The organism is Corynebacterium wankanglinii, assembly GCF_013601005.1.
In the GTDB taxonomy this organism is placed as follows: domain Bacteria; phylum Actinomycetota; class Actinomycetes; order Mycobacteriales; family Mycobacteriaceae; genus Corynebacterium; species Corynebacterium wankanglinii.
Window position 1 is genome coordinate 1 of record NZ_JABFED010000001.1, and the last position, 452670, is coordinate 452670.

The window sequence follows — 452670 nt, forward strand, 5'->3', positions numbered from 1 at the left end:
AACCGGCTACACCCCTGTGGCGCAACCACCCGAAAGCATCACCCGCCACCGCCAACCCCGCTACCGGAAACCCACTGAACCGCTACCCGAAAGTCACCACACCGCTACCAACTAGCCGGTCGCAACACTCCGAAACGGGTTTCAACGCGTCCTGAGGCATACGGCCACATTACATAGCCAAAGGCAGCGCCCCGTGCGCGTGTCCAGGCCCTGGTTCCTGACCGTCTAGTTGGGTGAAAGCCTTTTCGGGACCTTTTCGTAGAGGTTCTTCGCGAAATGTGTCCGGCATCGCTGCCAGGCCGCATCGGGCAGTGCTTCAGATATCGCGTGTTGGATGCCTTCGTGGGCATCACTGGTGACCAAGTAGACATCGCGAAGCCCACGGGCTTTTAAGATCTTGGAAGAAGCCTTTCCACGACGCGTTGGACTCAGCTGTGGCGACGTGCATGCCAAGCATTTCACGGTAGCCGTCGGCGTTGACCCCAGTGGCAAGCAGCCTTAAAGCATTTGACCACCCGGCCGCCTTCACGGACTTTGATCGTGAGCGCGTCGCACGACAAGTAGGCGTATCCGCCGGGATCAAGTGGGCGGTTTTTAAAATCGGCGACCATCTCGTCGAGTTCCTCCGACATGCGCGAGACCTGCGATTTCGACAGGTTGGTGATGCCCAGCGTTGCCACCGAGTCGTTCATTCTGCGGGTGGAGACGCCTTGAGGTAGCACACCATGATCACCAGCACCGTCATCGACGCCGTCGAAACCGCTGAGGACGCCGCATGATGACGCACCAGCATCGATCACGCGCCGGACCGTAAATCCATCACGCTGCTAGTTCTATTGAAAGGGCAGATACACCACACCACCGGACTTGACCGAGACGAACCCCTCCTCTGGATTCCTGACGCTGTTCTTGGCTCTATTAACTCCGCTTACCAAGAGGAGAAGGAGTACTGGAGTCGGCTTCAGGACAAGGTAGTCCTACAACGATCTACTCCGGAGTCTCTTAGAGAGTAAACGAAGCACTGTATGACACCGTCTGTTACAGCAAGATTTTCTCCTAGTCGCCTCGCTGCTTATTCGGGCAGGTCAGGTCTGTTAGCTGGTCACCAGATAGATGATGAAGAAGATCAGCAGTGTTCCCGCCACGCAGACGTAGGGAATCATCTTCTTGTTCATTTTCATTTCATGCCTCTCTAAGCCGAGTGTTATAGATCTGCAGTATGAGCAGTCACTAGGAGAATTTGCTGTTTTCGTCGCGACGAATGGACACCACCGCTAGCAACAATGCTAAGGCTACCCAGATGGCTAGAGAAGCTACCCACCATCCGTTGGTATCTACATCTGTCAGTATTGACTGGCATAGCTCTGTAGCCGCTGTAGACGGCAACAGCTTGGCAGTCATATCCAGGAAGGTGGGGACGCTGGCCATCTCCCGGGCTCCGCTAAGCAGCAAAAGGATAAAGGAAACGCCTAGTGAGACTGCCAAAGACGTACGGCTGGAGAGCAGGAAACCGAAAGCCACACCGATAGCTGTAGTACATAGCGCGAACGCGCAGAACACTAGGAAAAGCAAACCTAGCTGTGTGAGAGTATAACGTGCCGAGCTGAACATCAAGCCGACACCGAGACCAACCAAGGCGCTTGTTACCGCCAGCAAAAATGGTGCTCCGCTCCATGCGATTAGCCTGGTTCCTACTCCTGTGGGGAGAGTCCTCAGGTAGTAGTAATAGTCTCCCTGTCGTACTCCGTTGATGCCGTTCGCAGGAAGGTTGATTCCTACCATCAGCACACCGGTGAGAGCCAGAAGTGCGACTGCTGGAGTGGCGATATCTGCATTCTTCCGGACAGCGTCCCCTCCGATGACAAAGAGGAAAACAAGCATAAGCAGGGGATACGCCATGTTAAGAAGAACCGCGGCAGGCTCCTTGATCCAAGCCACGATCTCGTTCTTAAGCCATAGAAAAGCGATGGAAGCATCTGAGGGAAACTGACGCCTGTCCTTTGGCGACACAGGGGTCTGCTCAATGGCTGATGACACGACTATTTCTCCTTTTCTGTCATCGTGATGAAAGCTTGCTCTAGCGACGGGTGAGAAATCTCGATGCGGTCAAATGGCCACCCATCCGCGGCAAGTGAAGTAAGCGCCTGCTTGACATCAGATGTTCGAAGATCTATTTCGTCTCCTTCATTTCTGATGACTTCAAACGCTTGTCCCTCTCCGGAAATCGCTCTGTCCCCTACCCCACCGAGAGTGATGACAGATCCGGTAGACGCACCGAGCAGAGATTGCGTTTCCGAGTCGGCGATGAGTTTTCCCTTCTGCATGACGATTACTCGATCACACAGGTTCTCGATTTCCTCGAGGTAGTGGCTTGATACCAACAATGCTCGGTCTTCTCCTGTAATCGAACGAATCGATTCCCAGATCGCCGACCGAGTAACGGTGTCCAAGCCCGTGGTGGGTTCGTCCAGAATGGTTAGCGGAGCGTCAGCAAGAAATGCTGCTGCAACCGAGACCAGACGTTGTTGCCCTCCTGATAGACCCCCGATCACCTTGTCGGACAGGTGTGTCAGACGAAATTTTTCGAGAATTTCTTCGACAAGAGAGCGCGTGCCGAAGTGGAATCCTACGAAGTTGAGGAAATCACTAACGCGCATGCGGGGGTCTACACCAGTCCCCTGAGGGGTGACACCGATGTTGCGACGAGCTTTTTGGTGTCGAGGGTTATTGCCCATGAGGCTCACGGAACCAGATGTTGGAGTGTTGAGCCCGCTGATAAGTGAAAAGAGAGTCGATTTCCCTGCTCCGTTTTCACCCAGTACACCGACTAGTTCTCCGGGGAAGACTTCGAAGCTGACCCCGTTTAGAGCCTGGACTTCTCCAAAGCTCTTGGATGCAGAACGGACAGAAAGGATCGCTGTGTCCTTCTGGGAGTTCAACTCCTCATTCATGATGATACCTTTCTGAAGCGAATCTCGAACTCAATACAGTGACATACCCCGGTTTCCACGGACCGGTAAACCACATCCGGGGTCCCTGCACAGCGACGTCTTCCACACGAAGAACGGAAGTACCGTTTGTCCACTCCGTACCTTCTCTGCCCAGTGGTCTGGCGTCGACCAAAATTATAGGTGGCGTTGGCACAACTTGTGCCGGCGCGTAATCACCTTTCATGACCCTAAGGTGAAGCTCCCAGATTGTTCAGCAACGCGTCAGCCTCCGCTACCACCTAATCGCTTTGCGGGGCCGGGACAAGACAGCACAAAGCCCGCCTCCGTAAATGGAGGCGGGCGACACACGGCTTACTTGCCGAGCTTACGACGCTGCACGCGAGTGCGGCGGAGCATCTTGCGGTGCTTCTTCTTGGACATGCGCTTGCGGCGCTTCTTAATCACTGAACCCATTGGGTTACCTCTTTTCTGTTCAAAGTGCGTACGTACGCGGCCGGCGCAACCGCTTCCGCGGCTCGCGGGAGGTGCACACTCCCGCAGGGGGTGGCCGACCTGATCGTTCAAAGCATACCGGCAGGCCTTTTCAGCGCCAAAACACCCGCCGCGCCGTGAAACCGGTGCGGCGGGTGTTTTCTCGGAGTCCTGTAAACGAGACCCTGGACTATCCCACGTCGTAGACGGAGGACTCCAGGTACTCGCTCACCGCAGTCTCGTTCACGCGGAAGGAGCGGCCCACGCGGACTGCGGGCAGCTCGCCGGAGTGGACCAGGCGGTAGACGGTCATCTTGGACACGCGCATGATCTCGGCGACCTCGGCGACCGTCAGGAACTTTCCTTTATCTTCGTTAACCACTTAATTCATACCTCTCGGCACGCAAACGCGCTGCAGGCTTCCCCTCCCGCAGGACGAACACGCACGTGCTTAAACCACCCTAACGTGAAATGAGCGCCGAGTGCGACTTAAGTGGAGGAAAATTTTCAAAGTGCAGGCAGTGAACCCACAGAAACGGTTGTGAAAGTTGGGACTAGGACTTGCCCAGCTCGCTCGAGCGTTTCGCGCAGAGTTCCGTGGCGCGGTAGAACGCCCCACGCAGCCCCGACTCCTCCAGCTCGCGGACCGCGCGCGCCGTCGTGCCACCAGGTGAGGACACGTTCGCGCGGAGCTGCACCGGGCTGTCCCCGCCTGCCAACATGGCGCCGGCGCCGGAGGCCGTGGCACACGCCAGCTGCTGCGCAAGCTCGCGCGGCAACCCGAGGGACACGCCGGCATCCACCAGCGCCTCGGCGACCAGGAAAAAGTACGCCGGGCCAGAACCAGAGATGGCCGTCACGGCATCCATCTGGGACTCGGCCACTTCGACCACCTGCCCGGCCGCAGACAGCAGCTCCACCACGCCAGCGCGCTGGTTGTCGTCCACAAATCGACCGCACGCCGCGGCGAGCACCCCCTTGCCCACCAGCATGGGGGTGTTCGGCATGACCCGCACAATCGGCGTGCCCGCGGCGGAGACAGCCTCCTCCATCGCCGCAATGGTCACGCCTGCAGCCATAGACACCAGCACGGTGGAAGATCCGGAGTTGGTGAGCTCCTCCCCGAGCTCCGCGATCACATCCAAGATCTGCGCCGGCTTGACGCACAGCAGCGCGACATCCGCGTCGCGCACGGCCTCCCGGTTGTTGGAGGTGGTGTGCACACCGTAGCGCTCCGCCAGTTCGGCGCTCCGCTCGGACGACCTGTTGGTGGCGATGATGGCCGAGGGTTCCACCCCCGAGCTGAGCAACCCGGAAATACACGCCTCGCCGATATTGCCCGCGCCGATGACCGCGATACGTTCCATACGCTCCCGCCCCTACAGCAGAGCCGGGCCGAACGCCACCACAGCAGCGGCGAGACCCGCGATGACCATGGTCACCTTGTCGCGGCCGGCGGCCATCGCGCCAACGGCGGCCACCACAGCGGCGACAGCACCGATACCCACGAGCGCCGCGACGATCGCCATGGTGTTGGCCCAAAGCCACGTAAACGCCAGGAATCCCAGCACGCCCAGCAGCACGCCGCAGAACACCAGCAGAACCAGCAGGACCGGGTTGACGGTGGCTTCCTCGACCTCGAAGTCCTCCACCGCCTCGGGCTCGGCGGCGGGCTCGTCGAAGATGTCCGTCTCCGCGCGCTGCGGCTCAGGGGCCTGGACGGCACGGATCTCGTTCGTGTCGTCCGGCTGCACGGACGCTTGCTTTACGACGGGCTCCGCCTCAACCTTGCGCAGCACCGTCGTCTCGCCCTCGGCGGGCTTCGCCTGCGGCGCGGGTGCCGGCTTGGAGGTCGGCGTCGCGGGCGTCTGCTTAGCCGTCTCAGCCTTTTCGGTCTTCTTGGCCGCCTCAGCTGCAGGCTTTACAACCTGCAGCTTCTCAACCGCAGGTTTTTCATCCTGCGCCTTCGCGGCAGCTGGCTTCTCGGCTGGGCGCAGCTTCACGGAGGTCGACGGCACTGGCTGCGGCGTTGCGGGAGTCGACGGCGCGGGTTCCGGTGTTGACGCTGGTGCGGGGGCGCCCGAAGGTGCGTCGATAGGCACGCTGGAGTGCTTGACCTCAGCCGGTTTGACCTCGACCTTTTTAAACGAGTCGGTCAGCTCGGCGACGGAGACGCCGCCGTCCTCGAGGCTGCGGCGGCGGCGCGGGCGGCGGCCAGCCTCCGGGTTTTCCTTCTCGGCGCGGGCGAGGAGCTCGGCAACCGTGAGCTGCTTATCGGCCATTAGTTGTCGTCTCCTTCATCGGCGTTGTTGTGGGCGTCCAAGGCACCCTGGTCGATGCGCTTGAGAATGACGCCCTCGCGCAATGCCCACGGGCAGATCTCTAACTTATCAACATTCAGCGCACGCATCGCAGCTTCCGCAACCAACGCGCCAGCGACGATCTGGTGGGAGCGGTCAGCGTTGATGCCTTCCAGCTCCGCGCGGTCCGCCGCAGTCATGCGGGAGATGAACGCGATGAGCTGGCGCAAGCCGGGCGCGGTGAGCGTGCGCTGCACGTACGGGCCGGCGGAGGACGGGGCCGCACCCGTCAGGCGCGCCAGCGAGCGGAACGTCTTCGACGTGCCCACTGCCAGGCCCGCCTCGCCCATCGCCTTGAACTGCTCCGCGGGGCCCGCCAGCTCCGCGTCGATGTAGTCGCGCAGCATGTTGATCTTTTTCCGCTCCGGCGGGTCAGTGTCGAACCACTCGTGGGTCAATCGCCCCGCACCCAGGTCCAAAGAAACTGCCAGGTCGGGCATTTCCTCGGTGCCGGTGGAGATCTCCAGCGATCCGCCGCCGATGTCGAAGTTGGTGATGCGGCCGGCGGACCAGCCGTGCCAGCGGCGCGCGGCCAGGAACGTCAGCTGCGCTTCCTCTTCGCCGGAGAGGATGTTCAGCTTCACGCCGGTTTTCTTCTCCACGCGCTTGAGCACTTCGTCGGAGTTCGTCGCCGAGCGCACCGCGGAGGTGGCGAAGGCGAGCAGCTCCTCGCACTTGAGGTTATTCGCGAGGTCGGAGGCCTCCTGGACGGCGTCAACGAGCTTGTCTACGCCCTTGGCCTCGATATTGCCCTTCTTGTCCAGCAGTTCCACCAGACGCAACGGCTGTTTCCAGTCGCTCATCGGGGTCGGGCGGCCACCACTGTACGCATCGACCGCCACGAGATGGATCGTGTTGCTGCCGACGTCTAATACACCTAATCGCACCACACCAGGGTAACGGGTCTACCGTGTCCAGGTGTGAATCAACCAGCCCCGAAACCCGTTTTTCTCGGCTTCCCCGCAGACTCGCCCGCCGGCCGCTCCATCCTGGCCGGCCGTGAAACCCGGCCCGATTTCCCCCGCGAATGGTTCGAGTTCGTCCACCCGGAGGACCCAAACCACATCTTCTCCATCGACCTGACCTGGGCGGAATCCACCTGGTCGTGCCGCTTCGGCACCCCGGAGTGCCACGGCATCGACGAATCCAATCCCGCAGTAGGCTGCTGCATCCACGGCGCTTACATCGCGGACGAGGAGGACCGCGACACGGTCTACAACGCGGTCAAGGCGATGCCGGCGAAGTACTGGCAGCTACGCCCCGCTGAGACGGACGAGTTCTTCGCTGCGAACGACCCGACCTGGCTCGAGCCGTGGTTGGAGTGGGATGAGGAGGACGATGCGCTGGAGCCGGACGCGGACGACGAGGACGCCGGCCCCCACATCAAGACCAAGGTCGTGGACGGCGCCTGCATCTTCGCCAACCGCCCCGGCCACCCCACCGGGGCGGGCTGCGCGTTCCACCAGTTCGCCATGGCGGAGGGCCGCAACATCGTGGGCACGAAGCCGGAAGTGTGCTGGCAGGTGCCGTTCTCGCGCGAGGACGCGTGGGAGGAACGCACCGATGGCCAAGAAATCCTGCGCACCACCATCGGCGAGTACCACCGGCGCCAGTGGGGCGGCGGCGGAGAAGACTTCGACTGGTGGTGCACCTCCGCACCCGCCTGCCACACCGGCACCACCCCCATCTGGCAGTCCATGAAGGACGAGCTCATCGCGCTGATTGGGGCAAAGCCGTACGGTGTCGTCGCAAAGCACTGCGAGAAGCGCTCGCAGCTTGACGACGACCTCCGGGCCACCCACCCCGCCACACGCGCCGCCCACGAGTAGCCCGGGCGAAGCATCCGCGATGGCGCTTTGCGCCGCCTACGCCTCGAATTTGTAGCCCAAGCCCCGCACGGTGACCAGCTGGGTGGGGCGAGACGGCACCGCCTCGATCTTGGTGCGCAGGCGCTTGACGTGCACGTCGAGCGTCTTGGTGTCGCCGACGTAATCGGCGCCCCAGATCCGGTCGATGAGCTGGCCGCGCGTGAGCACCCTGCCGGCGTTTCGCATGAGGTACTCCAGCAGGTCGAACTCTTTCAGCGGCATGGGCACCGGCTGGCCGTCCACAAGCACCGTGTGCCGCTCCACGTCCATGGTCACGCGGCCGCCCTGCAGCAGCTGGTCGTCGACCTCCTCTACCACCTCCGTCTCCGGGCCGCGGCGCAGCACCGCGCGGATGCGGGCAACGAGTTCGCGGGTGGAGTACGGCTTGGTCACATAGTCGTCCGCACCAAGTTCCAGGCCGACTACCTTGTCGATCTCGCTGTCACGGGCGGTGACCATGATGATCGGCACTGAGGATTCTGCGCGCAGCTTCTTGCATACCTCAGTGCCGCTCATGCCGGGCAGCATGAGATCCAGCAGCACGAGGTCGATGTCTTCGGCCGCAAACAGGTCCAGGGCCGTCTGCCCGTCAGCGGCCACCATCGCCTCGAAACCCTCCTTGCGCAGCAGGTAGGCCAGGGGGTCGGACAGGGACTCCTCGTCTTCAACGATGAGAATGGTCGTCACTTCACTCTTCCCTTTCTGTTCTGCTGGAGGCCTCCGGGTCGTAGACAGGCAGCTCAATGGTGAACGTGGAGCCCGTCCCGGGCCTAGACCACAACGTAATGCTACCGCCATGGTTCGCCACCACATGTTTAACAATGGCCAACCCCAGCCCGGTGCCGCCCGTCGAACGCGAACGCGCCTTATCCACCCGGTAGAACCGCTCGAACACCCGCTTCTGATCCTCCGGCGCGATGCCGATGCCGCGGTCTGTGACACGGATGAGCACCACGTTGTCGCGCACCAGCTTCTGGGTCACGCTCACCGGCTGCCCGCTCGGCGAATAATTGATGGCGTTGGTGATGAGGTTGGAGACGGCCACCGTGAGCATTGCCCGATCCCCCATCACACGCAGCCCCAGACGCTGCCCGCGCGTGAGCTCGATGCCGTGATTTTCCGCCGTGACCAGGTTGCGGGCCACCGCGTCATCCACGATGTCGTCCACCCGCACCGGGGCCATGTCGGGCAGCGCCTCGGCCCCTTGGAGCTTGGACAGGGAGATCAGGTCCGTGATCATCTCCCCCATCCGGTGGGCCTCTTTGTGCAGCTTGGTCCCGAAGTACTCCACCATCTCCGGGTCGGTGGGATCCTGCAACATGGCCTCCGCCAACAGCGAGATCCCGCCGACAGGCGTCTTCAGCTCGTGGGAGACGTTAGCCACGAAGTCACGCCGAGCGCTTTCCATGCGCACGTTCTCAGACTCGTCGGAGCCGTAGACGATGGTGTAGGAGTTATCCGTCAGCGTCAGCGGTGCGACCAGGGCGCGCACGTTGCGGATCCGATTTCCGGTGGTGCGCTGCGGCAAATCCAGGTCGAGGACGTGCTCCTCCTGGTCCTCGAAGACTTGGGAGGCCACCTCCAGCACCCGTGGATTGACGCTGCCGTCATGCACCAGCGACATGTCGTGGGCGCGAGCGTTAGACAGCACGACGTTGCCGCCGCGGTTGATCACCGCGATGCCCGTCGGCGAGCCCTGGGTGACCAGGTGCAGGACCTGGCTGACGGTGTTGACGGTGGTGTCTTCACCGCCGTCGTCCGCGCGGTTGCGGGCGCGCCACCGAAGCGCCCGCTGTCCGAGCAGCACAGCGGGCACGGTCAGCGCGGCACCGATGAAAAACGCAAGGATCGGCGACACCGGAGCTACGCCATCCGCCTATTTCTGGCCCTGGTTCGCCACAGCGGCGGCGCCGGCCTCTGCAGCCTCCGGGTCCAGGTAGGTCCCGCCCGGGTTGAGCACCTTACCGTCCGCGGCGATCTCGTAGACCAGCGGCATGCCGGTGGGGATGTTCAGCCCGGCGATGTCCTCGTCCGAGATGTTGTCCAGGTACTTCACCAGGGCGCGCAGGGAGTTGCCGTGCGCGGCAATCATGACGTTCTTGCCGGCCATCGCCTGCGGCGCAATGACGTCGATGTAGTACGGCAGGAAACGCTCCACCACGTCCTTCAGGCACTCGGTACGGGGCACCTCCGGCAGGAACGCGTAGCGCGGGTCGTTCGTCTGCGCGTACTGGTTATCCGCGTCGATTTCCGGCGGCGGGGTGTCGTAGGAACGGCGCCATTCCATGAACTGCTCCTCACCGAACTTATCGCGGATCTCCGCCTTGTTCAGCCCCTGCAGCTTGCCGTAGTGGCGCTCGTTGAGGCGCCAGTTGCGCTCCACCGGGATCCAGTGGCGATCCGCGGCGTTGAGCGCAATGTTCGCGGTGCGGATGGCGCGGCGTAGCAAGGAGGTGAACAGCACGTCCGGCAGGACATCCTTTTCCACAAGCAGCTTGCCAGCGTTGACGGCCTCGGCCTCGCCCTGCTCCGTGAGGTCCACGTCCACCCAGCCGGTGAACTGGTTCGACTTATTCCACTCGCTCTGCCCGTGGCGAACGAGAATCAGCTTTCCGTTACCCATGCCTTCCAGCATGCCACGGATGGGGTGTCGGGTCCGTGGTTTAGGGTTTGAAGCCATGAGCAAACAGTTCTCCTTCGCTGCCCTCGCCGGCGCTTCCTGCATTACCCTCGCAGCCCTCGCCACGCCACCGGCGGCCGCGGCGCCCGCCCTCGCCGCCCCCGGCGCGCCCATTGCCACACTGTTCAGCGGCACCACGTCGTTCGCCCACACCGCCCGCTGCAGTCAGGGCCCCGCCGGGGTTGTGCGCACTCCGGACGGGCAAGCGCAGCGCGTCATGGTCACCGCCGCGCACTGCTTCGAGGTCAAGGGCGAACAGGTTGAGCCGGTGGTGTACGCGCCGGTGCGGGCGAACGGGGGCGTGGAGTACCCGCGCGTGGGTGCGGTGGAGAAGCAGCGCACCGAGTTTGCGCTGGGCAACGGCGAGTTGATGGACTTCTACCGCATTATCGACGAGCCCGACTGGGCGGTGGTGCGCCTGGACCCGGGCGTGGAGGCCTCCGGGACGTCCACCTCCCTGGATCAAAAAGGCCGTGGGCCCTCCGCGCCTGTGGCAATTACCGGGGTGAAGGACTACCGGAATTTGGGTCCCGGCGAATTAATCAGCATCGACAACGCCGGCCAGCCCATCTGCAAGGACGGTATGCGCACCGGCCGCTCCTGCGGGGTGCAGCTATTCCGCACCCAGAATTTCGTCTGGCACTTCGGCGTGCGCTACGAGTCGGGGGATTCTGGCGGCATCAACTACGACCCGCGCACGGGCGAGGCGATCGGCTTGAGCATCGTCGGGCTGGGGCCGCTGGGCAACTCGCAGCAGGTGGACAGGGCGCTTGAAGACGCCTACGGCATCCCCGACGGCCAGGTCAACCAGGCGTTCACCCCGGCCACGCCGGCGGAACGGGCCGATTTCGCGCCGCTGTACGAAGACATCGGGCAGTTCTCCCCGGAGGCGCCGGAAACGGTCGACGGACCACAGCCACGTGAGATGCTGGATAACGCCGTGATGGGCGCCCAGGCCGACGCGGCGCAATTGAGCGCGGAGGCGGCGCAGCTGCCGTCCGCCCCCAATCCGGTTGCGGCGGCCCAGGATTTGGCCGGCCGCGCGGACGCGGCGGCGCGGGGCCGGGCAGGCGAGGTGCGCGCAGCCATCGACGAGTACTTGCGCTAGACCACCCCCACTTTTTCGTCGCCCAAAAATCGCGGGCGACAGGGGTTATGCTCGAAGTATGCGAACCCCCGCGGCCACCCCGCCCGCACAGGACACCGCGGGGCGGATAGTGCCCGGCCGAGGCTACCCGCCGTGCAGACACGCACATCACGACCTCGGCCTGCGGGGCGGGTTCGTACTGGAAGAAAAATTCGGAATCGGAGGATAACCATGAAAAAGACGCGTTTTTTCACCGCGGCCGCGGCACTACTGCTCACCCCGGCCCTGGCGGTTCCGGCCGCCGCGGCCGAGCCGGCGCTTGCCTCCCCCGGCGCCCCGTTCCGCATCTTCCCGGAGAAGGCACCTGAGACGGTGACTCTGCCCACCGGCGACGAGCTGAAGGTCCCGCCGCTGTTTTGGCTGCGCACCTGCACCCAGGGCCCGACCGGCACCGTGCGCACGCTGGACGGCGACACGCAGCGCGTGATGCTGACCGCCTCCCACTGCGTGAACACGATCAGCGGCTTGCCGCCGATCAAAAACGAGTTTTCCGTGCCGGTAGACGGCACCTACCCGCGCATCGGTGAGCGCACCGCCTCCAACGACCTCAAGCCCAGCGCGATCGACCTGTCCGATCCGATGGAGAGCATCCGCACTGCGGACTGGGGCATCATGCGTATCGACGACAACGTCTCCGCCACCAACATCTCCAATTCCCGCGACTACAACGGCGGTTCCGCCGGCGAACCGGTGGCGCTCAGCGGGATCAAGGACTACCGCACCCTGCAGCCCGGCGAGGTCTCGGCGGACAACTTCGGCCAGCCCATCTGCAAGGACGGCTCGACCACCGGGCGCAGCTGCGCCACCCAGATCGGGCGCACCCGCAACGGCGTGTGGAGCTGGGGGTTGAACTACCAGCAGGGCGACTCCGGCGGCGTGAACTTCGACCCGCGCGACAACTCCATCATCGGCGTGACCTCTATGACGCTCGGCCCGCTCGGCAAGGCCCAGCCGGCGGACCGCATCCTCGAGGACGCTTACGGCATCCCCGACGGCCAGGTCAACGAGCACTTCACCCTGCCTGATTCCTCGGCCCCGCGCGCCGAGTTCGGGATCACCGCGGACGAGGAAAAGCAGATGAACCAGCAGCTCGACGAACTCAACCCGGGCTTTGAGCCGCCCGTGCCTCGCGACGAGCTCCGCAAAGCCGTAGACAGCGCCCAGCAGGACGCTGCCGGTCTGGCCCAGAAGGCTTCCCGCGGGGAATTTAACCCGGCAGAAATTGACCGGGCTGTGTCCCACCACTCCGAGAAGATCGGCTACTGGGGCGGCGCAGTACTCGGCGAGGAAATCGGAAAGCGCTTGTCCTAGACCCCGCCGGCGTCCCGGGTGGCCTCGCCTGGGACGTAGCCTTCCAGGGTGTCGCCGTAGACCTGCAGCAGCTTCTCAGCGGAGGCGGACCAGCTGAACGCTTTCGCGTGCGTCACGGCGGTTTCGCCCATGTGGATGCGCGAAGCGTCGTCGATAAGCAGCTGCTCAAGCGCCTCCGCCCACGCGTGCGTGCCATGGCCCTCGACGAGCAGCCCAGTGCGCCCCTCCTCGACCGCCAGCGGGAGGCCGCCCACGCGCGCGGCAATCACTGGTGTGCCCGCGGCCTGCGCCTCAACCGCAACCAGCCCGAAGCTCTCGTTGTAGCTGGGCACCGCCACGATGTCCGCGGCCTGGTAGATGCTGACCAGCTCCTCGGGCGGACGGGGGCCCAAAAAGCGCGTGCAGCCGCCAATTCCCTCCTCGCTGGCCATCTCGCGGTAGCGCTCCACAGACGAGCCGGTGCCGCTGGCGCCGCCGCAGATAATCACGCGCAGCGGGCCCTCCACGCGGCCGCGGCGCACCACCTCCCCCATCGCGCGGATGAGCACCTGGGGGCCCTTGAAATCCTGCAGCCTCCCCACGAACGCCACCACTTTCGCGTGCAACGGAATGCCCAGATGGCGCCGCGCGAGCTCCGTGTTCCGGTTCGTCCCCGGGGTGAAGAGCTCAGTGTCCGCGCCAGGGCTGACCACGGCGATCTTTGCCGGGTCCACGTCGTAGAAGCGGGCGAGCTCGCTCGTCTCGTCTTCGGTGTTGACCACCAGGACCTCAGCGTTGTCCACCAGCTGCTGCTCGCAGATGCGCCGTGCTTCCGTCTCGGAAGAATCCGTCCCGTACGCGTTTTTCACCGCCGCCCAGGTGTGCCCGGTGTGCACCAGGGGGATGCCAGCCAGCTCCGCCAGCAACCATCCCACCTGCCCCGACAGCCAGTAGTGGGAATGGATGAGGTTGTACTCGAGCCCGTTGGCGCGGACGAACTGCACCACGCCCCCGGAAAATGCGGCGAGCTGGGTGGACAGGTCCTCCTTTTCCAAACCCTCGTAGGGCCCGGCCACCACGTTGACCACCCGGTAGCCGGGCTCCACCTCCACCACCTCGCCCTGGCTGGGGCGTGTCGCGCGGGTGAACACGTCCACCTGCACGCCCTTGCGCGCCAGCTGTGTGGCGGTGTTGTGGACGTAGACGTTCATGCCGCCCGCGTCACCGGTCCCCGGCTGTTCGAGCGGGGAGGTGTGCATGGAGATCATGGCGACGCGCATGCGGGCAAGACTAGCGCGCCGGTTTGGTTCCTGACTGATTCCACCGGGAAGTGTCGGGGTGGCGGCCCAGGCAGAATAGTTCATTCACTGGAAGTCCGCAGACCCAGCAAATGAACAATCCTGCATCACCGCCGCGTCAGCGCGCAGTGTCAGCGGGCGGCGTGGCGGTGCCAGGCGCCGAAGTCCGAGGCAACCGTGGCCGCGAGGTGCTGGTACGCCCTCAACGTCGCCGGCGCCATGCGCTCCAGGTCCACCACGGCGCCCTCGGCCAGGTGGCGGTCGTACGGGATCGCGTGCACCGCACGGGTGCGGGAGGCGAAGTGGTCGGTGACCTTTCCCATGTCGATGGTGGGCTTGCCCGGCGCGGACGCGGACACCACAACTACAGCGTTGCCGGCCAGCTGGTCGTAGCCGTGCAGGTTGAGCCAGTCCAGGGTGGCGGAGGCGGACTGCGCGCCATCGAGTGCGGGAGAGGTGACTAGGACCAGCGTGTTGGCCAGATCCAGCACCCCGGCCATAGCGGAGTGCATGAGCCCCGTCCCGCAGTCCGTGAGGATGACGTTGTAGTGGTGCTGCAGGATGTCGATGGCGCGGCGGTAGTCGTCCTCCGAAAACGCCTCGCTGACAGCCGGATCGCGCTCGGAGCCGATGACCTCCAGCCGGGAGGAAGCTTGGTTGGTGTAGGCCCGCACCTGCGGGTAGCGGTCCGTGCCGGGGGCCTCGAGGAGGTCGCGGATGGTCGCAGGCGCGGCGGTGGCGGCGCGCTGGGCGAGGGTGCCCAGGTCCGGGTTGGCATCGATGGCGATGACCCGGTCGCCGCGGGTTTGGGCGAACACGCCGCCGAGGGCGACCGTGGTGGTGGTCTTGCCCACCCCGCCTTTCAGGCTCATGACGGCGATGCGGTAGTCGCCACGCAGGGGCGCTCGGATCGCGCTGTAGAGCTGTTGCTCCTCCAGCTCCCGTTTCGAACCTCCCGGGTTGATCCGGCCGCGCGTGGCGGAGTGGACGAGTTTGCGCCACCCCTGCTTCGGCGGCGACTTCACCGGGTCTACCAGGTTGGACTGGTCCAGTACCGACGGTGGGGTGAGCTCAAGTTCCGGCGCCTTCGCCGGCCCGAAAGCGGTGTCTACAGCACCGTGAGCCGACTCGAAAGCAGCGTCAAGAGCAGAGTCAAAAGCGCCGTGGGACGGCTCGAAATAGGTCGTCATAATCTCCCCCAGAGATCCCCCGTTGATGTTCCGCGCTACAGCCTAGAGCAACGACCCCTACCCCGCAGCGCGAGCAACCTTCTCGCCCCGAAAGTGATCCCGCCTAGGGCATGCCGCCACAAGGTCCGCGACACGCTCCTGCAACTTCTTACGCAACCGTAGGTTAGGGGTAGGGTGGTGCGCATGGCTCTCACCCCATCCAATGTGAACGACGTTAAGCCCTGGCTGCAGTACTACCCCGAGTGGACCACCCACTCGCTGGAGTACGGCGAGCAGACCCTCGGCGAGCTGTACAAAGACAACCTGTCGCGCAACGTTTCGCGCATTGCCACCCGTTTTTTCGGCCGCACCCAAACGTTCGGCGAGCTTGACCGCGAGGTGCGCCGCGCCGCCGCCGGCCTGAAAGCGTTCGGCGTGCGCCCCGGCGACCGTGTTGCCATCATGCTGCCCAACTGCCCCCAGCACATGGCGGCGTTCTTCGCGGTGCAGCTGATCGGCGGCGTGGTGGTGGAGCATAACCCGCTCTACACCGCCCACGAGCTGCGCCCGCAGTTTCTGGACCACGGCGCCCGCATCGCCATCGCGTGGGACAAGGCCGCCGACACCCTGGAGAAACTGCGCAAAGACACACCGCTCGAGACCGTAGTAAGCGTGAACATGACCAAGGCCATGCCGCGCGCCCAGCAGCTCGCCCTGCGCATCCCGCTGCCGAAGGTCATGGAGGCTCGCGCTGCACTCACCTCCACCAGCAAGAACACCTCTCTGCACACCGTGCCGTGGGAGTCCCTGACCAGCTCCGCTATCGGCGGTCTGGGCGGGGACCTGGCCACCCCGGAGGAGATCACCCCGGACTCCCCCGCCGTGATCCTCTACACATCCGGCACCACCGGCGCCCCGAAGGGCGCCGCACTGTCGCACCGCAACCTCATTGCCAACCCGCTACAGGGCCAGGCGTGGGTCAAAGAACTGCAGGAGGGCAACCAGCGCATGCTGGCCACCCTGCCGTTCTTCCACGCCTACGGCCTGACTTTCTCGCTGACGCTGACCATGCTCATCGGCTCTGAGCTCGTCCTGCTGCCGGCGCCGAAAATGGACCTGATCATGAAGGCCATCCGCGTCACCCCGCCCACCTTCGTGCCGGGCGTGCCCACCGTCTTCGAGCGCATCGTCAAAACCGCCAAGAAAAAGCACGTGGACCTGTCCGACGTGAAGATCGGCTTCTCCGGCGCCTCGTCGCTTCCCGCCAACGTGATCGAAGAGTGGGAGCGCGCCACCGGCGGCCACCTCGTAGAGGGCTACGGGCTCACCGAAACCTCCCCCATCATCGTGGGCAACCCCGAGTCCGCGGAACGCCGCCCCGGCTACATCGGCATCCCCTTCCCCGACACACAGATCCGCATTGTCAACCCCGACAACCCGGACGAGGACATGCCGTTCGGCGAGGCCGGCGAAATCCTGGCCAAGGGCCCCCAGGTGTTCAGCGGCTACTTCAACAACCCCGAGGCCACTGAGAAGGTCTTCCATGACGGCTGGTTCCGCACCGGCGACATGGGGATCATGGAGGAAGACGGCTTTATCAAGCTGGTCTCCCGAATCAAAGAACTCATCATCACCGGCGGCTTCAACGTCTACCCGGCGGAGGTGGAGGAGGTCATCCGCACCCACAAAGACGTCGCGGATGTCGCCGTCGTGGGCCGCCCGCGCCCGGACGGCTCCGAGGATGTGGTCGCATGCATCGTGCTTAACGACGGCGCCGCCCTCGACCCCGAAGGACTCAAGGAATTCGCACGCGAAAACCTGACCCGCTACAAGGTTCCGCGCACTTTCTACCACTTCGACGAGCTGTCGAAGGACCCGATGGGCAAGATCCGCCGCCGCGAGGTGCGCGACGCCCTACTGGCCAAACTCGCCGAGAGCTAAAGCCCCGCCGCCGCTTCCGCCCCGTGTGGATCCAGGGCTTCCCCCGCAGCCGCCGCGGGCTAGAGGCAGACGCCTAGAACCCGATACCTAAAGCCCGACCCAGACGGGCTCGGGGTGCAGCTCCACGCCGAACGCGCCGCGGACCTGGTCCTGCACGCGGCGGGCCAGGTCCGCTATGTCCGCGGCGCGCGCCTGGCCGCGGTTGGTCAGCGCCAAGGTGTGCTTGGTAGACAGCCTCGCCGGGGCGTCCTCCCCGGGAAAGCCGCGGTGGCAGCCGGCGCGCTCGATAAGCCAGGCCGCCGAGAGCTTCTCCTGCCCGTCGCCGGCAGGGAAACGGGGCATGCGTTCCTCGCCCACCTCCGCTTCGATCTCATCCGCGACGGCGGACGGCACCACCGGGTTGGTGAAAAACGATCCGGCGGACCACGTGTCGTAGTCGGCAGCGTCCAGGACCATGCCCTTGGCGCGCCGGGTTTCCAGGACAGACTCGCGGGCCTTCGCCAACGGCACGCGCTCGCCGCCCAGGTGGCGCAGTGGGATGGAGAGATCGGTGTCCTGCAGCTGCAGCTCGATTTCCAGCACCACCGCGCGGCGGGTGAACTTCAGGTTGGAGTAGCGGTACGCCAAATCCAGCGACTCGGCCGGCACCCACTCGTCCACACCCGTTTCGCGGTTCCACAGCCGAACCCTGGTGAGCACGTCCGCAATCTCCGAGCCGTAGGCGCCCACGTTTTGCACCGGGGTCGCACCAGCGGAGCCGGGGATGCCGGACAGGGCCTCGATCCCGCCCAGGCCGTGCTCCACGGCGTACGCGACCACCGCGTCCCACTCGGTGCCGGCTTGGATGCGGAGCCGGAGGTCGTCGTCAAGCGTGATGCCCTCGTTGCGCACGAGTACCGCAGCGAGGTCGAGCTCGCCATCCGCGACGAGAAGGTTCGAACCGCCGCCGACGACGAGTAGCGGGGTGCCCGCGCGGTCGAGCCGAGCCACGGTGTCCGCGAGCTGCTCTGCGCTCGTGCACTCGTAAGCGGCGGCTGGCGTGCCGCCGACGCGCAGTGTGGTCAGGGAGGCGAATGATGGGGCAGTCACGTGGACAACGGTAGTCTGTGACCCATGACTGCACGTAGTGAGACCACTGTGACCATCAACCAGCCGATCGAGAAGGTCGCGCAGGCGTACAGCACCCGCGAGTACTGGGAGTTCATCGCGGAAAAGCTCTCCCCGGAGCCGGGCGAGCTCAACGAGTTCGCGGACAACACCGCCACCCTGTTTGAGATCCTGCCCAAGTCCATCCTCCCGGAGGCCGCACAGGCGCTGGTGTCCCAGGACCTCAAGCTCAAGCGCGTAGTGCACGTCGGCGAGCTCGAGGGCGACACCGCCAATCACACCATGACCGGCGACGTGAAGGGCACCCCGGTGGACCTGGGTGCCGAGTACACCGCCACCCGCGACGGCGAGAACACCAAGCTGGACTACGAGCTCGAGGCAAAGGTGAACATCCCGTTCATGGGCGCAGCGCTGGAGCCGAAGGTGGCCGACGCGTTGGAGGAGATCGTGGAAAACGAGGCCAAGCTCACCGAGCAGTGGATTAGCGAGAACCTCTAATTCCCCACTACCACAACCTGCGCGCCACCCCGTCCGCGGCGGGAAAGCCCTACGGGGTAATCACCCGCGGCACCACGGGGATCAACCGCCTGCGCAGGTCGGACCGCTGGACCCGCTTCAACCCGCAGGTCCAGTCGCTGTTGCGCTCGGCTACCCAGCCGCTGGCGGTGGACGTGGGCTACGGCGCATCCCACACCACCACCGTGGAGTGGGCGGGGTGGCTGCGCCAGATCCGCCCCGACATCGAGGTCGTGGGCCTAGAGATCGACCCGTCCCGTGTCCTCCCGCCGCGCGACGGCGTGCGCTTCGAGCTCGGCGGCTTCGAGCTCGCCGGCTACCGCCCCCACATCGTGCGCGCCTTCAACGTGCTGCGCCAGTACGACGTGGACCAGGTCCCGGACGTGTGGCGCACCGTCAGCGAGCGCTTAGCGCCGGGCGGGGTGTTCATCGAGGGCACCTGCGACGAGCTCGGCAGGCGGTGCGCATGGCTGCTTATCGACGCCTCCGGTCCCCAAACCCTCACCCTGAGCTGGGACCCGCGCCACACCGCGAAACCCAGCGACGTGGCGGAGCGGCTGCCCAAAGCGCTCATCCACCGCAACGTGCCGGGTGAGCCCATCCACGATTTTCTCGCCGACGCGGATGCCGCATGGGACCGGGCCAGCGGCTGGGAGCCCCACGGCCCGCGCGTGCGGTGGCGCCACGCACTGGAGGAGCTGGCTAGGACCTGGCCGGTCGCTCCCCAGCGACGAAGAACGCAGGACAACACGGTGACTGTGAATTGGCTGGCAGTCGCACCCACTTCGTAGACTGTCCCGCATGAAAACAGCGTGGAAAGTCGCCCTTTCAATCGTCGCCGCGGTGCTGCTCCTCTTCGCGCTCGCGGAAGTAGGCATCCGCACGTTCGTGGCAAAGCAAGTCACCGCTCAGGCGCCAGAAGGCACCTCGGTGTCTTTCGGCACCAGCCCCGTCACCATCGGCCTGCTCGGCGGCAAGTTCCCCCACATGACCGTGGACCAACAGTCCGACCTCACGATCAACGGGGACCAGATCTCCGGCACCCCAGCGTCCGTGGTGGACATGGATAACGTACGGCTCAACGGCGGCGAGCCCGTGGCAGAATCGCTGCGGCTGACCACGGAGCTCCCGAACGACTTCGTACGCGCGATGCTGAACCAGCAGCTACAGCAGCAAATCGGCGATAGCTTCCTCGCCAACGTGATCACCGTGTCAGACGTGACCTCCAACGAGGACGCCGGAACATTCACCATCGTGTTCACCTCCGGCGCGGCGGGCATCGAGCTGCAACCGGTGATGCAGGACGGCCAGCTGACCTTCCAGGCGCGCAGCACCGAGCTGTTCGGATTCGAGCTGCCCGACGAGGTCGCCCAGGCGATCAGTTCCGCCATGTCCGAAGGTGTCGCGCAAGAGGCCACCGGCGGGATGAACGTGGAAGATTTCACCGTCATCCCCGGCGGCCTCCGAGTGAGCGTGGCGGGCAGCGACGTCAACTTCTCCGAACTGCAACAGATGCAGCAAAGCGACTCGCTGGAGCAGACCCAGCCGAGCAACGAGCTCAGCTACCAGTCCTAGCTATCTGCTGGGCTGTCTACCGGGCTGTCTACCAGCCGGCATTGCCTCCCAGGATGCGCTGTATCTGCGGGCGAACATCGAAGAAGTAGATGCCGATTGCCACCGCGCCGAACCATGCGATGAAGGGGAAGCGCAGCAGGCACGCCAGGGCCGCCAGAACCAGGATGCCCACCCAGGCCCCCTTGGACTGACGGTTAGCGGCCTCGAACGCGTCTGCGCGGGTAGTCCCGGCCATGACCGCCCCGACGATGCCGGCAATGCCCACCAGCAGCATGAGCACCATGCCCGCACGCGACGGGATCAACATGATCTGGTTGATGTGGCTGACGGTGGCGGTATCCATGGCTCCTACTTCAGGTCCTCGACGTTCACAGTCGCATCGGTTGCACGAGCGCCGGTTGCGCCGGTGCCAGCATTATCGACAATTTCGCCGTCGATGATATCGTCGTCGCGCTTCTCTCCGGCGAACTGGTCCTGAATCCGCTCCACCAGGCCGTTGAACCGGGAACGCAGGTCCTCCACGGTGCCCTCGATCCCCTCAGTCTGGGTGTTTTCCAGGCGCTCGTTGAAAGACGTGCGCGCATCCTCGATGGTGCTGCGCACCTTCGCCTTCACATCGTCCGTGAACTGCAAGTCACGCTCGCGGAAATTATTGAATACCCGCTCCGCCTCATCCGCGAAGCTGGACGCGGCACCCCGTACCTCACCCTCGGTGGTCGCGGCGTTGAGGTTCTGTCGCGCGTCCTCGGTGGCCATCTTCAACCGGTCTGAAAGCTCGCCGGTGGCCTTGCTCAGCGCAGCACCGATGGCGGATCCGGCCGCGAGAAGTGCGTCACCCGCCTCGCGCAGGTTGTTGCGCACCTCCCCCTCATCACCGGTCTGCTTGTCAAACGTGTTGTCGGTCATTTTTCGCTCCTTGTGTTAGTAGAACAGCAGTTGGGACACAGTGTAAATAGCTAAGCCGGCGAGTGCACCGACGATTGTGCCGTTCAAGCGGATGAACTGCAGATCCTTGCCCACCATGAGCTCGATCTTGTCCGCCGCTTCCTCGCCGTCCCAGCGCTCGATCGTCTCGGCGATGATGCCGACGATCTGGTCCGCGCCGTTCTCCGCGGCGAAGTGGGTGATCTTCTCCAGCGTCCGCTCCGCATCGGCGCGAACCGAAGGGTCATCCACAAGCTTCTGGCCCCACTCGCGCGCGGACGCCGCTGCCTTGCGGCGCAACGCGCTCTCCGCATCCGATGCCTGAGCGACGAGCGCCTCCGAGAGCTGCTCCCAGATACCCCCTGCGGCCGAAGTGACCGCCGCCGAGCCCATGACGTCGTTCTTCAGCGCCTCCACCCGCGAGATCATATCCCCATCGAACTGCAGGTCCTGTGCGAATTGGGTGATCTGGCGGCGGATCGCGCGCCGCGCTTCATGCTGCTCGTCGGTGTCGACGTCCTCCATGAACGCGACCATCTCGTCGTACACCCGCTGGCCCACAAGCTCTTTGGCAAAGCGGGGCGCCCAGCGGGGCATGCGCTCGTCGATCATGGTGACCACGGTGCCCTCCATGCCGTCGACCTTGCGGCGAGCCCAGACGACGATGTCGTCCACCACAGGCTCCACCTTGCCGTCCGCGATCAGGCCCTCCAGCGTCCGCCCGAGTGGCGGCGCCCAAATCGGCTCCGCCAGCCTGTCTATCAGCTGGGTGTTGATGAAGCCCTCCGCCTCTGCGGGGTCGATCCCCTCGACCATGCGCACCGTGAATTTGCCGGCCTCCTCGCTGACCCGCCCAGCGTTCTCCGGTTGCGCAAGCCAGCGGCCCACACGCTCCGGGATGCCGGCGGCCATGACTTTATCCGTGATCGTGCGGGCGTTGAGGAAGTTCTCGCTAACAAAGTCGCTGAGCACCCCGGCGACCTGGTCTTTTTTGTTCGGGATGATGGCCGTGTGCGGGATAGGAATGCCCATCGGATATTTAAACAACGCTGTCACAGCAAACCAGTCCGCCAAACCGCCGACCATGCCTGCCTCCGCAGCGGCCCGGACATAGCCGATCCACGCAGCACCGTTTCCCCGGGACTGCGCCCATGAGCAGGCGATGAAGATGACCGCCATCAGCGCAAGCAGGCTCGTCACCGCTACCTTGTGGCGGTGCAAGACACGACGGCGCTCGGCCTCGTTGCTCGGGGTGGGCATCATGGAAAGCTGCTCGCTCATGCCCTCGATTAAAGCAGGCGTGCCGACACGCGCACGAAAAACGCCCCCTCCGCAGGTGGAGGGGGCGTTTTGCTTCAGCCAGCGGGCCGGTGAGAGCTAATTCCGACGGCCGGTGCGCTTACGGTACGCCTTGTAGTCCTTTCGGCCCGCGGCGATAAGGATGCCGCCGAGCGCGGCTGTGATAACTGCCTCGGCAACACCCAGGATCAGGAGGCGCTGAGCCAGATCGTGGGTCTGGGAGCCGAAACCGTAGATCATCGCGCCAGCACCCCACACGGCCAGACCGATGCCGAAGAGGGTGGCCAGGATCAGACCCATAGCAACCCAGGTTTTAATGCGCGACAGCGAAGCGTGCGGCGCGCCCAGGGATACCGGGTCGTAGCCCTCGATGTACGTGTCATCAATACGGCCGGTGTACTCCGGGTAGGACTCGTTGCGAATGTCTGCAACTGCGGTGGAACCCATTGTTTCTGTTTCCTTCTTCAGCTTCTGTGGGGCGGCAGCTCGAGCTGCTGCGATGGTTCGAGTATACGACAGGCCTAGTCGTCGCCGCCCTTGAAGGCAGCGCGGGCGCGCTCGGCGTTGATGGCGCCGACCGCATCGAGCGGAATGCCGGCCGGGCACACGTCGGCGCACTCGCCGTAGAGCGAGCAGTGGCCGAAGTTGGTTTCCAGCTCGTCGACCATCTTGCGTGCACGGCGGGAGCGCTCCTGCTTGCCCAGCGGAAGCAGCTTGAGGTGCTTCAGCTTCGCGCCGGTGAACAGGTGCGCGGCACCGTTCGGGCACGCAGCCACACACGCGCCGCAGCCGATGCAGGCGGCGTAGTCGAGCGCGGTCTCCGCGTCGTGGTGGTTCACAGCAAGCGTGTCCGCGTCCGGCGCGGTGCCAGCGTTGACCGAGACGTAGCCGCCCTGCTGCATCACGCGGTCCAGCGCGGAGCGGTCTACGGCAAGGTCCTTGATCACCGGGAACGCGCCGGAGCGGAACGGCTCGATCTTCAGGGTGTCGCCGTCTTTGTAGTTGAACAGGCGCTGCAGACATGCGGTGGTGTTCTGGCCTGCACCGTGCGGGCGGCCGTTCACGGACACGCCACAGGTGCCACAGATACCTTCGCGGCAGTCAGACGCGAAGACGAACGGCTCCTTGCCCTGCTCGACGTAGGTCGCGTTCACGTGGTCGAGCAGCTCCAGGATGGACATCTGCTCCACAGCGTCATCGACCTGAACGGTCTCGAAGCTGCCCTCGGTGTCAGGACCAGCCTGGCGCCAGATTTCAAGTGTCAGTTTCATTACTTGTAGTTCCTTGCCATCAGCGGGATCGAATCAAAGTGCAGGGGTTCTGCGTGGCGGATGAACTGGCCTTCACCGGCCGGCTCCCAAGCCGACACGAAGCACCAGTTGTCGTCGTCACGCTCTGCCTCGCCGTCGTCGGTGAGGTGATCCATGCGGTAGTGGGCACCGCAGGACTCGTCGCGGTCCAGAGCGTCGATGCACATGAGCTCGCCGAGGTTGATGTAGTCGACGAGGCGCAGTGCGGCCTCGAGGGTCTGGTTCATGTCGTTCGGGGAACCAGGGATGGAGATGTTGGTCCAGAAGTCCTCGCGCAGGGCACGGATCTTGCGGATGCCCTCCTCCAGGCCCTCCACAGTGCGGGACACGCCACAGTGCTCGTAGAGGATGTCTCCGAGCTGCTCGTGGAAGTGCTCCGGGCCGTGCGGTTCCGGGCCGCGGATGGACATGATGCGCTCGATGCGCTCGGTGACCTCAGCCACCGCGTCCTGTGCTTCCCGGGAATCTTCCGGCAGCACCTCCTCGCCGAGGTGGTCAGCGAGGTAGTTGGGCACCGTAAACGGCAGGGTGAACCAGCCGTCCACAGACGCGGACAGCAGCGAGTTGGCACCCAGGCGGTTCGCGCCGTGGTACGTCCAGGAGCACTCACCGGCGGCGAAGAGGCCGTCGATGGAGGTCATCTCGTTGAAGTCCGTCCACAGGCCGCCCATGGTGAAGTGGACGGTCGGGGCGATGCGCATCGGCTCCTTGTACGGGTCCTCACCGGTGGAGTCCTCGTACATCTCGAAGAGGTTCGAGTATCGCTCGCGGATGGTGTCCTCGCCGAGACGCTCGATGGCGTCGGAGAAGTCCAGGTACGCGGAATTGTGCAGCGGGCCGACGCCGTAACCGGCGTTGAGCTGCTGGGAGATTGCACGGGACGCCACGTCGCGGGGCACGAGGTTGCCGAAGGCCGGGTAGCGGCGCTCCAGGAAGTAGTCGCGCTCCTCATCGGGGATCTCGTTCGGGGCGCGATCGTCGCCCTTTTCCTTCGGCGTCCAAATGCGGCCGTCGTTACGCAGGGACTCGGACATCAGCGTCGTCTTCGCCTGCCACTTCGCGTTGACCGGCAGGCCGGTCGGGTGGAACTGCACGAAGCACGGGGACGCCAGGTAGGCACCGCGCTCGTACGCACGCATCATGGCCGAGGAGTTGGAGTTCTTCGCCAACGTGGTCTTGTGGTACACGTTGCCGTACCCGCCGGTGGCGAGGATGACGGCGTGGCCGGTAAACGGCGCGATCTCACCGGTGATGAGGTTGCGGGTGACAATGCCTTCGCAGTGCTTCTTGCCGTCCTTCTCGGTGATGATCAGGTCCATCAGGTCGTGGTGGGTGAAGATCTCCACGTTGCCCAGGTGGATCTGACGCTGCAGCGAGGACGCCGTCGAAAGCTGCAGCTGCTGGCCTGTTTGACCGCGGGTGTAGTAGGTGCGCGAGACCTGCACACCACCGAAGGAGCGGGTGGCCAGCGTGCCGCCGTACTCACGGGCGAACGGCGCGCCGATGGCGTTCATGTGGTCGATGACGCGGACGGACTCGACGGCCAAGCGCCAGCAGTCGGACTCGCGGCAGCGGTAGTCGCCGCCCTTGACGGTGTCCTTGGTGTGGCGGTACGCGCCGTCGTTGTCCACCTTCTTGCCGCGAGCGGAGTTCACGCCACCCTGGGCCGCGATCGAGTGAGCACGGCGCGGAGCGTCGTGGTAGGTGAAGGCCTTGACATTGTAGCCCAGCTCACCCAAAGCGGCGGCGGCGGCACCGCCGGACAGGCCGGTGCCCACCACCAGAACGGTGAACTTGCGGCGGTTCAACGGCGAGACCAGGTTCATGTGGTCCTTCTGGTACTGCCACATGTCTTTCATCCGAACCTCGTCGCGGTTCGGCTCGTTGGACTCGAGGACGTTACCCGGCGTCACGCCGGCGGCGGCGGACTCAGGCTGACGGAACTCGCCGGGGCGCTGCTGGCCCTTCGCCCCAGCGGAGGTTTGCTCGCCGCCGTTGGAACCCTGAGCCCCGGAAAGACCGGAAATAGAGGTAGTCATAGTTGTTCTCCTAAAAAGCCGTTACCGGGAAAAGTCCGGGACCCAGCCGAACGCGATGGCGAGCGGCATGACAACGTTGCCAGCGACAACGATGAACGGGAGGATGTACGCAAGGATGACCATCAGGCCCTCGCCGCGCTTGCCCAGCCAACCCAGGTCGGACACCGCGAGGTAGATGCCGTGCGTCAGGTGCAGCAGCAGCGCAAGGTTGGCAACCACGTACACCAGGGTGACCCACCAGCGGCCCGGCGCGAAGGTGGCGAGCAGGTTGTTGCGCACCGCACCCTGAACAAACTCATCGGAGGCGACGGCCTGACCGAAGGTGAGGTCCAGCAGGTGGAAGATGATGAACAGCAGCAGGATGATGCCGGTCCAGATCATCGACTTCGTGGCGGTGGACTGCCAGCCGCCCATGAGGTTGGTGCGCTGGAAGCGGCCGCGGGACTTTGAGGAACGCGAACGCAGGGCAAAGGCGCCCCAGACGTGCAGCGCCAAGCAGGCCAGCAGGGCAATGCGGAGAATCCACAGGAAGCCCTCGCGCGGGAAGAGCGGCTCGCCGATCGTGCGCAGGAACTCGCCATACTCGTCGATCGGCGCGGAGCCATCGGCGTGCAGCGGCATGAAGATCTTCAGGTTGCCCACCATGTGGCCGAGAACGAACAGGCCGAAAATGAGGCCTGTGATGGCCATCGTCAGCTTGATAGCCCACGTTGGGTAGGACGGCCGCTCGCGCAGCGGCTTTTCAGTAATTTTTCCGTGACGAATGGCATCACGGTCTGCGTTTTGTACAGTCATGGCACCTCCAGTGTCGCTAATACTCTAAGAGATTGCCCCCGCTCGTTCACACTGGATTTGCAGGCTCGCCCTAGTCTCAACCCCACCTTGAGCCCCACATGCTGCAATCCGCACGATTTGTGATGTTCGACACTCGCGGCGGCATCGTTACTGGATTCCACATTACCCACCCCTTTCAGTGTCAATCTTTGGTTGGTTAGTTTCCCCTAACCGGCCGCCCGACCCACTGTGCCGAAAATCGGTACCCTGGCACTCATGGCTATTGACAAGAACACTGAAAACACCGCAACCCGCCAGATCGACGCCCCTGCTGCCGCGATCTTCGACATCCTCTCCAACCCGCAGCGCCACGCCGAGACCGATAGCTCCGGCATGGTCGTCTCCGCCGACCAGGGCGAGCGCCTGCAGAAGGTGGGCGACATCTTCACCATGAACATGACCAAGGAGGACGGTGACTACCAGACCAAGAACGAGGTCTTCGCTTTCCAGGAAGACCGCATCATCGGTTGGAAGAACGTGGAAAACACCACCGCCGAGGTCAAGGTGGGCGCGAAGTGGCTCTACGAGCTCGAGCCGGTCGACGCGGACAACACCAACGTCACCCTCACCTACCAGCGCGATGAACTGGAGGAGAACCTCCTGGGCATGACCGAGAAGTTCGATGACGACTTCCTGGCCAAGTCCCTCGACTCCCTGGCTGCTGCCGTCGCCGGCACCGACAACCCGACGCAGAAGCACTAATTCGCTTCACGACGCACCGAAGGCGGGCCCGCTCCATTGAACGGGCCCGCCTTTTTGGTACGCCATGAAGCGCAGGCTTAGAGGTTGATCATGTGGCCTTCGACGCCGTGGGAGATCTCCTTGAGCACCTCGGAAAGGGTCGGGTGGATGTGGATGGAGCGCGCGATCTCACCCGCGGTGAGGTCGAAGCGCTGCGCCAGCACAACCTCCGGCATGAGCTCGGAGACGTTTGCGCCGACGAGGTGGCAGCCGAGGATCTCGCCGAACTCGGCGTCCGCCACGAGCTTGCCAAAGCCGGCGGTCTCGTTGAGGCCAACGGCCTTGCCGTTCGCGGTGAACGGGAACGTTGCGACCTTGATGTCCTTGTCCGGCCACTTCTCCTTGGCCTGCTCCTCGGTGTAGCCCATGGAGGCGACCTGCGGGTTACAGAAGGTGGCGCGCGGGGTCATCATGTAGTCCTCGATCTCGAGGGTCTCCGCACCTGCGATGGTTTCGGCGGCGATGATGCCCTGGGCCTCTGCGACATGGGCGAGCTGCAGCTTCGCGGTGACGTCGCCGATGGCGTAGATGTGGTCGACGTTGGTGCGCATGCGCTCGTCGATGGCAATCGCGCCGCGGTCGGTCAGCTCAACGCCGGTGTTCTCCAGGCCGTAGCCCTCAGTGCGCGGGGCGAAGCCGACGGAGATCATCACGCGGTCCGCGGTGAGGGTTTCCACGTCGTCGGAGCCGTTCTTCTTCACGTCGACCTCAACGGAATCGCCGTTGTCGCGCACCTCGGTGGTGGCGTGGCCGGTAAGCAGCTTCACGCCGAGCTTCTTGTAGCGCTTGGCAATCTCCTTGGACGCGTCCTTGTCCTCGTTGGGCAGGACGCGGTCCATGTACTCGATGACGGTGACGTCCACACCGTAGTTGGACAGCACGTAGGCGAACTCCATGCCGATGGCGCCGGCGCCGACGATAACCATCTTCTCCGGTGCCTCGGGGTTGAGGATCTGCTCCTCGTAGGAGACCACGTTCTCGGACAGCTCGATGCCCGGGAGGGTGCGAACGACTGCGCCGGTGGCGATGATGCAGTCGTCGAAGGTGACGGTCATGCCCTTGTCGTCGCCCTCGGTGATCTCGATGGTCTTGGCGTCCTTGAACGAGCCCAGGCCGTTGATCTCCTGGATCTTGTTCTTCTTCATCAAGTAGTGCACGCCACCGACGATCTTCTCGGAGACCTTGCGGGAGCGCTTTTGGGCGTCCGTGTAGTCGAACTCCACGTCGCCCTTGATGCCGAACGTCTTTGCCTCGTGGTTGAAAATCTCGGCCACTTCGGCGTTCTTGATCAGCGACTTCGAAGGGATGCAGCCCACGTTGAGGCAGACGCCGCCCCAGTACTGCTTCTCAATGACAGCAACTTTCTTACCCAGCTGAGCTGCACGGATGGCGGCGACATAGCCACCGGGGCCAGCGCCGAGGACAACAACGTCAAAATGTTCTTTACTCACGATGTATATGGTACGTGCCCGTCTGGCAAAATGTTGCGGAGCATCCAGTTCTTTCCTCCACTGAAACACAGAAACACCGAAACACTGAAAGTGAGTGCATGACGTGAAACTCTCACGCTCGGCGATCGCAGTAGCGGCCGCGGCCCTTGTCGCCGCAGGTTCCGTCCCTGCTGTCCAGTACGTCGCCGCTACCGATAGCGCTGAAACGGTGAGCACCAGCGACAAGGCGGTAACTACACTCGATCCGGCCGTGTCGGTGGTGGAATCCACAATCGCCACCCCGTCGAGCTCGCCGGCTGAAGCGCCGTCGGGGGTGACGGAAACGACGTCGACAGGCGCGAGCCCCGAAGCGACCACGTCAGCGGCACCCCCGGTCACCACCACCACGAAAGTCGAGGTGGTGGACAAGGTTGTAGCGGCAGAGGATCCCGCGAAACTGGCCAGCGAGCCGGTCGACGGCGCTAACCCGCGCGTGGAGGGGACCCAGCCGGCGGCGGTTCCGGAGGAATCCGTAGGCCACCCGAGCATCAAGCCGCTCGGCGAGACCCCGAAGACGCAAACGGGCGCAGATCAAAGGTGGGTCAAGATCCTGAAGGACAACGAGGGCGTCTGGGCGAACGAGGCCATCCGCGTGCACTCGCCGTCCATGGGCCGCGATATCCCGGTGGCAATCTTCCGGGCAACCGGCGCGAACGGCCAGCTCGTTTCGGACGCCCCGACGGTGTACCTGCTCAACGGCGCCGGCGGCTCTGAGCAAAACTCCGACTGGGTGGCGCAGGCCTTCCGGGAGATGTACGACACGTACGGGCGCTCGGGCGTCAACGTCGTCGTGCCTATGGAGGGCGCGTTCTCCTACTACGTGGACTGGGCCGCCGCTCCCCCGGTGGAGAACGTCTTTTACAAGGGCAAGCAGATGTGGTCGACCTTCCTGGCGCACGAGCTGCCGCAGGTGGTGGAGCCGTACATGAACGCAGACCAGGACCGCCGCGCGGTGGCGGGCCTGTCCATGGCCGCGACCTCGGTGCTGCTGCTGGCGGAGCACAATCCCGGCTTCTACGACGCTGTGGGTTCCTTCTCCGGCTGCGCGGCCACCTCCACTCCGCTGCCGTGGGAGTTTGTGAACCTGACTGTGGACCGCGGCGCGCCGGGCGTGATGGCGCCGGAGTACGTCTTCGGCCCGCGGGGCTCGGACTACAACCGCCACAACGACGCGCTGGTCAACGCGGCGGACCTCAAGGGCACCGGCGTCTACCTTTCCACTGGAACCGGCCTCGCAGGCGAAACAGACATGGCGGGCTACCTGAAGAACCGGTTGATCGGCGCTGGCGTGGACCCGAACGAAGCGTCTTCGCGGGCGTTCTTCAATGCGATGACGCTGCAGGCCGAGGGCGGCGCAATCGAGGCCGCTATGAACGCCTGCACCCATGACCTGATGGTGAAGATGCGTGCCAACGACGTGAAGATCGACCATGCGGAGCTGCGCAACGTTGGCACCCACAGCTGGGGCTCCTGGCGCGACGACCTGAAGCTGTCCTACGACAAGGTGTTCAAGCAGGCGCTGGGCCTGGACAAGTAAGCACGTCCCGCTTGACGACGTTTTAGCGGCGCCTCCCGTTGGTTCGGGAGGCGCCGCTAAAGCGTGTGCCGGCGGGGCGGAAAACCGCCGCTTAGAACATGCCCAGGCCGTAGGCGACGGTCGACGACATGGAGGAACCTGCGTGGACCAGCTCGCCGAGGACCTGGTTGATCTGCAGCTGAATCGTCTCGATGGGGTTCATGGTGGGTCCTTTCGGGTTGCAGGGCAGGCGGTGGAACACGCCACACGCGTAACACTGACCACTACAGTATCGAATGTGCTTTAGGATGGCGCATTGTCGCCTGTCAGCTTAACCCTCCCCAGGACTGGATGAACCACATGAAGAAGATTAAGGCGGCGGCACTGGCCGCCCTCACGGCAGTCTCCCTCGCATGCTCCGGCGCACCGGCCGCCTCGGCTCAACCTGTGGGGACCGTCAAGGCGTGGGATGCGCCCACCAACCCGCCGCTGGTCACCAACACTGCCAAGCCGCAGGATTGGGTCAGCCAGGTAGACCACAAGACGGTGCTGTCGTACAACGTGTACTCGCCCTCCATGCGCCGGGACATCCCTGTCGCGGTGATCCCGGCGACAGACCCGTCCGGCAAGCGCGTCGCGGGCGCGCCGACGCTGTACCTGCTCAACGGCGCCGGCGGCGCGGAGCAGAACCAGGACTGGCTGAAGCTCTACCCCGCCAAGGACTACTTCGCCGGCAAGCGCGTCAACGTGGTCATCCCCCAGGCCGGCGCGTTTTCCTACTACACGGACTGGCTGAACGAGGACATGCGTTCGCTGTACCTCAACGGCCCGCAGAAGTGGGAGACGTTCCTGACCAGGGAGCTTCCAGGCCCGATCGAGCGGGTCGTCGGCGCCAACGGCCGCCGCGCCGTGGTGGGCGTTTCCATGTCCGCTACCTCCGCCCTCTTGTTCGCGGAGCACAACCCGGGGATGTACCAGGCTGCGGCCTCCTTCTCCGGCTGCGCCGCCACCTCCTCGCCGCACGGCTACAACTTCGCGCGCGTGACCGTGAACCGCGCCGGGGGCACCCCGGACTTTAAGACGGTGACTCCGGAGATGATGTGGGGCCCGATGAACGGCCCCTACAACCGCTACAACGACGCGCTGGTCAACGCAGACAAGCTGCGAGGCACCCGCCTGTACGTCTCCTCCGGCACGGGTCTTGCGGGCCGCCCCGACCAGGTGAGCTACCTCATGGGCATCGGCGCTCCGCAGACCGCCGCGCAGCTAGGCGCAGGCGTCCTGCAGGTCGAGGGCGGCGTGATCGAGGCTGCGGTGAACAAGTGCACCCACGACCTGAAGGCCAAGCTCGACGGCCTGGGCATTCCGGCCCACTACGAGCTGCGCAACATGGGCACCCACTCCTGGCCGTACTGGACCGAGGACATGGACCGCGCGTGGACCACCACGATCAAGCCCGCGCTGGGGGTCTAGCGTGCGCGACATCGAGCCGCAGCTTCTCGACGACCTGACGGGCACCCCCGCCCTCGAGTGGGCCCAAGAGTGGTCCGGCGCGACGGAAGCGGCGCTCGACACCGCCGCGCTGCGCGACCGCATCCGCGAAACGCTGGACTCGGACGACCGGATCCCGTTCGTCTCCCGGCGCGGCGAGTACCTCTACAACTTCTGGCGCGACCGCGCGCACCCCCGTGGGATGTGGCGCCGCACGTCGCTGGCCTCGTTCCTCGCCTCCTCCGTCGGCGAGGGGAGAGATGAGGATGAGGAAGCAACCACCTGGGAGGTGCTGCTCGACCTCGACGCGCTTGCCGCCGAGGAGGGCGAAGACTGGGTGTTCAAAGGCTCGTCCCTGCTGCCGTTGCGCTGGGACAGAGCGCTGATCCGCCTGTCCCGGGGCGGCGCCGACGCCGTGGTGGTGCGCGAGTTCGACGTGGAGACGCGCAGCTTCATCAGCGCGGACGACGGCGGCTTCACCATCGACGAGGCGAAAACCGACGTCAGCTGGGTGGACCGGGACACCATTTTGGTGGGAACGGACGAGGGGCCGGGCACGCTCACGCAGTCCGGTTACCCCATGCAGGTGGCGCGCTGGACGCGTGGCGGTGAGAAAACGGTCATCTTCACCGGTGAGCCGGAAGACGTGGCCGTGGGGGCGGCGTTTGATGTGGTGGACCGAAGGACCGTCGTCACGCGGGCGCTCGATTTCTACACATCGCGCACGTGGGTGGACGGCGAGCTCGTCGCGGTGCCCGACGACTGCGACGCCGTCGCCCACCGCCAGTGGCTGTTTATCCAACCGCGCACTGAATTCGCGGGCGTGCCGGCAGGCGCGTTGGGCGTGATCGAGCTGGACGCGTTCCAGCACAGCGCGCGCGAGTTCACGGTGCTGGAGAAGGACGCGACGGTGGATTCCATCGCGTTCACCGAATCTGCGCTGCTGGTCACCCGCCTCGTGGATGTCGCCACCAGCATCGTCCGGATCCAGCTGGGCACCTGGCAGCGCACCGAGCTGGCGCTGCCGGACGCCGCGAGCGCCCACGTGGTCGCCGCGAGCCCGCTGGCTGGCGACGAGTTCTGGGTCGTCGCCTCGTCCTTCACCACCCCCACAACGCTGCTGCGTGGAGACGCTTCAGGCGCGCTCACCGAGGTCAGGCGCGCGCCCGCCCACTTCGACACCGGCGGGTTGGAAACCCGGCAGCACTGGGCAGAGTCCGCGGACGGAACGCGCATCCCCTACTTCATCACCGGCGACTTCTCCCGTGGCGTCCGCCCCACGTTGGTCGGCGGCTACGGCGGCTTCGAAGTCTCGCTGACACCGGCGTTTTCCAATGTGCGCGGCATCGCATGGCTTGAGCAGGGCAACTTCTACGTCCAGCCCAACCTGCGCGGCGGCGGCGAGTTCGGCCCCCAGTGGCACTCGCAGGTGGTGAAGGTCAACCGGCACAAGGTGTGGGAGGACCACAAGGCAGTGCTGGAGGACGTGGTGGCTCGCGGCTACGCGCAGCCTGAGCGGATTGTGATCCGCGGCGGCTCCAACGGCGGACTGCTCACCTCCGGCGCGCTGGTGCAGTACCCGGAGTGCTTCGGCGCCGCGGTGATCCAGGTGCCGTTGACGGACATGCTGCGCTACCACACGCTTTCCGCCGGCGCGTCGTGGATGGCGGAGTACGGCGACCCGGACGACCCGGTCGAGCGCGCCGCCATCGAGCGGTGGTCGCCGCTGCACAACGTGCGCTCGCGCGAACAGGTGGCCTATCCCCCGGCGCTGGTGACCACATCCACGCGGGACGACCGCGTCCACCCTGCCCACGCCCGTACCTTCGCGCTGGCGCTGTGGCAGGCGGGGCAGCCGGTGGACTACTTCGAAAACACCGCAGGCGGGCACGCTGGCGCCGCAGATAATGCACAGGTGTCGCGGGTAGAAGCGTTGATCTACGAATGGATCGACGGCAAGGTCGGCGAGAGGCTGGGCTAGACTTCCCCGCGATGAGAAACCTCAGGCTGCGCTCCACACCCATCCCCGGCACCCGCGACCGCTACACCGGCGTGGAGTTCAACCTCGGCTTCCACGTCACGCACTACGACCTGAACTTCGACTACAAGGTGGCACCGAACCGCCTCGACGCGGTAGCGACGCTGACGCTGACCACCTGGCGCGAGCTCAACCACCTCACGCTGGATCTGACGTCGGGACTGACGGTGCGAAACGTCGAGGCTAGCTCGGGTTTCGGCGTCAAGCGCTACCGCCAGTCCGGCGGTAAGTTGCGCATCACCTTCGACCAGTTCATACCGGTGGATACGGAGCTGCAGCTAGCCATCCGCTACGCCGGCACCCCGCGCCCGCGGCGCACCGCCTGGGGCATGTTGGGCTGGGAGGAGCTAGGAAACGGTGCGCTGACCGCCAACCAGCCGGATGGCGCGCCCTCATGGTTCCCGTGCGACGACACCCCGGATGAAAAGGCCACCTACAGTTTCAACGTGCGCGCAGACCGCGGCTACGTCGCGGTGACCAACACCACCGCCCGCCCGATGGCCACCTACCTGGCCACGGTGCAGGTGGGCCAGTTCCACCGCGAGGCGCTGGGCCGCAACACCATGGCGTGGCTGCCGCCGAACACGCCGGTGGGCGATCTGGATAAGCAGCAGGCGATGCTGGACTACTTCGAAACCGTCTTCGGCCCCTACCCCTTCGAGGACTACCAGGTGGTCGTGCACGAAGACGCGCTGGAAATCCCCTTGGAGGCCCAAGGTCTGTCCATCTTTGGCGTCAACCACCTGCGGGGCAACGAGCGCCTCATCGCGCACGAGCTCGCGCACCAGTGGTTCGGCAACTCGCTCGGCATCGCGCAGTGGGAGGACATCTGGCTCAACGAGGGTTTCGCCTGCTACGCGGAGTGGCTGTGGGCGGATTTTTCGGGGCAGATGCCTATCGACGCCTCCGTGCGCACCCATTACGCCAAGATCGCCCCCATGCACTTCACGCTGAAAGACCCGGGGCCTCGCGACATGTTCGACGACCGCGTGTACAAGCGCGGCGCCATCACGCTCCATGCGCTGCGGCGTACCGCAGGCGACCCCGCCTTCTTCGCCGCCGTGCGCGACTACGTCGCCCGCGGCGCCCACGGCGTGGTGGAGCCCTTCGACCTGGTCAACGCGTTTGCGCGCCAGGGCGTGGCGGTCGGCGACGTACTCGACGCGTGGGTAAACCACCCCGAGCTGCCGGAGTGCCCGTGAGAAACCTCTCCCTGGCCACTATCTTCGCCGCGGCCAGCGGCTTCGTGGTCATGTGGATTGCCAGCTGGGCCCTGGACGCGCAGCTCGGCTACAACTACTTCCTGGCGTTTTGGGGCCTGTTCTTCGCGGCCACGGGGCTCATTGACGGCATCACGCAGGAGACCACCCGCGCCGTGGCCGCGTCCCGGGAGACCAAGGTGCGCGGCACCGCGAACCCGTGGAAGCTCGGCGCCGCAGTTGGCGCGGTGCTTGCCGCGGTGGTGCTGGCCGCCGGCTTCGCCGGCATGGGCCGGATCGTGCCCAGCCATCCCGGCACGGCGACGGCGCTGCTGGCGTTCGGGCTGCTCAGCTACGCCTTCCAGGCGGTGCTGTCCGGGATCTTAAGCGGTGCCGGTTTGTGGAACCGCTACGCGGGGCTGGTGGCCCTGGATTCCGGCGTCAGGCTCGTGCTGGCCGTGGTGGTGTGGGCGTTTGGCGGCGGGCTGGTGGAGTTCCTTGTCATCACCGTCATCGGCGCGTTGAGCTGGGCGCTCATCCTCGCGCTCGCACCGGTGCGTGTGACCCTGGACGTGGACCGCGCAACGTTTGTGCGCCGCGTCGCCTCCGCCATGGTCGCTTCCGGAGCCTCCGCTGCCCTGATCACGGGCTTTCCCACCGCGGCGTCTGCGGCGTTTCCCGCGGCTACCTCGGGCGCGGCGGTGGCCGCCATCAACAACGCCGTCATGCTCACCCGCGCGCCCGTGCTCGTGCCGCTGCAGCGGTTCCAGTCCGTGCTAGTGGTGCGCTTCGTCGAGCATCGCGGGCGCGTCTACAGGGCCCTTGCGGCGCCGGTCGCAGCAATCCTCGGCGTGGGTCTGGTGGGGTTTGCCGCCGCGTGGCTCGTCGGCCCCTGGATCCTGCGTGTGGCGTACAAGCCGGAGCTGTTTGTCGACGGCCTCACGCTCGGCCTTCTCACCTTCGCGTCCGCGTTCATGGGCATGCTCATGATCACCGGCGTAGCCGTGCTCGCGCTGGAACGGCACGCGTTTTACGTGGCCGGTTGGCTCGCCGCCACCGCCACCGCCTTCGCAGTGCTCTTCCTCGCGCCGTGGGGTGTCACCACCACCGTGGTCGCGGCGCTGTTTGCCGGGCCCATCGTCGGCGCGCTCGTGCACCTGGCGGGTTTGACGCGGTAGCTGGGTAAGGTAACGGGCCATGGAACACTTGCTGGTCACCGGGGGCGCGGGCTTCATCGGCGCGAATTTTGTCCGTCAGGCACGGCAGCGCTACCGCATCACCGTCGTGGACAAGCTCACCTACGCCGGCAACCGGGCGAGCCTGCCGGAGGGCGTGGAGTTCGTCCACGGCGACATCTGCGAGCAACCGCTTATCGACGAGCTCGTGTCCGCCGCCGACGCCGTCATCCACTTCGCCGCCGAATCCCACAACGACAACTCGCTGCGCGCCCCCGAAGCCTTCGTGGAGAGCAACATTAACGGAACGTTTGCGCTGCTGGAGGCGGTGCGCAAACACGATAAACGCCTCCACCACATCTCCACCGACGAAGTTTTCGGGGATCTCCAGCTCGACGGCACCGACGCGTTCACGGAAACCACGGCCTACAACCCCTCCTCGCCGTACTCGGCCACCAAGGCTGGCTCCGACCATCTGGTGCGCGCGTGGGTGCGCTCCTTCGGCGTGCGCGCGACGATCTCGAACTGCTCCAACAACTACGGGCCGTACCAGCACGTGGAGAAGTTCATCCCCCGCCAGATCACCAACATCCTGTGCGGCGCGCCCGCCAAGCTCTACGGCACCGGCGCCCAGGTGCGCGACTGGATCCACGTGGACGACCACAACGCGGCTGTCATGGCCATCCTGGAACGCGGGCGCATCGGCGAGACCTACAACATCGGCGCGAGCTTGCCCGGGGACCCGCATGTGACCAACAAGGAGGTCATCGAGACCATCTGCGAGCTCATGGGCGGCACCTTCGAGCACGTCGCGGACCGACCGGGCCACGACCAGCGCTACACCATGGACGCCACCAAGATCCGCCGGGAGCTGGGCTGGGCGCCGCGCTACACCGACCTGCGCGCCGGTTTGGAGCAGACTATCGAGTGGTACACGCATAACCGCTGGTGGTGGGAGGCCGACAAGGCAGGTATTGAGCGGCGCTACGCGGAAAGGGGACAGTGAGATGGAAACCACCATCGAGGGCCTGGAGGTCCACACACTTACCGTCCACCAGGACAACCGCGGCTGGTTCAAAGAGAACTGGTCCGGCCAGAAACTCACCCCGAAGCAGCACAACGTCAGCTTCAACGCCCGCCGCGGCGCCACCCGCGGCATGCACGCCGAGCCGTGGGACAAGTGGGTCTCCGTGGCCACGGGCCGCGTGTTCGGCGCGTGGGTGGACATGCGCGAAGGCTCCGCCACGTTCGGCGAGAAGTTCACCTGCGAGATCGGGCCGGACACCGCCGTGTTCGTCCCCCGCGGCGTGGCCAACGGCTTCCAGGCGCTGGAGGACAACACCACCTACATCTACCTGGTCAACCAGCGCTACTCCCCCGGCGGCGCGTTCTGCTCGTACAAGGAAATCGACTGGCCGCTTGACCCCACCGAGCTGTCGGCGAAAGACCTCGAGCACCCCATGCTTATCGACGCCGCTCCGCTGCCCCCACGCCGCATCCTCGTCACCGGCGCCAACGGCCAGCTCGGCCGGGCCCTGCGCCGAATCTGGTCAGACGAGCAGGCGCACTTCGTGGGCCACGACGAGTTCGACATCGCCAACCCGCCCGAGATGGCGTGGGAAAACTACTGGGCGATAGTGAATTGCGCCGCGTACAACGACGTCAACGGTGCGGAGAACGACCGGGCTGGGGCATGGTCGGTGAATGCGGCGGGGGTGGCGAAGTTGGCGTCGATAAGCAATGAGCACGACCTCACGCTCGTGCATGTCTCCAGCGACTACATCTTCGACGGCGCCGTCGAGGTCCACGACGAGGCCGAGACGCCGTCACCGCTGAGCGCCTACGGGGCGTCCAAAGCTGCGGGCGAGACCGCCGCGCAGGTGGCGCGCAAGCACTACGTGGTGCGCACGAGCTGGGTGTTCGGCGACGGGCGCAACTTCATGTCCGTGATGGCCGACCTGGCCGACCGCGGCGTAGCGCCGAAGGTAGTGTGCGACCAGCGCGGGCGCCCCACCTGGGCCGAAGACCTGGCGAAGGGGATCGCCCACCTGCTGAGCACGGGCGCGGAGTACGGCGTGTACAACATCTCCTCCGACGGCGACGCCGTCACGCGCGACGAGATCGCCATGGCCGTGTTCATCGCCGTCGGCGGCGACCCGGCGGACGTGCACCCCGTGACCACCGATGAGTACGCCGCCGAGTTCGGGGCGGAGGCGCCGCGGCCGCGCGAATCCACGCTCTCGCTGGACAAGATCAAGGCCACCGGGTTCGCGCCCACAAACTGGCGCGCGGCGCTGGCGTTGTACGTGGCAACTTAACACCCAACTTCCCACTTACATAACACTGTGGGAAGTTGGGTGTTATGTTGAGTGTTATGCTTCAAGACGACCTGGCGGAAATTATCAACCAGCTTCGCGCTGCGAGCAGCTCACTCCCCCAGTCAGGCCCGAAATTGCAGTGTTTCCCTTCGAGTCAGGGCAGGTTCTAGTCGCAGAAGTTCAAGAAATGGAGCTGCGGGACAAGCCCTGTTACGTCACCGAACGCGGACTGTACAAAGGCAGCTACATCCGGGCCGGCGAAAGTGAGCGCAGGCTCACACCATACGAAGTGGACCGGATCGTGGAAAACAAGGGGCAGCCGTCGTGGGACCGTGAACCCGTGCCCGAAGCCTCGCTCGGCGATCTGGATGAAACGTCCCTATCCCGCTACACCGAGAAGCAGCAGGCTGCTCGCGAGAAGACATTCGCAGATGGGATGCCCACTGCATTGCGACGACTACAGGTGCTCCGCGAGGACAAACCCACTCTCGCCTCACTGCTCACCATGGGGGACTACCCGCAGCAGTTCTACCCGCGCCTCACAGTAACTTTTGCGCTCTACCCGGGCACCGGTAAGGGAGACGTCACGGAAGGATTCCGGCTTCTGGACAGCGCACGAATTACAGGCCCCATTCCCGAAATGGTTGAGGAAGGTGTGCGTCTAGTAGAAAAGAACATGCGCACCGCCGGTTTGATCGAAGGGGTGTTCAGGAAAGATGTGCCTGACTACCCGCCGGTAGCTATCCGAGAAGCGCTGGTAAACGCCTTAATGCACCGCGACTACTCCCCCTCAGCCCTGGGCACTCCCGTCCAAATTGACATGTACGTGGACAGACTCCAGATTTCTAACCCTGGTGGGCTTTTCGGCGGAGTGACCCCCGACAACCTCGGTCAGCCGGGAGTATCCACATCAAGAAACCAATTGCTGTCGACCTTCTTGGAAGACATGCAATACTCGGGCGGTGGCACGGTGGCCGAGAATCGGGGAACCGGGATCGCAGTTATGCGATCCGCGACAGCGGACGCACTGATGCCACCGCCTGAATTTTCCAACACGCTGACACACTTCACGGTAACCTTCCACAAGCGCAAGGTCACGGCGACAGAAACCCACGAAACCGCATATGAGCAGGTATCGCGTCTGCTCCAAGAACGAGTTTCGTGGTCGACCACCGAACTCAAAGAAGCGACTGGGCTCAGCCGGACTGCGGTACAGAAGAGCCTGAACCAGCTTCTGCGCGAGGGGGCAGCTGAAGTGACGGAGCCGTTGAGAAGCCCTCGGCAGCGCTACCGGAAGACGAGGTAGGAACGACTTAACACCCAACTTCCCACTTACATAACACTGTGGGAAGTTGGGTGTTATGTATGTGGGAACCTTCTCCCCCACCCGGGCCAACTACACTTCGCAGGCATGAAGGGCATCATCCTCGCTGGCGGCTCGGGCACGCGCCTGTACCCGATCACCCAGGGCATTTCGAAGCAGCTCATGCCCATCTACGACAAGCCGATGATCTATTACCCGCTATCCACCCTGATCAGCGCGGGTATCCGCGAGATCCTGATCATCACCACGCCGGAGGACCGCCCGAATTTCGAGCGTTTGCTTGGCGACGGCTCACGCCTCGGCATCATGCTCCACTACGCCGAGCAACCGAAGCCGGAGGGCCTGGCGCAGGCGTTTTTGATCGGCGAGGAGTTCATCGGCGATGACTCGGTGGCGCTGGTACTCGGCGACAACATCTTCGACGGCAACGGCATCACGGAGGTACTCGGCCAGATCCGCGATATCGAGGGCGGGGCGATCTTCGCCTACGAGGTCTCGGACCCGCAGCGTTACGGCGTGGTCGAGTTCAATGCTTCCGGCATGGCGCTGTCCATCGAGGAAAAACCGTCCGCGCCGAAGTCGAACTTCGCTGTGGTGGGGCTGTACTTCTACGACAACAACGTGGTGGACATTGCCAAATCCATCGAACCCTCCGCGCGCGGGGAGCTGGAGATCACCTCCGTCAACGAGGTGTACCTGGACCGCGGCGACTTAAAGGTCCACCGGCTGCACCGGGGAGATGTGTGGCTAGACACCGGCACCATCGACTCGATGAGTGAGGCCAGCGCGTACGTCGAGGTACTGCAAAAACGCACCGGCACCGTCATCGGCTCGCCCGAGGTGGCGGCCTACCGCGAAGGCTTCATCGACGCCACCCAGCTGGAGGCGCTGGGCAGCCAGGTGCTGAAATCCGGCTACGGCCGCTACCTCATCGACGCAGCAAGGGACTAGCCCGTGGCTTCGCAGTCTCCACAAATTTTGCCATCGGCTCAAAAACATGGGATTCAGCCCGAATACATCCTGCGTGCGTGGGAGCGCTACGTCAAGCAGTTCATCGAAAGAGACGAGCCGCTTAAAGTAATTCGGATCGGATTCGATTCAAACGCCAGGCTGTTGGAAATCGGCGGGGAAATATACGCTGATGGCTCAGCGAAAATTTTCCACGCCATGGCAGCCCGTAAACGTTACTTGGAAGGATTGTGGACGAAGTGACCCCGGAAGAGATGCGGAAGGCACAGGATTTTGAACGCGGTTGGTCGGACGAACGCATCCGCGCTGCGGAAGTGTCATGGGGTCCCGGTCTTGTGGACATGTTGCCGCCTGCGCTTGCCGAAAGGGTGCAGGCGCGGGCGCGCGAAGAAGGTACAAGCGACCTGTCCATAATTGAGGCCGCAATCGCCCACTACCTCGATACCAGCGCCGCGTAACCGATGACCACGATTACGGCGCTGGTGACCGTCTACCACGGCACGGACGCGGACGACCTCGCCCGCGCACTCGACTCCCTTGCGGCGCAGACCCGACCGGCGGACGAGCTAGTCATCGTGGTGGATGGGCCGGTGCCGGAGAGGGTTCGAAGGGTCGTCGAGAGGCAGGATGCCCGAGTGATTTGGCTGGAGGAAAACGTGGGCGCGGGCCCGGCATCGCAGGCAGGCTTATCGACGATCGATTCCGACTACACCGCGCGCCTCGACTCCGACGACGCCGCCAAGCCCGAGCGTTTCGCCCGGCAACTGGCGTACCTGGAGGCTCACCCGAAGTGCGGGGCGCTGGGCACCGCCGTCGAGGAGTTCACGCGGCAGCCGGGCGACACCGGCAAGGTGCGCGCACTACCGGAAGACCCGCACGCGTACGCGAAGATGAACTCGCCGGTGAACAACCCGTCGGTGATGCTGCGCACCCGCGCGGCCAAGCAGGTCGGCGGGTACCGCGACGTGCACTTCATGGAGGACTACGACCTGTACGCGCGGCTGATCGCCGGCGGCTGGCAAGTGCGCAACCTCCCGGAGGCGCTGACGGACTTCCAGGTCACCGACGCGCAGTTCTCCCGCCGCACCGGCCGGGAGATGTTCGCCGCCGAGGCCCAAATGCAGCGCAACCTAGTCGCGTACGGGCTGGTTTCTCGCCCGCGCGCCGCGTTCAACCTGGCGGCACGCTCCGCATACCGAGCGCTTCCCACAGGTTTGTTGCGGCGCGTGTACGCCGCTTTGTTCCACCGCGAGGGGTAACCTAACGGGCGACATGAGCGGATTCGACGACACCTGGCTGATTGTGCCCTGCTACAACGAGGGCACGGTCATTTTCGACGTGCTTTCCCGCGCCCGCGAGACCTTCCCCAACATCGTGGCGGTCAACGACGGCTCCCGCGACAACTCCGCGGCCCAGATCCGCGCCGCGGGCGCCCACCTGGTGGACCACCCGGTCAACCTCGGCCAGGGCGCGGCGATCCAGACCGGCGTGGAGTACGCCCGCGCCCAGCCCGGCGCCGAGTTCTTCGTCACGTTCGACGCTGACGGGCAGCACCAAGTCAAAGACGTGGTGCGCATGATCGAGCGGCTGCGCACCGAGCCGGTGGACATCATCGTGGGTACCCGCTTCGCCGGCCAAGACAACTCGCAGGTGCCGTGGATCAAGCGCCTGGTGCTGAAGACGGTGGTGATGCTTTCCCCGCGCACGAAGCGGCTCGGGCTCTCCGACGCGCACAACGGCTTGCGCGCCTTCAACCGCAAGGTCGCCGAGGAGATGAACATCCGCATGAACGGGATGTCCCACGCCTCCGAGATTGTCACCATGATTGACAAGCAGGGCTGGCGCGTGGACGAGGAGCCGGTGGACATCCTCTACACCGAATACTCCATGTCCAAGGGGCAGAGTTTGATCAACGGCGTGAACATCCTCGCCGACGGGCTCGTTGCTAGGAGGCTGCCATGATCCAAGCGTTGCTACTGCTCGCCGTCGTGGCGTTGGCCTGGTACTTCTTTGCTAATCGACGCAAAGCTAACGCCAAAGCCTGGGTCAAAATCGGTTTCGTGCTCATGATCGTCGCCGCAATCTGGGCGATCGCGCGCCCGGACGACGTGACCGTGGTGGCCAACTGGTTGGGCGTGGACCGCGGCACCGACCTCATGCTCTACGTGCTGGTGATCGCGTTTTTCTTCACCACAATCTCGACGTGGACGCGCTTCCGCGAGCAGGAGTTGCGCTACGCGCGGCTGGCCCGCGCGGTGGCGCTGCAGAACGCGCAGCCGCCGGCGAATCGCGATTAACGTCACACCACCCAGTGTAGTGGTGACACAGCAACCTGTGGTTATGTTTACTAGTAAGTAATCGTTTCCTGGAAGGTTCTCCATGTCTCCATCACGACGCCTGTCGGCCTCACTCGTCCTGGCCCTGGCCACCTCAGGTTTGGTCATCTCCTCTGCCAGCGCCACCCCCGCGTCCGACACCGTCGCCGCGTGGGAATCGGACCGCGACGCTGCGCGGATGGCCCTCGACTCGGCCACCAGGGACGCGTCGGCCGCACAATCCGAGCTCGAGGCAGCCGAGGCTGCGCTGTCGAACGCCCAATCCGCCGCAGCGGCCGCTGAGAGGAGGCAGCGGGAGGCCGAAGGTGCCGTCGATAGGCAGACGCGCGATAACAAGGTAGACTTCGACGCCGAGATTGCGCGTCTGCGAGACGACGTCGAGCGTGCGCGCACCGCCGCGGCGCAGGCGACGAGCGCTGAGGCCGAGGCGAAGACCGCATGGGAAAACGCGTCGGCGGCCACCCGCCAAGCGGCCGCGGACCGCGACGCCGTCCAGGCCGAGCTCAACCGCACCGCTGAGACAGTGCAGGAATACGACAACGCACTGGCAAGCAAGAACGCCGAGCGCGAACGCCTGATTGAAGAGCGCGACTACTGGGCGAATAACCGATTCAACCAGGCAGAATACGAACGCGTCACGGCCCAGGCGATCGTGGAGATGGTCAACGATTACCGCCGGGCCAACGGGCTTGCCCCGCTGCGCACCCACGCCTCCTACAACCAGCAGGCCGGAAATTGGACACGGAACATGGCCGCAAACGGGTTCCGGCACTCACCCGACGCGTGGGGCAGGTCCGGCGAAAATATTGCGCTGAGTGGCTACTACACGCCGTCGTCGATGACTGCGGAGCAGTGGGGGAAGCTGGCGGAGCAGTTCTTCACCCAGTGGCGCAATTCCACAAAGGGCCACAACCAATCGATGCTTGATTCCCAGTACCAGGGCATCGGCGTGGGCATCGCGTTCGACAGCAAGGGCGTCGCGTACTCGACGACGATGTTCTTCATCGAGGACACCAAGCTCGCCGACGGCCGGTTCTACCAAACCGACGGCATGACCCGAACCGCCCTGAATTCGGGCCAGCCGTTCTACCGCGCGGCCGGGGCCAAGCAGCTCATTGGTTTGGGTAACTGGTCTGCACCGAATAACCCGGGCAACGCGACCGTCAATAATGCCAAGATCCTCGGCGGGCGCCAGGCGCAGGCGCAAAAGATGCAGGGGCTTACAGCGCGTGTCGACGAGAAAGTCGATATGAGCAAGCGCGCCAACCCAACGAAGGCTGCGGAGATCAACGCACGGGTGCAGGCCGCGACGCGCGAGTACAACCAGATGGTGGACCCCCGTAACGCCGCGGCCCAGCGGAAGACGGTCCTGGAGCAGCAACGAAAGGCGCAGCAAGCGCGAGTCGATGCCGCCGCGGGCGCCGAACGCGACCGCCAGAACCAGTACGACGCCGTGAAAACCCAGCGGGCCAATGCCGCGAGTGCGCTCGACCGTGCTCAGAAGGCGCAGGCAAACGCACCCACTGGTCCGGCCCCGGTACCCGCCAACCTGCTCGACGAGCGGCAGGCCGCCCGCGACGACGCCGAGGTGAAGCGCGTCGCCGTCGCACAGGCACAACGCGCGGTCGACGAAAAGAAAGCCGCCGTCGACGCCGCCCGCGCGAAGCAGTCTGAGGCGCAGTCTGCCTATGACGGGGTGTTGGTGGCCGCGCCGTCACCGGCGGGTCAGGATCAGCCGTACAACCCGACGTTCAACACACACCAATCCCACGCGGCGACCGCGGGCACCCAGGTGAGCACTCAGGGAAGCGACCCGGACGGTGAGAGCGGTGACGGCAGCTCGGTGGGGAGCATCCTCGGCATTGTAGTGGTGATTCTGGGCATTATCGGCCTGGTGGCCGGGCTGCTCGCCGAGGGAAACCCCCAGCTGCAGCTCCTGTTCACCGGGCAGCTCTAGTAACCGCGGCGGATCCACTCCTCCAGGTGCGGCGCCTCGTTGCCGATGGTGGTGTGGTCGCCGTGGCCGGTGCGCACCACCGTCTCCGCAGGCAGATCCAGCACGGACTTCTGCAGCGAGTGGATGATGGTGTCGAACGAGGAGAACGACCGGCCCGTCGCGCCCGGCCCGCCCTGGAACAGGGTGTCGCCGGAAAACAGCTCGCCTGCCTCCTCGGCGTAGATCACCACGGAGCCCGGCGAGTGACCCGGGGTGGACATGACGCGCAGCTCAGTGCCGGCGATGGGGAACGTCGCGCGGTCGAGGAGCTGGCGGTAGTGCGCGCCCGGGTTCTGGCGCTGCCAGAGGAAGCCGTCGGTGGGGTGTAGATACACCGGCGCGTCCACAAGCCGCGACAGCTCGGGCGCGGCGTCGATGTGGTCGGAGTGGCCGTGGGTGGCCAAAATGCCCTTCACGCGCCTGTTCCCCACCGCCTCGGCGATGGCTTCGGCGTTGTGGGCGGCGTCGATGATGTAGACCTCGGAATCGTCGCCGACGATCCACACGTTGTTGTCCACCTCCCACTCGCCACCGTCGAGCTTGAACAGGCCGGAGGTGACGACGTTGTCGATGCGCATTTAGAACTCCACCACGCTCCGCAGCACGTCGCCGCGCTTCATCTTCGCAAACGCGTCCTCGATGTCGCCGATGCCAATGCGCTCGGAGACGAACTCGCCGAGCGGGAACCGGCCCTGCTGGTAGAGCTCGACGTACGCGGGGAAGTCGCGCTCCGGCAGGCAGTCGCCGTACCAGGCCGGCTTGATGGACCCGCCGCGGGCGTACAGGTCGATCGCGGGGATGTCCACGTGGTCGGTCTGGTTGGGCACGCCCACCATGACCATGCGTCCCGCCAGGTCGCGGGAGTAGAAGGCCTGGCGCCAGGTGGGCTGGATGCCTACGGCGTCAATAGCAACGTCGGTGCCGAAGCCGTCGGTGAGTTCGCGCACCGCCTCGATCACCTCGTCTTCGCTCATGCCCTTCGCGCAGATCGAGTGCGTTGCGCCGAACGTCTCGGTTGCCGCATCGCACTTTCGCTTATCGACGTCTACAGCAATCACCGTGGTCGCACCCGCAAGCGCGGCGCCGGCGACGGCCGCCAAGCCGACCCCGCCGAGGCCGAAGACCACGACGGACTCGCCGCGCTGGATGTCACCGGTGTTCACTGCGGCGCCGAGGCCGGCCATGATGCCGCAGCCGAGCAGGCCGGCCGCAGCCGGGTCGGCCTCCGGGTCCACCTTCGTGCACTGCTTTTCGTGCACGAGGGTCTTCTCCGCGAACGAGCCGATGCCCAGGGCCGGGGTGAGCTCGGTGCCGTCGGCAAGCGTCATGCGCTTGGAGGCGTTGTGGGTGTTGAAGCAGTTCTTCGTGTCGCCCTTGCGGCAGGCGCGGCACTCGCCGCACACTGCGCGCCAGTTCAGCACCACGAAATCGCCTTCGGCGACGTGGGTGACGTCCTCGCCGACCGTCTCGACGACACCAGCCGTCTCATGGCCGAGCAGAAACGGGAACGCATCTTCGATGTCGCCGTCGCGGTACGCCAGGTCCGTGTGGCACACGCCGGTGGCCTGCACCTTGACCACGACATCGTTCGGGCCGGGCTCGGGGATCACAATGTCGACGACCTCGACCGGGGCGCCCTTTTCGCGAGCGATTACTCCTTGAACAGTTTGCGTCATGTCCCCAAGACTAGGAGCGGGCGATGACGTTTGCCACGTGCTCGTGTCCGCGCTGGTTGACGTGGATGGGCAGGTTGCCCGGGCCGCCGTAGAAGTCCACCAGGCCCGCCCACATGCGCTGGCTGTCGGGGGCGCACATGTTGTTGTTCCACGTGGAGGGTTTCAAGTCCAGGAACTCCACGCCGGTTGCGCGCGCCAGGTCCACCTGCGCCCACTGGATGGAGTCCTCCCACTCCTGCACCTGGACAAACCGGGTGGCGTCGGAGACGTTCGGGGCGATGTGGAACAGGCAGACGCGGTCGCCGGCGGTGATCTTCGGGTAGCCCACGATCTGGATCCGCGCGTTCGGGGCGGCGGCGCGGATGCGGCGGATCTGCGGGGCCATCGCAGCCACCCAGTCGCGGCGGAAGGCGGCGCGGTCGCGGCCGTCGTTGTGGTACGTGTCGTTGAACCCGGTGGTGATGATCACGCGGGCGGTGGCGGGAGAGAGGCCGCGGTCGTTGACCGCCCGGGTGACCTCGGAGGCAAACTGGGGGCCCTTCTGGATGGACACGGTGCCGGTGCACGAGTAGTCGCGGGTGGGCAGGCCCAGCTTCGCGGCGGAGCGCTTGCCCCAGCTCGTCGGCGACGTCGGGCACCACGTGGTGATGTCAGAGCGGCCGCGCGGGTCGAGGCCGAGTTTGCCGGCGGCCCACTGGCCCATGTTCGGGTCGGAGATGACGGAGTCGCCGAAGATGACCATGTTGCGTTCTTGCGCCTGCGCCGCGGGGGCGAGGGGGGCGATCAGCGCTGCGGCCGCGACAAACGCGGCGGCGATGCGGCGGGAAAGAGACACGGCTAACCTTTCACAGGGGACACTTACGTAACGGTAGGCTACATTATCCTCATGCGTCCCACCCACCGTCCGCTATTTCTATTGAAGTCTTTCGCGCGATTCGTGCCCGCCGTTACACGTTCAGGCATGGTCAGCGCCGAAGGCGGACCCCGCGCGGCACTCGCGCTGGCACCCAACCTCGCGCGCTACTGGTTCACCACCGCCCGCGAGGTCGAACAAGGCGCCGCAGCGGTCCCAGACCGCATCGCGCTCATCGACGACACCGGCGTCCTCACCTACCGCCAACTCCGCGACGACTCACGCCGCCTGGCCCAATGGCTCCTCACCGTGAAAGACGAGCGCGGCCTCGACGAGCTGCGCATCGGCGTCATGGCACGCAACGGCCGCGGCATCATCCTCCCCCTCGCCGCGAAAGGCTACGCAGGCGCGCACATCTTCCTGCTCAACATCGGCTCCTCCACCGAGCAGCTCGCAGGCATCTTCGCCGAAAACGACATCGACGTCCTGTTCGTCGACGACGAATTCGCCGACCGCGTGCCCGCCACCCCGGGCCTCACCGTGGTCCGCGCGCACGAAAACGGGGGCGCGGGCCTGAGTATTCGGGAGGTGGTGGGCCGAAGGGACGTCGATAGGCAACTGCCCCGCTGGCCCAAACACGGCAACCTGGTGCTGATGAGCTCGGGCACCACCGGCATCCCCAAAGGCATCGTGCGGCCCGAACCGCGCCTGCCGTTCGTGGTGGCGGGCTACCTCCAAGCGATCCCCTGGCGCGCAGGCGACACCGTGCAGCTGACCGCCTCGATCTTCCACACCTGGGGCTGGTCCGCGCTGCAAGTGGCGCTGGCGACGCGCTCCACCATCGTCACCCAACGCATCTTCGACGCCGAGGCGTGCTTCACCCAGATTGAGAAGTACCGCTGCGACGGGCTGATCTCCTCGCCCATCTTTTTCAAGCAGATGCTCGACATCGACGAGTCCTACGACACCTCGTCGCTGCGCTACCTCGCCTCCGCAGGCAACGCCGTCACCCCGTCGCTATTGCGTCGCACTACCGAACGCTTCGGGCCGATCCTGGCCAACGTCTACGGCTCCACGGAACTCGCGCTCGCCGCAGCCGCATCGCCCGAGCAGATGCAGGCCGACCCCACCACCGTGGGCACAGTCCCGCCCGGCACAGTGCTCAAGCTTTACGACGACCACGGGCGCGAAGTCGGCGTCGGCGAAACCGGACGCATCTTCCTGCACAACGAAACGGCGCTGCGCAGCTACACCAACCCCGACACGGAAATGGTGGAGATCGACGGGCTGATCGAGATGGGAGACCTCGGCTACTTCGACGCCGACGGGCACCTGCACGTCCAGTCCCGCTCCGACGACATGATCATCGTCGGCGGCGAGAACGTCCACCCCCAGTCCGTGGTGGAGGTACTCGAGGACATGCCGGGCGTGGGCGAGGTCTACGCGCACGGCGTCGACGACGCGGACACGTTCAAGCGCATCGCTGTGTGGGTGGTGCGCAGCGCCGACATCACCGCCGAGGGGGTGCGCGAGTGGGTGGGCTCCCACCTGGCGGACCACTCCGTGCCGCGCGACGTGCACTTCGTGGACGCGCTGCCGCGCAACGCCGTGGGCAAGGTCGTGCCGCGCTTCTTGCCCGGTTTAGGACAAAAAAATTGAGCCACCTGCGAGAATCGAACTCGCGACCTTCTCATTACGAGTGAGATGCTCTACCGACTGAGCTAAGGTGGCCGGGCATACCAGATGCACCGCTGCAAAAGTGTAGTGCAGCGCGGGGCATCTGGGAAACCGGCTGGTCACGACACCTTGCAGGCGAGCCGGATCCTTCCAAGCATCCCGTTGAACGCCACCGCCGGCTGCACCTGCTGCGCGAGGCGCTCGCGGCACTGCGCAATGGCCTCCTGACACTCCACCAGGGCCTCAGGGGTGGTGCGCTCGGCGATCTCGCGGGCCAGGCCCTCGTAGTCTGGGTGGATCAGCGGCAGATCCGCGCCGGACTGGATCATCATGGCGTCTCGGTACACCCCCGCTAAGTCCACCAGCACCAGGTCGAACATGTCGCGTTTGCGGCGGGTGCCGCGCTTTTTCTGCTCCTCTTCGAGCGCTTTTATCGACGACGCTACGCCCCCCAACGCCTTCACCGCCCCCTTCCCTTTCGCGCCCATGCCCAGGGCGTTTTCGAGCTTCGCCCGCTCGGCCTCGTCCTCGGCCTTGTGGGCCTCGACCGCCTCGGCTTCCGCCGCCTTCACCAGCGCGCCGACAGCCTGGAACGCCTGCGCACCATGGAAGACAAGCTCCGCCAGGTTGATCGCCATGGACCGGCGCTGCTGCACCTTCTCGGAGCGCACCAAAAGCCGCGCCCGGCCCACATGCCGCATGGTCGCCGCGGCGGCAAGCCGAGCGTCGTGCTCCGTCGCGCCTTCTTCTTCCACCAAGATCCGCACGACCTCGTCTTCGGTCGGCGCGGGTATATACAGGTGCCGGCAGCGAGAGCGCAGCGTCTGCGGGAAGTCGTGCGGGTCTGCAGAGGGGGCGCACATGATAATCACGGTGTGCTCCGGCGGCTCCTCCACCGTCTTGAGCAACGCGTCGGCGGCGTCCGTGTTCAAACGGTCGGCGTTTTCGATGACGATGACGCGCCAGGGGGCGACCGTCGGTAGGCGTGCTGCCTGCGGCACGATCGTGTGGCGCACGTAATCCACAGGGATGTTCACGCGCTGCGGCACCACGTGCAGCAGATCGGTGTGCGTGCCTGCCAGGGCAAGACGGCACGCGTCGCAGCGCCCGCACCCGATTTCGTCCGGGTTGGTGCACATCAGCGCCGCGGCGAACGCTAACGCCGCCTGCGAGCGGCCCGCCCCCGGAGGGCCGGTGAAGAGCCAGGCGTGGGTCATGGCGTAGCCGTCGCCAAGCCTGGCAGCTTTTGCCGCCGACAAGATCGTGTCGCGCACCGCCGGGGTGCCGGCGAGGCGCTCGCTGACGCTGCGGGTAGTCACGGAGGATCAGCGTACCCGCGCGCTAAGGTGATACACCATGGAACGATTCTGGCGCGAACTACGGTGGCTCTGGGGCACGTCGTGGCCCCTGTACGCCGCGACCGTGCTGGGAACGAACGTGCTGGCTGCGATCGGCTCGATGCTGTTCGTGCGCTACCTCATCCCCATGCCCGAGGTGCGCGAGCTGGGCCTCGGCGGGCAACTCGGGGCGGTCGGTGTGATCTACGCGGCCGTGGCTGTGGTGCTCGGCGCCGTGGTCACGCTGTACCTGTTCCGCCCGGTGCTGGAGTGGCAGCGCCACCCCGACGGCCACGACCCCAACATGGTGCGCCACTTGGTCATGCGGCTGCCGGTGCTGCAAACCATCATCGTGGTAGCCGTGTGGGGCATCGGCATCGCGATCGTGACGGCCGGGGCGTTGCGCGTGGATGCGCGCCTAGCCGCCGTCGTCCTCACCACCGCGCTGCTCACCGCGTTTGTCACCGCCGTGTTGACCTACCTGCAGGCGGAACGGCTTGTGCGCCCCATCGCCGCGTCCGCGCTGGCGCGCCGGTTCGAGGATTCCACGCTCCAGCCGCCGATCAAGTGGCAGCTGTACCTGACGTGGTTCACCACCTCCGCCGTGCCGATGGTGGGCGTGCTGCTGCTCACGATTGCGCAGCGCTACGGCTACTTCACGGGGACGGTCGGCGAGCTCACTTCCGCGATCGTGGCCCTCATCACCGCCGGCATTGTGACGGGATTCGTTGGCACCGCGCTGGTGATCATGAGCGTGGCCGACCCGATCAAGGAGCTGCAGGGCGCAATCAACCGCGTTCGCCGCGGCGAGCAGAACACGCAGGTGGACATCTACGACGGTTCCGAGATCGGCGTGCTGCAAGCCGGGTTCAACGAGATGATGCGCGGTCTGCGGGACCGCCAGCGCGTGCGCGACATCTTCGGCCAGTACGTTGGCGCGGAGGTCGCGCAGAAAGCCCTGGAGGAGGTTCCCGAGCTCGGCGGCGAGGAGCGCAAGGTGGCGGTGCTGTTCATCGACGTCGTCGGTTCCACCTCGTTCGCCGTGGACCACACGCCGGAGGAGGTCGTGGCGGCCCTCAACGACTTCTTCGACGTGGTCGTAGAAGTCGTGCACCGCAACAAGGGCGTGATTAACAAGTTCCAGGGCGACGCGGCGTTGGCGGTGTTCGGGGCGCCCGTTTCGCTTCACGACGCCGCCTCGCACGCCCTCCAAGCCGCCCGCGAACTCCAACGCGACTTGGCCGGCCTAGAACTCAAAGCCGGCATCGGTGTGGCCTCCGGTCACGTGGTGGCGGGCCACGTTGGCGGGGCGGACCGCTTCGAGTACACCGTGATCGGCGACGCCGTCAACGGCGCGGCCCGCCTCACCGACCTGGCCAAGGACACCCCCGGCATGGTGCTCACCAACGCCGCCACGCTGCGCGCCGCGAACGAGGTGGAGCAGCAGCGCTGGACGCTGATGAAGTCCGTGGAGCTGCGCGGCCGCGGCAAGATGACGCAGCTGGCCCGCCCAGTGCGCTCCACCATGGCTGACCGGTACTAGCGCCTGTTTTCAGGCATGCCGATGTGCCCGCCTGTGTGGGGCGGGTTTTTGGTGGTTGTGGGGGTTAGCCGAAGAGCAGTTCCATGGCGCCGGGGGTGGTCATGGGCACTTCCACCCCGTTGGGGGCGATCCAGTGGATGCGGGCGTCTGCGTTGTCGATGTAGCCGAATGGGCCGTTTCGGTTATCGGCGTTGACTCCGTTGTGGAACGGGCAGAGTTCGGCGAGGTTGTCCATGTTGGTCATGCCCCCGTGAGCCCAGGCGTGGATGTGGTGCGTTTGGGTGGTTGCGGCTGTGGCTTTGCAGTCCGGAAACGCGCACGCCGGGCAGACAAGCTTCGACATGGTTTTCTGTTTCGTGTTGGCGAGGCGCTTGGTGCGGTACAGGTTCACCGGTCCGTGTTGCGGGTGAAACGCCGCGACCTCTAAGGTGTCGCCGAATTCGTGGCGGAGGTATTCGGCACCGGTCATGGTGGTGCCGTCGGTCAAGATCAAGGTGACCTCGTCGCCGTCGCCGTCGCTGGCGTGGATGCGCACATGGTCGTCCACCGGTACCAGGATGATGGGGCGCGGGTGTGCGTGCGGGAGGCTGTCTCCGTCGCGCAGGAGGGTGAACAGTGCCTCGGCCATCTGTGCTGCCGCCGGGTTGTCGGAGGTGATCATCTGGCGCAGCAGGTGTTCTAAGTCGGCGAGGTCTCGCTCGTTGTAGGTCACGATCATGGTGCGCATGCCTGCCTTCGACCGGGAGAACCGGCAGGCCGGTTTGGGTGGTGAGACCGGCACGTGGATGAGCCGGTTGATGCGTTTGGTGAGCGCCCGGTAGGAGCCGCGGTGGCGCACGAGGTCGAGGCGGATGCGCCAGCGTTCGGCGGCGTCGCCGACGGCGGTGAGTTTGCGCTCGATGAGCACAACTTGATCCACCGGCATGCCGTCGGCGGCGGTGAGCGCCTCGCGCTGCTTGCGGGTGAACTGGGTGGGCCCGAAATAGGTGTGGTGCACACGCGCCAGGTCGCGCACCCGGGCGGTGGACAGGCCCGCGGCCACCGCGGCGTCGCGGTCGAAGTCGGCGAGTACACCCACACCCGCCGCGGCAAACTCGGAGAAATTCATGCACGAAACGCTAGGTGGGCGAATGCGCGTCGAAAAGCACCCGCGCAAAATCTGTGGATAACCCCCGCGAAAAGCCGGCCCCGCAACGGGGGCTATCCACAACTAGCGCTTGCGGGCCTTGACCACGCGCTTGGTGGTCTTCTTCGGCTTCGCGGCCTTCTTGGTTGCCTTCTTCTTTGTCGCCTTTTTCTTGGTCGCCTTCTTGCCGCCGTCCTCGGCCTCACGGGCCCGGCGGGCGGAGAGCAGCTCGTTGGCGCGCTGGTCAGTCATGGTCTCCGGGGTGTCGCCGCGCTGCAGGGACGCGTTCGTCTCGCCGTCGGTGACGTACGGGCCGAAGCGGCCGTCCTTGATGCTCATGGGCTTGCCGGAGACGTCGTTGTCGCCCAGCATCTTCAGCGGCGGCTTCGCGGCGGCACGCCCCCGGCGCTTCGGCTCGGCGTAGATGCGGCGCGCTTCCTCCAGGGTGACCGTGAAGATCTGGTCCTCCGATGCCAGGGAGCGCGAGTCCGACCCCTTCTTCAGGTACGGGCCGTAGCGGCCGTTTTGGGCGGTGATGACCTCCCCGTCGGCCGGGTCCACGCCCACTTCGCGCGGCAGGGATAGCAGCTGCATCGCCTCGTCGAACGTGACTGAGGACGGTTCCATGGAAGAGAACAGGGACGCCGTGGCGGGCTTGAGCTGCTCATCGACCAGCTGCGCCATGCGCTTTTCCTTCTGCGCGGCCGCGGTCTTGGTCTCCCAGTTCTTCGCACGCTTGCCTTCCTCGGCGCGCTGTGCGTCCTCCGCGGCGCGCTCGTCGGCGATGATGTCTTCGGCGCGGGCTTCAGCGACGGAACGCTCGTCGTCGCGCACGAGCTCCGTGACGTACGGACCGAAGCGGCCTTCCTTGGCCACGATGGTGCGCCCGTTGGCGGGGTTGACGCCGAGCTCGCGGCCGGACTGCGGGGTGGCGAAGAGCTTCTCCGCCATCTCGAGCGTGATCTCGTCCGGGGTAGCGGATTCGGGCAGGTTGGCGCGTTGGTACTCCGGCTCGCCATCGGAGGTCTTGCCAACGACGCGCTCGATGTAGGGCCCGTAGCGGCCGACGCGGACGACGACGGGGCGGCCGGAATCGTCGTCGAAGAGTGTCAGCGAGTTGGCCTGGCGGGCGTCGATGGATTCGAGGTTGTCCTCGATCATGTGCTTCAAGCCCCCGCGGCGGGCAAGCGCCTGGGCCATGGATTCTTTCGCGTCCGCGTCGCCGAAGTAGAAGCCGGACAGCCAGCGGGTGCGGTCTTGGTTGCCGTGGGCGATCTCGTCCAGCTCGTCTTCCATGGAGGAGGTGAAGTCGTAGTCCACCAGCGCGTCGAAGTTGTTCTCCAGCAGGCCCACCACGGAAAACGCGACCCACGACGGCACGAGCGCGTTGCCGCGGGCGACCACATAACCGCGGTCCTGGATTGTTTTGATGATCGATGCGTACGTGGACGGGCGCCCGATGCCGAGGTCTTCCATCTTCTTCACCAACGACGCCTCGGTGTAGCGCGCCGGCGGGTTGGTGGAGTGGCCGTCTGCAGTGACCTTATCGGTGTCTAGCTCGTCGCCCTTAGCCAGCTGCGGCAGGCGGGTTTCGTTGTCTTGTTTATCGGAGTAGGCGCGCAGCCAGCCGGGGAAGGTGACGGTGCGGCCGGTGGCGGCGAACTCGCACTGCTCTCCGGCCGTGTCGCCCGCGACGGTGACCTTCATCGAGGTCCCGCGCGCGTCCTGCATCTGGGAGGCCACGGTGCGCGCCCAGATCAGCTCGTAGAGCTTGAACTCCTCGGCGTCGAGCGAACCGGCCAGCTGGCCCGGGGTGGCGAAGCGTTCGCCGGCGGGACGGATGGCCTCGTGCGCCTCCTGGGAGTTTTTCACCTTGCGGTCGTAGATGCGCGGCGTGTCGGTGACGTAATTGGCGCCGTACAGCTCGCGAGCGGCGGAGCGCGCGGCATCGAGTCCTTGCTTGGACAGGGACGTCGAGTCTGTACGCATGTACGTGATGTGGCCGTTTTCGTACAACCGCTGCGCGATGCGCATGGTGCGCGCGGAGGTGAAGTGGAGTTTGCGCCCGGCCTCCTGCTGCAGCGTGGAGGTCATGAACGGCGCGTAGGGCTTGCGCGAGTACGGCTTCTCCTCCACCGCCGTGACGTGCATGGGTGCGGTGCCCAGCGCGTCGGCAAGCGCGTGCGCCTTTTGCTTATCGACGACAACAGCTTCGCCCTTCAACCGCCCCCGGTCGTCGAAGTCGCGCCCCTGTGCGATCCGCTTGCCGTCGAGGGCGACGAGCTTGGCGTCGAATGCTGTGTTGTCCTCCTTGACCGCTTCCCGAGGAACGAGGGAAGCGGTCAAGTCCCAGTACTCGGCGGGGATGAACGCCATGCGCTCGCGCTCGCGCTCCACGATCACGCGGGTGGCCACGGATTGCACGCGGCCAGCGCTCAGGCGCGGCATGACCTTCTTCCACAGCACCGGGGAGACCTCGTAGCCGTAGAGGCGGTCCAGGATGCGGCGCGTTTCCTGCGCGTCCACGAGGTCCATGTCCAGCTCACGCGTGTTCTCGGCGGCCTCGCGGATGGCGGACTCGGTGATCTCGTTGAACACCATACGCTCCACCGGCACCTTGGGGTTCAGCGTTTCTAGAAGGTGCCAGGCGATCGCCTCGCCTTCGCGGTCCGGGTCTGTTGCCAGCAGCAGCTTGTCGGCTTGCTTGAGCTTGGCTTTGAGGTCGGAGACCTTCTTTTTCTTGTCCCCGTCCACGACGTAGATGGGCGTGAAGCCGTCCTCCGGGTTCACGCCGAGTTTCGCCCACGGTTCCTTCTTGTACTTCGCGGGGATATCGGCGGCGCGGCCGGGCAGGTCGCGGATGTGGCCGACGGAGGCCTCCACAATAAAGTCGTCGCCGAGATACTTCTGTATCTTTTTCGCCTTCGTTGCGGACTCCACGATAACCAGAGTCTTGCCGCCTGCAGCCACGTTGACTGACACCTCGTTTCACACAGAGTTATTCCCTTACAGACAACTAGCACACGATTGTGCACCCGGGTAATACGACTACACTGCTCGGGTGCCCCGGCTGCGCCCGCATCGGCGATTGGAACGGTCTTCGCATCGGGGACGGAAAGGATGCGTCTTCGTGGTCGATTCCCTCATCGATTTCTTGCACACGCTCATGGCGATGCCGGTGTTCTACCCACTGGTGACCGTCCTGATCGTCGCTGATGCGCTGGCGCCGGTGGTGCCGTCGGAGACGGTGCTCAACCTCGCCGGGGCGTTCTCCGCCTCGCGCGGTGTGCCCAGCGTGTGGGGTGTCATCTTCGCCGCGATCGTCGGCGCCATCATCGGCGACAACATCTGCTTCGCCCTCGGCGGCAAGCTCATCCACCGCGTGGAGGCCCTGGACCCGGAGTCCAAGGCTGGTCAGGCGATCCAGTGGGTGCGCCGCAACATGAACCGGGGCGCCGGCGCGACCATTATCGTCGCCAGGTTTATTCCCTGGGCACGCTGGGTGGCCACGATCGTGCTCGGATCGGTGCGCTACAGCTGGTTCAAGTTCATTTTCTTCGACACCTTTGGCGTCATCCTGTGGGCCTTCCTCAGCGTCGGCGTGGGCTATCTCGGCGGCCGCATCCTGCAGGACTATCCGCTGCTGGCCATGCTGCTGGGCGTGGTGCTGGGTTCGTCGGTGGGCTACCTCATTCAAAAGGCCCAGAACAAGCTGGCGGAGTGGCGCGACGTGCGCCAAGGTGTCAGCGCAATATAAAAACGGGGCCTTACCGCAAGGCCCCGTCGATAAGCAGTCGCGCTTAGATCGCGCGCACCTGCTGCGCCTGCGGGCCCTTAGCGCCCTCGCCGACCTCGAACTCGACCTGCTGGTTTTCTTCCAGGGTGCGGAAGCCGGAGCCCTGAATCTCGGAGTAGTGGACGAAAACGTCGGAGGAGCCGTCGTCCGGAGCGATGAAGCCGAAGCCCTTTTCTGCGTTGAACCACTTAACAGTTCCGGTTGCCATGGTGAAACCTTTCAATAATTCTTGATGATGATGCCGTCCACCAGGGCCTCATCGGGTCCTGGTGCCCGCGTGCACAATCCTCGCGAGCACCGCATCGGGCGCACACAAAATCTGTGACCGACAACCAGTGTGCCACGAATTGCGTGCTTTAGCACTGGAAAGTGGCATACTTCCCAGTCATCATGGTCTCCCCCTTCGGCGCCGAGCTCGTCGGCGCGCTCGAACGCCGCCACCCGTCGGCCACCATCACGCACGTCGAACACGTTCCCGCACGCCGTGCGCGCTACGCGGATTGGCCCGCGTGGGTGGAGCCGAGGTTGAGGCAGTTGCTTATCGACGCAGGCTTCGCCTCCCCCTACCTCCACCAAGCCCAGTGCGCGCAGCTGGCATGGCAAGGGCGCGACGTGGTGGTGGCCACGGGCACCTCTTCCGGCAAATCGCTGGGGTACCAGCTGCCGGTGCTCACCGCACTGGCACAAGATCCGACGGCGTGCGCGATCTACCTGACGCCGACGAAGGCGTTGGGCTCCGATCAGTTGCAGGCGACGCTGCGCATGACCAACGGTGCCGGGCTGGAGGGCATCCACCCGGCGCCCTACGACGGGGACACGCCGGTGGAGTCCCGCGCTGGCATCCGCGAGCACACCCGGTACGTGTTTACCAACCCGGACATGCTGCACGCGGGCATCCTGGGTTCGCACGCGCGGTGGGCACGCCTGCTGCGGCACCTGAAGTATGTGGTGGTGGACGAGTGCCACACCTACCGAGGCGTCTTCGGCGCAAACGTGGCGCTGGTGCTGCGGCGGCTTTTGCGCATCGCGCACGCCTACGGCTCCTCCCCCACCGTGATCTACGCCTCCGCCACGGCGGCAGACCCGGCCGGGCAGGCGCAGCGGCTCAGTGGGCGTGCAGCCGCGGCCGTGACCGAGGACGCCGCCCCCGCCGGCGAGCGCACGATCGTGCTGTGGGAACCCGGCTTCATCGAGGGCGCCGAGGGCGAGGGCGGGGCGCCGGTGCGCTACCCGGCTACAACCGAGGCTGCTTCGATCTCCGCCGAGTTGTTGTTGCAGGGCGCGCGGACATTGACGTTCGTGCGCTCACGGCGCGCGGCGGAGACGGTGGCCATGCGCACCCAGGAGCACCTGGTGGTGGCAGGCCGCGCTGACATGGCCGACCGGGTCGCACCGTACCGGGCGGGCTACCTGGCGGAGGACCGCCGTGAGCTGGAGCGCCGACTCGACGAGGGCGACCTGCTCGGCGTGGCCACCACCAACGCTTTGGAGCTGGGCATCGACGTCGGCGGCCTCGACGCCGTGGTGATGGCGGGCTTCCCGGGCACGGTGGCGTCCTTTCGCCAACAGGCGGGGCGTGCGGGCAGGCGCGGCCAGGGTTCCGTGGCGGTGCTGGTGGCACGCGACGAGCCCATGGACACCTACCTGGTCCACCACCCTGCTGCCCTGCTGGGCAGACCGGTGGAAAACAGCGTGTTCGATCCCTCCAATCCGTTTATCTTGCGCGGGCACGTGTACTGCGCCGCAGTGGAGCGTCCGCTCACCGAGGCGGACGTGGCCGCGTTCGGCGCCCGCGACGTGGTGGACGACCTCACCGCGGCCGGTTTACTGCGGCGCCGGCCCAAGGGGTGGTTCGCGGTGCCTCAGCTGGGCGGCGAGCTCACCCCGGAGTCGGCGCACGCCTCAGTGTCGCTGCGCGGCGGGGTGGGCGAGCAGGTGATGATCGTGGACGTCACCGACGGCCGCCTGCTGGGCACCGTTGACGCGGCCCGCGCCATGAGCCAGGTGCACGATGGCGCGGTATACATCCACCAAGGTGAGTACTTCGTGGTGCAGTCCCTGGATCTGGACGATTACGTCGCGCTGGTTGCCCCGGAGCGGCCGGACTACTCCACGCAGGCGCGCTCGACCACGGACATCACCATCCTGGGCGCACCGCACGAGCTGGTGAACCCCTCCCCTGGTTTATGGGTGGCCAGCGTGGACGTGGAAGTCATCGACCGGGTCACCGGCTACGTCGTGCGGCTTGCCGACGGCACCGTCAGCGAGCACATCCCCTTGGAGCTTCCAGAGCAACGCCTGGTCACCCGAGCCGTGGCGTACACAATCGACCCGATGGTGCTAGACGAGCTAGGAATCACCGCCGGCGAGACCCCCGGCGCGCTGCACGCCGCCGAGCACGCCGCGATCGGGCTGCTCCCGCTTTTAGCCACATGCGACCGCTGGGACATCGGCGGCGTATCCACCGCCTTGCACCAGGACACAATGCTGCCCACCGTGTTCGTCTACGACGGCCACCCCGGCGGCGCCGGATTCGCCGACGAGGGCTTCGCCCGCTTCCACGAGTGGATCGAAGCCACCTGGGAGACGGTGCGTTCCTGCGGCTGCGAGGACGGCTGCCCCTCGTGCGTGCAATCGCCGAAGTGCGGCAACGGCAACCAACCGCTGGATAAACACGCCGCGCTGAAGCTGCTCGGCGCGCTGGTGACCATGACGGCGGGGCTGGCGCCGCGTTGGGGCGGCGCCAGTCACGGTGCCAGTCACGGTGCCAACCAGGACGACGGACGTGGCTAAGGCGACGGCCGCGGCTAGGGCCCGGCACGGGCGGCTGCCTCGGCTCGACGGCGGGTAGCGCTCACCACGATGTCGCCCGCGTCGAACTCGCAGGAGGCAACGCGTGCCCCGTTGAGGTCGGCGGTGCGCTGCGCCGCGCCGCAGCCGTCGAGTCCCCGGTAGACAGCGGTAGCACCCGCCACGGCAGCCAGATCGGCGGCTACGCGCACCCGGTGGGTGTCCGCCACCTGCATTCCGAGCGCCACCACCGCCAGCGCCAGGGACACCACGGCGGTGATGATGCCGGTGGCGGTGATGGTGGCGGAGCCTTCGTCGTTAAGCATGCGCATCAGAACTCCACGGGGAACACCGCGGTGGCGCGCATGGTGCCGATTGGCGCGGGCACGGCCGCGGCTGCGGTGGCCAAGCCGGCGCGCTCGGTGATTGCGACCTCGCCGCGCGGCGCCGAGTAGTCCACGCCCAGGGCGTAGGCACGGGCTGCGGCGCCGGCAACGTCCACGGCGGTGATGTAGGCGGCGACGGTGGCGATGCCGCCCACGATCGCCGCGGTGACCACCACGAGGGCCGATAGCGACAGCGCGGTCTCGACGGTGCTCATCAGCCTGGGGTGTTGCTCAGCGCGTCGGTGATCACGCCCTCGATGGCGTTGGTGACGCCGTCGCCGTTGACCACGAGGTAGAGTACGCCGGCGAGCGCAGCGGCCGCCAGAGACCCGAAAGCATATTCGATAGTACTCATCCCCTGGTCAGAGTGTATTTTTCGCGCTTTTGCCACAGCGTACAGGTACGTGTGCGTAAGTGCAGAGTTGATGTATTGCATGGGAAAACTCCTTCTAATTGGCGAGTGTTTGGCCGAGGCTAATCACCGCGGGCGCGAGCCCGAGGACGAAAAACGCCGGCAGGAAGAATGCGGTCAGCGGGATGGCGATGAGCACGCCCGCGCGTTCCGCTTTGGCTTTGGCCCGGTCCCCTGCGCCCGCACGGAGCTGGGCGGCAATGCGCCCGCAGCCGGCGGCAAGTGAGGTACCGGAGGTGGCGGACAGGGTCACAAGCCCGGCGAGCTCGTCGCCACCAGGAAGGTGGCGCAGCTCGCTCCAGGCGCGCTGAGGTTCTACGCCCAGCGCCGCCAGCGAGGCCACGGTGTGCCACGGGCTCCGGCCGTCCGCGTACGTCTCGGCGACGGCCGCGGCGGCTGCGGTGGCGGGCAGGCCTGCTGACACACATGCTGCGAAGAGCTCGATGTCGCTTGCGCAGCGCTCCGGGTCGGCCGCGGAGGGGCCGTCGCGCGGAGCCTTCGGGGTGTGTGCGGCCACTCTGCCTTTGGGCCCAGCCGGAGCAATCACCAGCGCACCGGCGATAAGTAGTGCGGGAAGCAGGCCGATCATGTACTCGCCCCCTGAATAATCCAGCCGGAGACCAGCACCCCGGCACACACCATTGCTGTCCCCACCACCAGCAGCACGCCCCCAATCCCGCCCCCGGTGAGAAACGCGAGCGGCGACGCTCCCATCGCGGCCCCCATAAGCACACCGGCCACGGGGAGCGCGGCGAGCACGGCTGCGGTGGTCTGCGGTCCGGCAAGCGCGGCCCGGGTGGCGTCGCGGTGCCGGTTGGCGTGATCGATGTCGTCCCGAAGCGCCGCCACGAGCCGGGCCAGCGGCACCCCGCGTGACGTGGAGATCGCCCACAACGCACCGAGGCGCCGCAGCTCCGGGGTCCGCGGGTCCAACTGGGTCCCGGTGCGCGCCTGGTGTGCGATTCGCCTCGCATCCCCGCGCAGCTGCGTCTCTTCCACCTGTTCCCCGGCCCTAGCCAACGCGTCCGGAAGAGTCGCGCCCGCTTCCAAGTTCGCCGAGACCGCGCCGAGGTAGGAGGCAGCTGCGGCACTCCTGCGACGCGCAACCTTGGTGGCACGCCGCGTGCGCATCACGTGCACGGCGGTAGCGCCGGCCATCGCGGCGGCAACCACTAAGCTGACGCGTCCGACCATGACCGCGCACGCGGTGGCGAAAACGACGGTGACGGGGATGATCCGGGGCGCGGAGCGGCGGGCACCGTCCGCCACGCGTCCGACCGGGGCCGGTCCCGCTACTGCGGCTGCTCCGGCGATGAGGAGTGCTGCGATCATGGGAGCAGCTCCGCGTATCCGGCGAGCTCCCCGCGCTCGGCGTCCCACACCACCCGCGCTCGCACCGGCTCGCCCTCGAGCACGCCAACCTGCTGGAGAAAGCGGGTTCCGTCGGCACGGCGCTTGACTACGAGGACTACGTCGATCGCCGCCGCCAGCTGCGAGTGCAGCCCGGCGCGGTCCAAGCCTCCCAACGCGGCCAGCGCCTCGAAGCGGGCTGGCACCTCCTCAATGGAATTGGCGTGCAGCGTGCCGGCCCCGCCGTCGTGGCCGGTGTTGAGCGCCGCCAGCAGGTCCACCACTTCCCCGCCGCGGATCTCCCCCACAACAATCCGGTCCGGGCGCATGCGCAGGGATTGGCGCACGAGGTCCGCGATCGTGATCGCGCCCGCTCCTTCAGCGTTAGCGCCTCGGCTGGTCAGGTTGACCACGTGCGGATGGGCGGGCGTGAGCTCCAGCGTGTCCTCGATGGCCACGATGCGCTCGGCGGGATCCACCTCCGCCAGTAATGCCGACAGCAGCGTGGTCTTGCCGGAACCTGTGCCGCCGACTACAACGAACGCCTTACGTTGCGCCACGATCCTGCGCAGCAGCGCAGCCCGCTGCGCATCCATCGCCCCGCGCGCCACCAGCTGATCCAGCGTGGCCGAGGCGGTGCGCAACACGCGGAGAGAGATGCACGTGCCCGTTTGAGCGGTGGGTGCCAATACGGCGTGGAATCGAAGCAGGGTGCCGTTGTCGCGGGTGACGTGGCCGTCGCAGAACGGCTGCGCATCGTCGAGCCGGCGCCCGCAGCTCACAGCCAACCGGGTGGCCAGGCGACGCACGGACGCCTCGGAATCGAATGCCATCTCCGAGCGCTGTAGGCCTTCGCCGGTATCCACATACACTTCGTTGGGTCCGTTGACACAGATATCGGTCACGGCCGGATCTGCCAGCAAGGCCTCCAATGGGCCGGCCCCGGTAGTGTCGTCGCGCAGCTTGCGCATGATGTCCAGAACCCCGATATCGCTGATCACCACCGCCTCCTCGCGGATAATTGCGGCAACTCGAGCCGGATCGGGTTGAGCGGGCTCGTCGGCCAGGCGGCGCTTCACACGGGCGAGCACGTCGTCCATCTAGGCCACCTCCCCGAGCACAGCCTCAGCGGCACGGGCGATCGTGCGCGGCAGTTTCACCGGCAGCCCCGACTGGTCCAGCTGCTTGGTCAGCCCCCGAACGTCCTGGAGCTGTCCGACCACCGTGGCCTTTGCGGTGTCTTCTACCTGCCCGGGCTCCAGGGACGCCCACGCGCCCTGCCGCAGCACGAGCACGCTGGCCACCCCGGCGGCTTTGCACTCGGCCACCATCCGCGCAGCTGCGGCGGCAGCGCGCAACTCAGGCCGCAGCACAATCACTGCGAGGTCACAGCGGTCCGGCAGGAGCTCCAGCGGCGCATCCACCACCGTGACCCCGGCAGAGGACGACGCCGCGGCTACCGCGCTGACCTCCGCCGCCCCGAGGCGGAACGGGTCCGCAACCGACGTGCGGGGGAAGGTCAACAGCGCTATCCCGTCGTCCGTGGTGGGCAGGGCACCGCGCAGCTCAGCGCGCGAGACTGCTCCACCCGCGCCGAAATCGACCTCACCCCACCGCGCGCCGGGCGTGTGCTCCAGCCCCAGCAGCAGATCCAGGCCCCCGGAGTAGCGCTGCGCATCCACCAACGTCGCATCCTCCGCCGCCCGGCACACCGAAGCGGCCAGCACAGATGCCCCGGCCCCGCCGCAGGCCCCGAGCACTGCGATCACCTTCCCGTCCTCGGCCCCCGAAGGCGGCGCGAGCGACAGCGCCCCGATTCCACGTAGGACATCCGCGGCCTGGGCCGGCAGGGCGTAGACGTCATCGCGCAGCGCGGCTGGGGTGGTATCCGCCGCCACGGCAAAGACGTTCGGGGCGCGGGCGATGGGGCCGAGGGTGGGGGCCCGGAGGTCGTCGATAAGCACGGCGAGCGCCTTGGAAGCGTAGCGAGTGAGCTGGGTGTCGTCCGCAGCGTCGATGACCTGGCGGCCGGTGGCGGCGGCAATGTGGATGGCTTCCGCGTGCAGGGTCGGGTCGGCCACCGCGACAACGATGGTGCCGGAATTCGTCTGTTTCATGCCCGTAGCGTGCAACTCCGGCACAAGCGAAACAATAGGCCTGAGATTTTCTGTGGATAACCCGCCCAGTTCGCGGACACCACAACAAACGCGCTGTGGATAAGTCGCAACACGAGACACACCCGTTTCACAGGCAGTAGCTACGCACCCGTAGGGTCGGAGGTCTACACTGCTCACCATGTCTGCTAACACGCCGGTGGCGGCCTTCTTCGACCTGGATAAGACGATCATTGCCACGTCATCCGCGTTCGCCTTCGGCAAAGAGTTCCTGCACAACGGGATGATTACCCGCCAAGAAGCATGGGACCTCTACCTGAGCAAGGCGCAGTACATGCTGATGGGCCAATCCAGCGAGAAGATGGACTCCACCCGCGACGCGCTCGCGCAGATGGTCGCCGGGTGGGAGGTAGATGACATCCAGCGCATCACTCGTGACACTCTGCGCGAAGTGGTGGCGCCGGCCATCTACGCCGAAGCGCGCGAGCTTATCGACGCCCACAAGGCCAAAGGCCACCACATCATCATCATCTCCGCCTCGGCGAAAATACTGGTCGAGCCGATTGCCCAGGAGCTGGGCGTGGACACCGTCGTCGCCACCGAGATGGCGATTGAAAACGGCAAGCTCACCGGCGAGATCACCCGCTACCTCAAGGGCGAGGCGAAGGCGGAGGCGGTACGCCAGTTCGCCGCCGATCACAGCTTCGACCTGGACGCCAGCTTCGCCTACTCGGACTCCGCCACCGACATCCCCATGCTGGAACTGGTGGGCAACCCGGTGGCGGTCAACCCCGACCGGGCGCTGAAAAAGCACGCGCTGGCAAACGGCTGGCAGGCCCGCACTTTCAAAAACCCGGAGCCGCTGATCCAGATGCCCAACGCGCGCGAGGTGGGCATCGGCGCCGGGGTGATCGCGGGCGTGACCGCTCTGGCGGTGGCGGGCGTACTCATTGCGCGCGCCGTTTCAGGCTCCGGCAAGGGTGCAGGCGAGAAGCGCCGTTCCGCCTAGTTTCACCCCGATTCGGGCAAACACCCCCGCGTATCGCTAACATCGTGTGAAGAATTTCCAGGCACCTTCCCGGGTGCCACGTGATTGCCACCCAGGAAGGTGAACAACAGTGAGCAACGAAGGCCTCTACACCAGCGGCTCCACCGCCGTGAACGCCAAGGTGGATTCCATTCCGCTGCGCGACACCTACGCCACCCAGCCGGGCAACGACTCTATCGGCACCCTGATCTCCAACGCTTCCCAGCAGGTCTCCACCCTGGTCCGCGGTGAGATCGAGCTGGCCAAGGCTGAAGTAGTCGGCGAGGTGAAGAAGGGCGCTGTGGGCGGCGGCATGTTCGCCGTGGCTGGCGTTATCGCCCTGTACTCCACCTTCTTCCTCTTCTTCGCGCTGGCTGAGATGCTCGCTTCCTGGATGCACCGCGGCTGGGCGTTCCTCATCGTCTTCCTGCTCATGCTGGCGCTGTCCGGCCTGATCGCTTTCATCGGCTTCAAAAAGATCAAGAAGATCAAGGCGCCGGAGAAGACCATCGAGTCCGTCAACGAGCTGAAGAACCTCAAGCCGGGCCAGGCCCAGAAGAACCTGGCCAAGGACGAGGCCGGTCTCTACACCTCCACGGGCACCGGTTCTTCCGTCCCGCGCTCCGGCTCCACTGCCGTTAACCGCTAACGCAGGCCTGAGTGTCCGCGGGGCCGCGCAGGCTCCGCACATCCCCTACGCGCTGCTGCACCTGGTGTGCAGTCAGCGCGTATCCCGTTTCAGAGGTATCCAGGGACGCCCCGAAAATCATGCCGGCCACCTCGCCATCCGGGGTGAGCAGCGGCCCGCCGGAGTTGCCCTGCCGGATGTTGCCGCGGATCGTGTACGCCTCGCGCTCCACCCGCCCAGTGGTGTAAATGTCTGGCCCGGCAATCTCCAGCTTCCCTCGGATGCGCACCGGGGCCGCCTCGAAAGGCCCGGACTTCGGATACCCCATGATCATCGCGTCGCCGCCCGGCGCGAGCTCGCCGCCAGCCCAACGCAGCGCGGGCAGACCGAGCTGGTCCGCGCGCAGCACTGCGATGTCGGTGTCGGGGTCGTAGAGCACCACTTCCGCAGGCTTGACCCCCAACACGGTGTCTAGCGCAACGCGCTGCGTGCCGGCCACCACGTGCGCGTTGGTGAGGACGTAACCGTCCTCGATGACAAACCCGGAGCCCATCAACCTGCGGCGGCAGCTTTCCGCATCGCCCATCACGTGCACGACGCTCGGGCGCAGCTTCTCGACGACCTCCGGCCTCACCGCTTCTTCACTCGGCGCCGCCACCTGGGCCCCACGCGGCGATTCGAAGGGGGGCACCAAGGGCGGCAGCCCGGATTCGTCGAGAAGCGCGGCGAACCTCGCGGGCAGCTTGGAGGCGTTCTCAGGCGCAGCGGCATTGATACCGCCGAAGACGCGGGAGGAGCGGATCCCCTCGCCCAGCTCGCCCGGTACCGAGGCGGCGAGCGGGATGGAGATGAACCACAGCACGGCCGCCACCGCCACCGACTGGAACACGGCCCCGAGCACGGAGTCCACAGCCCGGCGACTCTGTGACCGCATGCGACTCCGGACGCTGCCGCCCACCGTTGCGCCAACGAGGTTGCCCACACCCACGAACAGGACGATAACGGCGATGAGCAGCACAATGCGTGCGATCTGGGATTCGGCGAGGTCAATGGCGAAGGGGGCCAGCGCCAGACCGATGACCAGCCCGGCGACGATCCCGACGGCGGAAACCACCGCCGAGAAGGCTCCCTGGCGCCACCCGCTGATGAAGGCCGCGATGACGGCGAGCACGAGCAGGACGTCGATAACCAGGTGCATTCCGGAGATGTTACCGCTCGCGGTTAGCGGAACGCGCCAGCGCAGCCCGCAAGTCGCCCGGCTTCTCGTCCCACGGCCGCACCCAACCGCCTAGATCCAGCACCACCGCGAGCAGCAGGCCGGTAAAACCCCACACCAGGTACTCCCCGGCCCAAAACGCCGGGCCCGCCCACTCCTTGATCCCCAGCATCGCCCGATTCGCCGGGTCCACCAACGCGCGCACCGGGACGAAAAAGACCGCGTCCGTTTCCTCCTCGCTTGCCGGGTACACGTTCCCCGGCTCAGGTGTGAAGGCCACCACCGGGCGTACCCGGCGGTTGCTGCCCCCGGTCGTCGCTGTGTCGAGCAGGGCCAGCGGGATTACCCTATCCGGGTCAAGGCCGGTTTCCTCTTCCGCCTCCCGCAGCGCGGCGTTCACCGGCCCGCCGTCTGCGGCGTCGATGTGCCCGCCTGGGAACGCCATCTGCCCGGAGTGGCTGCGCATGTGCGGAGTGCGATGCGTGATCAGCACCCGCGCGTCCTCCGGCAGCTGCGTGGCCCGCGGATCACCCGCAAACAGGATCAACACCGCTGCCTGATCGTCCCCTCCGCGCTGGTGAACCCGCGGCGACAGCAACCTGCGCGGGATTGCACTTCCCCCTGCCTCGATGGCATCCACCAGCTGCTTCAGCCACACAGGCGCACGGTCCGGCCGCAGCTGCGCGTCCATCTAGAGCGCCCCCTCGACGGCCTCCGCGAGCTCGTCCGCGGACGTGAACTCGCGGGCGAATACCGCCACCTGTTCCCCGCCCCGCAGCACCACGGTCACGGGAACCACCGGGGGCAAGCCCTGAGCCGCGGCGAAGGCGCCAGAGCCGTCCTGGTAGCTGGGCAGATCCACCCCCAGATCGTCGAGCAGCGCCGCGCCGTTAGCCGCGTTGCCATCGGCGTGCACACCCACCACGGAGTATTCCGGGTGGGTGCGGGCAAACTCCTGCACCGCCGGCAGCTCCGCGCGGCACGGCTGGCACCACCACGCCCACACGTTGACTACCGTGACCTCCTTCGCTGCCCCGGCCACCTCTCCCCCCAAGCACGGCAAGTCGATGCCGGCCGGGCAGTCGGGCCTGTCAGGCACCACCGTCTCGGCGGCGCTGTGTTCGGCTGCGGGATCCGCCGAAGGATCGTCCATAAGCAAACTGCGCGCCCCCACGATCACCAGGGCGGTCACAGCCACGATGACGATGACGCTGATCCAGATCGAGCGCTTCATGCCATCCCCAGAATGTGGTCGCGCTCCGGCCCGGTGACCAGGTCCGCCGCCTCCTCAGGCTCGGTGGGGCCAGCGCCGAAGCTCGGGCAATCGAAGGCGATCGGGCACACGCCGCAGGCCGGCTTGCGGGCGTGGCAGATGCGGCGGCCGTGGAAGATGATGCGGTGGGAGAACATGGTCCACTCACGGCGCTCGATCAGGTCCGCTACGGCGTGCTCGATCTTCACCGGATCCGTCTCCTCGGTGAGCATGAGCCGTTTGACTAAACGCTGAAAGTGAGTGTCCACCGTCAGCCCCGGCAGACCGAACGCGTTGCCTCGCACCACGTGCGCCGTCTTACGGCCCACCCCCGGCAAAGTGACCAGGTCCTCGAGCGCGGTAGGTACCTCCCCGCCGAAGTCCGCCACCAACGTTTGCCCCAAACCGATGAGGTTTTTCGCCTTGGACCGGAAGAAGCCGGTCGAGCGGATGATCTCCTCCACCTCGGCTTGGTTCGCTTCTGCGTAGGCGTGGGCAGTGGGATACGCGGCAAACAACGCAGGTGTGACCATGTTGACCCGCGCGTCCGTGGTTTGAGCTGACAGCACCGTGGCCACCAGCAACTCAAGTGGATTGGAAAAATCCAGCTCCGCGTGCGCGTCCGGGAACGTCAGCGCCAACGTGCGGTTGACGCGGCGGGCGCGACGGGTGCGGCCGATCTCCGTCTCTGTACCTTTCGCCGCCGGGTGCGCTCCGGGTCGGCGGTGCTTCTTCGGGGTGGTCGACGGCATGGGGAACATGCTACTAATCGGTCTCGTAGAATGACACCCATGAAACTCATTCTCGTGTTGCTGATCCCGGTGGTACTCGGAGCGTTCCCGCTGGCGATGGAGCGGCTTGAGACGCGAGTGGTGGATTAGACGAACTTCCCAAACACCTGCCCGCCAGACGATGGCAGTGGTAGAGTGCGGGAGGCAATGTGACGGCCGCGAAAAACCGGGTGGAGAGTGACCACTTCCACGGATCGCAGCTGCCCGAACCGAGGAGGACACATGGAAGGCGTACAGGACACCCTGGCTCGCGCCGGCATTTTCCAGGGCGTAGACCCGGAAGCAGTTGCCGAGCTGATCAGCGAGATGGACACGGTGACCTTCCCCAAAGGCACCACCATCTTCGACGAGGGTGAGCCGGGCGACCGCCTCTACATCATCATCGAAGGCAAGATTAAGCTCGCCCGCCACGCCCCGGACGGCCGCGAGAACCTGCTTTCCGTGATGGGCCCGTCCGACATGTTCGGGGAGCTGTCCATCTTCGACCCCGGCCCGCGCACCTCCTCCGCCGTGTGCGTCACCGAGGTCACCTGCGCATCCATGGACTCCAAGATGCTGCGGACCTGGATTGATACCCACCCGGAGATTTCCCAGCAGCTCCTGCGAGTCCTGGCTCGCCGCCTGCGCCGCACCAACGCATCCCTGGCAGACCTCATCTTCACCGACGTGCCGGGCCGTGTTGCCAAGACGCTGCTGCAGCTTGCCAACCGCTTCGGCACCCACGAGGGTGGCGCGCTGCGCGTCAACCACGACCTGACCCAGGAGGAAATCGCCCAGCTCGTCGGCGCCTCCCGCGAAACTGTGAACAAGGCGCTGGCCACGTTCGCCCACCGCGGGTGGATCCGCCTAGAGGGCAAGAGCGTGCTTATTGTGGACACCGAGCATCTCGCCCGCCGCGCCCGGTAGCACCAGCCACCGTTTTGCGGTTTTCTACAACACGCGCCGCCGTCCGGGATGGACAAGCGGCGCGCTAGCTTTTTCTACCGTCGCCTACGATGTTGCCTTGAGGTAGCGCAGCGCCACCCGGGTGGACTGCTCGGCGGCGCCGCGGAGCACAGGATCCACGTCGTCGTAGATCGCATCCACGAGGGTATTGATGTCGGCGTTCTCCCCGTGGGTCTTCAACGCCTCGCGGATCTGGTCCAGGCGCTGGTTGCGCCGGTCGATGTACTTGCGGGCGTAGGCCGACAAGTCCGCGCCCTCGGGGCCGTGGCCCGGGAGCAGGGTAATGTCTTTGCCCTGCTCCTCGAGCAACTCCAGGGAGTCCAGGTACGCGCCCAAGTCTCCATCCGTCTCAGAGATCATGGTGGTGTGGCGACCGGCGATGGTGTCGCCGGTGATGATGGCTTCCAGCTCGGTGGAGGCGGGATCGCCCGGATAGACAAAGAAGCACACCGAATCGCTGGTGTGCCCCGGTGTAGCAACCACCTTCAGCTGCGGGGTGACGCCGTCGACGGTAACCACCTCGCCGTCGCTAAGCGGATCAGCGCCAGAGCTGTACTGCGGGTCAAACGCGCGAACAGGAGCACCGGTGAGCTGACGGAAACGCTCAGCGCCGTCCGCGTGGTCGTGGTGGCGGTGGGTGAGGAGGATAAGCGCGACCTCCCCCGCCTTCGAGTGGAGCACGTTGAGGTGGCCTTCATCCTCCGGGCCCGGATCGACGACGATGCTGCGCTGATCCCCCTCCCCCTTGATCACCCAGGAGTTGGTCCCCTCGAGCGCCGCGTAGCTGGGGTTCGGCGCCAAGACCACCGCGGCGTTGGCGGTCACAGGGCGCAGTTGGCTGTAAGCGGGATGTTCCATACGCCCCAGCGTACCCGCTTAGCAGCCGAATTAAAGCGAACTAGCTCTTCAGCTCAACGACGAGCTCGACCTCAACCGGCGAGTCCATCGGCAGCACGGCAACGCCCACCGCGGAGCGTGCGTGAGCGCCTGCCTCGCCGAAAACTTCCTGCATGAGCTCGGACGCGCCGTTGATGACGGCCGGTTGGCCAGTGAACGCCGGATCGGACGCCACAAAACCCACGACCTTGAGCACGCGGGCGACGTTGTCGATGCCCACCAGCGCGTCCACCGCAGCGATTGCGTTGAGCGCGCTCTGGCGGGCGTAACCGTAGGCGTCCTCCGCCGATACTTCCGCGCCGACCTTGCCGGTGGCGGGCAGCGCGCCGTCTACGAACGGGAGCTGCCCGGACGTCCAGACCTGGTTGCCTGCCTGGACCGCGGGGACGTAGGCCGCGACCGGCGCGGCGACAGCGGGCAGCTCGATGCCGAGTTCCTGCAGGCGCTCAGTCCACATCTACTCGGCCTCCCGCTTCATGTAGGCGATCACGTTGTCCTGGGTCGGCCCCGGGGTGACGGTGACAAGTTCCCAACCGTCCTCGCCCCAGGTATCCAGAATCTGCTTGGTTGCGTGCGTGAGCAACGGAACCGTTGCGTACTCCCATTTCGTCATGGCGCCCAAGACTACCTAGAGCCCGACAACTTCGCCGCCGGCGGCCAGGTGCTCGGCCCAATCCGTCACGTGCGGGTTCTTGCGCAAAACGGCGCGCCGCTGCCGCTCGGTCAGCCCGCCCCACACGCCGAACTCCACCTTGTTATCCAGGGCATCTGCGCGGCACTCAGTGAGCACAGGGCAGGAACGACAGATGGCCGCGGCTTTACGCTGCTCAGCGCCCCGAACGAAGAGGGCGTCCGGATCCTTGCCGCGGCACTGCGCGTGCGTTACCCAATCCTCGCGGTCAAAGACGAGATGCCCGGATGCGTCGCACTTGCGGGACGTCACTCGCTGAGCGTTGCGCTGCGCGGTGTTTGCCAAAGCTGTGGTCATAGCCGTGCTCCTTTGCCCGAGTCTCCGCGCCGTTACGGGGCGCGGTTTATTCATTCGATCGCATAACCGCGATCCCATGTAAATATAATCACAGCTAAAATCTTCCTGTCGAATGGGTCACAATTTTGGGGGGTCTTTTGTATTCCCCCGCGCGCGTTGCGTCATTTAAGGTATTGGCGTGTCCGCACTGAAATCCCTTGGAAGCCTGTTGGCCGCCCTCGTTGCGGCCGCGCTGGCCATCGCGCTCTGCCTTGCGCCCATTGCAGGTTTAGGCGGTGCCGCAATCGCGCGCACCGACGAGACGATGCAATCCAATCTCTCCGACCTCACCCACGGCGAAGTTCCCGGCGTTACCACGATTAACGACGCCTACGGCGAGCCCATGGCCTGGATTTACAAGCAACGCCGCTACGAGGTCCCAAGCACCGGGATCTCCCAGTACGCCAAGGACGCCCTCGTGTCCACAGAGGACCGTCGCTTCTACCAGCACGAGGGCGTGGACATGCAGGGATTCGCCCGCGCGATGGTGACGAACGTGCTGGCTGGCGGCGTGGAACAGGGCGCGTCCACAATCAACCAGCAGTACGTGAAGAACTACCTGTGGCTTGTCGATGCAGAGAACGAGGAGGAAGCCAGCGCAGCCACCGAGCAGTCCATCCCCCGCAAGTTGCGGGAGATGCGAATGGCGTCCGATTTAGACAAGACGCTGGAGAAGGACGAAATCCTCACGAGGTACCTCAACCTCGTTTCCTTTGGCAACCATGCGTTCGGCATCGAGGCGGCAGCCCGCACGTACTTCGACGTCTCCGCACACGAGCTCAACCCGGCGCAGGCGGCCCTGCTCGTTGGCCTCCTGCAATCCGTGGAGGGTTTGAACCCCTACACCAACCCGGAGGGTGCAATGCAACGCCGCAACACCGTCCTGAACAACATGGCCGCGGAGGGGTACCTGGATCAGGCGGAGGCCGACCGTTTTGCGGGCGCGCCGCTCGGCATCCTGGACAAGCCGCACACCCTGCCACAGGGCTGCATCACCGCCGGCGACAAGGGGTTCATGTGCGACTACGCCCTGCGCTACCTGGCGGACAAAGGGCTCGACTTGGACACCATCCAGTCCGGGTCCTACACCATCACCACCACCCTCGACCCAGCGGTGCAGGAGGTGGCCACCGGTGCGGTGCGCCGCAACGTCAGCCCGTACACCCCGGGCGTGGCGGAAGTCATGAACATCGTCCGCCCCGGCGCCGATTCCCGCGACATCCTGGCCATGGCGTCTTCCCGCTTCTACGGGTTGGACCTGGATCAAAGCCAGACCGTCCTACCCCAGCCCACCTCCCTGGTGGGTGCGGGCGCCGGCTCGGTGTTCAAGATCTTCACCGCCGCCACCGCCCTGGAGCAGGGCTACGGCCTAAACACCATGCTGGACACCCCGGTGCGTTCGGTGGTCTACGGGATGGGCGACGGCGGCGCGGAGAACTGCCCGCCTGACGCGTACTGCGTGGAAAATGCGGGCGTGTACGCGCCCCGCATGACGTTGCAGGACGCGTTGGCCCAGTCGCCGAACACGACCTTCATCGAGCTGATCCAGAAAACCGGTGTGGCGCCTGTGGTGGACACCGCCGTGCGCCTGGGGCTGCGCTCGTACACGGACGAGAACTCGTTCGGCGACGGGCGATCCATCGCGCAGGCCGCGAAAGAAGAAAACATGGGTGCGTTCACCTTGGGCCCGCTAGCGGTCAATGCCCTCGAGCTGTCCAACGTGGGCGCGACCCTAGCTTCCGGCGGGCGCTGGTGCGAGCCCAACCCGATCAAGGAGGTGCTGGACGAGCACGGCAAACAGGTCTTCATCAACCGCCCCGCCTGCGAGCAAGCCATCAGCCCCGAGGTCGCCGGCGCACTGTCGCAGGGCATGTCCAAGGACGCCACGGAAGGCACTGCGGCAGCCTCCGCCCGCAACAACGGCTGGTCCGCTCTGACCGCAGCGAAGACGGGTACGACGGAGTCCCACCAGTCCACGGCGTTTTTGGGTTTCACCCGCGGCATGGCGGCCGCGCCGTACATCTACAACGACGGCACCCAGTCCACCCCGCTGTGCACCGCCCCGGTGCGACAGTGCCCGTACGGCACCCTGTTCGGGGGAAACGAGGCGGCGGACACGTGGTTCCAGGCCGCGGCGGGAGTCCCAGGAGCGGCAACAGGGGGCCTCCCCCCGACCAATGCGGTCTACGAGCGCGGGACGATGCGCACGGCCCTCGACGCGGTGGTGGGACAGTACTCCTCGGCGGCGAAATCCCAGTTGGAGTCGCAGGGCTACACCGTTGTGGTGAACACCGTCTACGGCAGCGGCTCCCCCGCTGGCACGGTGGTGTCGGCGATCCAGGACGGGCCAGGCAATACCGTCACGTTGAACATTTCCGACGGTAACGGCACCCCGCCCAGCGCCAACACGGCAACACCTCCGGCCGCGCCCGCCGCGCCCTCACCGCCGGCTGCCCCGCCCTCACCGAGTCCCGCCGCCCCGCTCGACTTCGGCGGGATCGAGCAATCGCTTACCGACGCCCGCGATGCGATCGCCGACGTCTTCTCCAACCCCTAACCCAAGCGGGATTTCACCGCTTCCGAAATGCGCTTGCCGTCGGCGCGGCCCTCGGCCTTGGCCGTGGCAGCCTTCATCACCTGCCCCATTTGGGCCATTGAGTCGGCGCCGGTCTCGGCGATAGCTTCGTCGATAAGCTGCGCGAGCTCGGCGTCATCGAGCTGCTTGGGCTGGTACGCCTCGAGGACCTTCGCCTCGGCGAGCTCAGTCTCGGCGAGGTCCTCGCGGCCGTTGGTGGTGTAGATTTCCGCGGACTCGCGGCGCTTCTTGATCTCGCGGGCGATGATTTTCTGAATCTCCGCGTCGTCCACCTCGTGCTTGGACCCCTCGGTCTCAGCCGTCTGGATCGCGGCCAGCAGCATACGGATAGTGCCGGTGCGGTCCTTTTCCTTCGCCTTCATGGCTTCTTTGAGGTCTGCACGGATCTGGTCTTTCAATGCACTCATGGCAGCGAGGTTACAGTGGTGCCGATGAAGAAGTTGACAGGAATTGGGGCACTTGGCATTTCCGCAGGCGCATCCGCGCTCGCGTGGGGGTTCGCGCAGCGCGACAACTTTCACCTGCGCGAGTACGAACTGCCGCTGCTGGAGCCGGGCGTACTACGGGGACGCGACGAGTTTCGCATCCTCCATGTTTCCGATCTGCACATGATCCCAGGGCAGCGCAAGAAGGTGGAGTTCGTCTCCGGCCTCGACACACTGGAGCCGGACCTTGTGGTCAACACCGGGGACAACCTCTCCGACAAGGGCGGGGTGCCGTGGGTGATAGACGCGCTGGGGCCGCTGCTCAACCGTCCGGGCGCATTCGTCTTCGGCACCAACGATTACTGGGCCCCACGGCCGGTGAACCCGGCGAAGTACCTCACCGGCGCGAAGCGCGAGCCGTCCTATGAGGACCTGCCGTGGGAGGGCATGCGCGCCGCGTTCATCGAGCGCGGCTGGCGCGACGCCACCCACCAGCGCCTCGAGTTCAAGGCTTCCGACGTCCGCCTCGCGCTCACCGGCGTGGACGACCCGCACCACGAGCTAGACGACTACTCGCGTGTTGCAGGAGCGCCCAACGTTGACGCAGACCTGTCTATCGGGCTGCTGCACGCGCCGTACCGACGGGTGCTGGACGCGTTCGAGGCGGACGGCTACCAGCTTGCCCTCGCAGGCCACACGCACGGCGGGCAAATCTGCCTGCCTGGTGGCCGTGCCATTGTGACCAACGCGGACATCGACCGGGAACGGGCCTCCGGACTGCACCCGTACGGCAGGATGTGGATGGAAGTTTCCAACGGCCTGGGACAGTCCAAGTACGCGCCCGTGCGACTGTTCTGCCCGCCGTCCGCGACGCTGCTCCGCGTAGTGGAAAAGCGGTAATCGGCTGGGAGCTTGCCGCCCCTGGCCAGCTGTTTTGTCCCACGCGCCAGCCGGGGGTATTGTGTTCCGAGTACCGAGGGCAAGCGCCCGAGATACAACCGGGATATGGCGCAGCTTGGTAGCGCGCTTCGTTCGGGACGAAGAGGTCGCAGGTTCAAATCCTGTTATCCCGACCATAGAAAACCCGCCTGTGTGGCGGGTTTTTGCGTTTGGCTGCCTTATGTGCCCTTTCTCAGCCACGGGCGGAGTCTGAGATGATGCGGCTGAGGCAGTGCGGCCTGTGCAGCGCGACCCAGGCCTTGTGCCCTAAACGCCCCGCCACCCCCGGGTTTGCGACCAGAACCGGGAGGGCGGGGCGTGTCGATGCCAGGCAGTTAGAACTTGGCAACCGGGCCGAGCACGGAGTCGACCGCGAACGGGAAGACCAGCGCGATCAGCGAGACCAGGCCGAGCACAGCCGACAGCGCCAGGATGACGGTCAGCAGCGGGTTGGATGCCGAGGAACCCTCCGCGGAGGCCGCCGGGTTGGTGTCCTCCGGCTTGGGCTCAGCGGGCTTGGTGTCCTCCGGCTTGGCCTCGACGGGCTTCATCTTGTTGTCGAAGGTGAGGCCGTGGTTGATGCCGTCGATGCCGAGGGCGTTGTTGACCAGGAAGAACAGGTCCGTCTGGTCGATCTGGCCGGTGACGTTGGCCGCGCCCGGGCCGGATGCGGCCACACGCAGTTGCGAACCGGTGTGCTCCTGGCCACCCAGGGCAACGGCATCCTCGTTGCTCTTTGCGGTGGCGAAGTTGACGGCCATGGTGGAGCCCTCAACGGTGGTCAGCTGCGTGACGCGGCCGGCGGTGTTGCCGCCCTCGTAGGTGATCTGGGCGGTGTGGGCGTGGTCGGCGGTGGCGACGATGAGGGTTTCCTCACCGGTCTTGTTCACCCAGTTCTGCACGGCCTGGACAGCCTCGTCGAGCTGGCCGACCTCACCGATCAGGCCGCAGGCGTCCGCCTGGTGGTCAGCCTTGTCCGGGGATGCGGACTCGACCTGCAGCAGGAAGCCGTTGTCGTTCTGCAGCAGCTCCAGTGCCTTGGTGGTCATGGCGGACAGGCGCGGGGTCTCAGCGGTGAACTCCGGGTTGGCCACACAGGTTGCGGGCGCCTGGTCGCCGCCGTCGGTGGTCGGGATGGACTGGTTCAGCACACGCGGCATGTTGCCGCCGGAGAACAGGCCCAGCACCGGCTTATCGGCGTTGGCCTCCGCAATGGCGTTGAGCTCGGAAGCGTTGGTGACAACCTGGTAGCCGTTGTCCTTGGCGTTATCCAGGACGGACTTGCCTGCAGTCCAGGTGTTGCCGTTTTCGCCCCACTGGCCGCCCTGCTTCACCTCGGCGTCGAAGTACTTGCGGCCGCCGCCCAAGGTGACGTCGGCACGCAGGTCGACGATCTGCTCGGAGATGGAGCCAAGGCCGCCGTTCTCGCGCAGCTGCTCACCCTTGGCAGGCTTAAGATCGCCGGACGGCGCGTAGTAGGAGCGGTTTAGCGCGTGGGCAGCGAAGGCTGCCGGGGTGGCGTCCTGGATCTCGGCGGTGGTGACGTTGCCGATCTTCATGCCCTTGGCCTTGGCCAGCTCGCCGATGGTGGCGACAGGCTTGCCTGCGTTGTCTACGCCGATGGCGCCGTTGTACGTTTTCACGCCGGAGTTCCACGCGGTGCCGGACGCTGCCGAGTCGGTGACGTAGTTGGGAAGGCCGGTCTCTTTATCCAGCGCGAAGGTGGTCAGGTAACCGGTGTAATCCAGGTTGTCCAGGCCCTCGAGGCGGCCGGCGGAGCCCTTGAGGTAGTTGCGCGCCGCGGTGATCTCGGAGTCGCCCGTACCGTCGCCGATCAGCAGCACCACGTTCTTGGCCTTGGACTTGTCAAGCTCTTGGCCCTTGGCGCCGAACTGGGAGCACTCCCCTACCTTCGGCGCGGTGCCAGCAGAGACGAGGTAGCACAGCTCATTGCCGGGCTTCGCCTGTCGACGGTTCGCCAGCGACTGCACCTTGTTGCCCTTCGCAATCTCCCACGGCTGTTGGCCGCCCGGGGTGCCGCCGTTGAGGCGCAGCGCGTTCGCCATGACGTAGAAGGCGTCGGTCTGATCCAGCTGGCCGTTGACGTTCTCGGAGCCCGGCCCGTAGCCCGCGATGCGCACCTGGGTGCCGGTGTGCATCATGGAGCCGGTCTTCAGGTCCCCGTCGACAACCTCCCATGGCTGGGTGCCGAAGGCGACGGACATGACCGCACCGTTGTCCTTGGGCGAGGTCAGGCGGGTCACGGCAGCGACGGACGGCTCGCCGTCTGGGACGATCTCCGCGGTGTGCGCGTGGTCTGCGGTGACCACGATGAGGGTGTTCTTGTCCTTCTTGGCAAAGTCGAGGGCTTCTTTAATCACCTCGTCGATCTGCTCAGTCTCGCCGATGAGGCCGCAGGCGTCGGCGGCGTGGTCCGCCTTGTCAATGGAAGCGGATTCGACCTGCAGGAAGAAGCCCTTGTCGGCGGAGGGGTCGTCGAGAAGCTCGATAGCTTTCTTCGTCATCTCGGCAGCGGTCGGCTCGTTGCCGGTGTCCTGCAGCGTGCAAGACTGCGGCTGCTGCTCCTCGGCGACGCCCGGGACGGTCTGGTTGTAGCGACGGGTCATGTTGCCGTCGTTGAACAGGCCCAGCACCGGGGAGTTCTGGTCTGCCTTGGTGATGCCGTCCAGACCAGCCTGGTCGTCGACGACCTGGTAGCCCTTGGCAATGGCGTTGTCGCGAACGGTCTTGCCCGCCTCCCACTCGGCGCCGCCGTCGTTCTTTTCGGTGAGGAACGGGTTGCGGTTCTCACCGCCGGCCTGCACCTCGGTGTCGAAGTACTTGCGGCCGCCGCCGAGGGTGACGTCGGCGCGGGTATCAATGATCTGCTCGGAGATGGAGCCCAGACCGCCGTTCTCGCGCGCCTCCGCTCCCTGCACAACCTTCTTCTCTCCCGACGGCGCGTAGTAGCCGCGCTGGGAGATGTGGGAGTGCATCGCGCCCGGGGTTGCGTCCTGGATCTCAGCGGTGGAGACGTTACCAGTGCGCATACCGGCGTTCTTGGCCATTTCCAGGAGGTTCTCATGCGGCTTGCCCGTGATGTCCACGGAGAGCGCACGGTTGTAGGTCTTCGCGCCGGTGGACCAGCCGGTGGCGGACGCAGCGGAGTCGGTCACGTACTGGCGCTTGCCGTCCTCACCGACAGCGAACGTGGTGTACGCGCCCGACGCGGTGAGCTCATCCAGGCCTTCGAATCGGCCGTTTGCGCCCTTGAGGTAGTTGCGGGCCGCGGTGATTTCCTGGTGGCCCATGCCGTCGCCCAGGATGAAGATGACGTTGCGGGCCTGAGCATCGGAGTTGCCCTGGCCGCCCTTGCCAAACTGGGTGCAGTCGCCCGGCTGCGGGGCAACGACGTTGCCCTCGCCGTCGATGGTGATGCAGGTGTCTTTACCGTTGAAATTCTGCTCCGGAGCAGCAATGGAAGTGGGCAGGTTCGCCATAGCCAGCGCAGATACGCTGACCACGGTCGCGGCTGCCTTAAACGGGAAACGCATGAGAAGGTTCCTTGAGTAACGAGCGGTTAGATGCCGGTTTTTCAACCAGCTGGCAAGCTACGCCGACTACGTTTCCTCCAGGAGACGCTCAGGTGAATTTTAGGTGACACCAAGATACCGCCAGCTCAGGGGCATTCATCCCCGGGCGTCAATTGGAAACCAATGCCACTAAGCGCGTGTTCATCCTCCCGCGGACCCTCCGCCGGAGGGTTAGCCGATGCGCGGAAGCCCCAGCTGCGCAGCCAGGTCCGGCGCAACCACCGGCAGTGCCACCGCAGCCGCGCCGAGGGCGACCAGCAGCGCCGCGACGACACCGACGACGATGCCAACGGTGCTGCTGGATTGCTCATCCGCCGGAGCGGGCTGCTCCTCGGTTGGCTGCTGTGCGGTCGTCGAGTTCGTCGCAGCCGCCGTCGCCCTCTCGCTCGCGGTCGCGGTCGCGGTTGCGGTCGCCGTCGCGGCGGCTGTCGACGTCCCTCCGGTCTTCGGCACAACCTCTTTCAAAGTCGGGGTCGGCTTCGGTGCCGGCGGGAGTTCGGGCACAGACGGTGTCATGGACGGCTGCGCTACCGACGTCGGTGCGAGCGGGATCTGTGCCGATGAGGTCTTTTCCGTCTTCTGCGTCGACGTGCCTCCCACCGTCCCGCCCGCCGCGGGGTCCAGGCCTCGGGCGGCAGAGGCGGCCTTGTCCAGCACAAGTTTGCCGTTGGCGGATGTGCGCAGCACCCGGAAACGGAGCGCATCCTTGCCCGAGCCCTCGACGATGTCGTACGTGACGGCGTACCCCTTGGTATCCCGCGGTTGCGCAACCGCACCAACCCCGAGCCGCTGCCTGGCACCCTCGGGGACATAGAACGGCGCGTCGCTCTTCTTGGCGGATTGCGTCACGCCGTCAGGGGCGAGTTGTGCCTCTCCCCTGCCTTGCACGTTGACGGGGATCGCGTCGATGAAGAACATGGTGGTCCCCCACACATTGCCATCCTCGTCGCGCACGAGCCCGATGCCCATACCCTGGGCGTCCGCGCGCAGCAGGTTTTCGTTGTGGACCGGGGAGTTACGCCAGCCCTCGAACAGTTGCTCCGCCACCCGCTTCCACTCAGAGTCGGTGTCCGCGTAGTACCCCTGGACGATGATGTTCTCGCCGGAGTGCCCCCACTTTTGCATGTCCGAGTGGCGGAAGGACCCGGGCGCGACCATGGCCCCTTCGAGTCGTACTGTGGCTTGCCCCAGTGGGGATCGTCCTGGTCAGCGATCATATGTCGTGACCAGGCGAGCGCTTGCTCGTCGTAAAGCTTGTGCGTGACTAGCGGGTGCAGGCCGTTTGTTTCACGGTACTCGTTGATCATCTCCTCGATCGCCTGCGCGGCGAGCCGAGCGCGCACTTCTGTGGAGTTCACGTTGACTGTTGCGGTTTGCGCGTCCGCCTCTGGCAGGGGTGCGATTTGGACGGCGGCGAGCGGAAGCGCCAGCGCAAGTGCGAGCGCGGGCAGGGTGGACCGTTTCACGGGGGCTCCTTTTCACTGGAATATGACACCTTTAAGGTACGACGATCTCGCCGGATCCACACGGTGCTCCCCGAATTAAAGTCACGGGGGCAATTGCTTATGGACGCAAAAACCGCCCCGGCGACCCAACGTCACCGGGGCGGTTTATCACGCGAGGGGGTGTGCCCTACTTCTTCGAGGACCTCGCTGACTCAGCAGTGTTGTCATCCTTCGAGGAGCCGAGCACGGTCAGCCCGTTGTCAAAGCCGTCCTCGGAGCACGCCTGCGCCACCAGCACGCCGGTAAGCGAGAGCAGCGCAATCGCGCCGAGTGCGATGCCGGCCGGCTGCAGCTGCTCCGCCACCGGGGCGAAGCGCTGGTTGATCGCGTTGACCTGACCCTCGATCTCGCGGACAAACTCCGGCTTCTCAACGCCGTGGCCGACACCGAAGTCCGGCATGTTGCGGCGAACCGCTTCGTCGAACCGCGCGTTGAGCTGCTGGATCTGCGGACCGAACGCCTCGTTGACGCCGTAGCCCACCGCGCCGAGGATGCCTAGCGGCAGCAGCCACAGGAACGGGCTGTTTGCGGCGAACGCGTTAGCCAGGCAGCGACGTGCCTTGTCGGAGGAGGCCTTGTCGTCCTCCGGCGTCGGAACGGCTTCACCATCCGCAATGGTGACTTCCATTTCAACACTGGAAGTGTTGCCGTTCGCATCGGTGACCTCGACAGGCAGCTTCACCTTCGTGCCAGGCTTGGCGTCCGCCGGCGGCGTCACGCGCAGCTTGCCGGTATCCGGGTCAACGCTGCCTTCCCAGCCTTCCGGCCATTCGAGCTTGCGGTACCTGTTGCCCTCAACGTGGCCGGTGGAGGGCTCAACATCCGCCGTCTGCCCCGGGCGCAGCGTCACAGGGCTGTACGTCAATTCGGCTACGAGGTCCTTCGTGCCGATCTCGAAGATGTAGTCGACCGGCTCGGTGACAACCTCGCCCTTGCCGTTGACGTAGCGCTTCAGGCCCGGCACGCCGTCCTGAACAACGCGCGACTCGCCACGGGTGAGCTCCGGGTTCTGGCGCACCTGCACCTGGAACGGGATCTCCTCCGCCCACTCCACATCGTCTGCCGGCTTGCTGCCCACGCGGACAACGCGCTGGACCGGCTCCTTGACCGTGTTCACCGTGGGCTCACCATTGACAACCTGGATCTTCACCTGGCCTGCGGCGCCCTTGACGTCCTCAACCTCGACGCCCGGTTCAAGCGTTGGATCCCAGACAATCTTGGTGGTGAACGGAAGCTCGACGATCCGCTCGAAGTCCGGCAGCGGCTGCGGTGCGTCCGGCTTCTTGGTGCCGACGCGGATGACCGCGTTCGTGGGTGCGACCGTCTGCTTGGCCGTGGTGATCGGATCACCGAACGGCCTGCCATCCTTCAGCCCCTGGACGGTGGTGACGACTTCCTCACCAACCTCCCCCTGGGCAATGACCTGGGTGCCCTCAGGCAGGTTCGGGTCCTCGATGACTTCGGTGTCGAACGGCACCGGACGGGTCACAGTGGTGACAGCCTTGTCGTCCGAATCGTCCGGACCGTACTCGACGATACGTTCAACCGCCGCCGAGTCCTCGAGCTTGACTACCTCACCGGTCTTGATGTCGATCCTGTAGCGGACAAGGCCGGCCTTGCCTTCCTGCACGATCTTCCGCTCGCCCGGTTCAAGCTTGAAGTTCGGGCGGACGGTGGTGCCGAAGGGCTGCACTGAGGTGAACTCAAACGGGTTGGTTATCACCTTGTACGTACCGACCTTGATGATGTGGTCGGTCGCCGCAGTGGTCTCCTCCGTGCCGTCGGCGCGGTGAATCACCCGGCCCGGCTTGCCTTCTTGCACCGTCTCGTACTTGCCAGCCTCGAGTTGGGCATCGAGGACGACGGTCACCTTGAACGGGGTCTCCTCGGTCCACTCGACGCCATCAGCCGGCTTGCTGCCGACGCGTACAACGCGCTGCACCGGGTTTGTCACCGTTTCAACCTTGGACTTGCCGTCGGCCACAGTGACCTGGACCTTGCCGTCCACACCTGCGACATCCTCGATCTCCTGGCCCGGCTCGAGCGATGGGTCGAAGACAATCTGGGTGGTAAACGGAAGCACCACGGTCTCAGTCACGTTCACCGGCTTGGGCTGCTGCGTCACGGTGGACGTCACTGGCGAAGGCACCACGGTCGAAGTTGTCGTCTCGATCTGCTTCACCGTGGTCGGGACCGTCGTCGCAACGGTGGTCGGCACCCGCGTGGTGACCGTCGTCGGAACGTCCTTCGTCTCAGTCACCGTGGTCGGCATGCCAGCCTTGGTGGTCGTGGACACGACAGTCGTCGGCGTCGCGGTGGTGATGGTGGTCGGCACCTCAACGCGCGTCGTTTCGGTGGTCGTGGACTTCTCAGTAGTGGTCGCCGTCGTGGTAGTCGGCACCGTCGTTGTCTCCGGCTTCGTACCGACGCGGATGATCGCCTTCTTTACCGGCTTCGTCACCTCGGTGGTAATGGTCGGCTCGCCAACCGGCTTGCCGTCCTTGATCTCCTGGGTCGAGGTGATCGTCTCCTCGCCGTTTTCGCCCTGCTGGTCGACCTTCTGCTCGCCCGCGGGCAGTGTCTCGTCGAGAATGAACTCGGTCTCGAACTCGACGGGACGCGTCGTCTCAGACGTCAGCGTCTGATCATCGATCGTCGGTCCGTACTCAATGATCTGGTCCTTCGGCTCCTTGGTCTGCTCCTCCTTGGTGTCCACCTTGGAGTCAGCACCCACAGAAGAGAAGTCGGCGGTGAACTTCTTCTTGCCGTACTCGCCCTCCTGGACGGTCTTGACCTCGCCCGGCTTCAGATCCGGGTTCGCGCGCACAACCGTCTTGAACGGAACCTGGGCCGTCCAGGTCGCGGTGTTCGTCGCCTCGTCCGGCTTCGTACCCACGGTGACAATCTGCTCGGTCGGCTCAGTCACCGTTGTCTCAGAAACGGTCGCCTCACCATTCTGCGCGGAGTTGACCACCGGCTGAGTGATCGTGACCTTCTTCGTGCCCGGCTTACCCTCCTGGGTCACCTTGGACTCGCCCGGAGCAAGGTTCGGGTCATACACAACCTTGACCGAGAACGGAATCTCCGTCTCGTAGGTGTTCACGGCCTGGCCCTCGGTCTTCGTGCCCACGCGAACGACGGCGTTGACCGGCTCCTTGGTGCGCTCAGTGGTCACCTTCGGCTCGCCAACCGGCTTGCCGTCCTTGATCTCCTGCGTCGCAGTCACGGTGTCCACACCGTTCTCGCCCTGCTTATCGACGACCTGCTCACCCGCAGGCAGCGTCGGATCCGCCACAAATGTCGTGTTAAACGGCACCGGGTTCGTCGTCGTCGTGGTCAGCGTCTGGTCCGCAATCGTCGGACCGTACTCAACAATCTTGTCGGTCGGCTCAGTGCGATCCTTCGACTCGGTCACCGTGGCCTGGCCATTGGTGCCCTCAAACGTCGCGGTGTACTTCGCCTCGCCGTTCTTGCCCTCCTGAACGGTCTTGACCTCACCCGGCTTCAAATCCGGGTTCGGACGCACAACCGTCGAGAACGGAATCGGCTCGGTCCACTCAACCTTGTCGGTAGCAGTCGCCTGCTTGGTGCCGACCTTGATCACCTCAGTGGTCGGCTGGGAGGTCACCTTCTCGTCGCGCTGGGTGTCGGTGACCTCGCTGTTGACGATGGTCTGAGTCACCTTGACGGTCTTCTCACCAGCCTTACCCGGTGTCACGACCTCGTAGGTGCCAGCCGGCATCTCCGGGTCGTACTCAACCTTCGTCTCGTACGGCACCGGCTCCGTGTGCTCAACCGTGTTCGACCCCTCAGTCTTCGTGCCCACACGGATGACAGCATCCTCCTTCTGGGTCACGATGGTGGTCTCGACCACCGGGTCACCGGAGGGCTTGCCGTCGACAAGCTTCTGCTTCGAGGTCACGGTTTCTTCGCCGACGACGCCCTGCTTATCGACGACCTGCGTACCCGCCGCCAACGTGTCATCCGAAATGATCTGGGTGTCGAACGGGATCTTTCGGGTGGTCTCGGTGACCAGCTCCTGATCGTCCAGGCGCGGGCCGTACTCGATGATCTCCTCGACCGGGTCCTTTGTGTCCTCGGTCTCAACGACTGCAGCCTGGTCACCGGTCGAGGTGAACTTGGCGGTGTAGGTGCGCTCGCCATTCACGCCCTGCTGAACCACCTTCTGCTCACCGGGCGCGAGTTTCGGGTTCGGGCGGGTGGTGGTGCTGTACGGGATCGGGGCGGTCCAGGTCACATCCTTGGACGCGGTAGCCGGCTTCGTGCCCACCCGTACGACCTCGTTCTTCGGCTCCGCGGTGCGCTTCCAGGTGCCGTCGCGCTGCTGCTTTTCTACGCCCGCAACGCCCTCGGTTTCAACCTCGTACGTACCTGCCGAAAGGGCGGGATCGTAGACGTATTCCACGCCGAACGGGACCTCACGAGTCGGGTTGTCCTCGATGGTGATGACAGCCGTGGTTTCGTCGGTGGATTTGTCCTCGTAGGTCACCGTCACTGGGACGGAAACTGTGTCGCCCTCCTTCGCAGTCTCCGGAATCTGGGAGATGACGTTGCCCTTATCGTCCAGGCTCACAGTCCACTCGCCGTTGGCGGTGGCAACCTTGTAGGTCGGGTTACCGAACTCGTTGTTCTTACCGGTAGCGGTGAAGTTGGCTCCCGGAACAATGACGAACGGTTTCTCCGAGGCGTATCCGACTTCGTCCGGCTTATCCACGCTCAGCGGGGAGGTGATTTGCTCACCCGGGTACGCGGTTTCCTCCGGGTAGCGCGGTTCCGCCTCGTATTTGAAGGAGTGAGCGACGACGGTATCTACCGGCACAGTGTCGGTAGTGCCGTCCGGGTAGGTGACGGTGACGGTGTTGGCCTTCCGATCGCCGCCCTGCGCACCTGCAGGCGGGGTGACGGTGACGGCACCAGTGTTGGGGTCGATCTCGTAGGTCCAGTCGTCGACACTGGTTGCATTCAGCGCAAACGTCGACCCCTCCGGAGCGTTCTGAATTTGGTGAGTGACGGGGGCCTCGGGCTTTGTCACCTCCACCGGGTAGGACGGGTCATAGATGGATTTGTAGTCGCCGACAAGGAAACTCAGCTCCTGCTCGTCGATAGTGCCGTCGGGGTACGTCGCGATGATCCTCGGGCTAGCCATGTCGCCCGCCTTCGCATCTGCGGGCGAGGTTGCGGTCACGGTGCCGTCTCCGGCTACGTTGATGGTCCACCCTGCAGGCACAGTGGCCGGGTCAACCGTGTAGGACGCAGGCTTAACCGGCTTTTGGTTCTTGCCGATCACGCGCTTGAGCGTCGGCGCTGCCGACGTCATCTTCTCGCCGATCTTTCCACGGATGGTCGCAGGCGGGTAGACCACGTCAGTGGTCTGGGTGTTGTTCGGGTCGACGATGACCAGCAGCGGAATGATGTCCTGCGTGCCATTGGAGTAGGTCACCTTCACAATCGGCTGGGCGAAGCTGCCCGGGCGTGCATCAGTACCCGCAGGGGACTCAACGACCACGGTGTAGTCGCCGTTATCCGGATCACGGAAGTACGCGTCCCAGCCCTCGTAGATGTTCGAGTCGTCAAGCTCGATTCGCGCGTTGTACTTCTCCACCAGGTCTGCGAGCGTGTCGCCGTTGGAATCGGGGACGTTGGAGAAGGTGCGGGTTTGACGCTCGTCGGTCGGAGCGTTGTCCGCAACACCAGAAGTGATGTTCTGTTGGCGGGAGTCGTAGTTCGGGTCGTGATTCTTCGCGTCGTCGATATCGAAGGTTTTCGTCGCGATGGTTTCGGGCGAACGGTAACGCTCGGGCGCGAGGCTGGAGTTGTAAACCGTCCCCGGATCGCTGCCGTTCTCTTCGGCAGCCGTCTTCAATCCCGCCAAGTCGCGCGGCAGCGCGATCATCTCGAACGTGATCTCGTCCGTCTTCGTGTATTTGGGCTCGTCCTTGATGTAGTCCGCCATCTCCCAGTAGATGTCGTTGCCCCTGCGGGTGATCTTACCCGGAACCTCGCTGTCCTTCGGATCCTTGGCCTTCGGATTTTTCGCGATGAAGCGGAGGCGCTCAAGGGAGTCATCGTCTGCGGAGACGGTACCGACCTTCACCTCCACGCCGGGGTTGATGACCGTGGCTTCGTAATTATCTTTCTCGTTATCCAGCTGGTCGGCCCAGTCGATGGTGATCGGGGTGCAGTCAGCGTTCTCGCTCGGCCACGGGTTGACAACGCCGTTGACATGAAATTCGCCACTGTCAGAGAAGAAGTAGCCGTAATCTGCCTTCCAGTCATTGTTGTACTGGCCCTTCCACCCGATGGTCATGCCACCGTTGGCGATCTGATTCACCTGGCCCTCGGTGAGATTCATCTCCGTTCTGAACGTCCGGGCCGTCTGGCCGCGTGCCGGCGGATCGATGACCATCTTGGGCACGTCCTGGACGTAGTTCACGGACCCCGTCGCGGGTCTACCGATCGTCTCGCCCGGCTGCAGCGGGGAAAGTGTTACCGTTCTGCTCGAAATCGGCGGGTTGTTCGGGCCGTCGACGACATTCAAAAAGTTAAAAGTGCGCTCGCCGGAGGTGTCCGCCTTGACCTGGAGGCCGAAGTTACGGTCGGTCTTGATCGCCTCGCCCGGCACACGTCGTTCGTAGCTAAGGCCCGAGTTCAACGAAACCTCGTCAGTGAGCTGGACGCCACAGGTCAGCGCCTTGCTGTTGAGCTCGGACTGCTTCGGCGCGACAGGTTCTTGCGTGTCGGTATAGCGAACGTTTTCAGCCGCGGCGGAAGACGGCGCCACGATCGCCGCGCCGCCGAGTGCGAGCGCGATGGTGGACGTGATGACAACGCCGGAACGGCGGGCGCGTGATGCGCGGTCAATTTTGGGCACGTGAGCTCCTTAATTAGCGAGGCCTAGAGCCGCCGAAAAGCGGCTGGCGATAGATAACATCACATCTTAGCGATGTTTGGCTACACGCGCTAAAAAGATTTTTCCGCCTACACGCGCCCCTTCGAGCCTGCTAAACCCGCTGCGGCGAGCATCGCGCTGAGCAGGAACCCCGAAATTATCCCGCGGTAATCTCCTCCGTTACCGGCCGCAGAAACCACCGTGGTAGCCCAGTGCATTGGGGTGGATTGAGAGACCGCAACCACCGTGGCAGGTACCTCACCAGTGGTAGCCGTACGCCACACCCACCCGACGAGCGCAGCCTGAACAACCGACAACACCCCCGCCGTTGCCATACCGACACCTGCCGGGAGCAGCAGGAGTAACACGTACGCCAGTCCCGAGGAAGCAAGGGTTCCCCCGAGCATTCCAGCGAAAACTAACAGGGTCGCGCTGAGATCCAGCCCTGAACCGAGCACCCAAGCAAGGATCGCACCGGCACACGCCGTGAGCACCGAACCCATCCCAAGGATCCACCAACGCCTGCCTGCGGCAAACCACGCCGCAGCCGCTAACGCTGTGCCACCGAAGACAGCCAACACCGCAAGCAGCATCGCAGCCACGGGAGCGAGAGTAGAGCCGGAGGCCTCGCCTTCCTGCGCATTCTGTGCTACCGCTGGCACCGGCAGCGCTGCACGTACCGCGGAGACCTTCTCGGCATTCAGCCCCGCCATGTGGTCGATCTTGCCCACGCCGGCAACGAGTTCGTCGATGCCACCTGTCGCCTGCGAGGTTTGCGACTGCAGCTCCGCCAACCCGCGCGCAAGCTCCGCCGAGCCGTTTGTGGCTGTATATATACCGTCATGAAACCCGTAGCCGGGTGCGGCGAGCTGGTTGGCAAGGTCGCGTGAGCCGTCGCGAAGCTGGTTCATCTTGGCCACAGCGTCCGGCGGCAACTGGGCAGTCTGCGCCTGCTCCCGCAGCCCCGCCAAGGAATCCCGGGCCTTGACTGCCTCTGGGTCCTTCGCATCCTTGAGCTCTTCGAGGGCCCGGTCGATGGCGCCGACCACCTGGCCGCGCACCGCCTCGAAACCGGTGACCTGGCCAACGACCTCCCCGATGGAGTCTGCCAGCTGGGTCGCGCCGGCCCCGAGCTGGCCAGTGCCCGCCTGCAGCTGGACCATGCCGTCGGAGAGTTGTTGGGAACCGGTCTGGGCGGCCGTGAGGGCGTCGATAAGCTGCTGCGTCTGCGCCTGCGCCTCCCCAATGCCTGCGGCGAGCTGGTTCGCGCCTTCCGCAAGCACCTTCGCCTGCTGGCCGGCCTCGCCTGCGGCACGGCGCGCATCGCCCAGATTGTCCGGGCCCACCTGCGGGGCGCCGGAGACTTCTGATTCTCCAACGGTATTCGCCCACGTGTCGGCCGGGCTCATGGGCAGAAACGCCCCGATGAGCAGTGCAAAAAGCGCGCATCCCAACCGCAGACCGTTGCCCGATTTCATGGGATTGTTCTTAGCACTCGCCGTCTCCGCGCTGCGGGAGGCGCGCTGCCGGAAATATGCACCGTTAGAAGCATGTCGGTGGAATTGATACTGTCGTAAGGGTTCTTGCCAAAACCATGGATTGAAATGGGTTCACCATGACACTTCCCCTCGTCATCGGGCTCGTAGCTGCAACGGTTGTTCTCTCCCCGTTGTTGGTGCGTGTCATGGACAGGAAGGCCGGGTATCCGCTTGCGGTGCTGCTGTTCGCCGCAGCTGCCGTGCTTGGCTCGAAATTCTCGGCCGTCTCCCGCGGTGCGGACCTGGTGTGGTCCAAAGAATGGGCGCGCGACGTAATGGGGTCGGGCACCTCCGCCGAGTTCTCCCTCCGCGCGGACGGCCTCGGCATCTTCTTCGCGCTTTTGGCCCTTGTCATCGGCGGCGTTGTCTTCGTGTACTCCGCGGCCTACCTACCCAAAAAGGACGGAAACACCAGCTTCTACACCATCATGACGGCATTTACGCTGTCGGTGCTGTTGCTGGTGCTGGCCAATGACGCGGTGCTGCTGTTCATCGCCTGGGAGCTGGTCTCCATAGCGTCGTTCCTGCTTATCGCCCGTTCCGGCTCCTCCGGCGAGGCGGGGTCCTACCGCACCCTGATCCTGACCTTCTTCGGCGGCCTGACGCTGCTGGCGGGGCTGGCCGTAGCCGCAGTGCAGACGGGCACAACGAGCATCGAAGGCATTCTCGCCTCGGACGTGTGGGGCGATAACGGCGTGACCGTCGTGGTGGCGTTGCTGATCGCGTTTTCCGCATTCACCAAAGCCGCGCAGTTCCCGTTCCACTTCTGGCTGCCGGAGGCCATGGCAGCGGCCACACCGGTGTCCGCGTTCCTGCACGCCGCCGCAGTGGTGAAGGCAGGCGTGTACCTGCTGCTTCGCTTTTCCACCATCTTCCACGACGTCGCAGCATGGAACTACCTCCTGGTGGTCACCGGCCTGTTCACCGCGCTGATGTCCGCGCTGTTTGCCATTACGAAGACGGACCTGAAGCACCTCACCGCGTACTCCACCGTGTCCCACCTGGGCTGGATCGTGGCCGCCATTGGCGTGGGCACCCCTATCGCCCTGGCCGCGGCGTTGACCCACACGCTCGCGCACGCGTTGTTCAAGTCCTCACTGTTCATGCTCATTGGCGTGGTGGACCACGAGGCTGGCACGCGCGACATGCGCCGCCTGGGCCCCATCTACAACAAGATGCCGTTCACCTTCTTCTCCACCATCATCGCCGCCGCCTCCATGGCAGCGGTGCCGCCGCTATTCGGCTTCGTGTCCAAGGAGTCCATCCTGGACGCGTTCCACGAAACGCAGCACGGCGCGCTGCTGCTGACGGTGGCCGGCATCGCCGCGTTCCTCACCTTCGTCTACTCCGCGAAGATCGTGTTCGGGGCGTTTATCGACGGGCCGAGGGACCTCCCCGACGTCCACGAAGCCCCCGTGGCGTTGTGGCTCCCGGCCGCCCTGCCGGGCCTGACCTCGGCCGTTCTCCCGTTCCTGCTTTTCTGGGTGGACAACCCGGTGTCCGCCGGCGTGCGGGCGGTGACTGGCGACGACAGCTTCGCCACCCACCTCGCACTCTGGCACGGCGTGACGCCCCCGTTCCTGGTCTCGGTGGCGGTGCTGGTGGCCGGCGTGGTCTTCGTGCTGTTCTTCCGCAAGCCGGTCTTCGAGGCACTGCGCAACAAGCAGCTCCTGCCGGCGGACGGCCCCGAGGTGCTCAAACGCACCACCCGTGGCCTGTCCGAGTTTGGTAAGCAGCTCGGCTCCCTGGCGGACGGGTTCAACCCGTCGCGGCACCTGTTCCCGCTGCTCGCCTCCGTTGTGGGCATGGGGCTGACCGTGCTGCTGCTGACCGACGGCATCGACGGAGTGACCCCGGCGCCACGTGCAGAGGGCCTGGATGTGTGGTGGGACCTCATCCCGTTCGCCATCATCGCCATGTCTGTGCTCGGCATGGTGCTCACTCGCTCCCGCCTCGCCTCCGCGGTGCTGCTGGGCACCGTCGGCGTGGGCATGACGCTGCAGATGTTCATGCTGGGCGCCCCCGACGTCGCCCTGACCCAGTTCCTCGTTGAGGCACTGACCGTGGTGATCATCCTCGTTGTGCTGCGCTACCAGCCGCGCATGTTCCCGGAGACCAAGACGCGCCGCAAGGTCCTCGCGTCAGTGTTCGCCGTGATCGCCGGCGTGGTCACCTTCTTCGGTGTCTACGGCCTGACCGGACGTCGTGGGCGCTCCGAGCTGGCGGAGTGGTACCTCACCGAGGGCGGCAAGGCCACCGGGGCGGACAACATCGTCGCGGTGATCATTGTGGAATTCCGTGGCTTCGATACCTTGGGCGAGCTGTCGGTCCTCGGCATGGCCGCCGTAGTGATCGCCGCGGTGGTCAGCTCCATGCCGCGCCACCTCTTCGAGGCGGGCACGCGCCCGCGCCCGTTCGGTCAGTCTCAGCTCAACTCCATCCCGCTGCGCAAGGCCGCGGCGCTGGTGGCGCCGGTCCTGGTGGTGCTCTCCGTGCTCATCTTCTTCCGCGGCCACACCGCCCCAGGCGGCGGCTTCGTCGCCGCCCTGGTCATGGCCACGGCGTTTGCCATCAACTACCTCTCACGCGGCGCGGACGCGGACGTGGTGAAGAACCTCACGCCCATCCGGCTCACCGGCTGGGGCATCATCATCGCGATCAGCTCCGGCTTCCTCGGCTTCATCGAAGGCGGGTTCATGTACGCCATCCACGGCGAGATCGCCGGCGAGCACATGACCACGTCCCTGATCTTCGACTTCGGCATCTACCTCGCGGTGCTGGGCATGGTTACCGCCGCCATCAATGCGCTCGGCGGCTACCTGCGCCCCGGCATGGACCTAGCGGATCTGGATTATGCGCGCGACGAGGAAAACCCGCTGCCCCGCGTGCCGGAGCCGGAGCACCCGGAAAACGCCGTGGACGCCCACCCCGAGCCGATCAACCCGGCGCACGACCCGCAACCGGTTATCACGAAGGAGCTCTAACCCATGGTCATGGCACTTACCATCGCGGTCCTTGTCGCGGGATCCGTGTACCTGGTGTTGCAGCGCGGCATGGTGCGCATCGTCTTCGGCATGTCCCTGTTCGGCCACGCCACCAACCTCACGCTGCTTGCCGGCGGCGTGGGCGCGTGGCGCGGAGAGGCGTTTCCCTCCCGCGTGCCGTTCGAGGACATGGGTGACCCCCTGCCCCAGGCGTTCGTCCTCACCGCCATCGTGATCGCGATGGCCACTACTACGATCCTGCTCATGCTCTCCTCGCTGGGCCGCAACGACGACACTGCGGAGCAGCCCACCGGCACGGACGCTGGCTACTCCAAGATGTGGCTGAGCCCGTCTGCGCTGTCCACCGCCGGCCGCAACGCGCGCCTGAACCCGAAGCGGCTGGAGGAGATCCATGCCCGCGAGATCAGCCACGTTGACAACGAAAGCCTGAAGGTGACTGACTAATGGCTGTAGACGCAATCCTGCCCGTCTTCGTGGCACTGCCGCTGATCGTCTCCGCGGTCACGGCGTTAAGCCCCTGGAAACAGCTCAACGACGCACTTGCCCTCATCATCCCCGCCATCAACTTAGGTCTGGGCGTGTGGCTGTACGGCTACACGCGCGACCACGGCACCATCAGCCACGTCATCGGCCTGTACCAGGGTGGCGTGGGAATCTCGTTCGCCGCGGACACGTTCTCGGCGGTGATGATCGTGACCACCATGATCGTGTCGCTGACATCGAACTGGTTCGCCGTCGCGGTAGGCGAGACGCAGTCCCGGTTCTACGTGCCGCTGTCGCTGGTGCTCGTTACCGGCGTTTCCGGCGCGCTGCTCACCGCGGACCTGTTCAACTTCTTCGTCATGATCGAGGTCTGCCTCCTGCCCTCGTACGGCCTGATCGCCATGACGGGCACCCGCCACCGCCTGCTGTCGGCCCGCATGTTCGTGCTGGTGAACCTGGCGGCGTCGACAATGCTCGTGCTCGGCGTGGGCTACCTCTACGCCGTCACAGGCGCGGTGAACCTCGCCGCCCTGCAAGGCGTCGCCGCAGGTCACGGCCCGGCCACGGTAGCCACCGGCATCGTCGTCATCGCCATTGCCGCGAAGGCGGGTGTGTTCCCCGTCTACACCTGGCTGCCGCGCACCTACCCGTCGACGTCCGCCGCCGTCATGGGCTTGTTTTCCGGCCTGCACACCAAGGTCGCCGTCTACATGCTCTTCCGCATCTGGGTGATCATGTTCGACATGGACCCGCGCTGGAACACGCTGCTCATTGTGGTCATGGTCATCTCCATGATCATCGGCGGCTACGCGGGCCTGGCGGAATCCACCATGCGCCGCGTGCTGGCGTACCAGATGGTCAACGGCATGCCGTTCATCCTCATCATGCTGGCATTTACGCAGGACGACGCACGCTACGCGCTGGCCGCCGGCCTGCTCTACACCCTGCACCACATGATCACTATCGCGGCCCTGGTGCTCAACGTCGGCGCGATCGAGGAGACCTACGGCACAGGCACCATGGCGAAGCTGTCCGGCATCGCCCGGCGCGACCCGTGGACGTCTGCAGTGTTTGTCGCCGGCGCGTTTTCCATCGTGGGCTTCCCGCCGTTCTCCGGCATCTTCGGCAAGGTCACCGTGGTGCTGGCGGCGGCGACTCCGGGCGACTGGCGCTCCTGGGTGGCCATCACCGCCATCATCGTCGCGTCCTTCGGCGCGCTGTTGTCCATGATGCGCCTGTGGCAGCGCGTGTTCTGGGGCCGGCCTATGCAGAACTACCCCGAGGCGCTCAACGTGCGCGCAAGCTTCATGCTGCCGTCCGCGGTGCTCATGGTTATCTCGCTGGGCATGTTCATCTTCGCCGGCCACATGTGGGACATCACCACCACCGCCGTGGACGACCTGCTTGACGTTAACGCCTACACTTCGGCCGTACTCGGCGACAACCCTGTCGGCGTCCCGGCGCCCGGCGACACCTTCGGAGGGGAGAACTAATGCGAGGCTTCTTCCACGGCGTGAAGTACGCCGCCTGGATCAGTAAGGAAATCTTCGTCGCCGGCTTCGACGCGGTCGCTGCCGCGTTCAACCCGCGCACGAAGTTTGAACCCATCGTCATTTATTACCCGCTGCGGGTGAACACGGACTGGGATGTGTTCTGGTTCTCCACCTCCATCACCGCAACCCCGGGCACCCTGTCCATGGGCCTGCGCCACCCGGTCACCCCGGGCGGGCCGATCACTCTGCTGGTGCAGGCCGCGTTCGGTTCGGACCCGGAGGATGTCATCGCGGGGTTGGTGGATATGGAGGAGCACCTGCGGCCGTCGTTAAGCGAACGCCCCATCGACCCGAAGACGGTGGCGTGGGAGCCGTACGTGGACCACGGCCCGGACAACACAGGCGAGCACGTGCCACCGGCGGAAAGGATGGATTAAGCCATGTTCACCACTGTCATGCAGGCCTGCATCATCGTGATGTCGGTGAGCCTGCTCGTGTCCCTGGCGGGGGTGATCCTGACCAAGGACGAGCTGTCGCGCGCGGTGATGGCGGACGTGATCTTCTACTCCATGATCGCGATCTTCCTCGTGTGGACGTTGTGGAACTCCTCCGCCATCGGATACGAGATCCCCATCCTCGCCGGCCTGGTGTGCGGCGTGATCCCGACGATCTCCATGGCCCGCATTATCTCGAGAGGACGCCGCTGACATGACCATCGCCGAAATCGTCGTCTCCGCCCTGGTTGTGGTGGCCACCATCTGTGTGGTTGCCACCACCATCCTGCAGCTGCGCGCACCCGACGCCCTTACCCGCGTGAACCTGCTCGGCCCGCTGGTGGTGATCGCGTTTCCGATCTTGGTGGTGGCCAAGCTGATCCGCTCGTGGACCACCACAGGCTTCGACCTCAACGACTTCATCCGTGCCGTCATCGCCATCTTCGCGGTGTGGGTTGTCGGCTCCGTGGCATCGTTCATCATGGGCCGCTCCCTCTACGGCGTGACCGTCACTGATAAAACTCCCCTCGCCGAGCCGCGCAACCGCTAACGTAGTGGGCTTGTGAGCAGAAGCGACGACGCCTACGTCACGGACCTTGCGCTGCGCGCCGGCCGGGGCGACAAGGGCGCGCTCACCGAGTTCATCCGCCTCACCCAAGACGACGTGTGGCGGCTGCTCGCCCACCTCGCCGGCCCCCAGCACGCCGACGACCTCACGCAAGAAACCTACCTGCGCGTCTTAGGCTCCCTGCCGCGGTTCCAAGGCCGCTCCACCGCGCGCACCTGGCTGCTCTCGCTGGCGCGGCGCGCGTGGGTCGACTCCGTGCGCCACGACATGGCGCGCCCCCGCAAATCGGCCGCCGAGTACGAGGACGTCGCCGCCTCCAACCCCAGCCCCGACAACCCCAACACGTGGAGCGATGTCATCGACGCGCGCTCGCTTCTCGACGAGCTGCCGCCCGAACGCCGCGAAGCCTTAGTCCTCACGCAAGTGCTGGGCTACACCTACGAGGAGGCCGCGAAGATCGCCGGCGTGCGGGTGGGCACGATCCGCTCGCGCGTGGCCAGAGCACGGCGGGATCTCGTTGCCGGGAGCCAATAGCCGGGAAAAGCTAAGGTTATGTGCATGCGTATTTCACAACCCTTGGCATTGACCACCCTGGCGGCGGTTGCGGCCCTGACGGTGGCGGGGTGTGCGTCGGAAAGCGATGACGCCCCCGCAGACCACGCCGAACACGCCGCGCACGCTGAGCACGACCACCCGGCGGACGGCGGCCCCGCCCCTGCCGGCATCATCGAGGCGGCCGACCCGACCTACCCCGTCGGCACCGAGGTCACGCTCACGGCGGACCACATGCCGGGCATGGACGGGGCGACCGCAACCATCTCCGGCGCCTTCGACACCACCGCCTACGCGGTGTCCTACACGCCGACCGACGGCGGCGCCCCGGTGACCAACCACAAGTGGGTCGTGCAGGAAGAGCTCGAGGGCACGGACGGCAAGACGCTCGGCACCGGCGACACCGCGGTGATGACCGCGGACCACATGGCCGGGATGCAGGGCGCGGAAGCCACCATCGACTCCTCTACCGACGAAACCGTCTACATGGTGGACATCGACTCTCCAGAAATGACCATGAAGCGGCACAAGTGGGTCGTGGAAAGCGAAATCCAGCCGAAGTAGCACCGTTTTACTAGATTGAACTCATTATGTTGAAGAACGCACTCTTAATTTCATTCGCCTTCATCGGCACCGTCGTGGGCGCTGGCTTCGCCTCTGGCCAGGAGGCGCTGCTGTACTTCTCCGCCTTCGGCACCCAGGGCATGTGGGGCGCCATCCTCGGCTCCGCGCTGATGCTCATCGCCGGCGTGACCATCCTCCAGCTCGGCTCGTTCTTCCAGGCCAAGGAGCACATGGAGGTTCTCGGCTCCATCTCCTCCAAGGTGATGGGGTGGATCCTGGACATCGCCACCATTGTCACCCTGTTTTCCATCGGCTTCGTCATGTTCGCCGGCGCGGGCGCGAACCTGAACCAGCAGTTCGGCCTGCCCGTGTGGGTCGGCGCGGTGCTCATGCTGGCGGCCACCATCGGCTTCGGCATGCTCGACGTGGACAAGGTCACCGGCGCGATCGGCGCGCTCACCCCGTTCCTGCTGGTCTTCGTCATCTTCGGCTGCGGCTGGACCCTGATCAACGCCCACCCGGACTGGTCCGCGCTCAACGAAGCGGCCGCGCAGGTGGACACCTCCCTGCCCAACTGGTGGATCTCCGCGCTGAACTACACCGGTCTGAACGTGATGTGCGTGGTGTCCATGGCGCTGGTGATCGGCGGCAACCAGCTGGACACCCGCGCAGCCGGCTTGGGCGGCCTCTTCGGCGGCCTGGGCTACCTGGTCATGCTCATGCTGCTGGCGCTGGCGCTGCTGGTGAAGATCGACACCGTCTCCGGCCAGGACATGCCTCTTTTGACCCTGATCACGGACATCAACCCGACCATGGGCCTGATCATGTCCCTGGTCATCTTCGGCATGATCTTCGCCACCTCCCTGGGCATGTTCTTCGCCCTGGGCAAGCGACTGTCCCGCGGCCGCGAGGACAAGTTCCGCGTCATCTTCATCTCCGCCTGCGTGATCGGCTTCGTGCTGTCCTTTGTGGGCTTCCAGCAGCTGGTCTCCACCGTCTACCCGATTTTGGGCTACCTGGGCCTCCTGCTCATCGTGGTGATGACGCTGGCGTGGATCCGCGGCATTCCGAAGCTGCGCAAGGAAGGCGACCGACGCCGCCGCGCGCTTGAGCTGACCCGCAAGAAGATGGACCCGGCCGAGCGCTTCACCAAGAACGACGAGCGCGAGCTGGAGTACCTCACCGCGAAGTCCAATGTGGACTCCGAGGAGCTGTCCGAGGCGCTCGAGGAAGAGGTTGCCCAGGAGCTGCTCGACGACGATGAGAGCGACTTCGAGGAAGAAGACCGCGACAACCCCTCCGACGTGGTGTACGTCTCCTACACCGACCCTGTCACGGCCGAGGAGTACGCCGCCAACCCGGACGAGCCGTGGAACGACCACACCGTCGACGACCTGATCGCCGCCGACGAGGCGGAGGAAGCTGCGGCCGGAGAGGACACCAGCCTGGGCGGCTCCACCGCGGTCGACACCGGCAGCACCGACGCGAACGGCACCGGCTCCACCAAGCTGTAGCCACCAACCCCAAAGCCCCTCTGACAGATTCCACCGGAATGTGTCAGAGGGGCTTCATTGCGCGTGGTGGCCGCAAGCCCGCGGCGGAATCTGTCAAAGACCACCCCGCCCCGGGCGCGAAACGCCCTAGACCAGCAGCTCCGCGATCTGGATCGTGTTCAGCGCCGCGCCCTTGCGTAGGTTGTCGCCGGCGACCACGAACACCAGGCCGCGGCCCCCGTCGACGGACTGGTCCTGGCGGATGCGGCCCACCAGGGACTCGTCGATGCCGGTCGCCGCGCGCGGGGTAGGCACGTCCACCACCTTCACGCCCGGCGCGCTCTGCAGCACCTCGGTGGCGCGCTCCGGGGTGACGGCGTCGGCGAACTCGGCGTGCACGACCATCGTGTGGCCGGTGAACACCGGCACGCGCACGCAGGTGCCCGCCACCTTCAGCTCCGGCAAGCCGAGGATCTTGCGCGACTCGTTGCGCAGCTTCTGCTCTTCGTCGGTTTCCAACGTCCCGTCGTCCACAAGCGAGCCCGCCATCGGCAGCGCGTTGAACGCGATCGGCGCCACGTACGGCCCCAGGTCGCTGTGCTTCACGACGTCCTCACGGACCAGCCCACGCGGATCCCCGATCTCCTCCACCTGGGTGGCCAGCGCCTCCACGCCAGCGAGACCCGAGCCGGAGACGGCCTGGTAGGAGGCGACGCGCAGGGTGGTCAGACCGAACGCGTCGTGAAGCGGCTTGAGCACCGGCATCGCCGCCATGGTGGTGCAGTTGGGGTTGGCGATGATGCCCTTCGGCGTCTCGCGCGCCGCCTCCGGGTTCACCTCGGAGACGACCAGCGGGACCTCGTCGTCTTTGCGCCACGCCGAGGAGTTGTCCACCACGGTCGCGCCGGCGGCGGCGAAGACGGGGGCCCACTCGCGGGAGGTGGAGCCGCCCGCAGAGAACAGGGCGATGTCCACGTCGGCGACGGATTCCTCGGTGACCTGGGTGAGGTCCTCGACGGTGATGTCCTCGCCCCGGAACTCCAAGGTCGTGCCGGCGGAGCGCGGCGAGGCGAAGAAGCGGACCGTGTCGGAGGGGAAGTTGCGCTCGGCGAGGATGTCGCGCATCACGCGGCCGACCTGGCCGGTGGCGCCAACAACTGCAAGGGTGGTCATGGGATAGCTCCTTCTAGCGTCCGGTGCCTGCGTAGACTACGGCCGGCTCGTCGCCGCCGAGGTCGAACTTGGTGTGGATGGCGCGCGCGGCCTCCGCCACGTCGGCCTGGCGCACGACGGCGGTGATGCGGATCTCCGAGGTGGTGATCATCTCGATGTTGATGCCCGCGTCGCGCAGCGCGTCGCAGAAGTCGGCGGTGACGCCCGGGTGGGACTTCATGCCGGCGCCGACGAGGGAGACTTTGCCGATCTGGTCGTCGTAGCTCAAGTCGTCCCAGCCTTCGGAGGCCTGCATGGTGCGCAGCTGCTCCATCGTGCGCGCCCCGTCGGCTTTGGGCAGGGTGAAGGTGATGTCGGTCTTGTTGTCCTCGGCGTTGGAGATGTTCTGGATGACCATGTCGATGTTCACCTCCGCGTCCGCCAGCGCGCGGAAGACCTTCGCGGCCTCGCCCACGGAATCCGTGATGCCCAGGATGGTGATCTTGGCCTCCGAGTCGTCGGTGGCCACGCCGGTGAGAACTGCTTCTTCCATGGGGATATCCTCCAATGCTCCGGCAACCAGGGTGCCGGTTTCTTTGCTGTACGACGAGCGGACTCGAAGTGGGACGTTAAACGCGCGGGCGTACTCCACGCTGCGCAGGACAAGAATCTTGGACCCGGACGCGGCGAGCTCCAGCATCTCCTCGAAGCAGAGCTTGTCCAGCTTCCTCGCGTCCGGCACGATGCGCGGGTCTGCGGTGTAGACGCCGTCGACGTCGGAGTAGATCTCGCACTCATCGGCACCCATCGCGGCCGCCAGCGCCACTGCCGTGGTGTCGGAGCCGCCGCGGCCGAGGGTGGTCACGTCCTTGGTTTCGCGGTTGACGCCCTGGAAGCCGGCGACGATGGCGATCTTGCCCGCGTCCACCGCCTCCTGCACGCGCCCCGGGGTGACCTCCAGGATGCGGGCGTTTCCGTGGCGTTCGGTGGTGATCACGCCGGCCTGCGAGCCGGTGAAGGACTGCACCTCTTCACCCAGCGCGTGCACCGCCATGGCGACCAGCGAGTTGGAGATGCGCTCGCCGGCGGTGAGCAGCATGTCCATCTCGCGAGCGGGCGGGGTGGGGTTGACTTGGGCGGCAAGGTCCAACAGTTCGTCTGTGGTGTCGCCCATAGCGGAGCAGACCACCACGACATCGTTGCCGGCCCGGCGGGTTTCCACCACTCGCTGGGCCACGGCCTTGATCCGCTCCGCGCTTTCCAGGGACGATCCCCCGTATTTCTGGACGATCAGTGCCATCTCAAACCTCCGCGGATCTGCGTGCATTCCAACGGCCAAGAATAGCGTCCCAAAACTGCCAAACTAGGCACCCGCGTTAATATCATTCACTGTGCACAACAATTTTCTCGCCGTCACGTTCGCGCTCGTTTCGGCCGCGACTATGGCGGCGGGGACGGTGTGGCGCCACCGCATCATGCGCGCAGGCACCGCGGAAGGCGAGAACAACGACTCCCCCATGCAGTCCATCAAGCGGCCCGCGTGGTGGGCGTCGATGGGCGTGGCGTTTTTGGCCTATGGCTTCCAGGCCGCCGCGCTCGCGTTCGGCTCCCTGCTGGTAGTGCAGCCGGTCCTCGCGCTGTCGCTGATGCTGACCTTGCTGTTTTCCGCGTGGGCGGAGAAGCGCCACATGCAGACCGCGGAGGCGTTTTGGGCCGTTGCGCTCACCGCTTCCGTGGGCGGCGTGGTGGTTTTGGGCCGCCCCCTGCCGGGGACGCGCGACCCGGCTACGTGGGAGTGGGTCACGGTCGTGGGTACCGCCGTGGCGATCATCCTCCTCGCCTACGCGACCGCTTCTCGACGTCCTCCGGCCGGCAAAGCCTTAATCTTCGGCGCCGCCTGCGGTGCGATGTACGGCTACCAGGCCGTGTTTTCCAAAGTGGCGGTGGACGACTTCGTCGACGGCGGCGTACTCGGCCTTGTCACCTCCTGGCAGCTGTGGGCCATGCTGCTCGCCGCCACCGCCGGCACGGTGGTGCAACAGTACGCGTTCGCGGCGGGCAACCTGGCCACGTCCCTCCCGGCGTCGAAGATCGTGGAGCCGCTGGTGGCGTTTTCCCTGGGCTTGTTTTTGCTCGGCGAATCCTTCCGCGTGGATTCGGTGCTGGGGTGGGTGGCCGTTGGGACGTCGATAGGCGTGATGCTCGTTTCGGCCGCAATACTCACACGAGTGAGCATCAAGTGATGTAAGGTGTGCCGCATGTCGCACGGGGCGCTTCTCCTTCTACGCCGCGGCGGGAATCAGGCCAACTAACACGGCCGGCACCCCGTCGCGGAGTTTTTGCTGGCCGGCCGTGGAACACACCACCGACAGAGGAGACCCCCGATGACCAACGATTTTTTCGCACCCCGTGAGATCCAAACCCCGTCCGGCCCGCGCCACGAAGACCAACCGGCGTGGAACAAGCAGCGCGGCTCGCAGATGCCAATTGAGCGCTACCTCTCGTTTGCCGAGGAGGTCGAGGACATCCAGCTGCCGGACCGCACCTGGCCCGACAAGAAGATCACGCACGCGCCGCAATGGTGCGCGGTGGACCTGCGCGACGGCAACCAGGCGTTGATCGACCCGATGAGTCCCGAGCGCAAGCGCCGCATGTTCAACCTGCTGGTGGAGATGGGGTTCAAGGAGATCGAGGTCGGCTTCCCCTCCGCCTCCCAGACCGACTTCGACTTCGTGCGCGAGATCATTGAAAAGAACATGATCCCCGACGACGTGACCATCCAGGTCCTGGTGCAGGCGCGCGAGCACCTGATCCGCCGCACCTTCGAGGCGTGCGAGGGCGCGAAGAACGTCATCGTGCACTTCTACAACTCCACCTCCAAGCTGCAGCGCCGCGTGGTGTTCCGCAAGGACCGCGAGCAGGTTAAGAAGCTGGCGACGGATGCGGGCGAGCTGATCAAGACCATCGCCGCCGACTACCCGGACACAAACTGGCGCTGGGAGTACTCGCCGGAGTCCTTCACCGGCACGGAGCTGGACTTCGCGCTCGAGGTGTGCGACGCCGTCGTCGAAACGATGGAGGCCACACCCGAAAACCCGATCATCCTGAACCTGCCGTCCACGGTGGAGATGATCACCCCGAACGTCTACGCGGACTCCATCGAGTGGATGCACCGCAACCTGGCCCGCCGCGATTCCGTGATCATCTCCCTGCACCCGCACAACGACCGTGGCACCGGCGTCGCCGCGGCCGAGCTGGGCTACATGGCGGGCGCGGACCGCATCGAGGGCTGCCTGTTCGGCAACGGCGAGCGCACCGGCAACGTGGACCTGGTCACCCTGGGGCTGAACATGCTCACCCAGGGCGTGGACCCCCAGATCGATTTCTCCGACATCACCCGCATCCGCGAAGTGGTGGAGTACTGCAACCAGCTGCGCGTGCCGGAGCGCCACCCCTACGGCGGCGACCTGGTGTTCACGGCGTTCTCCGGCTCGCACCAAGACGCGATTAACAAGGGCCTGGACGCGCTGGCGCAGAATGTCCGCCCGGACGCCACCAGCTCCGAGGTCTCCTGGGAGGAGCTGCGCGAGACCACGTGGGAGGTGCCGTACCTGCCCATCGACCCGAAGGACGTCGGCCGCACCTACGAGGCCGTCATCCGCGTGAACTCCCAGTCCGGCAAGGGCGGGGTGGCCTACATCATGAAGACCGACCACGGCATCAATATGCCGCGGGCGATGCAGCCGGAGTTTTCCGCCGTGGTGCAAAACATCACGGACAGCGAGGGCGGCGAGGTCAACTCCAAGAACATGTGGGACATTTTCGCCGCCACCTACCTGGACCTGGATTCCCCGCTGGAGCTCACCCACTACCGCATCGACGCCGCCGAGGAGGACGGCCAGGACACCCGCGTGGCCGCGACGGTGACCTACGAGGGCGCCGAGCGCGAGATCGAGGGCGCGGGCAACGGCCCGATCGCGGCGTTCGCCAACGCGCTGGAGCGGATCGGCATCGAGTTCGAGGTGCAGGACTACTCGCAGCGCGCACGCACCGCAGGCGATGACGCGGACGCGGCCTGCTACATCTACGCCGACGTGGACGGCACGTCTGCGTGGGGTGTGGGTATCGCCGGCTCCACCACGCGCGCGTCGCTGGAAGCGATTGTCTCCGCGGTCAACCGCTCGACTGCGGCGAACTAGCGCCCGCGCGTTATACTTGCGGGACTAAACCACACAATTAAGCGGCGGGAGGTGGCGTGATGGCGACGTATGAGGTCCCCTCGGGCCCGCGCCGTCTCCCCGTCGAGCGTCTGTTTGCCGACGTCCATTCGGTCACCCTCACCCCGGCCCTCGACGTCCTCGTGGACGGCGAGGTTGTGGGCTCGGTGGATGACGCGGAGCTGGGCCAACTCGCCTCCGCCGGCGTAACCCCGGTGGTGGCGGCGGAGCGCGGCGCTGTGCTGCTGCCACCGGCAGGGCAAGTGCTGCCGGTAAACACTCCCCCGCGGGCGCCGTGGGCGCTGCTGCCGGACGGGGAGCGTTACGCCGTCGATTTGCGTGGCGAGCTGCCGGTGGAACCGCCGGCACAGGTGTTGGCCACCTTGGCGTTCGACGACGCCGGGGAGATCACGCTTGCCGTGGACGGCAGCGTCGTCGGCGAGCTGGACGCCGCCGCGGGCGAGGCGCTGACGCCGACGCTGCGCCGCCTGGAGGAGCGGGGGCTCGTCGCCGTCGCCCGCGGTTACGCCACCTCCGTGGAAGGCGGCGTCGCCCTCGCCGTGTCGGCCGGGCCGATCCCCGCCGATGAGGTCCCGGCGATTTCCCCCCTGCCGCCGATCGTGCGCGAGGTGGAGATCCAACCCGCCACCACCAGCTTCTTCGCCACCATGGACGCGGAAGCCGCGGCTCTCGCCGCCGACACCGAGGAACGCCCCGACAAGGAAACCCGGGCCCCCGGCAGAGGCCGCGGTGCGCTTATCGCCGGAGCGGCCGCCGTCGCCGCCCTCGTCTTGGCGGGCGTGGGCACGGCAGTCATGAGCTCCCCATCCGGCATAGAGCGCGACTCTACTTCGGCATACCAGCAGACCACTGAGATATCTCAACCGCAGACGCAGCCGAGCAGCGAAACCGAGTCGGCGGCGTCGACCACCGAGACTTCCCCCGAGCCATCGCCAGCGGAACCGGAGTTCAGCACCGAGCTGCCAGCCCAGGCCCCGGTGCCCCCTGCCCCAGTGCAAGCCCCGGCCCAGCCAGCGCAGCAGGCGCCCGCACCCGCACCCGTGCAGCGGGCCCCGGCGCAGAGGGCACCTGCGCAGGCACCGGCTCCGGCGCGTCCGGCCCCTGCCCCCGCCCCGGCACCAGCTCCCGCGCCCGCGCCTGCGCCGGCACCCGAGGAGCAGGCGTACGAGTACTCCATCGGCGGGTTCAAGGTGCGCTCCAACACCAGACTTGATCAGCCACTGTACGAGGTAGCTGAGCCGTAAGCTACGTTGGAACGATGACTGAGAACGACTACCCCTACGTGGCGTTGTTTACGCAGGCCACGGGGATACACCCGTCGACGGGGCGCCTGCTCACCGTCGACGCGGTCACGTTCGACGCCGCCGGGCGGGTGGGCGAGGAGTTCCACGCCGTGCTCAACCCCGGCACCGACCCCGGCCCCGCGCACACCCACGGTTTAACCCCGCACGATTTCGCGCAGGCCCCGCGGTTTTCCCGGTACCTGCGGACGCTGGACAAGCTCATCGACGGCCGCGTCTTAGTCACCCACGACTCCCCCGTTACCTGGGGCTTCGTGGTCTCCGAAGCCCGCCGGGCGATGAACGCCGCCGCGCGTGCGAACCGCTCGCGGCGCGGGCGCGGCAACAAGCGCCGCCAGCGGGTGGGCCACGTGCCGAAGCCGGACGCCATCGTCGACCTTTTAGCCACTGCGCGCCGCCAGGGGCACGTGCCGGTGGACACGCGCATCAACGCCGTGGCGAACCTGGTGGGCGTAGCCTCCACGCCCCCGGCCGCCTCGCGCGAGCGCGTCGGCGAATCCGAGTCGGAGTTTTCGCGTGGGCAGACACTCAAACTGGTGGCGACGTACCTGGAGCTCGAACCGCGCGGGGTCGCCCAGTTCACCCCCGAGGATCTCGCGCCGGACCAATTCGGATTGCAACGCTCCTCGCTGCGCGTGGACGCGGAGAAGGCGCCGGCGATCGGGTCCAATCCAGGGTTGTTGGGCAAAGGCGGGCTGCTGCGCGGCATGGAGTTCGTCGTCTCCGACGACATCGCGGTAGACCCCGACCAGCTCATCGACGCCGGCGTGCGCGCCGGCCTGAACTACCGGGAGAAACTCACCCGGGAGACATCCGTGGCGGTCTCGGACGCGCTTCTACGCGGCGCCGAGCTGCGCGGCAAGGCCATGCACGCCCACCGCAAGAACATCCCCGTCGTCTCCGGCGAGGAGTTCGCGCGGCTAGTCGGTGAGATGGAGTCCGCGGAGTAGCCTTGTCCGCATGCAAGGACCAATCTCCCGCCTCCGCTCTGCGGCAGCCACCACCGCCGCGAATCTGGCCACCGCCGCCTCGCGCGCCACGGGCCGCGGCGCCGGCGGCATGATCGGCGGCCTCGTGGCCGGCGCGATCGACCCGAACATCATGGCCTCCCTCGGCGGCGGCCGCCCGGTAGTGCTGGTCACAGGCACGAACGGCAAATCCACCACCACCCGCATGCTCGCCGGCGCGGTGCGCGCGAAGCACACTGTGGCCACCAACGACGGCGGCGACAACATGGACGCCGGCATCATCTCCGCCCTCCTCGCCGGCAAGGACGCCGACGCGATCGTGCTGGAATGCGACGAGCTGCACGTGCCCAAGGTCGCCGAGCGCCTCAAACCGAGCGCGTTCGTGCTGCTCAACCTCACGCGCGACCAGCTGGACCGGGTCGGCGAGATCAACAAGATCGAGCGCGCGCTGCGCGACGCCGTAATGGCACACCCGGACGCCACCGTCATCGCCAACTGCGACGACGTGCTCATCACCTCCATCGCCTACGACCACCCCAACGTGGTGTGGGTCGCCGCCGGCGCCGGCTGGACCGGCGACTCCGTGACCAACCCCCGCTCCGGAGGCCACATTGTCCGCTCGTACCTCGCGGACAATGAGAAAAACGCACATGAGCAAAGCGACTGGTACGCCGTGGAACCGCTCCCCGACGGCCGCGAGTTCCGCCGCCCCGAACCCGACTACGCGGTGAAGGGGGAGCAACTGGTGGGGCCGGAGGGCGTCGTCAAGCTTGAGCTCACGCTGCCGGGCCGCGCGAACCTGGGCAACGCCGCCCAGGCCATCGCCGCCGCCGTGGAGGCGTTCGACATCCCGCTCGACGACGCCGTCGCCGCCGCAGCCGCCGTGGACAACGTCGCGGGGCGCTACACCACCGTCCACCTCGGCGACCACGCCATCCACCTGCTGCTGGCCAAGAACCCCGCGGGCTGGCAGGAGGCGCTGTCCATGGTCGACCGCGACGCGGACGGCGTGGTCATCGCCGTCAACGCGCAGCAGGGCGACGGCGAGGACGTCTCGTGGCTGTGGGACGTGAAGTTCGAGGACTTCGGCGACACCCACGTCGTCGCCGCGGGCGAGCGCGCCACCGACCTGGCGGTGCGGCTGACCTACGCCAACATCGGCCACGAGCTCGTCCACGACCCCGTCAAGGCCATCCGCGCCTGCCCGCCCGGGCGCGTGGAGGTGCTGGCGAACTACACCGCGCTGCTGAACCTGCGCCGCGCGCTGACCAAGGAGGAGGACTACCGTGCCTAAGCTCACCATCGGCCTGGTCCTGCCCGACGTGCTGGGCACCTACGGCGACGACGGCAACGCGCTCGTCCTGCGCGAGCGCGCACGGCGCCGCGGCATCGACGCGGCCATCGAGCGCATCATGCTTGACGACGACGTCCCGCCCACCCACGACCTCTACACCCTCGGCGGCGGCGAGGATGCCGCCCAGCTGATCGCCGCCGCGCGGCTGAGCGCGTCGCCGGGGCTGCAGGCGGCCGCCGCCGACGGCAAACCCATCTTCGCGGTGTGCGCCGGCCTGCAGGTGCTCGGCCACACGTTCCGGGCCCACGGCAACGAGGTCGAGGGGGTGGGACTTTTGGACATCACCACCGCTCCCCTGCCCAAGCGCGCTACCGGCGAGCTCGCCGCGACGCCGACGCGCGCCGGCATCACCGCAGAGCTGTCGCAGCCACTGACGGGTTTTGAAAACCATATGGGCGCGACCGCACTCGGGCCGGACGCGTCTGCCCTGGGGCGTGTGACCCGGGGCGTGGGCAACGGCGTCGGTGTCGCAAGCTCCATCGACGGGGAAAAAGTCGACGGCGTGGTCCAGGGCAGCGTCATTGCCACCTACATGCACGGGCCTGCTTTGGCCCGCAACCCGGAGCTCGCCGACTTACTCCTCGCACGCGCGCTCGACGTGCCGCTGGCGGACCTGGAGCCGCTGGAGCTCGACGCCGTGACACAGCTGCGCCGCGAGCGCCTGCGTTAGCGGTTGGGGCCGAAGAGTTGGTTGAGTGCTCCTCGGTTGGTGTTTGTGTGGTGGTGTCCGGTTGGTGATGCCCATATGGGTGCGCCGCGGTCCATGGTGATGCGTCCGCGTTTGCGTCGTGTGGGGTCATCGTCGTTGACCCGGTTGTGGTAGCGGCACAGCGGGGCAAGATTGTCCAGATTGGTCTCACCACCGTGTTGCCACGGTGTGACGTGGTGCGTCTGGCACGCGTATGCGCCGTGGCGGCAGCCGGGAAACGCGCACACCGGGGAAACCATCGCGGCAAGGTCGCGCTGCTTCTGGTTGGCCAAGCGTTTCGTGCGGTAGAGGTTCACCGCCCCGTGTGTGGGATGGAACGCGGCGACTTCCAGTGCGTGACCGAACTCGTGCTGTAAGTATTCGGCGCCGGTCATGGTGGTGCCGTCGGTGAGCACCAGTTCGATCTCGTCGCCGGCACCGGCGAGGATGCGCATGTGGGCGTCGATGGGCACCATCACGATCGGGCGGGGTGCGGCGGCAACGACACCTTCTGCTGTGCCGTCGAGGATGCGCCAGAATTCTTGTTCCATTTGGGGCGCGGCCGGTGTGGTGGGGTCGAGGTTTTGGCGCAGGCGGTGTTCTAAGTCGGCGGCGTTGCGGTCGGTGGTGTCGATGGTGATGCGTGCCCGGCCGTTTCTCGGCCGGGAGAAGGCGACCTGTTTTTTCTTCGGGGTGGTATCGGCGGGGATGAGTTCGCGTGCGGCGCGTTCAATCGCGCGGTACCCGCCGGGCACCTCGAGCAGTTCCAGGCGCAGCCGCCACCGCTCGGCCGTGTCTTTGACCCCGCTGATGCGGCGTTCGATCAGTGCGAGTTCGTCGATGGAAAACCCGTGAGCTTTCTGCGCGGCGAGGGCTTGCTTGCGGGTGAATTTCGTTGTTCCGTAGTAGACGTCCTGCATCGCAGCCCAGGCGCGGGCGCGCTCTGGTGCCATGCTGGCGGCCAGTGCGACGGACAGGTCGAAGTGCCGCAGCGTCTCCATGGATTCTGCGGCCATCGCCTGGATCAGTGCGTCGAACGGGTTCATGGCCACAGACACTAACCACCCCGCAACCCCACCGCCGCCACCCCTGTGGAATTCGCGCACCCACCCCTGTGGATAACCGGCAAACCTACAGGTAATTAGAGTTTCAGTCGGCCGGTCAGCGCGCGGGACAGCGTCAGCTCGTCGACAAACTCCAAGTCCCCGCCGAGCGGCATGCCGGACGCCAGGCGAGAGATGGTCAGGTCCGGGAAATCCTTGAGCAGCCGCACCAGGTAGGACGCCGTCGCCTCGCCCTCGGTGTCTGGGTCGGTGGCCAGAATCACCTCGGACACGGCGGGCGCCTCCGCCCCGTCCAGGTCCGGTAGCACCCCGCCGATGCGCTGCAGAAGCGGCGCGATGGCCAGGTCCTTCGGCCCCACGTTGGCGAGCGGGTCCAGCGCGCCGCCGAGCACGTGGTAGCGCCCGGAGTACTCGCCGGTGCGCTCGATGACCTGGATGTCTTTCGCGTCCTCGACCACGCACACCGTGGATTTGTCCCGTCCGGAGTCGGCGCAGATGCGGCACACGTCTTCGCGCGAGACGTTGTTGCAGATGCGGCAGAACGTCACCCCGTCGCGCACGGCGGCCAACGCGGCGCGCAGCCTATCCACGTCCTCCGGGTCCTCCTTCAGCAGATGGAACGCGATGCGTTGCGCGGATTTCGGTCCGACGCCGGGGAGGCGCGACAGCTCGTCGATAAGGTCCTGCAGTGGTCCTTCGAACACGGCGTCCTTTCACAAAGAAAAAGGCGCCCGGCCGCGGGGGCCGGACGCGCGGGGGCAACAGTTAGATGATGCCGCCGAACGGGATCTCGCCCGGGCCTGCCTGCTGGCCGCCGACGGGATTGCCGCCCTGCGGTGCGCCGCCGCCCATCGCGCCGCCGGTCAGCGGGGCGATCTTCTCCTCGGCGAGCTTGCCGGCCTGGTTGTGGGCGTCGCGGTACGCGGCGAGGATGAGGTCCTGCAGCGACTCGATGTCGTCGGCGTCCACGGCCTCCGGCTTGATCTTGATGTCCGTAATCTCGGCGCCACCGGTCATGGTGACGGTGACCAGCTCGCCGCCGGCGGTGCCGGTGACCTCGGTCTGGAGCAGCTCCATCTGTGCCTGCTGCAGCGCAGCCTGCACCTCGGCTGCCTGGCGGATGAGCTCCTGCATGTCCTGGGGCTGGGTCATGGTGTGTCCTTTCGTTCGCTAATAGTCCGCGTGCCAGTCTACAACGGCTTCGCGCCGAGCTCCGCCGCGAGCAGGTCCATGGCGACCTCGGTGGCGTCGCGCCGGTCGGCGCTGCCTTCCTCATCGCGCGCTTGGTCCGCCATGTCGCGTTCTTCGTCCTCGCGGGTGTACGCGGGCTCCTCGCCTATCGACGCCTCCGGCTCCCCCTCGTCGTAGTCGTACGGTTCGGGCGGGGGCGGGATTTCGTCGCGCTCCTGTTTCGCCTTCGCCGCTGCTTTCTGGCTGGCCGCGAGGGCTGCCGCGCGCCAGTCATCCTCGCGCTTGGTGGGCTGGGGTGGCTGCGGCTGCGGCGCAGGTGGCTGTTTCGGCGGAGCCGCCTCCTGCGGCCTGCCGAGCGCGGCGGGCGCGTCCCACCCGCTGGCCGGGGCGGGGTCCTCGGACTCGGTGGCCTCGGATTCGGTACCCGGGTTCCACACCTCGCGCTTGGCGGGACGCCGCAGGTTCGCGGTGGCGGGGTCGGTGCCGATGACGCAGCGGACCTGCACCTTCGCACCCAGCTTCGCGGAGAGCACGGCGGCGATGTCGGCGTTGTTCTTCTCCGCGTTGATGCGCTCGGCTAACGCGCCGGTGTGGTGGCCGACCACGAGCACGTCGCCGTCGAACCCGAGGGGTTTGGCCTCGGTGAGCATGATTTCGGCGACCTTGTTGCGTTCGCCGACGGACTGGCGCAGCCGTGTCCAGTCCCGCTCGATGCGCTCGAACAGCTCGTCGGTGTCGGGTTCGTTGGCTTCCGGCGCTGCATTTTCGGCAGACTGGGGGGCCGGTGCACTCTGCTTCGGCTGCGCGGGCCGCTCAGCAACCTTCGGCTCGGCGGGCTGTTCCTGCGGGCGGTTGCGCGAGTTCGCAGCTGCGGCCGCGGCAGCAGCTGCCGCGGCCGCACCGCCGCCCTCGCGGGTAGGGCGGCCAGCCTGTGCAGACGGAGCGGGCTGGGCAGGCTCAGCTGGCGCAACCGGCGCGGGCAGCGCTGCCCCACCCGCCTCGAGGGTGAGCAGGTGCGCGGCCATGATCTCCAGCAGCAGGCGCGGTGACGTCGCGCCGCGCAGGTCGGCGATGCGGTCGTTGACCTCGGAGGCCAACGTGGCCAGGTGCTGCGGGCTAAACCGGTGCGCCTCGTCGGTGAGGATGTCGGCGCGGTCCGAAGGTGCGTCGACAAGCCCCTGGCCAAAGGCGTCGGGGACGGTGCGGATGAGCAGCAGGTCGCGCATGCGGTCGAGCAAGTCGAGCGCGAAGCGGCGGGGCTCGTGGCCGGACTCGATGACCTCGTCGATTGTGCGGTACATCGCGGCGGCGTCGCGGTCCGCGAGCGCGTCCACGGCGGCGTCCAACAGCGTCAGGTCCGTCACGCCCAAAAGGGGCAAAGCGAGCTCGTAGGTCAGCCCATCCGGGCCGGCACCGGCGAGCATCTGGTCCAGGATCGACAGCGTGTCGCGCGGCGAACCGCCGCCGGCGCGGATCACCAGCGGGTAGACGTTTTCGTCCACGTGCACGCCCTCTTCGGCCACCACGTGCTCCACTAGCTCGCGCATGGCCTGCGGCGCCAGGAGACGGAACGGGTAGTTGTGGGTGCGCGAGCGGATGGTGCCCAGCATCTTTTCCGGCTCGGTGGTGGCGAAGATGAAGATCAGGTGTGCAGGCGGCTCCTCCACGATCTTCAGCAGGGCGTTGTTGCCCTCCTTGGTAATCATGTGGGCCTCGTCGATGATGAAGACGCGGTAGCGCGACTCCGCCGGCGCGAACAGGGCACGTTCGCGCAGCTCACGCATGTCCTCGACACCGCCGTGGGAAGCGGCGTCGAGCTCCATCACGTCCAAGTTGCCCGACCCGCCCGGCGCGAGCGCCACGCAGGATTCACACACACCGCACGGGGTGGAGGTGGGGCCCTCCACGCAGTTCAGGGAGCGCGCGAGAATGCGGGCGGACGAGGTCTTGCCGCAGCCGCGCGGGCCGGAGAAGAGGTAGGCGTGCGAGATCCGCCCGTTGTCCAGGGCGGTCGACAGCGGCCGGGTCACCTGCTCTTGGCCGATGACCTCGCCGAACGTTGCGGGGCGGTATTTCCTGTACAGAGCCACGCGGGCAAGTGTACCCAGCGCCCCGACACGCCTACTTCGCGTTCGCCTCCGCGGCTTCCACGCAGGCCAGCAGCACGCAGGTGGCCACGCCGTCCATGGCCGTGCGCACCTCGTCCAGCGGCGGCAGCGACGGCGCGAGGCGGATGTTCGTGTCCGTCTCGTCCACGCCGTGCGGGAAGGATGCGCCGGCCTTGGTCAGGGTGATGCCCGCGTCCTTCGCCAGCTCCCACACGCGGGTGGCGGAGCCGTCGGTCACGTCCAGGGAGATGAAGTATCCGCCTTTCGGCTCGGTCCACTCCGCCACGCCGTATTCGCCCAGGCGGTCGTGCAGGATCCCAATGACGGCGTCGAATTTCGGCGCCAGCGAGCCGGCGTGCTTTTGCATGAGCGTGTGCAACCCTTGGACGTCGCCAAGCAGACGCGCATGTGCGAGCTGGTTTTCCTTGTTGGGGCCGATGCCTCGGATGGAGGCGTGGGAGGTGTACCAGTCCAGGTTCTCTTTCGAGGAGGCGAAGAAGGCGACGCCGGAGCCTGCGTGCGTGATCTTGGAGGTCGACGACATGTACCAGAAGCGGTTCGCGTGGCCGTGCCGCTCGGCCAGTGCGAGCACGTTGGGGTTGTCCACCTGGTCCTCGGTAAGCGTGTGGATGGCGTAGGCGTTGTCCCAGATGATGCGGAAGTCGGGTGCTGCGGTTTCCATCGCCGCGAGCTTCTCGACGACCTCCGGCCCGAACGTAATCCCGGTCGGGTTGCCGAAGATGGGCACCGTCCACATGCCCTTGACCTGCGGGTCCTTTACCAGCTCCTCCACGGCGTCCACGTCGGGCCCGTCGGGGGTCATGGGGACCTGGACCATCTCAAAACCGAAGTGCTCGGTGATGGCGAAGTGGCGGTCGTAGCCGGGCACGGGGCAGAGCCACTTGACCGTCTCTTCGTCCTTCCAGGGGCGCTCGGAGTCGTTCGTGCCCCAGATATAGGCGTAGGAGATGAGGTCGAACATGATGTTCAGGCTGGAGGAGTCGCCTGCGATGAGGTTTTCAGGGGCAATCCCGAGCGCCTCGGCCCACAGCTCGCGGATGTCCGCGATGCCTTCCAGGTTGCCGTAGTTGCGCACATCCGCACCCGTTTTGTCCTTGTAATCTCCCTCTCCGGGCAGAGAAAGCAGCGCGTTGGAGAAGTCGAGCTGCTCGCTTGACGGCTTGCCGCGCGTGAGGTCCAGGTTGAGGTTGCGCGCCTTGAGCTCCTCGTACTGCTGACGGGTGCGCTCCGCCAGCTCAGTGAACTGGTCTTGGGAGAGATCCTTAAGTGACATGCGCCCTATCGTACCGGCATAGAAAAGGGACCCCACGCACCTGCCAGAGCTCGCTGACCCTTGCTGCGTTCCCGCCCTGGGGGAGTTCACAAGATAACACCGCGTGGGATCCTGCCCGCTACTGTAGCCAGGAAGCGCACGCACTTACAAGCTGCCCGCCCGAGCTGCGGTTTTGGCCACGGGCCCGGGGTGGTCTAACATGTGCCAAGACGCTTTCGAGTGTCGCTGGAGGATTCGACTAGCGGCCTATGTCACACGCCTGGAACGCGTGCGGGTTTCACGACCCTCGTGGGTTCAAATCCCACATCCTCCGCACTTTCTTGCCTGGCTCACGCTTTTTCAAAAGCGCGGGCGAGGCATCTTCAGTCTGGCAACGTCTCTGTTCGCAAGGCCATGCTACGGTGTCCGAGTGCAAAAGCCTGGCAAAAGTGGAAGACAACGACGGCTTGTCGATATGGCAGTCAGCCCGCCCGACTTTCACTACACCCGGCCGGCAAATGCAGAAAAGTTTTAGACAACGCAATTGTGCTTCAACCTGAAGGCACCTGTACGCTGCACGTGGTTGCGTGGAACTACCGCGGAAAGATCGTGGACTTCGCGCTCACCCAGATGGCAGACGAGGTGGAGGATCCGCGAAATGGAGACGACCACGTCGCCCGATACGACTGTTGCCACAGCGAGGTTCATAAACACCAGTACTTTCGTTCTGGCCACCATTTTCAGACAGGGGCAAAAGAGCAACGCACGGTTATAGCCAAAATTGAATCTCAGGACCCCTCTTGGGAAACTATCGACGCCGAGTATGATCGCTACTACGATGACATGACTGAATCTTGGGCAGCGAACTACAGGAGGTGGGATTCGGATGGACGCGAGCAACAGTGAACGCATCAAATCAGGCAGAATGGCCGTTCGCCTGTTGGCAGATCCCCAAGTCCGCGAGAGCCTCCGTCGTGCATCAGTCCCGTTCGATGCCCCCGTTGTTGTCTGCGAGTGGGAAACTTCCATGGGGGAAGTCATGTGCATGATCGAGCGCGGGTGCGCAGCAACATCGGCACAGGTGGAGCACGTTGTCATTGCGTTCCGCCGCCAAGATGAGATGTTCACAATCATTGCCTCCAGCTCAGACGTTCGGGTTCTGGGGGACTACATCAGTGCGAGCGAAATACATGCCGCGAGTCCTATCGGGCACGTTTACGAGGCGCTTCAGCCGCATAAGAAGTGGAACCTCGACTTTGCAAGCACGGCCCCTACGGAGCCTGCGGTTGTCAGTCTGGCCGGATTCAACTTTGAACTCGTGTAGACCCCGCAGAGTTACCTCGGTGAACTCCGCGCGAACTTCGGGCGAATTCCCTGCTACATCGTCCCCTCCCGGTCGCGAGCCGGCGCAATCGGTCCCAAGATATGGGGCGTGTGCAGCTACGAGCGGGTGAGGGAGCCGAAGGCCGTCGATAGGCAGGCACGCGTCTCGCGGCGAAGGTTCCTGCGCACGGCCGCTGTGGCAACGTCGGCGGCGGGCGCGGCGGCGATGGTGCCCAGCGCGCAATCGCAAAGCCCCCTTCCCGCCAAACCCATCCCCGCCGAGGTAGAGCTGCAGCCGCTGCCGTTCGTGCACGGCGTGGCCTCGGGCGATCCGCTGCCGGACGCGGTGGTGATCTGGACGCGCATCACCCCCGACGAGGCCGCCTTTCCGGGCTCCGGCGGCGGCGCGGCCACCCGGGTGCGCTGGCGAGTGGCGCGCGACGAGGAGCTGCGTGATGCGGTTGCGGAGGGCGAGGCGGAAAGCCACCCGGAGAGCGATCACACCATCCACGTGGACGTGCGCGGTTTGGACGCGGGCACGGTGTACTACTACGCCTTCACCGTGGTCGACGGCCCTCACAAAGGTGCCGTCTCCCCGCTCGGGCGCACCACCACCGCCCCCGCCGGCCACGTGGACAGGCAGCGCTGGGCGATCGCGTCCTGCGCCAACTGGGAGGCCGGGTTCTTCTCCGCCTACGCGGACATGGCGCAACGCGCCTTGGCGGGCCAGTTAGACCTCACCGTGTTTCTGGGCGACTACATCTACGAGTTCGCCCAGTACGAGTACGCCGGCTACGGGCCGGTGCGCCTGCACCACCCCGCCCACGAGACGGTGAGTTTGGCCGATTACCGCATCCGCTACGGCCGCTACCGCACCGACCCGGATCTGCAGGACGCCCACGCCGCGCTGCCATGGGTGGTGGTGTGGGACGACCACGAGGTAGCCAACAATTACTGGCGCGACGGCGCGGAGAACCACGACCCGTACGAGGGCGACTTTGGCACCCGCCGCGACGCCGCGATGCGCGCCTACTTCGAGTGGATGCCGGTGCGCCTGTCCGAGACCTCGGAGCAGGGCCGCATCTACCGCTCGCTGGAATTCGGCGACTTGGTGGAGCTGACCATCATGGACCTGCGCACCTACCGCGACGTGGAGTTTTGGAAGGGCGGGGCCCGCCAGCCCGGGGACGCGCGCTCCATGCTGGGGTCCGAGCAGTACGACTGGCTCACCGACACCTTGGAGCGCTCCACCGCCGCGTGGAACGCCTTAGGTAACTCCGTGATGTTCTCCCCGCTCCACGTCGGCGCCACGTTCAACAACCCCGCCACCCGCCCGGTCGTGGAATCGCTGAGCGCGAACATCTTGTCCACTAAGGTCCCCGTCCCGGAGCTCAACGAGCTCCCCCTCAACGGTGACCAGTGGGACGGCTACGACTTCGAACGCCGTCGCCTGATCAACACCCTTGGCCGCCTGGGCAAGCACCCCATTTTTCTCACCGGCGACATCCACTCGGAGTGGGCGCACACCATCACTCACGCGGGTGCTGAGATCGGCTGCGAGATCGTCTGCTCCTCCATCACCGCCCCAAACGTTGCGGAAGCGACGAAGATCCCGGCTGGTCACCGCATCTTCGACGTGGCCAGCAGCTACCTCCGCGCCGCGAACCCCAGCCTGCACCATGTGGCTCTGGACACGCACGGCTACACCATCGTGGACATCACGGCAGAGGCGGTGGGCGTGGAGTACCTCCGCGTCGGCGACATCCTGGCGGCGCACTCCCCCGTCCGCTCCGGCGCAACCTTGACGTGGCGCCGGGGCGCGGGCTTCGGGCAGTAGCTTGCTTGACGACGCCACGTTCCGCCCCCGCGCAAAAAGGCCCAGCCACGCGGGCTGGGCCTTGAGGCGTTACAAGGGGCTACTCAGCGGCGGGCTTGTCCGCCTCGTCCTTCCGAGAGGAACCCTCGGTGGAGGAGGATGCCCACTCCGGCAGCTCGCCGTCCTTGCACAGAGCGGCCAGCACACCGAGGCCCGCCGCCAGGCCGGCCAGGGATAGACCGATGGCAGCAGCCTGGGTGACCTCCGGGCCAAACTGCGCCTGCAGGCGGTTAGCCTCGATCTGGATCTGCGTCATCCACTCCGGCTGCGGGCGACGCTCACCGCCGAAGCCCAGGTCCGCAAGCGGGTTGGGAATGTTCATCTGCGCAGACACATTCGCCGCGGCCTTGCCCAGCTCCTCACCGATCGGTCCGGCCAGCGGCGCCCCGATGGCGATGAGCAGGCCGAGCGGGACCAGCCACAACAGCGGGTTGGACTCGGACGACATGTTGGCAAAGCACTTCTGCAGGTTGTCGGTGGAGCCCTGCTCGGCGACCACAACGCCGTCAGCGGGCTGCTTCACCTCGACCAGCACTTTGACCTCGCCGGCGCCGTCCTTGGTCTTGAACACGAGCTCGTAGGTGCCCGGCTTCGTGCCCTCCGGCACGCCGATGGTGAAGGTGTTATCGCCACGCTCGACGATGGTCCAGCCTTCCGGCAGCTTCGGGTCGGTGCCGTTGTCCGCGTTCTTCGGGACGTAGACGACCAGCGGGTCCTTCTGGCCCGGGGTGAACGGGATTGCGCCTTCGGCGATCTCACCCACCTTCACCGGTACCTTCTGGATCTCCTTCTTGCCGCTGGGGAAGGTGATCTCCACCGGGATCTCGAACGTGGAGCCCGGGGTCGCGTCCTTCGGTGCGGTGATGCTCACGTCGCCCGTCTTCGGGTCAACGGTGATGGTCCAGCCGTTCGGAATCTTCCAGCCGTCCTGGATTTTGTAGGACGGATCGCCCCCACCGCCGCCGATGACCTTCGGGGTCAGCTCCTTGGTTTCGCCCGGAACGATGATGATCGACGGCCCGGTCTTCTCCGGCGTCTCTGGGGTCTGCGGTGTCTTCACAATCACCGTGGCCGGAACCTCATCGGTCTTGCCGTTCGGGTCGGTGACATTGACCAGGATGGTCTGGGTGTCGCCCGGCTTCGCGCCCTGCGGGATGGTCACGGTGATCTTCCCGGTGGTCGGGTGCACGGCCGGCTTCCACTCACCCAGGTCCTGCTTCGGCGCGATCTCGAAGGTGGAGCCCTCGACGACCTTGCCGGTCTGCGGCAGGGTGACTGTCTCGCCCGGCTTGTCGGTGACCTTGCCGTAGCCCGGCTGGTTAAGCACAATGACCTTCGCCGGGACCTTCTTGTCGGTGGAACCGTCCGGGTACGTCACGTCGACCAGGATGGTCTGGGTGTCGCCCGGCTTCACGCCCTGCGGGATGGTCACGGTGATCTTCCCGGTGGCCTCATCCACGGTGGCCTTCCACTCACCCAGGTCCTGGCCCGGGGTGATGGTGAAGGTGGAGCCCCCGGGCAGCTTGGTGTTCTGGGTCAGGGTGACCTCGGTGCCCGGTTTGCCGAACTTTTCGCCGTAAATAGGGGTGGTCACGGTCGCGTCGAAGTCCACGACCTTCACCACGGGCGTGAGCGTATCCACGGAGCCGTCCGGGTACGCGACCTCCACGGTGAACTCCGCGGTGTCGCCGCCCTTGGCGGTCGCCGGCGCGGTTACCTTCAGGGTGCCGTCGGCGGCCGGCTCGGCGGTCCAGCCCTTCGGGGCACCCGTGACGGTGTAGGTAGCGTCCACCGCCGCGCCGCGCACGTTGCCCGGCTGGGTCTTCAGCGAAACGTTGATGGTGTTGCCCGGCTTCGCGCTCTGCGGAGAGTTGTACTCCGGCGAGAACTGGGCAAGAGGTACATCTGCGTTGAACAGCGGGGACTGGTTGGTGACGATGCCGTTGTCGCCCACGACGCGCAGGGTCTGCGGCGAGTTGTAGGACTCGTAGCGGTGGTTTGCGGTCTCCTTGCGCGGGTTGGCCGTGAGCTCAACGCTGACGTGTGCCGGCTTGTCGTTGTCAACGTCCCCGGTGGCGCCCTTGGGGAGGGTGACGTACACCTTGCCGTCGGCGTCGACTCGGACCTTCGCACCCGCGATGGCCTTGCCGCCGACGGAAACGGCGCCGGACAGGCGTGCAAAGTCGGAGGCGCTGCCGTTGGCGACGGTGATGCCGGTGTCGTACTCGGTACCGTCAGCGATGATCGGCTTGGATTCGGTGGAGGACGGGGTCAGCGGCAGGCAGTCGTCGTTCTCCATCGGCCACGGTGCGACCTCGGCGTCCACGCGGGAGGTGATGCTGGAGAGATCTGCGGCCTGAGTCGAAGGCACGGTGACGTCCCATGCCCACGTCTGCGTGTCGGTGTTCGCGTCGATGCCCAGGGTGCCACTCGAGGTCAACGACCCACCCGGGGCGACGGTGACCTTGCGTGGCGCGACCGGCGCCAGGTCGGTGACGTCAATCTGCGCGGGCAGCTTCGGATCGACGTTGGGGACGTCGTAGCTCCCCTTGGAGGTGGACGACAGCGTGAAATCCAGATTCTTCGCCGGCTTGGAGGTGTTGTTCACCTGAAGCTCAACGGAAGCAGATTCGACGATCCGGCCGCCGTCGCTGGAGACGGTAATCCACGGACGGTAGACGGTGTTGGCGGGGTTATTACTCGTGCCCAGGGTGATGCCCTGGTAGGTCTCCGCCTCTACCTGGCCCGGCTGGGTGTTGCTCACGCTGTTTTCAAACCGCACGTTGCACTTGAGAAAGCCCGGGTTCGAGCTCACGCCCGGCGGGCTGATGAAGGTGCTCGGCAGCGCCGACGCGTTCGGTGCGATGAGAGCGGAGGCGCCGAGTGCAAGGGCAACGGTGCCCGCAGTGATCTTCTTCGGGTTCACTAAAAATCTCCTCAGTTAGTTCGGTTACACCACTGCCGCCACCCCGGGGGCGGGCAGAGGGCCACCGACAAATATGGAGAAAGCTGAGAGATTTAGCAATATTTTATTGTATAATCCGCAGATTATGTATTGAATACCCTTAAACAAGCTCAGCCTGAAAATACCCACGCATCGCGCGGGAGCCGCTCCGGGTCGAACTTCTCCAGCAACGTCTGCGCGTCGGATATCCCCACGTAGCCGAGCGATTCCGCGATTTTTTCCACTACATCCGCGGCGCTTGCGTGGGCCATCATTTCTCGCAGCGTCACGGCCCCATCGCGCTTCGCTAACCGACGTCCCTCCGGCCCAACCACCAACGGCACATGAATATAAAACGGTGCTGTGAACCCGAGACGGTCCGCCAAGTACGCCTGAGCCGGCGCTGAGAAGAGCAGATCGTCCCCCCGCACCACCTGATCGACGCCTTGGTATCCGTCGTCGACCACCACAGCCAGGTTGTACGCCCAGTCCCCCGCCTGCGCCTGATCAACCCGCCCGCCGCGTTTGAGAATCACATCGTCCACCGGGCCGGTGTACTCGCCCGTGTAGTAGTCCCGCACCGTCCACTCCCGCGCGTGCGCACGGAGCCGGATGGCGGGGAGGCGGCCTTCGGCGTGGAGCTCGGAGCGTCGTAAAGCACGCTGCTCCTCCGTGAGATCGCGGCAGGTGCCCGGGTACATCCCCGGCTGCGCGTGGGGCGCGGACGCCGCCTCGCGGATGTCGCGGCGGGTGCAGTAGCACTCGTAGGTGTCCAGCTGGGCGAGGGCGTCCGCGTAGGCGTGTCCGCGGTCGTGCTGGTACAGCACGGGCTCGTCCCACTCGAGCCCGATCGCCGCAAGGTCCTCCAGCTGGCGTGCCGCGGACTCCGCGCTGGAGCGCTCCGAGTCGATGTCCTCCACCCGCATGTAGAAATTGCGGCCCGATTGGCGCGCAAACAGCCAGGCGAGCATCGCGGTGCGGAGGTTGCCAACGTGGAGATCGCCGCTCGGGGACGGAGCGTAGCGTCCAGCTGGCGCGATGAAGTCAGACATGTGTGCCATGATAAAGCCCATGTCATCCCGCGTTTCCCGCTCCCCGTACCCGTACCTGCTCGCCGTGTTCTGCGCGGTGTTTCTCATCTCCAACATCACCGCGCAGAAGGGCGTGCAGCTCGGGCCGCTGATCACAGACGGCGCGTTCTTCCTCTTCCCCATCTCGTATGTCATCGGCGACGTCATCGCCGAGGTCTACGGCTTCAAAGCTGCACGCCGCGCGGTGTTTACCGGCTTCGGCATCGCCGTCGTTGCCGTTCTGTCTTTCTACATCGCAATCTGGCTGCCCGCCGCGGAGTTCTACGACATGGACGAGACGTTCTCCGCAGTCCTGGGGCTGCTGCCGCGCATCGTGCTGGCGTCGCTGACCGGCTACGTGGTGGGCCAGCTACTCAACGCGTGGGTGCTGCAGAAAATGAAGGACCGTTTCGGCACCGGCAACCTGTGGGCGCGCCTGATCGGCTCCACCATCGTTGGCGAGTTCGCCGACACGCTGCTGTTCTGCTCTATTGCCGCCAGCGTGATCGGCATCGACTCCGCCGGCGCGTTTGTGAACTACGTGCTGGTCGGCTTCGTGTGGAAGACGCTCATGGAGGTCGTGCTGCTTCCGGTGACCTACCCGACCATCGCCGCGGTGCGCCGGGCCGAGGAGCGCGCCGACTACCGCCCTGCGTAGTAGCGGCCCAGGAACTCGTCGCGGTAGGCCTCGTAGTCCCCCGCATCGATGGCCGCGCGGATGTTGTCCACCAGCCGGATCATGAACTCCAGGTTGTGCATGGTGCACAGTGTGCCGGCCAAAAACTCCTTAGCCTTGAGCAGGTGGTGGATGTAGGCGCGCGAGTAGTTCTCCGACACGTAGCCGCCGAACTCCTCGTCCACGCCCCGGAAGTCCCGCTTGAACCGCGCGCCGGCGAGGTTCATCCGCCCGTCCAGGGTATACACGCCGCCGCGGCGGCCCAGCCGGGTCGGCGCGACGCAGTCGAAGGTGTCGGCACCGGCCTCGACGGCGGTGAAGATGTCGTCCGGCTCGGAGATGCCCAACAGGTGGCGCGGCATGTCCACGGGCAGCTCGTCGGTGACCCAGCCGACAATGGTGCCTAAGTTCTCTTTCTCCAGCGCGCCGCCGATGCCGAAGCCACCGAACCCGCGGCGACCCTCCGAACGGGCCTCGTGGTCGAGGTCCATCAGGCCCCGCACCGCGTGGCGCCGCAGGTCCTCGTACTGGGCGCCCTGCACGACGCCCCAGAGGCTCTGGAGGGGTTTGCCTGAACGCGCCGTCGTTAGGCGGTCGTGCTCAATGAGGCACCTGCGGGCCCAGCGGCGGGTGCGCTCCACGGAATGCTCCTGGTAGGCACGGGTGTCCACCAGCGTGGTCAGCTCGTCGAACGCGAACATGATGTCCGCGCCGAGGGAGTGCTGGATCTGCATGGACACTTCGGGCGTGAAGCGGTGGGAGGAGCCGTCGATGACGGACTTGAAGTCCACGCCGTCGTCGTCCACGCGCGCCATGCGGTCCTTGTTGGCGGCGCGGATGTCGCCCTCGGTCAGCCCGGCGGTGTCCATGGCCAGGACTTTCTTAAAGCCCACGCCCAGGCTCATCACCTGGAACCCTCCCGAATCCGTGTAGGTGGGCCCGTGCCAGTTCTCAAACGCGGCCACTCCCCCGGCCTCGTCCACGATGTCGGGGCCCGGCTGCAGGTACAGGTGGTAGGCGTTGGACAGGATCGCCTGGGCACCGGTTTGGCGGATCTGCTCCGGGGTGAGCGTTTTCACCGTCGCTTTCGTGGCCACGGGGATGAACGCCGGGGTCTGAATCGCACCGTGCGGGGTGTGGATCACGCCCGTGCGGCCGTGGTGGCCCGGCGCGGGTTCGAGCTGGGTTTTCGCCTCAAACGTCACATCGGTCATGCGTGTTCCTTTTCTAGTTCGGTGCCCTCCACGTCCACTTCGGGCAGGATGCGGTCCAGCCACCTCGGCATCCACCAGGTGGAACGCCCGAGGATGTACATGGTCGCGGGCACGAGGGCCATGCGGATAAAGAAAGCGTCGAAGAGCACGGCCACGCCGAGCGCGAAGCCGAAGATCTGGATGAACGGCAGCGGCTGGTCTAAAAACGCGATGAAGACGGCGATCATGATGATCGCGGCGGCCGTGACTACGCGCGCGCCTTGCGCGAAGCCTTCCACGGTGGACTCGTGGACGGCACGCAGCCTATCGACGTCGTCCCGCTCCCCCGCCTTCAAATACGCCTCCCTGATACGGGTGACCAGGAAGACCTGGTAATCCATGGCCAGGCCAAAGGTCACGCCGATCATGAAAATGGGCAGGAAGGACAGGATCGGGCCCGGGGTGTTGACCAGGCCGGTGAGGCCCTCCTGGAACACCAGCACCGTCACGCCGAACGCTGCGCCGACGGACAGGAGGAAGCCCAGCCCGGCCACCAGCGGCACCATGATGGAGCGGAACACCACCATCAGCAGCACGATGGCCAGGCCCACCACGATGGTGAGGTAAAGCGGCATGGCGGCGGCGAGCTCTTCGGTGATATCCATCTGCACCGCCGTGAGACCGGTAAGGCCGATCTCGGTGCCCGTGGCGTCTTCGATCTGGCCGATCACGTCACGCACGCCGTGGGCCACGGCGAGAGTGCGCTGCTCTTCCGGCCCGCCGTCCGGGGTGGCCAGGATCTGCGCCGCGGTGAGGTCCTCGTTGGCCGCAATGAGCTGCGCGTGCTGGATGCCGCCCACCGTGCCCACCTCGCCCACGGCGTAGAGGAAGCTAGCCAGCGCGGCCTTCTCCGCGTCCCCGCCGGCCTCGTCCGGGATGGCGTCCATGTAGGGCTGGAGGATCTCCGCGCCCGGGTTCACGCTATGGGCGTCCACCACCAGCAGCAGCGGGGCGTTCACGCCGGGGCCAAAACCCTCGGCCATGAGGTCCGCGGACTTGCGCTGGGTGGTGTCCAGGTTGGAGGTGGTGTCCGACGGCAGGGCCATCTCCAAGTCCAGCACCGGGATCGTCAAAGCGCCCAGGCCCAGCACCACCACGGCCATAACCAGGCCAGGTGCTTTCTCCACGAAGCGGACCCAGCGCCTGCCCATGGAGTTCTCGTCCAAGTTCTTCCCGGGCCGCGCACCCGGTCCGGGGTTGCCGGCGATGCCCGGGATCTTGCCCGCGAACGCCTTGGAGCTCCACAGGCCCAAAAGCGCCGGCACCAGCGTGAGCGCCACCAGCACGGCGATCGCCACCGTGGCGGCGGCGGCCAGGCCCATCCAGGTGAGGAACTCGATCTGCGCCAGGGCCAACGCCACCAGCGCCGTGAACACGGTCGTGCCGGCGAAGACCACGGAGGAACCGGCCGTGCCCACCGCCATGCCCGCGGCCTCCTCCGGCGGCAGATCCCTCACCTCCTGGCGGAAGCGGGAGAGGATGAACAGCGCGTAATCAATGCCTACGGCCAGCCCGATCATCACGGCGAGCACCGGGGTGACGTTGTTCAGCTCGACCCAGTGCGTGGCAAACAGCACCAGCAGAGCGCCGATGCCCACGCCCACCACGGCGGAGATCAGCGGGATCACGGACGCCGCCAGGGAGCCGAAGGTGACCACCAGCACCACAAACGCCACGGCCAGGCCCACCAGCTCGGAGGTGGTCTTCACCGCGATCGGGTCACCGAAACCGGCACCGCCCGCCTCCACCTCGAGGCCCGCGTCGCGCCCGATCTTCATGGCCTCGGTCACCACATCGCGATCCGCCTGCTCCACGGACATGGAAGACGGGGCATTGAACTCGAAGGTGGTGTAGGCAATACGAGCGTCGTCGCTAAGCATCCGCACGTTGTACGCGTCCGCCTTCGCGCGCTCCTCGGGTAGGCCCATCCCGGTCATCTGCCCGACGATGGTGCGCTGCAGCTCCTCGTTCACCTTCACCGGGTTGCCGAAGCGCTGGCCCTCCACGCCCAGGTGGTCGCGGATGTAGCCGACGGTGGCATCCATCGCGGCCATGTTGTCCGGGGAATCTAACCGCTGGCCCTCCGGCGCCGCGAAGACCAGGTTGACACCGGGCGCGGTGGCGACGTTGCCGGCATCCGGGAAATTTTCCGCCATCGTGTCCAAGGCGGTGATGGCGGGAGTGCCCTCGATGGCGAACTCGTCCGTAAACGGCCTCATCAGTGAGAGCGCGCCGGCAGCCGTCGCGCCGAGCAGCAGCAGCCAGGCGACGATCACCCGCCACTTGTGCAGGTAGGACCAGCGCCCCAGTTTGTACAGCAGTTTCGCCACTTAAGAAACGTTTTCCTTCCCGCCCGCTACCCGCGCGAGCGTAACCCGGCCCATCCTAGTGGGCGCCCCGACATGCGAAAAGCCCCCGTTGCCGGGGGCTTCACAGTTGGCGGTAGCGGCGGGATTTGAACCCGCGGTGGTTTTACCCACACTCGCTTTCGAGGCGAGTACCTTCGGCCGCTCGGACACGCTACCGCCGAATAGATTAACGGCAGCGCGGCCGGTTAGCCAAATTAGCGGTTGGTCTCGTCCTCGGCCTCATCGGCCTTGTCCTCAACCTTTGCGGCGACCTCGTTGGCCTTGTCCTTAATAGCGTCCCCAGCCTCGGACAGCTTCTCCTTGACACCACCGAGGAGCTGGTCAGCCTTGCCCTCGTTCTTCAGAGAGTCGTTGTCGGTGAGGTTGCCGAAAGCTTCCTTCGCGTCGCCCTTGAGCTGGTCGCCCTTACCTTCGAGAGCCATAATCATTCTCCTTTGCTCTAAGTTTTTGGTTCCGTTCGCCCACTATAGGCGCGAACCCCGCGGTGTGGGATAACGATTCAATTACTCCTCAAACCTTCAAAGAACTTAGACAGTAAACGCCCAGCTTCGACTTCCAGCACCCCACCCCGAACCTCCGGGACGTGCAGGTGGTGCGGGTCCCGGATAGCGTCGAGCACACTGCCCACCGCGCCCGTCTTCGGCTCCCACGCGCCGAAGACCAGCGAGGACACCCGCGCACCCAAAATCGCACCGGCGCACATCGTGCAGGGCTCCAAGGTGACCACCAGCTCGCAGCCGTCCAGCCGCCACGTACCCAGCATGCGCGCGGCTTCCCGGATCGCCTCCACCTCGGCGTGGGCCGTGGGATCGCCGAGTGCCTCTCTGCGGTTCACCCCCCGGCCCACCACCTCCCCGTCCGCGCCGAACACGACGGCGCCCACCGGCACGTCGCCGGCGGGCGTCTGCGCCGCGGTGGCGAGCGCCACCCGCATCCGCTCCTCGGCGCGACGCAAGCTAGCCGACAACGTCGTCCAACTCGTCGCCAAAGCCCAGCTCGTCTGCGATGGTCTGGGCGAGGTCGGCGGGATCGGCGTCGTCGTCAAGCAACATGCTCATCTGCTCCTCGCTGAGCCCCAGATCCGCGAGGATGGCGAAGTCCCCGTCCGCCCAGGCGTCCACATTGTCCAGCTCGTCCGGGTCGATGTCCGGGACTTCCACACCTGCCTCATCCAGGATGTCTGCGGCAAAGTCGTCGTCCACCGCCATCGTGGCGTCCGAGATGAGCACGCGGGTCTGCGAGGGGCCTGGACGGACGATGACCAGGTAATCCTCCTCTACGTTCAGCAGCGCGAACGCGGCGCCCTCGGAGCGCAGGTTGCGCACGGCAGTGACGGAGGTGGCGAGGTCCGTGAAGTCGTCGTCGAACTCGCGCACGCTCCACGCGCCCCCGGTGCGCTCAACGGTGACGGCGTACCCGTCCGGAAAATCCTGACTCATGGGTTCGAAGCGTAGTCCGCGGCCGCGGGGGTGTCACTAGACTTGTCCCGGTGACTACCCATCAGCTGCCTCCAGTGTCCATCCTCGGCCTCGGACTCATCGGCGGGTCGCTCATGCGCGACCTGCAAACGCGCGGCGAACGCGTCTATGGCTTCACGCTGCACGGCGCGCGGGCGGCGCGCAGGGACGGCTTCGACGTGTCCGACTCCGTGGAGGAGGTCCTGCGCCGCGCTGAAGCTGAGCGGGCGTTAGTGGTGGTGGCGGTGCCCATGCGCGCGGTAGCCGACGTGCTGGACCAGGTAGCCGAGTACGCACCCAGCTGCTGGGTGACCGACGTGGTGAGCGTGAAGCAGCCCGTCTACCAGTTGATCGTTCAGCGCGGCATGCAGGCCCGATACGTGGGCGGGCACCCCATGGCCGGCACCGAGTTCTCCGGCTGGACCGCCTCCCAGGAGGGGTTGTTCGCGGGCGCGGCGTGGGCCGTGACCTACGACTACGCGCAGGACAACCCCGGCGACACCTCTTGGGCCGAGCTGTTCACCACCGTGTGCCGCATGGCGTCCGTGGTGGGCGCGGAGGCGGTGCCCGTGTCCGTGGGCCGCCACGATGAAGCCGTCGCCCGCGTCTCTCACCTCCCCCACGTCATCGCCGAGGCGCTGGCGCTGGTCGGCGACCACGGCGGCACCCTCGCCCAGTCCCTCTCCGCCGGTTCCTTCCGCGGCGCTACCCGCGTGGCCAGCACCGCCCCTGAGCTGGTGCGCAACATGTGCGAGACCAACGCCGAGTCCCTCGTGCCCGTGTTGGACGAGTACATCGAGCTGCTTCAGGCCGCCCGCGAGACCCTCGCCGCCACTCCCCCCTCCATGGAGGCGCTCGCCGAGTCCGGCCACCGCGCCCACCAGCGCATGGCGGCGCGCAAGGGCGCCCGCCGCGAGTCCGTCTCCCCCGTGGAGATCTCGTCCCGGCCGGTCATGCGCGTCCACCCGGGAGCTCCCGGCTGGGTGCGCCAACTGGAGCAGATCGAGTCCCTGGGCGGGCGCGTCGAGGTGTTCTAGGGGCCTTACGCGTTCTCGCGGCGGCGACCCAGCGCCAAGTACGCCCCACCGATCAGCATCGCCAGCACACCCAGCGCGATGATCGCGCGCATCGGGGTACCGGTGTCCGCGAGATCTCCGTCGCGCTCGTCCGAGTCGTAGTCCGACGCGGTTGCGCGCGTGGAGGTGTTTGCCTTCGCCACCGCGGTGGCCTTGCCCGCGCGGGTGACCACAGTCGCGGACGGCGTCACGCTGGTGGAGCGGCCCGTTGCGCGGGCGGTGGTGCTGGTGGTCACGCTCGTGCCGGCGAACGTGGTTCGCGTGCTGTTGGTGCCACGCTGGCCCGCAATGCCCGCCGCCCCGGCGATGGCCGCTGCCGGAGCGAGAAAGGACGACGCGATCGGCTTGATGTCGTTGATCGCCTTGAGCACCTGGTCCGGGCGGTTCAGCGTCGACGACGGGGTGGCCTTCGGGTCGCGCGGGAGGACAAGGACAACCTCGCCCTCGTCGCGGCGGACGGTCACCTCCGTGTTGTTGTAACCCTTCGGCGCTTCCTTCAGGGTCAGGCGGATAAGGCTGACGTTGTCCTTCTTCGGATCCAGGTAGATCTTGCCGCGGCCGTTGGCGCCGGTGGTTCCGGCAACGGTGCCGTCCTCACTCCTGAACTCCGCGCCCTCGACGAGCTTGTCGTCCGCCGTCTTGACCAAGACGTCGAACTCGATCAGGCCCGAGGGGTTCGTGGTCGTATTCGGGGTCGTGGTGGTCCTGGTTGCATTCGGGTCTGCCTGGAGGACGAAGACAGCCTTGCCCTCGCTGCGACGCACGAGCACCTCTTGGTTGAGGTAGCCCTCTGGTGCCTCCCGCAGCTCGAGCTGGATCAGCGGCAGGTTGCGTGCGGGATCGTTCGGCGCCAGGGCAAGCTTGCCACGGCCATCTTGACCGGTAGCGCCAGCCACTCGGCCGTCCGCGCTCTTGAACGTGGCACCGGCAACGGGCTTGCCGTCTGCAGTACGGACCTCGACGTCAATCTCCAGCAGGTCGTCGGCCGCCGGGGCCGGCTCGGCCGGGGCTGCGGGCGCGACGCTGGAGGAAGTGGCCGGCTTCGGCTGCAGGCCTGCTACAGCCTTGTAGTTGTCGGCCTGAGTGCGGTCAGCCTCGACGGCAACAATCTTGCCGTCCTCGAGCTTCACCGCGTTGCCCTCGCCATCGGCGAACAGCGTGGCATCGCCGTCCAGGTAGGCGAACTCGAACGCCCCAACCTCGGCCAGGTCAACGCCCTTCTCCACATCGACGTTGGACTGGACGACGGTCGCCTTCGCGGGCGCCAGGTCCAGGGTCCGCAGGGTCGCCTTGCCGTCGTTGACGGACAGGGCGACGAGCTCGTCGTCGTTGCCAGTCGGTGCCCACGCGAGAGCGGGAATGGTGCGCTCGGTGTCGATGTCCTTCTTCGCAAACTCGAGGTTCTTCAGCTCGGCTGTCGCACCGGTGGGGTCGTTGGCGAGGTCTTTGGTGTAGACGGAATCGCCGTCGATAAGCACGAGCGTGCCGTTGTTGGTGAAGGTCGCCGAGGTGATGTCTTTGGCGTTGACGTTCGGGATCTTGCCCAGGTCCTTCAGGTTGCCCGTCTGCGGGTGGATGCGCAGGAGGTGGCCCTCATCCGAGATGGCGTAGAGGCGGCCGTTGGTGGGGTTGCTGGCGAGCGCCTTGTAGGTCTGGCCGTCCGACGTGAACTCGGCGTTCGAGGTGCCGGAGCCGGTCGTCTCCTTGGGCACGATGAGCGCCGCGAAGTCCGCGAGGATGTCAGCCCAGGGTTTGGTCGTGGGGGCCACGCTTGACGACGCCTTCGGTGTATCCGCCACCACGGTCGTGGTGGTGACGTTGTCTGATACCGGCGCAGACGCGGACGGGGAGGTGGTGTCCTCCGTGGCCACGACCGTCGCCTTCGAGGTGGTGGGCTCCGCGCCCGGCGTCGCGGTGTCTGCCTTTGCGACAGGCACGAGCGTCAGCGTGCCCGCGACGGCAGCGGCGAGCGACAGCCCGACCGTGCGGTTGACCTTGGAGTTTGCAGACATTTTTACCTCTCGAATGTGGAACAGCGCTCGGACGCCAAAAAACACCTACGAATCTATACGTTTCAGCGCGCTGTCTCAATATTTAAAAGTGGTAAAAGCACAGCACCCCGGCCCTGTCGCGGTGGTGCGACGCGGGCCGGGGTGCGGTGGCAGGCTCAGCCTAAGTGGATTCTGGGCCTAGTTGGCGGGCTGCTTAGCCTCGGCGTCAGCCTGCGCTGGCTCCTCGGCCTGCTCTTCGGTCTGCTCGGTCTCCTTGGATGAGCCGTTGGAGCTGGAGCCCTCAGACTCGCGGGAGGAGCTGCCTTCCGAATTCTTGGACGAGCCGCCCTCGGAGTTCTTGGACGAGCTGCCACCCTCGTTCGGCTCGTTCCAGCCGAGCTCGCAGCTGGCGTAGTACAGGCCGGTGAGCAGCGCAGCCAGCGCGATCACGCCAACGCCTGCAGCAGCAGCCGGAGCGGCCGGGTTGATGGCCGCCAGCTGGCTATTGACCTGGTCGATCTGCGCCTGCCACTGTGCCTGAGCCTGACGCATCCACTCGGGCTGCTGGAAGCCGATGCCCAAGTCCACGTTCGGCATTGCGCGGCGGACGGCCTCGTTGGCCTGTGCGGCGGCGGCGTTCAACTCATCCTCGAACATCACGCCGATGCCACCCATGACCGCGGTGAGCAAGCCGATCGGAACCAGCCACGCAACCGGGTTGGAGACGGAGGAAGCGGTGGCCAGGCACTTGCCCAGGGAACTGCCGTCCTCTTCGCTTTCAACGGTGGTTTCGCCGCCGGCTGCAGCTGGGGTCTCAATCTGGAGGCCGATAATGAGCTCGTCATCACCCAGAGTGAAGGGCTTGGACTCCAAGATCGCGCCCGGCTCGAAAGAGTTCTTCTCCGGGTCCCTCGGCTCCACCAGACGCAGGTTGCCCGGGCTTTCGATCTGGAAGGTGTACTCGCCGTATGGAGCACTTTCGAACAGCACGTTGCCGTCGGTGTTGGTCACGCCGCCTACTGCTGGCGAGCCATCCGTCGGCACCAGGGAAACCTTCATGCCGCTAAGACCCTCGCCCGGGTCCTGCTTGCCGTTGCCGTTCAGGTCGATCCAGGTGATTGCAGAAACATCGTTGGCAAACTCCGCGCCCTCGGACACCACAATGTGAGCGTTGCCCTTGAGGTTCTCACGCGGGGAAATGATCAGCACGGACGACGGATCCTCGCCGTAGTCCGGCTCACCGTCGAAGTTGCGACCACGGGCCGGACGTTTCGGCAGCTCACCGCGCGCCTCTGCGGCGTCGTGGTGGTGGGTACCCGGCTCAAGGCCCTTGGGCAGCTCAGCGGTGAAGATGACCTTCTGGCCCGGCAAGAGTGTGCCGTTGAATCCCTCCGGAGCAGTGACCTTGAGATCTTTGACCTTCTTCAGCTTGGTTACGTCGAAGTTCGGATTCTTCGGATCAATCAGTCCTTCATACACCGCATCAGTGAGAGAGACGTTGACCATCGGCGCAGAGCCGGTGTTCTTCACCTCGTAGGTGAAACCGAGCGGGGAATTTGCCGCCGCCCTCACCGGCTCGGCGGCGTTTGTGGCGAAGCGGGCGTTGACCTTCTTCTCCACCGCACCACGCAGGAACTTGGTGTAGGCGGAGTCCGGCAGCGAGCTGACCTTTTCTCCCTTCGGCGTCACGCCGTTGGCCGTTGCGACGTTGTTGAAATCGAACGCGTCGTCCGGCGCCTTCATGGTGGCGTTGAATACCTTGGACTCACCAGGCATCAACTTCGACTCAGCTGTCCAGCCCTTGGGCATGGTCAGCTCGATGTTGCGCTTGCGCAGCTCCGGGTCGTCAAAGGTGATGTCCGTAATGGGTTCCTGGCCGTCGTTGGTGACGATCAGGGCGTAGACGAGGTCTTCACCCTCCTTGACCGTCATCACATCGTCAACGAGCTCGCCGTCCTCGTTTTCAACCTGCCCGTTGTTATCGGCATCGCGGCCCCATACTCGCTTCTCAAGCTTTAGGGACTTGTTCTTGGTCAGGTGGATCGTAGGCAGCTCAACGTCCTCACCTGCACGCACCGGAATCTTGATCGGTTCCACGCCGTGATCCTGTCCTGGGGTGAGGATTTCAACCTCGTGGACGCCAGGGATGACACCGTCAATCTCGAAGGAGCCGTCCTCCTTGACCGGGATGACACGAGAGTTGCCGCGCGGGTCCGTCACCACAACAACGGTGCCGGGGACTGCGTTGCCGTTGCCGTCGTCGACGCGGCCCACGATGGTCTGGGTAGCCGGGGCTTTCACCTGAATCTCGCCGATGTTGGTCGGCTCGCCCTGCTTCACCTTCACCGTGCGGTTGAGAGCTTCGCCCTTCATGTCCACATTCGGCCAGCCTTCGGGCAGGTCGATGATCAGATCGAAGTCAGCTTCTCCCTCGGGGAAGTAGGAGAAGTCGATCGGCGGGGTGACAAAGTAGCCGTCCGCATCCACGGTGAGCGGCACCTCGTAATCGAAGGCCTCACCGGTGGTCGGGTCAATGACGGCCTTCTTCACCAGCCGGACGATCGAACCGGTGATCGGCCGACGAGAGTCGTCGATCAACCAGCCGTACATGGAGCCCGGTTTTGGAGCCGGCTTGTTGTTATCCAGATCCACTTCCGGCTTCTCCACCTTGATCGGCGGCAGCTTGGTAGTTTCACCCTGCTTCACCGGAACAACCTGCGGCTTCGGATCATTGAAACCCTCAGGCGTCTCGACGATAACCACGTAGTCGCCGTCAGCCGGCAGCTCCGGAACCTCAAACTTGCCGTCCGGCTTCACCTCGATCGGGTCACCGACCTGGTTGCCGTCCTTGTCCTTGACGATGACCTTCGTCGAGGGAAGGTCCTTGCCGTCCTTGTCCTTCGTCGGCAGCGGCTTGCCCTCGAGGTCCGTGACGGTACCGGTGATGCTCGGTTTCTTGGGTTGCGGCTTAGCAGTCGTAGTGGCCTTGGAGGTGGTCGGTTTCGCCGTCGTCGGGGTCGCCTTCGACGTGATTGTGGTCGTGGTGGACGGCTTCGGCGTCGTCGTGGTGGACGGCTTCGGCGTCGTCGTGGTGGACGGCTTCGGCGTCGTAGTCGTGGTGGACGGCTTCGGCGTCGTCGTGGTGGACGGCTTCGGCGTCGTCGTGGTGGACGGCTTCGGCGTCGTCGTGGTGGACGGCTTCGGCGTCGTAGTCGTGGTCGAGGTGGACGGCTTAGTCGTAGTCGTCTTGGTCGTGGTCGTCTTAGTCGACGTCGGAGTAGACGGCTTAGTCGTAGTCGTCTTGGTCGTGGTCGTCTTAGTCGACGTCGGAGTAGACGGCTTAGTCGTGGTCGTCTTAGTCGACGTCGGAGTAGACGGCTTAGTCGTAGTCGTCTTGGTCGTGGTCGTCTTAGTCGACGTCGGAGTAGACGGCTTCGTCGTGGTCGTCTTAGTCGACGTCGGAGTGGACGGCTCCGCTGGCGTTGAGGTTGGGGGAGAGATGCGATCCGGAGTGACATCACCAATCGAAGCATTACCACCCGCCGGCACCTTCACCGTCGAGTCCACAGGCTTGGAGTACCCATCAGCAGGAGTCACCACAACGGTGTACTCACCCTCAGGCAACCCCTCCAACTTCAACTCACCATCAGAACCAACCGGCACATCATGACGCGAACCGTCGCTACCAACAAGCTCAACCTTCGTCACAGAACCAGGAGTCACCGAACCAGACACCGAACCCGGCGCACGATCCGGAGTGACATCACCAATCGAAGCATTACCACCCGCCGGCACCTTCACCGTCGAGTCCACAGGCTTGGAGTACCCATCAGCAGGAGTCACCACAACGGTGTACTCACCCTCAGGCAACCCCTCCAACTTCAACTCACCATCAGAACCAACCGGCACATCATGACGCGAACCGTCGCTACCAACAAGCTCAACCTTCGTCACAGAACCAGGAGTCACCGAACCAGACACCGAACCCTTGCTGTTAAAGGCAGTGCCAGCTTGTCCCGACGCGTTGCCAAGGCTTACTTGGCGGGGCTTGCCATCATCATCCACTCTGACGTTTCCGTCCTTGTCCAACTCGACGGCCGAGATCAAGGCAGGGTCGGCTGAGAACCGCACAGATCCTTGCGGTTTCATGCCCTCAATCGGCCGATCCAGATAGAACGTAAATCCCCGCCCGTCCGAATCCGGCACACCAGTTCCGGTGAATTCTTCCGAATACTCTTCAGCCTCTCCCTGTTCGTTAGCGTAGCCGTAGCGGTACACGGCTGTAACGGGGAACGAGTCAGTGACGGCGAACCGACGATTCTTGTATTCCCAATGGTTCAGCTTGACAGCGAATGCGTCAACATCTTTAACCTCATTGCTGAGATCGGAGAAAACCGAGTAAAAATGATCCCCTTTGTCATAACTGACCGAGGCAGTCACCGGGGTCCTATTTTCGGCGTTTGCGAACTGGACTTGCCCAGCCGGACCGCCACCAACAACGCTCGGCACCGTCAGACCGGCCAGTGCCAGAGAGACGGACGTCATGCCGGCGATGACGGAGCGCTTGCCGGAGTGGCGGCGCGGGTTGTGGCCAACGAAGGACATTGCGTTATAACGCCCAGGGTTCGATGGACCCTGGGCGGCAGCGTCCGAATTGAACTCGAACGGCGAAGAAGCGTTCTTCAAAATAGCTCCAAAGGTTGTTTTACAAATGGGAGAAATTCGGGGAAGAAGTACACAGAACACACTTCTCCCGCGGAACTGTCGTACAAGCTACCAATTTGGACAGGCTCTTTCAAGCAAGCGCTAATCGCAAAAACGCCTTTAATCAGCGCCTTTTCAGTTTTATACGCTTTTCTAGGTTTCCGCGGAAGCATCTCTCAGGCAATAAAGAAGTCTGAGAAACATAAGAAACGCCCCACGCGCAATGCGTAGGGCGTTCCAATAATTGGTGCGCCCGGAGGGATTCGAACCCCCAACCTTCTGATCCGTAGTCAGATGCTCTATCCGTTGAGCTACGGGCGCGTATTCAGTTCGTTGCCGTGTGGACAACGTCAAAGAACATTACACCCGGGTACACCTACCGCCAAAACACCAGGCCACAGCCCCGGACAGCCGCCAGCTACAACCCCAGCACGGACTTGGCAATCAGGAAGTAGATCACCAACCCCGTCGCGTCGCAGAAGGTGGAGATGAACGGGTTGGAAAACACCGCCGGGTCTGCGCCCACCGTCTTCGCCACGATCGGCATCATCCCGCCCACCGTGGCGGACATCGCACAGACGCAGAAGAGTGTTGAACCGATCACAATCCCGATGTCCTGCCCGAAAACGGCCCAGGCAATACCCAATCCGAGCACGCCGAGCACCGCCCCGAGCGTGGCACCTACCCGCAGTTCGCGCCACATTACTTTGAGGATGTCGCCTTTGGTGACGTCGTTAAGCGCAAGTGCCCTTGTCACCGTCGTGGCCGCCTGGTTGCCAGTGTTGCCGCCGGTGCCGGTGAGCAGCGGGATGAACAGCGACAGCACGGTCACCTCGGCGAGCGTGTCTTCGAATACGCCGAGGACCTGCACGGTCAGGATCGCGGAGAGCGCCAGCACCAGCAGCCACACGATGCGCGAGCGCACCAGCTTCAGCACCGGCGTGGACAGGTACGGCCGCTTGAGGGACTCGGAGCCGCCCTGACGCGCGGAATCCTCGCTGTCGGCGTGTTCGACGATGTCGGCGGCCTCATCGTGGGTGAAGATGCCCACGACGCGGTTACCGCCATCCACCACCGGAAACGCGAGCAGCCCCGAGGACAGCAGGCGGCGCGCTGCGTCCTCCGCATCGTCCGTGTCGCGTACCGAGGGGTAGTCGCGCATGAGGTCGCCAACCTGCGCGTCCTGCCGCGCGGTGAACAGGTCGCGCAGCCCCACCACGCCGCACAGCGTGCGCTCGTCCCCCACCACCGCGACGGTGTAAATCGTCTCCAGATCGTCCACATTTGCTCGCAGCTTCTCGACGACGTCCCGCACCACCTCCCCCGGCTCCACCACCGCCACCTGGGGGCTCATCGCGCGGCCGACCGACCCCTTTTCATAGCCCAGAATCAGGTCGGTATCGGCCCTGGCATCCTCGTCCAGGTCCCCCAGGAAGCGCTCCGCGATCTCCGCTGGCATGTTGTCCAGCATGCGAACGCGGTCCTCGGCGCCGAGCGCGCTGAACAGGCCGGCAACGTCGTCGCTGGCCAGCTCCTCCACGATCTCGGCCTGGTGCGCCGGATCCAGCGCGTCAAAGGCCGCGGCAGCGCGCTCCGGCGAAAGGAGGCGGATAAGCACAGCACCGCGTCTCGACGGCTGACGCTCCACCACGTGAATGACATCATGCAGCGGAATATGAGCCAGCTCCTCCTGGATGCTGTCTAAGTCCTCGGAGTTAATCCGGTGCCGGTTGAGCTGCTTTTCAAGGTGGGCGCGTGTCGCCACATTGGCCGTGTTCACACGGTGAGGGTACCCGCCCGGAAAATTTTTGGCCTGGAACGCTCGGCTTAATAGCGACTGTATGTAAAAATCTACGCGTGATCTGCGATAAGTGTCGTGTATCGCTGGCAAACCGCTGACTTTTAAAGGAGCCACCATGGCCAACTCCGTCCGATCCCGCCGCGTGTCCATCGCGGCCGGAGCCCTGTCCCTCGCCCTCGTGGCCCCGTTTGTTTCGCCTGTCGTAGACGTGCCAGCGGCGCACGCTGTGGAGGCCTCCGCCTTTGACACCCGCTACACCACCGGCAACTTCTGGAACGTGCAGGAGGCCGTAGTGCAGGGCTTGGTGTTAGAGCCCGGCGACACCGTTGCCGCCACCACCAACACCATTTTCAACTGGCGCTTCCGCACCTCCGGCTGCAGCCTGATCCTGATCCGTCCAGAGTCCGACACAGCATTCCACTCTGGCAACCGGGACATCCCCATCAGGGTGACCAAGGCTGACGGCACTTCCTACACCACCACCCTGCTGGTGAACGTGGTGGACGCCAGGGCCACGGGCAGCACCTTTACAGAGCCGGCCGATCAGTGCCCGACGCCGGAGCCCACCACCACGACAGAGGCAACCCCCACCGAGCCCGCACCGACCCCCGAGGACACCCCGGCGGAGGGGCCCACCACGACGCCGGCCACCACGACTACGACGGCGGTGGCGGAACCGACGTCCACAAGCACGAGCCCCCAAACCACCGCCTCCACCTTCAACGGGCGCTACACCACCGCCAACTTCTGGAACGTGAAGGAAGCCGCCGTGGAAGGGCTGACGCTGCAGCCCGGCGACGTTGTGCAGCCGACCACCAACACCGCGTTTAACTGGCACTTCCGCAACGACAACGGCACCCTGGTTGCGATCCGCCCCGACTCCGCCGCCGCATTCCGGACCGGTGACGTGGACGTGCCCGTACGCGTCACCGCAAACGGGCAGACGTTCCGCACGACCCTGCGGCTCCACGTTATCGACAAGCGCACCGTCGGCGAATGGGAAATCCAGCTAGACAACCGCTACGTGGTGGACTTTGAGAAGTCCACGTCTGCGCAGCCCGTGGCTGAGATCACCCTGCCGGAGGGTGTGAAGGTATCGAAGAGGGGAATCGCTCCGGCTGGCTGGACCGTCTCCAACGACGGCGCAACCGTACGCGTCACCCCGCCGACCACGTTCAAGGAGGGCGACTTCGACCTCCCGATCAGCGTGAATGACGGGACTGACACGTTCGACGCGACCCTGAAGATCGCAGCGAAGAACCCCGCCCAGACTCCTGCAGAGACCGCAGGCACCGTCGCCGGCATCCTCGGCCCGATCCTGGGCGGCCTAATCGGCGCTGGCACTGGAGGCGGCCTGCTGGGCAACCTGGGCAACATCATCGGCGGCGGAAGCGGCGACGGTGAAGGTAGTGGCGGCGGTGCTGGTCGCCTGATCAACGTCGTAATCACCGGCAACGCCAACCCGTCCAACATCGGTAACGGCAATGGCAGCCCGAACGTGATCATCACGAACAACGCCAACCCCAACGTGATCATCACCGACAACGTGAACCCACGGGACAACCTGTCCAACAACGGCAACCCGTCCGTCGTCGTCACCGGCAATGCGAATCCGGTGGTGACTGGGAATGCGAACCCGAACGTGGTCATCACGAACAACGCGAACCCGACTGTGGACATCAAGGACAATCTGTCCAACAACGGCAACCCCTCCGTCGTCGTCACCGGCAACGCAAACCCAGTCATCACGAACAACGCCAACCCGTCCGTCGTGATCACCGGCAACGTGAACGACAACCTGCGCGAGAACGGCTCCAACAACTCCGTTGTGGTCACCAATAACGCCAACCCGGTCGTCACCAACAACGGCTCCAACAACAGCGCCGTCGTTACGGGCAATGCGAACCCGGTAATCACCAATAACGCCAACCCGGTCGTCACCAACAACGCCAGCAACAACGGCTCCAACAACAGCGCCGTCGTCACTGGTAATGCGAACCCGGTCATCACTGGCAACGCCAACGACAACCTCCGGGAGGCCGGCTCGAATAACAGCGTTGTGGTGACCAACAACGCCAACCCCGTCGTTACTGGCAACGCCAACGACAACCTCAACAACAACGGCTCTGGCAACAGCGCGGTAGTGACCGGAAACGCGAACCCGGTGGTGACCAACAATGCAAACGACAACGGCTCCAACAACAGCGTCATCGCCACTAACAACGCGAACCCGATCATCACCGGCAACCTGAACCCGTCGGACAACCTGAACAACAACGGTTCCAACAACTCGGCCGTAGTCACCGATAACGCCAACCCGAACGTCGAGGTTAAGGACAACGCCAACCCGACTGTCGTCATCACCGGCAATGCCAACCCGGACATCCGCGACAACGGCAACAACAATGGCTCGGACAACAGCGTCGTCGCCACCGGCAACGCCAACCCCGAGGTCATTGTCACCGATAACGCCAACTTCGGCCTGTTCGGGTCTTCCCGTAAGCGCGGCCAGAACGGTGCGGAGCAGGACGGCGAGGGCAACGGCGACAAGGGCAGCTCCGGTTCCAGCCTCTTCGACACCAACGTGAACGTCGAGGGCGGCTCCTCCGACCCGCGCTGCATCGCGTCCCTGGTCGGCCTCGGCCTTCCGCTGATCGCGCTGGTGCCGCTGGCTCTTGCCAACCAACTGAACATCGACATTCCCAACACGGCTGAGCTGAACGCGCAGGCAGCGAACGTGGTCAACCACGCTGCGCGTCAGTTCGGGCTCGCCCCGGAGCAACTGACCGCTGGTGCGGGCGCACTGGCCGGCCTGGTCGCCGCGCTCATCGTGGTGTCGGCGGCGAACACCTGCGTGCCTAACGTGAAGAGCGTCGACGTCAACGTCGGCCGCCGCCCGGTGGAGACGGTTGCCGCCCCGGTCATCGAGACCGCCGGCGCGTAGCCCCCACCACCCCAAACGCCCCGCCACCGCGCGGGGTGTTTGCATTGGTCGGTTTGTTCACCCGAGTAAGTCCGCTGGATGAGCGATTTCGGCCCAGGCACCCAGCCGGGGCAGGCCCCACCCTGACAAATTCCACTGGAATCCCTTAGGCGGACCCTAAACGCCCAGGTCGGCACCAACCGTCTGCGGAATGTGTCAAAACCCGGCCAAAGAAACCCCCAAAACCCAAAGAAACCCCCACCCAACACCCCGCCAACCACCCACAAACGCCGAAACCCCCGCCAAGCAGGGGTTTCCAGCTAAAATCCAAACGTGCGCCCGGAGGGATTCGAACCCCCAACCTTCTGATCCGTAGTCAGATGCTCTATCCGTTGAGCTACGGGCGCGGTGGCGGAGATGACAGGATTTGAACCTGCGGCCCCCGTCAAGGGGGCAACTCCTTAGCAGGGAGCCCCATTCGGCCACTCTGGCACATCTCCAAGCCTCGTTACACACTACCCGGAACCGTTCGCTCGACCAAATGGCCAGCAGAAAGTCCGTATACTCGCCGTCATGAAAATTCACACGTGGCTCACGTCCGGCCTCGCCGCCCGCGACAACTCCAACGACCCGTCCGACTACCTAGTTTGGTTCCCCGCCAAGCTGGATTCGCTGACCACCGGCCCCCTTGTCGGCGAGAGTGCGTCCGTCCCCTTCTACCTCACCCCCAAGACCTCCGCACTGACAGAGACCGCCGAGGGCATCGTCTTGCTCGGCGTGCCGCTCGGTGAGCTCGAGGGCAGCTGGCGCGCGGACAACCAGGGCAACTCCACCGAGAGCATCGACGATATTGCAGGGCTGCTTGGCGACAATTTTGCGTACCGCAACGACGGCGCCGCTGTGGTCCAGCTGCGCGGCGAGTTCCCCGTCGAGAAGGTCCAGGTCGTCGCCGGCCAGAACCGCCCCGACACCAAGCGAGCGAAGGATCTGCTTATCGACGTCCCTTCGGACTTCCCCGGCGAACGCCAATTCCACACCATGCCGGAGCTCTTCCCTGACGAGCTCGCCTAACCGATAAAAAACCGGCTCGGGATCACCTCCCGAGCCGGTTTTACCTTCAAAAAAGAAATTGGCGGAGACGGCGGGATTTGAACCCGCGGAGGGATAAACCTCGCCGGTTTTCAAGACCGGTGCATTCGGCCGCTCTGCCACGTCTCCAACGCGAGCAGTCTAACGTAGCCTGGCCGCATGAAGGCAATCAATGAGGAACTCACGTTTTACGACACCGCTTCGCCCACCCTCCGCGACGGCGAAGTCCTGGTCAAAGTCGCAGCCGCTGGCGTGAACCGGGGTGACCTGATGCAGGCCGCGGGCAAATACCCGCCGCCGAAGGGCGAGTCCGAGATCATGGGCCTGGAGTGCGCGGGCGTGATCGCGGACCCAGGCGCCACAGACCGCGAACAGGGCCAGGAGGTCGGCTGCCTGCTCGCCGGCGGCGGCTACGCGGAGTACGTGGCGGTGCCGGAGGGGCAGCTCACGCCGATCCCGGAGGGCCTCACGGTGGAAGAGACCGCCGGCGTGGTCGAGGTCGCCTGCACGGTCTGGTCGAACCTGGGCATGGTGGCGGGAATCCAGGAGGGCGACCGGGTGCTCATCCACGGCGGTTCGGGCGGCATCGGCTCCTTTGCCATCCAGATGTGCAAGGCAATGGGGTGCGAGGTTGCTGTGACCGCCGGCAGCCAGGAGAAGCTGGAGTACTGCCGGGAGCTCGGCGCGGACGTCCTCATTAATTACAAGGAGCAGGATTTCGCGGAGGAACTGCCCGAATGGTCGGACACGATCCTGGACGTGGTCGGCGGGCCGTACCTGGAGCAGAACATCAAGGCGCTGAACACGGACGGGCACCTCATCGTCATCGCGGTGCAGGGCGGTCCGAAGGGCACCCTGTCGCTGGGACGGATGATGCCGCGGCGCCTGTCGGTGCACGCCACTACCCTGCGCGCGCGCCCGCGGCCGATGAAGGCCGCGATTGTGGCCTCCACCGTGGAACACGTTTGGCCGCTCATCGAGGCCGGCAAGATCACCCCGAACATCTCCGCGCGCTTCCCGCTCGCAGACGCGAAAAAGGCCCACGAACACCTGGATTCCGGCGCCAACACCGGGAAGATCCTTCTTGTGGTTTCCTAGCCGAGCGGAGCGCGGCTAAGCGTCACTAGGCCAAAGACGCCACCGTGCGCACCAGCTGCTCGATGTCGTTCTGCGTGTTAAACGGCGACATGGCGATGGTTACGGCGCCGCCGATGTCGGCGACACCCATGTCCTCGAGCAACGGGGTCGCACAGGTCTGCGTGGCCACGATGCCGTTGGCGAGCAGGCGGCGCAGCACGGTTTCGCTGGGTACTCCGGTCACGCCGAACGCCAACCGGGGGATGCGCTCCACCCGCGCGTCCGCGGCCGCCTCACCGCTCACGCCGACAATGTGCACGGCGGGCAACGTACCCAGGAAGGTGTGCAAGTCGTCGCGCAGGCCGTTGAGATAGGCGGTGGTCGCCCCCATCGAGTGTTTTAGGCGGTTGCGGCGGGTCGGCCGCCCGGAGAAACCCTCCACCAGGGACGCGTAGTGGTCCACTACCGCGGGTACGCCTCCGGCCAAACCCTGGGAAACCTCCAGCTCCAGCGCGTCCATGTTCAGGCGCTTGAACATGGTGGAATCGCGGAAGATCAGCGCGGCGATGTCGGGGCCGCCCAGCTGCGCGATGTCCACCGCCGCCACGTCCGCTCCCCACACGTCCAGGTCGAGGGGGCGGTAGGGGGCGTACGCCGTGGCGTCCACAAGCACCCACGCGCGGGATTTCTCGCGCACCGCGTCCACGATGCCGGAGACCCCCACCACGTTGCCCAGCTCGGGGTGCGCCGCCGGCACCGACACCAGGCGGGTGGACCCATCCGCGATCTCCGCGTACTGCCAGGCCGGAAGGTCGCCGGTGGCTAAATCGGCCTGGGCCCACTTCTCCTCCAGCCCGGCGCGCCGCAGCCGCTGGGTCAGGTGCGGCCGGTCCAGCGGGTTGAGCACGATGGTGGAGCTGCGGCGCAGCATCGGCGCCATGGCGGTTACCAGCGCCGAGTACAAGGCAGGCACGCTCGGGCCCAAGATCACCTGGTCCGCGGTCACACCCGCCAGATCCGCGATGGCCACTCGCGCCATCTCCGGGTAGAGCTGCCCCTCCGGCTGGCCCAGGGACTGCTTGGAGTGCGAGCCCAACACCGGCTCCGGCGGCGGCACCAAGGCGGCGCTGCGCACGCTGCGCCACACCGCGGAGGCCACCTTCTCCGGCACCTGGGGCCGGTCGTGGGCGTTGAGGTACGTCCAGCCGTCGCCCAGCGAGGTGTACAGACCGCGCACCCCCCACACGTCATACGCCACGGCCAACCTCCCTTCACGCAAGAATGCACCCAATTATGCACGCCCGTCCGACACGGTGCACACCGCCAGCTCGGGCGTAGAAATGCAGTGCACTAGGGTGAATTGCGTGCACAACGTAGAACAGCTGCGCGCAGACGTCGCCCGCATGACCAGCCCTCCGGGCGAGAACACGCCGCCGTCGAAGTCCAAGACATTCCGCCGCGCATTCGATGATCTCGTGCGCGGATGGGGCCAGCACGAGCTGTGGCTGCAGCTGGGGTGGCAGGACATCAAGCAGCGTTACCGCCGTTCCACCCTGGGCCCGCTGTGGATCACCATCGCCACCGGCGTGATGTCGCTGGCGCTGGGTCTGCTCTACTCCATGCTGTTCCAAATCGACGTGGCGGACTTCCTGCCGCACGTCACCGTCGGCTTCATCGTCTGGGGCTTCATCTCCGGCTGCATCAAGGACGGCGCGAACGTCTTCATCGAAAACGAGGGCCTGATCAAGCAGCTCCCCTCGGCACTGTCCGTCCACGTCTACCGGCTGGTGTGGCGCCAAATGCTGTTTCTGGCCCACAACCTGGTGATCTGGCTGCTGCTGGTGCTCATCTTCCGCATCCCGCTGACGCTACACACGCTGCTGTTCATCCCGGGTCTTGCCCTGCTGGTTGTCAACGGCGTGTGGGTGGCCATGTTCTTCGGCATGGTGGCCACGCGTTTCCGCGACGTCGCGCCGCTGCTCGAGGCGCTGGTGCAGCTCCTGTTCTACGTCACCCCGATCGTGTGGACGACGAGGACGTTGAAGGAGCAAGGCGGAGCCGTCGAGAAGCGGGCGATGCTCGCGGAGATCAACCCCCTGTTCCACTACTTGGAAATCGTGCGGGCCCCGCTTATCGACGAACCTCTGGCCCCCTACCACTGGGGCATCGTCCTCGCGTGCACGGTGGTCGGCGTCCTGATCACCCTGCTTGCCATGAAGCGTTGGCGCTTCCGCGTGCCGTACTGGGTATAGGAGGTACACCGTGGTTTCCATCGACACCTACAACGCCTGCGTCGACTTCCCCATCTTCGACGCCAAGTCCCGCTCCCTGAAGAAGGCCATGATGTCTTCCGCCGGCGGCAACATCGGCAAAAACGCCTCCAACACCGTGGTTGTGGAGGCGCTCCGCGACATCAACCTCCACCTGCGGGAGGGCGACCGCGTCGGGCTGGTCGGCCACAACGGCGCCGGAAAATCCACCCTGTTGAGGCTCTTGTCGGGGATCTACGAGCCCACCCGCGGCGTCGCCGACGTGCGCGGCCGCGTCGCGCCAGTGTTCGACCTCGGCGTGGGCATGGACCCGGAGATATCCGGCTACGAAAACATCATCATCCGCGGGCTGTTCCTGGGCCAGACGCGCAAGCAGATGAAGGCCAAGATGGACGAGATCGCCGAATTCTCCGAGCTCGGCGACTACCTCTCCATGCCGCTTCGGACCTACTCCACCGGCATGCGCGTGCGCTTGGCCCTGGGCGTGGTCACCTCCATCGAACCGGAGATCCTGCTGTTGGACGAGGGCATCGGGGCCGTCGACGCCGCCTTCATGGCCAAGGCCCGGGTGAAGCTGGCCGAAATGGTGGAGCGATCCGGCATCTTGGTCTTCGCTTCGCACTCCAACGACTTTTTGGCCCAGCTGTGCAACACCGCCCTGTGGGTGGACAAGGGCGAAATCAGGGAGGCCGGCCTAGTCGCCGACGTGGTAGGCGCCTACGAGGGGCCTGAGACCGGCGAGTACGTCGCGGAGTTGGTGGAGCGGTTCCATGGCGGGGGTGGGGGCGAAGCTGTCGTCGATAGGCAGTAGCTTTTTGACAGATTCCACCAACATCCGGCGGCCGACCCGAAAACCCCAGGTCGCCGCCAACCACCCGCCGAATCTGTCACAACCAACGCCCCACCCCTGACAGATTCCACCAACATCCGGCGGCCGACCCGAAAACCCCCAGGTCGCCGCCAGCCACCCGCCGAATCTGTCACAGCCGCAGCTCCCGAATGAGTGCCGCGAGCTGCCGCACCAGCTTGTGCAGCGTCGCGGACGTGTACCGAAGCACCCGCCAACCGGAAACGGTGAGGTCCGTGTTGATCTCGGTGTCCTTCTTCCACTGCCGATCCTCGCCATGGTGGGCGCCGTCGTACATGATGCCGATCCGAAGCTCGGGGATGGCAAGGTCGAACCTGGTCACCACCCTGTTGCCGTCGCGGACGACAACCTGCTCCTCCAGGTGCAGCCCGAAATGGTCGCACACCATTCTGGCCAGCAGTCTCATCTCGGTCTCCCTCGGGGAGTCCGCCAGGTTGCTCGATGCCGCCAGCGCCGAGGTGAGCCACCGCTGGCACACCGTTCCTTTGCTGGCCTGAAGGATGTCCGCTGGGGCGATGCCCAGGTGTCGCCGCACGCAGTCAATGAGCGTGATCGCCTCCACCACGTCCGGGCTGTAACCGGCGAAGGTGTCGCCATCGCTTAACGACGCCCTCCGGATCTCCCGCAGCGCTTGCGCCGTCGCCGCTGCCGGGCTGGCCACCTGCAGGGGGTACCCGCAGTGCCTGACCTGCCATATGTGCTCATTCTTGCACCCCCGCCGAACAATGGATGGCTTGCGGATGTTGCCGTGGGAGTTCCTGCCCGCCGCTGAGTGCATGAGCACCGTGTCTTTACCTTCCACCTGGTATCGGAGCCCGTACAACGCCAGAGCGCCGTGGGCGAGAACAACCATGTCGGGGTTTTCAATGCCGTGGGCGGCTGCGCGATACGCGGCCGGGATTTCGTAGAGCACGCCGCGCGGGTGCCTGCGCGCGTCCGCACGCGCTAACTCATAGGGCCGCGCCTCCCGGGCAAGCATGTGAAACCGGGCACTCACCTGGGTTGTTCTCATCCCTTGCGGGAGATCTCCCGCCGGGAGCAGACTGTTTCCTGGGCCGACTTCCATGCCGTCATACAGATTCACCATGGCTACTTAGACGCGAAAAACCGGCGTGTGGATCCCTCGGGCACAATGAAGCCCATGACTGCGCTTGATCCCCGCGGCACCACCGCCGCCGTGATTGTCACCCACCACCGTGTTGACCTGCTCAAACACTCCCTCGAGCAGGTGGTCAACCAGACGCACCCGGTGGATTGGGTGATTGTGGTGGACAACGGGGCGCAGGAAGAGGTGCAATTGCTTCTCGACGACCTCGCGGCCCACCGCGCCATCTACCTTCCCTCGCACACCAACCTCGGCGGCGCGGGCGGGTTCGCGTACGGGTTCCTTCACGCCCTCGCGCTCGGCGCGGACGCCATCTGGTGTGCGGACGACGACGGCCGCCCCAAGGACCACACCGTCTTGGAGGAGCTCTACCGGGTGGCTGCGAAGCACCAGCTGGCGGAGGTCTCGCCCGTGGTGGCCAACATCGACGACCCGGAGAAGCTGGCCTTCCCATTGAGGCAGGGCACCACGTGGCACCGCCGGGTAGATGAGCTGGCGGGCGACTTCCTGCCCCAGTACGCCAGCCTGTTCAACGGCGCGTTGATCTCCGCAAAAGCGATGGAGCGCATCGGCGTGCCGGACTACCGCCTGTTCATCCGCGGCGACGAGGTGGAGTACCACCGCCGCCTGGCACAGTCCGGCCTGAAATACGGCACCGCGCTGACCACCTTTTATTTGCACCCGGACGGCTCGGGCGAGTTCCACCCCATCATGGGCGGGCGCGCGCACGCCCAGTTCCCGGACAACCCCACCAAGCGCTACTTCACGTACCGCAACCGCGGTTACATCATCAACCAACGCGGCATGAAGAAGATGCAGTTGCAGGAGGTGGTGCGCTTCGGATGGTTCTTCCTGGTGGAAAAGAAGGACCCGAAGGGCTTCTACCAGTGGCTGAAGCTGCTTAGGCGGGGGGCGCGAGAGGACTTTCGGCGGCCATAGTCTTCTTGGACTCCTTGAAGATCCAGTGCCGCTGCAGCTCAAAGTTGGTCACGGTGGCCACGCCCTGCGCGATGACGAAGGAGACGAGGTTCTTCCACGGGTTTTCCAGGCCCATGGAGGTCAGCGGGGAATCCGTCACCCGCCACAGCACCATCTGTACCGCGAAGGTGACGGCGTAAAGCACGAACACCGCGCCGGCCTTCTTCGCGTTGATCTTGGCGTTGAAGGAGAACTTGGAGTTGAGCACGTACGCGGCGACGGTGCCGAAGACCCAGCCCACGGCCTTGGCAAAGTCGCGCTGCCACCCCAGCGGCACGTCGAGGGTGTAGGTGATGCCGAAGTCGATCACGGCGCAGCCCACGCCGACCAACAGGAAGGGCACGAGCTGCTGTTTCAGGGTAGAAGTGGAAGCCACGGGCGAATACCCTACCCGCGCATGAGCTGGCGGTAGATATCTAGCATCGCGGCCGGGCTCCTGCCGCCGCCGATCTCATCCAGCAGCGAGAGGGACTCCGCACACAGGGCGCGGATCTCACCCACCGCCAACGGCTCGTGCCCCAGCGACGCGAAAATGCTCTCCGCGATGTGGGCGGTGTTCTCGCCCGCGCAGCAGGTCTGGGCGAATACCATGGCCCAGAACGCGTCGCGGGCCACTGGGTTGTCCTCCACCGGCAGCGCCCCAATGCTCGGCCCCGCGCCCACGTCCAGAGCCTGCAGCAGCGGCGCGAAGTCGTGGTCCTTCGCCCGCGCCATGAACTCCCGCACTTCGCGGCGCAAGCCGCCCAGCCCGGCGACCTCGCCGATCAGCCGGGCGTTGACCTCCGCGATGTCGAAGGGCACCCCGCCGAACGAGCCCGAACCCGCCACGCACACGGACGGCGGGGTTGATTCGTCGCGCGGGTAGATGTCGGCCAGCTGCATCTCGAAGGACCACAGGCCGTGGGAGAAGTGGGTGGATTGGCCGGGGGACCGGAGGACGTCGTGAAGCTTGAGCCCCCGCGGCGCATCCGCGCCAACGTCCGCGATGCCGAAGACCTCGCCCACCACATCGCAGCACTCGGCGATGGTGACGTTTTCGTCGATGCCCGCCCAGCGGTACACCACCTCGTCCGACACCAGCCCGACGCGCACGAGCAACGTCGCCCCGGCGCGGCGCTGCGCAAGGCGGATCACCGGCGCCAGGTGGCCTGAGCGGTAGAGGGTGCTGGACATGGCGCCCAATATAGGCTTGATCGCCATGAGGAAGCATTACAAAGGCGACGACCCGGACGCGACCCACGAGGCAGCGCAGCGTATCGACGCTCCGTTGTCCGACTTCATGGTCCGCCTCATGGCGGAGGAGATGCCCTTCGTGGACTCGAAGGGCCGCACCCGGATCTACGAGATCCTGCGCGAGCACAAGGAAGCCGGCAGACCTGTGATTTCCAGCCAAGAAGAGCTGCCCGCGGAGATTCGTAGCATCATGGACCTCTAGTCCGGCGGTAGGGTTGTGGGCATGGAACTGACAACCCAATCCCTCTACGGCTGGGGTCGCACCGCACCCTCCACCGCCCAGGTGCTCTCCACCGCCGACGTGGACACCATCGCGCAAGCGGTCAAGCAGGTAGCCGACGAGAACTCCGAGCTGCCGGAGCACAAGCGCCGCGGCGTGATTGCCCGCGGCATGGGCCGCTCCTACGGCGACCCCGCCCAGAACGGTGGCGGCCTGGTCGTGGACATGACGCCTTTGAACCGCATCCACTCCATCGACCCGGACACCGGCATCGTGGACGTGGACGCCGGCGTGACGCTGGACCAGCTGATGAAGGCCGCGCTGCCCTACGGCCTGTGGGTTCCGGTGCTGCCGGGCACCCGCCAGGTCACCATCGGCGGCGCGATCGGCCCGGACATCCACGGCAAGAACCACCACTCCGCGGGCTCCTTTGGCAACCACGTGCTGTCCATGGAGCTGCTGGTGGCGGACGGCCGCGTGCTCCACCTCGAGCCGACCGGCGAGACCGCCGAGCTGTTCTGGGCAACCGTCGGCGGCATGGGCCTGACCGGCATCATCCTGCGTGCACGGATCCAGATGACGTTCACGGAGACCGCCTACTTCATCGCGGACACCGACCGCACCGACAACCTGGACGAGACGATCGCGTTCCACTCCGACGGCTCCGAGGTGAACTACACCTACTCCTCCGCCTGGTTCGACGCGATCTCCGGCCCGCCGAAGACCGGCCGCTCCACTATCTCCCGCGGCTCGCTGGCCACGCTGGACCAGCTCAAGGAGTACGCGCCGAAGCTGGCCAAGGACCCGTTGAAGTTCAAGGCCCCGCAGCTGATGACGGTGCCGGACATCTTCCCGTCCTGGACCATGAACAAGCTGTCGCTGATGGCCATCGGCGAGGCGTACTACCTGATGGGCGCCCCGTCCCGCAACGACGTGAAAAACCTCACGCAGTTCTACCAGCCGCTGGACCTCATCGGCGAGTGGAACCGCGGCTACGGCAAGGCCGGCTTCCTGCAGTACCAGTTCGTGGTGCCCACCGACGCCGTGGAGCCGTTCAAGGACATCATCTACGAGATCCAGGCGTCCGGCCACTACTCCGCGCTCAACGTGTTCAAGCTGTTCGGCGAAGGCAACCAGGCGCCGCTGTCCTACCCGATGAAGGGCTGGAACGTGTGCGTGGACTTCCCCATCCGCCCAGGTCTGAACGAGTTCCTGGACCGCCTGGACGACCAGGTCATGCAATTCGGTGGCCGCCTCTACCTGGCCAAGGAGTCCCGCACCTCCGCGGAGAAGTTCCACGCCATGTACCCGGGCATGGCCGGCTGGCTGGAAACCCGCCGCGCCATCGACCCGACCGGCGTGTTCGCGTCCGACATGTCCCGCCGTTTGGAGCTTCGCTAGCTCAGCTCCAACGAAGAAAGGATTTTCGAAATGTTGAATGCAGTAGGCCAAGCCCAGCACATCCTGCTCCTCGGCGGCACCAGCGAGATCGGCCTGGCCATCGTGGCCGAGCTCGCGTCCCGCGGGGGCAGCCCCACCGTCACGCTCTGCGCGCGCAAGGACTCCCCGCGTATCGACGCAGCTATCGCCGAAGTCCAGCGCGCCGGCGCGGGCCACGTGCGCCTCATCGACTTCGACGCGCTGGATTTCGCCTCCCACCCGGCCGTGATCGACGCCGCGTTTGAAGACGGGGACGTCGACGTTGCCGTGGTGGCTTTTGGCACCCTGGGCGACCAGGAGCAGCTGTGGCAGGACCAGTCCGCGGCAGTGGCGTCCGCCCAGACCAACTTCACCGCCCCGATGTCCGTGGGCGTGCTGTTGGGCCAGCAGATGAAGCGCCAGGGCCACGGCACGATCATCGCCCTGTCCTCGGTGGCGGGCCAGCGCGTGCGCCGCTCCAACTTCGTCTACGGCGCCTCCAAGGCCGGCATCGACGGCTTCTACCTGCAGCTCGGCGAGGCCCTGAAGGACGACGGCGTGCAGGTCACCGTTGTCCGCCCCGGCCAGGTGCGCACGAAGATGACCGAGGGCCTCGACGAGGCCCCGCTGACCGTGAACAAGGAAGACGTCGCCGAGGCAGCCGTCAACGCCGCCCTGGCCGGCAAGCCGTCCGTGTTCGTGCACAAGCTCTTCGGCCCCATCTCCCTGGTGCTCAAGGCCATCCCGGCGCCGATCATGAGCAAGCTCAACTTCTAGCTCTAGTCCTTCTCTCGGCCGGTCTGCGCGAGCACCTTTTCGCGCAACCGGCCGGTCCCCAGCACCGCCAAGACGCAACCGATCAGTGCCACCACAACGAGCGCGCCGAACAGGGCCACTTTGTCCAGCACATTGACGTGGGCAAAGACCATGACGGAGCCCATCAGGCTGCCCATACCGAACCCGAGCAGTGCCACTACCAGCATTGGTATGCCAACCTCGCGGACGGCCACCTTGGTGTGGAACGCCGCGGGCGCGCCGATGAAGTAGAGCGACTTGGTCAGCTGCTTCTGTTCCACCACGCCCAGCGCCTGGGTGAGCAGCGTGGACGACACCATCAGCAACGTCGCGAAGACGACGGTGATGACCACACCGGAGGGGATATCGCCTGCGATCATCATCAGGGCTGGGGCTTCGTCAATTTCAGGTACCGCTGAGAACCAGCCTCCAACACCGCCGATAAACGCCACGAAGTAGAGCGCTGTCACGCGCTTCCAGGTGGTTTTGGCGCCCCGGCCTACCCGGCGCGTGGCCACGTAGTTGGCAGCCCCGGGCACCCGGTAGCTCAGCCGCGCGAGCAACTGGATCACACCGACCGCGATCAGTGCGTTAACGGTGAGAATGCCGCCGGCTACGACCAGCACCACCACGAATTCCAACGCGTCTGCCTCCGGCGCGATGGTTAGCGAACTCAGGTAGCGGTACAGCAGCACCGCACCAACTACTGACAGCACCAGCGTGATCACGCTTTGGCCCTTCGGCGGGATCTTCTTGGTCACGCCGAGTGGGGTAACGGCGACTCGTCGTAACGCGAGCCACACGGAACAGGCGGCCAGGACCAGCACCACAATCCACGCGACGGGGATGACCCACCAGGTGAGCATCTCCCAGGCACCGACACGCTTTTCCTGGAACGCCAGCAGACTCCACGCCGGGCACGTGACCACGTACAGCACCGAGCCCAGCATCAACCCGACAAGCGCCTGGCGCAGCGACTCCAAAATCATCATCCCGCGCACCTCACCGGCCGTCGCGCCAATGAGGCGAAGCACCGCCAGGTGCTCCTCGCGCCCGCCAAGGTTCGCCCGCGCGGCCTGAGTGAGCAGCCCCAATAAGCTCGGCACGAGCAGAACACTGGCAAATAAGGCGAGGAACACGTACGCCAGTGAGAGCGGATCGGCCTCCACGAGCGCCTCATGCGGGTGCATGTTGCGCGCGACGAACATCCAGGTGCCGCCCATGAGTGTGCACAGCATCCACGTCGCTACCGTCACCGAAACCAGCGACAGCGCGCGCACCCAGCGCTCGCCGATTTGCCGCTGCGAGCGCCCTTCGCTTGTCGAAGACACCGCCGACCGCATCAACGTCACCGCACTCATCGCGCCACCTCCGAGTGGATCAGGCCGTCGCGGATTTCAACGCAGCGGCTGCACCAGTCGGCGATCTTCGGGTCGTGCGTGACCACCACGAGCGTCACACCAAACTTCTGGCACACGGCCACGATCTGCTGCATGACTTCGTGGCCGGTGGCCTGGTCCAGTGCCGCGGTCGGCTCGTCGGCGAATACCACCGATGGTGGCCCGGCCAAGGCACGCGCGATGGCCACGCGCTGCCCCTGCCCGCCGGAGAGCTGCCCCGGGTACCGGTCCGTGAAGGCTCCTAGACCCAGACGCGTGAGCATGTCCACAGCATCCTCGTGCGCCTCGACCCGCGGCACCCCGCGCATGATCTGTGGCAGGGCAACGTTTTCGGTGGCGGTCAGCTCGGGCAACAATTGGCCGTCTTGGAAGATGAAGCCGAAGTGCTCGAGGCGTAGGCGCGAGCGTTCGGCGTCGCTCATTGCGGCCACGTCGCGGCCGTCGAAAAGCACCTCGCCATGGTCGGGCACGAGCACGCCGGACATGCAGTGCAGCAGGGTCGACTTGCCGGAGCCAGAGGGCCCCATAATCGCCACGGATTCGCCGTCGCTCACCGTCAGGCTGATGCCTTCGAGGACCCGCTGCTGGGGGAATGACTTTGTGATGTCTCTGAGTTCAAGCATGGTTTCTATTTCACAGGTGGTCGTCGCTAAGCACTATGGCCCTGGCTCCCGAATATGGGTAGTGCTAGCTCTACCCCGCTACGCTCGCGGGCATGCGGCGAAGAAGGAACCACGAGCAGTCGGCAGCGGCAAAAATCCACCAGCTCACCGCGTCCCGGCGCAAGATTGCGGAGGCGTACGAGGTGGAGCGCCTGCGCATCGAGCGCGACCTGCACGACGGCGCGCAGCAGCACTTCGTGGCCGCCGCGATGAAACTCGGTGAGGCCAGGCTCGATATCGATTCGCCGCTTCTCGACGACGCCGCCCGCGACCTCCGCAATGGCCTCGATGCGCTCAGGAGAACCGTGCACGGCATCCACCCCCGCGAGCTGTCGGACCGCGGGCTCATCGCCGCGATCGAGACGGCCGCTGCGCAGTACGGCCCGCACGTGACGGTGCGCGCGCCACACGAGCTACCGCGTATCGACGCCTCCGTCACCGCCGCCGCCTACTTCTTCACCGCCGAAGCACTCACCAACGCCGCGAAGCATGCACCACAGCAGCCGGTCAGCGTGCTGGTGACATGCGACCACACCTTGAACATCTCGGTTACCGACCAGGGCGGCGGAAACGCCCGCATCACCCCTGGCGGCGGGATCGACGGCATGCGGGAAAGAATCGCGGCGTTCGGTGGCGAGCTGGAAATCCACTCACCTGACGGCGGCCCCACCACCGTCACCGCCCGTATTCCGCTGCTGCTGTTCCGGGGAGAAAGTGGGATTGCGCCATGAGGATTATCATTGCGGACGACTCCGCACTGCTGCGAGAAGGTGTTGCCGGCCTGCTTACCCGACGCGGCCACGAGGTTGTGGCGCAGGTGGACAGTGCGGATCGGGTGCTGGGGGTCGTCGATACGTATGCGCCAGACCTGGTGATCACGGACGTGCGCATGCCGCCGAACATGCGCGACGACGGCCTGCAGGCCGCGCTGGATCTACGCAAACGGGGCCCGGTCAACGTGTTGGTGCTGTCGCAGTATGTCGCGCCTGCCTACGCCCGGGAGTTGTTCTCCGGCGGCGACGGCGGCACCGGTTACCTGCTCAAGGACCGCGTCGCCGAGGTGAAAGACTTCATCCAGGCGTGCGAAACGGTGGCGTCCGGCGGCGTAGTCATCGACCCGGATGTCGCCAGCGCACTCATGGCCGCGAGCTCGCGCTGGCTGACCACGCTCACCCCGCGCGAGATGGAGGTACTCGAGCACATGGCGGAGGGCCTGTCCAACGCGCAGATCGCCGAGAAGCTCTACCTCTCTGGCGCAGCGGTGGCGAAGCACGTTTCCAGTATCTTCTCCAAGCTGGGTCTCACCCCGGACGAGGACAACCGTCGAGTACGCGCAATCCTGATGTACCTGGCAGAACGTGGAGTTGGGTAGCGTATGCGAAACTGTTACGCATGACTACCGCTTACCACTCCGACGAGCTATCGGCGGGGCAGACTGCTGTCCGAACCGTCGCGGCTGGGCTCGCCGGCGGCGTGCTGGCCCTTGCGGCCTGGTTCGTGCTGCATCGCGTCTCGCTGCCGGCCTTCAACACGTCGATGGTGACCAGGTCGCTGGCCACCGGCGCGTCGTTCGTGCTCATCGGCATCGGTGCAGCTCTTGCCGTGTTGTGGTCCAAGGGAAAGCGGCCTTGGATCTCTTCCGCCGTAATGGCGCTGGTGCCGGCGGGGCTGGTGGTGTCCTCGATCGGCGTTCCGCTCGCCGCGACCAAGCTGTATCTGGACGGCATCCAGGTGGACCAGGGCTTCCGCACCCAGTTTCTCTCCCGCATGACCGAAAACCTCGGCCACGCCGATATGGCGTACAAGGACTTGCCCACCTTCTACCCCATGGGCTGGTTCTGGCTGGGCGGGCGCACCGCCAACGTGCTGGGGATGCAGGGCTGGGAGGTCTACCAGCCGTTCGCCATCGCCTCCCTCGCCGCCGGTGCGGCCATGCTCACCCCTGTCTGGCGGAGGCTGACTGGCTCGCTGCCCACCGCGTTGGCCATTGCCACGGTGACCACCGCGGTCGTGCTCACGAAGGTGCCGGAGGAGCCCTACGCGGCCGTGGTGGCCATGTTCGTGCCCGCGGCCGCAGTGATGGCGCACCGGGCGGTGAACGGCTCGTGGGCGGCCACCGTTGCACTCGCGGTCTACCTGGGCATTTCGGCTAGCTTTTACACGCTGTTCACGGCTATCGCGGCCCTGACGGTGGTGGTCATTGCCGTTGTGGCGGCGGTACACCGACACAGTGCCGCACCGCTTATCCACCTCGTCGCCGCAGGCGCACTATCGCTGGCCATCGCCGCTGTTGCCTGGGGCCCGTATATCTGGCGGGTGCTTACCGGCGACGAGCAGCTGGAGTCCACCGCGAACCACTTCCTGCCCATCGAGGGCACGTATTTCCCGCTGCCTTTCTTCGCTTTTTCCCTGGTTGGGCTGCTTTCCATGATCGGCCTGATCTACCTGATCAGCAGGATTAGGGATCCGGAGATTGGGGCCCTTGGGGCGTCGATAGGCGTGTGCTACTTGTGGGCCCTGGCTTCTATGGCGATCACCCTGCTCGGCACCTCGCTGTTGGGTTTCCGCCTGGAGGTGCTCGTTGTGGAGCTGTTTGTCACCCTCGGCGTGATTGCCATCGCGGAGTTTGGGCTAAACAAGTACACCCCGGTCGTCGCCGTTGTCCTGGCGGTGGGTGCGCTACAGATGGTGCAGAACATCCCGGTGGAAAACGAGGACTACATCGACCAGGCCTACGCCGACACGGACGGCAACGGCGAGCGCGCGGACCGCTTCCCGGCGGACGCGGGCCGCTACTACAACGAGATCGCCGCCTACATCGAGGACCACGGCCACAAGGAAAACGAGGCAGTGGTCTACACCGACGAGATCAACTTCATGGCCTTCCACCCCTTCTTCGGCTTCAACGCCTACACCAGCCACTACGCCAATCCGCTGGGCGAATTCGAGCATCGCAACGACGAGCTGAAGCAGTGGGCCGAGATCTCCTACGACGACCCGGAGAAGTTCACCGAGGCTGTGGATGCCTCCCAGTGGGAGCCGCCGGCCGCGTTCATCTTCCGCGACAACGGCAAGGACGGCTACAAAACCCACATCGCGCACGACATCTACCCGAGCCAGCCAAACGTGCGCTACGAAGGCTTGTTCTACAACCCCGAGGCGTTCGAGCAGGACTGGGACGTCAAGCAGATCGGCCCGTTCGCTGTCGCAGTGAGGAAGTAAGGTGTCCGCTGTGAGAAAAGTCCAGACCACCGCGATTGTCGCGGGCCTCATCGCGTTTGTCCTGCTTGTGCTCGTGCCGTTCTTGTCGGTGAAGCAGACGGAATCTTCCGTGTCATGGCCGCAGAATGGCACCGTGGGTTCCGTCAACGCGCCGCTGATCTCGCTGGCGCCGCAGGAGCTCGAGGTCACGGTGCCGCTGCAAGCCGTCGAAGCGCTCCGCAGCGACGAAACCATGATCCTGGGCACCCTCCCCGAGGACTCCCCCAAGGCCAGTGACCGCGGCTTTTTTGTCACCTCCCCAGACGGCGGCCTGGTGGTCAGCTCGCTCAACGACGTGCTTTTGCAGCTCACGCCCGCGCAGGTGAAGAAGTTGCCCGCCGATGCGCAGCTCACCGCGAAGCTCACCCACGAGGGCACCACGGTGGAGATCCCGGGCACGGATTACGCGGAAGACAGCGAGGACGACTACCGGCCGCAGCTCACCGGCATCTACACCGAACTCCAGGATGAGCAGAAGCTTGTCGACGCCGGATTGAGCGCCCACGTGGACATCAACTCCCGCTTCACCTCGCAGCCCACCCTGATGAAGACGCTGGCGATGGTCCTCGGCCTGATTTCCGCCGTGATTGCGCTGTGGGCCCTGCGTAAGCTGGACGGCCCAGCCCCGCGCCGCCAGCGCCAGCGTTTCAAGCCTCTCGACGGCCTGGTGGTCGCCGTGCTCAGCTTCTGGCATATCTTCGGCGCCAACACCTCCGACGACGGTTACTTGCTCACCATGGCACGCGTGGCCGCGAACACGGACTACATGGCCAACTACTACCGCTGGTACGGCGTGCCGGAGGCGCCGTTCGGCTCGCCGTTCTACGACCTGCTGGCCCTGCTCGCGCAGGTGAGCACCGCATCGATGTGGATGCGCCTGCCGTCGCTTCTGGCCGCTCTGGGCACCTGGTGGCTGCTCTCGCGTGAGATCCTGCCCAAGCTGGGCCCTGCGATTGCGAACAGGCGCGTCGCCCACTGGACCGCCGCGCTGGTGTTCTTGGCGTTCTGGCTGCCATACAACAACGGCACCCGCCCGGAGCCCATCATCGCGTTCGGCTTGATGCTCACATGGGCGCTGTTCGAGCGCGCCATCGAGACGGACCGCCTCGCCCCGGCCGCGTGGGGCACCATTACGGCGGCACTGACCCTGGCCTGCGGCCCCACCGGCTTGGCGGCGGTGGGCGTGTTCCTGATTTCGCTGCCCTGGGTGTTGGGGACCATTGGGCGTCGTGAAGCGAAGCTCGCCTACATCGCGCCGTTCCTCGGCGCGGGCATGGCGGTGATGGTGCCGGTGTTCAAGGACCAGACCCTGGCCACCGTGCTGGAGGCCACCGCCGTGCGCTCCCAGGTGGGCCCGGCCATGCACTGGTTCGAGGAGTGGAGCCGCTACTCCGTCCTGTTCGAGCAGACCGTGGACGGCTCCCTATCTCGCCGCTTCCCCATGTTCGTGCTCTTCTTAAGCGTGGGCCTGATCCTGTGGTGGTTCGCCCGCGGCGGGGAGAAGACGCCGACCGCGAAGCGCATGATGCTGATCATCGGCCTGTCCACCTTCTTCCTCATGTTCACGCCAACGAAGTGGACCCACCACTTCGGCATCTACGCCGGCCTGGGCGCGGCGATCGCGGCGTACGGCTCGGTGGTGCTCTCGCGGATTGCGCTGCAGTCCAACCGCAACCGCTCTTTCGCCACTGCGGCGGTGCTGTTCCTGCTGGCGCTCACGTTCGCGGGCTGGAACGGCTGGTGGTACGTCTCCTCCTACGCCGTGCCCTGGTGGGACCGCACCCCGCAGCTCAAGGCCGTCGAGTTCAACACCGTCATCCTTGCGCTCGCGCTGGTTGTTTTCGTGGTGGGCGTGGTGCAGAGCATGCGGGGGCCCAAGCCTATCGACGCCTCTCGGTGGGCCGGCATCATGTCCGCCCCTATTGCCGTGGCGGCTGCCCTAGTGGTGGCGTTGTCGTGCCTGACGTTTGTGAAGTCCTTCGCCTCCCAGGCCCCCGCCTACTCCGTGGGCATGGGCAACGTGCAGACGTTCGCTGGCGACCGCTGCGCCCAGGGCTCGGACGTGCTGCTGGAGGACGACACGAACGACTCGTTCCTCACGCCTGCCAACGGTATCCCGCTGGGCAAATCCCTCGACTCCGGGGAAAGCACCGGATTCACGCCCGACGGCGTGCCGGCCTTCATCGCCTCTGAAAACGCCGACACCTCAGACGCGAGCCGCCAGCAGGTGCAGGACGACGACACCGCGGACGTGGATCCGACCTCCGACGAGGCGCAGTCCACCTCCCGAGTGAACACGCAGGGCAACCGCCCCCGCTCCCTGCGCGGCGTGAATGGCTCCACCGTGCGCCTGCCGTTCGGCCTGGACTACAACCGCGTCCCGGTGCTGGGCACTTTCGAGGACACGCCGACGCAATCCGCGGAGTTGGAAACCGCTTGGTTTGAGCTCCCGGAGAAGTCCGAGGAACGCCCGCTGCTGGTGGCCTCCGTGGCCGGCCGCATCGCTCACCACGACATCAACGGCATCGAGCAGGAAGGCACCGAACTCAAGCTGGAGTACGGCCGCACCACCGAGGGCGGCGTGGAAAAGCTCGGCGACGTGGAGATGCTGGACCAGGGCCCGTCGCCGGCCTGGAGGAATCTGCGCTATCCAGTCGACCAGATCCCGGAGGAGGCCGACGTGGTCCGCCTGGTGGCCGAGGACTCCTCGCTCGCAGAGAGGGACTGGTTGGCTGTGACCCCGCTGCGCAACCCGAAGCTGGTGGAGCTGGGCCAGGTGTTCGACTCCGACACCCCGGGCTTGCTGGACTGGACCGTAGCGTTCCAGTACCCGTGCCAGCGCCCGTTCTTCCACTACGCGGGCGTGGACGAGATCCCGGAGTACCGCATCATGCCGGACGCCCCGGGCAAAGCGCAGCTGTCCGGCTTCATGGACTTCCTCGGCGGCGGCGCGCTCGCCCCGACGGAGGCGGTGAACACCTCCTACGAAATCCCCGGCTACCTCAGGGATGACTGGCAGCGCGACTGGGGATCAGTGGCGAAGTACAGCCGCCGCACCAACTCGGCCGGCGACGCCCCGGCGCTCGCACAGGTAGACGTCACGGAGACCACCCGGTGGGGCCTGTACACCCCCGGCCCGATGAAGGTACGCGACCCGAGCGAGTAAGAGGTATGATCCTTCCGCTATGAAACTGCCGAAGATTGCGGCCGCTGCCGCCCTGCTGTTGTCCCTGGTGGCCGCCCCCGCCGATGCCCAGCCGGTGAAAACGCTCCCGGGCCAGAAAGGGTGCGCCGCGCACTACCTGGTGGCGGTGCCGGGCGGCGCCAACACGGCGGAAGGCATCCCGGACTTCGTGCCGCACGGCGGCAACGTGTTCATGACTGGCATTCTCACCCGCGCGGGCACCGCCGGGGAGATCCAGCCGCTGTGGGTGTCTTACCCCTCCACCCCGTTCGCCACCACGGAGTACGAGAAGTCCAAGGCCGGCGGATTGAAGCGCGCCCGCACCACCGTGTCCAAGCTGGCCAACGCCTGCCCGGACGCGAAGTTCAGCTTCACGGGCTACTCCCTGGGCGCGGACATCGCTGCCACCCTGACCAGCGATATTGCCAACGGTCGCGGCCCCATCAACCCCGAGCGGGTCTCCGGCGTGGCGTTGTTTGCAAACCCGCACCAGGGCGGAAACGGTGCGGTGTTGTCCCGCGGCACGTCCCCGGATTCGCGCGGTTCCCTCGGTTCCCTGCCGGACGGCTACGGCGTACTGGGCCCGCGAGTGCTGGAGATCTGCCGCACGGACGACCTGGTGTGCTCCATGCGGGAGGCGCACCGCGGCCTGGTGTCCCCGGCCATGCGCACGAACCTCGCGGCCGGGCGCGTCCCGCTCAACGAGTTCAACGCGCTGTTCTACTCCCTGGGTCTGCAGTCTTTCGGTGTGTTCCGCGACATCCGCTCGCACGGCGGCTACAACTTGAGCCAGCAGCGTGAGGCCAGCAACTGGATTATCCAGCAGTCCCACGCCCCTTTCCAGATTCCCGTGCCGGAGTTGGAGCCAGATGTAGCATTGGGGCATGCATGACCTCTTTGAACTGGTAAACGGCGAGTGGGCCCGCACCCACGAGATTCCCGCTGACCGTGGTATAGATGGCGCGTTCTACGCCCTGCGCGATAAGTCCGAGGAGGATGTCCGCGCCATTTTGGAAGACGGTGCAGGTTTGGGCGGCGACATTTTCCAGTCCTTTATGGATGTCGGCCGCGTGAATGCTGCGGGCATCGACGCGTTGAACCCGGACCTCGCAGAGATCGAGGTCTCCAGCGTCGAGGATTTCGTGCGTGGCCTTGGCAAGCTGGAGCGCGTCGGCATCGGCGGCCCCGTCACCTACTGGGTGGAAAAGGATTCCCAGGGCGAGGACTCGGTGCCCTACATCATCCAATCCGGCTTGGGTCTGCCGGATGAGGCCTACTACCGCGAGGAGGACCACGCTGAAACCCTCGCGGCGTACCAGCAGCACGTGGCCAAGATGCTCGGTTTCCTGGAGCCGAAGTACCTGCTGGGATTGACCCCGGAGATCGCGGCGGAGCGCATTGTCAACCTGGAGACCCACCTGGCCGCCAGCCACTGGGACGTGGTCAAGGCCCGCGACGCTGTTGCCACCTACAACCCCACCACCCTCGAGGAGATGCCCCCGCTGGTGCGGGTGCTTCTGAGCGCCTCTGGTATTCCCGCCGGCAGAGTCATCGACATGATGCCTTCCTACACCGCCGACCTAGACGCGATGCTGCGCCGGGAGACGCTGGCGGACTGGCAGCTCTGGGCGGCGTGGAATATCCTGCGCTCCCGTGCCGGCGTGCTGGCAGAAGCCATCGGCGAAGCCAACTTTGAGTTCTACGGCAAGCGCCTCTCCGGCGCCACCGAGCAGCGCGACCGCTGGAAGCGGGGCGTGGGGCTGGCGGAGTCCCTGGTAGGTCAAGAAATTGGGCGCAACTACGTGGATAGGCACTTCCCGCCTTCCTCCAAGGAGCGGATGCTGGAGCTGGTGGACTATCTCATTGCCGCCTACCGCACCAGGATCCAGCAGCTGGAGTGGATGAGCGAGCCGACGAAGGAGCGGGCGCTGGAGAAGCTTGCCCAGTTCAACGCGAAGATCGGCTACCCGGAGAAGTGGCGCAACTACGACGGCCTCGAGTTCGGCGCGGACCTGGTGGAAAACGTGCGTGTGGGTGCCGCGTTCGAGCACGACTACCAGCTGTCAAAGATCGGCAAGGCGTCCGACCGCGGCGAGTGGGTGTCCTCCCCGCAGACCGTCAACGCGTTCTACAACCCTGTGGTCAACGACATCACCTTCCCGGCCGCGATCCTTCAGCCGCCGTTCTTCGACCCTGACGCAGACGCCGCCGAGAACTTCGGCGCGATTGGCGCGGTGATCGGCCACGAGATCGGCCACGGCTTCGACGACCAAGGCTCGCGCTACGACGGCCTGGGCAACCTCAACTCCTGGTGGACGGAGGAGGACCGCACCAACTTTGACAACCTCACCGCCAAGCTGGTGGAGCAGTTCAACGGGTTGGTCCCTGCGGTGCTGGAGGGCACGAAGACCAAGGGCGTGAAGGGTGAATTCACTCTCGGCGAGAACATCGGCGACCTCGGCGGCTTGGGCATTGCCGTCGTGGCGTACAAGAAGTACTTGGCGGACCACGGGATGGAAGATGCCGCACCCGCGAGCTTCGGCGACCTGGACGGCGAGTACACAGGTTTCCAGCGCCTCTTTTTGGCGTGGGCACGCGTGTGGCGCTCCAAGGCGCGTCCGGAGATGGCAGCGCAACTCCTGGCCATTGACCCGCACTCCCCCAACGAGTTCCGCTGCAACGTGATCGCCTCCAACGTGGACGAGTTCTACGAGGTCTTCGACGTGGAAGAAGGCTCCAAGATGTGGATCGCTCCCGAGGACCGGGTGACAATTTGGTAGAGCACATCAACGAGCAGGGCGACCCGAACTTCAACGTCGGCGGGATCAAGCGCGAGATGCCGCCCGAGCTGCAGCTGGAGCAGCTCGCGTCCTACATTCACGCCACCTACGAGGATTCCCCGAATTACCTGGCGCTTTTGCCTGACCGCATCACCCACGCCGCCATGCTCATGCTGGGCACTGCCGTGGACCACGCGCTTCCGGCCACCAAGTGGGCGCAGCAGGTCACTGTGGAGCCGCACGCGCTCGGCGCCGTATTCGTGCCCAGCAAGCCCAGCGGCAGGTGGGCCGTTTCCCTTTGGGACGGCCCCGCCGCGGCGAAGGACATGCTCTGGCGCCCCGATGTTGCCGCCGCCGCAGAGTTGTCCGGGACCACGATCCTGGACGTAGACAACCCAGCCGACGCCGGAGAGGCCGTGGCAGCGACGGGCGCAACCGTGGTGTGGGCCCTCGGCGACGTGGCGCTGCCGGCCGCGGAGAACTACATCGTCACCTTCCCCGACACCCAACCCCAGGTTGACGGCCTGATCCAGGTCCGCGCCGGCTCAGGATTAGAGGGCACCGAGTACTACGCGGACGGGTTTATTTCCACCCCGGCAGAGATACGTCGCCGAGTGCGGGATGCCGCAGACGCGATTTCGGGGAATCTTCCACCTGGTTGATGCCCATCCGCGTATCCACGGTGTTCTCGTAGGCGGTCCCGAGCGTCAGGGCCGCCACGGTCCAGGTTTCGTCGCCCGCCTCGCCGAAGGAGACGCTGCCGGTGGCGCTCTTCCGGTCGTCCGCCCACCCCATCTTGGAGCCCCGCACGTTGTGCAGCCGAGCGGTGCCGAAGCCCTGGATGAAACCGTCCTGCGCCACGGCGGCTTGCTTCTCCATGCCATTGAGCAGGGGTTTCGCCACCGGGTCCCACAAAATCCCGTTCACAAACGTGGCCAGGTCGCGCGCGGAGGTCTCGGTGTTGCCCCAGGCGCCGCCCCTGCGGGTCTGCCGCAGTTCGAAGTCTTCCGCGATCTCGTCGATCGCCTCGGGGTGCGCGCGATCCAGCTCGCTGGCGATGGCGTCGTCAGAGCTCTCCACCATCTTCTGCACCTTGTCCTTCTCCTCGGCGGTGCCGTTGTAGAGCACCCAGTAGCCGAGGTAGAGCTTGGCCAGCGAGAGTGCCGGTCGCGCCTCCTCCGCATCAGGCGAGATACTCACCCGCCCGTCGGGATGCACCACAGCGAGCGCGGTGCGCTCCCGCGCGTAGCTGGGATCCACATGGTAAGCGGACGCTTGGGGTGCGAGCAGCATGCTTATCGACGCCGCCAGCGCCACCCCCAACTTCCTCACAGCACCGATTCCGCTTCGTCGACGTCGTCGAAGACCGGCTCATCCACCTCGGAGAGGAAGAACTGCGCGCCGTTCGGGTCGTGCACGCCTGCGGTGCCGTTCTCGGGCCCGAACTCCACGCCGCCCCCTAGGACCTCCACCTGCTTGCACGCCGCGTCCACGTCGCGCACGCCGAAGTAGCTGAACCACTGCGCGTGCTCGCCGACGAACATGCCCAAAAACGGCGCGCCGTCCTCGAACGCGATGTAGTAGCCGTCTTCCTCGCGGATCTCCCAGTCGAAGAGTTCGCCGTAGAAATCGATCGCGCCCAGGCTCGGCGCGCTGTACTCGTACCACACCGGAACACCGGGCTCACCGGCGGCGACGAAGCGCTCCGACGGGTCCTTCAACCCGAACAGGCCGCCGGCCGGGTCCTGGCACAGAATCACCGTGTCGTCGGAGCTGAGCACCTTGCCGCCCAGCTTTTCCACGTTGTCGGGGCTGCCGATGAAGGAGGTCACCCACATGTCCATCTGCGCCGGGACTAGGCCAGCCACGGGTAGCCCGTCCTTGCGCGCGATGCCGTCCACGATTTCCCACCCGAGCAGCTCGGAGTAGAAGTGCGTGGACTTCAACACGTTCTGCGTGACCAGGTCCTGCCAGAACGGCATGCCCTCTTTGCCCTCGAATGCCGGCATTACATGTTCCTCCACTTCTCCGGGTCGAAGTCATCGTTGGCGGTGCGTTCGTCAAAGTAGTCCCCGTCGTCGCCGTCAACGACGACGGTGGCGGAGTCAGGGCCGAGGCCGACGGTATCGCCGTCGATAAGCGAGTGCCCACGCGAGGTGACCACCTCGTTGTTCACGGTGACCTCCCCGCCCACGATCGCCTCTTTGGCGTGGCCGCCGGATTCGACCAGATTGGCCAGCTTGAGAAATTGGCCGAGTTTGATCGTCTCGCCCGAAATGGGCACGTCGATATGCATGCCGGTTAGTGTAAGGCATGCGAAGAATCTGGGCGCTGGCCCTCACGCTACTGCTTGCCGGATGCACGCAAGAGGTTCCGGAAGAGCCCGAGGTGGTTGAAGAATCCACCGTGACCATCCGCTCCGTCGGCGACATCCTGGTCCACTCCGACGTGTACACCGCCGCGCGCACGGACACCGGCTTCGACTTCTCTCGCATGTTCGACCCGGTCAGGGGGTACATGCAGGACGCGGACATCACCACCGCGAACATGGAGGTCCCCGTCGCGGGCGAAGCGTTCGGCCTGTCCGGGTACCCGCAGTTCAACGCGCCCCCGCAGATCATCGACGCGCTCCAGGGCGCCGGTGTGGACATCGTGAACAACGCCACCAACCACTCCATGGACCGCGGCGGCGAAGGCGTGCTCGCGTCCACCGGCAACATGCGCGAGCGCGGCATGCTCTACACCGGCAGCTACGCCTCTGAGCAGGACGAAGCCACCCCGCGCATCATCGAGGCCAACGGCATCACCGTCGGTTTCCTCGGCTTCACCTACGGCACCAACGGCCTGCCCGTTGAGCAGGAGCATTTTGCATCGCTTATCGACGACACCCTGACCGCCCACATCGCCACCCTGGATTCCCAGGTGGACGTGGCGGTGGTGATGCTGCACATGGGCGAGGAGTACGCCCCGCTGCAGAATGACTTCCAGGAGCAGACCGCCGCGGCGGCCCTGGAGGCCGGCGCGGACCTGGTGCTCGGCGGGCACCCGCACGTGGTGGAGCCGTTCGCCGGGCCCATCTGGTACTCCCACGGCAACTTCCTGCACGGGCAGTGGGAGGAGCCGACCAAGATCGGCGGCATCGGCGAGTTCACGTTTACCAAGCGCGGCGACGAAGTCTCGTTTGCCGGCGCCCGGTTCATGCCCACCTACACCGTCGGCCCGCCCATCAGCTACGACCACCGCGTGATCCCCCTCGTTGAAGCCGCCGACTACGTGGACGTGGAGGCCTGGATGGCGGACCTGCGCGGGCGCCTCAACGTCGAAGTGGTGGACTATCTCTAGCGTTCCGCCTGGTCAACCGGCATGATGCTCATCGTGTCGATGTTCACGTGCGCCGGCAGGCTGGCCACCCAGCGCACCGCCTCCGCCACGTCCTCCGCGGTGAGGTTATGCTTGCCCTCGTACACCTCTCTTGCGCGCGCCTCATCGCCCTTGAACCGGTTCAGCGAAAAGTCCGTCTTCACCCTCCCCGGGTCGATTTCGCAGACGCGGATGCCGTTCTCCGCCTCCTCGCGCCTGAACGCCCTGGTCACGCCCCTCAACCCGTGCTTGGCTGCGTTGTAGCCGGACCCGCCCTTGTACGCGTCCGTGCCCGCCACCGACCCGATGTTCACCACCAGCCCCTTCGCCGCCTTGAGCTGCGGGTACAGCGCGCGCGTGACCCGCATGGTGCCCATCACGTTGGTCTCGAACATCCACTGCCAGTCTTCATCTTGCGCGTCCCGCAGGTAGTCCAGCTCCTTGGCACCGCCCGCGTTGTTGACCAGCAGGTCCACGCGCTCAAGCTCCGCCAGCTTCTCCACGCTTCCCCGGTCCCCCACGTCCAGCCGCACCGCCACGCCCCCGATCTCGTCGGCGATTTGCTGGCACATGTCCAGGCGCCGCGCCGCTACGACGACCTTCCAGCCGTCATTTGCCAGCGCTCTGCAGGTCGTCTCCCCGATGCCTGCGGACCCACCCGTGACTACCGCTACCTTCTGTTCGCTCATGCGCCGAAGTGTAGGCCCTCCCACAACATCCAGATGGCTAACGCTATGAAGATTGCGCCTGTGGTGACGTCGATAAGCTTGCCGTATTGCTCGATGGCCCGCGACATCGCGCGGACCGCCAGCGCAAACCCCACGAACCACGCGATACCGGTGAGCACGAGTACCGGCGCCGCAACCCAACCGACGTGGGCGAACTGGGCGAAGATCGCGCCGAAAAAAAGGATCGCCTTGGGGTTGGAAAGGTTGGTGGCCAGACCGGTGAGGAACGGCCTCGCCACCTTTTGCCCTGCCGGGATCTCGGCACCCGAGCTGTGGATGGCGCCGACGCCCATCCACAGTAGGTAGGCGCCGCCCAGGATCTGCAACACGGACAGAATCCGAGGAAATGCCTGCATCAGAGCGCTCAGGCCGGCCAGCGAGGCGACGATCCAGATGGTGTTGCCCAGCATGATGCCCAGCGCACACAGCACGCCCGACCTGCGGTCCTTCGAGCCGACGCGGATGATTTGCACCAGGTCCGGCCCCGGGCTCGCAATCGCCGCCAGCCACACTCCGAGCAGCGCGATCATCGTTCCTCCATTTGCCGCATGGTGATGTTGAGCCTGCCTTCGAGCAGGTCGGACGTGCCACTCCTTGCGCCGAGCACACCGTGCCTAGCCCTCCTTGCGGGCCCGCCGAACACCACCGCGTCTCCGGACATGAGCAATGTATCGCGGCCTTCGATGCGGAAGACGGTGTCCTGCCCGAATGAGAGGCTGACCACGGCGTTTCCAGACTTCTCATCCGCGTCCACATGCAGCCCCATCCCCTTGCCCGGCGGGTAGAAGTTGACCAGTGCGGTCTGGATGCGCGGAGTAGGCCCAACGAGGGGATCGATCTCCCTCGCCCGCTCCATGACGCGGTCGGCGATGCCCTGGAAATTCCCCGGAACCGCCGGCACCGGGTGCCCATCGACCTCTCTGAGCATCCGGTACGGATTGGTGGCCCAAAACCACCCCAGGGACAGCAGCCAGGCATCCATTTGACCGTTGCCGACCTTTGGACGTCGCATAGCAACCGGCGTCCCCGCCGCCTCTCGCGCAAGCTGACGAGCCTGCCCCACAAGTGCATGCTGCTCCTCCTCGTCGAGGAAAGCAGGCAGATGCACAGCACCAGGAATGATGCGAGCAGGCGGGCGCGGAACGGCGGTGAAGAGCACATGATCAATTTAGCGTGTCGGACCTGTTTTGTATGGTTTGCGGATACTTCGGTGGAGCTGACAGTAGCATATCGAACATACATACTGTCAAGAGCTCCTCTTATCATGGTGGAGATATTGACAGTCGTTTGTGTGTGCGATATGCTCGAACGCAACAAACAGAAAGGGGGGACGGTGACAACCGCAACCGCTACACCAAAACTGTTCCGTAACCAGCGAAAACACGACCCAGACAGCGAGTGCGCCCAGGCCATACGGGACACGTACTGGACCATGTTCGGCCACTACGCGTTTCCCGGCTTCAACGTGGACGATTTCGACGCCACCGTGACACAACTGCAGCTCGCCACCGGTTGGCACAAGGGGTTTGTCAAGAACGCGATCCTCGGCCACGCGGCGCTTCAAGAGCTGCCTCGGCTGCGCGAGCTCCAGCAGGACACGCGCGTGATGGACGTGGGGCACCTCACCGCGGTCTACACCGCCATCGAAGAGCTGGGGCCGGATGTCACGGAAGAAGCGCTCAAGCTTATCGACGACATTCTGTTCGACACCTTCACCCCAAAACGCCACGACCAGACCGTCCCGCAACGCAACACGGTCACGGACCGCATCAGGGCCGCCATCAAACGCATGGACCCAGACCGGGCGTACGACAAGCGCAAGCGCCAACAGCGCGAGAAGGACACCGCCGACCGGTTCCGTGTGGACGAGTTCCACTCTGGCGGCAAAGACCGTGCCGTAGTGGAGTTGATGACCAACCCGCTGTATGCCCGGAAAATCCAGGCCAACGTCACGGCCGTGGCCCGCGAACTGGGAATCAGCCACGCCGAAGCTGCGACCAAACTGCTGAGTGGGGAGTGCGCCGGCATCGAGGTGGTCCCTGTGCTGAACGTCTACACCCCGACAAACCGCGCGGTGGGTGGTCCGGTGTACCTGCCTGGCAGTGGCTGGACGGATATCGAGGCCACGTCGGCGTTTGAGGAGTGGCTGGCCGACACTTTCCCTATCCAGCGCAACTTGGACGAGGCGGCGGAGAAGATGCTGAAAGGCTACGCCCCCAATGATCCGATGCGCCGTGCCGTCCACGCCCGCCACCGAACCTGCATCTACCCCGAGTGCAACCGCCCGGCCGAGCAATGCCAGTTGGACCACCGCATCCCGTTCGAAGACGGCGGCCCCACCAAGGTGGACAATCTCTTCCCCTTATGCCAAAAGCATCACAATATGAAGACCGATCGCAGGGCGTTCTACATCCCCGACCCCCTCACCGGCGACGTGATTTGGTTGTTCGCTGACGGCTCCTACGTGCTCGCGGCGCAGGACAGCCTCCTGCACGACCAAATCACGCCTTACAACCCACGCTGGCAGTCGAACATGTCCAGCGTGCGCAAAAACCGGGCTCGTGCGGCGGAGTTCTTCGCCAAAGGTCACGCCATTCTGGACGCTTTCGACCGCGACCTGGACCTCGATCAGGCCAACGCGGCAATCGATGACCTAGAACAGGAATACGGCATGAAGTTTGGGTTCACCCCCGAAATGCCGTACGTGGAACCCCTCCCGCAAGAACCGGTGGAGGCCCCGTTCCCAGACCCGAAGGAGGAGGCTTATCGCAGGTAGAAGGTGTCCACCACCTCGTATTTCGGGCCGCCACTTCGGCCCTTTCCCAGGTGGGATTCGAGCAGCAGAACTTCATCGGCCGCAAACTCGGGCCCGGAGTAGATGGCGAGGGCATGGGCGTGGTCGTCCAGAAGCCACGGGTCCCTCGTCCGCGTGCCCGTCCGCGCGACAGACAGGTGCGCGCGCTGCCGACGCCGCACGTCTGGGTCGAGTTGGCAGTCCGCCATCAGGTCTTTGAGCGGTGCTTTGTCCCCGCCCACCCCGATCCACAGGGTGCGCCGGTCAAAACACCCGGCCCCCCGTAAATGCAGGCGGAGTGGCCGGGTGAACGCGGTGGCTTGGGCGAGGTGGTCGGTGACTGCCGCGGCGTCGTTAGGCTGCGCCCCGTAGAACGCCACCGTGATGTGCCAATTGTCCGGGTCGGACCACCGCACTTCTGTGCCCGAGAAGTTGCGGATGGGCCGCAGCGCGGTGATGAGGTGTTCGCGGACATCGGCCGGTGGGACGATCGCTGCGAAGAGGCGTCTCATGGCCCACACGCTACCCTGGATTGCCATGTTCGACCTCGCGAAAATCGGCAGCGGCCTCCCCGTCTTCCGGGTGATCGGCCAGCTGCCAGCGCAAGGGCCTCTCGTGGTCGAGGCGCCGCCCGGCACGGGTAAGACCACGCTGGTGCCGCCGGCAATCGCAAATAAGGTGGGGAAAACGCTGGTCGTGGCCCCGCGCCGGGTGGCGGTGCGGTCCGCGGCGCGGCGCCTTTCGCTTCTCGACGGCGCTCCGCTCGGCCACCGCGTCGGCTACAGCATCCGTGGGGAGCACAAGGACGGCTCGCTGGTGGAATTCGTCACGCCCGGGGTGTTGCTGAACCGCCTGCTGAACGACCCCGGGCTGGAGGGCGTCAACGCGGTGGTGGTCGACGAGGTGCACGAGCGCCAGCTGGACACCGACCTGGTGCTGGCGATGTGCATGGAGGTGGCGCTGCTGCGCGACGACCTCTATCTGGCCGCCATGTCCGCGACCCTGGACGCGCAGAAGTTCGCCGACCACATGGGCGCGCAGATCCTCTCCACGGAGGCCGTGACCCACCCACTGGACATCGCTTACACCCCGCACCCCGAGCGCATTCAGGGCACCCGCGAGTTCTACCGGCACGTGGCCATGCAGGCAGGCGGCGACCACCGCACGCTCGTGTTCGTGCCGGGTGCCCGGGAGGTGGACCTGGTCTGCGGCTACCTCAAGGACGCAGCGCCCCTGCACGGGCGCCAGAGCAGCGCGGAGCAGGATGAGGCGCTCAACGGGAATGCCCGGGTGGTGGTGTCCACTGCGGTGGCGGAGTCCTCCATAACCGTGCCTGGGGTGCGCAAGGTGGTGGACGCGGGGCTGTCCAGAGTTCCCAAACGCGACAGCCGCGGCATGACCGGGCTGGTCACGGTCTCGGAGGCGAAAACGAGCGCGGACCAGAGGGCGGGACGCGCCGGCCGCCTGGGTCCGGGCGAGGTGGTGAGGGTCTTTTCCCGCGACGAGTACGCGAAGATGCAGCCGGATATCACCCCGGAGATCCTCACCGCCGACCTCACCGGGGCACTGCTGGTTATGAAGGCGTGGGGTTCGCCGGACCTGCCGCTTCTCGACGAACCGAAGGACCTCACCGAAGCCGAATCCAACCTCGAAGCACTCGGGGCGACACAAAACGGCAAGATCACCGCCTTTGGCCAGAAGCTTGCGAGTATGCCCCTGGATCCGAGACTCGGTGCGGCGCTTCTCGAATGGGGTGCCCAGGCGGCCCCGACGGTGGCCCGTCTCGCGGGGGAGGCGGACGCGAAAAGGCTGCGCAGGCTGGTAAAAGACAAGGGCCTGGTAGACCCCGGCGAGGTGATCGCGAGCGCCTTCCCGCAGTGGATAGCCAAGAAGATGGGCGACGAGTACCTGCTGGCGTCGGGCACCCGGGCGAGGTTCAATTCCAACGCCGAATGGATCGCGGCAGCGCAGCTGCAACGCACGCAGGGAGGCGCGATCATCCGGGAAGCCGAGCCGATCGCGTTCCCGGAGCACCGCGTGGTGGAGGAAACCCGGGCGTTTCTGGAGGACGGCAAGGTCAGGGGCAGGAGGATCGCGCGGGTCGGCGCGATCGAGTTGCGTTCCACCCCGGTCAAGCTCACCCCGGACGGGGCGGCGGAAGCGCTCACGGACGTGGATTTTGCCAGCTTCCCGCTGACCAAGGAGGAGCAGCACCTCAAGGAGCGGCTCGATTTCCTGCACGAGACCCGAGGCTGGCCGGACGTGAGCCAGGGCGATTATTCGCTGGAGGTGCGTGAGGTGGCCGGAGGTGCGTCGATAGGCAGTTGCGACATGCGGCAGGCGATGTTGAGACAGCTGGACTGGAAGCAGGTGGCGGAACTTGATGCCGCGGCGCCGAGGCAGTTCGACTACGGCAGCGGCCGGCCAGTGAAGCGGGTAAAGCTGCAGCACATGTTTGGCAAGAAGGGCGAGCGCGTGTCGGGCGTGAAGGTGCTCTACCACCTACTTTCCCCGGCAGGCAGGCCGCTTGCGGTCACCGACGACCTGGACAGCTTCTGGCAGGGCCCGTACCAGCAGGTGCGGAAAGAGATGCGGGGGCGCTACCCCAAGCACGCGTGGCCCGAGGACCCTACTGGCACTGAGAAATGATGGCGCCGGCGCCGGCGAGGCCCGCGGCGGCGAGGATGGCGGCGATGCCCATGTCCACGTCCCGGGAATTGAGGTCCCGTAGCTTCACGTCCACCAGGAACGGAACGTTGCCCACCTGCAGCTGCAGGTGGTTCTGCCGGGCCACGAACGGGAAGCTCAGCTGGGAAGCGAAGCCGAGTGGGAGCAGCACCAGCAGCGGCAGGCCGACACCGACGGCAGTGGCCGCGCAGCGGTGGGAAACCTCGGGGGCGTACTGGACGAACGCGTCGATGACCGCGCCCTCATCGGATGCGTCGTTGTCGGCGCCGACGGTGACGCTGACGGGGAACGTCTGGGTGCTATCGTCCGCGAACGTGGCGGTCACCGGCCACTCGTAGGAACCGGGGGTGACGTCCTCCCCCGGCGCGAGGCGGATAGTGCCGTCCGGGGTGATCGTGGCCCACGCGGGTAGGGACGGCGCGTCGTACCACGCGGCACCGCGCGGCAGCGGAGGTTCGATGGTGGCGGTCAGGCCGGGAGTGACGTTGGTGGGAACGTATCCGTTATCGGCGTGAGCTGGGGATAGAGGCGCGCATGCGAGCGCGAGCACGCTCGTCAGTGCGATGATTTTGGTGCGCATATCCGTGGTTCCCTCAGTTGTTAATGTTTATATGTCTGTGAATGTTTGATGATTGTAGTAGACAATTGCTGAGGTAGTGTTACTCGCCATGTCGAAGCGCACTGTCTCTGTGTGGACGCTAGTCTCACTCATCATCGGATCCACCATCGGATCCGGCATCTTCGCGCTGCCCCAAAACATCGGTTCAGTGGCGAGCCCAGGGGCGATGCTCGCCGGCTGGGCCATCGCAGGCGTGGGCATGCTCTCCATCGCCTTCGTGTTCCAGATCCTGGCCGTGCGCAAACCCCACCTGGATTCAGGCGTGTACTCCTACGTGCGCGCGGGCCTGGGCGACTTCATCGGCTTCACCTCGGGCATGGGCTACTGGCTCGGCTCCGTCATGGCGCAGGTGGGCTACGCCACGCTGTTCTTCAACACCTTGGGCTACTACTTCCCCGCCTTTTCCAACCGGTGGGTGCTTGCCATCTCCGTGTCCGCATTGAGCTGGCTCATCTTTTTCGGGCTGACCCGCGGATTGAGACAAGCGGCGGTGATGAATGCGGTCACGACCGTGGCAAAGCTCGTCCCGATCCTCGCCTTCATCGTCCTCGTGGCGTTCCTCGGCTTCTCCTGGGACCGCTTCACCATGGACTTCTGGGGCTCCAACCTACCGTTCGGCGAACAGCTCAAGGGCATCATGCTCTACACGGTGTGGGTGTTCATCGGCATCGAGGGGGCATCGGTGTACTCGAAGCAGGCGCGCGAGCGCAGCGACGTTGGCAAGGCCACCATCATCGGCTTCCTGTCCGTCCTCGCCCTGCTGGTCGCGGTGTCCACGCTCTCCTACGGCGTGCTCAGCCAGGAGGAGCTGGCGGCGCTGCCGGACAACTCCATGGGTGCGGTGCTTGAGGAAGTGGTGGGCCCGTGGGGCGGCGTGCTCATCTCCGTCGGCTTGTGCCTGTCCGTGCTTGGCGCTTACGTGTCCTGGCAGATGCTGTGCGCCGAGCCGATTGTGCTGATGGCGCAAGACGGCCTCCTGCCCCACTCCATGGGCCGCCACAATTCCAATGGTTCTCCAGTGCGCGCGCAGCTGCTGTCCACGCTGGTAATTCAGTTCTTCGTGGTGGTCTTTTTCCTCTCCTCCGCGTCATACAACGCCATGGTGCAGCTGGCCACCATCATGTACCTGCTGCCCTACATCTTCTCCTCCATCTACCTGGTGCTGCTTGCGGTTAGGGGCAAGGGCCTGACCCACCCGCACGCCGGCACGCGTTTCGACGACTCCGGGCCGGAAGTTTCCCCCCGCGACAACCGCAGGCACCTCTTCGTGGGCCTGATCGGCTCCGTGTATTCACTCTGGCTGATCTACGCCGCGGACCCGGTGTACGTGCTACTCGGCGCGCTCGCCGTGGTGCCGGGCCTGGTCCCCTACATCTGGACGCGCCGCAAGCACGGCGACAAGCTCTTCAACGCCTTCGAGTGGGTCGTGGTGGCGGTGGTTCTGGTCGCGGCGGTGATCGCTGTGGTCGGCCTGGTTAACGGGTCACTGGTGTTGGAGTAGGTCCCAGCCCAACTTCGCACATAGCGTGACGACGAGCCCAAGGAGCGCCACGCGCACCAGCGTAGACCCGCCCTTGAGCACCGTGCGCGCACCCAGCTGCGCGCCCACCACGTTGGCCACGACAAGGGCAAGGGCGAGCTTCCAGTTGATGAAGCCGCCGAGCCCGAACACCAACAGCGCCTTCGCCATCGCCGCCGAACGCACAAAGCCCTGGGTGAACACCGCAGTAAACCCCATGATGAGGAACATGCCGGTGCCGGGGCCGAACACGCCGTCGTAGCCGCCGACCACAGCCACGGCTACGGCGGCGAGGGCGAGGCGCTTGCCGGAAAAGATGCCGGCGCCCTCCTGCCCGAACTTTGGGTTCAGCGCCACAAAGACGCCCACTCCGACAAGCAGGATGAGGATGATTGGGGTGGCCACGGAGTCGTCGATAAGCGAAACTGCCCTTGCGCCGAGCGCAGCGGCGACCCCCGCAATGAACGCGTAGATCCAGGTCACCCTGGGCACCCCAACGCGGCGCACGAGGGTGGCGGCAGCGGATGCGGTGCCCGAGATCGCCGCGACCTTGTTCGTGGCCAGCACAGACGCCGCCGACATGGACGTGGCCGACATCAGCACCGGGATGAGCACGAGACCGCCGCCGCCGATCACTGCGTCGATCCAACCGGCGAACACGGACGCGGCGAGGAGGAAAACGGGCCCTGCAGGTCATCCGGCTGATCATGGTGATCCTCTTCGCCGGCTGGCTGCCCAAGATCCTTAGTGGTTCAGCACCTCGTGGGTGAGCATGTCCATGGGCATGGAACCCAGCTTCAGTGCCTTGACGTGGAACTCGTGCTCGGACATGCCCTGGGCCAACGCCTGGCGCCGCAGGTCCACCCAATCCTTGTAGCCGAGCGCGTAACACGGCGCCTGGCCCGGCCAACCCATGTACCGGTCCAGCTCGAACGCGAGGTTCGCTTCCGGCATGGCCGTGTTGTCGCGCAGGAAGGCCTTGGCGTACTGGGCGTCCCAGGTGCCGGTGCCCTCCGGAGTGGTTTTGCCCAAGTGGACGCCGATGTCCACCATGACGCGGGCGAGCCGGAGGCGTCGTGAGTCAAGCAGGCCCATGCGGTAACCCGGGTCTTCGAAAAAGCCGTGGTCTTCCATCAGGTGCTCGGCGTAGAGCGCCCACCCCTCGCCGTGGGCGGAGTTCCAGCACACGGACCGGCGCCACAGGTTCAGCTCGCTGCGGTTGAGCAGGGCGTAACCGTGCTGCAGGTGGTGGCCCGGAACCCCCTCGTGGAAGACGGTGGCCAGCTCCTGCCACGTGTGGAAGGTGTCCTGGCCCTCCGGCACGGACCACCACATGGTGCCGGGGCGGATCATGTCGTCGCTGGGCGGGGTGTAGAAAATGCCGCCGGAGCCCGCCCGGTCGATGCCGCACGCCACCTGGTGCAGCCCATCGGGCACCTGGAAGGCTTCGGCGGCCTGTTCGTTGATGCCGCTCATCCACTCGATGAGTGCGTCCGTGCCCCGCAGGATGTAGCGCTCGTCCTGGTCGAGGTTGCGGTAGGCGCCGGCCACGGAGATGTCGCCGTAGAGATCGTGCGCAATCGCGCGCTGCTGCTCCACGGTCTGCGCCAGCTGGTCCTGCGCCCACTCGTAGCCGGCGTCGAGGTCCACCTCGCGGCCGTGGAAGAACTCCGCGAAGAGCTGGTAGCGCTCGCGCCCCACCCCGTCGTTGTGGGAGGCCTGCGGGGACAGCTCGGTGGACAGCCAGTCCGCCATCTCCAGGAACGCCTCTTTGGCGTGGCCCACCACGTGGGAATCCGGGGACAGCCCCAGGTGGTCGAGCTGGGATTCCGTGGCGCCCAGCACCTCGCACTGGCTGATTACCGCGTCGATCTGCCGGTGCGACGCGACGTCGCCGCTGGCCGCCGCCTCCGCGAGGGACTCGCGGTAACCCGCCAAGGCGCCCGGGATGCGCGACATGCGCGAGGCGATGTTGTCGAAGTCCTCCTCCGTCACCTTCGGCATGAGCGCGAACGAGTCGCGGATGGTCTGGATGGGCGAATCGATGTTGTTCAGGCGGCACAACAGCTCACCGCGGTGGTGGAACTCCAGCTCGACGCTCATCCGGTCGCGCAGGATGGCGGCGGTGAGGTTGTCCACGTCGTCGAAGTCGTCCTCGTCGTCGGAGGCGTCCGTGCAGTCGTTCAAGGCGTCCACGTCCGCGACTACGTCGCGCATCCTGTCCGCAAGGCGGTCCCAGTACTCGGGGGAGAAATCCTGCAGCTCCCCGTCGTGGCCGTCGATGCCGATCTGGGTAGCAAGAGTTGGGCTGATCTCGGCCAGGTCGTAGACGAAATCTTCACAGGTGGCGTCCAGCAGGGACGGCTCTCGTCCGCCCATACCACTATCCGCTTCGTTGGTCATGCCGAGCGATTGTATCGGAGCTGGCCAAATGGACAATTCCGTCAGCAGACAGGTAAATATATTCATCATGAATTTCTCACGTCCCCGCACACCGGCAGCGAAGTGCCTGCACTTGATTCGGTTGTACGAGACGACGTCGAGAAGCGATCTTGTGAAAGCTACCGGACTTTCACAGCCGACCGTCACCCGTGCGATCGCCGCGCTCGTCGACGCCGGCTACGTCACGGAGCGCAACGACCTCACCCAGTCCAAAGGGCGCGGCCGCCCAACCATCCCGCTGGAGCTAGCCGAGATGCCGGGCGTGCACGCCGGCGTGTCCGTGGGCACGGATTCCACTTACATCGCGCTGTTCGACCTCAAGGGCCGCACGCTGCTGTGCCGCGACATGGACATCACGGTCTCCGAGGTCAGCGAGGACGACTTCATCCAGTCCATGATGGCGGGGCTGAACCAAATGACCACCAAGGTGGACCGGCCCCTGCGCACGGTGGGCGTGACCACCTCCGGCACGGTGCGCGACGGCGGCAAGGTATTCGCCCCCAACCTCGGCTGGGACGGGGTGGACATCGGCGAACAGCTGCGCGAGCAGTTCTCGGTGCCGGTGGAGGTGTCCTCCATCAGTAGCGCGATCGTGGGCTCGGAGATGCAGTCCACGCCGTCGCTGGACACCCCGTCCGTGATGGCGCTGTTCGCGGACGATTCCATCGCGTGCGCCATCTCCCACCCGGACGGCGTGGAGCCCATCGAGGTGGAGCAGGGGGAGCTGACCACCCAGGGCTTGATCGACGCTATCGGCGCCGAGGGCATCCGCTCCCTGCGCGACGCGGTGACGGACAGCCGCGAAGACACCCGCTACGCGCTGGACAGGCGCGCGCGTGGCCTGGGCTCCCTGGTGGCGAGCCTGTGCTCGCTCCACTCGCCGGCCACCGTGGTTGTTGCGGGCAGCGCGTTTATCGACGACCCGTTGTCCAGCGCCCCCTTCGCCCGCACCGTCCGCGCGGAGGCGCACTACTACCCGGACCTGCGCGTCATCCCCTCCCACCGCGAGGTCGTGCGCGACATCGCCCGCGCGGTGGCCCTGGACCGCGTGCTGCGCGAGCCGCTGCAGGTGACGGGCAAGTAGATGAGGCGCGTCGCGTGGATCCTCGCGCCGCTGCTGCTCGTCGGCTGCGCCGCGGAAGAATCGGAGCCGCTACACACCGCCGTGACGACGGTGCCGGCCCCGGACCCGTTTGCGGAGCTGGCGGAGGCGGTGGCCGGCATAGAAGAGGACACGAACACCGAAGTGGGCGTCGCGCTTTACGACGGCTCCGCCATGACCGAAGCCGGATCCCTCGACTGGCTCCCCGCGTGGTCCACCATGAAGATCCCGATCGCCCGCGCGGCCGCCGAGCACTGCGGGTACGGCAAGGAATACGTCTCGGAGCTGACAGAAGCCGCGATCGAGTGGTCCGACAACGACGCCGCCCGCGCCCTGTGGGACTGCATGGGCAGCGATAAGGAAGCCGCGGAAAAGGTTGGCGCCGAAATTGCGAAATCCGGCTCGCACGTGCGGGTCAACGGCGCCTTCGGCACCACCCGCTGGTCCTTTGCCGGCCAGGCCCGCTACGCCTACTACCTCAGCCAGCAGGACCAGGACGACCCCGTGTTCGCGGACATGCACCACATCGCGGAGGACCAGGCCTACGGGCTGGGCCAGCTCGAGGGCGTGCCCTTCAAGGGCGGCTGGTCCGACTACGAGAAGGACGGTTCCTGGCACACCCGCCAGTTGGGCTGGTTCGGCGGTTTCGGGGTGGCCGTCGGCGCCCGCTCAGCCGACGGCAGCTACGACGACACGATGGACGCCCTCGACCAGGTTGCCCGGCTGCTGAAAACTAGCGTCCCAGAAACTGGTTGATCTGCGGTTCGGCGAACCTGTACAGCGTCTGCAGCAGCGACAGCACCGTCAGCACGGTGGCGATGATGCCCAGGATTTCGCGCGGGGAGGACGAGGAGCCGCCCCCGCCGAACACCAGCTTCTTCGGAGTGGTGCTCGGTTTCTCCCCACCGTTGGCCGGGCGATGCAGCACGGTGTTCTGAGCACCCTCGATGCGGTCGGACCCGGCGCCGACACTGCAGGTGGAGGTCACGCTGGCCTCGCCTTCTGCGGTGACCACGCTGGCGAAACCGTAGGCCCGCATCCGCGGATCGATCAAGTTGTGCAGGTGGCCGTTACCGCTGTTGAACTGCCCGTTGGCCCGGACCAGCGCGCCGACCTCGCCGTAGCCCCAATCCTGCATCGCCTTGCCCATGCTGCCAACGGAGTGCAAGTTCTCGCCCGGCGCGGCCTTGCCCTTGTACGTGGCGGTTGTGATGTCGCCGCAATTGTTCGTGCACGTCGAGTTGTACGGGCGCTGGTGGCGGAAAAACTTCGCCGCCTCGGCGCCGCGCTGCAGGGCGATGCGGGACAGGCCGGCGTCGTACTGGGCGGCGTCCACGTAGGCCTGGCGGGAGGTCAGCCCCTGCTTGGCGGCGGCCGTGCGCAACGGCACCCCATCGAACGGCACGTTGCGGTCCCACATGTCTCCGCGCAGTTTGCGCAGCTCCCGCATGGCGGTCTCTTGGTCGGACGTGAGGTTGAACTTCGCCTCCACGGCGATGACCTGGTCGGCGGGCTGGTTCAGCTCCACGCCGGTGACGGGTGCCGGGTCAGCGGCTGCGAAGGGGGCGAGGGTCAGGGCTGTGGCGGCCGCGGTGGTGGCGGCGATTAGACGAGTGCGCATGACCTGAGCGTAGCGTGTACCAGAGCATAAAACCGGCTGGAACGAGAATGAAAAGTGCATCCGGCACCTCGAAGAGGCCGGCGGAGATGTTGGTGGCGGCGTACGGCACCATGAACAGGGCCAAGACGATCGGCCCCCAGCGCTCGAACACCCACACCAGCATGGGCACGACCCACACCCAGTGGTGGTACCAGGAAAACGGGCTGACCAGGCAGGCCGCTGTGCCGATGAAGGAGGCGGCGAGGGGGGCGGGAGCTCGTCGAGAAGCAATGAGCGCAAGCGCCGTAACGGCGGCGGCGAGGATGAGCCACAGCCAGGGCGAGTCCATGCCGGCGCGGGCGAGGACCTGGCGGATGGACTGCGCACCCGGGTTGTCGTCGGTGCCGATGCGGGAGGTGGTGAAGATGGCGTGCGCCCAGAAGTGTTTCGCGTCCGTGACCTCAGAAAACCCGGTTGCCACGGTGCACAGGAACGTGAACGCCGCGATGAACACCGCACCCCACCGGCGCTGCTGGATGAACAGGAGGACGAAGAACGCCGGGGTGAGCTTGATGCCCGCAGCCAGGCCCACGCCGATGCCGGGCAGCTTCACGCGCGGCAGGAAATCCAGGCACACCAGGCCCATGAGCAGCAGGTTTATCTGCCCGAAATAGAGGGTGCCCTGCACGGGCGACAGGCACAGCACGAACACCGCGGTGAGCAGGAGCGCGTGGCGGTCGGTGCCAGCCCGCACCACCAGCAGCAGCACCAGCACGGAGGCGGCCTTCCACGCGACGCCCAGGACAGTACTTTCCGCGAGCCAGGAAAACACCACGCCCGCGAACGGCGGGTACGTAAACGGCAGGCCGGGCAGCAGGTCGGCCTCGTAGAGCGGCTGGTGGTGCGCCACCTTCTCCCCGCCCAGCAGGTACACCTTCAGGTCGCTGGGGAACTCGGTGGTGAAGGCGTTGGGCAGGTCGCTGGCGGTGTACCGCCACACCGCGAACGCGAGAAGGACCAGCAGGCCGATCACAGGCCCAACCCGTCCAAGACCTCGTCGAGGGCGTCGGCGATGCTCGCCCTCCACAGCGTGTCCACCTTGGCGTCCGCGCGCCCCGGGCCGCCGTTGATCACGGCGGTGGGTTTGCCCTGCTTTTTGGCGTCCAGGATGAACTTGTAGCCGCTCATCACCGCCAGCGAGGTGCCGATGGCGATCACGCCGGTCGACTCCGCCAGCCACTGGGCAGCTACCTCTCGACGCCCCTTCGGCACCCCCTCACCGAAGTACACCACATGCGGCTTGAGCCTGTGGCTGTGGCACGTCGGGCAGGCGATCATGCGGAAACGCTCCACATCGGCCTGCCTGAGCTCCACGTCGCCGTCCGGGTTGAGCATGGAGCCTTCCACCTCCACGGACTCAAAGTAGGTGGGGTTGGCGGCCGTGAGGAGGGCGTCGATAAGCGAGCGCTCATGCAGCGTCTTGCAGTCCAGGCACACCACGTGCTCCATGTCGCCGTGCAGCGCGATGACGTTTTCGGAGCCGGCCTGAGTGTGCAGCCCGTCGACGTTTTGGGTGACAATGCCGCGGATCAGCCCCGCCCTCTCCAGCTCCACCAGTGCGAAGTGGGCGCGGTTGGGGCGGGCCTGGCGCATGTACCGCGTGCCCACGAACGCGCGCGCCCAGTAGCGGTGCACCTGCGCCGGCGAGTGCGCGAACTCCTGGAACGTCATCGGGCGGCCCTTGGTCAGGCGGCCGTGCTTGGAGCGGTAGTCCGGGATGCCCGAGTCGGTGGAGATGCCCGCGCCGGTGATGACCAGCGTCTTCGGGTCTTGGAGTTGCTCGAGGATCCTGCCTGCCGCGTCCGGGGTCGGCGGGGCGGTCTCGGCGACGACCCGCTCGATGGAGCGCACGGCAGAGCGGTGCGCCATGGCGATAGCTGGGTCGTCGAAGTTCGGTTCCATCGTCTGGGCAGTGTAGACCGCAGCGCCTCACCAGACCGTGTTGTCTATGGTGCCGATTTGCGAACCGGTGGGATAAGAGTAGGTTGTCCACGTCTTTATCAAATGAATGGACAGTTCTGTCTAGAAGGAGCCCCTATGCCTAAGTGGGCGACAAGCTTCGGCGCGCAAGTGATCTACGGCCTGATCATCGGCCTCGTCCTCGGCTTCATCGCCGTGGACGTGGAACCGCTGGCCGCCACCCTGGACTGGGTCGGGTCCACCTACGTCAAGCTGCTGAAGTTGCTGATCCCGCCGCTGGTGTTCACCGCCGTGATCACCTCCGTAGCCAACCTGCGGCAGGTCACCAACGCCGCGCGCCTGGCCGTGCAAACCCTGGTGTGGTTTGCCATCACCGCCTTCTTCTCCGTGCTCATCGGCATCGGGGTCGGCCTGCTGGTCAAGCCCGGCGCGAACACCTCCGTGGACGCCGCGGCGGCGGCCGAGCCGTCCTCCACAGGCTCCTGGATGGGCTTTCTAGACTCCGTCGTCCCTGCCAACATCTTCGGCTTGGGCGTCTCCGGTGAGTCCGTGAAGTTCAACGTGCTGCAGATCCTGGTGGTCTCGCTGCTCTTCGCCATCGCCGCAGTGCGCGTGGGCAAGCCCGCCGAGCCTTTCATCGCCTTCAACGAGTCCCTGCTCAAGGTGGTCCAGGAAGTGCTGTGGTGGATCATCCGCCTCGCCCCCATCGGCACCGCGGCGCTGATCGGCAACGCTGTGGCCTCCTACGGCTGGGACGCGCTCGGCTCCTTGGGCAAGTTCGTGCTGGCCATCTACATCGGCCTGGCGCTGGTGCTGTTCGTGCTCTACCCGATCATCCTGGCCGCCCACCGCATCCCGGTACTGGAGTTCTTCCGCCGCGTCTGGCCGGTGACCACGCTGGGCTTCGCCACCCGCTCCTCCATGGGCGTCATGCCGGTCACCCAACGCACCACCGAGGAGGCGATGGGCGTGCCGTCATCGTACGCCTCCTTCGCCATCCCGCTGGGAGCGACCACCAAGATGGACGGCTGCGCCTCCATCTACCCCGCCGTCGCCGCCCTGTTTGTGGCCCAGTTCTACGGCGTGGACCTGTCGCTGTCGGACTACGTACTCATCGTCGTCGTCTCCGTCCTGGGCTCCGCCGCCACCGCCGGCACCACCGGAGCGACCGTCATGCTCACCCTCACCCTGTCCACCCTGGGCCTGCCGCTTTCCGGCGTGGGCCTGCTGCTGGCGGTGGACCCGATCATCGACATGGGCCGCACCGCGGTGAACGTCACCGGCCAGTCCGTCGTGGCCACGGTCGTGGCCAAGCGGGAGAAGATCCTAGACGAGTCGCGCTGGTAGGCCTTACCTAAACGGCACCTCGCCGATCGCGCGGCGCAGCTTCCTGGTCCGCAGCCGCTCCGGGTGCCGGGCCAGCTTCTCCATCGCCCGCACCGCGCACATCACGTGCGCCTCCTTCGAGTTGGAGTAGAACGCCTGCGCACCAGCCGGCAGCTTCGGCACCGCGTGCAGCGGCAAGTCGGACACGGCGAGCAGGGTGCCGTAGGGCACGCGGTAGCGGTACCCGTTCGCGGCGATGGTGCACGACTCCATGTCCACGGCCGCGGCGGTGGATCCGCGCAGCCACTCCCACAGGTCTCGGGGAGCCTTCCACTCCCAGTTCCGGTCCCCGGTGGAAAGCACAGTGCCGGTGCGCATAAGCGACGCGTCCGCCCCGTAGACCTTGCTCACCGCCTTTTCCAACGTGCGCTGGATCTCCGGCACGGCGGGGATGGGCAGCTCGCGGCGCAGGTAGTCGTCCAACACGTGGTCGTGCCGCTCGTATGCGTTGCCCAGGATGAGGTCCCCGATGCGCATGCGCGCGTCCAGGCCAGCGCAGTGGCCGATCATGATCCACGCCTCCGGGCGCAGCACCGCCAACGAGTCGGTGATGGTCTTTGCGTTGGACGGCCCCACGCCGATGTTGATCATGGTGATGCCGTCGCCGCCCTCGGTGACCAGGTCGTAGCGCGGCATCTGGAACTTCGAGCCCAGCTCCAAGTCCTCCAACGCCACCGTGTCCGAAACCGTTTCCCCGCTGGGCAGCACCAGGCGTGTGTAGCGCGAGGATGGGTCGGACAACTCCCGCAGCCCGAACTTCACAAACTCGGTCACGTGCATGGCGTAGTTCGTGAACAGGATGAACCGCTGCAGCGAGTCGGCCTCGATGCCGGTGTAGTGCTCGAGCCTGGCCAGCGCGAGATCGAAGCGTTGCGGCCCGACGTGGAACAACGGTTTTTCCGCCCCGTTGAAGGCGTCCCAGTGGCCGTCCACAATCGCGTCGTGCACCTCGTCCAGGGCGGGGCGCGGCAGGTCCACGGTTTCGTCGATAGGCGGCATGCCCTTGATGTAGGCGGGCGGGATGAGCTCGTCCGAGTACCCCACCTCCACCTCGCACGGGTAGTTCGAGGTCAACGCCTCAAGCTGGGCGGTGAGGTAGCCCTCCATCAGATCGGGCTGCGAGATGACGGCGGAGTAGGTGCCGGCCTCGTCGACGTAGCCGAACGGCTCGGAACGGTCGATCGGGCGCCACTGACGCACCTCCACCGTGAGTTTGGGGTAGCGCACCTCCCCGTAGCGGCTGAAATCCCCCGAGCGTGCGATCTCGCACGACTCTTCATACAGGGCTTTAAGCTTCTCGACGGCCTCCGGTACCCGACTCATACCCCCACAGACTACTCACGGATCAGCACGCGCCGCACGAGTTCGACGCGCCGCCCGATCTCCTCCGGCGACGCCCCCTCGCGCACGCCCTCCTCGAGGAGGTGCTGGCAACCGGCGATGTAGAAGCTCGCCATGTCGTCCAGCAGCTGCTCGTCGGCGCCGCCCCACTCGTCGGCGCGGGACCGCAGTTCCTCGCGCATAGTGGGCAGCATGATGGCGACGACCTCTTGGTCGAGCATGCTGTGCACCGGCGAGTCGATAATGTGCACCGCAGCCTCGTACTGGTCCGTCAACGTCGTCATCAGGGCGGTGACCGCGGCCTCGAAGTCGCGGTCACTGCTGAAGCGTGCGACAAAGCCCTCGTACGCCTCTTTGATCATGTCCTGGGCGGTGGCCAGCACCAGGCCGTCGCGGTCCGTGAAGTGCTGGTAGAACACCTGGCGGCTCACCCCAGCTTCTTTCACGATTTGGGAGACGTTGAGCTCCGCGACAGGGTGCGTCTTCAACAACGCAACAGTGGCACCAACAAGAGCTTTGCGGGTGCGCAGGGCTCGCGGGTCGGTGCTTTCAGACCGGCGGCCAGGAACTACTTGGTTCATCCAGGATTCTCCAGATGCTCGGGCGTTAGGCTTCTGCGGTATGAGCCTAACCGATACCACAATCGCCCTGTTGCAGAACCTCATCCAAAATGGATGCGTCAACTACCTCACGGCAGATTCTGGACAAGAGACCAAAAACGCCGACACATTGGAGGCCTTCTTCGCAGGTACGGACGTGCGGGTCGAGCGCTACGAACCGCACCCGGGGCGGGTGTCCATCGCCTTCACCGTCGAGGGCACCGACCCCTCCGCCGAACCCCTGACGCTGCTGGGCCACACCGACGTCGTGCCGGTGGACGAAGACAAATGGACGCACGACCCGTTCGGGGGCGAGATCGTGGACGGCCGCGTTTTTGGCAGGGGCGCCACCGACATGCTCTACATCACCGCGGCGATGGCAGCCTGCGTCCGCGACGTGGCACGCGGCGAGCGCCCGCGCGGCACCCTGACCTTCGTGGGCTGCGCCGACGAGGAGGCGCGCGGGGGCTTGGGCGCGGCGTGGCTCGCCGACCACGCGGACTTCTCCTGGGCCAACTGCCTCTCCGAGGAGGGCGGCTCCCACCTCCCCGCCGCCGACGGCTCCGACGCGCTGGTGGTGGTCGTGGGCGAAAAGGGCGCCGGCCAGCGCCGCTTGACCGTCCATGGCGACGCCGGCCACGGCTCCGCCCCGTTCGGCCGCGACATGGCGGTGGCGAAGATCGCCGAGGTGGCCCGGCGCGTCGCCGCCATCGAGCCGGACCTGCGCAGCGACGACATCTGGGAGGGCTACGTCCGCGCCTGGAAGTTCGACCCGGACACGGAGGCGGCGCTGCTGGCCGGCTCCGGCTACGACGCGTTTGGCCAGCTGGAGAGCTACTCGCACGCGATGAGCCACCTCACCATCTCCCCCACCGTCCTGCGCGCGGGCGGCGCCATCAACGTGCTGCCGTCGGTGGCGTGGATGGAGCTGGACATCCGCCCCCTTCCCGGCCAGACGCAAGAGGAGATCGACGCGCTGCTGCGCGACGCATTAGGCGAGATCGCCGACGACGTCGAGATCACCCACCTCATCACCGAGGACGGGTCGGTGTCCCCCACGTCGGGCCCGCTTTACGACGCCATCCTGTCCACCTTCAACGAATTCTTCCCCGACGTCCCGGTCGTACCCACCATCGCGGCCGGCGGGTCGGACTTGCGCTTCGCCCGCCGGAAAGGGGGCGTGGGCTACGGGTTCGCCCTGCACGGGCGCGGCGAAACGTTGGGTTCGGTGCTGGGCGAGCTGCACAGCCACGACGAATCCGCCGCCGTGGAGGACGTGGACCTGACCGTGCGGGCGTATCGGTCCCTGATCCGCCGCTTCGTCGGGGCGTAATAACTGCTCTCAAACAGCTGTGAAATAATTAGGAGCGTGAAGAAATCTTTTGTATCTGCGATCACCGCAGCTTCCCTCGCCGCCGGTGCACTCTTCGTCCCCACCGCCAGCGCCCTAGAACCCACTGCCACGCCGTCTACCTCGGCACCCACTTCGGTAGCCGTCACCCCATCCCCGACTGAAACCGCTACGACTTCCCCCTCTGCTCCGGCAGTCGACGAAGAACTCACCACACTAGAAATCGTTCTCGGCGTTGTGGGGGTCATCGCCGTCGATGCGGCGATCGCTGGTGGCGTGTGCTGGGCGATGAAGCAGGGCATTATCCCGAACCCGGCACCACAGCTCATTCCGTGCCACCCGGCGGCGAAGCCAGCGCCAGCGCCTGCACCAGCCCCTGCACCGCGCCCGGCACCAGCCCCTGCACCGCGCCCGGCACCAGCCCCTGCACCGCGCCCGGCACCAGCCCCTGCGCCTGCACCGCGCCCGGCAGCGGCATCGAAATCGTATCCGAACTGCCGGGCAGTTTGGAATGATCTTGGCCGCCCGATTCGCCGCGGAGAGGCAGGGTATGGATCCCACCTGGACCGCGACGGCGACGGCGTGGGATGCGAAAAACGCCCAAAGTAGGCCGCCTCTGACTAGATCCAGCTAGTAGGACTCAGCTAACAGCCCTTTTTCGGCCTGAGAGCTGGAACCTACTAGCTGGATTTGTTTTTTGGGCCACACAGCTTTGCGCCACACCTGCCACATCTGCCCCATCCGTGACATACTGGCCCGCATGAAGATCCGCACCCTTGCCCTCACAGGAATCATGGCCGGCACCGTTGCCCTCGCGCCGACGGCCGGCGCCGACGCCATCGACGACACCCTGGCCAAACTGCCCTCCGGCCCGATCCCCTGCGACCAGGCCTCCCGCTACTGGACCAACGACGCCGACTACCAGCAGAAAGTCCGCCAAGCCAACGCGATCGCCGCCTTTGACCGCCGCGGCCCGCAAATCCTGGAAGCGCTCGGCCGCGTCGACGAAGCCGCCACCCGCTGCGGACTCAAGGGCACCAACAGTGGAGCAACCCAGGCGCCAAAGCAGGCGCCTAAGCAGAATGCACCTGCCCCCGCCCCCAAGCAGCAGGCTCCGCAAAACCTGGACGTGCGCCCGCAGTGGGCAGGGCAGATCCCGCAGCGCATCAACCTCGCGCCGGCGGGCGCGCCGTCGTTCGAGGTGTCGGTGGCGAACGTGACCACGCTGCAGCTGCCGGACATCCTCAAGCTGATCCAGCAGGCGCTGGCGCAGATCCTCGCCTACTTCAACATCCAGCTGTAAAGCTCTTCCCCCTCGGCGTGGATGCGCACGCCAGGGGCGGGGTCGAGCCACAGGTCCGTCTGCAGCGAATGTTGCCCGTCGGAGCAGTGGAACGAGATGGTCTCGTTGGTCTTGTCCATGACCTCCACCGACGCGCGGGTGAGCCAGGCGTGGCGACGGCGCACCCCGATCAACCGCCGATATTCGGTGTGCATCCACCCGCCCAACGGGGAGAGCTCGGAGGGCGAGGCGGGCAAAGCGGGACGCACGCTGTCGTCGGCGGACCAGCTTTCACCGCGCACGCCGGTGAAAGCCTGCTCATCGCCGTAGTAGATGGACGGCATGCCGGGCACCGTCATCAGCACCGCCGCGGCCAGCACCGCCTTGTCGGGGCCAACTGTGGAGGCGATGCGGTCCACGTCGTGGTTGCCCACGAACGTGTTCGGCAACACGCCAGTCGGGTGGCGCTCGAGTGCATGAGCGAGTTCCCAGAAGTTCACGTCCACAAGCGAAGACCAGGTTGCTTTCCACAGCTCGTACTGGGTCACGGCGTCGAGGGTGCCCTCTGCGGCTATAGACGAATAGTCGCCGTGGATGACCTCCCCAAGGAACATCGCGTCCGGGAACTCCTCGCGCACGCGCGCGAGCACGTCACGCCAAAACTCGGGCGGGACCGCGTAGGCGACGTCCAACCGCCAGCCGCTGATGCCGCGGCGCAGCCAGTGGCACATGATCTCCACCACCGCGTCCCGGATCGCCGGATCGGCGTGGTGCAGGGTGGCCAGCTCGCCGTGGCCCTCCCAATCGGTGTCGCCGGCCAAGCCCTGTTCCACCCACGGATGGGCGCGAGCGACGTGGTTGAACACGCCGTCGAGCATGACGTGGATGCCGCGGGAGGAGCAGGCGTCGATGAGCCAGTCAAAATCGGCGTCGTCGCCCAGGCGCGAATCGATGCGGAGGTGGTCCAGCGTGTCGTATCCGTGGGTGGCGGACTCGAAGATGGGGCCGAGCAGTAATCCGTTGCAGCCGAGCTCGATGAGGTAGTCAAGCCACGGCTCCAGCGCCCGGAGCCGGTGCGCCCGATCCTTCACTTCCCGGATCGGCGCGCCGAGGGCGGCCAGCGGGTAGACGTGCCACCAAATTGTGCGGTCCAGCATGTTAGGCGTCCTCTTCCCTCCCGATCAGCGGCTGCAGGCCCTTTGCAATGCGGTCCTTCCAGGTCTTGGCAATCTCCTCGTAGCCGCGGTCGTGGGGGCGCATGCCGCGGTGGGTGAAGTTGACCTTGGTGTTGCCCTCGTCTTCCTCGATGTCGAAGATCAGGGAGGTGTCGTCCCACTCGTGGTCTTCCTTCGGGTTGTCGGTGGGCTCGACGGTCCAAACCACGCGGTCGCCGTCCGCCTCCTGCACGGAAAAACCCACGTAGCGGTCGTCGTCCGAGTAGTGGAACTCGGAGCCCTGCTCGGCGGCGTCGCCCTCCACCTTCTTGTCCCACCAGCTGTGCGGTTTGGTGATGGCCCGGTACACCTCCTCGCGCGTAGCGGGCACGGAGAAGGACGCGGTGAAGTCCCGGATGGCCTGGGCGGTGGTGCCGTCGGCGAAGGTCCAGTCGGACAGCGTGTGGTCCGGGTCGTAGATAGCCACATCAATGCCGTCATTGCGGAATTGCATCAGCCCGTCTTTGATCAGGTCGCGGCCGGCTTTGTTGAAGCCGGTGACGTTGGAGACGTCGAAGATGAGCTTCTGGCAGTGCAGGCGGCGGCCCATCAGCCCCCGCAGAATCTTCTCCGCGCTGGTGAAGTTGATCATGCCCTGGAGCTCGACGATGTCGGCGTCGTCGCGACGCTCAATGCGCCGGATGCCCGGCGCGCGGTAGAAGTTGGAGGACAGCAGGTTCAGGCCCAGCGAGCTGGACAGCTCGCGGAAGATCTTCACCCCGCGCACCGAGTTGCCCTGCTTGTTCAGCCGCGGGCTTAACGACGCGATACCGAGCTGCCCCGGCAGCGTCCCGATCAACCCACCGGCCACACCGGACTTCGCGGGGATACCCACGTTGACCATCCACTGCCCCGACGCGTCGTACATGCCGGAGGAGACCATCACCGCCTGGGCAAGGCGGGCGGCCTCGGCGGAGACGACCTTCTCGCCGGTGACCGGCTGCGTGCCGCCGTTGGCCAGGGTGGCGGCCATGGCGGCGAGGTCTTTCACCGTCACTAGCACCGCGCACTGGGCGATGTAGCTGGCCACGGCGTCGTGCGCTTCGTCGCTGATGGTGCCGGCCTCGCGCAGCATGTGGGCGAACGCCTTGTTCCTATCCGCCGTCTCCAGCTCGGAGTTGAGCACCCGCTGGTCGATGGTGAGTTCCCGGCCGGCCAGGCGGGAGAAGTAGTTACGGAGTTTCTCGCTGCGCTGCTCCACCGGAATGTCGGGGCCGCCGATGAGCTGGTTCACCGTGATGGCGCCCGCGTTGATGAGGGGGTTGGCGGGACGCCCGTCGTCGTCAAGCGAAAGCTTGTTAAACGCCTCGCCCGAGGGCTCCACGCCCACATGGCTGTGCACCTCGTCCGGACCGTACATATCCAGCGCGAGCGCGTACACGAAAGGCTTGGAGATGGACTGGATGGAAAATTCGTAGTCCGCGTCCCCGACGGAGTACAGCTGCCCGTCCGTGGTGCAGAGGGCAAGGCCGAGCTTGTCGGGGTCGGCGTTTTTGAGCACGTCGATGTAGTCGGCGCGTTCCCCGCTGTCTTGGTCGCGGACATCGTCGACGATGGCTTGGAGGTATTCAGTCACAGGCGAGCGCATGGGAGACAGTCTAAAGGCGCAGCCGACACAACCATTTACAACGGCTACAATCGTATTTATTCGTTCCGCTATTTCAAGGAGGCCTGCGCATGTACAACGACACACTCCCCGACTCGAAGAACACCCACCTCGCCCCCGACCACGCTGAAACGGTCAAGGCCACGCTCGGACCGGTGGGCGAGAACATCCAAACCATTGCGGACACGTTCTACTCGAAGATGTTCGCGGCCCACCCCGAGCTCCTCTCCGATCTGTTCAACCGCGGCAACCAGAAACAGCACGCGCAGCAGAAGGCGCTCGCGGCGTCGGTAGTGAAGTTCGCCTCGCACCTGGTGGACGAGACCGCGCCCGATCCGGTGGCAATGCTGAACAGGATCGCCCACAAGCACGTCTCCCTCGGTGTGACCGAGGACCAGTACCAGATCGTGTACGAAAATCTTATGGCCGCGATCGCAGACGTGCTCGGCGACGCAGTCACGCCCGAGGTGGCCGAGGCGTGGAGCGCGGTGTACTGGCTCATGGCGGACGTGCTGATCAAGGCCGAAAAGGACCTCTACGCCTCCGACGGAGTGAAGGACGGCGACGTGTTCCGCAAGGGCAAGGTCGTTGAAAAGACGGCGCTGTCCGAGACGGTGACCGCGTTTACGGTCGAAGGCGACTTCACGGAGCCGAGGCCGGGCCAGTACACGTCTATCGGCGTCAAACTCGACGACGGCGCCCGCCAGCTGCGCCAGTACTCCATCATCGAAGGCGACGCCACGCGCTACCGCATCGCGGTGGAACGCGACGGCGAGGTGTCCACGTTCCTGACCGAGCGCGTCGCCACCGGCGACACTGTCGACGTCACCCTCGCCGCCGGCGACCTCGTACTGCGCCCAGGTGAGCGCCCGATCGTGCTGATTTCCTCCGGTATCGGCTCCACGCCGCTGACCGGCATTCTCAGCTACCTGGCCAAGCACAACGACAGCCGCCGCGTGAGCTACCTCCACGCCGACCGCTCGGCGCAGACCTGGGCGCAGGCGCAGCAGGTCCGCGAGCTGGTGGATGCGCTGGGCGACGGGTCCATCCAGACCTTCTTCCGCGACAGCGACGAGCGCATCGACGTGCGCGGGCTCGACCTCGCAGGCGCGGACGTGTACCTGTGCGGCGGCACGGGCTTTTTGCAGTCGCTGCGCGACGAGCTGGCGGCGCTTCCGGCGGATAAGGCCCCGGCCAACGTGTTCTACGAGCTGTTCAGCCCGAACGACTGGCTGGTATCCTAGCCCGTCTTACTCAGTCGCGCGCCGCACTCGCCGGGGCGGTCGTGCGGCAAAAGCTCCACCTTCACGTCGCCGACGCCCTGGTCCAAAAAGCCCTCGTGCAGGGCGCACACGATAGGGGCGGGGCGGGCGCCCCGCTCCGCCACGAAGGGGCAGGCGTGCAGCCCGAACTCGCGCACGCGCGCGTTGGAGCACTCCGGGCGCTGCACGGGGTCGAAGCCCATCTCGCGCAGCGTTTGGGCGGTGTGGCTGGCGGCTGTGTCCAGGTCGACGCGCAAGTTGCCGTGGCGGCGCGGGTTCACCCGGTCCGCCCACTGGCGGCCGAGGTCCTTGGCAGTGTCCGTGTCCCCGCTGGCCAGGGTGCTGGCCAGCACTTCCACCAAGGTGCTCATGGCCTTTGACGCCAGACTCGTGTGCGCCACGCGGGCGGTGTAGATGTAGGAGGGGCGGCCGCGGCCCGGCGCGGGCGCGATGTGGCGGTTGACCACCCCGGCGGCCATCAGCTCGTCCAGGTGGCCCCGCACGGTGTTGGGGTGCATGCCCAGCGCGCTGCCGATCTGGGCAACCTGCATGCCGTCCGGGGTGTCCTGGATCACCTGAAACACCTCGAGCTGCTTGAGGCTCAAGTGTCCGACTGCGTTGAACAGGTCGCTGGCTGGGCGGGGTGCGTGCGTCCGTTCCATGCGCATTCTCCTGGGTTATCTTAAGGTCGGGCATATTGTACGACTTCCTGAATTGTCCTACAACTCATAGTCCCAACGTTTCCCCGAAAGGAGTGGGGCCGATGACGCGCCGGACGCACATCGCCTCCTGGGCAATCACCGCCGCCGTCCTCGCCGGCGCGGCGTCGACGTCGGCGCTGGTGCAATCGCAGGAGGGCGACATCCCCACCGGCGACGACGTAGTCACCGCGGACGTGCGCATCGAGCGGATGCGCTACATCCCCGACCGCATCGAGGTCCCCCGCGGGACCAAACTCGTGGTTAACCTGGTCAACGACGGCGAGAAGGAACACGACCTCAAAATCGGCGACGCCAACTCCGGCCGCCTCTCCCCCGGCGAGACCTCGACCACCTACTTCGGGGAGTTCAACAAAGACACCTTGGGCTGGTGCACCATCGCCGGGCACAAGACGATGGGCATGACCTTCAGGGTCGACGTGATTTAATTACCGCAACCTGCGCCTTCACCGCACGCGCCAGCAGCGGGATAAACGCCGCCAGCACCCCGAACGCGACGAAGGAAAACGCGATTCGCGCATAGGAGTTGCCCACCGCCAGCCACGCCAGCAGCGCCGCGTTGAACAGGCCGACGCGCAGGTACGGAGCGCGGTTGAGCTCGCCCAGCCCTGCCTTCACCGCGGCCGGCCCGCCGCCCATGGTCACCGGCATGAGGTAGCTCATGGTACCAATAAGCAGCTGCGCAGCGAATCCGAGCAGCAACGGCAGCGTGGGCACCTCCAGCGTCCCGCCGAACACCCGCACCGCGTACCAGGTCAGCCCGCCGACGAGCCACGTCACCGCGCACAGCGCGGACAACGCTGGGTACGTCACGCGCCCGCGGGGATCCCTCACCACCGTCAGGGCGCTGGCCACGAACCCCTGGTACAGCCACACCCAGCCCGCCAGGATGACCACGGTGCCCACCCCAGTGACCGCGGACGCGCGCAGCAGCGAGCCTGCCACCGCGACCACCACGCCGGCCCCGGCGAGTGCGAGTGCCACCCCGACGCGGTCCTGACCCCGGGTGCGCCACATGGCCGGGAACAGCACGCTGAGCGCCCCCATCGCCGCCAGGCCGACAAAGCCCGCGACGTTGGTGAACATGTGGGCCTGCCGCACCGCGCCGTGCCACTGCCCCGGCAGCCCCGCGGACAGGGCGGCGCCGAACAGCGCACCCACCGGCAGGCAGCACGCCGAGGCGACAAAGCCGACCGCGCCGATGTGTATCCGGCGCGCAGATTTGACCTGCCCCGCCAGCACGATGGCATGCCAGGCCAGCGCCACCGCGACCACGAGCGCGCCCGCCCACACCAGCCAGTACCACCGGGCAAGCTGCCCCACCAGCACGGCGATGGTGGCGGCGTTGAGCAAGTAGGTGCGGGTGAGTTGGGCGGGCCGGGCGGCGTCGGAAAGCTTTTGCCCCAAGAAGCGCTCAGTGAGGTTTTGCGACCACAACATGATCGAGTTGGTCAAAATCCCCAGCGTGAAAATGTGGATGAGTAGCCACGAGCCGTCCGGGATGAACGGGTGTGCCAAGCCGGCGGCGAGAAAGACCGCCATCCAAATGCTCACCGGGCGCGAGGCCTTGCGGTGCCACGCGCGGGGGTTCATGTCAGGCATGGGTTCCTCCAGACTTCGGGTTGTCTCTGAAACACCACCACGTCGCCGCGCCAAACACCGCGGCCGCCGCCCCCAGCACGGCCATGACGCCGTGGTACGCGTCCGTGTACTCCACCCCGCGGTCCAGCCCCGCCTGCAGCAGCGACCCCGTCAGCGCCACCGTCAGCAGCGTCCCCAGCTCGTAGGAGACCTCCTCCACGCCCGCCGCCATCCCGGAGCGGTGCATCGGCGCGGACCCGATGATCGCGATCGAAGACACGCTCATCACCGATCCCGTGGACAGCCCGAGCAGCACCAGCCCGAACACCATGCCTATCGACGTCCCTCCGGCCACCACCACCCCGGCCCCCACCGCAGCACCGGCGAACCCGCCCGCGATCAGGGGCAGGAAGCCGACTTTGTGCAGGTACGCGCCGCCAAGCGTGGAGGCTGGGATAGCGGCCGCGGCCATCACGGCGACGGTGGCGCCGGCGGTAAGCGGCGTCAGCTCGTCGACAAGCTGCAGCTTCTGCGTGGTCATCAGTTCCGCGCCGGCGAGCACAGCCATGCCGCCCACCGCCGCGAGCACACCGCCGGTGAACAGGCGGGAACGGAAGATGTCGAAGGTAAGCAGCGGGTCTGCAAGCCGACGCTGGCGGCGCACGAACAGCCAGCCGCCAAGGACCGCGGCAGCAGCGGAGGCAACCAGAAGTACCAGGCGTTGCGTGTTGGCGGCCTGCTTGATCAGCATGGTCAGGCCCGACAGCGCAAGCAACGCGTAGAGCGAGGAGACCACGTCCCACTCCTTGTCCGGGTTGGGCAGGTTTTCCGGGGCAAGCGCGACTGTGAGCACCAGCGCCAGCGCCACGATGGGCACGTTGATGAGGAACACCGACCCCACCCAGAAGCGCTCCAGCAACGCCCCGCCAACCACCGGGCCCAGTGCACCGCCCGCCACCGCCACAGAGCCCCAGATGCCGATAGCGGTGTTGCGCTCTCGCTCGTCCGGGAACGTCATACGGATCAGCGCGAGGGTGGCAGGCATCATCACCGCTGCCCCCACGCCGAGCAAGCCGCGCGCGATGACCAGTTCCAGCGGCCCCGGCGCGAACGCCGCGCCGAGTGAGGCGAGGCCGAAAACGCCAAGGCCGACGATGAACATCAGCCGGTGGCCAACCCTGTCCCCCAGCGCCCCGGTGCCCAGCAACAGGCCGGACAGGACCAGCGGGTAGGCGTTGATGATCCACAGGCCCTGCTCCGGCGTCGCGTTATAGCTACGCTCCAACGCCGGCAGGGCTGTATAGAGGATTGAATTGTCCAGGCTAATCATGAGCAAGCCCAGCGACACCACCGCGAAAAAGCCCCAGCGCTGCCCCTTAGTCATGCGGCGATGGTACTACCCCGAGTTCTTGCGCATCTTCTGCCGCCGCATGTCGATAGCAAGCGTGATACCGACCACCGCCGCGCGCTGCCGCTCGTCCAACCCCGGCTCGATGCGCACGCGGTAGCTCGTCTTGCCCATCATCAACCGCCCCATACCGGAGTACTCCGCGTCCACGCGCGCGATCTCGCGGCCTTGGCTGGTCAACGAGTAATTGAGCTGGAATGCCTGGCCCTGAATCTGCACGTCGGGAAGGCCGGCCATCTCCACGTCGTACTTCGCCCCTATCCAGGCGAACCGCTTAGTCAGCTTGGCCAGCTGCATCGGCGGGCTGGCCAGGTGCACGACGTAGGTGTCGCGGATGAAGTTCACCGGGTCCTCGATGCTCAGCACGTGCACGCCGGCCGCGTCGAACACCTCCACCCCGCGCGACGCCTTGACCAGGTCGCTCATCTTCAGCGTCTGGCGTGCCGTGCCCAGCAGCTCCCCGTCCGGGCCCTCGATCGCGAACGCGTCGCGCCCCAGAGCTTTCGTTTGCTTCACTACGAGTTCTTGTTCCACCCACATGCCGACAAACTTAGTGCAAACCAGCTGGTTCGGCTCGCCGAGGCGGATTGTTCACTTTCGGGTTAAGGGTCAAAATGTGTGTCCGGATTCGTCGATTTGTTTGGGATGATCAGGGGGAATCCGGAAAATATATGCTCCTGAGGCTTATATCCGCCCCAGGGTGGCGAAATACCGAGGTGTGACAGCAGCGTGTGGTAGGAGCCGGTGTTGGCTTGATCAATGCCGAAGAACCGACCCCGCTGCCAAGTGTGCGGCGGAGAGATGAAACGCAACGGAACCACATCCAAGGACACCACTCGGTGGCGATGCAAAACCTGCGGTGCATCAACCACCAAAACCCGCAGCGACATCACCCACGCAGCGGTGTTTCGACAATTCATCGAGCACTGCACATCGACCACCGCCCTGAGGCAGAACGCAAAAGACGCCGGAATCAGCCGCTCCACCATGAAACGGCAGTTTTCGTGGTGCTGGCTTGTCGATGTGCCTGATCCCACGATCGGACACGAAGGCCGAGTCTACGACCAAATCTTCCTTGACGGCACCTACACCGCAGGCGGATGTCTCATTGTGGCTGCCACCTTGGATCACGTCATCGCCTGGCACTGGTGCACCCACGAAACCACCCGCGACTACCAACACCTCCTCGAACGTATCCCCGCACCCCTGATCGCCGTCATCGACGGCGGCCAAGGCGCCGCCAGCGCGATCAAGACATGCTGGCCTGGCACCAAGATCCAGCGCTGCCTCGTCCACGCCCAACGCGTGGTACGCCGCTACACCACCTCACGCCCACGCACCGACGCGGGACGAGCGATCTACCAACTCGCGCTCAACCTCACCAAGATCACCACATTGGATGAAGCCGCAGCCTGGGGCGTAAAGCTGCACGAATACGGCACTATCTACCGCGACTGGATGAACCAGAAAACCTTCACCACCGACCCTGTGACACGGCAACGTACCTGGTCGTGGACCCATGAACGCACCCGCAAGGCCTACAACAGCCTCAACCACCTCTGGCGTAACCAGCTGTTATTTGTCTACCTCGACCCACCCGACGGTGTGCTCGATGGCAGCCGGATCAAATCCACCACCAACAGCTTAGAAGGAGGGATCAACGCCCAATTGAAACTGCTTGCCCGCACCCACCGCGGCAGATCCGGCGAGCACCAGCGTCGGATGCTGGAGTGGTGGCTCTACCTCAAGACAGAACTGCCTGACGATCCAGTTGAGATCGCCAGGCAGTCCAACTGGGGCCAGGACCAACTCGCCAAAGTATCCACCCTGACCCACAACGAGAACCAAGCCGACCACGAAACCGGACGACCAGCCCTCTACGACAACGCTATCGACACCAACTACACACACTCAATCGGCATCCAAAAAGGCCAAATCTAACCCCCACGACACGCCGAACCAGACACACTTTTTGACCCTTAGCCCTCACTTTCCGGGGCACGCCGAAAAACCAAAAATCTCGAGACACTGTAGGCACAATGTCTCGAGACTTCACGCTGTGCCCGGGGGGGGACTTGAACCCCCACGTTCTTGCGAACACTGGCACCTGAAGCCAGCGCGTCTGCCAATTCCGCCACCCGGGCGGGCGACTTGATCAATATAGAACGCAGGTCACATTAACAACAAATCGCCAGCGCATCGGCCATTTACGGTACGCCACGCACGCTGGACGGATAGGTCGTGTCGGGGTGGGCACCTATACTGTCCGAGTTACTTAAATTCGCATGTGAAGAAAGGAGGTGCGCAGGAAATGGCAGTGATGGACAGGCTGGCAAAACTGGACAGCTCCCTGCAGCGCGGCTTGGACAACTCCATGGCGGCGCTGTTCGGCGGCAAGGTTGTGCCTGAGGAAGTCGAAGAGCTGGTCAAGCAGGAAGCCCAAGACTCGCTGGTGGTTACGGATAAGGACGAGTATGTCGCCCCGAACGTGTACGCCGTGGGCGTGTCATCGAAAGACCTGGAGAACCTGTCGCAGAACCGCGATCTTCCTGTGGACCTCGCCGATCAACTCATGCGGTACGTGCGCAACAACCAGTGGTTCCTCGACGGCCCTGTTGTCGTGCGTATCGCGGAGGAGTCGGGCCTGCGCACTGGCCAGCTGCGGGTGTCTAGCTACATCGACACCATGCCGGATGTGGTCAGCGGCTTCGACGCCATTGTGGCGGAGCCGACAAAGCGCCGCGCCTCACGCTCGCAATTGAAGGAGGATGCAATGTCCGAACCCACCACCGAAACTCCGCAACAGGCGGGCGAATCGACGGTGAGCCTGCTGCTTCAGGACGGCTCGTCGCGCACCTACCTGGTCCACGAGGGCTCCAACATCTTGGGCCGCTCCAACGATTCGGATTTCCGTTTGCCGGATACCGGCGTGTCCCGCCAGCACGCGGAGATCACCTGGGACGGCCAGGTGGCGGTGCTTGTGGATCTGCAGTCCACCAACGGCACAACCGTCAACGACGAGCCGGTGGAGAACTGGATGCTCGCCGACGGCGACGTGATCACGCTGGGCCATTCCAACATCGAGGTCCGCATTGTCGGCGCCCAGGACCAGCCGCAGGCGGGCGCAAGCGAGCCGGAGTTCACGGACTCGGTGTCCCACCCCAGTACCGAATATTTCCGCCCGTAGAAGGGATGCCATGGATTCGACGGTGATCCTCAGCGCCCGCTTCGGCCTGTTGGCCCTGCTGTGGGTGTTCATCTTCCTCGTCATGTGGACGCAGAGGAAGGATGTGGTGTCGGCGGGCGGAACGATGCGTCGTCAGGCAAGTGCCTCCGCACCCGCCCCCAGGGAGAAGGCGCGCACCCTTGCGGTAGTTGAGGGGCCGCTGAAAGGCTCCCACATGGAAATTGCCAGCTTGGAGGACTTGACTGTCGGCAGGGCTGGTGACAACGATTTCCAGCTGGGCGACGACTTCGCTTCCTCGCGCCACGCGCGCCTGTTCCGCAGGGGCAGCGACTGGTTCGTGGAGGACTTGGACTCGCGCAACGGCACCTTTGTCAACGGGGTGCGCATTGACCAGCCTGAGCGGGTGACCGTGGGCACGGACATGAAGATGGGACGCACGATTGTGAGGCTGATGCCGTGAAACTCGCGCTAGATTTCGTGGCTGTGTCTGACCGCGGCCTGGTCAGGGGCAACAACGAGGACTCCGCGTACGCCGGCCCGCACCTGCTCGTGCTTGCAGACGGCATGGGTGGCCACGCGGCCGGCGAGGTGGCCAGCCAGCTCATGGTGGAGCACCTGGAGCACCTGGACCGCGACCCTGAAGACGCGGACATGCTGGCGCTTTTGGGCGCAGCCGCCGAGGACGCCAACGCGGCGATTGAGGCCTCGGTGGCCGAGCACCCGGAACAGGCCGGCATGGGCACCACGCTCACCGGGCTGATGTTCAACGGCCGCGATCTCGGTCTCATCCACGTGGGCGATTCGCGGGGTTACCTCCTTCGCGGCGGCGAGCTGCGCCAACTCACGGTCGACGACACGTTCGTCCAGTCGCTGGTGGACGAAGGCAAGCTCGCGCCCGAAGACGTGTCCACCCACCCGCAGAAATCCCTGATTTTGAAGGCGTACACCGGCCGACCGGTGGAGCCCCACCTGGAGCTGATTGAGGTGCAGCCGGGCGACCGCCTGCTGTTGTGCTCCGACGGGTTGAGCGACCCGGTGACGCGAGAGACCATCGAGATCGCGCTGGGCGACGGCACCCCGGAGATGGCGGCCCAGCGCCTGATCGAGCTTGCGCTGCGCTCCGGCGGGCCGGACAACGTCACCGTGGTGGTGGCCGAGGTCGTGGAGTCTCACGGCTCTGAGGAAGCAACCCGCGCCGTGGTGAGGGCCGGTGCGCTGGCCCCGGGCTACCAGTCCTCCCACCCGGATTCCGCCGCCTCCCGCGCGGCGGCGCTGCTGCGCAAGTCCGAGACCATCACCCCGGATCACAACCGGGCCAAGACGCAGGAGGCCGACGGGCCCGACGACGAGGAGGACCACACTAAGGCCGGCTCGCAGCCGAGCTCGGTGTGGCCGTGGGTCGTCGCAACGCTCGTGCTGCTGCTCGTGGTTACTGCCGCAGCCCTGATGTGGGCGCAGTCGCGCGAGACGGACACCTACGCGCTCACGGTGGAGGATTCCGGCGAGTTTGTTGTGCAGCACACCACCCGCGACAACGTGTTCGCTGACGCGCAGACCGAAGATATCCAGCACGCCTGTTTGGCCGAGGACGGCAAGCTGCGCGTCATTGCCAAGGACACCACCCCGGGCGACTGCCACGTGTTTAACGTCGCTGATCTGCCTAAAGATCTGCGGGACGTGGAAAACGTCACGGGTTCCTACGACGATGTGCTGGCAAGACTGAATGAGCTGGCGGATGAAGCTCTGCCGGGCTGTGTGGACAAGCAGTCGCCCGACAACGACAAGTGCAGGGAGGTGCGATGAGCAGACTCGCTTCACGCAGCCGTGAGCTGCTTCTTCTGTTGCTCGCCACCGGCCTGCTCGCGCTGATGCTCTTTGGCTTAGAGACGAGCCAAGGGCGCACCCTGTCCACGGAGATGCTCTACATCATCGGTGGGTTCATGGGTGTGTACGCCATCGCGCACGTGGCCATCGCCTTCCTGGCGCCGTACGCAGACCAGGTGATGCTGCCGGTAGTGGCGCTGCTGAACGCCGTCGGCCTCGTGGTGATATACCGCCTTGACCTGGCCGAGCGCCCCGGTTACGGCCCGCTGGCGGAGCGCCAGATGATGTGGTCCCTGATCGGTGTGGGGCTCATGGTGCTCACCATGATTGTGGTGCGCGACCACAAGGCACTTTCGCGTTACTCCTACCTGCTGGGCTTGGTGGGCCTGATTCTGCTCGCCCTGCCGCTGGTGTGGCCGCAGCCCCCGGGCTACGAGGAAGCACGGATCTGGCTGTGGCTCGGCCCGTTTTCCATCCAGCCCGGCGAGTTCTCCAAAATTCTGCTGCTGATCTTTTTCGCACAGCTCCTCGCCCAGAAACGCGCCCTGTTCACGGTCGCCGGCAAGCGCTTTTTGGGCATGACGTTCCCACGCCTGCGCGACCTCGCCCCCATCCTCATGGTGTGGGCAATTGCCATTCTGATCATGGCGGTGTCGAACGACTTCGGCCCGGCGCTGCTGCTGTTCGCCACGGTGCTGGGCATGGTCTACTTCGCCACCGGACGCGCGTCCTGGCTGGCCATCGGCCTGGCGCTGGTGGCCGTGGGCGGGTACGCGGTGTACCAGATCAGCGCGAAGATCCAGGACCGCGTGGCCAACTTCATCGACCCGTTCGCGGACTTTGACGGCATAGGCAACCAGCCCGCGAACGCCCTGATCGGGTTGAGCTGGGGCGGCATCACCGGCACCGGGCTGGGCTACGGCCACCCGGAGTTGGTCCCCGTCGCGCACTCGGACTACATCCTGGCCGCCGTCGGCGAGGAATTGGGCTTTGTGGGCATCGCCGCGGTGCTGTGCCTGTTTGGCATCTTCATCACCCGCGGGTTCCGCACCGCGATGCAGACACGCGACTCCTACGGCAAGCTGCTCGCCTCCGGGCTGGCGCTGACCATTGCCATCCAGATCTTCGTGGTCGCAGGCGGCGTCTCCGCCATGCTGCCCATGACCGGTCTGACCACGCCGTTTATGTCTGCCGGCGGCTCATCCGTGATGGCCAACTACATCCTGCTGGGCCTGCTGCTGCGCATCTCCAACAGCGCGAACCGCCCGGCGGACTACGACGCGGTTGCGGCTGGCACCGCGCAGCGCCTCGGCCAGGCTGAGGTGGTGGGCGCGCGATGAACAAGTCCCTCCGCTTCGGCGCCGTCGTCTCCCTGCTGCTCATCGTGACACTGCTGGTGAATTACTCCATCGTGCAAGGCATGCGCGAGGACGAATACGCCCAAGACCCCCACAACTCCCGCATCCTCATGGAGCTGAAGCGCACCAACCGCGGCGATATCGTCGCGGGCGATACCGTCCTGGCGCAGAGTCACCGCGACGAAGCGGACGGCTTCTACCAGCGCACCTACCCGAACATGCCGTGGTCCTTCGCCCCGGTGGTGGGCTACGCCTCCGACCAGTTCGGCACCTCCCAGCTGGAGTCCACCCACAACGGGGACCTCACCGGGGATTCCGGCACCTCATCCCGTTTCTTGCGCACCGGGACGGAAGACGGCAAGAAGGGCGACACGGTCGCGCTGACCCTGGATCCGAACCTGCAGGCCTTCGCGTTCGACCAGCTGGCCAAGCCTGGCTATGAGGGGGCGGTGGTGGCCGTGAGGCCGTCGTCAGGCGAGGTGCTCGCGATGGCCTCGGCCCCCAGCTACGACCCCAACGGCATTGCCAACCCGAACACCGCCGAGGGCGCGTGGGCGGACGTCAACGGCAACCCCGCGAAACCGCTGCTCAACCACGCGACGCAGGAGCAGCTGCCGCCGGGCTCCATCTTCAAAATCATCACCACCGCCGCGGGCCTGCGAAACGGGTTCACCCCCGAGTCGCCGCTCACGGGCGAGGCGCAGACGATCCTGCCCGGCACGGACAACATCCCGCTGACCAACTACGGCGGGCAGCCCTGCGCCGGCGGCGGCCAGGTGCCCCTGCGCACCGCGTTCGCCCTGTCCTGCAACACCGCATTCGTGCAGATGGGCCTTGCGGCCGGGCCGGAGGCGCTTCGCGACGCTGCGGCCCGCTTCGGCATCGGCCAAAGCTACGACCTCGGCCTGCCCAACGCGGCCGGCTCGCTCGGCGACCTGCCCGGCGGAGCGGAGCTGGCGCAAAGCGCGATCGGTCAGCGCGACGTGACCATGACGGCGCTGCAGGCTGCGGTGATGGCCGCGACCATCGCCAACAAAGGCAAGCGCATGGAGCCGCACGTGGTACGCGCGGTGCGCGACGCCGACGGCAAGGTCGTGCGCGAAACCGAGCCGGTTGAGCTGGGCGAGGCCGTAACGGAAGAGGAAGCCGCGACGATCACGGATCTGATGTACGGATCCGAGCGCTGGACCTTCGGCTACGACGGCAACGGCTTCGCCTCCAAGACCGGCACCGCCGAACACGCGGAGGGTGCCGCGCCGCACGTCTGGTACGTGGCGTTCGATCCTGCCAAGGACGTCGCGGTGGCCGTCGTGGTGAAAAACGGCGGCCACCTCGGCGAAGCCGCCACAGGCGGGCAGGTCTCCGGCCCCATCGGCCGGGCCGTCCTGCGCGCCGCCCCCGCACCCGTGGAAGGAGCACAGTAGATGAACACCGAAAACCGCGAGGACCTGCAACAGCTCGTCGGCGACGGCTACCAGCTGCAGTGGATCATCGGCCACGGCGGCATGTCCACCGTCTGGCTAGCGGACGACCTGTCCAACGAGCGCGAGGTGGCCATCAAGGTCCTGCGCCCCGAGTTCAGCTCCAACGCGGAGTTTTTGGCCCGCTTCCGCAACGAGGCGCTTTCCGCCCAGGGGATCAACTCCGACAACGTGGTGGCCACCTACGACTACCAAGAGGTGGACACGGACTCGGGTTTCACCGTGTGCTTCATCGTCATGGAGTACATCCGCGGCGAATCGCTCGCGGACCTGGTTGCCCGCGAGGGCCAGCTGGACGAGGCGCTGGCGTTAGACGTCCTGGAGCAGGCGGCCCACGGCCTGGCGGTGATCCACCGGATGGGCCTCGTGCACCGCGACATCAAGCCGGGCAACCTCATGATCACCCAGAACGGCCAGGTCAAGATCACAGACTTCGGCATTGCCAAGGCCGCGGCGGCCGTGCCGCTGACCCGCACCGGCATGGTCGTGGGCACCGCGCAGTACGTCTCACCCGAGCAAGCGCAGGGCATGAAGGTCACCGCGGCCTCCGACGTGTACTCGCTGGGCGTGGTGGGCTACGAGCTTCTCTCGGGCAAGCGCCCCTTCACCGGCGACTCCTCCGTGTCAGTGGCGCTCGCGCACGTCTCCGCCGAGCCGCCTGCGCTGCCCATTTCCGTGTCTGCCCCGGCGCGCGAACTGATCGAGATCGCCCTGCGCAAAGACCCCGGCCAACGCTTCCGCGACGGCAACGAGTTGCAGCTGGCCATCTCCCAGGTCCGCCAGGGCCTGCGCCCCGCCCAGCCCGGCGGCCACACGCAGGTGGTGGCCACCGAGCCGTCCGCCACCGCGTCCACACAAATGCTGGCGAGCGTCGCCGAGGAACGCACCTCCCGCCCCGAGGGCGCCTACCCGCCGTCCGCCGCGAGGGCAGTTGCTTCTCGACGCCCTCCGGCCCAGCCCGCCCCCGCCCGAGCCGCCGCGCCCGCCCAGCGCGAGAAGAAGTCCTCGGCGGCCGGCCCGATCATTGCGGCCCTGCTGGCACTGGCGCTGGCCGGCGGGGCCGCCGCGTGGGCCTACTCCGAGGGCTTGTTCGACCGCTTCACCGGCGGAAGCAGCACGGCCACCACGTCGCCGACCTCGACAACGGCTACCCCCACCAAGGAGGAGGAGACGGAAGAGCCGGTCACCGAGACGACGACGCAGCGTGAACGCACCACCATCACCGAGTCGCGCAACCCGGGCACCCTGCGCTTCGAGGAGCCCACCGCGGAGCAGGCGCCCGCCGCGCCTGCTGCTCCCTCGGAGGCCGAGCGCCCCAATCCGGCGACCACTGAGCCGGCGCAGCCGTTGCCGGAGGTGGCGACGTCGAGAAGCAATGTGCCCGAGACCACTGCTGAGAACGCGCCTGCGATAGAATTGCCGAATCTTGAGAGCTTCCTCGGAGGTGGCAGGTAAATGCTGATCGCGGACCGGTACGAACTGGGCGACATCATCGGCACCGGCGGCATGTCGGACGTGTATGCCGCCACCGACGTGTCCCTCGGGCGCAAAGTTGCCGTGAAGATGTTGAAGATCGACATGGCGCGCGACGAGAACTTCCGCGAACGCTTCCGCCGCGAAGCGCAGAATTCCGCCCGCCTGAACCACCCGAACATCGTCTCGGTGTACGACACCGGATCCGTGGAAACCTCCGGCGTGGACGTGCCCTACATCGTGATGGAGCTCGTCCACGGGATGAACCTGCGCGACATCGTGCGCAATGAAGGCCCGCTCACGCCGGAGCGCTCCGCAGCGCTGCTGCTGCCTGTGACGCGCGCGCTTCAGGCCAGCCACGACGCGGGCATCATCCACCGCGACATCAAGCCCGCCAACATCATGGTCACCAACACCGGTGCGGTGAAGGTGATGGATTTCGGCATTGCGAGAGCGCTGGACGATTCCACCTCCGCGATGACGCAGACCTCCGCCGTCATCGGCACCGCGCAGTACCTCTCCCCCGAGCAGGCCCGCGGCAAGGCCGCGGACGCACGAAGCGACGTCTACGCCCTCGGCTGCGTGATGTACGAAACTGTCACCGGCGTCCCGCCCTTCGAGGGCGAATCCCCCTTCGCAGTGGCCTACCAGCACGTGCAGGAAGATCCGATGCCGCCGTCGGAGCGCATTGAGGCGCCGCTGTCCGACAACGAGGCGGTCAACGTGGATTCCGTCATCCTCACCGCGATGGCGAAGCACCCCGCCGACCGGTACCAGACGGCGGAGGAGATGGGCGCAGACCTCGCACTGCTCGAGCGCGGCAGCGTCACCACTGCCGCGCGCAATCATTTGGCGGCCGCCGAACAGGCTGTGGGCGCGCACGCTGCAGACTCCCCGTCCGAAGGCCACACGGTTGTGGTTGGGGATGTGGTGAGGGAACCTGTGGTGCGTCGAGAGGCAGGCGCCTCACCCGGCCACACCCGCTACGCCGACCACCGCGCCGCGAACGAGAAAACCTCCTCCAACTGGCTGAAATGGGTCGCGGCGCTGCTGGGCCTGCTGCTCGCCGCCGCGGTGAGCTGGTTCGTCTACGACTACTTCTCCACCACCGAGAACGACGCGCCCGCCCCCGTGCAAGAGGCGATGGTGCAGGTGCCTGAGCTTGTGGACGTGCCGCGCAACGACGCCATCCGCGAACTCGAGGGCCTGGGCTTTGCCGTGTCTGTGATGGAGGAGCCGAACCCGGACATCAAGCGCGGCAACGTCATCGCCACGAACCCGGCCGCCGGCTCCGAGCTGAAGCCTGGCACGCAAATCACCCTGACCGTCTCTTCCGGCAAGGAGATGACCGATGTGCCGGATGTGACCAACCTGACCACCGAGGAAGCGGTGGGGGAGCTAAAGAAGGCCGGGTTGGAACTCAACCCGAACGTGCGCCGCGAGAGCAGCGACAACATTCCCGACGGCATCATTTTGGGCCAGCAGCCTGCCGGCGGCACGCAGATTGCCAAGGGCTCCCGCATCGCCATTACCGTCTCCTCCGGGCCGAAGATGGTTCAGGTGCCGTCGCTGGTGGGGCTCAACGTGGAGCAGGCCACCGCGACGCTGTCATCGCTGCAGCTGCGTTCCACGGTGACCCATGTGGACTCCGCCAAGCCCGAAGGCGAGGTGCTGGCGGTCGCCGGCGAGAACACGGATGTGGAGACCGGCACCACGGTTGAGCTGCGCGTTTCCAACGGCATGCTCATGTCCATGCCGCAGATCACCCGCATGACCCCCACCGACGCGGAGCGCGCGCTGCGCGACGCCGGCTGGAACGGCCGCCTCGTGCCGGGCCCCACCGTGCCCACCGGGGCGCTTGTGGACGGCGGGCTCATCGGCCACCAGGAAATCGCCGCGGGCGACACCATCCGCAAAGACCAGGCCATCGGCTATAACCTGTGGAAGTTCGACGCCGGCGAACTGATCCCGCAGAATAACGCGGCCGCTGGCCGGGCTGATACAGTTCAACCCCAGAACCCGCAGAACGCGTTGCGGAATGTGCAGCGCGGGCTTGGGCTGTAAAGCCCGCACACACTCAGGGAGCGCAAATGCCTAAAGCAAAAGTAACCAAAGACCTCGTCCGCCCAGCAAGTAGCGCCGCCACCGGGACCAGCCGTACCCCGGTCAAGGTCAACACCGGCGGCACGCCGATGTGGTACAAGGTGATCATGTTCGGGCTGATGCTCCTCGGCTTGGCCTGGCTGATCCTGTACTACCTAGCCGGCGACCAAATCACGTGGCTCGCACAGCTCGGCCCGTGGAACTACGCCATCGGGTTTGCGGGCATGATCCTCGGCCTGCTCATGACCATGGGTTGGCGCTAGAGCGTTTTTCGGGGTGTGTGAAATCGGATTGTGGCAAATACCAGCCGCAATCCGATTTTCGCGTTGGTGGGGGTTAGGCGTCTGCGGCCATGGACGGCGCGAACAATGAATAAGCGCGAGGAAGGGGATGAGATGCCGTTCGGGCGACACATAACTGTATTTAAATAGTCCGATAGATTGCATCCGGTTCTTCACACAAGAATCAGTGTTATTACTGGTAAACAGGCTTCTATGACATGGCAATTACTTTAGTTTGACCCCAGATTGGGTGGATTGTTCAACAATGTTGTGACTCTTTCCAGCCAGTTGACTAAGAATTGTTTGAGAGCTCCTCACTGAGAGGTTGAGAAGCCCGCCCCTAGAAAAACCACAATTGATTCCCCCGAAAGGAACGCCAAATGCGCGCATTCCGCATCGCTGGTGCTGCCAAGGCCGCGATCGCAGCCGTCGCCGCTGTTGCAATCGCAGGATCCGGCATCACCGCCACCGCCCAGACCTTCGAAGAGTCCTACCCGGAGACCCCGGCAACAAACTCCGCACTGCCGATCATCCACACCTACCGGGGCTCGGATCACCTGAAGGCCAACGTGCTCAACCCGCGCCCGGTGTGCAATTCCACCGAGGACTACCGCACCATCGTCTACAAGGTGAAGGACAACTTCCTGCCGGTGGGCACCATCTCCACCACCAACCTGTCTGACAGCGCCATCCCACTGTCCCAGGACCTGTCGCGCACCCAGACCATCTCCGCCTCCGTAAACGGCTCCAAGACGGAGACCCTGACGCTCGGCGGCTCCGGATCCAAGGACGGCCTGCAGGGCAACATCGGCTACTCCCTGGCTAAGTCCCTGGGCTGGGATGTCTCCGGCTCCTTGTCCTGGTCCGTCGGCCAGAAGATCGGCCCGTACGACGTGCCGGCCGGCAACACCGGCGAGGCAACCTACGGCTTCCGCACCGTCACCATGACTGGTACCCAGCAGCGCTGCCGCCCGAACGGCACCTGGGCAACCCCGACCGCCTGGATCGCCAACATGCCGATCAAGAACGAGGTCCGCGTCAAGAACTACTCCACCCCTGCTGGCTCCTGGGCACCGAACAAGGGCACACAGGTCACCGACACCGTGGAGAACCCGAACCCGGCGTACAACGAGGACGTCAAGAAGATCGAGACGGGCGCAAACCTTGATGACGTCACCGCGGTCGGCAACGACGAAGCCACCGACGTGACCAACGACGACATCGCAAACGAGGGTGCCGAGGTCATCAACGAGGTCGAGGAAAACGCTGCTGACGAGGTCAACGAAGTCGTCGATAAGCAGACAGATGCCCAGCGCGACCTGGACCTTCAGCCGTACTTCACCGCTTCCTCCTGGAAGGTGCCCGGCGCCGCGGGTTCCGTAGCACTGCGCGTGAAGAACACGGGCGCGAAGCGCTACTGGGGCGAGTTCCCGGCCCTGACCTTCCGCGTCGAAGTCGGCACTGAGGCAGGCCCGGAGGGAGTTGACCGCCTGATCACCACCACTCGGTACAACGGCACCCACATCCGCGACCTGGGCTACGACTTCGACCGCGGCATCCGCACCTTTGAGGTGACCCTGTCCAACCCGATCCTCGCAGGTGACGAGATGCTGTTGGGCGCATTCTCCTTCGGCGACGGCAACACCAAGGAAGGCCGCCTGTACAACTACATGAAAGTCACCCAGACCGGCCGCCTCGCTGGCGACACCTCCTTCTACAACGACCAGGACGTGGACTCCCGCGACGTGACCGTCTCCGACTTCAACAAGAAGATCCGCGGCGTGTTCTAAAACTCCCGCTGGCTAAACACGAACGCCCGTTGAGTCCAACTCAACGGGCGTTTTCATGCAGTGAAGGTACTTCTCCTGTGCAGCGCGCTTGGCGGCAAGAGACTCGCGGACCTTCGGCCTTCAGGTCCGCATCGACCTTGCGCCAGTAGCCGTAGGCACCGTTCTATCCACACCTGTGGATAACTCTGTGCACAAACCCCACAGGGCTGTGAGATGTGCTGGTAGCGGTTCGAAAATCCCAGCGCCGATCGGCGTGTCGGAACCGCGCTTCGACGTGTCGTTCGACTAACCACACCGGTGTAGTTCTCCACAATGTGGATAAACCTTGTGGAAAACTCACAAGTACACCGGCGATGTGGACGGGATGGTCAGCGCCCAGATGGCCACGCACGCGGCAACAGCAGCAGTTCCGGCCGTGATCCAGCGGGTGCGCGGATTCGTCGAGGTCAGCGGCCACGCCATCGCCGCACCCGCAGCCAGGCCGCCGAGGTGGCCCCACAGCGACACACTCGGCGTGAGCAGGGTGTAGGCGAGGTTGACGGCCACCAGGGCAAGTGGCGCCCGCAGGTCTGTGGAACGGCGGGCAGCGATAGCGATCAGCAGCGCCATCAGCATGTAGAGGGCGCCGGAGGCGCCTGCCGTAGGCGTCGTGAAGCTGAAGGCCAACACGCTTGCCGACGCCCAAAGGACCCCCGCCACCCACGCCACCACAAACGGCCCGGAGCCTAGGAAACGCTCCACCTCCGCGCCCACCAGGACAAGCATGAACATGTTGAGGAACAGGTGCGTGATATCCAGGTGCATAAAACCGGCGGTGAGGGTGCGCAGGTATCCGGCGCCGTACACCTCCGGGCCGTAGAGCACGGTGCTGGCGCCGATCGCGGAATCCCACACCACGTCCGTGAGCGAGCGGGCCTGGATCGCCGCAGCGAAGAAAACGAGCGTGCAGATCACCGTGATGGCGGTAGTGACGGGAGCTGTGCGGGGGAGGTTGCGGAGTGTGGGCATGGTGTTCAGGGTACGAAAAAGCCCCCGCTGCGTGGCGGGGGCTCGGCGCTTCGCGGCGTCTTAGGCGATCTCGACGGACTCGATCACCACGTCCTCGACCGGGCGGTCCATGCGGCCGGTCTTCACGTTGGCAATCTCATCGACGACCTTCTTGGAGGCCTCGTCGGTGACCTCGCCGAAGATGGTGTGGCGGTTGTTCAGCCACGGGGTGGCGTCCACGGTGATGAAGAACTGGGAGCCGTTGGTGCCCGGGCCGGCGTTTGCCATGGCCAGGAGGTACGGGCGATCGAACTGGAGCTCCGGGTGGAACTCATCGGCGAACTGGAAGCCCGGACCGCCGGTACCGGTGCCGGTCGGGTCGCCTCCCTGGATCATGAAACCCGGGATGATGCGGTGGAAAATGGCGCCGTCGTAGAACGGGCCCTCGGTGGTGCCGGAGGCGTTCTTGGAGGAGTACTCCTGGGTGCCCTTGGCCAGGCCGGTGATGGTTTCGACCGTCTTCGGCGCGTGGTTGCCGAAGAGGTCGATGGCGATGTCGCCGTGGTTGGTATGCAGAGTCATCGTCTGTGTCTTCTGAGTCATGTGGTCTAGCGTACGCGGGTTGCGGCGGGCGGGGTCGTCGCGTCCGCGGTTCTTGCGCCTTCCACGCCGCACTCCTGGCGCATTTCGAAGAGAAGAGTTCGAAAACAGCCAAATTTCCGGTCATTTTCGAACTCTTCCGTTCGAAAACGACCGGAAAGGTCACGATATCGCCCCGCTAACCGGCCCTTCGAGCCCTCCAATGCACGCCGAATTGCGGTCGGTTGCGGGTGGCCTTCACCGTAGGCGGCCCAAGCACCTCTGAACGCTTTTTCGCTTCGACGATGCTTCGGACACAAGCGGCTTCGTCGTACAGCAGCTTCGACGCCCGGATGTGCTCGGTTTCATACAGCTGCTTACGGATCCAACTGTCTCGTTCGGCCTGCTCAAGGGCAGCGCCGGTGGGGTCGTTGGCCAGCTTTACGTCACCGTTGATCTCAATGACAAGCTGCCCCCACAGCAAGTCAGGACGCACAAATCGCCCAATCCACATCTGTTCTTGGGCGACAACCCCGAGCTCACGGAGGATCACACGCGCCAGCGACTCGTAGGGGGATTCCGAAAGCGTAGAGCACCACTCGAGTGCTTTACGAGCGTGCGCTATTCCTTTCTTCCGCTCCAGGCGCCTGATTGTCGCCTCGAGCTCAAGTCGAATTTGGCGTTGTTCGTCGAAGTTTTTGCGGTAGAACAGCGAATCCATCGCGACGACTCCATGACGCACCCCGTGCAGCCGTGCGACGTCCACAGCTGTACGCACCCGGTTGGTTAGACGGACCGTGTCATCGCTGCCATCCGGGGTAAACACCTGCATGTCCATCCCGGGAAGCGGCATCCAGAGATACTCGACCCCCTGTGGCCACTGGTTCTTGCTCGGCGGCCGTTGCCCAGGGTTTGCCAGGCTTACCGGGGCATCCTCGATGGGCAGCGTCCATAACCCCCAGACCATTGCGGCCGAGCGCCCGACCAACACCGACTGCTGCGCCGCGGCACCGGCCGAATACGCGCGGAGGAACTCGCGCTCATGGTTCTTCAGCTCGTCCCACACCTCAATGGGGATGTACTTGTTTGCAGAAAGTTTCCTGCAGGGCTGCTTATCCGACTCCCCCGGCCGCACCAGCAACTTCACCAATGCTTGTCTGTCCACGTTTCCCCCCGATCCGTGTGTTCCGCCCATGCTAATCGACGAGCACCCCACGCGGAAGGCCCCAACAAAGTTCGAAAGGAAGAGTTCGAAAACAGTGCCAAAAACGGCCGTTTTCGAACTCTTCCCTTCGAAATCTGCGGGCGGGCCCGGGCCGGGGTCGGGGGGAGGCGCCGCGCCTACAGCCCGCCGACAACCTCATCTCGCGCGGCGACCAGGTTACGCAGCGAGGGCTCGACTTCCTTGTACCCGCGGGTCTTCAGGCCGCAGTCCGGGTTGACCCAGAGGCGCTCGGCGGGCACGTTGTCCAGCGCCGCGCGCAGCAGGCCTGCGATCTCCTCCTGGGACGGCACGCGCGGCGAGTGGATGTCCCACACGCCCGGGCCGATCTCGGAGTGGAAGGTCTCGTCGATGTCCTCGAGCAGCTCCATCTTGGAACGCGCCGCCTCGATGGAAGTGACATCGGCGTCCAGGCCGGCCACGGCGTCGATGATCTGGCCGAACTCGGAGTAGCACAGGTGGGTGTGGATCTGGGTCGCAGGCTTCGCCTGCAACGAGACCAACCTGAAGGCGCGAACGGCCCAGTCGAGGTAGGCGGCGCGGTTGTCGGCACGCAATGGCAGGAGCTCGCGCAGGGCGGGCTCGTCGATCTGGATGACCTTGATGCCGGCGTCCTCCAGGTCGCGGACCTCGTCGGCGAGCGCGAGCGCGATCTGGTCGGCGGAGACGGAAAGCGGCACGTCGTCGCGCTTGAAAGACCACGCGAGGATGGTCACCGGGCCGGTGAGCATGCCCTTGACCGGCTTGTCGGACAGGGACTGCGCGTAACGCGCCCACTCCACGGACATGGCCTCCGGGCGGGAGACGTCGCCAACCACGATCGGCGGACGGGTGCAGCGGGAGCCGTACGACTGGACCCAGCCGTTTTCGGTGACCACGAAGCCGTCGAGAAGCTCGGCGAAGTACTGCACCATGTCGTTGCGCTCGGCCTCGCCGTGGACCAGCACGTCCAGGCCGATCTCTTCCTGCAGCTCGATGACCTGCTTGATCTCCTGCTTCAGCGCCTCGGTGTACTGCTCGTCGGTGAGCACCCCCTCGCGGTGGTCGGCGCGGGCTTTGCGGATTTCCTGCGTCTGCGGGAAGGAGCCGATGGTGGTGATGGGCAGGGTGGGCAGGCCGAGTTCTTCGTGCTGGACCTTGATGCGCTCGCTAAACGACGGCTCACGCTTCACCTCGCCCTCCGGCAGCGCGGCCACGCGGTCCACCACGGCCTTGTTGTGGATGGTCTCGGACTCGGCGCGGGTGCGCACGGCGCGGTCGGACTGAGCGAACGCCTCCTTCGCACCCTCCTCGCCGGCCACGAGCGCCTGGATCTCCGCCAGCTTCTCGTCGGCGAAGGCCAGCCACGGGGCGACCTCGACCGGGATGTTGCGCTCGGCCTTCAGGGTGTGCGGCACGTGCTGCAGGGAGGTGGAGGTGGACACGGACACGTCGCGGTCGCCGAGGGACTCAAGCACGTCGGTGCGCTCGCGCAGGTTGGCGGTCCAGACGTTGCGGCCGTCGATCAGGCCCGCAACCAGGTGGGTGGACTCCGGGATCTGGGCGCGCACGCGCTCCGGGTAGCCGGAATCGGCCTCGAGCGTCCACGGGGACAGGTCCACGTGCAGGGCCTCCACGCCCAGCTCGCCCAGCACCGGCAGCGCCTCGCGGGCGGAGCCGTACGGGGTGGTCAGGTACACGTTCGGGCGGTCCTCGGAGGCCAGCAGCGTGGACCAGGCCTCGCGCAGGTAGTTGGCAATCTCCGCGTCCGGGGTGGACAGGTCCGCCACCACGGCGGGCTCTGCAACCTGGACCCACTCCACGCCGGCGTTCTTGAGTGCTGCGAAGACCTCACCGTAGGCGTCGATAAGCGAAGGCAACAGCGACCACTCGGCCGGCTTGGACAGGGCGATCAGGGTGACCGGGCCGACCAGGAACGGGCGGACCTTGTGGCCGGCCTCGGAGGCCTCCTCCACGATGCGCAGGACGCGCTCCGGGACGGCCTTGATCTCCTGGCCAGCAGCGATCTCCGGCACGAGGTAGTGGTAGTTGGTGTCGAACCACTTGGTCATCTCCAGCGGCACGCGGGTGTCGTTGCCGCGGGCGAGCGCGAACTCCTCGTCCAGGTCAACCCCGCCCGGCACGAGACCGACGGTGAGCGCGGTCTCCAGCACCTGGTCGTAGAGCGCCACGTCGGCGGGGATGGCGTAATCCTCGGTCAGGCCGAGGTCGCGCAGGTGGTTGTAGTTGTTCACGCGCAGGGCGCGGGAGGTGGAGCGGAACGTGTCGGCGTCGATGCGGCCCGCCCAGTAGCTCTCCAGCGCGCGCTTGAGCTCGCGGTTCGCGCCGATGCGGGGGTAGCCCTCGATGGTGGCTTTAGGGAAGGTGGTCATTGTTGTCCTTTATCTATTCCGATGCGGTCCAGAAAGTCCCGCGTGACGGCCAAGTTGTTGTGCGTGTACACGTGGAGGCCCCCGGTGCCGGCGTCCAGGATCTCGCGCGCCAGGTTGGCGGTGAGCTGCATGCCGGCCTCGTACTCGTCCTCAGCGTCGAGCAATTGCTTCTCGACGCCCTCCGGCACCTCCAGCCCCGACAACTCACCCATGCGCCTGACCCTTTTCAGCGAGGTCATGGGCATGATGCCGGGGATGAGCGGAATGCGCACGCCCGCCAGCCGCGCCACTTCCACGAACTCCAGGTAGTCCTGGGCCTCGAAGAAGAGCTGCGTGATGGCGAAGTCCGCGCCCAGGCGCTGCTTGGTCAGCAGCACGTCCAGGTCGTGGTCGGCGTTGCGCGATTCCGCGTGCCCTTTGGGATAGCAGGCCACGGACAGGGCCAGCTTGCCGGCGGCGAGGCGGAAGGCCTCCTCCTCCTGCACGTCCTGGATCAGGTTGAGCAGATCCGTGGCGTACTGGAGGTGGTCCGCCGGCAGGCCCGTCTCGGGCAGGTCTCCCCGCAGGGCGAGGAAGCCGCGCACGCCGGCGTCCATAAGCACCCGCACCCACTCGGCCATCTCATCGCGCGTGCCGGCGGTGCAGGCGAGGTGCGCGATGGTGCGAAGGTCGGTTGTTTCCGCGATGCGGGAGATGACGCCGGCGGTGCCCTCCAGCCACTCGCTGCGCCGCGAGCTGGTGACGGAGACGTAGTCCGGGTTGTACTCGGCCAGGCCCGCGATGAGCTGGTCCAGTTTCGCCGCGTCGTCCGTGGGGCGCGGCGGGATGATCTCGAAGCTCAGCGCGGTGCGCTGGCGTTTCGGGCGGGGGCGGCGGATCAGCGGCGCGCCCTCGCGGTCCAGCGGTGCCGAGGCGGAGACCCTGGTCGAAGAGGAGGCTTCGAACATGGCGGGACCTTTCTCGGCTGGGGATGTGTTCAGGTTGCACCGTGGTTAAACGGTGCCTTGAAACTTATTGAGGCCACGTTGCGGCCACAATACGCGAGTGGTTTCACGGTGTGTTTGCGCAGCTTATGGTGTTATTCGGCATGAATGTTAATCACGCAAAATGAACCGCTTGGTCCACTTTTGCGTAACGCTTGGTACACGCGGGGCGCTTGCGTTGCTGCTGCCCGCCGCCGCGCCGCTCCCCCTGCCCGCCGCCGCGCCCCATCCCCCATCCCGCGGATCCAGCTACAAGGATCCAGCTATTCCTCCCCAGGGGGCCGATTAGCTGGCTCCTACTAGCTGGATCCAGCGTCGCGGGGCAAGTCGCGCCGGCCGCTCCCCCTGCGGATTTCGCTACGCTGGGCCGCGCAACCACCCAAAACGGAAAGAGAACCCCATGAACCTCAAGAACATCGGCCTGATCGTCGCTGGCGCTAACCAGGTGCGCAACTTCCTGCGCGACCAGAACGACAAGCGCGAGCGTGACGTGTACCAGTCCCTCCTGGACAACCTCAAGGACGGCGACCTGGACGACGTCCACGACAAGTTTGACATCGGCGAGCTGGAAGAACTCTACGGCGCAGCCCGCGCCCACGCCGGCGACATCACCCGCGACGCGCACGACCGCCTGGACCGCCGCCGCGCCGCGTTTGCGGCCGCCGCCCCGAGCCGCAAGGAACGCCAGGAGTTCCTGGAGAAGCACGCCAAGACCGCGAAGAAGAAGGGCGGCTTTGGCAAGGTCGTGGGCACCACGCTGGTCACGGCGGCACTGGCGGGCGGCGCGTGGGCGGCCTGGGAGTTCTTCCTCAAGGACAAGCTCACCGGCAAGGACGAGGAGGGCGTGAAGACCTACCGCCCCGCCCCTACCCGCACGGAGACGGACCGCCAGGGCAACTCCACCGTCGTCTACTCCACCCGCACGGAGGACGACCGCGAGCGCGGGCGCCGCGAGGAGGGCATCGAGGGCGGCGTGTTCCCGGCGGACGGGCACTCTTCGCTTGACGACGCGACCTCCGGCTCCTCCCGCGCCACCTCCGAGGACCTCGGCGGCGAGGGCCTGACCACCCTGGACACCCTGGCGGACGATCAGCGCAAGGCCACGCACGGCCGCCACGAGCTGAACGAGGACACCAAGTAGTTAGGCCGTCGCGCGCCACCCCGCCATGAGGTGGCGCACTAACCGGTCCCGCACGTCCGGGAACTTCGCCGCCAGCGGTGCGGCCAGCGGACGGGTGGCCACGATGAGCTCGGTGGCGAGCTGCATGGGCGACTGTCCGGGGGCGATGATGCCGTGGGGGGCGGCGGCGTCGATAAGCAACTGCACTTTGTCCATGAAGGCGTCGCGGCGCTCCACAACCGCCTCGGCGGTGCCGTCGGCGGCCAGGGCGGCGGCGAGGACGCCCACGCCGTGTTCGACGAGCGTCCACACGAAGGCCTCGAAGCGCCCGGCGGGATCGGCGTCGAAGCCGTCGAGTGTGCCGTCGAGGAGGGTTTCGATGTGGTCGAGGAAGACGATCGCGCAGGCGTCGTAGAGCGTGGCGCGTGTGGGGAAGTGCCGGTAGAGGGTGGCGATGCCCACGCCGGCGTCGGCGGCGATGCCTTCGAGCGTGATCTCGGAGTTGGGGCGGGTGCCGATTTGGGCGAGCGCGGCGGCGATGATTTGGTCGCGTTTGGCACGGGCGTCTGCGCGCATCTGTGTCCTCCCCCGTTTGGGTTTGACAGTGGCTCTTTTCCGGAGCACCATATCACGAGTTAAGTGATAGTCCACCCTACGGTTAAGGGACCGCATGACCCCCATACTCAGCACCCAAGACCTCGTGCTCCGCAAGGGCGACACCCCGGAGACGTTCGATCTCGGCCGGGGGCTGACCCTGCTGAACACGCGGCGAGAATCCGATTCGACCCTGCTCAGCCTCGCGCTGGCAGGGCGTTTCAACCCGCACAGCGGCACCGTCCTCATCGACGGCGAGGAGACAACCACCCGCCAGCGCTTCAAGCAGGTTGCGCTCGCAGGCGTGACGGAGATCGACGGCCTGGACCGCCTGGTGCGCATCCGCGACGTGATGCGGGAGCAGATCGCGTGGTCGCAGGGCTTTTTCGCCCGCACCCCGCACAAGGCCGAGGCGATCAAGTCGCACCCGCATGTGGAGAAGTGGCTGGAACCGCTACAGCTCGAAGGCATTGACTTAACGGCGCAGGTCGGCGACATCGGGCCGACCGACCGCTTCCGGCTTCGCGTGCTGCTCGCGCTGATTTCGCGGCCGGACGCGAAGCTTCTGGTCGTGGACGATGTAGATCAGGTGCGCAAGATGGACATCCGGCGCACGCTGCTGGACGACCTGCGCGGTGTGGCGGTCCACCTGCCCGTCATGGTGAACACGGTGAATGAGGAGGGGCTATGAGCGGCCTGCACATTGGATCCGACTTCCGCAAATTCGCGCACGGCAAGCTTCCGCCGCTTGCCATCATCGCGATTTGCCTGTTGCCGCTGCTCTTCGGCGGCCTGTTCGTGTGGTCCTACTGGGACCCGCTGGGCAACCTGTACAAGCTGCCGGTGGCGCTGGTCAACTCCGACGAAGGCGAGAACGGCCAGGAGGTTGTGGACGAGCTACTGGAGCAGCACCCCCTGGATTTCAAGGTGGTCAGCGCCGAGGAGGCCAAGAAAGGCATCGCCGACGGCACCTACTACCTGGGCATGGAGATCCCCACGGACTTCTCCGAGGCCGTGACCAGTGTGCAGGACGATGACCCCCATGCGGCCAAGATCAACATCACCTTGAACGAAACCAACGGCTTCATCCCCACCATGCTGGGCGACAAGGCTGCTGAGGCGATCACGAATGCGGTGTCGAACTCGGTGGGTGCGAAGGTGGTCGACCAGTTATTCGTGGGCATCAACACGCTTTCCGACGGCGTGCACAAGGCCGCAGACGGCGCGGAGCAGCTGGACGAGGGCGCCAACACTGCCCACGACGGCTCCGAGAAGCTCAACGAGGGCGGCACCAAGCTCAACGGCGGCATCCAGCAGCTCAACGACAAAGTCCAGCAGCTACCGGACGCGGTGACCAAACTCGACGGCGGTGTGACCCGCCTGCACGACGGCGCGAAGCAGCTCAACGACGGCCTGGGCACCGCCTCCAGCGGCGCCGACCAGCTCTCCAACGGCATGGTGAAGCTGCAGGAGGGTACGCAGCAGCTTGGCGACGGCGCTTCGCAGATCGCCGGCGGCGTGGACAAGATCGCCGGATTCGCGGGCAAGATCAACGAGCTGCAGGCCGCGTTGGACGACATCAACGCGAACCTGAACAACGTGATCGCGGACCTGGACCGCTCCCCCATCCCGGGCTCCACGCAGCTGGCGGATCAGGCGCGCGGGGTGCAGCTGCAGCTCAACGCCGGTCCCCTGCAGGCGGTGACGCAGAACGACCTGGTGGGCCAGCTCATGCAGCTGCAGGCCGGCGCCCACAAGCTGGCCACCGAGCTCTCAGACCCGACGGCGCAGTACCGCAGCGGCGTGGACCAGGCCACCGCGGCCTCCAAGACGCTGGCAGACGGCCTGAAGCGCCTGCAGGACGGCTCCGGCACCCTGCTTGCCGGTGTGACCACGCTGAAGGACGGCACCGGCAAGTTGGTGGTGGCGGCCAACACGGCCACCGACGCCACCTCCAAGCTGGCGGCCGGCTCCAACCAGCTGGTGGTGGGCCTCGGCGACCTCAATGACGGCCTGGTCAAGCTCTCCGACGGCACCGGCGAGCTCTCCATGAGCCTGGCCGACGGCGCCGAAAAAGCCCCGAGCTGGGAGGGCCAACGCCTGGACAAGGCCATCGACGCCGCCGCGGAGCCCGTGCGCACCCAACACGTCGGCGACGGCGTGACCTTCTTCGGCAAGGGCCTAAGCCCCTTCTTCCTGTCGCTGTCCCTGTGGTTTGGCGTGCTGATTATGTACATGATCATGCCGCCGTTTAGCCGCCGCGCCATCGACTCCGGCACGAACCCCCTGCGTGTGCTGCTGTACACGATGATCCCGTCCTTCATCATCGGCTTCGTGCAGTCTGTGGCCCTCTGGGTGATGCAGGTGCTCATCCTGGACGTGGAGCCGACGCACCCGCTGGCCTTGTTCGGCGTGCTGGTGTTCGTCTCCTGGGTGTTCGTGGCCGCCATCCTGGCGCTGAACACGGCGCTCGGCCCCGCGCCCGGCCGCCTTGCCACCATGGCGCTGATGTCGCTGCAGCTGGTGGCGTCCAACGGACTCTACCCGCCAGAGGTCCAGCCCAGATTCATCCAGTGGGTGCACAGCTGGGACCCCATGCGGTACTCCGTGGACCTGATGCGGTACTCCCTCTTCGGCACCCTGTCCTACGACCCCCGCATGTGGACCGCCATCACCGTCCTGCTCTTCGTGGGCGCAGCGTCTATAGCCATCTCGTGCGTGGCGTTGCGGGCCCGCCGGGTCCTGCGGCTGCAGCACCTCCACCCCGAACTGACGGTTTAGCTCTACCATGGGCGGGGTAGCAATCTTCCGCACGAACCCGAAAAGGATCCCGCTCATGTTCAACCCGCTCAACCTGATTCCGTCCGGCCTGTTTACCAAGCAGGACAAGGTGGACCTGCGTCTCTCCTCCGCCGCGCTGCGCATCCCCACTGGCGCGTACATCCTCAACGCCGGCCTGGGCAAGTTCCAGGTGGATAAGGAGGGCGCTGAGGGCCTGCGCGACATGGCTGTGGACGGCGTTCCGCCGCTCGGCCAGATCGACGCCGAGACGTTCGCCACCGGCCTCGCCTCCGCCGAGACCGCCCTCGGTGTGGCGCTGCTGTGCCCGCTGATCCCGAACCGCCTTGCAGGCCTCGGCCTCACCGCGTTCGGTGCCGGCCTGCTCAGCATGTACTTCGGCGGCGACCAGTACACCGAGGACGACGGCATCCGCCCCTCCGACGCTGGCAAGGCCATTGCGAAGGACGCTTGGCTCGTCGGCGCCGGCATCGCGCTTGCCGCTCTGCCAAAGAAGTAAGCTCACTACTCCCCCACCCCGTGCGCGTTTTGCAGCGTGCGTGGGGTTTTCGTTTTTCCTGGCGTAGCTCCTCAGGTTCCCACGGGTACGGTGCGGGCTCGCTGCCTCGGGGCCTTGGCGGTGACGCCGTCGTGATCGCGGCGGTAGATGCTTACTCCGGGATGCTTATTCCTCGGGACTGTTGTGGTGTGTGGCCAGTGGTTCGTCGAGAAGTAGGCATCCTGGGGTAAGCATCCTCCCGCAGAAACTCAAATTCCCCCTCGACGGGGCAAGAGATATGCCCACCAGGGGGGCCTGGTGGGCATTAGCTCTTCGGGGGATTACTTCTCCTTGGAGGAGGAGCCGCTTGCCGAGCCCCCAGCGTTCCCCTCAGCCTCTTCGCCGGCCTTGGGGGCCTCGGAGGTCTTGCCGGAGGAGCCATTCATCAGCGTCTCGTTGCCGGTTGCCTTGCCCAGCATGTAGGAGGATGTGTACTCCTCCGCACCGCAGGCACGCATGACGCCGTCGACTGCCAGCAGACCCAGCGAGATCGCAGCCAGTGCGCCGGCTGCGAGGCCGATGGCCTGCGGGTTGTCGATGGCAAACGCGCCCTGGATACCGGCTGCGCGCTGGGCGCGATCCTCGTCATAGATGCCCAAGCCGCGCTGAATCTGGGTGTTCGCCTCCTGGATCGCAGCGTTGATCTGCGCGGAGACGTGCTCCAGACCCGGGATCTGCACCTGCGACAGGATGCCGACCGGGATGGCCAGCAGCAGCGGGGCGGACAGGCCCACGATGCCGGCGATGCATTCGCCGTCGAGCTCTGCGGAAGAGCCCTTCTGCTCGGTCTGGGTGTTGATGTTCAGCTCGCCACCCATGCTCACCTCGACGGTGATCGTGCCCGGCTTGTAGGCCTGGTTTCCTTCCGCATCGATGAGCAGGTACTCAACCGGGATACCGCAATCGCCCGGCTTCACGGTTTCGCCCTTGGCCTGCTTGTCGGCGATGCACTGCTTCGCCTTTGCAATGGCCTCCGGCGTGCCCTGCAGGGTGACGCCCTCTGCCGTCGGGATCTTGGTCACATCACCGCTGATGATGGCCATGTCCTTGACACCCTGCTTGAACTCGACGTTCACAGCACCGGACTCGGTGTTGTTGTTGATGGTGATGCCAGGCAGATCCTTGTTGCCGCCAGCCGTTGCGCCCTCGGCGGAAACGGCGCCCTCCGGAACAACGGTGAACAGGATGTTGCGGACCACGTCGCCGTTGGTGTTGTGCTCCTCAACGCGGACCTTCTTGCCCGCGGTGCCCGGCTTTGCGGTGATTGCGAGCTCGCCGTTCTCGGTGGAGTAGTCCACGTGCTCAGCGCCGGAGACGACCACGAAAGTGTTCTGCGCAGACAGCTGCGGGAACTTGCGGGTCTGGCCCTCGATCAGGTAATCGCGGACGTCGCGGGTCTGCGAGACCTTGCCCTGGGTGATGTTGATGCGGTAACGGTTGATCTCGTTGCCGTTCTTGTCGTATTCAACGACGAGGCCCTTGTTGCCGGCAGCGTCGGCCTTCGGCTTGAGCACCCACTGGCCGTTGCGGTCCTGCGGCGCCTCGAAGAATCGGGCGCCTTCCACAACCTGGAAAGTGTTCTCCTGCTTCACCATGGTTGCTACGAACTCGGCGTTGGTGGACACCGTGTACTCGCGGCCGCCGACCTGCGGGTCGGTGATGTCCAGCTCGTAGATGGCCCAAACGCCACGCTTGTCCTTGACCTCGATGACAGCCTTACCGGTCTTGCTGTTCTTGCCGGTAATGGTGAGGTTGTTCTCGCCTTCCTTGACGTTGATCAGATCCTCGCCCTCGAGAACCTTGAACGTGTCCGGGTACTCCTTGTCCTGGTTGAAGACCACCTCAGCGATGGCGTTCCAGGACATGGAGCGCTTGATCGGGGTGACGTTGGCGTCGCGGCCCGGGGTCACGTTGATGGCGTAGCGCTCGAAGAGATAGCCCTCGTCGTTGCGGTTCTCAATGACCAGGGTGCCTTCAGCCTCGCGCTTGAGATCCAGGCTCAGCTCCTTGACGCCCTTCGGGGTCTCATCGCCTTCCTTGACTGCGTCCTCCGGCAGCGTTTCGCCGTCCTTGAGCGCGATGAGGTCCTTACCCTCAACGATGGACAGGTTGGAGCCAGCCAGGTCGAGCACGTTGTCGGAGGTGACGTTGTAGTTGATCTCGCGGATCTGCGGCTCACCAACGTTGTAGATGAAGGTGCTGATGTGGTCCGGAGCCTTGTCGTCGCCGCGCTGCTGGTACTCCTTCACCACAACCTTGCCGGTCTTACCCGGCTTGAAGTGCAGCTCCCACGCACCGTTGTCACCCATGGTGGAGCGATCGGTGTCGATGAGGTCCTCGCCCTCGACGACCTCGAGGATGTTCCCCTTCAGGCCCTGCTCAGCGTCCTCCTCGATGCCGCGGAAGATGCGGACGATGGAGCGGTCCACAACGTTCGTCTCGTTCTCTACGACCTTGATCTGGCCGGTCCAGTCACGCGGCGGCGCAACGTTGATGGTCCAGATAGCGACCAGCTGGCCGTCCTTCTCCTTGACGTGGACAATCGCAGTGCCGTACGCCTCGTCGTCGAGCGGACGCGCGTTGAGGTGCTTGCCGTCCTTGTGCGTGAACTCCTCGAGGGTGATGACGTCCTTGCCCTCGACGATCTCGTAGGTCCAGCCGTCCTTGATGTCGATCTGCGCGTGCTCGTTCGGCAGGTTCTCGATCGAGTCGTTGCGCAGCGTCGGGCCACCGTTCGGGTCCTTGACAATCTCAAGGGTGTAGTTGTACTCCACACCGTTGTCGTCGGTGAAGACGATCTTCACCTCGCCGGTCTCGCCCTTCTTCGGCTTGACCAGCCAGTTGGTCCCGTCCTCGCTCTGCGTGATGTCGACCTTGCCCTCGCCGGAGACGATCGTGTAGGTGCCGCCGCGGCGCTCGATGATGGAGGTGGAGGTGTCCAGGATCTGGCGGGTCACGTCGAACTTGGAGGTGGTGGTCTCGACGGTGACGATGTTCTCGCGAATGTCGCCACTCTCTTCGGTGACACGAACGATGACGTTGCCGCGGAACGTCGGATCCTTGACGTCGACGGTGACCTTGTTCTCATCGTCGCGAACCTCAACCTGGCTCGGGGTGATCTCGAGCGGGTTCCCGTCCTTGTCCACGAAGAAGTAGTCGAAGGTGTCCTTCGTGTTCTTCGGGATAACGCGGACACGGTCGTTGCTGCCCGGGTTGATCGTGTAGAAGAAGTTGTTGACCTTGACCTTCGTGGCGGTCTCAACGTTGACAACGTCGCTGACCTTCACGCGGTAGATGTACTGGTTGCCCTGGGCATCGGTGATGAGGATCTCAACCTCGCCCTCGCCCTTGAAGTCCGGCTTCGGAGTGATCTTCAGCTTGCCCTCGTCGGTGCGCTCAACGATGACAATGTCGCCACCCTTGATGATCTCGAAGGTCCAGGAATCGCCCAGGTTGCCCGGCAGCTCGATTTCCTTAGACTTCTCGCCCTGAGCAAAGCCCGCGAAGTTGTAGTACTCGCGAACTTCCTTGACGGACTCGTACACCTTCTCGCTGAAGTAGTTCTCGTTGTGGACAACGGTCGTGGTTGCGACCTCCGGAGCCGGGGTGACCGTCTTGGTCAGCACCGAGGTGGTGGCCGGCTGGGTCTCAACCGTGGTCTTGACCGGAGTGGTCTTCACGGTCTCAACAACGGTGGACGGCTCGCGGGTGACGGTCTTCGTCTCAGCGGTCACGGTCTCGGTGACAGTGGTCGGCTGGCCCGGGGTCTTCACAACGGTGGTGTAAGCGCCGGGGGTCTCGGTCACAGTCTTGGTCACCGGGGTGCCGTTGACTGTGGTCTTCACGGTGGAGGTGATCGGGTCCGGGGTGATGGTCTTGGTGACCTCACGGCCCGGGGTGGTCACGCGGGTGGTGACGTAGCTGTCCGGCTCGGTGGAGGTCACGGTCGTGACTACCGGCGGGAACTTCTTCACATTGGTGAAGGTCGTGGTCTCGTTGGTGGAGGTCTCGGTCACCGTACGCGGGGGCTGCGTCGTGGTGTAGGTGACGGTGCGCGGCGGTAGCACGTTGGTCTCGGTGACCGTGGTCTTCGGGTAGGTCACGGTCGTGGTGACGTTCTTCGGCGGCTGCTCGACGGTGCGGGTAACTGTCTGCGGCGGCAGGGTGATGGTCTGCGTGGTCTGGGTTGCCGGCGGGGTCACCCACTCGGTGATCTGGCCGTCCCACTTCGGCTTCTCCGGGTTCAGACCCGGCTGCTCGATCGGCACGATGCGCTGGAACGTCTTGGTGCGGTTCACACGCACGGAGAAGTTGTAGTTCTTCGGCACCAGGATGGTGACATACTCGCCGTTGGAGTACTGCTCACGGAACTGCTTGATCTTATTTTCGTTCGGCACAATGCGGTAACGCGGGGCGCCGGAGCCCGCGTCGACGACGCGGAAGCCAGTGATCTGCTCGAAGACTGCGTTAGTGACCACAGGGGTGGTGCCAGACTCGCGCTCGCCAAGATCGGACAGCTCGCGCTGACCCTTGTAAATTGCCTCGCGGACAGCGTTCAGGGCGCCGAGGTCGTTGCCCAGCAGAGCGCGAAGTGCGATTTCGTCGGTCTTAATCGCCTGAATGCGCTGCAGCGAGGTATCACCCTTGGCGTATGCAGCGTAGTCCGCCTGCAGCTTCATCGTCGCGTTGATAGCACCGAGGCGAACTTCCTCGCTGATGCCGTAACCGTCGCCGACACGGCCGGATGCGCCAGTAAGCTTGCGCGGCTCGTAACCGGCGGTCGGGTCGTTCCAACCGTTGCCCAGACCCCAGTCAACGCACCAGCCCGGGCCGAGGGTGGTCGGCAGCAGGTTGATGGACCAGTCGCTACCCTCCGACTTCTTTGCGTTCATGTACGCCGCAAGTTCGTCGTTGTTCAGCTTCTGGTATGCGTTCACGGTCAAGAAAGGGTCGTCGCCCACAGCTGCAGACGCAGACGGCGCTACAGCAGCCACCGAGCCAAGTACGGCAGTGGTGGAAATAAGCGCAGTCATGACGCGCTTCTTAAGAGTTGCGTTCTTCAACGGCTTCATTCCTTACAAGTCGGAGGAGATAATCGAAGCAGCCTTGAGATCACCTGAACACGGATCTCCAAACTGATAACTACACATTTAATCGCAAGATCGCCTTGGAAAATAGTCCGCACCCCCGCACAAGAACCGAAAACGCCGACTGACCCGCACAAACCCATAATCCCGACCCGCTGACCTTGCCCTTTAGACAACACTCAGGAAGAAAAAAGCAAGGTGATCTTCACCACACACCCAGCGATTGTTCAACAAAGCGTGAAAAAGGGTGAATGCCCGGAGATTTGCATCTCCGGGCATTCACCCTTTGCGAAGAGGTTTACTTCTCAGCGGAAGCAGCCTTGTCCTTGGAGGACGACGCCGACTCCTTCTTCGTAGACTCTGCCGACTTGCCGGAAGAGCCGTGCATCAGGAACTCGCTGTCCGTGGCCTCGCCAATCTTGTAGGAGGATGTCATCTCCTCCTGGCCACAGGCGCGCATGACGCCGTCAACGATCAGCAAGCCCAGGGTGATCGCAGCCAGCGAGCCAGCTGCAAGGCCGAGCATCTCCGGGTTCTGCACGGAGAAGGCACCCTGCAGGCCAGCCGCGCGCTGAGCGCGATCATTGTCGTAGATGCCCAGACCGCGCTGGATCTGGTCGTTCGCCTCACGGATCGCGTTGTTGACCTGTGCGGACAGGCCCTCCAGGCCCGGGATCTGGACCTGGGACAGGATGCCCAGCGGGATAGCCAGCAACAGCGGCGCAGACAGACCCACGATAGAGGCGATGCACTTGCCGTCGAGCTCCGAGGAGCCTTTCTCGGTCTGCGTGGTGTTCAGCTCGGCGCCAGCCGCGACGTCGATCACCACACGGACATCGGTGCCCATGCCGTTGTGGGTGCCGTCAAGCACGATGTACTTGTACCCGTTGAGGTAGTCGCCCGGCTTGATCTTCAGCTCGGAGCCTTCAGCGGTGCCCTTACCCGGCACCACGTTGTTCGGGTCGAGCGGCACCAGCTTGGTGCAGGTGCCCTTGGCCGGGTCGCCATCCTCGCACAGCTTGATGTCAACGCTGTTGGAGCCACCGGTGACGTTGACGGTCCAGCCGTCCTTGTTGTTGCCGGTCCACTTGATCTCCGGCAGGGTGTTGCCCTCTGCGAAGTCGGGGTTCTTCGGTACCTCGAGCTCGATGATGCGGACCGGGTTGCCCTCGGAATCAACTTCCTCAACGAGGAGGTTGCCGGTCTTGCCCTCCACCGGGGTGAGCTGGATCGTGCCGTTCGGCAGGGTCTTCTCGGTGACCAGGTCCTTGCCGCGGATGTAGCGGATCTCGTTCTTCGGGTCGCCCTTGATGATGCGACCGGTCAGCTCGTTGACCAGGGTGCCACGCTCTTCGGTGTAGCGCAGCGGCTTCGCCTCAGGAACAATCTTCACAACATCGCGGCGGACGATGACGTCGCCACGCTGCTCGACGATGACAACCTCCTTGCCAACGGACTCCGGACCCTTCGGGGTAACGATCCACTGGCCGTCGCGCTCGTCGATGTTCACCCACTCGGAACCCTCGGTCACCTTCAGCGGGTTGTCGTTGCGACGAACAACCTTGTAGGAGCCGTCGGTGCTGATGGTGTAGGTCTCCTTGACCGTGGAGTTCTTCGCCGGCTTGTTGGTGCCGTCCACGTTGAGGATGTAGCGGTAGAGCACGTTGCCACGCTCGTCCTTCACCAGAACGGTGGTGGTGCCCTTGGCGTCGTCCTTCGGGGTGATGACGAGCTCGTTGCCGTCGCGCACGATGTCCACCAGGTCCGGGCCGTCGATCTCGTAGGTCAGGCCGGACGGCAGGCCGATGCGCGCAGCGCTGTTGCCGTTGAGTTCGACGGTGGACTCAACCGGATCGACCGGGGAAACGTCGAAAGTGAACTTCTGGAGCGGCAGGCCGCGGGAGTTGAGGTTCTCAATGACAACGAGGCCGCTTGCACCAGGAACGAACTTGATCTGGCCCTTTTCCAGGTTGGAGTTCGCAGTGTCAACGAGGTCCTCGCCCTGGGTGATGCGCAGCTCCTGGCCGTCCTTCATGCCGGTGAAGGTGACATCGGAGCCTGCCTTCGCCGGCTTCTCAATCTCCTCGACCGAGCTCGGCACAACGTGGATGGTGTAGGTGACCACGGTCTGGCCCTGGGCGGTCTCGGTGAGCACGACGTCGCCTTCGAAGCCCGGCTTCGGCAGCACTCGGTACTTGCCGTCCTCCATAACCACGGTGACGTTCTCGCCGCCCTTGGTCACTTCAACCTTGTTCGGGGTGTCGCCGACCTTGCCCGGGGTGATGTCCAGGGTGTTGCGGTCGAAGATGGTGCGCTCGATCTCAGCCGGCTTGAAGGTCGGAGCGGCCTTCGGCTTGGCAATCACGGTGTACACGCCAACCAGGATGCGGCCCTCTTCGGAGTTCGCGTCCTTCTTGTACAGGTTGAAAGTGGCGGCACCGTTTTCCTTGTTCACGATGGTCCACTCGCGGCCGTTGCGCTGGATCTCCCAGTTGTCCGGGTTGTAGCCAGCCTGGCCATCAATAGCCTCAAGCTCGAAGTCATCGCCCTCGGCGGTGATCTTCACGGACTCGCCCTCGTTGATCGTGTGGGTCTCCACGTCCACGAGAACGTTGGTGCCCTGCTTGATCTTCAGGGTGTAGGTGTAGACGTTGCCGTCCTTGTCGGTGGCCTCGATGACCACGTCGCCCTCGGCGCCGGACTTCGGGGTGATCACCCAGAAGCCGTCCTCGCCCTTGACGATGCTCTCGATGAGGTCCTCGCCGGAGACGATCTTCGGCTGCTCCTCAACGTTTGCCACCTCGAGCTTGTAGGAGTTGGCGTTACCAATGGTGCGGGTCTGGTTGAAGCGGTCGCCCATCGCGTCGATGTTGAAGATGTAGTTGGTCTCGTTGCCGGTCTTCTTGCCGTCAACCTCCTCGAACACCTTCACCTTGACGGTGCCGCGCAGGACGTTGTCCTTCACCTTCAGGCGGAAGCCGCCCTCGACAGCCTCGGTGTCGGCAAAGTTGCCGCCCTCGACGATCTCGTAGTTCCAGCCCTTGGGCACCTGGATGGTCTGGGAGTAGCTGCCCACACCCACGTTGAAGTAGTGGTTGTTCTGAACAGCCTCGGTGATCTCGACCTGCTCGGCCTTCTCGTTGACCACGTTGATGGTGTACTCGTTGCGGTTGCCCTCGGAGTCAACCACGACGATGCGGACGGTGCCGGTGCCTTCCTTGACCGGGGTGACCTCGAGGACGTACTTGCCGTCTACGAGCTTCTTCTCCACCTTGACCAGGCCGTTGGAGTCGTCGATGAAGTCGATCTTCCAGTCGCCCAGGCCGCCGACCTCGAGCTGCTGGGACTTGTCGGAGTTGCGGAAGTCGAAGGCGTACTTGTACTGGCGGTAGTAGCGCTCAACCTCGGTGGTGCGCTCGATCTTCTCCACGTTGGTCACGGTGGTGTGCACCGTGGAAACGACGGTCTTCGGAGCGGCGGTGACCGTGGTGGTCTCGGTCTCCTCCGGCAGGGTGGTCGTCTCGGTGACGTAGACCGGGTCAGCGGTCTGGGTGACCGTGTTGGTCTTCTCCGGAGCGTCCTCGGTGGCCGTCGGGGTGATGGTCTCGGTCTTGGTCACCACAACCGGCTCGTCCAGGTACTTGGTCACGGTCGGCGTCGGAGCCGTCTCGGTAACGGTCTCGGTGACCGGCTCACGGGTGTAGGTCTCCGTCACACCGGACATCTCCGGCTGAGCCCAAGCGGTGACGGTCTTGTCCGGCTGGGAAGCGGTCTGGGTGATGGTCTTCACCGGCTGGACGCGCTCCGTCTTGGTGATGGTCGGGCGCTCCTCCACCTCAGTGAACTCGGTTGCGCGCACACGCTCGGTGACGGTGACGGTGGGGCCCTTGGCGGTCTCGGTCACGGTCTCCGCGGACGGGGTTACCGTGACGGTCTCACGGATGACGGTCTTGTGCGGCTCGTAGCCCTCCAGGCCCGGCTGCGCCACGATGACGATGCGCTGGTTGGTGCGCTCCTGGTCCAGGTCCGCGTAGACGTTGTAGTTCTTCGGAACCAGCACGGTGACGTACTCGCCGGACTTGACCTTGAGTTGGGAGAACGCCTGCTCGTTCTTGACCAGGTAGAACGCGGACTGGCCGAGCGGCTTGCCGTAGTTCTGGCCGATCTGGAAACCGGTCCACTGCAGGAACTCCTGTTGGGTCACCCTCGGTGCAGTGCCGTTGCTGTTGCCCAGCGTAAACGCGCCGTAGATGTGGCCGCGGAGCTGGTCCAGCATTTCTAGGTTGTTGGAGAGCAGTGCCTGGAGGGCGAAGTTCTTGCGCTTGGCTTCCGCTTCCTGACCTGCGTAGTACGAGTCCAACATGGATTTGGTCAGGTTGATGGCGGCCTTTTGAATGTCCGGGTGAATCTTCAGGTCCCCGCCGTAGTCGTAGTTGAAACCGTAGAAGCCGGAGGTGCCGTCCAGCTTTCGCACGTCGTACTGCGTGTCGTCGAACGGGACGTCCAGGTGACGGTCGATGCACCAGCCCGGGCCGTACACGGTGTCCATCATTTCCATGGCACGGTTGACCTTCTGCGTCGCGTTATATGCAAGCGCAACGTGCTGGTCTGCACTATCGAGCGCGGAGTACTGGCTAGTAATGCGTTGGTCCGCGTCAGCGGACGGAGCTGCGACAGCTACACCACCAAACGCCACCGTGGCGGAAACCATGGTGGCGAGGACGCGCTTCTTAAGATTTGCGTTCTTCAACGGCTTCATTCCTTACAAGTCGGAGGAGATATTCGAAGCAGCCTTGAGATCACCTGAACACGGATCTCCAAACTGATAACTACACATTTAATCGCAAGATCGGCTTGGAAAATAGTCCGCACCCCCGTACAACAATCCAAAACGCCGACTGACCCGCAGAAACTCAGAAAATCGACCCCCTGACCTTGACCTTTAGTCAACACTCAGGAAGAAAAAAGCAAGGTGATCTTCACCACACACCCAGCGATTGTTCAACAAAGCCAATTCAGCGTGCGGCGCTGGCCAGCACGGCAAAGGTCACGGCCGCTCCGGTGAGGTAGTTCAGCCAGAGGAACACCCGCCAGGCTCGATTCACAACAGCGGAGGTAGCGTCGGTGACGTTCCAGAACCTTACCGTGTTGGCAACGTACCCCAGCCCGAGCAGGCCCACTGCCCAGCCGGGTGAAGGCAACGCAAAGCAGAGGGCGGCTGCTGCCAGGTAGAGGGTGGAGGCGGAGCGCGTCGTAAGGCGAGCGCCCAGCTCGGTCGCCACGGAGCGCAACCCCCCGGCGCGGTCGGACTGGACATCCTGCACGGCCCCCAACGCGTGGCTCGCCATCCCCCACAGAAAGAAAGCCGCCAATGCCAGGCCGAGGTAGCCGCCGATGAAAGCGCCGCCGATCAGCGCGCCCACCACTGCGGGCAGCGTGAAGTGCGCGGGCGAGGTCACGGAGTCCAACAACGGAACCTCCTTGAAGCGCAGCGGCGGCGCGGAGTACGCCACCACCGCAAACAGCGCCAGAGCCAGCGCCGCCGACAACGCCCACGTCCCCACCGCAAATAGATACAGTGCGAACGGGATCACGGTGGCGGCGGAGGCGATCAGGAGCGGCCGGTGCATGGACCTGGGCAGCACCGCGCCCTCAACGCCGCCTTTGCGGGGTTGACAATGTCGGATTCGTAATCGAAGACGCCGTTATGTCACGCGCGCAAGAGTCCCGTCAGGTTCATGGTCAGGTAGGTGAGAAAGAACAGGAAGATCGACTCTTCCAGCGGCAGCTGCGGCGCCAGATCCACGCCCACCATGTACGGCGAATCCCCGCGGACACGAGTGCGGCCTTGCGAGGGTTGCGGAAGAACGCGGTTTTCCAACGGTGGTCGATGATCACCATCCCTGCCAGCGAAAACAGCAGCGCCCCCAGGTACGCGAATTGCATCACCGCGCCTCCGGCAGCGCGCCCGGGCTGGTGTCCCCGCGCAGACGCTTGAGCACGTTCTCGGCGGAGATCAGGCACATGGGCACGCCGACCCCTGGCGTGGTGGTGGCGCCCGCGTAGTAGAGGTTGTCCAGCCTGCGGCTCTTGTTGGACCCGCGCAAAAACGCCGACTGCCGGAGCGTGTGCGCCGGTCCGATGGACCCGCCGGACCACGCGTGGTAGCGCTCGGCGAAGTCCGCGGGCCCGAGCGTCTGCTTCACGACGACCCTTCGGTCTAACCCCTCCACCCCACACCACTGCGCGATCTGTTGTATCGCCGCGTCGGCGATGCGCTCCACCTGCCCGCTTGCCTGCTCTCGGTACATGTTGCCGTGGCCGATCGCCTCCTCGGCGGCGACGGGTACCAGCACGAAGAGGTTCTCGTGCCCGGCCGGTGCCACGTCGGGGTCAGTGGCGGACGGCTTGGACACGTAGATCGACCGGGAGGCGCCCAGGGGACGCTGCGCCACAGGGCCGTCGAACACCGCCGCGAAGTCGTCTTCCCACTGCCGGGAGAACAGCAGGTTGTGGTGGGCCAGCTCCGGAATTTCGCCTTCCACGCCGAGCATGACCAGCACGGTGCCGAGGCCGGGGTCGCGCGGGGCGAAATAGCGCTCGGCGTAGGTCTGCTTCTTCTTCGGCAGCAGGCGGGTTTCGGTGTGGTGGAGGTCTGCGGCGGAGACGATGATGTCGGCGGGGAGCCTTTGGCCGTCGATAAGCGTGATGCCCGTGGCCTTGCGCCCGCTGTAATCGATGGCCGCGACCTCGGTGTCGAAGGAGAAGCGCACTCCCTGTTCCACAGCCAGGTCGTAGATAGCGTCCATGACTGCGGCGAAACCGCCCTGCGGGTACGCCACGCCCTGGGTGAGGTCCGTGTGGCTCATCAGGTGGTACAAGCTCGGCGTGCGCGCGGGGTGCGAGGAGAGGAATACCGCGGGGTAGGTGAGCATCTGGCGCAGGCGGGTGTCCGTGAAGCGGCTGGCCACGAAGCGATCCAGCGGCTCGGTGAGGTAGCGCGCGAGCTTGCCGTACTGGCCCGTGATCTGCGCAAACGGCGCGAGCGAGCGGAAAGTGGTGTAGAGGAAGCACTCCAGCGCCAGGTCGTAGGTTTCCGCCGCACTGTCCAGGTACTCGCGCAGCTTCTCGCCGGCGCCGGGCTCTATGGATTCGAACAGCTCGATGGCGTTGTCGCGGCCGGAGGTGACGCCGATAGGCATCTCGCCCTCCGGGAACAGCCTGTACGCGGGGGTGAGCGGCTTGAGGTCCAGCACGTCTTCGGTGCGTTTGCCAAAGAGGGCGAAGAAGTGGTCGAAGGCGTCCGGCATGAGGTACCAGCTGGGGCCGGTGTCGAACCGGAAGCCGCCGACGGTTTCGTTGCCGGCGCGGCCGCCGTAGGTGGGCAGCTTCTCCACCACGGTGGTGCGGATGCCCTCTCGCGCAAGCAACGCGGCGGTGGCCATTCCGGCCACACCGGCGCCGATCACTATGGCGGTTTTCGGCTGTGTCATGCGGTTGTCGCTTTCTTCATGGCCCGGGCTGTGAGCCATAGCTTGCGGTGGTTGGGCACGCCGATGCGCGTCGTCTGCAGCTGCGCTGCCGGCGTCGTCGCGATCTTGGAGTTGAGCTCCCGATACAGCGCCTCGGCTGCGGCCACTCCCCCGCGCACAGACCGCGGCAGAAGCGCGATGGCCTGCTGGGCGCGGTCCAGCTCGGCGGTGATGCCGTTGGTCAGGGAGAGCTTGAGATCGTCGTCAAGCTGGGTGCCAAAGTACGCGCGCCCCAGCGCACGACGGTCCTCCCCCAGGTCACGCAGGAAATTGACCTTCTGAAACGCGCTGCCGAGCGCGCGGGCGCCGTCCTCCAACACACGGCGATCCGCGGACGCGCGGTCGCGCATGAAAATGTCCAAGCACATCAGCCCGATCACCTCAGCCGAGCCGTATATATAGGTATCCAGCTCCTCCGGAGTGAACTCCGTCTGCGTCAGATCCGCGCGCATCGAGGCGAAAAACGCCTCCATGTGGCTGTTGTCGATGTTGCACGCGCGGTGGGTGCGCGCCCACGCGTGCAACACCGGATCCGTGTGGAAACGGTGGCGCGGCGCGTGGAGCACCTGCTCCTCGTACAGGTCGAGGGCGGTTTCCGGGCACTCGTTGGCCTGCTCTGCCGCGCCGTCCACAATCTCGTCCGCAATGCGTACCACGGCGTACAGGTTGCGGACGTGCGTGCGCTCCGGCCTCGCCAACGCCTTCGTGGCCAGGGAAAAGCTCGTGGAATACCGTGCGATCACCTGCGCCGCCGCCTTGTCCGCCATGGCGTCGTAGCGGGAGAGGGAGGTGTTCACGGCTGTGAGCTTACCGTGCGGCCACGGCGCTACTCCTTGGACTTGTCGTAGGTGGCGGCGGCGATAATACTGGTGGGAAAATTGTCGTTCTAGAATTCCCACTTTCACACTTTGTCTACCCGCCATTTCGGAGTTTCATTCTGACTTTGACAGTGAAAAGTGCGAAACTCTCAGTACTTCAACCGATACGTCGTGCCCCGGCGGCCTTGACCGCCGAGCATGACCACGTGCCCGTGGTGGAGAAGGGGTTCAAGGGCGTAGCGCACTTGCGCCACCGAGAGGCCCGTCGCCGCCTGCAACTCCTTCAACGTGACCTGTGCGCCAGGAGTAAACGCCCGGTAGACGGAGGGAACGTTCTTGCCAAGGGAAGCCAGACCATCAGTGTGGAACGCGGCGGTGATGTCGGACCGCGGGGCCTCGAACCTCAGTGTGTCGCTCCGGGTTCCAGGCAAGGTGTACCGGCCGTCAGTCTCCTGGAGTACCCCTGTCTCCGTGAGCCTGTCCAACATCCTCTTGCAAAACTGTTCACTGTAAGGCGAGTAACGCTGCAGGATGCCGGAAAGCGTGGCACCACCGTGATTCCGCAGGTCCACCAGAAGATCTTCCTCCGTCGGGGTCAACCGCAGCCCGTCGCGCTGCAACCCCTCCAACCAGTCATCCTCTTCTTTCGTGAAACGGGATCCGCGCGGGAAGAGAACCTTGAATTCGACACCGTTGTCTATGAACTTTGGTTTGGGCAGGCGAGCCTCCCGGATCGCAGTCAGGATTTCCTGAATGCCGCCACCTTCTCCCTCAATTACACGCTCCCCGTCATCCATGCGGAGGTAACGCGCGATCTCGTACAGACGCTTATTTACCGGGGCTTTAGTCAGTGAAGGTGCCTCAAGCTGAGAAACAGATAGGCCACGCAAGCCGCCTGGGCTGACAATTATGAGCATGCGCTCCGTGAGCCTGATCTCCACCTTTTTGCCCACGTCCACCGAGGGCCCAAGGTCCCGGTGCACCAGAGCGTTCGAGAGCACTTCTCGGATAGCGCTTGGAGGAAACTCCGGCTGATCCACTAAGTGGCCGTTTTCGGTGTAGCGGCTTACGGTGTCCGCATTTCGCCGAATCCAGTCCATCGCTTCCGCCAGCATCACGGGCAACGGACCCTCGATCTCAGTGAGGTTCCTGTTTCGGCCGGCTCCTTCCCCTCGAGCCAGCCGCACCGCCGCTGTCGCTCCAAGTGCTGGCTCAACCGATTGCGGGAGGTAGCCCAGCGCGTACAAACCGCCAAGTCGAACGTTGCCATGGCTGTCCGTAACGTTAGTGACCTGCAGTAGCTGAGTGACATCGTCGATTTTGGCTATGCGGCTCCGGGAAGCACGCACCGTTTTCATGTATGTGTTGAGCACGCTGGTGTCAAGCAAGGCGGAATCGGTTCCCGGCAAAGATTCAAAATCGAAATGGTGCTGCTGGGTCTCAGTCAGTGCCGACAGCGACAGCATTTTCAAGTCATTCGAATTCATCACGTAGTCGCCGTCGGCCTGGCGCAAAAATGGTTTACCCTCGAACTTCGCCGGCTTTTCTGAAGGCAGAAGTGGCGTGACTTCCACAACGACTACGTTCTTCCCGTCAAGCACGTGGTGGAAAAACTCCAACTGTGGCGCCGGTGTCACCGCACTCCGGTTCACGTTTACCACGGATTTCTCCATCTTCGCGGGCTCGGCAACGCCGGTGACTTCGAACCCACGCCGTTCACTCACCCCAAGAATGAGCGCGCCAGCTTGTGGCATGTTCGCAAACGCGCACAGCGTCTCGCCGAGTTGCTCAGGGACTCCCCCACCTGCTGTTTTGCACTCAACCAAGCTTGTATCGTCCCCAAACGCGCGCAACTGGGAAAGGGTTTCACGCAACCGTCGCTCAGTCCAAGACACAGCTCACACTATATTCTCACTTTCACACTTTGTCTACCTGCCATTTCGGAGTTTTATTCTGACTTTGGCAGTGGAAAGTGCGAAACTCATGCTCACTTTCGCGGTGGAAAGTGCGAAGTTTACATCGCAAAGCAAAAAGGCTCCCCCGCATGGGAGGGAGCCATTCTGTGGAGCATAGGAGAATCGAACTCCTGACATCCTGCTTGCAAAGCAGGTGCTCTACCAACTGAGCTAATGCCCCGTCGCCCTTTCGGGCAGTGGGCCTAGCAAGAATCGAACTTGCGACCTCATCGTTATCAGCGATGCGCTCTAACCGACTGAGCTATAGGCCCTTGGAACGAATAGGAATATTACAGAGCACCCCACATACCTCCAAATCGCCAGCGTGTGGCCTAAATACGAGCGCTTGCTTCACGACGTTTCAACCTTCGGTTCGCCGGGGGTAGCGGGAGGGGGTAGCCAGGCGGGGAAAGTGGTGAACAATCCGGTGTTCCGCTACTCGTCGGCGTTTTCTATAGCAGTTTATGCGACCGCTGGGCCAGAAAGCTGCTGGTGACGGTCCCGTCCCCTTTCGTACTATCTTAGCTGCATTTTATGCATGCATAATTTGACGGTGCCAGAGGGGGCTGATCGTTGAACAAAGTGCGCCGCCTGCGACCGGATTGCTGAACAATCCGCCAGCTAGTCGGCCTAGAAACGTTGAACAATCCGCGGCAAGTGTTGAACGATCCGGCTGCGCGTACTCCCCGGTTTACCTGCGCATACACCTTGCATAAAGTCATGGTCATCGAAGCAGCCCGTATCAACCACCGGACACTCAAGGAGCAAACGAGATGCGCGCAGATATGAAGGCCAACGCCGCAATTGCCGGAACACTTGCCGCCGCACTGGCCTTCACCGGCATCCAGCCCGCTGCCGCCGACGAGACGGCAGCGCAGGATCCCTCCGCCCTCGTTTCCCTCGCCGAGGCCGAGTACGCGATCGACTCCGACAACGACGGCCTGCCGGACGACTGGGAGACGGGCGGCGTCGTGCTCAAAGACGGCACCGAGCTGCCGCTGCACGAGTGGGGCGTCGACCCCAACCGCCCGGATCTGTTCCTCCAACTCAACTGGATGGCGCCGCACAACGGCGCAAGCTTCGCTCCATCCGCGCAGTCGCTGCAGGACATCGTCGACCTCTTCGACGAGCACGGCATCACCCTGCACATCGACGCGGGCGAGACCTTCACCAACATTGCGAACTACACGGAGTTCCACGGTGGAGAGGTCCTCCCCTACTCCCAGTACTACTTCAACGGTGAAGTCACGGGGATACGCCTGCTCAAGGACATTGAGACGCACCTAGGCGACCGCTCCAACGTGTTCCGCCTCGGTCTCATCGGCGACCAGATCGACCGCGGCAACATGGCCACCGGCGTTGCCTTGGTGGGTGACAGCGCCTTCTTCGTGGGCAAAAACTCGCAGATCACTACCGACGAGCAGCTGCGCAACGCCATCCTCCACGAGTTCGGCCACACCCTCGGGCTGCGCCACAACGGTGCCGCGGACGCGACCCGCAAGCTGCCCCGCAACCACGCCGCTTCCCCGGATTACGTCTCGGTGATGAACTACAACCAACAGTTCTCCCACTTCAACTACTCCGAGCGCGGATACACCGCGCAAGGGACCGACGGCCCGATCGAGGTCCCGGCCGACTGGGACGCGCTCGTGCTGAACACCCCGCGTATCGGCCACGACGCCATCGAGCTCGGCGTCAGCTTCGTCTCACAGGGCGCAGCTGTCGGCCACGCCCCCGCTGCCCCGGTGGAGACCAAGGCCGAGAAGCGTGAGGTCCAGGTTGAGGCCCCCGTCACGGCCGGTAAGAACACCAACGTGGCCGCCATCATCGGCGCCGTCGTTGCAGCCCTCGCTGTGTTGGGCATCGCCGGTGCCGCCTTGAACGGCCTGCTGGCCTTCTAGCTGGCGTAGGTAAAGCCGGCAGGTGACGCCCTACTTCGCCCGGTTGGACATGGTGAAGCTGATGCCGCCCACCAGGTCCGCGACAGCGTTGTAGATGACCACCGTCAGCGGGGCCATGATCACCTGGAACAGGAACCCGACAAGGCCCAGGAGGCCCGCGGCAGACATGGCCAGTTTCATGTCCACCACTTGGTCGCCTCCCACGCCGCCGATGAGCGAGTTCACCGAGTCCACAACCCCGGCGCGCTCCAGGCCGTAATAGACCAGCAGGCATGCGCCCATCCAGGCAATAAACCCGACCATTGCCAGCAATGAGGCCACCTTGAAGGTGGATCCGGCGCCGATGTTGCGCACGGTCACTTTTCGGACAGCCACGGGCTACTCCTCATCCTCGCCAGCGGAGTCGGCGTTGGTACTTGCGGACGCGCCGTCGTGAAGCGCCTGCTCAATGGTCTTCTGCCCGGTGGCCACGGCGGTGGCCTCCTCCTCGCCTTCATCCTCGACGTTGCGGTCGATGGCCAGCAGGTCCACGCCGTCGGCGAGGTCCACGAGCCGCACACCCATAGTGGCCCGCGAGCTCGGGCGGATCTGATCCACCTCGGTGCGGATCACGCCGCCGGCGGAGGTAATGGCGAAGATCTGGTCGTCCTCGGCCACCGCGAGCGCACCGATGAGCTTGCCCCGCTTCGGGGTGTACTTGAAGGTCATCACACCCATGCCGCCGCGGCCTTGCGCGTTGTATTCCTCGATGGGAGTGCGCTTGCCGTAGCCGCCGGAGGTGGCCACCAGCAGGTATTCGCCGTCCTTGGCTACGGTCATGGCGAGCAGCTGGTCGTCGCCCTTAAAGCGCATGCCCTTCACGCCAGCGGTGGCGCGGCCCATGGGGCGCAGCTGCTCGTCGTCCGCGGAGAAGCGGATGGACTGGCCCTGCTCGGACACCAGCAGGATGTCGTCATCCTCGGCCACGAGGCAAGCTCCGATCAGCGCGTCGCCCTCGTTGAGGTTGATGGCGATCAATCCGGCGGAACGCGCGGACTCGTAATCGGTCAGGCGCGACTTCTTCACGCGGCCGTCGCGCGTGGCCAGCACCAGGTAGGGGGCGTCCTCGTAGGACTGGATCTGGATGATCTGGGCGATCTTCTCCTCCGGCTGGAACTCCAGCAAGTTGGCCACGTGCTGGCCGCGGGCGGTGCGGCCCGCCTCCGGCAGCTCGTATGCCTTCAGCCGGTAGACGCGGCCGAAGTTGGTGAAGAACAGGATCCAGTCGTGCGTGGAGCAGATGAAGAAGTTCTTCACCACGTCGTCCTGCTTCAGTTCGGCGCCGCGCACGCCTTTGCCGCCCCGCTTCTGGGACTTGTAGGCGTCCACCTTCGTGCGCTTGGCGTAGCCGGTGGAGGTGATGGTGACCACGACGTTCTCGCGGGCGATGAGGTCTTCTTCGGTGACGTCGCCGGTTGCGGCGACGATCTGGGTGCGGCGCTCATCGCCGTACTTATCCGCGATCTCCCCCAGCTCGTCGCCCACAATCTCGCGCTGGCGCTCCGGCTTGGCCAGGATGTCCTTGTAGTCCGCGATCTGCTCTTCGATGGCGGCCAGGTCGTCGATGATCTTCTGGCGCTCCAGGGCCGCCAGGCGGCGCAGCTGCATGGCCAGGATCTCGTTGGCCTGGATCTCGTCCACGTCGAGGAGGTCGATGAGGCCTTGGCGGGCGTCGTCCACGGTCGGCGAACGGCGGATCAGAGCGATGACCTCGTCCAGCATGTCCAGCGCCTTGACCAGGCCGCGCAGGATGTGCGCGCGCTTCTCGGCCTCGTCCAGACGGTACTGGGTGCGGCGCACAATGACTTCGATCTGGTGCTTGACGTAGAAGCGCAGCATCTGGTCCAGGCGCAGGGTGCGCGGAACGCCGTCCACAATCGAAAGCATGTTGGCGGAGAAGTTCGTCTCCAGAGCCGAGTGCTTGTACAGGTTGTTCAGCACCACGCGCGGCACCGCGTCGCGCTTCAGCGTGACCACGATGCGCATGCCCACGCGGTCGGAGGATTCGTCCTCAATCTTGGAGATGCCCACCATCTTGCCGGCGGTGACCTGCTCGGCGATGTTGTGGATGAAGTTGTCCGGGTTGACCTGGTACGGCAGCTCCGTGATGGTGATGACCTGGCGGTTGCCAATCTCCTCGATCTCGGTCACGCCGCGCATGCGGATGGAGCCGCGGCCGGTGGTGTAGGCGTCCTTGATGCCCTGGTCGCCCACGATGAGGCCCGCCGTGGGGAAGTCTGGGCCCTTCACGCGCTCCATCACGGCGTCGAGGGTTTCCTTCTCCTCCGCGTCGTGATGGTCGAGGATCCACTGGATGGCGTCCGCCAACTCGTTCAAGTTGTGCGGCGGGATGTTGGTGGCCATGCCCACCGCAATGCCGTTGGAGCCGTTCATCAGCAGGTTTGGCACGCGGGACGGCAGGACGGTCGGCTCCTGTGTCTTGGAGTCGAAGTTCGGCGCGAAGTCCACGGAGTTTTCGCGGATGTCGCGGACCATCTCCATGGCGATCGGGGTGAGCTTGCACTCCGTGTAACGCATCGCGGCCGGGCCGTCGTTGCCTGGCGAGCCAAAGTTGCCCTGGCCGTCCACAAGCGGGTAGCGCATGGCCCACGGCTGCGCCATGCGCACCAGGGTGTCGTAGATGGCCCTGTCGCCGTGCGGGTGGTAGTTACTCATTGTCTCGCCGACGGCCTTCACGCTCTTGACGTAGGAGCGCTCGGGGCGGAAGCCCGCGTCGTACATCGCGTAGATCACGCGGCGGTGCACCGGCTTCATGCCGTCGCGCACCTCGGGGAGGGCGCGACCCACGATCACGCTCATGGCGTAATCGATGTAGCTGGTCTGCATCTCCTCGTTGATGTCGATTGGTTGAATGCGGTCCAAGCCGCCAGTGGTGTCATCAGCCATGTGTATGGAGTCTAGCGGGGCTTCTGCTTGGAGCGAAGGAGCAACCTGGTATCACAATGGTATGGCTATGACGCTTCGGTTGACCGCAGACGAGGACAAGGCGCTCGTCCTCTTGGCGTCCGCGTGGGGGTGCTCAAAGCAGGAGGCGGCGCGCCGTGCGGTAGTCACGGCAGCATCGCGCCTGCTTGACGACGCCCACGTCACCGACCTCGCCCGCACCCTCATCCCCTCCTACTCCGGGATGGAGTCCCGGATCAGGCAGGCCCGCCCGTGAGAGGCTTTTCCGGCGAGCAGCTTTTGGCCGTCGCCGACGAGTACTGCGCCTTCCACGGCTGCCAGGTCCGCTCTTTCGCTGCTTTGGCGGCCTGCGCCGCCGTGCCCGGGTCCCGCTTTCATGGGGTCCCGGTGTTCGACTCAGTGGGGGCGGCCGCTACCGCCCTGGCCGAGACCATCCGGCTTTTGGAGCCACTCTCCGGGTCCAACCCCGGTTTCGCAGACGTCGCCGCTGAGGTGTACCGGCGCTGGGCGGGGTGAACCTAAGGAACGTCGATAGGCAGCTGCGCACGATCTAACATTTCGCACGATTTCGCACCTTAAAAGCCCAGGTCAGATTTTCCGCCCGTCAAATCGTGCGCACCCACGCTCCTCCAGCACCACCGCCAAGTGTTTCGGCATGCCACCCAGCATGTTCGTGGCGTACCGCAGCGGCTGCCACGCGATGGACGTGAGGTAGAGGTCGATGCGAGTGTCCTTGATCCGGCGACCGGGATCGTCATGGTTTGCGCCGTCGTAGTACAGCGCCACCCGCGGCTCCGGAAAGGCCAGGTCAGCGCGGGTGACCAACTCGCCTCGGTCGAAAAACTCCACCTGTTCCCGCAGCTCAAGACCGTAATCCCTGGCCACTTTGCCGGCCAGAAGGCGCATCTCGGTCTCCTTCGGCGAATCCGCAAGCGCACTCGACGCCTTCAGCACCGAGGCGAGCCACCTGTTGTCCACGCGGCCCTTGCTCGCTGCGGCGATCGCCTCAGGAGCGATGCCGAGAAACCTGCGGCAGGCGTCCACAAGCTGCACCGCACGCACGAACACCTCCTCATCGGCGGGCGCCACGACCGGCCACGAGCACTCCCCGACACGGATCAGCCTGAGGGCCTGGGCGGCGGCAACGGCGGGCGCGACCACCCGGATGGGTTCGTCGCGGCACACCACATGCCACGTCTCCCCTGGGCCGAGCGGCTGCCGGGTCAGCGTGGGACTGAATTGGCCACCGAGTTCCTTCTTCCGAACCTTCGACGAAATCAGCACCACATCGTGCGCGTCCGCAAGGTACGGCAGCCCGTACAGCGCCAGCGCGCTGAAGCCGGAAACCGTCGCGCCCGGGTGCGCGAGCGCGAACGCCGCCGCCCGGTACTCCGCCGGCACTGGATAGCTCACCCGGCGCGGGTGGCGCAGCGAATCGCGCAGCACCACACCGCTTGTCCTCAGGACGAACCGCGGTACCACAAACCGCCCGTTGACGCTGGCCATCCCTGGCGGGACCCGCCCCGGGTTGGTGTGCAGGAGGCTGCCGGTGGCGATGCGCATGCCGCAGTAGAGCTGTCTCATGGTGTTTAGACGCGAGAAGTTGTGGCACGGTTCCCGTCGCTGCACGTTGAGCCCGCTTCCGCGCAGTTCAGCAGTTACAATCCAGGATAATCCAAGTTCCCCCTACGGAGGTTCCTATGAAGCTACAACGCACTGCCATCGCAATCGCGGGAACCGCCGCGATGTTCGTCGGCGGCATCGTTTCCCCCCACGCAATTGCCCAGGAAGCAACCACCCAAATGCAAGACCCCCTGAGCACGCTGAGCTGGCCCACCGCCAGAGTTGTCCCAGGCAGCACAGTGCAGATCGCACCGAATGACACATTTCCCACCAACGTTCGCTTGGAGGGTGAAGATGAGAATATTGGCTATCGACTGACGACGAATCCGCGCACCGGCATCGTCACCATCCAGGTGTCCGAGGACGTGAGCCCCGGCGAGGTTGCCCGATTTTACGTCACAGCGACCGATGGCTTCCGCACGCATGACTACCCAGTGACAGTGCAAACGGTGACCTTCCTGGGGGAGATGGCACACAAGCACGAGGGGTATTACGAGCCGCTTTTTACAAACGGCACGCCCGCCATCGGGCGCCTCCTCACTTCCGAGGTTGAGCTCCCCGAGGGCACGCACTTTGAGGCCACCGCCCCGGACGAACTTCGCGTGAATGTGGACGCCGACGGCACGCTAACGGTGGAACCGCTTAAACAGCTTCCGATTGGGTGGAATACAGAGGTGGCCGTGAAGGCTACTTTCCCTGACGGCTCCTTCTACGTCCAAGGAGCGCCCGTCGTGGTGGTTTCCGACGAGACCGCAGCGCGTATCAAAAAATCCGATCCCTTTTTCCGCTCCAAAGACGAAGCATACGCGGAGAGGTTTCAGCCCCGCTGGGAGAAGGTCTATTTTGCAGGCGACGAGCAAGCCGTATCCACTTTTGTCGGCCACGCCCCTAAGGGCACCACATTTACCCTCCGAGAAGATCTCGAACCCTTCGCTCTTGGAGTCGCAGACATCAAGCTCGACCCGCATACAGGTGAAGTGACTTTCTCTCCGAAGCGGCCCATTAAGCAGCTGCGTGATTTCTCCATCCCAATTCAGATGGCGTATCCCGACGGCCGCGTCGGCATTGCAGATGCAGTCTTTTCAGTGACCACTCCCGGGAAGTGGCTGAGCGAAAAAGCGGATCTGACCTACGAAGAGTTGGAGGTGCCAACCCCTGGGCCGTTCACCTCAAAGCCGACGGGCAGCTGGCCAGAAGGAACCGTTTTTTCCGAACCCGAATTTAAAGAACCCGGCTGGACAACCACCGTCGACGCCAAGACGGGAGAAGTCTCTCTCACGCCACCAGAGCGCACCACCCCCGGCAAGACGGTGACCGTGCCGGTGACTGCGAAATTTTCCGATGGATCCCGCCGCATCGAGATGGCTGTGTTTGAGCTAATAATGCCGGAAAACCCGGAGGCAGACTCCGCAAAGATCACGTTCCCCGACGTCACAGTCAGGGCAGGGGAAACCATCGAAGTCGATCCAGAAGGTTTGCCGGAAGGCGCCAAACTCACTTTCGGTTACTTTGACAATCCGGGCATGAATATGAGAATTCTCCCCGGTGGTCGACTGTCGATGACGGCTACGGAAAGCACGAAAATTGGTGAGAGGTTACTGCAGCTTACTGCCACCTTCAAGGATGGTTCGACGAAGCCTGTTTTCGTGAAAATTACTGTTGCAGCTACGGAACCGGACCCGACAGAAACCCCGACACCGGAACCCACCACGCAACCAGACCCCACAGCAACCCCGGAACCCTCCCAGACCTCTACCCCGACGCTAGAGCCCACCGCGCAACCGGACCCGGCAGAAACCCCGAAACCCTCCCAGACCTCTACCCCGACGCCGACACTTGAGGCGGAGAGCGATAACTCCGGCTCCAGCACCGGCGGCATTATTGCTATTGTGCTCGGTGTCCTCGCCGCGCTCGGCGGCCTAGCGTTCGCAGCCAAGCCGCAGTTGGAGCAGATGGGACTCTGGCCGAACTTGCCGTTGCCCACCGCCTAACATGTTCCCCATGAAGAAAACCGCTGCGGCGCTGACTGCCGCCACCCTCGCCGCCGCTACCCTGGCCCCTGCCCCCGCCTCCGCGCAGCAGACCGCCGTTTCCCAGCTGTCCTCCACCAGTTCGAAAGGCTCCTCCAACCCGGACTACTACCCGGACTACGACAAGGGCATCGAGGTGCCGGAGAAGCGCGCCTTTGAAGGGTCTTACACGGGTTCGGCGCCGATTTCGCTCACGCTTGCGCTGCTGACCACCGCTGCTGTCGCGCAGATCATCGTAGATTTCGTCCCGCAAGCGCGCGAGGCCGTCGACCAGGCCGCGAGGCAGTTCAACCTGGAGTGGGCGCCTGGGTCGTCGGAAGGCAACCGCATCATCCCGGCGAAGGAGATCACGGCGTTCGTGCAGACGTACATCGACGAGTACTTCCCCCAACGTTAGCGCGCCCCCACCGCCTGTGTTACCGTTGTGCCCGTTGTGGTTGCAGTTAGCTGTGTGACAAATGTGGCACCTGAGCGCTGTGGTGGAAGAGCTGCAACCGAAAACGGCCGGTCCCGAACCGGCCGTTTTTCCAGTTAAACTGGCGGCATGACTGATCTTTCCCAGCTGCTCGACGCAGCCAAGCGCCCCCAGGTTGTCCAGGAGCTCGCTTCCCTGGTTGATTCGACCATCTCCCGCCAGTCCGGCCTTACCGGCATGGCTCTGAAGTCCGCGGTGGCGGCTGGCAAGAAGGCCGACGCGGACGCCATCCCCAAGGGCGTGAACAAGTTCCTCCCCCAGATTGTGGAGGAGCTGGGACCGTACTGGTCCGCCTATCAGGCCAGCGGCCAGCAGGGGTTCGGCGAGTTCCTCTCCGGCCGCGAGGACGAGGTGGTCAAGGCGATGCTCGAGGCGGGTGACAAGCAGGTCGATTCCATGCCCGGCCCTGTGAAGAAGGTGTACTCCACGCTGCGTGGCAAGGCCGCGAAGATTGTCGGCCCGGCGCTGCCCGAGTTCGGTCGGATCGTGGAGCGCTTTGCCTAGCGACGTCACCTTCGGCCCACCGCGCACGATTTAACATAAGGCCCCGGCAATATTTCCCCTACCTGGGGAAATGCCGGGGCCTTGTGCGCTGAATGTCAGATCGTGCGCAGCTAAACGTCCAGGAAGCGCACGTCCTTCGCTCGGCGGGTGATAAAAGAGCGGCGGGCAGCAACGTCGTCGCCCATCAGGATGGAGAACAGCTCGTCGGCGCGCTGCGCGTCCTCGAGCTCCACCCGGCGCAGAATGCGCGTTTCCGGGTCGAGGGTGGTTTCCCACAGTTCCTTGGCGTTCATCTCGCCGAGACCCTTGTAGCGCTGGATGCCGTCGTCGGTGTTGATCTTGCGGCCGGCCTCCAGGCCCTCCGCAAGCAGCTCGTCGCGCTCGCGGTCGGAGAACGCGTAGCCCGGCTCGCCCTTGCCCCACTTCAGCTTGTACAGCGGCGGGTTGGCCAGGAACACGTGGCCGTTTTCCACCAGCTCCGGCATGAAGCGGAACAACAGGGTCAGCAGCAGGGTCGCGATGTGCTGACCGTCCACGTCGGCGTCGGCCATGAGCACGATCTTGTGGTAGCGCAGTTTGGCAATGTCGAACTCGTCGTTGATGCCGGTGCCCAGCGCGGTGATGATGGCCTGGACCTCGGCGTTTTTCAGCACGCGGTCCATGCGGGCCTTCTCCACGTTCAGGATCTTGCCGCGCAGCGGCAGGATGGCCTGGTACATGGAGTCGCGGCCGCCCTTGGCGGAGCCGCCTGCGGAGTCACCCTCCACGATGAACAGCTCGGACTTTGTGGGGTCCTTGGAGCGGCAGTCCGCGAGCTTGCCGGGAAGCCCGCCCAGGTCGGTGGCGGATTTGCGGCGCACCAAGTCGCGGGCCTTGCGTGCGGCCTGGCGGGCCTGGGAGGAGGACACCGCCTTGTTCACGATCACCTTGGCCTCGGCCGGGTTGGCATCGAACCAGTCGGAGAGGTTCTCGTTCACCGCGCGCTGGACAAACCCCTTGACCTCGGTGTTGCCCAGCTTGGTCTTGGTCTGGCCCTCGAACTGCGGGTCCGCCACGCGCACCGAGACGACGGCGGCGAGACCCTCGCGGCAGTCGTCGCCGGTGAGGTTCGGCTCCTTGTCCTTGAGCAGCTTGTGGTCGCGCGCGTACCGGTTCATCAACGACGTCAGCGCCGCACGGAAGCCCTCTTCGTGGGTGCCACCTTCGTGGGTGTTGATGGTGTTGGCGAAGGTGTGCACGGACTCCTTGAAGGAGCCGTTCCACTGCATGGCCACCTCGGCCTCCAGGCCGTCGCCCTTCTGGTCGAAGCCGATGATGGTCGGGTGGATGGCGGTCTTGGACTTGTTCAGGTGCTGCACGTAGTCGATCAGACCGTCCGGGTAGTAGAAGGTGACCTTCTTCTCCCGCTTCTTCTTCACATCCGGGGCAACCTCGTCGCCGGCCTCCGCCGGGTTGCCGTCGCCGTCCTGGTCCACGTCGGCTGCGTCGACGGTTTCGACAGAGTCGTCGAACGAGTCGCCGTCGATAAGCGCTGCGGTGTCGCCCTCCTCGGCGATGGCCTCGAGCTCCAGCTCCTCATCGCTGGCGCGCTGGTCGGTCAGCGTGATGGTCAGGCCCTTGTTCAGGAAGGCCATCTCCTGCAGGCGGCGCGAGATGGTGTCGTAGTTGAAGTCGACACTCTCAAAGATGTCCGGGTCCGGCCAGAAGCGGATGGTCGTGCCGGTGCCGCGGGCGTTGCCGCCCTCCACCAGCTCATCCGGCACGGCCATCTCGAACTTCTGGTACCAGTGCTTGCCGTCGCGCTTGATGTCCGCCTCGACGCGCGTGGACAGCGCGTTCACCACCGAAATACCCACGCCGTGCAGGCCGCCGGAAACGGCGTAAGACTCCGAGTCGAACTTGCCGCCCGCGTGGAGCTGGGTCATCACCACCTGCACCGTCGGGGCGCCGGACGGGTGCATCTCCACCGGGATGCCGCGGCCGTTGTCCACGACCTCCACGCCGCCGTCCGCCAGCAGGGTGACGTCGACGCGGTCGGCGTAGCCTGCCATGGCTTCATCGACCGAGTTGTCCACGACCTCCCACACCAGGTGGTGCAGGCCGCGCACGCCCGTCGAGCCGATGTACATGCCCGGGCGTTTGCGCACCGCCTCGAGGCCTTCGAGGATCGTGATCGATGACGCGTCGTAATGGGGTTGCTGCTCTGCCACTTTCGGGAAGCTCCTCCATGCGTGAATGTGGGCCGGATGTGTAACAGGGTTTGTCCTACAGGCCCGTTGAACCCGTCTCATCTTACACGGTGAGGGGGACATTACGGGCACCCGTCCAACCCGCGAGAGGGCGTTTCACGCCCGTTTTTCGGGATTTACCCGTACGTGTCGCGCGGCCCACGGCCCTTCACGTGCAGTGGCCCGTAGCGCCAGCTCTTCGTCTTCGGCCCATAGACGTGCAACTTGGTTACCACGTCCGGCCCCACCTTCGCGGCGATGGCGGCGAGCACTTCGCGCTGCATGTACTTCATCTGCGTCGCCCAGGCGGTGGAGTCGCAGCTCACGTGCACCTCTCCGCCTTTGATCATCTCCACCCGAGTGTGCTGCCCGATCTTCTCGCCCACCAGCTCGCCCCAGTGGCCCATGACCCAACCGTGCGCCATCTTCTCGGTCCAGTCGCGTTTGCGGATTTCGGTGCCCAGCAGGTTGCTGAAGGAGGACACCTTGTAGCTGCGGGGCAACGCGCGCCCGTCGGCACCGGTGGGGATGCCTCGGACATCTGCTTGACGACGTCCCTCCGGCACCTCCAGCCCCGGCACCGTGATGTGCGCCTTCGGTGCGTCGTGAAGCGATGGCCTGTTGCGCCGCGGGGTGGTGCTCGTGCCCTGGCGGGACAGGTCCGGCAGGCGGCCGCCTCGCTTGCGGGCCGTGTCGCGGACGGTGTCGAAGCTGCGCCTAATCAGATCGCTCAATGGAGCTCACCCCGTCTCGCATGGTCACGGCGTAGCGCGCGGCCACGGCGTCGTCGAGGTTTCCGGGCAGGTCATCCCCCACCGCGGCGGTAACCAGCACCTGCTCGGCGTCGGAGGCGACGTGGACGAGCCGCTCGCGGCGCTTCGCGTCCAACTCGGCGAAGACGTCGTCGAGGATGAGCACCGGGTCGGAGCCCTCGCCGGCCAGGAGCTGGTATTCGGCGAGGTGCAGCGCCAACGCGTAGGACCAGGTTTCGCCGTGGGAGGCGTACCCTTTCGCCGGCTGGTCGCCGAGCATGAGCGTCAGGTCGTCGCGGTGCGGCCCGACCAGGGTGGCGCCCCTGTCGATCTCATCTTTGCGGCGCCTGCCAAGCTCGGCGAGCATGGCGGCCTCAAACACCGCCGGGTCGCGCGAGGACCCGCCCGCGAGCTCCCGCACAGCCCGGTCCAAGGTGGAGCTGTACGCCACGGACGCGGGGCGCGACTCGGGGGCGACGGACTGGTACGCCTCCGTGATGCGCCCCGCCAGCTCATCGACGAGCGCCAAGCGCCCCGCCACCACCTGCGCGCCGAGGGCGGCGAGCTGGCCGTCCCACACGTCCAATGTGGATAGCGCGCTCGCGCCGTCTTCGTCCTGGTAGCCGCGGCGCAGCGCCATGTTCGAGCTTTTGAGCAGTGCGTTTCGCTGGCGCAGCACCTTCTCGTAATCCGCGCGGGCACCTCCGAGACGCGGGGTGCGAAGCGCGGCTAGGTCGTCCAGGAACTTGCGGCGCTCCGCCGGCTCCCCCGTAATCAGGCGCAGGTCCTCCGGGGAGAACATCACCACCCGCAGCACCCCGAGCAGCTCCCGGGCGGATTTGAGCCGGGTGCGGTTGATCTGCGCCTGGTTCGCTCCGTGGGCCTTGACCAACAGATGGGTCGTCAGCGCGCGCCCGTCATTGACGGTGGTGGCGGAGACGCGGGCATTGTCAGCGCCGGTGTGGATGAGCGGAGCATCCGTCGATACGCGATGGCTCGACAACTTCGACGAGTAGTGGACCGCCTCCACGATGTTGGTTTTGCCGTGGCCGTTGCGGCCCGCAAACACCGTCACGCCCGGCTCAAGCTTGAGATTCAGCTCGGGCCACGAGCGGAAATCACGCAGATCAAGCTCGCGGACGTGCATAGGCTAGCCCGGCAGGCGCACCGGCATAAGCAGGTAGGTGAAGTGGGTGTCCGGCGTGGGGAACGTGCCGTCCTCGCCGCGCTCCGGCAACTGCTCCGGCTGCGGGATCATAATCGCCGGGCGGGACGCCTCCGTGAAGCCGAAGACGACGCGGTCGGTGCCGATGACCGACAGGCCGTCGCGAAGATAGCCCGCGTTGAAGGCGATGAGCAGCTCGTCGACACCCGCGAACGCGGCCGGAAGTGTTTCTTGCGCTGCACCAGAATCTGCGCCGGAGGAAAACAGGGTGAGCTCCCCGTCCTTGAAGTGCATGCGCAGCTGGGCATTACGGTCCGCGACAAGGCTCACGCGACGGATGGATTCCAGCAGCGGCGCCACCTCCACGGACGCGATCGCCGTGTGCGTCTTTGGCAGCAACGGCGCGACGTTGGGAAAGTCCGCGTCGAGCATGCGGGTGGTGGTCTCGCGGTTGCCGGTGTGCAGGCCGAACAGGCCGTCGCCGCCGATGTTGTCGGCTGAGCCGGCCGCCAGCTCAACCGGGTCATCGATGGAGGTGTCCAGCGTGCGCGCGTTGTCCAGCAGCGTCTTCGCCGGAATGAGCAGATCGGCCTTGACGTCTGCGCTCGCCGGCTCCCATGTCAGGTGGCGCTGCGCGAGGCGGAAGCGGTCGGTGGCGGTGAGTTTCACGTTCTCGCCGTCGATCTCCACGTGGATGCCCGTGAGCATCGGCAGTGTGTCGTCCCGGCCGGCGGCGGAGGCGACCTGTGTCACCGCGCCGGTGAGCGCAGCCGGGGAGATTCGGCCCGTGACCTCGGGCAGCTGCGGCAACTGCGGGTAATCGTCCAGGGCGATCAACGGCAATTCGAAGCGGGAGGAGCGCGCCTGGAGGGTCATGACCTTGCCGTCGGTGCTGACCTCGATCGCGTCATTCGGCATGGTGCCCACGATGTCGGCGAGCAGCTTACCGGCCACCGCGACACGGCCCGAGTTGTTCACCTCGGCGCCGATGCGCACCCGGGTGGACACCTCGTAGTCAAAGCCCGCGAACTCCAAGCCGTTGTCGTCCGCCGTGATGACCACCGCGCGAAGCACCGGCTGCGTGGACTTGGTGGGCAAGCTGCGTGCAACCCACGCCGCGGCGTCGGCGAGTTCGTCCTTATGGACGCGAAACGACACATTGTTGTCCATGGTGGCGCGGTCTCCTTCGCTGGGCAGGTTACTCGGGCAGGGCCAGATCGGAGACCACTCTACATTTGTCATTCCCTCCGGCGCACTCGGCGCTTAGCGCCGGTCGGAGCGCGGCCCGACGGTTGTGCACACCCTCTCTTTCTCCAGATTGAATTACAAGAAGTAAAGGGGGAACAACAATAGGTGTTGGGGAATCTGTGGACTGCGGGGCTTTACCGCCGGTGGCACGGCGTGTCGGGTGTGTGATTTGGGTTGTGGATAACTTGTGGATAAGTGGGGCCGCCTGTGGATGAATTTTTCGGGTCTATGAAATTACACAACTGGAAGCGTGTTCTTCCACCGCTTATGCACACCTAGTCCCCAACAGTCGGCATTGTGATCGCGGACACATTGTGACGTATCTGGCGAAACTACAAGCGTGTAATTACACAGATGTGGACAGGGCTGTGGAAAGTGGTGAAGGAGTGATTTCGCCCTTGCGGGAGGAAGCACGGGGCACAGGCAGGAAGGCGGCCCAGCGCCGCCTCGCCGCTAGTGCCCGCGGGTGCGTGCCCGGTTCTTCACTACTTGAGTGAGTTCCTGGATCTCGTCGTAGGTGCCGCGGTTTTCCGTCATTTCCTTGCGGATCTTGCGGTCCGCGTACATGACGGTGGTGTGGTCCTTGCCGCCGAACTCGTCGCCGATCTTCGGCAGCGACAGGTCGGTGAGCTCGCGGCACAGGTACATCGCAATCTGGCGCGCATGCGCCACTTGGCGGGTTTTGCCCGCGCCGGTGAGCTGCTCCAAGGAAACCTGGAAGTACTCCGCGGCCGCGTCTTTGATGGCGGTGGCGGTGATGTTCACGTCGCCCTCATCAGGCAGGATGTCGCGCAGCGCCACTTGGGCGACTTCCATCGTGATCGGCTCGTTGATCAGGGAGGAGTAGGCCGACACGCGGATAAGCGCTCCCTCGAGCTCGCGGATGGAGGACTCGAACTGGGAGGCAATCAGCTCCAGGACGGAGTGGTCCACCTGCGTGCCGTCGGCGGCCGCCTTCTTCATCAAGATGGCGATGCGCGTCTCCAGGTCCGGCGGCTGCACGTCGGTGATTAGGCCTCCTTCGAAGCGGGTGCGCAGGCGGTCTTCGAGCGTGGTCAGCTGCTTCGGCGGACGGTCGGACGACAGGATGATCTGCTTGTTGGCCTGGTGCAGAGCGTTGAAGGTGTGGAAGAACTCCTCCTGCGTTCCCTCCTTGCCCTCGAGGAACTGGATGTCGTCCACCATCAGGATGTCCAGGTTGCGGTAGCGCCGCTTGAAGGACTCCTGCCGGTCGTCGCGCACGGAGTTGATGTAGTCGTTGGTGAATTCTTCGGAGGAGACGTACTTGATGCGCAGCCCCGGTTGCAGCACCCGCGCGTAGTTGCCGGCGGCGTGCAGGAGGTGGGTTTTGCCCAGGCCGGACCCACCCCAGATGAACAGGGGGTTGTAGGCCTTGGCGGGGTTTTCGGCCACGGCGACGGCCGCGCCGTTGGCGAAGCGGTTGGAGGAACCGATGACGAAGTTTTCGAAGGTGTACTTCGGGTTCAGGCTGGCCTCGCGGTCCGGGTCGTGCGCCGGTTTCTCGCGCGGGATGCGGCGATCGACGGTGGGGTGGGCCGCCGCCTCCCCGCGGCGGCCCGCCACCTGGGCGGCGTGCATCTGCGCCAGCTCGTCCAGGCCCATGGGGATCTGCTCGCCTACCGACGCCTCCGCGTAAGACTGGGTGGGTTGCCAGCTCGGGGCGGCCGGAGGTTCCGGCTCGGGTTCCGGCTCCGGTGCCGCTACGGAAACGGCCAGGTTATAGGGCTGGCCGGTATGCGAGGACAACAGCGCGGTGATGTGCGGGGCCAGGGACTCCTCGATGACGTTTTTGGCGGCTTGGTGGGGGGCGGAAAGTAGGGCGTAGCCGTCCACAAGCACCACCGGTTTCATCAGCCTGAGATACGCGCGCTGCTGTGGGGTGAGGGTGGGCACGGATGAGGTTGGCTGCTCCGAGAGGCGCAGGAGCTCATCGACGACGCCGCGCCACAGGTCTTCGAGGTGTTGGTCCGCCAACGTCGTCTCCAGTCTGTCCGTTCCTGCCAGAATGCGGGGAATCCCACCGCATTCCACTGTGTAATCCACAACTTCACCCGCCGGGAAGGCGGGTGCTCACCTGCTGTTCCACAACGTTATCCACAGGTGTGGATACTGTAGCAACGCGAGTTGTCCACAAGTTTCGCACGGCGTGTGGATAACTTTTTCGTCCTGTTCACAATGCTGTGACCTGTGCAAACAACGCGATTTGCACAAAAGTCTCAACCAGAACTTCACAGTTATCCACAGCCCTGTGCGTATTTACGGTGTGTGATTGTGGTGTTTGCTCCATTGTTACCGCTCAGGGGTGGGGCTGTCGAAAAGCGGCTGTGACTGGTCGCTGTGGAAAACCTGATCCCTCGAACAGCTGTCCAGTTTGTTGTAGTCCAGTCGCAGGGTGCGTCGAGGATTCGGTGCTTCACCTGCGAAAAAACACACCGGTGTAATTACGGGGGCACCCGTTTCCGCACTCGAAAGTGGGCGCGTGTTGATTTGGCCGAAATGCGCGAATTCGCGTAGTCTTGAGCGCGTCTTTACGTCGGTCACACCGTCGTACATCTGAGAGCACCGCCCCCGCCGGGCACCGGGCCGCTGCAAGGCGAGCTGGCGAAGGCGCTGCACGCGACTTGCGCTCCACCCTCGGAGCCGAAACCGCAATCTCAATACAACGTTTCAATTTTGGAACGGCCACTTCCCCGGGAGGCTTTCACGAGCCGTCGGCTGTTCATGACCCTATAAGGAGTCCACCGTGTCTAAGCGGACCTACCAGCCGAACAACCGTCGCCGCGCACGCAAGCACGGCTTCCGTGCCCGTATGCAGACCCGTGCCGGTCGCGCCATTGTTTCCGCGCGCCGCAAGAAGGGCCGCGCAAAGCTGACCGCATAGTTTCGCCGTCCGCGTGTTACCCCGCCCGCACAAACTCACTTCCTCAGCAGATTTCAAAACTGCGATGAGGAAGGGTGTGCGCGCGGGGTCTCGCACGTTAATGGTGCATGTTTACGCCCGCCCGGACCAGGTGATCCAGGGCGGGCCGCGCTTTGGGCTGGTGGTGTCGAAACAGGTGGGCAACGCCGTGACGCGTCACGCGGTGTCGCGGAAGTTGCGCAATGTGGTGGTGCAGCGTGAGCTCGTCGATAAGCTTGGGCGCGAGCGCGACGTGGTGATCCGCGCGCTGCCGCCCGCCGCCAACGCCACGAGCGACGAGCTCGCACGCGATTTAGAGTATGCACTGGCCAAGGCGGAAAAGAAGCGCTGATGGCGTACTTCAACTTCGCCGGCGGCGAGATCCCGGCGGCGAGGGGGCCGGCAGCGAAGGCCCTGGTGAGGCTGATTCGCGTTTACCAAAAGGTTCTTTCACCCCTTAAGATGGGCGGGACGTGCCGTTTTATGCCAGTATGCAGTGCGTATGCGCTCGAGGCCGTGTCTCGGCACGGTGCGGTGCGCGGCGGCGCAATGGCCGCAGCCAGGCTGTGCAAATGCGGGCCCTGGCACCCCGGTGGCTACGACCCGGTGCCGGGCAGCATTGAAATGAGTGAGGAGTGACACCGAAACGTGCTGAATTTCATTTACTGGCCGATTTCCTGGGTGCTGAGGTTCTGGCACGAGGTCATCGGCTTTGCCATCCCCAAGGACTCAGGTATCTCGTGGATCCTGGCTATCGTCCTGCTGACCTGCACGGTGCGCCTGCTGCTGCTGAAGCCGATGGTGAACCAGATGCGCTCGACGCGCAAAATGCAGGAGATGCAGCCGCGGATGCAGGAGATCCGCGAAAAGTACCAGGGCGACCAGCAGAAGATCGCTGAGGAGACGCAGAAACTCTACCGCGAGATGGGCACCAACCCGCTGGCGTCGTGCATTGTGCCGCTGGTGCAGATGCCCATCTTCATCGGCCTGCTGCATGTGCTGCGCTCCTTCAACCGCACTGGCACGGGCGGCGCCGGCCTGGGCATGTCTGTGGAGGAGAACCGCAACACCGCCAACTACGCCTTCCCGGCCGAGGACGTGCAGTCCTTCCTTGACGCGGACTTCTTCGGCGTGCCGCTGTCGGCGTACATGAAGATGCCGCAAGAGGCCTTCGCGGCGTTCGGCACTGCTGACCTCACCCGGGCGAAGATCATCGCGGTCTGTGCCCCGCTGGTCATCCTGTGTGCCGCGTTCACGCACTTCAACGCGCGCATCATGATCAACCGCCAGGAGGCCCGCAAGGCCGCCGGCAAGGGCCCGAAGCCGCAGGGCGAGATGGCCGAGATGATGCAGTCGCAGATGGGCATGATGAACAAGCTCATGCTGTGGTTCTTCCCCGTCATGATTCTGGCCACCGGCGTGATCTGGCACATCGGTCTGCTGTTCTACATGCTCACCAACAACGTCTGGACGTTCTTCCAGTCCATGTGGCTGAACAACAAGATGGATGCCGAAGAGGCCGCCGAGGAGGCGCGCAAGGTGGAGCTGAAGCGCACCACCGCCCCCGCCCCGGGCGCGCGCACCAAAGATCACCGCACGAAGAAGCAGCGGAAGCAAGGTAAGTAAGCAGTTGCTTATCGACGTTTCGTCCCGGCCCAACGTGGCCGGGATTTTTCATGTCGGAGGGCCGACTACAGTGTTGTGCATGTCGGAGAACACCCCTGCAGCCGCGGCCGAAGTCTTCGGAGACCGCCTCGCTCTCGCCGAGGCCTACCACCAGTCGCTGGCCACCACCGCCGCGGAGCGCGGCTTCATCGGCCCGAAAGAAGTGGACCGCCTGTGGGAGCGGCACATCCTCAACTGCGCCGTGATCGCGGAGGCTTTTGCGCCCGGGTTGAAGGTGGCGGACATCGGCTCTGGCGCGGGGTTGCCCGGTATTCCGTTGGCGATTGCGCGCCCGGACCTTTCCATCACGCTCATTGAGCCGCTGCTGAAGCGCTCCACCTACCTGCGCGAGGTTGTTTCGGAGCTGGGCTTGGACAACGTCACGGTGGTGCGCGGTCGCGCCGAGGAGCAGCCCAAGGCCGCGTTCGACGCTGTCACCTCCCGCGCGGTCGCCCCGCTGGGTAAGCTCGCTGGGTGGTCCATTCCGCTGCTGCAGGGCGGCGGATACATGGTCGCCATGAAGGGCGAGTCGGTGGCCGAGGAGCTTGAGCGCGACGGCCGCGAGATTGCCAAGGCCGGCGGCGTGGACGCTGAGATCTTCACGGTCGGCGGCTCGGTGCTGTCGCAGCCGACCACGTTGATCCGCATCCAGCGCAAGAAGAAGGGGGCGTAGGTGGAGAATTTCGACGAGACTCCGGTGATGGAGGCGGCGATGCGTGCGGCGCGTGTGACGTCGAGAAGCGAAACGCTCCCGCGGCCCGACCAGCCGCGCGTGGTCACCGTGGCCAACCAAAAAGGCGGCGTGGGCAAAACCACCACCAGCGTGAACCTGGCAGCGAGCTTGAGCCGCCAGGGCCTGAAGGTGCTAGTGATCGACCTGGACCCGCAGGGCAACGCGTCGACGGCGCTGGGTGCGGAGCACACCTCTGGCACCACGTCGAGCTACGAGGTCCTCATCGGCGAGGCCGAAGCCGCGGACGCCGTGCAGGCGCACCCCGAGAACCCGAATCTGTTCTGTATCCCCGCGACCATCGATCTTGCGGGCGCCGAGATCGAGCTGGTGTCCATGGTGCGCCGGGAGTACCGCCTGCACGACCAGATCCGCCGTGGTTTCCTGGAGGAGCACGGCTTCGACTACGTGTTCATCGACTGTCCGCCGTCGTTGGGCCTGCTCACCATCAACGCGATGACCGCTGTGGACGAAGTGCTCATCCCCATCCAGTGCGAGTATTACGCGCTCGAGGGCGTGGGCCAGCTGCTGGGCAACATCGGCATGATCCGCGAGCACCTGAACCACAACCTGCACATCTCGGCGATCCTGCTCACTATGTACGACGCGCGCACGAAGCTCGCCTCCGAGGTGGCCGACGAGGTACGCGGCCAGTTCGGCCAGGTGGTGCTGAACAACGTCATCCCGCGCTCCGTGAAGGTCTCCGAGGCGCCCGGCTACGGCCAGACCGTCATCGACTACGATCCAGGCTCCCGCGGCGCGCTCGCGTACTTCGACGCGGCCCGCGAGATGGCCACCCGTGGCGATTACCAGCCCCACCCCACCACCGGCCCGATCGGCGTGAGCCCCGAGGTCTACAACCAGCTCGAGGAGGACTAAACCATGGCAGAACGCAAAGGCGGTCTCGGCCGCGGATTGGCGGCGCTGATCCCGTCCGCGCCCTCAGACATCGACAACAAGGGCAAGACCCCGGGCATCGGCGGCAACGCCTCGGACGTCATCTTTGGCAAGCAGGCGCCCAAGCCTAGCGACGCACCGAAGGGCGCCCCCAAACAGGTCCAAGGCGCCCCGACCGTCTCGGCGAAACGCGACAAGGTGATCCAGCCGGTTCCGGTGGGCGCGCGCTACCAGGAGATCCCACTCGGCCAGATCATCCCCAACCCGAAGCAGCCGCGCCAGGTCTTCGACGAGGACGAGCTGGCGGAGCTGGTGCACTCCATCCGCGAGTTCGGCCTGCTCCAGCCCATCGTGGTGCGCGACACCAAGGACGGCTTCGAGCTGATCATGGGCGAGCGCCGCTGGCGCGCCGCCTCCAAGGCGGGCCTGAAACACATCCCGGCGATCGTGCGCGAGACCTCCGACGAGGACATGCTGCGTGACGCGCTGCTGGAGAACATCCACCGCGTCCAGCTCAACCCGTTGGAGGAGGCCGCCGCCTACCAGCAGCTCCTCGACGAATTCGGCGTGACCCAAGAGCAGCTCGCCGACAAGCTGGGCCGCTCCCGCCCAGTGATCACCAACGCGATCCGCCTGCTCAACCTGCCGGTGGGCGTGCAGCGCCGCGTCGCCGCGGGTGTGCTTTCCGCGGGCCACGCGCGTGCCCTGCTGGGCATCAAGCTCGGCGACGACACCGCTGACGCCCAGGCCCAGCTCGCTGACCGAATCGTCGCCGAGGGCCTTTCCGTGCGCGCCACGGAGGAGGCCGTCTCCCTGATCAACGCAGGCGGCAAGGTGCCGGACAAGCCGAAGCGCCAGCCCGTCCCTCAGCCGGAGTACCTGACGCAGGCCGCGGACTCGTTGGCCGACGCGTGGGACACCAAGGTGTCCGTCACCATGGGCAAGCGCAAAGGCAAGATCGTGGTCGAGTTCGGCGACAAGGACGACTTCGAGCGCATCATGGGCCTGATCCAGGGGACCGAGTAGGGCCGAGAACCGCTACGCGTGCCTCTCCTCGCGCAGCAGCTCCTTGAAGGAGTACGTACCGGTGGGGCGCGTGTCGTGGTCGAGCAGGTACAGCCGCTTCACGGCCACCACGACGGCCTCGGCGATAGCGTCGCGCTGGCTCGGGTCAGTCAACACGGCCAGATCCCCGGGGTTGGTCAGGTAGCCCGCCACCAGCTCCACGGACGGCATCCGGGTCATCCGCAGCATCTCCCAGGTGCGGGCGTGGTTGCGGCAGTTCTGCAGGCGGGTACGCGCCGCAACCTCGCGCTGGATGTAGCTGGACAGGGTCTCCCCGGTCAGCGAGGAGCTGCCGTGCTCGGAGCCGAAGTAGAAGGTGGCCACGCCATTGGCCTTCTCGTTCGGGTAAGAATCCAGGCGCAGGGAAATGAGCAGGTCGGCCTTGAAACCGTTGGCCAGATCCGCGCGCTGTTTGTTGGAGGGGTTGTCCCCGCGGGGCCGGGAGATGATGGTTTCCATACCCGCGGCGACCATGCGGCCCTCAATGCGCTGCGCCAAGTCCCAGAGGATCTCCTCCTCGGTGATCGGGCCGTAGGGGCCGTGGACCGTCAACCCGCGGTCCGCACCGCCGAGGTCCGGGTCGATCACCACGCGCTTGCCGGTGAGGTTCGGCCCCGCCTGGCGCACACTCTCGCGCTCGCGGATGGCCTGGGCGGAACCGCCGGTAATGCGCCGGCCCAGCAGGGAGAGGGCGTGCAGGGTGTCGGGCCCGCACACGCCGTCGTCCTCCAGCCCGGAGTTGAGCTGGTAGTTCATCAGCGATTCGTAGGTGCTGGGGCCGAACCTGCCGTCCACGCGGTGGGGGTAGAAGCCCAGCTCGTGCAGCTGGGACTGCAGCTGCGCCACGTCGTCGCCGACCATTTCCTGGCCGGGCTGGTAGCTCAGCACTCGCGCGCCCAGCGTGTATGAGGCCTCGCGCAGCTCCCGCTGGGTCGCCTCATCGATGTCGCCGGTGGGCACGATGCCGCGCGACTGCTGGAAGGCTTTGACGGCTTCGCACAGGATGTCGTCGTAAAGCATCTCGCTCTCGGAGAAGCGGCGGGTGCTGTCAATTTCGCCCTCGTAGCCGTCCAGGAGCCCCAGGCGCGCAAGGGACATCCGAACCTCAGCAACTCGGCTACCAGAGTCGCCAACGCGCAAAATGTCTCGCATGCGGGCCTTTCTACTTCTGATGGACAGTGGACAGTCTACGCGCCGTTACAGCTGCGCCTGAATCTTGGAGACGATCTCCGACTTCGGGCGCAGGCCGACAAATTCGTCGACCTTCTTGCCGTCCTTGAACAGCAGCACGGTCGGTATGGACATCACCTGGAACATGGCGCCGAGCGCGCGCTCGTTATCCACGTTGACCTTGGCTACCTTGACCTGGCCGTCCATCTCCTGCGCGACCTCGTCCAGGAGCGGGGACAGCTTGCGGCACGGGCCGCACCACTCCGCCCAGAAGTCCACGAGCACCGGGGTGTCCGCCTCGATGACCTCGTTTTTGAAGGTTGTCTGAGTCACATCAACGGGTGCGTTCATGCGGACAGTCTACAGCGCCGCGAGGTAGTGCTGTGCGTCCAGCGCGGCCCGGCACCCGGCGCCGGCGGCGGTGATGGCCTGCTGGTAGGTCTTATCCACCAGGTCGCCGCAGGCGAATACGCCGGCGACGCTCGTGCTTGTCGACGGCTCCGCCACCTCCACGTACCCGGCCTCATCCACCTTGACCTGGCCGTCTAAGAACCCGGAGCGCGGGTCGTGGCCAATGGCGACGAACAGCGCGGTGGCGTCCAGCACCGATTTCTCACCGGTTGCCACGTTGAGCACGTTTAAGCCCCCGACCTTGCCGTCCGCCTCAACCACGGATTCCACGATGGTGTCGGTGAGGAACTCGATCTTCTCGTTCTCCCGCGCGCGCTCCAGCATGATGCGGGAGGCGCGGAAGTTCTCCGAGCGGTGGATGAGGGTGACCTTGGAGCCGAACTTGGTCAGGAACGTGGCCTCCTCCATGGCGGAATCGCCGCCGCCGACGACGGCGATGTGTTGGTCCTTGAAGAAGAAGCCGTCGCAGGTGGCACAGGTGGACACGCCCCGGCCGGTCAGTTCCGCCTCGCCAGGGATGCCCAGGTGGCGAGGCGCCGCGCCGGTGGCCAGGATGACCGCCTTGGCGCGGAACTCCTCGCCGTCCACGAACACCTTCTTGATGTCGCCGGAAAAGTCGACCGAATCCACCAGCTCCTGGCGCAGGTCCGCGCCGAACTTCTCGGCCTGGGCGCGCATGTTGGCCATCAGGTCCGGGCCCATGATGCCGTTGTCGAATCCGGGGAAGTTTTCCACCTCGGTGGTGTTCATCAGCTCGCCGCCGTATTCATAGCCTTCGAAGACGAGGGGCTTGAGCTCGGCGCGGGCGGCGTAGAGGGCGGCGGTGTAGCCGGAGGGGCCCGAGCCGATGATGATCAGGTCGTGCACGGCGTCGGTGCCGGCGGTGGCGGGCGCTGCCGCCGCCTCGGTCTGCGGGGTGACAAAGTTGAAGCCGGGGGAAGTCATGGGTGCAGATCTTAGCGCGGGTTCGCGCCCTCCCCTATTGCCGCGGCGACGGCCTCGCGGGCCCGGTAGCGGCGCGACTTTACGGTGCCCGGCCGCACCCCGAGTTCGGCGGCGGCGTCGCCCACGCTCATGCCGGCGACGTCGATGAGCCACAGGGCCTTGCGCTGCGCCTGCGGGAGCACCGCCAGCGCCTGGCGCATGGCCATGGTGCGCTCCATGTTCTCCATCGGGTTGTAGGCGAGGTGCTTGTTCGCGTCGATGTCGACGGCAGTGTCGTCGTCCAGGCTGTACTGGGCACCCGCCCTGTCGTCCTTGCGTTGGTGGTCTATGGCCGCGTTGATGGTCATGCGGTGCAGCCATGTGGATAGCTTCGCCTCCCCGCGGTAGGTATGCATGCTGCGCGCGGCTTTGAACAGCGCCTCTTGGACGATGTCTTGGGCATCCTGCTCGTTGCGCGCGTAGCTGCGGGCGGCGAAGTACATGCGCTGGCGGTGGCGCCGCACGATGAGTGTGAAGGCGTGCCGGTCCCCGCCCAGGTAGTCAGCCACCAGCTGCCTGTCGTTTCTGTAGTCCATGATCCCCCCGAAATCTCGTCTCCCCCACTATGCCCCGGCCCCTACCCCCTGGCTAGGGCCGGGCTGCTCATTTCAGTGGACACGCACGCGGCCGACGAGCGTGACGTCTTTCACTTGCGCCTCTCCCTCCACTTTCAGCACCACACGCAACAGGGGCTCGCTGGTCTCCACGTCGGCGGAGACCTGGCCGGAGCGCAGGGTGCCCTCGGCGATGACGGGCGGGTTCGCGGTCTCCTGCTCCACGGGCACGCCGTAGAGGGTGAAGGGGGCGGAACCGGAGGCGTCGATAAGCACTTGCTCGAGCGAGAACGCCGAGCCGTCCTCGGGTTCGAGCTGCAGCGAGCCGTCGTCCAGCACGTTCTGCCGCAGTGGGCCGATGACAACCGGCACGCGCCGATCCGTGGTCGCGGTGGGGGTGGCGGTGGGTTTGTCCACGACGTCCTCGCCGGAGACGAAGTCCACCAGGTACGTGGTGAGCAGGCCCACCAGCACCGCTGCGACGACCGCCGCAAAGGTGAGCAGACCCACCGTCACCGGGCTCATGCGCTGGCCGCCGAAGCCGCCGCGCAGGGCGTCAGGGTCCTCCACGTGTTCTGCGACCGGCTCCACCGGCTCGATGATCTCCACCACCGGGATCTTGTCCGTCGGCGCGTCCTCGTTGGGCACCGGCAGATTCGCCGCCTGGTACAGAGCGCGCTCGATGTCGCGGAACGCAGCCTGGTCCACCGCGTCCGCCTCTACAAGCGCGCGGGTGCGGGCCGTGACCTGGTCAAGGTCGTCGGAGTTCACGTTGCTGGTCAGCAACGTCAGCGCGGACGCGAAGGATTCCGCGTCCGTGGCCGGGGAGGCATCCTGCAAGACCGCTGGGAACGCCAGGCGCACGCGGCCCTCTGTGTCGATGCGCAGCTGCTGGCGGTTGGCCAATCCCAGCGGCACGTCCGCCTCGTGCGCGGCCGCCATGGCCCCTGCCAGCGGCGCCAGCGCGTTGGCCACCGCCTCCGTGTGTAGGGTCTGGCCGGACTCCGCCACGGCCTTCACCGAGGACCCCTCCACCCAGTCAGACACCACGAGGGCGCCTGAGCGGTAGGACAGGATCTCGATGTTCTCGGCCACGGCCGGCAGCTCCAGCTTGGCCAGCTTGCGGGTGCGGCGCGCCACGCCCGCTGCCTGCAGGGCGGCTTCGCGCGGGGTCGCCGGGGCCATGGGCGCAGAACCGGTGGTGTCCACGAACGTCAGCGCCACATCCCGCCCGGTGGCCACCTCGCGCGCCTGCCAGAAGCGGGCGCCCGTGGCCGCGCCGTGGTCGCGGATGAGGCGGAAGCGGCCGTCGGAGACGCCGGCGCCCGGCACGAGGCGCGGCCCGCGGACCACGCCGGCGGACATCGGCGGCGGGACCGGAGAGGCGTTGAAGGTGTCGGAGGCGAGGAACTGGTTGGACACGTCGCGCGGGTCCACCTCCCCCACCTCCAGCGCGCGGTCCTCGTCCGGGCTGATGAAGCGGCTCAGGCCCGGGATGCGCTGCATAGCGCGGCCCAGGTTTTGCACCTCGGGCAGCTTGGAACGCGACAGCACCAGGCCGGTGACCACCAAGAAGAGGATGCCCAGCAGCGAGACCTCGATGAGGTTGCCCAGGCTGGGTGCGCCGATAAGCCGGCCGAGGGACTGCGGCAGGTGCAGGCCCGCCACATCCCGCACAAGCCAGCGTGTCCCGAACACGACGGCCACGCCCACCAGCGCGGCACCGACCGCCCACACCGAGGTGCGCATCACGTCGCCGAACTTTAAGGTGCCCAGCTTCCTGCGCAGCAGCAGCGCGCCGATGAGCGCGCCGGCGACGAAGCCGAACCCGTTGGCCGCGCCGAGGAGCACCACCACGTGGTTGGGTTCCTGCGCGATGTACGGCGCCAGCGCGGACAGGAGCACCTTGGTGCCGGTGATGCCGGCGATGATGAAGGTTGGCGTCCAGGCCTCTTCGCGCGCGTAGAACACGCGCAGGTGGAGCATGACCAACGCGTACGGGATCAGGGTGAACGAGGACGCCGAGATGGTCAGGCCGAGGGTGTGCGCGGCTTGCGGGCTGAAAGAGCCGTAGGCGAACAGGGCGCTGGCGATGTCGGGGCCCAGCGCCGTCATGAAAATGATGATGGGGATCAGCGCGATGAACGTCAGCTTCGTTCCCATGGTCAGGTCCGCCACCACGGCCTCGTCGTCGCCGTCCGCCGCGTTGCGGGACATGCGCGGCATGATCGCGGTGAGCAGCGTGACGCCGATGATGCCGTACGGCATCTGCAGCAGCATCCAGTGCTGCTGGTAGATGAACTGCGCCGCCGCGTCCGCGTTGAACGCGATGCGGGTGGTGATGACGTAGCCGAGCTGGCTGATGGCCACGTAGGTGATAATCGCCAGCGCCATCCCGCCGAACTGCTTGAGCCGCTCGTCGATGCCCCACAGCGGCCGCAGGTCGATGCCCAGCTTCCGCAGCGCGGGCAGCATGATGAGGCACTGCACCACCACACCCGCCGTGGTGCCGAGTCCCAGCAGCAGCACGTGCGGATTGCTTATCGACGTCGGCGCTGCCGGATTCAACTGCCCCGGCAACGCCATATACGCCACGAGCACGCCGATGGAGACGATGTTGTTCGCCACCGGAGCCCACGCGCCCGGCCGGAAGTGTTCCTTCGTGTTCAGGATGGCCATGAACAGGGAGAACATGCCGTAGAAGAAGATCTGCGGCAGGACCAGGTAGGCAAACGATGTGGTTTGGACGAGGTTGCCCTTGGATTCCTCATCCATCATCATCCGGGTCAACAGCGGCGCCGTGGCCACGGCCAGGACGGTGACCACCGTCATCAGCGTCAGCGTCAGGGTGAATAGGCGCCGGATGAACGCGGCGCCGTGGTCGGCGTCCTCTTTCTCGGCGCGTACCAGCACCGGCACCACCAGGGCGGTGAGCACCGAGCCGAGGACAATCTCCGTAATCAGGTTGGGCAGCGTGTTGGCGGTGTTGAAGGACGCCGCCACCACCTCGCCCAGCGCCGCACCGATGAGCACGGTGCGGATAAAGCCGGTGATGCGGGAGATCAGGGTGGCGATGGCCATCGAGCCGGTGGCGCGGACAACCTTCTCCCCTCCCTCAGCTGTCTCCTGCTCCGCCGTCGTGGCTGTACCTACCGCCCCCGCGGCAACCGTGTCCGCAGTCTCGGGCGGGGTGATGGTCTCGCCCTTGGGGCTGGTGGTCAACAGCGACTTGTCGGGCGCGCCGCCGTCCGCGGACTCGCGGACGGGTTTCGGCTCGCGCGGCGCCGGCACCGGGGCGGGCGGCGCGGGTGTGACAATGCGCCGGCGCAGCCCCTGCCCCGTTCCCTGTTCTGTCACGTGGTTCTCCGATCACTTCTTCTGCTGTCTTGCCTGGGTTCACGTTCGGAGGGCGGACTGCCTCGCGCGCCGCGCACCGCGAGGATGACGCCGAGGCCCGCCAGGCCCATTGCCCCGGCGGCGATCCACCCGTTCACCGTGACACGGGTTGTGCGCACGGCGATGTCCACCGGCTGGGAGATCGGCTGCCCGTTGGCACCGGCCAAGTACAGCTTGAGGTCAGTGCCCCGTGCGCTGTCGGGCAGATCCGCGGTCATCTGCACCGTCACGGAACCGCGGGCGGGGATGCGCAGCACGCCGGGCGCGTTGAGACGGGCGCCGGCGGGCCCGGAGAAGTTGATGGCCGTTTCTACCGGCAGGGGCAACCCGTTCTGGGCCACGATGAGCAGGGGGCTCGACGGGGAGGTGCGCGTGTACACGTTGCCCGGTGGGATGAGGTCTACCGCCGCGCGCAGCTCGCTTAACGCTGCGCGGCTGCCGCTGAGCCGGTCGCTGGTGGCCTCGGCGGCGCCGCTGTAGCTGGACATCGCGCGACGATCGTTGATGGATAGGGCCTCCAGCAAGTCCCGCCGCAGCGGAAGGGTGAACCCGTAGCGGGTGAGCGCAATCGCCGGGTCGGGCACCATCAGCGCGGTGAGGTCGTTGATGAACGCGGCTTGCTGCGTCACCTGCAGCACCTCAGCGTCGGTGAACGCGGTGGGGTCGGTGTGTGCTTCGGGCTCGCCCGCGGGAGCGGTTTCAGGCGGGGCGGCGAGGTAGGAGCTGAACGCCATGGGGCGTGCCGCGCCGCCGCTGACCAGCTCCGCCACCGCGCCCAACACGGATGCCGCGGTGTCCGCATCCCAGTCCGCTGGCGGGGCCACCAGGATCGGCTCGGGGCCTTGCTCGGCGTCGACCGGCACCCACGCCGCTTGGGCGGCGAGGCGCACGGCTGCGGCCGCACTGGTGTCGCGGGCCGCCTTGGAGTCCACCGTGTAGTCGTACCGCAAGTCCGGCTCCGAGAATCCGGTCGTTTCCGGGTTTGATCCCGTGGCGGCCAGGATGGTGGCCAGGGAGGACTGGTAGCCCACCGCCATCACGCCGGGCGCGATCCAGCCGAAGTCCCTGCCCGCGGCGGCGCTGAGCACGCGGACGGGCTGTTGCGGAACGGGGGCGGCGGAGCCGGCGAGGTCCGCCATGTCGTCGCGCTCGAGGGCGCTTTCGGTCCCGGCGTGTTCCTCATGCACTGCGGCGCCCATCGCGCGTTCCCAGGAGGCTTGCATGCCCTCTTCCATGATGGTGGAGCGCGAGTGGTCTGCCCAGCCCAGCGCGGGCGCGGTGCCGTCCTCGACGTATCCCGCCCCCGTGACCACCGTGTTCAGGGTGCCGGCGGTGCCAAGGACCCGCTGCAGTACGAACGGACCACGTTCCACCGCCTCGCGCATGAGCCACTTGTCGCCGGTGCGCGCCACCGCGTTCAGGTCCGCGTTTGCCCACGGCAGAGCAACCACGCACCCGGTGGCGGCGATCCGGCGGACCTTGTCCAGCCACACCTTCGCGTCGTTCGCGCCTGCCCCCGGCTCCCCGTCGGGCTCCGCGCCACTGCCCCAGGAGTCGCGCAGGCGTTTGGGCTCTTCCACTACCGCTGGGCGCTCGTCGTCCACCGTGTAGCCGCTCTGCATGCGATCGACCGTGTCAATCAGCGCCGGGTCTAGCGCCACACAGGTTGCGTACCCCACCTCGGGCGTGCGTGCGGCCTCGAGGTACTGGTCCACTAGCTGGGACAGCCGTCCCTCCGGCGCAAGCTCGCCCGCCAGCGAGTCGCTGGCAAGCACGAGCGGCGGGTTCTCTGGGGCCTCACCCGTCTCCCCCGGCAGAATGTCCACGTTGGCGGTCACCGGGTACAGCGCGGTCAGCTCCGCGGGGCGCACATTGTCCCGCATTCCGCGTACGCCGAGGTGGAAGCGGTCGGAGTCTATGGGGGCACCGGAGGCGTCGAGAAGCTGCAGCATGATGGGGTACGTGCCCACGTCCGGCAGGTCGAGGCCGAGGTCCAGCTCGAGCTCCGTGGAGGCTCCGGGCTGCAACTGCCTATCGACGCTCCGCGCGTCCCCCATCACCCCATATTCCTGTGGGTCTGCGATGGCCGCGTAGCGCTGCTCCATCAACGTGCCCACTGCCGGTGCACGCCGCGGCAGGATGGTGAAGCCGTCGATGGTGCCGTCCGAGTGGTTGGTGACGCGAAGTTTCACGTGAAACGGATCGTGCGCCGAGAGTGAGCGGGGCGCGTCGAGGATCTCAACCCGCGCGATCGCCCCCTCGTCCGGGCGGATAGCCGGGTTCGCCCACAGCTCCGACACCTCCGGGTTCTCCGGTGCCATCGGCACGGCGGGGGCGGCGAGAACGACGGCCGCCAGCGCGGCGAACCGGTTCATCGCGGCGTCGCCCTTCCGGCCTTTGCTTCCTTCCTTGCCAGGTCCGGCATGCGGTCGTACGCGATGCGGGCGAGTTTTCGTTCGTCTGCGTAGGCGAGGTGCTCCATGAGTTCGCTCATGGGCACCCAAGCAACCTCAGTGACCTCCGGGTCCTCGTCGTTAAACACACCGTCCACGTAGCGCAGCAGGTTGTGGTGCACGGTTTTGTGGATGCGCACGCCGTCGGAGACAAACCAGTAGTCGATGGTGCCCAGCGTGTCGAAGGCCTCGCCGGTAATCCCGGTTTCCTCCCACACCTCGCGCTCCGCGGTCTTCCACTGGTGCTCGCCGTTTTCAACGTGGCCCTTGGGCATGGACCACAGGAGGCGACCGCGGCGGTCCAGCCTGCCTATCAATGCGACGTAGATCCGGCTCATGTCCACTTTGCCGTCCGGCCCCACGGCCTCCGCCATGCCGGACACAACCAGGCCGCCTGCCGAGGTCTCGTCGCGCGTCTCAATAGCGCTGTCGTGCCGCTGCTGGTACTGCGGTTTACGCCTGCTATTCGGCTTGCGGCCGCCGCGGGAGTTTTTTCCCCGGCGGTTATTCCTCTTCCGCTTCGGTTTGTCCCCGGACTGCTGCTGTTGCTCCGCGGGCCTGCCCCCGCGTCGGCGCCGCGGCCGGCGCTTACCGCCACCGGAGCCCCCCTTGCCGTCGGAGGGACCCGGAACCGGGCGCTGGTTGTCACTCATTCGTGTCATGGTATCGGTCTTCTGGCCGGTTGTGGTACTTCCCGCGCGGGGGCGGCGGGTATCGTGTCCCGGGTGACGCAGAAGCTCTTCGATATGCCAGACCCGACCGACCCGCTCGCTGCCCCTGCGCTGATGGCGCGGGCACAGGATGCCGTCGGCAAGCATGCTGCTCTGCTCGAGCCCCTCGCGCGACTGTTCGCGGACCGCGGCGAGACCTTATATATGGTCGGCGGCTCCGTGCGCGACGCGATGCTCGGCCGCGGGGTGCACGACCTGGACTTCACCACCTCCGCGCGCCCCGAAGTGATCCAGGAGATCCTCACCGAATGGGGCGAGAAGGTGTGGGACACCGGCATCGAATTCGGCACCGTCTCCGCCATCCGCCACGGCGAAACCGTGGAGATCACCACCTTCCGCTCCGACCTGTACGACGGCGTGACCCGCAACCCCGAGGTGACGTTCGGCGACACGCTCGAGGGCGACCTCGTGCGCCGCGACTTCGCCTGCAACGCGATGGCCATCGAGCTTTCGCTTAACGACGAGCTCCGCCTCTCCCCCACCTTCCACGACCCCGTCGACGGGCTCGCGGACCTGGTGCAGCAAGTCCTGGATACCCCGCAGGAACCCGAGGTGTCCTTCCGGGACGACCCCCTGCGCATGCTGCGCGCGGCCCGCTTCGTCTCCCAACTCGGCTTCACCGTGGCGGACCGCGTGTTCGCCGCGATGCGGGATATGGCACCCGAGATCGGCCGCATCACTGCCGAGCGCGTGCAGGCTGAGCTGGACAAACTCATGCTCGGCGCGCGACCCTGGGAGGGCATCGACCTGCTCGTGGCGACGGGCTTGGCGGAGCACATCCTCCCCGAGATCCCCGCACTGCAGCTGGAAACCGACGAGCACATGCAGCACAAGGACGTCTACCGCCACTCCCTCACCGTGCTGCGCCAGGCGACCGAGCTCGAGGACGAGGGCCCGGACCTGAAGCTGCGCTGGGCGGCGCTCATGCACGACATTGGCAAACCCGCCACCCGCGCACCAAAAGAGGGCGGCGGGGTGACGTTCCACCACCACGAGGTGGTCGGCGCCAAGATGGCCCGCAAACGCCTGAAAGCGCTGAAGTACCCGAAGCACGTCATCACCGACGTGGGTCAACTCGTGTTTCTGCACATGCGCTTCCACGGCTTCGGCGAGGGCCAGTGGACCGACTCCGCCGTGCGCCGCTACGTCACCGACGCGGGCGAGCTCCTGCCCAAGCTGCACAAGCTCGTGCGCGCGGACTCAACCACCCGCAACGCCAAGAAGGCCGCGCGCCTGCAGCGCACCTACGACCACCTCGAGGAGCGCATCGCCGACATCGCCGCCAAGGAAGACCTCGCTCGCGTGCGGCCCGACCTGGACGGCAACGAGATCATGCAAATCCTGGGCCTCAAACCCGGCCCCGAGGTGGGCAAGGCGTGGAAGTATCTCAAGGAGCTGCGCCTGGAACGCGGCGAGCTCGACCACGACGAGGCTGTTGCCGAACTGAAAGCATGGTGGGAGAAGGAACATGCCTGAGTATTTCTACGCCGACCGCCTGTTCAACGCCCTCGAGCGCGTTGACCCCGAGCCGGGCATGCTGCTCGTCTCAGCGCCCGGGATGTACTCCCCCGACTTCGCCCGCACCGTCGTGCTGGTGCTCGAGCACGACGCGGACCACACCCTCGGCGTCGTGTTAAATCGCCGCAGCGAGGTGGCCCTAGCCAACGTCATGCCCGGATGGGAGGAGCTCGCCGCCAAGCCGCAGGCCGTGCACATCGGCGGGCCCGTCAGCCCGGAGTCCGCTGTCGGCCTGGGGGTGACCCATTCTGGGGTGGACATCTCCTCCAGCCCTCACCTGAACCGCTTGGCCAACCGGCTGGTGCTTCTGGACCTCAACGCCACCCCGGAGGATCTCGCCCCCGTGGTCGAGGCTATCCGCATCTTCGCGGGCTACGCCGAGTGGGCCCCAGGCCAGCTTGACGACGAAATCCTGCGCGGCGACTGGTTCGTCACCCCCGCCCTGCCTACCGACGTAGTGGCCTCCGCCGGTGCCGATCTCTGGGGCGATGTGATGCGCCGACAGCCCATGCCCCTGCCGTTGTTCGCGACGTTCCCCGCGAACCTCGAGGACAATTAGTGGCCGTTTCACGTGAAACATCGGCGGCGATTCGACCGGGGCTTCGCGACACCTGGCTGGTCGCCCTCGGGCTTGTGCCGCTCGGGCTCGCGTTCGGCCTGTTAATGACCCAGTCCGGCTTCGCGTGGTGGTGGACCCCGATTTTCTCCACCGTTATTTACGCCGGGTCGATGGAGTTTCTGGCCATCGACATGGTGCTGACAGGAGTCGGCCCCGTCTCGTCCGCGATCACGGGGTTCATGGTGAACTTCCGCCACCTGTTTTACGGGTTGACCTACCCGCGCTCGGAACTTCGCCGCGGCGCGCCCTCCGCCTACGCCGCCTACGCGCTAACCGATGAGGTCTACGCCATCACCTCCACCCTCCGCGACCGCCCCTCAGGCGCGCGCCTGCTGACCATCTCCGTGGTTTGCCAGATCGCGTGGGTGGCCTCCGGCATCGTCGGCGCTCTGGCGGGAGCGGTCATCCCTGCGGGCGTGGAAGGCTTCGACTTCGCCCTGACCGCCCTTTTTGCCGTGCTGGCCTTCGAGGCGTTCCAGCCCAGCCGCGACCTCTCCGCTCCCCTGATTGCCGGCGGTCTCGCTCTGGTGGCTGCGGTCGTACTGCCCGGCCAGGTGATCATCGTGGCGCTGGTGTCCTACTTCCTCGTCCTCGTGCTGCGTTTTTGGGCGCCGCGCGTCGATGCCGCGTTGACTTGGCGGCTGCGGTGAGCAACTACGGGCTTCCCGACGGCGTCACCCCCGGCATGGTGGCCGCGGTCCTCATCCCCGTCGGCATCGTCACTGTCCTGCTTCGCGCCCTCCCCTTCTCCCTCCTGCGTGTGCTCAAAGACAGCCCATTCATTGGCTTCCTCGCCGTTCTCATGCCGGTCGGCGTGATGACAGTCCTGGTTGTCTACACCCTCCTCGGCTACAGCGCCTCCCCCGCGCACCTCCTGTCTGCGCTCCTTGCCTTGACCGTCACCCTGCTCCTGCACTGGTGGAAACGCCGCGCCGACCTCTCCATCTTCGCCGGCACCGCGCTGTACATGGTGCTGGTGAACGTGGTGGTTTGAGGGCTCTTATATCGCTCGACGCTCCTGCGGCGTTACAGTCGTATTTGAGTTGTTGACCTCGAAGAACGTGTGATTTAATAACGGTAGTCCAGGTTTCTGGCACCCTACCGTCAGCTTCGATCAAGGAGATCCCATGAAGCGCATCACCGCAGCCGCACTGGCCGCAACCACCGCTATTTCCCTCGCTGCCGTTCCGGCACAGGCAGATGAAAATCTTTACCTGCGTGGCCTGAACAAGCCGGGTGGCTCTTCTGCTGTCAGCGATGAGGAGCTCGGCGCATACTTTATCGGGGCCGGGCTCGTTGAAGGCGCCAACGAGTTGAACCTCACCGACAACGAGGGCGTAACCTCCTCGATCCGCAGCATGGCTGAGCGCGACGCGAAGAACAACACCGAGCGTCTTGGTAACGCTGCCGACGGCGCTCTTAAGAGCTCCTTCAAGAACGACGCTAACCAGGGTTACAAACTCGGCACCACCTTCGAGATCCTTCTCGGCACCGGCATCGCCGCAGTGGTCCTCGCACTCCTCGGTGGCGCAGCTGCCGCTGGCGTGATCCCGGGCGTTTCCCTCCCGGCTCTGCCGTTCTAAGGCGTAACGCCTAGAACTCAATTCAAGCTCCTCTCCCCGACCGGGAGGGGAGTTTTCGCGTTCCATGACTTCTAATCGTCGAACCCCCCCTCCGCATTCCGCCATCGTCACCGCACCGTCCCGGCGACGAGGCAGGGAGTAGTTCTCCGCCACGTATCGGGTGCCGTCCCGGTACACGAAGTGGATGTCGGTCTCATCCTTCAGCGTTTGCAGGTAGCCCTCCGTGACAAGTGAGTGGCACGCCGAGCATAGCGGCAGCAGGTTCTCCAGATCGGTGAGCCCGCCAGTCGCCCAGTCCTCGACGTGGTGGATCTCTATGAACCGGGTGTGGGTGCACCCCGGGGCCGCGCACTGCCCGCCCCACATGGTCATCAGCGCGTTCACCTGCCCGTCCGTAGCAAGGCGCGATGAGCGGCTGGTGTTCAGGATGAGGCCGGCGGAATCTACCGTCGATAGGCGGACGTTCGCGTTGGCTAGCAGGTTCGCTATGGCTTTCGACGGCGCACCGACGTTGTTCGGCATGTAGCCGCGGCCGTCCGGCGTGGCGAGGATGTTTACGTGCGCGCCCGGTGTGGTCAGCGTGTTCTTCGGGGTTGAGCGGACCATGTGTACAATGCCCATCAGCGCCGTCACCAGCGCGCGGCCAACGGGCAGCCCGTATCCGGAGGCAGTCTTGCGGGCGGGCAGCGTCTCCTCGACTTCCTCGGCGCGGTCGCGGGCGACGTCGATGTCCCCGTCGACCTTGGTGTCCACATCCTCGAGAAGGCCATCGAGGTCGCAGTACGCGATCTCTCCCAGCTTGAGCGCGGCGATGAACGCCGCCCCGTCGGCCGCGTTGAGGTTGCCGTGAAAGGCGATGTCGCCGTTCTCGCGGGCGTGGAGGCGCAGGTAGTACTCGGGGTCGTCATCGCCCCCTTCGCCCCCTTGCGGCTCCTTCCCAGCTAGGGCGACCTCCAGCTCGTGGTACCCGAGACGCAGCGCGAGATCCACAAGCTCCCGCTCATTCTCAGGCGTCAGATACTTCAGTAGGAGTCGCACGACGGAGTAGTTGAGCGCGCCATCTGAGAAGTGTTTCTGCAGGTATGCGAACGGCGCCAAACGGTGGGCCACGCTGACGTACTCGTACGCGGTAGACGACGAGATTCCGAGACGGCGGATAAGGAAGTGGGCGGTGGTTCGCGCGCCGCATTCGGTTGCTAGTTCGAGCGCGTCGAACGTGTGGATCGCGGTGAGCAAGGCTGCCTTGTTCTGCGTCAGCGCCCGGTGGGCGGACTCGATTTCCTGGCCTAATTCAACGGCGATCGGGTTTGGTTCGGCGGCGACTGCGGTGGTCATTTGGGTCCCCCTGGAGGCGAAAAGTGTTTCGAATGACGACATTATAAAAACCGCTGCCGACATTGCTCTGACCTGCATGAATGAGGTATATGGCTAGTCTGCAACTCCGCATTGCGGACAAGTGGGCCAACCCCAACTATTGCCGCAGACGACTGCTTATCGACGTCAGCTTCGCCCTCCACACCACTCCACATTGCGGACAACAGCGGCTCCCCCAACTGTTGGTCCGGACCCACGAATATTGTCCGCATTGCGGACAATTCCGAAACCACCAACTATTGGAATCCACCAACGAAAAAGGCCCGCGCCGGTGGCGGGGCGGGCCGGGGGGACGTCGATAGGCTACTGCAACTTGGCCTGGGCCTCGGACCAGAGGCCCTCGAACTCGGCCTCGGTGAGGTGGGTGGCGGTGATGCCCTCCATGGCGTCGTAGGTGCGCGGGTGAGGCACGGTGCCCATGGGTTGGTTTGCCTGGCCGATAACGCGGCCGTCGGCGTAGATGCCGGTGATGGTTTCGGCCGGGTCGAGCTCGATCATGCGGATCATGGTGCACTCGTGGGCCGAGACTTCCTCGAGTTCGGCGATGTTGAGCAGCTCGCCGCCTAGTTCCGGGACGTTGTAGTGGATGCGGACGAAATGTTTCACGTGAAACTCCTAGGAAATTCGGGAGGCGTACGCGGAGCAGATGACCAGCTGGGACATGTGGTAGATCATCAGCGGGATGATCAACACGCCGAGGGACGCGCCGCCGAAGATAACCGTGGCCATGGGTAGGCCGGTCGCGAGCGACTTTTGGGTGCCGCACATCTGGATGGCGATGCGGTCCTCGCGCGGGAAATGCAGTGCGTCTGGGAGGACGCGGGTGAGCCACAGCATAGCGACGACCAGCAGGCAGGAGAACACCGTGAGGAACACGATCTCCCACGCGGAGACATTCGACCACACGCCGGAAACGACGCCGCGCGAGAACGCGGAGTAGACCACCATCCAGATGGACCCACGGTCCACGAGCTTGGTCGCCTTCGACTTGGCCAGCTCCCCCACCCGCGGGACGAAGTTGTGCGCGAGCTGGCCGAGGATGAACGGCAGCAGAAGTTGTAGGGCGATGTCGCCGAACACGGAGGCGTCCACGGACACCCCGTCCCCGGCGCCCATGAGCCACATGACTAGCAGCGGCGTGACCACCACGCCCACGAGAGAGGACACCGACGCCGCGACCACCGCTCCAGAAACGTTGCCACGCGCAACCCCGGTCAGCGCAACGGAGGACTGCACGGTCGATGGCACCAGGGTCACGAAGAGCAGTCCCTGGTAAAGCTCGTCCGACAGGAAGGCCGTGGTGGGCTGCGCGAGTAGACCGATGAGCGGGTACACCACAAACGTGAACGCGAGGATCACGCCGTGCAACCGCCAGTTGGTCAGGCCCTTGAGCGCCTCGTGGGTGGACAGGCGCGCGCCATAGAGGAAGAACAGCAGCGCGATGGCGAGTTTGACGGCGATGGCGAAGCCGTCGGCAAACGCGCCGCGCGCGGGGAGCACGAATGCCAGTGCCGCCGCGACAACAATGCCGACAAGAAGCGGATCGAGCTTCTTCATTTAGTTGGAGGCCGCTACGGTGTCGCCGTTATCCGCCAGATGCACCTCGCGCATGCCGGTCACCGCCGGGCCGGAGACGCGCTCGCCGTCGGCGATGCTGAACACGGAGCCGTGGGCGGTGCACTTGACAGTGTCGCCCTCCACCTTGGTGATCTTCTTCTGCTGGTGCGGGCACACGCTCGAGTATGCGACGTACTCGCCGGCGGTGGGCTGGGCGATGATGAACTTATCCAGGATCACCGCGGAGCCGACGGGGACATCGGTCTTGGCGATCTCTTCGGGGGCCTCTTCCCCGCAGGCGGCGAGGAATGCACCGGCGAACGTGGTTGCGGTGCCGAGCAGGAACATGCGACGTGAACAGGTCATGATGCGATCGTAGCCCCCTTCATGGCGTGGACGTACTCGGTTAATTCGGCCTTCAGCGCGTCCATGTCGGTCACACGGTTGCCCTCGATGTGTTTGTTGATGATGTTGGTGATCGCAGAACCGGTGATCGCTCCTGCGGCACCCGCTGCGATGGCGTCGCGCACATGCTCCGGGCGCGAAATACCGAAGCCCAGCAGCACTGGCGGCCCGCCGAACTTGCGCACATTATCGACGACCTCACGGAGACCCTCCACCGTCGCCTCCTTCTCCGCACCGGTCACGCCGTCGCGCGAGATGGCGTAAATGTAGCCTCGCGAGTTAGCGGCCACCGCCTCCAGCGTCGCCTCGGAGGCCTTGGCGGGGGCGATGTAGATGGGCTCGATGCCGGCCGCGGTGGCTGCGGCGGAGAAGGGGGCGGACTCGCGCACGGGGACATCGGGAAGCAGCACGCTGTCCGCGCCCGCCTCCTTGAACTCGCGGTAGAAACGCTCGAGGCCGCGGGCGTGGGCGACGTTGCCGTACACGAGCATGCCGATGGGCAGCTTCGGGTAGCGCTCGCGGATGGCGCGGATTTGCGCAAGCGCCTTATCGACGCTCGCTCCGCCCTCCAACGCCCGCACGTGCGCACCCTGGATGGCGGGGCCGTCCGCGACCGGGTCGGAGAACGGCACGCCGAGTTCGACGGCGTCGGCGCCCGCGTCCACGACGGCGGAGACGATCTCCACGGCGTCCTCGGGCGTCGGGTCCGAGAGCATGATGAAGGGGACGAAGGCGCCCTCTCCCCTGGCGAAGAGCTTTGCGTAGCGGCTCATTTACTTCTCCTCTCTATCTGCGAGCGAAGCTCGCACGTGGGCGATGTCTTTGTCGCCGCGGCCGGATAGGCCGACCAGGATGTGCAGCGGTTCGGCGTCCGCGGGGTGCTCGGCCGCGCGCTTCAGGGCGTAGGCCAGGGCGTGCGAGGATTCCAGCGCGGGAATGATGCCCTCGTGGCGGGAGAGGGACTGGAAGGCGTCGAGGGCCTCGTCGTCGGTGATGGGCACGTACTTCGCCCGGCCGGACTTGGCCAGGTAGGCGTGCTCGGGGCCCACGCCCGGGTAGTCCAAGCCGGCGGAGATGGAGTAGGACTCCTCCACCTGGCCGTCGCTGTCGCACATCAGGTAGGAGTAGGTGCCGTGGAGCAGCCCGGTGGTCCCTTGCGCGATGGCTGCGCCGTGGGCACCGAGGCCGAAGCCTTCGCCGCCGGGCTCGGCGCCGATGAGTTCGACGGAGTCGTCGTCGATAAAGTCCGCGAACATTCCGATGGCGTTGGAGCCGCCGCCGACGCACGCGACGACGACGTCCGGCAGACGTTCGGTGCGCTCGAGTATCTGTGCGCGAGCCTCAGTGGAGATGACGCGGTGGAATTCCTTCACAATCTTCGGGAAGGGGTGCGGGCCTGCGGCAGTGCCGAGGAGGTAGTGGGACTCGTGGAACGTGGCCGTCCAGTCGCGCAGCGCCTCGTTCACGGCGTCCTTCAGCGTGCCCGCGCCGGACTCGACACCGATGACTTCTGCGCCCATCAGCCGCATGCGGTACACGTTCGGCGCCTGGCGCTCCATGTCCGTCTTGCCCATGTAAATCACGCACTCAAGCCCCAGCAGCGCGCAGGCGAGCGCTGTCGCGGTGCCGTGCTGGCCAGCGCCGGTCTCCGCGATGATGCGGGTTTTGCCCATCTTTTTCGCCAACAGCGCCTGGCCGATCACCTGGTTAGTCTTGTGCGCGCCGCCGTGGACGAGGTCCTCGCGTTTGAGGAAGATGCGGGCGTTGCCGTCCATCGGCAGGTTGCGGCACTCGGTGAGCGGGGTTGGGCGGCCAAGGTAGTCGCGCAGCAGTGAGCGGTATTCGGACATGAACTCGTCGTCGTTGAACGCGTCAACGAATGCTTGCTCGAGCTGGTCCAGCGCGGGGATGAGCGATTCGGGGACGAACTGGCCCCCAAATTCGCCGTAGTAGGCAGGTAGCAGTGTCATGTTCGGGTCCTTAGAAGTGGAAGTTGCGGATGGTGGCGAAGCCGCGTCGTAAGGCAGCGGCGTCCTTGTGGCCGCGCGGGTCTTCGAAACCGGAATTGAGGTCCAGGCCGAGGCACCCGGTGCGCAGCGCTTCGTCGAGGTTGCCGGGGGTCAGGCCGCCCGCGAGAAACGCGTCGGTTGTGGGGATGCGGGACCAGTCGAAGCGCTCCCCCGTTCCGCCCGCGCCGGAATCGAGCACGAGCCTATCGACGAGCTCCGCCACCCCCTCCGCATCGTTCAACGCCGTCATGTCCACGGCGCGCCACACCTCCACGTCCACCTCCTGGCGGACGCGCTCGATCAGCTCCCGCTCCGCGTCGAGCGACCCTTGGTACGGCGCGTGCACCTGGACGGCGGCGATTCCGGGCTGGACGAGGTCGCCGTACCCGCTGGTGCGGCGGGAGACCGCGACGTAGTCCAGCCCTGGCTCTGCCGCGATGATTTCCGCGGCCGTTTCACGTGAAACATTGCGTGGCGAGGCCTCCTCGAATATGAGCCCGCCGTAGACGGCACCAGCAGCCTTCGCCGCCTGCGCGGCTGAACCGGAGCGCAGGCCGCACACCTTGTTCGGGCCGTAGACCAGCTCACGGCACGCGCGGTCCACGTCCGGCTGTGAGGTCAGCTGCGAACCGACCAGGAAGGCATCAGCGTGCCCACCAAGCCGGCGGACTGTGGGCGCGTCGCGGATCCCGGATTCCGCCACCACCACTGCCCCATCCGGCGCCAAGGCCGCGAGGCGCGCGGAGCGGTCGAGGTCGATGGTGAGGTCGTGCAGGTTGCGGTGGTTGACGCCGAAGATCTTCGCGCCTAGACGGGAGGCGCGCGCGGCCTCGTCCTCGTCGATCACCTCGGTGAGCACGTCCATGTTCAACGACGCGGCCACCGAAGCCAGGTGGGCATACTCCTCGTCGGAGAGCACCGAGAGCATGAGCAGCACTGCGTCAGCGCCGAAGTACCGCGCGGCGTAGATCTGGACCTCGTCGATGATGAAGTCCTTGCACAGCACTGGCAGGTGCGTGGTTGCGGCGACCGTGGCCAGGTGGTCATAATCACCGCCGAAGTAGTCGGGCTCGCACAGGACGGAGATCGCCGAGGCGTACCGCGAGTAGATGGAGGCGATCTCCCCCGGGCGGTAGTCCTCGCGAATGGTCCCCAACGACGGTGAGGCCGACTTGCACTCCATGATGTAGGAGGCGCCGGGGGCGGCCAAGGCGCCGTATAGGGAGCGCTCGGATAAACGTAACGTGTCGAAAGAAACGTGGGAAACGCGTTCGCGAATTGCGTCAATGTGACGCTTTCGGTTTTCCACAATCTCCGTCAAAATCTTAGGCACTGTAGTCGGCCTCCTCGTGGGTGCGCAGCCACTCAGACACGGTGTCGTCGGCAAGCAACCGCTTCGCGTACTCGGTGCCTGCCGCCAAAGAATCTGCGATGCCGTAGAGGTAGAACATCGCGCCCGCGTTGACAGCGACCGCGTCGCGGTGCGCCTCGGGGCCCTCCCCCGCGAAGGTGGCCCGCATCGCGGCGGCGTTGTCTACCCCGTCGCCGCCACGGAGGTCCTCGAGCGTGTGCGTCCCCACGCCAAGCTGCGCCGGCGAAACAGTGTAGTGCGAGATCTCCCCGTCCTTGAGCTCCCAGACGAGAGTCTCGCCGTGGACCGCGATCTCGTCGGTGCCGGCGCCGTGCACCACCAGGGCCCGGTTGCGGCCGAGAGCCTTCATGGTCTCCGCGATTATTGGCCCTAACCTAGGATTGGCAATGCCCATAATTTGAAATTCGGGTCGTGCCGGGCTCAATAATGGGCCCATCGTGTTAAATAGCGTGGGAACCCCGAGCGCTTTCCGCACCGGCTGGACGAACGCGATCGCCGGGTTGTAGGCCGGCGCAAAGAGGAACGTGAAGTTCGAGGATTCGAACTGGCGCACCGCCCGGTCCGGGTCGAGGTCCAGCGGGATGTTCAGCGCCTCCAGCACATCCGCGGAGCCGGACTTCGACGACACGGAGCGGTTGCCGCACTTGATCATCTTCACCCCGCCGGCGGCGGCGGTAAGAGAGGCCGCTGTGGTGATGTTGATGGTGTTGGCGCCGTCGCCGCCAGTGCCGGCAGTGTCCATGATCCCCTTCCCCGTCACCGGGAAGGGCCGGCCCGCGGCCAGGAATGCCTGGGCGGCACCCGCGATGTCCGCGAAGGTCTCGCCGCGCGTGCGGATGGTGGCCAGCAGCGCCGCGATGTGCACGTCCTCGTAGTCGCCCACCGTCAGTGGGGTAAACGCCTCCACTGCTTCCTCCAACGAAGGCGCCGGGTTGTTGATGAAGCGGCGGAAGATGTCCAAGTGGTCAGCCATTGTCGCGTCCTTTCTGCAGCAGTTGCTCAACGCAGCGTTCAAGGAGCTGCGGGCCGGAAGGTGTGAGGATGGATTCGGGATGGAACTGGAATCCGACGGACATGCCGTCGGCGGTTTCGGCGGCCATGATCACCCCACCGATCTCAGTGTCCGTCCACGCCAGGGGCACGATCCCCTCCGGCGCGGCCACCGCCCCCAGGGAGTGGTAGCGGGCCACTGGCACGTCCAGGCCGGGTTGGCCGGGGGTGCCGCCGACCGTGAGGCCGTCGAAAAGCGGGTGCGGGCCGGTGAGGCGCATAGGGACGGAGGTGCCGTGCTCTGGGCCGCAGGGCTCCACGCGGCCGCCGAAGTGCTCGATGAGCGCCTGGTAGCCAAGGCAGATGCCCAAGATGGGGATGCGGCCCTGGGCGCGCGCGATGACCTCCATCATGCAACCGGCGTCGGCCGGGTAGCCGGGCCCGGGAGAGAGCACGATGAGCTCGGGGCCGCCGTCCAACACCGTGTCGGCGGGGACGGTGTTGCGGTACACCACCGTGTCGTACCCCGCCAGCGCGTCCACCAGGTTGTATACAAAGGAATCCTGGTTATCCAGCAAGACAATCATTTCTGCACCTGCAACTCTCGCTCTCCTGCTAAGGCCTGCAGCACCGCGTAGGCCTTGTGCAGCGTCTCGTCCGCCTCGGCCTGCGGGTTGGAATCCCGCACCACGCCCGCACCGGCCTGGACTGTCGCTACGCCATCGGCGACGAACGCGGATCGGATCACTATGCAGGTGTCAAAGTCGCCGTTGCCGCGCAGGTACCCCACCGCCCCGCCGTAGGAGCCGCGCCGCTCGCCCTCCACTGCCCGCAGCAACTCGGTGGCGCGCAGCTTCGGGGCGCCGGTGAGCGTGCCCATGTTCATGCATGCGCGGTAGGCGTCCAGAGCGTCCAGGTCCTCGGCGAGGGTGGCGGTGACGCGGCTGACCAGGTGCATCACCCGGGAGTACCGGTCCACCTGAAGCAGTTCCCGCACGCGCCTGGTGCGGGGTTCGGCCACGCGCGCCATGTCGTTGCGGGCGAGGTCGACGAGCATGGTGTGCTCGGCCACCTCCTTGGCGTCCGTGCGCAGCTCCAGCTCCATGCGTGTGTCCAGCTCGTGGTTGACGCTGCCGTCCGGGTTCAACCCGCGCGGGCGGGTGCCGGCGATCGGGTACAGCTCCACCTGGCGGGTGGCGTGATCGAACTTCAGGTTGGATTCGGGCGAGGCGCCGAACAGCTCGTAGTCCTCCCCCCGGATGTAGAACATGTACGGCGAGGGGTTGGACTCGCGCAGCCGCCGGTATGCGGCGAAGGCGTCGGTGCACTCCGCAGTGAACGCGCGCCCGGGCACCACCTGGTAGATGTCCCCGTTCGCAATGTGCTGCTTCAGCCCCTCCACGCTCGCGCGGAAATCCGCGTCCGACACCGACGCTTGAGCTTCGAGCCGTTCCGCCGCCCCCGCCAACGGCCAGTAGTCCGGCACCGATTGCTGCATACGCTGCGCCAGCGGCTCCAGATCGATCCCGTCGCCGGCGGCGTCCACGCCGGCCAGGTAAGCGGTGCCGCTCTCGTGGTTGACCCGCAGCAGCACCTCCGCCAGCACGAACTGGTAGTCCGGGTACGTGTTCGGGCCGTCCGCGACCGTCGGAAGCTGCTCGAACGTGCCCAGGTAGTCGAAGGCGAACCCGCCCGCCAAAAACGGGAAGTCCTCGTTGCCGTAGCCGGCCCGAGTGGTCAGGGAACGCAGCACGTCCGCGCTGGAGGGGGCTGTGAGACGCTCGCGCTCGTCGGCCGCGCGCGAAGGCGGAAACTCGTAGGTGTGCTCTGCCACCCGGTACTTGTCCAGACCCAGATCGGCGGCGATGACCTCGCCGGACGGAGTCAGGGGCTGCACGGTCACGCGGTTGCCGCGGCACGTCACGCGCAGGGACGCTCGCAGCACCGCCACGGACTGCAGCCCGGAGCGGGTGGTGATGTCGGCGGACTCGAGCAGCACCGAATCCTGCGCCTCAAGCCCGCCGACGTGCGCGAACAGGCTTGCCACGTCCTCGTGGTAGCGCACCTCGCGGTGGGTGTAATGCATATGGTCCTCGGTCTTTCTTACATTGCACCGAGGGTGGAAAAGGCCCGCGGCGCTTGGTGTGCAAGCTGGCGGGCCGTGACTTCGCAGGTGGCGCGCCAGTTAGGCGAGCCACCACCAGTTCATGGAAGTCAAACACGTCACAATCGACAACTATAGCGGAGCAGAAAATCTAGGGCAGATTTTATTCAGCCAGGCGGTACTGCCCCCGCGGTGCTGCCGCCACCAGGCCGTCCACCTTCAGCCCGGTGATGGCGGCGTGGGTGGCAATGTCCGCATTAACGTGCGGCGCGTCCACCAGCCGGCGGGCAACTATCTGCGCGGAGATGTCCTTGTACGCCATCGGCTCCCCCGCCTCGCGGAGCACCTGCAGGATCGCTTCTTGCCAGGTCACGGGCATCTACTTCCGGTCGTCGGCGTGGCCGGCGGCTCGTCGTAAAGCATCGATGTTCACCGCGGGCTTGGGCTCCTCCGCCTGCTGCTCGCGGGCCTGCTCCACCGCCGCGGCCGCGCGGGCGCCGAAGTTGCCGCCGAGGGAGGCCGCAACCACTGCAGCCACCAGCGCCACGACGGGGAAAACCCACATCCACCCCGAGGCGATGAAGGAGAACGCGGCGCCGAAGGCGAGGGCGACGCCCGCCAGAACCCAGAAGGGGCCGGCGACTTTGTGCGCCTGGTCCCAAATCGCGCGATCCTTGCGCACTGCGGGCACGTGGAGACCGAACCACTTGTTGCCCGGGAGCTTGCCTGTAGAGGCAAGCGCCCCGGGGATGAGCAGCAGCAGGGTCAGAAGTATGAAGATGATGCCGATGACGACGTTGAGGGTGCTCATATTCTCAAACGGGCTCATGGCCTCCAGCATACGGCCGCCGCACACTCGAAAGAAAAGGGCTCAATATTGCAGTGAACTGCATATTTACCGGCTACTGTGGTCATATGAAAAATAAGCTCTTGCGCTCGCTGCTCTTTTGGGTGGTAGTAGCGATCATCCTCGGCTACGTCTGCAGCCTGTTCTTCCCGGCGTGGCTGGCCCGCGTCTTTGTCACCTTTGACGGACTGTTCTCCAACTTCCTCGGCTTCTTCGTGCCGGTGCTCATCTTCGCGCTCATCGCCCCCGCCATTGCAGGTCTGGGGAGCGGCGCCGGCAAGTGGCTCGGCGTCACCGCGGGCGTGGCCTACGGCTCCACCATCATCTCCGGCCTGATCGCCTGGGGTACGGCCTCTGCCCTCTACCCCACCCTGCTCCAGGGCAAGAGCCTGATCACCGACGTTGCCGACCCGGATGCCGGCGGCCTGTCGCCGTACTTCAGCGTTGAAATGCCGCCGCCACTGGCCGTGATGTCCGCACTGCTGCTCGCTTTCGTGGTGGGCTTGTCCATGACGGCGGTGAAGTCCGACAACCTCTACGCCGTGTTGGAAGAGCTGAACAACATGGTGCTCAAGGTGGTCACCACCTTTGTGATCCCGCTGCTGCCGCTGTATATCTTCGGCACCTTCCTCAACCTGGGCATGAACGAAAACTTTGGCGACACCATGGCGGCCATGGGCGTGGTGCTGCTGCTGTCCATCGTGATGACTGTAGTGATCATCCTGCTGCAGTACCTGCTCGCGGGCGCGGTCGCCGGCGTGAACCCGTTCATGGCGCTGAAGAACATGCTCCCCGCGTACTTCACCGCGCTGGGCACCTCCTCCTCGGCCGCCACCATCCCGGTCACCTACGAGGCCACCCTGAAGAACAAGGTGGAAGAAGAGGTCGCCGGCTTCGTTGTCCCGCTCTGCGCCACCATCCACCTCTCCGGCTCCATGATGAAGATCACGCTGTACGCGCTCTCCATCGTCTACATGGCCAGCCTGGACATCACCAGCGGCCAGGTCGTCGGTTTCATCCTGCTGCTGGGCATCATGATGATCGCGGCGCCGGGCGTTCCGGGCGGCGCCATCATGGCGGCCGTGGGCCTGCTGCAGTCCAACCTCGGCTTCGACGAGTCCATGGTCTCTCTCATGATCGCGTCCTACATCGTGGTCGACTCCTTCGGCACCGCCGCCAACGTCACGGGCGACGGCGCGATCGCGCTCATCGTGAACAAGTTCGCCAAGGGCAAGATCAAGGGGCAGCAGCTTAACGACGAACCTTCGGCCGCCCCCGCCTCCGGCTCCACCGCCGTGCAGTAGTCGCCCTGTCGCGCCGAACCGCCCCCCGGGGCGGTTTTTTCGTGTTTCACGTGAAACATCACCGGTGCGCTGCGCCCAGCGCAATCGACTACCCTCGTCCGCATGGCCTTCGAGATCGTCACCACCCACTTCGTGGCCCACGAGCACGACCTCGAGGACGCGTATGAGCTATACCGCCAGCGCATCGACACCAGCGGCGCCGACATCGCGAACATCTCGCCGCACCCCCACCCCATCAAGGACGACTTCACCCTCTGGGACCTGCGTTGCCAGGCCGCCTACGACAACCTGCCGGCACCGGATTCGATGCAGCTCTACGAGCTCAACGCGCTCGTGGACTTCTCCACGACTAACCGCGACAACGCCATCGAGCGCTTCTTCTTCGAGGATCACACCGAGCCCACCCGCTTCCCGGCCTCCCTCGGGGGGTTGGACCAGCTGACGCTTCGGGACGAGCCAATCGGCGAACTCTCCCTCACCACCATCGTGTACCTCGGCATGCCAGAGCACATGCTGGCGGCGCAGCAGCTTTTCGACGCCACGGTGGCCGACCTCAACGTCGTGGCCTACCAGCCCTGCGTGGCACCGCTCGAGGGGACCGAGCACGCCGCGCTAGTGGGCCCGCTGTGGGTGCGCGATGCCACGCTGAACATCATCGGCAAAGGCGACGGCCACTTCTCCCCCGGCAAAGAGGCGTGGGCGGGATGGGTGCTGACGTCGAGTGCTCCGGAGGACGTGGATAGGCAGCTGCACGAACAAATCGATCCGGGTGTCGTGGTGATCACCCGGGCCGTGCGGGAGCTTTTCTAGCTTGAGAACACGAAAACGGCCCGCCCCGAGAACGGAGCGGGCCGAAAGTAGCTCAGGTGAGCCGAATTAGAACGGCAGAGCCGGGAGCTGAACGCCCGGGATCATGCCGGAAGCCGCAGCGGCAACGCCGAGCAGGGCCACGAGCGCAACCGGGACACCGATGAGGAGGGCGAGGATGCCGCCCTTGGTGTCCGGGTTGTCGATGAGCTCCTGGATGCAGGTGCCGGTGGCGGAGGAAGAACCGGTGTTCTCCTTCTCGCCAGCCTTGGTTGCCTCAGCCTTCTTCTCAGCCTCGGTCTTGGCCTCCTCGCGGGTCTTGCACTGGTTGTAGAGCTCGGAGGAGCCGGTCTTCTCGGTCTTCGTGGAGTCCTGCTTGGTGGCGGAGGAGCCCTGGGCCTCCTTGGTAGCGGTGGTGCCGGTGGCCGGAGCGTCAGCTGCGAAAGCCGGGGCGGCGACGGCGGACAGGGACAGGGTTGCTGCAACTGCAGCGGTGGCGATGCGCTTCATGGCAATCTCCTCGTTCTCTCAGAATCACCTGCCAGGAATCTGACACGTGTAGCAAGGTTATCGGCGCCGCGCGACAGAGCGTTACACGGGGTTACTCTGGGTGGTATGCCATCGATGAATGAGATCGCAGCTGTTGTCGGAACATCCGCCCTCGTGGGCCTTGGCGGTGCGGCCGTCGGCTACAACACTGTGGACGTCCCGCAGCGCGACCAGATTGCCCTTCAAACCGTTGGTGCACCGAGCGCGACTATCGACGACCCACAGAGTGTCCTCTCCCCCGCCGACCGCGACCGACTCGTTCGTGACACCGCCAACATTGATGCGCCAGAGGTGGTCACGGACTTCCATTACATGGTGTTCAAGACCAACCACGAGAACATCCTCGACGACGTAGAGGAGCTCCTGCGCTCGCAGTACCCCGACCTCATCGACCAGTCCAAGGGCGAGAACGGGCGCCCGGCCGATGGGGTACTCATCGTGGGCGTAGGCCTGGATCCGCGCCAGGCGTTCATCTACGGCGGCGATGACGTCTCCGACGAGCTGATGCTTAACGACGTCTCGTACCGCGAATCCCTCCTCGATGCAATGAAACCCGGCGTGGAAGAGGGCAACATCCCATCGGGCCTGTTCCGCACGGCGAACCTCGCCATGAGTGCTGACACGCTCGCCGACAGGCAGGTCAGTAACGCAGAGAGCGAGCGGATGGGCGCGACCCTCGTGCTGGGCCTCGGCGGAGGGGGCGCCGCGGCGGGTCTCGGGTCGGTTGTGGTGGCGGTGCGGAGCGCTCGTCGTAAAGCAATTGCCAAGGCGCGCGAAGACTACGAGCTGGTGACCAGCGAGTACACCCGCCTGGCAGGGCGTTTGGACGAGGTGGACGTGCGGGCGAACTCGCTGTCGTCGGCGTTCGCGGACGAGACGCTGCGGCGCCAGTGGGTGGAGGTGCGCGACCGGTTCCTGGGCATGAACGAGCTGGTGCACGGCGCGCAGGGGTTAAGCGCGATCAACATGGACGACGATAAGGACGTGTACAAGCACCGCAAGCAGCTCGCAGACGCGGCGGAATCCGTGGACCACGTCTCCAACGCAGAGGACAACATCGACCGCCTCTTCGGCGTGGAACACGGCGACCCCGCCACGCGCCGGGCGGATCTGAGCACGATCCGCGCAGACGTGTTGCGTGCCCGCGGCGACGTGAAGGATGAGGGGCTGCGCAGGGAGCTGGACTTGCTCATGCAGCGCATTGAAAACCTCGACGCGGATCCGAGCTCCCCCACCTACCTGGACGACTTCGTGCGCGTGCTGGAGGACTACCGGGTGATCCTGGACCAGGTGAAGAAGAAGCAGTTCAGCGATGTGAAAGAGCGCGAAAAGCTGGAGGCTCCAGCGGTGTACGACTCGGGTTTCTGGTACGGCGGGTACGTCCCCTACGCGCACATGCACACGTGGCACGAGTCCAACGTGCAGGCGGAGCAGGCGGCGCAGGCGTCCTCATCATCGAGTAGTGTGTCCTCCTCGGGGTTCAGCGCGGGCGGCGGCAGCTCCAGCTTCTAATTGGCGTTACACACTGCAAGTGTGAAATAGGACACAAAAGCCTCTAAAACTTTCCTTTAATCAATCCGTGTTTATACTTGAAAGCGGAGAAATTCGAAGCGGACCCGCCACCTAGAACACGAGGTGGCGGGTCATCTTTTTGCTCGGTGCCCCACACGCTGAAAAGGTGGAACCCTTTCGCCTGCTCGCACTCTAAATGGGGGGGTGGGTGAGTGCTCTACCGGTCTCGGGGGGGGGATGGACCGTGGGCGAAAGGGTTCGCAACAACGAATATAGACCATGAGTGGAGATGTGTCTAGGCGTAGCCGGGGCGCTGGCTCGGTGCAGGTGAGACGGGGTTATGGGATGATAGCCGGCATGAGTATCCAGGCTCGTGCGCTGACGTATAAGCGTCAGAAGGAGCAGTCAGCGGCCATCCGGCTGCTGCACGCCGATCACGCGCCTGTCCTGCTGGCCGTGTTGGCGGAACATTTCCCGCGCGGTGCGGAGGCTCGACCGGCGGAGCAGCTATACCAGCTCATGGCCGAAGATTTTGCAGTCCTGAGAGACACGTTCGAGCTTCCACGGACACCCCAGGCGTACTGCAACGAGTGGGTGAAAGCGGGCTGGCTCGTGCGCAAGTCCGGCACCAAGACAACGGGTGAGACTCTCGAGCCGAGCGAACAAGCGCTTACTGCACTGCAGATGATGGACAGTGTAAGTGCGCCGAGGTCGGCAGTGACGGCGAGCCGGGTAGCGTCGATAAGCAATGCATTGCAGGCGCTCGCGCGCGACACGGACCCAGACATAGACTCGCGCCTGCGACATCTCGAAGCCGAACGCAGGCGTATTGATGCGGAGATGGCGCAGGTGGAGCGTGGCGAGTTCGAGCTGCCCTCCCCCGCTGCCGTGCGTGAGCGGGTGGGTGACATCCTTGGTCAAGCCAGTGCGATCCCCGGCGACTTCGCCCGCGTGAGGCACGAGCTAGAAATGCTGAATTCACAGCTCCGCCGCCAACTTTTGGATCCGGATGGTTCCCGGGGTGATGTGCTCGATGAAATCTTCGCCGGCGTAGACCTGATCGGAGAATCTGATGCTGGTCGCAGCTTCAACGGGTTTTACTCGCTGGTGGTCGATCCGGAGCGTGGCGCCTGGCTAGACACATGGATCGGCCAAGTTCTTGAACGGACGGATGAGGAGACGATGTCGCCGGAAGAGCGGGCGAAGTTTCGCACGTTGTTCCGTGACATGGAGGATGCCGGATACGAGGTCAACCGTATGATGATGCGCCTCGCCCGAAATCTTCGCAACTACGTCGCTAGCGAGCAGTTCGCCGAAGACCGCCGCATGATCGAGCTGCTGCGCGACACACGCAAGCTCGCGGCCGATGCCGCGGAACGCGAGGAGCTGGCCGCAACCCACAAGATGAAGACCCCGCTGCAGCGCATCGGCATGCAGATTACGTCGGTATCGCAAATAAAACTCGCGGATCCGGGTGCGGAGGTCATCACCAGCACCGTAGAAGCCTTTGAACCCGGAGAGGGCGACCCCGACGCGCTCTACCAGGCGGTACGTGAAAGCGAAATCGACTTGGAGGAACTCATGGCGGCGGTGAAGGAGACGGTCGAAGGGACCGGAGGTGCGTCGATAGGCGAAGTGCTCGAGCGCCACCCGGCCACTCAAGGCCTGGGATCTGTGGTGGGTCTTGTGTATCTCGCGCTGCGGCATGGGCTGCGGCAGGAAGGCCACGAAAAGGTCCGCTTCGAGGAAGAAGACGGAAGTATCCGCTTAGCAGCGATCCCCCGCTGGTATTTCGATGACGCGGCAGTAGAGGACATGCAATGACGGAACCGCTGTGGACAGGCGACACAGGTACCTTGTCTGAAGAAACCCGGCGCGCCTTAGTGGATCTTCTCAAAGGGCCACTCATTACTGCGGACCGGAAGAAGGACACCTGGCACGCCATCACCACGGACACCGAGGCGCTTCGTTCGCGGCTGCATGACGTGTTCTTGGAGCTGGTGGTGGACGAGGATGCAGGTATCGCGTTCACGCGCCACGTTCGCCCGGACAACGACGAGGTGCAGGCGCCGCCGGTGCTACGCACCGAAGCGCTCACGCACCTTCAAACCGCGATCTTGCTGCAACTGCGACATGAGTTGGGTATGTCTGCACCGGGCGAGCGAGTGATCGTGGGCGACGACGAGCTGTACAACGCCATCAGTTACGTCCGCGCGGTGGACAACCGAGACGAATCCGGGTTCAAGAAACGGTTTAATGCGGCCGTGAACACGATCCGCAAATACAGCCTTCTCACGGACACGGAGACTGAGGGGCGCTGGGAGGTTTCGCCTGTGCTGCGCCACATTTTCGACGCAGACACAGTGCATGCGCTGCGTGAAGAGTATCTGCGCTTGGCGCGGCAGGAAGAAGGAGAGGAGCAATGACGGAGCAGTTTCGTCTCGCGCGCGTCCAGTTGGTGAACTGGGGCACGTTCGACGGCTACTACGACATCCCTGTGGGCACGCGCGGGTTCTTGGTCACCGGCGCGTCCGGATCGGGCAAGTCCACGCTGATCGACGCGTTCTCCGCCGTCCTAGTCCCACCTGGCAAACTGCGCTTCAACGCGGCCGCCCAGCAGGAGACGAGCCGCGACAAGGGGCGCAGCCGCGTGTCCTACATCCGCGGCGCGTGGCGCCGTAGCGAGGACCCGGCGACCGGTGAGATCCGCAGCCAGTACTTGCGCCCGGGCGCGACCGCCAGCATTGTCGCGTTGACCTACCGCGCCGGCACAGAGGTGGTGACACTTGCCGCGGTTTACCGGCTCAACGCGGGCCAACAACAGGAAGCACAGGTGAAAGCGCTCTATGGCATTTTCCCCAGCGAGGTTGATGTTGACGGGTTCGTGCCGTTGTTGCAGAACTCGCTGGACAAACGGAAGCTAGAGGCAAAGTACAAGACCGCAAATTCTGGCGTGACGTTCACGGAGCAGTACTCCGTGTTTGCCAACCGCTTCCGCTCGAAGCTGGGCATCGGCAGCGAGGAAGCACAAATGCTGCTGCACCGCACTCAATCCGCAAAATCCCTGGGCAGCATGGACGAGCTGTTCCGCAACTACATGCTGGACACGCCGCGCACGTTCCAGGTTGCCGAGGACGCCGTGGCCACGCACGAGGACCTGCGCCAGGCGTACGAGCGACTCGAGGATGTGCACGAGCAGATTGAGACGCTGGCTCCTCTGCCTGGTTTGCACTCGAAGCTCAAGAACGCGCAGGCGACGCAGGAGAACACCGCCGCGCTTTCCGCGGCCCTGCCACACGTGCGGCGCGCGATCGAAGCGAAGCAGCTGCGCGAGCGTATCGACGTCAGCTCCGCCCAGCTCGCCGCGTTGGATGTGAAGGCGCAATCCCTCGATGCCCGCAAAGAGGTGCAGCAGGAGGCGGAGCGGAGAGCCAGCGCGCAACGGGAGCAGGTTGCGGGGCAGAGCTTGGGCGAAATTGAACGTTCCATCGCTCGCGAGGAGCAAGAGCTCGCCAAGCGGATTGGGAAAGTGCGCGAACTGGCGGACATAGTGCAGCTGGACGGGGCGTTGGACGCCGAGCGTTTCTCGGAACTGAAAGCCCAGGCTTCAGCCGAGCTGGCTGCTGCGCCGGAACAGGAAGAGCGTCTGCGCGAAGCGTGGTTTGAGGCGCGGAGTGAGCAGGACGAGCTTGCTCGCGCGGAGGCGGCGGTGGAGGCGGAGTTGGCGTCGTTAGGCAAACGCTCCTCCAACATCGACCAGCGCTACGTGGACGTGCGTGCGCAGCTATGCGCGGATACGGGGCTTACGGTGCGCGAGCTGCCGTACGTGGGTGAGCTTATTGACGTGCTGCCGGAGCAGGCCGAGTGGGAACCGGTGATCCAGCGATTGCTCGGTGGGTTCGCGGCAACACTGCTGGTGCCGGCGGAGCGGGAGCACGAGGTGAGCAGCTGGGTAAACGGCCGTCACCTGAGCATGCGGCTGGAGTACCGCACCGTGCCCGAGGGCACGAATGCGCCGCGCGGCCCCAGTAACCCGCTCAGCTTGTTTTACAAGGTGCGCGTAGTGGAACATCCGATGCGCCCGTGGCTGATGCGCATGCTGGCTGGCACCTTCGACTACGCACTGGTACGTACCGTGGACGAGCTGGAACGTCAGGGCCAGCGCGCAGCCACTATCGATGGTTTGGAGCGCAACCCGGCAGATAAAACCGGCTCCAACAGGTACGTCAAGAATGACCGTCTCCGCCTGGGCGAGCGGCGTAACTACCGCCTCGGCTCCTCCAACAACGCCAAGGTGGAATTGTTGCGGGCGGAACTGGCGGAGGCGAAAAGCTCGACGACGGCGGCGCGGCACCGCCTGGCAGAGGTCCGGCGCAGACAGCAGGTGCTGGCCAGTGACGTGGACAAGGCGAAAAAGATTGACGCCCTGGAGTGGGCCAGCGTGGATTCTGCGAGTACGGAGGAGCAGTTGGCGGGTCTGCGCGCCGAGCTTGAGCGGCTCACTTCCTCCCCCGAAGCCAAGGAGTTGGAGCGGGCCTGGCGTGAGGCGGCCGAAACGTTGAAAGCGACTGAGCAGGAGTTACAGGGCGTGCGCGACGAGCTCGCGGTGGCCAGGCGAGCTGTGCAGGATGACCAGGCGCGTCTGAAGCAAAGCGAGGCCGCGCAGGTGGAGGTGGATCCGGAGTTGGCGGAGAAACTGGAGGTGATGCTGGCGGCCACCACGCGCCGTCTGACACCGGAGAATTTGAGTGACAGCGCCTTCAAAGTCACCGCGGAACTGGATGCGCAGACCAAGCAGGCGGGAAAGACGGTGACCGAATCCAGCAACGCCATCGTGAACATCTTGTCCAACTACAAGTCCCAGTGGTCCGCAGAGTCCGCAGACCTGCAGGCCTCCGCCGAGTTCGCCGGAGAGGCTATTGCGCGCTTGGAGATGCTGCGCTCGGACCGTCTGCCGGAGTTCCGCGGCCGCTTCCTGGATCTACTCAACGGGCAGTCCGTGATGCACCTGAGCAAAATCTCCACGGAGCTGCAGCGCGCGAGAGGCGACATTGAGACGAATCTTGCGCCCATCAACGCATCGCTGCGCCGCTCCCCGTATACCGAGGGACGCTTCCTGCAGATTGAGGTCCGCGATAACCGCGACCGCGTTGTGCGCGACTTCCTCCAAGACCTGCGGGAAGCGACCGCCGGCAGCCTGAGCGAGGCAGACGAGAAAACCGCCATCGAGCGGTATCACCGTCTAGCCAAGATCATGGACCGTCTCGGCTCCTCCGAGCGCGCTGATCGGAGTTGGCGCAACGTGGTGCTGGACACCCGCCGCCACGTGAAGTTCGTGGGCAACGAGGTGGATGCCGAGGGCACGGTGCACAACACCCATGTGGATTCCGCGTCGTTGTCCGGCGGCCAGGCGCAAAAGCTTGTGTTCTTCTGTCTGGCTGCGGCGTTGCGCTACCGCCTGGCAGGCGTGGACGCGGACGTTCCCCGCTACGCCACCGTGGTGCTCGACGAGGCCTTCGATCGCGCGGACCCCGTGTTTACCCGCACCGCTATGGACGTGTTTGAAAGCTTTGGCTTCCACATGGTCCTGGCCACGCCGATGAAGCTGATCAAGACGCTGTCCCCCTACGTGGACGGCACCATCGTGGTCCACTACACCGAGGACCCAGTCGCCCGTTCCACCTTTGAGCTCGTGGATACCCATGCGCCTTCCTAATCAGTTGCCTGTGAAGCTCAACATGGAGCTTTTGCTTCTCGACGAACCTACGGTCCTCTCCGTGCCATTGCATCCGCCAACACGCGCGCGGGTGCTCGCCGACGAGGCCGGTGCCCGGGAATTTGTCCGCGCCTGGCAAGCGTGGAAACCAGCTGAGGAGGTGGAGTGGGCTACTCGGTCTTGGGCGGGCCTGGGTAAACAGGACGTGCCCGTGCGCGTGACGCTTTCTGGGTGGGACCGCATTGCGGAGGTGGCTGACCGCGTCTCGGAGGTGGCGCTGGCCCGGGAGCGGTTTGCGGTGTTGATTGGGCTGTTTCCGGGCTGGCCGGGCTTTCGGGAGCGGGCGGCGCGCTCTTGGTCGTCGTGGCTCGCGTTGGAAGAGGAGGACTTCACCCGCCTGTGCCTCGCTCTACGATGGTTTCACGTGAAACCTTCTTCGGGTTTGCGCGCCCGGGCCGTGCCCATCGAAGGCCTGGACACGAAGTGGATCGCCGCGCACCGGGGGCTATTGCAACGCTTGCTTGGAGTGTCTGACCTTGGCTTGGCCGAGGGCGACCGGCTGATGCGGGTGCGGTTCCTGGATGGCACGCTCGCTCCCGCTGAGGGGTTGGTGGATGTGGCAGTGCCCTTCGGGTCGTTGGCGTTGCCGGACGGCCTGACGGTGGTCGTGGTGGAGAACAAAGAGACGTTCCTGGCGCTGCCCCAGGCTCCCGAGGGCTCAGGCGCAGTGCTGGTGTGGGGCTCCGGCTACACCGCTGGAGCGCTGCCGGAGCTGCCGTGGGTGCGCGGCGCACACCAGGTGCTGTACTGGGGCGACGCGGACGCGGACGGCTTCGCGATCTTGAACGCGCTGCGGTCGCGTTTGGCTGCCGACGGCGCTTCCGTTCCGATTGTCAGCGTGGCGATGGATGTGGAAACGGTGCAACGTTTCCTGCATCTCGCTGTAGCCGACCCAGGAGATACGACTCGGGTGCTCCCCCACCTCACCGATGATGAGGAACGCGCCCGCCGGTTCCTGGTCGCCTCCGGTGCGAAGCGTTTGGAGCAGGAGCGCGTGTCGTTGGAGTGGGCGCTGGCGATGCCGGAGTTTGCTGCGGTGTGGGGATATCGGCGGCTAGGTTAAACTCCCTGCCATGAGCACAGTCAGGGTCAATATCCAGCCCCACATGCTCGCGTGGGCACTGGATAGCACTGGCCTGCCAGAAGCCGAGTTGGAGAAGCGGTTTCCGAAGCTTCCACAGTGGCGCTCGGGTGAAAGCCGGCCAACATTGCCCCAGGCCAGGAAATTGGCCAAGCTTGCCCGCATTCCGTTTGGCCGACTGCTGCTGGATGAGCCGACGGGCGAAAGAGTGGGTGTGACGGACTTTCGGACCGTCGGAAACCGGGCGATGGGCAACGTGAGTGCCGATTTGCGGGAGACTATCCGTGCGAGCCAGAACCGGCTCGCTTGGTACGCCGATTTCGCGGCAGAGGAGGGTATCGCCCCGCCGGCAATGTATGCCTCGGCCACGGTTGGGAATGATCCAGCTGAAGCAGCGGAACGAACCAGGGAGCATCTGGGTATTGAGCGAGGAAAACCACTCCCGGGAAGCGACAAAGTAGCCGAGCTCGCTGCGGCCATGGAGGATGATGGAATCCTCGTGGCGAGAAACTCGATTGTCGGAAACACCACTTCGAGGAGACTCAGCGTCGGCGAGTTCCGGGGCTTCACAATCGAAGACGGTGGTTACGTTTTGGTGTTCGTAAACACCGCGGACGCCAAGACTGCCCAGTTGTTCAGCTTGGCTCACGAACTGGGCCACGTTGTACTAGGTCGAACCGGTATCTCTGACCATTCTGAGCATGCGGAAGTTGAACGTTGGTGCAACAGGTTTGCGGCTGCGTTGATTGCTCCGGCGGAGGCAGTGGAACGTCTCTACACTGACGCAGACTTGCTGGATTCAGTTACTCGGCTTTCGCAACGGTTCGGTCTAAGCCGGGAAGCGATGCTCTGGCGGCTAGTTGAGCTGGGCTTCACCTCGCGCGAAGAGGCTGCGAACGTGGTGGGGTTGCTCAAAGCAGGGCCAACAGATCAGTGCGAAAGCGGTGGCGCTCCTCCGTTTCACGTATTGGTACGCTCGCGCGTCGGCGGCCGTTTCTTCGACACGGTCACTCACGCTTGGAGCCATGGGCAGATTACGGAAAGAGATGCGGCACGCTACCTCGGTGCCAGCAGTTATGCCTCGCTCTCCAAGCTCGCAGCGGTACAGCACGGGAAAGCGGTGTGATCCGTGTACCTCGTAGATACAAATTTTCTGGGGCAAATGGTGTCCGTGTATCCGCAGGACGTTTTTCCATCGCTGTGGACGGAGCTGGAGACGAGCCTCTTCTCCCCTGAAATCTATTTCCATGTGGAGGTTCACAATGAAATGAAGAAGTGGGCCCATCCCGCGCTGAATTGGTATCTGAAGTTTTTGCAGCCATCTCAGGTTCTCAGCCCGGATGACGATGAGCTACTTGCTTATGGTGCCGTCAGCGACTGGGTGGTGAACAAACGAAAACCCGTTTATACCGATGCCGCTATCGACGGATTCCTCGACACCGCGGACCATTGGATCGTAGCGTCTGCACATCGTCACGGGGCGACCTTAGTTACCAACGAGGTACCAGCGCCGGATGGAAAGAAAAAGGTAAAGATTCCTGATGCAGCGGCTGCGTTCAAAGTACCTTGCATCAACACTCTCGAGTTTATTCGGGAACTCAGGGTCAGCGTGTAGTTGCAATGACGCACTGCTGAAGTCCCATCGTTTGTAGAAGCGAACTTTGACGACTTAGATACTGATACCCTCACTTAAGTAATCGCGACCCCGACAGGCTTCTTTCCCGCTGGTCAGATAGGCCTCCATGTCGCACGATTTGTCGTGCACGGAGGCTGTCATGGCGGGCTTGCGCCTGAACGCTCGGGAGCTCATGCGGGTCGCACGCGATCCCGATTCGCTGGTGGAAACAATGCTGCAGCAGTACATGAGCGACTACCAGACCGCCGTCGGGGAATCAGAGCAACGCTCGTGGCGCAACAGCTTGCCGGCGCTTGCGGAGGATCTGGCTGCGGCTGGGTTGGATGCGGTAGATGTTCTGCTGGAGTACGCGCTTCCGCTCACGTCGCAGCGTGCAGACGTCATCTTGGCAGGTACTCACCCGGCAACCGGGAACCCGTCCTTCGTCGTCGTGGAGTTGAAGCAGTGGACCTCAGCCGAACCCTTTGAGGGGGACGACGCGCTCGTCTCTGTGACGGGCCTCCCAGAACCGGTGCTCCACCCGGCCCGTCAGGTGGACGGTTACCGGCGATACCTCACCAACTATCTGGTCAATCTGCATGACCACGAAGAATGGGTGGGCGCGGTGGCATACCTGCATGGTGCGCAAAACGACGAAGGCGTGGCCGGGATTCTCGAGGGTGGGGATGCGCCGGTGTTTACCGGAGGGCGTCGAGAAGCATTGCGCTCCTATTTGCGGGAGAGGCTCGGCGGCGCAGGCACCGCGGAGGTGCTGCTGTCGTCGAGCGTGCGGCCGTCGACCAAGTTGATGCAAGTCGCCGCTGACGAGGTGCGCGATCGTGAACAGTTCGTCTTGCTGGGTAAACAGCAGCTGGCGGTGGACTTGATCCGGCATGAGGTGGAGCGAGCCGGGACGACGAAACGGGTCATTGCGGTGTCCGGCGGCCCGGGTAGCGGCAAGTCCGCAATCGCACTCTCTGCGCTGGGCGAGCTGGCCAGGGAGGGCAAGGCCGTCCTGCACGCGACGGGATCGAGGTCGTTCACGCAGACCATGCGCAAAGTTGCGGGGCACCGGAGCAGGGACACGCAAAGCCTGTTCAAGTACTTCAACTCGTTCACCAAGGCAATGCCGGACGAGATCGACGTGCTTATCGCGGATGAAGCGCACCGCATCCGCCAGACGTCCAACAACCGGTTCACCAAGGCCGCGGACCGCAGCGACCGCCTGCAGATCGACGAGCTCATCTCCGCCGCCCGCGTCCCGGTGTTCCTGCTCGACGACCACCAGGTGGTACGCAAAGGCGAGCTGGGCACGGTGCGCGACATCGAGGCCTTTGCGCGTGCGCAGGGGCACGAGGTTGTACGCATCGAACTGGACGAGCAATTCCGGTGCGGCGGATCCGCCGCGTACGTGGAGTGGGTGGAGCAGATTCTCGGGCTTAACGACGGCGTTCCGTTCGAAGCTGCGCTGCCCGAAGACGACCCGTTTGTGGTCGAGGTGGTCGATTCCCCGTGGGAACTCGAACGGCGCCTGCGCGAGCGCAACAACAACGGTTACACCGCCCGCATCGCTGCCGGGTACTGCTGGAAGTGGTCGGATGCCAAACGGGAGAGCCTGGTCGACGACGTGGTGATCGGCGACTGGGCCCGGCCGTGGAACAACAAGGAGGACCGCCGTGTCGGTACCGCTCCCCCGTCCGCGTTGTGGGCGACGCAGGATGGCGGCTTCGACCAGGTCGGATGCGTGTATACCGCCCAGGGTTTCGAGTTCGACTGGTCGGGCGTGATCATCGGTCCCGATCTGGTGTGGCGCGACGGGCGTTTTGAAACCGTTCGATCAGCGAACAAAGACCCGCACTTCCGCAACCCGAAGACGGTGCCGGACGAAGACTTCGACCTGTTGGTGCGCCATGTGTACAAAGTGCTGCTGACGCGGGGGATGATCGGTACCATCTTGTATTCACCGGATGCTCAGACCCGCGAGGCGCTGCGCACCCTGTTGAACTGATCCGACCCCCTTCGGGCCCAACGGACTTCCCCGCCGGACATGTCCTCACCCCGCGTAACGCAGATGAGGCATGCCCCGTGGACGCTTTTCCCAAGCCATATATCCAACGAGTCCGGTACGACGACCAATTCGCAGTGAGCTTAGAGACGGCCTACGGCGAGCGCGCCGAAGACGAGCGCGCAGATTGGATCACCCACCAGTTGAACTTTCCCACCGTGTACGTGGTCCGCAGCCGCCGGGAGTATGAGCACGGGTACCGGTACAAGGTGTACGTCGGCGAGACCAACGACATTCAGAAGCGCACCCGCCAGCATCTTTTCCAGGACATCAAGACGCGGCCTGATTGGAGGGAGTTCAGTGAGGCGGAGGACGTGGAGATGTATGTAATCGGCCACCCGTACTTCAACAAGTCTCTCACTCTCGACGTGGAGAACCGGTTCCTGCATTACCTGGAATCGTGCAAGTCAGTGGAGCGCCGCAACAACCGGCGCACGAATGAGCAGCGCGACTACTTCACCTACGAGCATCTGGACCAGTTGTTCGATGAAGTTTGGGAGGAACTCCACCGGGTCGAGCCAGAGCTTTTTGAGTCCAAGGAAGCGATCACCTCCTCCGCGATCTTCAAGGCATCGCCATTTCAGAAGCTCAACGAGGAGCAGCTCACCGCGCAGAATCAGATCTTCGAAGCCGTGAACAACGCGTTGGAAGGCGGCGTGGGTGACGATGTGTTGGACCATAAGCTGATCTTGGTCTCCGGTGAGGCAGGGTCCGGCAAGACCGTACTGATCAGCAGCATTTTCAACGGCATCATGATGGGCGTGGAAGATGAGGACGAGCGCTTCCGTGCTCTAGCTGCAGGGCTCGACCTGGACGGCACCGGCATCGACGGGTACCTCGTCTCGGGCCACAAGAACGATGGTGGGCAGCTGGCGGTGTACAAGGAGATCATTAAGAAGGCGGGCATCCCCGACTCACGTAAAGGTGGCGACCGGGAGCGCGTGTACAGCCCCACCCAGTTCATTAACCGCTTCTCTCCCGACGACCCCGCGGATGTCGTGCTTATCGACGAGGCGCACCTCCTGCTCACTCAGAAAGCGCTCGGCTACTTTCACGATCAACCGCAAATCGAGGCGATTCTGGACCGCGCCAAGGTCGTCGTGGCGGTGTACGACCCGAAGCAGACTCTGGAAACCCCGCAGCACTGGGAGGTTCCCGTCGAGGACTACTTCGCCGACCGCATGGCTCAGCCGGCGATTCGATTGACCAACCAGATGCGTCTGAACGCGGACCGGGAGACGATCAAGTGGATTCGCACGTTCGTGGACAAGGGCGTGATTCTGCCAGTGCACGCGGATTCGCAGGGTTACGACCTACGCATCTTTGATAGCCCTCATGCTTTGGATGCTGCGATCCGGGAGAAGGACTCGGCAGTTGAGAACAACCTGTCCCGCTTGATCGCCACCTACGACTGGCCGTATAGCGCTGCGAAGAAGAACGAGAACGACCCCGACGGTTGGTGGTACGTCAACGTGGAGCACGAGACCGGCAGTCTGCGCCGGCCGTGGAACCTGCAGTTACGAGAAGAACGCAACGAGCGTCGCATCGCCTACCGCAAGGCCTGGTCGGAAACGCCATCCACGATCGGCGAGATTGGATCCACCTACACAATTCAAGGTTTCGATCTGAACTACGCAGGCGTGATTCTCGGACCCTCAGTGAAGTATCGGAATGGTCGCGTGGTGTTCGACCCGTCCGAGTCTGCCCACAAGAAGGCTGTGCAGAATCGCGTACTCGCAGACGGCTCGCGTGAGTCGTTTGGAGAAGAGATGCTGCAGAACGAGCTCAATGTGCTGATGACCCGCGGCACCCGGGGTATGTTCATCTACGCGGTGGATGAACAGTTGCGGGAAGCGCTGTTGGAGGCGCAGCGAGCTTCAACAGCGGATTAGACAACCAGAAGATTACCGGGATCTGTATCGTTTGCGCTGGCGCCGAGCAGTGCTCCAGCCGGTTCGGCGCGCGTGAGAGCCCGGGGCGTCGGGGCGCATCATAGACTCGCTCAACGTTTGGAATAGCCGAGCCGTTGAAGTGTTTGATGGCTTCCCAGGGAGGCCAAAACTAAGCTTCGAGAGTGCAGTGAGGTTCCCATCGGATTGGCGATCTCTCGACCTCTGGGCTGCGGGATAGCAGAAGGTTGTGGGGAACCCTGGGGCGTCGATAAGCCTTTGCGAAAGGATGAGGAGCGTCGGGCTGCGCAGGTGGAGATTGATGCGATTGTGGCGTTGTCGTTGGGTGTGACGGCGGATGAGTTGTGCATGATTTACCGGACGCAGTTTCCGGTGATGTGTCGTTATGACCAGGAGGATTGGTTTGATGTGAATGGTCGGAAGGTGCGGAAGGAGATTGTCAAGGCGGACGCGAAGTTGAAGGATGGTGCGGAGTTGTCGGTGGCGGATCGGACGTGGACGCATCCTCAGTCGGGTGTGGAGTACGTCTACGAGTACCTGTTTCGGCAGCTGGACCGGGAGGCGGATATGCGGGAGGCGTATGCGCGGTTTGAGGGGGTGGCGCGGGAGTGAGCACGTTCGAAGAGAGCAGCCCAACCGTCGGGAACGGGTGCTATGGGCTGCCTGTAGCTCGGTTGGCGGCCGCACACTTCAAGCGATATGAGTATTTGGGAGTGTACGCTGCTCACTAAAGAGATTGCGTCGCGGCATTAAGAGTCTTGTACTGAGCCAAGTTGCTTAGTCCCACCGTTCGATCATTTGGGCCAACGCCTCCATTATCGGATTGGGATGGTCGAGGTCCAATCTGCAGAGGTTGATCGCCGGTGCGAGCTGTTCCCGGAGGTTCAAAAGGAAAGTTTTCACGTCGATCGAGAACTGAGGCTGGACCTCTGACACACCCGCGATTGCTCGAATAAAGTCACCCGCCAGCGCCGTTGAGACGACCATGGCTATGAGGGATGGATCGAGTTGATCGAACGGATCGGGATCGTCAAAGAGGAGAGGCGCACTCAGGACGTCGACATGGGCGTATTGACAAGCTACGACGTAGAAGAGTGAATATAATTCTTTAACATAGCTAGGTGCCGAGTCTGCTAAGGCTAAGTCGGATACCCGCAGCACAACCGATATGCGTTCCCCGGTGACACGGTGAACCACATGGTTGAAATTCGTTCGACCATCTGGGTATTGCCCGAAACTATAGTCCTCTTCATTTGACTTGGGCGCGATACTTTTCCAAAAGAAGGACTCATCAGACACGATTCGGTCCAGGAAAAGAGTATTCTCGTAGAAGCTCCTAGCCAGGGCATATACGCTTTCAGGATGACCCGCTTGGGAAAGCAAATCGATAGATTTTGCAGTTTTCTTAAACCTCAGCGCAGAAAAGAGTGCGTAATCTAAGGGCGTTTTTAGCTTGAAATTTGCGCCGCTAAAGCGAGAAGGCGACAGGCGGGGCTGAACATATTCGACTGGAAGGTGTCTTGACAGGAAGTCTGTGACGACCATGTTGATTTGCGACGAGGCAAATTCCGTAACGTCCCGTAGGTATGCATTGCCCTTGGAGACGAAGGCAAGTGCATCCAGGTTGCCATTTTCAGCGCTTCCATTGAGCGTTTCTTTATACAAATCAACGTGCTCCGTGAACGCGTCCAGGTCGGAGTCCGGAATACTGTCGACGTTGAATTCCGTTACGATTAAACCATCCGTCCTTGTAAACGCATACGCGTATGACTCGTCTAGACCGGCCCTGATGAGGTGACGTGCCATACTGTACACCGAATCGGTCGGATCCGTGACGTGCCCAAATAGCGTCTCACTTTTCTCTAGCCGTCTCCCGTATAGATCCTCAAACGCTTGACTAACGCCGCCGAGTGCGTCGAGCATTTCTTCATCGACTGTCAGGACACGAACTAGTTCCCCATTCGCGTTATATTCGTACGAAAAGTTTTTGAGGGCGCAACAGGTCGAATATGGTTTTCCGGATCCACAGGGGCAGGTGCCATGTGGATCGAAGTCCTCAGGCATCCTGCCCATAGCTGACCTTTCTCTCAAGTAGCGATGTTTACGTAATCTTCATGTAGCTATCTAGAGGCGAGTTCAATCTTGCACTAGAGCGGCAGTTGGACTGCGCCTTGTGATACAGCAGCACCACCAAGAGCGACGAGGATGAGTGCCACCACACCGGTGCCGATCAGAATGTCAGCCGTGGTGCCGGGGGCACGGTCCTTTGCCCAGTCCTGCTGGAAAGACGAAGCATATGGGGCCAGCTTCTCGCGCTGCTCCGTTGCCGTGCCCTTCATGAGGTTTCGAACCCAAGGCCTCGCCTCGTAGTACTCATCGTAGGCGTATCCAATTCCCTGGTTTCCGCTGATATCGCTAGAACGTTTCTCGGAGGCGTTGGCAGGCATGGCCACTAGAGAGAGTGCGGTGATTGCGGCGAGAGATGCCACGGAGTAGCGCCTCATTTCGTCTCCTTTAGCTGGGAAGCGGACCTATATGACAGATGCATTCTACCTCTGAACAAGCTGGCTGCTTATCGGGAAAACGTTGAGACAGGCCTCGGGAATCTAGTACTTGCGGGCGAACTCGTCGGCAACGAGCGGCCACACGTCTTCCGCGGAGGGGGTTTTCGGGGCGTCGAAGAACACGAAATCGTGCTCGATGACTCGTCCGGCTCGGTCAGTGCGACCTTCGGGGTCCTCGAAACGAACGGCAGTCAGCGTCGGGTTCGCGCCTTCGAACGCTGCTTCGTATGTGGGCAGGGGGTCGGTAAGGCCTCCGTCTCGAAGGAACGTGAAACCCCAGTCCCTGCCCCGGGTCGCCCAGATGAATCTCACGCCCGCCTCCTGACCAAGACGCCTTGTTCTTCTGCCTGAGCGAGCGTGGCTTCGAAATTCAGAAGTGCTGCCTGAAGGTACTCATGTTTCGCCTTCGCGTTCTCTTCGAGGCGCTTCAATTGATCCGATCCGAGTAGTGCCGCAGCGCTGAGGAATGCGGCTAATTTAGCGATGCTATTTATGTGCTTCATGCCCGGAAACTTTTTCAGCAGCGGGTTCGCAAGTGCCTTTCCAGCTAGGGCCTTTGGACCAAGCTTGTGCTTGCCGGTAAGTTCCGTGAACTTCACCAACGTCTGATGTGCTTTGCGGGCGGGCAAGATTTTGCGTTCTTCCCAGCGTGCGAAATGGTTGATCGGAAGTAGCAGCGTAAGCGGCACGATGGTGTCGAGACCGATAGTCGTATCGGTGTCGATGCGGTCCGGACTGAACTGCGCAGAAGAGAGCCGAAAAAAGTCCTCCCCGAGCGCCACTGCACCACCCATAACCAGCTGCCCGATATCTGAACGGAGCTGATTGACTTCGTCGGCGGCGTGGAGGGTGACAAGGTCGGCAAACTGCGATGCGGTGAGGTCCGGGAGCAGATCGGCCTTTGAGAGGGTGATTACCCAGATGCGTGGGAAGTCCACCAAGAGCTTTCCATCAGGAACCAGGTCTGTGCGCATCCTCTGGATCGACTCGCGGTAGTTACCGAGGACGGATTTGAGATATCGGGCCTGGGTGTCGGGGTCGGTGGTGAGCCGTGAGGCGTCGATAAGCAAAAGTGCGACGTCGGAGCCCATGAGCGTTGCGATAGTGTCCTTCTGGCGCCGCTTCTCCTCCGGAGTACCGGGTGTTTCCTCCAACCACTCCCCCGGGTAATCGTGCCACACGAGCGATACCTGTTTCGGCGTTGGAGCCTTCTTCGCCTTCGGATCGATGGGCTGGTTTACGGAGACCTCAAACTCGAAAGAATTCTTCTTGAACCGGTTCGCCGGAGGCGTTCGGTTCAGATCTCGCATGCCGAGGTAGACCTGCCGAAGGGAGCCGTGCTGTGACGCGTCCTTTGCAGTGATGCGATAGGCACTGCTGGCGATGGTGCTGGGCTCGGTCATATGGCCGTAGAACGACGACAAGAGCACCGTTTTGCCGCTGCCGCTCTCACCGAAAACAGCGAGATGCTGGGTGTCGGAGGTCGCGTTGTTGCTGGGGAGGATGTTTGGGAGGGCCATTGGGGTGTCCTGGGGGGGTGGGTGGTCTTTGAGCTACATCGTATCGAGGCAGTACAGATGGTTAGTGGAGCGGCCAGAAGCGGGGGCTGGAAGGAGCACGTAAGCGCGGTTTGAGGGGTGGGTTAAACGCCCACTAGGGAGAGAAGCACGAGCGCATCTGTCTCGTCGAGATCAGTGTTTGCGCGCTGTTGGTTATTATTCGGGACTAGAACGATAACCCAGCGAGCTGAGGTGATTGACATGGCGATAGAAATTAAGACCACCAACAACAAGGAACTCTGGGAGAAGAAGCGAGACTATCTCGCTGCTCTCCGCAGGTCTACACGCCAGCCCTCTGCGAGCATTGAAGAACTACGTGCGCTCGCCCACTCGGGCATGCTAGATAACTCCGAGCGGGCCTTGTACGACGATTTAAGCGTCGTATTGATGCTGCTGGGTGAGGGACAACTTGAATCTGCGTGACGAGGCTGGGCTGTTTCTCGATGAGGTGAGAAACACGCTTATAGATGCTCTCCCACTCGCATCTGAAGGGGATATCGAAACAGAGGCGTGGCTTAACGCCGATACGAACATCGTTGTCGGTGAATTTGATGCCCCGGTTATCCACGGTGCCGGTCAGCTCGAAAGCCAAGTTGATAGCCAAGACTACAGCCAGCTATTCCGCGTCATCGTCCGTTACGAATTAACTTCCGATTCCACCGGCACGTTCCTCGCCGTGGAAAGAAGCAAATTCGAGCTGCGGGTAGCTACGTCCCCAGGCATACGGTTTGAATACGAACGGGGGTACACCAGCGCTCCATGCGCCCACATTCATTACTCGGGAGTCACTGGATTGCTGAGCCCGGCTCTAATGCAAAACTTCCAGGGGAAGTCTGGAAACCCGAGGAAGAAAGGACGGCTGGAAGAACTGCACTTACCGGTGGGTGGCAGACGGTTTCGCCCGTCGCTCGAAGAATTCCTTTACTCCGTTATCGCTGAGTGCGGGTTTCGAGGCAAACCGGGCTGGGAGCCGGCCTTGCTGCGACGGCGGCAAGAATGGTTGTTTAAGCAAACGGCCGCTGCAGCAAGGGACTACCCGGAAGCCGCGGCAAAGTCGCTGGAGGAGCTCGGATTCTCAGTCACGCCTCCGGCAGGGTTCTCTCCACGAGTGATTGACGCAAAATGGTAGGGAAAAACTTGGTCTGCAAAGAGCAAGTGGTGTCGGAGGAGGTCGTGGGGGAACCTTGGGACGTCGATACGCCTTTGCGTAAGGATGAGGAGCGGCGTGCTGCGCAGGTGGAGATTGATGCGATTGTGGCGTTGTCGTTGGGTGTGACGGCGGATGAGTTGTGCATGATTTATCGGACGCAGTTTCCGGTGATGCGGCGCTATGACCAGGAGGATCGGTTTGATGCGAATGGTCGGAAGGTGCCTAAGGAGATTGTGAAGGCTGATGCGAAGTTGAAGGACGGTGCGGAGTTGTCGGTGGCGGATCGGACGTGGGTGCATCCGCAGTCGGGTGTGGAGTACGTGTACTGTTGCGACCGGCTATTTGGTAGCGGTGTGGTGACTTTCGGGTAGCGGTTTAGTGGGTTTCCGGTAGCGGGGTTGGCGGTGGCGGGTGATGCTTTCGGTGGTTGCACCACAGGGGTGTAGCCGGTTACCGGAAGGAGTCCGCTGATGACGGATTACCGGGCGGTGATGAAGCTGCTTGTGCAGCAGCGTTCGTACCGCCAGATTGAACAACAGCTCGGGTGCTCGCACCGCGCGATTTCCCGGTCGAACCAGGTGCTTCGATCCCTCGGGATTCGCACCGTCGACCAGGTGTTGGTGCTGACGGATGATGAGCTCGGCGAGTTATTCGTAGATGGGCGCAGCACCGGCCAGGGCGAATTCGTCCCGATCGATTTCGATGCGGTGGTCAAAGCCCGCACGGGGCGTGACAAGCAGACACTGCAAGTGCTGTGGGCGCGCTACACCACCACACCTGCTTTACCCGGCCAGCTCCATTACAGCTACGACCGGTTTCGCCAGTTGGTGGCGTCCCATGTCGATGCGGCCGGTTTGACCGCACGCATCACCCACACTCCGGGGCACACCATGCAGGTGGATTGGGCAGGCACCAAGATGCAGTGATGCCGCTTGACGACCCAGCCCGGCTCAAACTCACCCGCGAGTTGATCAACGTCGATGTGTTAGTCCTCGACGACTTCCTCACCACCCCAGTCGATGCCGCCACCGCGCACCTGCTCTTCAACATTCTCTCCGAACGAGAAAGCAACCGATCAACGATCGTGACCTCACAGTTCACCCCGCAAGATTGGTACAGATCTATCCCGGACGCTGTCATCGCCGAGTCCATCCTCAACCGACTCATCGCCGGCGCCGAAATCATCACCCTCGAAGGACCAAACATGAGACTGGAAGCTAACCAGTAACACACAAAGCGCCTGAGCAGGGACCCGCTACCGGATCCCCACTCAAGCGCTACCACGAACTCACCACACCGCTACCATTTCGATCTTCTAAACACCCGAAGATGGTGTTCGCGCCGATGGTGATGGCGGCGATGTCGAGGATGACGTAATTGAAGTTCATGAAACAGCCGTCGCCGAAGGTGGTGTTCACGCCGTACTCGAGGTGTAGGGGCGCCCAGATCTGGGGCTTGGCTGAGGTGGGTGAGAACATGCGGGAGAGCAGGTCTGTTCCTTTCGCTGGGTCGGTGTTGACGAGCGCGTTGAACTCGCGGGTGAGTGTGAAGGTAGCGGCGTGTTGCGCGTTGGCGTCGTCGGAGCCGGGGATGTACCACTGGCCGGAGCGTCGCGTGTCCATGCTCATGGTGGGGAGGGTAGGGGGGTTGTTGTTTTGCGCTGCGGGGCTGTCCCAGTTGTGTTCGAATTACCTCACACCACTCCCATGGACGATCGGAGCTACCAGATGTCGAATTCCCGTGAACTACGACAGGGGTTAATGCGGTACCAGCTTGGGAGCCACCGCCCGGCGCCGGGCCGCTACGGAATCAGTGACCTCCCCCTAGATCCAAGGAACCTCGGCGGCGATGACGCTGAGGTTGAGGATGACTACGCGTCAGACAAGCTTCGTATCTCGAACTATTACGCCGGTTTGGCAGAGTTCATCGGAGGATGCGTTACCCCAATGACGGTTGCCGTCCAGGGGCCGTGGGGCTCGGGGAAGACTTCGGCGCTCTTTAGTGTCGAGAAGGCGCTGGCGGAAATGTCGCCGAAACGAACTGAAGTCTTCTACATCAATACCTGGCAGTACTCGGTGCTCGAATCGGGTGAGACCCTTGTCTTGTCTGTGTTGAAACGGATCATTTCTGACTTCACATTTGCGACGCAGCAAGCGGCCGCTAATGCCAGCGACGAAGAGGGGAAGGCGGTTCGCAGGGTACGGGCAGCTGCTGCGGCGGCAACTGGACTGATTTCAACTATCGCTTTCAACTCCGCAGCGCAATGGGCAAAAACTGCCGGATTGAGTATCTCGTCGGGTGATTTACGTGCCGCCTATGATGCTGCTTTCGGCAGTACCGAAGAAGGGGGCCGTGATGGCGCGCCGGTAGAGCTCTCCTCGGCCGATAGCATCCTCAACCTCCGTTTCGAGTTTGCCGAGATGGTGGACGCGTACTGCGATCTGCAGCGTATTGAAAAGGTTGTCTTCCTCATCGATGACCTCGACCGACTTGAGCCGTCCCGAGCTGTCGAGCTCATGGAAGTGTTCAAAATTCTCTTCGATGTGCAGAAGGCGGTGTTCGTTCTTGCGATCGACTTCGACATCGTGAAACTCGGCGTCACGCAAAAGTACTTCAGCATGGCGGGCCAGAATGGCGGGCGTGCCACCGATATCGATGAATGGAAGGCGCGGTCGTTCTTCGACAAGATCGTGCAGGTGCCGTTCAACATGCCGGTTGCCACGTACGACCCGACAGAATTGCTGAAGGATCAACTGCGGAAAATGTCGAAGGAGTCCGGCTCTGCAGCTGCTGAGATTCCGGACGATCAGGTGGATGCGTACGCATCGGCGGCGCGATATTCAGTCGGGGTGAACCCCCGTGCCATTAAACGCTTGTTCAATGCGTTTACCCTCACTCGTATTATCGCCGGTCAGGGAATGGAAGCGGACCCCAACCTATTCGGGATTTACCTCTTCATCTGTCTCGAGGTGGCCTACCCCGATGCGCACGCCTACGTGGCGAAGGCGATCGCGAGTGCAGACCAAGACGAAGCTGTTGCTATCCTGCAGCACCTCTTCTATGAATCGAACGACCTTGTGGACGAGGAGTTTGCGGACTTACACATTCCAGAGCCGCAGCAGGAGAATTTTATTAACTTTCTCCAGCTCATGGGAGAAAAGTTCTCTGTAATTGGTAAGCGGGCAGTGAATTTGAGTTCGCTTCAAGAATGCCTCCGCTTGTCGTCCGTGACATCCGTGAACGCAACCCCGACGCGCGAGATGAAGTCGAATCCCGGGTTTGCCACGGTCGAAGAGAAGTTGGCGGCCCGCAACTTCAACGACGCGGAGATTGCGGACGCGATGGTGGCCCGGTTTAAGGATCTGTTGGAAACAGACGCAGTGCGCTTCCCTCAGGGCGTCACCGTCGCACCACAGTCCGATCCGGGAACGAACTGGTTCTACGCGTACCTGGGGCAGGTTGATCACCTCGATTCTGCAGCGCGACGCACGGCCAAGACTCTGGCGAGGTTCTACCAAAACAAGCGAACGTTGCGGATTGGATTTGGGAAGAGAACAGGTGCCTGGGATGAGGTAGAGGAATATCTGCAATCCAGCGGGTTGCCGCAAAAGGGGCCAGAAGCTGGAGATTTCGGCTACAAGCTCGATGGGAAAGAGCACCGGTTCGAGATCGATGGGATCACAAAGGAAATCTCGCACGAAAACCTGGAACGCATCCTTGACGTCCTACAAATGGCTTACTCGAAAGCGAGGTAGCAACAATGGCGTGGACCAGAATGAGCGCGGTACTTTCCGACGATGGCCAGTACCGCTACCAACTTGAGCGGACGTGGGGTTTTGGCGACGCAGTTACATTTGTCATGCTTAACCCGTCTACAGCTGACGCGCGCAAAGACGACCGAACCATCAGACGGTGTCTCTCATATGCCCGTTCCTGGGGCTACGACGGGATTCGGGTGGTCAACCTTTACGCTCTGCGCTCGAGTGATCCGAAGATGCTCAAGACGGTTGCAGACCCGGTGGGTCCGGAGAACGACGCTTGGATTGCTCGCACATTGAGCGGATCGAACATGGTGGTGGCCGCTTGGGGTGAGCTGGCATCTGAGGAACGCGTGCAGGAGTTTCTGCAGTTGGTTCCAAAGGGCATGCCGATCCACGCACTGAAAACCATCTCGAATGACATGCCGGGGCATCCATTACGCCTAGCAGCGGATCTTAAGCCGTTTGTGTGGCGCGGCGGGAACGCATTGAGCTCCCTAGACGTTGACGGCAATTGGCTTATCGAAGAGGTACCGGATCTGCCATTGGATCCGATCCCGGAGATTTGAGCCTCGGTCGCTAAGTAGGATTCGGGTGACCAACGGTGGCATTTGGTTGGAAACTCTGGGGCGTCGATAAGCCTTAGTGAAACGATGGGGAGCGTTGGGCTGCGCAGGTGGGGATTGATGCGCGCTGTCGCTGGGTGTGACGGCGAAGGAGTTATGCATGATTTATCAGACGCAGTTTCCGGTGATGAGGCATTATGACCAGGAGGATCGGTTTGATGCGAATGACCGGTAGGTGCCGAAGGATGTGATGAAGTTGCAGGCAAAGTTGCGAGAGGGTGAGGAGTTGTCGGTGGCGGATCGGACGTGGGTGCATCCGCAGTCGGGGGTGGAGTACGTCTTTGAGTACCCGTTTAGGCAGCTGGATCGGGAGGCGGATATGCGGGAGGCGTACGCGCGGTTTGAGGGGATGGTGGGGTGAATGATCATTCGCTTCGCTTCCTCGCAGTACGGTCCTTGATAGACAAATTCATGTGGCGTTTACCGGCTGACTCGTTGTTATGTACAGCAGCCTTTCCGGTCTCAACTACATTTTCGATTTCTTGGTCCACTCGGAAGCTAACGGCCCGTTGGACAAGATTTGAGCGCCATGTGTGAAAGGATCGATCCAGTTCATCATTTAGCTCATTTTTGCGGAGATTCAGAGCATCCAATAACGACTGCGGGGCCGGAGATTCCCCTGAAGCGAGAGTGAGGTACTCCTGCGTAAGTTGATTGAATTCGCGAGTAAACCGTTCGCCCTCAATTTCTTGGCGATTCCCTAGTTCAACGAGTTCAGCGAATGCTTCTTCAATCGCCTCTTGAAAGCGTCGGATTGACGCCAATAGCGAATCGTCATCGGCCTCCAACCGTAGGCCTAGCGCTTCACCGCGCAAGTCCCCTAAGTAACGGTTAATGAAACCAGTTATTCGATTAACTTCTGCTTGAAGCTTCCGATTTCTCATCTCTGACTCCAGCCCTGCCCCGAGCATTTCGACGTTTGTAGCTTCCGACTCGAATACGCGCTCCAGAAGCAGAGTATGGCTTTCGTTGCAGTTTCGCGCAAAAGTGCCAAGAGCTTGGGAGAGTTGACGTCGCTGGGTTTCAAGCAATTGCAACCGCATTTGTACGTACGAAAACCATGCGCCAGCAAAGCCGCCGAGTAGGGCGGAGACTGCACCGATTATTGGGCCGATCAAGGTATCCATGCAACGAGGATGCTAGCCGATCAAAGTTTGAGTTTCCTGGGTGCGCGCAACCTCCCAAGGGTCATGGGAACGACCCATCCATACCTGACTAGGGTTAAACCTGCCACGTCAATCAAAGGGTGTGGGTGTCGTAATTTATTGTGCTGAAGTGGATATGGGGTCAGCATTCTGGACGATCGCTCCGCAGGAGGGGTCGAATCGATACCGCAGCCTAAAGTATTGTTCGATACGCTGCCCAAGTTCTTCTCCGGAAGGTTCCCATGCGAAGCCAACGCGCAACTGCTACCCAGCAAGGAGAACCTGGACTACGCGCTGCGCATCCTAGTCGGCGGCGACATGGAGTTCCTGGACGCGGAGGGTGATAAAGATTCCGTTGGGAAGTACCGCTCCGCACGGTCCGGCCCAGCGCCGATGATCATGACCGCGGCGTCCGAGGACGAGGAATTCGCCGTAGCCGCTGGCTTGATCAACGTGTGGCTAGAGGAAGCCGAGCGTGGGGCCGAGGAGGGCACGCACAAGGAGGTCCGCGTCGGGGTGATGTGACGCACCCGAGGCCAGCTCTCCCGCGTGGAGGCCGGACTTGCCGACCACGGCATCGACGCCGTGCAGACCAAAAACGCGGAACTGGCCTCCCACGAGCAGGTCAGTGTGATGACCATGCACGGCGCCAAAGGCATGGAGTTCACCCACGTAATCCTCATGGGCGTGGGCAAGGAGATCATGCCGCTGCGCTTCCGCCTGAAGAACCTGTCCGAGGAAGACGCCCGCGCCGCCCTGCAACGTGAGCGTTCGCTGCTGTACGTGGCGGCCTCGCGCGCCCGTGACGCGCTGGTGGTGACCACAGTCGGCGAGCGGTCGGAGCTGCTGCCGGAGGGTTAAGGGGTTTCGGCGCTAATACAATTACCGATAGGCGTACAGAGCCTGAATGAATTGCAGAGGAGCGGAAGCGTGGCGGGTGAACTAAACCGGATTGAAGCGAAAGAGATCAGCGTAGGCAAGCTTTTGCACTCCGGAGATTACGAGTTCGAGATCCCGGAGTACCAACGCCCGTACGCGTGGGGAGCTGAGGAAGCCCTCCAACTGTTGTCCGATCTGTCCGGTGCGTTGGAGCGTGACACAGATGAGCCGTATTTCCTCGGATCGATCGTGTTGGTCAAAGCCCCTGGCAGTCCGCGCTCTGAGGTCATTGACGGGCAGCAACGACTCACAACGTTGACGATCCTTCTGGCGCTATTGCGTGATCTCGTCGACAATCAGAGCTTGCAGCAGTCAATCCATAAGCTCATTGAGACCGAAGCGTTGGAATGGGACAACGTCCCATCTAAACCGCGTCTGCGCATTAGACCTCGAGACACTCGGTTCTTTCATGATTATGTGCAAACGACTGGTGCAACGCAGGAGCTCATCGGTCTGAGCGACAACGCTCCTGAGACCGATTCCCAAAAGAAGATCCGCAACAACGCACGGGCTCTGCATGAGGAACTCGCCGAGTGGGATCAAGAGCGGTTGACTCAGCTGTTCAAACTCATCGGAGGTCGCGCGTACCTCGTGACGGTGTCAACGCCGGACCTGAACAGCGCGTACCGGATCTTTTCTGTGATGAATGCCAGGGGCCTCCCGCTCTCTCCCCAGGACATTTTCAAATCCCAGGTGGTGGGCGCGATTGCTGACCATGAGAAGCAGCAGCATGCTGAGGTGTGGGAGAACCTCGAAGAGGAGCTCGGACGCAAAGAGTTCGGCGACTTGTTCTTGTACATCCGCGCCATTAAGTCCCGTACTCGCGCCGTAAAGGGGCTGCTGCAAGAGTTTCCGGACCAAGTGCTCAATGCATACTTGCCCGACAATGGGAAAGGCTTCATCCGCGAGGTGCTCGAGCCGTATGCGAAGGCAGACATCCGAATGCTTGCCCAGGATTCTCATGGTGATGATCCACGTTGGGAGGAGTTGAACAACTGGCTGAAACGGCTGGACCAGCTTGATAACGACGACTGGCGCCCGCCAGCCTTGTGGGCACTCAAAGAACACGGGGAAGACGTCGAATTCCTGGTGCAATTCATGTCCAAACTCGAACGATTGGCGGCAAGTATGCTGCTGCGGCGGGTCTATGCCACTCCACGCCAGCAGCGCTACATGGAGCTGCTGAAACAGCTCGTCGAGGGTGACGGCCTCCAAGCGGACGCATTCGAACTCACCGATGCCGAGCGAAGAGAGACGCTCGACCGCATCGACGGTGAGCTTTACCTGGCAACCCGCGTGCGCAAGTATGTTTTGCTGCGACTCGATTCGGTTCTCGCCCAGGACCCAGGCGCGTCATACGACCACCGCATCATCACTGTCGAGCATGTACTCCCCCAGACCCCTCCGCAGGAGAGTCAATGGACGCGAGACTTCTCCGAGGAGGACGCGGAGCAGTGGACGCACCGCCTAGGCAACTTGCTGCTGCTTAACCGCCGTTCCAACTCTCGAGCACAAAACTACGACTTCGCCGTGAAGAAGGACAAATACTTCACCTCTGATCAGGGAGTGGCGGTATTCGCCCTCACCACGCAAGTGCTGAAGGAACCCGTGTGGACACCTGAAGTTATCGCCGACCGTCAGAAATATCTGGTGGGGACTCTGGCGCGGGAGTGGGATTTGTCCTAAGGCTTAGTGTGTTTCGGTCGGTGGTGTGAGCGGGCCGATTGGCGCTGCCTGCTGGTCGGCTTCGTCGCGCTCGCGGTCTTCCCAAGCCGCCAACGTGGTAGTTGGTTCATCCTGCAGGTGCCACATCGTTCTGCCATTTGCTGAACCGCCCACCAGAAACGCCGCTGCGGCGGACGGACTGGTGAACTCCAAGTCTGAGGTCAGCGTGTTGTCTTGGATCTGGAAAGCTGCAGCGTTTTCGGGGAACCCATACGGTTGAGCGTAATCCGAAACTCAGGCTGACTCAGCTTGAGGTGGTGGAGGTCGTCGATGCGTCATCCCGTGCCGACTCCGCATTGCGCCGTGTGAGGCCTGCCGAGATTCGACAGTTGCGCAGCGCCATCAGTTAAGCCGGGGTCGGCAATGCCGAGATAAACTGTGGCGCGGGAGATAGAGTGCTCCTATGAAAAAGTTTCCTCTCCTTGCTGCAACAGCAGTACTACTCATCACAACACTGTCCGCGCCTGCTGCTAACGCCGAGCTGACCCCAACTGAGCGGGACCAGTTCCGCACCGATCCCGTCGGGGCGATCGCTTGGCAAGCTATTAAGGGCTCTTCGGAATACGTGCGCGCCGATGGCAACACCATGATGGCCGCGTCCTTCTTCTCCATGACTTCGCCCGGGGAGAGTATCGGCCTGCCAGCCCTGGAGAACTGCGCCGAGCGCGTCGGCTCCTCTTCGCCGGCAGGCGGTGTGCGCTACGTGGCGGCAGCCCTGTGCGCAACCTTCGACCCGAATGCCCGCAGTCAGGTGCAGCGCGGTGACTTTGGCTACGCGCCGCTGGGCTAAGCCGGTGCGTAGATAGGCAGATCGCTGCGTGTATGCGGCCGAGACCACCCTGCGAGCTTGCCCTCGGCGGAACGAACGTGCCGATCTGAAATTGAGGGCGCGTGCCTCCGAGTCGGAGCGAACACACCGAAATGCGCTGTTTTGCGCTAACCTCACGGCCTATAGGAACAGATTCGGTGCGAACGTTTCGTAACAGCATACGGTCAGCGAGGAGACGTGACACGTGGACATAGAGGCACTCGGCAGCTTTGTGCGCGCCCAGCGTAAGGAGCGGAGGCTGACCCAACTGGAGGTCGCCGAGCTTGCCGACGTGTCGGACCGGTTCCTTCGGGAGCTGGAGCACGGTAAGCCGACGGCCGAGATTGGCAAGGTGATCGACGTTCTTGCCGTGCTCGGGTGCGACCTTGAACCCGTCGTGCATAGAGCTGACGAGCTGGGGCGATTTTGAGCGTCGCCCCTTGCGGACTCCACATTGCGGACAAGTGGGTACGCACCAACTGTTTGAGGCCGGCAAGTTTTGAAACTGCCGGACATGGAGCTATTGCCTGAAGCGTTGACGCTCAATAGCGTCTTCGGCATGAGCACCTCCACCAATCTCTCCTCGAATATTTTCGAGGCAGCCAAGCTGGCGGCTGAGAAGAGCGACCTCCGTCAGGTACTGGGGCGGTCTGGCGAATCGGCGGGGTCAAATGCTGCGGGTGAGCTACCTGCGTTCGACTGCGGTGGGCCGCCATTGGTCGATCTCGATGACAAGGACGCAGACTGGCTCTAACAACTCCGCATTGCGGACAATTGGGTCTACACCAACTGTTTGGGGTGGCGACCTTTGGTACGTCGATAGGCAAATGTCCACTGAAATGAGCACTCGAGGGGCTGTGCTGGTGTGAGGGACCGCCTACGCTGCCGGGCATGGGGATGAAAACTTGGAAAATTGGGGCCAAGGCGGCGGGAACGCACGTTGGGGGCCGGGTTGTTGTTGCGAACCGTTTCGGTGAGATTGACGGTTCCGGGCGGGAGCTTGGGCAAGCGGTTGTCGCCGGGCTGAATCGAGCAGCCAGAAAGTGTCGTCTGGTCAGTATGAAGCAGCCGGAAACCGGTGAGGTGGCTGAGAACCTCGCAGGCATTGTCTTGATGGCTGGCTTGCCGCTGCTGCTGATGCGGCAAGCGACAACCGTCGAATCAGCGGGTTCGGCGGCCAGGTTGATGGTGGATATCAGCGGGGAGGCGCTCGCGCAGGAACCGCGGTTTGTAGGCGTATACGGGCTAGCGATCTCCGCCCGGGAATGCGCCGACGCCGGCCGTCTGGACATGATGGGGCCGCTTTGCGACACCATCTCCAGCGTGTTGCCGAAACCTCTCTCCCACGTGGGCGAAGCGGATCGCGCGATGCGGGTGGAAATCCGGGAGGTTGAGTTCCCCGAACCTAGCGCTGCATTGGCTGGTGACGGACTGGCGGAGATGGGCCTGAACTACAAATGCAGCGAGGTAGATGGCAGCGAGATCGGTGAAGATTCCGGCTCAGCGTACTTCCCGCTGCCACTGTTTGCGCCGGGGACGGCGGAACCGCGCGTGGTTTTGGAGATGTGGGTCGATGGCTTGCAAGTGATCGTGGACCTGGAAGCGAAGCGTGCGGGATACGGTGCCCTTCGGGACATGGTGTACGCCGTGGAGGAGGTAGTAGACCGACACCGGTTCAACAGTTGGGGGACGCAGCCCGCGTAGGGGCGGGGCCCTGAGATTACGCGTGCCTACCGCCGAAAAATACAGATTCTCGCTGCTGCTCGAGACGAACAAGATTTGCGGAGAGTGAAATCTTTGCACTTGGAGCGGCTGCAAGGAAACCGTTCAGGTACTTCATCAATCCGGATAACCAAGCAATTTCGTCTTGTTATTCGATTTGAAACTGGCGAAGATGGACGCATCGCAGTCGTTATTGAATTGGTTGACTACCACTGACGGAGGTGAACAATGGCTATTCAGCCCTTGGCAGAAGCGTTCCCGATGGGAGATTTCCTCGCGGAGGAACTGGAGGAACGTGGTTGGACCGAAGCCGATTTCGCCGTGATCATGGGCCGGCCGACGCGCTTCGTTGAAGAGCTTATCTCGGGTGAGCGGGAGCTTACGCGGGAATCCGCCGAGCTGGTCGGGGCAGCGCTTGGTACTTCGGCAGAGCTATGGCTCAATCTGCAGGACACGTATTTGGCATGGAGACAATCCCACGACGAGAAAACTCAGGCGAGCCTTGCCGCTGTGAGAGAAAGGGCTCGCCACCGCGAGTTGGCTGACTTGCGCAAGGCGCAGTAGCCAGGGCTGACTGCCCAGGCACCGCTTTAGCCGTCGATAAGTTTGGCAGTTGCGGGCAACCACCAAAGATAACCGCATAAGTTTGGTAGTCTCCCCGTATGAGGTGGCCACGGGTGGAAACTGAGACACTGCCGTGGTCGCCTGCGCCTGGTACTTACCCGCGGCGGGCGGTGAAGAGGATGCCGCGCGAGTACGAGGCAGCGGTGGTGCCGATGATTGCGAACCAGCAGCTCACGCTCACCGAAGTCACTCGTGCGCTGGTAGAACGGGCGACGGTGGAGGCCGTGCGGTTTGATACGACAGACGCGCACCGCGTTGTCCCCTTCACCCCGCTGCTACTACGCAGTGAATCAACGGCATCCAGCCGTATTGAGCAGCTCACCTCGTCCGCACGCAAGGTTCTGGAGGCGGAGGCCACTGGTCGCGGACGGGGAAATGCGGCGCTGATTGCTGCCAACACACGCCAGATGGAGGCCGCCGTGGCGCGGGCTCGCGCGAATGTGGACGGCATTGTGGAGATGCATCAGATCCTGCTTGCGGATTCTGCTCCGGAGATCGCGGGTGTGTTGCGGGGCGCCCAGGTGTGGATCGGCGGCAGTGACTACTCCCCAGCTGGGGCGATGTTCGTGCCACCCCACCAGCGTCACCTGACGGAGCTGATGGTGGACCTCGGCGAGTTCATGGCGCGCGACGACCTTCCGGCGCTCGCCCAGGCGGCGATCGCGCACGCGCAGTTTGAGACAATCCACCCGTTCGCCGACGGCAACGGACGTACGGGCCGCGCGCTTGTGCATGTGGTATTGCGGGAGCGAGGCTTGACGACGAGCTCCGCCCTCCCCCTGTCCGCCGGTCTCCTCACCGACACGGCCGCATACTTCGCCGCGCTCGACGCCTACCGCGGCGGCGACGTGGACCGGATAGTGCAGCTGTTCGCCCGCGCCGCCATCGACGTCGCCGAGCGCGGATCATGGCTGGCGGCGGAGCTTGTCGCAGTGCGTGAAGAGTGGAACGAGCAGCTCACCGCCCGCGCGGACGCGCTGGCGTGGCGCGTGCTCGACCTCCTGCTGCAGCGGCCCGTGTTGACCACGGCCGCGGTGTCCACGGAGTTTGGTGTGTCAGCGGAGACGGCGCGTAATGCTTTGGACAGGCTAGAGGCCGACGGCATTGTCATCTCCGCGCAGCTGGATAAGCGCCAGCGCGGGTGGCGTTCCCCCGACGTGCTCGCGTTGCTCGACGAGTTTGCCGAGGCGTCAGGCCGCCGCGGCTAACCGCCTACTGCTACGGCAGCTGGATTCCTAGCTGCGGGGCCAGCGCCACCACGCCGATGCCCACGACGGCCAGCGCGGCGAGCACGCCGAGCACCACTGCCGCGGTGTTGGTTTCGGTGGTGGTGAACTGGGCGACGGTCGGGCGCTGCGCGGCCACGCGTGCGACCTCAGCTCCGGCTTCGGCGGCGGCGTCTTCCGCCTCGTCCAAGGCCTGCTGCGTGTTGCCGTAGCTCAGGTACGCATCCTCCGATTCCTGCTCGGCCTCGGCGAGGTGCTCCTTCGCTGCGGCGATATCAGCTTCGAGCTTCTCGCGGTCCACCGACTTCGCCCACTCCAGCTCCTCGGCTGCGGCGTCGAGGGCTGCCTGGGCGGCGGTGACGTCGCCGGAAAGTGCGGCGGCCTCCTCCGACAGGCGGTCGCGTCGCGCTTCGGCGGTGTGCTGGGCGGAGCTTGCGTCGTTAAGCTGCCTGCGCGCACCGGCGAGGGCCTCCTGCGCGGCGATGTCGCGCTCGGTCTGCGCCGCCACCTGCGCATCCAGCGTGCGCTTGGCCTCGACGTGCTCCGCACGCTCCGCCGCATAGTCGTGGGAGACCTGCACGGCCAGTGCGCGCGGGGTTGACCTGGACACGGATTCGATGGCGCCCCGGTTGAGGCTGCCGTAGCTGGGGTTGGCTGCCTTGCGGTCGTTGAGATCCACGGTCAGCGGCGCAATGCCGAGCGTCTCGCGCGCACCGGTGGAGACGTAGAAGCCCTTGCCGCTGGCCTTGGCCTTCCTCGAACCGGCGTCCGGGCCGAGCAGGAAGTAGCCGTCCGGGGTGCCGAGCTTGTAAAACTGCATGATGGCAAACGCCGTGCCGTCGGCGGCGGTGCGCACGCCCACGCCGATGCCGGTGACGTCGGAGGCGAGCATGCCCTCGTTGTGCCCGGATGTGGAATCGCGCCAGGAGGTGAAGTAGTCCTCGGCAAGGTGCGCCGAGTCCGCGCGCGTGGCGGTAGCCGGTGTGACGCTGGGCCAGCCGAGCCAGTCGTACGTGGCGTTCTCGCCGCTGAAGCCGTAGTCCTCGAACTTGGCGTGGCGCAGCACGTTCTTCGGATCCATGCCACGGTTCACGTCGGCGGCTAGCACACCGCTCCAGTCGCGGGCGTTGTCGTTGAAACGTCGTGGCTGACCAGCGGGTGCATGCCGTGGCGCGCGCGGTACTCGTTGGTGATCTCCACCACCGCGTCCGCGACCAGCCGCTCCCAGTCCTCCTGGGTGTAGTCTGCGCCCGCGGCCTCGCGCGCATCAATGTCCGCGAGCGCGTCCTCGGCAGCTTTCTGCTGTGCCTTGAGGTTGTCCAGCTGCTCCCGGGCACCCTGGGCGGCGGCCGCCCTCTCGTCTGCGGTGGCCTGCGCTTTTGCGGTCGCGTCCGCCCGCTCGCGCGCCGCCTCCTCCGCGCGTGTCAGCTCTGCTTCCTTGGCCGCGTGGGCTTCGTGTGCGGCCTCCAATGCGCGCTGCGCCTTATCGACGTCAAGCTGACGCCCCTCCACGTCCGCCCGCTCTAACTGCCCCTCCAGGCGCTCCACCTCGCTTCGTGCGGACTCCACCTGGGCGTCCGCTTTTGCTAGCTCGGCGCGGGCGGAGTCGCGCTGGGATTGCGCTGCCTTCGTGTCCTGCTCGGCTTTGGTGAGGGAGGCGGATGCGGCGTCGAAAAGCGGCTGCCACTTCGCGGTGGCTTCGTCGAAACCCTGCTGGTTGACGGTACTGGTGGAGCTACCGGAGGACTGCGCCTCGGCGGCGGGGAGATGAACGGTGCTGACGGCGAGCGCGCAGGCCAGCGCGGCGGGTGCGATGCGGGAACGTGAAATAGATGTCACTATAAGCCCAGGATTGCGCGGCGGCGGGGTTACGGGCGACTATCTCCCGATCTAGTGGGTGCTCCAGCACAGATGGTGAACGGCAGATGGTGAATTCCCGTTAAAACGGCGGAGATTCACCATCGGGCTTTCACCCTCTGCGTGCTAGGCGGCGCATGCGAGGGCCGGGCAGCTAAACGGCATAAGTTGCATGGAAGGAAGTGTGGGAAACCGGAGGGACGTCGATAGGCAACTGGCTAACATAAACTCCTATGACTGACGGCCAGCTACCTGAGCAACACAGCGAGGAGCACCTCAAGCTCTCCCGCGCGGAGTTCGACCGGGACAACCTGTCGGACGCGGACATCGAGCAGATCAAGGAGCAGCGCGAAGGCAAGGAACCAGACGGATCGTTCATGCGTTGGGTGATCACGCTGTTCGGCACCGGGGTGGGCGCGGGCATCCTGTTTTTGCCCATCAATGCCGGCAGCTTCGGTTTTTGGCCGCTGGTGATTGCCACGCTGCTGATCGGTCCGATGGTGTTCTTCTCCCACCGCACGTACGCGCGCATTGTCTCCGCCTCGCCGGTGAAGGGGATGGACGTGCTGCAGGTGATCACCGCGCTGACGGGCCGTAAACGAGGGTTCGCGTCCGCCGTGCTGTATTGGTTGGGCATCTACCCCACGGTGCTCATCTACGCCATCTCCATCACCAACACGCTGGACAGCTTCATTGTGAACCAGATGGGCGGGGCGCAGGTGAGCCGGTTGGTGCTTGCGGTCGTGGCAGTCGGGATCATGACCTTGGCGTATGCGCTGGGCAAGCGCGTGACCCTGTGGCTGGCCAGCGCGCTGGTCTACCCGCTGATCATCGCGTTGGCGGCGGTGTCGCTGTATCTCATCCCCTCCTGGGATGTGGCGGGTTTCCGCTCCTATGAGTCCTCCTACCCCGTGTGGCAGGGGCTGCTGCTGATCCTGCCGGTGCTGGTGTTTTCCTTCAGCCACATGGCGGCGCTGAGCCAGTTTGCGCTGGACACGCAGAAGAAGATGGACGGCGACGTCTCCGCTACGGAACGCGAGGTGTCCAAGGTTGAGCTGGTCACGGCAATTCTTTTGGTCACGTTCACCATGTTCTTCGTGTGGTCGTGTGCGCTGTCGCTGGGTGCGGACGGCATGGACGCCGCCCGCGAGCAGAACGTACCGGTGCTGTCCTACCTGGCCAACGAGACGGACAAGCCGTTCATGGCTTGGATGAGCCCAATCATCGCGATCGCGGCCATCATCACCTCATACTTTGGCCATCTGCTGGGTACGGAGGAAGGGACTGCGTACCTGCTGCGGGGGATAGCGCCGAACTTCGCATCTCGCTTCTCGACGACGAGCCTTCGGTGGGCCATCACCATCTTCGTCCTCGTCACCGCTGTGATCGCAGCGGTGTTGAACCCGTCGATCTTGGACATGATCTCCGTGGTCGGTGGCATCTTCGTGGCGTTTTTGGTCTACATCATGCCGGTGTTGCTGTTCCACAAAGCCACGGCGTTCAAGCATTACGCGCGCAGGCCGGACACGATCTTCGTGTTTGTGGTCGGGCTGGTGATCATGGCCGTGACAGTGTGGGACATGGTCGCGGGGTAGGCGACGATGTACAAAAGATGAATTTCTGGTGCTACCAACGTCATGTGCACAGCTAGTTGGCGGCAGCGCCAGTTCTACGTATGACCAAAAGGTGAACTTTTACTTCCGCCAGCTTCCATTCTGTTAACGCAGGGCATAATTTTCCGCGTGAGCATCACCATCCTCCTCGTCCTCATCATCGTCGTTGCGTTGTTCTTCGACTTCACTAACGGTTTCCATGACACTGCGAACGCGATGGCTACCTCCATCGCTACCGGTGCGCTCAAGCCCAAAGTGGCTGTGGCGCTCGCCGGTTTCCTTAACCTCGTCGGCGCTTTCCTTTCCGTTGCCGTGGCCAAGACGGTCGCGGGCGGGATTGTGAAGCTCGACGTCTTCGACCTCAACGACACGCTCGACTCCGAGCGTCTCCTCCTCGTGGTGTTTGCCGGCCTGGCCGGCGGCATCATGTGGAACCTCTTTACCTGGCTTTTCGGCATCCCGTCGTCGTCCTCCCACGCGCTGTTCGGTGGCTTGATCGGCGCGGCTATCGCCGCCATCGGCTTCGACGGCGTGGTCTGGGGCGGCGTGCTGGACAAGATCATTCTCCCGGCGCTGTTCGCCCCGTTCGTCGCGGGCTTGATCGCCGCGATCGGCACCTGGCTGGTATATAAGCTCACCGCTAACGCCGAGAAGGAGCACCGCGACAACTACTTCCGCTGGGGCCAGATCGGCACCGCCTCCCTGGTCGCACTCGCCCACGGCACCTCGGATGCGCAGAAGACCATGGGTGTGATCTTCCTGGCTATGGTTGCCGCCGGCCAGTTCGGCTCGGATCATCCAATGCCGTTCTGGATCCAGCTCGCCTGCGCGCTAGCCATCGCTATCGGCACCTACTCTGGCGGCTTCCGTGTGATCCGCACCCTGGGCAAGGGCCTGGTGGAAATCCACCCGCCGCAGGGCATGGCCGCGGAGACGTCCTCCGCCGCGATCATCCTCACCTCGTCCCACCTGGGTATGGCGCTATCCACCACCCACGTGGCCACCGGCTCCATCCTCGGCTCCGGTCTGACTGGCCCGAAGGGCGAGGTCCGCTGGGGCGTTGCCGGCCGCATGGCTCTCGCCTGGATCACCACCCTTCCCATCGCGGCACTAGTGTCCTTCGTCACCTGGTGGATCGGCCACTGGGCAGCTGAGCTGGGCGGGGACCTGCTGTGGGGAGGCGTAGCCCTGGCGCTGATCATCTTCATCGGCGGCGGCTACATGTTCTGGCAGGCTTCCCAGAAGCCGGTGCACAAGGACAACGTCAACGATGACTGGGACGGCGGCTCCAAGTCCCCGGCCCACACGACCGGCGGCGCCCAGCAGTCCGAAAACACCCACCGCGACTCCGGCGAGCCCGCCGACTTCGTGGACACCTCCCGCGGCTTGGCTCCCCACGGTTCCACCGCGGTCACCGACCACCACCACCCGCGCGGCTAGCCGGAAAGGACACCTACCATGCTTGAACTGCTGCAATCCCTGTTCATGGTCACCGCTGTGGGCATCTTGCTCGGCGCTGGCCTTCCGGCCCTGTTCTCCCTGAGCATCCATTTCCTCTCCCCCGCGGGCGACGGCTCCGCGCCTTCAACAGGCCGCCGCGTAATCGGCTGGATCTTCCTGGTCATCGTCCTGGTGGCGGTTGTCGCCGCCATCCTGCTCATTGCTCGCGAGCGCATTGAGTACTTCACCGGCTGGGATCCGTACCCCTTCCTCTAACTGTTTGCTGTAGTGCCGGGCCCTGACCCCTCAGGGCCCGGTTTTTGCTATCTGTGCTCCTATTATGGGCTCGGATCAATCGTTGGTGTTGACAAACTATTTGCCCGAACCTAGAGTTACCGCAAGTTGAACGGAAGGTAAACAACCTTCCCCGGTAATGAAAGGAGGTGGGCCATGAAGGGCTTCATCGAGAACATCCGCGCGTGGTTCCGCGACGAGGAGCGTGGCATCGCGTCGCTGAGTGACCTCTCCCCGCTCGCCGTGCTCCCGCACGTGGACGCGCGCTCGTAGATTGCGAGTGTCAACTTAGCCCGCCAGACCGCAGTTCGGTCTGGCGGGCTTTGTGTGCTGGGTGGGCGCGGGCGAAGCTGACGTCGTAAAGCATAAGCTTCACCTGAAATTCACCGGTGCGAAACCTGAGGGAGATACGTTTTCAGCTGCACACAGCACCCCTGAACAATAAAGGACCCCCATGCGCAAGCACCTCGCCGCCGCCACCGCCCTCGCCCTGCTCACCCCGCTGACCCAGCTGGCCCTGCCCACCGCCCACGCGGAGGACTTGGCCTCTCGCTTTACCCTCGGCGTCATGCCGGACACCCAGTTCTACGCCCGCTACGGCACCGAGGCCGCTGGCGACATCTTCGGCGACCGCTACGGTTCCAACCCGTACGATGCGCAAACCGAATTCCTCGCCGCAAACCACGACAAGCTGGGCACGCAGTTTGTCACCCACCTCGGCGACGTGGTGGACCAGCCGGACGACCGCGCCAGCTGGGACATCGCAGACCGCGCGATGAAGAAGCTGGAAGACGCCGGGGTGAACTACTCCGTCCTGCCCGGCAACCACGACCTGACCATGTTCAGCGACAATTCCGCGTTCAACGAGTATTTCCCGGAGGAGCGCGCGAAGAAGAACTCCACCTACATGGGCCGCACCTCATCTACCGGTATCTACGAGCGCGGCACCGGCGACAAGTACAGCTTCCCCGGCCAGAGCGTGGAATCCGAATACCACATCTTCGAGGCCGAGGGCCAGAAGTACCTGGTGCTCGCGCTGGGCTTCCGGGCTAACGACGACACCCTCGACTGGGCGCAGGACGTCATCGACGCCCACCCGGAGCTGCCGGTGATCCTCACCGCGCACGAAATCTCCGGCATAGGCGGCGACGGCTCCACCTACTTCACCGAGGAGTACGGCCAGCACCTCTGGGACAAGCTGATCCGCAAAAACGACCAGATCTTCCTCACCATTGCTGGCCACCATCACGGTGCGGGCTACCACGTGGAGAAGAACGACGCAGGCCACGACGTGATCAACATCCTGCAGGACTACCAGATGGCCTACCTGGGCGGCAACGGCCTGATGGGGCAGCTGCAGTTCGACCTGAGCCACAACCAGCTGGAGATGGTTGCCTACTCGCCGTGGGTGAAAGACAAAAAGTACGAGCAGCTCACTTCCTTCGACCACCTGATCATGGACGGCAAGGGCGACTCCTACACCGTCGACTTCAACTTCGCCGAGCGTTTTAAGGCCTTCGCCCCGGACTTCGAGGCCGGCGACGCCAACGACCCGGACTACAACGAGGCACTCAAGCAGACACTCACCGACGGCTACAAGGCGTACGAGGTTACCGAGAAAGACAAGCCGAAAAACGAGCAGGACTACGCGCACGTTGACGGCACCGTGGTGCACTGGCGCCCGGGCCAGACCGAAGTCGAGGGCAAGCTGCTTAACGACGGCGATTCCGCCCCCGCCGGCGCCGTCATCCCCGACGTCGCTCGCGGCGACGACATGACCCGTGTGCGCCACCGCGTCGGCGCAGGCGCAGACGCCGTGACCTTCTCCGCCGACAAACACCCCCTGTCCTCCGACCGCGGCTCCCTGCAGTGGAAGGACCCGAAGTACAAGCACTCCACCGCCTGGTTCGAAACCGCGACCGGTGCGGCCATCAACTCCGAAGAGTTCGAGAACGGCTACACCGTGGAAGCCTTCCTCAAACTCGACGACGACTGGAACGCCGACAACAACAAGTGGTCCAATGCCCTGATCCGCGACGCCTCCGGCACCATCACCCACCCAGAGGACGAGGACGGCGATCCGATCCAGATGCTCGGCGTATCCAGCCTGCGCGAGCTACGCTGGTACTCCTACGGCGACAACGGCAAGGGCTTTTCCAACTGGACCCACGAGGTGCCGAAGGGCAAGTGGATGCACATCGCAGTGGTCAATGACCCGGCCGACAAGTCAGTGACCATGTACGTGGACGGCTCCCCCATCCTGCGCGACGGCTACGGCCCGCTGGGCATGGGCGGCAACGGAGACAAGTGGCTGCTGGGCACCTCCGCCTGGGACAACGATAAAGTCGACGGCTGGTTCGGCAACATCGGCGAGATCCGCATGGTGGACCACCCGATCGGCCCCGACCAGTGGCTCACCGCCCGCGGCGCTGCCCCGGCACCGACCACCACCCCGGCAACCACCACTACGACGGCTGCGCCGGCGACGACGACCGTGCAGGTACCGACCCCTGTGGTCAGCACTGTGACCACCACGGTGCCCACGACTGTGGCGACCACCGTCACCGCCGAGCCGGAGGCCGCAGGTTCCTCCGACAGCTCTTCCAACGTCGGCAGCAGCATCGGCGCCTTCACCGGCGGCGTCCTCGTCGGCGCGCTCGGCCTGATTATTGCCATGCTTGCCGGGATGGGCGGCTCCATCCAATGGCTGCTGGACCAGGTGCGCCCGTACCTGCCTCAGATGTAGGTTCGCGGCCTAGACCTCGCGCCGCTCGATCCTGCTGCGGCGCGGGCGCAGAGCTGCTAGCGGCCCAGCTCCGGCAGCTGGGTCATGCCGGTCTGCACAACGTAGTTCGCGATCAGCCCCAGCACGGCGAGCACAACACCGGCGATGATGCCGGCCTTGACGCCTGTATCCAGCGGCTCAGAGGCGTAGTTCTCGCCGTCCAGGCATGCCTGCACCGCCTGAGTGTTGTTGGCCTTCTACTGCGCTGCGGTGGCGGAGGAGCCGAATGGGCGTGGCCATCTGGCAGATGTTCGCGGGGTAGAACCTAGAGGTGCACGACCTCAAAGTCCCCCTTCTCGGCGAGGTACTCCGCGGCCACAGAGCGGTGGCACACGGCGGGGTCGGGCTCTGAGCAGAGGAGAGCGGAGCCGTCGATAAGCTTGGGCATCTTGCGCTCGGCGAACTCGGTGCGTAACTGCTCCGCGAAATCGTCGAACGGCAGGCCCTCCTTGCGGTAGGAGCGCATGAGGTCCTCGCTGGGCGCGAGCGCCAGCTCGTGGGAGTAGCCGATGCCCGCGATGGTGTCGAGGAACCACGGCAGGTCCGACTGCTTGGTAAATCCGGCGAGCTGGTTCGTGTTGTGCCGCCGGATATCCACGACCTGGGTTACGCCGTTTTCCCGCAGGATGTCGAAGAACTCCTCCGCGGTCTTCTTGCTGTAGCCGATGGTGTAGAGCCGCATACCCGCGACTGTAGCGGGTTGCGGACTCCGCATTGCGGACAATTCCGGGTGGACCAACTATTGGTGTTGGCCAACGAAAGGCGGCCGCCCCGTGAAACGGGCGCGGCCGTAGGAATCCGCGGAATTAGCGCGGCATGAACTGCTGGATCATCGGCTGGACGAACGGAGCAGCCGCGGAACCGATCGCCACCAGGGCGACGGCGATGGTGCCGATGATGATGCCGGCCTTCTCGCTGTCGCTCATCGGCTGGGACTGGTAGTTCTTGCCCTCGATGCAGGCCTGAACAGCCTCAGCATTGTTGGCGGCCGCCATGGTCTCAGCGTCGGAGGAGCCGAATGCCTCGCCCACGTCGGAAGAGGTGCGAACCAGGCCGACGTTTTCCGCGGTGAACTTCGCAAACCTCTGGTCGTTCTTGATCTTCAGCCGCGGAACGGAGCCGCTGCCCTGGCCTCCGTCCAAGCGGAGGTTGCAGGTGAGGCTGCCGTTAGACATGGTGTTGGACGCAGCCTCGGCCGGGACGGTGGCGACGGACAGGGTCATGGTGGCGGCCAGGGCGGCTGCGGCGAACTTCTTCACAGGAAAACTCCTAGTCTGTGACAGGTGGATGACAGTGTCAGTTGTGAATATATCCGCGCGCGTACAGGTGCCACTCGCCGGGGGTGGACTGCGGGGTTACGGGCGTTTCGTGCGCACGATTTGACATGCGCGCATTCGCATAGGCTCGCGACCTGCGCTGATAAAGTTGGACGGCCGGCCTAAATGTCAGATCGTGCGCAAAAGGGCAGCGCCACCACACCGCCACCACGCCACCAACACCGCCAACGCCCCGCCGTTGCGGTGGCGGGGCCGGAGGTGCGTCGAGAAGCAAAGGCCCTTAACTACACTGCATAACCATGACTGAGGCGACCCCGCACCGCTATACGGCCGAGCTGGCCAACGACATCGAGCAGAAGTGGCAGGCGTACTGGCGCGACAACCAGACGTTTTATGCCCCCAACCCGGTGGGCGATCTTGCCACCGGGGCCGAGCTCCCGGACAACAAGCTCAACGTCCAGGACATGTTCCCCTACCCCTCCGGCGTCGGCCTGCACGTGGGCCACCCGCTGAGCTACATCGCCACCGATGTCTACGCGCGCTACAACCGCATGCTGGGCAAGAACGTGCTGCACACGCTGGGTTACGACGCCTTCGGTCTGCCCGCCGAGCAGTACGCGATCCAGACCGGCACGCACCCGCGCGTGACCACGGAGGCGAACATCGCCAACATGCGCCGGCAGCTGGCCATGCTGGGCCTGGGCCACGACCCGCGCCGCTCCGTGGCCACCACCGACCCCGAGTTTTACAAGTGGACGCAGTGGATCTTCCTGCAGATCTACAACGCGTGGTTCGACGAGGAGCAGCAGAAGGCCCGCCCGATCGAGGACCTGGTCAAGGACCTCCTGTCCGGTAAGCGTCAGACGAAGGACGGCCGTAACTTCCGCGACCTGACCACGGAGGAGAAGCACGAGGCCATCGACGAGTTCCGCCTGGTGTACCTCTCCGACTCCATGGTGAACTGGTGCCCGGGCCTGGGCACGGTGCTGGCCAACGAGGAGGTCACCGCCGACGGCCGCTCGGAGCGCGGCAACTACCCCGTCTTCCGCAAGCGCCTGCGCCAGTGGATGATGCGCATCACCGACTACTCGGACCGTCTGCTCGACGACCTTGACCTGCTTCAATGGCCGGAGAAGGTCAAGAGCATGCAGCGCAACTGGATCGGCCGTTCGCGCGGCGCGGAGGTGTCGTTCGCCTCCCCCGCCGGCGGCATCGAGGTCTTCACCACCCGCCCGGACACGCTGTTCGGCGCGAGCTACGTGGTGCTCGCGCCTGAGCATCCGCTTGTCGACGACCTGACGGCCCCCTCCTACCCCTCCGACGTGGACGCCCGCTGGACCGGCGGTGCGGCCACCCCGCGCGAGGCTGTGGACGCCTACCGCGCAGCCATCGCCGCGAAGTCCGACGTGGAGCGCCAGGAGAACAAGGAAAAGACCGGCGTGTTCCTGGGCTCGTACGCAGTGAACCCGGTCAGCGGCGAGGAGGTGCCCGTCTTTATCGCGGACTACGTGCTCACCGGCTACGGCACCGGCGCGATCATGGCGGTGCCGGCGCACGACGAGCGCGACTACGAGTTCGCCACCGTCTTCGGCCTGCCCATTACCCCGGTGTTGGACGGGGACGTCTCCGAAGCCGCCTTCACCGGCGACGAGGTGCACATCAACTCGGCGAACGCCGACGGCCTGGACTTGAACGGCCTGGGCAAGCAAGAAGCCATCGATCAGGCCATCTCTTGGCTCCGCGACGAAGGAGCAGGCCAAGAGAAGATCCAGTACAAGCTGCGCGACTGGCTGTTCGCCCGCCAGCGCTACTGGGGCGAGCCGTTCCCGATTGTCTACGACGAGTCTGGCCAGGCGCACGGCCTGCCCGAGGACATGCTGCCGGTGGAGTTGCCGCAGGTGGAGGACTACAACCCCGTGGCCTTCGACCCGAACGACGCCGATTCCGAGCCCGCGCCGCCGCTGGCGAAGGCCACCGACTGGGTCGAGGTGGAGCTGGACCTGGGCCACGGCAAGCAGAAGTACTACCGCGACACGAACGTCATGCCGCAGTGGGCCGGCTCCTCCTGGTACCAGCTGCGCTACATCGACCCTACTAATGCTGGCGCATTAGTAGATATTCGAAATGAGGAGTACTGGACGGGCCCGCGCCCCGAGGAGCACGGCGCGAACGACCCGGGCGGCGTGGACCTCTACGTCGGCGGCGTCGAGCACGCGGTGCTGCACCTGCTCTACGCCCGCTTCTGGCACAAGGTGCTCTACGACCTTGGTTTTGTCACCTCCAAGGAGCCGTACCGCCGCCTGTTCAACCAGGGCTACATCCAGGCCTACGCCTACACCGACTCCCGCGGCGTGTACGTCCCGGCCGCCGAGGTGGAGGAAAAGGACGGCAAGTTCTTCTACAACGGCGCCGAGGTCAACCGCGAGTACGGCAAGATGGGCAAGTCCCTGAAAAACGCCGTCGCCCCCGACGAAGTGGTGGGCGAGTACGGTGCTGACACGCTGCGCGTCTACGAGATGTCCATGGGGCCGTTGGACACCTCCCGCCCGTGGGCCACGAAGGACGTCGTCGGTGCGCACCGCTTCCTGCAGCGCCTGTGGCGTTTGGCTGTCGACGAAGCCTCCGGCGAGGCCGCCGTGGTGGACGCCGACCTGACCGACGAGGACTTGAAGCAGCTCCACCGCACCATCGCGGGCGTGCGCGACGACTACGCCAACCTGCGTGACAACACCGTGGCCGCCAAGCTCATCGAGTACGTCAACTACCTGACCAAGACCTACCCCAACGGCGCCCCGCGCGACGCCGTGGAGCCGCTAGTGCAGATGGTCTCGCCGCTGGCGCCGCACATCGCCGAGGAGCTGTGGTCGATTTTGGGCCACACCGAGACGATCACTTTCGAGCCCTTCCCGGAGTTCGACGAGCAGTGGCTTGTCGACGACACCGTGGAAGTCCCCGTCCAGATCAACGGCAAGGTCAAGGCGCGCATCGACGTCGCCGCCGACGCCACCAAGGACGACCTCGAGGCCGCAGCACTTGCCGACGAGCGGGTTGCCGGCCTGGTGGACGGCAAGACTGTGGTGAAGGTCATCGCCGTCCCGGGCCGCATGGTGAACCTGGTGGTGAAGTAGGGCCCGGCGACACCCCGTTGCGGAATAGTTCACGAGGCGGGGCGCTTCGGCTGAACTATTTTTGCGGCGGGATCCGTCAGCCGGGGTGCCCCTCCACCGCCCCGGCCTGTGACGGGTGTGGCTGTTACTATCCCGAGTGAAAAGCTTCGACAACCGCAAAGGATGATCACATGTCCACCCCCTACAACGGCGGCGGGTACGAGCCGTACCCGGAGCACCCGGAAGGCAGCCACCCCGAAAACGGCGCCTACCCCGGCTACAACCCTGGCAATGCCGGGAACGCTGGCAACGCCGACAACTACGACAGCTACGACGCCTTCGACGTCAACACCGCGGCGCAGGCGTCTGGCGCCTCCGCGCTGCGCTTCCACGGCCAGCAGCTCACCGACAACATCCCGGGCGACGGGGTGTCCCCGCACCCGATCAACGACCCAGCCTCCAACGGCTGGTTCCACGTCAAGGGCAACGGCAAGGTCCAGGTCTTTGAGGCCCTCACCTGGGCTTTCAAGGCGATGTTTGCCAACGCGAAGTTGTGGATCCCGCTGGGCATCATCTATGCGCTGCTGGCCCTGATCCCGCAGTTCATCCCGGCCCTCGGCTTTATCTCTCCGATTGTGATGCTGCTGGTGGTGCCCTGGTTCGTGTCCGTGGCGCTGCAGGAGACGTTGGCGAAAGAGTTCACGTACAACGACACGAAGGCGCCGGCGTACGGCAAGACGCTTGGGGTCTCCGCGCTGCTGGGGTTCGCTCTCACTGTGGTGATGGGCATTTTGATGGTCGTGCTGGCGGCCGGCGCGTTGAGCACGATCGACCCGAACTCGTTGCCAAACCCGAACGCGCAGGACGTGTCGGTGGAGGAGATGCGGTCACTGGTGCGTCCGGTGCTTGGTGCGTTGGCGATTTCGGGCGTGGTCAGCGCGCTTTTGGCTCCGTTCTTCCTCATGCAGACGTGGTACGCGGCGGACAACAACGGCTCGTTCGGTCATGCGTTCAGCGCCGGTTTCAAGGCGGGCGCGTCGAACTACCTGAAGCTGCTGGGCCTGTTCCTGATCGTGATGGTGCTAAACACCGTGGGCGCGGCGCTGTTCGGGCTCGGTCTGATCGTCACCGCTCCGGTGACGCTGCTGGCGATGGCGTACGCGTACCGCCAAATCTCCGGCGGCCCCGTGCCCAAAGAAGCTGTGGCTACAGCGTAACGACGGCGCGTCCGCTGCCCCTGCCACCCAGCAGCCTACGCCCAACTTCCACCACGCCATCCAAACCGACTTCCTCGGTGCGGATGGCGTCGGTGTCTAGAGACTCGTCCAGGATCTTCCACGCCTCGTCGCGCACCGGATTCGGCGCGTCGACGGAGTTGATGCCCACCAGCTGCACCCCGCGCAGGATGAACGGCAGGACGCTGGCGGGCAGGTCGTTGCCGGCGGCCATGCCGCACGCGGTGGCCACCCCGCCCCAGCGCAGTTGCGACAGCGCGTTGGCCAGCACCGTGGAGCCGACGGTGTCCACCACGCCCGCCAACCGGGCCTTCTGCAGCGGCTTGCCGGCGTCGGCGAACTCGGCCCGGTCGAGCACCTCTGCCGCGCCGAGTTCGCGCAGCCACGCCTCGTGCTCGGACACACGCCCGGTTAGGGCCCACACCTCGTGGCCCCGCGCGGCGAGCAGCTGCACCGCGATGGAGCCCACTCCCCCGGTGGCGCCGGTGACCAGCACGGGGCCGTCGATAGGCGAACGCGCGGCGCGCTCCAGGCCTGCTACCGAGAGGCCTGCGGTGTAGCCTGCGGTGCCGATCGCGGCCGCCTCGTAGGCGGTGAAGCGGGAGGGCACGCGGGTGATGTTTTCAGCGTCGATGCGCATGTGCGACGTGTAGCCGCCGTTCCTGCGCTCGCCGATGCCGCGGCCGTTGACGGTGACTAGCGTGCCGTCATCGAGCGTGCCCACCGCATCGATGCCGGGCACCATCGGCAGCTCGCGCAGGATGCCGCGGTTGCCGTCAAGCGCCATCGCGTCCTTGTAGTTGACCGATGAGTGGCTCAGCGAGATCTGCGTGTCGCCCTCGCCAGCGTGCGCCTCCTGCCTCTCCACGACCTCGGGCCCGTTCTCAGTAACAATCAAGCTCTGGTTCATGGTGGTCAGCATAGGCCCGGTCTACGGTTGGGCAAGTGACTTCAGCGAGCAACACCGAGACCAAGACCGCCCGCGCGGCGGCGGCTGTGATCACCTGCTTGGTCGTACTCGCGTTCACAGTGGGCAAAGCCTTCGTGTCTATCCCAGGGCTGTGGTCGGCGGAGTCGCACCAGCTCAGCCAGATCCGCCTCAACCCGCTGGAGACGTTCGAGTACGCGAGGGTGTGGTGGGGGCCGTGGCTGAACCTCTTCGGCAACATCGCGCTGTTTCTCCCGGTGGGGTTTGTCGCCTACCGGGGGGCGGTGGGCCGGGCGGTGCTGGTCGGGCTGCTTTGCAGCCTGGGCATCGAGACGGCGCAGTACCTGTGTTCTTGGGGCTACAGCGACGCGGACGACGTCATTTGCAACACGGCGGGTGCGTGGTTGGGGGCGGGGGTGGCCGGAAGGACGTCGAGAAGCAATCGCACAACGATCTTGTGGTCGATTGTGGCGGCGGGCGCGGTCATCCTCACCGTGTGGGCGGCGCTAGGGTTGAGCGCATGAGCGAGCGCGGATGGTTTACCAGGCGGGTGTTCCCCACCGGCGGGGAGCCGGACCCGCGGTTCACCCTGGCCAACGAGCGCACCTTCCTCGCGTGGACGCGCACGGCGCTGGCGTTTTTGGCCGGCGGGATTGCGCTCGAGGCGTTCGAGCTGCCCGGCATCGAGCCGGGCGTGCGCAAGGTCGCGGCGGCGGCGGTCATCCTGATCGCGATGGCGATCTCCGCGGGAGCGGCCGTGCGCTGGGTGCGCATCGAGCGGGCTCTGCGTCACGACGAGCCCATCCCCGCCCCCGCCATCATCCCCGTGCTGTGCGCCGTGGTGTTCGTGGCGGCGCTTGTGGTCGGGGTGAGCCTGCTGCGATGATCCCAGTCGCCGACCCCGGGCTGCAGGCCGAGCGCACCTCCATGAGCTGGACGCGCACCGCGCTGGCCATGCTGGTGTGCGCGGCGACGCTGCTGCGGTGGGCGGGTGCCTACCCGCGGTTGATTGTGGTCGCGTCGGCGGCGCTGGCGGCGACGGGGCTTGCCATCGTGGTGCTGAACCGGCGGGCGTACCGGTCCGAGGCTTCCGCACTTGCCGACGAGCGCAGCGCCCCCAACGCGGCTGCGATATTTCTGCTCACGGCGATGATGCTCGGGATTGGCGCGCTGGGGCTATACCTGGTGGTGGAGTGAAGCGCCGTTAGCGGCCGTTGGCGTAGTGAGCGTAGTGCAGCTCCAGCAACTGGGAGCCCTGCTCGGTGCACACGACCTGGTTCGGACCGGTTTCGCGCGCGATGCCGAACGCCTCGAGCCACAGCAGCCAAGACACCATCTCGGGGGTGGCTGGCTGGCCGCCGACGAGCCACCCCACGATAGCGCGCCACATATCCTCCCCGGTGAGGGCTTCGAAGCCCCGGCGGATGTTGTCGGCGTACTTGGGGATGGGGTTTTCGCTGGTGAGGAAGGTTTCACCGGCTTTGGTCGGGGTGAGCTCGCCGCCGCGCTTTTTCAGCATGCGGGCGTCGAGCAACAGATCGGCCACGGTGTTGGCAAACGGTAGCTGGACCAGCTCGCGCACCTCGTGGGCGATGTCCGCGGGCAAGTCATCGTGCTCGTAGGGCACACCGGCGGCGAAGATGCGGATGAGCCCGGCGAAGATGTCGGTGAACGAACCCGGTCCGAAGCCCGGCACGATACCCGGGTGCTGCGTCAGGTCGCCGGCGCCGTCCAACGCGTCGCCGAAGAACCCGCCGAAAAACTCGGTCACGGCGTTGATCATGGAGGGGTTGCGCTCCGGGTGGGGGTCCATGTCGATGATCTGGAGCAGGTCCGGGCGGGATTGCAGGAAGTCGTCGAAGTGCTGGGCCAGGCCGGGGCCGTCGCTCTGCTCGTCCGCGGCGGCCACCTCGTCGAAGAACATCTCCTCGGCGACGTTGCCGATGCGGGTGGCCACAGCAACCGGGTCCGCCTGGGTCATCCGGTCCAGCATCCGCTCGGGCGGCATGACAGGGAGGTAGCTGAACATCAGGGTGATGGTCTCCAGGTCCGGCTCGATGCCGGCGGCCAGGAGGCGGGCCTGGTTGCGGAAGGTGGTCATCAGCTCCGGGCCGGAGCAGGCTTCGACAACGTCGGGCCCGGCGGCGTCGATAAGCATGGGCGTCGGCCCCTCGATGTTGGAGGGGCCGAGGACCTCCACGTGGATGTTCCAGTTGGCGGCCGGGTCGTAGACGTAGGTCATCGGCCGCATCTCGGCCACGGTGAGCTCGTCCTCGTGATGCTCGCCCGACCCCGGAACTTCCGTGTAGACCGAGCGCTGCGCACCTTCCTGGCCAACGTAGAGGTGGGTGGCGGCGCCGGTGAAGCCGAGTGCGGCGTCGATGATCTGGGCCAGCTCGCCGAGCGTCATGGTCTCTTCGACGTTGACGCAGCGGGAAATTTCGGGCGAGGCGCCCTCCACGATCATGAGCACTGAGACGGTCATACCGGCAACCTTACGGCCTAAGCAGGCCTTAGACCACGAACAGGAACGCGCACACCACCGCGGTTACCGCACCCGCGGCCAGCGGGACAGCGGTGCGGCGGACAACGTCGATCGGGTTGACCTGCAGAGCGCCGGCGACGATGAGCACAGCGGCGTTGACCGGGGAGGCCTGGCGCATGGTGTTCGAGGCGGCCCAGATGGAGGTGAGCATCTGCGGGGCGGAAACTGCGGAGTCCGCGGCGATGCCGGGCACCATCTCGGAGAACGCGAAGTAGGGCGCCACGCCGGAACCGGTGAGCAACGCCATGGCGGCGGTGGCCAGCACGAACACCAGCACCATGAGCACCGCAGCGCCGGAGGATGCCTGCGCCAGGTTGGTCAGCGCCTCGATCACGCCCATCTGCGTGATGCCCTCCACCAGGATGGCGGCAGCGACGATGAGGGAGACCACACCGGCACATCTCTCGCAGTGCCGGCCCTAATGCGTGGGTTGGCCGCCCAGGATCAAGGCGTGGGCGATGCTGTCAGAGCGGTTCTTCAGCCCCAGCGTGCGGTGGCCGGCGTCGAGAAGACCTACTGATCTGCCGGGCACGTCCGTGTTGTTCACGGCCAGGTCCCCGTCGGCGGCGACGATGGCGTACTCGAACTCCTCGTACACCGTGATAGCCAGCTCTGTCCCGGGGGCGATAGTCAGCTGCGCGGCCGCGCAGGGCTCGATAGTGTCCACGTCGCCGGCGCGGCCGAACATGCGCCCGGCGAAGACGTACGCCTCGCCGGCGGATTCGGTGGTGACGCTGCGCAGGCCGAACGCCTCCGGCTGGGCGCGTTGGACCTTATCGGGCACCGCCTCCGCGTCGATAAGCACCTGCACCTGCGCCCGCTCAAGCACACCGCCGAGGCGTGCGGTGCCGTCGTGGCGCCACGAGAAAGACTTGCAGCCTGCGGGCGTTTCGGCCGGGCCTGTAAGCCCCCTGAGGAGTTCGACACCGCGCCACGGGCCAACCTGCAGATCGATGAAGGACATGGTACCCAGCTTAGATGATGCGGCGCTGCCGAGCCTTTTCAACGGCAGCCGTCCGGTTGTCCACGCCCAGCTTCGAATAGATGTGGATCAGGTGCGTCTTCACCATCGCCTGGGAGATGAACAGCTGCTCGGCGATCTCCCGGTTCGACGCGCCCGTCTGCAGCGCGCGCAGCAGTTCGATCTCGCGGGCAGACAGCGCCTCGGAAGGGTTGACCAGCCGGTCGGCGAGCACGTTGGCCACCTGCGGGGAAAGCACCCGGGTGCGTTGGGAGGCGCGCACCACCGCGTCGTAGAGCTCGTCCTCGGGGGCGTCCTTGAGCAGGTACCCCATCGCTCCCGCCTCCACCGCGGCAACCACATCAGCCTGGGTGTCGTAGGTGGTCAGGATAAGCACCGGCGGCCCGCCCGCGGCAACGAGGCGGCGGGTGAGGTCGATGCCCGACGCGCCGGGCATCTGGATGTCGGAGACCACCACGTCCACCCCCTCGGGCACCTCGGCGTTGCCGTCGGCGGCCTCGGCGACAACCTCGATGCCGTCAAAGGAATTGAGCACTGCGCGCAGGCCGGCGCGGACGACCGGATGGTCGTCGATAAGCATGACGCTCAGTGTCATTTCTCCTCCACGGTCTCCTCCACGGTCTCGTCCACGGGCACGGTGGCGGCAAGGACGTTACCTTCGACTGTGAGCTCGCCGCCGACCTCCTCCACGCGGGCGCGCAGCCCTTTGAGCCCGTAACCTTCCGGGCCGGAGATGCCACGGCCGTTGTCGAAGACGTCGATGGTGGCAGTCTCCCCCAGCCTATCCACGGTCACCACCGCCGACGACGCCCCGGCGTGGCGCACGATGTTGCTCAGGCCCTCGCGCACGACGCGCTCGGCCACGGACGCTGCTGGTTCCGGCAGGTCAACCGCATTGACGCGAACCTCCAGCTGCTCGCCCAGCGCGCGCTGGCGGTCTTGCGCGTGGCCGGCCAAACGCTCCAAGCGGGCGGGCAACGGCGTGCGGGTTGCCGCGCCCTCTCCTGCGCCCTCGCTTGTCCCCTCAACCGCGGCGGTGTCCGCGGAGTTCTCCGCCACGAAGCGTCGCGCCTCCGCCAAGTTGTCGGAGGCAGTGGAGCGGATCACGTCCAAGGTCTCGCGCGCCGGGTCGCCCGCGCCGAGCTGCTTGTCCATCGCGCGGCCGAGCAAGACGATGGAGCTGAGCCCTTGCGCCATGGTGTCGTGCACCTCGCGGGCCAGCCGGGCCCGCTCTTCGGCCACGCCCGCGGCGTGCTCCGCCTCCGCGCGCTGGTGCTGGGCCGCGCGCAGGTCGTCGGCCATCTGCCGGTAGTGGTCTGCCTCCGCGCGTAGGGCCTGGTAGGCGTGGACGATGAACACGGCCAAGGCGGTGCCGATGGTGGGGCCGACCACCGCGCCGGGCCCGCCCTGGGCTGTCGCGGAGAGCGTGACCGCCAGCAGCGCCGCCGCGGCCGCGATCTCCCACCACTTGGGCAGGATGACGCAGGCGAGCATGACCAGCGGGAACTCCAGCCACACAAAGTCCTCGGAAATCTGCACCAGCGCGACCCACAGCACCGCAACCAGCAGCAGCCACGCGTACGGCGCCCACGCCGGGTACGCCTTGCCGCGGTTGTGCCACACGGTGCCGGCCAGGTACACGGCGGCGAAGCAGGCGGAGAAGGTGACAGCTGCCGCGGGTCCGCCGCCGCGCAGCTGCCCCACCAGGCCCACGGCCAGCAGCACCGCTACCAGCACGTGCAGGCTCACGCGCAGCAGTTGCAGGAAACGGGTGGTTGACAACATGCGTCCGAGCGTAGATCAACCGATCGGTTGACCGGGATTTCAACCACCGGCCCGATGTGGAACGTTGCAGCTAGACGGCAGGATTAGAACCATGTTCGTAGGAATTAGAGAGATCACATCAGCCAAGGGGCGCTTCGGGCTGATCGCGGGCACCGTCGCGCTGATCACGCTTCTGGTGGTCGTGCTCACGGGCCTGACCGCCGGTTTGGGCAAGCAGAACACGTCCGCGCTGGAGGCGCTGGACCCGCAGTCCGTCGTCTTTCAGGACCCGGAGGATCCGTCGTTTACCACCTCCCGCGTTGAGGCGCGCGACGGCCTGACCCCGCTGGGTACCAGCCAGATGCTGCTGACCAAGTCGGACGGCACCGACGCCGCCGTGTCCATCCTCGCCCTTCCCGAGGGCACCGAGCTGCCCGGCGGCAAGACGCTGGGCAGTGAGGCGGTCGCCGCGCCGGGCCTGGAGGTAAGCGAGGGCGAGACCGTGACCGTCGCCGGCAACGGCATCACCGTCGGCGCCATCGGCGAGGACCTCGCGTTCTCTCACTCCCCCGTCCTGTGGGTGCCCACGGACTTTTGGAAGGAGGTCATGCACACCGACGCCGACGGCACCGTCCTGCTGTCGGACCACGAGGTCGACGGCGGTGTGCCCCTGAAGGAATCCTTCAGCGGCTTGCCCGCGTACTCGTCTGAGCAAGGCTCGCTGAAGCTCATCCAGGGCTTCCTCTACGCCATCGCCGCGCTGGTGATTGTCGCCTTCCTCACCGTGTGGACGATGCAGCGCACCCGCGACCTGGCCATTTTGAAGGCCATCGGCGCATCCAACGGCTACCTGCTTAAAGACGCCCTGGGCCAGTCCGCGGTGCTGTTGGCCATCGGCGCACTCGTCGGCGGCCTGGCCGCCTTCGGCCTGGGCATGCGGATGCAGGGCTCTGCCCCGTTCGCCCTGAACGCCGTCACCGCCATCGTGCCGCCGGTAGCCATCTGGGCGCTGGGCATGGTCGGCGCGATGATCGCCACCCGTTCCATCGTCAAGGTCAACCCGCAGCAGGCCCTTGGAGGTGCCGCATAATGCTCGAACTCAGCAACATCACCGTCGCCTTCCAGGACGGCCAGGAAAAGCGCACCGTTTTGGACCACCTGGACTTCACCGCCAGGCCGGGCGAGATGACCTTTATCGTCGGCGAGTCAGGCTCCGGAAAGTCCACCCTCCTGTCCGTGGCGGCGGGCCTGATCACCCCCGATTCCGGCACCGTCAAGCTCAACGGCGAGGACGTCAACGACGAGGTGCGCCGCCGCAAGATCGGCATGATCTTCCAGCAGGCGAACCTCATTGCCGCGCTCAATGTGCGCGACCAGCTGCTGGTCACGGACCACATTCGTGGACGTCGCCCACGAAGGGAGAGGGCGGACGAGTTGTTGGCCAAGGTGGGCCTCGAGGGCCTCGGCGACCGCCGTATGGGCGAGCTGTCCGGCGGCCAGCGCCAGCGCGTCGGTATCGCCCGCGCGTTGATGGGCGAGCCGGATCTCCTGCTTGCGGACGAGCCGACCGCGTCCCTGGACGCGGACCGCTCCCAGGAGATTGTGAAGCTGCTGCGCCAGCTCACCGAGGAGCGGGGCATCGCCTGCGGCTTTGTCACCCACGACCGCTCCGTGATCACAGGCCGCGACGAGGTCTTCGAACTGGGGGTCAACGCCCCCGCCTACGCCTAGACTGGCCCGCGTGTTCTACGCAGCCTCCGGCCCCGCCCCGCTCGACCCTGCCCTGCTAGCCGGGGAGATCGAGCGCAGGGCGGGGCTTTCGCGTCGCGGGCCCCAGGTCACGTCGCTTCCGTCATTGCTTGACGACGACCTCACAGCCGGCGACGGCTATTGGCTGGCGGGGCGAAGCGTCGTCGATAGGCTGCGGGCGTGCGAGAGCAACGTGGTGGCGTACGCGGTGGGCGAGGCGTTCATTGTGACCTCGCTGCAGGAGATGGGGCCGACGATGGTGCGCGGGGGCGACCTGGTGCGCGTGCCGCACGGGATCTTCCGCGTGCCGCAGTGGGGGCACCGCACGTTCGTGGCCGGTGAAACCGCTGAGCTGCTGCGCGGCTACGTGCCGCTCGAGGCGGCCGGCCGGTTCGTGGAACCGCGGCGCTACCGCAAAAGGCTGCGCGAGCGGGTGGCCATGACGGAAAATGCCAGCGCCGCAAGTACCGCCGAGGCCAGCAGGGTCCCGGAGAGGTAGCCCAGGTCCACCGCCGCGGCACCGACCGCGGAGCCGGAGGCGATGCCGACCTGGAAGGTCACCACGGAGATGGAGCTGGCCATGTCCGGATTGTGCTCGCCCGCGTGCAGGAAGATCGTGGTGGAGGCGGTGGGCAGCGCGCCGGCGGCGGCGCCGAAGACAGCGATGACGGCAAACATCGCCGGGCCCGAGACGAAGTGCAGCGCGAGCAGGCCGGCGATGGCGCTGGCTGCGAGCGTGGCGGCGGCCAAGCCGTTGATGCGGATCATGCGGCTGTCCACCCGCCGGCCCGCCCACGTCACGCCGATGAGGCCGGCAATGCCGTATAGGGAGACGCCGTAGGGGACGAATTGGTGGCCGGCGGTGCGCTCCACAAGCAGGGCGAGGTAGGTGAAGGTGGAAAAGATCGCCGTCACCGCGAACACGAGGTAGAGCACCAGCGACGGGATTGCGGAGCGCGATGCGCGGGCCGTCGCGTCCTTCTGCGAGTGTGTGGCCGGCAGGCTGGGCAGCGTGATCACCAGCATCACCAACGCGCCCACAACCGCAGCGCCGAGGACCCACGTGGAGGCGCGCCAGCCGATCGCCGCCCCTAACGCCGTGGTCAGGGGCGAGCCAAGGACCATGGACAGCGTGGAGCCGATGGCCACGGATGCGACCGCTTTGCCGGTCTGCCCGGCCGGGGCGATGCGGGCGGCCGTGGGGTTGATCAGCGACCAGAACACACCGTGGGTGAACGCCGCAGTCACGCGGCCGGCAACCAGGGTGGCGTAACTCGTCGCCGTGGCCTGGAGCACGATCCCGCCGAGCAGAAACAGCAGGGTGCCGATGAGCAGGTGCCGCCTATCGACGTTACGTGTCAGGTGTATCAGCGGAATAGTCACCACAGCCACGAGGCCCGCGTACACGCTCATCAGCAGACCGATTTGGCCCTCGGAGACGTTGAGATCCCGCGCCATCGGCGAGATTAGGCCCACCGCGAACATCTCGAAGGTGACGTACACGAAAGCGGCGAAGCTCATGGCCGCTAGCGGGACAACCGGAAACCTGCCTGTTTGCTGGGAAAAGTCCTGGGTCTTGTGCACCCGGCTAAGTTACGGCTACTGCCCCATCGCCGCAAACGCGGCACCGGCAGCGCCGAGCGCGACAAGCAGGGCGACGATGACGCCCACTACCACGCCCGGGCTGGCGCTGGAACCGCTGTTGGTGGTCTTGGCGGTGTCCGTGCGCGAGGTGACCTGGGAGACCGAGATGTTGGTCATCGTGGTGGGGCTCCCCGTCACGGAGGTGGTGACCTTGGTTTTCCCGTTGGTCAGCGTGTGCGTCACGGTGTTGCTGGTCCTGCCGGGCTCGATCGGCGGCGGAGCATACGTGGACGTTGGCGGGGTAGTCACGGGCGCATCCGGGTTCGTGCCGTCCGTGGGCAGTAAGACGGTGCCGCCGCCTGCTTCGCAGGTAGTCCGGGCTTCCTCGTACGCCACCATGAGTGCTGCGACGCGCCGCGCTTCCGTCATGTCCGGCAGAGTGTCGTACGCCTCAGCCCACTTGCTGCGCTGGTCTCGCGGCATGGACGGGTATTCTTCCGCCAGCTGGGCGTTGATCCCCGCGCGGTCAGGGATCAGATCGAACTCCGCGAACCCGTCCCGCTTCGGCACCGTGATCTGGCCCGTTGCGACAGCCTGGTCGAGTTCGCTCCAGTAACCGCCCATGTCGAACGGCTGGTGGTTGCTTGTTGCAGAGGAATCCCAAACGTGGGTGAAGTAAGTGCGCGAAGCGTCGAGGTCGGCGCCGGTGGCGTCGGCGACGCGCTGGGCCCACCTCTCAACGTTGGCCGCCAGATTGTTGTTGAAGTAGCTGATGTAGCTGCCGGAGAATTGCTCGAGGAACTGGCCGCTCACCTCACTCGCGCCCGGGAAAGCGACTTCGAAGGCAGCTGCCCACCGCGCGCGCTCGTCGCTGGCACCGATGCCCACGCTCCGGTCGAGGGAATCGATGTATTTACGCTCAGCGTCGTTGATCTTGAATGAGCACACGCCATCAGTGGGCTGGCCAACGGTTGCGGCATCGGCGGACGGCACGGCAACCGCAGCCGTCAAGGTTGCGGTCGCGCACGCAAGAACTGCGATCCTCCGATTCTCAAACACACCGATAGCGTAGCGCAGAGGAACACCATTTCAGCATTCGAAAGATAGGTGAGATGGCTCTCTAAACCGGGTTAGCCCGTTGAAATGTGGGGAACGTGCAGGTTGAGGGTTCGCTGGCGAAAGATTCTTAGGAAAATAAAAGTTTCATGCTCGTCCGCTTACTGTCCCCAACGGGAGGTTTCCGCTCGTCACCGTACGAAATTACAACACTGTAATGCAAAAGTGTTGCCGTTTATTATGCATTCGCGTGAGGCGGGTATTAGGTCCGGCTCAGGCCGCTGAGTGGGCTCTAGCGCTTGCCCATAATCCGCCGCGCAATGTCCCGGGCAAAGGGGCTCACGCCGCCGATGGTGCCGGCGCCCGGACCGTTGAGCGAATCAAAGCCCAACACGTATAAGCCGGGGGTATCCAAACCGTGCTCCAGGCCGCGCACGGCGGACAGCGCGGGGCGGAAGCCGGTGGCCCAGATCAAGGCGTCGAACGAAGACAGCTCGTCCAGCGACCCAACCATCGGCTCGGCCGTAAGCAAACCGCGCTCCCGCGCCCGGCGGACCTCCGGCACCATGACGATGTCGCCGCCAAAATCGGCGCCGCCTGGATCCCCGTCCCCGCGGGCGATGGCTACGAAGCGCTCTCGGTTGCGCCTGAACAGCTGCTCGCCGTCGACGTTGTCGGGCATGAACGCCGGGGGACGGCGTGTGAACCACTGCACGTCTATACCGGCAAGTGCGAGGTCGGCGACAATCTGCGCGCCCGAGTTGCCCCCGCCCACCACGGCGACGCGCCGGCCGGCGAAGTCTTCAGGGCGCGCGTACGTCGCGGAGTGGATCTGCTCGCCGGCGAAGGAACCGGGAACGAACGGCACGAACGGCGCGGACCAGATCCCGGTGGCCATGACGACGTTGCGGGCGACGTAGCCGTTGACGGTGAACACGGAGCCGTCGTGAAGCACGCGCTCGACCCGCTCGCCCCGGTGGATAGGCAGGTCGTAGCGCTGCTCGTAGCGGGAGAAGTACGTCACGACGTGGTCGCGCGGCGGGTAGCCCTCGTAGCTGGGCATGGGCCAGCCGGGGAGGTTGGAGAATTCCGCGCGGGAGAACAGCGTCAGCGCGTCCCAGTAGTGCGGCCACGCCCCGCCGGGGGTATCGGAGGCGTCAAGCACCACGAAATCCGCGCCATATTTGCGCAGGTAGTACGACACGGCCAGCCCGGATTGGCCGGCGCCGACCACAACAGCGTCAAGCATGGGACACCTCCGCGGTGGCGTCGCGGACGTGCTCGGCGATGCGGCCCGCGGGCGCGGTGGCGGGGCCGGACGGGGTTTGCGCTGCCAGCCAGGCGGCCACCGCGTGCACCGTCACCGCCCCGGTCACCGCACCAGGCACTGCGGCGTCAACGGCGCCGGGAACAGCGGCGCGCGCTGCGGAAAGCGCCAGGTGAGCGCCAATAATCCCGGCCAGCACATCCCCGGAGCCTGGCGTGGCGGCCCAGGAGTGCCCGGCATCCACGGCGTGGATGAGATAGGGGTCGTCCTCCGGCGCGACTAGGGTGATGCGGCCTTTGCGCACGATGGTGGCGCGCAGCGTCGCGGCCAGCTCCAGCGTCTCCTCGAACCGCGTGCCCTCGCGCACTCCGGCAGCCTCGCGCAGGCGCAAAAACTCCCCGTCGTGCGGGGTCAGCACCGTCGGCTCGTCCCGCGACGCCACCGCTCGGCGCAAGTGTTCGTGCTGGGTGAGGAGGGTGAGGCCGTCGGCGTCGATAAGCAATGGCACCTCTTGCTCCAGCGCCCACGCAAGCTCGCGCGCCGCATCCTCTCCCGTCCCGGCGCCGGGCCCAAACACCCAGGCCTGCACCCGTCCGGCATCTTGAAGCCTTTGCGTAGCGACGACCTCCGGCCTCACCCGCACCACCCCATCCGCCTCCGGCCCGGCGTAGCGGACCATCCCGGGCGTGGCGTGCACCGCACCGGAAACGGTGAGCACCGCCGCGCCTGGATAGCCTGCGCTACCTGCGCGGATGCCCACTACTCCCCCGGTGTATTTGTCGTCGGCAGGCCCCGGCGTGACGTCCTGGACAGGCGCGGGTGGCAGGAGGTGGAGGGTGTCCGGCCAGTTCCCGGGGTCGGCGACGGCGCGGTTGGCCAGCACCAGCGTCGGGCCGTCGTGGGCCCACTCGGGCATGGTGTCCAGCAGTTGCGTGTGCAAGGGGCGGCCGGGCAGGCCGATGTTTGCGAGCAGCTGTACCCCGCACTCCGGGGCGAGGGCGTGGGCGCGGCGCCATCCGCCGAAGGTGACGGTGGCGTCGGCGGTGATGTGCAGTTCGCCCGCTTCCCCGGTGTCGGCATCCACGCCGGAGGGCACGTCCACGGAGAGCACGCGAACCCGGCGTAGCCACCTCACCACGTCCGCGAGCTCTTCGCGCAGGCCGCCGGAGCCGCCGATGCCGGTAATGCCGTCGATGGCCAGGGCGTACTCGAATGCACTGTCCGGCAGCGCCTCGAGCACTTGCCCGCCCGCGTTGGTAAACGCCGCGAGCGCGCGTTCCTGGGCGCGACCGGCGGTAAGTAGCGCGTCCACGCGGTACCCGGCCAGCGCGAGCTCGGCGCCGGCGTACAGGGCGTCGCCGCCGTTGCCGCCCGGCCCGGCGAGCACCAGCACCCGCCCAGTCGCCTCATCCAGCATCGCCTCGGCCGCCTCGAACACGGCGTGTGCGGCGGATTGCATCAGCTGGTCCGGGTGGGCCTGCGCGGCCAACAGCGGCGACTCGGCCGCCCTGATTTGGTCTGCGGTGAAAGTACTGGCGTACATGTGCACCAGGGTACGCTCCACCTAAACTCCCTGGCAGGAGGGGCAATAAAACAGGTTGCGCCCCTCGAACTGCTGCTTGGCCACATCTCCGCCGCACACCAGGCAGGCCTCGCCGGCGCGGCGGTAGACGTAGACCTCTCCCCCGTGGTCGTCGTCACGCGGGGCGCGCGCCATCGCCTCCGGGGTGTGCTCGCCGCGCACTGTATCTATGCGCCCGGTGGCCACGCCGTCGGCCATCAGCGAAACCAGGTCGGCCCAGATGGCGCTGAAACGCTCCTGCCCCAGCTCCCTGCCCGGGGTAAACGGTGAGATGCCCTGGCGAAACAGCGGTTCGGCGCGGTAGATGTTGCCCACGCCCGCGAAGTAGGTCTGGTCCATCATGAGCGAGCCGATGGCGCGCCGGGAGCGGCGTACCCGCTCGAACAGCGCATCCGGGTCCGCGTCGGGCGATAAAGGGTCCTCGCCCGCCCGGTCCAGAATCGCCTGCTGCTCCGCCGGGGTGATGTAGGTGCAGGTCTGCGGGCCGCGCAGGTGGGCCGCAACCGGGCCTTCCCCGCCGTCCGGCACCAGCCGCAGCCGGATCTGGCCGCGCATCGTGTCCGCGGGTTCGAAGGAAAACTTCCCGATCAGCCCCAGATGCACATGCACTGTCGCGTCTGTGAAGTGCAGAAACAGGTGTTTGCCGTGGGCTGAGGCGTGGGTGAGCGCGGTGCCGTCGATAGGCGAAGGCTCGAAGCGCCCCTGCGGCGAGCTCGCGGCAATTGGCGCGGGGCGGAAGTCCGCGTTGAACCGGCGCGCAAGCCGGTGAATCACATGACCCTCAGGCACGGGGACTGACTGTACTATTGCTCCCATGCCGTATGAGACCGGGTTCGATCGCGAAAAATACATTCAGATGCAATCCGAGCACATCCAGAAGCGGCGCGCCGAGGTGGGCGGCAAGCTGTATCTGGAGATGGGCGGCAAGCTGTTCGACGACAACCACGCCTCCCGCGTCCTGCCCGGTTTCACGCCCGACAACAAGATCGCCATGCTTGACCGGATCAAGGACGAGGTGGAGATTGTCATCTGCTTCAACGCCGGCGACGTGGTGCGGCAGAAAATCCGCGCGGACTTGGGCATTACCTACGAAGATGACGTGCTGCGGCTTGTAGACGTGTTCCGGGACCGGGGATTTCTGGTGGAAAACGTGGTGTGCACCCAGCTTGAGGGTCCGAACCCGAAGGTGGAGGCGTTCATGGAGCGCCTGGGCCGGCTGGGGCTGAAGGTGGCGCGCCACTACATGATCGATGGCTACCCCAACGACACGGCGAAGGTGGTCAGCGAGGACGGCTTCGGGCGCAACGACTACGTGGAGACCACCCGCGACCTGGTCGTGATGACCGCGCCGGGTCCCGGATCGGGCAAGCTGGCCACCTGCCTCTCGCAGGTCTATCACGAGCACAAGCGCGGCATCGACGCAGGTTACGCCAAGTTTGAGACTTTCCCCATTTGGAACTTGCCGCTGTCGCACCCTGTGAACCTGGCGTACGAAGCGGCGACGACAGACCTGGACGACATCAACGTGATCGACCAGTACCACCTGGATGCCTACGGGGAGAAGGTCTCCAGCTACAACCGCGACATTGAGGTTTTCCCCCTGCTGAAGACCTTGTTGCGCGAGGCCACCGGCTCCGAGCCCTACCAGTCCCCGACCGACATGGGCGTGAACATGGCGGGGTACTGCATGAGCGACGATGCCGCCTGCCGGCACGCGGCCGAGCAGGAGATCATCCGCCGCTACTACGCAGCGCTTGTCGACGAGCGTCGCGCGGACGCCGACTCCACCGTCTCCGACCGCAACATGAACGTCATGCGCAAAGCGGATCTGACCGTCGAGGACAGGGTTGTGGTGGCCCCGGCGCTGGAGGTGGCCGAGCGTACCGGCAAGCCCGGCGCGGCGCTGGAGCTTCCGGACGGCCGCATTGTCACCGGCAAGACCTCGGATCTGCTGGGCCCGTCGGCGGCGGTGCTGCTCAACGCCCTGAAGCTGCTCGCTGGCATCGACGACGAGGTGCACCTGCTCTCCCCCGATTCCATCGAGCCGATTCAGTCGTTGAAAACGCGCCACCTGGGTTCGGTGAACCCGCGCCTGCACACCGACGAGGTGCTTATCGCACTGTCCGTGTCCGCCTCCGGCAACCCGGATGCAGCTCTGGCGCTGGAGCACCTCAGATCCCTGCGCGGGTGCGATGCGCACATCACCACCATTTTGGGCTCGGTGGACGAGGGTATCTTCCGCAACCTGGGGGTGTTGGCGACCTCCGAGCCGCAGTACTGGCGCAAGGCGCTGTACCACAAGCGTTAGGTTTCCGATACTAACTATTGCGCTCGTTTCGGTTGTGGTTTAGGGTCTGGGTCATGCAGGAACAGCAATCGCCGGTGGAAGCTGCATTGGCCGAGCTCAACAACAACCTCGCGGTCGCGCGCACGCAGGCCGAAGACCACGTCGTCCTGCCCAAACAGACCGCCGTCTGGGTGCGCGACCTGCTGGAAGACTTGGCGGAGGGACGCCTCGTGCGCCCGCCGGAACCGGACGAGGAGATGACCACACAGCAGGTGGCCGATCTCTTCGGAGTGTCCCGCCCCTTCGTGGTCAAGCTCATCGACGAAGGCAAGCTCCCAGGCCATAAGGTGGGCACCCACCGTCGCGTGTACACGCGCGACGCGCACGCCTACAAGCAGAAGAGGGGTTAGACCGTGGAACGGTTGACGCTTTCAGAAAACGACCGGGTGCTTGCCGTCGTCGCTCACCCGGATGACATGGAGTACGGCGCGTCCGCCGCCGTGGCCAAGTGGGCCGAAGACGGGGTGGAGGTGGCGTACCTCCTGCTCACGCACGGTGAACACGGCATTGCGGGCGGTGACCCGCAGCAGGTGCGCGAGACTCGTTCGCAGGAGCAGCGGCGAGCCTGCGACATCGTCGGAGCGGGGGAGCTGGAGATGCTCGACTTCACCGACGGACTGCTCGAGCACACATTGGAGCTGCGCCAGGCGATCGCGGCGAAGATCCGGGAATTTCGGCCCACCGTGGTGCTCACCCAGGACTGGAGCGTGATCGTGCCCTGGGGTGTGAACCAGGCGGACCACCGGGTTGCAGGCCTGGCGGCGGTGGACGCGGCGCGCGACGCGGGCAACGAGTTCCTCTACCCCGAAGCCGGGCCGCGCCACCAGACGAACACGCTGCTGGTCCACGGGGCCGCATCCCCGAACGTGGCCGTCGAGGTGGAGCAGCGCCACGTGGATAAGGGCGCCGCATCCCTCGACGCGCACGAGGCCTACTTCGCGGCATTGCCCGACCACCCCAGCGGTGATGAGATTGTCGGCCAGGCTGCGAAGGATGGCGGAGAGGCGCTGGGCGTGCCCCTGGCAATCGTGTTCGCATCCTTCCCGCTGTAACTTTCTCCGCTGGCCCCGGTGGACTTACACTGCCAGGCATGACCGGAAAGATCCTGCTCTACTACAAATTCCAGCCCATCGCCGACCCGGACGCGGTGCGCCTGTGGCAGCGCGACCTCTGCGAAGGCCTGGGATTAACCGGCAGGATCATCGTCTCCCCCCACGGCATCAACGGCACCGTCGGCGGGGACATCCGCGCCTGCAAGACCTACGCCAAAAAGACCAAGGAATACTTCAAGGGCATCGAGTTCAAGTGGTCCGAGGGCGGGGCGGAGGACTTTCCTAAGCTCAGCGTGAAAGCGCGCGATGAGATCGTCTCCTTCGGCGCGCCGGGCGAGCTGAAGGTGGATGAGCACGGCGTGGTCGGCGGGGGAGAGCACCTCACCCCGCAGCAAGTCAACGAGCTGGTGGCGGCGAAGCCGGACGCCGTCTTCTTTGACGGTCGCAACGCCCGCGAAGCCGAGATTGGCCGGTTCAAAGGCGCGGTAGTACCAGACGTGGAGACCACCCACGACTTCATCAAAGAACTCGAATCCGGCAAGTACGACTGGATGAAAGACAAGCCCGTCATCTCTTACTGCACCGGCGGCATCCGCTGCGAGGTGCTGTCCAGCCTGATGATCAACCGTGGTTTCCAGGAGGTCTACCAAATCGACGGCGGCATCGTCCGCTACGGCGAGCAATTCGGCAACTCCGGGCTGTGGGAAGGCTCCCTCTACGTCTTCGACGACCGTATGCACACCGAATTCGGGTCTCCGGAAGACCCGGACTACGTCCAGCTCGGCCACTGCGTGCACTGCGGGGAGGCAACCAACCAGTTCTACAACTGCGCGAACGAGCCGGAGTGCCGCAAGCAGTACCTGAGCTGCGAACGCTGCCGAGAAACCACCCCGTACTGCGGGGAATGCGCCACCGAACGCGCCAGCGCGTAACTGCGCCCCGCAGCCTACGGCGTTGCCAGAATGCCGACGGTGACGATGAGCCAGGACATGGTGAACGGCACCAGCGGAATCCAGAACACGCCCATCCACGGGATCCAGCGTTCGTAACGGTTGAGCTTGCGCACCATGATCACCGCGCAGCTGAGGAGCCCGGCGATCGGCGGGATGGAGGTGGCCACAGCCCACCACGTGCGCCATGACTCGGTGCAGAGCCAGGCGGAGCCAGCGTCGCAAAGCGGACCGCCCCGCGCACGCGAGATACCCGCGAGGATGAGCGCGAACAGGAGCGTAGCCGCGACGGTGCCCAGCGCGAACAGGATCGCGTCGCGGGTGGAGCGGCGGTTGCGGCGATCCACCTCGAGGGGGTCGGGCTGATCCGCGAGCTCGTCGAACGTGCGCGGCTCCGGACGCACACGGGAGAAGCGGTCGGAGGGGGAGTGAAGGTCGTTCTCGGGGTGCTCCATAGGCCACAATCTACTGCGCCTTTGGCTAGGGCCTTTGGCTAGGGCCTTTTGCAAGGGCCTTTTACTAGGCCTTCCCCGCAGACTGCGGGCACACGATCACCGGCACCGGGGCGTAGCGGATGAACTCACCCTCGCGCGTGCCCACGAACACGCTGGTCAGCTGCTGCGTCGGCTGGGAGCCTAGGCACATGATGTCGCCCTTTTTCCACTTCACCGAGTCGATCGCGCGTTTCCAGCTTTTCGCTGCTGCCACGGCACTGGTCACGTCGAAGTGGTCGCAGCGCTCCGGGGCGAACTTCGCGGCAAGCATCCAGGCGTGGTCGCGAGCGTGGTCCAGGATGCCGAGCGTCTGCTCGTTCCAGGACGAGCTGCGCCTTTCGTACGCGGTGGGGGAGAAGGCGATGATGCGCAGCGGCAGCCCCAGTGTGCATGCGAGGGCGGTGGCGTAATCCAGGCCGCTGAAGTCCGGCTCCACCGGCTCGTCGTCCATCACGATCGCGTACGTCACGCGCGTGATGCCCTTTTTGGCCAGTTTCACCCCGCGCGGCGCCAACCCGAGGGGGACGGGGCACGAGCGCATCATCTCATCGGCCACGCTGGAGGGACGGAAGCGGCCCTTCGGCGTCTTCGCGTGGGAGCCCAGAAGGATCAGATCCGCGTGAAAGTCCTCCGCGGTTTCGTACAACGAACGGACCGGGTCCTTGCTGTCCACAAGACGGGCCACCTGCTTGGACCACTGGGAACGCGGAATGTGCTCTTTCAGCGTCTTTTCCACCCGGCTGTCAAACGCGGACCGCGCCTCCTTCAGCCGCTTCTTCCGGCCCTTCGCCGCTTTGGGCAGGGACTTCGACCATGCCGACTGCGCGCTGGACATCACCTGGACCTGAACGGGCAACGAGCGGCCAAGCCACGCGGCGAACTCCATCGCTTCCGTGTTGGTCACGTCCCACCCCACGAGCACGCGCATGGGTGACGCGCCATCGGGGAGGCGTGCGCCCTTCGCGCTGTCGGTGCTGCTCAGGTCCTTCCTCCTTGGCGTGTGGCCGCGCGAGCGGAATAGCGGGTAATGCAGCCATCATAAACGCCCCTCCCACGCGCGAAAAAGCTGCTCCCCGCCGTGCGGCTCGGCCTTTACGACGGGGCGCCGGCGGCGTACGCCCGGGCGAGCTCGTTTAAAACGCCAGTAAGGCTATCCAGCTGGTGCAGCGCGCCGTCGTCGAGGGTGCCCAGCATCTGCGCCAGCGAGCGGGTGCGCTCCGCCCCTACGCGCTCAAGCTCCGCGCGGCCGAAGTCCGTCAGCTCCACGGTCACCCCGCGGCGGTCGTCCTCCGAACGCACCCGACGCACCAAGTCGCGCTTCTCCAGCTGGTTAACGGTGTTCGAGGCGGTAGGCAGGCGAACGCCCTCATCGCCAGCGAGTTTGCTGATGCGTGTGGGGCCGTTGAAACCCAGCCGATGCAGCACCGACAACTGCGGGCCGGTGAGGTCGGAGTGCTGCGCGTTGCGGAAGTACGCCACGTACAAGCTGGTCATAGCGGGGCGGATATCCGCCGCGATACGCAAAGCCTCCGCGGAAGGTTCCTCGTGCGCCGACGCCAACACTGTGCACCTCATTTCTTCTCCGACGTTTCCCAGAATGTAGCAGCAGGCGAAGCGGTTAAGATGACCAGGATGTTCACGTACGAGCACGAGGTGTCACACGAGTGGCAACGCCGCCACACCCTGCGCGAGCTCAAGCGGGGGCACATGCCTATCGACGTCGCATGCGACGCCGACTTCTTGCTCCGCGCTGCCGCGCAGCACCACGGGGTGGAGTCCTCCAGGCCGTGCCCCGTATGCGGGGGAGCGATGCGGGATGTGCGATGGGTTTACTCCGAAAAGCTGGGCCGACGGACAGGAACCGCGCGAAGCGAAGCAGAGATTGACAGGCTCGCCGCGGAGGTTGGGGCGCTCACCGTCCACATCGTGGAGGTTTGTCCGTCGTGCAAGTGGAACCATTTGTTACAGGAAGTCACAGCCGTACCAGTAGTGTGAATTCGAACTGGGCAGGTAGGGTGTCCGGTAGGAATTTGGTAGGTAGCTCGCCCGTTTCGCCCTCCCCGCGGGCGCGGCGGGTGCAACTGTGCAGGGAAAACGTGTGACTGACAAGAGCGCTGAAAACACAACGGAGCCAAGCAATAAAGGCACCGAGAGCACCACGGACAACGCCGGCGGCGGGTCGACGGCAGTGAAGAAAAAGAAGACCTCCCGCGCCTGGCAGTGGGTACTCGCCTTCTTGTTGTTCCTGCTCCTGCTCGCTTCCATCCCCGCGGGCTGGTTCGCCTGGAAATACGCCAAAGCGGAGGTCCCCGGGCCCGGAGAGATTGAAGCTGCGCAGATCTCCTCCATCTACTTCCGCGACGGCGAGAAGGAACTCGCCCGCATCGTCCCGCCGGAAGGGAACCGGGAGCAAGTTGCCCTCGATGCCGTGCCGGTGGAGGTCCAAGATGCCGTGCTGGCCGCGGAAGACCGCGATTTTTGGACCAACTCCGGGTTCTCACCCACCGGCTTCGCCCGCGCCGCGCTTGGGCAGATTACCGGCAACTCCGCTGCCGGCGGCGGCTCCACCATCACCCAGCAGTACGTGAAAAACGCGCTGGTGGGCAACGAGCACTCCTATGAGCGCAAAGCCAACGAGCTGGTCTACTCCATCAAGATGACAAACCAGTGGCCGAAAGAAGACATCCTGCGCGCCTACCTCAACACTGTCTACTTCGGCCGCAACGCCTACGGCATTGAGGCAGCCGCGCACGCCTTCTTCGGCAAGCCGGCCTCCGAGCTCACCGTGGAGGAGGGCGGCGTACTCGCAGCATCCATCCAGCTGCCCAGCGAGCTGGACCCGTGGACCAACCGCGAGGCCGCAGAGCAGCGCTGGAACTACGTCATGGACGGCTTGGTCGAGATGGGCAAGCTCACCCCGGAGCAGCGCGCCGGGGTGAAGTACCCCGAGACCCGCGATCCCGCCACGTACTCCGCCTACACTGAGGCCACCGGCCCGAACGGCCTGATCAAGAACCAGGTGATCACAGAGCTCGAGGCCCTGGGTATCACGGAAAACGACTTGACTAACCGCGGTCTGCAGATCACCACCACCATCGACGCCGGCTCCCAGGCCAACGTGGAGCGGATCGCGCGCGACCGGCTGGCCAACCTCCAGGAGGATGCGCGCACTGCGGTGGTCGCCGTCGATCCCGCGACGGGAGCTGTGCGGGCGTACTACGGCGGCGACGACGCCAGCGGCTGGGATTACGCCAACGCGGGCCTGCAGACGGGCTCCACGTTTAAGATCTTCGCCTTGGCGGCCGCGCTGCAGCAGGGCATCCCGCTGACAGCAACGTTCGACTCGTCCCCGGTCACCTTGCCCGGCAACATCGTGGTCACCAACTGGGACGGCGGGGGCGGCGGGATGCTGTCCATGTCAGAAGCGACCCGCCAATCCTCGAACACGGCCTACATGCGCATTCAGGACGAGCTGGACAACACCACCCAGGACACCGCGGACATGGCGCACGCCCTGGGTGTGGCCAAGTCCATCCCGGGCATCCCGGCAACGTTGCGCGAGAACGGCGGCCAGCCCTACGAGGGCATCGTGCTGGGCCAGTACCAATCGCGCGTGCTGGACATGGCTACCGCCGTGTCCACCCTGACCAACCGTGGCCTGATGCACCCGACCCACTTCGTGGAAAAGATTGCGGACGCCAACGGCGAGGTCCTTTACCAGGTGGACAACGATTACACGGAGCGCCGCGTTGCGGAGCAGGTGGCTGACAACACCATCCAGGCAATGCAGGGCGTGGTGGGCTACTCCAACGCCACCCTCGCCGGCGGCCGCCCGTCCGCCGCCAAGACCGGCACGGCGCAGATGGGCGACACCGGCAACAACAAGGACGCGTGGATGGTCGGCTCCACCCCGCAGCTCGCTGTTGCGGTCTGGGTGGGTACGGCGGACAACACCTCACCGATCTTCAATGAATGGGGCGGCAACATGTTCGGCTCCAACACGCCGGCAAAGATCTGGAAGGACGTGTTGGATACCGAGCTCGAGGGCGAGGAGTTTGAAAACTTCCCCGAGGCCAACCCCGTTTACTGGGGTGTGAGCCCCTACAGCGGCGGCACCGGCCTCGGCGGTTACTACTCCTACCCCGGCACCTCGTACAGCCAAGACACGTACCAAGCGCCGGCGGTGCCGAACTCGCAGGCTCCCGCGAACTCGTGGGCCCCCGAGGCTCCGGCTCCCGCCCCAGCACCGGCACCCGCCCCGGCTCCTGCGCCAGCCCCCGCGCCGGCGCCAGCCCCGGCACCCGCACCTGACCCCGCGCCGAACTTGCGCGACACGGTTAACGACGTCATCGGTCAAGTCCAGGAGGCATTGCAGTAAATGGCTAACTCCCCGCAGATCACTTGGCCGGATCCGGCCGACCGCGTGCAGCCGGCGCACACCGAGCCGCTCGCGCGCGGCTGGGTGGACTTCCTCGGCGGGCCGATGGGCCGCTTCGCCCAGATAGGGCGGGCGCGGTTCTGGACGCCTTTGCGCTCCATCCTCGCGGTGGCGTACGTCTTCCTCTCGTTCGGCCTGCTGCAGAAGGCGCACTGTGCCGGCGGCAAGGCAGACGACAACGGCATCATCCAGCTCAACTGGGACGGCAACCGCCAATACACCGCTGCCTGCTACAACGACATCATCCCGCTCTACGGTGCCCGCGGCCTGGACCGAGGCGGCTTCGTCTACGACTACTCGTGGGTGGAAGACGGCCTGACCCGCTACATGGAGTACCCGGTGCTCGCTGGCCTGTTCCAGCAGCTTTCCGCCTGGCTGTCGCGCAGCACCTACTTCCTGGTGGACAATGTCCTGCCGGATTCCGGATGGTACTTCTACGTCACCGCTTTGCTGATGTCCATCATTTGGGTGGCCACCATCCGCATGGTGGCGGAACTGGCGGGCAACCGCATCTGGGACACGCTGCTGGTCGCGGGCTCCCCGTTACTCATCGTGCACGCGTTCACCAACTGGGACATCCCGTCCATCTTCTTTGCCGTTGCGGCGATGCTGGCCGCCCGCAACCGGAAGTGGTGGCTCGCCGGCGTGCTCATCGGCCTGGGCACCGCATTCAAGCTATGGCCCATCTTCCTGCTCGGCGCCTACCTGACCGTGGCGCTGCGCAAGCGCGACCTCGCTCCGTTCGGCAAGATGCTTGCCGCCGCCGTGGTGTCCTGGCTGGTGGTCAACGTGCCGGTGTACCTGCGCAACCCGGATGCGTGGAGCGAGTTCAACCGCCTCAACACGGACCGCGGCTGGGAGTGGACCACCATCTACGCCGTCATCTCGCGTATCACCGGCTGGACCGGCTTCGACTCCGGCGAGGGCGCCCCGGTGATCCTCAACGCCGTGACCCTCATCCTCTTCCTGCTCGGTTGCCTTGGGGTGCTCATCCTCGGCCTCAAGGCCCCGCAGACCCCCCGCATCGCGGAACTCGTGGCCTTGATCGTGGGCCTGTTCCTCATCTTCAACAAGGTGTGGAGCCCGCAGTACTCCCTGTGGTTCGTGGTCCCGGCGGTCCTCGCGCTGCCGTACTGGCGCCTGCTGCTCACCTGGATGACTGTAGATATGGCCGTTTGGCCCGTGCTCATGTGGCACATGATGGGCGCGGACAACATGGGCGTGCCCGGCTGGTTCCTCAACGTGGTCATCATCGCCCGTGATGCGTTCATCATCGCCATCATGGTGCTGGTGGTGCAGCAGATACTCGGCCGCCGCCGCGACAAGGTGCGCGACGCACACAACGGTCACGATCCCCTCCTCTCACTCCCGTCGGAATGGAAGGAGCCATTGCCTATCGACACCCCTTCGGCCCCCACCGAGCCAGCATTCGACACCGAACCCGCCAAGGTTTAACCGATGAACGCCACCACGATCCTGGGCATCGCCTCCATTGTGGTGGCGTTTGTCCTGTTCAGTACCTCGTTTTACATGGCGGTGAAGGGGCGTAAGCAGGCGTCGATAGGCTTCGGCCTCACGGCGTTTGTCTTCATGACGGTCATCCCGGTCTCGCTGGCGCTCTTCGCCGCGGTGCCGAACCCGCACTAGCCGGAGTGCGCACGATTTAACATTTACGCCCGTTTTGGCCCCTAAAAGCCCAGGTCGCAATTTTGCTACGTCAATTCGTGCGCAACCCGGACACGGTTTTGAGCTGGTCAAAGCGTCGGGTAGTCTGTTCGGGTTGCTTGACGTAAGCGACCCTCCTGCCATGACCACAAGGGTGATGGCCGAAACAACTAAGACCATAGGAGGTGATGAGGTCCGTGCGTCACTACGAAGTAATGATCATCCTCGATCCGCAGCAGGATGAGCGCACCGTTGCCCCGTCCCTGGATAAGTTCCTGGAGACCGTCCGCAAGGACAACGGCAAGGTGGAGAACGTTGATGTGTGGGGCAAGAAGCGCCTTGCTTACCCGATCAACAAGAAGGAAGAGGGCATCTACGCCGTCATCAACCTCGACTGCGAGGCTGACACGGTCAAGGAGCTCGACCGCGTGCTGAACCTGAACGAGAACGTTCTGCGTACCAAGGTTCTGCGTACCGATAAGTAAGAACCGGTAGGCTCAGAAACCACACGATCAGCAGGTAGGAAGGTTTAGGACATGGCTCAAGGCGATACCCCGATTACCGTGGTTGGCAACCTGGTTGCGGACCCGGAGCTGCGCTTCATCCCGAGCGGCGCTGCCGTTGCGAACTTCCGCATCGCGTCCACGCCCCGCACCTTTAACCGGGAAACGAACCAGTGGGAAGACGGCGAAGCCCTGTTCCTTACCTGCAATTGCTGGCGCCAGATGGCGGAAAACGTCGCGGAATCCCTGACCAAGGGCATGCGCGTCGTGGTCACCGGCAAGCTGCGTCAGCGTTCCTACCAGACTAAAGAGGGCGAAAACCGCACCGTGTTCGAGGTCGAGGTCGACGAGGTCGGCCCGTCCCTGAGGTACGCCAGCGCCTCGGTGAGCCGCAACCCGCGTGAGGGCGGGCAGGGCGGCTACGGCGGCGGCAACCAGGGAGGCCAGCGCGGCGGTTTCGGTGGAAACCAGGGCGGTTTCGACCAGGGCGGCCAGGGCCAAAACCAGGGCCAGGGCGGCTACAACCCGGGCAACGGCGGCTTCGGCGGCCAGGGCAACCAGGGCCAAGGCGGTCAGGGCGGCTACAACGGCAACCAGGGCGGCCAGAACCAGTCCCAGCCTGATCATGATCCGTGGGGTTCCGCCCCCGATGCCGGTGGTTTCTCCGGCGGTGCGGGCGACGAGCCACCGTTCTAAACGACAACCACACATCAAGCATTTTTCACCATAAGGAAGGTTAGGATTATGAAGCTGATCCTCACCGCTGCCGTCGAGAAGCTTGGCGAGCCTGGAGAGGTCGTCGAGGTCAAGGACGGTTACGGACGCAACTTCCTGCTCCCGCGCGGCCTGGCTATCCCGGCTACCCGCGGCGCAGAGAAGCAGATCGAAGACATTAAGCGTGCGCAGGCTGAGCGCGAGGTCCGCGACCTGGATCACGCCAAGGAGCTGCGTGACCAGCTCGACCAGCTCAAGGGCATCAAGGTTGCAGTGCGCACCGCCAACAACGGCAAGCTGTTCGGCTCCGTGAAGCCGGCTGACATCGCTGCGGCCGTGAAGGCTGCAGGCGGCCCGAACCTGGACAAGCGTCGCATCAACGTGCCGAAGGGTCTTGTTACCAAGACCGGCGGCTACCAGGTCAAGGTCAACCTCCACGACGACGTGGAGGGCAAGGTGAACTTCGAGGTCGTAAGCGCGTAAGCACACGCTTATCGACGACTGCTCCGCCTGAGAACGGAATGTAAGCAGTCCAACGACAACAGCATTTTCAAAAGCGCGGGCTCTACTTGTGAGGAGTGGGGCCCGCGCTTTTGTGTGCCGATACAATACCGGCCATGAGGTTTCCCATGGCGCGCCGAGCGCGCGCTGCCGCTGCGTCCCTCCTGCTCACGGCGGCTGCCGCCCTCGGTTTTGCGGCACCGGCGCAAGCCGTGGACGTCTATTCCGGCGACAGTATCCGCGTGGCGTACAGCGACGGTGCCCGCTACGGCTGCACGCTGAACACAGTCGCACACCGCGGCGGCCAGGCGTACGGCGTTACAGCTGGCCACTGCCTGGCGCCCATCGGCGGTGCGGTCCCGGTGGCGGTGTACGCGGCGGACAACCGCACGCTGATCTCGGGGGACTTGCGCGATTCCGGGTTTGAGATGTGGGGCGATAACACCCTGGGCAGCCCGCTGCGGGACGTGGCGTGGTTCCCTTTGAACGGCGGCGCTGCGTATGGCGGGGCGATGCGCGGCGGCGCGGTGGACATCCCCTTCATCGGTGCGGTGCACCCGTTGTCGGATGCAGTTCAGCGGATTAACCCCACCCGCCGCATCGCCGGCTACCACCCCGTCACGGCGGTGAAACCTGGCCAGATCGTGTGCAAAGACGGCGCCCGTACGGCGCGGACCTGCGGACCGGTGCTGAAGGTCAACCCGGAGACCGGGGAGCTGGCGGTGCTGATCATCGCGCTGCACGGCGATTCCGGCGGGCCTGTTTACACCGTCAACCCGGACGGCAGCGCCAACATCATCGGCATCGCCTCCGGAACCGCGTTCGGCGTGCTGCTGGCGGTGGACGGCCTGCTCCCGCTGCCGGCCGGATTGCGTTAGGCCCATGTTCCTGACCAAGGTCAGCGTCGCCGAGCAGGTGCGTGGATATGCCCGAGACCTGCCGGTTGTGCGGTCCTTGGCCGAGCGCCCACTCGAGCTGTCGCGCGCGACCATCCTCACCGGCGACAACGGGTCCGGTAAATCCACCCTGGTCGAGGCAGTCGCCATCGCCGCCGGCGCGAACGCTGCGGGCGGCTCCCGCAACGCCCGGTTTGAGGCGGCGGACCATTCCCGGCTGCACGCCTCGCTCACGTTGACCCGCCGCGAGAACCCGCGCGACGTGTTTTTCCTGCGCGGCGAGACCTTCTTTTCCCTCGGCGAATACCACCAATCGCTTGGGCCCGACGACCCGCTCGTGGCGATACCACAGCGCAGCCACGGCCAGGGCATTATGCTGCTGGCGCGCGAGCGCCTGAGCCCGGAGACGCTGGTCATCCTCGATGAACCCGAGGACGGCCTGTCCGTTTTCGCCCAGCTCGAGCTCCTCGGATTCCTCTCCGTTCTCACGCGCCGCGGCGGGCAGGTGCTCATGGCCACGCATTCGCCGGTGCTGCTCGCCGTCCCCGACGCCCGCATCCTGAGCGTGCCCACGCTTGAGCCGGTGCCTTACGGCGACTGCGAGCCCGTCACCGCGACCCGAGAGTTCATCGACGATCCGGTTGGCACAGCGCGGTTCCTGGTGGGGCCGTGATGTTCATCGAGCACGTCGTCATCGACCCCGCCCGCGCGCCGCAGTGGGCGCTTGCTACCCCGGCGATTGCGCACGTCGCGGAGTTCGGGTTCGCGCTGACACACCCGATCACCCTGATCACGGGCGGCAACGGCGTAGGCAAGTCCACGCTGCTTGAGGGGATGGCTCGGGCGTGGGGGTTTGCGGTGGAGGGTGGAACGTGGGGCGTCGTCAAGCCACGCGCCCGCGACCCGCTGTATGACGCGCTGACGGTGCGCACCGGTGCCCGCGCGAAGGCCGGGTACTTCTTGCGCGGGGAGACGCACACGACCGTCACGGAATTCGGCGGCCGCTCGCACGGCGAGTCCGTCATGGAGCTGACGTCCCGGTTCATCCCGAACGCGCTCTACCTGCTGGATGAGCCCGAATCGGGGCTGTCCGCGGTGGCGCAGATGGCGCTGTTGTCGCAGCTGCACGCACTCGCAGGGGCGGATGCGCAGGTGATTGCGGTGACGCACTCGCCGATCGTGCTTGGGGTGCCGGGCGCGGAGATCGTGGAGGTTGGCGAGCACGGCATAGAACGCGGCTTGGCGGTGGAGGGCACCCTCGCGTTTCGGGCGATGCGTGACTTCCTCGCAGATCCACACGGGATCGCGGACTATATGGCGGACTGGGCGGAAGGGGAGCTGGGGTAGCGTTCGAGCATCCTTGTCGGGGTGGTGGTAAACGACTGGTTGAGGGTGTCCGATTGTTTGTGTGCGGGGGTGTGGTTTACAAGTAGTCCGCGAATCGGTCGGGGTAAGCCACGGCTAGTTGGTTGATGGCTTGTTTCCACCCGGTGGCTTTCGCTCCTTCAATATAGCCGTTGCACTCAACGTCGCGCTTTGCTTTCTTCGCTCGCTGCGCAGCACGCTTGTCTTCGATGTTGCAGATCATCAACCACAGCGTCTTCAGCGCCGCGGTATCGTTCGGGAACTGGCCCCTGTTGCGGGTAGCTTTCCGCAGTTTAAGCGTTGAGCGACTCGATCGAATTGGTGGTGTAGAGCACCCGGCGTGCCGCCGGCGGAAACTGCAAAAACGGCACGAACCGCTCCCAAGCGTCGCGCCAGACTTTGACCGATTGCGGGTATTTTAGGCCCAGTTCACTGGCTTCGAACGCATCCAGGCTGGCACGGGCCGTCTCCTCATTGGGAGCGGTGTAGACCTCACGCAGCGCACGGGAGACGCCTTTGCGGTCCTGGTAGGACACCCACCTATTCGCCGCCCGAATCAGGTGCACAATACAGGTCTGCACCATGGAATTCGGCCAGGTTGCCTCCACGGCTTCCGGCAAGCCTTTGAGCCCGTCGCAGCACACGATGAACACGTCCTGGACACCACGGTTGGCCAGATCTGCGCAGACTGATGCCCAGAATGCAGCGCCTTCATTGTCAGCGATCCACAATCCCAGGATGTGCTTGATGCCGTCCATATCCACACCGACGGCCATGTAGCAGGCCTTATTCACCACCCGGTGGCCATCGCGGATCTTCACCCGTAGCGCGTCGAGGAAGATCACCGGGTAAAACTCGTCCAACTGGCGGTTTTGCCACAGCATCACCTCATCGAGTACCGCATCGGTGATCGTGCTGATCGTATCCGGGCTCATATCCACACCCAAGGTGGTTGCAAGGTGGTGCTGGATATCACGCACCGTCATCCCGCCAGCGTACAGCGAGATGATCATGTCATCGAGTTCAGTGAGCCTGCGCGCGCCTTTGGGCACCATCTGCGGGCGAAACGTTCCCGCCCGGTCTCTCGGCATGGTCACTTCGATTGGGCCGTAGCCGGAATCGACGGTCTTGGTGTACGACCCGTTGCGGTGGTTGCCACCACCAGCATCTGTTACCTGGGCTTTCGCTTTGCGGTCGGAGTGTTCGTAGCCCAAATGGGCATCCATCTCCGCCTGCAGGCCGGCGTTGATCGACGCCTGCAAAAGCCCCTTGACCAGCTCGCTGGCGTCGTCGGTGGAGGTGGACAGCTCCCCGATGAGCTTTGCGAGCTCGGGGTTATCCATCAGCTTCTCGCTGATCGCGTTGACCCTGGACGGGTCGTGGCTTTTCTTCGGTGACACCGTAATCATTATCGGTGAAACTCCTTCAAGATCAGAGCCTCACACACAAACTTCCTGACACCCTCGTCTCGGGTTCTGTTTTGCAGAAATAGACATGGTCACTGCCCCCGCTTCCCACAGGCTTGACAACACAATCCTTGACCAGGGACGGGTCTAGATCAAGGCTGTCCTGTGCAGAAGCGGGGGATAGGGCAACAGACCTTGGGGCACGCAGTCCATATTGGTGAGCAACTTCAATCATTCCTTGCTTATGGCGACGGTGCCAGATCTTCCCTCTACCGTTATGCGGTAGTCCTAACTCAGCTGAAACCCACTCAGCTATGGATACTCCTGATTCGCTTCCCGGCACAACAAGGTCAAATTTTTCTTGGCTACATTCCCGGAGTAGGGCCAGGGCCCATGGATCGGAAATGCTCCCGTCTTCGTTAGCTGAGATGGCATACGGCGGGTTAGCAGTAGCAACCTCTACGTCCCTTTTTTGGCGCAGGGTTGCCACCAGATCGGCGCCACTTGAAGAATCATCAACTACTAATATTTTCATCTTTCCGTGTTCCCCACATTGCTTGGCTTATGGTTATTGCCACAATGAGCATCAACAAAGTTAACTGAATTGGTTCGACTTGAGAGCCCAATGCCACCTCGGTAGCCATCACCACGGCCGGAAGGGCCGCGATGATCAGTGCCGAGGTGAAAGGCGGCGCTAAGGTAATTCCCCACTGCAAGAGCAGGATAGGAAAAGTAATGCACATCACCGATAGCAGGACGATTGACAGGGTAGAGCCTCGAAGCATCTCCGCTTCCACGGAAAAGAAAGCCACGAGACCGCTAATAATCCAAGCTAAGTGAAACCTCACTGCTGCAATCGTGAGAACGCTGTTCCCTTGTTCAGTGGCCCAGCGCGAGGAGTAAAGCACTCCTACCGCAGAAATTCCTGCGCCTACAGCTAAAGCGAGACCCAGATAAGACTGGGGTGAACTGCTTCCCGTTCCTAGGAAGAAAAAACATAGAGCCAGCACCACTACTGCAGTTGTTGACACCAATGAACTGCTGAGCCTTCTGGCCGACCAAGTCATTATTACTGCGACAATAAAAGGGCCGACTCCTGTTTCGATGACACTTGCTGCAGTGGGCTGCATCAAAGTAGTGGAAACATAGAATAAGCAGAAAGCGCCCGCAGTAAACAGATTGAGGCTTGCTGCAGTTGTCATTTTCATGGGAGGATGCGGTGTTTCCGTAGCTCGGTATTTTCTACGATAAAACGCTAAATAGACCACTGTGGAGATAATCGCCGCGATAAGAAACGCTGAAAACGTAGTAAAAGTAGATAACTCTGGGTCTACTTGGGCTCCGACTATCGCAGTGCCGATTCCTTGCCATAGGACAGCTAGGGCTACGATAACCGCCCCTACACCTGCTTTATTGGACTGGATCATAAAACCTTACCCTCAAAATCCGCAAAGTCAACTTAATAAACGGAGCAAGGGGTCGTGGTACACACTTGGCGATTCTATGCCTCTTTAGGTTAAGTCAGCTGGAGTGGTGTATCTGCCCTTTCGATACAACAGGCAGCATAACGACCTTACGGACCATCACGCGCTAGATACAGACCCTGGCTCATGTCACATCCCTCCGGATGATTTCAGAAGTAATCTCGTCCGAATCGATGAGGTTTGCCGTCATCATCGCCCTAGTTTGCTCCAAGCTCGTCAGCGATATGTACCGCTTCTGCTTCGATCCAATCATCATGCTGCTCCGCCAGCACCGCACCAACTAAACGGACCACGGCATCGCGGTTCGGGAAGATCCCGACGACATCAGTACGCCGGCGGATCTCACGATTGAGGCTTTCGGTGGGGTTATTCGATCAGATTTTAGTCCACAAAGATTTCGGGCACTGGGTAAACGCCAAGAGTTCATCGAGGGCTTCTTCCAGGTAATCGGCCACATGCGGGAACTTCTCCTGACAAAAATCCAGCACATCCCTGGCCTGGGCCCACACCGACTGCGCATTAGGCTGCTGAAAAATCGTGTGGAACATCGCCGACAACGTTGGCCACTGTGTCGTGGGCATCAGCCCAAAGAGATTCTTCGAAAAATGCGTGCGACATCGCTGCCAGGAGGCATTCGGTAACACCTCCCCAATGGCGTGCTGAAGCCCCAGGTGAGCGTCACTGGTAATCAGATAGACCTCGTTAAGCCCTCGTGCCTTTAAGTCCCTAAAGAACTAAAGAACCTGAGTCCATGATGTCACCGATTCGGCAGTAGCAACCTGCATACCGAGTAATTCCGGTGCTGTTGCAAAGTTGGGCCAGGGTCGAAAAGCCCAACCTCAAGACATTAGTTGTCCTTGCTCCGGGGTGCTTAAGCTGTCTCGAAGACCCGGTTGACGATCACCGCGTCTGGGTTCGGTTGCCCGTAGGTAAACATCGTGCCTTGCCCTTTCCGCAATGAGTGCATCGCCTCCATCCCTTTCAACGTCCGATATGCAGATGTCCGGTTCTTAAACGCGCCTTTCGGCCCGAGGATCCGCTTCAGCCGACCATGGTCGCCTTCCAGGATGTTGTTGAGGTATTTCACCTGCCGGTGTTCCACTGTTGGCGGGCAGATTCCCTCTGACTTCAACTCGGCGATTGCCCTGGCTAGGGAGGGTGATTTATCAGTGTTGATCACTCTGGGATACCCGGCTGACGCATTGGATCTGAGGGCCTTGGCCAGGAAACGCTTGGCTGCGGCCACGTTCCGCTTCGGAGAGAGATAAAAGTCCAGGGTCTGGCCACCGGCGGTGATCGCCCGATAGAGGTAGCACCACCTGCCGCCGACCCGGATATAGGTCTCATCCACCCGCCAGGAACTGGCCTGCCAGTCAGGTACCTGCCGGTACCACCGTGTGTGCTTGTCCAGTTCAGGGGCGTATTTCTGGACCCAGCGGTAGATCGTGGTGTGATCGACCGGCACGCCTGTTGCGACCGGCTAGTTGGTAGCGGTGTGGTGACTTTCGGGTAGCGGTTCAGTGGGTTTCCGGTAGCGGGGTTGGCGGTGGCGGGTGATGCTTTCGGGTGGTTGCGCCACAGGGGTGTAGCCGGTTACCGGAAGGAGTCCGCTGATGACGGATTACCGGGCGGTGATGAAGCTGCTTGTGCAGCAGCGTTCGTACCGCCAGATTGAACAACAGCTCGGGTGCTCGCACCGCACGATTTCCCGGTCGAATCAGGTGCTTCGATCCCTTGGGATTCGCACCGTCGACCAGGTTTTGGCGTTGACGGATGATGAGCTCGACGAGTTATTCGTAGATGGGCGCAGTACCGGCCAGGGCGAGTTCGTCCCTATCGATTTTGATGCGGTGGTCAAAGCCCGCACGGGGCGTAACAAGCAGACACTGCAAGTGCTGTGGGCGCGCTACACCACCACACCTGCTTTACCCGGCCAGCTTCATTACAGCTACGACCGGTTTCGCCAGTTGGTGGCGTCTCATGTCGATGCGGCCGGTTTGACCGCACGCATCACCCATACACCGGGGCACACCATGCAGGTGGATTGGGCAGGCACCAAGATGCGCCTGTTCGACCCTTATGGCGCACCGGGGGTGAAGGTCAGCGTGTTTGTCGCCTCAATGCCGTATTCAGGGATGATTTTTGCCCTCGCATGTCCGGATGAGCGCCAGCATTCCTGGCTTGATGCCCACCACCACGCGTTCGCCTACTTCGGGGGCGTGCCTGAGGTTGTGGTGCCGGATAATGCCTCGACTGCGTCGAACGCGATCAGCGCGGCGGATCGAAACCGCAAGGTCAACGACACCTACGAGCAGTTTTTGGAGCATTACAACACCGCAGCACTGCCCACGAGGGCGAAACGGCCGAAAGACAAAGCGAATGTCGAAGCCGCAGTCAAGATCGTCACCCACAAGGTCATCCACGCACTCGATGGCCACCAGTGCGTCGACCTTGACGAACTCAACTCGCGAATTCAGCAGCTGGTTGACCAGATCAACCAGGCGGTACCGTTTCGTCACCAGCAGTCAAGCCGCAAAGACATTTTCGATGCGCATGAAAGGCACCTGTTGACAGCGCTTCCCGATACCCCGTGGCAGCGCACCGAGTGGAAACGCGCCAAGGTCGCCCCAGATTTCCACATCACCGTAGCTAGCGTGCGGTACTCCGTGCCGCACCAGCTCGTTGGCCGCACTGTCGATGTGCGCATCACCGGGCAAGTGCTCACGGTCTTCGATGGTGGCCGTGCCGTTACAACCCACACGCTTGCCCACACCCGCGGGGCGTATGTCACCGATGCCGACCACATACCGGCGAACATGGATCACACCCAGGGACTGTGGACGAGCGATTACTTCCTGCGCGAAGCCCAAAAGATCGGGCCGGCGACACGCACCGTCATCGAGGAAATGATCGCGGCGAAAGCAATCCCGGCCCAGGCGTACCAATCGTGCAGGAACGTGCTGTCAATGGGCAAACACGCCAACAAGCTCGTGTTGGAAGAAGCATGTAAGCGCTTGGTCTCCTCCGACGGGACCCGCCGGGCGGTGTCCTACACCGCGGTCAAAAACATGATGGCCGCCGTACGCAAAGAAGTCGCAACCCGACCACACGGCTTCGACCAACCGGCACCGGCCACACCTGGGCATCGGGCCCACCCGTCCGCCGCTGCCACACGCGACACCAGCGGCGCCTACCTCGGTGGCGCAGCACAGTTCAGCCTGGACAACCTCATCAAGAAAGGAACCACAACGCCATGACCCCACCGACCCCGCCGCAAGAGCGTTTCCTCGACGAATCCGTCCTCGCGGACTTCACAGCGATGCGCATGACAGCCTTCGGCAAAAGCGTCATCGACATCGCCAACGACCCAGCCTTCGACACGTGGACCTTCTCCCAAAAGGTGCTCTACGCACTCGACAAAGAAGTCGCGGCCAGACGCGAACGCCGCATCAACAAACTGCTCAAGGCATCACGATCGCCAAACCCCGATGCCTGCCTCGAAGACGTCGTCTACGCACCTGACCGCAACATCAACCCAGAACAAGTCAGCCGACTCGCTCACGGACAATGGTGCCACCTGGGCCAAAACATTGTCATCTTGGGCAAATCCTCAGTCGGCAAGACCTACCTCGCCCAAGCTCTGATCACCGCAGCATGCCGCAACGACTACTCCGCCAGGTTCTACCGCACCGACATGCTTGCCGCGCACTTCGCAGTGATGCCGCTCGACGACCCAGCCCGGCTCAAACTCACCCGCGAGTTGATCAACGTCGATGTGTTAGTCCTCGACGACTTCCTCACCACCCCAGTCGATGCCGCCACCGCGCACCTGCTCTTCAACATTCTCTCCGAACGAGAAAGCAACCGATCAACGATCGTGACCTCACAGTTCACCCCGCAAGATTGGTACAGATCTATCCCGGACGCTGTCATCGCCGAGTCCATCCTCAACCGACTCATCGCCGGCGCCGAAATCATCACCCTCGAAGGACCAAACATGAGACTGGAAGCTAACCAGTAACACACAAAGCGCCTGAGCAGGGACCCGCTACCGGATCCCCACTCAAGCGCTACCACAAACTCACCACACCGCTTCCATTTCGATCTTCTAAACATCGGAGCTACCGCGTGGCGAGTTTGCTTTCCCGGGCCTGCTTCGCGACGTCCTCGTCCAAGCAATCTTGGACGGCACTAAAACCGCGACGGCATCGTTGCTGATTGAATTTCCCAAGGACTACCAGTTCGACGAGGAAGTGGGCTCTCTCGAGGCCGTTCTCGACTCACATGACAACGTGGTGTGCGTCATCCGTACGACCGACATGCAGGTTCGTCGGCTGGCGGACGTGAGCGACGAGCATGCCATCGCCGAGGGCGAGGGCTGCGCCGATGCCAGCGAATGGCGAATTGGGCATGAACGGTATTGGCGGTCACCGGAATTCGTGGAGTACATCGGAGATCTCGATATCAACGATGACACTCAAGTGGTGTGCCAACGCTTTACCGTTGATGAGCACTACCCGACCCGGCCATTGGAGCAGTGGTCCAGCACCCGTCGCTAAGCCGAATACCCTACCGGCGGCGGCGCCACCACCACAGGCCCGCGGCAGCCAGCACGGCCGGGACCACGCCGGCGCGTACCGCCCGCCGCACGGAGCGGTAGTCGCGCACCGCCCAGCCCTGGGCCTTGGCGTGCTTGCGCAGCGCCCGGTCTGGGTTGATCGCCACGGGGGAGCCGACCATTTCCAGCATGGGCAGGTCGTTGATGCTGTCGGAGTAGGCGGTGCACTTGGACAGGTCCAGCTGTTGCAGCGCGGCCAGAGCCGCCACGGCGTGCTTTTTGCCGGGGCCGTGGAGGATGTCGCCGACGAGGCGGCCGGTGAACTTGCCGTCTTCTTCCTCTGCCACGGTGCCCAGCGCACCGGTGAAGCCGAGCGTCTCAGCGAGCGCCTGGCCGATCTGCACCGGGGTGGCGGAGACCAGCCACACCTGCTGCCCGGCGGCGAGGTGCATGGAGGCCAGCTCGATGGTGTCGGCGTAGGACTTCTCCAGCATCCGGTTGTCCACGATTTCCCGGCACGCCTGCTTGAGCTGCGCCACGCTCTTGCCCTTCACAATCGCCAGGGCTTGCTCGCGGCCCTCGGCGATGTCGTCGGCGTTCTCGGAGCCGGAGACCCGGTAGCGGATCTGCTTCCACAGCGCGGGCGCAAGCTCGGACAGGGAGATGAACCGCTTCCGAAACAGCCCCTGGGCCAGGAGGATGAGCGACGAGCCCTGGATCAGGGTGTTGTCCACGTCGAAGAACGCCGCCGCCTCGGTGTCTTGGGGGATCTCCGGGTCGGGTTGGGTGATTTTCTGCCGGCCGGCCGTCTTAAAAGCGCCGCCGACGGAGTCCACGCCCAGGGCGAAGTCATCGATGTTGATGCCGAAGGTCTCTTCCACCGCGGCGGCTGCGGCGGCGCGGCCGGCGGTGCGCTGCGCGTCGTCGTCAAGCGGCGGCATGACGCGGTCCTCGAGGAAACGGCGCAGGTTGCCCTGGGACTGGGACCACTGCGCGAGGAGTTCGCGCTGATCAGACATGAGACAAGGGCCCTTTCGGGTGGGGGTGTTAGCGTGTGCAATCGTACAGCGCCGGTACAACGCCGGTGCCACGGGAGGAGCAGCGATGAAGACGGTGGAGCTGATGGTGCGGGCCACGTGCGGCTCGTGCGAGAGGGTGGCGGCGCAGATCGCGCCCGTCGTAGACAGGCATCCGGCGCGCCTGGTGGTCGTGGATGTGGACACCGATGAGGACCTCGCCGCAGAATACGGCGACCGGGTGCCCGTTGTGGTCATCGACGGCGAGGAGTTTGCCTGCTGGGAAGTGGACAACGACGACCTCGAGGCGGAGCTGTCCAACTAAAGGTCTATCCTTAAGGTGATTTTCAACCGGACTGGAGGGTTTGCGTGAGTGTTCTGCTTGTAGGGATGTCGCACAGGTCTGCGCCTGTGGCCCTGCTGGAACGGCTCAGCATGGACGCGGAGGTCCAGCAGGGGGCGGCGACGGCACTGATCAGGCAGCCGTCGCTGTCGGAAGCGATGATTATTTCCACGTGCAACCGCCTGGAGGTCTACACCGTTACTAACGCGTTCCACTCCGGGGTGGAAGACGTGCTGCGTGTCCTCGCCGAAGTGTCGGGGCCTGAGGTTGCTGAGCTGCGCCGTTATCTGTACGTGCGTTATTCGGATGCGGCTGCGGAACACATCTTCACCGTCGCGTCCGGCCTGGATTCGATGGTGGTGGGCGAACAGCAGATCATCGGCCAGGTCCGCAGCGCCTACGTCGACGCTGTGGAGCGCGGCACCATCGGGCCGAACCTGCACTCCCTCGCCCAGGCAGCGCTGCACACCGGCAAGCGCGTGCACACGGAGACGGGCATCGACGATTCGGGTGCCTCCATGGTCAGTGTTGCGCTTGAGCAGGCGATGAAGCTCATGCTTTGCGACGACCTCCGGGGCAAAACCGCACTCGTCCTCGGCGCCGGTGCCATGAGCTCTCTGGCCGCGACACACCTGGGCAAACATGGTGTTGATTCGCTCATCTTGGCCAACCGCACCCGCGATCGCGCAGAGCGGCTGGCGGAGCACTCCCGCGAAGCGGGCGTGCCCGCGGAAGTGGTGGACTTCGCCGACCGCGCCTCCGTACTGGACCGTGTGGACTTGGTGGTGTCCGCTACCGCCTCCGACGAGTTCACCATCACCCCGGCCGACGTCCCCGGCCCGCTTGTGCTTGCGGACCTGTCCTTGCCACGCGACATCGACGACGCGGTGGCTGGCATCGACGGGGTGCACCTGGTCAACATCGAATCCCTCCACGAGAGCATGCGCGGCGCTGACACCGAGGACTCCCGGGCGCTGCGCCGCGCCGAAGAAATCGTGGCCGAAGAGGTGGAAACGTTCGGTTCGGAGCAGCGCGTGCGCGAGGTGGCGCCGGCCGTGACCCGGCTGCGCCGCAACGCTGCCGAGATTTCCGGCCAGGAACTGCTACGCCTGCGCACCCGCATGCCGGAGATGTCCGAGGAGGACTTTGAGCAGGTCAGCCGCATGGTCAAGCGAGTCGTGGACAAGCTGCTGCACGCGCCGACTGTGAAGATCAAGGAGCTCGCGGCCACGGCTGAAACAGTGAGCGTGGAAGAGGCGGTCACCGAACTGTTCGGGCTGGAAAGGCCGTCGGTGGCGGTGGACGCGCAGCGCCTGCCGCTGCCCGAGGAACTGCACGGCAAGGAGAAGTAATTGTTCAGCATTGGCACCCGCGGGTCCCACCTGGCCACCACCCAGTCCGGGCATGTGCGCGACGCGCTCGGCGAGCACGGTTACCCCGCCGAGCTGCAGGTCGTGACCACGCCGGGCGATCTCTCACAGGCGCCCGTGGAGCGCATTGGCGTAGGCGTGTTCACCTCCGCGCTGCGCGACGCCCTGTTTACCGGCGAGGTAGACATTGCGGTCCACTCTTTCAAGGACCTGCCCACGGCCGACGAGCCGCGCGCCCACATGGTGATTCCGGTGCGCGAGGACAGCCGCGAGGCGCTCATCGCCCGCGACGGGCTCACCCTGGCGGAGCTGCCCGACGGTGCGCGCGTGGGCACCTCCGCCCCGCGCCGTGTCTCCCAGCTCAAGGCGATACGCCCCGATCTGGACATCCGGCCACTGCGCGGCAACATCGAGCGCCGGATGAGCTACGTGGAAAACGGCGAGCTCGACGCGATCATCCTGGCCTACGCGGGTCTTGTGCGCGGAGGCTACGGTGACCGCGCGACCGAAGTCTTCTCGCCGGAAGTGCTGATGCCGGCCCCGGCGCAGGGCGCGCTGGCGGTGGAGTGCCGCAGCGACGACGCTGCTGCCCGCGTGGCCATCGACAAGCTCGCCGACGCCGCCGCCACCGCCGAGTCCACCGCCGAGCGCTCCGTGCTGGCCACGTTGGAGGCGGGCTGCACCGCGCCGGTGGCCGTGTCGGCGGTCTTCGACGGCCAAGGCGTGCACCTGCGCGCCGGGGTGTTCGCACTCGACGGCTCCCACCAGCTGGCGGAGGAGGCGCGGGGCGAAGACCCAGCGCAGCTTGGCCGCCAGGTGGCCGAGACGCTGCTGCAGCGCGGCGCGGCCGACCTGATGGATTAACCCGATCCGAATACGCGGTGGTTTTGTTCTCAGCCGGAAGCCTTTTATGGTGTAGATACCATACGTTCAATACCCTCCGTGCAATCGGGTCGGTGGGGCTGTGAAACGCCCGAACCCAGCCGCGCGGGGGCGGTTTATTTGTGCCTAGAAGAGATTTCTCCATGACAGAGCCCACTCACACCCCCCAGCCGGGGAAGGTGATCTTCGTCGGCGCAGGACCGGGCAACCCGGAGTTGCTCACGGTTCGCGCCCGCGAAGTAATGGAATCCAATTCTATCGCCCTCGTGGACCCGGAGGTGTCAGCGGGGGTCCAAAGTGTTGTCGCGGCGGCGCTGCCGGTGCCGAAGGCGAAGATGGATGAGGCCAACGCGCGCTACGAGCAGATGTGCGCGGAGGCGAAAGAGGCCGGGGCGAGACGCAAGCCACCCCGGCCAGAGGACCCGACGGCGGCGGAGCTCGAGGTTGTTGGGTTGGTTGGCGAAGCTATCGTCGCAAAGCTTGAGCGCGCGTTGGGCGCCGCTGCTGAAGCGGTGGAGCGCGGCGAAGCTGGCGACGGCGACGTGATCCGGCTTGTGTGCGGCAACCCGCTCACGCGCGACTCCGTGATGGAGGAAATTTCCGCGGTGGCCGCTGCGGGCCTGGAGTTCCAGGTGGTGCCGGGTATGTCCCTGCCGTCGACGGTGCCGTCTTTCGCCGGCATCGCACTGGGCTCCACCTACACGGAGACGGATCTGAACAGCGGCGAGGTGGACTGGGACCAGCTGGCCACCGCACCGCAGCCGCTGGTGTTCCAGGCTAACCAGGAGCATTTAACGGCGATGGTCGAGCAGCTCACCGAGCGCGGTTTTCAGGGCTCCACGCCCGTGACGGTGACAACACGCGGCACTACACGTTTGCAGCGCACGTTCGACGCGACACTAGAGACGGTGGGCAAGCTGGATGCCGACCTGGAGGGTCCGCTGGTGGTCACCCTGGGCACAGCCGCCGACGACCGCTCGAAGTACTCATGGTGGGAAAACCGCCCGCTGTACGGTTGGCGCGTGCTCGTCCCCCGCGCGAAGGAGCAGGCAGGCCCGATGAACGCCCGCTTGTCGCAGCACGGGGCGATCCCGCAGTCCGTGCCCACGATCTCCCTGGAGCCGCCGCGCAACCCGGCGCAGATGGACCGCGCGATCAAGGGCATCGTGGAGGGTCGCTACCAGTGGATCCTGTTCACCTCCGTCAACGCCGTGGACGCGGTGTGGAGCAAGTTCGAGGATCTGGGCCTGGACGCGCGCTCATTTGCCGGGGTGCACCTGGGGGCGGTGGGGCAAAAGACTGCCGACGCGTTACGGGCCCGCGGCATGCAGGCCGAGCTGGTTCCGCACCGCACGAAGCAGAACGCCGCCGGTTTGGCTGAGGCGTTCCCGGAGTACGTTGAGGACATCGACCCAGTCTCACGCGTGCTGCTGCCGCGCGCAGACCTGGGATCCGACGTGCTGGTGGACGGCCTGGTGGAGAAGGGCTGGGAGGTCGACGACGTGGTCGCGTACCGCACCGTCCGTGCCGCCCCGCCGCCGCCGGAAACGCGCGACATGATCAAGACCGGCGGGTTCGACGCCGTGTGTTTCACCTCCCCGTCCACGGTGAAAAACCTTGTGGGTATCGCGGGCAAGCCGCACTCGCGCACCGTGATCGCCTGCATCGGCCCTGTGACGGAGGCGGAGGCGCGTGAGCAGGGCTTGCGTGTCGACGTCGTTCCGGAGGTCGCCGACATCCCGCACCTCGTCGACGCGTTGGCGGACCACGTGGCCGGTCTGCGTGCAGCTGGCCAGCTGCCGCCGCCGCGCAAGAAGCGCCGCAAGGCCGCAGCTGCCGCCGATAAGACGCAGGACAAGGCGGCTAGCCGGGCCGGTGAAGACACCCCTGCGGCCGCAGGGTAGAAACTGCACCGGCTGGGTCGTGTCGGAGGTGCGTTCTAAGATGTGGCGCATGGCTGATTACGATCTGACACGACGCCCCCGCCGCCTGCGCCAAAACCCCGCTATCCGCGAGTTTGTCGCGGAGACGCGTCTGCACCCGGCCGACTTTATCCTTCCGCTATTCATCGCCGACGGCATCGACGCCCCGCGCGAGATCTCGTCCATGCCGGGCGTGTACCAACACACGCCGGAATCGCTGGTGGATATCTGCCGCGAGGCGCTCGAGGCCGGAGTGAAGTGCGTGGACCTCTTTGGGGTGCCGCGCGAGGAAGATAAGGACGCCACCGGTTCCGTTGCTGTCGCCGAAGACGGCGTGCTCAACCGCGCGATCGCGCTTCTGCGCCGCGAGTTCGGGGACGAGCTGATCATCATGGCGGATACCTGCCTGGACGAGTTCACGGATCACGGACACTGCGGCGTGCTCACCACAGATGCCCACGGCAACGAGGTGGTAGACAACGACCCCACGGTGGACATCTATTGCGACATGGCCGTCGCGCAGGCTCGGGCCGGCGCTCACATTGTCAGCCCCTCCGGCATGATGGACGGCCAGATCGCGGCGATCCGCGAGGCGCTGGACAACGCTGGCTTCCAGGAAGTGGCAATCATGGCGTACTCCGCGAAGTACGCCTCGAAGTTCTTCGGCCCATTCCGCGACGCGGTCGGATCCTCCCTCAAGGGGGACCGGCGCACCTACCAGCAGGACCCGGCGAATGTGCGCGAATCCCTGCTGGAAGCGGAGCTGGACATCGCCGAGGGCGCGGACTTTGTCATGGTCAAGCCGGCGCTTCCGTACTTGGACGTGTTGACGAAGATCGCGGAGGCGTCGCCGGTGCCGGTGGCGGCTTACCAAGTATCCGGCGAGTACGCCATGCTCAATGCGGCCGGCCAGAACGGGTGGATCGACTACGAAGAGACGATGATGGAATCGCTGATGTCCATCAAGCGCGCCGGCGCGGACCAGATTTTCACCTACTACGCCATCGAGGCAGCAAAGAGGCTCAATGGTTAGCTTGCCGCCAATGAATCCGGGATCCCCGAGCAGGGTGGAACCGGAGGCCGTCGAGAAGCACAACGGCTCCATGCCTGAGGCCGTGCGCTACATGCTCACCTGCTGGGCAGTGATGATCGGCGGGGAGCTGCTGCACCAGATCATGGCCGTGGTGGCCAGCGTGGTGGACCCGTCCGCGCTGCGCGAGGTGGCGAAAGAGCGCGCGAAAAACAGCGACGGAGAGGTCTCTGACGCGCTGATGAACGCCAGCGTGTACGGCTCCATCTTCATCATGGCGGTGCTTCAGCTCGGCGTGATTTTGCTGTTTGTGTTCGCGCTTCGCGCCGTGCAGAAGCAAGCGAAATGGGCGGAGAACGCCCGGCGGCTGCTGCAAATCTTCTCCGGGTTCTTCGCTCTGCGCATGCTCACCTTGTTCATGATGGCGCCGGCGTCGACTGCGCTGCCGACGGCGTTCTTCGGCACGGACGGAGTTGTCCAGATCATCCTCGCTGTTGCGGGCATCCTGGGCATCGTCTATTCGTTGGACAAAGCAGCCGTGGCGTGGACCAAGCCCAAAGGGGGCAAGCCCGGACCCGGCGGCACGCCCGGGGATGCGCCGGAGACAAAGGAGAACTAACGGTGGCAGGGATGTTTCCGACCATGGTGTCGGACCCGAATGATCGGAACCGGCGCTACACCGGGGAGGTCGGGTCGCAGTGGCCGAAGCCGCTGAAGATCGGCTACTACCTGTGCCTGATCGCATCCGTGCTGATGCTCGTCATCGCGTTTCTGACCTTGGCTAACGGGGTGCCGGACCGGTTGCCGGACACCTGGATGATAGAGGGCGCTGACGAAGAGCTCTTCGACAAATTCGCCCGCAACCTGCGGGTCTTCACCTGGGGTAACATCATCCTCGCCGCGTTGATCACCTCGTGCTGCGCCTACATGCAAAAGGGCTCCAAGGTGGCGCGGCGCTGGGCGGCTGGCTTTATCGGCCTGGCAGTGTTTTTGCAGCTGTCCGGCTTCCTGGTCGGCGTGGCGGGGTGGGCATCCGTCGTCGTGGTGGTCGTGTTGGTCTTTGCCCTGTTTTTTATGTTCCGTCCGGCCGCCAACGCGTTTGTGGATAAGCGCAGTGGAAGCGTATGGGAAGGCGTGGAATGAGCAAGTACGAGGGCGAGGACTTGGAAACGCTGAGCACGATTGGGCGGCAGGGCGCGCAACTCGACCAGCTCAGCGGAACGGAACTCGAAGAGTGCATCCAGGCCGCGCGCGATGCCGCTCGAGAAGCCGGCGTCGACCCGGCAACCGCCAGACGCGACCTCGACGGTGAGCTGGTGCGCCCCAACGCGTCCTACGCTTTCGAACTTGAGGGGGTGGAAGACGGCCCGCAGCTGACGGAGATCGAGGACGCCTTAGAATCCCTCGACGGCGTCTCCGCCCGCTTGGTGTACCCAACCCGGATGGCGTGGGTGACGGCACCGGCCAGTATGCCGCTGCCGCAGCTGATCAAAACCATTGAAGGCTTCGGCGTCACCGCCACGGTGACGGATTCCACCCTGCAGCGTCGCGCGCACGGACGGTATTGGACGGAGCACCCCATGCCGCGGCGTGCCAAGCACCACCGCAAGGAGGAGGCGGCGCACCTGCTCGCCCGCGCTCAGGGCTTCGTGCAAAACAAGGCGCGTGCCGAGCGGCGCAGCGGCGACGTGCTCTTTACAGCCCGCGACCTGGTTACCCCGGCCAGGCTGTGGCTGGCGGTCCTGCTCACCATCCCCGTGTTGCTACTGACGTACGTGCCGGCGCTGGGGTTCCCCGGCTGGCAGTGGGTGGCCTTTGCGCTGACCACGCCCGTGGCCTTGTGGTGCGCATCCCCGTTCCACCGTGCGATGGCGGGGGGTGTGCGCCGGGGGCTTTCGGCCCTCGATGGCGCGAGCTCCATCGCCATCTTGGCCTCCTATCTCTGGTCCTTCGCCACGCTGCTGTTTACCAGCGCTGGCCGCATCGGCTACGAGTCCAGCGGCAACTGGGTGCCCTTAGACATCGGGGAGGGCCCGGAGCTCTACCTCGAGGTGGCGTGCACTGTGACCACGCTTTTGCTGTTCGGCCGCCACTTCTCCATGCGTGCGCGATCCAATCTGCTCGATGATCTTGAGGCGCGCCGTCCCGGCCCGGACTCGCTCTACGAGGTCTCGCACCGCAGCAAGGGCGGAACCAGCGAGCAGATGCCGGCCACGGAAATCCGGCGTGGCGACGACGTCCGCGTGCGCGCCGGCCAGGTTGTACCCGTCGACGGGGAAGTGGTCGGTGGCTCAGGCTCGATCGGCTTTGAGCTGGTGAACACCCACGACAGCCCGCAGCTGAAGGTGGGCAAGCGCGTGATGGCCGGGACCGTCGTGCGCGAGGGAGACATTAAAGTCCGCGCAACCCGCGTCGGCCACACCACACTGCTCACCGCCGTGCAGCGCTGGCTGGAGGATGCGTCCCGCCACCAGAACGCAGCTACGATGGTGTCCACGCGGACGGCGGGCATGCTCATCCCGGCGGCGTACGCCATCGCAGTGCTGGATTTTGGCCTGTGGCTGCTGTTCACCGGCAACGTCAACACTGCCGCGTCCACCGCTTTGGCCATTTTGATTGTGGTGGCGCCGTTTAGCCTGGCTATCTCCCCGGCCCTGGCCATCAAGCAGGGGCTCGATGCCGCGGTGCGAAACGGTGTGCTCGTGCGCGACGGCAATGCGCTGCGGGTGCTGTCCAAAGTTGACACGGTGGTGTTCAACCGCGTTGGCACGTTGGTGTTGCCCAAGATGCATGTGGAAACGGTTACCGCCGACAACGGGGAGAACAGCGAGCTAGTGCTGCGCATCGCCGGGGTGCTGTCTGCGGATTCGGACCACCCGGCGTCGCGCGCCATCGTCAAGGCGGCTCGCGAAGCGCGCGACGCCCGCTCCGGGGATCCGCGTCTGCCGGATTGGCTCGAAGTCACCGACGACGTGATCACGCCAGACGGTGAGTTCGGCGGCCGCGTCACCGCTACCTGGGGTTCCGGCGAGAACGCCCGCACGCAGACCCTCGAGGCCTCTCTTTGGCGCCCGACTAACCTTTCCCAGCTCAAGGGCAAACTCTCCGCGGCGGCCACAACTGGCGGGACCCCGGTGGTGGTGCGCTGGGACGGCAAAGACCGCGGCGTGATCACGTTGTACGACCCCGCCAAAGAAGACGCGATTGAAGCGGTGGACACCCTGGAATCCATGGGGGTGGAAACGGTCATGCTCTCGCGCGACACCTATCCGGTGGCGCGCCGCTTTGCGGACTTTCTGGGTATTTCGCAGGTGCTTGCGGGGATTCGCTCGAACGAAAAGCCCGCCGCGGTGCGCGCACTGCACACCCAGGGCGCCACTGTGGCCATGGTGTGCGATTCCAGCGTGCTGCCGGTGCTGCGAGTGGCGGACTCGGGCATCCTCTACGCAGGAAAAGATCTCTACGGCACCACAGCGCCAAATTGGAACAGCCTCTGCGACGTCGTGCTCATCCGCAACGACGTCATGGCCGTACCCCAACTGGTAGAGCACGCGCGCCGTGTCAACCGCATTGCTGAAACCAACCTCCGGTTCGCGGGCACCTACAACGCCCTGGCGATCCTTCTGGCGGCCGCAGGCGTGCTGCCGCCGGTGGGTGCGACCCTGCTTATGCTCGGCAGTTCTCTGCTGGTGGAGTACGGCTCCCGCCGCGCTAGCCGGTTCCGGGTTTAAGGCCCGCGCCGGTAGGCTGGAGCACCATGACCAGACGCGATCTCGCTCACGCCCCCCTGCTCGAGGCCGCCCACGGCCGCACCCCCTCGCACACCCCGGTGTGGTTCATGCGCCAGGCCGGCCGTTCTTTGCCCGAGTACCGGCAAGTGCGCGAGGGCATTGCGATGCTGGACTCGTGCTTCATGCCGGAACTGCTCGCTGAGATCACGCTGCAGCCGGTGCGCCGCCACGACGTGGACGCGGCGATCCTGTTCTCGGACATCGTTGTGCCCCTCAAGGCGGCGGGCGTGGACGTGGAGATTGTGCCCGGCCGGGGTCCGGTGTTGGGGGAGGCGGTGCGGACGCGAAGCGACGTCGATAGGCTGCCCGTGCTTGAGGGCGACGTGGCTGAGGTCGCAGACGGCATCCGCATCATCTTGGACGAGCTGAGCGACACCCAGGCGCTGATCGGCTTTGTTGGAGCGCCGTTTACCCTGGCCAGCTACCTCATCGAGGGCGGCCCGAGCAAGAACCACGAAAAGACCAAGGCGATGATGCACGCCGAGCCTGAGACATGGCATGCGCTCATGCGGCGCCTCGTGCCCACGATCGTGGCGTTTCTGCGCACGCAGGTGGAGGCCGGCATCGACGCGATGCAACTGTTTGATTCGTGGGCGGGTTTCCTCACCGAGCGCGACTACCGCGAGTTCGTGCTGCCCTACTCCACAGAAATCCTGGAATCCGTCGCCGGGGAGATCCCGCGCATCCACTTCGGTGTGGCCACCGGCGAGCTGCTCGGAGCCATGTCCGAGGCCGGCAGCGAGGTGATGGGCGTGGATTGGCGCGTGCCGCTGGATACCGCCGCGACCCGGTTCGCCTCCCCCCGCGTCCTGCAGGGCAACCTGGACCCGGCCATGCTGTTCGCAGGCTCGGACGTGGTGCGCGGCGAGGTCGTCCGCATCAAGGCCGAGGCCGCGCGGGCGATGGAGGCTGGCGACGCAACCGGGCACATCTTCAACCTCGGCCACGGCGTGCTGCCCACCACGGACGCGGACGCGGTGACCGAGGCCGTGCGCATCATCCACGAGGAGGCATAAACGTGAACATCGCCATCATCGGAGCTGGCCTGGCGGGGCTGACCGCCGCGTACGAGCTGCGAAAGCTCAGCGCTGGCTCCGCCAACGCAGGGGAAAAGGGCGGCTTGAAGGTCGACGTCTACGAGGCCACCGACCGTGTCGGCGGCAAACTCCACACCGTCGCATTCGAGGCCGGCCCCACCGACATGGGCGCCGAGGCCTTCATGGCGCGACGCCAAGACGCGGTGGACTTCTTCACCGAGCTCGGCCTGGCCGATTCCCTGGTGGAGCCGTCCGGCCTGCGCTCCCTGGTGTGGGCGGACGGCGAGGCCAAGGGGCTGCCCACCGGCGGCGTGATGGGCATCCCGTCATCCTCCGAGACGGTGAAAAACCTGGTCAGTGCCGAAACCGCCGAGCGGATCGACACCGAAGCCGAGCGCGAAGGCTTCCAGTGGGAGGTCGGCGGCGACGTCAACGTCGGCGCGCTCGTTCGGGAGCGCTACGGCGACGAGGTAGTAGACAATATTGTTTCGTCGCTGCTCGGCGGGGTGTACTCCTGCACCGCAGACGACCTCGGCCTGCGCGCCACCATCCCGCAGTTGGCGGGGGAGCTGGACCGCCTGGCCACAGAGGGCGACGGCATGGTTCACCTCTCCACCGCTGTGGCCAACCTGGAGCGCTCCCGCCGCGAGATGCCCACCGGCCAGGGCGCGGTGTTCAAGACGTTCCACGACGGGTACCAGGAGCTCTACGAAACGCTCGCCGAGGAGTCCGGCGCGGACATCTACATCGACGCGTTTATCTCCGGCATCGAGCTCGAAGGCAGCGCCGACGCCCCGAAGTACCGCCTCACCGGCGGCGAAGACACCGTCTACGACCACGTCATTCTCGCCGTACCCGCGCCCACCGCGGCGCTGCTACTCAAAACCGTCGCCCCCGGGGCCTCCGAGGCACTGAAGACGGTCAAGCTGGCCAACTCCGCCGTAGTGGGAATGCGGTTCGCCACCGACGATGGCCTGCCGCAAAACTCCGGCGTGCTCGTGGCCAGCGGTGCCGAGGACGTCCACGCCAAAGCGTTCACGTTCTCCTCCCGCAAGTGGCCCCACCTGGCCGAGCGCGGCGGGGCGCTCGTGCGCGCCAGCTTCGGCCGCTTCGGCGACACCGTCGCCATTACCGCCACCGAGGACGACATGGTCGACTGGGCGCTCGACGACCTCGAAACCATCACCGGCTTCGACGGCCGCGCCGCCGGCTTGGAGGAAATCTACGTCCAGCGCTGGCTCGGCGGCCTGCCCCGCTTCGACGAGGGCCACCTCGCCACCGTGGCCAAGGTGCGCAGCCTGCTTGACGACGAACCTTCGGCCACCAACATCTCCGTCACCGGTGCCTGGGCTGGAGGAGTCGGCGTGCCGGCAGTGATTGCAGATGCGCGGGCGGTGGCGTCAGCCGTCGTCAGGCAAACGCCCTCAACCCAGGAGTAGGTCAGCTATGGATGAACACGCGGACACTCGCGAAACCACCGAGAAGGAATGGTGGGAAGAAGACGGCCTTCCCTGGAACGGCAAACCCACCAAGGCCGACTACTGGTGCTTGGGCTGGTTCGGCTTCGTCGGCATCTTCGGCCTGGCCATGATCCCGCTGCGCGCGTGGCTTTTGGGCCTGGACCCGCCGATTCTGCTGGCGCTGACCGGTTCGCGGGTCGGCGCGGCCTCCACGGGCGCGCTCGCCGCGGTGGGGGAGGCACCGAACTGGCTGTGGTTCTTGCTCATCGGGTCGGTCGTGAACATCAAGTTCGACTGGATCTACTGGTGGGCCGGCAAACTCTGGGGCCGCGGGATCCTGGACGTGCAGGCGGCGAACTCCCCGCGCGCCGCGAGGAACATCGCGCGGGTGGAGCAGTGGGCCGTGAAGCTCGGCTGGGTAGGCATCTTCCTAGCGTATTTGCCCATCCCGCTGCCGATCGCGTTCGTGGTGTTCGTGCTCATGGGCATGACCGGGATGCCCCTGTGGAAGTTTATGGTCCTGGACTTTATTGCCAAGACGCTGTGGTCCTTTATCTACCTGGGCCTGGGCTGGTGGATCGGCGAGCCGGTGGTGGAGGTGCTGGACGGCTACGCCAAGATCGCCAACTGGGTCGCGATAGCGCTGCTGGTGGTGGTGTTCTACGGCATCTTCCGCAACCAGAACAAGAAGAAGGGGGCCGCCCAGGCGGTGGGCAACGAGATCGAGGCCGGGAAGTAAGGCGGGCCTCGAAACCCGCTAAAAGTCGAGCGGCGGAGGTCGAGTCCGAGCCTAAACCAGGGTGTAATCGACCTCCCGTACTCGACTTTCGGGGTCGGGCGGCGCAGGGGCGGGCAGCGGCGGCCGGAACCGCGGACGCCCTAGCGGTTGACCACCACGGTGGAGAAGTCCTCGTCGCCGCGGCCGGCCTCCTGCTGGGCCTCCAACGACGCCAGGGCGGCGGCGACGGCGGGCAGGTCGGTCTCCGCGGAGGCGAGCATCAACCGGGCGTCCTTGGCAATGGCGTCGGCGGTGAAATCGCCGGGAGCTACCGAGCGCTCCCCAAGCAGGAAGGACTTTTTCATGTTCACGATGAACTCCAGGCCGGTGGAGCCGAGCATGTCCACCACCTGCTCTTCGCTCAAACCCTGGGACTCACCCAACAGGAGGGCCTCCTTGAACCCCTCGATGGTCACGGCCAGGGCGAGGTTGGCCAGGAGTTTGCCGGTGGCGGCGCCGGCGGCGGTGTCTACCTCCTTCAGGCGGGAGGGGTTGGCGGCGGCCCAGGGGGCGACGACGGTGGAGACGGTACGACGTCGAGAGGCGTCGGCGCCGCCGACGTACACGCCGAGCTTGCCCGCGCGCGCGGGCGGCAGGGAGCCGACGACCGGGGTGTGGACGTAGCCGGGCACGGCCTCGGCGAAGGCGGCGGCGTCGGCGGGGGAGACAGTGGTGGCGTCGGCCCAGGTCACGCCCTCGGGGATCAGGCCGGGCTCGATGACCACCTCACGCACCGTGTCGGGGCCGAACAGGGAGGTGATCACCAGCTCGGCGCCGTCCACAGCCTCCGCGGGCGTCGCGGCGGCCGCAGCCCCGCGCTCCACCAGCGGCTCTGTCTTTTCTGCGGTGCGGTTCCACACGGTCAGTTCGTGGTCGTCGACGAGCTTGAGGGCGAGCTCCGTGCCCATGCGACCGAGGCCTAAAAACGCGATTTTCATATGGCCTAGGATAGACAACCATGACTGCGGAAAAGCCGACTTCAGCTAACACCCAGCGCTCCCACGAGCTGTTCGAGCGGGCGCAGAAGACCACCCCGGGCGGCGTGAACTCGCCGGTGCGCGGCTTCGGTTCGGTGGGCGGGCAGACCCGCTTCATCCAGAGCGCGCACGGCTCGCAGCTCATCGACGTGGACGGCAACACCTACGTCGACCTGGTCTGCTCATGGGGCCCGATGGTGCACGGCAACGCGCACCCGAAGATCGTGGAAGCGGTGGAAAACGCCTTGCCCAACGGCCTGAGCTTCGGCGCGCCGACGGAGGCTGAGATTAAGATCGCCGAGCACATCGTGGAGCGCACGTCGGTGGAGGAGGTGCGCATGGTCAACTCCGGCACGGAGGCCACCATGTCCGCCGTCCGCCTGGCGCGCGGGTTTACGGGCCGGCCGAAGATCATCAAATTCGAGGGCTGCTACCACGGCCACGTGGATGCGCTGCTGGCGTCTGCGGGCTCCGGCATCGCCACGTTCTCTCTGCCGGATTCCCCGGGCGTGACCGGCGCGCAGGCGAAGGACACCATTGTGGTGCCGTACAACGACATTGAGGCCGTGGAGCGCGCATTCCGGGAGAATGAGGGCGAGATCGCCGCGATCATCACCGAGGCGGCCGCGGGCAACATGGGCACCGTCGCCCCGCGCAACGACTTCAACGCCAAGCTCAAGGAGCTGGCGCACATGAACGGCGCGCTGCTCATCCTCGACGAGGTGATGACCGGCTTCCGCACCTCCTACGCCGGCTGGTACGGGGTGGACCATGTCGCGGGCGACCTGACCACCTTTGGCAAGGTCGTCTCCGGCGGCCTGCCTGCGGCGGCGTTCGGCGGCCGCCGCGACATTATGGAGCACCTCGCGCCCAACGGTCCCGTCTACCAGGCGGGAACCCTGTCCGGTAACCCGGTGGCTATGGCCTCGGGCCTGGCGTCGTTGGAACTTGCCACGGAGGACATTTACCCCACGCTCAACCGCAACGCCGATCTTCTGGAGCGTTTGCTTCACGACGCCCTGACGGCCGAAGGCGTCGCCCACCACATCCAGCGCGCGGCGACGATGCTCTCCGTCAGGTTCGCCGAGGGCGAAGGCCATAACTTCGCGGATATGCAGGCCGCGGAGACGTTCCGCTACGCACCGTTCTTCCATGCGCTTCTGGATGCCGGTGTGTACGCCCCGCCGAGCGCGTTTGAGACCTGGTTTGTCTCCACCGCACTGACGGACGAGGACTTCGGCCGCATCGAGGACGCGCTGCGCCCGGCAGCGAAGGCCGCCGCCGCGGCGGCTCCGGCGGAGGCGTAGATGGCGCGAACGACGGTGCACTTGGTGCGCCACGGCGAGGTGTACAACCCGAAGAAGATTCTCTACGGGCGTATGCCGGGCTACCACCTGTCCTCTCGCGGCAACTCCATGGCGGTGGCCACCTCGAAGTACTTCCGCGGCCGCGACGTGACGTACTTGGCCGCCAGCCCTTTGGAGCGGGCCCAGGAGACGGCGCGCCCGATCGCTGAGGTGACGGGCTGCGAGGTGCAGACCCGGGACGACATTGTGGAGGCTGGCAACACCTTCGAGGGCCTGCGCACCAAGGGGTGGCGCTCCCAGCTGATCAACCCCATCCGCTGGCGGCACATGACCAACCCGCTGGAGCCGAGCTGGGGCGAGCCCTACCAGGAGATCTTCCAGCGCATGTGGGGCGCGGTCGAGGACGCCCGCGAGAATGCTGAGGGGCACGAGGCCGTGCTGGTGAGCCACCAGCTGCCCATTGTTATGGTGCAGCGCCACGTGCAGGGCAAACCGCTGGCGCACGCGAGCCGCAACTGCGACCTGGCCAGCGTGACCTCACTTGTGTTCGACGGCGACAGTGTTGTTGACTGGGCCTACAACACCCCAGCACAGGACATTTAGAAGGCCGGTTTTCATGCGCAAGCTCATCGCCGCACCGCTTTGCGCGGTCGCGCTCACACTGGCTGCCTGCTCCGGCTCGGACAGCGGCGGCAACTTCGCGTTCCACTCCCCGGGCGGGCAGACGGAGATCTTCTACGACGAGGCGGACCGCAAGCCGCTGGCCGGTTTTGAGGGAGAATCCCTCATGCGCGAGGGCGAGACGATCAGGTTGAGCGACTTCGACGGCCAGGTTGTGGTGCTTAACGCCTGGGGCCAGTGGTGCGCGCCGTGCCGCGCGGAGGTGGACGACTTGGAGGAGATCCACCAGCACCTGCAGGCCCAAAACACCGGTACCGTGCTGGGCATCAACGTGCGCGACCCCAACCCGCAGATCGCGCGCGATTTCCTCACGGACAACGGGGTGACCTACCCCTCCATCTACGACCCGCCGTTTAAGACGGCGGCGCAGCTCGGCGGCGTGCCCAGCTCTGTGATCCCCACGACCATCGTGCTGGATAGGCAGCACCGCCCGGCTGCGGTGTTCCTGCGGGCGGTGACCGCGCAGGAAATCATCGATGTGACCGACCGGTTGGCTGGGGAGGCGTAGGTGGGGTTTGCAGACCTTGCTGCGGACGGCCCGCTGCTGCTCGGCCTGCTCGCGGCCGCGCTGGCGGGGCTGGTGTCGTTCGCGTCGCCGTGCGTGATCCCGCTGGTGCCGGGCTACATTTCCTACCTCACCGGCGTGGTGGGCGGTGAGATGACGCTGGATGAGCGCGGCGCGCGGGTGTCGCGCAAGCACTGGGCGGTCGCCGGCGCTGCGGCCCTGTTCATTGCGGGATTTACGGTGGTGTTCCTCCTAGCCACCGTCACCGTCTTCGGCGCGGTGAGCGCGATTGCGCTCAACGCCGACACGCTCATGCGCATCGGCGGGGTGGTCACCATCCTCATGGGGGTGGTGTTCATGGGGGCGGTTCCGGCCCTGCAAAAAGACACTCGTTTCCAGCCGAAGAAGTGGACGACCATCCTCGGCGCGCCCCTGCTCGGCGGCGTGTTCGCCCTCGGGTGGACGCCGTGTTTGGGGCCTACGCTGGCCTCCATTATCTCGGTCTCTGTGGGCACCCAGGGGTTGACCGCCGCCCGCGGCGTCCTGCTGGTCATCGCCTATTGCCTGGGGCTCGGCCTGCCGTTTCTACTGGTGGCGCTGGGGTCCTCGGCGGCAGTGCGGGGGATCGACGTGCTGCGCCGTCACTCCCGCGCCATCCAGATCGCCGGCGGCGTGGCCATGATCGTCGTGGGTTTGATGCTGCTCACCGGCGCGTGGAACGGCTTCATCGGATGGACCCGCCAGCTCGTTTTCGGATTTGGAGGGACGATCATCTAAATGGGCACCGCACTGACGTGGCTGAAAAAGGCGTGGCACTGGCTCACCAGCATGCGCACCGCGCTCATGCTGCTGTTTTTGCTGGCGCTCGCCGCCATCCCCGGGGCACTGTTGCCGCAGCGCACCGTCTCTTCGTCCCTGGTGGACGACTACCTCAAGGCCAACCCCACCACCGGCCCGATCTACGACAGGCTGCAGCTTTTCGACGTCTTCCAGTCCACCTGGTTCCTGGCGATTGTCATGTTGCTGATGATCTCGCTGGTCGGCTGCATCATCCCGCGCTCCATCGACCACTGGCGCGCCTACAACGCCAAGCCCACCCGCGCGCCGAAATACCTGGGCCGCATGCCGCACTACGTGGAGGGAACGGTTGAAGGGGCGCCCGAGGACGTCGAGAGGCAGGTGCGCTCGCAGCTGAAACGCTGGCACATCGCCGCCTACCAGCCGGACGAAGACCGCGCCGGCGTGTTCTCCATCTCGGCGGAGCGCGGCTACACGCGCGAGCTGATGAACCTGATCTTCCACGTGGGCATCGTGGCCATGATCCTCACCTTCGTGGCCGGGCGCATGGTGTCCTATGAGGGCCAGGTGATCGTGGTGACCAACTCCGAGGCGGAATCCGCGGTGCCGGTGCAGCAGTCGCGGGTGTTCTGCAACACTAGCCCCGCAAACTTCGACGTCTTCCGCGCGGGCCCGCTTTTCGACGGCACCGGCCTGACCCCGTTCTGCTTCGAATCCCAGAACTTCCGAGCCACCTACCTCAACAACGGGCAGGCCAACGGGTTCTCCTCCGACATCACCTACACGGGCGACCTCAGCGTGCCGCAGGAGCAGTGGGAGCCGACGACCCTTGCGGTGAACCACCCGCTGCGCGTGAACGGCGACCGCATCTACCTGCAGGGCCACGGGTTCGCCCCGCAGGTGACCATCACGTGGCCGAACGGGGAGACCCGCACGCAGATGGTGCAGTTTAGGCCGACAGACGTGTTCACGTTCCTGTCCTCCGGCGTGATGCGCTTCGACCCGCCGGCCGGCATGTACCCGGACCTGGAAGAGCGGCGCAAGCACCAGATCGCCGTGGTTGGCAACTTCGCGCCTACCGCCCGCTGGGCCGGGCCGAACGGCGACCAGCTGCAGTCCGCGTTCCCCTCCATGGACGATCCGGCGGTATCGGTGGACGTCTACGTCGGCGACGCGGGCCTGGACACTGGCCGCCCGCAAAACGTCTTCGTGCTCGACCAGTCCCTCGTCGCTGACGGCCGGTTGGAAAAGGTGCAGCGCGTCCAGCTCACACCGGGCGAGGAAACCACCGTGGACACCGATGACGGAGAGGTGCGCGTGCGCTTCGACGGCGCCGCTGAGTACGCCAACTACCAGATCTCCCGCGACCCCACCCAGGTGCTGGCCCTGGTCTCCACCGCGGTCATGCTCGCCGCGCTGGCCGGTTCCCTGGCCATCAAGCGCCGCCGCATCTGGGTGCGGATCCGCCCCTCGGATTCGCCGGGCGCGACCCACGTTGAGATCGCCGGCCTGGCCCGGACGGACCGCGCCGGGTGGGGCCGCGAGTTCCACGAAATCTCTGGGGCGATCCTGGGCACCGAGCACCCCGACGAGGACGTCAGCGAGGGGGAGTTCAACCCCTATGACCTTTGAGGACGCCTGCTAGTGGAGTAGGTTAAGGGCCATGCTTGTCGACACCACCATGGCGGAGCTGTCCGACCTCACCTTCCGCACCGCATTCATCGTCTACATCGTGGCGCTGATCATGGCGTTTATCTACTACGGCCGCGTCAACAGCGTCATCGAGGCGCGCCGGGAGGCACTGGCCGAGCAGAAGGTGCTCGTGGGTGCTGGGGGGCCGGAGGTCGTCGAGAAGCAGACGCCCGAGAGCACCGAGTTCGACGCAAAGGTCGCCAACGCCCGCAAGTGGGCCGGCATGACGCAGGCGCTCGTCTGGGTGGGAGTTGCGCTGCACCTGGTGGCCTTTGTCACCCGCGGGCTGGCTGCGAAGCGTTTTCCGCTGGGCAACCTGTACGAGTACATCCTGTTCATGACGGCGGTGATCATGGTCGTTGCCGCCGTGGTGGTGCAGCGCAAGGGCTGGTACACCGTGTGGCCGTGGCTGCTGTTTCCCATGGTCATCGCCATGTTTTTGAACTCCACAGTGTTCCACATGCAGGCCGCCCCGGTGGTGCCGGCGCTGCAGTCCTACTGGCTGCCGGTGCACGTGTCGTCGGTGTCCATCGGTGCGTCTGTTGGCTTGGTGTCCGGCGTTTTCGCCCTGCTGTACCTGCTGCGCATGTGGCAGCCGCGCGGTGAGGAGCACGGTGTCTTGGGCGCGATTGCCCGCCCGCTGCCGGACGCGAAGACTCTGGACCAGATCGCGTACAAAACTGCGGTGGTGACCCTGCCGCTGTTCGGCATCGGTATCGTCTTCGGCGCGATCTGGGCTGAGGTTGCCTGGGGCCGCTTCTGGGGCTGGGATGCCAAGGAGACGGTGTCCATGATCACCTGGATCCTCTACGCCGCCTACCTCCACGCGCGCGCGACGGCCGGCTGGAAGTCCAACGCCGCAGCCTGGATCAACGTCTTCGCCATGGCCATGACGATCTTCAACATGACCTACGTGAACACCGTCATCGCCGGCCTGCACTCCTACGCGGGGCTGAATTAGTGAAGGTGCTCATTACCGGCGGCGCCGGGTACATCGGGTCCACCATCGCGTCGTGCTGCTCCGACGCCGGGATCACGCCGGTGATCCTGGACGACTTCTCCACCGGGCTGCGCGCCTTCGGCCGGCGCTATGACTGCTACGAGGGAGACATCGCGGACGTGGCCCTGCTGGAGCGGGTGCTGGCAGACCACCCGGACATCGACGCGGTGATCCACTGCGCCGCCAAGATCGTCGTGCCCGAATCCGTGGCGCAGCCGCTGGCGTACTACGACAACAACGTGGGCAAGGCGATCACGCTACTGCAGACCTTGGAGCGCCACGGCGTGTGCCGGTTCGTGCTGTCCTCCACCGCGTCCATGTACGAGCCGGGGCCGGACTACATGGTCGACGAGGACAGCGCCGTCAACCCGCAGAGCCCCTACGCCGCCTCGAAGTGGCTGCTTGAGCGCGTGCTTGCCGACGAAGCCGCCACCGGCCGCATGGGTGTGGTGGCGCTGCGCTACTTCAACCCCATCGGGGCGGATCCCGCGCTACGCACCGGCCTGCAACACCCGCACCCAACCCACGCGCTGGGCAAAATGATCTCCGCCCACGTCGCCGGCGAACCCTTCACGGTGACAGGCGTAGAGTGGCCCACCCGCGACGGCTCGGGCCTGCGCGACTACATCCACGTCTGGGACCTCGCCCGCGCGCACGTGGCGGTGCTCGATCGCTTCGACGCCGTGGTGTCTGGCGGCTACGAGGTGATCAACCTCGGCACCGGGCAGGGCACCACCGTTTTCGAGCTGGCCGAGGCGTTCGGTGAGGCCACCGGCACCCCGCTGGACGTGGTCACCGGCCCTGCGCGCCCCGGCGACGTGGTCGGGTGCGCCTCCCGCACCGGCAAGGCCCAGTCCGTGCTCGGGTGGTCCGCGCAGCGATCGCTTGTCGACGGCGTCCGCGACTCCCTCGCCTGGTCCAAGAAACTGCCCGCCGTCTTGGCCGAGGAGCCCGCCCGATGACCAGCGCCCAGCACAAGCCCCGCAACAAGCAGGGCAAACCGGCAAGCGACGACCCGGTATTAATCGCGCTGGGGGAGCAGATCGCCTCCCGGCGCCGCGCTTCTGGCCGCCTCCAACAGGACGTCGCCGACGCCGCTGGGGTCTCGCGCTCCACCCTGCACACCATCGAGCACGGCGGCGCCGGGGTGCGCTGGGAGAAAGTTGTCGCCGTGGCGGACGCGCTGGGGTTGCAGGTGGTTTTCGCCGAAAATAGGGACCATTCTTGACACATTCCGCGAGAATCTGTCACGCCGGCCGTAAACCCCCAGGTCGGCGAAAACGCCTTGCGGGATCTGTCAACGGGCCGGGCAGGATCACCCGCCCCGAGCCCTAGCCCTCGCCGCGGCGCCGCCGACGCTCCTCTTCCTCCTGGCGTTTGCGCTCCGCCTCCTCGCGCGCGCGGCGCTCTTTGAACCGGTTCTTCTCGATGTTCCAGAGGAACTCCTCATCGTCATCCGGGCCCTTGATCATAGGTTTTTGTTCCACCTGGCCGCGCTGCCCGCCCCGCAGGGAGCCGTAGCGTTCCGCGGAGCCGGGGCCGAACGCGCGCCAGAGCAGCGCGGCGGTGAGTACAACCAGTACGAGGAGTAGCAGCCTTCCCATGGTTTTAAACATACTTGGCCGCCGGATAGGGTAAACAACCGTGACTGAACAACATTCTCCGCAGGTGGACCCCGAGGCGAAATCCCGGGCGAGAAAGGCCGTGGCCATCTACGGGTTGGACCGCCTGTTGCTGTTCATCGGGCTGACCGTGGTGATCCAGCTGCTCGCCATGCTTATCGGCGCGCCGGTGCCGGTGATCATGTCGGCGCTACTGGCGCTCATCGTGGCGTTCCCGCTGTCCATGCTTATGTTTAAGCGCCACCGCCTTGAGGCCAACGCGGCTGTGGCCGAGTTGAAGGCCCAGCGCGAGGCGCGCAAGGACTGGATCCAGTCGGAGCTGGCGGAGCGCTAGTTCGCCTATCGACGAGCCGCAGGCTAGCCCCGGCCCAGCTCGTGGCTCAGCGCCTCCAGCTCGCCGCCACCGGCCATTTGGTGGGTGAGCTCCTCGAGCGTGACCTGGGCGCGGGGCGCGTCGAGCTCCTGGCGGCCGAGTTTGAGGATGGTGAAGTGATCGCCCACCAGGTAGGCGTGGTGGGGGTTGTGGGTGACTAGGACTACGGCCACGCCTTTGTCGCGGACGGCGGCGACCATGCGCAACACCGCCCCGGACTGCTTCACGCCGAGGGCCGCGGTGGGCTCGTCCAGGATGAGTACCCGGGCGCCGAAGTAGACGGCGCGCGCGATGGCGATCACCTGGCGCTGGCCGCCGGAGAGGTTGCCGGCTTCCACGTCCACGTCGGGGATGTCCACGCCCATCTCCAGCAGCTGCTCGGTGCAGATCTGCTTCATCTCCGCCTGGCGCAGCACCCCCAGCGGGCCGGTGAGTTCCTGGCCGAGGAAGAAATTGCGCCAGACGCTGAGCTCATCCACGATTGCCAGGGTCTGGTGCACGGTGGCGATGCCGGCGCTGATGGCGTCGCGGGGGGAGGTGAAGGTGGACGGAACGGCGTCGATAAGCATGGTGCCTGAGGTGGGCTCGTGCAGGCCGGACAGGATCTTGATCAGGGTGGATTTGCCTGCGCCGTTGTCGCCGAGCACGCAGGTGACTTCGCCCTCGCGTACGGCGAGGTTAACCCCACGCAGGGCCTCGAAGCTGCCGTAGGACTTGGTGATGTTTTCTAGCTCGATGACAGCCACTTAGCGCCCCTTGGTGTATTTGGCGAAGGAGGTGTTGGTCAAAACCGCCACCAGCAGCGTCGCGCCGAGGAAGAACTTGAACCAGTCCGGGTTCCAGCCGGCGTAGACGATGCCCTGGTTGGTCATGCCGAAGATCAGCGCGCCGATGGCGGTGCCCACGGCGGTGCCGCGCCCGCCGGTCATTGCGCACCCGCCGATGACGGCGGCGATGATGTAGAGGAACTCGTTGCCCACGCCCTGGCCGGCCTGGATGGAATCGAAGGCGAACAAGGTGTGCATGCCCACGAACCAGGCGGCAAAACCCACGCCCATGAACAGCAGGATCTTCACGCGTCGGACCGGAACGCCCACGGCACGCGCGGCGTCGTCGTTGCCGCCGACAGCGGTGATCCACCCGCCGAATTTCGTGCGGAAGAGCACGAACGACGCCACGGCGACGAACAGGATCCACCACAGCACCGTCACCGAGATGCGCACGCCGCCAATGTGGAAGGAGCCGGCGAATACGGCGTGGGCGGAGGGGAAGCCCTCCATGTCCGCGATGGTGGGGGTGGCCACCTGGCCGGTGACCAGCTTGGTCACGGCCAGGTTCAGGCCCTGGAGCATGAGGAAGGCGGCCAGGGTGATCAGGAAGGAATCGATGCCCGTGCGCGTGACCAAATAGCCGTTGAGGGCGCCGATGGCCAGGGAGATCCCCAGCGCCAGGAAGGCACCCACCCAGGAGTTCAAGTGCAGGTTGTAATTCAGCATCGTGGCGGCGAGGGCTGCGGTGGTCACGGCCACGCCGGACGAAAGGTCGAACTCGCCGCCGATCATGAGCAGGCCCACCGCAAGCGCGACGATGCCCAGGGTCGAGCTGGCGTACAGGGTGGTGGCCAGCGCCTCGAAGGAGCGGAACGCCGGAGCCACAGCGAGGAAGAACACGAAGATGGCCACGAAGCCGAGCAGGCTGGCAAACTCTGGGCGCCGGATCAGCCGGGCCAGGCCGGTGCGGGTGCGCAGGCGGTCGTCCCGCAGGTCGCCCGTGTGGTCCTCGCTCATCGCATTCCCGCCTTCGCCGCCTCTTCGATGGTGTCTACGTTGCCCTGGTCCACGAAGGACGGCCCCGTGTACACCGGCCGCCCGCCACCGAGCGTGCCGCCGTTACGTTTTGCAATCCACAGAGAATCTACCGCCAAGTAGCCCTGCAAGTACGGTTGCTGGTCCACGGCCCACGCCACGCGCCCGTCTTTGATGGCGCCGACCAGCTCCGCGTTGGTGTCGAAGGTGGCCACCTCGGCGGCGGCGCCGGACTGGTCCACCGACTCGGCCGCCCGCATGGCCACCGGGGCCTGGAGGGCGAAGATGGTGTCGAAGCTCTTGTCCTGCGTGAGCTTCGAGGTGATGGTGGACTGCACGGCGGTGAGGTCCTGGCCGTTCACGTACAGCAGCTCAACGGTGCCACCGCCCAGGCCCTCTCGGATACCGTTGCAGCGCGCCTCCTGCGAGGTGTTGCCCTGCTCGTGGATTACGCACAGGACCTTCTTTTTCCCCTCCTCCTGCAGCCGCTCGCCCGCAGCGCGGCCGGCGACGGTCTCGTCCTGGCCGAAGAAGCCGGTCAGCCCGTAGTCCTGGTACACGTCCATTCCGGCGTTGAGTCCCACCACGGGGATCCCGCGCTCGACGGCGTCGCGCGCGGCCGGGCCGATCGCCTCGGCGTTGGGGAGGGTGACGGCGATGCCATCCACTCCGGCGTCTATGGCCGAGCGCACGAAGTTGGCCTGGTTCGGGGCCTGCGGGTCGGAGGAGTAGCGCAGCTCGATGTTGTCTTTCTTCGCCGCGTCTTCCGCGCCCTTGCGCACGAGGTCCCAATACGTGTCGCCGGGCGCGCCGTGGGTGACCATGGCGACCACGTAGCGTGGGGTGTCCACGCCGCCCGCGGTGGCGCCGCTATCTTCAGCGCGGGGTGCGCCGCCTGTCGACGAGCATCCGCCCAACACCGCCGCCACCGCCAGTAGGGCGGCTGCCACTGATTTCCGTGCCTTCCTCATTGCAAAAGTGTGAACCACTGCACTCGGGTGCGTCAAGCGGACTAGAACACCCCGGCGATGAGCAGCATCGCGGGCAGCGCCAGGAACGTGGTGAGAAAGACGGTATCGCGGCAGATCACCTCACCCGAGCGGTACGTGGCGGCGTAGTTGTAGACGTTTTGCGCAGTGGGCAGCGCACACAGGATCAACGCGGCGTACATCTCTTCCGGCCCAAGGTGCAGAAGCTCTGCGACGATCCACGCCACGGCCGGCATCCCCACCAGCTTCAAGCCGGTGGCCGTGAGGGTGGGGCCGCGGTGGCTTTGCAGCACCTTCTCGCCGGTCAGCGACGCGCCGAAGCTCATCAGGATCAGCGGGATGGATGCCCCGCCCAGGATCTTCAGCGGCGCGAGCACCGGCTCCGGCACCGTCCACGAGGCGACGGACACTGCGAAGCCGGCGAACGCCGCCACGACCACCGGGGCGGTCAGGCCCGCGATGACGGATTTGCCCACGCCTTTGGCGCCGCGGTCCAACCCGGCGATGACGATGGGGGAGAGCACCGCCATCTGCAGCACGAGGGCGGGCACGACATAGGTCGGGTCGCCGAGCACGTAGGTGGCGATGGGCAGGCCGATGTTGACGGAGTTGTAGTAGCTGGCAGACGCCGCCCCCGCCATGGTCTCCGCGGCGTCCTGGCGGAAGAATATTGCGCTCAAACCCCAGTAGATGAGCATGGTCGCCACCGTGGCGACGGCGATGACGAGGATGACGGGGGAGAAGAAGGCGTCGGTGTCGGCCACCGCCACCGAGGAGAAGATCAGCGCCGGGGTGGCCACGTGGAACGCGATGCGGTTGAGCTGCAGGCGCTGCTCGCCCGGCCCGATGACGCCCTTGTGGGCCAGCCACCACCCCGCCGCGATGACGGTGAAGATGATGGCGAAACCGGTAAGGACGTCGAGCATGCGGCTGAGTTTAGAAGCTCTCCAACGTCGCGTACGGCACGGCCTCGCCCGCACCGCCGACCCAGAAGTTCCAGCCGAACCAGGCGAACGCCACCGCGGTCACAATCGCCCACGCGAGCATGGTTTTGCCGTTCATGCCCAACACGGGGATGAGGTCTTTGCCGGAGGCGCCGCTGCGCACCTTCATTACAGAGGCCACCGCCAGCGGCAGCGCCACCAGCGCGGCCAGGGAGGACACAGTCGACATGGCCAGCACCACCGAGATGAAGAACGGGAAGAGGGTGAGAACGGTGAAGAGGGTGCGGGATCGTTCGTCGCCAAGCCGCACCGCGAGGGTCTGCTTGCCCGCGGCCGCGTCCGTGGGGATGTCGCGGATGTTGTTGGCCAGGTTCACAGACGCCGAGATCGCGCCGATGGCCAGCGCGCACAGGAAGCCCTCCCAGCTCACCATGCCGGACTGGGTGTACTCGGTGCCCATCACCGCCACCAGGCCGAAGAAGACGAACACGGACACTTCGCCGAAGCCGGAGTAGCCGTACGGGCTGTCGCCGCCGGTGTAAAACCACGCCGCCGCGATGCACAGCGCGCCCACGAGCACGAGCCACATCTGGCCCGCAACGGCGGAGAGGATTACGCCGAACACCGCGGCTGCGCCGAACGCGATGAACGCCGCCAGCTTCACGTGCTCCGGTTTGGCTAGCCCGGAGCCGGTCAGCCGCGTCGGCCCGGTGCGGTCAGCGTCGGTGCCTCGCACCCCGTCGGAGTAGTCGTTGGCGTAGTTGACACCCACGATCAGTGCGAGCGCTACCAGCAGCGCGAGCACCGCCCGGCCGGGGTGCGCCTGGAGGTACAGTGCGGCGCAGCCGGTGCCGGCGATGACGGGGGCGATAGCGTTGGGCCAGGTGTGGGGGCGTGCGGCCTCCCACCAGTCGCGGATGGTGGCGGTGTGTGTCCCGGGTTCAGTCATAGTCTCCATCATGCCCCCTCCCCGGCGAGTGGGCTAGGGTTATGCGCCATGTGGATTGACTACGCGGTGCGCCAGGGGATTGTGGCTACCGGCGCATTTGTGCGTTTGCCGGTCCTGCTCAACGCCGCGCACACGTCTGAGAACACGTTCCCGGTAGACGGCGACACGGTTATTTCCCTGACCACGCACGGCACCCGTTTGAAGTCTGCGGCCGCGGCGATCGCGTCGCTGCTCGTGGGCACGGTGCGCCTGCCTGTGCACCTGTGGTTGGACCCGGTGGATTTCCACGCCCGCTGGCCGGAGGCGCTGCAAGCACTCTCGGAGCGAGGCCTGCAGGTCCACGAATCCTCCGGGGGATTAGGCCCCCACACCAAGTATTACGGCACGTTCCAGCGCCACCCGGACCGCAACGTCATCACCGTCGACGACGACGTGCTCTACCCGCGCACGTTCGCGCAGAAGCTTATCGACGCCCCTTCGGCCTCCACCATCACCGCCTACCGTGCCCACCGGGTGGTGTTGGACGATGGGGGCATCGCGCCCTACAGGAAGTGGAAGCCGGTGCGTACAGCCCAGCCGTCCATCCTCAACTTCGCCACGGGTGTGGACGGCGTGCGCTACCCGCGCGAGATGGTGCAGTATGTGGCCGACCGTGGCACGGAGTTTTTGGATCTCGCCCCGCGCGCCGACGATGTGTGGCTCAACCACTGCGCCCTGCGCGCCGGGTTCCCGGTCAAACAGGTCGCCGAGCGGTCCGCCAACTTTCCGCTGGTCCCGGGCTCGCAGCGGGTGCGGTTGTCGCGTGTAAACCTCTCCGGAGGCAACGACGCGCAAATTGCCGCGACGTACTCGGCGGAAGACGTATCCAAACTGCGCGTCGCGGAGTAGCGTTGCGCCGGTGAACACTACGGCCTCTTCGAGGTGGTTGGGTCCGGCGCAACTGACCGCGTTGGGCTTTCTCGCGCTGATCCTCACCGGGGCGGCGCTGCTTTCCCTCCCGTTTGCCAGCGCCGACGGCACCGCAACGCCGCCGATGGACGCGCTGTTTACCGCCACATCTGCCACCACGTTGACCGGGCTGGTCACGGTGGACACCGGCAGCCACTGGAGCCTTGCCGGGCAGGTTATTGTGATCGCCCTGATTCAGGTGGGCGGCCTGGGCATCATGAGCATTACGTCTCTGACGGGCATGCTGCTCACCGGGCGGGTGAAACTGCGGGCCCGGTACTCCACCGCCGCCGAGGGCAGGCCGATTCTGGAAGGCGGGGTACGGCGAACGCTCGTGGCCACGTTGCTGCTCACTCTGGCCTTCGAGGCACTGGTGGCGGTGATACTGGCCGTCCGTTTCGCCACCACCTACGACATGGCACCGCTGCGCGCGGCCTGGGAGGGGGTGTTCCACGCCATCTCCGCGTTCAACAACGCCGGCTTCGGGCTGCGCTCCGACAGCCTGATCTCCTACAACACGGACGGCTGGATCCTCCTGCCGCTGGCGGGGGCGCTGATGATCGGCGGCCTGGGCTATCCCGTGCTCTCTGAGCTGGTGCGCCGCGGGCGGGAGCGTGTTCGCGGGCGGATGAAAGGCACGCCGGTGAGCTCCCGGCGCCTGTCCATCACCACCCGCATGACCCTGAAAGGCACCACCTTTTTGGTGGTCAGCGCCATGCTGCTCATCGCACTGTTGGAGTGGCGCGGTTTCCTCGCCGGGATGCCGCTTAGGACTAAGTGGCTCAACGCGTTCTTTTCCGGGGTGACGCCGCGCACGGCCGGGTTCAACTCCATCGATTACGCCGACGCCCACCCGATCACGCTGATGGCCACAGACATCTACATGTTCATCGGCGGCGGCTCCGCGGGTACCGCCGGTGGCATCAAGGTGACCACGGCGATGGTGCTGCTGGCGGCGATGGCGGCGGAGTTCCGCGGCCGCTCAGCCACCACCGTCGGCCACCGCACCGTGCCCAAGAGCGTGGTGCGCCAGGCCATGACGGTGGCTGCGGCGGGAATCGGGGCGGTGACCGCGGGCGTTGCCACACTGCGCATCTGCGACCCGCAGTTCACCGCCGACCAGGTCAACTTCGAGGTCATCTCGGCGTTTGCCACCACCGGGCTGTCCACCGGCATCACCGCGGATCTGTCCACCCCGTCCCAGCTGGCGCTGTGCCTGCTCATGTACCTCGGCCGCGTCGGCCCGTTCACGCTCGTCGCGGCGCTTGCGTTGCGCAATGTCTCCCGCAGGTTCGACTACCCCACAGAAAGGCCCTTCATTGGTTAACTTCCACGGCTCCCGTCTTCGCGGCGCACAGCGTATGAACATCCCGCCCGTCGCGGTTATCGGCCTGGGCCGCTTCGGCGGCGCGATTGCCCAAGAGCTCACCAGATACGGCGTAGAGGTGCTCGGCATCGACGCCGACGAGCGGTTGGTGCGCGAATACGCGCCTTTGCTTACCGACGTCGCCGTGGCCGACACCACCGACCTCGAGGCCCTGCGCCAGCTCGGCCTCGAGGAGGTCCAACGCACTGTGATCGGTATCGGTTCCGCACTCGAGGCGTCGATCTTGACGGCCTCTAACCTGGTGGATCTCGGCGTGCCCGACATTTGGGCCAAGGCCGACTCTGAGTCCCATGCCCGCATCCTGCAACGCCTGGGTGTGCACCACGTGGTGCGCCCGGAGCACGACACCGGCCGCCGGGTGGCGCACCTTCTGGGAGGCCGTTTCCAGGACTTCGCGGAACTGGCGGAAAACTACGGCGTGATCAAGATGGTCCCGCCGCGCGTTTTGCTCAGCGGGCCGTGCAACGCCGCCCCGCTGTGGGAGAAGTACCGCGTGCAGGTGGTCTCCGTGCGCAACAGCAACGGCGAGTGGCAACCGTTTGTCCCGGGCCAGGAGCTTTCCCCGTCGGACTTAATCGTGATGGCAGGAGCCCCGGACGACTTGGAGCGTTTCTCCCAGCTGTAAGGGCCGCGCCGTCGTTTGCGACAGCATCAACTCGGTGTTCCAAGTGCTCATGTTCGGAGTGTTGGGGTGGTTCTGTGCGCGCCGGTGAGTCTCAGTCCATCTGCAGCACGGCGCGCAGTTCCGCGAAGAGCTCCGGGCGCAGCCGGTGTATGACCGACCTGCCCACGCGGCTCTTTTCCAGCAGGCCGGCCTCGGTGAGCTTTTTGAGGTGGTGGGAAACCGTCGGTTGGCTTAGCCCAGAGCGTTGCGTGAGTTCGCTCACGCTCATCGGTTCGCAGCCTTCTTCGGCGAGCCTGGAGAGGAGCTGCAGCCGGCCGGGGTCCGCTAACACTTTGAACAGGGCTGCGTATCGCGTTGCGTCGTCTGCGGAGAGCAAGCCGGAGCCCAGCGAGCAGCATTCGGGGCCAGTGTTTACTGTCGTGGCAACGTCATCGTTCATGCTTCCTACCTTCTCATATTGACAGTAATAAATATGACACTTAGTGTTCGTATTGATAGCCGTCAATAGGTAAGGATTTCAGATGCACGACCCAACCTCTCAGCCAGTCGAGCGCCTGTCGTTTCTAGACAGGTTCCTGCCGGTGTGGATCATGCTCGCCATGGCAGCCGGCCTGCTCCTGGGCCGCGCGGTGCCTGGCCTTGCCAGCACCCTAGAGCGCCTGGAGGTCGGCGGGATCTCACTGCCCATCGCGCTGGGCCTGCTCATCATGATGTACCCGCCACTGGCAAAGGTGCGCTACGACAAGACCCGCGAGATCGCCACCGACACCCGCCTGATGACGGTCTCCATCATCCTCAACTGGATCCTCGGTCCCGCCTTCATGTTCGCGTTGGCCTGGATCTTCCTCCCAGGAGAGCCGGAGCTGCGCACCGGCCTCATCATCGTCGGCCTTGCCCGGTGCATCGCCATGGTGCTGGTGTGGTCCGACCTCGCCTGCGCGGACAGGGAGGCCACCGCCGTGCTGGTGGCCATCAACTCGGTGTTCCAGGTCCTCATGTTCGGCGTGCTGGGCTGGTTCTACCTGCAGATCCTCCCGTCCTGGCTGGGCCTGGAAACCACCTCCGTGGAGTTCTCCTTCTGGGCCATCGTGTCCTCCGTGCTCGTCTTCCTAGGCATCCCGCTGCTTGCCGGGCTGCTTTCGCGCATCATCGGCGAGCGCACTAAGGGCCGCGACTGGTACGAAAACACCTACCTGCCCAAGGTCTCCCCGCTGGCGTTGGTGGGCCTGTTATACACGATCGTGCTGCTGTTTTCCCTGCAGGGCGACCAAATCCTCTCCCGCCCGTGGACCGTGGCCACGGTGGCGCTGCCGCTGCTGTGCTACTTCGTGGGCATGTTCGCCGTCGCGCTCGCAACCGCGAAGTTGTCCGGCATGAACTACGCGCAGTCCGCATCCGTGGCGTTTACCGCCGCAGGCAACAACTTCGAGCTGGCCATCGCGGTGGCCATCGGCACGTTCGGCGCCACCTCCGCCCAAGCACTGGCGGGAACGATTGGCCCGCTGATTGAGATCCCCGTGCTCGTCGGCCTGGTGTACGTCATGCGCGCCATCGGCCCGAAGCTCTACCCTGCAGACCCCACCCTTCCCACCTCGAGGAGCCTGACATGAAACCCAGCGTCGTATTCATCTGCGTCAGCAACGGCGGCAAGTCCCAGATGGCGGCAGCGCTCGCCGAGAAGCACGCCGGCGACAAACTGGAGATCCAGTCTGCCGGCACCAACCCTGGCACGAAACTGAACCAGGAGTCGGTTCAAGCCATCGCTGAGGTGGGGGCGGATATGTCGGGTGGGGTGCCGAAGGGCGTCGATAGGCAGATGCTGCTCGCGGACCGCGTGGTGGTCCTCGGTGCAGACGCGCAGCTTGAGATGCCGGAGGGCCGCACTTTTGAGCGCTGGCTTACCGACGAGCCGTCCACCCGCGGCATCGAGGGTATGGAGCGCATGCGGCTGGTGCGCGACGACATCGACGCCCGCGTGCAGGCGCTTATCGCCGAGATGTTGGGGCAGTAGCAGCGAGGCGGAGGTGCCTCGGTCGCTGATGACAAACCCCGCAGCCCGTTTGCAACATCTGTCATTTCCCCAGGTCGCCACAATGTCCGTCGGAACGTTCGTCACAACCCAGCCCCGCGCGCTGGTTAGTGCCCCGTGACTCCGAGCGCTCCATCGATGATTAGCCGGGGCAGGTAACTCTGCCCGAACATCGAGGATGCTGCGAATGCCTGTGAGATTACCGCGAGAGCTTCGTCCTCATAGGCTGATTAGGCGGTGGGTTCAACCCGCTCGTTGGGTCGCAACCCGTCGACGAGCACGTCGACGAGCCAGGCGCGCTTGCCCACGAACACTTCCTCCGCGGGCTCGGGCAGCGGACGCGAGAGCGCGATGATGGCGAAGTGGAACGACAGGACTTTTCCTCCGGCCTGCGCATCGAGCAGGCGTATTTCGAAATGCCTGAGCCGCTCACCTGGGAGGACGAGGACAGCTACGTCACTACTCCCGGAGCGCCGAAGCTGAGCAGCCCGCGTAACTACCAGTGGAATCACTCACTCGGCGAGATTGTCACCGCGCTCATCGACGCCGGCCTGACCGTCACCGCGCTCATCGACGCCGGCCTGACCGTCACCGCCCTCGAAGAAACCCCTTACTCCGCTTGGTGCCCGTGGCCGGAGTTGATGGTGGAAGACTCCCGCGGATTCATCCTCCGCGACAACCCCGAGCGCCTGCCGCTCCAATTCGCCATCACCGCGACGAAGCCCTAGGGGCCTTCGGCGGGGAACGCGTGAACACGTAAGCACAAACACTAACCCAGAGTAGGACACGGGCCGACACGCGGTGAGGGTTGTCGGACGGGTGTTCGGGTGGGGCGGTGCGTCTAAATGGCGAAGGGTGGAATTGGTTGTCAACATGGGGGTGACAGACGAGTGCCGGAGGGGATTGAACAATGGAGCGTTATGCAGTAATTAAGAAGTTGCGGGCGGAAGCCTGCATAGGAAAAGGGCGGTGGCGATGAACGTGTACACGGTGACCGCAGAGCGCGGTCCGAGCGGCGTCTGGGTACTGGAGTGCGATGAACTTGGGGTGGCCTCACAAACGCGGCGACTCGATCGGGCTGCCGATGAGGTGGCGGAGGCTATCGCGTTCCAGTCAGGTCGCAAGCCCGGTGAGTTTGAAATTGAGATCCTGCCCGTACTTCCAGCTGAAGTTGAGATGCTGCGCCAGCGTGCCGACGACCTCGGCGTGAAGGCGAAAGCCGCGTCGGAAGAAGCTGCGGCCGCGAGGTCTGCGTTGGCGCGCAAAATGAAAGACGAGGGCTTCACACTCCGCGAGATGGGGCAGGTGCTCGGCGTCTCTTACCAGCGGGCGTCGGAGTTGGCGGCGGGGTAGGGGACGGGAGATCGTCGATAGGCAAAAGCTCCTTGGAACCGATCGTGGGTTCGCTGCATCTAAAGAGGCATGAAGAACTCGGGAGTGATCGCTTGTCTGTTCACAGGGCTGGCTTTGGGGCCGCCGAACATGACCGCAACGGTGCTGGGCTTCTGAGCTGGACGATCGTCGATTTCTGAACCATGAGCAGGTGAGAATGGTCGGCAGAATAACGGACGAAGTGCTTTAAAGCATTCTCGCGGAGGATCCCGATGCAGGAAGGAGCGGCAAAGATGCGGTATAGCTACAAGGAAATTAAGTCTTTAGATGGATTGCGCCTCAAGCGCCCGCCGCACCAGGGGGACATTGCGGCTGCGCACTTGGTGATCAAGCAGATCAAGGAGGGGAAGCGCCCGGGCGAAGAGATCACGCCGTTTCTCCGGTGAGTGGCTGACTACGGCTCGCCGGGTTTCCAAGTCGCGCCCGTGGTGATTGAGAACCCGAACGGCTAAGCCGTGGGCTGGTGTGCGAATGGCTATCCTCGCCAGTCTTCAACCTGCAGTAACGGCACACGTGAGAACTCTCGCGTGTTGGCAGTGACGAGTACGCAATTGTTCGCCCGCGCCTGAGCTGCGATCCACAGATCATTGGGGCCGATTGGCTGGCCCGCAGACTCAAGCGTTGTGCGGATATCGGCGTAATGGGCTGCCTCGGCCGCTCCCACGCCGACGAGCCGGTAAGCCTGCTCGAGTTGCTTCACAACTTTTGCCCGATCGTTCGACGGGGATTTGCCCGCGCCAACCTTTAATTCTCCCAGGACAATGGAGGACATGGCGATGTCATCTGCTGGGGCAATGCGCATGTGCGCTAGGACTTCGGCGTTGCTGCGACGAAGGGCATCGATCCACACATTTGTGTCGAGGATGTAGCGCATTATTCATCCCAACCGGGGATCGGATCCAGGGGGAGCTCAGCCGGCACATCAAACCCGTCAGCCCATCCATCCGGTAAGTCGGCGGTGACCACATCTAAAACGTCGAGGGCAGAGAGGGGCTCCGGTGAAACGTAGATCTTTTTCCCGATTTTCTTGAGCCAAACCGTTTCGGAATCGAACCGAAAATCTTTAGGTATCCGGATGGCCTGGCTGTTGCCAGACATGAAGACCGTGGTCTTGACGGAGTTTGCTGCAGCTTCAGTCATCGCCACCTCCTTGTGTATATAGAACAGTGTATACAGCGAGGGGCGGCAAAACTACTCAGAACAGCTCCTTGACCGCCGCGCGGTCCACCTTGCCCGGCCCGAGCTGTGGCAGTGCGGCCACCGGTTTGAGCTCCTTCGGGATCTGCCAGTGGCTGATACGGCCAGCGTCTTCCGCATCCGCCAGCGCGTCCAAGACATCCGGCACTGACGCGGAGCCGGTGTAGGCGGCGCAGATGCGCTGGCCCAGGCGGTCGTCGTCTTTGCCGATGACGGTGGCGGCGGTCACGCCGTCGATAAGCAACAGCTGTTCCTCTAACACCTCGGGGTGGAGCTTGAACCCGCCCGAAGAAATCACGTTGTCCGTGCGGCCCAGGACGGTGAGCACGCCGTTTTCCAGCGTGCCGGCGTCGGAGGTGCGGAACCAGCCGTCCTTGAGGTCGGGGGAGTCGAGCAGGTGGTAGCCGCGCGCGATCATGGGGCCGCCGAGGTGGATCCCCGCGCCTTTCGGTGTGCCGGTGGATCCGGAGGTGGATACCACCAGTGCGACGTCGTCAGCGATGGGTGCACCTGGTTTGAGCGTGTTGCGCAGGAGGTTCGTGCGCGCCGGGTCGTTCGCGGGCACGGGGAGCAGGGCGCGCTTGCCGGTCAGCGCCTCCTCGAGGGCAGGCAGGATCGCCAGTGAGTCGGCGGGGTCAACTGGTAGAGGTTCCAGGTGCTTCGTTGCGAAGCGTTAGTCTAGCGCCCCGCCCGCAAGCACCTCGATGGCGTCGCGCCATGAGACGTTGCCGGTGTCGGGGGCGAAGCGGTCCGTCGTTAAGAGGATGCAGCGTGATCCGGCGGGCAGGGTGCCGAACGGCGCGAGCTCGCGCTCGAGCGTCGCGGGCTCGGTAACCGTGAGCGCCACCTGGATGTAGAGCGTGCGCTGGCCGTCATTGGCGATGAAATCAATCTCCCCACCAGGAACCTTGCCGGTGGAAACCTGGTACCCGCGGCGGCGAAGCTCCAGGTAGACCATATTTTCCAAGTCGTGGCCGAAGTTAAAAGCGCGAGAGCCCAGCAGGGCGGTGCGCAGCCCCGGGTCGACGAAATAAAACTTGCCGTTCGTGCTCAGCCACCGCTTGCCCTTCGTGTCGTAATCCCGGCACTGATAAATAAGATGTGCGTCCGACATTAGGCCGAGGTAGCGGTCCACGGTCTCACTCGACGCCTTGAGTCCCTCGTGCTTGAGGTGGCCCACGATGCGATTCGTGGACACCGGGTTGCCGGCGTTGTCGAAGAGGAAGCGGGCCACGCGCAGGAACGTGTCGGTGTCGCGGATCTGGCCGCGCAGGGAAATGTCGCGGGTGAAGATGGAATCGAACAGTGAGGAGTTCGCCTGACGGACCACCACCGGGTCCGCGAGCTGGACCGTGGCGGGGAAGCCGCCGATAATCACCCACTCCTGAAATGCGCGGTCGAGGCCCGGGCGCGCGTCCGCTGGGTAACGGAACTCCATGAACTCTGCCAGGGAAAGCGGCAGCATCGGGATCTCGATGTAGCGCCCAGCCAAATACGTCAGCGACTCACCAACGAACAGGGAGGCATTCGAGCCGGTCACGCAGATCTCCAGCTGCTCGTTGAGCCGCAGTGAGTTGATCACGCGCGCCCAATCCTCCAGCTCCTGCACTTCATCGACGTGGAGGTAGCGCAGCCCTTGTGTGAGCCGTTGCGTGACGGCGTCGTGGAAGGCGGCCGGGTCCTGCAGTGCGGCGTTGGCCTGGTCTTCGAAGTTGACGACCATGATCGCGTCTTCTGGGATGCCGTGCTCGCGCAAGTGGCGGCGGTACAGCTCCAGGAGGGTCGACTTCCCGCAGCGACGCACGCCGGTGATGATGCGGACGAAGTTGTTATCGGTGACTGCCAGCAGGTTGTCCAGGTACTGCTGTCGCGGATGCAGAACTCTCACGCGTTTCGAGTATACCTGAAAATATCGCCAAAACGGGCAAGGGTTTCAGGTATACCTGAAACCGTGTAGCTATCTTCCCAGTGATTTGGATCGGAGCGCGACGCTTCAAGGTTGCAACTCGTCGAGGATGGTAAGTCGGCGGTGAGCACATCTAATACAGCGCGGGGGCGGCAAAGCTAGTCGAACAACTCCCGCACGGCCGCGCGGTCCACCTTGCCCGGCCCGAGCTGCGGCAGCGCGGCCACCACTTTGAGCTCTTTGGGGATCTGCCAGTGGGCGATGCGGCCGGCATCTTCTGCATCCGCCAGCGCGTCCAGGATGTCTGGCACCGCCGCGGATCCGGTGTAGGCGGCGCAGATGCGCTGGCCGAAGCGGTCGTCGTCTTTGCCGATGACGGTGGCGGCGGTGACGCCGTCGATAAGCAAAAGCTCCTCTTCCAACACCTCGGGGTGGAGCTTGAGGCCGCCGGAGGAGATGACGTTGTCCGTGCGGCCGAGGACCGTGAGCACGCCGCTGTCGAGCTCGCCAGCGTCGGAGGTGCGGAACCAGCCGCCGGTGAGGTCGGGGGAGTCGAAGTTGTGGTAGCCGCGGGCGACCATGGGGCCGCCGAGGTGGATGCGCCCATCGACGATTTTAACGCGGGCGCCGGCGATGGGGCGGCCGTCGTAGACGCAGCCGCCGGAGGTTTCGGAGGAGCCGTAGGTGGTGACCACGTTGATGCCCAGCTTGCGGGCGGAGTCGAGCAGGCGCGGGTTGGTCGCGGCGCCGCCGACGAGAACCGCGGAAAACGTGCGCAGCGCGTCGATGCCCTTGAGCGTGGAGGTGGCCTTGGCCAGCTGCATCGGAGTGAGCGCGGTGTAGGTGCGCTCGCCGGTTTGGGCCAGCTCGTGGGCGCGGGCGGCGAACTCTGCGACATTGAAACCGCGAGTCAGATCGATGAAGGCGGGCTCGACACCTGCGACCATGCTGCGGATGAGCACCTGGATCCCCGCGATGTACGCGGCCGGCATGGCCAGCAGCCACTGGCCCTCGCCGCCGAGCGCCTGGTGAGTCGCGTCCGCGCTCGAGATCAGGTTCGCTGGAGTGAGCATCGCGCCCTTGGGTTTGCCCGTGGAGCCGGAGGTGGAGACGACCAGCGCGATGTCATCGTCGATGGGCGCGCCGGGTTTGAGCGTGTTGCGCAGCAGGTTCGTGCGCGCCGGGTCGTTGGCAGGCACGGGCAACAGCGTGCGCTGGCCGGTCAGGGCCTCCTCGAGCGCGGGGATGATGGCCAGCGGGTTCGCGGGGTCGACGGGGAGAAGTTCCAGCAGGTGGGTCACGGGGCGGGTGTTTCGTTCTCGAGGGTGTTCGTGGGGGTGGTGCGGGCGAAGGCTTTGCGGGACAGTGGGCCGTCGATAGCCGCCCAAAGCCCCGCGGCGGTGAGTGCGGTGAGCAGCACGTACATCACCGGCACGCTGTGGGGTGCGACAAGCACGGCAACGGCGTTGAGCCCGATGTGGCACACAACCGCCAGCGCCCAGAACTGCCAGCGGCGCTCGTGCACCGCGCGAAGCACGATCAGTGTGAACACTACGTGCGCGGCGATCGCGAGCGCGCGCTCGTACCAGCTTGTGGCGATCATGCCCATGCCGATGTTTTGCAGCGCCTCAATCTGCTCGGCAATAGCTTGCGCGGTGGCAGGGTCATCGTTTCCGGCGGCCTGCGCCTTGATCGCGTCGCCGGTGGTCAGCAGCATGATGTTGCCGGCAAACAGGTTGGTGAAGAGCAGCAGCGCTTCGATGCCGCCGTGGCCCAGGCCGAAGCCGACGCCGTCGTTCCACTCGCGGGTGTTCTTGTCCCAGAAACGCAGCACGATCCAGCGGGCGGTCTCCTCGAACAGGCCGGAGGTGGCCAGGAACAGCGTAGTGGTCAGGGCGGTGGCCGTCGCTGGATCGAATGTTTTGCTGAACAGAAACTGCAGCGGGATCACCAACGCAAACCTGGCCACCTGGGACAGTGGGAACGCCAGTGTGCCCCAGCCCAGCGACGCCCACCTGAAGCCGAGGTTGCGCTTCCCTACGAACCACGCGGCCAGCACGAGGGCGACCAAGCCTACGAACTGCAGAATGAGAAGGCCCAACTTCATGGCAGAAACGATACCGTTGCAGTCGTGGCGGGTCGCGGTGAGTGGTGCGACGGGGCGGATAAACGGGCGTTTGCGGCGAGGTCGATATCTCGATGTCGATAGTTGCTGGTCACAGCGTTTCGTCGAATTTTGGCCGAAATCACCCCCGACGCGCTGACCTGGAACTATCGACCTGGAAGTATCGACATCGAGCCATCGACCCGGCTAGGCCCGCTCCTGGTCACCTGTAACGCAGGTCTCACTCCCCACCGATTACATAGACATGAGGAAGATCATCGCACCGGCCGTCGCTGCGGCGACCGCCCTTTCACTCGCTGTCCCTGTCACTGCTACCGCCGCCACCTTGACCCCGTTTACCAAGGACGGCACCAACTACTGCCGCGTCACGCTCAACGACGTCGAGCGCGGCCCCGCCAACCAAGCCGAACGCGCCGCGAAAACACTCACGCACGGCATGTACGCCACCTCGGTCACCGAAGCGTTCGAGGCAACGTTCCCAGAGCTGAAGAAGCTTGGCGACGATTACGTGGCCGAGCCGGACGTCGTCAAGCATTTGCGCCTGCTGCGGGACGACAAAACACCTGAGGGTGACATCCGTGCCGATGCCCGCGCCGCCGCGAAGGAGAAGCTAGCGCCGCTGGGCCTGCACACCACCGACGCCGATTTCTACCTGGACATGAAGGAAGGCTCCCAGATCCCGCTGGGGCCGGCCGGCCGCGCGCTGAAGGGCAACGCCGACTGGTTCGTGGGCATCGACGGCGGGGTGCCGAAAGTGCAGCCGCTTGGCGACGATTACGCGTTCGGCCACACCGGCCAGAACACCGCGCAGTGGCTGCGCCACGTGGAGGGCTGGCAGCGCGACGCGTTCGCCGCGAACATGAAGACAACCTACTTCGGACAGGTGCAGGACACGCTGGAAAGTTCGTACTACTACGCGCTCGAGGAGGCCAAGACCTGCCACGACGGCACCAGCCACGTCATCTTCCCCACGCAGGATTTGAAGCTGCCGGAGGCGCCGAAGCTGGAAAACGCCGACCTTGGCGACACTGCACCCGAGCCGGATCCCGCCCCGAAGGACCCGGAAGAGACACCGGACGAGAAGGCCCCGGAGACCGTCGATGCCAAGCTGGCGCAGATCATCGGCATCGTCGCCGCGGTGCTCACCGCCCTGGGTGCGCTGTTCGCCCTGCCGCAGAACGCAGGCGTCAAGGGCCTGCCCACCATTCCGCAGATCCCGGGGTTGACTAAGTAGGTCTCCTCCTTGGGGAGGATGTGGGGGCGCGGAGGCGTCGATAAGCTAGACGCCCGTGCAGGTGAAGACGGGTGATGCGGTGCTCGCGGTGGCGGCGGCGGTGCTTGCCGCCGTCTATACCGTGAGTGCGATCAGCGGCCCGGGCGCCGCCGCCTGGGCGCAGGCGCTGCTGTCCTGGGGGTTCGTTGCTGCGTTCGCGATGCTCACCGGCAAGCCGCAGGCAGCGTCGGCCGCCTTAGTGGCGCTCAACACCGCCTGGGCGCTGGTGTGGCTGGCCGCGCCGGTGAACCTGGGTTACTCACTGTGGGTGCTGACGGTGCCGGTGGCGACCTTCGTCGCCGGCAGGTACGCCGGTAAACGCTTCGCGCTGGGGCTGCTTGCGGCAGCGTGCGTGTGGGCGTTGCTCTCCCCATTTATGTGGACGTGGGACGAGCAACTCGTGTTGTTCTACCGCCGTGGCGCAGACGGCGCGCTCACGCTGGCGCTGCATTGGGCAGCGTTCGCGGTGGCGTACCTCCTGGGTGCGAATCTGGCGGGAGAGGAGGCCGCCCGCCGCCGGGCCGCGGAAGCCAAGGAACAGCGCCTAGCGGCGGCGCGGGTGGACGAGCGCCAGGCCATCGCGCGGGACATCCACGACGTGTTGGGGCACTCGTTGACCCTGATCAAGGCGCAGGCCAACGCGGGTCTCGCGTCCGGGCGCGAGCGGGAGGCGCTGCAGCAAATCAACGCCGCCGCAGGTGAGTCGCTGGCGGAGATCCGCCTGCTCGTGCGAGGCCTGCGTGAAAGCGATCGCGGGTTCGCGCCGGTGGCGGGGATCGCGGAGCTGCCCGCGCTTGTGCAGCGCTTCCGCGACGCCGGCATGCAGGTCACGCTCGACGCCCCGCCTATCAGCGTCCCTCCGGTGACCTCCCTTGCCATCCACCGCATCGTGGCCGAAGCGCTGACCAACGCGGCCCGCCACCAGGTGGACCCAGCAGTCTCCGTGCGTGTGACACCGGGGCAGACCGTTGTTGTGGAGGTGGTCTCTACCGGGCGGGCGCGCCCGCAGCCCGGCACCGGAGTCGGTTTGGAAGGCCTGCGCGAGCGCGCCGCGAGCGCCGGCGGCACGCTCGAAGCATGGCAGGCAGGCGAGGAATTCACCGTGCGGGCGGAGTTGGCGGCATGATCCGGATTTTGCTTGCGGACGATCAACCGCTGCTGCTCAGCGCACTCGAGACCATCCTGGGCGCGCAAGACGACATCACCGTCGCAGCCACAGCCGCCGATGGTGCGGAAGCAGTAGAGAAGGCGCGGGCGCACCGCATCGACGTCGCCGTGCTCGACATCCGCATGCCTGTGCTGGACGGCATCGCCGCCGCCCGCACAATCATGGAGCTGGGCCCGCGGGTGATCATGCTGACCACGTTCGACGACGACGCGCTCATCCACGCAGCCATCGCCGCCGGCGTCCACGGATTCTTGCTCAAGGACGCAGAGCCGGACGTGCTCGCGGGAGCGGTGCGCGCGGTGGCCGGCGGCGAATCTGTCCTCGCGCCCGGCGTGACCGGCAGGGTGATGGAGTGGGCCCGCGAAGGTCCAGGTAGCCCGGCGTCGGCCACTGCGCTGGAGGGGCTGACTACCCGCGAGCGTGAGGTGCTCGCCGAGATCGGCCGCGGAGCGACCAACGCAGAGATCGCCGCCGCGCTGTACATCGCGGAAACCACAGTGAAAACGCACGTATCCAGCCTGCTGGCCAAACTCGGCGCACGCGACCGGGTGGCGCTGGCGCTGATCGCGCAACGTGCCGGCATCTCCTCCTAGAGAAGGAGGCGCCGTGGTCCCGCCGGCCGATGTGTAAGGCTCTTTCACCGCGGACGATAGGGGCATGACCGATACACAACTCGCCTGCCGCGGTGTCGCAGTTTCCTTCGGCGGGCACCAGGTGCTGCGCGATATTTCACTCACAACCACCCCGGGCCGCGTCCACGCGCTGTTGGGGCCCAACGGCGCGGGGAAATCGACGCTGATGTCGGTGCTGCTCGGCCTGATCCAGCCGGACGCGGGCGAGGTGACACTGATGGGCCAGCCGTTCACCCGCGAGGCGCTGCGGCTCGTGGGCGCCTCGATCAATGACCCGGCCTTCTACAGTCATCTGAGCGCGCGCAACAACCTGCGCGTGCACACGGCGCTGCTCGGACTGCCCGACTCGGAGGCGGACCGGGTGCTCCAACTCGTCGGTCTGCAGGGCGCAGGCAAGAAGAAGGCTGGCACCTTCTCCACCGGCATGAAGGGCAGGTTGGCGCTGGCGCAGGCGCTCATCGGTGAGCCGGAGGTGCTCATTTTGGACGAGCCCCAAAACGGCCTCGACCCCGAGGGCATCGCCCACCTGCGCGCCTACCTGAGGGACTACGCGCGCGCCGGGCGCACTGTGCTGGTCAGCTCCCATCAGTTGGGCGAGGTGCTGCACATGGCGGACGACGCCACCGTCATCGCCGGCGGCGACGTCCGCTTCGCCGGGGAACTTGCGGAGCTGGGCCCGAACCTGGAGGAATCCTTCTTCCGCTTGACCGCAGGGGGCGCGCAGTGAGTCTGCTTCGCGCCGAATGGATCCGCGCCAAAGGCTCAACGCTGTGGTGGCTCGCAGGAGCGGGGCTACTTCTTGGCCTGCTGCTGACTGCTTTTTCACTGGTCGGTGATGTTGGCTCCGCGAAGTCCCTGCTGTATCCCCAGGGGCTTTTGGTCACCGGCATGGCGGCACCCGTAGCGGCGCTGTTTGCGGGACTGGCTGAACACCGCGAGCGCGACGCCCGCGCCGGGGGCACACTTTGGCGGCCCGTCTCTTCCACGGGCACCCGCGCCGCCCGCATCACAGTGGTGTGGCTGGCTCTGGCCGTGTTCGTCGTTTTGGACTTCGTGGTGCCCGTTGCGGCGGCGCTGGTGTTCGGCCTGGACGGCGCTGCGAAAGTCGCGCTCGTCGGTGCGTTTGTATGGCTCGGCATGCTGGGCCCAGCGGGCCTGGCAGCAGCGGCCACCCGCCGTGTTGGGCTGTTGCCGACGCTCGTAGCCGCATTCGTGTTCACCATCGAGCTCGGGTACTTCGTGGAGCGAAGCTGGTGGTGGCTTAACCCCGGTGCCTGGCCCGCGCGCTTGGCGTTGCCCACGATGGAGATGCACTTCAACCTGTTGCCGCTGGAGGACACCTCACCCATGGCCGGCGAGTCGCCATTTCCTGCACTCGCGCTCACTTTGCTTCTAGGCGCGGCCGGATTCGCCGCTGCCGTGCTCACCCCGCGCCGCACGCGACCCATTCTTAGACGCCGCACCACCAACGAAGTCGTTGCGCCCGCGCCTGCTGGGCCGGCCATGCCGAGGCCCGCGTACACCGGGTTTATGTCCGCGTGGAAGGGGGTTGCGAGGGCGGGGCGGATGCCGTCGTTAAGCATGGTGCTTGTGCTGACCGCTCTGGTGCTTCTCTTTGCCACCCGGTATCCGGAAGATGTGCGCCAAGCGCTTTTCGCGTACGCAATCCTCCCGGTCGGCGCGGGCGTGTTGCCCACGCTTGTGTGGCCGCGGATCCGCCCGGCATGGGCACTGATGCAAGTTGAGCACCTGCGAGTTGGTGCCGCGTTGTTGGGCTGGTTTACCAGCATTGTTGTGCTTGTATGCCTGTTCGCAGGTGTCGTGACGGGAAGCGCGAGGTTTGGCGCGCTTTCCCTTGTTGCCGGTACCGTTCTTGTCCTCGCGGCGTTAGCTGTGACCGTGCGCTTCGGCGTGATGTGGACGTTGGCTGCGACCGTTTTGGTCACGATTGTTTCCGCCACGATCGGCGGCGACGTGTTGGCGGAGTCCTTCCTGTGGATCGCCGCCGTGCCCGCTTGGCCGGTGACAGCTACCGGCCCGCGCGTCTGGGTCGCGCTAGCGGTTGGCGCTGTCTTGTCAGCCGCGCTGGTGGTTGAGCTGCACCGGGGACTGCGGGGTATACGCCCGGTCCGTCGCTGATCCATGCTAGCCGGCGCGGTTGAGCGGGCCTTCCGCGTGGTAGCGCCCGGTGGGGGCGTTGTAGGTGGCGCGCTCGCGGGACTCGTTGATAGAGAAGTGCCAGGTGCCGCCGTTGTCGCAGGTGCCTTCCGTGATGTTCTCGTGGAAACCGTCCTGGATCTCCTCGCCGGCGGAGGCGTGCACCGGCTCGAGGAGGCCGGCGCAGCCGAGGTCCGGGTACGTCACCGGGACGCGGCCCTCGCCGTCGCGGGCGCCGAACTGCACGCGATAGGACTGCCCGTTGAGCTCCGGGATGTCGGAGACCTGTTTCATGGAGCCCTCGCGCGGAATAGTCAGCGGGTCGGGCTGGTCCATCTCCGCTAACTGCGCGATGTCCGCGGTCGGGGTCCAGTGGATCAAGGTCACGCCGCTCAGCGGGTTGCCCACGACGGTCTCCTCCGGGCCGAACGCCTTGACCAAGCGGTTGCCGTGCAGCTCGAACTGGGTCGCGGTCAGCGTCGTGCCGTCCGTCTCGTATTGCGTCAGTCCCGGCTGCACGCCGGCGGTGAACACCGTGGGGTAGGTGTCGTCCGCCGAATCCACCAGGTAGTCGGTGGTGGCCGTGAGGGTGCCGTCGAAAAGCTGCAGCACGCGCACGGGTGCCGGGCCTTTCTTTCCGGCGCGCAGGAGCAGCTCGAGCTCGGCGTCGCCGTCGACGTCGATGAGGTCGTAGGTGAACGTGCCGTCGAGGTCGTCCTGGTCGGCGAAGTATTGCGCCGGGTCCGCGAGTGCTGCGGCGTAGACGTCGCGCGAGGAGGCTGGCGGTGCGGGGAGGTTGTCGTGCTCCGCTACCGGCGCCGCAGTGTCGGCAGCGGCAGCGTCGTCGGCGGGCGGTGGCGCCTCCTCTACGGAGGCGGTGTCAGCGGTGGTCGGGGTGTCTGGAATGTTTCCGTCGCACGCGGCCAGAGTCAGCGAGGCGGCGACGATTGTGGCTGTCATCGTTCGCTTCAACATGGCCGGAGCGTAACCCGCGGACCTGGCAGAGCCGTGAAAATTCCGTACAGATGTCTAGCAAAAAGTGGCGACGTCGCTATACCACCCGTCAGCCTCACCTAGTAGTAGAACGGGAACTCGTCCCAGCGCGGCGGGCGCTTTTCCAAAAACGAGTCGCGGCCCTCCACGGCCTCGTCGGTCATGTACGCCAGGCGGGTGGCCTCGCCGGCGAAGACTTGCTGGCCCATCAGGCCGTCGTCGACAAGGTTGAACGCGAACTTCAGCATGCGCTGCGCGGTGGGGGATTTGCCGTTGATTTCGCGGGCGACCTGGATCGCCTCGTCCTCAAGCGACGCGTGGTCGGCCACGATGTTTACCGCCCCCATGCGCTGCATCTCCTCCGCGGTGTACGTGCGGCCGAGGAAGAAGATCTCGCGGGCGAACTTCTGTCCCACCATCTTGGCCAGGTACGCCGAGCCGTAGCCGGCGTCGAAGGACCCCACGTCCGCGTCGGTCTGCTTGAACCGGGCCTCCTCGCGCGAGGCGATGGTCATGTCGCACACCACGTGCAGGGAGTGCCCGCCGCCGGCCGCCCAGCCGTTGACCACGGCGATGACCACCTTGGGCATCGTGCGGATCAGGCGTTGGACCTCCAGGATGTGCAGGCGCCCGCCCTCGGCCTTCACGCGCGCAGTATCCACCGTCTCGGCCGTCTCGCCGCCCGCGTACTGGTAGCCGGAGCGGCCGCGGATGCGCTGGTCGCCGCCGGAGCAAAACGCCCAGCCGCCGTCTTTCTCGCTCGGCCCGTTGCCGGTGAGCAGCACCACACCCACAGACGGGTCGCGCCGCGCGTGATCCAGTGCGGTGTAGAGCTCGTCCACGGTGTGGGGGCGAAACGCGTTGCGCACCTCGGGGCGGTCGAAGGCGATGCGCACGATGCCGTCGGCGCGCGTGTCGCCGACGTGGCGGTGATAGGTGATGTCGGTGAAGTCGAAGCCGTCGACCTCGCGCCATTGGGCGGGGTCAAAGGGCTGGGCGGTGGAGTACTGCATGGGGGTAATCGTACCCACTACCCCCTTTTAGTTAGGGCAGCCTTGCTTTAATATTTGAGGCATGCACGAGCACATGCTTTTCGACGTCCCCGTCGGTCACCACGCCACCATCACCAATGTTGGCTGCCCGACGGCCCGTCGCCTGCGCGAACTGGGCTTGCGCACCGGCGCGAACGTCACCGTCATGCAGAAGACCGCTGGCGGCGGCCGCGTGATCAAGGTGCGCGGCTCCCACTACGCCCTCGGTGCGGACACGCTGCGCCAGATCGCCATTGCCCCGGCTGAGCAGGCGGCGTAAATGGCTGACTGCCACGGCGCGCCGGTCGCTGAGTTTGCTCCGGTAGGCACGCCCACTATCGCGCTGGTCGGCGCGCCGAACGCCGGCAAGTCCACGCTGTTCAACGCCCTGACCGGCGCGAGCGCGACCATGGGCAATTACCCGGGCACCACCGTGGAGGTCTCCCGCGGCGTCTGGCGCGCGGGCGGCGCCACGTACAACATCATCGATTTCCCTGGCGCGTACTCGCTGGACCCCGTCAGCCCGGACGAGGCGCTCACGCGAGAGCTGCTGCTTGACGACGCCTCCGGGAACGACCGCCCCGACATGGTGCTCGCCGCCGTGGACACCTCCAACCTGGCGCGCGGGCTGTACCTGGTGGCGCAGCTTGTAGAGCACCCCTACCGCGTCGTGGTCGTGCTGACCAAGAGCGACGTGGCCGCCAAGCAGGGCCTCGAAGTGGATCCGGTGGCGCTGGAGCGGGAACTGGGCGTGCCGGTGGTGACGCTGGATCCGCGGCGGAGGGATATCGGCGGGGTTGCGGAGCTCGTCGCAAAGCAGTTGCAACAGCCTGCCGAACCCGTGCGCGACACAGCAGCCGGCGACGAGTTCGAGCAGGCCGACGCGCGCTTCGAGTTCATTGACAACGCTGTGGCCGCCGCGACGGTCCGCGACGAGCACCGCGACACCCTGACTGAAACCGTGGACCGCTTCGTGCTGCACCCGGTGTGGGGCCCGCTGATCTTCTTCGCCGCGATGTTCGTGGTCTTCCAGATCACCACCACCGTGGCCGCGCCGCTGCAAGATGCCCTGGACGCGTTTTTCACCGGCCCGCTGTCGGATTGGGCGAGCGCGGGGCTGGAGCGTATCGGGCTCGGATACCCGTTTATCAAGGGCCTGGTTGTCAACGGGCTGATCGGCGGCGTGGGCATGGTGCTCACGTTCGTGCCGCTGATGGCGCTGATGTTTCTGTGCCTGGCGGTTTTGGAAGACTCCGGCTACATGGCGCGCGCCGCCGTGGTGGCGGACCGGCTCATGCGAGCCATCGGGCTGCCGGGCAAGGCGTTCATCCCGCTGATTGTGGGCTTCGGCTGCAACGTGCCGGCGATCTCCGCAACGCGCGTGCTGGCCACCCCGCAGCAGCGCCGCCTGACCGCGCTGCTGGTGCCGTTTACGTCCTGCTCTGCGCGCCTGACGGTGTACGTGATGTTGGCGCAGACGTTCTTCCCGGACCACGCGGGCACGGTTGTGTTTGCCATGTACGTGGTCTCTATCGCGCTGGTGGTGCTGGCGGGCCTGCTGCTGAAAAACACGCTGTGGCGCACGATGGGCTCGGACCCGCTGGTGATCGACCTGCCCACCTACCAGCTGCCCACCGCGCGGCTGACATTCAGCGTGATGTGGTCGCGCCTGAAGGGCTTTTTGCACACCGCGGGCGGGATCATCGTGGCCACCGTGGTGGTCATCTGGGCGCTGCAGTCCACGCCCGCGGTCAGCGGCTACGGGTTTGGCGACGACGACCTTGCGCCGGCGGATTCCGTCTACGGCGTCGCCTCCGGGGCGGTGGCCCCGGTGTTCGAGCCGGCGGGCTTCGGCTCGTGGTCGCTCACGGGCCCGCTGGTCACTGGCTTTTTGGCCAAGGAGGCGGTCATCTCCACCTGGGCGCAGACCTACGCGCTGGATGACCCGTCCGATCTTGCGCCCGAAGAGCAGGGCACGTCCGACCTCGCTTCCGCGGTGCGCGCGGACTTCACGCAAGCCTCCGGCGGGCACATGATCGCCGCGGTGTGGGCCTACATGACCTTCCTCATGGCCTATACCCCGTGCGTGGCCACCCTGGCGGCGCAGCGCCGCGAAATCGGGTGGAAGTGGACCCTGTTCGGGCTCATCGGCCAGCTCACCCTCGCGTGGGCCCTGGCCGTGGCTACGTTCCAGCTGCTGAAGGTGGTTGTCTGATGCGCCCGATGCAGGCAGTGGTCGCCGCGATCAGAGACGGCGCTCGCTCCCGCGCGGACATCCGCCACGCCACCGGTTTGACCGATTCCACGGTGGACGCCGTGGTGCACCACCTGGAGCGCACCGGGCACCTCACCCTGGAAGAGCTCGGCTCGTCCTGCGCCGGCGGTAACTGCGGCTCCTGCATCGCCGCCGCGGCCAACGGCATGACGTGCGCGGACAGGCCGAAGCCGAAGGGGCCGGTCGCACTCGTGCTGACCAAGCGTCCGGGGGCGTAGCTATGATCCCTTCAGCCGACGACATCCTCGAGCGCGCCCACGTTGTCGCGCTGCCCATGGCCGTGAAATTCCGCGGCATCACCACCCGCGAGGCCCTGCTCATCGACGGCCCCGCCGGCTGGGGCGAATTCTCCCCGTTTACGGAGTACGGTCCGGAGGAGTCCGCCGCGTGGCTCGCCTCCGGCATCGAGGCGGCGTTTACGGGCCTGCCTGCGGTGGAGGGCAGCGTGGAGGTCAACGGCACTATCCCCGCGGTTGCCGACGTCGAGCCGGTGCTCGCGCGCTACCCCGGGGTACGGACGTTCAAAATCAAGGTCGCTGAAAAGGGGCAGTCGCTTGACGACGACCTCCGGCGCGTCAACGCCGTCCGCGAGCTGCGCCCCGACGCGCGGCTGCGCGTGGACGCCAACCGCGGGTGGAGCGTGGACGAGGCCGTCGAGGCCGCCGAGAAGTTGGGGGAGCTGGAGTACATCGAGCAGCCCTGCGCCACCGTGGAGGAATTGGCGGAGGTGAAGCGGCGCGTCCGCACACCGATCGCGGCGGACGAATCCATCCGGCGTGCGGCCGACCCCTACCGGGTGGCGCAGCTGCACGCGGCGGATGTGGCGGTGTGCAAGGTGGCGCCGTTAGGTGGCGTCGCAAGGCTTGTGCGCATCGCGCGCGAGCTGCACCTCGGCGTGACGGTGGCCAGCGCCCTCGACACCGCGGTGGGCATGGACGCCGGGCTGGTGGCCGCGAAGCTCACCAGCTCGCGCGCCGCCGGCCTGGCCACGCAACGGTTGTTCGTGGAGGACGTTGCCGAGCCGCGGGCAATCACAGACGGGCGCATGGCCGTCACCCGCACCACCCCCGATCCGGACCGGATGCACGCGTTACGCGCACCGGGTGAACGCCGCGACTGGTGGTTCGACCGCGTCCGTGCCTGCGTGGAGGTACTCCAGCGCAGCCCCCAAATCCGGGTGTAATTGCCCAAATCGATGTGGGAAACGGGGGGTGTCCGCTAACCTTTCGCCCATGTCGACTCCCGTACTCCAAGATTCCGCCGCGCTATCGGACGGCGACCTGGCCAAATCACCAGAACCCGGCGAGTGGCGCCGCCAACTCATCGGTCTGATCGCCGGCGTGGTGCTCGCCGCGCTCGTGTACTTCCTGTTCCCCTCGGGTGCGGTGGAAACCGTCGCTCAGTCGTCCGGCGCGAAGGAAGGCGTGGAGTACTCCGCGAGCTCTATGCGCATCGTGGCCGCCACCACGGTGCTCATGGCCGCGTGGTGGATGACGGAGGCGATCCCGCTCGCCGCCACCGCACTCATCCCCATCGCCGTGTTCCCGCTCGCGGGCGTCGCCCCGTTCAAGGAGGTCTCCTCGCCGTACGCGTCGGCGACGATCTTCCTGTTCATGGGCGGCTTCCTCATGGCGCTCGGCCTGCAGCGCTGGAACCTGCACCGCCGCCTCGCGCTCATGGTGGTCAAGGTGGTGGGCACCTCGCCGAAGCGCATCATCTTGGGGTTCATGATCGCCACGGGCTTCATGTCCATGTGGGTCTCCAACACCGCCACCGCCGTGGTCATGCTGCCCATCGGCACGTCGGTGCTCATGCTCACCGCGGACACCGTCGGAGGCATGGACAAGCAGAAGAAGTTCGCTACCGCGCTGATGTTGGCGATCGCGTATGCGGCGTCGATCGGCTCGCTGGGCACGCTCATTGGCACCCCGCCGAACGCGCTGCTCAAGGGCTACATGGAGGAGGCGCACGGCATCTCCATCGGCTTCGGGCAATGGATGCTCGTGGGCATGCCGGTGGCCATCGTGTTCACGTTCGTCGCGTGGTGGGTGCTCGTTAGCGTGTTCAAGCCGGAGATCGACCACATCCCGGGCGGCAAGGAGCTGATTGACGACGAGCTCAAGAAGCTCGGCCCCTGGACCTTCCCGCAGATCACCGTCGGGCTGATCTTCCTCGTCGCCGCGCTCGCCTGGATCTTCATCCCCCTGGGCATCAACGCGTTCGGCTGGGACTTCCCGTACGACGACGCCATCGTCGGCATCATCGCCGGCCTGGCCATGTTCATCGTCCCGGGCACGGCGAACGGCAAGCGCCTGCTCGACTGGGAGACCGCGAACGAGATGCCGTGGGACGTGCTCCTCCTCTTCGGCGGCGGCCTCTCCCTGTCCGCCATGTTCACCGCGACAGGCCTGTCGCTGTGGATCGGCGAGAAGGCGAAGGGCCTGTCCAGCCTGCCGATGTTCCTGCTCATTCTCGCCGTCGCCGCGCTCGTGCTCGCGCTGACGGAGCTGACGTCGAACACCGCCACCGCCGCGACGTTCCTGCCCATCATGGGCGGCGTCGCCGTGGGCATCGGGCTGACCGACGCCACGGAGATGAACGTCCTGCTCCTCGCCATCCCGGTCGCGCTGTCCGCCACGTGCGCGTTCATGCTCCCGGTGGCCACCCCGCCGAACGCGATCGCGTACTCCTCGGGCTACGTCACCATGGGCGAGATGATCAAGGGCGGCATCTGGCTCAACGTCATTGCGCTTGTGCTCATCGCGCTGGCCACGTACTTCATCGCGGTGCCGGTCTTCGGGCTCGTGCTCTAGCGCAACCGCGCGCGCTAGTCTGTTGCGCATGGATAACGAGACGAGACAGTACAGCCCCCAGGGCGAGCCGCCGCGGCGCGAGCGCCCGAAGCAGTACTTCCCGGACCAGTCCGCGGCCTACTACGAGCAGGGCTACCAACAGCCGGCCTACGAGCAGCCGGCCTACGCACCCCAGTACGAGCAGCCCTACTACGAGCCGGAGCCCGAGAAGGGCACCAGCGCGGGCTCGATCGCGCTCGGCATCATCGCGGCGCTGAGCTTCATCGCCGCCGTCGTCCTCTTCTTCCTCTGGCGCGGCGCGGCCGAGGAGGCGGACAAGCCCGCGGTGACGGAGACGAAGACGGTCACGCAGACCACCACCGAGGTGCAGACGAAGACGCAGACGACCACGAAGTTCCCGTCGATCTTCCGCGACCGCGAGGACCCGACCGCCACGCTGCCGCCGGAGGAGCCGCAGCCGCGCGAGACCGACATCCAGCGCGAGGTGCGCGACATCATCGACCAGATCCGCGGCGGCGCGGACGAGTTCCTCCAGGAGCAGCAGCAGTGACGGCGATGGAGGTGGCGTCGGCGGTGGCGGAGCTCGTCGCCACGCATTGCACCGATGTGGTCATGAGCCCGGGCTCGCGCAACTCGCCGCTCGCGTACGCGCTGCTCGCGCGCCGGGACGTCACGGTGCACATGCGTATCGACGAACGTTCCGCCGCCTTCACCGCACTCGGCCTCGCGCGCGTGCAGCGCCGCCACGTGGCGGTGGTGATGACGTCCGGCACCGCCGTGGCCAACGCGTACCCGGCCGTCATCGAGGCACACATGTCCCACACCCCGCTCGCTGTGGTCAGCGCTGACCGCCCGGAGCGCCTCGTGGGCACCGGCGCGAGCCAGACGATCTGGCAGCAGGGCATCTTCGGCCGCTACGCCGCGACGCAGCAGGTGGCATCGCTTCACGACGTTCCAGCGGTATCCTTCGCCGACCCCCAGGTGCACGTCAACGTCGCGCTCGACACCCCGCTCGTGCCCGATGCGCTGCCGGCACCCGTGGGTGCGCCGCGCCGGGTGGGACCGGGCGCGCTCGCCGGCGCCGGCTCCCGCGCGGATCACGGCGCGGTGGACATCGACCTCACCCGCGACACCCTCGTCATCGCCGGCGACGAGGCCTGGGAGGTGCCCGGCCTCGAGCACGTGCCCACCATCGCCGAGCCGACCGCGCCGGCGCCGTTCCACCAGGTGCACCCGCTGGCCGCGCGGTTCTTCGCGCAGTCGCAGGTGGCCATCTCCCACGACGGGGGCGACTTCGCCGCGAACACGAAGCCGGAGCAGGTCGTCGTCGTGGGCCACCCGACGCTGCACCGCGACGTCATGGCGCTGCTCGCCGACCCAGACATCGAGGTGATCGGCCTCTCGCGCACGGACACGTTCACTGGGCACCCGGATCGGCGCGGCTCGCGCGTTAACGCCACCGGGCAGCCGACGGACACGTGGATCAAGATCTGCGAGGCCGCCGGCGAGGTCGGCGCGGAGACCGTGCGCACCGCGCTCGCCGAGGAGGAGTTCGGCTTCACCGGCCTCCACGTCGCCGCCGCGGTGTGCGACACCCTCGCCGTGGGCGACACGCTCGTGCTCGGGTCCTCGAACCCGGTGCGCGACGCCTCGTTCGTGGGCATGCCCTTCGACGGCGTCGACGCGTACGCGGCCCGGGGCGCGGCCGGCATCGACGGCACCGTCTCCCAGGCCGTCGGCGTCGCGCTGGCCACCCAGGCGTTGCGTCCCGACGAGATCCGCGCGCCGCGCACCGTCGCGCTCATGGGGGACCTGACGTTCCTCCACGACGTCAACGGCCTGCTCATCGGCCCCGACGAGCCGCGCCCGGGCAACCTCACCATCGTCGTGGCCAACGACGACGGCGGCGGCATCTTCGAGGGCCTCGAGCCCGGCGGCGCGGGCGTGCGTGGCGCGTTCGAGCGAGCGTTCGGCACGCCCCACGGCACCGACGTGGCCAAGCTCGCCGAGGCGTACGGCGCGGCGTACCGGCGCGCGGACACCCTCGCCGAGTTGGGCGAGGTACTGCTCGAGCTCGAGGCGGAGCCGCAGCCGATCGCCGTCGTCGAGGCCGCCACCACCCGCGCCACGCGGCGCGCGCTCGCGGAGCGGCTGAACCGGTGAGGTGGCGGCGCCGGGGGCACCAGCTCGTGCTGGCGCTGTACGCGTTCGCGCTGCTCGGGGGCGTCGCCATGGTCGGTGGCCCCGCGATCAACGACGCGCGCATCCACGCCGACCCCGGCCGCGGCTCCGCCACCGTCACCGAGGTGGGGCGCTGGCGCACCTACATCGAGTACCAGACGGAGGACGGCCAGCTCGTCTCCCCGCCCGGGGGCGTGCTCTACCCGACGGGGTTGGGGGAGGGCCAGCAGGTGTGGGTGACGTACGCGAAGTCGAACACGGACCTGGTCAAGGTGGAAGGCCGCGGCTGGGCGCTCGCGCTGCGCCCGGCGCTGTCGGTGCTCGCGGTGGCCACGCTCATCGCGGCCGGCGCGTGGGCGGGGGTCAGTCGGTGGGTGCCGGAGGGGCGTCGAGAAGCGAACGCTTCACCGTCGCCGGTACCCCAGCGACGAGGGTATCGCTCGGGACATCCCGCGTAACGACGCTCCCTGCGGCCACCACCACGCGATCCCCGACCGTCACCCCCGGCATGACCATCGCGCCGGCGCCGAACCAGCAGTCCTCGCCGATGGTGATCGGGCGGGCGCGCTCCCAGCGGCGCGCGTTCGGCTCGTCCCCGCCGGGCAGGTACCACTCGCCGGAGCGGATGCGTTCCATGTCGTTCTCGTGCATGCGGGCCAGGGTAGCGGGGAAAATTCACGCGGCGTTTAACTCCGGTTGGGCCGTGGTTCGCCTGAGTGTGGAAAAGTAAGCAGACATGCGTGTGGGAATCGTCGCGGAATCGTTTCTGCCGAACGTCAACGGTGTGACCAACTCGGTGCTGCGGGTGCTCGAGCACCTCAAGCGCGAGGGCCATGAGGCGATGGTGGTCGCGCCGGGCGCGCGCGACTTCCAAGATGAGATCCCGGACTACCTCGGCTTCGAGATCGTGCGCGTACCCACGGTGATGGTGCCGCTCGTGGACTCGCTGCCGATCGGCGTGCCCACCACCACCGTCGCCGCGGCGCTCGCCGGGTTCAAGCCGGACATCATCCACCTGGCTAGCCCCTTCGTCCTCGGCGGGGCGGGCGCGTTCGCCGCGCGTCAGATCGGGGTGCCGGCGGTGGCGCTCTACCAGACGGACGTCGCAGGCTTCGCCACCAAGTACCACCTGCCCATGGTGGCGAATTTGGCGTGGGACTGGACGCGCACGATCCACAATATGAGTGAGATGACGCTGGCGCCGTCGTCAAGCTATATCCGCGAGCTTGAGGCGCACGGCATCAAGAACGTGCGCCACTGGGGCCGCGGGGTGGACACCGAGCTGTTCAACCCGGCGAAGCGCTCGGAGGTGCTGCGCCGCGCGTGGGACCCGACGGGGGAGAAGAAGATCGTCGGCTTCATCGGGCGGCTGGCGGCGGAGAAGAGTGTCCATCGCCTCGCCCCGCTTGTCGACGATCCTTCGGTCCAACTCGTCATCGTCGGCGACGGCCCGGAGCGGGATTGCCTAGCGGAGACTCTGCCTTCCGCGGTGTTCACCGGGGCGTTGTCCGGCGAGGAGCTCGCCCGCGCGTACGCGTCGCTGGACCTGTTCGTGCACACCGGCGAGTTTGAGACGTTCTGCCAGGCCATCCAGGAGGCCCAGGCATCCGGTGTGCCCACGATCGGCCCGCGCGCCGGCGGCCCGATTGACCTGATCAAGCACGGCGAGAACGGCCTGCTGCTCGAGGTGCCCACGTTCGAGGCCGAGCTGCCCGACGCCGCGCGCTGGGTGCTCGACGACGCCCGCCACGCCGACCTGCAGCGCGCCGCCCGCGCGTCCGTGGAGAACAAGACGTGGGCCGCGCTCGGCGACCAGCTGCTGGGTTACTACTCCGAGGTGCTGGACGCCTACGAGCGCAACGTGGTGCACCTGTTCGGCCGCGACGTGGCCCTGCCGCGCTGGGCGCCGGCACGCCTGGGCCAACCCCGCAGGCAAGCGCGGCGCGACGACACCGCGTAAGCGCAAGCGCGCCGCCAAGTAGAGTGGCGAGCATGTCCGTCGGCGACCTGTCCACCAGTACCCAGAACTACCTCAAAGGCATCTGGGCGCTTTCGGAGTGGTCAGATACGCCGGTGACACCGTCGTCAGTGGCCAAGCACCTTGGACTGCGCAAATCCACCGTCTCCGACGGGGTGCGCAAGCTCGGCGAGCAGGGCCTGGTGGAACATAAGCCCTACGGCGCCGTCGAGCTGACCGACACAGGCCGCACGTACGCGGTGGCGATGATCCGCCGCCACCGCCTGATTGAAACGTTTTTGGTGGAGGCGTTGGGCTACACCTGGGACCAGGTGCACGACGAGGCCGAAAACCTCGAACACTCGGTGAGCGACTTTATGGTCGACCGCATCGACGCGTTTTTGGACTACCCCAGCCGCGACCCCCACGGTGACCCCATCCCCTCAGCCAGCGGGCGTGTTGATGCCCCCGAGGCCGTCCCACTGACCGGCGTGCAGCCGGGGCAGAAGGCCACGATTGAACGCATTGCCGACGACGACCCGAAACTGCTGCAATTCTTCGACAGTCACGGGCTCGTCGTCGGCGCAACCCTCGAGGTGGGAGAGGGTGCCCCTTACTCCGGCGCGGTCGCGGTCCGGCTTGCCGGCGCGGCGGAGGCGGTGCCGCTCGGCGAGGAAGCCACGGATTCCGTCTTCGTGCGCGTGGATGCGTAACGACGACCCCGCAGCACCCCATGCGGGCCGAACAGGTACACCACACCAAACACCACACCTTGGGCGAGCACGATCATGCCGCCAGAGGCCGTGTCCAGGTAGTAGGAGCAGTACAGGCCCACAATCGCACACGCCGCCGACATGGTCGGGGCGATGATCAGCATCGTGCCGAATTTGTTGGTGAGCAGGTAGGCGGTCGCACCCGGGATGATCAGCATCGCCACCACCAGGATCACGCCAACGGCCTGGAGTGCCACCACTGACGTCAGCGCCAGCAGTGCCAGCAGGGCCGCACCGAGCAGGCGCGGATTCAACCCAATCGCGTGTGCATGGGTGGGATCGAACGCGTAGAGGGTGAAGTCGCGCCGCTTGAGCACCAGCACGCTCAACACGATCGCTCCCAGGATGGCCACCTGCAGCAGGTCCCCACGGGACACACCAAGCAGATTGCCGAAGATGATGTGGTTCAGATCCGTGTGCGAAGGGGTTACCGAAATGAGCACGAGCCCCAGCGCGAACATGGTGGTGAACACAATGCCAATGGCCGCATCCTCCTTCACCCGGGACGTATCGCGCACCAGCCCGATCAGTGCCACCGCAAGGAACCCGAACACCACCGCGCCGACGGCAAACGGCACGCCCAGAATGTAGGCCAGCACCACGCCGGGCAGGACAGCGTGGCTTACCGCATCGCCCATCAGCGACCAGCCAACCAACACCAGCCAGCACGACAACAGCGCGCAGACAATCGACGCCACCAGCGAGGTCGCAAGCGCACGCATCATGAACTCGTACCCAAACGGCTCCGTAAGCAGCGCAATCATGCTGACACCCCCATACCGAAGCCCTGTACCAAATTGTCCGGCTCTAACACCACTTCAGTCGGGGCGTGCATCAACACCCGGCGGTTCAACAGCACTGTCTCCGGCGCGAGCTGGGGCAAGGCAACCAGGTCGTGCGTCACCACAAAAATAGTGGTGCCTTCTGCCGCGAGGTCACGCAGCAGCTCAGTGATGGTGGCCTCGGAATGTTTGTCCACGCCGGCGAAGGGTTCGTCGAGAAGCATGATGCTCGCACCCTGAGCGATACCGCGGGCGATGAAGGCACGCTTCTTCTGGCCACCCGAAAGCTGACCGATCTGGCGGTCTGCGAACGACTCAAGGTGGGTGCGCTCAAGCGCGCGATCCACAGCCGCAATGTCCTCCGCACGCGCGTGGCGGGTAAAGCCCATGTGGCCGTAGCGGCCCATCATGACCACATCACGCACTGTGACCGGGAACTGCCAGTCCACGTCCTCGCTCTGCGGGACGTAGCCCAGCACCTGCGTCTTGCGGGCGCGCATGGGGTCGATGCCGTTGATACGAACCGTGCCGCGATCCGGCTTGACCAACCCCATGATCGCCTTGAGTAGCGTGGATTTGCCCGCGCCGTTCATCCCGATCAGCCCACAGATACGGCCTGGTTGGACGCTCAAAGTTGCGCCGTCGAGCGCGACGACGTCGCCGTAGCGCACCGCAACATCGTCAACCGCGATTGCGGGGATCACTGCTTGCCCCCGTTCAAACCGTCGATGATCACCTTCGTGTCGTGGCGAATCAGATCCAGGTAGGTCGGCACCGGACCGTTTTCCTCAGAAAGCGAATCGACGTAGAGGGTGCCGCCGTACTCCGCGCCGGTGGCCTTCACGACCTGCATCATCGGCGCGTTAGAGACCGTGGATTCACAGAACACAGACGGGACGTTGTTTTCCTTCACAAACTCGATCGCGCCGGCGATCTGCTGCGGGGTGGCTTCCTGCTCAGCGTTGACCGGCCAGATGTAGCGCTCGGTCAACTTCGCGTCGCGAGCCAGATAGGAGAACGCACCTTCGCAGGTGACCAAGGCGCGCTGCTTGTCGGGGACAGCGGCGAGCTTGGTCTCCAGCTCGTCTTGCACAGCCTGCAGTTCCTGCTTGTATGTTTCGCCGTTGGCCTTGAAATCATCGGCGTGCTCCGGGTCGAGTTCGCTGAACGCGTCGACGATGTTGTCCACGTACTTCTGCACGTTCACCGGACTCATCCAGGCGTGCGGGTTGGGCTTGCCGGCGTAGGCGTCCTCCGCGATGTCGATCGGGTCGACACCTTCGCTGACCACGGCGTGGGGCACGTCCAGGTCGGCGACGAACTGGGAGAACCAGTTTTCCAGGTTCATGCCGTTGTCCAGGATCAGGTCGGCGTCGGAGGCGCGCGAGATGTCGCCCGGGGTGGGCTCGTAGCCGTGGATTTCCGCGCCGGGTTTGGTGATGGACTCCACCCGCAGGTGGTCGCCGGCGACGTTCGAAGCGATGTCCTGGATCACCGTGAACGTGGTGAGTACCACGGGGGTGTCTTTGCCGCCTGCGGCGTCGGCGCTGTCCTGCGAACAGCCTGCGAGGCCGGCAGTTAGCGCAGCCGTGGCGGCGAGCGCGAGCACCTTGGATTTCAGCATGTTGGTCCTTTTCTTTCTGTGTACTTTTCCGTGCGGTTAGAGAAGCGGCGGCGGGCCGACGCGGTGGGACGTGGCAATGAATCGGTCGAGCTTTTCCGGGGATTCGTCGTGCAGGTAGACGGCGAGCAGCCGCATCAGGTTGAGCGTGACGTCTTCCGGGTTGGCGCTGGAGCGCACGAGCCGCGCGGACGCGAGGTAGTCGCCTTCGCGGGCGGTCTCGAACAATGCGATGGCTTCGAGCCATGCGCCCATGTTGGAGTCATCAAGTCCCATACCGGCGAATAATAAAGTTCGGCACGCCGAACTTGCAAGTGTTGTGTTGTCGTACGGCCTCCGTTTGTGGGTGGCAAAGTAGACTTGCGCACCATGGCCAAGGCGGATCTGGACAAAAAGCCCTTCGACGTTGCCGGTATGTTCGACGACGTGGGCAAAAACTACGACATCACCAACACCGTGCTGTCGTTCGGCTTGGACAAGTACTGGCGACGTCGCACCCGCGAGCGCCTGGACTTAAAGCCCGGCGAGCTCGTGCTCGATCTGGCCGCCGGCACCGCCGTGTCCACCGTGGAGCTGGGCAAGTCCGGCGCGTGGGTGGTGGCCTGCGACTTTTCCCAGGGCATGCTCGCCGCCGGCAAGGACCGCGACGTGCCCAAGGTCGTCGGCGACGCGATGCACCTGCCGTTCGCCGACGAGACCTTCGACGCGGTGACCATCTCCTACGGCCTGCGCAACGTCCACGACTTCGAGGCCGGCCTGCGGGAGATGGCGCGCGTGACCAAGCCGGGCGGGCGCCTCGCCGTCAACGAGTTCTCCACGCCCGTCGTGCCCGGCTTCCGCACGCTGTACAAGGAGTACCTGCCGCTCGCGCTGCCGGCGGTGGCGAAGGTGTTCTCCTCGAACGCGGAGGCCTACGAGTACCTCGCCGAGTCCATCCGCGCCTGGCCTGGCCAGGAGGAGCTCGCCGCCGCCATCAACGACAACGGGTGGACGGACGCGAGCTGGCTCAACCTCTCCGGCGGCATCGTCGCGCTGCACAGCGCGGTGAAGCCGGCGCGGTGAAGCCGGCCTAGCGCGCGTCCCACAGCGGCTCGCCCGGCTGCGCGCCCCGCGCCGCCCGCCCTGCCAGGCGCCACGCCCGGGCGACGAGGTCCCGGTCCTCGTCCGCGACGAGGTTGCCCATGAGCCGCGCCGCCGCCGGCATGAGGGTGCGCCCGCCCAGCCCGCGCAGCGCCACCGGCCCGGCGAGCGGCAGGAACTGCGGGTAGGTGAGCAGCCGGGCGAGGGTGCGCGCGAGCGCGAACGCGTCGCCGTACGTTTCGCGCAGCAGCGCCGGCCACGCGAGCGTGAGGTCGTCGACCTGCCCCATGAGCCCGACGGCGAGCACCGCCGTCTCCAGCCCGTAGTCGATGCCCTCGCCGTTGAGCGGGTTCACGCACGCCGCCGCGTCGCCCACGAGCGCCCAGTTCGGCCCCGCCACGTTCGACACCGCCCCGCCCATCGGCAGCAGCGCCGACGCCACGCGTTCCGGCTCGCCGAGCTGCCACGCCTCGCGCTGCTGCGCGGCGTACTGCGCAAGCAGCTTCTTCGTGTTCACCTTCGCCGGGCGCGCGTCGGTGGACAGCGCGCCGCAGCCGAGGTTGACGTGCCCGTCGCCGAGCGGGAAGATCCAGCCGTAGCCGGGCTGGATCGCGCCGCCGGCGTCGCGCAGTTCGACGTGGGAGTGCATCCACGGCTCGCTCGAAAACGGCGAGGCGCAGTAGGAGCGCGCCGCGATGCCGTAGACGTGCTCCTTGTGCCAGGCGCGCCCGAGGAGTTTGCCAAAGGGGGAGCGCACCCCGTCCGCGACGATCACCCGCCGGGCCCGCACCTCGCCGCGCGGCGTCTCCACGGCGCGGATCGCCCCGCGCTCGAGCTGCACGCCGGTGGCGGGGCAGCCCTGGCGGATGGTCGCGCCGGCGCGCGCAGCTTCGCCGACAAGCATGGCGTCGAACGTGGCACGCGGGGAGGCGGACCCCTCGCCGCGCGGCCACGGCGCCTCGACGTCGCCGCCGTAGCCGTGCAGCTTCAGGCCCCGGTTGCGGTACGCCGGGACGGGGAGGCCGAGGAGCTCTAGCGTATCGACGGCCCGAGGGGTCAACCCGTCCCCGCAGGTTTTGTCGCGGTGGGCCGGCAGGGCGTCGAGAAGCAATGTGCCCATGCCGGCGCGCTGCCCGGCGATCGCTGCGGCGGACCCGGCTGGGCCCGCGCCGACGACGACGAGGTCGAAGTACTCACTCACCCGCCACATTGTGCCAGTGCCACCCGCTCGTGCGCGGGCGGGGTGGGTTGGGCTACGGTTAGCGTGTTATCCATGTGCCCCTCCAACCTGCAAGGACGTTTTCGATGACGCACGGCACCACTCCGTCACCGCGCCACGGCTTCAACCTGGACCTAGGCGACGAGGCGCTCAACGCGCGGCTGAACTCCGGGCTGGAGGCGGTGGAGGACAGGCTGCGGGCCGAGCTGTCCCGCGTGGAAAGCTTCCTCACCGACAAGGTCACGCACCTCGCCGCCGCCGGCGGCAAGCGCTTCCGGCCCATGATGGCGCTGCTGTGCGCGGAGTTCGGGCCCGACCCACGCAGCGAGAACGTCGTCCGCGGCGCCACCGTCGTGGAGGTGGTGCACCTGGCCACGCTCTACCACGACGACGTTATGGACGAGGCCGAGCGCCGCCGCGGCGTCGAGTCCGCCAACGCGCGCTGGACGAACACCGTGGCCATCCTCGCCGGCGACATCCTCTTCGCGCACGCGTCGCGGCTCATGAGCGCGATGGACCTGGACACCGTCGGCCACTTCGCCGACACCTTCGAGAAGCTGGTCACCGGACAGATGCGCGAGACCGTCGGCGCGCAGGGCGGCGACCCGGTGGAGCACTACCTCACGGTGATCGAGGAGAAGACGGGTGTGCTCATCTCCTCGGCGGCGTACCTCGGCGCGCGGCACGCGGGTGCGGAGGCGGACGTCGTGGACCGGTGCGCGCGCATCGGCGACGCGGTGGGGATGGTCTTCCAGATCGTCGACGACATCATCGACATCTTCTCCGACCCCGAACAGTCCGGCAAGACCCCCGGCACCGACCTGCGCGAGGGCGTGTTCACCCTGCCCGTGCTCTACGCGCTCGAGGAGGACTCCCCGGCCGGGGAGGAGCTGCGCGGCCTGCTCACGGGCCCGCTTACCGACGACGCCGACGTCGCCCACGCCCTCGACCTCCTCGCGCAGACCGGCGGGCGGGAGCGCGCGTTAGACAAGGCGCGCGAGTACCTCGCCGTGGTCGAGGAGGAGCTCGAGGGCCTGCCCGACATTCCGGCGCGCGAGGCGCTGCGCAACATGACCCGCATGACCGTCGAGCGGGTGGGATAAGCAGGCAATTTCCTCCCGTGCGGGGCGTTGTGTAGAGTAAACCCCGCACTTCGGTGCTTGCCAGGTTGCCCGAGCGGCCAAAGGGAGCGGACTGTAAATCCGCCGGCATTGCCTTCAGAAGTTCGAATCTTCTACCTGGCACCAACACAAAACCCCGTCGGTTTTCACCGGCGGGGTTTCGCCATGAAGCACCCGCTTCACGACGTCTAAAGCAACCCGCGAAAACCGCTACCAGCCAGGCGATTTGTGTTTGAAAACAACATCGGGTTAATCTTTCCAAGGCTTCAACGGAGCGGGTCAGAGCGAAAGCGAAGATCCGGAACAGAGAAGCTGTGCCCCCTTAGCTCAGTCGGCAGAGCGTTTCCATGGTAAGGAAAAGGTCGACAGTTCGATTCTGTCAGGGGGCTCTGTTGTTTGCTGGGGTTCTCCCACTCGATGTGCGGGCGCCGGCGAGCACATGGCGGTGTAGCTCAGTGGTAGAGCAAGCGACTCATAATCGCTGTGTCGAGAGTTCAATTCTCTCCATCGCTACTCACCTCAAACGGGTGCTGAAAAGCTTCCGTGGTAGGGTTAGGCGCACTTGAACGAGTGCCCTAGGGGCGTGGCGCAATTGGTAGCGCAACGGTCTCCAAAACCGTAGGTTGCAGGTTCGAGTCCTGTCGCCCCTGCCAAAACAACCTGGAGGAGTTTTCGTGACTAACCCCAACGGTCAAAACCCCGCACAGCCGACCGGCAAGCGTCAGCTGCGCGGGGCTTCTCCTGTCTCCGCCGAGGGTTACGAGGCCAAGCGTGCGCCCGCCGCCGTCGACGAAGCGGATGAGAAGGACGGCTCCAGCATCGCCACCTTCCCGGGCGAAGTTGCCTCCGAGATGAGCAAGGTTATCTGGCCCACCGGCAAACAGATGCTCAACTACACGGCAATCGTGTTCGCGTTTCTGATCGTGCTCACCATCTTCGTGTGGGGCGTCGACGCGCTGTCGGCGTGGGTGATTCGCTGGATCTTCATCCGCTAGGTACACTGGGTGCCACAACGTCTCCCGCCACCTCGGACGCCGAGGAGGGCGGGATAATTTTTGCCCCGGTACCCTGGGGCGCACACGTTTGAACGAATGAGGAGATGAACCATGACTGAGGCAAACAAGGACGTCAGCGGCGCTCTGGAGAACAACGAGCAGGAGATGATCGACGAGGGCGCGCCGGTGCAGCCGTCCACCGATCCGGCGCTCAACGGTGGGGACGACGACCCGGCCGGCACCGAGGGTGGTGACTCCTCCGACGAGGAGGGCGACAGTACCGGCGCCGACGCAGACGCCGCCGAGGCAGACCCAGAGGCTGAAACGGCCGACGCCGACCTGACGGACGCCGAGGTCGAGAACATCGCCCAGGCCGCCGTCGACACCGACAGCGCCGAAGAAGCCGCCGAGGAACTGGACGGCGCCAACGCCGGCGCTGACGGCGTTGACGGTCGCGACGACGCCGACGCTGCTGACGGCGAGGCCGCCGACGCTGACGGTGCCGATGATGCCGTGGTGGAGGAACCCATCCAGGAGACCGACCTCAACGTCGCCGAAGCGGGCGACCTCGAGGCCGCCGCCGCTGGGGCCGACGCCGACACAGACGCCGACTCCGACAGCGAATACAAGCGCCGCCTGCGCGAATACACCCGCGAGCTGAAGAAGCAGCCGGGCGAGTGGTACATCATCCAGTCCTACTCGGGCTACGAGAACAAGGTGAAGACCAACCTGGAGATGCGCTCCCAAACCCTCGAGGTGGAGGACTCCATCTACGAGGTGGTCGTGCCCATCGAGCAGGCCATTGAGAACAAGGACGGCAAGAAAAAGCTGGTCAAGCGCAAGCTCCTGCCGGGCTACGTGCTCGTGCGCATGGACATGAACGACGCCGCCTGGTCCGTGGTCCGCGAGACCCCGGGCGTGACCTCCTTCGTGGGCAACGAAGGTAATGCGACGCCGGTGAAGCATCGCGACGTCGCAAAGTTCCTGCTGCCCAAGTCCGCCGCGACCGGCACCAAGCCCGAGGTCAACGCCGAGGGCGAGACCGTCGTGGCCATGCCAGAGGACGAGGCGCCGAAGAAGGTCACGCACGACTACCAGGTCGGCGAGGCCGTCACCATCCTCTCCGGCGCGCTCGCGTCCGTGTCCGCCACCATCAACGCCATCGACCCGGAGACGGGCAAGATCGAGGCGCTGGTGTCCATCTTCGGCCGCGAGACTCCCGTGGAGCTCACCGCGGACCAGATCGAGCGGATCATGTAGGCGCGTTTTGCTTCTCGACGTCCTCACGGCGTAACCTATCTCGTCGCGCGTGCCCACACGCGCGACGTTTTCGTTTCTATATTCCCCGGTGGCTGGCATCAACCCCGGCATCCGGAAGCCCCGCGGCAGCTCATCGTGGCTGCGGGCGCTGTAACTAGGAGGTAATGCGATGGCTAAGAAGAAGGTCACCGGCCTGATTAAGCTGCAGATCGAAGCAGGCATGGCAACCCCGGCTCCGCCGGTGGGCACGGCACTTGGTCCGCACGGCGTGAACATCGCCGAGTTCACCAAGGCCTACAACGCCGCCACCGAGTCCATGCGCGGCAACATCGTCCCGGTGGAGATCACGGTCTACGAGGACCGCTCCTTCGACTTCGTGCTGAAGTCCCCGCCGGCGGTGTCGTTGCTGCTCAAGGCCGCAGGCCTGCAGAAGGGTTCCGGCGTCCCGCACACCGACAAGGTGGGCAAGGTCACCTGGGAGCAGTGCAAGGAGATCGCCGAGACCAAGAAGGCCGACCTCAACGCCCGCGACATCGAGGCTGGCGCCGCGATCATCGCAGGTACCGCCCGCTCCATGGGCATCGACGTCGAGAAGTAAACCGCACTTCTCGTTTCACGTGGAAGGGCCGTAAGCCAGGCCCGCTCACCACAACTCCTGAAAGGAACTCAACATGGCTAAGAAATCCAAGCGCCACAACGAACAGCTGGCAAAGATCGACCGCGACAGCTTCTACCACCCGCTCGACGCGGTCACGCTTGCGAAGGAGACCTCCTCCGACAAGTACGACGCCACCATCGACGTCGCGATGCGCCTGTCCGTGGATCCGCGCAAGGCTGACCAGCTGGTCCGCGGCACCGTGAACCTGCCGCACGGCACCGGTAAGACCGTCCGCGTCGCAGTGTTCGCCGAGGGCGAGAACGCCACCAAGGCGCAGGAGGCAGGCGCGGACATCGTCGGCACCGACGAGCTGATCGAGCAGATCAACAACGGCCAGCTCGACTTCGACGTGGCTATCGCTACCCCGGACCAGATGGCCAAGGTCGGCCGCGTCGCCCGCGTGCTCGGCCCGCGTGGTCTCATGCCGAACCCGAAGACGGGCACGGTCACCCCGGACGTTGCGAAGGCTGTCGCCGATTCCAAGGGCGGCAAGATCGCGTTCCGCGTGGACAAGGCGTCCAACCTGCACGCCATCATCGGCAAGGCGTCCTTCACCCCGGAGCAGCTCGCTGAGAACTACGGCGCACTGCTCGACGAGGTCATCCGCCTGAAGCCGGCGTCCGCGAAGGGCATCTACCTGAAGAAGATCACCGTCTCTGCCACCCAGGGCCCGGGTGTGCCGGTGGACACCTCTGTGGAGAAGAACTACGCCACCAAGGCATAGTCCGTCTTTTCAGACCCGCCGCAGCATCGCGCTGCGGCGGGTTTTGCGTATGCGCGTGCCGCAGTCGCCGTCGTCCGTTTTTGGGCGGCGGCGTTTGCTGTTTTTGGGGTGTTTGCGTTAGCGGTTGGGGCCGAAGAGTTGGTCGAGTGCTCCTCGGTTGGTGTTTGTGTGGTGGTGTCCGGTTGGTGAGGTCCATATGGGTGCGCCGCGGTCCATGGTGATGCGGCCGCGTTTGCGTCGTGTGGGGTCGTCGTCGTTGACGCGGTTGTGGTAGCGGCATAGCGGGGCGAGGTTGTCCAGGTTGGTCTCACCACCGTGTTGCCACGGTGTGACGTGGTGCGTCTGGCACGCGTATGCGCCGTGGCGGCAGCCGGGAAACGCGCACACCGGGGAAACCATCGCGGCAAGGTCGCGCTGCTTCTGGTTGGCCAAACGTGTGGTGCGGTAGAGGTTCACCGCCCCGTGTGTGGGGTGGAACGCGGCGACTTCCAGTGCGTGACCGAACTCGTGCTGTAAGTACTCGGCCCCGGTCATGGTGGTGCCGTCGGTGAGCACCAGCTCGATCTCGTCGCCGGCACCGGCCAGGATGCGCATGTGGGCGTCGATGGGCACCATCACGATCGGCCGGGGTGCGGCAGCGACAACACCGCCGGTGTCGCCGTCGAGGATGCGCCAGAATTCTTGTTCCATTTGAGGAGCGGCCGGTGTGGTGGGGTCGAGGTTTTGGCGCAGGCGGTGTTCTAGGTCGGCGGCGTTGCTGTCGGTGGTGTCGATGGTGATGCGTGCCCGGCCGTTGCTCGGCCGGGAGAAGGCGACCTGCTTTTTCTTCGGGGTGGTATCAGCGGGGATGAGTTCGCGTGCGGCGCGTTCAATCGCGCGGTACCCGCCGCGCACCTCGAGCAGGGCTAGGCGCAGCCGCCACCGCTCGGCCGTGTCTTTGACCCCGCTGATGCGCCGTTCGATCAGTGCGAGCTCGTCGATGGAAAACCCGTGAGCTTTCTGCGCGGCGAGGGCTTGCTTGCGGGTGAACTTTGTCGCCCCGTAGTAGACGTCCTGCATCGCCGCCCATGCGCGGGCGCGCTCTGGTGCCATGCCGGCGGCAAGTGCGACAGACAGGTCGAAGTGCCGCAGCGTCTCCATGGATTCTGCGGCCATCGCCTGGATCAGTGCGTCGAACGGGTTCATGGCCACAGACACTAACCACCCCGCACACCCACACAACCCCTAAAACCCAAACCTGTGGACAACCCCCGGCGAAAGGCTTGAACGTTATCCACAGGGGAGCGCCACCCCTTGACTTTTCTCGCCCGAGGAGTAGATGCCCCACTTCACACCCCACGCCGCGCGCACACCCGCGATTTGGCGAACTCGGTACCCACCCGCTAACATCCCCTACCGAAGTTTGAACGGCCCGCAACGGCCGAGCTCAAGTTTCACCGAAGACCGTCGGTCACTCCCGCGAGGGAGTCGAAGGTGCTCCACTGTAGGGGCCGACCCACGCAGGAGAAACGCGGCACACTACGAAACGTATGCCTCGTGCTTCTGCACGGGGCATTTTTGCTTGAAGGCGTCGGATTCGCGCGAAGCGAACGTCGTAAAGCGAGGATGCTCCGGGCGGATTGAACAACATGAAGTATCGGAAGGAGGCGTGTGTCATGGCAAACCCGAAGAACACTGCGGAACTCGCAGCTCTGAAGGAGAAGTTCGCTGAGGCGGATTCCATCGTGCTGACCGAGTACCGTGGCCTGACCGTCGGCCAGCTGCAGCAGCTGCGCGGCGATATGGGCTTTGATGTCGAGTACCACGTCGCCAAGAACACCCTCATCAAGATCGCTGCGAACGAGCAGGGCATCGAGGGTCTCGACGATCTTCTCACCGGCCCGACCGCCGTCGCTTTCATCAAGGGCGACGCAGCCGTCGACGCGGCGAAGGTGATGAAGAAGTTCAACAAGGACCACGACGCGTTCGTGATCAAGGGCGGCTTCATGGACGGCAACGTCCTCGACGCTTCCCAGGTCGACGCTCTGGCCGAGATGGACAACCGCGAGACCACGCTTGCAAAGATCGCTGGTGCTTTCCAGGGTTCCTTGGCAAAGGCAGCCGGCCTGTTCCAGGCTCCGGCGTCCAAGACGGCCCGCCTTGTCGCTGCGCTGCAGGACAAGCAAGAAGCCGCATAAACACACTTTTACATCCGGGCTGTAAACGCCCACCAACAGAAAGGAAGCCACAATGGCTAAGCTCACCAAGGACGAGCTCATTGAGCAGTTCAAGGAAATGACCCTCATCGAGCTCTCCGAGTTCCTGAAGGAGTTCGAGGAGGTCTTCGACGTGACCGCAGCCGCTCCGGTTGCTGTCGCAGCTGCAGGCGCTCCGGCCGCTGGCGGCGAGGCTGCCGCTGAGGAGAAGGACGAGTTCGACGTTGTTCTCGAGTCCGCTGGCGACAAGAAGATCGGCGTGATCAAGGTCGTCCGCGAGCTGGTTCCGGGCCTGGGCCTGAAGGACGCCAAGGAAATGGTCGAGGGTGCACCGAAGGCCATCCTCGAGGGCGCCAACAAGGACGACGCAGAGGCTGCAAAGGCCAAGCTGGAAGAGGCTGGCGCATCCGTCACCCTCAAGTAGGAGCTTTCTGCTTGACGACGCCCCCTTCGGTCGCAACCGCGACCGGAGGGGGTTTCGCGTTTTTGCTGCGCTAGACTGGCCCACCATGCTGCCGAAACCCCGCATATTGTCCGCCCTGCTCGCTGGCCTCGGCGTGGCTTTGGTAGTGGCTGGCCTGCTCGCGCCGAGTGTGCTGCTGTCTGGTACGCGGTTGCCCTTGGCGTTGGGGGAGGCGACGTGGACGATGTCGGACCCTGACGGGGTGCGGGACGGCCAACCCGCACCGGTGACCCGCCAGTTGCACATGGAGATCCAGGAGCCGTCGGATGAGGAGACGGCGAGCGTGCGCGTTGGGGACACGCTCCGGGCGGGGGAGTCCGGTACGGATTTTGACAACTTGCTTACCGCCTCGACGTGGTCGTACGCCGTGGACCGCGTTTCTGGCGCCGCGGTGGGGCCCGCAGAGGCGTTGTTGGTGATGGGGATGCCCGCGACGCAGGTACCTATCGACGGCGCGTGGCTGACCTTCCCCGCCCCCGCGCCACAAGACACCGTGGAGGTGTTCGATCCCGTGCTGCGCGGTGCGGCCCCAGCAGAGTTCGTGGACACGGAGGACATTGCCGGGCGTACCGTGGCGCGGTTCCACCAAACCATTGCGCCGACGAACGTGGCGATGCGCTACGCGGATCCCCGCAACACGCTGACGGTCGATGGCGAACGCACCTTCCTGCACCACGTGGCCGATCGCGAGATCCTTGTGGACCAGGAGACCGGCGTGGTCGTGGGCATCGACGAGAAGGTGGACGACTACTACGCCGACGCAGAAGGCAACGGCGTGAAAAACGTGGTGACCTATGACGGTGTGATGGACCGTGAGGACGTCGCAAAGCTTGTGCGCAAAGTGGCGGATGCGCAGACCGCCGCCGCGGACCGTGGGCTGTGGCGCGTGCTGGCCTGGGTCGGCGCCGCGCTCGCGCTTGCGGGCCTGGTGGGAGCGCTGCGGCCGGGGCGTGCGGCGCGTCGGGTTTGACCGGCTGCGTGCGACGGGTGGTAGGCTTCCCCCCAACAACCGCGCGCGGCACATTGACGGCATCGGGTGTCTGGCGGAAGTGACGGCGGGGGCCTTTACAAACGGGGGAGATTACTCTATGGTTGTTCTTTGCGCTGGAAGCCGTCTCCAGTACGCGATGCAAGCCTTGTGCAGCGGGAAACGAAAACCCGATTTGACAAGGTGATTTTGTTGTCTCTGGGGGCGGGTCTTCTAAAGCAGACCGAATGCTAACTTATCCTGCGGAAACGCCGCCGGACCGCGAAGCCAGACGTGGTGCGGTAGGTCTCCGCCAGAGGTGCTGGAAGGACCCAACTTGGCAGTCTCAGACCAGACCATGAACATGGCTGATATCCCCGGGGCTCCCGAACGTTACTCGTTCGCGAAGATTAATGAGCCGATCACCGTCCCGGGACTTCTTGATGTGCAGCTCGAATCCTTTGCGTGGCTCGTCGGCACGCCCGAGTGGCGCGAGCGCGAGCAGGCCAACCGCGGCGGCGATGCGCGCGTCACGTCCGGCCTGGAGGACATCCTCGACGAGATCTCCCCGATCGAGGACTACTCCGGCAACATGAGCCTGACGCTGTCCGAGCCGCGCTTCGAAGACGTGAAGTACACGATCGACGAGTGCAAGGACAAGGACATCAACTACTCCGCGCCGCTGTACGTGACCGCGGAGTTCATCAACAACGACACGCAGGAGATCAAGTCCCAGACCGTGTTCATCGGCGACTTCCCGCTGATGACGGATAAGGGCACCTTCATCGTCAACGGCACGGAGCGCGTCGTCGTCTCCCAGCTGGTGCGTTCGCCGGGCGTGTACTTCGACGAGACCATCGACAAGTCCACGGAGCGCCCGCTGCACTCCGTGAAGGTCATCCCGTCGCGCGGTGCGTGGCTGGAGTTTGACGTGGACAAGCGCGACACCGTCGGTGTGCGCATCGACCGCAAGCGCCGCCAGCCGGTCACCGTACTGCTGAAGGCGCTCGGCTGGACCACCGAGCAGATCACGGAGCGCTTCGGCTTCTCCGAGATCATGATGTCCACCCTGGAAAACGACGGTGTGTCCAACACGGATGAGGCGCTGCTGGAGATCTACCGCAAGCAGCGCCCGGGCGAGCAGCCCACGCGCGACCTTGCGCAGTCCCTGCTGGAGAACTCCTTCTTCAAGGCCAAGCGCTACGACCTGGCTCGCGTGGGCCGCTACAAGATCAACCGCAAGCTCGGCCTCGGTGGCGACCATGACGGTCTGATGGTGCTCACCGAGGAAGACATCGCCACCACGCTGGAGTACCTGGTGCGCCTGCACGCGGGCGAGAACGAGATGACGTCGCCGGAGGGCGAGATCATCCCGATCAACACCGACGACATCGACCACTTCGGCAACCGTCGCCTGCGCACCGTGGGCGAGCTGATCCAGAACCAGGTCCGCGTCGGCCTGTCCCGTATGGAGCGCGTCGTGCGTGAGCGCATGACCACCCAGGACGCGGAGTCCATCACCCCGACATCCCTGATCAACGTGCGCCCGGTCTCCGCTGCCATCCGCGAGTTCTTCGGCACCTCGCAGCTGTCGCAGTTCATGGACCAGAACAACTCCCTGTCCGGCCTGACCCACAAGCGTCGCCTGTCCGCGCTTGGCCCGGGCGGCCTGTCGCGCGAGCGCGCCGGCATCGAGGTGCGAGACGTGCACCCGTCCCACTACGGCCGCATGTGCCCGATTGAGACCCCGGAAGGCCCGAACATTGGCCTGATCGGCGCGCTCGCGTCCTACGCGCGCGTCAACCCGTTCGGCTTCATCGAGACGCCGTACCAGAAGGTCAACGACGGCAAGCTGACCGACCAGATCGACTACCTCACCGCCGACGAGGAGGACCGCTACGCCATCGCGCAGGCGGCCACCCCGATGGATAAAGACGGCACGCTGACCGGTGAGCGCATCGAGGTCCGCCTCAAGGACGGCGACATCGGCGTCGTCGGCCCGCAGGGCGTGGACTACCTGGATATTTCCCCGCGCCAGATGGTCTCCGTGGCTACCGCGATGATTCCGTTCCTGGAGCACGACGACGCCAACCGTGCCCTCATGGGCGCGAACATGCAGAAGCAGGCTGTGCCGCTGCTGCGCGCAGAGGCCGCCTACGTGGCAACGGGCATGGAGCAGCGCGCGGCGTACGACGCTGGCGACACCGTCATTTCCAAGAAGTCCGGCGTGATTGAAAACGTCACCGGCGACTTCATCACCGTCATGGACGACGAGGGCGGCCGCGACACTTACATGCTGCGCACCTTCGAGCGCACCAACCAGGGCACCTGCTACAACCAGACCCCGATCGTGTCTGCGGGTGACCGCGTCGAGGCCGGCCAGGTCATCGCTGACGGCCCGGGCACCAAGGACGGCGAGATGGCGCTCGGCCGCAACCTGCTGGTCGCGTTCATGCCATGGGAAGGCCACAACTACGAGGACGCCATCATCCTCAACCAGCGCGTGGTGGAGGAGGACATCCTCACCTCCGTGCACATTGAGGAGCACGAGATCGACGCGCGCGACACCAAGCTCGGTGCCGAGGAAATCACCCGTGAGATCCCGAACGTCTCCGAGGATGTGCTCAAGGACCTGGACGAGCGCGGCATCATCCGCATCGGCGCGGACGTGCGCGACGGCGACATCCTGGTGGGCAAGGTCACCCCGAAGGGCGAAACCGAGCTGACCCCGGAGGAGCGCCTGCTGCGCGCCATCTTCGGCGAGAAGGCCCGCGAGGTCCGCGACACCTCCCTGAAGGTGCCGCACGGCGAGCAGGGCAAGGTCATCGCCGTGCGCCGCTTCTCCCGCGAGGACGACGACGATCTATCGCCGGGCGTCAACGAGATGATCCGCGTCTACGTCGCCCAGAAGCGCAAGATCCAGGACGGCGACAAGATGGCCGGCCGCCACGGCAACAAGGGTGTCGTGGGCAAGATCCTGCCGCAGGAGGACATGCCGTTCATGGCTGACGGCACCCCGGTGGACATCATCCTGAACACCCACGGTGTGCCGCGTCGTATGAACATCGGCCAGGTGCTGGAGATCCACTTGGGCTGGCTGGCCAAAGCTGGTTGGACCGTCAACCCGGACGACCCGAAGAACGCCAAGCTGCTGGAGACCCTGCCGGAGCATCTCTACGACGTTCCGGCGGACTCGCTGACCGCAACCCCGGTGTTCGACGGCGCGACCAACGACGAGATCGCGGGCCTGCTGGCAAACTCCAAGCCGAACCGCGACGGCGACGTGATGGTGGACGAAAACGGCAAGACCAGGCTATTCGACGGCCGTTCCGGCGAGCCGTACAAGTACCCGATCTCGGTCGGCTACATGTACATGCTCAAGCTGCACCACTTGGTGGACGAGAAGATTCACGCCCGTTCTACCGGCCCGTACTCCATGATTACGCAGCAGCCGCTGGGCGGTAAGGCCCAGTTCGGTGGCCAGCGCTTCGGCGAGATGGAGGTGTGGGCGATGCAGGCGTACGGCGCTGCCTACACCCTGCAGGAGCTTTTGACCATCAAGTCCGATGACGTGGTGGGCCGCGTGAAGGTCTACGAGGCGATTGTTAAGGGAGACAACATCCCGGATCCGGGTATCCCGGAGTCCTTCAAGGTGCTGCTCAAGGAGCTGCAGTCGCTGTGTCTGAACGTGGAGGTGCTCTCCACCGACGGCACGCCGATGGAGCTCGACGGCGACGACGACGAGTTCGATCAGGCCGGCTCCTCGCTTGGCATCAACCTTTCCCGTGACGAGGGTGCAGCGGCGGATACCGCCTAAGCGCCAGGTAGCCGTCGGAAAGCAATTGCTTTTCGACGGCACGACGAACGAACAGCACATACCTAGAAGAAAAGGAATTTTTACGTGTTTGACGTAAACCTCTTCGACGAGCTTCGCATCGGCCTGGCCACCGCCGACGACATCCGCCGTTGGTCCCACGGCGAGGTGAAGAAGCCCGAGACCATTAACTACCGCACGCTTAAGCCGGAGAAGGACGGCCTGTTCTGCGAGCGCATCTTCGGTCCCACCCGCGACTGGGAGTGCGCCTGCGGCAAGTACAAGCGCGTCCGTTACAAGGGCATCATCTGCGAGCGCTGCGGTGTTGAGGTGACCAAGTCCAAGGTGCGCCGTGAGCGCATGGGCCACATTGAGTTGGCCGCCCCGGTGACCCACATCTGGTACTTCAAGGGCGTCCCGTCCCGCTTGGGCTACCTGCTGGATCTGGCGCCGAAGGACCTCGAGCGCATCATTTACTTCGCGGCGAACATCATCACCTCCGTCGACGACGAGGCGCGCCACAACGACATGTCCACCCTCGAGGCGGAGATGTTGATGGAGAAGAAGGAGGTCGAGGACGACACCAACTCCGAGATCGCCGACCGCGCACAGAAGCTCGAGGAGGACCTCGCCGAGCTCGAGGCCTCCGGCGCGACCGCCGCTGCCCGCAAGAAGGTGCAAAACGCTGCCGATAAGGAGATGCAGCACCTGCGCGAGGCGGGCGAGCGCGAGGTCGAGCGCCTGGACGAGATTTGGACCACCTTCCAGAAGCTCGCGCCGAAGCAGATGATCATCGACGAGAACCTCTACGAGGAGCTCGTTGACCGCTACGAGGACTACTTCACCGGCGGCATGGGCGCAGAGGCGATCCAGACGCTGATCCGCAACTTCGACCTCGACGCCGAGGCCGAGGAGCTGCGCGGCATCATCGCTGAGGGCAAGGGCCAGAAGAAGGTCCGCGCGCTCAAGCGCCTGCGCGTTGTTGCCGCGTTCCAGCGCTCCGGCAACGACCCGGCCGGCATGATCCTGGACGCGATCCCGGTGATCCCGCCGGAGCTGCGCCCGATGGTGCAGCTCGACGGTGGCCGCTTCGCCACCTCGGACCTGAACGACCTGTACCGCCGCGTGATCAACCGCAACAACCGTTTGAAGCGCATGATCGATCTGGGTGCGCCCGAGATCATCGTGAACAACGAGAAGCGGATGCTGCAGGAGTCCGTGGACGCCCTGTTTGACAACGGCCGCCGCGGCCGTCCGGTCACTGGCCCGGGCACCCGTCCGCTGAAGTCCCTGTCCGACCTGCTCAAGGGCAAGCAGGGCCGCTTCCGCCAGAACCTGCTGGGCAAGCGCGTGGACTACTCCGGCCGTTCCGTGATTATTGTCGGCCCGCAGCTGAAGCTGCACGAGTGCGGCCTGCCCAAGCGTATGGCGCTTGAGTTGTTCAAGCCGTTCGTGATGAAGCGCCTGGTGGACAACGACTACGCGCAGAACATCAAGTCCGCCAAGCGCATGGTGGAGCGCCAGCGCCCCGAGGTGTGGGACGTGCTGGAAGAGGCGATTTCGGAGCACCCGGTGCTGCTCAACCGCGCACCGACGCTGCACCGCCTGGGTATCCAGGCCTTCGAGCCGAAGCTGGTCGAGGGTAAGGCCATCCAGCTGCACCCGCTGGCTTGCGAGGCGTTCAACGCTGACTTCGACGGCGACCAGATGGCTGTGCACCTGCCGCTGTCCGCGGAGGCGCAGGCTGAGGCCCGCGTCCTCATGCTGTCCTCCAACAACATCTTGTCCCCGGCGTCCGGCAAGCCGCTGGCGATGCCGCGCCTGGACATGGTCACCGGCCTGTACTTCCTGACCATGCTCAAGGGACCGCAGGAGATCGGCGGCGAGGGTGCCTACGCGCCTGCCGACGAGAACGGCCCGGAGCGCGGCGTCTACTCGTCCTACCGCGAGGCCATCATGGCCTACGACCTGGGCGTGCTGGGCCTGCAGGCTCCGATCAAAGTCCGCATCGACCACCTGCGCCCGACCCCGGAGATCGAGCAGGAGCAGTTCCCGGACGGCTGGACCAAGGGCCAGGCGTGGATGACCGAGACCACCCTCGGCCGCATCATGTTCAACGAGCTGCTGCCGTTCAACTTCCCGTACCAGGAAGGTGCGATGGTGCGTAAGGGCGGCGGTGCCGGCAAGGTGCTGCTCGGCGACATCATCCAGTCCATGGTTGAGAAGTACCCGATGATCACCGTCGCGCAGGTGCTGGACAAGATGAAGGACGCCGGTTTCTACTGGTCCACCCGTTCCGGCGTGACCATCTCCATGTCCGACGTGCTCATCCTCCCGAACAAGACCGAGGTCCTCGAGCAGTACGAGAAGGAAGCCGAGGCTATCGAGCGCAAGTTCTGGGAGAAGGGCGCGCTGACGGAAGAGAACCGTTACGACCGTCTCGTGGAGCTGTGGCAGGACGCCACCAATAAGGTGGGTCAGGCCGTGGAAGACCTGTACCCGGACGACAACCCGATTCCGATGATCGTGAAGTCCGGTGCTGCCGGTAACATGCGCCAGATCTGGACCCTGGCCGGCATGAAGGGCATGGTCGTGAACTCGCGCGGCGAGTACATCACCCGCCCGATCAAGACCTCCTTCCGCGAGGGCCTGTCCGTGATGGAGTACTTCAACAACTCCCACGGCTCCCGCAAGGGCCTGGCCGATACCGCGCTGCGTACCGCGGACTCCGGCTACCTCACCCGCCGTCTGGTGGACGTGGCGCAGGACGTCATCGTCCGCGAAGAGGACTGCGGCACCCGCCAGGGTGTCAAGGTGCCGGTGGCGGTTGCACTCGCAGGCTCTGAAGGCACCTTCGTCCGCCACGACCTGGTCGAGACTTCCGTGTCCGGCCGTGTCGTCGCAGCCGACGTCACCGACGCCGACGGCAACGTCGTCGTCGAGGCGGGCACCGAGCTCAGCGAGGAGCGTATCGACGAACTCGTGGCCGCTGGTGTCGAGGAAGTCAAGGTTCGCTCCGTGCTGACCTGCCAGACCCCGACCGGCGTGTGCGCGAAGTGCTACGGCAAGTCCATGGCGTCCGGCCAGCTGGTCGATATCGGTGAGGCAGTGGGCATCGTGGCTGCACAGTCCATTGGTGAGCCGGGTACGCAGCTGACCATGCGTACCTTCCACCAGGGCGGTGTCGGCGGCGATATTACGGGCGGCCTGCCGCGTGTGCAGGAGCTGTTCGAGGCCCGCGTGCCGAAGAACCGCGCGCCGATCGCGTCCGTGGCGGGCACGATCACGCTCGAGGACGAAGGCAACTTCTGGACCCTGACCATCCACCCGGACGACGGCTCCGACGTGGTGGTCTACGAGAAGCTGTCCAAGCGCCAGGGGCTTGCCCAGGTGCGCCGCCCGATGGAGTCCAACCCGGACGCCATGATTGAGCGCGGCCTGCGCGAGGGCGACCACGTCGAGGTGGGCGAGCGTCTGCTCCGCGGCGCGGCTGACCCGCACGATGTGCTCGAGGTTCTCGGCCGCCGTGGTGTGGAAAAGCACCTGATCGACGAGGTCCAGGCTGTGTACCGCACTCAGGGCGTGTCTATCCACGACAAGCACATCGAGATCATCATCCGCCAGATGCTGCGCCGCGGCACGGTGATCGACTCGGGCTCCACCGAGTTCCTCCCGGGTACCCTGGTGGATCTGTCCGAGGCACGTCAGGTCAACGCCGCAGCTGTGGCGGATGGCGGCGAGCCGGCGGAGATGCGCTCCGAGATCATGGGTATCACCAAGGCCTCGCTGGCCACGGAGTCCTGGCTGTCGGCGGCCTCCTTCCAGGAGACCACCCGCGTGCTCACGGACGCCGCGATCAACAAGCGCTCCGACAAGCTCATCGGTCTGAAGGAGAACGTGATCATCGGTAAGCTGATCCCGGCTGGTACGGGTATTTCCCGCTACCGCAACATCCAGGTCAAGCCGACCGAGGCGGCGCGCTCCGCCGCGTACTCGATCCCGACCTTCGGCGATTCCATCTACGGCGACGAGGGCTACGGCGAGTTCACCGGTGCGTCCGTGCCGATGGACGAGTTCGGTTTCGAGGAGCTGTAAACGTAAGGCCCGGCACTCTGGCTTTAGCTAGGTCTGCGTGAAAGGCGCCCGGCTTCCCTACTGGGGGAGCCGGGCGCCTTTGCTTTCCGACGGGCTGTTCGCCGCAGCCGCTCTACTCCACCCGGGCGCCGCGGGCCGCGCGGGTGATGCCCACTCCGCCCATGAGGGCGAGACCGCGGACGCGGATGACGGGCGCGTCGGCAGGCAACTCCGCGACGGAGACGGTGCAGGAGCGGTGGTCTTCAATACCGAAGCCGCCCATGATGCCCACGCCGTCGTCTATCACGCGGACGTCATCGGGAACGATAATGTCGACGCCCCCCATGATCGCGACCGCGTTGATCGTGGTTTCGTGGGATGCGAGTCGGGCGTCGCGCAGGTCGAGCGCGTTGCCGCCCATCAGCGTGATAGAGGTGTGAGTGGGCGCCATGAGCCACTGGCCGGTGCGTTCGGAACCGCCCATGACCGACAAAGTGAAGGCGGACCCGCCTCGCTCTCCCGTGACCAATGCGCGGGATGGGCAAACTTCCCGGTCCGCGTGCTTGACCGGGGAGAGGTCCTCCACCAGGGCCGGCAATTCGTCGGCGTAGGTGGCGGCGTAGACGGCGCGGGAGCGCTCATCAAGCTCGGACATGGAGATCTGACCGTCGGCGAAAGCGTCCTGGAGATGTTTGGCTGTGGCGTCGCGCTCTGAGTCGGAGGCGCGTTTGCGGGGCGGGTTGGGTGTGGTCATGTCGTTTACGGTAGTGGCCGAAGGCGGCGTCGGCAGGCGAAAGGCACCGACCGTGACACATCCGTCCCAGGAGTTACACGGCGGTGGAACCGGACGGTTGTCGGTACCCAGTTTGCTTTGGCGCGATGCTTCGGTGTACGTTAGCCGAGGTTTCGCCCGTATCATGCGGTGCGAAGTACGACGAACTCCATGCGACCCGTTCACAAGGTAGTTCATGCAATCGGTAGGGCCCCGAAGAAGAGCCCCCATTTTTGCATGTATGGCCGGGTGTGGGCGGGACGCGCAACAAGAAAGAGCGTGAATGCCTACTATTCAGCAGCTGGTCCGCAAGGGCCGCCACGATAAGAGCACGAAGGTGGCAACCGCTGCGCTGAAGGGTTCCCCGCAGCGCCGTGGCGTGTGCACCCGCGTGTACACCACCACCCCGAAGAAGCCGAACTCTGCACTGCGTAAGGTCGCACGTGTGCGCCTGACCTCCGGCATCGAGGTTTCCGCATACATCCCGGGCGAGGGCCACAACCTGCAAGAGCACTCCATGGTGCTCGTGCGTGGCGGCCGTGTGAAGGACCTGCCGGGTGTGCGCTACAAGATCGTCCGCGGCGCTCTGGACACCCAGGGTGTGAAGGATCGCAAGCAGGCACGCTCCCGTTACGGCGCAAAGAAGGGACAGTAATCAATGCGTAAGCAGCAAGCACCGAAGCGTCCCGTAGTCAAGGATCCGGTATACGACTCCGAGTTGGTCACCATGCTGGTGAACAAAATCCTGCTGGACGGCAAGAAGTCCACGGCAGAGCGCATCGTCTACGGCGCGCTCGAGCAGTGCCGCGAGAAGACCGGCACCGACCCGGTGGGCACCCTGGAGAAGGCTATCGGCAACATCCGCCCGGACCTCGAGGTTCGCTCCCGCCGTGTTGGTGGCGCGACCTACCAGGTGCCGGTGGACGTGAAGCCGGCCCGTTCCACCACCCTCGCCCTGCGTTGGCTGGTCACGTTTACCCGCCAGCGTCGTGAGAACTCCATGATGGAGCGCCTGGCGAACGAGATCCTGGATGCTTCCAACGGTCTCGGCGCATCCGTGAAGCGTCGCGAGGACACCCACAAGATGGCAGAGGCCAACCGCGCCTTCGCCCACTACCGCTGGTAGTCGCCGGAGCGCAGCGAAGTATGGAAACCCGGAAACTGCATACCCGCTTCCTCATGGGAGTGAGCGCCTGCGTTTCCGGGTTTTCTCGCTGAGTCTAAACTCACGCTGCCGCATCCATGATGTGGTGGCAGAATTGACAAAGGACAACTGACCGACACGGCGCCGAGCGGCGCCGATAACACAAAAGTTGGGGTAATCAACGTGGCACAAGAAGTGCTTAAGGACCTTGCAAAGGTCCGCAACATCGGCATCATGGCCCACATCGATGCTGGTAAGACCACCACTACCGAGCGCATCCTGTTCTACACGGGTATCAACCGCAAGGTCGGAGAGACCCACGACGGCGGTGCGACCACCGACTGGATGGAGCAGGAGAAGGAGCGCGGCATCACCATTACCTCCGCTGCCGTGACCTGTTTCTGGAACAACAACCAGATCAACATCATCGACACCCCGGGCCACGTGGACTTCACCGTTGAGGTGGAGCGCTCCCTGCGCGTGCTCGATGGCGCTGTTGCCGTGTTCGACGGCAAGGAGGGCGTTGAGCCGCAGTCCGAGCAGGTGTGGCGCCAGGCTGCGAAGTACGACGTGCCGCGTATCTGCTTCGTGAACAAGATGGACAAGCTGGGCGCTGACTTCTACTACACCGTCGGCACCATCGTTGACCGCCTCGGCGCGAAGCCGTTGGTCATGCAGATCCCGATCGGCGCTGAGGACGACTTCGACGGTGTGGTCGACCTGATCGACATGAAGGCCATGCTGTGGCCGGGCAAGGTCGAGACCGGCACCCCGCCGCAGATCCAGGAGATCCCGGCGGATCTGCAGGAGAAGGCTGAGGAGTACCGCGAGAAGCTGCTCGAGACCGTTGCTGAGTCCGACGAAGAGCTCATGGAGAAGTACTTCGGCGGCGAGGAGCTGACGAAGGAAGAGATCAAGGCCGCCATCCGCAAGATGACGGTCAACTCCGAGATCTACCCGGTGTTCTGTGGCACCGCATACCGCAACAAGGGCGTCGAGCCGCTGCTGGACGCTGTCGTTGACTACCTGCCGAGCCCGCTGGACATCGGCGAGGTCCACGGCACCTCGGTCGACGGCGAGGATGAGCTGACGCGTAAGCCGTCTGTGGAGGAGCCGTTCTCCGCACTGGCGTTCAAGATCGCCGTTCACCCGTTCTTCGGCAAGCTCACCTACGTGCGCGTTTACTCGGGCCAGGCGATCCCGGGCGAGCAGATGCTCAACTCCACGAAGTCCAAGAAGGAGCGCGTGGGCAAGCTCTTCCAGATGCACGCGAACAAGGAGAACCCGGTCGAGCACGCTGACGCCGGCAACATCTACGCGTTCATCGGCCTGAAGGAAACCACCACGGGTGACACGCTGTGCAACCCGGACCACCCGATCATCCTGGAGTCCATGGACTTCCCGGATCCGGTTATCCAGGTGGCTATTGAGCCGAAGACCAAGGCTGACCAGGAGAAGCTGGGCACCGCTATTCAAAAGCTGGCGGAGGAGGACCCGACCTTCACCGTCCAGCTCGACGAGGAGACCGGCCAGACCGTCATCGGCGGTATGGGCGAGCTGCACCTCGACGTGCTGGTGGACCGCATGAAGCGCGAGTTCAAGGTCGAGGCAAACATCGGTTCCCCGCAGGTTGCCTACCGCGAGACCATCCGCAAGAAGGTCGAGTCCCTCGACTACACGCACAAGAAGCAGACCGGTGGTTCCGGCCAGTTCGCGAAGGTCATCGTCACCATCGAGCCGTACAACCCGGATCCGGAGGAGCTGGAAGAGGGCCAGTCCGCTACCTACGCCTTCGAAAACGCTGTCACCGGCGGCCGCGTGCCGAAGGAGTACATCCCGTCCGTCGACGCCGGTATCCAGGACGCGATGCAGTACGGCTTCCTCGCTGGTTACCCGCTGGTGAACATCAAGGCCACCCTCGAGGATGGTGCCTACCACGACGTCGACTCCTCGGAGATGGCGTTCAAGGTTGCCGGTTCCCAGGTCCTGAAGGAGGCTGTGGCAAAGGCGAAGCCGGTGCTGCTCGAGCCGGTCATGGCCGTCGAGGTTGTGACGCCGGAGGAGTACATGGGCACCGTCAACGGCGACATCAGCTCCCGCCGTGGCCAGGTGTACGCCATGGAGGACCGCTCCGGCGCAAAGGTTGTGCGTGCGAAGGTGCCGCTGTCCGAGATGTTCGGCTACATCGGCGACCTGCGTTCCTCGACCGCGGGCCGTGCGAACTTCACCATGGTGTTTGACTCCTACGCTGAGGTTCCGCAGTCCGTCGCGCAGGAAATCATCGACGAGCGCAACGGCAACAAGTAAGCCGACCCTCCTTCCAGCGGAGCCGCGCCGTGTGCCAGCGGTGCGGACCCACTTCGCGGGGCGGAGACCAGAGGGCAGCGGCCGGGCTGAGGCACCGCAGGATACAGGCGGTGTTTGAGCCGGCCGTTACCCTCTAGGTCGATCCGGGGGAAACGGCGTGGCCGGTTTGAAAAACGGCCGCTGAATACCTAGGATCTTGTAACTGGCACATTGTGAAATGGCTCCCGTTTCCGTGCCCTGTGCAGGGCACAGGCCGGGGCGTATGTAAATCGACGTGGTTGCGAAGAACGTAGCCACCTGACGTCCAGGAGGACACACCTTGTCTAAGGAAAAGTTCGAGCGCACTAAGCCGCACGTGAACATCGGCACCATCGGTCACGTCGACCACGGCAAGACCACCACCACCGCCGCTATCACCAAGGTGCTGGCTGACGCTTACCCGGAGGAGAACAAGGCTTTCGCTTTCGACTCCATCGATAAGGCTCCGGAGGAGCGCGAGCGCGGCATTACCATCAACATTTCCCACGTGGAGTACAACACCCCGAAGCGCCACTACGCACACGTGGACGCCCCGGGCCACGCCGACTACATCAAGAACATGATCACCGGCGCTGCTCAGATGGACGGTGCAATCCTCGTGGTTGCCGCTACCGACGGCCCGATGCCGCAGACCCGCGAGCACGTGCTGCTCGCCCGCCAGGTTGGCGTTCCGTACATCCTCGTTGCGCTGAACAAGTGCGACATGGTTGACGACGAGGAGATCATCGAGCTCGTCGAGATGGAGGTCCGCGAGCTGCTGGCTGAGCAGGACTACGACGAGGACGCTCCGATCGTCCACATCTCCGCTCTGAAGGCTCTCGAGGGCGACGAGAAGTGGGTTCAGTCCGTGCTGGACCTCATGCAGGCCTGCGACGATTCGATCCCGGATCCGGAGCGCGAGACCGACAAGCCGTTCCTGATGCCGATCGAGGACATCTTCACCATTTCCGGCCGCGGCACCGTGGTTACCGGTCGTGTGGAGCGCGGCGTGCTCAACCTCAACGACGAGGTCGAGATCATCGGTATTCGCGATAAGTCCCAGAAGACCACCGTCACCTCCATCGAGATGTTCAACAAGCTCCTCGACACCGCTGAGGCCGGCGACAACGCGGCTCTGCTGCTCCGTGGTCTGAAGCGTGAGGACGTTGAGCGCGGCCAGGTCGTCATCGCACCGGGCGCTTACACCCCGCACTCCAAGTTCGAGGGTTCCGTCTACGTCCTGTCCAAGGACGAGGGTGGCCGCCACACCCCGTTCTTCGACAACTACCGTCCGCAGTTCTACTTCCGCACCACCGACGTCACCGGTGTTGTGAAGCTGCCGGAGGGCACCGAGATGGTTATGCCGGGCGACAACGTCGAGATGTCCGTCGAGCTCATCCAGCCGGTCGCCATGGACGAGGGCCTGCGCTTCGCTATCCGCGAGGGCTCCCGCACCGTCGGCGCTGGCCGCGTTACCAAGATCCTGGACTAATTCCGGGCTTGCTGTAACCAGCTGACGCAATAGCCGTCTTCCCCGTCGGGAGGGCGGCTTTTCGCATGAGTAGGCTCGGTAGCGTGCTTGATCCGACCCGCATCCCATCCATCCTCAGTGCGTTCGAGCGCGCCTGGGAAGGCCAGCCGGATCTGTCGCTGGCTCAGTTCGTCGGGGTGCTGCAGAACCGGGGGTTAGGGTGGGCGGCCACCGACGATGAGGCCCTGGACCTGCTGCGCGAGTTGGAGCTTGAGCATCCTTCGCTTATCGACGCAACCTCCGGCCCCCACACCATCAGCACTATCGACCCGCCACACCTGGTGACTCTTCAGCGGGAATACGTGGTGGTACGAAGCGGCACCAGCCCGGAACGGATGCCGGCCGTATGGCGCTGGTCCGCGATGCGCAGAACCGGGCCGGGTCTCCCATTAGTTATCGCGGACGCGGATGAGGTGGAGCACCGATTGGGTGTGGTGTCGTTGGTGACGAGGCTGGGGGAACCGGAGGCGTCGATAGACAATGCTCAACGCGACGTGGGGAGTAAGCGTTGGTTGGTCGTGTTCGATGATGGTGCCCGGGCCGTGGTGGGGCAGAAGATCCGCGTTTGGCGTATCAGGGGACGAGAGGTCGTGAGCGAGCGCATCAGTTGGAGTGAAATTTTGGTTTGCGAGGCCGGTGAGGAGATGAAGATAGCCCCAGCGGGCGGCGGGAAGCCGGTAACGCTGGGGCTAGTGGAGCGAGTGCTGAAGTTGGAGGGCTAGGCGGTCACGCGATCCAACTGGAGCTTCCACACGGTGTCAATTTCCATGGTGTGGCTGGCCATCCGGAAGTCCTGGTCTGCGGCCTCCACAACGCGTACCGCGTCTTCGAACGGGTAGTCGGGGTTGGCGAAGACGGTAAACGTTGCGGTTGGGCGCTGACCCACCATGGCGACCTTGCTGGAGGCGCGGCGCACCTCGCTTGCGTGCTCGAGGGAGGAGCAGGCGGCCTCAGCCACCCGCTGGACGTTGATGATGGTCTCGCCGTGCTCCGGGTCCGCGGGCACGATGCCGCGGTTGGAAAACGCGCGCGAGCGGATGTTAGCCAGCAGGATCCACAGGCCCAGGACGGCTACGACAATCGCTGCGATGATGAGCGCGGTGACGTAACTGTCGTGCGACGTCAGGTCAGTCAGCCGAGTGCGGTCGAGGTACTCCGCAGCATCGATGAGGTAGGGGATGTCCCAGTACTCGGCGATGGGGATAAGACCAGCCACAATGAGCAGCAGCCCGAGCAAACATATGATCAGGCGGTCGAAGAAACCTAGCGTTTTGGTCATTGCGTCACCTCCGGGGTGGTGGTGGCCTTGGCGTCTGCGGAGGCCGTTCGAGCGGGGCCAGCCACTTGCCGCGCCTGCGGGTTGGGCAGCAGCTTCACCGACACAGCAGGGGGCGTGGTGAGGGTGCGGAATTCGTTGTTCAGCGAGCGAGTCACGCGCTCCTGCATCGCGGGCCCAGAGCCATCGTCGACAACCTGGACCTTGACGGACTTGCGGTTGGCCTTGGTGCGCACCTGCTCGCCTCCGAGGTCACCCCGGGTGGTGTAGGTGGCCTTGCGGGCGATATCCACCGGGCGGGTCCAGATGGATGCCGGTGAGTTCACGCGGACGTAGCCGTGCGGGCGCGGTTTGAAGGTGAAGAACACCAGTATCAGGCCTAGCAGGATCAGGATGATGCCTAGGGTTACTGCCACCGCATCCGCGGCGAAGGATCCGAGGAAGTTCCACGTGCGGCCGAGCCACGATTCATCCAGTGGCTCATCCCTGTAGAAGTGGTACCACAGATCCCGAGCCGCGACTCCCGACAGGGCGAGCAGAAGGAGGCTTGTCAGCACAGACAGCCAGCGTGCGGCTGGGTTGCCCAGCGGCTCGTCGCCCGGGTGTGGTCCGACAGGGCGGCCCTCTCCCTGCGCAGCGGGTGCGGTCTTAGCGGGTGCGGTCATAGTACTTCACCACCGGTTGAATCGTGATCTGCTTAAGCGGCTTCGGTGCAGGTGCAACGGGCACGACGACCGGCTGCGGCGCGGGCGCGGATGTCATCGGCGTGCGAACCACCGGCTCGACCACAATCGGCTTGAGCGGCGGGCGATTCACCGTGATCTCCTTGAGGGGCGCGCGCCACGGCAACGACACTTCGCGCGGTCGCGCAACATGCTCCACGTTCACCGGGGTCAGCTGCTGCAACGGCGGGAGCTGCGGGTGCCGCGGCACGGTCTCGCGCACCTGAGGTGCCCACGGCCGTACTGGCTCAGGCGGGAACGGCACCCGTGCCTCGGTGGGGTACGTACGGATAGCAGCAAGCCGCTGCGGTTCCGGCACCTCAGGGGAGTACGCGCGGACAGGCTCGGGCGTCTCCACATGGGCGGCGCGTGCAGGCTCCGGCGTGGCTGGGTGCTCGACCTCGACAGGAGCGGGCACCACCACGCTGTGCATGTCGTCCACCAACGAGTGCACCGCAATGTCTTGCAGTTGCTCGAGCGGTTGAGTGACCGGGTGCTGCACACGGGTCGGGGAGACTTCGATGGGCGTCGGGATGACAAACGCTTCGTGGTCGGCCACCTGCTCCCAGGTCACGCGCCCGGCCTCGGGAAGAGCCTCCACGTTGGCAACGGTAACTTTCACGCGGGAGACATCCAGTCCCACCAGTGTCCGGATGTGCGCGATGATCGTCGCGCGAACGGCGTCGGTGATGGCAGCGACTGGGGCGGGGTAGGAGGTGGCAATCTCGGTATCGACCGCCACCGTGCCCGAAACCTGATCCAGGCGGGCGCTCACCCGCGGGAAGCTGCGCCCGGCGAGCCCGGCCAGCTTCGCGTCGATGCTCCGACACCCGGGCACCGCCGCGGCCGCCACCTCAGCGACGCGCTCGATTGTGCGCTCACTGACGTGGTAGAAGGAGGCATCCATCAGCTTCGGCCTCTACCGGTGCCGCTGCCCAAAGCCGCGGATAGGTCGAGGCGGCCGTCGAGCTGGGCCCCGACAACCCCGCCGATGATGGTGAACAGCAGGAGCCAGAGCAAGCCCGGCCATCCGCCGAAGGTGACAAAGAAGGCCACAACGGCACCGATGATGATGCCGGCGAGCGCCTTATTGGAGAAAAGATTCATAATAAAACCACGTTTCGGTTTATGAGGTTGGGCGAAAAGCAGGGCGGTGCGCGCCTTTTACTGCGCGTCTCCGGCGACCACGTCCACAAATTCCGCCTCGGATGCGTCAAGAACGGCAGAACGCACGTCCTCCGCAACGTCCTGCACCTTGCGGCCGGACGCGACGTCGAATACGAAGTGCACTTCGAATCCGTTGCGGCCATCTCGCGAGATGGCTTTCACACCTTCAATGCGGGTGTTGGGCAGGTAGGTCGCCACCTCGCCGACGCGGCCGCCGTGGAGTGCGGCAACCCCGTCGACGGCGACGGCAGCATCGCGGACGCCCTCCGCAACCTCGCGGCTCACGGGGGTGTACGCCATGGCTTACTGGTTGATCGGCTGGTTCACAGCCTGGTAGTTAGCGTCGTCGGACTGCTCGGTGGCGGTCTCCTGCTCCGGCAGGTGCACGTCGTGCACCGTGACGTCCACGCGGTCGACGATAAGGCCGGTCATGCGGGTGATGGCAACGGTGACGTTCTCGCGGATCGCGTTAGCCAGCTCGTGGATTGCCACGCCGTACTCGGCGATGATTGCGACAGCGACAGACGCGTGGCCGTCCTCCACCGCGACGTTCACGCCCTGCTGCACGTTGGTGGAAGACGTCAGGGACTCACGAACGGCACCCCACATACGCGCAGCGCCGCCGCCGAGGTTGTTCACACCAGAGACCTCGCGGGCCGCGATGCCGGCGATCTTGCCCACAACGTTGTCGTCGATAACGGTGGAGCCGTGATCCGTCTCCAGGTTCTCGTTGCGCGGGCGCACCTTCTCCGGCTCCACTGCAGAGGAGGTAGCGGCCGGTGCGGTGGAGTTGTTGGCGGTGTTTCCAGCAACAGTGTTCGGGGTGGAATTAGTAGCGTTCTTATCGGCCATGACGGTCCTTTCGAAGAGAAAAACTGCGGCTCCGTTCGCGCCCGCTGCCAAGCATGCGACGCGCGTACGGTCTGCGAATAAAGGGTACACACATCTGCACGCTTGAGCCGGGCAAAAATGTAGGTGATACCAAGTTGTGACTGAGCGGCACTGCTACTAGGAGGTTCTAGACGGTTCTAGGCTGTGTCGCGGCGGTGTCGCGCATGCGGGGGAGACCGAAGGGACGTCGATAGGCGGGCTTGTGCTCGGTGCAACCTTGTGTTTTAATACCCAGGTTGCCTTGACACGGGCCGGAACACTCCGGCCGGTGGCTGGGCAAACATGACACCTTCCAACCGGAGGAACCGGAGAAGGGCCATGGCAAATTCACAGCGGCAGTACGCAAGGGTCACGCACCCTTCCGAGTCTGACACCCGGGCACAGCACTTTTGGATGTGTCCAGGCGGAAGCACTGAGCGGCAGCATGAATTTGCGCGGCCATCTTCCGGACGTGTCATGGCAGTCAGAAACGACACTGGCGTTGAGCCAAGGGCCCAGCCCGGACAACGTTATAGAGAAACTAGAAGCTACAAACCCCACCGCTTCGATTCGGCTCTCTTTTCCGTTCGATTGTGAACGGAGTGAACGATCGAACGTGGGGATGCGAGGAAGAGGTAAGCGTGGCGGGACAGAAGATCCGCATCAGGCTCAAGGCTTACGACCATGAGGCGATCGACGCATCCGCGAAGAAGATCGTTGAGACGGTCACCCGCACGGGTGCCCGCGTCGTCGGCCCGGTGCCGTTGCCCACCGAAAAGAACGTGTACGCCGTTATTCGTTCTCCCCACAAGTACAAGGATTCTCGCGAGCACTTCGAGATGCGCACTCACAAGCGCCTCATCGACATTCTCGACCCGACGCCCAAGACGGTTGACGCGCTCATGCGCATCGACCTGCCGGCAAGCGTCGACGTGAACATCCAGTAGAGCAATCCCGACGTAAGTAGTGGAGAACTAACACATGTCTGACAACCAGATCAAGGGCATTCTGGGCAAGAAGCTCGGCATGACCCAGATCTTCGACGAGGACAACCGCGTTATCCCGGTTACCGTCGTCGAGGCTGGGCCGTGCGTGGTCACCCAGATCCGTACCCCTGAGACCGATGGCTACTCCGCCATCCAGATCGCCTACGGCGACATTGACCCCCGTAAGGCTAAGAAGCCGCAGGCCGGTCACTTCAAGAAGGCCGGTGTGAACCCGCGCCGCTACGTTGCAGAGATCCGCATGGAGGACACCTCTGGCTACGAGCTCGGCCAGGAGTTCAACGCAACCATCTTCGAGGGCGACACCTATGTGGACGTCGCCGGCACCACCAAAGGCCACGGCTACGCCGGCGCGATGAAGCGCCACGGTTTCGCTGGTCAGGGTGCCGCACACGGTAACCAGGCCTCCCACCGTCGCGTGGGTTCCA

Annotated in this window: 415 protein-coding genes, 15 tRNA genes, 1 other RNA gene and 13 pseudogenes (1 of these 444 only partly in view); 237 read left to right on the forward strand and 207 right to left on the reverse strand. The window is 65.1% G+C overall.

Translation table 11 applies throughout. The features are described from left to right. Positions 1–231: 231 nt before the first annotated feature. The 8 genes and pseudogenes from HMA55_RS00005 to HMA55_RS00040 form a co-directional block, all read right to left on the reverse strand. Positions 232–733, reverse strand: a pseudogene (locus tag HMA55_RS00005) (IS256 family transposase); the annotation flags it as partial. A gap of 497 nt (positions 734–1230) precedes the next feature. Further along, positions 1231–2037: a hypothetical protein gene (locus HMA55_RS00010; protein WP_181191061.1), complete on the reverse strand. Its 807-nt coding sequence runs from the start codon at positions 2035–2037 to the stop codon at positions 1231–1233. Positions 2038–2039: 2 nt separating this feature from the next. Further along, positions 2040–2951 (reverse strand): ABC transporter ATP-binding protein, encoded by a 912-nt coding sequence (locus tag HMA55_RS00015; RefSeq protein ID WP_181191062.1) that lies wholly within the window; start codon positions 2949–2951, stop codon positions 2040–2042. Positions 2952–3302: 351 nt separating this feature from the next. Then, positions 3303–3404 (reverse strand): 30S ribosomal protein bS22, encoded by a 102-nt coding sequence (locus tag HMA55_RS00020; RefSeq protein WP_003855542.1) that lies wholly within the window; start codon positions 3402–3404, stop codon positions 3303–3305. Positions 3405–3612: 208 nt separating this feature from the next. Further along, positions 3613–3804 carry a helix-turn-helix domain-containing protein gene (locus tag HMA55_RS00025; RefSeq protein ID WP_034997092.1) on the reverse strand — a complete coding sequence of 64 codons (192 nt, stop codon included), beginning with the start codon at positions 3802–3804 and terminating at the stop codon, positions 3613–3615. Between the two features lie 172 nt (positions 3805–3976). Then, the gene (gene proC, locus HMA55_RS00030) at positions 3977–4789 is read right to left on the reverse strand and encodes a pyrroline-5-carboxylate reductase (protein ID WP_181191063.1); all 813 of its coding nucleotides are present in this window, start codon (positions 4787–4789) and stop codon (positions 3977–3979) included. Between the two features lie 12 nt (positions 4790–4801). After that, the gene (locus HMA55_RS00035) at positions 4802–5704 is read right to left on the reverse strand and encodes a hypothetical protein (protein WP_181191064.1); all 903 of its coding nucleotides are present in this window, start codon (positions 5702–5704) and stop codon (positions 4802–4804) included. Further along, positions 5704–6669, reverse strand: a complete 966-nt coding sequence (locus HMA55_RS00040; RefSeq protein ID WP_181191065.1) for a Ppx/GppA phosphatase family protein — start codon at positions 6667–6669, stop codon at positions 5704–5706. Before HMA55_RS00040 ends, HMA55_RS00035 begins: the two co-directional genes overlap by 1 nt. A 33-nt stretch (positions 6670–6702) precedes the next feature. Here HMA55_RS00040 and HMA55_RS00045 point away from each other — a divergent pair, with 33 nt between their 5' ends. Next, positions 6703–7611: a hypothetical protein gene (locus HMA55_RS00045; protein WP_181191066.1), complete on the forward strand. Its 909-nt coding sequence runs from the start codon at positions 6703–6705 to the stop codon at positions 7609–7611. A gap of 36 nt (positions 7612–7647) precedes the next feature. Here HMA55_RS00045 and HMA55_RS00050 read toward each other — a convergent pair whose 3' ends face one another. The 3 genes from HMA55_RS00050 to HMA55_RS00060 are packed head-to-tail and all read right to left on the reverse strand — an operon-like array spanning position 7648 to position 10273. After that, a complete protein-coding gene (locus HMA55_RS00050) occupies positions 7648–8337 on the reverse strand; it encodes a response regulator transcription factor (RefSeq protein ID WP_181191067.1) in 690 nt (229 codons plus the stop codon). A 1-nt stretch (position 8338) separates the two neighbouring features. Further along, the gene (locus HMA55_RS00055; protein ID WP_181191068.1) at positions 8339–9508 is read right to left on the reverse strand and encodes a sensor histidine kinase; all 1170 of its coding nucleotides are present in this window, start codon (positions 9506–9508) and stop codon (positions 8339–8341) included. Between the two features lie 18 nt (positions 9509–9526). Further along, positions 9527–10273, reverse strand: coding sequence for a phosphoglyceromutase (locus tag HMA55_RS00060; RefSeq protein WP_181191069.1), 747 nt, complete (start codon positions 10271–10273; stop codon positions 9527–9529). 55 nt (positions 10274–10328) lie between these two features. Between HMA55_RS00060 and HMA55_RS00065 the strand changes: the two genes are divergently transcribed. Both HMA55_RS00065 and HMA55_RS00070 read left to right on the forward strand, forming a co-directional pair. Beyond that, positions 10329–11438, forward strand: a complete 1110-nt coding sequence (locus tag HMA55_RS00065) for a chymotrypsin family serine protease (protein WP_181191070.1) — start codon at positions 10329–10331, stop codon at positions 11436–11438. A 210-nt stretch (positions 11439–11648) separates the two neighbouring features. Continuing rightward, on the forward strand, positions 11649–12788 hold the full coding sequence (locus tag HMA55_RS00070) for a chymotrypsin family serine protease (protein ID WP_181191071.1): 1140 nt from the start codon (positions 11649–11651) through the stop codon (positions 12786–12788). On the opposite strand, the gene mshA is transcribed toward HMA55_RS00070, so the two are convergent. Both mshA and HMA55_RS00080 read right to left on the reverse strand, forming a co-directional pair. After that, positions 12785–14047: a D-inositol-3-phosphate glycosyltransferase gene (gene mshA / locus HMA55_RS00075; protein ID WP_181191072.1), complete on the reverse strand. Its 1263-nt coding sequence runs from the start codon at positions 14045–14047 to the stop codon at positions 12785–12787. The genes HMA55_RS00070 and mshA overlap by 4 nt on opposite strands. Positions 14048–14196: 149 nt before the next feature. Then, on the reverse strand, positions 14197–15255 hold the full coding sequence (locus HMA55_RS00080; protein ID WP_181191073.1) for a MinD/ParA family ATP-binding protein: 1059 nt from the start codon (positions 15253–15255) through the stop codon (positions 14197–14199). Positions 15256–15438: 183 nt separating this feature from the next. On the opposite strand from HMA55_RS00080, the gene HMA55_RS00085 reads away from it, so the two are divergent. Beyond that, positions 15439–17175, forward strand: a complete 1737-nt coding sequence (locus tag HMA55_RS00085; protein ID WP_181191074.1) for a long-chain-fatty-acid--CoA ligase — start codon at positions 15439–15441, stop codon at positions 17173–17175. A gap of 87 nt (positions 17176–17262) precedes the next feature. Here HMA55_RS00085 and HMA55_RS00090 read toward each other — a convergent pair whose 3' ends face one another. Then, on the reverse strand, positions 17263–18327 hold the full coding sequence (locus tag HMA55_RS00090) for a UDP-N-acetylmuramate dehydrogenase (RefSeq protein ID WP_181191560.1): 1065 nt from the start codon (positions 18325–18327) through the stop codon (positions 17263–17265). Between HMA55_RS00090 and HMA55_RS00095 the strand changes: the two genes are divergently transcribed. Genes HMA55_RS00095 through HMA55_RS00105 form a run of 3 tightly spaced genes read left to right on the forward strand, consistent with a single transcriptional unit; the run spans position 18289 to position 20373 of the window. Then, positions 18289–18780 (forward strand): DUF2505 domain-containing protein, encoded by a 492-nt coding sequence (locus HMA55_RS00095; RefSeq protein WP_181191075.1) that lies wholly within the window; start codon positions 18289–18291, stop codon positions 18778–18780. The genes HMA55_RS00090 and HMA55_RS00095 overlap by 39 nt on opposite strands. Further along, positions 18780–19589: a class I SAM-dependent methyltransferase gene (locus HMA55_RS00100; protein ID WP_181191561.1), complete on the forward strand. Its 810-nt coding sequence runs from the start codon at positions 18780–18782 to the stop codon at positions 19587–19589. The genes HMA55_RS00095 and HMA55_RS00100 overlap by 1 nt, the downstream gene beginning before the upstream one ends. Before the next feature lie 10 nt (positions 19590–19599). Beyond that, complete coding sequence (locus tag HMA55_RS00105) at positions 19600–20373, forward strand: LmeA family phospholipid-binding protein (protein WP_181191076.1); 774 nt, start codon at positions 19600–19602, stop codon at positions 20371–20373. Between the two features lie 28 nt (positions 20374–20401). Here the strand turns inward: HMA55_RS00105 and HMA55_RS00110 are convergent, their stop codons facing one another. From HMA55_RS00110 to HMA55_RS00140, 7 genes are all read right to left on the reverse strand, one after another. Beyond that, a complete protein-coding gene (locus tag HMA55_RS00110) occupies positions 20402–20680 on the reverse strand; it encodes a DUF2516 family protein (RefSeq protein WP_181191562.1) in 279 nt (92 codons plus the stop codon). Positions 20681–20721: 41 nt separating this feature from the next. Continuing rightward, positions 20722–21279, reverse strand: a complete 558-nt coding sequence (locus HMA55_RS00115) for a CGLAU_01105 family protein (RefSeq protein WP_181191077.1) — start codon at positions 21277–21279, stop codon at positions 20722–20724. 15 nt (positions 21280–21294) lie between these two features. Next, on the reverse strand, positions 21295–22578 hold the full coding sequence (locus tag HMA55_RS00120; RefSeq protein WP_181191078.1) for a DUF445 domain-containing protein: 1284 nt from the start codon (positions 22576–22578) through the stop codon (positions 21295–21297). Between the two features lie 96 nt (positions 22579–22674). Next, complete coding sequence (locus tag HMA55_RS00125) at positions 22675–23043, reverse strand: hypothetical protein (protein WP_181191079.1); 369 nt, start codon at positions 23041–23043, stop codon at positions 22675–22677. A gap of 74 nt (positions 23044–23117) precedes the next feature. Further along, positions 23118–23867, reverse strand: coding sequence for a succinate dehydrogenase/fumarate reductase iron-sulfur subunit (locus HMA55_RS00130; protein ID WP_181191080.1), 750 nt, complete (start codon positions 23865–23867; stop codon positions 23118–23120). Continuing rightward, positions 23867–25945 (reverse strand): fumarate reductase/succinate dehydrogenase flavoprotein subunit, encoded by a 2079-nt coding sequence (locus HMA55_RS00135; RefSeq protein WP_219910300.1) that lies wholly within the window; start codon positions 25943–25945, stop codon positions 23867–23869. Before HMA55_RS00135 ends, HMA55_RS00130 begins: the two co-directional genes overlap by 1 nt. Positions 25946–25966: 21 nt before the next feature. Next, a complete protein-coding gene (locus HMA55_RS00140; RefSeq protein ID WP_181191081.1) occupies positions 25967–26740 on the reverse strand; it encodes a succinate dehydrogenase cytochrome b subunit in 774 nt (257 codons plus the stop codon). 255 nt (positions 26741–26995) lie between these two features. Between HMA55_RS00140 and HMA55_RS00145 the strand changes: the two genes are divergently transcribed. After that, complete coding sequence (locus HMA55_RS00145) at positions 26996–27481, forward strand: SRPBCC family protein (protein ID WP_181191082.1); 486 nt, start codon at positions 26996–26998, stop codon at positions 27479–27481. A 77-nt stretch (positions 27482–27558) separates the two neighbouring features. On the opposite strand, the gene lpdA is transcribed toward HMA55_RS00145, so the two are convergent. Further along, the gene (gene lpdA / locus HMA55_RS00150; protein ID WP_181191083.1) at positions 27559–28971 is read right to left on the reverse strand and encodes a dihydrolipoyl dehydrogenase; all 1413 of its coding nucleotides are present in this window, start codon (positions 28969–28971) and stop codon (positions 27559–27561) included. 94 nt (positions 28972–29065) lie between these two features. On the opposite strand from lpdA, the gene HMA55_RS11475 reads away from it, so the two are divergent. The 15 genes from HMA55_RS11475 (at position 29066) to HMA55_RS00225 (ending at position 45333) form a co-directional block, all read left to right on the forward strand. Continuing rightward, the gene (locus HMA55_RS11475) at positions 29066–30547 is read left to right on the forward strand and encodes an alpha/beta hydrolase-fold protein (RefSeq protein ID WP_181191084.1); all 1482 of its coding nucleotides are present in this window, start codon (positions 29066–29068) and stop codon (positions 30545–30547) included. 339 nt (positions 30548–30886) lie between these two features. Further along, positions 30887–31999 carry an alpha/beta hydrolase gene (locus HMA55_RS00160; RefSeq protein ID WP_181191085.1) on the forward strand — a complete coding sequence of 371 codons (1113 nt, stop codon included), beginning with the start codon at positions 30887–30889 and terminating at the stop codon, positions 31997–31999. 1 nt (position 32000) lies between these two features. After that, positions 32001–33998 carry a prolyl oligopeptidase family serine peptidase gene (locus tag HMA55_RS00165; protein ID WP_181191086.1) on the forward strand — a complete coding sequence of 666 codons (1998 nt, stop codon included), beginning with the start codon at positions 32001–32003 and terminating at the stop codon, positions 33996–33998. 11 nt (positions 33999–34009) lie between these two features. Continuing rightward, complete coding sequence (locus HMA55_RS00170; RefSeq protein ID WP_181191087.1) at positions 34010–35257, forward strand: M1 family metallopeptidase; 1248 nt, start codon at positions 34010–34012, stop codon at positions 35255–35257. Continuing rightward, on the forward strand, positions 35254–36432 hold the full coding sequence (locus HMA55_RS00175) for a hypothetical protein (protein ID WP_181191088.1): 1179 nt from the start codon (positions 35254–35256) through the stop codon (positions 36430–36432). Before HMA55_RS00170 ends, HMA55_RS00175 begins: the two co-directional genes overlap by 4 nt. Positions 36433–36451: 19 nt before the next feature. Continuing rightward, on the forward strand, positions 36452–37435 hold the full coding sequence (gene rfbB / locus HMA55_RS00180) for a dTDP-glucose 4,6-dehydratase (RefSeq protein WP_181191089.1): 984 nt from the start codon (positions 36452–36454) through the stop codon (positions 37433–37435). Position 37436: 1 nt separating this feature from the next. Further along, positions 37437–38747 carry a sugar nucleotide-binding protein gene (locus HMA55_RS00185; RefSeq protein ID WP_181191090.1) on the forward strand — a complete coding sequence of 437 codons (1311 nt, stop codon included), beginning with the start codon at positions 37437–37439 and terminating at the stop codon, positions 38745–38747. A gap of 187 nt (positions 38748–38934) precedes the next feature. Beyond that, on the forward strand, positions 38935–40053 hold the full coding sequence (locus tag HMA55_RS00190; RefSeq protein ID WP_235961554.1) for an ATP-binding protein: 1119 nt from the start codon (positions 38935–38937) through the stop codon (positions 40051–40053). 105 nt (positions 40054–40158) lie between these two features. Continuing rightward, on the forward strand, positions 40159–41022 hold the full coding sequence (gene rfbA / locus HMA55_RS00195; protein ID WP_181191091.1) for a glucose-1-phosphate thymidylyltransferase RfbA: 864 nt from the start codon (positions 40159–40161) through the stop codon (positions 41020–41022). A gap of 3 nt (positions 41023–41025) precedes the next feature. Continuing rightward, positions 41026–41283, forward strand: coding sequence for a toxin (locus tag HMA55_RS00200; RefSeq protein ID WP_181191092.1), 258 nt, complete (start codon positions 41026–41028; stop codon positions 41281–41283). Further along, a complete protein-coding gene (locus tag HMA55_RS00205) occupies positions 41271–41498 on the forward strand; it encodes a hypothetical protein (RefSeq protein WP_181191093.1) in 228 nt (75 codons plus the stop codon). The genes HMA55_RS00200 and HMA55_RS00205 overlap by 13 nt, the downstream gene beginning before the upstream one ends. Positions 41499–41501: 3 nt before the next feature. Beyond that, the gene (locus HMA55_RS00210; protein WP_181191094.1) at positions 41502–42299 is read left to right on the forward strand and encodes a glycosyltransferase; all 798 of its coding nucleotides are present in this window, start codon (positions 41502–41504) and stop codon (positions 42297–42299) included. A gap of 13 nt (positions 42300–42312) precedes the next feature. Further along, a complete protein-coding gene (locus HMA55_RS00215) occupies positions 42313–43002 on the forward strand; it encodes a glycosyltransferase family 2 protein (RefSeq protein ID WP_181191095.1) in 690 nt (229 codons plus the stop codon). Beyond that, positions 42999–43337, forward strand: coding sequence for a DUF2304 domain-containing protein (locus HMA55_RS00220; RefSeq protein ID WP_181191096.1), 339 nt, complete (start codon positions 42999–43001; stop codon positions 43335–43337). The genes HMA55_RS00215 and HMA55_RS00220 overlap by 4 nt, the downstream gene beginning before the upstream one ends. A gap of 82 nt (positions 43338–43419) precedes the next feature. After that, complete coding sequence (locus HMA55_RS00225) at positions 43420–45333, forward strand: CAP domain-containing protein (protein ID WP_181191097.1); 1914 nt, start codon at positions 43420–43422, stop codon at positions 45331–45333. On the opposite strand, the gene HMA55_RS00230 is transcribed toward HMA55_RS00225, so the two are convergent. The 3 genes from HMA55_RS00230 to HMA55_RS00240 are packed head-to-tail and all read right to left on the reverse strand — an operon-like array spanning position 45330 to position 47883. Next, positions 45330–45950: an MBL fold metallo-hydrolase gene (locus tag HMA55_RS00230; RefSeq protein ID WP_181191098.1), complete on the reverse strand. Its 621-nt coding sequence runs from the start codon at positions 45948–45950 to the stop codon at positions 45330–45332. The genes HMA55_RS00225 and HMA55_RS00230 overlap by 4 nt on opposite strands. After that, positions 45951–47048 carry an S-(hydroxymethyl)mycothiol dehydrogenase gene (locus tag HMA55_RS00235; RefSeq protein ID WP_181191099.1) on the reverse strand — a complete coding sequence of 366 codons (1098 nt, stop codon included), beginning with the start codon at positions 47046–47048 and terminating at the stop codon, positions 45951–45953. It abuts the gene before it with no gap. A gap of 10 nt (positions 47049–47058) precedes the next feature. Further along, a complete protein-coding gene (locus tag HMA55_RS00240) occupies positions 47059–47883 on the reverse strand; it encodes a GDSL-type esterase/lipase family protein (RefSeq protein ID WP_257802374.1) in 825 nt (274 codons plus the stop codon). A gap of 126 nt (positions 47884–48009) precedes the next feature. On the opposite strand from HMA55_RS00240, the gene HMA55_RS00245 reads away from it, so the two are divergent. After that, positions 48010–49560: an AMP-binding protein gene (locus tag HMA55_RS00245; RefSeq protein ID WP_235961555.1), complete on the forward strand. Its 1551-nt coding sequence runs from the start codon at positions 48010–48012 to the stop codon at positions 49558–49560. On the opposite strand, the gene HMA55_RS00250 is transcribed toward HMA55_RS00245, so the two are convergent. Both HMA55_RS00250 and HMA55_RS00255 read right to left on the reverse strand, forming a co-directional pair. Further along, positions 49560–49632, reverse strand: a tRNA-Thr gene (locus tag HMA55_RS00250). The two genes, HMA55_RS00245 and HMA55_RS00250, sit on opposite strands and share 1 nt — an antisense overlap. A gap of 65 nt (positions 49633–49697) precedes the next feature. Further along, positions 49698–50897, reverse strand: a complete 1200-nt coding sequence (locus tag HMA55_RS00255; RefSeq protein WP_181191101.1) for a DNA polymerase III subunit delta' — start codon at positions 50895–50897, stop codon at positions 49698–49700. Positions 50898–51156: 259 nt separating this feature from the next. On the opposite strand from HMA55_RS00255, the pseudogene HMA55_RS00260 reads away from it, so the two are divergent. Further along, positions 51157–52458: pseudogene (locus HMA55_RS00260) on the forward strand (adenylate/guanylate cyclase domain-containing protein); the annotation flags it as partial. 64 nt (positions 52459–52522) lie between these two features. Here HMA55_RS00260 and HMA55_RS00265 read toward each other — a convergent pair. Both HMA55_RS00265 and topA read right to left on the reverse strand, forming a co-directional pair. Continuing rightward, positions 52523–53566 (reverse strand): HNH endonuclease signature motif containing protein, encoded by a 1044-nt coding sequence (locus HMA55_RS00265; protein ID WP_181191103.1) that lies wholly within the window; start codon positions 53564–53566, stop codon positions 52523–52525. Between the two features lie 102 nt (positions 53567–53668). Further along, a complete protein-coding gene (gene topA / locus HMA55_RS00270) occupies positions 53669–56554 on the reverse strand; it encodes a type I DNA topoisomerase (protein WP_181191104.1) in 2886 nt (961 codons plus the stop codon). A gap of 160 nt (positions 56555–56714) precedes the next feature. On the opposite strand from topA, the gene HMA55_RS00275 reads away from it, so the two are divergent. Then, positions 56715–57341 carry a DedA family protein gene (locus HMA55_RS00275; RefSeq protein WP_181191105.1) on the forward strand — a complete coding sequence of 209 codons (627 nt, stop codon included), beginning with the start codon at positions 56715–56717 and terminating at the stop codon, positions 57339–57341. A gap of 43 nt (positions 57342–57384) precedes the next feature. On the opposite strand, the gene HMA55_RS00280 is transcribed toward HMA55_RS00275, so the two are convergent. Beyond that, positions 57385–57588: a cold-shock protein gene (locus tag HMA55_RS00280; protein WP_038609309.1), complete on the reverse strand. Its 204-nt coding sequence runs from the start codon at positions 57586–57588 to the stop codon at positions 57385–57387. Between the two features lie 182 nt (positions 57589–57770). On the opposite strand from HMA55_RS00280, the gene HMA55_RS00285 reads away from it, so the two are divergent. Next, positions 57771–60173: a DEAD/DEAH box helicase gene (locus HMA55_RS00285; RefSeq protein WP_181191566.1), complete on the forward strand. Its 2403-nt coding sequence runs from the start codon at positions 57771–57773 to the stop codon at positions 60171–60173. A 14-nt stretch (positions 60174–60187) separates the two neighbouring features. On the opposite strand, the gene HMA55_RS00290 is transcribed toward HMA55_RS00285, so the two are convergent. The 7 genes from HMA55_RS00290 to ssd are packed head-to-tail and all read right to left on the reverse strand — an operon-like array spanning position 60188 to position 64435. After that, positions 60188–60502 carry an Rv3654c family TadE-like protein gene (locus HMA55_RS00290; protein WP_181191106.1) on the reverse strand — a complete coding sequence of 105 codons (315 nt, stop codon included), beginning with the start codon at positions 60500–60502 and terminating at the stop codon, positions 60188–60190. Beyond that, the gene (locus tag HMA55_RS00295) at positions 60502–60771 is read right to left on the reverse strand and encodes a hypothetical protein (protein WP_181191107.1); all 270 of its coding nucleotides are present in this window, start codon (positions 60769–60771) and stop codon (positions 60502–60504) included. Before HMA55_RS00295 ends, HMA55_RS00290 begins: the two co-directional genes overlap by 1 nt. Beyond that, positions 60771–60992 (reverse strand): DUF4244 domain-containing protein, encoded by a 222-nt coding sequence (locus HMA55_RS00300; RefSeq protein WP_181191108.1) that lies wholly within the window; start codon positions 60990–60992, stop codon positions 60771–60773. Before HMA55_RS00300 ends, HMA55_RS00295 begins: the two co-directional genes overlap by 1 nt. A 13-nt stretch (positions 60993–61005) precedes the next feature. Continuing rightward, on the reverse strand, positions 61006–61557 hold the full coding sequence (locus HMA55_RS00305; RefSeq protein WP_181191109.1) for a type II secretion system F family protein: 552 nt from the start codon (positions 61555–61557) through the stop codon (positions 61006–61008). After that, positions 61554–62300, reverse strand: coding sequence for a type II secretion system F family protein (locus tag HMA55_RS00310; protein WP_181191110.1), 747 nt, complete (start codon positions 62298–62300; stop codon positions 61554–61556). Before HMA55_RS00310 ends, HMA55_RS00305 begins: the two co-directional genes overlap by 4 nt. Next, on the reverse strand, positions 62297–63418 hold the full coding sequence (locus tag HMA55_RS00315; protein ID WP_181191111.1) for a TadA family conjugal transfer-associated ATPase: 1122 nt from the start codon (positions 63416–63418) through the stop codon (positions 62297–62299). Before HMA55_RS00315 ends, HMA55_RS00310 begins: the two co-directional genes overlap by 4 nt. Then, positions 63419–64435: a septum site-determining protein Ssd gene (gene ssd / locus HMA55_RS00320; protein WP_181191112.1), complete on the reverse strand. Its 1017-nt coding sequence runs from the start codon at positions 64433–64435 to the stop codon at positions 63419–63421. A gap of 178 nt (positions 64436–64613) precedes the next feature. Here ssd and HMA55_RS00325 point away from each other — a divergent pair, with 178 nt between their 5' ends. Then, entirely contained in the window at positions 64614–65441 is an 828-nt protein-coding gene (locus HMA55_RS00325) for an HAD family hydrolase (protein WP_181191113.1), read from the forward strand. Positions 65442–65550: 109 nt separating this feature from the next. Then, complete coding sequence (locus HMA55_RS00330) at positions 65551–66108, forward strand: phage holin family protein (RefSeq protein WP_181191114.1); 558 nt, start codon at positions 65551–65553, stop codon at positions 66106–66108. Here the strand turns inward: HMA55_RS00330 and HMA55_RS00335 are convergent. Genes HMA55_RS00335 through nth form a run of 4 tightly spaced genes read right to left on the reverse strand, consistent with a single transcriptional unit; the run spans position 66098 to position 69307 of the window. Beyond that, a complete protein-coding gene (locus tag HMA55_RS00335) occupies positions 66098–67285 on the reverse strand; it encodes a MarP family serine protease (protein WP_181191115.1) in 1188 nt (395 codons plus the stop codon). The two genes, HMA55_RS00330 and HMA55_RS00335, sit on opposite strands and share 11 nt — an antisense overlap. 10 nt (positions 67286–67295) lie before the next feature. Further along, a complete protein-coding gene (locus HMA55_RS00340; protein WP_181191116.1) occupies positions 67296–67994 on the reverse strand; it encodes an NUDIX hydrolase in 699 nt (232 codons plus the stop codon). Beyond that, positions 67995–68537, reverse strand: coding sequence for a TlpA family protein disulfide reductase (locus HMA55_RS00345; protein ID WP_181191117.1), 543 nt, complete (start codon positions 68535–68537; stop codon positions 67995–67997). Next, entirely contained in the window at positions 68534–69307 is a 774-nt protein-coding gene (gene nth, locus HMA55_RS00350; RefSeq protein WP_181191118.1) for an endonuclease III, read from the reverse strand. Before nth ends, HMA55_RS00345 begins: the two co-directional genes overlap by 4 nt. A gap of 261 nt (positions 69308–69568) precedes the next feature. On the opposite strand from nth, the gene glxR reads away from it, so the two are divergent. Beyond that, positions 69569–70252 (forward strand): CRP-like cAMP-activated global transcriptional regulator GlxR, encoded by a 684-nt coding sequence (gene glxR, locus HMA55_RS00355; protein ID WP_181191119.1) that lies wholly within the window; start codon positions 69569–69571, stop codon positions 70250–70252. 84 nt (positions 70253–70336) lie between these two features. Here glxR and HMA55_RS00360 read toward each other — a convergent pair whose 3' ends face one another. The 4 genes from HMA55_RS00360 to HMA55_RS00375 are packed head-to-tail and all read right to left on the reverse strand — an operon-like array spanning position 70337 to position 72176. Further along, the gene (locus HMA55_RS00360; protein WP_181191120.1) at positions 70337–71149 is read right to left on the reverse strand and encodes an MBL fold metallo-hydrolase; all 813 of its coding nucleotides are present in this window, start codon (positions 71147–71149) and stop codon (positions 70337–70339) included. Between the two features lie 40 nt (positions 71150–71189). Further along, positions 71190–71645 carry a RidA family protein gene (locus HMA55_RS00365; RefSeq protein ID WP_181191121.1) on the reverse strand — a complete coding sequence of 152 codons (456 nt, stop codon included), beginning with the start codon at positions 71643–71645 and terminating at the stop codon, positions 71190–71192. Next, a complete protein-coding gene (locus tag HMA55_RS00370; protein WP_181191122.1) occupies positions 71646–71801 on the reverse strand; it encodes a DUF4177 domain-containing protein in 156 nt (51 codons plus the stop codon). A 15-nt stretch (positions 71802–71816) separates the two neighbouring features. Continuing rightward, on the reverse strand, positions 71817–72176 hold the full coding sequence (locus tag HMA55_RS00375; protein ID WP_181191123.1) for a WhiB family transcriptional regulator: 360 nt from the start codon (positions 72174–72176) through the stop codon (positions 71817–71819). Positions 72177–72354: 178 nt separating this feature from the next. On the opposite strand from HMA55_RS00375, the gene HMA55_RS00380 reads away from it, so the two are divergent. Continuing rightward, the gene (locus HMA55_RS00380; RefSeq protein WP_181191124.1) at positions 72355–74772 is read left to right on the forward strand and encodes a penicillin-binding protein; all 2418 of its coding nucleotides are present in this window, start codon (positions 72355–72357) and stop codon (positions 74770–74772) included. Here the strand turns inward: HMA55_RS00380 and HMA55_RS00385 are convergent. After that, the gene (locus HMA55_RS00385) at positions 74769–75218 is read right to left on the reverse strand and encodes a GatB/YqeY domain-containing protein (protein ID WP_181191125.1); all 450 of its coding nucleotides are present in this window, start codon (positions 75216–75218) and stop codon (positions 74769–74771) included. The genes HMA55_RS00380 and HMA55_RS00385 overlap by 4 nt on opposite strands. A 24-nt stretch (positions 75219–75242) precedes the next feature. Here HMA55_RS00385 and HMA55_RS00390 point away from each other — a divergent pair, with 24 nt between their 5' ends. Both HMA55_RS00390 and HMA55_RS00395 read left to right on the forward strand, forming a co-directional pair. Then, positions 75243–76136 carry a metallophosphoesterase gene (locus HMA55_RS00390; RefSeq protein WP_181191126.1) on the forward strand — a complete coding sequence of 298 codons (894 nt, stop codon included), beginning with the start codon at positions 75243–75245 and terminating at the stop codon, positions 76134–76136. 99 nt (positions 76137–76235) lie between these two features. Then, a tRNA-Pro gene (locus HMA55_RS00395) sits at positions 76236–76312 on the forward strand. Between the two features lie 198 nt (positions 76313–76510). Here the strand turns inward: HMA55_RS00395 and HMA55_RS00400 are convergent. From HMA55_RS00400 to HMA55_RS00415, 4 genes are all read right to left on the reverse strand, one after another. Next, positions 76511–79729, reverse strand: coding sequence for an alkaline phosphatase (locus HMA55_RS00400; protein WP_181191127.1), 3219 nt, complete (start codon positions 79727–79729; stop codon positions 76511–76513). A gap of 210 nt (positions 79730–79939) precedes the next feature. Next, the gene (locus HMA55_RS00405) at positions 79940–80926 is read right to left on the reverse strand and encodes a CAP domain-containing protein (RefSeq protein ID WP_181191128.1); all 987 of its coding nucleotides are present in this window, start codon (positions 80924–80926) and stop codon (positions 79940–79942) included. A 474-nt stretch (positions 80927–81400) separates the two neighbouring features. Then, the gene (locus HMA55_RS00410; RefSeq protein ID WP_181191129.1) at positions 81401–88165 is read right to left on the reverse strand and encodes a G5 domain-containing protein; all 6765 of its coding nucleotides are present in this window, start codon (positions 88163–88165) and stop codon (positions 81401–81403) included. A 107-nt stretch (positions 88166–88272) separates the two neighbouring features. Beyond that, positions 88273–89661 (reverse strand): hypothetical protein, encoded by a 1389-nt coding sequence (locus HMA55_RS00415; RefSeq protein ID WP_181191130.1) that lies wholly within the window; start codon positions 89659–89661, stop codon positions 88273–88275. 137 nt (positions 89662–89798) lie between these two features. Here HMA55_RS00415 and HMA55_RS00420 point away from each other — a divergent pair, with 137 nt between their 5' ends. From HMA55_RS00420 to HMA55_RS00460, 9 genes are read left to right on the forward strand one after another with little or no spacing between them, the layout of a single operon-like run. Further along, positions 89799–92705, forward strand: a complete 2907-nt coding sequence (locus tag HMA55_RS00420) for a DUF4040 family protein (protein ID WP_181191131.1) — start codon at positions 89799–89801, stop codon at positions 92703–92705. Between the two features lie 3 nt (positions 92706–92708). Continuing rightward, entirely contained in the window at positions 92709–93170 is a 462-nt protein-coding gene (locus tag HMA55_RS00425) for a sodium:proton antiporter (protein ID WP_181191132.1), read from the forward strand. Beyond that, positions 93170–94702, forward strand: a complete 1533-nt coding sequence (locus HMA55_RS00430) for a monovalent cation/H+ antiporter subunit D family protein (protein WP_181191133.1) — start codon at positions 93170–93172, stop codon at positions 94700–94702. The genes HMA55_RS00425 and HMA55_RS00430 overlap by 1 nt, the downstream gene beginning before the upstream one ends. After that, on the forward strand, positions 94702–95139 hold the full coding sequence (locus tag HMA55_RS00435) for a monovalent cation/H+ antiporter subunit E (RefSeq protein WP_181191134.1): 438 nt from the start codon (positions 94702–94704) through the stop codon (positions 95137–95139). The genes HMA55_RS00430 and HMA55_RS00435 overlap by 1 nt, the downstream gene beginning before the upstream one ends. Positions 95140–95142: 3 nt before the next feature. Then, the gene (locus tag HMA55_RS00440; protein WP_181191135.1) at positions 95143–95409 is read left to right on the forward strand and encodes a cation:proton antiporter; all 267 of its coding nucleotides are present in this window, start codon (positions 95143–95145) and stop codon (positions 95407–95409) included. A gap of 1 nt (position 95410) precedes the next feature. Continuing rightward, entirely contained in the window at positions 95411–95746 is a 336-nt protein-coding gene (locus tag HMA55_RS00445; RefSeq protein ID WP_181191136.1) for a Na+/H+ antiporter subunit G, read from the forward strand. A 12-nt stretch (positions 95747–95758) separates the two neighbouring features. Further along, positions 95759–96298: an RNA polymerase sigma factor gene (locus HMA55_RS00450; protein ID WP_181191137.1), complete on the forward strand. Its 540-nt coding sequence runs from the start codon at positions 95759–95761 to the stop codon at positions 96296–96298. Between the two features lie 24 nt (positions 96299–96322). Then, the gene (locus HMA55_RS00455; RefSeq protein WP_181191138.1) at positions 96323–96880 is read left to right on the forward strand and encodes a YdhK family protein; all 558 of its coding nucleotides are present in this window, start codon (positions 96323–96325) and stop codon (positions 96878–96880) included. Positions 96881–96906: 26 nt separating this feature from the next. Further along, positions 96907–98394, forward strand: coding sequence for a YkvI family membrane protein (locus HMA55_RS00460; protein ID WP_235961557.1), 1488 nt, complete (start codon positions 96907–96909; stop codon positions 98392–98394). A 126-nt stretch (positions 98395–98520) separates the two neighbouring features. Here HMA55_RS00460 and HMA55_RS00465 read toward each other — a convergent pair whose 3' ends face one another. After that, a complete protein-coding gene (locus HMA55_RS00465) occupies positions 98521–99546 on the reverse strand; it encodes an aspartate-semialdehyde dehydrogenase (RefSeq protein ID WP_181191139.1) in 1026 nt (341 codons plus the stop codon). Between the two features lie 13 nt (positions 99547–99559). Further along, complete coding sequence (locus HMA55_RS00470) at positions 99560–100825, reverse strand: aspartate kinase (protein WP_181191140.1); 1266 nt, start codon at positions 100823–100825, stop codon at positions 99560–99562. A gap of 91 nt (positions 100826–100916) precedes the next feature. Here HMA55_RS00470 and HMA55_RS00475 point away from each other — a divergent pair, with 91 nt between their 5' ends. The 6 genes from HMA55_RS00475 (at position 100917) to HMA55_RS00500 (ending at position 108056) form a co-directional block, all read left to right on the forward strand. Next, entirely contained in the window at positions 100917–101768 is an 852-nt protein-coding gene (locus HMA55_RS00475; protein WP_181191141.1) for a DMT family transporter, read from the forward strand. A 141-nt stretch (positions 101769–101909) separates the two neighbouring features. Next, positions 101910–103724, forward strand: a complete 1815-nt coding sequence (gene leuA / locus HMA55_RS00480) for a 2-isopropylmalate synthase (protein ID WP_181191142.1) — start codon at positions 101910–101912, stop codon at positions 103722–103724. 59 nt (positions 103725–103783) lie between these two features. Next, positions 103784–105007, forward strand: coding sequence for a hypothetical protein (locus tag HMA55_RS00485; protein WP_181191143.1), 1224 nt, complete (start codon positions 103784–103786; stop codon positions 105005–105007). 14 nt (positions 105008–105021) lie between these two features. After that, positions 105022–106014: an exonuclease domain-containing protein gene (locus tag HMA55_RS00490; RefSeq protein ID WP_181191144.1), complete on the forward strand. Its 993-nt coding sequence runs from the start codon at positions 105022–105024 to the stop codon at positions 106012–106014. Positions 106015–106024: 10 nt separating this feature from the next. Then, entirely contained in the window at positions 106025–107326 is a 1302-nt protein-coding gene (locus HMA55_RS00495) for a MurT ligase domain-containing protein (RefSeq protein WP_181191145.1), read from the forward strand. Then, entirely contained in the window at positions 107319–108056 is a 738-nt protein-coding gene (locus tag HMA55_RS00500) for a type 1 glutamine amidotransferase (RefSeq protein WP_181191146.1), read from the forward strand. Before HMA55_RS00495 ends, HMA55_RS00500 begins: the two co-directional genes overlap by 8 nt. Here HMA55_RS00500 and HMA55_RS00505 read toward each other — a convergent pair. The 6 genes from HMA55_RS00505 to ffs form a co-directional block, all read right to left on the reverse strand. Next, positions 108053–109120 (reverse strand): HNH endonuclease signature motif containing protein, encoded by a 1068-nt coding sequence (locus tag HMA55_RS00505; RefSeq protein ID WP_181191147.1) that lies wholly within the window; start codon positions 109118–109120, stop codon positions 108053–108055. The two genes, HMA55_RS00500 and HMA55_RS00505, sit on opposite strands and share 4 nt — an antisense overlap. Before the next feature lie 95 nt (positions 109121–109215). Beyond that, complete coding sequence (gene recR / locus HMA55_RS00510; RefSeq protein WP_181191148.1) at positions 109216–109842, reverse strand: recombination mediator RecR; 627 nt, start codon at positions 109840–109842, stop codon at positions 109216–109218. 61 nt (positions 109843–109903) lie between these two features. After that, a complete protein-coding gene (locus HMA55_RS00515) occupies positions 109904–110290 on the reverse strand; it encodes a YbaB/EbfC family nucleoid-associated protein (protein ID WP_181191149.1) in 387 nt (128 codons plus the stop codon). Between the two features lie 38 nt (positions 110291–110328). Continuing rightward, on the reverse strand, positions 110329–112419 hold the full coding sequence (locus tag HMA55_RS00520) for a DNA polymerase III subunit gamma and tau (protein WP_181191150.1): 2091 nt from the start codon (positions 112417–112419) through the stop codon (positions 110329–110331). A 31-nt stretch (positions 112420–112450) separates the two neighbouring features. Beyond that, on the reverse strand, positions 112451–113731 hold the full coding sequence (locus tag HMA55_RS00525) for an aminotransferase class I/II-fold pyridoxal phosphate-dependent enzyme (protein ID WP_181191151.1): 1281 nt from the start codon (positions 113729–113731) through the stop codon (positions 112451–112453). A 20-nt stretch (positions 113732–113751) separates the two neighbouring features. Beyond that, an RNA gene (gene ffs / locus HMA55_RS00530) (signal recognition particle sRNA small type) lies at positions 113752–113847 on the reverse strand. 111 nt (positions 113848–113958) lie between these two features. Between ffs and HMA55_RS00535 the strand changes: the two genes are divergently transcribed. The 3 genes from HMA55_RS00535 to HMA55_RS00545 all read left to right on the forward strand — a co-directional run bounded on the left by HMA55_RS00535 (position 113959) and on the right by HMA55_RS00545 (position 116870). Continuing rightward, positions 113959–114044 (forward strand) — tRNA-Ser (locus HMA55_RS00535). Positions 114045–114596: 552 nt separating this feature from the next. Next, positions 114597–115034: a hypothetical protein gene (locus tag HMA55_RS00540; protein WP_181191152.1), complete on the forward strand. Its 438-nt coding sequence runs from the start codon at positions 114597–114599 to the stop codon at positions 115032–115034. 108 nt (positions 115035–115142) lie between these two features. Continuing rightward, on the forward strand, positions 115143–116870 hold the full coding sequence (locus HMA55_RS00545; RefSeq protein ID WP_181191153.1) for an alkaline phosphatase D family protein: 1728 nt from the start codon (positions 115143–115145) through the stop codon (positions 116868–116870). Between the two features lie 79 nt (positions 116871–116949). On the opposite strand, the gene HMA55_RS00550 is transcribed toward HMA55_RS00545, so the two are convergent. Continuing rightward, positions 116950–119835 carry a YPDG domain-containing protein gene (locus tag HMA55_RS00550; RefSeq protein ID WP_181191154.1) on the reverse strand — a complete coding sequence of 962 codons (2886 nt, stop codon included), beginning with the start codon at positions 119833–119835 and terminating at the stop codon, positions 116950–116952. 149 nt (positions 119836–119984) lie between these two features. Beyond that, a complete protein-coding gene (gluQRS, locus tag HMA55_RS00555; protein WP_181191155.1) occupies positions 119985–120905 on the reverse strand; it encodes a tRNA glutamyl-Q(34) synthetase GluQRS in 921 nt (306 codons plus the stop codon). Positions 120906–120924: 19 nt separating this feature from the next. Here gluQRS and HMA55_RS00560 point away from each other — a divergent pair, with 19 nt between their 5' ends. Continuing rightward, positions 120925–121581 carry a queuosine precursor transporter gene (locus HMA55_RS00560; protein WP_181191156.1) on the forward strand — a complete coding sequence of 219 codons (657 nt, stop codon included), beginning with the start codon at positions 120925–120927 and terminating at the stop codon, positions 121579–121581. Here HMA55_RS00560 and tgt read toward each other — a convergent pair. From tgt to HMA55_RS00590, 6 genes are all read right to left on the reverse strand, one after another. Further along, positions 121566–122813, reverse strand: a complete 1248-nt coding sequence (gene tgt, locus HMA55_RS00565) for a tRNA guanosine(34) transglycosylase Tgt (RefSeq protein ID WP_181191157.1) — start codon at positions 122811–122813, stop codon at positions 121566–121568. The two genes, HMA55_RS00560 and tgt, sit on opposite strands and share 16 nt — an antisense overlap. Beyond that, positions 122810–125182, reverse strand: a complete 2373-nt coding sequence (locus tag HMA55_RS00570) for an MMPL family transporter (RefSeq protein WP_181191158.1) — start codon at positions 125180–125182, stop codon at positions 122810–122812. The genes tgt and HMA55_RS00570 overlap by 4 nt, the downstream gene beginning before the upstream one ends. A gap of 107 nt (positions 125183–125289) precedes the next feature. Beyond that, positions 125290–125377: transfer RNA gene (locus HMA55_RS00575), tRNA-Ser, on the reverse strand. A gap of 38 nt (positions 125378–125415) precedes the next feature. Next, on the reverse strand, positions 125416–125643 hold the full coding sequence (locus HMA55_RS00580) for a CsbD family protein (protein WP_181191159.1): 228 nt from the start codon (positions 125641–125643) through the stop codon (positions 125416–125418). A gap of 77 nt (positions 125644–125720) precedes the next feature. Then, the gene (locus HMA55_RS00585; protein ID WP_181191567.1) at positions 125721–126155 is read right to left on the reverse strand and encodes a nucleoside deaminase; all 435 of its coding nucleotides are present in this window, start codon (positions 126153–126155) and stop codon (positions 125721–125723) included. A 22-nt stretch (positions 126156–126177) separates the two neighbouring features. Then, positions 126178–126660 carry a tRNA adenosine deaminase-associated protein gene (locus HMA55_RS00590; protein ID WP_181191160.1) on the reverse strand — a complete coding sequence of 161 codons (483 nt, stop codon included), beginning with the start codon at positions 126658–126660 and terminating at the stop codon, positions 126178–126180. A 50-nt stretch (positions 126661–126710) separates the two neighbouring features. On the opposite strand from HMA55_RS00590, the gene HMA55_RS00595 reads away from it, so the two are divergent. Further along, positions 126711–127715, forward strand: a complete 1005-nt coding sequence (locus HMA55_RS00595; RefSeq protein WP_181191161.1) for a prephenate dehydrogenase — start codon at positions 126711–126713, stop codon at positions 127713–127715. A 5-nt stretch (positions 127716–127720) separates the two neighbouring features. Here HMA55_RS00595 and HMA55_RS00600 read toward each other — a convergent pair whose 3' ends face one another. Further along, entirely contained in the window at positions 127721–129766 is a 2046-nt protein-coding gene (locus tag HMA55_RS00600; protein WP_181191162.1) for an LPXTG cell wall anchor domain-containing protein, read from the reverse strand. 177 nt (positions 129767–129943) lie between these two features. Then, positions 129944–132562 (reverse strand): carboxypeptidase regulatory-like domain-containing protein, encoded by a 2619-nt coding sequence (locus HMA55_RS00605; protein WP_181191163.1) that lies wholly within the window; start codon positions 132560–132562, stop codon positions 129944–129946. 37 nt (positions 132563–132599) lie between these two features. Between HMA55_RS00605 and HMA55_RS00610 the strand changes: the two genes are divergently transcribed. Beyond that, positions 132600–133415 carry a hypothetical protein gene (locus HMA55_RS00610; protein WP_181191164.1) on the forward strand — a complete coding sequence of 272 codons (816 nt, stop codon included), beginning with the start codon at positions 132600–132602 and terminating at the stop codon, positions 133413–133415. A gap of 1279 nt (positions 133416–134694) precedes the next feature. Here HMA55_RS00610 and HMA55_RS00615 read toward each other — a convergent pair. Next, positions 134695–134770: transfer RNA gene (locus HMA55_RS00615), tRNA-Arg, on the reverse strand. A 97-nt stretch (positions 134771–134867) separates the two neighbouring features. After that, on the reverse strand, positions 134868–136229 hold the full coding sequence (mgtE, locus tag HMA55_RS00620; protein ID WP_374680594.1) for a magnesium transporter: 1362 nt from the start codon (positions 136227–136229) through the stop codon (positions 134868–134870). Positions 136230–136365: 136 nt separating this feature from the next. Between mgtE and HMA55_RS00625 the strand changes: the two genes are divergently transcribed. Further along, complete coding sequence (locus tag HMA55_RS00625; RefSeq protein ID WP_181191166.1) at positions 136366–139194, forward strand: hypothetical protein; 2829 nt, start codon at positions 136366–136368, stop codon at positions 139192–139194. A gap of 313 nt (positions 139195–139507) precedes the next feature. Here HMA55_RS00625 and HMA55_RS00630 read toward each other — a convergent pair. Further along, positions 139508–139580: transfer RNA gene (locus HMA55_RS00630), tRNA-Arg, on the reverse strand. Between the two features lie 2 nt (positions 139581–139582). Beyond that, positions 139583–139673, reverse strand: a tRNA-Ser gene (locus HMA55_RS00635). Positions 139674–139746: 73 nt separating this feature from the next. Between HMA55_RS00635 and HMA55_RS00640 the strand changes: the two genes are divergently transcribed. Further along, entirely contained in the window at positions 139747–140244 is a 498-nt protein-coding gene (locus tag HMA55_RS00640) for a hypothetical protein (protein ID WP_181191167.1), read from the forward strand. Between the two features lie 59 nt (positions 140245–140303). Here the strand turns inward: HMA55_RS00640 and HMA55_RS00645 are convergent. Beyond that, positions 140304–140391 (reverse strand) — tRNA-Ser (locus HMA55_RS00645). A gap of 30 nt (positions 140392–140421) precedes the next feature. Here HMA55_RS00645 and HMA55_RS00650 point away from each other — a divergent pair. Beyond that, entirely contained in the window at positions 140422–141360 is a 939-nt protein-coding gene (locus tag HMA55_RS00650) for an NAD(P)H-quinone oxidoreductase (protein ID WP_181191168.1), read from the forward strand. A 25-nt stretch (positions 141361–141385) separates the two neighbouring features. Here HMA55_RS00650 and HMA55_RS00655 read toward each other — a convergent pair whose 3' ends face one another. Beyond that, positions 141386–142597, reverse strand: a complete 1212-nt coding sequence (locus HMA55_RS00655; RefSeq protein WP_181191169.1) for an aminotransferase class V-fold PLP-dependent enzyme — start codon at positions 142595–142597, stop codon at positions 141386–141388. Positions 142598–142679: 82 nt separating this feature from the next. On the opposite strand from HMA55_RS00655, the gene wzm reads away from it, so the two are divergent. Next, a complete protein-coding gene (gene wzm, locus HMA55_RS00660) occupies positions 142680–143591 on the forward strand; it encodes a galactan export ABC transporter permease subunit Wzm/RfbD (RefSeq protein WP_308239977.1) in 912 nt (303 codons plus the stop codon). Positions 143592–143601: 10 nt separating this feature from the next. Continuing rightward, positions 143602–144420, forward strand: a complete 819-nt coding sequence (gene wzt / locus HMA55_RS00665) for a galactan export ABC transporter ATP-binding subunit Wzt/RfbE (protein ID WP_181191170.1) — start codon at positions 143602–143604, stop codon at positions 144418–144420. Positions 144421–144589: 169 nt separating this feature from the next. On the opposite strand, the gene HMA55_RS00670 is transcribed toward wzt, so the two are convergent. Beyond that, positions 144590–145564, reverse strand: a complete 975-nt coding sequence (locus tag HMA55_RS00670) for a PDDEXK family nuclease (protein WP_181191171.1) — start codon at positions 145562–145564, stop codon at positions 144590–144592. Positions 145565–145609: 45 nt separating this feature from the next. Between HMA55_RS00670 and glfT1 the strand changes: the two genes are divergently transcribed. Next, positions 145610–146521 (forward strand): galactofuranosyltransferase GlfT1, encoded by a 912-nt coding sequence (gene glfT1, locus HMA55_RS00675; RefSeq protein ID WP_374680595.1) that lies wholly within the window; start codon positions 145610–145612, stop codon positions 146519–146521. On the opposite strand, the gene HMA55_RS00680 is transcribed toward glfT1, so the two are convergent. Beyond that, on the reverse strand, positions 146484–146936 hold the full coding sequence (locus tag HMA55_RS00680) for a GtrA family protein (protein ID WP_257802383.1): 453 nt from the start codon (positions 146934–146936) through the stop codon (positions 146484–146486). The two genes, glfT1 and HMA55_RS00680, sit on opposite strands and share 38 nt — an antisense overlap. Positions 146937–146947: 11 nt before the next feature. Further along, positions 146948–147733: a hypothetical protein gene (locus HMA55_RS00685; RefSeq protein WP_181191173.1), complete on the reverse strand. Its 786-nt coding sequence runs from the start codon at positions 147731–147733 to the stop codon at positions 146948–146950. Between the two features lie 25 nt (positions 147734–147758). Between HMA55_RS00685 and HMA55_RS00690 the strand changes: the two genes are divergently transcribed. The 3 genes from HMA55_RS00690 to HMA55_RS00700 are packed head-to-tail and all read left to right on the forward strand — an operon-like array spanning position 147759 to position 150209. Beyond that, positions 147759–147995 (forward strand): hypothetical protein, encoded by a 237-nt coding sequence (locus tag HMA55_RS00690; protein ID WP_181191174.1) that lies wholly within the window; start codon positions 147759–147761, stop codon positions 147993–147995. Between the two features lie 21 nt (positions 147996–148016). After that, positions 148017–149414, forward strand: coding sequence for an FAD-binding oxidoreductase (locus HMA55_RS00695; RefSeq protein ID WP_181191175.1), 1398 nt, complete (start codon positions 148017–148019; stop codon positions 149412–149414). A 30-nt stretch (positions 149415–149444) separates the two neighbouring features. Continuing rightward, positions 149445–150209 (forward strand): decaprenylphospho-beta-D-erythro-pentofuranosid-2-ulose 2-reductase, encoded by a 765-nt coding sequence (locus tag HMA55_RS00700; RefSeq protein ID WP_181191176.1) that lies wholly within the window; start codon positions 149445–149447, stop codon positions 150207–150209. A gap of 2 nt (positions 150210–150211) precedes the next feature. Here the strand turns inward: HMA55_RS00700 and HMA55_RS00705 are convergent, their stop codons facing one another. Together HMA55_RS00705 and HMA55_RS00710 are read right to left on the reverse strand one after the other, a co-directional pair. Further along, complete coding sequence (locus tag HMA55_RS00705) at positions 150212–151588, reverse strand: FtsX-like permease family protein (RefSeq protein WP_181191177.1); 1377 nt, start codon at positions 151586–151588, stop codon at positions 150212–150214. Next, complete coding sequence (locus HMA55_RS00710) at positions 151585–152250, reverse strand: ABC transporter ATP-binding protein (RefSeq protein WP_181191178.1); 666 nt, start codon at positions 152248–152250, stop codon at positions 151585–151587. Before HMA55_RS00710 ends, HMA55_RS00705 begins: the two co-directional genes overlap by 4 nt. A 92-nt stretch (positions 152251–152342) precedes the next feature. Here HMA55_RS00710 and HMA55_RS00715 point away from each other — a divergent pair, with 92 nt between their 5' ends. Genes HMA55_RS00715 through HMA55_RS00745 form a run of 7 tightly spaced genes read left to right on the forward strand, consistent with a single transcriptional unit; the run spans position 152343 to position 162176 of the window. After that, positions 152343–153020: a sensor histidine kinase gene (locus tag HMA55_RS00715; protein WP_181191179.1), complete on the forward strand. Its 678-nt coding sequence runs from the start codon at positions 152343–152345 to the stop codon at positions 153018–153020. Continuing rightward, positions 153017–153661 (forward strand): response regulator transcription factor, encoded by a 645-nt coding sequence (locus tag HMA55_RS00720; protein WP_181191180.1) that lies wholly within the window; start codon positions 153017–153019, stop codon positions 153659–153661. Before HMA55_RS00715 ends, HMA55_RS00720 begins: the two co-directional genes overlap by 4 nt. Positions 153662–153681: 20 nt before the next feature. Then, the gene (locus HMA55_RS00725; protein ID WP_181191181.1) at positions 153682–155511 is read left to right on the forward strand and encodes an arabinofuranosyltransferase; all 1830 of its coding nucleotides are present in this window, start codon (positions 153682–153684) and stop codon (positions 155509–155511) included. Positions 155512–155521: 10 nt separating this feature from the next. Continuing rightward, positions 155522–158716 (forward strand): arabinosyltransferase domain-containing protein, encoded by a 3195-nt coding sequence (locus HMA55_RS00730; protein ID WP_257802386.1) that lies wholly within the window; start codon positions 155522–155524, stop codon positions 158714–158716. A 19-nt stretch (positions 158717–158735) separates the two neighbouring features. After that, positions 158736–159626, forward strand: coding sequence for a cutinase family protein (locus HMA55_RS00735; RefSeq protein ID WP_181191183.1), 891 nt, complete (start codon positions 158736–158738; stop codon positions 159624–159626). Further along, positions 159619–161514, forward strand: coding sequence for a M13 family metallopeptidase (locus tag HMA55_RS00740; protein WP_181191184.1), 1896 nt, complete (start codon positions 159619–159621; stop codon positions 161512–161514). Before HMA55_RS00735 ends, HMA55_RS00740 begins: the two co-directional genes overlap by 8 nt. Continuing rightward, on the forward strand, positions 161478–162176 hold the full coding sequence (locus tag HMA55_RS00745; protein ID WP_181191185.1) for a hypothetical protein: 699 nt from the start codon (positions 161478–161480) through the stop codon (positions 162174–162176). The genes HMA55_RS00740 and HMA55_RS00745 overlap by 37 nt, the downstream gene beginning before the upstream one ends. Here HMA55_RS00745 and HMA55_RS00750 read toward each other — a convergent pair. Genes HMA55_RS00750 through HMA55_RS00760 form a run of 3 tightly spaced genes read right to left on the reverse strand, consistent with a single transcriptional unit; the run spans position 162097 to position 163810 of the window. Further along, on the reverse strand, positions 162097–162846 hold the full coding sequence (locus HMA55_RS00750) for a hypothetical protein (protein ID WP_181191186.1): 750 nt from the start codon (positions 162844–162846) through the stop codon (positions 162097–162099). The genes HMA55_RS00745 and HMA55_RS00750 overlap by 80 nt on opposite strands. After that, positions 162843–163523 (reverse strand): VOC family protein, encoded by a 681-nt coding sequence (locus tag HMA55_RS00755; protein WP_181191187.1) that lies wholly within the window; start codon positions 163521–163523, stop codon positions 162843–162845. Before HMA55_RS00755 ends, HMA55_RS00750 begins: the two co-directional genes overlap by 4 nt. Next, a complete protein-coding gene (locus HMA55_RS00760; protein WP_181191188.1) occupies positions 163523–163810 on the reverse strand; it encodes an RNA-binding S4 domain-containing protein in 288 nt (95 codons plus the stop codon). Before HMA55_RS00760 ends, HMA55_RS00755 begins: the two co-directional genes overlap by 1 nt. 17 nt (positions 163811–163827) lie before the next feature. On the opposite strand from HMA55_RS00760, the gene HMA55_RS00765 reads away from it, so the two are divergent. Further along, positions 163828–164856: a CapA family protein gene (locus HMA55_RS00765; RefSeq protein ID WP_181191189.1), complete on the forward strand. Its 1029-nt coding sequence runs from the start codon at positions 163828–163830 to the stop codon at positions 164854–164856. On the opposite strand, the gene HMA55_RS00770 is transcribed toward HMA55_RS00765, so the two are convergent. Genes HMA55_RS00770 through HMA55_RS00780 form a run of 3 tightly spaced genes read right to left on the reverse strand, consistent with a single transcriptional unit; the run spans position 164853 to position 166761 of the window. Further along, the gene (locus tag HMA55_RS00770) at positions 164853–165563 is read right to left on the reverse strand and encodes an SDR family oxidoreductase (RefSeq protein WP_181191190.1); all 711 of its coding nucleotides are present in this window, start codon (positions 165561–165563) and stop codon (positions 164853–164855) included. The two genes, HMA55_RS00765 and HMA55_RS00770, sit on opposite strands and share 4 nt — an antisense overlap. Then, positions 165560–166132: a LysE family translocator gene (locus HMA55_RS00775; RefSeq protein ID WP_181191191.1), complete on the reverse strand. Its 573-nt coding sequence runs from the start codon at positions 166130–166132 to the stop codon at positions 165560–165562. Before HMA55_RS00775 ends, HMA55_RS00770 begins: the two co-directional genes overlap by 4 nt. Next, positions 166129–166761 carry an alpha-ketoglutarate-dependent dioxygenase AlkB gene (locus HMA55_RS00780; RefSeq protein WP_181191192.1) on the reverse strand — a complete coding sequence of 211 codons (633 nt, stop codon included), beginning with the start codon at positions 166759–166761 and terminating at the stop codon, positions 166129–166131. Before HMA55_RS00780 ends, HMA55_RS00775 begins: the two co-directional genes overlap by 4 nt. A gap of 174 nt (positions 166762–166935) precedes the next feature. Here HMA55_RS00780 and HMA55_RS11480 point away from each other — a divergent pair, with 174 nt between their 5' ends. Continuing rightward, entirely contained in the window at positions 166936–168378 is a 1443-nt protein-coding gene (locus tag HMA55_RS11480) for an HNH endonuclease (protein ID WP_181191193.1), read from the forward strand. Here HMA55_RS11480 and thpR read toward each other — a convergent pair. Then, positions 168366–168908 carry an RNA 2',3'-cyclic phosphodiesterase gene (gene thpR / locus HMA55_RS00790; RefSeq protein WP_181191194.1) on the reverse strand — a complete coding sequence of 181 codons (543 nt, stop codon included), beginning with the start codon at positions 168906–168908 and terminating at the stop codon, positions 168366–168368. The genes HMA55_RS11480 and thpR overlap by 13 nt on opposite strands. A gap of 25 nt (positions 168909–168933) precedes the next feature. Here thpR and HMA55_RS00795 point away from each other — a divergent pair, with 25 nt between their 5' ends. Beyond that, a complete protein-coding gene (locus HMA55_RS00795) occupies positions 168934–171045 on the forward strand; it encodes an ATP-dependent helicase C-terminal domain-containing protein (RefSeq protein ID WP_181191195.1) in 2112 nt (703 codons plus the stop codon). Here the strand turns inward: HMA55_RS00795 and HMA55_RS00800 are convergent. Next, the gene (locus HMA55_RS00800; protein ID WP_181191196.1) at positions 171026–171664 is read right to left on the reverse strand and encodes a Rib/alpha-like domain-containing protein; all 639 of its coding nucleotides are present in this window, start codon (positions 171662–171664) and stop codon (positions 171026–171028) included. The genes HMA55_RS00795 and HMA55_RS00800 overlap by 20 nt on opposite strands. An 88-nt stretch (positions 171665–171752) precedes the next feature. Here HMA55_RS00800 and HMA55_RS00805 point away from each other — a divergent pair, with 88 nt between their 5' ends. Continuing rightward, positions 171753–173204 (forward strand): amino acid permease, encoded by a 1452-nt coding sequence (locus HMA55_RS00805; protein ID WP_181191197.1) that lies wholly within the window; start codon positions 171753–171755, stop codon positions 173202–173204. Here the strand turns inward: HMA55_RS00805 and HMA55_RS00810 are convergent. Together HMA55_RS00810 and HMA55_RS00815 are read right to left on the reverse strand one after the other, a co-directional pair. After that, positions 173187–173897 (reverse strand): annotated as a pseudogene (locus tag HMA55_RS00810) (TSUP family transporter); the annotation flags it as partial. The gene HMA55_RS00805 and the pseudogene HMA55_RS00810 overlap by 18 nt on opposite strands. 69 nt (positions 173898–173966) lie before the next feature. Then, entirely contained in the window at positions 173967–175625 is a 1659-nt protein-coding gene (locus HMA55_RS00815) for a DUF885 domain-containing protein (RefSeq protein WP_181191199.1), read from the reverse strand. Between the two features lie 67 nt (positions 175626–175692). Here HMA55_RS00815 and HMA55_RS00820 point away from each other — a divergent pair, with 67 nt between their 5' ends. Both HMA55_RS00820 and HMA55_RS00825 read left to right on the forward strand, forming a co-directional pair. After that, positions 175693–176748: an ROK family protein gene (locus HMA55_RS00820; protein WP_181191200.1), complete on the forward strand. Its 1056-nt coding sequence runs from the start codon at positions 175693–175695 to the stop codon at positions 176746–176748. After that, on the forward strand, positions 176749–177522 hold the full coding sequence (locus HMA55_RS00825) for a hypothetical protein (RefSeq protein WP_181191201.1): 774 nt from the start codon (positions 176749–176751) through the stop codon (positions 177520–177522). Here HMA55_RS00825 and HMA55_RS00830 read toward each other — a convergent pair. From HMA55_RS00830 to HMA55_RS00840, 3 genes are read right to left on the reverse strand one after another with little or no spacing between them, the layout of a single operon-like run. After that, a complete protein-coding gene (locus HMA55_RS00830) occupies positions 177500–178387 on the reverse strand; it encodes a hypothetical protein (RefSeq protein WP_181191202.1) in 888 nt (295 codons plus the stop codon). The genes HMA55_RS00825 and HMA55_RS00830 overlap by 23 nt on opposite strands. Beyond that, positions 178314–179399: a glycosyltransferase 87 family protein gene (locus HMA55_RS00835; RefSeq protein ID WP_181191203.1), complete on the reverse strand. Its 1086-nt coding sequence runs from the start codon at positions 179397–179399 to the stop codon at positions 178314–178316. The genes HMA55_RS00830 and HMA55_RS00835 overlap by 74 nt, the downstream gene beginning before the upstream one ends. After that, complete coding sequence (locus tag HMA55_RS00840; protein WP_181191204.1) at positions 179396–180328, reverse strand: Sir2 family NAD-dependent protein deacetylase; 933 nt, start codon at positions 180326–180328, stop codon at positions 179396–179398. Before HMA55_RS00840 ends, HMA55_RS00835 begins: the two co-directional genes overlap by 4 nt. 135 nt (positions 180329–180463) lie before the next feature. On the opposite strand from HMA55_RS00840, the gene HMA55_RS00845 reads away from it, so the two are divergent. Continuing rightward, entirely contained in the window at positions 180464–181693 is a 1230-nt protein-coding gene (locus HMA55_RS00845) for a dicarboxylate/amino acid:cation symporter (RefSeq protein WP_181191205.1), read from the forward strand. A 3-nt stretch (positions 181694–181696) separates the two neighbouring features. Here the strand turns inward: HMA55_RS00845 and amn are convergent, their stop codons facing one another. Continuing rightward, positions 181697–183055, reverse strand: a complete 1359-nt coding sequence (gene amn, locus HMA55_RS00850) for an AMP nucleosidase (RefSeq protein ID WP_181191206.1) — start codon at positions 183053–183055, stop codon at positions 181697–181699. An 11-nt stretch (positions 183056–183066) separates the two neighbouring features. Further along, complete coding sequence (locus HMA55_RS00855; RefSeq protein WP_308239978.1) at positions 183067–183738, reverse strand: TetR/AcrR family transcriptional regulator; 672 nt, start codon at positions 183736–183738, stop codon at positions 183067–183069. Between HMA55_RS00855 and HMA55_RS00860 the strand changes: the two genes are divergently transcribed. Continuing rightward, positions 183695–185005, forward strand: a complete 1311-nt coding sequence (locus HMA55_RS00860; protein WP_181191208.1) for a M20/M25/M40 family metallo-hydrolase — start codon at positions 183695–183697, stop codon at positions 185003–185005. The genes HMA55_RS00855 and HMA55_RS00860 overlap by 44 nt on opposite strands. A gap of 343 nt (positions 185006–185348) precedes the next feature. On the opposite strand, the gene HMA55_RS11255 is transcribed toward HMA55_RS00860, so the two are convergent. Further along, positions 185349–185501, reverse strand: a complete 153-nt coding sequence (locus HMA55_RS11255) for a hypothetical protein (protein WP_235961701.1) — start codon at positions 185499–185501, stop codon at positions 185349–185351. A 20-nt stretch (positions 185502–185521) separates the two neighbouring features. On the opposite strand from HMA55_RS11255, the pseudogene HMA55_RS11405 reads away from it, so the two are divergent. Together HMA55_RS11405 and HMA55_RS00870 are read left to right on the forward strand one after the other, a co-directional pair. Next, a pseudogene (locus tag HMA55_RS11405) lies at positions 185522–185632 on the forward strand (excalibur calcium-binding domain-containing protein); the annotation flags it as partial. A 151-nt stretch (positions 185633–185783) separates the two neighbouring features. Continuing rightward, a complete protein-coding gene (locus HMA55_RS00870) occupies positions 185784–186326 on the forward strand; it encodes a hypothetical protein (RefSeq protein WP_181191209.1) in 543 nt (180 codons plus the stop codon). Here HMA55_RS00870 and HMA55_RS00875 read toward each other — a convergent pair. The 3 genes and pseudogenes from HMA55_RS00875 to HMA55_RS00880 form a co-directional block, all read right to left on the reverse strand. Then, positions 186305–187462 carry an alpha-amylase family protein gene (locus tag HMA55_RS00875; protein ID WP_181191210.1) on the reverse strand — a complete coding sequence of 386 codons (1158 nt, stop codon included), beginning with the start codon at positions 187460–187462 and terminating at the stop codon, positions 186305–186307. The genes HMA55_RS00870 and HMA55_RS00875 overlap by 22 nt on opposite strands. A 1-nt stretch (position 187463) precedes the next feature. Beyond that, on the reverse strand, positions 187464–187850 hold the full coding sequence (locus tag HMA55_RS11485; RefSeq protein ID WP_308239980.1) for an SRPBCC family protein: 387 nt from the start codon (positions 187848–187850) through the stop codon (positions 187464–187466). Positions 187851–187868: 18 nt separating this feature from the next. Next, positions 187869–189107 (reverse strand): annotated as a pseudogene (locus HMA55_RS00880) (glutaminase); the annotation flags it as partial. A gap of 89 nt (positions 189108–189196) precedes the next feature. Here HMA55_RS00880 and HMA55_RS00885 point away from each other — a divergent pair. After that, positions 189197–190369 (forward strand): globin domain-containing protein, encoded by a 1173-nt coding sequence (locus tag HMA55_RS00885; protein ID WP_181191212.1) that lies wholly within the window; start codon positions 189197–189199, stop codon positions 190367–190369. Here HMA55_RS00885 and HMA55_RS00890 read toward each other — a convergent pair. Next, complete coding sequence (locus HMA55_RS00890; RefSeq protein ID WP_181191213.1) at positions 190366–191049, reverse strand: helix-turn-helix transcriptional regulator; 684 nt, start codon at positions 191047–191049, stop codon at positions 190366–190368. The two genes, HMA55_RS00885 and HMA55_RS00890, sit on opposite strands and share 4 nt — an antisense overlap. 101 nt (positions 191050–191150) lie before the next feature. Between HMA55_RS00890 and HMA55_RS00895 the strand changes: the two genes are divergently transcribed. Then, a complete protein-coding gene (locus HMA55_RS00895) occupies positions 191151–191534 on the forward strand; it encodes a cupredoxin domain-containing protein (RefSeq protein WP_181191214.1) in 384 nt (127 codons plus the stop codon). Here HMA55_RS00895 and HMA55_RS00900 read toward each other — a convergent pair. Genes HMA55_RS00900 through HMA55_RS00910 form a run of 3 tightly spaced genes read right to left on the reverse strand, consistent with a single transcriptional unit; the run spans position 191515 to position 194611 of the window. Then, the gene (locus HMA55_RS00900; RefSeq protein ID WP_181191215.1) at positions 191515–192708 is read right to left on the reverse strand and encodes a copper oxidase; all 1194 of its coding nucleotides are present in this window, start codon (positions 192706–192708) and stop codon (positions 191515–191517) included. The genes HMA55_RS00895 and HMA55_RS00900 overlap by 20 nt on opposite strands. Next, positions 192701–194071: an MFS transporter gene (locus HMA55_RS00905; protein ID WP_181191216.1), complete on the reverse strand. Its 1371-nt coding sequence runs from the start codon at positions 194069–194071 to the stop codon at positions 192701–192703. Before HMA55_RS00905 ends, HMA55_RS00900 begins: the two co-directional genes overlap by 8 nt. Before the next feature lie 12 nt (positions 194072–194083). Continuing rightward, entirely contained in the window at positions 194084–194611 is a 528-nt protein-coding gene (locus HMA55_RS00910; protein ID WP_181191217.1) for a phospholipid scramblase-related protein, read from the reverse strand. Positions 194612–194854: 243 nt separating this feature from the next. On the opposite strand from HMA55_RS00910, the gene HMA55_RS00915 reads away from it, so the two are divergent. Next, positions 194855–196036 (forward strand): IS1249 family transposase, encoded by a 1182-nt coding sequence (locus HMA55_RS00915; protein WP_181191218.1) that lies wholly within the window; start codon positions 194855–194857, stop codon positions 196034–196036. Positions 196037–196155: 119 nt separating this feature from the next. Here HMA55_RS00915 and HMA55_RS00920 read toward each other — a convergent pair. Further along, positions 196156–196239 (reverse strand) — tRNA-Leu (locus HMA55_RS00920). Between the two features lie 167 nt (positions 196240–196406). Between HMA55_RS00920 and HMA55_RS00925 the strand changes: the two genes are divergently transcribed. The 9 genes from HMA55_RS00925 to HMA55_RS00965 all read left to right on the forward strand — a co-directional run bounded on the left by HMA55_RS00925 (position 196407) and on the right by HMA55_RS00965 (position 207592). After that, positions 196407–197282, forward strand: coding sequence for a DUF3662 and FHA domain-containing protein (locus tag HMA55_RS00925; protein ID WP_181191219.1), 876 nt, complete (start codon positions 196407–196409; stop codon positions 197280–197282). Between the two features lie 10 nt (positions 197283–197292). Continuing rightward, entirely contained in the window at positions 197293–197742 is a 450-nt protein-coding gene (locus HMA55_RS00930) for an FHA domain-containing protein FhaB/FipA (RefSeq protein ID WP_181191220.1), read from the forward strand. Further along, a complete protein-coding gene (locus tag HMA55_RS00935) occupies positions 197739–199085 on the forward strand; it encodes a PP2C family protein-serine/threonine phosphatase (protein ID WP_181191221.1) in 1347 nt (448 codons plus the stop codon). The genes HMA55_RS00930 and HMA55_RS00935 overlap by 4 nt, the downstream gene beginning before the upstream one ends. Next, positions 199082–200446 carry an FtsW/RodA/SpoVE family cell cycle protein gene (locus HMA55_RS00940; protein ID WP_181191222.1) on the forward strand — a complete coding sequence of 455 codons (1365 nt, stop codon included), beginning with the start codon at positions 199082–199084 and terminating at the stop codon, positions 200444–200446. The genes HMA55_RS00935 and HMA55_RS00940 overlap by 4 nt, the downstream gene beginning before the upstream one ends. After that, positions 200443–201888: a penicillin-binding transpeptidase domain-containing protein gene (locus HMA55_RS00945; protein ID WP_181191223.1), complete on the forward strand. Its 1446-nt coding sequence runs from the start codon at positions 200443–200445 to the stop codon at positions 201886–201888. The genes HMA55_RS00940 and HMA55_RS00945 overlap by 4 nt, the downstream gene beginning before the upstream one ends. After that, positions 201889–203400: a serine/threonine-protein kinase gene (locus HMA55_RS00950; RefSeq protein ID WP_181191224.1), complete on the forward strand. Its 1512-nt coding sequence runs from the start codon at positions 201889–201891 to the stop codon at positions 203398–203400. It abuts the gene before it with no gap. Next, entirely contained in the window at positions 203401–205482 is a 2082-nt protein-coding gene (pknB, locus tag HMA55_RS00955) for a Stk1 family PASTA domain-containing Ser/Thr kinase (protein WP_181191225.1), read from the forward strand. Positions 205483–205508: 26 nt separating this feature from the next. Then, positions 205509–205784, forward strand: a complete 276-nt coding sequence (gene crgA, locus HMA55_RS00960; protein WP_181191226.1) for a cell division protein CrgA — start codon at positions 205509–205511, stop codon at positions 205782–205784. 398 nt (positions 205785–206182) lie between these two features. After that, on the forward strand, positions 206183–207592 hold the full coding sequence (locus HMA55_RS00965) for a hypothetical protein (protein ID WP_181191227.1): 1410 nt from the start codon (positions 206183–206185) through the stop codon (positions 207590–207592). A 336-nt stretch (positions 207593–207928) separates the two neighbouring features. On the opposite strand, the gene HMA55_RS00970 is transcribed toward HMA55_RS00965, so the two are convergent. The 5 genes from HMA55_RS00970 to HMA55_RS00990 all read right to left on the reverse strand — a co-directional run bounded on the left by HMA55_RS00970 (position 207929) and on the right by HMA55_RS00990 (position 213699). Beyond that, the gene (locus HMA55_RS00970) at positions 207929–208600 is read right to left on the reverse strand and encodes a rhomboid family intramembrane serine protease (protein WP_181191228.1); all 672 of its coding nucleotides are present in this window, start codon (positions 208598–208600) and stop codon (positions 207929–207931) included. Positions 208601–208660: 60 nt separating this feature from the next. Beyond that, positions 208661–209182 (reverse strand): peptidylprolyl isomerase, encoded by a 522-nt coding sequence (locus HMA55_RS00975; RefSeq protein WP_181191229.1) that lies wholly within the window; start codon positions 209180–209182, stop codon positions 208661–208663. Between the two features lie 175 nt (positions 209183–209357). Then, entirely contained in the window at positions 209358–210305 is a 948-nt protein-coding gene (locus tag HMA55_RS00980) for a hypothetical protein (RefSeq protein WP_181191230.1), read from the reverse strand. 194 nt (positions 210306–210499) lie between these two features. Beyond that, positions 210500–212752, reverse strand: coding sequence for a 5-methyltetrahydropteroyltriglutamate--homocysteine S-methyltransferase (gene metE, locus HMA55_RS00985; RefSeq protein WP_181191231.1), 2253 nt, complete (start codon positions 212750–212752; stop codon positions 210500–210502). Beyond that, positions 212749–213699 carry a methylenetetrahydrofolate reductase gene (locus HMA55_RS00990; protein WP_181191232.1) on the reverse strand — a complete coding sequence of 317 codons (951 nt, stop codon included), beginning with the start codon at positions 213697–213699 and terminating at the stop codon, positions 212749–212751. Before HMA55_RS00990 ends, metE begins: the two co-directional genes overlap by 4 nt. Positions 213700–214135: 436 nt before the next feature. Between HMA55_RS00990 and HMA55_RS00995 the strand changes: the two genes are divergently transcribed. Then, entirely contained in the window at positions 214136–214876 is a 741-nt protein-coding gene (locus HMA55_RS00995; RefSeq protein WP_181191233.1) for a hypothetical protein, read from the forward strand. On the opposite strand, the gene HMA55_RS01000 is transcribed toward HMA55_RS00995, so the two are convergent. Then, positions 214877–215431 carry a TetR/AcrR family transcriptional regulator gene (locus tag HMA55_RS01000; protein WP_181191234.1) on the reverse strand — a complete coding sequence of 185 codons (555 nt, stop codon included), beginning with the start codon at positions 215429–215431 and terminating at the stop codon, positions 214877–214879. A gap of 94 nt (positions 215432–215525) precedes the next feature. Between HMA55_RS01000 and HMA55_RS01005 the strand changes: the two genes are divergently transcribed. Genes HMA55_RS01005 through HMA55_RS01015 form a run of 3 tightly spaced genes read left to right on the forward strand, consistent with a single transcriptional unit; the run spans position 215526 to position 218747 of the window. Then, complete coding sequence (locus HMA55_RS01005) at positions 215526–216140, forward strand: hypothetical protein (RefSeq protein WP_181191235.1); 615 nt, start codon at positions 215526–215528, stop codon at positions 216138–216140. Continuing rightward, positions 216137–218230: a YhgE/Pip family protein gene (locus HMA55_RS01010; RefSeq protein ID WP_181191236.1), complete on the forward strand. Its 2094-nt coding sequence runs from the start codon at positions 216137–216139 to the stop codon at positions 218228–218230. Before HMA55_RS01005 ends, HMA55_RS01010 begins: the two co-directional genes overlap by 4 nt. A gap of 55 nt (positions 218231–218285) precedes the next feature. Next, positions 218286–218747, forward strand: a complete 462-nt coding sequence (locus tag HMA55_RS01015; protein WP_181191237.1) for a hypothetical protein — start codon at positions 218286–218288, stop codon at positions 218745–218747. Between the two features lie 320 nt (positions 218748–219067). On the opposite strand, the gene HMA55_RS01020 is transcribed toward HMA55_RS01015, so the two are convergent. From HMA55_RS01020 to HMA55_RS01060, 9 genes are all read right to left on the reverse strand, one after another. After that, entirely contained in the window at positions 219068–223819 is a 4752-nt protein-coding gene (locus HMA55_RS01020) for a hypothetical protein (RefSeq protein WP_181191238.1), read from the reverse strand. A gap of 352 nt (positions 223820–224171) precedes the next feature. Beyond that, positions 224172–228623 (reverse strand): hypothetical protein, encoded by a 4452-nt coding sequence (locus HMA55_RS01025; RefSeq protein ID WP_181191239.1) that lies wholly within the window; start codon positions 228621–228623, stop codon positions 224172–224174. A gap of 265 nt (positions 228624–228888) precedes the next feature. Beyond that, positions 228889–229503: a prenyltransferase gene (locus tag HMA55_RS01030; RefSeq protein ID WP_181191240.1), complete on the reverse strand. Its 615-nt coding sequence runs from the start codon at positions 229501–229503 to the stop codon at positions 228889–228891. 80 nt (positions 229504–229583) lie between these two features. After that, positions 229584–229754, reverse strand: a complete 171-nt coding sequence (locus HMA55_RS01035; protein WP_235961561.1) for a hypothetical protein — start codon at positions 229752–229754, stop codon at positions 229584–229586. A gap of 64 nt (positions 229755–229818) precedes the next feature. Further along, on the reverse strand, positions 229819–231366 hold the full coding sequence (gene crtI, locus HMA55_RS01040; RefSeq protein WP_181191241.1) for a phytoene desaturase family protein: 1548 nt from the start codon (positions 231364–231366) through the stop codon (positions 229819–229821). Next, positions 231363–232202, reverse strand: a complete 840-nt coding sequence (locus HMA55_RS01045; protein ID WP_308239979.1) for a phytoene/squalene synthase family protein — start codon at positions 232200–232202, stop codon at positions 231363–231365. Before HMA55_RS01045 ends, crtI begins: the two co-directional genes overlap by 4 nt. 170 nt (positions 232203–232372) lie before the next feature. Continuing rightward, positions 232373–234049, reverse strand: a complete 1677-nt coding sequence (locus HMA55_RS01050) for an ATP-binding protein (protein ID WP_235961563.1) — start codon at positions 234047–234049, stop codon at positions 232373–232375. Between the two features lie 237 nt (positions 234050–234286). Then, positions 234287–234359 (reverse strand) — tRNA-Ala (locus tag HMA55_RS01055). 17 nt (positions 234360–234376) lie between these two features. Next, positions 234377–234450: transfer RNA gene (locus tag HMA55_RS01060), tRNA-Ile, on the reverse strand. 501 nt (positions 234451–234951) lie between these two features. On the opposite strand from HMA55_RS01060, the gene HMA55_RS01065 reads away from it, so the two are divergent. Next, on the forward strand, positions 234952–236079 hold the full coding sequence (locus HMA55_RS01065) for a zinc-dependent metalloprotease (protein ID WP_181191243.1): 1128 nt from the start codon (positions 234952–234954) through the stop codon (positions 236077–236079). 30 nt (positions 236080–236109) lie between these two features. Here HMA55_RS01065 and HMA55_RS01070 read toward each other — a convergent pair whose 3' ends face one another. Both HMA55_RS01070 and gyrA read right to left on the reverse strand, forming a co-directional pair. Further along, complete coding sequence (locus HMA55_RS01070; RefSeq protein ID WP_181191244.1) at positions 236110–236454, reverse strand: DUF3566 domain-containing protein; 345 nt, start codon at positions 236452–236454, stop codon at positions 236110–236112. 3 nt (positions 236455–236457) lie between these two features. Further along, positions 236458–239025, reverse strand: a complete 2568-nt coding sequence (gyrA, locus tag HMA55_RS01075) for a DNA gyrase subunit A (RefSeq protein ID WP_181191245.1) — start codon at positions 239023–239025, stop codon at positions 236458–236460. Between the two features lie 61 nt (positions 239026–239086). Between gyrA and HMA55_RS01080 the strand changes: the two genes are divergently transcribed. Then, on the forward strand, positions 239087–239299 hold the full coding sequence (locus HMA55_RS01080; RefSeq protein WP_181191246.1) for a CopG family transcriptional regulator: 213 nt from the start codon (positions 239087–239089) through the stop codon (positions 239297–239299). Then, positions 239296–239559, forward strand: coding sequence for a TetR family transcriptional regulator (locus HMA55_RS01085; protein WP_181191247.1), 264 nt, complete (start codon positions 239296–239298; stop codon positions 239557–239559). Before HMA55_RS01080 ends, HMA55_RS01085 begins: the two co-directional genes overlap by 4 nt. 72 nt (positions 239560–239631) lie before the next feature. Here the strand turns inward: HMA55_RS01085 and HMA55_RS01090 are convergent, their stop codons facing one another. After that, positions 239632–240627 carry a hypothetical protein gene (locus tag HMA55_RS01090; RefSeq protein ID WP_181191248.1) on the reverse strand — a complete coding sequence of 332 codons (996 nt, stop codon included), beginning with the start codon at positions 240625–240627 and terminating at the stop codon, positions 239632–239634. Between the two features lie 116 nt (positions 240628–240743). Here HMA55_RS01090 and HMA55_RS01095 point away from each other — a divergent pair, with 116 nt between their 5' ends. The 3 genes from HMA55_RS01095 to HMA55_RS01105 all read left to right on the forward strand — a co-directional run bounded on the left by HMA55_RS01095 (position 240744) and on the right by HMA55_RS01105 (position 243675). After that, positions 240744–242657 carry a Rib/alpha-like domain-containing protein gene (locus HMA55_RS01095; protein ID WP_181191249.1) on the forward strand — a complete coding sequence of 638 codons (1914 nt, stop codon included), beginning with the start codon at positions 240744–240746 and terminating at the stop codon, positions 242655–242657. A gap of 10 nt (positions 242658–242667) precedes the next feature. Beyond that, positions 242668–243093 (forward strand): hypothetical protein, encoded by a 426-nt coding sequence (locus HMA55_RS01100; RefSeq protein WP_181191250.1) that lies wholly within the window; start codon positions 242668–242670, stop codon positions 243091–243093. A gap of 147 nt (positions 243094–243240) precedes the next feature. Continuing rightward, on the forward strand, positions 243241–243675 hold the full coding sequence (locus HMA55_RS01105) for a DUF6918 family protein (protein ID WP_181191251.1): 435 nt from the start codon (positions 243241–243243) through the stop codon (positions 243673–243675). A gap of 110 nt (positions 243676–243785) precedes the next feature. On the opposite strand, the gene gyrB is transcribed toward HMA55_RS01105, so the two are convergent. From gyrB to dnaA, 5 genes are all read right to left on the reverse strand, one after another. Further along, positions 243786–245885, reverse strand: coding sequence for a DNA topoisomerase (ATP-hydrolyzing) subunit B (gene gyrB, locus HMA55_RS01110; RefSeq protein ID WP_181191252.1), 2100 nt, complete (start codon positions 245883–245885; stop codon positions 243786–243788). Positions 245886–246040: 155 nt separating this feature from the next. Next, positions 246041–246637: a DciA family protein gene (locus HMA55_RS01115; protein ID WP_181191253.1), complete on the reverse strand. Its 597-nt coding sequence runs from the start codon at positions 246635–246637 to the stop codon at positions 246041–246043. Further along, positions 246621–247802, reverse strand: coding sequence for a DNA replication/repair protein RecF (recF, locus tag HMA55_RS01120; protein ID WP_181191254.1), 1182 nt, complete (start codon positions 247800–247802; stop codon positions 246621–246623). The genes HMA55_RS01115 and recF overlap by 17 nt, the downstream gene beginning before the upstream one ends. A gap of 3 nt (positions 247803–247805) precedes the next feature. Continuing rightward, on the reverse strand, positions 247806–248990 hold the full coding sequence (gene dnaN / locus HMA55_RS01125; protein WP_181191255.1) for a DNA polymerase III subunit beta: 1185 nt from the start codon (positions 248988–248990) through the stop codon (positions 247806–247808). 531 nt (positions 248991–249521) lie between these two features. Further along, on the reverse strand, positions 249522–251063 hold the full coding sequence (gene dnaA / locus HMA55_RS01130) for a chromosomal replication initiator protein DnaA (protein WP_181191572.1): 1542 nt from the start codon (positions 251061–251063) through the stop codon (positions 249522–249524). Between the two features lie 769 nt (positions 251064–251832). On the opposite strand from dnaA, the gene rpmH reads away from it, so the two are divergent. The 7 genes from rpmH to HMA55_RS01165 all read left to right on the forward strand — a co-directional run bounded on the left by rpmH (position 251833) and on the right by HMA55_RS01165 (position 256306). Beyond that, the gene (gene rpmH, locus HMA55_RS01135; protein ID WP_042405335.1) at positions 251833–251970 is read left to right on the forward strand and encodes a 50S ribosomal protein L34; all 138 of its coding nucleotides are present in this window, start codon (positions 251833–251835) and stop codon (positions 251968–251970) included. Between the two features lie 13 nt (positions 251971–251983). Continuing rightward, positions 251984–252340 (forward strand): ribonuclease P protein component, encoded by a 357-nt coding sequence (rnpA, locus tag HMA55_RS01140; protein WP_181191256.1) that lies wholly within the window; start codon positions 251984–251986, stop codon positions 252338–252340. Next, positions 252340–252627, forward strand: a complete 288-nt coding sequence (yidD, locus tag HMA55_RS01145; RefSeq protein WP_181191257.1) for a membrane protein insertion efficiency factor YidD — start codon at positions 252340–252342, stop codon at positions 252625–252627. The genes rnpA and yidD overlap by 1 nt, the downstream gene beginning before the upstream one ends. 9 nt (positions 252628–252636) lie before the next feature. Continuing rightward, complete coding sequence (gene yidC / locus HMA55_RS01150; RefSeq protein ID WP_181191258.1) at positions 252637–253614, forward strand: membrane protein insertase YidC; 978 nt, start codon at positions 252637–252639, stop codon at positions 253612–253614. Between the two features lie 79 nt (positions 253615–253693). Continuing rightward, positions 253694–254326 carry a 16S rRNA (guanine(527)-N(7))-methyltransferase RsmG gene (gene rsmG / locus HMA55_RS01155; protein WP_181191259.1) on the forward strand — a complete coding sequence of 211 codons (633 nt, stop codon included), beginning with the start codon at positions 253694–253696 and terminating at the stop codon, positions 254324–254326. 27 nt (positions 254327–254353) lie between these two features. Then, positions 254354–255262, forward strand: coding sequence for a ParA family protein (locus tag HMA55_RS01160; RefSeq protein WP_181191573.1), 909 nt, complete (start codon positions 254354–254356; stop codon positions 255260–255262). Between the two features lie 3 nt (positions 255263–255265). After that, complete coding sequence (locus HMA55_RS01165; protein WP_181191260.1) at positions 255266–256306, forward strand: ParB/RepB/Spo0J family partition protein; 1041 nt, start codon at positions 255266–255268, stop codon at positions 256304–256306. 12 nt (positions 256307–256318) lie between these two features. Here the strand turns inward: HMA55_RS01165 and HMA55_RS01170 are convergent, their stop codons facing one another. From HMA55_RS01170 to HMA55_RS01200, 7 genes are all read right to left on the reverse strand, one after another. After that, positions 256319–257497 (reverse strand): N-acetylmuramoyl-L-alanine amidase, encoded by a 1179-nt coding sequence (locus tag HMA55_RS01170; protein WP_181191261.1) that lies wholly within the window; start codon positions 257495–257497, stop codon positions 256319–256321. A 45-nt stretch (positions 257498–257542) separates the two neighbouring features. Beyond that, positions 257543–257866, reverse strand: a complete 324-nt coding sequence (trxA, locus tag HMA55_RS01175) for a thioredoxin (RefSeq protein WP_181191262.1) — start codon at positions 257864–257866, stop codon at positions 257543–257545. A gap of 9 nt (positions 257867–257875) precedes the next feature. Next, positions 257876–258871 (reverse strand): thioredoxin-disulfide reductase, encoded by a 996-nt coding sequence (trxB, locus tag HMA55_RS01180; protein WP_181191263.1) that lies wholly within the window; start codon positions 258869–258871, stop codon positions 257876–257878. Between the two features lie 11 nt (positions 258872–258882). Beyond that, on the reverse strand, positions 258883–259446 hold the full coding sequence (locus tag HMA55_RS01185) for an RNA polymerase sigma factor (RefSeq protein WP_181191264.1): 564 nt from the start codon (positions 259444–259446) through the stop codon (positions 258883–258885). A 72-nt stretch (positions 259447–259518) separates the two neighbouring features. Further along, entirely contained in the window at positions 259519–262821 is a 3303-nt protein-coding gene (murJ, locus tag HMA55_RS01190; RefSeq protein ID WP_257802398.1) for a murein biosynthesis integral membrane protein MurJ, read from the reverse strand. Continuing rightward, complete coding sequence (locus HMA55_RS01195; protein WP_181191265.1) at positions 262818–265235, reverse strand: DUF6049 family protein; 2418 nt, start codon at positions 265233–265235, stop codon at positions 262818–262820. The genes murJ and HMA55_RS01195 overlap by 4 nt, the downstream gene beginning before the upstream one ends. Beyond that, complete coding sequence (locus tag HMA55_RS01200) at positions 265232–266131, reverse strand: NUDIX hydrolase (RefSeq protein ID WP_374680596.1); 900 nt, start codon at positions 266129–266131, stop codon at positions 265232–265234. Before HMA55_RS01200 ends, HMA55_RS01195 begins: the two co-directional genes overlap by 4 nt. Here HMA55_RS01200 and HMA55_RS01205 point away from each other — a divergent pair. From HMA55_RS01205 to HMA55_RS01220, 4 genes are read left to right on the forward strand one after another with little or no spacing between them, the layout of a single operon-like run. Then, complete coding sequence (locus HMA55_RS01205; RefSeq protein ID WP_181191576.1) at positions 266060–267520, forward strand: CCA tRNA nucleotidyltransferase; 1461 nt, start codon at positions 266060–266062, stop codon at positions 267518–267520. The two genes, HMA55_RS01200 and HMA55_RS01205, sit on opposite strands and share 72 nt — an antisense overlap. Then, entirely contained in the window at positions 267513–268121 is a 609-nt protein-coding gene (locus tag HMA55_RS01210) for a YqgE/AlgH family protein (RefSeq protein ID WP_181191266.1), read from the forward strand. The genes HMA55_RS01205 and HMA55_RS01210 overlap by 8 nt, the downstream gene beginning before the upstream one ends. Further along, positions 268121–268831: an AzlC family ABC transporter permease gene (locus HMA55_RS01215; RefSeq protein ID WP_257802399.1), complete on the forward strand. Its 711-nt coding sequence runs from the start codon at positions 268121–268123 to the stop codon at positions 268829–268831. Before HMA55_RS01210 ends, HMA55_RS01215 begins: the two co-directional genes overlap by 1 nt. Positions 268832–268866: 35 nt before the next feature. Further along, a complete protein-coding gene (locus HMA55_RS01220; protein WP_181191578.1) occupies positions 268867–269175 on the forward strand; it encodes a branched-chain amino acid transporter permease in 309 nt (102 codons plus the stop codon). Here the strand turns inward: HMA55_RS01220 and HMA55_RS01225 are convergent. From HMA55_RS01225 to HMA55_RS01280, 12 genes are all read right to left on the reverse strand, one after another. Continuing rightward, entirely contained in the window at positions 269081–271099 is a 2019-nt protein-coding gene (locus HMA55_RS01225) for an HNH endonuclease signature motif containing protein (RefSeq protein ID WP_181191267.1), read from the reverse strand. The genes HMA55_RS01220 and HMA55_RS01225 overlap by 95 nt on opposite strands. A 342-nt stretch (positions 271100–271441) precedes the next feature. Next, a complete protein-coding gene (locus HMA55_RS01230) occupies positions 271442–271744 on the reverse strand; it encodes a hypothetical protein (protein WP_181191268.1) in 303 nt (100 codons plus the stop codon). A gap of 9 nt (positions 271745–271753) precedes the next feature. Then, the gene (locus HMA55_RS01235; RefSeq protein WP_181191269.1) at positions 271754–272695 is read right to left on the reverse strand and encodes a bile acid:sodium symporter family protein; all 942 of its coding nucleotides are present in this window, start codon (positions 272693–272695) and stop codon (positions 271754–271756) included. Further along, a complete protein-coding gene (locus HMA55_RS01240; RefSeq protein WP_374680597.1) occupies positions 272696–273061 on the reverse strand; it encodes a Rieske (2Fe-2S) protein in 366 nt (121 codons plus the stop codon). Further along, positions 273058–273873: a tryptophan synthase subunit alpha gene (gene trpA, locus HMA55_RS01245; protein WP_181191270.1), complete on the reverse strand. Its 816-nt coding sequence runs from the start codon at positions 273871–273873 to the stop codon at positions 273058–273060. Before trpA ends, HMA55_RS01240 begins: the two co-directional genes overlap by 4 nt. Beyond that, complete coding sequence (gene trpB, locus HMA55_RS01250; protein WP_181191271.1) at positions 273874–275070, reverse strand: tryptophan synthase subunit beta; 1197 nt, start codon at positions 275068–275070, stop codon at positions 273874–273876. A 10-nt stretch (positions 275071–275080) separates the two neighbouring features. Continuing rightward, on the reverse strand, positions 275081–276442 hold the full coding sequence (trpCF, locus tag HMA55_RS01255; protein WP_181191272.1) for a bifunctional indole-3-glycerol-phosphate synthase TrpC/phosphoribosylanthranilate isomerase TrpF: 1362 nt from the start codon (positions 276440–276442) through the stop codon (positions 275081–275083). Then, positions 276435–277454, reverse strand: a complete 1020-nt coding sequence (gene trpD, locus HMA55_RS01260) for an anthranilate phosphoribosyltransferase (protein WP_181191273.1) — start codon at positions 277452–277454, stop codon at positions 276435–276437. Before trpD ends, trpCF begins: the two co-directional genes overlap by 8 nt. After that, positions 277447–278058 carry a glutamine amidotransferase-related protein gene (locus HMA55_RS01265; RefSeq protein WP_181191274.1) on the reverse strand — a complete coding sequence of 204 codons (612 nt, stop codon included), beginning with the start codon at positions 278056–278058 and terminating at the stop codon, positions 277447–277449. The genes trpD and HMA55_RS01265 overlap by 8 nt, the downstream gene beginning before the upstream one ends. Next, a complete protein-coding gene (locus tag HMA55_RS01270) occupies positions 278055–279557 on the reverse strand; it encodes an anthranilate synthase component 1 (RefSeq protein WP_181191275.1) in 1503 nt (500 codons plus the stop codon). Before HMA55_RS01270 ends, HMA55_RS01265 begins: the two co-directional genes overlap by 4 nt. 181 nt (positions 279558–279738) lie before the next feature. Next, entirely contained in the window at positions 279739–279948 is a 210-nt protein-coding gene (locus HMA55_RS01275) for an HTH domain-containing protein (protein WP_181191276.1), read from the reverse strand. A gap of 6 nt (positions 279949–279954) precedes the next feature. Then, positions 279955–280404 carry an SdpI family protein gene (locus HMA55_RS01280; protein ID WP_235961568.1) on the reverse strand — a complete coding sequence of 150 codons (450 nt, stop codon included), beginning with the start codon at positions 280402–280404 and terminating at the stop codon, positions 279955–279957. Between the two features lie 86 nt (positions 280405–280490). Between HMA55_RS01280 and HMA55_RS01285 the strand changes: the two genes are divergently transcribed. Next, positions 280491–281726: a dicarboxylate/amino acid:cation symporter gene (locus tag HMA55_RS01285; protein ID WP_181191277.1), complete on the forward strand. Its 1236-nt coding sequence runs from the start codon at positions 280491–280493 to the stop codon at positions 281724–281726. Between the two features lie 102 nt (positions 281727–281828). Further along, complete coding sequence (locus tag HMA55_RS01290; protein WP_181191278.1) at positions 281829–282536, forward strand: hypothetical protein; 708 nt, start codon at positions 281829–281831, stop codon at positions 282534–282536. Between the two features lie 66 nt (positions 282537–282602). Here HMA55_RS01290 and HMA55_RS01295 read toward each other — a convergent pair whose 3' ends face one another. Beyond that, a complete protein-coding gene (locus HMA55_RS01295; protein WP_181191279.1) occupies positions 282603–283043 on the reverse strand; it encodes a hypothetical protein in 441 nt (146 codons plus the stop codon). A 105-nt stretch (positions 283044–283148) separates the two neighbouring features. Between HMA55_RS01295 and HMA55_RS01300 the strand changes: the two genes are divergently transcribed. The 10 genes from HMA55_RS01300 to HMA55_RS01345 all read left to right on the forward strand — a co-directional run bounded on the left by HMA55_RS01300 (position 283149) and on the right by HMA55_RS01345 (position 297653). Then, positions 283149–284594: a DUF5129 domain-containing protein gene (locus tag HMA55_RS01300; protein ID WP_181191280.1), complete on the forward strand. Its 1446-nt coding sequence runs from the start codon at positions 283149–283151 to the stop codon at positions 284592–284594. 357 nt (positions 284595–284951) lie between these two features. Then, positions 284952–286418, forward strand: a complete 1467-nt coding sequence (locus tag HMA55_RS01305; RefSeq protein WP_181191281.1) for a DUF3375 domain-containing protein — start codon at positions 284952–284954, stop codon at positions 286416–286418. After that, on the forward strand, positions 286415–287020 hold the full coding sequence (locus HMA55_RS01310; RefSeq protein ID WP_181191282.1) for a DUF4194 domain-containing protein: 606 nt from the start codon (positions 286415–286417) through the stop codon (positions 287018–287020). The genes HMA55_RS01305 and HMA55_RS01310 overlap by 4 nt, the downstream gene beginning before the upstream one ends. After that, on the forward strand, positions 287017–290310 hold the full coding sequence (locus HMA55_RS01315; protein ID WP_181191283.1) for an ATP-binding protein: 3294 nt from the start codon (positions 287017–287019) through the stop codon (positions 290308–290310). The genes HMA55_RS01310 and HMA55_RS01315 overlap by 4 nt, the downstream gene beginning before the upstream one ends. Before the next feature lie 10 nt (positions 290311–290320). Then, positions 290321–291433 carry a DUF3322 domain-containing protein gene (locus tag HMA55_RS01320; RefSeq protein WP_181191284.1) on the forward strand — a complete coding sequence of 371 codons (1113 nt, stop codon included), beginning with the start codon at positions 290321–290323 and terminating at the stop codon, positions 291431–291433. 10 nt (positions 291434–291443) lie between these two features. Continuing rightward, positions 291444–292577, forward strand: coding sequence for an ImmA/IrrE family metallo-endopeptidase (locus HMA55_RS01325; protein ID WP_181191285.1), 1134 nt, complete (start codon positions 291444–291446; stop codon positions 292575–292577). Between the two features lie 3 nt (positions 292578–292580). Continuing rightward, a complete protein-coding gene (locus tag HMA55_RS01330) occupies positions 292581–293066 on the forward strand; it encodes a DUF4411 family protein (protein WP_181191286.1) in 486 nt (161 codons plus the stop codon). A gap of 127 nt (positions 293067–293193) precedes the next feature. After that, a complete protein-coding gene (locus HMA55_RS01335) occupies positions 293194–295074 on the forward strand; it encodes a DUF2075 domain-containing protein (RefSeq protein WP_328700083.1) in 1881 nt (626 codons plus the stop codon). Positions 295075–295208: 134 nt separating this feature from the next. Next, positions 295209–297023, forward strand: coding sequence for a DNA/RNA helicase domain-containing protein (locus HMA55_RS01340; RefSeq protein ID WP_181191287.1), 1815 nt, complete (start codon positions 295209–295211; stop codon positions 297021–297023). A gap of 276 nt (positions 297024–297299) precedes the next feature. Then, positions 297300–297653 carry a hypothetical protein gene (locus HMA55_RS01345; protein WP_374680598.1) on the forward strand — a complete coding sequence of 118 codons (354 nt, stop codon included), beginning with the start codon at positions 297300–297302 and terminating at the stop codon, positions 297651–297653. A 165-nt stretch (positions 297654–297818) separates the two neighbouring features. Here HMA55_RS01345 and HMA55_RS01350 read toward each other — a convergent pair whose 3' ends face one another. The 4 genes from HMA55_RS01350 to HMA55_RS01365 all read right to left on the reverse strand — a co-directional run bounded on the left by HMA55_RS01350 (position 297819) and on the right by HMA55_RS01365 (position 301125). Then, a complete protein-coding gene (locus HMA55_RS01350; protein WP_181191288.1) occupies positions 297819–299105 on the reverse strand; it encodes an SEC-C metal-binding domain-containing protein in 1287 nt (428 codons plus the stop codon). An 83-nt stretch (positions 299106–299188) separates the two neighbouring features. Further along, the gene (locus HMA55_RS01355; protein ID WP_181191289.1) at positions 299189–299545 is read right to left on the reverse strand and encodes a hypothetical protein; all 357 of its coding nucleotides are present in this window, start codon (positions 299543–299545) and stop codon (positions 299189–299191) included. A gap of 102 nt (positions 299546–299647) precedes the next feature. After that, complete coding sequence (locus HMA55_RS01360; RefSeq protein WP_181191290.1) at positions 299648–299917, reverse strand: hypothetical protein; 270 nt, start codon at positions 299915–299917, stop codon at positions 299648–299650. Then, positions 299914–301125, reverse strand: coding sequence for a TRAFAC clade GTPase domain-containing protein (locus HMA55_RS01365; protein ID WP_181191291.1), 1212 nt, complete (start codon positions 301123–301125; stop codon positions 299914–299916). Before HMA55_RS01365 ends, HMA55_RS01360 begins: the two co-directional genes overlap by 4 nt. Before the next feature lie 240 nt (positions 301126–301365). Between HMA55_RS01365 and HMA55_RS01370 the strand changes: the two genes are divergently transcribed. The 5 genes and pseudogenes from HMA55_RS01370 (at position 301366) to HMA55_RS01390 (ending at position 303542) form a co-directional block, all read left to right on the forward strand. Beyond that, positions 301366–301587 carry a hypothetical protein gene (locus HMA55_RS01370; protein WP_181191292.1) on the forward strand — a complete coding sequence of 74 codons (222 nt, stop codon included), beginning with the start codon at positions 301366–301368 and terminating at the stop codon, positions 301585–301587. After that, a complete protein-coding gene (locus tag HMA55_RS01375) occupies positions 301574–302293 on the forward strand; it encodes a hypothetical protein (RefSeq protein WP_181191293.1) in 720 nt (239 codons plus the stop codon). The genes HMA55_RS01370 and HMA55_RS01375 overlap by 14 nt, the downstream gene beginning before the upstream one ends. 35 nt (positions 302294–302328) lie before the next feature. Next, a pseudogene (locus tag HMA55_RS01380) lies at positions 302329–302640 on the forward strand (type II restriction endonuclease subunit M); the annotation flags it as partial. A 144-nt stretch (positions 302641–302784) separates the two neighbouring features. Next, positions 302785–303240: a Trp family transcriptional regulator gene (locus HMA55_RS01385; RefSeq protein WP_235961570.1), complete on the forward strand. Its 456-nt coding sequence runs from the start codon at positions 302785–302787 to the stop codon at positions 303238–303240. Further along, positions 303240–303542 carry an ATP-binding protein gene (locus HMA55_RS01390; protein WP_181191294.1) on the forward strand — a complete coding sequence of 101 codons (303 nt, stop codon included), beginning with the start codon at positions 303240–303242 and terminating at the stop codon, positions 303540–303542. The genes HMA55_RS01385 and HMA55_RS01390 overlap by 1 nt, the downstream gene beginning before the upstream one ends. 49 nt (positions 303543–303591) lie before the next feature. Here HMA55_RS01390 and HMA55_RS01395 read toward each other — a convergent pair whose 3' ends face one another. Further along, positions 303592–303942 (reverse strand): LbetaH domain-containing protein, encoded by a 351-nt coding sequence (locus HMA55_RS01395; RefSeq protein WP_181191296.1) that lies wholly within the window; start codon positions 303940–303942, stop codon positions 303592–303594. Positions 303943–304074: 132 nt separating this feature from the next. Between HMA55_RS01395 and HMA55_RS01400 the strand changes: the two genes are divergently transcribed. The 3 genes and pseudogenes from HMA55_RS01400 to HMA55_RS01410 form a co-directional block, all read left to right on the forward strand. Beyond that, positions 304075–306069, forward strand: a complete 1995-nt coding sequence (locus HMA55_RS01400; RefSeq protein ID WP_181191297.1) for a KAP family P-loop NTPase fold protein — start codon at positions 304075–304077, stop codon at positions 306067–306069. Positions 306070–306089: 20 nt separating this feature from the next. Further along, complete coding sequence (locus tag HMA55_RS01405; protein WP_219910303.1) at positions 306090–306641, forward strand: DUF1643 domain-containing protein; 552 nt, start codon at positions 306090–306092, stop codon at positions 306639–306641. Positions 306642–306762: 121 nt separating this feature from the next. Further along, positions 306763–307059 (forward strand): annotated as a pseudogene (locus tag HMA55_RS01410) (type II restriction endonuclease subunit M); the annotation flags it as partial. Positions 307060–307063: 4 nt separating this feature from the next. On the opposite strand, the gene HMA55_RS01415 reads toward HMA55_RS01410, so the two are convergent. After that, positions 307064–307825, reverse strand: coding sequence for a hypothetical protein (locus HMA55_RS01415; RefSeq protein ID WP_181191299.1), 762 nt, complete (start codon positions 307823–307825; stop codon positions 307064–307066). 219 nt (positions 307826–308044) lie between these two features. Here HMA55_RS01415 and HMA55_RS11265 point away from each other — a divergent pair, with 219 nt between their 5' ends. From HMA55_RS11265 to HMA55_RS01425, 3 genes and pseudogenes are all read left to right on the forward strand, one after another. Next, positions 308045–308368: a hypothetical protein gene (locus HMA55_RS11265; protein ID WP_235961571.1), complete on the forward strand. Its 324-nt coding sequence runs from the start codon at positions 308045–308047 to the stop codon at positions 308366–308368. Beyond that, positions 308345–308704, forward strand: a pseudogene (locus HMA55_RS11270) (3'-5' exonuclease); the annotation flags it as partial. The gene HMA55_RS11265 and the pseudogene HMA55_RS11270, both read left to right, overlap by 24 nt. A gap of 69 nt (positions 308705–308773) precedes the next feature. Further along, positions 308774–310468 (forward strand): DUF262 domain-containing protein, encoded by a 1695-nt coding sequence (locus tag HMA55_RS01425; RefSeq protein ID WP_181191301.1) that lies wholly within the window; start codon positions 308774–308776, stop codon positions 310466–310468. A gap of 3 nt (positions 310469–310471) precedes the next feature. On the opposite strand, the gene HMA55_RS11525 is transcribed toward HMA55_RS01425, so the two are convergent. After that, complete coding sequence (locus HMA55_RS11525; protein WP_374680600.1) at positions 310472–310687, reverse strand: DUF4357 domain-containing protein; 216 nt, start codon at positions 310685–310687, stop codon at positions 310472–310474. A gap of 223 nt (positions 310688–310910) precedes the next feature. Between HMA55_RS11525 and HMA55_RS01435 the strand changes: the two genes are divergently transcribed. The 7 genes from HMA55_RS01435 to HMA55_RS01465 all read left to right on the forward strand — a co-directional run bounded on the left by HMA55_RS01435 (position 310911) and on the right by HMA55_RS01465 (position 314869). Continuing rightward, on the forward strand, positions 310911–311297 hold the full coding sequence (locus HMA55_RS01435; RefSeq protein WP_181191303.1) for a hypothetical protein: 387 nt from the start codon (positions 310911–310913) through the stop codon (positions 311295–311297). A 223-nt stretch (positions 311298–311520) separates the two neighbouring features. Beyond that, positions 311521–311745, forward strand: coding sequence for a helix-turn-helix transcriptional regulator (locus HMA55_RS01440; RefSeq protein WP_181191304.1), 225 nt, complete (start codon positions 311521–311523; stop codon positions 311743–311745). A 129-nt stretch (positions 311746–311874) separates the two neighbouring features. Beyond that, positions 311875–312069 (forward strand): hypothetical protein, encoded by a 195-nt coding sequence (locus tag HMA55_RS01445; RefSeq protein ID WP_181191305.1) that lies wholly within the window; start codon positions 311875–311877, stop codon positions 312067–312069. Between the two features lie 305 nt (positions 312070–312374). After that, the gene (locus HMA55_RS01450; RefSeq protein ID WP_181191307.1) at positions 312375–313019 is read left to right on the forward strand and encodes a hypothetical protein; all 645 of its coding nucleotides are present in this window, start codon (positions 312375–312377) and stop codon (positions 313017–313019) included. 15 nt (positions 313020–313034) lie between these two features. Continuing rightward, positions 313035–313253, forward strand: coding sequence for a type II toxin-antitoxin system RelE/ParE family toxin (locus HMA55_RS01455; RefSeq protein WP_181191582.1), 219 nt, complete (start codon positions 313035–313037; stop codon positions 313251–313253). 12 nt (positions 313254–313265) lie between these two features. Next, positions 313266–313601: a helix-turn-helix transcriptional regulator gene (locus HMA55_RS01460; RefSeq protein WP_181191308.1), complete on the forward strand. Its 336-nt coding sequence runs from the start codon at positions 313266–313268 to the stop codon at positions 313599–313601. Positions 313602–313714: 113 nt separating this feature from the next. Further along, entirely contained in the window at positions 313715–314869 is a 1155-nt protein-coding gene (locus HMA55_RS01465; RefSeq protein WP_257802404.1) for a Fic family protein, read from the forward strand. A gap of 10 nt (positions 314870–314879) precedes the next feature. Here HMA55_RS01465 and HMA55_RS01470 read toward each other — a convergent pair whose 3' ends face one another. Both HMA55_RS01470 and HMA55_RS01475 read right to left on the reverse strand, forming a co-directional pair. Then, the gene (locus tag HMA55_RS01470; protein WP_181191311.1) at positions 314880–315968 is read right to left on the reverse strand and encodes a CAP domain-containing protein; all 1089 of its coding nucleotides are present in this window, start codon (positions 315966–315968) and stop codon (positions 314880–314882) included. 20 nt (positions 315969–315988) lie between these two features. Beyond that, entirely contained in the window at positions 315989–316726 is a 738-nt protein-coding gene (locus tag HMA55_RS01475; protein WP_181191312.1) for a hypothetical protein, read from the reverse strand. 251 nt (positions 316727–316977) lie between these two features. Between HMA55_RS01475 and HMA55_RS01480 the strand changes: the two genes are divergently transcribed. The 4 genes from HMA55_RS01480 (at position 316978) to HMA55_RS01495 (ending at position 322837) form a co-directional block, all read left to right on the forward strand. Next, complete coding sequence (locus tag HMA55_RS01480) at positions 316978–318339, forward strand: SLC5/6 family protein (RefSeq protein WP_181191313.1); 1362 nt, start codon at positions 316978–316980, stop codon at positions 318337–318339. A 147-nt stretch (positions 318340–318486) separates the two neighbouring features. Beyond that, complete coding sequence (locus HMA55_RS01485; protein WP_181191315.1) at positions 318487–319797, forward strand: inorganic phosphate transporter; 1311 nt, start codon at positions 318487–318489, stop codon at positions 319795–319797. An 18-nt stretch (positions 319798–319815) separates the two neighbouring features. After that, positions 319816–320073: a hypothetical protein gene (locus HMA55_RS01490; RefSeq protein ID WP_181191317.1), complete on the forward strand. Its 258-nt coding sequence runs from the start codon at positions 319816–319818 to the stop codon at positions 320071–320073. A 472-nt stretch (positions 320074–320545) separates the two neighbouring features. Continuing rightward, on the forward strand, positions 320546–322837 hold the full coding sequence (locus tag HMA55_RS01495) for a LamG-like jellyroll fold domain-containing protein (protein ID WP_181191319.1): 2292 nt from the start codon (positions 320546–320548) through the stop codon (positions 322835–322837). 56 nt (positions 322838–322893) lie between these two features. On the opposite strand, the gene HMA55_RS01500 is transcribed toward HMA55_RS01495, so the two are convergent. The 3 genes from HMA55_RS01500 to HMA55_RS01510 form a co-directional block, all read right to left on the reverse strand. Beyond that, positions 322894–323052, reverse strand: coding sequence for a hypothetical protein (locus HMA55_RS01500; RefSeq protein WP_181191320.1), 159 nt, complete (start codon positions 323050–323052; stop codon positions 322894–322896). An 89-nt stretch (positions 323053–323141) separates the two neighbouring features. Then, positions 323142–323558 (reverse strand): DUF488 domain-containing protein, encoded by a 417-nt coding sequence (locus HMA55_RS01505; RefSeq protein WP_235961573.1) that lies wholly within the window; start codon positions 323556–323558, stop codon positions 323142–323144. A 124-nt stretch (positions 323559–323682) separates the two neighbouring features. Beyond that, the gene (locus HMA55_RS01510) at positions 323683–324135 is read right to left on the reverse strand and encodes a hypothetical protein (protein WP_181191322.1); all 453 of its coding nucleotides are present in this window, start codon (positions 324133–324135) and stop codon (positions 323683–323685) included. A gap of 317 nt (positions 324136–324452) precedes the next feature. Between HMA55_RS01510 and leuS the strand changes: the two genes are divergently transcribed. Beyond that, positions 324453–327281 carry a leucine--tRNA ligase gene (gene leuS, locus HMA55_RS01515; protein WP_181191323.1) on the forward strand — a complete coding sequence of 943 codons (2829 nt, stop codon included), beginning with the start codon at positions 324453–324455 and terminating at the stop codon, positions 327279–327281. Between the two features lie 170 nt (positions 327282–327451). Continuing rightward, on the forward strand, positions 327452–328477 hold the full coding sequence (locus HMA55_RS01520) for a DUF2189 domain-containing protein (RefSeq protein ID WP_181191324.1): 1026 nt from the start codon (positions 327452–327454) through the stop codon (positions 328475–328477). On the opposite strand, the gene HMA55_RS01525 is transcribed toward HMA55_RS01520, so the two are convergent. After that, a complete protein-coding gene (locus HMA55_RS01525; RefSeq protein WP_181191325.1) occupies positions 328467–329405 on the reverse strand; it encodes an acrylyl-CoA reductase family protein in 939 nt (312 codons plus the stop codon). The two genes, HMA55_RS01520 and HMA55_RS01525, sit on opposite strands and share 11 nt — an antisense overlap. 35 nt (positions 329406–329440) lie before the next feature. Between HMA55_RS01525 and HMA55_RS01530 the strand changes: the two genes are divergently transcribed. The 3 genes from HMA55_RS01530 to HMA55_RS01540 are packed head-to-tail and all read left to right on the forward strand — an operon-like array spanning position 329441 to position 330620. Then, positions 329441–329947 carry a VanZ family protein gene (locus HMA55_RS01530; protein ID WP_181191326.1) on the forward strand — a complete coding sequence of 169 codons (507 nt, stop codon included), beginning with the start codon at positions 329441–329443 and terminating at the stop codon, positions 329945–329947. Continuing rightward, on the forward strand, positions 329944–330309 hold the full coding sequence (locus tag HMA55_RS01535; RefSeq protein ID WP_181191327.1) for a YidH family protein: 366 nt from the start codon (positions 329944–329946) through the stop codon (positions 330307–330309). Before HMA55_RS01530 ends, HMA55_RS01535 begins: the two co-directional genes overlap by 4 nt. Next, a complete protein-coding gene (locus HMA55_RS01540) occupies positions 330306–330620 on the forward strand; it encodes a DUF202 domain-containing protein (protein WP_181191328.1) in 315 nt (104 codons plus the stop codon). Before HMA55_RS01535 ends, HMA55_RS01540 begins: the two co-directional genes overlap by 4 nt. A gap of 7 nt (positions 330621–330627) precedes the next feature. Here the strand turns inward: HMA55_RS01540 and HMA55_RS01545 are convergent, their stop codons facing one another. The 5 genes and pseudogenes from HMA55_RS01545 to HMA55_RS01565 all read right to left on the reverse strand — a co-directional run bounded on the left by HMA55_RS01545 (position 330628) and on the right by HMA55_RS01565 (position 334735). Then, positions 330628–331908: an IS1096 element passenger TnpR family protein gene (locus HMA55_RS01545; RefSeq protein ID WP_181191329.1), complete on the reverse strand. Its 1281-nt coding sequence runs from the start codon at positions 331906–331908 to the stop codon at positions 330628–330630. A gap of 28 nt (positions 331909–331936) precedes the next feature. Continuing rightward, positions 331937–332374: pseudogene (locus HMA55_RS01550) on the reverse strand (Na+/H+ antiporter NhaC family protein); the annotation flags it as partial. 12 nt (positions 332375–332386) lie between these two features. Then, positions 332387–332932 (reverse strand): pirin-like C-terminal cupin domain-containing protein, encoded by a 546-nt coding sequence (locus tag HMA55_RS01555; protein ID WP_181191331.1) that lies wholly within the window; start codon positions 332930–332932, stop codon positions 332387–332389. Positions 332933–332942: 10 nt separating this feature from the next. Beyond that, entirely contained in the window at positions 332943–333545 is a 603-nt protein-coding gene (locus HMA55_RS01560; RefSeq protein ID WP_181191332.1) for a response regulator, read from the reverse strand. Next, a complete protein-coding gene (locus HMA55_RS01565) occupies positions 333542–334735 on the reverse strand; it encodes a sensor histidine kinase (RefSeq protein ID WP_181191333.1) in 1194 nt (397 codons plus the stop codon). Before HMA55_RS01565 ends, HMA55_RS01560 begins: the two co-directional genes overlap by 4 nt. A 91-nt stretch (positions 334736–334826) precedes the next feature. Between HMA55_RS01565 and HMA55_RS01570 the strand changes: the two genes are divergently transcribed. Genes HMA55_RS01570 through HMA55_RS01580 form a run of 3 tightly spaced genes read left to right on the forward strand, consistent with a single transcriptional unit; the run spans position 334827 to position 336962 of the window. Then, a complete protein-coding gene (locus HMA55_RS01570; protein ID WP_181191334.1) occupies positions 334827–335804 on the forward strand; it encodes an ABC transporter permease in 978 nt (325 codons plus the stop codon). Then, positions 335804–336445 (forward strand): ABC transporter ATP-binding protein, encoded by a 642-nt coding sequence (locus tag HMA55_RS01575; RefSeq protein ID WP_181191335.1) that lies wholly within the window; start codon positions 335804–335806, stop codon positions 336443–336445. The genes HMA55_RS01570 and HMA55_RS01575 overlap by 1 nt, the downstream gene beginning before the upstream one ends. 10 nt (positions 336446–336455) lie before the next feature. Further along, a complete protein-coding gene (locus tag HMA55_RS01580) occupies positions 336456–336962 on the forward strand; it encodes a hypothetical protein (protein WP_181191336.1) in 507 nt (168 codons plus the stop codon). On the opposite strand, the gene HMA55_RS01585 is transcribed toward HMA55_RS01580, so the two are convergent. The 5 genes from HMA55_RS01585 to HMA55_RS01605 form a co-directional block, all read right to left on the reverse strand. Then, positions 336872–337984, reverse strand: coding sequence for an MFS transporter (locus HMA55_RS01585; RefSeq protein WP_181191337.1), 1113 nt, complete (start codon positions 337982–337984; stop codon positions 336872–336874). The genes HMA55_RS01580 and HMA55_RS01585 overlap by 91 nt on opposite strands. Positions 337985–338062: 78 nt before the next feature. Further along, on the reverse strand, positions 338063–339106 hold the full coding sequence (locus HMA55_RS01590) for a hypothetical protein (RefSeq protein WP_181191338.1): 1044 nt from the start codon (positions 339104–339106) through the stop codon (positions 338063–338065). A gap of 289 nt (positions 339107–339395) precedes the next feature. Continuing rightward, entirely contained in the window at positions 339396–340352 is a 957-nt protein-coding gene (locus HMA55_RS01595; protein ID WP_181191339.1) for an NAD(P)-binding domain-containing protein, read from the reverse strand. Further along, the gene (locus tag HMA55_RS01600; protein WP_181191340.1) at positions 340345–341913 is read right to left on the reverse strand and encodes a bifunctional ADP-dependent NAD(P)H-hydrate dehydratase/NAD(P)H-hydrate epimerase; all 1569 of its coding nucleotides are present in this window, start codon (positions 341911–341913) and stop codon (positions 340345–340347) included. The genes HMA55_RS01595 and HMA55_RS01600 overlap by 8 nt, the downstream gene beginning before the upstream one ends. Before the next feature lie 21 nt (positions 341914–341934). Next, positions 341935–342741: an Fpg/Nei family DNA glycosylase gene (locus HMA55_RS01605; RefSeq protein ID WP_181191341.1), complete on the reverse strand. Its 807-nt coding sequence runs from the start codon at positions 342739–342741 to the stop codon at positions 341935–341937. A 25-nt stretch (positions 342742–342766) separates the two neighbouring features. Here HMA55_RS01605 and HMA55_RS01610 point away from each other — a divergent pair, with 25 nt between their 5' ends. Genes HMA55_RS01610 through trhO form a run of 4 tightly spaced genes read left to right on the forward strand, consistent with a single transcriptional unit; the run spans position 342767 to position 346283 of the window. Continuing rightward, complete coding sequence (locus tag HMA55_RS01610; protein WP_181191342.1) at positions 342767–344260, forward strand: DUF1846 domain-containing protein; 1494 nt, start codon at positions 342767–342769, stop codon at positions 344258–344260. A 53-nt stretch (positions 344261–344313) separates the two neighbouring features. Next, positions 344314–344649, forward strand: coding sequence for a helix-turn-helix domain-containing protein (locus tag HMA55_RS01615; RefSeq protein WP_181191343.1), 336 nt, complete (start codon positions 344314–344316; stop codon positions 344647–344649). Between the two features lie 3 nt (positions 344650–344652). Next, entirely contained in the window at positions 344653–345351 is a 699-nt protein-coding gene (locus HMA55_RS01620; RefSeq protein WP_257802406.1) for a PIG-L deacetylase family protein, read from the forward strand. A gap of 38 nt (positions 345352–345389) precedes the next feature. Continuing rightward, positions 345390–346283 carry an oxygen-dependent tRNA uridine(34) hydroxylase TrhO gene (gene trhO / locus HMA55_RS01625; RefSeq protein WP_181191344.1) on the forward strand — a complete coding sequence of 298 codons (894 nt, stop codon included), beginning with the start codon at positions 345390–345392 and terminating at the stop codon, positions 346281–346283. A gap of 14 nt (positions 346284–346297) precedes the next feature. On the opposite strand, the gene HMA55_RS01630 is transcribed toward trhO, so the two are convergent. The 3 genes from HMA55_RS01630 to HMA55_RS01640 all read right to left on the reverse strand — a co-directional run bounded on the left by HMA55_RS01630 (position 346298) and on the right by HMA55_RS01640 (position 348370). Continuing rightward, a complete protein-coding gene (locus HMA55_RS01630) occupies positions 346298–346756 on the reverse strand; it encodes a hypothetical protein (RefSeq protein ID WP_181191345.1) in 459 nt (152 codons plus the stop codon). A 64-nt stretch (positions 346757–346820) separates the two neighbouring features. After that, positions 346821–347723 (reverse strand): universal stress protein, encoded by a 903-nt coding sequence (locus tag HMA55_RS01635; RefSeq protein WP_181191346.1) that lies wholly within the window; start codon positions 347721–347723, stop codon positions 346821–346823. 164 nt (positions 347724–347887) lie between these two features. Beyond that, positions 347888–348370 carry a MarR family winged helix-turn-helix transcriptional regulator gene (locus HMA55_RS01640; RefSeq protein WP_181191347.1) on the reverse strand — a complete coding sequence of 161 codons (483 nt, stop codon included), beginning with the start codon at positions 348368–348370 and terminating at the stop codon, positions 347888–347890. A 57-nt stretch (positions 348371–348427) separates the two neighbouring features. On the opposite strand from HMA55_RS01640, the gene HMA55_RS01645 reads away from it, so the two are divergent. The 10 genes from HMA55_RS01645 to HMA55_RS01690 all read left to right on the forward strand — a co-directional run bounded on the left by HMA55_RS01645 (position 348428) and on the right by HMA55_RS01690 (position 356859). Continuing rightward, positions 348428–348790 (forward strand): DUF5318 family protein, encoded by a 363-nt coding sequence (locus tag HMA55_RS01645; RefSeq protein WP_181191348.1) that lies wholly within the window; start codon positions 348428–348430, stop codon positions 348788–348790. A gap of 103 nt (positions 348791–348893) precedes the next feature. Continuing rightward, complete coding sequence (locus tag HMA55_RS01650) at positions 348894–351173, forward strand: transglycosylase domain-containing protein (RefSeq protein WP_181191349.1); 2280 nt, start codon at positions 348894–348896, stop codon at positions 351171–351173. Then, positions 351174–352688: a glycosyltransferase family 87 protein gene (locus HMA55_RS01655; RefSeq protein ID WP_181191350.1), complete on the forward strand. Its 1515-nt coding sequence runs from the start codon at positions 351174–351176 to the stop codon at positions 352686–352688. It abuts the gene before it with no gap. A gap of 3 nt (positions 352689–352691) precedes the next feature. Next, on the forward strand, positions 352692–352880 hold the full coding sequence (locus HMA55_RS01660) for a hypothetical protein (RefSeq protein ID WP_181191351.1): 189 nt from the start codon (positions 352692–352694) through the stop codon (positions 352878–352880). A gap of 206 nt (positions 352881–353086) precedes the next feature. Continuing rightward, the gene (gene rpsF / locus HMA55_RS01665) at positions 353087–353383 is read left to right on the forward strand and encodes a 30S ribosomal protein S6 (protein ID WP_063937112.1); all 297 of its coding nucleotides are present in this window, start codon (positions 353087–353089) and stop codon (positions 353381–353383) included. Positions 353384–353434: 51 nt separating this feature from the next. Further along, entirely contained in the window at positions 353435–354097 is a 663-nt protein-coding gene (locus HMA55_RS01670) for a single-stranded DNA-binding protein (protein WP_181191352.1), read from the forward strand. A gap of 48 nt (positions 354098–354145) precedes the next feature. Beyond that, positions 354146–354598 (forward strand): 50S ribosomal protein L9, encoded by a 453-nt coding sequence (gene rplI / locus HMA55_RS01675; RefSeq protein WP_181191353.1) that lies wholly within the window; start codon positions 354146–354148, stop codon positions 354596–354598. A 134-nt stretch (positions 354599–354732) separates the two neighbouring features. Further along, on the forward strand, positions 354733–355494 hold the full coding sequence (locus HMA55_RS01680; protein ID WP_181191354.1) for a chymotrypsin family serine protease: 762 nt from the start codon (positions 354733–354735) through the stop codon (positions 355492–355494). 4 nt (positions 355495–355498) lie between these two features. Further along, positions 355499–356185 (forward strand): AAA family ATPase, encoded by a 687-nt coding sequence (locus tag HMA55_RS01685; RefSeq protein ID WP_181191355.1) that lies wholly within the window; start codon positions 355499–355501, stop codon positions 356183–356185. Beyond that, positions 356185–356859, forward strand: a complete 675-nt coding sequence (locus tag HMA55_RS01690; RefSeq protein WP_181191356.1) for an AAA family ATPase — start codon at positions 356185–356187, stop codon at positions 356857–356859. The genes HMA55_RS01685 and HMA55_RS01690 overlap by 1 nt, the downstream gene beginning before the upstream one ends. A 76-nt stretch (positions 356860–356935) precedes the next feature. Here HMA55_RS01690 and HMA55_RS01695 read toward each other — a convergent pair. The 4 genes and pseudogenes from HMA55_RS01695 to HMA55_RS01710 form a co-directional block, all read right to left on the reverse strand. After that, positions 356936–358286, reverse strand: a pseudogene (locus tag HMA55_RS01695) (IS256 family transposase). Between the two features lie 512 nt (positions 358287–358798). Continuing rightward, the gene (locus HMA55_RS11275) at positions 358799–359710 is read right to left on the reverse strand and encodes an EamA family transporter (protein WP_235961575.1); all 912 of its coding nucleotides are present in this window, start codon (positions 359708–359710) and stop codon (positions 358799–358801) included. Between the two features lie 181 nt (positions 359711–359891). Beyond that, positions 359892–360564, reverse strand: a pseudogene (locus tag HMA55_RS01705) (IS256 family transposase); the annotation flags it as partial. A gap of 74 nt (positions 360565–360638) precedes the next feature. Then, a pseudogene (locus HMA55_RS01710) lies at positions 360639–361235 on the reverse strand (IS6 family transposase); the annotation flags it as partial. 145 nt (positions 361236–361380) lie between these two features. Here HMA55_RS01710 and istA point away from each other — a divergent pair. The 3 genes from istA to HMA55_RS01725 all read left to right on the forward strand — a co-directional run bounded on the left by istA (position 361381) and on the right by HMA55_RS01725 (position 364326). Then, complete coding sequence (gene istA, locus HMA55_RS01715; protein WP_181191357.1) at positions 361381–363024, forward strand: IS21 family transposase; 1644 nt, start codon at positions 361381–361383, stop codon at positions 363022–363024. After that, on the forward strand, positions 363021–363788 hold the full coding sequence (locus HMA55_RS01720; RefSeq protein ID WP_181191358.1) for an ATP-binding protein: 768 nt from the start codon (positions 363021–363023) through the stop codon (positions 363786–363788). Before istA ends, HMA55_RS01720 begins: the two co-directional genes overlap by 4 nt. Before the next feature lie 130 nt (positions 363789–363918). Next, on the forward strand, positions 363919–364326 hold the full coding sequence (locus tag HMA55_RS01725; RefSeq protein WP_181191585.1) for an ASCH domain-containing protein: 408 nt from the start codon (positions 363919–363921) through the stop codon (positions 364324–364326). Positions 364327–364336: 10 nt separating this feature from the next. Here the strand turns inward: HMA55_RS01725 and HMA55_RS01730 are convergent, their stop codons facing one another. Continuing rightward, complete coding sequence (locus HMA55_RS01730) at positions 364337–365344, reverse strand: HAD family hydrolase (RefSeq protein WP_181191359.1); 1008 nt, start codon at positions 365342–365344, stop codon at positions 364337–364339. Between the two features lie 85 nt (positions 365345–365429). On the opposite strand from HMA55_RS01730, the gene HMA55_RS01735 reads away from it, so the two are divergent. The 11 genes from HMA55_RS01735 (at position 365430) to HMA55_RS01785 (ending at position 377915) form a co-directional block, all read left to right on the forward strand. Then, on the forward strand, positions 365430–365666 hold the full coding sequence (locus HMA55_RS01735) for a glutaredoxin family protein (protein WP_181191360.1): 237 nt from the start codon (positions 365430–365432) through the stop codon (positions 365664–365666). Positions 365667–365710: 44 nt separating this feature from the next. Next, positions 365711–367036: a glutamyl-tRNA reductase gene (locus tag HMA55_RS01740; RefSeq protein ID WP_181191361.1), complete on the forward strand. Its 1326-nt coding sequence runs from the start codon at positions 365711–365713 to the stop codon at positions 367034–367036. Beyond that, positions 367037–367918, forward strand: coding sequence for a hydroxymethylbilane synthase (gene hemC, locus HMA55_RS01745; RefSeq protein WP_181191362.1), 882 nt, complete (start codon positions 367037–367039; stop codon positions 367916–367918). A gap of 161 nt (positions 367919–368079) precedes the next feature. Continuing rightward, on the forward strand, positions 368080–369840 hold the full coding sequence (locus tag HMA55_RS01750; RefSeq protein ID WP_181191363.1) for a uroporphyrinogen-III synthase: 1761 nt from the start codon (positions 368080–368082) through the stop codon (positions 369838–369840). A gap of 49 nt (positions 369841–369889) precedes the next feature. Next, positions 369890–370891 carry a porphobilinogen synthase gene (gene hemB / locus HMA55_RS01755; RefSeq protein WP_374680612.1) on the forward strand — a complete coding sequence of 334 codons (1002 nt, stop codon included), beginning with the start codon at positions 369890–369892 and terminating at the stop codon, positions 370889–370891. Between the two features lie 10 nt (positions 370892–370901). Next, complete coding sequence (locus tag HMA55_RS01760; RefSeq protein WP_181191365.1) at positions 370902–371507, forward strand: hypothetical protein; 606 nt, start codon at positions 370902–370904, stop codon at positions 371505–371507. 11 nt (positions 371508–371518) lie between these two features. After that, entirely contained in the window at positions 371519–372031 is a 513-nt protein-coding gene (locus tag HMA55_RS01765; protein ID WP_219910346.1) for a hypothetical protein, read from the forward strand. Further along, positions 372028–374619 carry a heavy metal translocating P-type ATPase gene (locus HMA55_RS01770; RefSeq protein ID WP_181191367.1) on the forward strand — a complete coding sequence of 864 codons (2592 nt, stop codon included), beginning with the start codon at positions 372028–372030 and terminating at the stop codon, positions 374617–374619. Before HMA55_RS01765 ends, HMA55_RS01770 begins: the two co-directional genes overlap by 4 nt. 26 nt (positions 374620–374645) lie before the next feature. Beyond that, positions 374646–375695, forward strand: a complete 1050-nt coding sequence (hemE, locus tag HMA55_RS01775; protein ID WP_181191368.1) for a uroporphyrinogen decarboxylase — start codon at positions 374646–374648, stop codon at positions 375693–375695. Between the two features lie 2 nt (positions 375696–375697). Next, entirely contained in the window at positions 375698–377155 is a 1458-nt protein-coding gene (locus tag HMA55_RS01780; protein WP_181191369.1) for a protoporphyrinogen oxidase, read from the forward strand. Between the two features lie 7 nt (positions 377156–377162). After that, positions 377163–377915 (forward strand): DedA family protein, encoded by a 753-nt coding sequence (locus HMA55_RS01785; RefSeq protein WP_219910306.1) that lies wholly within the window; start codon positions 377163–377165, stop codon positions 377913–377915. Positions 377916–378055: 140 nt separating this feature from the next. Here the strand turns inward: HMA55_RS01785 and HMA55_RS01790 are convergent, their stop codons facing one another. Continuing rightward, positions 378056–378892, reverse strand: coding sequence for an NAD(P)-dependent oxidoreductase (locus tag HMA55_RS01790; RefSeq protein ID WP_181191371.1), 837 nt, complete (start codon positions 378890–378892; stop codon positions 378056–378058). A 20-nt stretch (positions 378893–378912) separates the two neighbouring features. Between HMA55_RS01790 and hemL the strand changes: the two genes are divergently transcribed. The 8 genes from hemL to HMA55_RS01830 are packed head-to-tail and all read left to right on the forward strand — an operon-like array spanning position 378913 to position 386142. Next, the gene (hemL, locus tag HMA55_RS01795; RefSeq protein ID WP_181191372.1) at positions 378913–380238 is read left to right on the forward strand and encodes a glutamate-1-semialdehyde 2,1-aminomutase; all 1326 of its coding nucleotides are present in this window, start codon (positions 378913–378915) and stop codon (positions 380236–380238) included. Continuing rightward, on the forward strand, positions 380239–380841 hold the full coding sequence (locus HMA55_RS01800; RefSeq protein WP_181191373.1) for a histidine phosphatase family protein: 603 nt from the start codon (positions 380239–380241) through the stop codon (positions 380839–380841). Between the two features lie 13 nt (positions 380842–380854). Further along, complete coding sequence (locus HMA55_RS01805; RefSeq protein WP_181191374.1) at positions 380855–381427, forward strand: TlpA disulfide reductase family protein; 573 nt, start codon at positions 380855–380857, stop codon at positions 381425–381427. Next, the gene (locus tag HMA55_RS01810) at positions 381428–382201 is read left to right on the forward strand and encodes a cytochrome c biogenesis CcdA family protein (protein WP_181191375.1); all 774 of its coding nucleotides are present in this window, start codon (positions 381428–381430) and stop codon (positions 382199–382201) included. Next, positions 382202–383854, forward strand: a complete 1653-nt coding sequence (locus HMA55_RS01815) for a cytochrome c biogenesis protein ResB (protein WP_181191376.1) — start codon at positions 382202–382204, stop codon at positions 383852–383854. A 31-nt stretch (positions 383855–383885) separates the two neighbouring features. Next, on the forward strand, positions 383886–384875 hold the full coding sequence (gene ccsB / locus HMA55_RS01820) for a c-type cytochrome biogenesis protein CcsB (RefSeq protein ID WP_181191377.1): 990 nt from the start codon (positions 383886–383888) through the stop codon (positions 384873–384875). Then, positions 384875–385876, forward strand: coding sequence for a UDP-glucose 4-epimerase GalE (galE, locus tag HMA55_RS01825; protein WP_181191378.1), 1002 nt, complete (start codon positions 384875–384877; stop codon positions 385874–385876). The genes ccsB and galE overlap by 1 nt, the downstream gene beginning before the upstream one ends. Next, positions 385873–386142, forward strand: a complete 270-nt coding sequence (locus HMA55_RS01830; RefSeq protein WP_181191379.1) for a helix-turn-helix domain-containing protein — start codon at positions 385873–385875, stop codon at positions 386140–386142. The genes galE and HMA55_RS01830 overlap by 4 nt, the downstream gene beginning before the upstream one ends. 103 nt (positions 386143–386245) lie before the next feature. Here HMA55_RS01830 and HMA55_RS01835 read toward each other — a convergent pair whose 3' ends face one another. Further along, complete coding sequence (locus HMA55_RS01835) at positions 386246–386518, reverse strand: hypothetical protein (protein ID WP_181191380.1); 273 nt, start codon at positions 386516–386518, stop codon at positions 386246–386248. Positions 386519–386558: 40 nt separating this feature from the next. Here HMA55_RS01835 and HMA55_RS01840 point away from each other — a divergent pair, with 40 nt between their 5' ends. Further along, a complete protein-coding gene (locus HMA55_RS01840; protein ID WP_181191381.1) occupies positions 386559–386870 on the forward strand; it encodes a DUF4229 domain-containing protein in 312 nt (103 codons plus the stop codon). Positions 386871–386893: 23 nt separating this feature from the next. Here the strand turns inward: HMA55_RS01840 and HMA55_RS01845 are convergent, their stop codons facing one another. The 5 genes from HMA55_RS01845 to HMA55_RS01865 are packed head-to-tail and all read right to left on the reverse strand — an operon-like array spanning position 386894 to position 391596. Continuing rightward, complete coding sequence (locus tag HMA55_RS01845) at positions 386894–387655, reverse strand: ATP-binding cassette domain-containing protein (RefSeq protein WP_181191382.1); 762 nt, start codon at positions 387653–387655, stop codon at positions 386894–386896. Further along, positions 387656–388696, reverse strand: a complete 1041-nt coding sequence (locus tag HMA55_RS01850; protein ID WP_181191383.1) for an ABC transporter permease — start codon at positions 388694–388696, stop codon at positions 387656–387658. After that, on the reverse strand, positions 388693–389685 hold the full coding sequence (locus HMA55_RS01855; protein ID WP_181191384.1) for a substrate-binding domain-containing protein: 993 nt from the start codon (positions 389683–389685) through the stop codon (positions 388693–388695). Before HMA55_RS01855 ends, HMA55_RS01850 begins: the two co-directional genes overlap by 4 nt. Before the next feature lie 41 nt (positions 389686–389726). Next, positions 389727–390629, reverse strand: a complete 903-nt coding sequence (locus HMA55_RS01860; protein WP_181191385.1) for an AEC family transporter — start codon at positions 390627–390629, stop codon at positions 389727–389729. 10 nt (positions 390630–390639) lie between these two features. Next, the gene (locus tag HMA55_RS01865) at positions 390640–391596 is read right to left on the reverse strand and encodes a 1,4-dihydroxy-2-naphthoate polyprenyltransferase (protein WP_235961579.1); all 957 of its coding nucleotides are present in this window, start codon (positions 391594–391596) and stop codon (positions 390640–390642) included. A 48-nt stretch (positions 391597–391644) separates the two neighbouring features. Here HMA55_RS01865 and HMA55_RS01870 point away from each other — a divergent pair, with 48 nt between their 5' ends. From HMA55_RS01870 to HMA55_RS01880, 3 genes are read left to right on the forward strand one after another with little or no spacing between them, the layout of a single operon-like run. Continuing rightward, positions 391645–392484: a glycosyltransferase gene (locus HMA55_RS01870; protein WP_181191387.1), complete on the forward strand. Its 840-nt coding sequence runs from the start codon at positions 391645–391647 to the stop codon at positions 392482–392484. Positions 392485–392494: 10 nt separating this feature from the next. Further along, positions 392495–393871 carry a TrkH family potassium uptake protein gene (locus HMA55_RS01875; protein WP_181191388.1) on the forward strand — a complete coding sequence of 459 codons (1377 nt, stop codon included), beginning with the start codon at positions 392495–392497 and terminating at the stop codon, positions 393869–393871. Positions 393872–393905: 34 nt separating this feature from the next. Continuing rightward, entirely contained in the window at positions 393906–394556 is a 651-nt protein-coding gene (locus HMA55_RS01880; protein WP_235961581.1) for a potassium channel family protein, read from the forward strand. Between the two features lie 91 nt (positions 394557–394647). Here HMA55_RS01880 and HMA55_RS01885 read toward each other — a convergent pair whose 3' ends face one another. Continuing rightward, entirely contained in the window at positions 394648–394995 is a 348-nt protein-coding gene (locus HMA55_RS01885) for an ArsR/SmtB family transcription factor (RefSeq protein ID WP_181191390.1), read from the reverse strand. An 82-nt stretch (positions 394996–395077) separates the two neighbouring features. Between HMA55_RS01885 and arsB the strand changes: the two genes are divergently transcribed. From arsB to HMA55_RS01910, 5 genes are all read left to right on the forward strand, one after another. Next, positions 395078–396166 (forward strand): ACR3 family arsenite efflux transporter, encoded by a 1089-nt coding sequence (gene arsB, locus HMA55_RS01890; protein WP_181191391.1) that lies wholly within the window; start codon positions 395078–395080, stop codon positions 396164–396166. After that, positions 396163–396567 carry an arsenate-mycothiol transferase ArsC gene (locus HMA55_RS01895; protein WP_181191392.1) on the forward strand — a complete coding sequence of 135 codons (405 nt, stop codon included), beginning with the start codon at positions 396163–396165 and terminating at the stop codon, positions 396565–396567. The genes arsB and HMA55_RS01895 overlap by 4 nt, the downstream gene beginning before the upstream one ends. A gap of 380 nt (positions 396568–396947) precedes the next feature. Next, positions 396948–397313: a hypothetical protein gene (locus HMA55_RS01900; RefSeq protein WP_181191393.1), complete on the forward strand. Its 366-nt coding sequence runs from the start codon at positions 396948–396950 to the stop codon at positions 397311–397313. A 247-nt stretch (positions 397314–397560) separates the two neighbouring features. Further along, positions 397561–397938: a hypothetical protein gene (locus HMA55_RS01905; protein ID WP_181191586.1), complete on the forward strand. Its 378-nt coding sequence runs from the start codon at positions 397561–397563 to the stop codon at positions 397936–397938. 272 nt (positions 397939–398210) lie between these two features. Beyond that, positions 398211–398363 (forward strand): hypothetical protein, encoded by a 153-nt coding sequence (locus HMA55_RS01910; RefSeq protein WP_181191394.1) that lies wholly within the window; start codon positions 398211–398213, stop codon positions 398361–398363. Between the two features lie 89 nt (positions 398364–398452). Here the strand turns inward: HMA55_RS01910 and HMA55_RS01915 are convergent, their stop codons facing one another. The 6 genes from HMA55_RS01915 to HMA55_RS01940 all read right to left on the reverse strand — a co-directional run bounded on the left by HMA55_RS01915 (position 398453) and on the right by HMA55_RS01940 (position 403187). Beyond that, the gene (locus tag HMA55_RS01915) at positions 398453–398851 is read right to left on the reverse strand and encodes a type II toxin-antitoxin system VapC family toxin (RefSeq protein ID WP_181191395.1); all 399 of its coding nucleotides are present in this window, start codon (positions 398849–398851) and stop codon (positions 398453–398455) included. After that, entirely contained in the window at positions 398851–399117 is a 267-nt protein-coding gene (locus tag HMA55_RS01920; protein WP_181191396.1) for an antitoxin, read from the reverse strand. The genes HMA55_RS01915 and HMA55_RS01920 overlap by 1 nt, the downstream gene beginning before the upstream one ends. A 55-nt stretch (positions 399118–399172) precedes the next feature. After that, positions 399173–399739, reverse strand: a complete 567-nt coding sequence (locus tag HMA55_RS01925; RefSeq protein WP_407925754.1) for a hypothetical protein — start codon at positions 399737–399739, stop codon at positions 399173–399175. A gap of 108 nt (positions 399740–399847) precedes the next feature. Beyond that, complete coding sequence (locus HMA55_RS01930) at positions 399848–401062, reverse strand: ATP-binding protein (protein ID WP_181191397.1); 1215 nt, start codon at positions 401060–401062, stop codon at positions 399848–399850. 176 nt (positions 401063–401238) lie between these two features. Continuing rightward, the gene (gene menE / locus HMA55_RS01935; RefSeq protein ID WP_181191398.1) at positions 401239–402381 is read right to left on the reverse strand and encodes an o-succinylbenzoate--CoA ligase; all 1143 of its coding nucleotides are present in this window, start codon (positions 402379–402381) and stop codon (positions 401239–401241) included. Next, a complete protein-coding gene (locus HMA55_RS01940; protein ID WP_181191399.1) occupies positions 402378–403187 on the reverse strand; it encodes a YhfC family glutamic-type intramembrane protease in 810 nt (269 codons plus the stop codon). Before HMA55_RS01940 ends, menE begins: the two co-directional genes overlap by 4 nt. A gap of 262 nt (positions 403188–403449) precedes the next feature. Between HMA55_RS01940 and HMA55_RS01945 the strand changes: the two genes are divergently transcribed. The 5 genes from HMA55_RS01945 (at position 403450) to HMA55_RS01965 (ending at position 408417) form a co-directional block, all read left to right on the forward strand. Beyond that, the gene (locus HMA55_RS01945; RefSeq protein WP_181191400.1) at positions 403450–404439 is read left to right on the forward strand and encodes a hypothetical protein; all 990 of its coding nucleotides are present in this window, start codon (positions 403450–403452) and stop codon (positions 404437–404439) included. 55 nt (positions 404440–404494) lie between these two features. Continuing rightward, positions 404495–405604, forward strand: a complete 1110-nt coding sequence (locus HMA55_RS01950) for a sensor histidine kinase (protein WP_181191401.1) — start codon at positions 404495–404497, stop codon at positions 405602–405604. Beyond that, positions 405601–406239, forward strand: coding sequence for a response regulator (locus HMA55_RS01955; protein ID WP_181191402.1), 639 nt, complete (start codon positions 405601–405603; stop codon positions 406237–406239). The genes HMA55_RS01950 and HMA55_RS01955 overlap by 4 nt, the downstream gene beginning before the upstream one ends. A gap of 64 nt (positions 406240–406303) precedes the next feature. Continuing rightward, positions 406304–407005, forward strand: a complete 702-nt coding sequence (locus HMA55_RS01960; RefSeq protein WP_181191403.1) for an ATP-binding cassette domain-containing protein — start codon at positions 406304–406306, stop codon at positions 407003–407005. Further along, entirely contained in the window at positions 407002–408417 is a 1416-nt protein-coding gene (locus HMA55_RS01965; protein WP_181191404.1) for an ABC-2 family transporter permease, read from the forward strand. Before HMA55_RS01960 ends, HMA55_RS01965 begins: the two co-directional genes overlap by 4 nt. Before the next feature lie 6 nt (positions 408418–408423). Here HMA55_RS01965 and HMA55_RS01970 read toward each other — a convergent pair whose 3' ends face one another. After that, on the reverse strand, positions 408424–409410 hold the full coding sequence (locus HMA55_RS01970) for a hypothetical protein (protein WP_181191405.1): 987 nt from the start codon (positions 409408–409410) through the stop codon (positions 408424–408426). A 98-nt stretch (positions 409411–409508) separates the two neighbouring features. Continuing rightward, a complete protein-coding gene (locus HMA55_RS01975; protein ID WP_181191406.1) occupies positions 409509–410441 on the reverse strand; it encodes a 1,4-dihydroxy-2-naphthoyl-CoA synthase in 933 nt (310 codons plus the stop codon). Positions 410442–410502: 61 nt separating this feature from the next. Between HMA55_RS01975 and HMA55_RS01980 the strand changes: the two genes are divergently transcribed. The 8 genes from HMA55_RS01980 to HMA55_RS02015 are packed head-to-tail and all read left to right on the forward strand — an operon-like array spanning position 410503 to position 418186. Further along, positions 410503–410739 carry a FeoA family protein gene (locus tag HMA55_RS01980; RefSeq protein ID WP_235961584.1) on the forward strand — a complete coding sequence of 79 codons (237 nt, stop codon included), beginning with the start codon at positions 410503–410505 and terminating at the stop codon, positions 410737–410739. Further along, complete coding sequence (gene feoB / locus HMA55_RS01985) at positions 410740–412674, forward strand: ferrous iron transport protein B (RefSeq protein WP_181191407.1); 1935 nt, start codon at positions 410740–410742, stop codon at positions 412672–412674. After that, entirely contained in the window at positions 412674–412952 is a 279-nt protein-coding gene (locus HMA55_RS01990; RefSeq protein WP_181191408.1) for an acetate and sugar kinases/Hsc70/actin family protein, read from the forward strand. Before feoB ends, HMA55_RS01990 begins: the two co-directional genes overlap by 1 nt. 2 nt (positions 412953–412954) lie before the next feature. Beyond that, a complete protein-coding gene (locus tag HMA55_RS01995) occupies positions 412955–413917 on the forward strand; it encodes an o-succinylbenzoate synthase (protein WP_181191409.1) in 963 nt (320 codons plus the stop codon). A 49-nt stretch (positions 413918–413966) separates the two neighbouring features. Next, complete coding sequence (locus HMA55_RS02000) at positions 413967–415547, forward strand: SLC13 family permease (RefSeq protein ID WP_181191410.1); 1581 nt, start codon at positions 413967–413969, stop codon at positions 415545–415547. A 28-nt stretch (positions 415548–415575) separates the two neighbouring features. Further along, positions 415576–416097, forward strand: coding sequence for a hypothetical protein (locus HMA55_RS02005; RefSeq protein ID WP_052333732.1), 522 nt, complete (start codon positions 415576–415578; stop codon positions 416095–416097). 5 nt (positions 416098–416102) lie between these two features. Further along, positions 416103–417710: a 2-succinyl-5-enolpyruvyl-6-hydroxy-3-cyclohexene-1-carboxylic-acid synthase gene (gene menD / locus HMA55_RS02010; protein WP_181191589.1), complete on the forward strand. Its 1608-nt coding sequence runs from the start codon at positions 416103–416105 to the stop codon at positions 417708–417710. Next, on the forward strand, positions 417707–418186 hold the full coding sequence (locus HMA55_RS02015) for a DUF3592 domain-containing protein (RefSeq protein ID WP_257802564.1): 480 nt from the start codon (positions 417707–417709) through the stop codon (positions 418184–418186). Before menD ends, HMA55_RS02015 begins: the two co-directional genes overlap by 4 nt. Here the strand turns inward: HMA55_RS02015 and HMA55_RS02020 are convergent. Then, positions 418092–418310: pseudogene (locus HMA55_RS02020) on the reverse strand (DapH/DapD/GlmU-related protein); the annotation flags it as partial. The gene HMA55_RS02015 and the pseudogene HMA55_RS02020 overlap by 95 nt on opposite strands. Before the next feature lie 154 nt (positions 418311–418464). On the opposite strand from HMA55_RS02020, the gene HMA55_RS02025 reads away from it, so the two are divergent. Both HMA55_RS02025 and HMA55_RS02030 read left to right on the forward strand, forming a co-directional pair. Beyond that, on the forward strand, positions 418465–419688 hold the full coding sequence (locus HMA55_RS02025) for a glycosyltransferase family 4 protein (protein WP_181191411.1): 1224 nt from the start codon (positions 418465–418467) through the stop codon (positions 419686–419688). Positions 419689–419720: 32 nt separating this feature from the next. Further along, entirely contained in the window at positions 419721–420398 is a 678-nt protein-coding gene (locus tag HMA55_RS02030) for a metal-dependent transcriptional regulator (RefSeq protein ID WP_038609549.1), read from the forward strand. Here HMA55_RS02030 and HMA55_RS02035 read toward each other — a convergent pair. From HMA55_RS02035 to HMA55_RS02050, 4 genes are read right to left on the reverse strand one after another with little or no spacing between them, the layout of a single operon-like run. Further along, positions 420299–421222 carry a metal ABC transporter permease gene (locus tag HMA55_RS02035; RefSeq protein WP_051952118.1) on the reverse strand — a complete coding sequence of 308 codons (924 nt, stop codon included), beginning with the start codon at positions 421220–421222 and terminating at the stop codon, positions 420299–420301. The genes HMA55_RS02030 and HMA55_RS02035 overlap by 100 nt on opposite strands. Continuing rightward, the gene (locus tag HMA55_RS02040) at positions 421219–421944 is read right to left on the reverse strand and encodes a metal ABC transporter ATP-binding protein (RefSeq protein ID WP_034997179.1); all 726 of its coding nucleotides are present in this window, start codon (positions 421942–421944) and stop codon (positions 421219–421221) included. Before HMA55_RS02040 ends, HMA55_RS02035 begins: the two co-directional genes overlap by 4 nt. Next, entirely contained in the window at positions 421941–422864 is a 924-nt protein-coding gene (locus tag HMA55_RS02045) for a metal ABC transporter substrate-binding protein (RefSeq protein ID WP_066529067.1), read from the reverse strand. Before HMA55_RS02045 ends, HMA55_RS02040 begins: the two co-directional genes overlap by 4 nt. A gap of 36 nt (positions 422865–422900) precedes the next feature. Continuing rightward, on the reverse strand, positions 422901–423137 hold the full coding sequence (locus tag HMA55_RS02050; RefSeq protein WP_038609556.1) for a tudor domain-containing protein: 237 nt from the start codon (positions 423135–423137) through the stop codon (positions 422901–422903). 93 nt (positions 423138–423230) lie between these two features. On the opposite strand from HMA55_RS02050, the gene HMA55_RS02055 reads away from it, so the two are divergent. Continuing rightward, on the forward strand, positions 423231–423923 hold the full coding sequence (locus HMA55_RS02055; RefSeq protein WP_181191412.1) for a demethylmenaquinone methyltransferase: 693 nt from the start codon (positions 423231–423233) through the stop codon (positions 423921–423923). 7 nt (positions 423924–423930) lie between these two features. Here the strand turns inward: HMA55_RS02055 and HMA55_RS02060 are convergent, their stop codons facing one another. Beyond that, on the reverse strand, positions 423931–425151 hold the full coding sequence (locus HMA55_RS02060) for a geranylgeranyl reductase family protein (RefSeq protein ID WP_042405775.1): 1221 nt from the start codon (positions 425149–425151) through the stop codon (positions 423931–423933). Positions 425152–425246: 95 nt separating this feature from the next. Between HMA55_RS02060 and HMA55_RS02065 the strand changes: the two genes are divergently transcribed. From HMA55_RS02065 to rplA, 9 genes are all read left to right on the forward strand, one after another. Beyond that, complete coding sequence (locus HMA55_RS02065) at positions 425247–426263, forward strand: polyprenyl synthetase family protein (protein WP_042405773.1); 1017 nt, start codon at positions 425247–425249, stop codon at positions 426261–426263. A gap of 59 nt (positions 426264–426322) precedes the next feature. Continuing rightward, positions 426323–426407: transfer RNA gene (locus tag HMA55_RS02070), tRNA-Tyr, on the forward strand. Positions 426408–426597: 190 nt separating this feature from the next. Further along, positions 426598–426670 (forward strand) — tRNA-Thr (locus tag HMA55_RS02075). 52 nt (positions 426671–426722) lie between these two features. After that, a tRNA-Met gene (locus HMA55_RS02080) sits at positions 426723–426794 on the forward strand. Between the two features lie 64 nt (positions 426795–426858). Next, positions 426859–426934, forward strand: a tRNA-Trp gene (locus HMA55_RS02085). A 21-nt stretch (positions 426935–426955) separates the two neighbouring features. Further along, on the forward strand, positions 426956–427276 hold the full coding sequence (gene secE / locus HMA55_RS02090; protein WP_181191413.1) for a preprotein translocase subunit SecE: 321 nt from the start codon (positions 426956–426958) through the stop codon (positions 427274–427276). A 165-nt stretch (positions 427277–427441) separates the two neighbouring features. Next, positions 427442–428536: a transcription termination/antitermination protein NusG gene (gene nusG, locus HMA55_RS02095; protein WP_374680613.1), complete on the forward strand. Its 1095-nt coding sequence runs from the start codon at positions 427442–427444 to the stop codon at positions 428534–428536. A 169-nt stretch (positions 428537–428705) separates the two neighbouring features. Continuing rightward, entirely contained in the window at positions 428706–429134 is a 429-nt protein-coding gene (rplK, locus tag HMA55_RS02100; RefSeq protein ID WP_181191414.1) for a 50S ribosomal protein L11, read from the forward strand. A gap of 73 nt (positions 429135–429207) precedes the next feature. After that, positions 429208–429918, forward strand: a complete 711-nt coding sequence (rplA, locus tag HMA55_RS02105; protein ID WP_181191415.1) for a 50S ribosomal protein L1 — start codon at positions 429208–429210, stop codon at positions 429916–429918. Positions 429919–430035: 117 nt separating this feature from the next. On the opposite strand, the gene HMA55_RS02110 is transcribed toward rplA, so the two are convergent. Beyond that, complete coding sequence (locus tag HMA55_RS02110; protein WP_181191416.1) at positions 430036–431103, reverse strand: HNH endonuclease signature motif containing protein; 1068 nt, start codon at positions 431101–431103, stop codon at positions 430036–430038. A 470-nt stretch (positions 431104–431573) separates the two neighbouring features. On the opposite strand from HMA55_RS02110, the gene rplJ reads away from it, so the two are divergent. The 5 genes from rplJ (at position 431574) to HMA55_RS02135 (ending at position 441452) form a co-directional block, all read left to right on the forward strand. Beyond that, positions 431574–432095, forward strand: coding sequence for a 50S ribosomal protein L10 (gene rplJ / locus HMA55_RS02115; protein WP_181191417.1), 522 nt, complete (start codon positions 431574–431576; stop codon positions 432093–432095). Positions 432096–432147: 52 nt separating this feature from the next. Next, positions 432148–432537, forward strand: a complete 390-nt coding sequence (gene rplL / locus HMA55_RS02120; RefSeq protein WP_038609580.1) for a 50S ribosomal protein L7/L12 — start codon at positions 432148–432150, stop codon at positions 432535–432537. Positions 432538–432622: 85 nt separating this feature from the next. Next, complete coding sequence (locus tag HMA55_RS02125) at positions 432623–433546, forward strand: DUF3068 domain-containing protein (RefSeq protein ID WP_181191418.1); 924 nt, start codon at positions 432623–432625, stop codon at positions 433544–433546. 316 nt (positions 433547–433862) lie between these two features. Next, positions 433863–437360, forward strand: a complete 3498-nt coding sequence (gene rpoB / locus HMA55_RS02130; protein WP_181191419.1) for a DNA-directed RNA polymerase subunit beta — start codon at positions 433863–433865, stop codon at positions 437358–437360. Between the two features lie 84 nt (positions 437361–437444). Beyond that, entirely contained in the window at positions 437445–441452 is a 4008-nt protein-coding gene (locus HMA55_RS02135; RefSeq protein ID WP_181191420.1) for a DNA-directed RNA polymerase subunit beta', read from the forward strand. A gap of 112 nt (positions 441453–441564) precedes the next feature. On the opposite strand, the gene HMA55_RS02140 is transcribed toward HMA55_RS02135, so the two are convergent. After that, a complete protein-coding gene (locus HMA55_RS02140; RefSeq protein WP_181191421.1) occupies positions 441565–442185 on the reverse strand; it encodes a DUF1707 SHOCT-like domain-containing protein in 621 nt (206 codons plus the stop codon). A 301-nt stretch (positions 442186–442486) separates the two neighbouring features. Here HMA55_RS02140 and rpsL point away from each other — a divergent pair, with 301 nt between their 5' ends. The 5 genes from rpsL to HMA55_RS02165 all read left to right on the forward strand — a co-directional run bounded on the left by rpsL (position 442487) and on the right by HMA55_RS02165 (position 447925). Further along, entirely contained in the window at positions 442487–442858 is a 372-nt protein-coding gene (gene rpsL, locus HMA55_RS02145) for a 30S ribosomal protein S12 (RefSeq protein WP_034997208.1), read from the forward strand. A gap of 3 nt (positions 442859–442861) precedes the next feature. Then, positions 442862–443329, forward strand: a complete 468-nt coding sequence (gene rpsG / locus HMA55_RS02150) for a 30S ribosomal protein S7 (protein WP_181191422.1) — start codon at positions 442862–442864, stop codon at positions 443327–443329. A gap of 201 nt (positions 443330–443530) precedes the next feature. Further along, the gene (gene fusA, locus HMA55_RS02155) at positions 443531–445654 is read left to right on the forward strand and encodes an elongation factor G (protein WP_181191423.1); all 2124 of its coding nucleotides are present in this window, start codon (positions 443531–443533) and stop codon (positions 445652–445654) included. 319 nt (positions 445655–445973) lie between these two features. Continuing rightward, positions 445974–447164 carry an elongation factor Tu gene (gene tuf / locus HMA55_RS02160; RefSeq protein WP_181191424.1) on the forward strand — a complete coding sequence of 397 codons (1191 nt, stop codon included), beginning with the start codon at positions 445974–445976 and terminating at the stop codon, positions 447162–447164. An 83-nt stretch (positions 447165–447247) separates the two neighbouring features. After that, positions 447248–447925 (forward strand): hypothetical protein, encoded by a 678-nt coding sequence (locus HMA55_RS02165; protein WP_181191425.1) that lies wholly within the window; start codon positions 447248–447250, stop codon positions 447923–447925. On the opposite strand, the gene HMA55_RS02170 is transcribed toward HMA55_RS02165, so the two are convergent. From HMA55_RS02170 to HMA55_RS02195, 6 genes are read right to left on the reverse strand one after another with little or no spacing between them, the layout of a single operon-like run. Continuing rightward, complete coding sequence (locus HMA55_RS02170; RefSeq protein WP_181191426.1) at positions 447922–448482, reverse strand: hypothetical protein; 561 nt, start codon at positions 448480–448482, stop codon at positions 447922–447924. The genes HMA55_RS02165 and HMA55_RS02170 overlap by 4 nt on opposite strands. After that, complete coding sequence (locus HMA55_RS02175; RefSeq protein WP_181191427.1) at positions 448479–449144, reverse strand: TFIIS N-terminal domain-containing protein; 666 nt, start codon at positions 449142–449144, stop codon at positions 448479–448481. Before HMA55_RS02175 ends, HMA55_RS02170 begins: the two co-directional genes overlap by 4 nt. Then, the gene (locus HMA55_RS02180) at positions 449128–450108 is read right to left on the reverse strand and encodes an Asp23/Gls24 family envelope stress response protein (RefSeq protein ID WP_181191428.1); all 981 of its coding nucleotides are present in this window, start codon (positions 450106–450108) and stop codon (positions 449128–449130) included. Before HMA55_RS02180 ends, HMA55_RS02175 begins: the two co-directional genes overlap by 17 nt. After that, on the reverse strand, positions 450108–450308 hold the full coding sequence (locus HMA55_RS02185; protein WP_181191429.1) for a hypothetical protein: 201 nt from the start codon (positions 450306–450308) through the stop codon (positions 450108–450110). The genes HMA55_RS02180 and HMA55_RS02185 overlap by 1 nt, the downstream gene beginning before the upstream one ends. Positions 450309–450365: 57 nt before the next feature. Beyond that, on the reverse strand, positions 450366–450668 hold the full coding sequence (locus HMA55_RS02190; protein WP_181191430.1) for a hypothetical protein: 303 nt from the start codon (positions 450666–450668) through the stop codon (positions 450366–450368). Between the two features lie 3 nt (positions 450669–450671). After that, the gene (locus tag HMA55_RS02195) at positions 450672–451220 is read right to left on the reverse strand and encodes an Asp23/Gls24 family envelope stress response protein (protein WP_181191431.1); all 549 of its coding nucleotides are present in this window, start codon (positions 451218–451220) and stop codon (positions 450672–450674) included. Between the two features lie 659 nt (positions 451221–451879). Here HMA55_RS02195 and rpsJ point away from each other — a divergent pair. Beyond that, entirely contained in the window at positions 451880–452185 is a 306-nt protein-coding gene (rpsJ, locus tag HMA55_RS02200; protein ID WP_003848085.1) for a 30S ribosomal protein S10, read from the forward strand. 34 nt (positions 452186–452219) lie between these two features. Further along, positions 452220–452670, forward strand: the 5' portion of a protein-coding gene (rplC, locus tag HMA55_RS02205; RefSeq protein ID WP_181191432.1) for a 50S ribosomal protein L3. 206 nt of this gene lie beyond the right edge of the window; 451 of the gene's 657 nt are visible here — the first part of the coding sequence; its start codon is at positions 452220–452222; its stop codon lies off the right edge, out of view.

Excerpts from the sequence above, each read along its gene's own strand:
- HMA55_RS00015 (WP_181191062.1), bottom strand. The coding sequence starts at position 2,951 with ATGAATGAGGAGTTGAACTCCCAGAAGGACACAGCGATCCTTTCTGTC.
- HMA55_RS00020 (WP_003855542.1), bottom strand. The coding sequence starts at position 3,404 with ATGGGTTCAGTGATTAAGAAGCGCCGCAAGCGCATGTCCAAGAAGAAG.
- proC (WP_181191063.1), bottom strand. The coding sequence starts at position 4,789 with ATGGAACGTATCGCGGTCATCGGCGCGGGCAATATCGGCGAGGCGTGT.
- HMA55_RS00035 (WP_181191064.1), bottom strand. The coding sequence starts at position 5,704 with ATGGCCGATAAGCAGCTCACGGTTGCCGAGCTCCTCGCCCGCGCCGAG.
- HMA55_RS00060 (WP_181191069.1), bottom strand. The coding sequence starts at position 10,273 with ATGGGTAACGGAAAGCTGATTCTCGTTCGCCACGGGCAGAGCGAGTGG.
- HMA55_RS00065 (WP_181191070.1), top strand. The coding sequence starts at position 10,329 with ATGAGCAAACAGTTCTCCTTCGCTGCCCTCGCCGGCGCTTCCTGCATT.
- HMA55_RS00070 (WP_181191071.1), top strand. The coding sequence starts at position 11,649 with ATGAAAAAGACGCGTTTTTTCACCGCGGCCGCGGCACTACTGCTCACC.
- mshA (WP_181191072.1), bottom strand. The coding sequence starts at position 14,047 with ATGCGCGTCGCCATGATCTCCATGCACACCTCCCCGCTCGAACAGCCG.
- HMA55_RS00080 (WP_181191073.1), bottom strand. The coding sequence starts at position 15,255 with ATGACGACCTATTTCGAGCCGTCCCACGGCGCTTTTGACTCTGCTCTT.
- HMA55_RS00085 (WP_181191074.1), top strand. The coding sequence starts at position 15,439 with ATGGCTCTCACCCCATCCAATGTGAACGACGTTAAGCCCTGGCTGCAG.
- HMA55_RS00095 (WP_181191075.1), top strand. The coding sequence starts at position 18,289 with ATGACTGCACGTAGTGAGACCACTGTGACCATCAACCAGCCGATCGAG.
- HMA55_RS00105 (WP_181191076.1), top strand. The coding sequence starts at position 19,600 with ATGAAAACAGCGTGGAAAGTCGCCCTTTCAATCGTCGCCGCGGTGCTG.
- HMA55_RS00110 (WP_181191562.1), bottom strand. The coding sequence starts at position 20,680 with ATGTTGATCCCGTCGCGTGCGGGCATGGTGCTCATGCTGCTGGTGGGC.
- HMA55_RS00115 (WP_181191077.1), bottom strand. The coding sequence starts at position 21,279 with ATGACCGACAACACGTTTGACAAGCAGACCGGTGATGAGGGGGAGGTG.
- HMA55_RS00120 (WP_181191078.1), bottom strand. The coding sequence starts at position 22,578 with ATGAGCGAGCAGCTTTCCATGATGCCCACCCCGAGCAACGAGGCCGAG.
- HMA55_RS00125 (WP_181191079.1), bottom strand. The coding sequence starts at position 23,043 with ATGGGTTCCACCGCAGTTGCAGACATTCGCAACGAGTCCTACCCGGAG.
- HMA55_RS00130 (WP_181191080.1), bottom strand. The coding sequence starts at position 23,867 with ATGAAACTGACACTTGAAATCTGGCGCCAGGCTGGTCCTGACACCGAG.
- HMA55_RS00135 (WP_219910300.1), bottom strand. The coding sequence starts at position 25,945 with ATGACTACCTCTATTTCCGGTCTTTCCGGGGCTCAGGGTTCCAACGGC.
- HMA55_RS00140 (WP_181191081.1), bottom strand. The coding sequence starts at position 26,740 with ATGACTGTACAAAACGCAGACCGTGATGCCATTCGTCACGGAAAAATT.
- HMA55_RS00145 (WP_181191082.1), top strand. The coding sequence starts at position 26,996 with ATGGCTATTGACAAGAACACTGAAAACACCGCAACCCGCCAGATCGAC.
- HMA55_RS00160 (WP_181191085.1), top strand. The coding sequence starts at position 30,887 with ATGAAGAAGATTAAGGCGGCGGCACTGGCCGCCCTCACGGCAGTCTCC.
- HMA55_RS00170 (WP_181191087.1), top strand. The coding sequence starts at position 34,010 with ATGAGAAACCTCAGGCTGCGCTCCACACCCATCCCCGGCACCCGCGAC.
- rfbB (WP_181191089.1), top strand. The coding sequence starts at position 36,452 with ATGGAACACTTGCTGGTCACCGGGGGCGCGGGCTTCATCGGCGCGAAT.
- HMA55_RS00185 (WP_181191090.1), top strand. The coding sequence starts at position 37,437 with ATGGAAACCACCATCGAGGGCCTGGAGGTCCACACACTTACCGTCCAC.
- HMA55_RS00190 (WP_235961554.1), top strand. The coding sequence starts at position 38,935 with ATGGAGCTGCGGGACAAGCCCTGTTACGTCACCGAACGCGGACTGTAC.
- rfbA (WP_181191091.1), top strand. The coding sequence starts at position 40,159 with ATGAAGGGCATCATCCTCGCTGGCGGCTCGGGCACGCGCCTGTACCCG.
- HMA55_RS00210 (WP_181191094.1), top strand. The coding sequence starts at position 41,502 with ATGACCACGATTACGGCGCTGGTGACCGTCTACCACGGCACGGACGCG.
- HMA55_RS00215 (WP_181191095.1), top strand. The coding sequence starts at position 42,313 with ATGAGCGGATTCGACGACACCTGGCTGATTGTGCCCTGCTACAACGAG.
- HMA55_RS00220 (WP_181191096.1), top strand. The coding sequence starts at position 42,999 with ATGATCCAAGCGTTGCTACTGCTCGCCGTCGTGGCGTTGGCCTGGTAC.
- HMA55_RS00225 (WP_181191097.1), top strand. The coding sequence starts at position 43,420 with ATGTCTCCATCACGACGCCTGTCGGCCTCACTCGTCCTGGCCCTGGCC.
- HMA55_RS00230 (WP_181191098.1), bottom strand. The coding sequence starts at position 45,950 with ATGCGCATCGACAACGTCGTCACCTCCGGCCTGTTCAAGCTCGACGGT.
- HMA55_RS00235 (WP_181191099.1), bottom strand. The coding sequence starts at position 47,048 with ATGACGCAAACTGTTCAAGGAGTAATCGCTCGCGAAAAGGGCGCCCCG.
- HMA55_RS00245 (WP_235961555.1), top strand. The coding sequence starts at position 48,010 with ATGGTCAGCGCCGAAGGCGGACCCCGCGCGGCACTCGCGCTGGCACCC.
- HMA55_RS00265 (WP_181191103.1), bottom strand. The coding sequence starts at position 53,566 with ATGAATTTCTCCGAGTTTGCCGCGGCGGGTGTGGGTGTACTCGCCGAC.
- HMA55_RS00280 (WP_038609309.1), bottom strand. The coding sequence starts at position 57,588 with ATGGCAACCGGAACTGTTAAGTGGTTCAACGCAGAAAAGGGCTTCGGC.
- HMA55_RS00285 (WP_181191566.1), top strand. The coding sequence starts at position 57,771 with ATGGTCTCCCCCTTCGGCGCCGAGCTCGTCGGCGCGCTCGAACGCCGC.
- HMA55_RS00290 (WP_181191106.1), bottom strand. The coding sequence starts at position 60,502 with ATGCGCATGCTTAACGACGAAGGCTCCGCCACCATCACCGCCACCGGC.
- HMA55_RS00295 (WP_181191107.1), bottom strand. The coding sequence starts at position 60,771 with ATGAGCACCGTCGAGACCGCGCTGTCGCTATCGGCCCTCGTGGTGGTC.
- HMA55_RS00300 (WP_181191108.1), bottom strand. The coding sequence starts at position 60,992 with ATGCAATACATCAACTCTGCACTTACGCACACGTACCTGTACGCTGTG.
- HMA55_RS00305 (WP_181191109.1), bottom strand. The coding sequence starts at position 61,557 with ATGATCGGCCTGCTTCCCGCACTACTTATCGCCGGTGCGCTGGTGATT.
- HMA55_RS00310 (WP_181191110.1), bottom strand. The coding sequence starts at position 62,300 with ATGATCGCAGCACTCCTCATCGCCGGAGCAGCCGCAGTAGCGGGACCG.
- HMA55_RS00315 (WP_181191111.1), bottom strand. The coding sequence starts at position 63,418 with ATGGACGACGTGCTCGCCCGTGTGAAGCGCCGCCTGGCCGACGAGCCC.
- ssd (WP_181191112.1), bottom strand. The coding sequence starts at position 64,435 with ATGAAACAGACGAATTCCGGCACCATCGTTGTCGCGGTGGCCGACCCG.
- HMA55_RS00325 (WP_181191113.1), top strand. The coding sequence starts at position 64,614 with ATGTCTGCTAACACGCCGGTGGCGGCCTTCTTCGACCTGGATAAGACG.
- HMA55_RS00335 (WP_181191115.1), bottom strand. The coding sequence starts at position 67,285 with ATGCACCTGGTTATCGACGTCCTGCTCGTGCTCGCCGTCATCGCGGCC.
- HMA55_RS00340 (WP_181191116.1), bottom strand. The coding sequence starts at position 67,994 with ATGGACGCGCAGCTGCGGCCGGACCGTGCGCCTGTGTGGCTGAAGCAG.
- HMA55_RS00345 (WP_181191117.1), bottom strand. The coding sequence starts at position 68,537 with ATGAAGCGCTCGATCTGGATCAGCGTCATCGTCATCGTGGCTGTGACC.
- nth (WP_181191118.1), bottom strand. The coding sequence starts at position 69,307 with ATGCCGTCGACCACCCCGAAGAAGCACCGCCGACCCGGAGCGCACCCG.
- glxR (WP_181191119.1), top strand. The coding sequence starts at position 69,569 with ATGGAAGGCGTACAGGACACCCTGGCTCGCGCCGGCATTTTCCAGGGC.
- HMA55_RS00360 (WP_181191120.1), bottom strand. The coding sequence starts at position 71,149 with ATGGAACATCCCGCTTACAGCCAACTGCGCCCTGTGACCGCCAACGCC.
- HMA55_RS00365 (WP_181191121.1), bottom strand. The coding sequence starts at position 71,645 with ATGTGGACTGAGCGCCTGCAGGAACTCGGCATCGAGCTGCCCGCTGTC.
- HMA55_RS00370 (WP_181191122.1), bottom strand. The coding sequence starts at position 71,801 with ATGACGAAATGGGAGTACGCAACGGTTCCGTTGCTCACGCACGCAACC.
- HMA55_RS00375 (WP_181191123.1), bottom strand. The coding sequence starts at position 72,176 with ATGACCACAGCTTTGGCAAACACCGCGCAGCGCAACGCTCAGCGAGTG.
- HMA55_RS00385 (WP_181191125.1), bottom strand. The coding sequence starts at position 75,218 with ATGAGTGCATTGAAAGACCAGATCCGTGCAGACCTCAAAGAAGCCATG.
- HMA55_RS00390 (WP_181191126.1), top strand. The coding sequence starts at position 75,243 with ATGAAGAAGTTGACAGGAATTGGGGCACTTGGCATTTCCGCAGGCGCA.
- HMA55_RS00400 (WP_181191127.1), bottom strand. The coding sequence starts at position 79,729 with ATGCGTTTCCCGTTTAAGGCAGCCGCGACCGTGGTCAGCGTATCTGCG.
- HMA55_RS00405 (WP_181191128.1), bottom strand. The coding sequence starts at position 80,926 with ATGGTCGCGCCCGGGTCCTTCCGCCACTCGGACATGCAAAAGTGGGGG.
- HMA55_RS00415 (WP_181191130.1), bottom strand. The coding sequence starts at position 89,661 with ATGAAATCGGGCAACGGTCTGCGGTTGGGATGCGCGCTTTTTGCACTG.
- HMA55_RS00420 (WP_181191131.1), top strand. The coding sequence starts at position 89,799 with ATGACACTTCCCCTCGTCATCGGGCTCGTAGCTGCAACGGTTGTTCTC.
- HMA55_RS00425 (WP_181191132.1), top strand. The coding sequence starts at position 92,709 with ATGGTCATGGCACTTACCATCGCGGTCCTTGTCGCGGGATCCGTGTAC.
- HMA55_RS00430 (WP_181191133.1), top strand. The coding sequence starts at position 93,170 with ATGGCTGTAGACGCAATCCTGCCCGTCTTCGTGGCACTGCCGCTGATC.
- HMA55_RS00435 (WP_181191134.1), top strand. The coding sequence starts at position 94,702 with ATGCGAGGCTTCTTCCACGGCGTGAAGTACGCCGCCTGGATCAGTAAG.
- HMA55_RS00440 (WP_181191135.1), top strand. The coding sequence starts at position 95,143 with ATGTTCACCACTGTCATGCAGGCCTGCATCATCGTGATGTCGGTGAGC.
- HMA55_RS00445 (WP_181191136.1), top strand. The coding sequence starts at position 95,411 with ATGACCATCGCCGAAATCGTCGTCTCCGCCCTGGTTGTGGTGGCCACC.
- HMA55_RS00455 (WP_181191138.1), top strand. The coding sequence starts at position 96,323 with ATGCGTATTTCACAACCCTTGGCATTGACCACCCTGGCGGCGGTTGCG.
- HMA55_RS00460 (WP_235961557.1), top strand. The coding sequence starts at position 96,907 with ATGTTGAAGAACGCACTCTTAATTTCATTCGCCTTCATCGGCACCGTC.
- HMA55_RS00465 (WP_181191139.1), bottom strand. The coding sequence starts at position 99,546 with ATGACCACCCTTGCAGTTGTTGGCGCCACCGGCCAGGTCGGCCGCGTG.
- HMA55_RS00470 (WP_181191140.1), bottom strand. The coding sequence starts at position 100,825 with ATGGCACTGATCGTCCAGAAATACGGGGGATCGTCCCTGGAAAGCGCG.
- leuA (WP_181191142.1), top strand. The coding sequence starts at position 101,910 with ATGACCAACGATTTTTTCGCACCCCGTGAGATCCAAACCCCGTCCGGC.
- HMA55_RS00485 (WP_181191143.1), top strand. The coding sequence starts at position 103,784 with ATGGCGACGTATGAGGTCCCCTCGGGCCCGCGCCGTCTCCCCGTCGAG.
- HMA55_RS00490 (WP_181191144.1), top strand. The coding sequence starts at position 105,022 with ATGACTGAGAACGACTACCCCTACGTGGCGTTGTTTACGCAGGCCACG.
- HMA55_RS00495 (WP_181191145.1), top strand. The coding sequence starts at position 106,025 with ATGCAAGGACCAATCTCCCGCCTCCGCTCTGCGGCAGCCACCACCGCC.
- HMA55_RS00505 (WP_181191147.1), bottom strand. The coding sequence starts at position 109,120 with ATGAACCCGTTCGACGCACTGATCCAGGCGATGGCCGCAGAATCCATG.
- HMA55_RS00515 (WP_181191149.1), bottom strand. The coding sequence starts at position 110,290 with ATGACCCAGCCCCAGGACATGCAGGAGCTCATCCGCCAGGCAGCCGAG.
- HMA55_RS00525 (WP_181191151.1), bottom strand. The coding sequence starts at position 113,731 with ATGTCACTTAAGGATCTCTCCCAAGACCAGTTCACTGAGCTGGCGGAG.
- HMA55_RS00540 (WP_181191152.1), top strand. The coding sequence starts at position 114,597 with ATGGACGCGAGCAACAGTGAACGCATCAAATCAGGCAGAATGGCCGTT.
- gluQRS (WP_181191155.1), bottom strand. The coding sequence starts at position 120,905 with ATGTCTGACTTCATCGCGCCAGCTGGACGCTACGCTCCGTCCCCGAGC.
- HMA55_RS00560 (WP_181191156.1), top strand. The coding sequence starts at position 120,925 with ATGTCATCCCGCGTTTCCCGCTCCCCGTACCCGTACCTGCTCGCCGTG.
- tgt (WP_181191157.1), bottom strand. The coding sequence starts at position 122,813 with ATGACCGATGTGACGTTTGAGGCGAAAACCCAGCTCGAACCCGCGCCG.
- HMA55_RS00580 (WP_181191159.1), bottom strand. The coding sequence starts at position 125,643 with ATGGCTCTCGAAGGTAAGGGCGACCAGCTCAAGGGCGACGCGAAGGAA.
- HMA55_RS00585 (WP_181191567.1), bottom strand. The coding sequence starts at position 126,155 with ATGCGGGTGGCGCTCGCCACCGCGGCGCAGACGCCCGCCGGCGACGTG.
- HMA55_RS00590 (WP_181191160.1), bottom strand. The coding sequence starts at position 126,660 with ATGAGTCAGGATTTTCCGGACGGGTACGCCGTCACCGTTGAGCGCACC.
- HMA55_RS00600 (WP_181191162.1), bottom strand. The coding sequence starts at position 129,766 with ATGTCTGCAAACTCCAAGGTCAACCGCACGGTCGGGCTGTCGCTCGCC.
- HMA55_RS00625 (WP_181191166.1), top strand. The coding sequence starts at position 136,366 with ATGGCCAACTCCGTCCGATCCCGCCGCGTGTCCATCGCGGCCGGAGCC.
- HMA55_RS00640 (WP_181191167.1), top strand. The coding sequence starts at position 139,747 with ATGAAAATTCACACGTGGCTCACGTCCGGCCTCGCCGCCCGCGACAAC.
- HMA55_RS00650 (WP_181191168.1), top strand. The coding sequence starts at position 140,422 with ATGAAGGCAATCAATGAGGAACTCACGTTTTACGACACCGCTTCGCCC.
- wzm (WP_308239977.1), top strand. The coding sequence starts at position 142,680 with ATGCAGTGCACTAGGGTGAATTGCGTGCACAACGTAGAACAGCTGCGC.
- HMA55_RS00670 (WP_181191171.1), bottom strand. The coding sequence starts at position 145,564 with ATGGTGAATCTGTATGACGGCATGGAAGTCGGCCCAGGAAACAGTCTG.
- glfT1 (WP_374680595.1), top strand. The coding sequence starts at position 145,610 with ATGAAGCCCATGACTGCGCTTGATCCCCGCGGCACCACCGCCGCCGTG.
- HMA55_RS00685 (WP_181191173.1), bottom strand. The coding sequence starts at position 147,733 with ATGTCCAGCACCCTCTACCGCTCAGGCCACCTGGCGCCGGTGATCCGC.
- HMA55_RS00690 (WP_181191174.1), top strand. The coding sequence starts at position 147,759 with ATGAGGAAGCATTACAAAGGCGACGACCCGGACGCGACCCACGAGGCA.
- HMA55_RS00695 (WP_181191175.1), top strand. The coding sequence starts at position 148,017 with ATGGAACTGACAACCCAATCCCTCTACGGCTGGGGTCGCACCGCACCC.
- HMA55_RS00700 (WP_181191176.1), top strand. The coding sequence starts at position 149,445 with ATGTTGAATGCAGTAGGCCAAGCCCAGCACATCCTGCTCCTCGGCGGC.
- HMA55_RS00705 (WP_181191177.1), bottom strand. The coding sequence starts at position 151,588 with ATGAGTGCGGTGACGTTGATGCGGTCGGCGGTGTCTTCGACAAGCGAA.
- HMA55_RS00710 (WP_181191178.1), bottom strand. The coding sequence starts at position 152,250 with ATGCTTGAACTCAGAGACATCACAAAGTCATTCCCCCAGCAGCGGGTC.
- HMA55_RS00715 (WP_181191179.1), top strand. The coding sequence starts at position 152,343 with ATGCGGCGAAGAAGGAACCACGAGCAGTCGGCAGCGGCAAAAATCCAC.
- HMA55_RS00720 (WP_181191180.1), top strand. The coding sequence starts at position 153,017 with ATGAGGATTATCATTGCGGACGACTCCGCACTGCTGCGAGAAGGTGTT.
- HMA55_RS00725 (WP_181191181.1), top strand. The coding sequence starts at position 153,682 with ATGACTACCGCTTACCACTCCGACGAGCTATCGGCGGGGCAGACTGCT.
- HMA55_RS00735 (WP_181191183.1), top strand. The coding sequence starts at position 158,736 with ATGAAACTGCCGAAGATTGCGGCCGCTGCCGCCCTGCTGTTGTCCCTG.
- HMA55_RS00740 (WP_181191184.1), top strand. The coding sequence starts at position 159,619 with ATGCATGACCTCTTTGAACTGGTAAACGGCGAGTGGGCCCGCACCCAC.
- HMA55_RS00755 (WP_181191187.1), bottom strand. The coding sequence starts at position 163,523 with ATGCCGGCATTCGAGGGCAAAGAGGGCATGCCGTTCTGGCAGGACCTG.
- HMA55_RS00760 (WP_181191188.1), bottom strand. The coding sequence starts at position 163,810 with ATGCATATCGACGTGCCCATTTCGGGCGAGACGATCAAACTCGGCCAA.
- HMA55_RS00765 (WP_181191189.1), top strand. The coding sequence starts at position 163,828 with ATGCGAAGAATCTGGGCGCTGGCCCTCACGCTACTGCTTGCCGGATGC.
- HMA55_RS00770 (WP_181191190.1), bottom strand. The coding sequence starts at position 165,563 with ATGAGCGAACAGAAGGTAGCGGTAGTCACGGGTGGGTCCGCAGGCATC.
- HMA55_RS00775 (WP_181191191.1), bottom strand. The coding sequence starts at position 166,132 with ATGATCGCGCTGCTCGGAGTGTGGCTGGCGGCGATTGCGAGCCCGGGG.
- thpR (WP_181191194.1), bottom strand. The coding sequence starts at position 168,908 with ATGAGACGCCTCTTCGCAGCGATCGTCCCACCGGCCGATGTCCGCGAA.
- HMA55_RS00795 (WP_181191195.1), top strand. The coding sequence starts at position 168,934 with ATGTTCGACCTCGCGAAAATCGGCAGCGGCCTCCCCGTCTTCCGGGTG.
- HMA55_RS00800 (WP_181191196.1), bottom strand. The coding sequence starts at position 171,664 with ATGCGCACCAAAATCATCGCACTGACGAGCGTGCTCGCGCTCGCATGC.
- HMA55_RS00805 (WP_181191197.1), top strand. The coding sequence starts at position 171,753 with ATGTCGAAGCGCACTGTCTCTGTGTGGACGCTAGTCTCACTCATCATC.
- HMA55_RS00815 (WP_181191199.1), bottom strand. The coding sequence starts at position 175,625 with ATGACCAACGAAGCGGATAGTGGTATGGGCGGACGAGAGCCGTCCCTG.
- HMA55_RS00820 (WP_181191200.1), top strand. The coding sequence starts at position 175,693 with ATGAATTTCTCACGTCCCCGCACACCGGCAGCGAAGTGCCTGCACTTG.
- HMA55_RS00825 (WP_181191201.1), top strand. The coding sequence starts at position 176,749 with ATGAGGCGCGTCGCGTGGATCCTCGCGCCGCTGCTGCTCGTCGGCTGC.
- HMA55_RS00830 (WP_181191202.1), bottom strand. The coding sequence starts at position 178,387 with ATGCGCACTCGTCTAATCGCCGCCACCACCGCGGCCGCCACAGCCCTG.
- HMA55_RS00840 (WP_181191204.1), bottom strand. The coding sequence starts at position 180,328 with ATGGAACCGAACTTCGACGACCCAGCTATCGCCATGGCGCACCGCTCT.
- HMA55_RS00845 (WP_181191205.1), top strand. The coding sequence starts at position 180,464 with ATGCCTAAGTGGGCGACAAGCTTCGGCGCGCAAGTGATCTACGGCCTG.
- amn (WP_181191206.1), bottom strand. The coding sequence starts at position 183,055 with ATGAGTCGGGTACCGGAGGCCGTCGAGAAGCTTAAAGCCCTGTATGAA.
- HMA55_RS00860 (WP_181191208.1), top strand. The coding sequence starts at position 183,695 with ATGAGCCTAACCGATACCACAATCGCCCTGTTGCAGAACCTCATCCAA.
- HMA55_RS00855 (WP_308239978.1), bottom strand. The coding sequence starts at position 183,738 with ATGAGGTTCTGCAACAGGGCGATTGTGGTATCGGTTAGGCTCATACCG.
- HMA55_RS11255 (WP_235961701.1), bottom strand. The coding sequence starts at position 185,501 with ATGCCGCTGCCGGGCGCGGTGCAGGCGCAGGGGCTGGTGCCGGGCGCG.
- HMA55_RS00870 (WP_181191209.1), top strand. The coding sequence starts at position 185,784 with ATGAAGATCCGCACCCTTGCCCTCACAGGAATCATGGCCGGCACCGTT.
- HMA55_RS00875 (WP_181191210.1), bottom strand. The coding sequence starts at position 187,462 with ATGCTGGACCGCACAATTTGGTGGCACGTCTACCCGCTGGCCGCCCTC.
- HMA55_RS00885 (WP_181191212.1), top strand. The coding sequence starts at position 189,197 with ATGTACAACGACACACTCCCCGACTCGAAGAACACCCACCTCGCCCCC.
- HMA55_RS00890 (WP_181191213.1), bottom strand. The coding sequence starts at position 191,049 with ATGGAACGGACGCACGCACCCCGCCCAGCCAGCGACCTGTTCAACGCA.
- HMA55_RS00895 (WP_181191214.1), top strand. The coding sequence starts at position 191,151 with ATGACGCGCCGGACGCACATCGCCTCCTGGGCAATCACCGCCGCCGTC.
- HMA55_RS00900 (WP_181191215.1), bottom strand. The coding sequence starts at position 192,708 with ATGCCTGACATGAACCCCCGCGCGTGGCACCGCAAGGCCTCGCGCCCG.
- HMA55_RS00905 (WP_181191216.1), bottom strand. The coding sequence starts at position 194,071 with ATGACTAAGGGGCAGCGCTGGGGCTTTTTCGCGGTGGTGTCGCTGGGC.
- HMA55_RS00915 (WP_181191218.1), top strand. The coding sequence starts at position 194,855 with ATGCCGAAGAACCGACCCCGCTGCCAAGTGTGCGGCGGAGAGATGAAA.
- HMA55_RS00925 (WP_181191219.1), top strand. The coding sequence starts at position 196,407 with ATGGCAGTGATGGACAGGCTGGCAAAACTGGACAGCTCCCTGCAGCGC.
- HMA55_RS00930 (WP_181191220.1), top strand. The coding sequence starts at position 197,293 with ATGGATTCGACGGTGATCCTCAGCGCCCGCTTCGGCCTGTTGGCCCTG.
- HMA55_RS00940 (WP_181191222.1), top strand. The coding sequence starts at position 199,082 with ATGAGCAGACTCGCTTCACGCAGCCGTGAGCTGCTTCTTCTGTTGCTC.
- HMA55_RS00945 (WP_181191223.1), top strand. The coding sequence starts at position 200,443 with ATGAACAAGTCCCTCCGCTTCGGCGCCGTCGTCTCCCTGCTGCTCATC.
- HMA55_RS00950 (WP_181191224.1), top strand. The coding sequence starts at position 201,889 with ATGAACACCGAAAACCGCGAGGACCTGCAACAGCTCGTCGGCGACGGC.
- pknB (WP_181191225.1), top strand. The coding sequence starts at position 203,401 with ATGCTGATCGCGGACCGGTACGAACTGGGCGACATCATCGGCACCGGC.
- crgA (WP_181191226.1), top strand. The coding sequence starts at position 205,509 with ATGCCTAAAGCAAAAGTAACCAAAGACCTCGTCCGCCCAGCAAGTAGC.
- HMA55_RS00965 (WP_181191227.1), top strand. The coding sequence starts at position 206,183 with ATGCGCGCATTCCGCATCGCTGGTGCTGCCAAGGCCGCGATCGCAGCC.
- HMA55_RS00970 (WP_181191228.1), bottom strand. The coding sequence starts at position 208,600 with ATGCCCACACTCCGCAACCTCCCCCGCACAGCTCCCGTCACTACCGCC.
- HMA55_RS00975 (WP_181191229.1), bottom strand. The coding sequence starts at position 209,182 with ATGACTCAGAAGACACAGACGATGACTCTGCATACCAACCACGGCGAC.
- metE (WP_181191231.1), bottom strand. The coding sequence starts at position 212,752 with ATGACCACCTTCCCTAAAGCCACCATCGAGGGCTACCCCCGCATCGGC.
- HMA55_RS00990 (WP_181191232.1), bottom strand. The coding sequence starts at position 213,699 with ATGTTCGAAGCCTCCTCTTCGACCAGGGTCTCCGCCTCGGCACCGCTG.
- HMA55_RS00995 (WP_181191233.1), top strand. The coding sequence starts at position 214,136 with ATGAACCTCAAGAACATCGGCCTGATCGTCGCTGGCGCTAACCAGGTG.
- HMA55_RS01000 (WP_181191234.1), bottom strand. The coding sequence starts at position 215,431 with ATGCGCGCAGACGCCCGTGCCAAACGCGACCAAATCATCGCCGCCGCG.
- HMA55_RS01005 (WP_181191235.1), top strand. The coding sequence starts at position 215,526 with ATGACCCCCATACTCAGCACCCAAGACCTCGTGCTCCGCAAGGGCGAC.
- HMA55_RS01010 (WP_181191236.1), top strand. The coding sequence starts at position 216,137 with ATGAGCGGCCTGCACATTGGATCCGACTTCCGCAAATTCGCGCACGGC.
- HMA55_RS01015 (WP_181191237.1), top strand. The coding sequence starts at position 218,286 with ATGTTCAACCCGCTCAACCTGATTCCGTCCGGCCTGTTTACCAAGCAG.
- HMA55_RS01020 (WP_181191238.1), bottom strand. The coding sequence starts at position 223,819 with ATGACTGCGCTTATTTCCACCACTGCCGTACTTGGCTCGGTGGCTGCT.
- HMA55_RS01030 (WP_181191240.1), bottom strand. The coding sequence starts at position 229,503 with ATGCACCGGCCGCTCCTGATCGCCTCCGCCGCCACCGTGATCCCGTTC.
- crtI (WP_181191241.1), bottom strand. The coding sequence starts at position 231,366 with ATGACACAGCCGAAAACCGCCATAGTGATCGGCGCCGGTGTGGCCGGA.
- HMA55_RS01065 (WP_181191243.1), top strand. The coding sequence starts at position 234,952 with ATGCGCGCAGATATGAAGGCCAACGCCGCAATTGCCGGAACACTTGCC.
- gyrA (WP_181191245.1), bottom strand. The coding sequence starts at position 239,025 with ATGGCTGATGACACCACTGGCGGCTTGGACCGCATTCAACCAATCGAC.
- HMA55_RS01080 (WP_181191246.1), top strand. The coding sequence starts at position 239,087 with ATGGCTATGACGCTTCGGTTGACCGCAGACGAGGACAAGGCGCTCGTC.
- HMA55_RS01090 (WP_181191248.1), bottom strand. The coding sequence starts at position 240,627 with ATGAGACAGCTCTACTGCGGCATGCGCATCGCCACCGGCAGCCTCCTG.
- HMA55_RS01095 (WP_181191249.1), top strand. The coding sequence starts at position 240,744 with ATGAAGCTACAACGCACTGCCATCGCAATCGCGGGAACCGCCGCGATG.
- HMA55_RS01100 (WP_181191250.1), top strand. The coding sequence starts at position 242,668 with ATGAAGAAAACCGCTGCGGCGCTGACTGCCGCCACCCTCGCCGCCGCT.
- HMA55_RS01105 (WP_181191251.1), top strand. The coding sequence starts at position 243,241 with ATGACTGATCTTTCCCAGCTGCTCGACGCAGCCAAGCGCCCCCAGGTT.
- recF (WP_181191254.1), bottom strand. The coding sequence starts at position 247,802 with ATGCACGTCCGCGAGCTTGATCTGCGTGATTTCCGCTCGTGGCCCGAG.
- dnaN (WP_181191255.1), bottom strand. The coding sequence starts at position 248,990 with ATGGACAACAATGTGTCGTTTCGCGTCCATAAGGACGAACTCGCCGAC.
- yidD (WP_181191257.1), top strand. The coding sequence starts at position 252,340 with ATGGCGTACTTCAACTTCGCCGGCGGCGAGATCCCGGCGGCGAGGGGG.
- rsmG (WP_181191259.1), top strand. The coding sequence starts at position 253,694 with ATGTCGGAGAACACCCCTGCAGCCGCGGCCGAAGTCTTCGGAGACCGC.
- HMA55_RS01160 (WP_181191573.1), top strand. The coding sequence starts at position 254,354 with ATGGAGGCGGCGATGCGTGCGGCGCGTGTGACGTCGAGAAGCGAAACG.
- HMA55_RS01165 (WP_181191260.1), top strand. The coding sequence starts at position 255,266 with ATGGCAGAACGCAAAGGCGGTCTCGGCCGCGGATTGGCGGCGCTGATC.
- HMA55_RS01170 (WP_181191261.1), bottom strand. The coding sequence starts at position 257,497 with ATGCGAGACATTTTGCGCGTTGGCGACTCTGGTAGCCGAGTTGCTGAG.
- trxA (WP_181191262.1), bottom strand. The coding sequence starts at position 257,866 with ATGAACGCACCCGTTGATGTGACTCAGACAACCTTCAAAAACGAGGTC.
- trxB (WP_181191263.1), bottom strand. The coding sequence starts at position 258,871 with ATGACTTCCCCCGGCTTCAACTTTGTCACCCCGCAGACCGAGGCGGCG.
- HMA55_RS01185 (WP_181191264.1), bottom strand. The coding sequence starts at position 259,446 with ATGGACTACAGAAACGACAGGCAGCTGGTGGCTGACTACCTGGGCGGG.
- HMA55_RS01195 (WP_181191265.1), bottom strand. The coding sequence starts at position 265,235 with ATGAACCGGTTCGCCGCGCTGGCGGCCGTCGTTCTCGCCGCCCCCGCC.
- HMA55_RS01205 (WP_181191576.1), top strand. The coding sequence starts at position 266,060 with ATGCCAGACCCGACCGACCCGCTCGCTGCCCCTGCGCTGATGGCGCGG.
- HMA55_RS01200 (WP_374680596.1), bottom strand. The coding sequence starts at position 266,131 with ATGCTTGCCGACGGCATCCTGTGCCCGCGCCATCAGCGCAGGGGCAGC.
- HMA55_RS01210 (WP_181191266.1), top strand. The coding sequence starts at position 267,513 with ATGCCTGAGTATTTCTACGCCGACCGCCTGTTCAACGCCCTCGAGCGC.
- HMA55_RS01220 (WP_181191578.1), top strand. The coding sequence starts at position 268,867 with ATGGTGGCCGCGGTCCTCATCCCCGTCGGCATCGTCACTGTCCTGCTT.
- HMA55_RS01225 (WP_181191267.1), bottom strand. The coding sequence starts at position 271,099 with ATGACCACCGCAGTCGCCGCCGAACCAAACCCGATCGCCGTTGAATTA.
- HMA55_RS01235 (WP_181191269.1), bottom strand. The coding sequence starts at position 272,695 with ATGAAGAAGCTCGATCCGCTTCTTGTCGGCATTGTTGTCGCGGCGGCA.
- HMA55_RS01240 (WP_374680597.1), bottom strand. The coding sequence starts at position 273,061 with ATGACCTGTTCACGTCGCATGTTCCTGCTCGGCACCGCAACCACGTTC.
- trpA (WP_181191270.1), bottom strand. The coding sequence starts at position 273,873 with ATGAGCCGCTACGCAAAGCTCTTCGCCAGGGGAGAGGGCGCCTTCGTC.
- trpB (WP_181191271.1), bottom strand. The coding sequence starts at position 275,070 with ATGACACTGCTACCTGCCTACTACGGCGAATTTGGGGGCCAGTTCGTC.
- trpD (WP_181191273.1), bottom strand. The coding sequence starts at position 277,454 with ATGGCTGACCACTTGGACATCTTCCGCCGCTTCATCAACAACCCGGCG.
- HMA55_RS01265 (WP_181191274.1), bottom strand. The coding sequence starts at position 278,058 with ATGATTGTCTTGCTGGATAACCAGGATTCCTTTGTATACAACCTGGTG.
- HMA55_RS01270 (WP_181191275.1), bottom strand. The coding sequence starts at position 279,557 with ATGCATTACACCCACCGCGAGGTGCGCTACCACGAGGACGTGGCAAGC.
- HMA55_RS01280 (WP_235961568.1), bottom strand. The coding sequence starts at position 280,404 with ATGAGCCCGTTTGAGAATATGAGCACCCTCAACGTCGTCATCGGCATC.
- HMA55_RS01285 (WP_181191277.1), top strand. The coding sequence starts at position 280,491 with ATGAAAAATAAGCTCTTGCGCTCGCTGCTCTTTTGGGTGGTAGTAGCG.
- HMA55_RS01290 (WP_181191278.1), top strand. The coding sequence starts at position 281,829 with ATGGCCTTCGAGATCGTCACCACCCACTTCGTGGCCCACGAGCACGAC.
- HMA55_RS01295 (WP_181191279.1), bottom strand. The coding sequence starts at position 283,043 with ATGAAGCGCATCGCCACCGCTGCAGTTGCAGCAACCCTGTCCCTGTCC.
- HMA55_RS01300 (WP_181191280.1), top strand. The coding sequence starts at position 283,149 with ATGCCATCGATGAATGAGATCGCAGCTGTTGTCGGAACATCCGCCCTC.
- HMA55_RS01305 (WP_181191281.1), top strand. The coding sequence starts at position 284,952 with ATGAGTATCCAGGCTCGTGCGCTGACGTATAAGCGTCAGAAGGAGCAG.
- HMA55_RS01310 (WP_181191282.1), top strand. The coding sequence starts at position 286,415 with ATGACGGAACCGCTGTGGACAGGCGACACAGGTACCTTGTCTGAAGAA.
- HMA55_RS01315 (WP_181191283.1), top strand. The coding sequence starts at position 287,017 with ATGACGGAGCAGTTTCGTCTCGCGCGCGTCCAGTTGGTGAACTGGGGC.
- HMA55_RS01325 (WP_181191285.1), top strand. The coding sequence starts at position 291,444 with ATGAGCACAGTCAGGGTCAATATCCAGCCCCACATGCTCGCGTGGGCA.
- HMA55_RS01335 (WP_328700083.1), top strand. The coding sequence starts at position 293,194 with ATGTCGCACGATTTGTCGTGCACGGAGGCTGTCATGGCGGGCTTGCGC.
- HMA55_RS01350 (WP_181191288.1), bottom strand. The coding sequence starts at position 299,105 with ATGCCTGAGGACTTCGATCCACATGGCACCTGCCCCTGTGGATCCGGA.
- HMA55_RS01355 (WP_181191289.1), bottom strand. The coding sequence starts at position 299,545 with ATGAGGCGCTACTCCGTGGCATCTCTCGCCGCAATCACCGCACTCTCT.
- HMA55_RS01365 (WP_181191291.1), bottom strand. The coding sequence starts at position 301,125 with ATGGCCCTCCCAAACATCCTCCCCAGCAACAACGCGACCTCCGACACC.
- HMA55_RS01370 (WP_181191292.1), top strand. The coding sequence starts at position 301,366 with ATGGCGATAGAAATTAAGACCACCAACAACAAGGAACTCTGGGAGAAG.
- HMA55_RS01385 (WP_235961570.1), top strand. The coding sequence starts at position 302,785 with ATGACGGATTACCGGGCGGTGATGAAGCTGCTTGTGCAGCAGCGTTCG.
- HMA55_RS01390 (WP_181191294.1), top strand. The coding sequence starts at position 303,240 with ATGCCGCTTGACGACCCAGCCCGGCTCAAACTCACCCGCGAGTTGATC.
- HMA55_RS01395 (WP_181191296.1), bottom strand. The coding sequence starts at position 303,942 with ATGAGCATGGACACGCGACGCTCCGGCCAGTGGTACATCCCCGGCTCC.
- HMA55_RS01400 (WP_181191297.1), top strand. The coding sequence starts at position 304,075 with ATGCGGTACCAGCTTGGGAGCCACCGCCCGGCGCCGGGCCGCTACGGA.
- HMA55_RS01405 (WP_219910303.1), top strand. The coding sequence starts at position 306,090 with ATGAGCGCGGTACTTTCCGACGATGGCCAGTACCGCTACCAACTTGAG.
- HMA55_RS01415 (WP_181191299.1), bottom strand. The coding sequence starts at position 307,825 with ATGGATACCTTGATCGGCCCAATAATCGGTGCAGTCTCCGCCCTACTC.
- HMA55_RS01435 (WP_181191303.1), top strand. The coding sequence starts at position 310,911 with ATGAAAAAGTTTCCTCTCCTTGCTGCAACAGCAGTACTACTCATCACA.
- HMA55_RS01445 (WP_181191305.1), top strand. The coding sequence starts at position 311,875 with ATGAGCACCTCCACCAATCTCTCCTCGAATATTTTCGAGGCAGCCAAG.
- HMA55_RS01450 (WP_181191307.1), top strand. The coding sequence starts at position 312,375 with ATGAAGCAGCCGGAAACCGGTGAGGTGGCTGAGAACCTCGCAGGCATT.
- HMA55_RS01460 (WP_181191308.1), top strand. The coding sequence starts at position 313,266 with ATGGCTATTCAGCCCTTGGCAGAAGCGTTCCCGATGGGAGATTTCCTC.
- HMA55_RS01470 (WP_181191311.1), bottom strand. The coding sequence starts at position 315,968 with ATGGATCCGAAGAACGTGCTGCGCCACGCCAAGTTCGAGGACTACGGC.
- HMA55_RS01480 (WP_181191313.1), top strand. The coding sequence starts at position 316,978 with ATGACTGACGGCCAGCTACCTGAGCAACACAGCGAGGAGCACCTCAAG.
- HMA55_RS01490 (WP_181191317.1), top strand. The coding sequence starts at position 319,816 with ATGCTTGAACTGCTGCAATCCCTGTTCATGGTCACCGCTGTGGGCATC.
- HMA55_RS01495 (WP_181191319.1), top strand. The coding sequence starts at position 320,546 with ATGCGCAAGCACCTCGCCGCCGCCACCGCCCTCGCCCTGCTCACCCCG.
- HMA55_RS01505 (WP_235961573.1), bottom strand. The coding sequence starts at position 323,558 with ATGCGGCTCTACACCATCGGCTACAGCAAGAAGACCGCGGAGGAGTTC.
- leuS (WP_181191323.1), top strand. The coding sequence starts at position 324,453 with ATGACTGAGGCGACCCCGCACCGCTATACGGCCGAGCTGGCCAACGAC.
- HMA55_RS01520 (WP_181191324.1), top strand. The coding sequence starts at position 327,452 with ATGTCCACCCCCTACAACGGCGGCGGGTACGAGCCGTACCCGGAGCAC.
- HMA55_RS01525 (WP_181191325.1), bottom strand. The coding sequence starts at position 329,405 with ATGAACCAGAGCTTGATTGTTACTGAGAACGGGCCCGAGGTCGTGGAG.
- HMA55_RS01535 (WP_181191327.1), top strand. The coding sequence starts at position 329,944 with ATGAGCGAGCGCGGATGGTTTACCAGGCGGGTGTTCCCCACCGGCGGG.
- HMA55_RS01540 (WP_181191328.1), top strand. The coding sequence starts at position 330,306 with ATGATCCCAGTCGCCGACCCCGGGCTGCAGGCCGAGCGCACCTCCATG.
- HMA55_RS01545 (WP_181191329.1), bottom strand. The coding sequence starts at position 331,908 with ATGACCGTCTCAGTGCTCATGATCGTGGAGGGCGCCTCGCCCGAAATT.
- HMA55_RS01555 (WP_181191331.1), bottom strand. The coding sequence starts at position 332,932 with ATGTCCTTCATCGATCTGCAGGTTGGCCCGTGGCGCGGTGTCGAACTC.
- HMA55_RS01560 (WP_181191332.1), bottom strand. The coding sequence starts at position 333,545 with ATGACACTGAGCGTCATGCTTATCGACGACCATCCGGTCGTCCGCGCC.
- HMA55_RS01565 (WP_181191333.1), bottom strand. The coding sequence starts at position 334,735 with ATGTTGTCAACCACCCGTTTCCTGCAACTGCTGCGCGTGAGCCTGCAC.
- HMA55_RS01570 (WP_181191334.1), top strand. The coding sequence starts at position 334,827 with ATGTTCGTAGGAATTAGAGAGATCACATCAGCCAAGGGGCGCTTCGGG.
- HMA55_RS01575 (WP_181191335.1), top strand. The coding sequence starts at position 335,804 with ATGCTCGAACTCAGCAACATCACCGTCGCCTTCCAGGACGGCCAGGAA.
- HMA55_RS01585 (WP_181191337.1), bottom strand. The coding sequence starts at position 337,984 with ATGAGCTTCGCCGCTTTCGTGTACGTCACCTTCGAGATGTTCGCGGTG.
- HMA55_RS01595 (WP_181191339.1), bottom strand. The coding sequence starts at position 340,352 with ATGCTTGACGCTGTTGTGGTCGGCGCCGGCCAATCCGGGCTGGCCGTG.
- HMA55_RS01600 (WP_181191340.1), bottom strand. The coding sequence starts at position 341,913 with ATGTACGCCAGTACTTTCACCGCAGACCAAATCAGGGCGGCCGAGTCG.
- HMA55_RS01610 (WP_181191342.1), top strand. The coding sequence starts at position 342,767 with ATGCCGTATGAGACCGGGTTCGATCGCGAAAAATACATTCAGATGCAA.
- HMA55_RS01615 (WP_181191343.1), top strand. The coding sequence starts at position 344,314 with ATGCAGGAACAGCAATCGCCGGTGGAAGCTGCATTGGCCGAGCTCAAC.
- trhO (WP_181191344.1), top strand. The coding sequence starts at position 345,390 with ATGACCGGAAAGATCCTGCTCTACTACAAATTCCAGCCCATCGCCGAC.
- HMA55_RS01630 (WP_181191345.1), bottom strand. The coding sequence starts at position 346,756 with ATGGAGCACCCCGAGAACGACCTTCACTCCCCCTCCGACCGCTTCTCC.
- HMA55_RS01635 (WP_181191346.1), bottom strand. The coding sequence starts at position 347,723 with ATGCGCGTGCTCGTGGGGTGGGACGTGACCAACACGGAAGCGATGGAG.
- HMA55_RS01640 (WP_181191347.1), bottom strand. The coding sequence starts at position 348,370 with ATGAGGTGCACAGTGTTGGCGTCGGCGCACGAGGAACCTTCCGCGGAG.
- HMA55_RS01645 (WP_181191348.1), top strand. The coding sequence starts at position 348,428 with ATGTTCACGTACGAGCACGAGGTGTCACACGAGTGGCAACGCCGCCAC.
- HMA55_RS01655 (WP_181191350.1), top strand. The coding sequence starts at position 351,174 with ATGGCTAACTCCCCGCAGATCACTTGGCCGGATCCGGCCGACCGCGTG.
- HMA55_RS01660 (WP_181191351.1), top strand. The coding sequence starts at position 352,692 with ATGAACGCCACCACGATCCTGGGCATCGCCTCCATTGTGGTGGCGTTT.
- rpsF (WP_063937112.1), top strand. The coding sequence starts at position 353,087 with ATGAGGTCCGTGCGTCACTACGAAGTAATGATCATCCTCGATCCGCAG.
- HMA55_RS01670 (WP_181191352.1), top strand. The coding sequence starts at position 353,435 with ATGGCTCAAGGCGATACCCCGATTACCGTGGTTGGCAACCTGGTTGCG.
- rplI (WP_181191353.1), top strand. The coding sequence starts at position 354,146 with ATGAAGCTGATCCTCACCGCTGCCGTCGAGAAGCTTGGCGAGCCTGGA.
- HMA55_RS01680 (WP_181191354.1), top strand. The coding sequence starts at position 354,733 with ATGAGGTTTCCCATGGCGCGCCGAGCGCGCGCTGCCGCTGCGTCCCTC.
- HMA55_RS01685 (WP_181191355.1), top strand. The coding sequence starts at position 355,499 with ATGTTCCTGACCAAGGTCAGCGTCGCCGAGCAGGTGCGTGGATATGCC.
- HMA55_RS01690 (WP_181191356.1), top strand. The coding sequence starts at position 356,185 with ATGTTCATCGAGCACGTCGTCATCGACCCCGCCCGCGCGCCGCAGTGG.
- HMA55_RS11275 (WP_235961575.1), bottom strand. The coding sequence starts at position 359,710 with ATGATCCAGTCCAATAAAGCAGGTGTAGGGGCGGTTATCGTAGCCCTA.
- istA (WP_181191357.1), top strand. The coding sequence starts at position 361,381 with ATGACGGATTACCGGGCGGTGATGAAGCTGCTTGTGCAGCAGCGTTCG.
- HMA55_RS01720 (WP_181191358.1), top strand. The coding sequence starts at position 363,021 with ATGACCCCACCGACCCCGCCGCAAGAGCGTTTCCTCGACGAATCCGTC.
- HMA55_RS01730 (WP_181191359.1), bottom strand. The coding sequence starts at position 365,344 with ATGTCTGATCAGCGCGAACTCCTCGCGCAGTGGTCCCAGTCCCAGGGC.
- HMA55_RS01735 (WP_181191360.1), top strand. The coding sequence starts at position 365,430 with ATGAAGACGGTGGAGCTGATGGTGCGGGCCACGTGCGGCTCGTGCGAG.
- HMA55_RS01750 (WP_181191363.1), top strand. The coding sequence starts at position 368,080 with ATGACAGAGCCCACTCACACCCCCCAGCCGGGGAAGGTGATCTTCGTC.
- hemB (WP_374680612.1), top strand. The coding sequence starts at position 369,890 with ATGGCTGATTACGATCTGACACGACGCCCCCGCCGCCTGCGCCAAAAC.
- HMA55_RS01760 (WP_181191365.1), top strand. The coding sequence starts at position 370,902 with ATGAATCCGGGATCCCCGAGCAGGGTGGAACCGGAGGCCGTCGAGAAG.
- HMA55_RS01765 (WP_219910346.1), top strand. The coding sequence starts at position 371,519 with ATGTTTCCGACCATGGTGTCGGACCCGAATGATCGGAACCGGCGCTAC.
- HMA55_RS01770 (WP_181191367.1), top strand. The coding sequence starts at position 372,028 with ATGAGCAAGTACGAGGGCGAGGACTTGGAAACGCTGAGCACGATTGGG.
- hemE (WP_181191368.1), top strand. The coding sequence starts at position 374,646 with ATGACCAGACGCGATCTCGCTCACGCCCCCCTGCTCGAGGCCGCCCAC.
- HMA55_RS01785 (WP_219910306.1), top strand. The coding sequence starts at position 377,163 with ATGGATGAACACGCGGACACTCGCGAAACCACCGAGAAGGAATGGTGG.
- HMA55_RS01790 (WP_181191371.1), bottom strand. The coding sequence starts at position 378,892 with ATGAAAATCGCGTTTTTAGGCCTCGGTCGCATGGGCACGGAGCTCGCC.
- hemL (WP_181191372.1), top strand. The coding sequence starts at position 378,913 with ATGACTGCGGAAAAGCCGACTTCAGCTAACACCCAGCGCTCCCACGAG.
- HMA55_RS01800 (WP_181191373.1), top strand. The coding sequence starts at position 380,239 with ATGGCGCGAACGACGGTGCACTTGGTGCGCCACGGCGAGGTGTACAAC.
- HMA55_RS01805 (WP_181191374.1), top strand. The coding sequence starts at position 380,855 with ATGCGCAAGCTCATCGCCGCACCGCTTTGCGCGGTCGCGCTCACACTG.
- HMA55_RS01815 (WP_181191376.1), top strand. The coding sequence starts at position 382,202 with ATGGGCACCGCACTGACGTGGCTGAAAAAGGCGTGGCACTGGCTCACC.
- ccsB (WP_181191377.1), top strand. The coding sequence starts at position 383,886 with ATGCTTGTCGACACCACCATGGCGGAGCTGTCCGACCTCACCTTCCGC.
- HMA55_RS01830 (WP_181191379.1), top strand. The coding sequence starts at position 385,873 with ATGACCAGCGCCCAGCACAAGCCCCGCAACAAGCAGGGCAAACCGGCA.
- HMA55_RS01835 (WP_181191380.1), bottom strand. The coding sequence starts at position 386,518 with ATGGGAAGGCTGCTACTCCTCGTACTGGTTGTACTCACCGCCGCGCTG.
- HMA55_RS01850 (WP_181191383.1), bottom strand. The coding sequence starts at position 388,696 with ATGAGCGAGGACCACACGGGCGACCTGCGGGACGACCGCCTGCGCACC.
- HMA55_RS01855 (WP_181191384.1), bottom strand. The coding sequence starts at position 389,685 with ATGAGGAAGGCACGGAAATCAGTGGCAGCCGCCCTACTGGCGGTGGCG.
- HMA55_RS01860 (WP_181191385.1), bottom strand. The coding sequence starts at position 390,629 with ATGCTCGACGTCCTTACCGGTTTCGCCATCATCTTCACCGTCATCGCG.
- HMA55_RS01865 (WP_235961579.1), bottom strand. The coding sequence starts at position 391,596 with ATGACTGAACCCGGGACACACACCGCCACCATCCGCGACTGGTGGGAG.
- HMA55_RS01870 (WP_181191387.1), top strand. The coding sequence starts at position 391,645 with ATGTGGATTGACTACGCGGTGCGCCAGGGGATTGTGGCTACCGGCGCA.
- HMA55_RS01880 (WP_235961581.1), top strand. The coding sequence starts at position 393,906 with ATGAACATCCCGCCCGTCGCGGTTATCGGCCTGGGCCGCTTCGGCGGC.
- HMA55_RS01885 (WP_181191390.1), bottom strand. The coding sequence starts at position 394,995 with ATGAACGATGACGTTGCCACGACAGTAAACACTGGCCCCGAATGCTGC.
- arsB (WP_181191391.1), top strand. The coding sequence starts at position 395,078 with ATGCACGACCCAACCTCTCAGCCAGTCGAGCGCCTGTCGTTTCTAGAC.
- HMA55_RS01895 (WP_181191392.1), top strand. The coding sequence starts at position 396,163 with ATGAAACCCAGCGTCGTATTCATCTGCGTCAGCAACGGCGGCAAGTCC.
- HMA55_RS01905 (WP_181191586.1), top strand. The coding sequence starts at position 397,561 with ATGAACGTGTACACGGTGACCGCAGAGCGCGGTCCGAGCGGCGTCTGG.
- HMA55_RS01910 (WP_181191394.1), top strand. The coding sequence starts at position 398,211 with ATGCGGTATAGCTACAAGGAAATTAAGTCTTTAGATGGATTGCGCCTC.
- HMA55_RS01915 (WP_181191395.1), bottom strand. The coding sequence starts at position 398,851 with ATGCGCTACATCCTCGACACAAATGTGTGGATCGATGCCCTTCGTCGC.
- HMA55_RS01920 (WP_181191396.1), bottom strand. The coding sequence starts at position 399,117 with ATGACTGAAGCTGCAGCAAACTCCGTCAAGACCACGGTCTTCATGTCT.
- HMA55_RS01940 (WP_181191399.1), bottom strand. The coding sequence starts at position 403,187 with ATGAAGTTGGGCCTTCTCATTCTGCAGTTCGTAGGCTTGGTCGCCCTC.
- HMA55_RS01945 (WP_181191400.1), top strand. The coding sequence starts at position 403,450 with ATGAGGAAGATCATCGCACCGGCCGTCGCTGCGGCGACCGCCCTTTCA.
- HMA55_RS01955 (WP_181191402.1), top strand. The coding sequence starts at position 405,601 with ATGATCCGGATTTTGCTTGCGGACGATCAACCGCTGCTGCTCAGCGCA.
- HMA55_RS01960 (WP_181191403.1), top strand. The coding sequence starts at position 406,304 with ATGACCGATACACAACTCGCCTGCCGCGGTGTCGCAGTTTCCTTCGGC.
- HMA55_RS01970 (WP_181191405.1), bottom strand. The coding sequence starts at position 409,410 with ATGTTGAAGCGAACGATGACAGCCACAATCGTCGCCGCCTCGCTGACT.
- HMA55_RS01975 (WP_181191406.1), bottom strand. The coding sequence starts at position 410,441 with ATGCAGTACTCCACCGCCCAGCCCTTTGACCCCGCCCAATGGCGCGAG.
- HMA55_RS01980 (WP_235961584.1), top strand. The coding sequence starts at position 410,503 with ATGCACGAGCACATGCTTTTCGACGTCCCCGTCGGTCACCACGCCACC.
- feoB (WP_181191407.1), top strand. The coding sequence starts at position 410,740 with ATGGCTGACTGCCACGGCGCGCCGGTCGCTGAGTTTGCTCCGGTAGGC.
- HMA55_RS01990 (WP_181191408.1), top strand. The coding sequence starts at position 412,674 with ATGCGCCCGATGCAGGCAGTGGTCGCCGCGATCAGAGACGGCGCTCGC.
- HMA55_RS01995 (WP_181191409.1), top strand. The coding sequence starts at position 412,955 with ATGATCCCTTCAGCCGACGACATCCTCGAGCGCGCCCACGTTGTCGCG.
- HMA55_RS02000 (WP_181191410.1), top strand. The coding sequence starts at position 413,967 with ATGTCGACTCCCGTACTCCAAGATTCCGCCGCGCTATCGGACGGCGAC.
- HMA55_RS02005 (WP_052333732.1), top strand. The coding sequence starts at position 415,576 with ATGGATAACGAGACGAGACAGTACAGCCCCCAGGGCGAGCCGCCGCGG.
- menD (WP_181191589.1), top strand. The coding sequence starts at position 416,103 with ATGGAGGTGGCGTCGGCGGTGGCGGAGCTCGTCGCCACGCATTGCACC.
- HMA55_RS02025 (WP_181191411.1), top strand. The coding sequence starts at position 418,465 with ATGCGTGTGGGAATCGTCGCGGAATCGTTTCTGCCGAACGTCAACGGT.
- HMA55_RS02030 (WP_038609549.1), top strand. The coding sequence starts at position 419,721 with ATGTCCGTCGGCGACCTGTCCACCAGTACCCAGAACTACCTCAAAGGC.
- HMA55_RS02035 (WP_051952118.1), bottom strand. The coding sequence starts at position 421,222 with ATGATTGCGCTGCTTACGGAGCCGTTTGGGTACGAGTTCATGATGCGT.
- HMA55_RS02045 (WP_066529067.1), bottom strand. The coding sequence starts at position 422,864 with ATGCTGAAATCCAAGGTGCTCGCGCTCGCCGCCACGGCTGCGCTAACT.
- HMA55_RS02050 (WP_038609556.1), bottom strand. The coding sequence starts at position 423,137 with ATGGGACTTGATGACTCCAACATGGGCGCATGGCTCGAAGCCATCGCA.
- HMA55_RS02055 (WP_181191412.1), top strand. The coding sequence starts at position 423,231 with ATGGCCAAGGCGGATCTGGACAAAAAGCCCTTCGACGTTGCCGGTATG.
- HMA55_RS02060 (WP_042405775.1), bottom strand. The coding sequence starts at position 425,151 with ATGTGGCGGGTGAGTGAGTACTTCGACCTCGTCGTCGTCGGCGCGGGC.
- HMA55_RS02065 (WP_042405773.1), top strand. The coding sequence starts at position 425,247 with ATGACGCACGGCACCACTCCGTCACCGCGCCACGGCTTCAACCTGGAC.
- nusG (WP_374680613.1), top strand. The coding sequence starts at position 427,442 with ATGATCGACGAGGGCGCGCCGGTGCAGCCGTCCACCGATCCGGCGCTC.
- rplK (WP_181191414.1), top strand. The coding sequence starts at position 428,706 with ATGGCTAAGAAGAAGGTCACCGGCCTGATTAAGCTGCAGATCGAAGCA.
- rplA (WP_181191415.1), top strand. The coding sequence starts at position 429,208 with ATGGCTAAGAAATCCAAGCGCCACAACGAACAGCTGGCAAAGATCGAC.
- HMA55_RS02110 (WP_181191416.1), bottom strand. The coding sequence starts at position 431,103 with ATGAACCCGTTCGACGCACTGATCCAGGCGATGGCCGCAGAATCCATG.
- rplJ (WP_181191417.1), top strand. The coding sequence starts at position 431,574 with ATGGCAAACCCGAAGAACACTGCGGAACTCGCAGCTCTGAAGGAGAAG.
- rplL (WP_038609580.1), top strand. The coding sequence starts at position 432,148 with ATGGCTAAGCTCACCAAGGACGAGCTCATTGAGCAGTTCAAGGAAATG.
- HMA55_RS02125 (WP_181191418.1), top strand. The coding sequence starts at position 432,623 with ATGCTGCCGAAACCCCGCATATTGTCCGCCCTGCTCGCTGGCCTCGGC.
- HMA55_RS02140 (WP_181191421.1), bottom strand. The coding sequence starts at position 442,185 with ATGACCACACCCAACCCGCCCCGCAAACGCGCCTCCGACTCAGAGCGC.
- rpsL (WP_034997208.1), top strand. The coding sequence starts at position 442,487 with ATGCCTACTATTCAGCAGCTGGTCCGCAAGGGCCGCCACGATAAGAGC.
- rpsG (WP_181191422.1), top strand. The coding sequence starts at position 442,862 with ATGCGTAAGCAGCAAGCACCGAAGCGTCCCGTAGTCAAGGATCCGGTA.
- HMA55_RS02170 (WP_181191426.1), bottom strand. The coding sequence starts at position 448,482 with ATGACCAAAACGCTAGGTTTCTTCGACCGCCTGATCATATGTTTGCTC.
- HMA55_RS02175 (WP_181191427.1), bottom strand. The coding sequence starts at position 449,144 with ATGACCGCACCCGCTAAGACCGCACCCGCTGCGCAGGGAGAGGGCCGC.
- HMA55_RS02180 (WP_181191428.1), bottom strand. The coding sequence starts at position 450,108 with ATGGATGCCTCCTTCTACCACGTCAGTGAGCGCACAATCGAGCGCGTC.
- HMA55_RS02185 (WP_181191429.1), bottom strand. The coding sequence starts at position 450,308 with ATGAATCTTTTCTCCAATAAGGCGCTCGCCGGCATCATCATCGGTGCC.
- HMA55_RS02190 (WP_181191430.1), bottom strand. The coding sequence starts at position 450,668 with ATGGCGTACACCCCCGTGAGCCGCGAGGTTGCGGAGGGCGTCCGCGAT.
- HMA55_RS02195 (WP_181191431.1), bottom strand. The coding sequence starts at position 451,220 with ATGGCCGATAAGAACGCTACTAATTCCACCCCGAACACTGTTGCTGGA.